The sequence below is a fragment of the Vibrio owensii genome (assembly GCF_002021755.1).
Classification (GTDB): domain Bacteria; phylum Pseudomonadota; class Gammaproteobacteria; order Enterobacterales; family Vibrionaceae; genus Vibrio; species Vibrio owensii.
In genome coordinates this window covers 1,614,803-2,076,175 of record NZ_CP019959.1, presented here as the reverse complement: position 1 = coordinate 2,076,175, position 461,373 = coordinate 1,614,803, and the positions used below count along the sequence as shown (strand labels likewise).

The 461,373-nt window shown below is 46.8% G+C and carries 377 protein-coding genes, 29 tRNA genes, 21 rRNA genes and 2 riboswitches (1 of these 429 running past the window's edge); of the genes, 202 read left to right on the top strand and 225 right to left on the bottom strand.

Annotated elements, in window-relative coordinates; genetic code table 11:
- Window positions 1–297 precede the first annotated feature (297 nt).
- Together groL and A9237_RS09415 are read right to left on the bottom strand one after the other, a co-directional pair.
- Complete coding sequence (gene groL / locus A9237_RS09420) at window positions 298–1,944, bottom strand: chaperonin GroEL (protein ID WP_005440463.1); 1,647 nt, start codon at window positions 1,942–1,944, stop codon at window positions 298–300.
- A 73-nt stretch (window positions 1,945–2,017) separates the two neighbouring features.
- Window positions 2,018–2,308: a co-chaperone GroES gene (locus A9237_RS09415; RefSeq protein ID WP_005440461.1), complete on the bottom strand. Its 291-nt coding sequence runs from the start codon at window positions 2,306–2,308 to the stop codon at window positions 2,018–2,020.
- A gap of 228 nt (window positions 2,309–2,536) precedes the next feature.
- Here A9237_RS09415 and A9237_RS09410 point away from each other — a divergent pair, with 228 nt between their 5' ends.
- Window positions 2,537–3,916, top strand: coding sequence for an MATE family efflux transporter (locus tag A9237_RS09410; protein WP_078608074.1), 1,380 nt, complete (start codon window positions 2,537–2,539; stop codon window positions 3,914–3,916).
- 106 nt (window positions 3,917–4,022) lie between these two features.
- On the opposite strand, the gene pfkA is transcribed toward A9237_RS09410, so the two are convergent.
- The 3 genes from pfkA to A9237_RS09395 form a co-directional block, all read right to left on the bottom strand.
- Window positions 4,023–4,985 carry a 6-phosphofructokinase gene (gene pfkA, locus A9237_RS09405; RefSeq protein WP_005440457.1) on the bottom strand — a complete coding sequence of 321 codons (963 nt, stop codon included), beginning with the start codon at window positions 4,983–4,985 and terminating at the stop codon, window positions 4,023–4,025.
- Between the two features lie 285 nt (window positions 4,986–5,270).
- Window positions 5,271–6,179, bottom strand: a complete 909-nt coding sequence (fieF, locus tag A9237_RS09400) for a CDF family cation-efflux transporter FieF (RefSeq protein ID WP_041060881.1) — start codon at window positions 6,177–6,179, stop codon at window positions 5,271–5,273.
- Window positions 6,180–6,302: 123 nt separating this feature from the next.
- On the bottom strand, window positions 6,303–6,812 hold the full coding sequence (locus A9237_RS09395; RefSeq protein ID WP_005440450.1) for a CpxP family protein: 510 nt from the start codon (window positions 6,810–6,812) through the stop codon (window positions 6,303–6,305).
- Window positions 6,813–7,002: 190 nt separating this feature from the next.
- Between A9237_RS09395 and A9237_RS09390 the strand changes: the two genes are divergently transcribed.
- The 4 genes from A9237_RS09390 (at window position 7,003) to trmL (ending at window position 10,386) form a co-directional block, all read left to right on the top strand.
- A complete protein-coding gene (locus A9237_RS09390) occupies window positions 7,003–7,692 on the top strand; it encodes a response regulator (protein WP_078608073.1) in 690 nt (229 codons plus the stop codon).
- Window positions 7,692–9,095: an envelope stress sensor histidine kinase CpxA gene (gene cpxA / locus A9237_RS09385; RefSeq protein WP_078608072.1), complete on the top strand. Its 1,404-nt coding sequence runs from the start codon at window positions 7,692–7,694 to the stop codon at window positions 9,093–9,095. The genes A9237_RS09390 and cpxA overlap by 1 nt, the downstream gene beginning before the upstream one ends.
- A gap of 72 nt (window positions 9,096–9,167) precedes the next feature.
- Entirely contained in the window at window positions 9,168–9,776 is a 609-nt protein-coding gene (locus A9237_RS09380; protein WP_078608071.1) for a superoxide dismutase, read from the top strand.
- A gap of 130 nt (window positions 9,777–9,906) precedes the next feature.
- Window positions 9,907–10,386 carry a tRNA (uridine(34)/cytosine(34)/5-carboxymethylaminomethyluridine(34)-2'-O)-methyltransferase TrmL gene (trmL, locus tag A9237_RS09375; protein ID WP_005440442.1) on the top strand — a complete coding sequence of 160 codons (480 nt, stop codon included), beginning with the start codon at window positions 9,907–9,909 and terminating at the stop codon, window positions 10,384–10,386.
- Window positions 10,387–10,456: 70 nt separating this feature from the next.
- Here the strand turns inward: trmL and A9237_RS09370 are convergent, their stop codons facing one another.
- Complete coding sequence (locus A9237_RS09370; protein ID WP_005448278.1) at window positions 10,457–10,975, bottom strand: FxsA family protein; 519 nt, start codon at window positions 10,973–10,975, stop codon at window positions 10,457–10,459.
- Window positions 10,976–11,399: 424 nt separating this feature from the next.
- Here A9237_RS09370 and aspA point away from each other — a divergent pair, with 424 nt between their 5' ends.
- The 10 genes from aspA (at window position 11,400) to A9237_RS09320 (ending at window position 22,697) form a co-directional block, all read left to right on the top strand.
- Entirely contained in the window at window positions 11,400–12,851 is a 1,452-nt protein-coding gene (aspA, locus tag A9237_RS09365) for an aspartate ammonia-lyase (protein WP_009707864.1), read from the top strand.
- 176 nt (window positions 12,852–13,027) lie between these two features.
- The gene (locus tag A9237_RS09360; RefSeq protein ID WP_005440434.1) at window positions 13,028–14,335 is read left to right on the top strand and encodes an anaerobic C4-dicarboxylate transporter; all 1,308 of its coding nucleotides are present in this window, start codon (window positions 13,028–13,030) and stop codon (window positions 14,333–14,335) included.
- 161 nt (window positions 14,336–14,496) lie between these two features.
- Window positions 14,497–16,329 (top strand): protein-disulfide reductase DsbD, encoded by a 1,833-nt coding sequence (locus tag A9237_RS09355; protein WP_078608070.1) that lies wholly within the window; start codon window positions 14,497–14,499, stop codon window positions 16,327–16,329.
- A gap of 195 nt (window positions 16,330–16,524) precedes the next feature.
- Window positions 16,525–17,160: a response regulator gene (locus A9237_RS09350; RefSeq protein ID WP_054824558.1), complete on the top strand. Its 636-nt coding sequence runs from the start codon at window positions 16,525–16,527 to the stop codon at window positions 17,158–17,160.
- 128 nt (window positions 17,161–17,288) lie between these two features.
- Window positions 17,289–17,915 (top strand): MarC family protein, encoded by a 627-nt coding sequence (locus A9237_RS09345; RefSeq protein ID WP_005448274.1) that lies wholly within the window; start codon window positions 17,289–17,291, stop codon window positions 17,913–17,915.
- A gap of 200 nt (window positions 17,916–18,115) precedes the next feature.
- The gene (locus A9237_RS09340) at window positions 18,116–18,379 is read left to right on the top strand and encodes a DUF4212 domain-containing protein (protein WP_005448273.1); all 264 of its coding nucleotides are present in this window, start codon (window positions 18,116–18,118) and stop codon (window positions 18,377–18,379) included.
- Between the two features lie 12 nt (window positions 18,380–18,391).
- Window positions 18,392–20,119 (top strand): sodium:solute symporter family protein, encoded by a 1,728-nt coding sequence (locus A9237_RS09335; RefSeq protein ID WP_005440419.1) that lies wholly within the window; start codon window positions 18,392–18,394, stop codon window positions 20,117–20,119.
- 94 nt (window positions 20,120–20,213) lie between these two features.
- The gene (locus A9237_RS09330; protein WP_038896825.1) at window positions 20,214–20,699 is read left to right on the top strand and encodes a hypothetical protein; all 486 of its coding nucleotides are present in this window, start codon (window positions 20,214–20,216) and stop codon (window positions 20,697–20,699) included.
- Between the two features lie 215 nt (window positions 20,700–20,914).
- A complete protein-coding gene (locus A9237_RS09325) occupies window positions 20,915–21,295 on the top strand; it encodes a hypothetical protein (RefSeq protein WP_005440416.1) in 381 nt (126 codons plus the stop codon).
- 16 nt (window positions 21,296–21,311) lie between these two features.
- Window positions 21,312–22,697 carry a class II fumarate hydratase gene (locus tag A9237_RS09320; protein WP_078608069.1) on the top strand — a complete coding sequence of 462 codons (1,386 nt, stop codon included), beginning with the start codon at window positions 21,312–21,314 and terminating at the stop codon, window positions 22,695–22,697.
- Window positions 22,698–22,753: 56 nt separating this feature from the next.
- Here A9237_RS09320 and A9237_RS09315 read toward each other — a convergent pair whose 3' ends face one another.
- Entirely contained in the window at window positions 22,754–26,185 is a 3,432-nt protein-coding gene (locus A9237_RS09315) for a hybrid sensor histidine kinase/response regulator (RefSeq protein ID WP_078608068.1), read from the bottom strand.
- A 152-nt stretch (window positions 26,186–26,337) separates the two neighbouring features.
- Window positions 26,338–27,528 (bottom strand): 3-phenylpropionate MFS transporter, encoded by a 1,191-nt coding sequence (locus tag A9237_RS09310; protein ID WP_050937508.1) that lies wholly within the window; start codon window positions 27,526–27,528, stop codon window positions 26,338–26,340.
- Window positions 27,529–27,769: 241 nt separating this feature from the next.
- On the opposite strand from A9237_RS09310, the gene A9237_RS09305 reads away from it, so the two are divergent.
- The 10 genes from A9237_RS09305 (at window position 27,770) to A9237_RS09260 (ending at window position 38,738) form a co-directional block, all read left to right on the top strand.
- Window positions 27,770–29,596: a DUF294 nucleotidyltransferase-like domain-containing protein gene (locus A9237_RS09305; protein WP_045417478.1), complete on the top strand. Its 1,827-nt coding sequence runs from the start codon at window positions 27,770–27,772 to the stop codon at window positions 29,594–29,596.
- A gap of 35 nt (window positions 29,597–29,631) precedes the next feature.
- Complete coding sequence (locus tag A9237_RS09300) at window positions 29,632–30,264, top strand: 3'-5' exonuclease (RefSeq protein ID WP_005440406.1); 633 nt, start codon at window positions 29,632–29,634, stop codon at window positions 30,262–30,264.
- Window positions 30,265–30,482: 218 nt separating this feature from the next.
- Window positions 30,483–32,435 carry an acetate--CoA ligase gene (acs, locus tag A9237_RS09295; RefSeq protein ID WP_078608067.1) on the top strand — a complete coding sequence of 651 codons (1,953 nt, stop codon included), beginning with the start codon at window positions 30,483–30,485 and terminating at the stop codon, window positions 32,433–32,435.
- Window positions 32,436–32,742: 307 nt separating this feature from the next.
- Window positions 32,743–33,192, top strand: coding sequence for a type II 3-dehydroquinate dehydratase (gene aroQ, locus A9237_RS09290; protein WP_005428757.1), 450 nt, complete (start codon window positions 32,743–32,745; stop codon window positions 33,190–33,192).
- A gap of 60 nt (window positions 33,193–33,252) precedes the next feature.
- Window positions 33,253–33,720, top strand: coding sequence for an acetyl-CoA carboxylase biotin carboxyl carrier protein (gene accB / locus A9237_RS09285; protein WP_009707873.1), 468 nt, complete (start codon window positions 33,253–33,255; stop codon window positions 33,718–33,720).
- A 14-nt stretch (window positions 33,721–33,734) separates the two neighbouring features.
- A complete protein-coding gene (accC, locus tag A9237_RS09280; protein WP_005440401.1) occupies window positions 33,735–35,078 on the top strand; it encodes an acetyl-CoA carboxylase biotin carboxylase subunit in 1,344 nt (447 codons plus the stop codon).
- Between the two features lie 130 nt (window positions 35,079–35,208).
- Window positions 35,209–36,096, top strand: a complete 888-nt coding sequence (gene prmA, locus A9237_RS09275) for a 50S ribosomal protein L11 methyltransferase (protein ID WP_005440399.1) — start codon at window positions 35,209–35,211, stop codon at window positions 36,094–36,096.
- A 139-nt stretch (window positions 36,097–36,235) separates the two neighbouring features.
- On the top strand, window positions 36,236–37,204 hold the full coding sequence (dusB, locus tag A9237_RS09270) for a tRNA dihydrouridine synthase DusB (RefSeq protein ID WP_032803127.1): 969 nt from the start codon (window positions 36,236–36,238) through the stop codon (window positions 37,202–37,204).
- Window positions 37,205–37,227: 23 nt separating this feature from the next.
- Window positions 37,228–37,524, top strand: a complete 297-nt coding sequence (gene fis, locus A9237_RS09265) for a DNA-binding transcriptional regulator Fis (protein ID WP_000462885.1) — start codon at window positions 37,228–37,230, stop codon at window positions 37,522–37,524.
- Window positions 37,525–37,748: 224 nt separating this feature from the next.
- Window positions 37,749–38,738 carry a sensor domain-containing diguanylate cyclase gene (locus tag A9237_RS09260; RefSeq protein WP_078608066.1) on the top strand — a complete coding sequence of 330 codons (990 nt, stop codon included), beginning with the start codon at window positions 37,749–37,751 and terminating at the stop codon, window positions 38,736–38,738.
- 331 nt (window positions 38,739–39,069) lie between these two features.
- Here A9237_RS09260 and rrf (A9237_RS09255) read toward each other — a convergent pair.
- The 13 genes from rrf (A9237_RS09255) to zntR form a co-directional block, all read right to left on the bottom strand.
- A 5S ribosomal RNA gene (gene rrf / locus A9237_RS09255) occupies window positions 39,070–39,186 on the bottom strand.
- Window positions 39,187–39,278: 92 nt separating this feature from the next.
- A 23S ribosomal RNA gene (locus tag A9237_RS09250) occupies window positions 39,279–42,169 on the bottom strand.
- 287 nt (window positions 42,170–42,456) lie between these two features.
- Window positions 42,457–42,532, bottom strand: a tRNA-Ala gene (locus A9237_RS09245).
- A gap of 39 nt (window positions 42,533–42,571) precedes the next feature.
- Window positions 42,572–42,648, bottom strand: a tRNA-Ile gene (locus A9237_RS09240).
- Between the two features lie 67 nt (window positions 42,649–42,715).
- Window positions 42,716–44,265: ribosomal RNA gene (locus A9237_RS09235) — 16S ribosomal RNA — on the bottom strand.
- A gap of 313 nt (window positions 44,266–44,578) precedes the next feature.
- Window positions 44,579–44,695 (bottom strand): 5S ribosomal RNA (gene rrf / locus A9237_RS09230).
- A gap of 127 nt (window positions 44,696–44,822) precedes the next feature.
- A 23S ribosomal RNA gene (locus tag A9237_RS09225) occupies window positions 44,823–47,710 on the bottom strand.
- 307 nt (window positions 47,711–48,017) lie between these two features.
- Window positions 48,018–49,568: ribosomal RNA gene (locus A9237_RS09220) — 16S ribosomal RNA — on the bottom strand.
- A gap of 822 nt (window positions 49,569–50,390) precedes the next feature.
- Window positions 50,391–52,526: a lysine decarboxylase CadA gene (locus A9237_RS09215; RefSeq protein ID WP_005451159.1), complete on the bottom strand. Its 2,136-nt coding sequence runs from the start codon at window positions 52,524–52,526 to the stop codon at window positions 50,391–50,393.
- 117 nt (window positions 52,527–52,643) lie between these two features.
- A complete protein-coding gene (gene cadB, locus A9237_RS09210; protein ID WP_005434864.1) occupies window positions 52,644–53,987 on the bottom strand; it encodes a cadaverine/lysine antiporter in 1,344 nt (447 codons plus the stop codon).
- A 951-nt stretch (window positions 53,988–54,938) separates the two neighbouring features.
- On the bottom strand, window positions 54,939–55,952 hold the full coding sequence (locus A9237_RS09200) for an IS110 family RNA-guided transposase (RefSeq protein ID WP_078607610.1): 1,014 nt from the start codon (window positions 55,950–55,952) through the stop codon (window positions 54,939–54,941).
- A gap of 127 nt (window positions 55,953–56,079) precedes the next feature.
- A complete protein-coding gene (cadC, locus tag A9237_RS09195; protein ID WP_078608065.1) occupies window positions 56,080–57,651 on the bottom strand; it encodes a lysine decarboxylation/transport transcriptional activator CadC in 1,572 nt (523 codons plus the stop codon).
- 165 nt (window positions 57,652–57,816) lie between these two features.
- Complete coding sequence (zntR, locus tag A9237_RS09190; RefSeq protein ID WP_005434867.1) at window positions 57,817–58,215, bottom strand: Zn(2+)-responsive transcriptional regulator; 399 nt, start codon at window positions 58,213–58,215, stop codon at window positions 57,817–57,819.
- A 266-nt stretch (window positions 58,216–58,481) separates the two neighbouring features.
- Here zntR and purH point away from each other — a divergent pair, with 266 nt between their 5' ends.
- Together purH and purD are read left to right on the top strand one after the other, a co-directional pair.
- Complete coding sequence (gene purH, locus A9237_RS09180; protein ID WP_078608064.1) at window positions 58,482–60,074, top strand: bifunctional phosphoribosylaminoimidazolecarboxamide formyltransferase/IMP cyclohydrolase; 1,593 nt, start codon at window positions 58,482–58,484, stop codon at window positions 60,072–60,074.
- Window positions 60,075–60,207: 133 nt separating this feature from the next.
- Window positions 60,208–61,497 carry a phosphoribosylamine--glycine ligase gene (gene purD, locus A9237_RS09175; protein WP_041061452.1) on the top strand — a complete coding sequence of 430 codons (1,290 nt, stop codon included), beginning with the start codon at window positions 60,208–60,210 and terminating at the stop codon, window positions 61,495–61,497.
- Between the two features lie 91 nt (window positions 61,498–61,588).
- Here purD and A9237_RS09170 read toward each other — a convergent pair whose 3' ends face one another.
- Window positions 61,589–62,287, bottom strand: a complete 699-nt coding sequence (locus A9237_RS09170; protein WP_020198120.1) for a DUF1481 domain-containing protein — start codon at window positions 62,285–62,287, stop codon at window positions 61,589–61,591.
- A 39-nt stretch (window positions 62,288–62,326) separates the two neighbouring features.
- The gene (gene hupA / locus A9237_RS09165; protein ID WP_005433627.1) at window positions 62,327–62,599 is read right to left on the bottom strand and encodes a nucleoid-associated protein HU-alpha; all 273 of its coding nucleotides are present in this window, start codon (window positions 62,597–62,599) and stop codon (window positions 62,327–62,329) included.
- A gap of 253 nt (window positions 62,600–62,852) precedes the next feature.
- On the opposite strand from hupA, the gene A9237_RS09160 reads away from it, so the two are divergent.
- Window positions 62,853–63,986 carry a CNNM domain-containing protein gene (locus tag A9237_RS09160; protein ID WP_078608063.1) on the top strand — a complete coding sequence of 378 codons (1,134 nt, stop codon included), beginning with the start codon at window positions 62,853–62,855 and terminating at the stop codon, window positions 63,984–63,986.
- Window positions 63,987–64,066: 80 nt separating this feature from the next.
- Here the strand turns inward: A9237_RS09160 and A9237_RS09155 are convergent, their stop codons facing one another.
- Window positions 64,067–64,654, bottom strand: coding sequence for a YjaG family protein (locus A9237_RS09155; protein ID WP_005434878.1), 588 nt, complete (start codon window positions 64,652–64,654; stop codon window positions 64,067–64,069).
- 66 nt (window positions 64,655–64,720) lie between these two features.
- Here A9237_RS09155 and A9237_RS09150 point away from each other — a divergent pair, with 66 nt between their 5' ends.
- Window positions 64,721–65,644 carry a D-2-hydroxyacid dehydrogenase gene (locus A9237_RS09150; protein WP_078608062.1) on the top strand — a complete coding sequence of 308 codons (924 nt, stop codon included), beginning with the start codon at window positions 64,721–64,723 and terminating at the stop codon, window positions 65,642–65,644.
- Between the two features lie 7 nt (window positions 65,645–65,651).
- Window positions 65,652–66,224, top strand: a complete 573-nt coding sequence (locus A9237_RS09145; protein WP_078608061.1) for a uracil-DNA glycosylase family protein — start codon at window positions 65,652–65,654, stop codon at window positions 66,222–66,224.
- A gap of 220 nt (window positions 66,225–66,444) precedes the next feature.
- On the opposite strand, the gene hemE is transcribed toward A9237_RS09145, so the two are convergent.
- Both hemE and nudC read right to left on the bottom strand, forming a co-directional pair.
- Window positions 66,445–67,512: a uroporphyrinogen decarboxylase gene (hemE, locus tag A9237_RS09140; protein ID WP_005433634.1), complete on the bottom strand. Its 1,068-nt coding sequence runs from the start codon at window positions 67,510–67,512 to the stop codon at window positions 66,445–66,447.
- Between the two features lie 262 nt (window positions 67,513–67,774).
- On the bottom strand, window positions 67,775–68,557 hold the full coding sequence (gene nudC / locus A9237_RS09135) for an NAD(+) diphosphatase (protein ID WP_078608060.1): 783 nt from the start codon (window positions 68,555–68,557) through the stop codon (window positions 67,775–67,777).
- A 178-nt stretch (window positions 68,558–68,735) separates the two neighbouring features.
- Between nudC and A9237_RS09130 the strand changes: the two genes are divergently transcribed.
- Complete coding sequence (locus A9237_RS09130; RefSeq protein WP_005434886.1) at window positions 68,736–69,227, top strand: Rsd/AlgQ family anti-sigma factor; 492 nt, start codon at window positions 68,736–68,738, stop codon at window positions 69,225–69,227.
- A 379-nt stretch (window positions 69,228–69,606) separates the two neighbouring features.
- On the opposite strand, the gene rpoC is transcribed toward A9237_RS09130, so the two are convergent.
- From rpoC to A9237_RS09065, 13 genes are all read right to left on the bottom strand, one after another.
- The gene (gene rpoC / locus A9237_RS09125; RefSeq protein ID WP_039842890.1) at window positions 69,607–73,809 is read right to left on the bottom strand and encodes a DNA-directed RNA polymerase subunit beta'; all 4,203 of its coding nucleotides are present in this window, start codon (window positions 73,807–73,809) and stop codon (window positions 69,607–69,609) included.
- A gap of 105 nt (window positions 73,810–73,914) precedes the next feature.
- Window positions 73,915–77,943, bottom strand: coding sequence for a DNA-directed RNA polymerase subunit beta (gene rpoB, locus A9237_RS09120; protein WP_009705466.1), 4,029 nt, complete (start codon window positions 77,941–77,943; stop codon window positions 73,915–73,917).
- Between the two features lie 250 nt (window positions 77,944–78,193).
- A complete protein-coding gene (gene rplL / locus A9237_RS09115; RefSeq protein ID WP_009705465.1) occupies window positions 78,194–78,562 on the bottom strand; it encodes a 50S ribosomal protein L7/L12 in 369 nt (122 codons plus the stop codon).
- A 57-nt stretch (window positions 78,563–78,619) separates the two neighbouring features.
- The gene (gene rplJ, locus A9237_RS09110) at window positions 78,620–79,114 is read right to left on the bottom strand and encodes a 50S ribosomal protein L10 (protein WP_009705464.1); all 495 of its coding nucleotides are present in this window, start codon (window positions 79,112–79,114) and stop codon (window positions 78,620–78,622) included.
- Between the two features lie 293 nt (window positions 79,115–79,407).
- Window positions 79,408–80,109, bottom strand: a complete 702-nt coding sequence (rplA, locus tag A9237_RS09105) for a 50S ribosomal protein L1 (protein ID WP_005384683.1) — start codon at window positions 80,107–80,109, stop codon at window positions 79,408–79,410.
- A gap of 4 nt (window positions 80,110–80,113) precedes the next feature.
- Complete coding sequence (gene rplK, locus A9237_RS09100) at window positions 80,114–80,542, bottom strand: 50S ribosomal protein L11 (protein ID WP_005440554.1); 429 nt, start codon at window positions 80,540–80,542, stop codon at window positions 80,114–80,116.
- A 144-nt stretch (window positions 80,543–80,686) separates the two neighbouring features.
- Entirely contained in the window at window positions 80,687–81,235 is a 549-nt protein-coding gene (gene nusG, locus A9237_RS09095) for a transcription termination/antitermination protein NusG (RefSeq protein ID WP_005440551.1), read from the bottom strand.
- Window positions 81,236–81,248: 13 nt separating this feature from the next.
- A complete protein-coding gene (secE, locus tag A9237_RS09090; RefSeq protein WP_005440549.1) occupies window positions 81,249–81,629 on the bottom strand; it encodes a preprotein translocase subunit SecE in 381 nt (126 codons plus the stop codon).
- A 267-nt stretch (window positions 81,630–81,896) separates the two neighbouring features.
- Window positions 81,897–83,081, bottom strand: coding sequence for an elongation factor Tu (tuf, locus tag A9237_RS09085; RefSeq protein ID WP_005438393.1), 1,185 nt, complete (start codon window positions 83,079–83,081; stop codon window positions 81,897–81,899).
- 101 nt (window positions 83,082–83,182) lie between these two features.
- Window positions 83,183–83,258: transfer RNA gene (locus A9237_RS09080), tRNA-Thr, on the bottom strand.
- A gap of 13 nt (window positions 83,259–83,271) precedes the next feature.
- Window positions 83,272–83,346 (bottom strand) — tRNA-Gly (locus A9237_RS09075).
- Between the two features lie 35 nt (window positions 83,347–83,381).
- A tRNA-Tyr gene (locus A9237_RS09070) sits at window positions 83,382–83,466 on the bottom strand.
- 51 nt (window positions 83,467–83,517) lie between these two features.
- Window positions 83,518–83,593 (bottom strand) — tRNA-Thr (locus tag A9237_RS09065).
- A gap of 206 nt (window positions 83,594–83,799) precedes the next feature.
- Here A9237_RS09065 and coaA point away from each other — a divergent pair.
- Complete coding sequence (gene coaA, locus A9237_RS09060; RefSeq protein ID WP_078608059.1) at window positions 83,800–84,723, top strand: type I pantothenate kinase; 924 nt, start codon at window positions 83,800–83,802, stop codon at window positions 84,721–84,723.
- Window positions 84,724–84,743: 20 nt separating this feature from the next.
- On the opposite strand, the gene birA is transcribed toward coaA, so the two are convergent.
- Entirely contained in the window at window positions 84,744–85,709 is a 966-nt protein-coding gene (gene birA, locus A9237_RS09055) for a bifunctional biotin--[acetyl-CoA-carboxylase] ligase/biotin operon repressor BirA (RefSeq protein WP_005442548.1), read from the bottom strand.
- Window positions 85,706–86,749: a UDP-N-acetylmuramate dehydrogenase gene (gene murB, locus A9237_RS09050; protein WP_078608058.1), complete on the bottom strand. Its 1,044-nt coding sequence runs from the start codon at window positions 86,747–86,749 to the stop codon at window positions 85,706–85,708. Before murB ends, birA begins: the two co-directional genes overlap by 4 nt.
- A gap of 101 nt (window positions 86,750–86,850) precedes the next feature.
- Between murB and A9237_RS09045 the strand changes: the two genes are divergently transcribed.
- Together A9237_RS09045 and pssA are read left to right on the top strand one after the other, a co-directional pair.
- Window positions 86,851–87,282: a GNAT family N-acetyltransferase gene (locus A9237_RS09045; RefSeq protein ID WP_045415890.1), complete on the top strand. Its 432-nt coding sequence runs from the start codon at window positions 86,851–86,853 to the stop codon at window positions 87,280–87,282.
- Between the two features lie 71 nt (window positions 87,283–87,353).
- Complete coding sequence (gene pssA, locus A9237_RS09040) at window positions 87,354–88,694, top strand: CDP-diacylglycerol--serine O-phosphatidyltransferase (RefSeq protein WP_038897299.1); 1,341 nt, start codon at window positions 87,354–87,356, stop codon at window positions 88,692–88,694.
- Window positions 88,695–89,242: 548 nt separating this feature from the next.
- On the opposite strand, the gene A9237_RS09035 is transcribed toward pssA, so the two are convergent.
- The 12 genes from A9237_RS09035 to A9237_RS08980 all read right to left on the bottom strand — a co-directional run bounded on the left by A9237_RS09035 (window position 89,243) and on the right by A9237_RS08980 (window position 100,306).
- A tRNA-Trp gene (locus tag A9237_RS09035) sits at window positions 89,243–89,319 on the bottom strand.
- A gap of 68 nt (window positions 89,320–89,387) precedes the next feature.
- Window positions 89,388–89,464, bottom strand: a tRNA-Asp gene (locus A9237_RS09030).
- Between the two features lie 32 nt (window positions 89,465–89,496).
- Window positions 89,497–89,613: ribosomal RNA gene (gene rrf / locus A9237_RS09025) — 5S ribosomal RNA — on the bottom strand.
- A gap of 92 nt (window positions 89,614–89,705) precedes the next feature.
- Window positions 89,706–92,596: ribosomal RNA gene (locus A9237_RS09020) — 23S ribosomal RNA — on the bottom strand.
- A gap of 345 nt (window positions 92,597–92,941) precedes the next feature.
- A tRNA-Val gene (locus A9237_RS09015) sits at window positions 92,942–93,017 on the bottom strand.
- A 30-nt stretch (window positions 93,018–93,047) separates the two neighbouring features.
- Window positions 93,048–93,123 (bottom strand) — tRNA-Lys (locus tag A9237_RS09010).
- 2 nt (window positions 93,124–93,125) lie between these two features.
- Window positions 93,126–93,201: transfer RNA gene (locus A9237_RS09005), tRNA-Glu, on the bottom strand.
- 89 nt (window positions 93,202–93,290) lie between these two features.
- Window positions 93,291–94,843: ribosomal RNA gene (locus A9237_RS09000) — 16S ribosomal RNA — on the bottom strand.
- Window positions 94,844–95,159: 316 nt separating this feature from the next.
- A 5S ribosomal RNA gene (gene rrf / locus A9237_RS08995) occupies window positions 95,160–95,276 on the bottom strand.
- Between the two features lie 127 nt (window positions 95,277–95,403).
- A 23S ribosomal RNA gene (locus A9237_RS08990) occupies window positions 95,404–98,294 on the bottom strand.
- Between the two features lie 294 nt (window positions 98,295–98,588).
- Window positions 98,589–98,664: transfer RNA gene (locus A9237_RS08985), tRNA-Glu, on the bottom strand.
- Between the two features lie 89 nt (window positions 98,665–98,753).
- Window positions 98,754–100,306: ribosomal RNA gene (locus A9237_RS08980) — 16S ribosomal RNA — on the bottom strand.
- A gap of 553 nt (window positions 100,307–100,859) precedes the next feature.
- On the opposite strand from A9237_RS08980, the gene A9237_RS08975 reads away from it, so the two are divergent.
- Window positions 100,860–101,315, top strand: coding sequence for an RNA-binding protein (locus tag A9237_RS08975; RefSeq protein WP_009705144.1), 456 nt, complete (start codon window positions 100,860–100,862; stop codon window positions 101,313–101,315).
- Here A9237_RS08975 and murI read toward each other — a convergent pair.
- The 3 genes from murI to A9237_RS08960 all read right to left on the bottom strand — a co-directional run bounded on the left by murI (window position 101,278) and on the right by A9237_RS08960 (window position 104,744).
- Window positions 101,278–102,084 carry a glutamate racemase gene (gene murI / locus A9237_RS08970; protein ID WP_045417541.1) on the bottom strand — a complete coding sequence of 269 codons (807 nt, stop codon included), beginning with the start codon at window positions 102,082–102,084 and terminating at the stop codon, window positions 101,278–101,280. The two genes, A9237_RS08975 and murI, sit on opposite strands and share 38 nt — an antisense overlap.
- 40 nt (window positions 102,085–102,124) lie before the next feature.
- Complete coding sequence (locus A9237_RS08965) at window positions 102,125–102,808, bottom strand: Dph6-related ATP pyrophosphatase (RefSeq protein ID WP_078608057.1); 684 nt, start codon at window positions 102,806–102,808, stop codon at window positions 102,125–102,127.
- Window positions 102,809–102,890: 82 nt separating this feature from the next.
- Window positions 102,891–104,744 (bottom strand): TonB-dependent receptor domain-containing protein, encoded by a 1,854-nt coding sequence (locus A9237_RS08960; RefSeq protein WP_078608056.1) that lies wholly within the window; start codon window positions 104,742–104,744, stop codon window positions 102,891–102,893.
- Between the two features lie 58 nt (window positions 104,745–104,802).
- Window positions 104,803–105,004: riboswitch (cobalamin riboswitch) on the bottom strand.
- A 184-nt stretch (window positions 105,005–105,188) separates the two neighbouring features.
- Here A9237_RS08960 and trmA point away from each other — a divergent pair.
- Window positions 105,189–106,298, top strand: a complete 1,110-nt coding sequence (trmA, locus tag A9237_RS08955; protein ID WP_005438477.1) for a tRNA (uridine(54)-C5)-methyltransferase TrmA — start codon at window positions 105,189–105,191, stop codon at window positions 106,296–106,298.
- Between the two features lie 64 nt (window positions 106,299–106,362).
- On the opposite strand, the gene A9237_RS08950 is transcribed toward trmA, so the two are convergent.
- Window positions 106,363–106,728, bottom strand: a complete 366-nt coding sequence (locus A9237_RS08950; RefSeq protein ID WP_005430908.1) for a YijD family membrane protein — start codon at window positions 106,726–106,728, stop codon at window positions 106,363–106,365.
- Window positions 106,728–107,369: an HTH-type transcriptional repressor FabR gene (gene fabR, locus A9237_RS08945; protein ID WP_005430912.1), complete on the bottom strand. Its 642-nt coding sequence runs from the start codon at window positions 107,367–107,369 to the stop codon at window positions 106,728–106,730. Before fabR ends, A9237_RS08950 begins: the two co-directional genes overlap by 1 nt.
- 291 nt (window positions 107,370–107,660) lie before the next feature.
- Between fabR and sthA the strand changes: the two genes are divergently transcribed.
- Window positions 107,661–109,061, top strand: coding sequence for a Si-specific NAD(P)(+) transhydrogenase (gene sthA / locus A9237_RS08940; RefSeq protein WP_005451988.1), 1,401 nt, complete (start codon window positions 107,661–107,663; stop codon window positions 109,059–109,061).
- A gap of 68 nt (window positions 109,062–109,129) precedes the next feature.
- Here the strand turns inward: sthA and dinF are convergent, their stop codons facing one another.
- The 3 genes from dinF to lexA form a co-directional block, all read right to left on the bottom strand.
- The gene (gene dinF / locus A9237_RS08935) at window positions 109,130–110,473 is read right to left on the bottom strand and encodes an MATE family efflux transporter DinF (protein WP_078608055.1); all 1,344 of its coding nucleotides are present in this window, start codon (window positions 110,471–110,473) and stop codon (window positions 109,130–109,132) included.
- A 55-nt stretch (window positions 110,474–110,528) separates the two neighbouring features.
- Window positions 110,529–111,323 carry a class I SAM-dependent methyltransferase gene (locus tag A9237_RS08930; protein WP_009705150.1) on the bottom strand — a complete coding sequence of 265 codons (795 nt, stop codon included), beginning with the start codon at window positions 111,321–111,323 and terminating at the stop codon, window positions 110,529–110,531.
- Between the two features lie 230 nt (window positions 111,324–111,553).
- The gene (gene lexA / locus A9237_RS08925) at window positions 111,554–112,174 is read right to left on the bottom strand and encodes a transcriptional repressor LexA (protein ID WP_005438488.1); all 621 of its coding nucleotides are present in this window, start codon (window positions 112,172–112,174) and stop codon (window positions 111,554–111,556) included.
- A gap of 368 nt (window positions 112,175–112,542) precedes the next feature.
- Here lexA and plsB point away from each other — a divergent pair, with 368 nt between their 5' ends.
- Entirely contained in the window at window positions 112,543–114,969 is a 2,427-nt protein-coding gene (gene plsB / locus A9237_RS08915; protein ID WP_009705151.1) for a glycerol-3-phosphate 1-O-acyltransferase PlsB, read from the top strand.
- An 88-nt stretch (window positions 114,970–115,057) separates the two neighbouring features.
- Here plsB and ubiA read toward each other — a convergent pair whose 3' ends face one another.
- Window positions 115,058–115,912, bottom strand: coding sequence for a 4-hydroxybenzoate octaprenyltransferase (gene ubiA / locus A9237_RS08910; RefSeq protein ID WP_005438493.1), 855 nt, complete (start codon window positions 115,910–115,912; stop codon window positions 115,058–115,060).
- Window positions 115,913–116,452 (bottom strand): chorismate lyase, encoded by a 540-nt coding sequence (locus tag A9237_RS08905; RefSeq protein WP_078608054.1) that lies wholly within the window; start codon window positions 116,450–116,452, stop codon window positions 115,913–115,915.
- A 153-nt stretch (window positions 116,453–116,605) separates the two neighbouring features.
- Here A9237_RS08905 and A9237_RS08900 point away from each other — a divergent pair, with 153 nt between their 5' ends.
- On the top strand, window positions 116,606–117,016 hold the full coding sequence (locus A9237_RS08900; protein ID WP_005438495.1) for a flagellar basal body-associated protein FliL: 411 nt from the start codon (window positions 116,606–116,608) through the stop codon (window positions 117,014–117,016).
- Between the two features lie 105 nt (window positions 117,017–117,121).
- Here A9237_RS08900 and glpG read toward each other — a convergent pair whose 3' ends face one another.
- The 6 genes from glpG to ftsY all read right to left on the bottom strand — a co-directional run bounded on the left by glpG (window position 117,122) and on the right by ftsY (window position 122,623).
- Window positions 117,122–117,964 carry a rhomboid family intramembrane serine protease GlpG gene (glpG, locus tag A9237_RS08895; protein ID WP_005438496.1) on the bottom strand — a complete coding sequence of 281 codons (843 nt, stop codon included), beginning with the start codon at window positions 117,962–117,964 and terminating at the stop codon, window positions 117,122–117,124.
- The gene (gene glpE / locus A9237_RS08890; RefSeq protein ID WP_038897143.1) at window positions 117,964–118,284 is read right to left on the bottom strand and encodes a thiosulfate sulfurtransferase GlpE; all 321 of its coding nucleotides are present in this window, start codon (window positions 118,282–118,284) and stop codon (window positions 117,964–117,966) included. The genes glpG and glpE overlap by 1 nt, the downstream gene beginning before the upstream one ends.
- A 412-nt stretch (window positions 118,285–118,696) precedes the next feature.
- Window positions 118,697–119,554 (bottom strand): RNA polymerase sigma factor RpoH, encoded by an 858-nt coding sequence (gene rpoH / locus A9237_RS08885; RefSeq protein ID WP_005438499.1) that lies wholly within the window; start codon window positions 119,552–119,554, stop codon window positions 118,697–118,699.
- A gap of 175 nt (window positions 119,555–119,729) precedes the next feature.
- The gene (gene ftsX / locus A9237_RS08880) at window positions 119,730–120,698 is read right to left on the bottom strand and encodes a permease-like cell division protein FtsX (RefSeq protein WP_009705153.1); all 969 of its coding nucleotides are present in this window, start codon (window positions 120,696–120,698) and stop codon (window positions 119,730–119,732) included.
- Window positions 120,688–121,362 (bottom strand): cell division ATP-binding protein FtsE, encoded by a 675-nt coding sequence (gene ftsE / locus A9237_RS08875; protein WP_005438501.1) that lies wholly within the window; start codon window positions 121,360–121,362, stop codon window positions 120,688–120,690. The genes ftsX and ftsE overlap by 11 nt, the downstream gene beginning before the upstream one ends.
- 22 nt (window positions 121,363–121,384) lie before the next feature.
- Window positions 121,385–122,623: a signal recognition particle-docking protein FtsY gene (gene ftsY / locus A9237_RS08870; protein WP_045482020.1), complete on the bottom strand. Its 1,239-nt coding sequence runs from the start codon at window positions 122,621–122,623 to the stop codon at window positions 121,385–121,387.
- Window positions 122,624–122,846: 223 nt separating this feature from the next.
- Between ftsY and rsmD the strand changes: the two genes are divergently transcribed.
- Window positions 122,847–123,446, top strand: a complete 600-nt coding sequence (gene rsmD / locus A9237_RS08865) for a 16S rRNA (guanine(966)-N(2))-methyltransferase RsmD (RefSeq protein WP_078608053.1) — start codon at window positions 122,847–122,849, stop codon at window positions 123,444–123,446.
- Window positions 123,447–123,471: 25 nt separating this feature from the next.
- On the top strand, window positions 123,472–123,738 hold the full coding sequence (locus A9237_RS08860; RefSeq protein WP_005438504.1) for a DUF1145 domain-containing protein: 267 nt from the start codon (window positions 123,472–123,474) through the stop codon (window positions 123,736–123,738).
- Window positions 123,739–123,795: 57 nt separating this feature from the next.
- Here A9237_RS08860 and A9237_RS08855 read toward each other — a convergent pair whose 3' ends face one another.
- The 4 genes from A9237_RS08855 to A9237_RS08835 all read right to left on the bottom strand — a co-directional run bounded on the left by A9237_RS08855 (window position 123,796) and on the right by A9237_RS08835 (window position 126,790).
- Window positions 123,796–124,380: a YhgN family NAAT transporter gene (locus A9237_RS08855; protein WP_005438505.1), complete on the bottom strand. Its 585-nt coding sequence runs from the start codon at window positions 124,378–124,380 to the stop codon at window positions 123,796–123,798.
- A 112-nt stretch (window positions 124,381–124,492) separates the two neighbouring features.
- On the bottom strand, window positions 124,493–124,714 hold the full coding sequence (locus A9237_RS08850; RefSeq protein WP_078608052.1) for a YecH family metal-binding protein: 222 nt from the start codon (window positions 124,712–124,714) through the stop codon (window positions 124,493–124,495).
- Window positions 124,715–124,783: 69 nt separating this feature from the next.
- On the bottom strand, window positions 124,784–125,404 hold the full coding sequence (locus A9237_RS08845; RefSeq protein ID WP_078608051.1) for a lysoplasmalogenase: 621 nt from the start codon (window positions 125,402–125,404) through the stop codon (window positions 124,784–124,786).
- A gap of 1,020 nt (window positions 125,405–126,424) precedes the next feature.
- Window positions 126,425–126,790 carry a hypothetical protein gene (locus tag A9237_RS08835; protein WP_005430355.1) on the bottom strand — a complete coding sequence of 122 codons (366 nt, stop codon included), beginning with the start codon at window positions 126,788–126,790 and terminating at the stop codon, window positions 126,425–126,427.
- Between the two features lie 240 nt (window positions 126,791–127,030).
- On the opposite strand from A9237_RS08835, the gene A9237_RS08830 reads away from it, so the two are divergent.
- Complete coding sequence (locus A9237_RS08830) at window positions 127,031–127,360, top strand: DUF2500 domain-containing protein (protein WP_005438509.1); 330 nt, start codon at window positions 127,031–127,033, stop codon at window positions 127,358–127,360.
- Between the two features lies 1 nt (window position 127,361).
- On the opposite strand, the gene A9237_RS08825 is transcribed toward A9237_RS08830, so the two are convergent.
- Window positions 127,362–128,375 carry an acyltransferase gene (locus A9237_RS08825; RefSeq protein WP_078608050.1) on the bottom strand — a complete coding sequence of 338 codons (1,014 nt, stop codon included), beginning with the start codon at window positions 128,373–128,375 and terminating at the stop codon, window positions 127,362–127,364.
- A 250-nt stretch (window positions 128,376–128,625) separates the two neighbouring features.
- Here A9237_RS08825 and A9237_RS08820 point away from each other — a divergent pair, with 250 nt between their 5' ends.
- Window positions 128,626–129,006, top strand: coding sequence for a cystatin domain-containing protein (locus A9237_RS08820; RefSeq protein WP_038896757.1), 381 nt, complete (start codon window positions 128,626–128,628; stop codon window positions 129,004–129,006).
- Window positions 129,007–129,095: 89 nt separating this feature from the next.
- Here the strand turns inward: A9237_RS08820 and arsJ are convergent, their stop codons facing one another.
- The 6 genes from arsJ to rhtB form a co-directional block, all read right to left on the bottom strand.
- Window positions 129,096–130,313, bottom strand: coding sequence for an organoarsenical effux MFS transporter ArsJ (gene arsJ, locus A9237_RS08815; RefSeq protein ID WP_020197735.1), 1,218 nt, complete (start codon window positions 130,311–130,313; stop codon window positions 129,096–129,098).
- A 258-nt stretch (window positions 130,314–130,571) separates the two neighbouring features.
- Entirely contained in the window at window positions 130,572–131,066 is a 495-nt protein-coding gene (locus tag A9237_RS08810) for a cyclin-dependent kinase inhibitor 3 family protein (protein ID WP_009695942.1), read from the bottom strand.
- 11 nt (window positions 131,067–131,077) lie between these two features.
- Window positions 131,078–132,079: an ArsJ-associated glyceraldehyde-3-phosphate dehydrogenase gene (locus A9237_RS08805; RefSeq protein ID WP_005430364.1), complete on the bottom strand. Its 1,002-nt coding sequence runs from the start codon at window positions 132,077–132,079 to the stop codon at window positions 131,078–131,080.
- Between the two features lie 27 nt (window positions 132,080–132,106).
- On the bottom strand, window positions 132,107–132,442 hold the full coding sequence (locus tag A9237_RS08800) for a metalloregulator ArsR/SmtB family transcription factor (protein WP_009705162.1): 336 nt from the start codon (window positions 132,440–132,442) through the stop codon (window positions 132,107–132,109).
- A 102-nt stretch (window positions 132,443–132,544) separates the two neighbouring features.
- The gene (locus A9237_RS08795) at window positions 132,545–133,768 is read right to left on the bottom strand and encodes an EAL and HDOD domain-containing protein (RefSeq protein WP_005438532.1); all 1,224 of its coding nucleotides are present in this window, start codon (window positions 133,766–133,768) and stop codon (window positions 132,545–132,547) included.
- A 28-nt stretch (window positions 133,769–133,796) separates the two neighbouring features.
- Window positions 133,797–134,411, bottom strand: a complete 615-nt coding sequence (gene rhtB, locus A9237_RS08790; RefSeq protein ID WP_005430372.1) for a homoserine/homoserine lactone efflux protein — start codon at window positions 134,409–134,411, stop codon at window positions 133,797–133,799.
- 65 nt (window positions 134,412–134,476) lie between these two features.
- Here rhtB and A9237_RS08785 point away from each other — a divergent pair, with 65 nt between their 5' ends.
- Complete coding sequence (locus A9237_RS08785) at window positions 134,477–135,466, top strand: alpha/beta fold hydrolase (RefSeq protein WP_078608049.1); 990 nt, start codon at window positions 134,477–134,479, stop codon at window positions 135,464–135,466.
- Between the two features lie 171 nt (window positions 135,467–135,637).
- On the top strand, window positions 135,638–136,462 hold the full coding sequence (locus tag A9237_RS08780; protein ID WP_005438534.1) for a Cof-type HAD-IIB family hydrolase: 825 nt from the start codon (window positions 135,638–135,640) through the stop codon (window positions 136,460–136,462).
- A 70-nt stretch (window positions 136,463–136,532) separates the two neighbouring features.
- On the opposite strand, the gene A9237_RS08775 is transcribed toward A9237_RS08780, so the two are convergent.
- Window positions 136,533–137,003, bottom strand: coding sequence for an EVE domain-containing protein (locus A9237_RS08775; protein ID WP_005452022.1), 471 nt, complete (start codon window positions 137,001–137,003; stop codon window positions 136,533–136,535).
- A 41-nt stretch (window positions 137,004–137,044) separates the two neighbouring features.
- Here A9237_RS08775 and A9237_RS08770 point away from each other — a divergent pair, with 41 nt between their 5' ends.
- Both A9237_RS08770 and A9237_RS08765 read left to right on the top strand, forming a co-directional pair.
- Window positions 137,045–138,595 carry a COG3650 family protein gene (locus A9237_RS08770; protein WP_078608048.1) on the top strand — a complete coding sequence of 517 codons (1,551 nt, stop codon included), beginning with the start codon at window positions 137,045–137,047 and terminating at the stop codon, window positions 138,593–138,595.
- On the top strand, window positions 138,595–139,191 hold the full coding sequence (locus A9237_RS08765) for a tRNA-uridine aminocarboxypropyltransferase (protein WP_078608047.1): 597 nt from the start codon (window positions 138,595–138,597) through the stop codon (window positions 139,189–139,191). Before A9237_RS08770 ends, A9237_RS08765 begins: the two co-directional genes overlap by 1 nt.
- 109 nt (window positions 139,192–139,300) lie before the next feature.
- Here A9237_RS08765 and A9237_RS08760 read toward each other — a convergent pair whose 3' ends face one another.
- The 7 genes from A9237_RS08760 to lptM form a co-directional block, all read right to left on the bottom strand.
- Window positions 139,301–141,787, bottom strand: a complete 2,487-nt coding sequence (locus A9237_RS08760; RefSeq protein WP_078608046.1) for a bifunctional diguanylate cyclase/phosphodiesterase — start codon at window positions 141,785–141,787, stop codon at window positions 139,301–139,303.
- A gap of 138 nt (window positions 141,788–141,925) precedes the next feature.
- Window positions 141,926–142,642, bottom strand: coding sequence for a 5-amino-6-(5-phospho-D-ribitylamino)uracil phosphatase YigB (yigB, locus tag A9237_RS08755; protein WP_078608045.1), 717 nt, complete (start codon window positions 142,640–142,642; stop codon window positions 141,926–141,928).
- A gap of 12 nt (window positions 142,643–142,654) precedes the next feature.
- Window positions 142,655–143,596 (bottom strand): tyrosine recombinase XerC, encoded by a 942-nt coding sequence (gene xerC / locus A9237_RS08750; protein WP_005430404.1) that lies wholly within the window; start codon window positions 143,594–143,596, stop codon window positions 142,655–142,657.
- A complete protein-coding gene (locus tag A9237_RS08745) occupies window positions 143,562–144,266 on the bottom strand; it encodes a DUF484 family protein (protein ID WP_033005832.1) in 705 nt (234 codons plus the stop codon). The genes xerC and A9237_RS08745 overlap by 35 nt, the downstream gene beginning before the upstream one ends.
- Window positions 144,267–144,286: 20 nt before the next feature.
- Window positions 144,287–145,117, bottom strand: coding sequence for a diaminopimelate epimerase (gene dapF, locus A9237_RS08740; protein ID WP_005438548.1), 831 nt, complete (start codon window positions 145,115–145,117; stop codon window positions 144,287–144,289).
- 10 nt (window positions 145,118–145,127) lie between these two features.
- The gene (lysA, locus tag A9237_RS08735) at window positions 145,128–146,381 is read right to left on the bottom strand and encodes a diaminopimelate decarboxylase (protein ID WP_045416895.1); all 1,254 of its coding nucleotides are present in this window, start codon (window positions 146,379–146,381) and stop codon (window positions 145,128–145,130) included.
- Window positions 146,382–146,441: 60 nt separating this feature from the next.
- Complete coding sequence (lptM, locus tag A9237_RS27655; RefSeq protein ID WP_005533626.1) at window positions 146,442–146,558, bottom strand: LPS translocon maturation chaperone LptM; 117 nt, start codon at window positions 146,556–146,558, stop codon at window positions 146,442–146,444.
- 74 nt (window positions 146,559–146,632) lie between these two features.
- Here lptM and cyaY point away from each other — a divergent pair, with 74 nt between their 5' ends.
- A complete protein-coding gene (gene cyaY, locus A9237_RS08725; RefSeq protein WP_005438551.1) occupies window positions 146,633–146,947 on the top strand; it encodes an iron donor protein CyaY in 315 nt (104 codons plus the stop codon).
- Window positions 146,948–147,022: 75 nt separating this feature from the next.
- Here cyaY and A9237_RS08720 read toward each other — a convergent pair whose 3' ends face one another.
- Entirely contained in the window at window positions 147,023–149,551 is a 2,529-nt protein-coding gene (locus A9237_RS08720; RefSeq protein WP_078608044.1) for a class I adenylate cyclase, read from the bottom strand.
- Window positions 149,552–149,899: 348 nt separating this feature from the next.
- Here A9237_RS08720 and hemC point away from each other — a divergent pair, with 348 nt between their 5' ends.
- The 4 genes from hemC to A9237_RS08700 are packed head-to-tail and all read left to right on the top strand — an operon-like array spanning window position 149,900 to window position 153,979.
- On the top strand, window positions 149,900–150,838 hold the full coding sequence (gene hemC / locus A9237_RS08715) for a hydroxymethylbilane synthase (RefSeq protein WP_005438556.1): 939 nt from the start codon (window positions 149,900–149,902) through the stop codon (window positions 150,836–150,838).
- Between the two features lie 2 nt (window positions 150,839–150,840).
- Window positions 150,841–151,569 (top strand): uroporphyrinogen-III synthase, encoded by a 729-nt coding sequence (locus A9237_RS08710; RefSeq protein ID WP_078608043.1) that lies wholly within the window; start codon window positions 150,841–150,843, stop codon window positions 151,567–151,569.
- A gap of 17 nt (window positions 151,570–151,586) precedes the next feature.
- Window positions 151,587–152,798, top strand: coding sequence for a uroporphyrinogen-III C-methyltransferase (locus A9237_RS08705; protein WP_039842618.1), 1,212 nt, complete (start codon window positions 151,587–151,589; stop codon window positions 152,796–152,798).
- A complete protein-coding gene (locus A9237_RS08700) occupies window positions 152,798–153,979 on the top strand; it encodes a heme biosynthesis protein HemY (protein ID WP_078608042.1) in 1,182 nt (393 codons plus the stop codon). Before A9237_RS08705 ends, A9237_RS08700 begins: the two co-directional genes overlap by 1 nt.
- 856 nt (window positions 153,980–154,835) lie before the next feature.
- Here the strand turns inward: A9237_RS08700 and A9237_RS08695 are convergent.
- The 12 genes from A9237_RS08695 to trxA all read right to left on the bottom strand — a co-directional run bounded on the left by A9237_RS08695 (window position 154,836) and on the right by trxA (window position 166,535).
- Window positions 154,836–154,926, bottom strand: a tRNA-Ser gene (locus A9237_RS08695).
- A 70-nt stretch (window positions 154,927–154,996) separates the two neighbouring features.
- Window positions 154,997–155,113, bottom strand: a 5S ribosomal RNA gene (gene rrf / locus A9237_RS08690).
- 92 nt (window positions 155,114–155,205) lie between these two features.
- A 23S ribosomal RNA gene (locus tag A9237_RS08685) occupies window positions 155,206–158,096 on the bottom strand.
- Window positions 158,097–158,386: 290 nt separating this feature from the next.
- Window positions 158,387–158,462 (bottom strand) — tRNA-Ala (locus A9237_RS08680).
- A 39-nt stretch (window positions 158,463–158,501) separates the two neighbouring features.
- Window positions 158,502–158,578, bottom strand: a tRNA-Ile gene (locus A9237_RS08675).
- Window positions 158,579–158,645: 67 nt separating this feature from the next.
- Window positions 158,646–160,198, bottom strand: a 16S ribosomal RNA gene (locus A9237_RS08670).
- A 471-nt stretch (window positions 160,199–160,669) separates the two neighbouring features.
- Window positions 160,670–161,383, bottom strand: a complete 714-nt coding sequence (gene fre / locus A9237_RS08660; protein ID WP_005451180.1) for an NAD(P)H-flavin reductase — start codon at window positions 161,381–161,383, stop codon at window positions 160,670–160,672.
- Window positions 161,384–161,397: 14 nt separating this feature from the next.
- Complete coding sequence (locus A9237_RS08655; protein WP_009696789.1) at window positions 161,398–161,667, bottom strand: 2Fe-2S iron-sulfur cluster-binding protein; 270 nt, start codon at window positions 161,665–161,667, stop codon at window positions 161,398–161,400.
- Entirely contained in the window at window positions 161,664–163,517 is a 1,854-nt protein-coding gene (gene ubiD / locus A9237_RS08650; RefSeq protein WP_078608041.1) for a 4-hydroxy-3-polyprenylbenzoate decarboxylase, read from the bottom strand. Before ubiD ends, A9237_RS08655 begins: the two co-directional genes overlap by 4 nt.
- 136 nt (window positions 163,518–163,653) lie before the next feature.
- A complete protein-coding gene (locus A9237_RS08645; RefSeq protein ID WP_039843020.1) occupies window positions 163,654–164,646 on the bottom strand; it encodes a hypothetical protein in 993 nt (330 codons plus the stop codon).
- 106 nt (window positions 164,647–164,752) lie between these two features.
- Window positions 164,753–166,012: a transcription termination factor Rho gene (gene rho / locus A9237_RS08640; RefSeq protein ID WP_005440042.1), complete on the bottom strand. Its 1,260-nt coding sequence runs from the start codon at window positions 166,010–166,012 to the stop codon at window positions 164,753–164,755.
- A 196-nt stretch (window positions 166,013–166,208) separates the two neighbouring features.
- Window positions 166,209–166,535, bottom strand: a complete 327-nt coding sequence (gene trxA, locus A9237_RS08635) for a thioredoxin TrxA (RefSeq protein ID WP_004745500.1) — start codon at window positions 166,533–166,535, stop codon at window positions 166,209–166,211.
- A gap of 111 nt (window positions 166,536–166,646) precedes the next feature.
- Between trxA and rhlB the strand changes: the two genes are divergently transcribed.
- The 3 genes from rhlB to A9237_RS08620 all read left to right on the top strand — a co-directional run bounded on the left by rhlB (window position 166,647) and on the right by A9237_RS08620 (window position 171,291).
- On the top strand, window positions 166,647–167,960 hold the full coding sequence (gene rhlB / locus A9237_RS08630; RefSeq protein WP_005440041.1) for an ATP-dependent RNA helicase RhlB: 1,314 nt from the start codon (window positions 166,647–166,649) through the stop codon (window positions 167,958–167,960).
- 19 nt (window positions 167,961–167,979) lie between these two features.
- Complete coding sequence (gene gppA, locus A9237_RS08625) at window positions 167,980–169,473, top strand: guanosine-5'-triphosphate,3'-diphosphate diphosphatase (protein ID WP_078608040.1); 1,494 nt, start codon at window positions 167,980–167,982, stop codon at window positions 169,471–169,473.
- Window positions 169,474–169,647: 174 nt separating this feature from the next.
- Complete coding sequence (locus tag A9237_RS08620; RefSeq protein ID WP_078608039.1) at window positions 169,648–171,291, top strand: sugar nucleotide-binding protein; 1,644 nt, start codon at window positions 169,648–169,650, stop codon at window positions 171,289–171,291.
- 222 nt (window positions 171,292–171,513) lie between these two features.
- Here A9237_RS08620 and A9237_RS08615 read toward each other — a convergent pair whose 3' ends face one another.
- The 3 genes from A9237_RS08615 to recQ form a co-directional block, all read right to left on the bottom strand.
- Window positions 171,514–172,188, bottom strand: a complete 675-nt coding sequence (locus tag A9237_RS08615) for a 7-cyano-7-deazaguanine/7-aminomethyl-7-deazaguanine transporter (RefSeq protein ID WP_005378770.1) — start codon at window positions 172,186–172,188, stop codon at window positions 171,514–171,516.
- Between the two features lie 234 nt (window positions 172,189–172,422).
- Window positions 172,423–172,728, bottom strand: coding sequence for a DUF3630 family protein (locus A9237_RS08610; RefSeq protein WP_078608038.1), 306 nt, complete (start codon window positions 172,726–172,728; stop codon window positions 172,423–172,425).
- 9 nt (window positions 172,729–172,737) lie between these two features.
- A complete protein-coding gene (gene recQ / locus A9237_RS08605; protein WP_009701217.1) occupies window positions 172,738–174,573 on the bottom strand; it encodes an ATP-dependent DNA helicase RecQ in 1,836 nt (611 codons plus the stop codon).
- 176 nt (window positions 174,574–174,749) lie between these two features.
- Between recQ and rarD the strand changes: the two genes are divergently transcribed.
- The 4 genes from rarD (at window position 174,750) to ggt (ending at window position 179,163) form a co-directional block, all read left to right on the top strand.
- On the top strand, window positions 174,750–175,664 hold the full coding sequence (gene rarD / locus A9237_RS08600) for an EamA family transporter RarD (RefSeq protein ID WP_078608037.1): 915 nt from the start codon (window positions 174,750–174,752) through the stop codon (window positions 175,662–175,664).
- Between the two features lie 72 nt (window positions 175,665–175,736).
- Window positions 175,737–176,534, top strand: a complete 798-nt coding sequence (locus A9237_RS08595; RefSeq protein ID WP_005451239.1) for an AraC family transcriptional regulator — start codon at window positions 175,737–175,739, stop codon at window positions 176,532–176,534.
- 91 nt (window positions 176,535–176,625) lie between these two features.
- Entirely contained in the window at window positions 176,626–177,285 is a 660-nt protein-coding gene (locus A9237_RS08590; protein ID WP_005451242.1) for a LysE family translocator, read from the top strand.
- A gap of 111 nt (window positions 177,286–177,396) precedes the next feature.
- Window positions 177,397–179,163, top strand: a complete 1,767-nt coding sequence (gene ggt / locus A9237_RS08585) for a gamma-glutamyltransferase (protein WP_078608036.1) — start codon at window positions 177,397–177,399, stop codon at window positions 179,161–179,163.
- Between the two features lie 819 nt (window positions 179,164–179,982).
- Here ggt and uvrD read toward each other — a convergent pair.
- Window positions 179,983–182,157 carry a DNA helicase II gene (gene uvrD / locus A9237_RS08575; protein ID WP_005440023.1) on the bottom strand — a complete coding sequence of 725 codons (2,175 nt, stop codon included), beginning with the start codon at window positions 182,155–182,157 and terminating at the stop codon, window positions 179,983–179,985.
- A 280-nt stretch (window positions 182,158–182,437) separates the two neighbouring features.
- Here uvrD and A9237_RS08570 point away from each other — a divergent pair, with 280 nt between their 5' ends.
- From A9237_RS08570 to A9237_RS08555, 4 genes are all read left to right on the top strand, one after another.
- A complete protein-coding gene (locus tag A9237_RS08570; protein WP_005451246.1) occupies window positions 182,438–182,698 on the top strand; it encodes a BufA1 family periplasmic bufferin-type metallophore in 261 nt (86 codons plus the stop codon).
- Window positions 182,699–182,784: 86 nt separating this feature from the next.
- The gene (gene bufB, locus A9237_RS08565) at window positions 182,785–183,657 is read left to right on the top strand and encodes an MNIO family bufferin maturase (RefSeq protein WP_078608035.1); all 873 of its coding nucleotides are present in this window, start codon (window positions 182,785–182,787) and stop codon (window positions 183,655–183,657) included.
- Complete coding sequence (locus A9237_RS08560; protein WP_078608034.1) at window positions 183,654–184,412, top strand: HvfC/BufC N-terminal domain-containing protein; 759 nt, start codon at window positions 183,654–183,656, stop codon at window positions 184,410–184,412. Before bufB ends, A9237_RS08560 begins: the two co-directional genes overlap by 4 nt.
- A gap of 10 nt (window positions 184,413–184,422) precedes the next feature.
- Window positions 184,423–184,878: a DoxX family protein gene (locus tag A9237_RS08555; protein WP_078608033.1), complete on the top strand. Its 456-nt coding sequence runs from the start codon at window positions 184,423–184,425 to the stop codon at window positions 184,876–184,878.
- 32 nt (window positions 184,879–184,910) lie between these two features.
- Here A9237_RS08555 and tsrA read toward each other — a convergent pair whose 3' ends face one another.
- Both tsrA and A9237_RS08545 read right to left on the bottom strand, forming a co-directional pair.
- Window positions 184,911–185,192 carry an H-NS-like global regulator TsrA gene (tsrA, locus tag A9237_RS08550; RefSeq protein ID WP_005443411.1) on the bottom strand — a complete coding sequence of 94 codons (282 nt, stop codon included), beginning with the start codon at window positions 185,190–185,192 and terminating at the stop codon, window positions 184,911–184,913.
- A 91-nt stretch (window positions 185,193–185,283) separates the two neighbouring features.
- The gene (locus A9237_RS08545) at window positions 185,284–186,477 is read right to left on the bottom strand and encodes a multidrug effflux MFS transporter (protein WP_217349272.1); all 1,194 of its coding nucleotides are present in this window, start codon (window positions 186,475–186,477) and stop codon (window positions 185,284–185,286) included.
- A gap of 107 nt (window positions 186,478–186,584) precedes the next feature.
- On the opposite strand from A9237_RS08545, the gene A9237_RS08540 reads away from it, so the two are divergent.
- Window positions 186,585–187,526 carry a LysR substrate-binding domain-containing protein gene (locus A9237_RS08540; RefSeq protein ID WP_078608713.1) on the top strand — a complete coding sequence of 314 codons (942 nt, stop codon included), beginning with the start codon at window positions 186,585–186,587 and terminating at the stop codon, window positions 187,524–187,526.
- Between the two features lie 203 nt (window positions 187,527–187,729).
- Window positions 187,730–189,520: an aminopeptidase P family protein gene (locus A9237_RS08535; protein ID WP_078608031.1), complete on the top strand. Its 1,791-nt coding sequence runs from the start codon at window positions 187,730–187,732 to the stop codon at window positions 189,518–189,520.
- A gap of 127 nt (window positions 189,521–189,647) precedes the next feature.
- Here the strand turns inward: A9237_RS08535 and thiH are convergent, their stop codons facing one another.
- The 18 genes from thiH to A9237_RS08445 all read right to left on the bottom strand — a co-directional run bounded on the left by thiH (window position 189,648) and on the right by A9237_RS08445 (window position 207,051).
- Window positions 189,648–190,760, bottom strand: coding sequence for a 2-iminoacetate synthase ThiH (thiH, locus tag A9237_RS08530; protein WP_039988745.1), 1,113 nt, complete (start codon window positions 190,758–190,760; stop codon window positions 189,648–189,650).
- Between the two features lie 34 nt (window positions 190,761–190,794).
- On the bottom strand, window positions 190,795–191,562 hold the full coding sequence (locus A9237_RS08525) for a thiazole synthase (protein ID WP_078608030.1): 768 nt from the start codon (window positions 191,560–191,562) through the stop codon (window positions 190,795–190,797).
- A gap of 5 nt (window positions 191,563–191,567) precedes the next feature.
- Window positions 191,568–191,822: a sulfur carrier protein ThiS gene (gene thiS / locus A9237_RS08520; RefSeq protein ID WP_005378804.1), complete on the bottom strand. Its 255-nt coding sequence runs from the start codon at window positions 191,820–191,822 to the stop codon at window positions 191,568–191,570.
- 38 nt (window positions 191,823–191,860) lie between these two features.
- The gene (thiF, locus tag A9237_RS08515) at window positions 191,861–192,634 is read right to left on the bottom strand and encodes a thiazole biosynthesis adenylyltransferase ThiF (protein ID WP_005443420.1); all 774 of its coding nucleotides are present in this window, start codon (window positions 192,632–192,634) and stop codon (window positions 191,861–191,863) included.
- Window positions 192,621–194,036, bottom strand: coding sequence for a thiamine phosphate synthase (locus A9237_RS08510; protein WP_078608029.1), 1,416 nt, complete (start codon window positions 194,034–194,036; stop codon window positions 192,621–192,623). The genes thiF and A9237_RS08510 overlap by 14 nt, the downstream gene beginning before the upstream one ends.
- Window positions 194,036–195,976, bottom strand: coding sequence for a phosphomethylpyrimidine synthase ThiC (gene thiC / locus A9237_RS08505; RefSeq protein WP_050937765.1), 1,941 nt, complete (start codon window positions 195,974–195,976; stop codon window positions 194,036–194,038). The genes A9237_RS08510 and thiC overlap by 1 nt, the downstream gene beginning before the upstream one ends.
- Before the next feature lie 165 nt (window positions 195,977–196,141).
- A riboswitch (TPP riboswitch) is annotated at window positions 196,142–196,240 on the bottom strand.
- 61 nt (window positions 196,241–196,301) lie between these two features.
- Window positions 196,302–196,685: a fluoride efflux transporter CrcB gene (gene crcB, locus A9237_RS08500; protein ID WP_078608028.1), complete on the bottom strand. Its 384-nt coding sequence runs from the start codon at window positions 196,683–196,685 to the stop codon at window positions 196,302–196,304.
- Window positions 196,686–196,808: 123 nt separating this feature from the next.
- Window positions 196,809–198,191, bottom strand: a complete 1,383-nt coding sequence (locus A9237_RS08495; RefSeq protein ID WP_078608712.1) for a multicopper oxidase family protein — start codon at window positions 198,189–198,191, stop codon at window positions 196,809–196,811.
- Window positions 198,192–198,489: 298 nt separating this feature from the next.
- Window positions 198,490–198,566 (bottom strand) — tRNA-Asp (locus A9237_RS08490).
- Window positions 198,567–198,598: 32 nt separating this feature from the next.
- Window positions 198,599–198,715: ribosomal RNA gene (gene rrf, locus A9237_RS08485) — 5S ribosomal RNA — on the bottom strand.
- 89 nt (window positions 198,716–198,804) lie between these two features.
- Window positions 198,805–201,690, bottom strand: a 23S ribosomal RNA gene (locus tag A9237_RS08480).
- Window positions 201,691–202,035: 345 nt separating this feature from the next.
- Window positions 202,036–202,111 (bottom strand) — tRNA-Val (locus A9237_RS08475).
- A gap of 30 nt (window positions 202,112–202,141) precedes the next feature.
- Window positions 202,142–202,217: transfer RNA gene (locus A9237_RS08470), tRNA-Lys, on the bottom strand.
- Between the two features lie 2 nt (window positions 202,218–202,219).
- A tRNA-Glu gene (locus tag A9237_RS08465) sits at window positions 202,220–202,295 on the bottom strand.
- An 89-nt stretch (window positions 202,296–202,384) separates the two neighbouring features.
- Window positions 202,385–203,936, bottom strand: a 16S ribosomal RNA gene (locus A9237_RS08460).
- Between the two features lie 450 nt (window positions 203,937–204,386).
- A complete protein-coding gene (hemG, locus tag A9237_RS08455; RefSeq protein ID WP_078608027.1) occupies window positions 204,387–204,914 on the bottom strand; it encodes a menaquinone-dependent protoporphyrinogen IX dehydrogenase in 528 nt (175 codons plus the stop codon).
- Window positions 204,915–204,923: 9 nt separating this feature from the next.
- Complete coding sequence (locus A9237_RS08450; protein ID WP_078608026.1) at window positions 204,924–206,381, bottom strand: TrkH family potassium uptake protein; 1,458 nt, start codon at window positions 206,379–206,381, stop codon at window positions 204,924–204,926.
- 46 nt (window positions 206,382–206,427) lie between these two features.
- Window positions 206,428–207,051 carry a YigZ family protein gene (locus A9237_RS08445; protein ID WP_045485313.1) on the bottom strand — a complete coding sequence of 208 codons (624 nt, stop codon included), beginning with the start codon at window positions 207,049–207,051 and terminating at the stop codon, window positions 206,428–206,430.
- 268 nt (window positions 207,052–207,319) lie between these two features.
- Here A9237_RS08445 and fadB point away from each other — a divergent pair, with 268 nt between their 5' ends.
- The 3 genes from fadB (at window position 207,320) to acuI (ending at window position 211,928) form a co-directional block, all read left to right on the top strand.
- Window positions 207,320–209,491, top strand: a complete 2,172-nt coding sequence (gene fadB, locus A9237_RS08440) for a fatty acid oxidation complex subunit alpha FadB (protein WP_050909548.1) — start codon at window positions 207,320–207,322, stop codon at window positions 209,489–209,491.
- 14 nt (window positions 209,492–209,505) lie between these two features.
- Entirely contained in the window at window positions 209,506–210,681 is a 1,176-nt protein-coding gene (fadA, locus tag A9237_RS08435) for an acetyl-CoA C-acyltransferase FadA (RefSeq protein WP_078608025.1), read from the top strand.
- 266 nt (window positions 210,682–210,947) lie between these two features.
- Complete coding sequence (gene acuI, locus A9237_RS08430; protein ID WP_009708064.1) at window positions 210,948–211,928, top strand: acrylyl-CoA reductase (NADPH); 981 nt, start codon at window positions 210,948–210,950, stop codon at window positions 211,926–211,928.
- A gap of 72 nt (window positions 211,929–212,000) precedes the next feature.
- Here the strand turns inward: acuI and A9237_RS08425 are convergent, their stop codons facing one another.
- Entirely contained in the window at window positions 212,001–212,942 is a 942-nt protein-coding gene (locus tag A9237_RS08425; protein ID WP_009708063.1) for a LysR family transcriptional regulator, read from the bottom strand.
- Between the two features lie 167 nt (window positions 212,943–213,109).
- A complete protein-coding gene (locus A9237_RS08420; protein WP_009708062.1) occupies window positions 213,110–213,292 on the bottom strand; it encodes a hypothetical protein in 183 nt (60 codons plus the stop codon).
- 132 nt (window positions 213,293–213,424) lie between these two features.
- Between A9237_RS08420 and tusA the strand changes: the two genes are divergently transcribed.
- A complete protein-coding gene (gene tusA / locus A9237_RS08415; RefSeq protein WP_005426051.1) occupies window positions 213,425–213,673 on the top strand; it encodes a sulfurtransferase TusA in 249 nt (82 codons plus the stop codon).
- 44 nt (window positions 213,674–213,717) lie between these two features.
- Here tusA and A9237_RS08410 read toward each other — a convergent pair whose 3' ends face one another.
- Window positions 213,718–213,978, bottom strand: coding sequence for a hypothetical protein (locus A9237_RS08410; RefSeq protein WP_009708061.1), 261 nt, complete (start codon window positions 213,976–213,978; stop codon window positions 213,718–213,720).
- 160 nt (window positions 213,979–214,138) lie between these two features.
- Window positions 214,139–214,693, bottom strand: a complete 555-nt coding sequence (locus A9237_RS08405) for a TMEM165/GDT1 family protein (protein ID WP_009708060.1) — start codon at window positions 214,691–214,693, stop codon at window positions 214,139–214,141.
- A gap of 485 nt (window positions 214,694–215,178) precedes the next feature.
- On the opposite strand from A9237_RS08405, the gene glyQ reads away from it, so the two are divergent.
- From glyQ to A9237_RS08385, 4 genes are all read left to right on the top strand, one after another.
- Complete coding sequence (gene glyQ / locus A9237_RS08400) at window positions 215,179–216,096, top strand: glycine--tRNA ligase subunit alpha (protein WP_005440855.1); 918 nt, start codon at window positions 215,179–215,181, stop codon at window positions 216,094–216,096.
- 13 nt (window positions 216,097–216,109) lie between these two features.
- Window positions 216,110–218,176 (top strand): glycine--tRNA ligase subunit beta, encoded by a 2,067-nt coding sequence (gene glyS, locus A9237_RS08395; RefSeq protein ID WP_005378875.1) that lies wholly within the window; start codon window positions 216,110–216,112, stop codon window positions 218,174–218,176.
- A gap of 217 nt (window positions 218,177–218,393) precedes the next feature.
- Window positions 218,394–220,478, top strand: coding sequence for an alpha-amylase (locus tag A9237_RS08390; RefSeq protein ID WP_078608024.1), 2,085 nt, complete (start codon window positions 218,394–218,396; stop codon window positions 220,476–220,478).
- A 229-nt stretch (window positions 220,479–220,707) separates the two neighbouring features.
- Window positions 220,708–221,961, top strand: coding sequence for a valine--pyruvate transaminase (locus A9237_RS08385; RefSeq protein WP_009699313.1), 1,254 nt, complete (start codon window positions 220,708–220,710; stop codon window positions 221,959–221,961).
- Window positions 221,962–222,110: 149 nt separating this feature from the next.
- Here A9237_RS08385 and A9237_RS08380 read toward each other — a convergent pair whose 3' ends face one another.
- From A9237_RS08380 to dnaA, 5 genes are all read right to left on the bottom strand, one after another.
- Window positions 222,111–222,548, bottom strand: coding sequence for an Hsp20 family protein (locus A9237_RS08380; RefSeq protein ID WP_005440850.1), 438 nt, complete (start codon window positions 222,546–222,548; stop codon window positions 222,111–222,113).
- A 548-nt stretch (window positions 222,549–223,096) separates the two neighbouring features.
- Entirely contained in the window at window positions 223,097–225,514 is a 2,418-nt protein-coding gene (gene gyrB / locus A9237_RS08375) for a DNA topoisomerase (ATP-hydrolyzing) subunit B (protein WP_017191016.1), read from the bottom strand.
- 13 nt (window positions 225,515–225,527) lie between these two features.
- Window positions 225,528–226,607, bottom strand: a complete 1,080-nt coding sequence (recF, locus tag A9237_RS08370; protein ID WP_078608023.1) for a DNA replication/repair protein RecF — start codon at window positions 226,605–226,607, stop codon at window positions 225,528–225,530.
- Window positions 226,608–226,616: 9 nt separating this feature from the next.
- Window positions 226,617–227,717: a DNA polymerase III subunit beta gene (gene dnaN, locus A9237_RS08365; RefSeq protein ID WP_005440839.1), complete on the bottom strand. Its 1,101-nt coding sequence runs from the start codon at window positions 227,715–227,717 to the stop codon at window positions 226,617–226,619.
- A gap of 63 nt (window positions 227,718–227,780) precedes the next feature.
- Window positions 227,781–229,187, bottom strand: a complete 1,407-nt coding sequence (gene dnaA, locus A9237_RS08360) for a chromosomal replication initiator protein DnaA (RefSeq protein WP_005440837.1) — start codon at window positions 229,185–229,187, stop codon at window positions 227,781–227,783.
- 430 nt (window positions 229,188–229,617) lie between these two features.
- Here dnaA and A9237_RS08355 point away from each other — a divergent pair, with 430 nt between their 5' ends.
- The 23 genes from A9237_RS08355 to glmU all read left to right on the top strand — a co-directional run bounded on the left by A9237_RS08355 (window position 229,618) and on the right by glmU (window position 249,845).
- Complete coding sequence (locus A9237_RS08355; protein ID WP_005440835.1) at window positions 229,618–230,364, top strand: amino acid ABC transporter substrate-binding protein; 747 nt, start codon at window positions 229,618–229,620, stop codon at window positions 230,362–230,364.
- Between the two features lie 105 nt (window positions 230,365–230,469).
- Window positions 230,470–231,141, top strand: coding sequence for an amino acid ABC transporter permease (locus A9237_RS08350; protein WP_078608022.1), 672 nt, complete (start codon window positions 230,470–230,472; stop codon window positions 231,139–231,141).
- Complete coding sequence (locus A9237_RS08345) at window positions 231,138–231,875, top strand: amino acid ABC transporter ATP-binding protein (RefSeq protein WP_005440831.1); 738 nt, start codon at window positions 231,138–231,140, stop codon at window positions 231,873–231,875. Before A9237_RS08350 ends, A9237_RS08345 begins: the two co-directional genes overlap by 4 nt.
- A gap of 242 nt (window positions 231,876–232,117) precedes the next feature.
- A complete protein-coding gene (gene rpmH / locus A9237_RS08340) occupies window positions 232,118–232,252 on the top strand; it encodes a 50S ribosomal protein L34 (RefSeq protein WP_005378825.1) in 135 nt (44 codons plus the stop codon).
- A gap of 46 nt (window positions 232,253–232,298) precedes the next feature.
- A complete protein-coding gene (gene rnpA, locus A9237_RS08335) occupies window positions 232,299–232,622 on the top strand; it encodes a ribonuclease P protein component (RefSeq protein WP_009699098.1) in 324 nt (107 codons plus the stop codon).
- Window positions 232,589–232,846: a membrane protein insertion efficiency factor YidD gene (gene yidD / locus A9237_RS08330; RefSeq protein ID WP_078608021.1), complete on the top strand. Its 258-nt coding sequence runs from the start codon at window positions 232,589–232,591 to the stop codon at window positions 232,844–232,846. The genes rnpA and yidD overlap by 34 nt, the downstream gene beginning before the upstream one ends.
- A gap of 2 nt (window positions 232,847–232,848) precedes the next feature.
- Entirely contained in the window at window positions 232,849–234,471 is a 1,623-nt protein-coding gene (gene yidC, locus A9237_RS08325) for a membrane protein insertase YidC (protein WP_009708036.1), read from the top strand.
- A gap of 133 nt (window positions 234,472–234,604) precedes the next feature.
- On the top strand, window positions 234,605–235,966 hold the full coding sequence (gene mnmE, locus A9237_RS08320; protein WP_005440826.1) for a tRNA uridine-5-carboxymethylaminomethyl(34) synthesis GTPase MnmE: 1,362 nt from the start codon (window positions 234,605–234,607) through the stop codon (window positions 235,964–235,966).
- A 103-nt stretch (window positions 235,967–236,069) separates the two neighbouring features.
- Window positions 236,070–236,510, top strand: a complete 441-nt coding sequence (mioC, locus tag A9237_RS08315; protein WP_005440825.1) for an FMN-binding protein MioC — start codon at window positions 236,070–236,072, stop codon at window positions 236,508–236,510.
- A gap of 469 nt (window positions 236,511–236,979) precedes the next feature.
- A complete protein-coding gene (mnmG, locus tag A9237_RS08310; protein ID WP_078608020.1) occupies window positions 236,980–238,875 on the top strand; it encodes a tRNA uridine-5-carboxymethylaminomethyl(34) synthesis enzyme MnmG in 1,896 nt (631 codons plus the stop codon).
- On the top strand, window positions 238,875–239,510 hold the full coding sequence (gene rsmG / locus A9237_RS08305) for a 16S rRNA (guanine(527)-N(7))-methyltransferase RsmG (protein WP_005440819.1): 636 nt from the start codon (window positions 238,875–238,877) through the stop codon (window positions 239,508–239,510). Before mnmG ends, rsmG begins: the two co-directional genes overlap by 1 nt.
- A 10-nt stretch (window positions 239,511–239,520) precedes the next feature.
- Window positions 239,521–240,294 (top strand): ParA family protein, encoded by a 774-nt coding sequence (locus A9237_RS08300; RefSeq protein WP_005440815.1) that lies wholly within the window; start codon window positions 239,521–239,523, stop codon window positions 240,292–240,294.
- 25 nt (window positions 240,295–240,319) lie between these two features.
- Window positions 240,320–241,201: a ParB/RepB/Spo0J family partition protein gene (locus tag A9237_RS08295; protein ID WP_005440814.1), complete on the top strand. Its 882-nt coding sequence runs from the start codon at window positions 240,320–240,322 to the stop codon at window positions 241,199–241,201.
- A gap of 189 nt (window positions 241,202–241,390) precedes the next feature.
- A complete protein-coding gene (locus A9237_RS08290; protein WP_005440813.1) occupies window positions 241,391–241,780 on the top strand; it encodes a F0F1 ATP synthase subunit I in 390 nt (129 codons plus the stop codon).
- Between the two features lie 8 nt (window positions 241,781–241,788).
- Window positions 241,789–242,601 (top strand): F0F1 ATP synthase subunit A, encoded by an 813-nt coding sequence (gene atpB, locus A9237_RS08285; protein ID WP_009708035.1) that lies wholly within the window; start codon window positions 241,789–241,791, stop codon window positions 242,599–242,601.
- 55 nt (window positions 242,602–242,656) lie between these two features.
- Window positions 242,657–242,914, top strand: a complete 258-nt coding sequence (atpE, locus tag A9237_RS08280; RefSeq protein WP_005372317.1) for a F0F1 ATP synthase subunit C — start codon at window positions 242,657–242,659, stop codon at window positions 242,912–242,914.
- A gap of 56 nt (window positions 242,915–242,970) precedes the next feature.
- A complete protein-coding gene (atpF, locus tag A9237_RS08275) occupies window positions 242,971–243,441 on the top strand; it encodes a F0F1 ATP synthase subunit B (RefSeq protein WP_005451032.1) in 471 nt (156 codons plus the stop codon).
- A gap of 14 nt (window positions 243,442–243,455) precedes the next feature.
- Window positions 243,456–243,989, top strand: coding sequence for a F0F1 ATP synthase subunit delta (gene atpH / locus A9237_RS08270; protein ID WP_005440809.1), 534 nt, complete (start codon window positions 243,456–243,458; stop codon window positions 243,987–243,989).
- A 13-nt stretch (window positions 243,990–244,002) separates the two neighbouring features.
- Window positions 244,003–245,544: a F0F1 ATP synthase subunit alpha gene (gene atpA, locus A9237_RS08265; protein ID WP_009708033.1), complete on the top strand. Its 1,542-nt coding sequence runs from the start codon at window positions 244,003–244,005 to the stop codon at window positions 245,542–245,544.
- 44 nt (window positions 245,545–245,588) lie between these two features.
- A complete protein-coding gene (gene atpG / locus A9237_RS08260) occupies window positions 245,589–246,455 on the top strand; it encodes a F0F1 ATP synthase subunit gamma (RefSeq protein ID WP_005440806.1) in 867 nt (288 codons plus the stop codon).
- 35 nt (window positions 246,456–246,490) lie between these two features.
- The gene (gene atpD, locus A9237_RS08255) at window positions 246,491–247,894 is read left to right on the top strand and encodes a F0F1 ATP synthase subunit beta (protein ID WP_039840091.1); all 1,404 of its coding nucleotides are present in this window, start codon (window positions 246,491–246,493) and stop codon (window positions 247,892–247,894) included.
- Window positions 247,895–247,912: 18 nt separating this feature from the next.
- Window positions 247,913–248,335, top strand: a complete 423-nt coding sequence (locus A9237_RS08250; RefSeq protein WP_005429758.1) for a F0F1 ATP synthase subunit epsilon — start codon at window positions 247,913–247,915, stop codon at window positions 248,333–248,335.
- 148 nt (window positions 248,336–248,483) lie between these two features.
- A complete protein-coding gene (gene glmU / locus A9237_RS08245; protein WP_078608019.1) occupies window positions 248,484–249,845 on the top strand; it encodes a bifunctional UDP-N-acetylglucosamine diphosphorylase/glucosamine-1-phosphate N-acetyltransferase GlmU in 1,362 nt (453 codons plus the stop codon).
- Window positions 249,846–249,931: 86 nt separating this feature from the next.
- Here the strand turns inward: glmU and A9237_RS08240 are convergent, their stop codons facing one another.
- A complete protein-coding gene (locus tag A9237_RS08240; RefSeq protein WP_038896182.1) occupies window positions 249,932–250,672 on the bottom strand; it encodes an amino acid ABC transporter permease in 741 nt (246 codons plus the stop codon).
- Between the two features lie 122 nt (window positions 250,673–250,794).
- Here A9237_RS08240 and A9237_RS08235 point away from each other — a divergent pair, with 122 nt between their 5' ends.
- Entirely contained in the window at window positions 250,795–251,571 is a 777-nt protein-coding gene (locus tag A9237_RS08235) for a transporter substrate-binding domain-containing protein (RefSeq protein ID WP_038896183.1), read from the top strand.
- Between the two features lie 91 nt (window positions 251,572–251,662).
- Here A9237_RS08235 and punC read toward each other — a convergent pair whose 3' ends face one another.
- Window positions 251,663–252,868: a purine nucleoside transporter PunC gene (gene punC, locus A9237_RS08230; protein WP_020195192.1), complete on the bottom strand. Its 1,206-nt coding sequence runs from the start codon at window positions 252,866–252,868 to the stop codon at window positions 251,663–251,665.
- Between the two features lie 153 nt (window positions 252,869–253,021).
- Here punC and punR point away from each other — a divergent pair, with 153 nt between their 5' ends.
- Together punR and A9237_RS08220 are read left to right on the top strand one after the other, a co-directional pair.
- Window positions 253,022–253,927 (top strand): DNA-binding transcriptional activator PunR, encoded by a 906-nt coding sequence (gene punR / locus A9237_RS08225; protein WP_009708028.1) that lies wholly within the window; start codon window positions 253,022–253,024, stop codon window positions 253,925–253,927.
- An 88-nt stretch (window positions 253,928–254,015) separates the two neighbouring features.
- Entirely contained in the window at window positions 254,016–255,695 is a 1,680-nt protein-coding gene (locus A9237_RS08220; RefSeq protein ID WP_061010805.1) for a sensor domain-containing diguanylate cyclase, read from the top strand.
- Between the two features lie 48 nt (window positions 255,696–255,743).
- Here A9237_RS08220 and ilvA read toward each other — a convergent pair whose 3' ends face one another.
- From ilvA to ilvG, 5 genes are read right to left on the bottom strand one after another with little or no spacing between them, the layout of a single operon-like run.
- The gene (ilvA, locus tag A9237_RS08215) at window positions 255,744–257,291 is read right to left on the bottom strand and encodes a threonine ammonia-lyase, biosynthetic (RefSeq protein ID WP_005440790.1); all 1,548 of its coding nucleotides are present in this window, start codon (window positions 257,289–257,291) and stop codon (window positions 255,744–255,746) included.
- Between the two features lie 4 nt (window positions 257,292–257,295).
- Window positions 257,296–259,137: a dihydroxy-acid dehydratase gene (gene ilvD, locus A9237_RS08210; RefSeq protein WP_020195188.1), complete on the bottom strand. Its 1,842-nt coding sequence runs from the start codon at window positions 259,135–259,137 to the stop codon at window positions 257,296–257,298.
- Between the two features lie 13 nt (window positions 259,138–259,150).
- Window positions 259,151–260,089 carry a branched-chain-amino-acid transaminase gene (ilvE, locus tag A9237_RS08205; protein ID WP_009708024.1) on the bottom strand — a complete coding sequence of 313 codons (939 nt, stop codon included), beginning with the start codon at window positions 260,087–260,089 and terminating at the stop codon, window positions 259,151–259,153.
- Between the two features lie 12 nt (window positions 260,090–260,101).
- Window positions 260,102–260,386, bottom strand: coding sequence for an acetolactate synthase 2 small subunit (ilvM, locus tag A9237_RS08200; protein ID WP_005440786.1), 285 nt, complete (start codon window positions 260,384–260,386; stop codon window positions 260,102–260,104).
- Window positions 260,387–260,397: 11 nt separating this feature from the next.
- On the bottom strand, window positions 260,398–262,044 hold the full coding sequence (gene ilvG / locus A9237_RS08195) for an acetolactate synthase 2 catalytic subunit (RefSeq protein WP_078608018.1): 1,647 nt from the start codon (window positions 262,042–262,044) through the stop codon (window positions 260,398–260,400).
- A gap of 462 nt (window positions 262,045–262,506) precedes the next feature.
- Here ilvG and A9237_RS08190 point away from each other — a divergent pair, with 462 nt between their 5' ends.
- Window positions 262,507–264,030 (top strand): YifB family Mg chelatase-like AAA ATPase, encoded by a 1,524-nt coding sequence (locus A9237_RS08190; protein WP_078608017.1) that lies wholly within the window; start codon window positions 262,507–262,509, stop codon window positions 264,028–264,030.
- Between the two features lie 49 nt (window positions 264,031–264,079).
- Here the strand turns inward: A9237_RS08190 and A9237_RS08185 are convergent, their stop codons facing one another.
- Entirely contained in the window at window positions 264,080–265,036 is a 957-nt protein-coding gene (locus A9237_RS08185) for a DUF2860 domain-containing protein (protein WP_078608016.1), read from the bottom strand.
- 164 nt (window positions 265,037–265,200) lie between these two features.
- Between A9237_RS08185 and A9237_RS08180 the strand changes: the two genes are divergently transcribed.
- Window positions 265,201–266,079, top strand: coding sequence for an acyltransferase (locus tag A9237_RS08180; protein WP_078608015.1), 879 nt, complete (start codon window positions 265,201–265,203; stop codon window positions 266,077–266,079).
- A gap of 41 nt (window positions 266,080–266,120) precedes the next feature.
- On the opposite strand, the gene A9237_RS08175 is transcribed toward A9237_RS08180, so the two are convergent.
- The 5 genes from A9237_RS08175 to A9237_RS27045 all read right to left on the bottom strand — a co-directional run bounded on the left by A9237_RS08175 (window position 266,121) and on the right by A9237_RS27045 (window position 270,083).
- A complete protein-coding gene (locus A9237_RS08175) occupies window positions 266,121–266,723 on the bottom strand; it encodes a thiol:disulfide interchange protein DsbA/DsbL (protein ID WP_005440776.1) in 603 nt (200 codons plus the stop codon).
- 34 nt (window positions 266,724–266,757) lie between these two features.
- The gene (locus A9237_RS08170) at window positions 266,758–267,744 is read right to left on the bottom strand and encodes a serine/threonine protein kinase (RefSeq protein ID WP_078608711.1); all 987 of its coding nucleotides are present in this window, start codon (window positions 267,742–267,744) and stop codon (window positions 266,758–266,760) included.
- A 48-nt stretch (window positions 267,745–267,792) separates the two neighbouring features.
- Complete coding sequence (gene ccoG / locus A9237_RS08165) at window positions 267,793–269,214, bottom strand: cytochrome c oxidase accessory protein CcoG (RefSeq protein WP_020196730.1); 1,422 nt, start codon at window positions 269,212–269,214, stop codon at window positions 267,793–267,795.
- Window positions 269,215–269,526: 312 nt separating this feature from the next.
- Window positions 269,527–269,793 (bottom strand): YihD family protein, encoded by a 267-nt coding sequence (locus tag A9237_RS08160; protein ID WP_005429763.1) that lies wholly within the window; start codon window positions 269,791–269,793, stop codon window positions 269,527–269,529.
- Between the two features lie 122 nt (window positions 269,794–269,915).
- Window positions 269,916–270,083: a hypothetical protein gene (locus A9237_RS27045; protein WP_020196731.1), complete on the bottom strand. Its 168-nt coding sequence runs from the start codon at window positions 270,081–270,083 to the stop codon at window positions 269,916–269,918.
- Window positions 270,084–270,379: 296 nt separating this feature from the next.
- On the opposite strand from A9237_RS27045, the gene A9237_RS08155 reads away from it, so the two are divergent.
- Window positions 270,380–271,186: a sporulation protein gene (locus tag A9237_RS08155; RefSeq protein ID WP_020196732.1), complete on the top strand. Its 807-nt coding sequence runs from the start codon at window positions 270,380–270,382 to the stop codon at window positions 271,184–271,186.
- Window positions 271,187–271,258: 72 nt separating this feature from the next.
- The gene (trhA, locus tag A9237_RS08150) at window positions 271,259–271,912 is read left to right on the top strand and encodes a PAQR family membrane homeostasis protein TrhA (protein ID WP_020196733.1); all 654 of its coding nucleotides are present in this window, start codon (window positions 271,259–271,261) and stop codon (window positions 271,910–271,912) included.
- Between the two features lie 38 nt (window positions 271,913–271,950).
- Here trhA and A9237_RS08145 read toward each other — a convergent pair whose 3' ends face one another.
- The 6 genes from A9237_RS08145 to def form a co-directional block, all read right to left on the bottom strand.
- Entirely contained in the window at window positions 271,951–272,589 is a 639-nt protein-coding gene (locus A9237_RS08145; protein ID WP_078608014.1) for a DUF3157 family protein, read from the bottom strand.
- Window positions 272,590–272,614: 25 nt separating this feature from the next.
- The gene (locus tag A9237_RS08140; RefSeq protein WP_038896194.1) at window positions 272,615–274,060 is read right to left on the bottom strand and encodes a TrkH family potassium uptake protein; all 1,446 of its coding nucleotides are present in this window, start codon (window positions 274,058–274,060) and stop codon (window positions 272,615–272,617) included.
- 9 nt (window positions 274,061–274,069) lie between these two features.
- On the bottom strand, window positions 274,070–275,446 hold the full coding sequence (gene trkA / locus A9237_RS08135; RefSeq protein WP_005440765.1) for a Trk system potassium transporter TrkA: 1,377 nt from the start codon (window positions 275,444–275,446) through the stop codon (window positions 274,070–274,072).
- Between the two features lie 64 nt (window positions 275,447–275,510).
- Window positions 275,511–276,794, bottom strand: a complete 1,284-nt coding sequence (gene rsmB, locus A9237_RS08130) for a 16S rRNA (cytosine(967)-C(5))-methyltransferase RsmB (RefSeq protein WP_020196736.1) — start codon at window positions 276,792–276,794, stop codon at window positions 275,511–275,513.
- Window positions 276,795–276,876: 82 nt separating this feature from the next.
- A complete protein-coding gene (gene fmt, locus A9237_RS08125) occupies window positions 276,877–277,824 on the bottom strand; it encodes a methionyl-tRNA formyltransferase (RefSeq protein ID WP_038896195.1) in 948 nt (315 codons plus the stop codon).
- A gap of 33 nt (window positions 277,825–277,857) precedes the next feature.
- The gene (gene def, locus A9237_RS08120; protein ID WP_033006323.1) at window positions 277,858–278,376 is read right to left on the bottom strand and encodes a peptide deformylase; all 519 of its coding nucleotides are present in this window, start codon (window positions 278,374–278,376) and stop codon (window positions 277,858–277,860) included.
- Between the two features lie 138 nt (window positions 278,377–278,514).
- Between def and A9237_RS08115 the strand changes: the two genes are divergently transcribed.
- From A9237_RS08115 to A9237_RS08100, 4 genes are read left to right on the top strand one after another with little or no spacing between them, the layout of a single operon-like run.
- Window positions 278,515–279,609 (top strand): LysM peptidoglycan-binding domain-containing protein, encoded by a 1,095-nt coding sequence (locus A9237_RS08115; protein WP_078608013.1) that lies wholly within the window; start codon window positions 278,515–278,517, stop codon window positions 279,607–279,609.
- The gene (dprA, locus tag A9237_RS08110; protein WP_078608012.1) at window positions 279,593–280,702 is read left to right on the top strand and encodes a DNA-processing protein DprA; all 1,110 of its coding nucleotides are present in this window, start codon (window positions 279,593–279,595) and stop codon (window positions 280,700–280,702) included. Before A9237_RS08115 ends, dprA begins: the two co-directional genes overlap by 17 nt.
- 2 nt (window positions 280,703–280,704) lie before the next feature.
- Window positions 280,705–281,184, top strand: a complete 480-nt coding sequence (locus A9237_RS08105; RefSeq protein ID WP_005429833.1) for a DUF494 family protein — start codon at window positions 280,705–280,707, stop codon at window positions 281,182–281,184.
- A gap of 22 nt (window positions 281,185–281,206) precedes the next feature.
- Entirely contained in the window at window positions 281,207–281,776 is a 570-nt protein-coding gene (locus A9237_RS08100) for a DNA topoisomerase family protein (protein WP_009708006.1), read from the top strand.
- Window positions 281,777–281,840: 64 nt separating this feature from the next.
- Here A9237_RS08100 and A9237_RS08095 read toward each other — a convergent pair whose 3' ends face one another.
- Window positions 281,841–282,974, bottom strand: coding sequence for a 5-(carboxyamino)imidazole ribonucleotide synthase (locus tag A9237_RS08095; RefSeq protein ID WP_078608011.1), 1,134 nt, complete (start codon window positions 282,972–282,974; stop codon window positions 281,841–281,843).
- 4 nt (window positions 282,975–282,978) lie between these two features.
- Window positions 282,979–283,464, bottom strand: coding sequence for a 5-(carboxyamino)imidazole ribonucleotide mutase (gene purE, locus A9237_RS08090; protein WP_005440742.1), 486 nt, complete (start codon window positions 283,462–283,464; stop codon window positions 282,979–282,981).
- Between the two features lie 200 nt (window positions 283,465–283,664).
- Here purE and tsaC point away from each other — a divergent pair, with 200 nt between their 5' ends.
- The 4 genes from tsaC (at window position 283,665) to A9237_RS08070 (ending at window position 286,374) form a co-directional block, all read left to right on the top strand.
- Window positions 283,665–284,222, top strand: a complete 558-nt coding sequence (gene tsaC, locus A9237_RS08085; RefSeq protein WP_045416825.1) for an L-threonylcarbamoyladenylate synthase type 1 TsaC — start codon at window positions 283,665–283,667, stop codon at window positions 284,220–284,222.
- A gap of 34 nt (window positions 284,223–284,256) precedes the next feature.
- On the top strand, window positions 284,257–285,174 hold the full coding sequence (gene hemF / locus A9237_RS08080; protein ID WP_078608010.1) for an oxygen-dependent coproporphyrinogen oxidase: 918 nt from the start codon (window positions 284,257–284,259) through the stop codon (window positions 285,172–285,174).
- A gap of 99 nt (window positions 285,175–285,273) precedes the next feature.
- Complete coding sequence (gene aroE / locus A9237_RS08075) at window positions 285,274–286,107, top strand: shikimate dehydrogenase (RefSeq protein ID WP_078608009.1); 834 nt, start codon at window positions 285,274–285,276, stop codon at window positions 286,105–286,107.
- Window positions 286,108–286,110: 3 nt separating this feature from the next.
- Window positions 286,111–286,374: a DUF1488 family protein gene (locus A9237_RS08070; protein WP_009708001.1), complete on the top strand. Its 264-nt coding sequence runs from the start codon at window positions 286,111–286,113 to the stop codon at window positions 286,372–286,374.
- A 14-nt stretch (window positions 286,375–286,388) separates the two neighbouring features.
- Here the strand turns inward: A9237_RS08070 and A9237_RS08065 are convergent, their stop codons facing one another.
- Window positions 286,389–286,940 (bottom strand): gamma carbonic anhydrase family protein, encoded by a 552-nt coding sequence (locus tag A9237_RS08065; protein WP_078608008.1) that lies wholly within the window; start codon window positions 286,938–286,940, stop codon window positions 286,389–286,391.
- A gap of 505 nt (window positions 286,941–287,445) precedes the next feature.
- Here A9237_RS08065 and A9237_RS08060 point away from each other — a divergent pair.
- The 8 genes from A9237_RS08060 (at window position 287,446) to A9237_RS08025 (ending at window position 292,950) form a co-directional block, all read left to right on the top strand.
- A 16S ribosomal RNA gene (locus A9237_RS08060) occupies window positions 287,446–288,997 on the top strand.
- 89 nt (window positions 288,998–289,086) lie between these two features.
- Window positions 289,087–289,162: transfer RNA gene (locus tag A9237_RS08055), tRNA-Glu, on the top strand.
- Window positions 289,163–289,164: 2 nt separating this feature from the next.
- Window positions 289,165–289,240: transfer RNA gene (locus A9237_RS08050), tRNA-Lys, on the top strand.
- 24 nt (window positions 289,241–289,264) lie between these two features.
- A tRNA-Ala gene (locus A9237_RS08045) sits at window positions 289,265–289,340 on the top strand.
- Between the two features lie 35 nt (window positions 289,341–289,375).
- Window positions 289,376–289,451 (top strand) — tRNA-Val (locus tag A9237_RS08040).
- A 294-nt stretch (window positions 289,452–289,745) separates the two neighbouring features.
- Window positions 289,746–292,632, top strand: a 23S ribosomal RNA gene (locus A9237_RS08035).
- A gap of 92 nt (window positions 292,633–292,724) precedes the next feature.
- A 5S ribosomal RNA gene (rrf, locus tag A9237_RS08030) occupies window positions 292,725–292,841 on the top strand.
- 32 nt (window positions 292,842–292,873) lie between these two features.
- A tRNA-Asp gene (locus A9237_RS08025) sits at window positions 292,874–292,950 on the top strand.
- A 497-nt stretch (window positions 292,951–293,447) separates the two neighbouring features.
- Here the strand turns inward: A9237_RS08025 and ilvY are convergent.
- On the bottom strand, window positions 293,448–294,338 hold the full coding sequence (gene ilvY / locus A9237_RS08020) for an HTH-type transcriptional activator IlvY (RefSeq protein ID WP_078608007.1): 891 nt from the start codon (window positions 294,336–294,338) through the stop codon (window positions 293,448–293,450).
- Between the two features lie 142 nt (window positions 294,339–294,480).
- Here ilvY and ilvC point away from each other — a divergent pair, with 142 nt between their 5' ends.
- On the top strand, window positions 294,481–295,965 hold the full coding sequence (ilvC, locus tag A9237_RS08015) for a ketol-acid reductoisomerase (RefSeq protein ID WP_005434660.1): 1,485 nt from the start codon (window positions 294,481–294,483) through the stop codon (window positions 295,963–295,965).
- A gap of 227 nt (window positions 295,966–296,192) precedes the next feature.
- Window positions 296,193–296,627, top strand: a complete 435-nt coding sequence (tnpA, locus tag A9237_RS08010) for an IS200/IS605 family transposase (RefSeq protein ID WP_078608006.1) — start codon at window positions 296,193–296,195, stop codon at window positions 296,625–296,627.
- A 430-nt stretch (window positions 296,628–297,057) separates the two neighbouring features.
- On the opposite strand, the gene ubiK is transcribed toward tnpA, so the two are convergent.
- From ubiK to A9237_RS07985, 4 genes are all read right to left on the bottom strand, one after another.
- Window positions 297,058–297,309 carry a ubiquinone biosynthesis accessory factor UbiK gene (gene ubiK / locus A9237_RS08000; RefSeq protein ID WP_078608004.1) on the bottom strand — a complete coding sequence of 84 codons (252 nt, stop codon included), beginning with the start codon at window positions 297,307–297,309 and terminating at the stop codon, window positions 297,058–297,060.
- Window positions 297,310–297,440: 131 nt separating this feature from the next.
- Window positions 297,441–300,563 (bottom strand): multidrug efflux RND transporter permease subunit VmeD, encoded by a 3,123-nt coding sequence (gene vmeD / locus A9237_RS07995; protein ID WP_005434659.1) that lies wholly within the window; start codon window positions 300,561–300,563, stop codon window positions 297,441–297,443.
- An 11-nt stretch (window positions 300,564–300,574) separates the two neighbouring features.
- A complete protein-coding gene (vmeC, locus tag A9237_RS07990; protein WP_078608003.1) occupies window positions 300,575–301,681 on the bottom strand; it encodes a multidrug efflux RND transporter periplasmic adaptor subunit VmeC in 1,107 nt (368 codons plus the stop codon).
- A gap of 18 nt (window positions 301,682–301,699) precedes the next feature.
- Window positions 301,700–302,281: a TetR/AcrR family transcriptional regulator gene (locus A9237_RS07985; protein ID WP_009705429.1), complete on the bottom strand. Its 582-nt coding sequence runs from the start codon at window positions 302,279–302,281 to the stop codon at window positions 301,700–301,702.
- 170 nt (window positions 302,282–302,451) lie between these two features.
- Between A9237_RS07985 and rep the strand changes: the two genes are divergently transcribed.
- Window positions 302,452–304,467 carry a DNA helicase Rep gene (gene rep, locus A9237_RS07980; RefSeq protein ID WP_078608002.1) on the top strand — a complete coding sequence of 672 codons (2,016 nt, stop codon included), beginning with the start codon at window positions 302,452–302,454 and terminating at the stop codon, window positions 304,465–304,467.
- Between the two features lie 72 nt (window positions 304,468–304,539).
- Here rep and A9237_RS07975 read toward each other — a convergent pair whose 3' ends face one another.
- Window positions 304,540–304,953, bottom strand: coding sequence for a c-type cytochrome (locus A9237_RS07975; RefSeq protein ID WP_005434644.1), 414 nt, complete (start codon window positions 304,951–304,953; stop codon window positions 304,540–304,542).
- A gap of 361 nt (window positions 304,954–305,314) precedes the next feature.
- Here A9237_RS07975 and A9237_RS07970 point away from each other — a divergent pair.
- The 5 genes from A9237_RS07970 (at window position 305,315) to A9237_RS07950 (ending at window position 305,919) form a co-directional block, all read left to right on the top strand.
- Window positions 305,315–305,391, top strand: a tRNA-Arg gene (locus A9237_RS07970).
- Window positions 305,392–305,425: 34 nt separating this feature from the next.
- A tRNA-His gene (locus A9237_RS07965) sits at window positions 305,426–305,501 on the top strand.
- Between the two features lie 76 nt (window positions 305,502–305,577).
- Window positions 305,578–305,654 (top strand) — tRNA-Pro (locus tag A9237_RS07960).
- 48 nt (window positions 305,655–305,702) lie between these two features.
- Window positions 305,703–305,778, top strand: a tRNA-His gene (locus A9237_RS07955).
- A 64-nt stretch (window positions 305,779–305,842) separates the two neighbouring features.
- Window positions 305,843–305,919 (top strand) — tRNA-Pro (locus A9237_RS07950).
- A 612-nt stretch (window positions 305,920–306,531) separates the two neighbouring features.
- Here A9237_RS07950 and A9237_RS07945 read toward each other — a convergent pair.
- Window positions 306,532–307,257: an HAD family hydrolase gene (locus A9237_RS07945; RefSeq protein WP_061007929.1), complete on the bottom strand. Its 726-nt coding sequence runs from the start codon at window positions 307,255–307,257 to the stop codon at window positions 306,532–306,534.
- Between the two features lie 686 nt (window positions 307,258–307,943).
- On the opposite strand from A9237_RS07945, the gene A9237_RS07935 reads away from it, so the two are divergent.
- The 5 genes from A9237_RS07935 (at window position 307,944) to A9237_RS07915 (ending at window position 314,551) form a co-directional block, all read left to right on the top strand.
- Window positions 307,944–309,659: an ABC transporter ATP-binding protein gene (locus A9237_RS07935; RefSeq protein WP_005434636.1), complete on the top strand. Its 1,716-nt coding sequence runs from the start codon at window positions 307,944–307,946 to the stop codon at window positions 309,657–309,659.
- A 105-nt stretch (window positions 309,660–309,764) separates the two neighbouring features.
- Window positions 309,765–311,318, top strand: coding sequence for an ABC transporter substrate-binding protein (locus A9237_RS07930; protein WP_009705433.1), 1,554 nt, complete (start codon window positions 309,765–309,767; stop codon window positions 311,316–311,318).
- A 146-nt stretch (window positions 311,319–311,464) separates the two neighbouring features.
- Complete coding sequence (locus tag A9237_RS07925; RefSeq protein ID WP_020196664.1) at window positions 311,465–312,442, top strand: ABC transporter permease; 978 nt, start codon at window positions 311,465–311,467, stop codon at window positions 312,440–312,442.
- Between the two features lie 2 nt (window positions 312,443–312,444).
- Window positions 312,445–313,401 carry an ABC transporter permease gene (locus tag A9237_RS07920; protein ID WP_005533496.1) on the top strand — a complete coding sequence of 319 codons (957 nt, stop codon included), beginning with the start codon at window positions 312,445–312,447 and terminating at the stop codon, window positions 313,399–313,401.
- Window positions 313,402–313,561: 160 nt separating this feature from the next.
- Entirely contained in the window at window positions 313,562–314,551 is a 990-nt protein-coding gene (locus tag A9237_RS07915) for an SPOR domain-containing protein (RefSeq protein ID WP_078608001.1), read from the top strand.
- A gap of 207 nt (window positions 314,552–314,758) precedes the next feature.
- Here A9237_RS07915 and A9237_RS07910 read toward each other — a convergent pair whose 3' ends face one another.
- The 5 genes from A9237_RS07910 to A9237_RS07890 all read right to left on the bottom strand — a co-directional run bounded on the left by A9237_RS07910 (window position 314,759) and on the right by A9237_RS07890 (window position 322,307).
- On the bottom strand, window positions 314,759–317,077 hold the full coding sequence (locus A9237_RS07910; protein WP_078608000.1) for an acid phosphatase: 2,319 nt from the start codon (window positions 317,075–317,077) through the stop codon (window positions 314,759–314,761).
- 228 nt (window positions 317,078–317,305) lie between these two features.
- Window positions 317,306–318,868 (bottom strand): hypothetical protein, encoded by a 1,563-nt coding sequence (locus A9237_RS07905; RefSeq protein WP_078607999.1) that lies wholly within the window; start codon window positions 318,866–318,868, stop codon window positions 317,306–317,308.
- A gap of 4 nt (window positions 318,869–318,872) precedes the next feature.
- Window positions 318,873–319,445 (bottom strand): sigma-70 family RNA polymerase sigma factor, encoded by a 573-nt coding sequence (locus A9237_RS07900; RefSeq protein WP_005434622.1) that lies wholly within the window; start codon window positions 319,443–319,445, stop codon window positions 318,873–318,875.
- Between the two features lie 2 nt (window positions 319,446–319,447).
- On the bottom strand, window positions 319,448–320,923 hold the full coding sequence (locus tag A9237_RS07895) for a chromosome partitioning protein ParA (protein WP_078607998.1): 1,476 nt from the start codon (window positions 320,921–320,923) through the stop codon (window positions 319,448–319,450).
- 31 nt (window positions 320,924–320,954) lie between these two features.
- A complete protein-coding gene (locus A9237_RS07890) occupies window positions 320,955–322,307 on the bottom strand; it encodes a serine/threonine-protein kinase (protein ID WP_078607997.1) in 1,353 nt (450 codons plus the stop codon).
- A 231-nt stretch (window positions 322,308–322,538) separates the two neighbouring features.
- On the opposite strand from A9237_RS07890, the gene A9237_RS07885 reads away from it, so the two are divergent.
- The 4 genes from A9237_RS07885 to A9237_RS07870 all read left to right on the top strand — a co-directional run bounded on the left by A9237_RS07885 (window position 322,539) and on the right by A9237_RS07870 (window position 325,434).
- Window positions 322,539–323,546 carry a LacI family DNA-binding transcriptional regulator gene (locus A9237_RS07885; RefSeq protein ID WP_078607996.1) on the top strand — a complete coding sequence of 336 codons (1,008 nt, stop codon included), beginning with the start codon at window positions 322,539–322,541 and terminating at the stop codon, window positions 323,544–323,546.
- Between the two features lie 48 nt (window positions 323,547–323,594).
- Complete coding sequence (locus tag A9237_RS07880) at window positions 323,595–324,521, top strand: LysR family transcriptional regulator (RefSeq protein WP_045413954.1); 927 nt, start codon at window positions 323,595–323,597, stop codon at window positions 324,519–324,521.
- Window positions 324,522–324,724: 203 nt separating this feature from the next.
- Window positions 324,725–325,102, top strand: a complete 378-nt coding sequence (locus A9237_RS07875; RefSeq protein ID WP_078607995.1) for an SMR family transporter — start codon at window positions 324,725–324,727, stop codon at window positions 325,100–325,102.
- A gap of 2 nt (window positions 325,103–325,104) precedes the next feature.
- The gene (locus A9237_RS07870) at window positions 325,105–325,434 is read left to right on the top strand and encodes an SMR family transporter (RefSeq protein ID WP_005434604.1); all 330 of its coding nucleotides are present in this window, start codon (window positions 325,105–325,107) and stop codon (window positions 325,432–325,434) included.
- Between the two features lie 78 nt (window positions 325,435–325,512).
- On the opposite strand, the gene edd is transcribed toward A9237_RS07870, so the two are convergent.
- Complete coding sequence (gene edd, locus A9237_RS07865) at window positions 325,513–327,309, bottom strand: phosphogluconate dehydratase (protein WP_078607994.1); 1,797 nt, start codon at window positions 327,307–327,309, stop codon at window positions 325,513–325,515.
- Window positions 327,306–327,827, bottom strand: a complete 522-nt coding sequence (locus A9237_RS07860) for a gluconokinase (RefSeq protein ID WP_005434599.1) — start codon at window positions 327,825–327,827, stop codon at window positions 327,306–327,308. Before A9237_RS07860 ends, edd begins: the two co-directional genes overlap by 4 nt.
- Window positions 327,828–327,979: 152 nt before the next feature.
- On the opposite strand from A9237_RS07860, the gene A9237_RS07855 reads away from it, so the two are divergent.
- A complete protein-coding gene (locus A9237_RS07855) occupies window positions 327,980–329,356 on the top strand; it encodes a GntP family permease (protein ID WP_005434597.1) in 1,377 nt (458 codons plus the stop codon).
- A gap of 9 nt (window positions 329,357–329,365) precedes the next feature.
- Window positions 329,366–329,977, top strand: a complete 612-nt coding sequence (locus tag A9237_RS07850) for a bifunctional 4-hydroxy-2-oxoglutarate aldolase/2-dehydro-3-deoxy-phosphogluconate aldolase (RefSeq protein ID WP_005430025.1) — start codon at window positions 329,366–329,368, stop codon at window positions 329,975–329,977.
- Window positions 329,978–330,098: 121 nt separating this feature from the next.
- Here A9237_RS07850 and gorA read toward each other — a convergent pair whose 3' ends face one another.
- The 3 genes from gorA to A9237_RS07835 form a co-directional block, all read right to left on the bottom strand.
- Window positions 330,099–331,454, bottom strand: a complete 1,356-nt coding sequence (gene gorA / locus A9237_RS07845; RefSeq protein ID WP_005429991.1) for a glutathione-disulfide reductase — start codon at window positions 331,452–331,454, stop codon at window positions 330,099–330,101.
- Window positions 331,455–331,695: 241 nt separating this feature from the next.
- Window positions 331,696–332,400 carry a glutathione S-transferase family protein gene (locus A9237_RS07840; protein WP_174574991.1) on the bottom strand — a complete coding sequence of 235 codons (705 nt, stop codon included), beginning with the start codon at window positions 332,398–332,400 and terminating at the stop codon, window positions 331,696–331,698.
- 147 nt (window positions 332,401–332,547) lie between these two features.
- Entirely contained in the window at window positions 332,548–333,387 is an 840-nt protein-coding gene (locus A9237_RS07835; RefSeq protein ID WP_053050458.1) for a 23S rRNA (adenine(2030)-N(6))-methyltransferase RlmJ, read from the bottom strand.
- A gap of 423 nt (window positions 333,388–333,810) precedes the next feature.
- On the opposite strand from A9237_RS07835, the gene prlC reads away from it, so the two are divergent.
- Window positions 333,811–335,853, top strand: coding sequence for an oligopeptidase A (gene prlC, locus A9237_RS07825; protein WP_038893748.1), 2,043 nt, complete (start codon window positions 333,811–333,813; stop codon window positions 335,851–335,853).
- Window positions 335,854–335,938: 85 nt separating this feature from the next.
- Here the strand turns inward: prlC and asnC are convergent, their stop codons facing one another.
- On the bottom strand, window positions 335,939–336,403 hold the full coding sequence (gene asnC / locus A9237_RS07820; protein ID WP_005430014.1) for a transcriptional regulator AsnC: 465 nt from the start codon (window positions 336,401–336,403) through the stop codon (window positions 335,939–335,941).
- A 115-nt stretch (window positions 336,404–336,518) separates the two neighbouring features.
- On the opposite strand from asnC, the gene A9237_RS07815 reads away from it, so the two are divergent.
- The 3 genes from A9237_RS07815 (at window position 336,519) to A9237_RS07805 (ending at window position 341,334) form a co-directional block, all read left to right on the top strand.
- A complete protein-coding gene (locus A9237_RS07815; protein ID WP_078607993.1) occupies window positions 336,519–339,644 on the top strand; it encodes an EAL domain-containing protein in 3,126 nt (1,041 codons plus the stop codon).
- Between the two features lie 103 nt (window positions 339,645–339,747).
- Window positions 339,748–340,527 (top strand): class I SAM-dependent methyltransferase, encoded by a 780-nt coding sequence (locus A9237_RS07810; protein WP_045414301.1) that lies wholly within the window; start codon window positions 339,748–339,750, stop codon window positions 340,525–340,527.
- A 207-nt stretch (window positions 340,528–340,734) separates the two neighbouring features.
- On the top strand, window positions 340,735–341,334 hold the full coding sequence (locus A9237_RS07805) for a hypothetical protein (protein ID WP_078607992.1): 600 nt from the start codon (window positions 340,735–340,737) through the stop codon (window positions 341,332–341,334).
- 71 nt (window positions 341,335–341,405) lie between these two features.
- On the opposite strand, the gene A9237_RS07800 is transcribed toward A9237_RS07805, so the two are convergent.
- A complete protein-coding gene (locus A9237_RS07800; RefSeq protein ID WP_005434580.1) occupies window positions 341,406–342,284 on the bottom strand; it encodes a carboxylate/amino acid/amine transporter in 879 nt (292 codons plus the stop codon).
- A gap of 70 nt (window positions 342,285–342,354) precedes the next feature.
- Entirely contained in the window at window positions 342,355–342,780 is a 426-nt protein-coding gene (uspA, locus tag A9237_RS07795) for a universal stress protein UspA (RefSeq protein WP_005434578.1), read from the bottom strand.
- A gap of 156 nt (window positions 342,781–342,936) precedes the next feature.
- On the opposite strand from uspA, the gene ftnA reads away from it, so the two are divergent.
- The 3 genes from ftnA to A9237_RS07780 all read left to right on the top strand — a co-directional run bounded on the left by ftnA (window position 342,937) and on the right by A9237_RS07780 (window position 345,226).
- A complete protein-coding gene (ftnA, locus tag A9237_RS07790; RefSeq protein WP_005434576.1) occupies window positions 342,937–343,464 on the top strand; it encodes a non-heme ferritin in 528 nt (175 codons plus the stop codon).
- A gap of 90 nt (window positions 343,465–343,554) precedes the next feature.
- The gene (uspB, locus tag A9237_RS07785; protein WP_005448571.1) at window positions 343,555–343,878 is read left to right on the top strand and encodes a universal stress protein UspB; all 324 of its coding nucleotides are present in this window, start codon (window positions 343,555–343,557) and stop codon (window positions 343,876–343,878) included.
- Window positions 343,879–344,032: 154 nt separating this feature from the next.
- Complete coding sequence (locus A9237_RS07780) at window positions 344,033–345,226, top strand: BaiN/RdsA family NAD(P)/FAD-dependent oxidoreductase (RefSeq protein ID WP_005448562.1); 1,194 nt, start codon at window positions 344,033–344,035, stop codon at window positions 345,224–345,226.
- A 95-nt stretch (window positions 345,227–345,321) separates the two neighbouring features.
- Here A9237_RS07780 and A9237_RS07775 read toward each other — a convergent pair whose 3' ends face one another.
- The 6 genes from A9237_RS07775 to A9237_RS07750 all read right to left on the bottom strand — a co-directional run bounded on the left by A9237_RS07775 (window position 345,322) and on the right by A9237_RS07750 (window position 351,838).
- A complete protein-coding gene (locus A9237_RS07775) occupies window positions 345,322–346,083 on the bottom strand; it encodes a hypothetical protein (RefSeq protein ID WP_078607991.1) in 762 nt (253 codons plus the stop codon).
- Window positions 346,068–346,589 carry an RNA polymerase sigma factor gene (locus A9237_RS07770; protein WP_078607990.1) on the bottom strand — a complete coding sequence of 174 codons (522 nt, stop codon included), beginning with the start codon at window positions 346,587–346,589 and terminating at the stop codon, window positions 346,068–346,070. The genes A9237_RS07775 and A9237_RS07770 overlap by 16 nt, the downstream gene beginning before the upstream one ends.
- A 10-nt stretch (window positions 346,590–346,599) precedes the next feature.
- Window positions 346,600–347,307: a hypothetical protein gene (locus A9237_RS07765; RefSeq protein WP_078608710.1), complete on the bottom strand. Its 708-nt coding sequence runs from the start codon at window positions 347,305–347,307 to the stop codon at window positions 346,600–346,602.
- A 14-nt stretch (window positions 347,308–347,321) separates the two neighbouring features.
- Window positions 347,322–348,119, bottom strand: a complete 798-nt coding sequence (locus A9237_RS07760) for a substrate-binding domain-containing protein (RefSeq protein WP_078607989.1) — start codon at window positions 348,117–348,119, stop codon at window positions 347,322–347,324.
- Window positions 348,120–348,285: 166 nt separating this feature from the next.
- Window positions 348,286–350,733 carry a sensor domain-containing protein gene (locus A9237_RS07755; protein WP_078607988.1) on the bottom strand — a complete coding sequence of 816 codons (2,448 nt, stop codon included), beginning with the start codon at window positions 350,731–350,733 and terminating at the stop codon, window positions 348,286–348,288.
- Between the two features lie 196 nt (window positions 350,734–350,929).
- Entirely contained in the window at window positions 350,930–351,838 is a 909-nt protein-coding gene (locus tag A9237_RS07750; RefSeq protein ID WP_078607987.1) for a DMT family transporter, read from the bottom strand.
- Between the two features lie 169 nt (window positions 351,839–352,007).
- On the opposite strand from A9237_RS07750, the gene rmuC reads away from it, so the two are divergent.
- From rmuC to tatC, 7 genes are all read left to right on the top strand, one after another.
- On the top strand, window positions 352,008–353,540 hold the full coding sequence (rmuC, locus tag A9237_RS07745; protein WP_005434560.1) for a DNA recombination protein RmuC: 1,533 nt from the start codon (window positions 352,008–352,010) through the stop codon (window positions 353,538–353,540).
- A gap of 78 nt (window positions 353,541–353,618) precedes the next feature.
- The gene (ubiE, locus tag A9237_RS07740) at window positions 353,619–354,398 is read left to right on the top strand and encodes a bifunctional demethylmenaquinone methyltransferase/2-methoxy-6-polyprenyl-1,4-benzoquinol methylase UbiE (RefSeq protein ID WP_005434558.1); all 780 of its coding nucleotides are present in this window, start codon (window positions 353,619–353,621) and stop codon (window positions 354,396–354,398) included.
- A gap of 11 nt (window positions 354,399–354,409) precedes the next feature.
- Window positions 354,410–355,045: a ubiquinone biosynthesis accessory factor UbiJ gene (locus tag A9237_RS07735; protein ID WP_005448553.1), complete on the top strand. Its 636-nt coding sequence runs from the start codon at window positions 354,410–354,412 to the stop codon at window positions 355,043–355,045.
- On the top strand, window positions 355,042–356,676 hold the full coding sequence (ubiB, locus tag A9237_RS07730) for a ubiquinone biosynthesis regulatory protein kinase UbiB (protein WP_005434553.1): 1,635 nt from the start codon (window positions 355,042–355,044) through the stop codon (window positions 356,674–356,676). The genes A9237_RS07735 and ubiB overlap by 4 nt, the downstream gene beginning before the upstream one ends.
- Window positions 356,677–356,724: 48 nt before the next feature.
- Complete coding sequence (gene tatA, locus A9237_RS07725; protein ID WP_005429959.1) at window positions 356,725–356,973, top strand: Sec-independent protein translocase subunit TatA; 249 nt, start codon at window positions 356,725–356,727, stop codon at window positions 356,971–356,973.
- Between the two features lie 3 nt (window positions 356,974–356,976).
- Window positions 356,977–357,375, top strand: coding sequence for a Sec-independent protein translocase protein TatB (gene tatB / locus A9237_RS07720; protein WP_005430029.1), 399 nt, complete (start codon window positions 356,977–356,979; stop codon window positions 357,373–357,375).
- Window positions 357,376–357,443: 68 nt separating this feature from the next.
- Window positions 357,444–358,196 carry a twin-arginine translocase subunit TatC gene (gene tatC / locus A9237_RS07715; RefSeq protein WP_005434551.1) on the top strand — a complete coding sequence of 251 codons (753 nt, stop codon included), beginning with the start codon at window positions 357,444–357,446 and terminating at the stop codon, window positions 358,194–358,196.
- Between the two features lie 1,057 nt (window positions 358,197–359,253).
- Here tatC and A9237_RS07710 read toward each other — a convergent pair.
- Entirely contained in the window at window positions 359,254–360,018 is a 765-nt protein-coding gene (locus A9237_RS07710; RefSeq protein WP_078607986.1) for a TatD family hydrolase, read from the bottom strand.
- A 186-nt stretch (window positions 360,019–360,204) separates the two neighbouring features.
- Between A9237_RS07710 and hemB the strand changes: the two genes are divergently transcribed.
- From hemB to spfP, 4 genes are all read left to right on the top strand, one after another.
- The gene (gene hemB, locus A9237_RS07705) at window positions 360,205–361,266 is read left to right on the top strand and encodes a porphobilinogen synthase (RefSeq protein ID WP_078607985.1); all 1,062 of its coding nucleotides are present in this window, start codon (window positions 360,205–360,207) and stop codon (window positions 361,264–361,266) included.
- A 125-nt stretch (window positions 361,267–361,391) separates the two neighbouring features.
- Window positions 361,392–361,826 carry a GNAT family N-acetyltransferase gene (locus A9237_RS07700; RefSeq protein ID WP_078607984.1) on the top strand — a complete coding sequence of 145 codons (435 nt, stop codon included), beginning with the start codon at window positions 361,392–361,394 and terminating at the stop codon, window positions 361,824–361,826.
- Between the two features lie 620 nt (window positions 361,827–362,446).
- The gene (gene polA / locus A9237_RS07690) at window positions 362,447–365,239 is read left to right on the top strand and encodes a DNA polymerase I (RefSeq protein WP_078607983.1); all 2,793 of its coding nucleotides are present in this window, start codon (window positions 362,447–362,449) and stop codon (window positions 365,237–365,239) included.
- A 193-nt stretch (window positions 365,240–365,432) separates the two neighbouring features.
- Complete coding sequence (spfP, locus tag A9237_RS27670) at window positions 365,433–365,480, top strand: small protein SpfP (RefSeq protein ID WP_438356636.1); 48 nt, start codon at window positions 365,433–365,435, stop codon at window positions 365,478–365,480.
- 516 nt (window positions 365,481–365,996) lie between these two features.
- On the opposite strand, the gene yihA is transcribed toward spfP, so the two are convergent.
- The gene (gene yihA / locus A9237_RS07685) at window positions 365,997–366,656 is read right to left on the bottom strand and encodes a ribosome biogenesis GTP-binding protein YihA/YsxC (RefSeq protein ID WP_009707987.1); all 660 of its coding nucleotides are present in this window, start codon (window positions 366,654–366,656) and stop codon (window positions 365,997–365,999) included.
- Window positions 366,657–366,815: 159 nt separating this feature from the next.
- Between yihA and A9237_RS07680 the strand changes: the two genes are divergently transcribed.
- The 5 genes from A9237_RS07680 to hemN all read left to right on the top strand — a co-directional run bounded on the left by A9237_RS07680 (window position 366,816) and on the right by hemN (window position 371,479).
- Window positions 366,816–367,433, top strand: a complete 618-nt coding sequence (locus A9237_RS07680; RefSeq protein WP_005430024.1) for a c-type cytochrome — start codon at window positions 366,816–366,818, stop codon at window positions 367,431–367,433.
- A 792-nt stretch (window positions 367,434–368,225) separates the two neighbouring features.
- Complete coding sequence (locus A9237_RS07670) at window positions 368,226–368,864, top strand: class I SAM-dependent methyltransferase (RefSeq protein WP_038894009.1); 639 nt, start codon at window positions 368,226–368,228, stop codon at window positions 368,862–368,864.
- A complete protein-coding gene (gene yihI, locus A9237_RS07665; protein ID WP_005434538.1) occupies window positions 368,864–369,406 on the top strand; it encodes a Der GTPase-activating protein YihI in 543 nt (180 codons plus the stop codon). Before A9237_RS07670 ends, yihI begins: the two co-directional genes overlap by 1 nt.
- Window positions 369,407–369,413: 7 nt before the next feature.
- Entirely contained in the window at window positions 369,414–369,902 is a 489-nt protein-coding gene (locus tag A9237_RS07660) for a DUF2489 domain-containing protein (RefSeq protein WP_005434536.1), read from the top strand.
- A gap of 185 nt (window positions 369,903–370,087) precedes the next feature.
- Entirely contained in the window at window positions 370,088–371,479 is a 1,392-nt protein-coding gene (hemN, locus tag A9237_RS07655; RefSeq protein WP_078607982.1) for an oxygen-independent coproporphyrinogen III oxidase, read from the top strand.
- Between the two features lie 68 nt (window positions 371,480–371,547).
- On the opposite strand, the gene add is transcribed toward hemN, so the two are convergent.
- The 6 genes from add to glnA form a co-directional block, all read right to left on the bottom strand.
- Window positions 371,548–372,552, bottom strand: coding sequence for an adenosine deaminase (add, locus tag A9237_RS07650; RefSeq protein WP_039841133.1), 1,005 nt, complete (start codon window positions 372,550–372,552; stop codon window positions 371,548–371,550).
- 151 nt (window positions 372,553–372,703) lie between these two features.
- The gene (gene gepA / locus A9237_RS07645; RefSeq protein ID WP_078607981.1) at window positions 372,704–375,250 is read right to left on the bottom strand and encodes a phosphodiesterase GepA; all 2,547 of its coding nucleotides are present in this window, start codon (window positions 375,248–375,250) and stop codon (window positions 372,704–372,706) included.
- Between the two features lie 112 nt (window positions 375,251–375,362).
- Window positions 375,363–376,766 (bottom strand): nitrogen regulation protein NR(I), encoded by a 1,404-nt coding sequence (glnG, locus tag A9237_RS07640; RefSeq protein WP_009707980.1) that lies wholly within the window; start codon window positions 376,764–376,766, stop codon window positions 375,363–375,365.
- 60 nt (window positions 376,767–376,826) lie between these two features.
- Window positions 376,827–377,837 (bottom strand): nitrogen regulation protein NR(II), encoded by a 1,011-nt coding sequence (glnL, locus tag A9237_RS07635; RefSeq protein ID WP_020195449.1) that lies wholly within the window; start codon window positions 377,835–377,837, stop codon window positions 376,827–376,829.
- A gap of 166 nt (window positions 377,838–378,003) precedes the next feature.
- Window positions 378,004–378,585: a DUF4124 domain-containing protein gene (locus tag A9237_RS07630; RefSeq protein WP_078607980.1), complete on the bottom strand. Its 582-nt coding sequence runs from the start codon at window positions 378,583–378,585 to the stop codon at window positions 378,004–378,006.
- Between the two features lie 196 nt (window positions 378,586–378,781).
- On the bottom strand, window positions 378,782–380,191 hold the full coding sequence (gene glnA / locus A9237_RS07625) for a glutamate--ammonia ligase (protein ID WP_005434524.1): 1,410 nt from the start codon (window positions 380,189–380,191) through the stop codon (window positions 378,782–378,784).
- A gap of 529 nt (window positions 380,192–380,720) precedes the next feature.
- On the opposite strand from glnA, the gene typA reads away from it, so the two are divergent.
- Together typA and A9237_RS07610 are read left to right on the top strand one after the other, a co-directional pair.
- Window positions 380,721–382,550, top strand: coding sequence for a translational GTPase TypA (gene typA / locus A9237_RS07615; RefSeq protein ID WP_005434522.1), 1,830 nt, complete (start codon window positions 380,721–380,723; stop codon window positions 382,548–382,550).
- Window positions 382,551–382,624: 74 nt separating this feature from the next.
- Window positions 382,625–383,179 carry an AAA family ATPase gene (locus A9237_RS07610; protein WP_078607979.1) on the top strand — a complete coding sequence of 185 codons (555 nt, stop codon included), beginning with the start codon at window positions 382,625–382,627 and terminating at the stop codon, window positions 383,177–383,179.
- 89 nt (window positions 383,180–383,268) lie between these two features.
- On the opposite strand, the gene A9237_RS07605 is transcribed toward A9237_RS07610, so the two are convergent.
- Window positions 383,269–383,910 (bottom strand): DUF2959 domain-containing protein, encoded by a 642-nt coding sequence (locus tag A9237_RS07605; RefSeq protein WP_078607978.1) that lies wholly within the window; start codon window positions 383,908–383,910, stop codon window positions 383,269–383,271.
- 35 nt (window positions 383,911–383,945) lie between these two features.
- Here A9237_RS07605 and A9237_RS07600 point away from each other — a divergent pair, with 35 nt between their 5' ends.
- From A9237_RS07600 to A9237_RS07590, 3 genes are all read left to right on the top strand, one after another.
- The gene (locus tag A9237_RS07600; RefSeq protein ID WP_005434515.1) at window positions 383,946–384,890 is read left to right on the top strand and encodes a virulence factor BrkB family protein; all 945 of its coding nucleotides are present in this window, start codon (window positions 383,946–383,948) and stop codon (window positions 384,888–384,890) included.
- Complete coding sequence (gene dtd, locus A9237_RS07595) at window positions 384,862–385,296, top strand: D-aminoacyl-tRNA deacylase (protein ID WP_078607977.1); 435 nt, start codon at window positions 384,862–384,864, stop codon at window positions 385,294–385,296. The genes A9237_RS07600 and dtd overlap by 29 nt, the downstream gene beginning before the upstream one ends.
- Before the next feature lie 108 nt (window positions 385,297–385,404).
- Window positions 385,405–386,322 carry a bifunctional GNAT family N-acetyltransferase/hotdog fold thioesterase gene (locus tag A9237_RS07590; protein WP_005448516.1) on the top strand — a complete coding sequence of 306 codons (918 nt, stop codon included), beginning with the start codon at window positions 385,405–385,407 and terminating at the stop codon, window positions 386,320–386,322.
- Here A9237_RS07590 and A9237_RS07585 read toward each other — a convergent pair.
- The 4 genes from A9237_RS07585 to hslR all read right to left on the bottom strand — a co-directional run bounded on the left by A9237_RS07585 (window position 386,308) and on the right by hslR (window position 391,911).
- Window positions 386,308–388,491 carry an AsmA family protein gene (locus tag A9237_RS07585; protein WP_078607976.1) on the bottom strand — a complete coding sequence of 728 codons (2,184 nt, stop codon included), beginning with the start codon at window positions 388,489–388,491 and terminating at the stop codon, window positions 386,308–386,310. The two genes, A9237_RS07590 and A9237_RS07585, sit on opposite strands and share 15 nt — an antisense overlap.
- Before the next feature lie 160 nt (window positions 388,492–388,651).
- Window positions 388,652–390,280 carry a phosphoenolpyruvate carboxykinase (ATP) gene (gene pckA / locus A9237_RS07580; protein WP_005434507.1) on the bottom strand — a complete coding sequence of 543 codons (1,629 nt, stop codon included), beginning with the start codon at window positions 390,278–390,280 and terminating at the stop codon, window positions 388,652–388,654.
- Window positions 390,281–390,617: 337 nt separating this feature from the next.
- On the bottom strand, window positions 390,618–391,493 hold the full coding sequence (gene hslO / locus A9237_RS07575; RefSeq protein WP_078607975.1) for an Hsp33 family molecular chaperone HslO: 876 nt from the start codon (window positions 391,491–391,493) through the stop codon (window positions 390,618–390,620).
- A gap of 31 nt (window positions 391,494–391,524) precedes the next feature.
- Entirely contained in the window at window positions 391,525–391,911 is a 387-nt protein-coding gene (gene hslR / locus A9237_RS07570; protein WP_078607974.1) for a ribosome-associated heat shock protein Hsp15, read from the bottom strand.
- A gap of 256 nt (window positions 391,912–392,167) precedes the next feature.
- Here hslR and gspC point away from each other — a divergent pair, with 256 nt between their 5' ends.
- From gspC to A9237_RS07510, 12 genes are read left to right on the top strand one after another with little or no spacing between them, the layout of a single operon-like run.
- Window positions 392,168–393,091 carry a type II secretion system protein GspC gene (gene gspC / locus A9237_RS07565; RefSeq protein WP_045482813.1) on the top strand — a complete coding sequence of 308 codons (924 nt, stop codon included), beginning with the start codon at window positions 392,168–392,170 and terminating at the stop codon, window positions 393,089–393,091.
- A 36-nt stretch (window positions 393,092–393,127) separates the two neighbouring features.
- Complete coding sequence (gene gspD / locus A9237_RS07560; RefSeq protein WP_041057236.1) at window positions 393,128–395,173, top strand: type II secretion system secretin GspD; 2,046 nt, start codon at window positions 393,128–393,130, stop codon at window positions 395,171–395,173.
- Window positions 395,166–396,668 (top strand): type II secretion system ATPase GspE, encoded by a 1,503-nt coding sequence (gspE, locus tag A9237_RS07555; protein WP_005434497.1) that lies wholly within the window; start codon window positions 395,166–395,168, stop codon window positions 396,666–396,668. Before gspD ends, gspE begins: the two co-directional genes overlap by 8 nt.
- A complete protein-coding gene (gene gspF, locus A9237_RS07550; RefSeq protein WP_005434495.1) occupies window positions 396,668–397,888 on the top strand; it encodes a type II secretion system inner membrane protein GspF in 1,221 nt (406 codons plus the stop codon). The genes gspE and gspF overlap by 1 nt, the downstream gene beginning before the upstream one ends.
- A 60-nt stretch (window positions 397,889–397,948) precedes the next feature.
- A complete protein-coding gene (gene gspG / locus A9237_RS07545; RefSeq protein WP_005434493.1) occupies window positions 397,949–398,392 on the top strand; it encodes a type II secretion system major pseudopilin GspG in 444 nt (147 codons plus the stop codon).
- A gap of 22 nt (window positions 398,393–398,414) precedes the next feature.
- Window positions 398,415–399,029, top strand: a complete 615-nt coding sequence (locus A9237_RS07540; protein ID WP_005434491.1) for a prepilin-type N-terminal cleavage/methylation domain-containing protein — start codon at window positions 398,415–398,417, stop codon at window positions 399,027–399,029.
- On the top strand, window positions 399,010–399,405 hold the full coding sequence (gspI, locus tag A9237_RS07535; RefSeq protein ID WP_020195437.1) for a type II secretion system minor pseudopilin GspI: 396 nt from the start codon (window positions 399,010–399,012) through the stop codon (window positions 399,403–399,405). Before A9237_RS07540 ends, gspI begins: the two co-directional genes overlap by 20 nt.
- Window positions 399,392–400,093 carry a type II secretion system minor pseudopilin GspJ gene (gene gspJ / locus A9237_RS07530; RefSeq protein WP_078607973.1) on the top strand — a complete coding sequence of 234 codons (702 nt, stop codon included), beginning with the start codon at window positions 399,392–399,394 and terminating at the stop codon, window positions 400,091–400,093. Before gspI ends, gspJ begins: the two co-directional genes overlap by 14 nt.
- On the top strand, window positions 400,086–401,096 hold the full coding sequence (gene gspK, locus A9237_RS07525) for a type II secretion system minor pseudopilin GspK (protein ID WP_038894010.1): 1,011 nt from the start codon (window positions 400,086–400,088) through the stop codon (window positions 401,094–401,096). The genes gspJ and gspK overlap by 8 nt, the downstream gene beginning before the upstream one ends.
- The gene (gspL, locus tag A9237_RS07520; protein ID WP_078607972.1) at window positions 401,065–402,267 is read left to right on the top strand and encodes a type II secretion system protein GspL; all 1,203 of its coding nucleotides are present in this window, start codon (window positions 401,065–401,067) and stop codon (window positions 402,265–402,267) included. The genes gspK and gspL overlap by 32 nt, the downstream gene beginning before the upstream one ends.
- A 7-nt stretch (window positions 402,268–402,274) precedes the next feature.
- On the top strand, window positions 402,275–402,766 hold the full coding sequence (locus A9237_RS07515) for a type II secretion system protein M (RefSeq protein WP_009707965.1): 492 nt from the start codon (window positions 402,275–402,277) through the stop codon (window positions 402,764–402,766).
- 1 nt (window position 402,767) lies between these two features.
- Entirely contained in the window at window positions 402,768–403,529 is a 762-nt protein-coding gene (locus tag A9237_RS07510; RefSeq protein ID WP_078607971.1) for a type II secretion system protein N, read from the top strand.
- Window positions 403,530–403,816: 287 nt separating this feature from the next.
- Here A9237_RS07510 and cysQ read toward each other — a convergent pair whose 3' ends face one another.
- From cysQ to A9237_RS07490, 4 genes are all read right to left on the bottom strand, one after another.
- Window positions 403,817–404,644, bottom strand: coding sequence for a 3'(2'),5'-bisphosphate nucleotidase CysQ (gene cysQ / locus A9237_RS07505; protein WP_005434478.1), 828 nt, complete (start codon window positions 404,642–404,644; stop codon window positions 403,817–403,819).
- 44 nt (window positions 404,645–404,688) lie between these two features.
- The gene (gene nudE / locus A9237_RS07500; protein ID WP_005434477.1) at window positions 404,689–405,252 is read right to left on the bottom strand and encodes an ADP compounds hydrolase NudE; all 564 of its coding nucleotides are present in this window, start codon (window positions 405,250–405,252) and stop codon (window positions 404,689–404,691) included.
- 174 nt (window positions 405,253–405,426) lie between these two features.
- A complete protein-coding gene (gene nfuA, locus A9237_RS07495; protein WP_005434470.1) occupies window positions 405,427–406,011 on the bottom strand; it encodes a Fe-S biogenesis protein NfuA in 585 nt (194 codons plus the stop codon).
- Between the two features lie 97 nt (window positions 406,012–406,108).
- Window positions 406,109–406,834 (bottom strand): phosphoribosyltransferase family protein, encoded by a 726-nt coding sequence (locus A9237_RS07490; RefSeq protein ID WP_078607970.1) that lies wholly within the window; start codon window positions 406,832–406,834, stop codon window positions 406,109–406,111.
- 84 nt (window positions 406,835–406,918) lie between these two features.
- Here A9237_RS07490 and bioH point away from each other — a divergent pair, with 84 nt between their 5' ends.
- Window positions 406,919–407,683, top strand: coding sequence for a pimeloyl-ACP methyl ester esterase BioH (bioH, locus tag A9237_RS07485; protein ID WP_078608709.1), 765 nt, complete (start codon window positions 406,919–406,921; stop codon window positions 407,681–407,683).
- A gap of 135 nt (window positions 407,684–407,818) precedes the next feature.
- Window positions 407,819–408,283 carry a hypothetical protein gene (locus A9237_RS07480; protein WP_005430182.1) on the top strand — a complete coding sequence of 155 codons (465 nt, stop codon included), beginning with the start codon at window positions 407,819–407,821 and terminating at the stop codon, window positions 408,281–408,283.
- 124 nt (window positions 408,284–408,407) lie between these two features.
- On the opposite strand, the gene A9237_RS07475 is transcribed toward A9237_RS07480, so the two are convergent.
- Window positions 408,408–410,729, bottom strand: coding sequence for a Tex family protein (locus A9237_RS07475; protein ID WP_078607969.1), 2,322 nt, complete (start codon window positions 410,727–410,729; stop codon window positions 408,408–408,410).
- A 210-nt stretch (window positions 410,730–410,939) separates the two neighbouring features.
- On the opposite strand from A9237_RS07475, the gene A9237_RS07470 reads away from it, so the two are divergent.
- The gene (locus A9237_RS07470) at window positions 410,940–412,823 is read left to right on the top strand and encodes an ATP-dependent zinc protease family protein (protein ID WP_027726633.1); all 1,884 of its coding nucleotides are present in this window, start codon (window positions 410,940–410,942) and stop codon (window positions 412,821–412,823) included.
- Between the two features lie 73 nt (window positions 412,824–412,896).
- On the opposite strand, the gene greB is transcribed toward A9237_RS07470, so the two are convergent.
- The gene (greB, locus tag A9237_RS07465; RefSeq protein ID WP_009707958.1) at window positions 412,897–413,382 is read right to left on the bottom strand and encodes a transcription elongation factor GreB; all 486 of its coding nucleotides are present in this window, start codon (window positions 413,380–413,382) and stop codon (window positions 412,897–412,899) included.
- Window positions 413,383–413,596: 214 nt separating this feature from the next.
- Here greB and ompR point away from each other — a divergent pair, with 214 nt between their 5' ends.
- Entirely contained in the window at window positions 413,597–414,316 is a 720-nt protein-coding gene (ompR, locus tag A9237_RS07460; protein WP_005430151.1) for an osmolarity response regulator transcription factor OmpR, read from the top strand.
- Between the two features lie 125 nt (window positions 414,317–414,441).
- Window positions 414,442–415,734 carry a two-component system sensor histidine kinase EnvZ gene (gene envZ, locus A9237_RS07455; RefSeq protein WP_005430094.1) on the top strand — a complete coding sequence of 431 codons (1,293 nt, stop codon included), beginning with the start codon at window positions 414,442–414,444 and terminating at the stop codon, window positions 415,732–415,734.
- Between the two features lie 78 nt (window positions 415,735–415,812).
- On the opposite strand, the gene A9237_RS07450 is transcribed toward envZ, so the two are convergent.
- From A9237_RS07450 to A9237_RS07385, 14 genes are all read right to left on the bottom strand, one after another.
- Entirely contained in the window at window positions 415,813–417,204 is a 1,392-nt protein-coding gene (locus tag A9237_RS07450; RefSeq protein WP_039985618.1) for a uracil-xanthine permease family protein, read from the bottom strand.
- Between the two features lie 252 nt (window positions 417,205–417,456).
- On the bottom strand, window positions 417,457–419,442 hold the full coding sequence (locus A9237_RS07445; RefSeq protein WP_078607968.1) for a S9 family peptidase: 1,986 nt from the start codon (window positions 419,440–419,442) through the stop codon (window positions 417,457–417,459).
- Between the two features lie 234 nt (window positions 419,443–419,676).
- Window positions 419,677–421,758: an ATP-dependent DNA helicase RecG gene (gene recG, locus A9237_RS07440; protein WP_078607967.1), complete on the bottom strand. Its 2,082-nt coding sequence runs from the start codon at window positions 421,756–421,758 to the stop codon at window positions 419,677–419,679.
- Window positions 421,759–421,970: 212 nt separating this feature from the next.
- Window positions 421,971–422,654: a tRNA (guanosine(18)-2'-O)-methyltransferase TrmH gene (gene trmH / locus A9237_RS07435; RefSeq protein ID WP_078607966.1), complete on the bottom strand. Its 684-nt coding sequence runs from the start codon at window positions 422,652–422,654 to the stop codon at window positions 421,971–421,973.
- A 53-nt stretch (window positions 422,655–422,707) separates the two neighbouring features.
- The gene (gene spoT, locus A9237_RS07430; RefSeq protein ID WP_005434453.1) at window positions 422,708–424,828 is read right to left on the bottom strand and encodes a bifunctional GTP diphosphokinase/guanosine-3',5'-bis pyrophosphate 3'-pyrophosphohydrolase; all 2,121 of its coding nucleotides are present in this window, start codon (window positions 424,826–424,828) and stop codon (window positions 422,708–422,710) included.
- A 39-nt stretch (window positions 424,829–424,867) separates the two neighbouring features.
- Window positions 424,868–425,140 (bottom strand): DNA-directed RNA polymerase subunit omega, encoded by a 273-nt coding sequence (gene rpoZ / locus A9237_RS07425; protein WP_005379346.1) that lies wholly within the window; start codon window positions 425,138–425,140, stop codon window positions 424,868–424,870.
- Window positions 425,141–425,303: 163 nt separating this feature from the next.
- On the bottom strand, window positions 425,304–425,927 hold the full coding sequence (gene gmk / locus A9237_RS07420; protein WP_009707953.1) for a guanylate kinase: 624 nt from the start codon (window positions 425,925–425,927) through the stop codon (window positions 425,304–425,306).
- 354 nt (window positions 425,928–426,281) lie between these two features.
- Complete coding sequence (locus A9237_RS07415) at window positions 426,282–427,496, bottom strand: tetratricopeptide repeat protein (protein WP_005434449.1); 1,215 nt, start codon at window positions 427,494–427,496, stop codon at window positions 426,282–426,284.
- 11 nt (window positions 427,497–427,507) lie between these two features.
- On the bottom strand, window positions 427,508–428,140 hold the full coding sequence (locus tag A9237_RS07410) for an energy transducer TonB (RefSeq protein ID WP_005394943.1): 633 nt from the start codon (window positions 428,138–428,140) through the stop codon (window positions 427,508–427,510).
- Between the two features lie 4 nt (window positions 428,141–428,144).
- Window positions 428,145–428,552, bottom strand: coding sequence for an ExbD/TolR family protein (locus A9237_RS07405; protein WP_005430119.1), 408 nt, complete (start codon window positions 428,550–428,552; stop codon window positions 428,145–428,147).
- A gap of 25 nt (window positions 428,553–428,577) precedes the next feature.
- Window positions 428,578–429,105 (bottom strand): MotA/TolQ/ExbB proton channel family protein, encoded by a 528-nt coding sequence (locus A9237_RS07400; protein ID WP_078607965.1) that lies wholly within the window; start codon window positions 429,103–429,105, stop codon window positions 428,578–428,580.
- A 9-nt stretch (window positions 429,106–429,114) separates the two neighbouring features.
- Window positions 429,115–430,476, bottom strand: coding sequence for a MotA/TolQ/ExbB proton channel family protein (locus tag A9237_RS07395; protein ID WP_038893794.1), 1,362 nt, complete (start codon window positions 430,474–430,476; stop codon window positions 429,115–429,117).
- A gap of 3 nt (window positions 430,477–430,479) precedes the next feature.
- Window positions 430,480–431,244, bottom strand: a complete 765-nt coding sequence (locus tag A9237_RS07390; protein WP_005434436.1) for a DUF3450 domain-containing protein — start codon at window positions 431,242–431,244, stop codon at window positions 430,480–430,482.
- A gap of 73 nt (window positions 431,245–431,317) precedes the next feature.
- Window positions 431,318–433,918, bottom strand: coding sequence for a TonB-dependent receptor plug domain-containing protein (locus A9237_RS07385; protein ID WP_078607964.1), 2,601 nt, complete (start codon window positions 433,916–433,918; stop codon window positions 431,318–431,320).
- An 818-nt stretch (window positions 433,919–434,736) separates the two neighbouring features.
- Here A9237_RS07385 and A9237_RS07380 point away from each other — a divergent pair.
- The 8 genes from A9237_RS07380 (at window position 434,737) to A9237_RS07345 (ending at window position 442,688) form a co-directional block, all read left to right on the top strand.
- On the top strand, window positions 434,737–435,762 hold the full coding sequence (locus A9237_RS07380; RefSeq protein WP_005434432.1) for an ABC transporter permease subunit: 1,026 nt from the start codon (window positions 434,737–434,739) through the stop codon (window positions 435,760–435,762).
- Between the two features lies 1 nt (window position 435,763).
- Complete coding sequence (locus A9237_RS07375) at window positions 435,764–436,807, top strand: ABC transporter permease (RefSeq protein ID WP_005434430.1); 1,044 nt, start codon at window positions 435,764–435,766, stop codon at window positions 436,805–436,807.
- Window positions 436,808–436,845: 38 nt separating this feature from the next.
- The gene (locus tag A9237_RS07370; protein ID WP_078607963.1) at window positions 436,846–438,672 is read left to right on the top strand and encodes an extracellular solute-binding protein; all 1,827 of its coding nucleotides are present in this window, start codon (window positions 436,846–436,848) and stop codon (window positions 438,670–438,672) included.
- Window positions 438,673–438,681: 9 nt separating this feature from the next.
- Complete coding sequence (locus A9237_RS07365) at window positions 438,682–439,539, top strand: ABC transporter ATP-binding protein (RefSeq protein WP_009707949.1); 858 nt, start codon at window positions 438,682–438,684, stop codon at window positions 439,537–439,539.
- Between the two features lie 36 nt (window positions 439,540–439,575).
- Window positions 439,576–440,415 carry an ABC transporter ATP-binding protein gene (locus tag A9237_RS07360; RefSeq protein WP_020195414.1) on the top strand — a complete coding sequence of 280 codons (840 nt, stop codon included), beginning with the start codon at window positions 439,576–439,578 and terminating at the stop codon, window positions 440,413–440,415.
- 150 nt (window positions 440,416–440,565) lie between these two features.
- Window positions 440,566–440,991, top strand: coding sequence for a phosphate-starvation-inducible protein PsiE (locus tag A9237_RS07355; protein WP_010650185.1), 426 nt, complete (start codon window positions 440,566–440,568; stop codon window positions 440,989–440,991).
- Between the two features lie 167 nt (window positions 440,992–441,158).
- Window positions 441,159–441,536: a hypothetical protein gene (locus A9237_RS07350; RefSeq protein WP_078607962.1), complete on the top strand. Its 378-nt coding sequence runs from the start codon at window positions 441,159–441,161 to the stop codon at window positions 441,534–441,536.
- 198 nt (window positions 441,537–441,734) lie between these two features.
- Complete coding sequence (locus tag A9237_RS07345; protein ID WP_078607961.1) at window positions 441,735–442,688, top strand: DMT family transporter; 954 nt, start codon at window positions 441,735–441,737, stop codon at window positions 442,686–442,688.
- Window positions 442,689–442,742: 54 nt separating this feature from the next.
- Here the strand turns inward: A9237_RS07345 and A9237_RS07340 are convergent, their stop codons facing one another.
- The 3 genes from A9237_RS07340 to A9237_RS07330 form a co-directional block, all read right to left on the bottom strand.
- Window positions 442,743–443,219, bottom strand: a complete 477-nt coding sequence (locus A9237_RS07340; RefSeq protein WP_078607960.1) for a hypothetical protein — start codon at window positions 443,217–443,219, stop codon at window positions 442,743–442,745.
- A gap of 186 nt (window positions 443,220–443,405) precedes the next feature.
- Window positions 443,406–444,824: a winged helix-turn-helix domain-containing protein gene (locus tag A9237_RS07335; RefSeq protein WP_078607959.1), complete on the bottom strand. Its 1,419-nt coding sequence runs from the start codon at window positions 444,822–444,824 to the stop codon at window positions 443,406–443,408.
- A 127-nt stretch (window positions 444,825–444,951) separates the two neighbouring features.
- Window positions 444,952–445,818, bottom strand: a complete 867-nt coding sequence (locus tag A9237_RS07330) for a YicC/YloC family endoribonuclease (protein ID WP_078607958.1) — start codon at window positions 445,816–445,818, stop codon at window positions 444,952–444,954.
- A 174-nt stretch (window positions 445,819–445,992) separates the two neighbouring features.
- Between A9237_RS07330 and rph the strand changes: the two genes are divergently transcribed.
- Together rph and pyrE are read left to right on the top strand one after the other, a co-directional pair.
- Window positions 445,993–446,709 (top strand): ribonuclease PH, encoded by a 717-nt coding sequence (gene rph, locus A9237_RS07325; protein WP_005430192.1) that lies wholly within the window; start codon window positions 445,993–445,995, stop codon window positions 446,707–446,709.
- A gap of 241 nt (window positions 446,710–446,950) precedes the next feature.
- The gene (gene pyrE, locus A9237_RS07320; RefSeq protein ID WP_005379384.1) at window positions 446,951–447,592 is read left to right on the top strand and encodes an orotate phosphoribosyltransferase; all 642 of its coding nucleotides are present in this window, start codon (window positions 446,951–446,953) and stop codon (window positions 447,590–447,592) included.
- A 70-nt stretch (window positions 447,593–447,662) separates the two neighbouring features.
- Here the strand turns inward: pyrE and A9237_RS07315 are convergent, their stop codons facing one another.
- From A9237_RS07315 to coaBC, 3 genes are all read right to left on the bottom strand, one after another.
- On the bottom strand, window positions 447,663–448,613 hold the full coding sequence (locus A9237_RS07315; protein ID WP_078607957.1) for a Kdo(2)-lipid IV(A) acyltransferase: 951 nt from the start codon (window positions 448,611–448,613) through the stop codon (window positions 447,663–447,665).
- A gap of 5 nt (window positions 448,614–448,618) precedes the next feature.
- A complete protein-coding gene (gene slmA / locus A9237_RS07310) occupies window positions 448,619–449,209 on the bottom strand; it encodes a nucleoid occlusion factor SlmA (protein WP_005434407.1) in 591 nt (196 codons plus the stop codon).
- Window positions 449,210–449,369: 160 nt separating this feature from the next.
- Window positions 449,370–450,569: a bifunctional phosphopantothenoylcysteine decarboxylase/phosphopantothenate--cysteine ligase CoaBC gene (gene coaBC / locus A9237_RS07305; protein ID WP_009707942.1), complete on the bottom strand. Its 1,200-nt coding sequence runs from the start codon at window positions 450,567–450,569 to the stop codon at window positions 449,370–449,372.
- Between the two features lie 207 nt (window positions 450,570–450,776).
- On the opposite strand from coaBC, the gene A9237_RS07300 reads away from it, so the two are divergent.
- The 6 genes from A9237_RS07300 (at window position 450,777) to mutM (ending at window position 455,560) form a co-directional block, all read left to right on the top strand.
- Window positions 450,777–452,450 carry a methyl-accepting chemotaxis protein gene (locus A9237_RS07300; RefSeq protein WP_005428591.1) on the top strand — a complete coding sequence of 558 codons (1,674 nt, stop codon included), beginning with the start codon at window positions 450,777–450,779 and terminating at the stop codon, window positions 452,448–452,450.
- Between the two features lie 113 nt (window positions 452,451–452,563).
- Entirely contained in the window at window positions 452,564–453,238 is a 675-nt protein-coding gene (radC, locus tag A9237_RS07295) for a RadC family protein (RefSeq protein ID WP_009707940.1), read from the top strand.
- Between the two features lie 303 nt (window positions 453,239–453,541).
- Window positions 453,542–453,778, top strand: a complete 237-nt coding sequence (rpmB, locus tag A9237_RS07290; protein ID WP_005384783.1) for a 50S ribosomal protein L28 — start codon at window positions 453,542–453,544, stop codon at window positions 453,776–453,778.
- 13 nt (window positions 453,779–453,791) lie between these two features.
- The gene (gene rpmG / locus A9237_RS07285) at window positions 453,792–453,962 is read left to right on the top strand and encodes a 50S ribosomal protein L33 (protein ID WP_004410866.1); all 171 of its coding nucleotides are present in this window, start codon (window positions 453,792–453,794) and stop codon (window positions 453,960–453,962) included.
- A 177-nt stretch (window positions 453,963–454,139) separates the two neighbouring features.
- Window positions 454,140–454,616 (top strand): hypothetical protein, encoded by a 477-nt coding sequence (locus tag A9237_RS07280; RefSeq protein WP_039841302.1) that lies wholly within the window; start codon window positions 454,140–454,142, stop codon window positions 454,614–454,616.
- A gap of 134 nt (window positions 454,617–454,750) precedes the next feature.
- Window positions 454,751–455,560: a bifunctional DNA-formamidopyrimidine glycosylase/DNA-(apurinic or apyrimidinic site) lyase gene (gene mutM / locus A9237_RS07275; protein WP_078607956.1), complete on the top strand. Its 810-nt coding sequence runs from the start codon at window positions 454,751–454,753 to the stop codon at window positions 455,558–455,560.
- Between the two features lie 6 nt (window positions 455,561–455,566).
- On the opposite strand, the gene A9237_RS07270 is transcribed toward mutM, so the two are convergent.
- From A9237_RS07270 to coaD, 3 genes are read right to left on the bottom strand one after another with little or no spacing between them, the layout of a single operon-like run.
- On the bottom strand, window positions 455,567–456,331 hold the full coding sequence (locus A9237_RS07270) for a glycosyltransferase family 25 protein (protein ID WP_078607955.1): 765 nt from the start codon (window positions 456,329–456,331) through the stop codon (window positions 455,567–455,569).
- 21 nt (window positions 456,332–456,352) lie between these two features.
- A complete protein-coding gene (locus tag A9237_RS07265) occupies window positions 456,353–457,333 on the bottom strand; it encodes a glycosyltransferase (protein WP_078607954.1) in 981 nt (326 codons plus the stop codon).
- A gap of 27 nt (window positions 457,334–457,360) precedes the next feature.
- The gene (gene coaD, locus A9237_RS07260) at window positions 457,361–457,861 is read right to left on the bottom strand and encodes a pantetheine-phosphate adenylyltransferase (RefSeq protein ID WP_045415483.1); all 501 of its coding nucleotides are present in this window, start codon (window positions 457,859–457,861) and stop codon (window positions 457,361–457,363) included.
- 122 nt (window positions 457,862–457,983) lie between these two features.
- Here coaD and A9237_RS07255 point away from each other — a divergent pair, with 122 nt between their 5' ends.
- Window positions 457,984–458,898 carry a glycosyl transferase family 90 gene (locus A9237_RS07255; protein ID WP_038893820.1) on the top strand — a complete coding sequence of 305 codons (915 nt, stop codon included), beginning with the start codon at window positions 457,984–457,986 and terminating at the stop codon, window positions 458,896–458,898.
- Between the two features lie 28 nt (window positions 458,899–458,926).
- Window positions 458,927–459,973 (top strand): glycosyltransferase family 9 protein, encoded by a 1,047-nt coding sequence (locus tag A9237_RS07250; protein WP_078607953.1) that lies wholly within the window; start codon window positions 458,927–458,929, stop codon window positions 459,971–459,973.
- Between the two features lie 60 nt (window positions 459,974–460,033).
- On the opposite strand, the gene A9237_RS07245 is transcribed toward A9237_RS07250, so the two are convergent.
- Window positions 460,034–461,158 (bottom strand): glycosyltransferase family 4 protein, encoded by a 1,125-nt coding sequence (locus A9237_RS07245; RefSeq protein ID WP_078607952.1) that lies wholly within the window; start codon window positions 461,156–461,158, stop codon window positions 460,034–460,036.
- A gap of 177 nt (window positions 461,159–461,335) precedes the next feature.
- Between A9237_RS07245 and A9237_RS07240 the strand changes: the two genes are divergently transcribed.
- Window positions 461,336–461,373: the beginning of a diacylglycerol kinase gene (locus A9237_RS07240; protein ID WP_061007867.1), read on the top strand. Its footprint extends 358 nt past the window's final position; only the first 38 of its 396 coding nucleotides appear in the window; the start codon lies at window positions 461,336–461,338; its stop codon lies off the right edge, out of view.

The following is a 461,373-nucleotide window of genomic DNA, read 5'->3' as shown; positions in this document are numbered from 1 at the left end:
AATTGCGTATTTTTAAACCAATTAACCTGATAAAAATTAAGCGTAATAATTACTCGCTAACTATCAGATTAAAAAGAAAAAGTAAGAGTAAACCTACAAACTTACACGCAGAAGGCTCAGCCCCAAAGTAACAGACACAAAAAAGCCGAGGCATTCGCCTCGGCTTCCTAGTTTGGTTTGGTCGGTTGTCTTTAAGCTGTAACGTCTTAGAGCAAAGAGAAAGCGCGGAGTTTACACACGTAAATGAGCACTTTCGATGCAGCTATAAGGCATTAGAGCGACAAGACAAGCAGCAAATTACATCATGCCGCCCATACCACCCATACCGCCCATACCACCCATGTCAGGCATACCTGCGCCGTCTTTTTGTGGTAGGTCAGTAACCATCGCTTCAGTTGTGATCATTAGACCTGCTACTGATGCTGCGAATTGTAGTGCGCTACGAGTTACTTTAGTTGGGTCTAGGATACCCATCTCTAGCATGTCGCCGTATTCGCCTGTCGCTGCGTTGTAGCCGTAAGAACCTTCACCCGCTTTCACGTTGTTCGCTACTACTGACTCTTCGTCACCTGCGTTCTTCGTGATTTGACGGATTGGCGCTTCCATTGCACGTAGTGCAACGCGGATACCAACGTTTTGCTCTTCGTTGTCGCCTTCTAGGTCAACAATCTTAGATGCAGCGCGGATTAGTGCAACACCACCACCAGCAACTACGCCTTCTTCAACCGCTGCGCGAGTCGCGTGTAGTGCGTCTTCTACGCGGTCTTTCTTCTCTTTCATTTCAACTTCAGTTGCTGCACCAACTTTGATTACTGCAACACCGCCTGCTAGCTTAGCAACGCGCTCTTGTAGTTTCTCTTTGTCGTAGTCTGAAGTTGCATCTTCGATTTGCTGACGGATTTGAGCAACACGACCTTGGATCATTGCTTCTTCACCCACGCCATCGATGATGGTTGTGTTTTCTTTTGTGATTGCAACGCGCTTCGCTTGACCTAGGTCTTCTAGTGCTACTTTTTCTAGCTCTAGACCTACTTCTTCAGAAATCACGATACCGCCAGTTAGGATAGCGATGTCTTGTAGCATTGCTTTACGACGGTCACCGAAACCAGGCGCTTTCACTGCAGCTACTTTAACGATGCCACGCATGTTGTTCACAACTAGTGTTGCTAGTGCTTCACCTTCTACGTCTTCAGCGATGATCAGTAGTGGGCGAGATGCTTTTGCTACTGCTTCTAGTGCTGGAAGAAGTTCACGGATGTTCGATACTTTCTTATCGATCAGAAGGATGAATGGGTTTTCTAGATCAACGCTGCCTGCTTCTTGGTTGTTGATGAAGTAAGGAGATAGGTAACCACGGTCGAACTGCATACCTTCTACTACGTCTAGCTCATCTTGTAGTGCTTGACCTTCTTCAACTGTGATAACACCGTCGCGGCCAACTTTTTCCATTGCTTCAGCAATGATGTTACCTACGCTTGAGTCAGAGTTCGCAGAGATAGTACCAACCTGTGCGATTGCTTTAGTGTCGTTACACTCAACAGATAGCTCTTTTAGTTGCTCAACCGCTGCGATAACTGCTTTGTCGATACCGCGCTTAAGATCCATTGGGTTCATACCCGCTGCTACTGCTTTTAGACCTTCGTTTACGATTGCTTGCGCTAGTACGGTTGCTGTTGTTGTACCGTCACCCGCTGCGTCGTTTGCTTTAGACGCAACTTCTTTAACCATTTGTGCGCCCATGTTCTGGAATTTGTCTTCCAGCTCAATTTCACGCGCTACTGATACACCATCTTTAGTGATTGTTGGTGCACCAAAAGATTTGTCTAGAACTACGTTACGACCTTTAGGACCCAGTGTTACTTTCACTGCGTCCGCTAGAACGTTTACGCCTTCTAGCATTTTAACTCGTGCGTCATTACCAAATTTAACGTCTTTAGCAGCCATCTTTGATTTCCTTTCTAAATTCTGTTTTTGATTGCGTTTTGAATCAGAGCAAAAAATTACTCAACGATTGCTATTAGTCGACAATAGCCATGATGTCGTTTTCAGACATGATAAGAACTTCTTTGCCGTCGATCTTCTCAGTCTTAGTGCCGTAACCTTCAGCGAAGATAACGGTATCACCAACTTTAACGTCCAGCGGTAGCACTGTGCCGTTCTCTAGGATGCGGCCTTTACCCACAGCTAGAACAACACCGCGAGTCGATTTTTCCGCAGCAGAACCAGTTAAAACGATGCCACCAGCTGACTTAGATTCAACTTCTTTACGTTCAACGATAACTCGGTCATGTAATGGACGAATGTTCATCGGTCGTCTCTCCTGAAAATTTCCATGATTATTTGATAATTGCCCGCTCAGGGGCACGTGATCTGTATATAAGGGCAAAGCTAAGGATCCCAAGGGGTAGACGTGAAATTTTTGTGACTTAGTTAAAATAACCAGCAGCTAAGCAACGGTTTGCGTGCGAAATGCTCGCTCGCCGAGGCAATGGCTTTCTTGTATCCTTGCCCTTCCCTCACCAGATAGACGTCAAAAATGTTGGAAAAGAATAAGCCGGGCAACCAGGCCGAAGACAAACATGGTTTGTTGACCGCCCCCATTCCCGACACCTTACGCAAAATGACCGTACCCATGACCATGGGCATGATCGCGATTTTGATGTTTAACTTGGTCGATACCTTCTTCATCTCGTTATTGGGTACCGAAGCGCTCGCGGCGATCAGTTATACCTTCCCAGTAACCTTTGCGGTGAACTGCATCACCATGGGCATTGGTATGGGATTGTCGACCAATATCGGCCGCCTGCTTGGTCAAGGACATGCTTCTCAAGCAGCTCGCTTTACCAGCCATGGTTTACTGCTCGCTGTTGTTTTAGTCACCATCGCCTCGACACTGGGTTTCTTTACTATTGAGCCGCTGTTCAGCTTACTCGGGGCAAAAGAAGACTCGATTCCACTGATTGAGCAGTACATGCAGGTCTGGTATCTGACCATTCCTCTATTGGTGATCCCAATGGCAGGCAATAGCGCTATTAGGGCGACAGGTGACACCAAAACCCCAGCCAAGATCATGATGCTGGCCGGGCTTATCAACGGCATTCTCGATCCTCTGCTGATCTTTGGTTACGGCCCTTTCCCTGAGCTCGGTATTCAGGGCGCAGCTATCGCCAGTGCATTCAGTTGGTTTGGCGCGCTCTGCGGGTCTTTCTATGTATTGGTGAAACGCGAAAAGCTACTTGCCGCACCGCACTGGTCGCTCATCAAACAAGACTGGCAACAAACCTTAAAAATAGGTACACCGGCAGCACTATCGAACGCCATGAACCCATTATCGGGCGCGATTCTGATGATGATTTTGTCTAGCCACGGCACCGCAGCGGTCGCGGCTTATGGCGCTGCGCAACGTATTGAATCAATCTTGATTTTAGTGCTGATGTCGCTGACCTCTGCACTCACCCCGTTTATGGCGCAAAACTTTGGAGCTAATAACCCTGCTCGTGCATTCTCTGGCTGGTTCCTGAGCATGCGCTTTGCGGTGGTCTTCCAAGGCTTTATCTTTTTGATGATGGTGCCTCTCAGCATTCCTCTTGCTGCGCTTTTCTCTCAAGAAGCAGCGGTAAAAGATCTGTTGTGGCATTACCTCTTAGTCGTGCCATTTAGCTACGGCTTCCAAGGGATTGTGATGATGTTGGTGAGTGGCTATAACGCGATGCACAAACCGCTGCGCGCCTTCCAGTGGAGCTTTATGCGCTTGTTCGTCTTTACGTTGCCAGCGGCATGGATTGGCAGTCAGCTTTATAGCATCGAAGGTTTATTTATTGGTATTGCTCTGGGTAACACATTGGGCGGCTTGTTAGGCTATCTGTTTGCCTTGCGCGAGCGTCGCCTGACGTTAGCAGAGCACGCAAGTTCTTAACTCGGCACAAAGCCTGTCTCAAGCAAACTTCAGCTCGGACAAATTTCAGATAATAAAAAACCGCGGATAACCGCGGTTTTTTTGATTTTGACTTTATCAAGCTGGCTTAGAATAGCTCTTCAGCAACTTGGTATAGGTCGTTGCGTACTGGACGCTTCATGTTCTCAATCGCATCGATGATGTCGTGGTGAACCAGTTGCTCTTTCACGATACCAACACAACGGCCGCCGTGGCCTTCCATTAGTAGGTGAACAGCGTAGTTACCCATGCGAGATGCTAGAACACGGTCGAATGCTGTTGGACGACCACCACGTTGGATGTGACCAAGAACCGTTGCGCGAGTTTCACGACCAGTTGCCGCTTCGATCTCTTTCGCTAGTTCGTTTGCATCCATCATCAGCTCAGTTAGCGCGATGATTGCGTGTTTTTTACCTTTAGAGATGCCATCTTGGATGTTGCTGATTAGCTTCTCTTTATCTAGACCAGTTTCTGGAGTGATGATGTACTCACAGCCACCTGCGATTGCAGACATCAGAGTTAGGTCACCACAGTGACGACCCATGATTTCTACGATAGAAATACGCTGGTGAGAAGAAGACGTGTCACGTAGACGGTCGATTGCATCGATAACTGTGTTTAGTGCAGTTAGGTAACCGATTGTGTAATCAGTACCCGCGATGTCGTTATCGATTGTGCCTGGTAGACCGATACATGGGTAACCCATTTCAGTCAGTTTCTTAGCACCCATGTAAGAACCGTCACCACCGATAACAACTAGTGCATCGATACCGTGCTTTTTAAGGTTCTCAATCGCTTGTTCGCGTACTGCCACTTCCTTGAATTCAGGGAAACGTGCAGAGCCTAGGAATGTACCACCCTTGTTGATCACATCAGAAACGCTAGAACGATCTAGCTTTGCGATGCGGTCTTCGTAAAGACCTAGGTAGCCATCGTAAACACCGTAAACTTCCAATCCCTCAGATAGTGCTGTACGAACTACGCCGCGTACTGCAGCGTTCATACCAGGTGCGTCACCGCCACTTGTTAAAACACCGATCTTCTTAATCATGCTCACCCTCGATCTTTGGCAATCAATTTATTTAATTTTCTTTTAGGCCCCTTGTTACCAAGCAACCTGCATAATCCAGAACTGTGCGTTATGTTACATTTCCTCTACAGGAATACCAATGAAAACACACTTTTTTATGTAACTTTTCTACTTATGTAAGAGTATTACAGTTTCTCTTTGCAACTTCGTTGATTCACATCAGGATCACGATTCTTAGCAAGTAGTGATGGAAAGATAGTCAATAAGCGTCTATTTGTCGTCACGCTTGGTCTGATTTTTCGACCGCTACCAATCTTGTGCTTTTTGCTCTTTCTCTGGTCCAAATATCACCGATAACGGATCTTGGTGGATCAGCACATCCGCTTCTGGGAACAAGGCTAACAAATTCGCTTCCACTTCATCTGCAATATGATGGGCTTCTATTAAAGGTAGATGATCATTCAACTCTAAATGCAATTGAATAAAACGCGTTGGTCCAGACATGCGAGTGCGAAGTTGATGTACACCCAACACACCTTCGACCTTCAAACACTCTTGGCGAATTTGCTCCAGCTCTTCATCAGGCAGCTTTCTATCAAGTAATGTTTGAATCGCTTCGCTGACCATCTTGAACGCGCTGTACAAAATAAAGATACCGATACCGACCGCAAACACCGCATCGGCTTGCGTTACCCCAAAATAGCTCAAACCTAGCGCCACCATAATGGCACCGTTCATATATAGGTCTGTTTGGTAATGCAGAGAATCAGCAGCAATAGCTTGGCTGCCCGTCATGCGCACTACACGCTTTTGGAACATCACAAGTCCAAATGTCATCACCATAGCAAACAGTGAAACGTAAACGCCTAGCTCTGGCGATTGCAGATCTTGTGGACGGAAGAAACGCTCGATACCGTTTAGGATCAAAAACACCGCGGAGCCCGAGATAAACATCGCTTGTGCCAACGCAGCTAAAGACTCGGCTTTGCCATGCCCGAAGGTGTGTTCTTTATCTGCCGGCTGGAGGGAATAGCGCACCACAATAAGGTTCACTACCGATGCGGCAATATCCAACATGGAGTCAATTAAAGAGGCAAGTAAGCTGACAGAGCCCGTCACCCACCACGTGATGACTTTGACAATCAAAAGAAGCGTCGCCACGATGGTTGCCGTCCAAGCTGCCATCGTCACTAAACGTGCGTATTGCTGTTTCATAATCAAATAGTTAACTCAAACCGTGCTTTGAGTATACCTTGAGAATGATTTAATGAGTATGAAATCGCCAAGATCAAAAAGAGGCAGCACTCTGGCTACCTCTCTTACTTTATCTTTCAGCGATTAGCTATTGTGGTGCTTTTCCATGCGTTTTTGCATTTTTTCGCCACACTTCTGTTGACGCTCTTTTTGTAGCTCAACAAATTTTGTTTTTTGCTCAGGAGTCAGAACACTCAACATTTGGTGCTTTTTCTCCATCATCTTAACGCGACGCTCAGTTTGCTTCTCAACCATTTCTTTCGCTAGGTCGTTTGCCGCTGCTTCGTCGAAGTTATCCGCCAATAGTAGTGCTTGTACTTTGTCGTGGTGTGCTTGACGCTCAGCCATGCGAGCTTCGTGACCGTCGGCGAATTTCGCTTTCATTTCTGCTTTGTTCGCTTCACGCATTTCTTTTAGCTGGTCTTTTTGAGCATCAGTTAGGTCTAGTTGACGCATGATGCCGCGGTCCATACCCATACCACACTCACCGCGATGACCTTTGTGGTCTTTACCGCCGAATGCGAATGCACTCGCTGTACCTAGAGTTAGAGGTAGAACAACAGCCGCTAGTACTAATTTCTTTGCAGTTTTCATAATGAGATTCCTTACACAGGTTAGTGATTCTTCTGAGCTGTTCTCACAGCGCTTGAGTGTAGAATACGACCTACTAGGTAAAGCGACGTATAGAGACCGTAAAGAATCGTAAAGAGTGATTTTTACACTCATTCCTCCTCGTCATTACCATGTAATATTAAAGCAACCACGATGATAAATAGGTATTCAAATGGCGAACATTCTTTTGATTGATGACGACACAGAGCTAACCAGCCTACTGAAAGAAGTGCTGAGCTTTGAAGGGTACGAAGTCAGTGAAGCCAATGATGGTGAAGCAGGCTTATTGGCTATTAACAGTGAGATCGATCTTGTATTGCTTGACGTCATGATGCCAAAACTCAATGGAATGGAGACCCTAAAACGCCTGCGCGAAAACTGGGAGACACCAGTATTGATGCTCACCGCTAAAGGTGAAGAGATCGATCGCGTGATTGGCCTAGAGCTTGGCGCGGATGATTACCTACCAAAGCCTTTTAGCGACCGTGAACTGTTAGCGCGTATTCGAGCTATCTTACGCCGCACCATTAGTACCCAAAAGAATACTAAGAACAGCGATTGCATTGAGTATCGAGAAATCAAACTCTACCCAGGCAAACAAGAAGCGTACTGTGAAGAAGCTCTATTGGATTTAACCACGACTGAATTTGCACTGTTAACGCACTTTGTGCAGAACCCAGGCCAAGTGCTGACGAAAGAAACCCTCAGCCTTGATGTGCTTGGTAAACGCCTTGCTGCCTTTGACCGTGCGATCGATATGCACGTCTCCAACCTACGTAAAAAATTGCCAGACCAAAGCAACGGTAAGCCACGCATTAAAACCCTACGAGGGCGCGGCTACATGTTGATTGAGGAGGATTAATGCGAGCACCACGCTTCAAACTGCCGAAGATAAACAGCTTGTATGGACGCATCTTTGCCATCTTTTGGTTCACCATGTTCTTGGTTCTGATGGCAGTGCTGTCATTGCCACACCTTGACCCACGGAAAGCACGCGACATCCCACAAGACCACTATCAGCGTATGATTGACATACGTGACGGCATTGAGAAGAAGTATCGCAAGCAAGATAACCTCGGCAAGATTTTGTTCAGCATCGAAGGTCAGCGACGCAGCAAGCATGATCCGCGTCCACGTATCTTCTTTTCTGATCACGAAGGCAATGTCTTAACCACATCGAGCCACAAAGACTTCAAACTACGTGCGCTGCAAAACTTTGTCACCAGCATTGAAGATCAGTCGCAGCCTAAACAAAAACTCTACGGCCGCTACATGATCGCAGGCCCGGTCCCGATCAAAATCGCTAACTCTGACTTACTGATGTACGTCGGTTTCAAATGGAACGAGCCGCCTCCGATCATGTTGCGCCTGTTCGATCACCCATTGCAATTGCTGCTCGCCGTCATGTTGGTGAGCACACCGCTACTGCTGTGGCTTGCATGGGCATTGAGCCAACCAGCTCGACGACTAGAAACCGCGGCACAGCGCGTTGCCAAAGGTGAGTTTGTCATCGACCCTAATCTGGAAAAAGGCACTACGGAGTTTCGCCAAGCAGGTACCAGCTTTAACCAAATGGTTGAGGCAGTGAATCAAATGATTTCTGGCCAGCAGCGCTTGCTCTCAGATATCTCACACGAACTGCGCTCCCCACTCACTCGCCTGCGTATGGCAAGTGCGTTGGCGACGCGTAAACAAGGTGAAAGCCCAGAGCTGACTCGTATTGATACCGAAGCCCAGCGCTTAGAACAGATGATTGCCGAACTGCTTGAGTTGTCACGCATGCAAGTGAACAGTCACATGACGCGTGAAACCCAGCCGATTGCTAGCTTATGGGAAGAGATCATTAAAGACGCACAGTTCGAAGCCGAACAAATGGGGAAAACGCTTAGCTACTCTGCTGTGCCAGAACGCAGTATCTCAGGTAACCCAAAACTGTTGATGAGTGCGGTTGAGAACATCATCCGCAACGCGATTTACTACGGCAAAGACGAAGTGAAAATCAACATTCAGGATTCATTCGATACGCTACGCATTGTGGTGGATGACAACGGTGAAGGCGTACCAGAAGAAGAATTGGAAGCGATTTTCCGTCCGTTCTATCGTGTATCGACCGCGCGCGACCGCCATTCTGGTGGCACAGGGTTGGGCTTAACCATCACCGACAGTGCGATTCGTCAGCACAGTGGGTCGATTATCGCAAGTCGCAGCCCATTGGGTGGTTTACGCGTCACCATTACCCTGCCGTTGATCAGTGAAACGAAATAACCCCACAAAGATCAAAGTTGATAATGATTTTCATTAACATTAAAGTAAATCCTCCATAAAGGAGGATTTACAATGTCGCACATTTTCCCAGAGCTTCCGTACAGCTACGATGCGTTAGAGCCTTACATCGATGCGAAAACCATGGAAGTTCACTACAGCAAACACCACAAAACCTATTACGATAAATTCATGGCTGCCGCCAAAGGCAGCGCTCTCGAGACCCAAAGCCTCGATGACATCTTCGCTAGCATTTCTCAACACAGCCCAGCTATCCGTAACAATGGCGGCGGTTACTACAATCACATCATTTACTGGAACTGCATGTCACCAGATGGTGGCGGTGAGCCTCAAGGTGCTCTTGCAGAGGCCATCAACGATAAGTTTGGCAGCTTCGAAAAATTCAAAGACGAGTTCGCACAAGCGGCTATAAATACCTTCGGCTCAGGCTTTGCTTGGCTAGTCGTAAAAGATGGTGAGATTCACATTACCTCCACCAGCAACCAAGACAACCCTCTGATGGACGTTGCCGCAGTACAAGGTGAACCCGTTCTGGCATTGGATGTGTGGGAGCACGCTTACTACATCAGCTACCAAAACCGTCGTCCTGAATACATCGACGCATGGTGGAATGTGGTCAACTGGCGCGCAGTGGAAGAGAACTACGCTCGCGCTCTGAGTTAATCTATCTCAATTAGGGCAACACGCTGAAGTGGTTGCCCTCTTCTATTACCCGTCATTGTGTTGAATCTCGCTTCTCATGGTGACTTGGGTATATACTGCTCGCCTGTTTTGACCAATCTAATTCAATACCATGTTTGATATCGCTCTATACGAACCAGAAATCGCGCCGAACACCGGCAACATCATTCGCCTATGTGCTAACTGTGGTGCGAATCTCCACCTGATTGAGCCACTGGGTTTCGATCTAGAAGAGAAGAAAGTCCGCCGTGCAGGTTTGGATTACCACGATTTGGCTCGCGTGACGCGTCATAAAGATTATCAAGCATTCTTGGAATACTTAGAGAAAGAGAAACAAGGCAACTACCGCCTATTTGCATGCACGACAAAAACCACAGGTCATCATGTGGATGCGAAGTACCAAGAAGGTGACGTGCTAATGTTTGGTCCAGAAACACGCGGTCTGCCTGCGGACGTGATTGATAGCCTGCCAATGGAACAACGTATTCGCATTCCGATGATGCCGGATGCGCGCAGCCTAAACCTTTCTAACGCCGTTGCGATTATTGCGTTTGAAGCATGGCGTCAAATGGGCTTTGAGGGCGCGTTGTAAGCACAGCAAATCACAGATACTAAAAAGGGCGCTGAATGCGCCCTTTTGCTTTTCTTACTTACCAATTGAATCAGTTGAGCTTGTTACGATCATTGTCGTCTTTACGCTCGTACTCACCTTCGAAGGTGTTGCCGTTATCCGATTGAGAATCAAATGGGTCACGACGGAATGGGTCTTGCTCAAATGGACCTTGATTTGAGAAGCCACCTTGGAAGCCGCCACCATTCATGGTCTTCACCACCATCTTGCTCATTAGGTATTTGGCAATTGCCGCTCGTGGTGCTGGCAACAACACCAACATACCCAATGCGTCGGTCATGAAACCTGGTGTTAACAGCAATACGCCTGCAACTGCCAGCATCACACCTTCAAAAATCTGTTGAGCCGGAAGCTCACCTTGCTCTAAGCGACCTTGCACTGACATCAATGTCTGGATGCCTTGGCTACGTACCAAAGACGCACCAACAAATGCAGTAATCAATACTAAAGCAATCGTAGGCCAGAGACCTAAGAAGCCTCCCACCTGAATAAATAGGCCGATTTCGATGATCGGGACGAAAATAAACGCCAATAATAAGATAGGAAACACATGCCCTCCTTTGTTGATTTCAGTGTAATGGCAAAAGCCTACTAAGCTCAAACGAATCGTTGTAAAAAAGCGTGTTCATACTAGGGAGAATGCGTTGTGCAAAAAACGCCCTTTGAATAAAGGTGCATATACAAAAATTGGTCGTTGAAAAGTGCTATTTTCGGACTCTTAATATCCATGTTTGTCGAGGAAAATCGCCTACCCATAAAGGGTTATTAATATCCCGTTCATACTTTGCAAAATATTGACGCATCAAAAGCGAAAAAGGTGATCCACTTACTATTTTTATGCGCTAGGTGCAGTATGATGTGCCACATAAGTCAGGACGGTTTTTCCAGCCAAAAACTCTGATGAATGGATTCTAGATTGCAGAAATGGCTAATAAATAACTTAAATATCAGAATTATTATCTAAGGATCCTGTTATGGCTACACTATCTGATGCTCCAAAGACAGCAAACCAAGCCACTCGTATTGAAGAAGATCTATTAGGCCAACGTCATGTCCCTGCCGATGCTTACTACGGCATCCACACACTTCGCGCTATCGAAAACTTCAACATTTCAAGCACTACCATCTCTGACGTACCTGAATTTGTACGTGGCATGGTAATGACTAAGAAAGCCGCTGCACTAGCAAACAAAGAGCTAGGCGCAATTCCAAAAGACGTTGCTAACTACATCCTAGAAGCGTGTGATTTGATCCTTGAAACAGGTAAGTGCATGGATCAGTTCCCTTCAGACGTATTCCAAGGCGGTGCAGGCACGTCAGTGAACATGAACACTAACGAAGTTATCGCGAACGTTGCACTTGAACTGATGGGCAAGGAAAAAGGCCAATATGAGTTCATCAACCCGAACGATCACGTAAACAAGAGCCAATCAACAAACTGTGCGTACCCTACGGGTTTCCGTATCGCGGTTTACAACAGTGTTCATCAGTTGATGGAAGCGATCGAATACCTTAAAGGCGCATTCGAGCTTAAAGCACAAGAATTCAAAGACATCTTGAAGATGGGTCGTACTCAGCTGCAAGATGCAGTTCCTATGACTGTGGGCCAAGAGTTCCACGCATGGGCAGTAACACTAAACGAAGAAATTCGTGCTCTAGATTACACGTCTAAGCTACTACTAGAAATCAACCTAGGTGCAACAGCAATCGGTACTGGTCTAAACGCACCAACAGGTTACCAAGCGCTAGCAGTAAAACATCTAGCAGAAGTAACGGGTCTAGAAGTGGTACCAGCAGAAGACCTGATCGAAGCGACTTCTGACTGTGGTGCTTACGTAATGACGCACGGTGCGCTGAAACGTCTAGCAGTGAAACTATCGAAGATCTGTAACGACCTTCGTCTACTTTCTTCTGGTCCACGCGCAGGTCTTAACGAACTGAACCTACCAGAAATGCAAGCAGGCTCTTCAATCATGCCAGCTAAAGTAAACCCAGTTATCCCAGAAGTAGTAAACCAAGTTTGCTTCAAAGTTCTAGGTAACGACAACACGGTTTCTTTCGCAGCAGAAGGCGGTCAGCTACAGCTAAACGTAATGGAACCAGTTATCGCACAAAGCGTGTTTGAGTCTATCTCTCTACTACACAACGCATGTGTGAACCTACGCGATAAATGTATCGATGGCATCACTGTGAACAAAGAAGTTTGCGAAAACTACGTTTACAACTCTATCGGTATCGTAACTTACCTAAACCCATACATCGGCCACCACGAAGGCGATATCGTTGGTAAGATCTGTGCAGAAACAGGTAAGAGTGTACGTGATGTAGTTCTAGAACGCGGTTTATTAACTGAAGAAGAGCTAGATGACATCTTATCAGTTGAAAACTTCATGCATCCGACTTATAAAGCGAAACGCTACGAGTAATCGCATGTGAAAGGGGTCCCTAACGGGGCCCTTTTTTAGGCTCGAATACGGTTAACCACAATTTTTATGCGCTTTTTATTGCCGTAAGCCGCTCGGGTTCTGATTTTCTGAACACTTACTCCTGTTCCTGAGTGCTCAAAAAATCAGAATCATTAAAAACTAAAAGAGGTATCAATATGGTAATGGTCGAACTCTTCGTGGTTCTGCTCTTCATTTATTTGGGGGCAAGAATCGGTGGTATCGGCATTGGCTTTGCCGGTGGTGCTGGGGTAATTGCATTGTCTTTAATCCTAGGTGTCCCGACAAGCCAGTCTTTCATCCCTGTCGATGTAATCCTGATCATCATGTCTGTAATTACTGCTATCGCTGCAATGCAGGTAGCGGGTGGTTTGGACTGGATGGTTCAGGTTGCGGAAGACTTTTTGCGTAAACATCCCGAACGCATCACCTTTTACGCACCTATCGTGACATTCCTAATGACACTACTTGCGGGTACTGGTCACACGGCATTCTCAACACTTCCTGTTATTGCAGAAGTAGCGAAAGGCCAAGGTGTTCGTCCTTCTCGTCCACTGTCTATCGCGGTAGTAGCATCGCAAATCGCTATCACAGCGTCGCCAATCTCTGCGGCTGTTGTAGCGTTCGCAGCAATGCTTCACCCATTTGGTGTTGATTACCTAACGCTACTAGCAATCTGTATCCCAACAACGTTCATCGCTTGTATGATCGGTGCATTCGTAGCGAACTTCATGGGTAGCGAGCTTAAAGACGATCCTGAATACCAAGACCGTCTAGCAAAAGGCCTGATCAAGCTAAACACAGAATCTAAGCGCGAAATCCTGCCAACAGCGAAGAAAGCAACCTTCATCTTCCTAGGCGCTATCGCATTCGTAGTGTGTTACGCAGCAGCAATCTCTGGCTCTGTTGGCCTTATCGAGAACCCTGCGCTAGGTCGTAACGAAGCAATCATGACGGTAATGCTAGCAGCTGCGGCAGCTATCGTAATGAGCTGTAAAATCGACGCTGGCAAAATCCCAGCAGCAGCAACATTCCGCTCTGGTATGACAGCGTGTGTGTGTGTTCTTGGTGTGGCATGGCTAGGTTCTACGTTCGTTAACGCGCACGTTGACGGCATCAAAGAAGTGGCTGGTGCGCTACTAGCAGACTACCCATGGATGCTAGCACTTGTTCTATTCTTCGCTTCAATGCTGCTTTACTCGCAAGGTGCAACTACCGTTGCGCTTATGCCAGCAGCACTAGCAATCGGTGTGGCACCACTTACCGCAGTTGCGTCTTTCGCAGCAGTAAGTGCGCTATTCGTACTGCCTACTTACCCAACGCTTCTAGCAGCGGTTGAGATGGACGACACGGGTTCAACTCGTATCGGTAAGTACGTATTCAACCACCCATTCTTCGTACCAGGTGTGGCTACCATCGCTTCTGCAGTAGCACTTGGCTTCGCATTCGGTGGTCTACTGATCTAGTAGAAACAGAGTCTTACTCGGGGAGCTTCGGCTCCCTTTTTTATTGTCTGTCGCATTGGATAGCACTTAACAAATCTTCACTTCCATGAAACTTATTGGCTAGCCAGCAGGTCTGATTGAGTTACACTAACGGCAATTATCTAAGATGAATTGAACCTTTTATGCGTGCATTATTTTCCGTCTTACTCTTAGGGCTTATCACCTTTTCTGCGCCTTCTTTTGCGCTGTTTGGCAATGACCAGTTAGGCAATACCCAAAACACCTTTGGCAGCAGCAACGATACCTTTGTGTCTGTCGATCAGGCTTTCCCATTCAACTACTACCAGCAAGACGGCAAACTGATGCTGGACTGGCAAGTACGCGATGGTTATTACCTGTATCAAGAACGCCTATCGGTAGCGGGTGAGAAAGTATCGCTAGGCGAACTGCAAATGGAAGACGGAACGCCGCATAAAGATGAATTCTTTGGTGACGTGCATATCTACACTCAGCCTTTGTTTGTCAACGTACCAATGCATGATTGGCAAGACGGCGCTCGCGTGGTGGTGCAATATCAAGGCTGTGCGAAAGCAGGCTTCTGTTACCCGCCAGAAACTCGCGTGATTCCTATCAGCGCGTTTACTTCGTCGAACTCAGATTCAGCCACGGCGACGACTGCACCAAAAGCAGAGCAAGCACCAATAGTAACGCCACCAGCGGCGCAATCATCTACGTCTGGCGACACATCATCGGCTCCAGTAACACAGCAAGATAGCCTTGCTGCCAACCTAGCTGATAACTGGTGGACGCCACTTCTATTCTTGGCGCTTGGTGTGGGCTTAGCATTTACGCCATGTGTGCTGCCAATGTACCCAATTCTGACCAGCATCGTGCTTGGCAGTGGCAAACTGAGCCAACGCCGCGCGCTAGGCTTGTCGTTTGTCTACGTGCAAGGCATGGCGCTGACTTACACCCTACTCGGCCTTGTGGTGGCGTCTGCTGGCATGCAGTTCCAAGCAGCGATGCAACACCCTTATGTACTGATTGGTTTGAGTGTGCTGTTCGTGACACTCGCACTATCTATGTTTGGCGTTTATAACCTGCAACTGCCAAGTGGCGTGCAAACGTGGTTAAACAACCTCAGCAACAAACAACAAGGCGGCAGCAGCGCAGGCGTATTCGCCATGGGTGCGATTTCAGGTCTGGTGTGCTCACCATGTACCACGGCGCCTCTGTCTGGTGCGCTACTTTACGTTGCACAAAGTGGTGACTTACTGACAGGTGGTATCGCGCTTTACGCACTGGCGATGGGTATGGGTATTCCACTCATTCTTGTTGCAGTATTCGGCAACAAACTTCTGCCAAAAGCAGGAGGTTGGATGGATCGCGTGAAGACCCTATTCGGCTTCATTCTACTGGCTGCACCTATCTTCCTACTTGAGCGCATCATGCCAGAAATGTGGGCGACGGCATTGTGGTCAGCACTGGGCATCGCGGCTTTTGGTTGGCTATACCACATCAAAAACAGCTTAGAGTTTGGCGGTTGGAAGCAAAGTACAGTAGGCATCATTGCTGTGCTTGGTTTGTTTGCTTCTGCTCAACCAGCATTGAACTACTGGTTTGGCGGTAATACCACTACACAAACTCAGCAAGCAACAGTGAGCTTTACCCGTATCGCTAACGTGGCTGAGCTTGAGACTGCACTTGCTCAGGCAAAACAAGCCGGCAAACCAGTAATGCTGGATTTCTACGCCGACTGGTGTGTGGCATGTAAAGAGTTCGAGAAGTACACCTTCCATGACCCAAGCGTCGAAGCCAAACTGCAAGACTTCGTTCTTCTGCAAGCCGATGTGACCAAGAACCAAGTGCAAGACATCGAACTGCTTAAACATATGAATGTACTTGGTTTACCAACGATTGAGTTCTGGGATGTCAATGGCGAACATGTTTCAAACGCTCGTTTGACGGGCTTTATGCAAGCCGAGCCTTTCTTAGAGCACATCAACCGATTCTGATGATGAATCTTTCAAACGCCAGTGATTTTTCACTGGCGTTTTTTGTTGTCTCAATAAAACCAAGAAAGTTGCGTTTATATGCAATTTTTCTAATAAAAGTCGATTTAGTTCAGACTTTTAGCGGATAAATATTGTCCACATTCTTAAAGGTGGACAATAATTCCATTAACGAAATAGTCAAAAGTGTTTAACGTCATGGATTCGACCTACACCATTATCATCGCTGATGATCACCCGCTGTTCCGCAATGCCTTGTTCCAATCGGTACACATGGCTGTGAGTGGTGCCAACCTTCTCGAAGCGGATACGCTGGACGCTCTACTGGCGTTGCTGGAAAAAGAAGAAGAGCCAGATTTGGTGTTGTTAGATCTCAAGATGCCAGGCGCAAATGGCATGTCGGGTTTGATTCACCTTCGTGCTGAATACCCAGATCTTCCTGTGGTGGTGGTATCTGCCAGCGAAGAGCCTAGTGTGGTCACACAAGTGAAGAGTCACGGTGCGTTCGGCTTTATTCCAAAATCGAGCGACATGCGCGAGCTGGTCAATGCCCTTAACCAAGTCCTCAACGGCGACCCATACTTCCCAGAAGGCTTAATCACCAATAACACAGCCTGCAATGACTTGGCAGAGAAAATTGCCGCACTTACCCCTCAGCAATACAAAGTGTTGGGTATGCTTTCCGATGGCTTACTCAACAAGCAAATCGCATACGAGCTCAATGTATCAGAGGCCACTATCAAAGCCCACATGACCGCAATTTTCCGCAAACTGGGCGTGAAGAACCGAACTCAAGCCGTCATCCTACTGCAGCAAATGGAACCCGAGCAGTAATGTGTTAGTAAATATATCTAATTCACATTTATATGACGCAAAAAGAACAACAGACGTTAAAATAAACAGGCTGCACTATGTAGCCTTTTCATCCCTCTGTTAAACCGCTAACTCTGGGAGGTCATACTTTGTTAAGTATTCTCGTCACTCAATTCGTCGTACTCTGGGCCGTTATCGACCCGATTGGTTCAGTACCCGTTTATCTATCACAAACTCAGCACCTTACGGCAAAACAGCGTCGTCTCGTCGCGTTGAAAGCCATTGCTATTTCAATGGGTGTGTTGCTGTTCTTTCTTATTGCCGGTCAGTTGTTGCTGGAAGCAATGCAAATCCCATTACCCGCGTTCCAAGCCGCTGGTGGTTTAGTGCTATTGCTGTTTGCATTGTCGATGATCTTTGGTGAGAGCAAGCCAGAACAAGAGCAAAAACTGGGTGAAGAAGTCAGCCACTCCGATCTCGCTGACTTAGCTGTTTACCCTCTTGCGATTCCTTCGATTGCGTCGCCGGGTGCCATGATGGCCATAGTGATGCTCACCGATAACAACCGCTACTCTTTCGTCGACCAAGCTATGACCGCAGGCGTCATGATTGCGGTACTTCTGGTTACCCTATTCTTGTTACTGGGTGCAAACACGATTCAAAAAGTGATTGGTAACGTAGGCGCAGCCATCATCAGCCGCGTAATGGGGCTTATCCTTGCTGCTGTTGCACTGAATAATTTGCTGCTTGGTATAAAAGATTTCTATGTTAATTGATAAAACTCTTAGACCTTTGGCTAATTTAACATCAAGTTAACATCACATTTTTATTCCCACCTCCTCTCAAACGCCCTAAAAACGGGCGTTTTTGCTTTTTAGCGTCCCGACTAAAGTTGAAAAGAGTTCTTGCCAGTGCCTTGCTAATGTACATGTTGAAACATTTTTTTAACAACAATACCAATCGTAAGGAGACGGCAATGGCATTTGAAAGCGAAGAAAGAGCCAAAGCCTACTGGGACAAGAACGTGAAGCTCATGATTACCCTGATGGTCATCTGGTTCGTAGTGTCTTTCGGCTGCGGCATTTTATTTGTCGACGTACTTAATCAATTTCAATTAGGTGGATACAAACTCGGGTTCTGGTTTGCTCAACAAGGCTCCATCTATGCCTTCCTAGGTATTATTTTCTACTACGCGTGGAAAATGCGCCAAATCGACCGTGAATTCGGCGTAGATGAGTAAGGAGTAACTCAGATGGATTTGAAAACTATTACCTATCTGGTGGTTGGCGCGACGTTCGTCCTCTACATCGGTATTGCGATTTGGGCTCGTGCGGGCTCAACCAAAGAATTCTATGTAGCAGGCGGCGGTGTAAACCCTATCGCTAACGGCATGGCAACCGCAGCAGACTGGATGTCAGCAGCATCGTTCATCTCAATGGCAGGCTTGATTGCCTTCATGGGGTACGGCGGTTCGGTATTCCTGATGGGCTGGACAGGCGGTTACGTACTGCTTGCACTTCTGCTTGCGCCATACCTACGTAAGTTCGGTAAGTTTACTGTGCCAGAATTCGTAGGTGAGCGTTTCTACTCTAACGCAGCACGTATCGTAGCGGTTGTGTGTCTTATCATCGCCTCGGTGACTTACGTTATCGGTCAGATGAAAGGCGTGGGCGTGGCGTTCGGTCGTTTCCTAGAAGTGGATTACTCAACGGGACTACTGATCGGTATGTGTATCGTATTCATGTACGCCGTAATGGGCGGCATGAAAGGCATTACCTACACGCAGATTGCTCAATATTGCGTACTCATTCTTGCTTACACTATTCCTGCAATCTTTATCTCTCTGCAACTAACAGGTAACCCACTACCACAAATCGGCTTAGGTAGTACCATACAAGGCACCGATGTTTATCTACTCGATAGGCTCGACCAAGTGGTCACCGAGCTCGGCTTTAGTGAATACACCACCCAAGTTCGTGGCGACACACTAAACATGTTCGTGTACACCATGTCACTGATGATCGGTACGGCGGGTCTGCCACACGTAATCATCCGTTTCTTTACCGTACCTAAGGTTCGTGATGCACGCACATCAGCAGGTTGGGCGCTAGTTTTCATCGCTATCCTTTACACAACAGCACCTGCAGTATCTGCTATGGCGCGTCTAAACCTAATGGATACCGTTAACCCAGCTCCGGGTCAGCACCTTGCTTATGATGAGCGTCCTGACTGGTTCAAGAACTGGGAGAAAACAGGTCTGCTAGGCTTTGATGATAAGAACGGCGACGGTCTGATTGAGTACACGTCAAACCCAGCAACTAATGAGCTGAAAGTTGACCGTGACATCATGGTACTAGCAAACCCAGAGATTGCTAAGCTACCTAACTGGGTTATCGCACTTGTCGCAGCAGGTGGTCTGGCGGCAGCACTATCGACGGCTGCAGGTCTACTACTGGCGATTTCGTCCGCGATATCCCATGACTTAATCAAAGGTGTGATAAATCCGAACATATCCGAGAAGAAAGAGCTGCTCGCGAGTCGAATCTCCATGGCAGTCGCCATCGCAGTCGCCGGTTACTTAGGCTTGAATCCACCTGGGTTTGCAGCCGGTACGGTAGCGCTCGCCTTCGGTCTGGCGGCATCCTCCATCTTCCCTGCGTTGATGATGGGTATCTTCAGTAAGAGCATCAACAAAGAAGGCGCAATCGCAGGTATGATTGCAGGTATCAGTATCACGCTATTCTACGTATTCCAGCACAAAGGCATCCTATTTGTTGCTGACTGGACTTACCTACAAAGCTGGGGTCAGAACTGGTTCCTAGGCATCGAACCAAACGCATTTGGTGCAATTGGTGCCGTGTTCAACTTCGTCGTGGCATTTGCAGTATCGAAAGTAACAGCAGAAACACCACAAGAAGTAAAAGACCTAGTCGAGCACGTACGTGTACCAGCAGGCGCTGGCGGTGCGGTAGACCACTAAAATATAACGCAAACCACAAAAGCCCCGCTTGGGGCTTTTTTATTCGCTAGATTAGGTTAATTTAACCTTATGAAGTTGTAGCAAGGAAGCCAACATGTTCAAAAACAAGCACTTTATTATCGCTCTGTTGATCGCCCCAATTCTGTCTTTAATCGCTTATTTCGGTACAGACATGGCTCTGAGTGAGAAACCTCATGCCGCTAAAGAAGGGGAAAGCTACAAACTGGCCAGCAAGTCGAATTGCCGTTACACCAGTGGCTTGTGTGATATGGAGAATGGCGACTTTAAAGTGAAGTTTCGCTCAGAAAAGCTGACTCAAGATAGCCTAGAGTTGTCTTTACATGCGGCTTATCCACTGGAAGGGGTGAAGCTTTCAGTCGTGGATAGCCAAGAGCAAAACGCACAGCCAATTGACATGACACCAGCGGATCAAGCCGGACAAAACTGGACCATCACTTTGCCTAAGCCTGCATCAGCCGAGAGTTGGTTACGTGTTGCGATTCAATCTGAAGGCACGCTCTATTACGGTGAAACGCAAACGGCGTTTGTGAAATACGAAACCCTGTTTACGGACAAATAACGTACCTGCTCCATAAGGCTTTAAGACGCATTTGAGCCGACCTTATCTCGCGAAAGAATACCGAGCTTAATTGTAGGGATTGAGCTCTCCCACTTCAGCCGATACTGAGTCCGAGTATCGGCTTTTTTTGTTGTGTTATTTCCTCAAAAAAGCTGTGGTTGCTAATCGACAATTAATTGATAATAATTATCATTATCTTAAGTATCGAGGTAACTATGGACAGCAGCCAAGCCATCTACAACGCCTTTTTTAAAGCGCAAGACCGATTCCTTCATGTGTATGCGCCAAGCGGCTTCGAACCCGATGTGATTCATGATTACATCCATTGGGGTATGGTGCTGTCGTCCATCTACGATCACGATGCAGAGCACGAAAACCTGTTGCTGTGCGAGCTGTATTTGCGCCAAGTCTACTTCCATCTTCTCGACGCGATTCAAGACCCTACTCGCAGCCGCATCTTCCGCCGAGTCTGCCTCGATTCCATTCACACTCCGCTACTTTGTCTCAAACGCTACTACTACCAGTTTGAGGATGGCGATGTGAAATTTCTCTCATTACAACAACAATTACGTCTGATACAGACGCCTCTCGATTAAACAAAAGGAACCTACCATGACCACGGAATTCCGTATCGAAGCGGACAGCATGGGCGAAGTCAAAGTCCCAGCCAACGCTTTGTATCAAGCCCAAACTCAACGTGCTGTCGATAACTTCGCTTTCAGCAAACACACAATGCCGACGGGCTTTATCCAAGCACTCGCTCACATCAAACAAACCGCAGCGCTCACCAATGCTCAACTTGGCTTGCTGGAAGGTGATATCGCCAATGCCATCGCTGATGCCGCGCAAGCCATCATTGACGGAAAACACCTCGACCAATTCCCTATCGATGTATTCCAAACCGGCTCGGGCACCAGTTCCAACATGAATGCCAACGAAGTGATTGCAACATTGGCGTCTGAGCACCTAGGCGGAACGGTCAATCCAAATGATCACGTCAACATGGGTCAAAGCAGTAACGACGTAGTGCCTACTGCGATTCAAGTTAGCTCTGCAATTGCGATTGAAAAACAGCTACTGCCTGCACTGTCCCACCTAAGTGAAACACTAGAGGCCAAGCAGCAAGCTCTGAAAGATGTGGTGAAAACAGGTCGTACGCACCTCATGGATGCGATGCCAATTACCTTCGCCCAAGAGCTTGGTGGCTGGCAGTTCCAAATCGAGCACGCCAAACAAGCCATCGAACAAACACTGCCAGCAGTGAAAGCGTTAGCCCAAGGCGGAACAGCGGTAGGAACAGGGATCAACGCCGATCCACGCTTCGCCGATCTTTTTGCCGATAACCTAACGCAATCAACGCGCATCGAGTTTGCTTCAAGCAAAAATTTCTTCTTCAATCTCAGCAGTCAGGATGCGATCGTCGCCCTATCGGGACAGCTCAAAACAGCAGCAGTTGCGATCATTAAGATCGCAAACGATCTTCGCTGGATGAACTCAGGCCCACTAGCCGGCTTAGGTGAAATCGAACTGCAAGGCTTACAACCGGGCTCTTCTATCATGCCGGGCAAAGTGAACCCTGTGATTCCAGAAGCAGCGGCTATGGCGTCGGCACAAGTGATTGGTAACGACGCAACCATTACCGTTGCCGGTCAATCGGGTAACTTCCAACTTAACGTGATGCTGCCTGTGATTGCTCATAATGTACTAGAAAGCATTGAACTGCTATCGAACAGCGCCGTTGCTTTGGCAGACAAAGCCATCGCGACGTTTGAAGTGCGCCAAGACAATCTTGATGTTGCACTGGCGAAGAACCCGATTCTGGTCACCGCACTTAACCCTGTGATTGGCTACCTAAAAGCAGCCGAAGTAGCGAAGAAAGCCTACAAACAAGGTCGCGCTATCATTGATGTCGCGGAAGAAGAAACGGACTTGGATCGCGCAACATTAGAAAGATTGCTCGATCCAGCCAAACTGACTCAAGGCGGGGTGGCAGAATAAGCCACCGACCGATCACCCCCTTAAAGCAAAAGACCTCCAATCGGAGGTCTTTTTTTCTAGGCGACTCGATTGAGTACTGAACGCAGCTTCAAAGGTTTCACTGGTTTGGCGATAAAACTGAACCCATTGGCTTTAATGCCTTCCATCATGTCATCGGTTCGGTCGGCACTGATGATCACCCCTTCAAAGCGATTACCCAGACGCAAGCGGCATTGCTGCAACACTTCTAATCCTGTTCGACCATTGTCTAAACGATAATCGGAGAAAATCACATCCGGCAGCCAATCGTCTTCGATCGCTTTCAAGCTCTCAACAATGTCGGTCGCAATGCGAATATCACAGCCCCAACGCGAGAGTAGATTTTCCATTCCGACCAGAATATCCGGCTCATTATCGACACACAGCACACGAATATGGCTCAAGTCAGATTGTGCACTCTTCACTGCTTTGACTGCCGGAATGTGCACCTTCTCTGCCTTATCTAAGGTAATCGAGAACACGCTGCCTTGACCAAACCAAGAACGCATCGAGATTTCATGCCCTAGCACTTGGGCAATCCCTTTCGAAATAGCCAAACCTAACCCTAAACCTTGGTCAGAACGAACTTGAGTACCGCGATTAAACTCTTCGAAGATCTCTTGTTGCTTCTCTTCTTCGATGCCCATGCCGTTGTCCCATACATCAATACGCACTCGCCCTTGTACGCGACGCACACCGAGCGCCACTTTGCCATTCGGGCTATATCGGAACGCATTGGTAAGGAAGTTCTGTACCACGCGGCGTAGCAATTTCGGATCAGATTTCACCATCAAAGACGATGGGGTCATGGTGAACTCAATGCCTTGTTGTTTCGCCAATGCGCTGAATTCCGCATTCAAGTTTGCCAACACATCATTGACCGCAAAACCATGCACATTAACGTCCAACTTGCCTGACTCCAAACGCGAAATATCCAGCAAATCACCAATCAAATCTTCTGCTGCGCCTAATGCACTCTCAATGTGGGTCGACAGCTTTTGGGTTTCACTGTCTTTGGCGACTTCCGACAAGGAAGAAGCAAACAGACGAGCGGCATTCAGCGGCTGCATCAAGTCATGGCTTACCGCGGCTAAGAAGCGCGACTTGGATTGTGACTCATGCTCAGAACGTTGGGTCGCTGCCACCAGCTGTTTGTTCAGTTGTTCCAACTCACGAGTACGAGCACGAACGCGTTCCTCTAGTGTCTCATTGGCATCTTTCAGAGCTTGCTCTGCATCGCGGAACACGGTGATATCGGTAAAGCTCATCACGAAACCACCACCGGGCATTGGGTTACCTTGGACTTCAATTACGCGACCATCTGGACGCACACGGGAAGAAGTATGTCGCGTGCCTTGTTCAAGGTGATAAACACGGCGACGAACGTGATCTTCAGGGTCACCCGGACCACACAAACCTTGCTCAGCATTATGACGAATCACATCCGCAATCGGACGCCCGACTTGAATCAATCCCGGCGGGAAGACAAACAACTCCAGATAACGTTGGTTCCACGCCACCAACCTTAGTTGCTTGTCGACCACTGCGATGCCTTGTCCAATATGTTCAATCGCACCTTGCAATAAGCCACGGCTGAAATCGTACAGCTCTGAGGCTTCATCAACGATGGTCGCTACTTCCTCAAGCTGCATGTTTCTGCCTTGCAAAGCAGAAGTAAGTACTAACTTAGCTGAAGAGGCACCAAACACACCGGCAAGGACGCGCTCGGTATGTCGAATCAAGGTAGAGGGAGCTTGTTGATTGGGAAGCAGCTCTTCGCGTTGCTGACTCCAATAGGTTTGGAAGGCGGATTTCACTCGTGTTCGTCCGACAAATCGTGACGCTAACATCTCCAGTTCACTGACCGTCACACGGCTCTGATACAAGCTGATATTTTCACTTTCAGGCAACGGCGTACCAACGAATGACGCCGATTGTAAGCGTTCACTTATGCTTGGGCGCGTAGCTAGTGATACCGCGACAAAACACGCGGTATTCGCCACTACGCTGAGGATCATACCCCAGTCAGAAACAGCAATACCAAAGCCTGCCAATAAATCAGGCGGAGTGATCAACCAAATCAGCAAGTTGTTACTTGCATCGCCTGCCAGCATGTCGGTTTGGCTCATCAAAGTAATCAACCAAATGGTGAAACCCACCAGCAAACCAACATACACGCCTTTCTTGTTGCCCTGACGCCAGTACATCCCACCAAGCAGAGACGGAGCGAACTGGGTAATCGCTGCAAATGAGAGAAAACCTATCGCAGAAAGTGAGTGGATACTATCTAAAGCCTGATAAAAGCCCCATGCACCAATCAAAAGAAGCAGAATAAGCCCGCGACGTATACGTAATAACAGCGTAGAGAAATGGTGATGATTACGTTTTGATAACTTCATCCGGCGCAAAATCAGCGGCATCACCAAATCGTTAGATACCATGATCGCTAAGGCAATGGTCGAGACGATGACCATGCCGCTTGCCGCTGAGGTACCACCTAAAAATGCCAGCAAGGCGATGTCATTCGCGCCCACCGCCATCGGCACACTGATCACGTACGTATCGGCAGGGCTGCCACTCAACAGGCTTTGCCCTACCCATGCGATTGGCAGAACGAAAATGCCCATCAGAATCAGATACAACGGGAACAACCAACGCGCGACGTGTAAGTCTTGCGCGCGTTCATTCTCGACTACCATGGTGTGGAACTGACGTGGCAAACAGACAATCGCCAGCATGGTCAGAATGGTATGAATCAGCAAGGTCGGAATGTTAGGTGACTCATAGGTTTCAGCGGCGATATCAGCAAGGTGGAAGCTCTCGGTATCCATCGCGAGCCAAACAATAAACACACCCACCACTAAAAACGCCACCAACTTGAGCACTGATTCAAACGCAATCGCCATCATCATGCCGCGGTGATGTTCGGTGTTATCGATATGACGCGTACCAAACAGCATGGTGAAGATTGCCATCGCCCCGACCACAAACCAAGATACGCTGTAGTTTTGATAACTGAGATCAGATGCCAAGTCCGGCGCGATGATCTCCAACCCCATGGTGATGCCGCGCAGTTGTAAAGCGATATATGGAAGGATGCCTGCCACCGCGATTAAGGTGACAACCACCGCCAAGCCTTGTGATTTGCCATAGCGGGCGGCAATGAAATCGGCAATGGAGGTGATGTGCTCGCGCTTGGCAATCAAGATAAGCCGAGCGAGAACGCGCCAGCCGATGGTAAACACGATGATCGGCGCGATATAGATGGGTAGGAAGGACCAAGGGTTGTTGCTCGCCTGTCCGACCGTGCCATAGAAGGTCCACGACGTACAGTACACCGCAATCGACAAACTGTAGATCCATGGTCGCCAACGCGCTAACCATCTCTTTTGTTTGTCACCGTACCAAGCGATTAAAAACAGGATTCCCAAATACGCCAAAGAAACGGGAATCACTAGCCATCCTTGCATCCGATATCCTTTCTTACTTTTCTTGCCTTTCTTGCCTTTCTTGCTGTTTTTAAAGCAAGGAATAAAAAAACCTCTCCATAAGGGAGAGGTTTCATTTAACACTGCTTTCACAACAGAGACAAAGGTTAGTTTTTAATCTCTGTCACAGAAGCTTAATTCTGTGCTTCAGGCGCATTGGCTGAGAGATCAACCACATGACTTTCATCATTTTGAGGCTCAACTTTGATAAACAGTGCAATGAAGCCCATCGCCGCCATCAACCAGAAGATATTCGCACCCCAGTGCTCGTAGCCCCAACCACTGATCACCGTCATCAACGCGATAAACGCACCCAGTGGGATTGCGTTATATAGTGCCTGCAATGCCACCATCTTGTTCTCGGCTGAGTTCTGGATGTATTGAATCGCAGCAATGTGCGCCATGGCAAACGTCACACCGTGAAGCATTTGCACTACCACCAACGCCAAAATAGAGGTCGTAGACGCCGTCATGCCCCAACGTAGCATCACACCACCAGCCGCAACCACAAACAGAGTACGCAAAGACCAGCCAGCGAATAGACGCTTACTCAGAGCAAACACAGCAACTTCAGCGGCCACGCCCAAGCTCCACAAGTAACCAATCACATCTTCTGAGTGACCAGCCGCTTTCCAGTGAATCGCGCTAAAACCGTAGTACGCCGCATGGCTGCCTTGGATTAACGCCATTAACACAAGGAACTTCACGACTGGTTTATCCGTCAGCAACGCTGAGAGTTTTGGACGCTCAGAATGTTGACCTTCGCGTGTCACTGGCATTGGGTTGGTGTTACGCATTGCAAATAAGAGCGAGATAAACACACCGACCATCGCCGTGTACAAAATCATGTCAGAGCCAAACTCTGCCACCAAGTAACCCACCACAGTCGAGCCTGCAATAAAGGCAACCGAGCCCCACAAACGGGTACGACCGTAATCAAGCATTTTCAAACGAGCGTAGTAGTTCGCCATCGCATCAGACAGAGGCACGACAGGACCACAACACAAGTTGAACAAGACGGTGGCAAGCGCCATTAACCAGAAGTTGCCGCCAGTGAAAAAGTGGAAACCAACAAATATAAGGGCAGCAAAACTCAACCAGCGCAATGCAGGCATAAGGTGTTCGACTTTATGCAAACGTGGGGTAAGTACCATGTTCGCCACACAGCGCGTCGCTAAACCTAGACCCACTAACAGACCAATATCTGTTGGAGAAACGCCCTGCTCTTTAAACCACAACGACCAAAATGGCAGATACACGCCATACGCAAAAAAGAATCCGAGAAAGTACTGGGAAATCCAGCCATACGGAGAGGGTTTCAACATCACTGACATCCTAAAAAACGACAAAAACTAACGACTTCCGCCACGTAAACGTTTGGGACGCGGAATTATGGATCGCAATGCGTAATAGAAAAAGGGAAGAATCGGCAACTTACCGTTTCCTCAATGGCACAGGGTCTCGAAATGCAAAATTAGATTGTGACGATTTAGACCAAAGTCGTCTGGCTTCGGCAGGGAAATTTGTCAGACTTAGAATGTGTTCCCACCAAATTTAGGTGCTCTCATGCCTGACAAATTTAATATGCAATCTCCACCGTTCGACCGCCTGACTGACGCACAGCAAAATCGACTGCGCTCGTCTCTTGATGTGGCGTACTACCGAACGCGAGATGTCATTTTAGCTTGTGGGCAAGACAACCCTCACCTGCACGTGCTGATTAAAGGCGCTGTAGAAGAGCGCTCAAAAGATCAAGACGAAGTGTTTGCTCACTACGCCAACGACGACATGTTTGATGTGCGCTCTTTGTTTGAAGAAAGCGTGCGCCATCAATATGTGGCACTGGAAGATACCCTCTCGTATTTGCTACCGAAAGAAGTGTTTCTTGAGCTGTATAACGAGAACGGACAGTTCGCTGCCTACTTCGATAACAACTTATCCAAACGCCAAGCCCTCATTGAAGCGGCTCAACAGCAGCAAAACCTCGCCGAATTCATTCTGACTAAAGTCGATAGCAGCATCTATCATCCACCGATGCTATTAGCACCTGATATGCCAATTAATCAGGTCACTAAAACACTTAAAGACAATGGCCTTGATGCCGCTTTGGTTCAGCTAAACCAAGATGACCCACGCCTAAAGCAATATCCATCGGCGCATCCCTACGCGATAGTGACTCGAACCAATATGCTCCACGCCGTGATGCTTGACGACCATCCACTCGATACACCAGTGAGTAAGATTGCGACCTTCCCTGTTTATCACGTCGATGATGGTGACTTCTTGTTTAACGCCATGATCACCATGACGCGTAATCGCATGAAACGTCTAATGGTGTGCGAAGGCAATCAAGCGGTCGGCATGTTGGATATGACACAAATCCTCAGTGCCTTTTCCACTCACTCACACGTACTGACACTCAGCATAGCGAGAGCCAGCAGCGTGGAAGAGTTAGCCCTAGCTTCCAATCGACAGCGTCAGTTGGTGGATAGCTTGCTGACCAACGGCATCCGCACTCGCTTCATCATGGAGCTGATATCCGCCGTAAACGAACAAATCATCGAAAAAGCATTTGAGCTTGTGGTGCCACCAGCACTGCACGATCACTGTTGTCTGATTGTGCTTGGCTCGGAAGGTCGCGGAGAACAAATCCTCAAAACCGATCAAGACAACGCACTGATCATCCAAGATGGGCTGGAATGGGAACATTGCGCCGAAGTGATGCAAACCCTCACTCACACCTTGCAGCAACTGGGCTATCCACTCTGCCCTGGCAAAGTCATGGTTAACAATCCGAAGTGGGTCCGAACGCAGCAAGAATGGATTAAAACGCTCGATGGTTGGATTGCTAAAGCGCAGCCAGAACAAATCATGGATTTAGCCATCTTCAGCGACGCTCATGCGGTCGCAGGTAATCGAGAGTTGCTCACGCCTATCGCCGAGCACCTCAGAGATAGCATGAAAGATCGTATGTTGATTCTGTCCGATTTCACTCGACCTGCGCTGCAGTTTTCCGTGCCTCTTACTCTGTTTGGCAACGTAAAAAGTGCTAAAGACGGGCTGAATATTAAGCGTGGTGGCATTTTCCCAATCGTGCATGGTATTCGCACCTTGGCATTGGAATACGCGATTGAAGAGAAGAACACCTTCGAACGTATCGAAGCATTGAGAAACAAGCGCATCTTAGAACCAGAAACCGCAGATAACCTCAATGAGGCACTGAAGCTGTTCTTCAAGATCCGTTTGAACCAGCAATTGAGTAAGCAAGAAGCACTGAACAACATCGACATCAAACAGTTAGACAGGACAGAACGAGACCTGTTGCGCCACAGCTTACACGTGGTGAAGAAGTTTAAGCAGTTCTTAGGCTTCCATTATCAAATCCGTGATTAGAGTCTTTTAGGCAAATAAGACGAGAGGTAACAGGGATGAATTGGCTACAAAGGAAATACTGGCATTACAAGCTGAAGGGCTCACCTTATCAGCCACTGTTTTGTTCGCCGCAAAAAGGCGAGTTTGTCTCTCTCGATTGCGAAACCACCAGCTTGGACCCAAATCGAGCCGAGCTGGTCACCATCGCTGCGACCAAAATCATCGACAATCGCATCATCACCAGTAAGCCATTCGAAGTTCGACTGCGCGCTCCGCAATCACTCGATTCAGGCTCAGTAAAAATTCACCATATCCGCCACCAAGATTTGGTGGATGGCATCAGCGAAAAAGAAGCGCTCATCAAGCTGCTCGATTTTATCGGCAACCGTCCTTTAGTCGGCTACCACATTCGCTATGACAAAAAGATCCTCGACCTCGCTTGTCTGAGGCATTTAGGCTTTCCACTGCCCAACCCGCTCATCGAAGTGAGCCAGATTTATCACGACAAGCTCGAACGTCATTTGCCTAACGCCTACTTCGACTTAAGTCTTGATGCGATTTGTAAGCACCTTGAACTGCCGATTCAAGACAAACACGACGCCCTACAAGACGCAAAATCCGCTGCTTTGGTGTATGTGCGCCTAACCAAAGGCGATTTACCAAACCTGAGTGTGCCTTATACCCAATAGGCTTAAGACTCAGCTTTCGATCCACGTCCCACATTCGCTTTAAATTCAGCAATATCGCGGCGCATTCCTCACTCTCATCCTAAAGTCTAATTGTGGAAATACGCGCTGTGACTGACAGTTATATGCACAGCAACGTTCTTGATGAATCACAGACTAAAGAACGGAAACAGCCCTACAAAAGACGAAGGTCGAGAATTAAAGGCACAAGGAGAGAAGCCATGAGCGAAGCCCACGTTTATCCGGTAAAAGAAAATATTAAAAACCATACGCATGCGGATAATGACACTTACCTAGCCATGTATCAGCAGTCGGTAAGCGACCCTGAAGGCTTCTGGAGCGAACACGGTAAAGTTGTCGATTGGATTAAGCCATTCACTCAAGTTAAAAACACCTCTTTCGATACTGGTCACGTCGACATTCGCTGGTTCGAAGACGGCACGCTGAACGTATCTTCAAACTGTATTGACCGTCACCTTGCCGAGCGTGGCGATGAAGTCGCGATCATCTGGGAAGGCGATGATCCTGCTGACGACAAAACCCTCACATTCAATGAACTGCACAAAGAAGTGTGTAAGTTCTCTAACGCACTAAAAGAGCAAGGCGTGCACAAAGGCGACGTGGTTTGTCTTTACATGCCAATGGTGCCAGAAGCGGCTATTGCAATGCTGGCATGTACCCGTATTGGTGCGGTTCATACCGTGGTATTTGGTGGTTTCTCGCCAGAAGCCCTGTCCGGTCGTATCATCGACTCAGATGCGAAAATCGTTATCACCGCTGACGAAGGCGTTCGTGGTGGCCGCGCAGTACCACTGAAGAAAAACGTTGATGAAGCACTGACAAACCCAGAAGTGAAGACCATCGACAAAGTTGTCGTTCTAAAACGCACGGGCGGCGACATTGATTGGCACGAGCACCGTGACGTTTGGTGGCACGAAGCAACGGCTGTCGTTTCTGATGTGTGCCCACCAGAAGAGATGAAAGCGGAAGACCCTCTATTCATTCTTTACACTTCAGGCTCAACAGGTAAGCCAAAAGGCGTGCTGCACACTACAGGCGGTTACCTAGTGTACGCGACCATGACCTTCAAGTACGTGTTCGATTACCAAGAAGGCGAAACGTTCTGGTGTACGGCGGATGTGGGTTGGATTACAGGTCACACTTACTTAATTTACGGCCCACTGGCGAACGGTGCGAAAACCATTCTGTTCGAAGGTGTACCAAACTACCCAAGCACGGCTCGCATGAGTGAAGTGGTTGATAAGCATCAAGTAAACATTCTCTACACTGCACCAACAGCGATTCGAGCACTAATGGCAAAAGGTAACGAAGCGGTAGCCGGAACATCTCGTTCAAGCTTGCGTGTAATGGGCTCAGTAGGTGAACCTATCAACCCTGAAGCATGGGAGTGGTACTACAAGACTATCGGTAATGAAAACTCACCTATCGTTGATACTTGGTGGCAAACAGAGACAGGCGGTATCTTGATTGCGCCACTACCAGGTGCAACAGACCTGAAACCAGGCTCAGCAACTCGCCCATTCTTCGGCGTACAACCTGCGCTAGTGGACAACATGGGTAACATCATTGAAGAGACCGCAGCAGAAGGTAACTTAGTGATCCTTGATTCATGGCCAGGTCAGATGCGTACTGTTTACGGTGACCACGAGCGCTTTGAGCAAACCTACTTTTCTACCTTCAAAGGCATGTACTTCACCAGTGATGGTGCTCGTCGTGACGAAGACGGCTATTACTGGATCACAGGTCGTGTAGATGACGTGTTGAACGTCTCAGGTCACCGTATGGGTACCGCAGAAATTGAATCAGCACTGGTTGCACACGACAAGATTGCGGAAGCAGCGATTGTCGGTATTCCTCATGACATCAAAGGTCAGGCAATTTACGCATACGTCACACTTAATGATGGTGAATTCCCATCAGCCGAGCTGCACAAAGAGGTGAAAGATTGGGTACGTAAAGAGATTGGTCCAATCGCGACACCAGACGTGCTGCACTGGACAGACTCTCTACCGAAAACTCGCTCTGGTAAGATCATGCGCCGCATCCTACGTAAGATTGCAACGGGTGATACCAGCAACCTAGGTGATACTTCAACACTGGCCGATCCAAGTGTTGTAGACAAGCTAATTGCAGAGAAAGCAGAACTGGCATAACACCCAGCCCCTGTTTTAAACGCTAGCCTTAAAAGCCACCATTGCATATGGTGGCTTTTTTGTGCGTGGACGCAAAATAAACCACAGAAAGCACGTGGCAATTATGTTGTTTTTGTTAACTTGGTTACAGAAACGGCGGGGGCTATTGGGAGATTAGACCAGTAAATTGCTGCTAATTGCTGTGAATTAGCTATAATCTTGGTCGATTTTTTAAAATTTGCTCGGTTTTAACAAAAAAATCGTGCTGAATTATCGTATATTTGGGAATATAAACGTTCCACTCACGATAAAGGAAGATAGCAACATAATGTCTGCAAAGTCACGGATTCTAGTTCTAAACGGACCAAATCTTAACCTATTAGGTCTGCGTGAACCGACACATTACGGTAACAACACCCTAGCACAGATTGTTGATGCATTGACTGAACAAGCTCACAACTCTGGGGTGGAACTTGAGCACCTGCAATCGAATCGTGAGTACGAACTGATTGAAGCTATCCACGCTGCGTACGGCAAAGTGGACTTCATCATCATCAACCCAGCAGCTTTCACTCATACCAGTGTTGCGCTGCGTGATGCATTACTTGGCGTAGCCATCCCATTTATCGAAGTGCACCTATCGAACGTTCACGCACGTGAGCCGTTCCGTCATCATTCTTATCTGTCTGATAAAGCAGAAGGTGTGATTTGTGGCTTGGGCGCACAAGGTTATGAATTCGCTCTGTCTGCAGCAATCGCGAAATTGCAGGCAAAGTAAACCAAACACTCTGCAGCCCTTTGGGGTTGTCTTAATCACAAGATAAAAGAGAAAGAAAAGATGGATATTCGTAAAATCAAGAAGCTAATCGAGTTAGTTGAAGAATCTGGCATTGCTGAGCTAGAAATCTCTGAAGGTGAAGAGTCAGTACGCATCAGCCGTAATGGCCCTGCATCTGCTCCAGCACCAGTTCATTACGCAGCAGCTCCAGTAGCAGCACCTGCGCCAGTGGCAGCAGCTCCAGTAGCAGACGCACCAGCAATGGCAGCAGAAGCACCAGCAGCAGTTCCTGCAGGTCACCAAGTTCTTTCTCCAATGGTTGGTACTTTCTACCGTTCTCCAAGTCCAGACGCGAAATCATTCGTTGAAGTTGGTCAGAGCGTAAATGCTGGCGACACTCTATGTATCGTTGAAGCAATGAAAATGATGAACCAAATCGAAGCGGACAAATCAGGTGTTGTAACTGCAATCCTAGTTGAAGACGGCCAGCCAGTTGAATTCGACCAACCACTAGTTGTAATCGAATAAGCGGGGCTTGCCTTATGCTAGATAAAGTAGTCATCGCGAACCGAGGTGAAATTGCACTTCGTATCCTTCGCGCTTGTAAAGAATTAGGCATTAAGACTGTGGCAGTGCACTCAACAGCTGACCGCGATCTTAAGCACGTACTACTTGCAGACGAAACAGTATGTATCGGTCCTGCTCGTGGTATCGACAGCTACCTAAACATCCCTCGTATCATTTCTGCAGCAGAAGTGACGGGTGCAATTGCGATTCACCCGGGGTACGGCTTCCTATCTGAGAACGCAGACTTTGCTGAACAAGTAGAGCGCAGCGGTTTCATCTTCGTTGGCCCTAAAGCAGACACCATCCGCATGATGGGTGACAAAGTGTCAGCAATCAACGCAATGAAAAAAGCAGGTGTTCCTTGTGTACCAGGCTCTGACGGTCCACTAGATAACGACGAAGACAAAAACAAAGCTCACGCTAAGCGTATCGGCTACCCTGTAATCATCAAAGCCTCTGGTGGCGGCGGTGGTCGTGGTATGCGTGTTGTACGTTCTGAAGCGGAACTTGTTCAAGCTATCGCTATGACGCGTGCAGAAGCAAAAGCGGCATTCAACAACGACATGGTTTACATGGAGAAATTCCTAGAAAACCCTCGTCACGTTGAAGTTCAGGTAATTGCTGATGGCCAAGGCGGCGCTATCCACCTAGGTGAACGTGACTGTTCTATGCAGCGTCGTCACCAGAAGGTTGTTGAAGAAGCTCCAGCACCAGGTATCACAGAAGAAATGCGTAAGTACATCGGTGAACGTTGTACACGCGCATGTCTAGAAATCGGTTACCGCGGCGCAGGTACGTTCGAATTCCTATACGAGAACGGTGAGTTCTACTTCATCGAAATGAACACTCGTATTCAGGTTGAGCACCCAGTAACAGAAATGGTTACTGGTGTTGACCTAATTAAAGAACAGCTACGCGTAGCAGCAGGTCAGCCATTGTCATTCACTCAGGATGACATCAAGATCCGCGGCCATGCGATTGAGTGTCGTATCAACGCAGAAGACCCAGAGCGCTTCCTACCTTCACCAGGTAAGATTGAACGCTTCCACGCGCCAGGCGGCATGGGTGTTCGTTGGGAATCTCACATTTACACAGGCTACACAGTACCACCTCATTACGATTCAATGATTGGTAAACTGATCACTTACGGTGAGAACCGTGATGTAGCGATTGCACGTATGAAGAACGCACTAGGCGAGATGATCATTGAAGGCATCAAGACTAACGTTACTCTACAAGAGTCAATCATGAATGATGAGAACTTCCAACACGGTGGTGCGAACATTCACTACCTAGAGAAGAAGCTAGGCCTACAATAAGCCTTTGCTAACCTCATAATAAATGCCCACATCTGTGGGCATTTTTGTTTTGTATAAAGTCTATACTCAAACAAATCGTAGAGTTCTGGTAAACTCTGCGCCACTTCATTCACTTTAAGAGCAAAAACAAATGCCTTGGATTCAAATCAAACTCAACGCGACCAATGAAAACGCTGAGCAAATCGGCGACATGCTAATGGAAGAGACTGGTGCGCTGTCTGTAACATTCCTAGACGCGCAGGATACGCCCGTATTCGAACCTCTACCTGGCGAGACTCGCTTATGGGGCGATACTGACATTCTGGCACTGTACGATGCAGAAGCAGATACAAACTTCATCATCACTCAAATCAAAGCAAGCGGCATGCTAGCAGACGATTTTGCTTACAAAGTAGAACAGCTAGAAGACAAAGACTGGGAACGCGAATGGATGGAAAACTTCCACCCAATGAAGTTCGGCGAACGTCTATGGATTTGTCCAAGTTGGCGTGATGTTCCTGAACCAGACGCAGTTAACGTTATGCTTGATCCTGGTCTGGCTTTCGGTACGGGCACCCACCCTACGACAGCACTCTGCCTTGAATGGCTAGAGAGTTTAGATCTATCTGGTAAAACGGTTATCGACTTTGGTTGTGGCTCAGGCATCCTTGCGATCGCAGCGATCAAACTTGGCGCAGGCAAAGTTATCGGGATCGATATTGATCCTCAAGCTCTTCAAGCTTCTCGCGATAACGCAGAGCGCAATGGTGTTGCTGACCAATTAGAAGTGTACCTTCCTCAAAACCAACCTGAAGGCCTGATCGCCGATGTGGTTGTAGCTAACATTCTTGCTGGTCCATTACGTGAACTTGCACCTATCATCAAAGGCTTGGTTAAACCAAATGGTGACCTCGCGATGTCTGGTGTTTTAGACACTCAAGCAGAAGACGTAGCGAACTATTACCGTGATGAGCTTCACATTGATCCAATCGCAGAGCAAAGCGAATGGTGTCGTATCTCCGGTCGTAAGCAAGGCTAGACAAGGTTTTCAGGGCTAATTGTTTGAATTTCATACAAATTACAAAAACAATTTGTAAATGCTCAAATATTAGTCTTTTCACGCAGTAAAAAAATGCGTAAAATGCGCGCCCTTGCTGGTACAGAACTGTGATGACGTTTTGAAAATCGGAAACTATCAACTTAAGAACAATCTAATCGTAGCCCCTATGGCTGGTGTAACGGATAGACCGTTTCGCGAGTTGTGTCTTCGCTATGGTGCGGGAATGGCCGTCAGTGAAATGATGTCTGCTAACCCGAAACTATGGGGAACGTCAAAGTCGAAACAGCGCATGGTACATGAGGGCGAATCGGGCATTCGCTCTGTACAGATTGCCGGTTCCGATCCACAGCTTATGGCCGATGCGGCTCAATTCAGTGTTGAAAACGGTGCGCAAATCATCGACATCAACATGGGCTGCCCAGCAAAGAAAGTGAATAAGAAGCTGGCGGGTTCTGCCCTGCTTCAGTACCCAGACATCATCAAAGAGATTTTGACTGCGGTAGTGGACGCGGTAGACGTTCCTGTAACGTTAAAAACCCGTACTGGCTGGAACACAGAAAATAAAAACTGTGTTCACATCGCTAAATTAGCCGAAGACTGCGGCATACAGGCTCTTGCACTGCATGGCAGAACAAAAGCGTGTATGTACAAAGGTGAGGCCGAATACGACAGCATTAAAGCGGTTAAACACGCTATATCCATTCCGGTTATCGCAAACGGTGATATCGATAGCCCGGAGAAAGCGAAGTTTGTACTGGAGTACACCGGTGCAGACGCTTTAATGATTGGACGCCCTGCCCAAGGTCGTCCTTGGATTTTCCAGGAAATCCATCACTATTTGGAAAACGGCACCACAATGGATGAGCTTCCAAGTGAGGAAGTGAAAACCATTATGCTTGGTCATGTGAACGCTCTGCATGATTTCTATGGGGAGTTCTTAGGTCCACGTATCGCGCGTAAGCACGTTGGTTGGTACTTAAAAGAGCATGAACAAGCGAGTGAGTTTCGCCGTACCTTCAATGCTATCGATGCAGCTGAGCTGCAGCTTGAGGCATTAGAGGGTTATTTTGATAACGTTGCATCATAATTAAGAGAAGAGCTAGACCGAATATGTTCGAACAAAATCTGACTTCAGAAGCATTAACAGTAACTACAGTAACGTCACAAGACCAGATTACTCAGAAGCCTTTACGTGACTCTGTTAAAGCGTCTCTTAAAAACTACCTAGCTCAACTAAACGGCCAGGAAGTAACTGAACTATACGAATTAGTTCTAGCTGAAGTTGAACAGCCACTATTAGATACCATCATGCAGTACACTCGCGGTAACCAAACTCGCGCAGCAACTATGATGGGCATCAACCGCGGTACTCTTCGCAAAAAACTTAAAAAGTACGGCATGAACTAATATCAGTTCATACAGTAATTTTGTAAAAAAGGCTTAGTCAGCAATGGCTAAGCCTTTTTTATTAGCTTCAAGCTACTGACACTTCAACTCTTCCAAACGCTTCTCCTTCACCTTTGTACAAACATTAGTCAAGTCTGATACTTTGAACTGTGATCAGTATTGATTGTGAACTCAATACAAACAGATATAATCAACGACTTACATTGGATAAAGGAACTAACCTCATGATTTACAAAGAAAGGGACGATTGGCTTCATGCCATTTTGAATACCCTCCCTGATCATGTCTTTATCCTCAACGAACAAGGCCGCTATATCGAAAGTTTCGGTGGCACTTACCATTCAAAACACTTCAATGCACAAAGCTATACCAACCTCACGTTAAACGATGTTTTATCACCGAGTAAAGCCGCTGAGTTGATCGGTTATATTAACGATGTGCTTCGCTCTAACGAGCCTAAGGTCGTCAAATACAGTATCGCCCTACAAGACCACCTTTTAATGCCAATAGAAGAACTAGAAGCATTAGAGAACCCAGAAGAAACGTGGTTTGAAGCGATCATTAAGCCCGTAGAAAGCATTCAAGGTGATGAAAACTTGGTGATTTGGTCCGTGCGTGATGTCACCAAAACGCATCTGCTAGAAAGGCGCCTCAAAGAGCTCTCAGAGACAGATGAATTAACAGGTGTCATGAATCGCCGAGCATTCCTAACAAGCCTAGATAGGTCTCTGAGCTCGCATTCGCACCCATCTCAACCCCTAACTTGCGTCATGATTGATATTGATCACTTCAAAGAGATCAACGACCAGGTTGGACACTTCTCCGGCGATCAAGTGATCAATCATGTGGCCAAGATTTGCCAACGTGCAATCCGTGGAACTGACTTTATTGGTCGCTTAGGAGGGGAAGAATTTGCCGTGATCCTAGCCAATACCAGCGCAATACAAGCCTACGAGGTAGCAGAAAGGATCAGACAAGCGATCCAAAACGCATCATGTCAAGTTGATGATATCGAAATCAGTACAACGGTTAGCATTGGTGTCGCGGAATATGACGGGCAGGTATTGAGCGCAAAAGAGTTAATGGTTAACGCAGATAAAGCCATGTATTACTCAAAACACTCCGGACGTAATCAAGTAACTCTGTATCATGGCAATATTCCTGACGTCAAACTGCAGCACTCTACCAACTTAAGAATCCAAAAAGTTTCTTAACCCCTCAGCTTTATCATCCATACTACCCACGTCCCACCTCTCCCTTAAAACGCTCACACTCAGCTCTTATGCCTAAATCTAGTATGAGGCTAGGCATGCCCAATATGTTTTAACAACGAGCTTAAGGCTGTTCTAGAGGCGTGAGAGGTGGTGACATTTCGAGAAACTAGGTAGTGCGTTAGCACTATCTCATGATCAATTTAGTAAACAGGAAAGATATACAGGCTTTAGAAAATGCTGTGTCTTTATAGGAGAGTTCTTGGTAATCAAATTTACTTTGCTCCAAATGCAAAAAAGCCCACTCTTTCGAGTGGGCTTCTTCAAGTTTAAAGCCTGGCGATGTTCTACTCTCACATGGGGAAGCCCCACACTACCATCGACGCTAATTCGTTTCACTTCTGAGTTCGGAATGGAAGTCAGGTGGGTCCAAATCGCTATGGTCGCCAAGCAAATTCTTTAATCTGGAAAACTGATGTTAAGTTCTATTTATACACATTCAATGTTCTTACATCGAGTCCATCAAAACCCCTTGGGTGTTGTATGGTTAAGCCTCACGGGCAATTAGTACAGGTTAGCTCAACGCCTCACAACGCTTACACACCCTGCCTATCAACGTTCTAGTCTCGAACAACCCTTTAGGATACTTAAAGTATCAGGGAAGACTCATCTCAGGGCTCGCTTCCCGCTTAGATGCTTTCAGCGGTTATCGATTCCGAACTTAGCTACCGGGCAATGCGTCTGGCGACACAACCCGAACACCAGAGGTTCGTCCACTCCGGTCCTCTCGTACTAGGAGCAGCCCCCTTCAATCTTCCAACGCCCACGGCAGATAGGGACCGAACTGTCTCACGACGTTCTAAACCCAGCTCGCGTACCACTTTAAATGGCGAACAGCCATACCCTTGGGACCGACTTCAGCCCCAGGATGTGATGAGCCGACATCGAGGTGCCAAACACCGCCGTCGATATGAACTCTTGGGCGGTATCAGCCTGTTATCCCCGGAGTACCTTTTATCCGTTGAGCGATGGCCCTTCCATTCAGAACCACCGGATCACTATGACCTGCTTTCGCACCTGCTCGAATTGTCATTCTCGCAGTCAAGCGGGCTTATGCCATTGCACTAACCTCACGATGTCCAACCGTGATTAGCCCACCTTCGTGCTCCTCCGTTACTCTTTGGGAGGAGACCGCCCCAGTCAAACTACCCACCAGGCACTGTCCGCAACCCCGATTAGGGGTCGACGTTAGAACATCAACACTACAAGGGTGGTATTTCAAGGACGGCTCCACAAATACTGGCGTACTTGCTTCAAAGCCTCCCACCTATCCTACACATGTAGGGTCAATGTTCAGTGCCAAGCTGTAGTAAAGGTTCACGGGGTCTTTCCGTCTAGCCGCGGGTACACTGCATCTTCACAGCGATTTCAATTTCACTGAGTCTCGGGTGGAGACAGCGTGGCCATCATTACGCCATTCGTGCAGGTCGGAACTTACCCGACAAGGAATTTCGCTACCTTAGGACCGTTATAGTTACGGCCGCCGTTTACCGGGGCTTCGATCAAGAGCTTCGACCGAAGTCTAACCCCATCAATTAACCTTCCGGCACCGGGCAGGCGTCACACCGTATACGTCATCTTACGATTTTGCACAGTGCTGTGTTTTTAATAAACAGTTGCAGCCACCTGGTATCTGCGACTCTCGTCAGCTCCATCCGCAAGGGACTTCACCATCAAGAGCGTACCTTCTCCCGAAGTTACGGTACCATTTTGCCTAGTTCCTTCACCCGAGTTCTCTCAAGCGCCTTGGTATTCTCTACCCGACCACCTGTGTCGGTTTGGGGTACGATTCCTTACAATCTGAAGCTTAGAGGCTTTTCCTGGAAGCATGGCATCAATGACTTCACTACCGTAGTAGCTCGACGTCGTGTCTCAGCCTTAAGAGAAACCGGATTTACCTAATCTCTCAGCCTACGCACTTGAACCTGGACAACCGTCGCCAGGCCCACCTAGCCTTCTCCGTCCCCCCATCGCAATTGTAAGAAGTACGGGAATATTAACCCGTTTCCCATCGACTACGCCTTTCGGCCTCGCCTTAGGGGTCGACTTACCCTGCCCCGATTAACGTTGGACAGGAACCCTTGGTCTTCCGGCGAGGAGGTTTTTCACCCCCTTTATCGTTACTCATGTCAGCATTCGCACTTCTGATACGTCCAGCATGCGTTACCACACACCTTCAACCGCTTACAGAACGCTCCCCTACCCAATGCACTAAAGTGCATTGCCGCAGCTTCGGTTTACTACTTAGCCCCGTTACATCTTCCGCGCAGGCCGACTCGACCAGTGAGCTATTACGCTTTCTTTAAATGATGGCTGCTTCTAAGCCAACATCCTGGCTGTCTGAGCCTTCCCACATCGTTTCCCACTTAGTAGTAATTTGGGACCTTAGCTGGCGGTCTGGGTTGTTTCCCTCTCCACGACGGACGTTAGCACCCGCCGTGTGTCTCCCGGATAGTACTTACTGGTATTCGGAGTTTGCAAAGGGTTGGTAAGTCGGGATGACCCCCTAGCCTTAACAGTGCTCTACCCCCAGTAGTATTCGTCCGAGGCGCTACCTAAATAGCTTTCGGGGAGAACCAGCTATCTCCAGGTTTGATTGGCCTTTCACCCCTAGCCACAAGTCATCCGCTAATTTTTCAACATTAGTCGGTTCGGTCCTCCAATTGATGTTACTCAATCTTCAACCTGCCCATGGCTAGATCACCTGGTTTCGGGTCTATATCCAGCGACTGAGTCGCGCAGTTAACACTCGCTTTCGCTACGGCTCCCCTAGATGGTTAACCTTGCCACTGAATATAAGTCGCTGACCCATTATACAAAAGGTACGCAGTCACACCACGAAGGTGCTCCTACTGCTTGTACGTACACGGTTTCAGGTTCTATTTCACTCCCCTCACAGGGGTTCTTTTCGCCTTTCCCTCACGGTACTGGTTCACTATCGGTCAGTCAGTAGTATTTAGCCTTGGAGGATGGTCCCCCCATATTCAGACAGGATATCACGTGTCCCGCCCTACTCGATTTCACTTTAAATGCGTTGCCGGTTACGGGGCTATCACCCTGTATCGCACAACTTTCCAGAAGTTTCACCTGACGCATAAAAAGCTTAAGGGCTAGTCCAATTTCGCTCGCCGCTACTTTCGGAATCTCGGTTGATTTCTTTTCCTCGGGGTACTTAGATGTTTCAGTTCCCCCGGTTCGCCTCGCTGCGCTATGTATTCACGCAGCGATACTTACTTATGTAAGTGGGTTTCCCCATTCGGAAATCCCAGACTCAAATGGTTTTTACTACCTAATCTGGGCTTATCGCAAGTTAATACGTCCTTCATCGCCTCTGACTGCCAAGGCATCCACCGTGTACGCTTAGTCACTTAACCATACAACCCGAAGGAGTTTCGAGTTGATAATCAAATCACCAAAGTTGTCTCTCATTATTTGAATGAGCGAGAGACATATCGATTTTGCCGGACTCAATTTCGAATAATCACTTAAAAGTGATATTCCCAAGAACACTTGAATGTGTTTTTTGGTGTTTGTCTTAAAGACAAACATTGAGAACTTTACAAACAAACTTAAAGATTGTTTTGTCAGCTTTCCAAATTGTTAAAGAGCTAGATTTCTTAATGAAACCATTTTTAAACACACTCGTAAGAATGCTTAAAGATGGTGGAGCTATGCGGGATCGAACCGCAGACCTCCTGCGTGCAAGGCAGGCGCTCTCCCAGCTGAGCTATAGCCCCATCAAGGTGTCGATACTGCATACCAATTTCAAAAGAAATTGGTGGGTCTGAGTGGACTCGAACCACCGACCTCTCGCTTATCAGGCGAACGCTCTAACCACCTGAGCTACAGACCCAGTATCGTCTCTTTTACTTATAAACCGTATCAATCTGTGTGGACACTCATCGTGAGTAATCATCGTTTAAGGAGGTGATCCAGCGCCAGGTTCCCCTAGCGCTACCTTGTTACGACTTCACCCCAGTCATGAACCACAAAGTGGTAAGCGTCCTCCCGAAGGTTAAACTACCTACTTCTTTTGCAGCCCACTCCCATGGTGTGACGGGCGGTGTGTACAAGGCCCGGGAACGTATTCACCGTGGCATTCTGATCCACGATTACTAGCGATTCCGACTTCATGGAGTCGAGTTGCAGACTCCAATCCGGACTACGACGCACTTTTTGGGATTCGCTCACTATCGCTAGCTTGCTGCCCTCTGTATGCGCCATTGTAGCACGTGTGTAGCCCTACTCGTAAGGGCCATGATGACTTGACGTCGTCCCCACCTTCCTCCGGTTTATCACCGGCAGTCTCCCTGGAGTTCCCGACATTACTCGCTGGCAAACAAGGATAAGGGTTGCGCTCGTTGCGGGACTTAACCCAACATTTCACAACACGAGCTGACGACAGCCATGCAGCACCTGTCTCAGAGTTCCCGAAGGCACCAATCCATCTCTGGAAAGTTCTCTGGATGTCAAGAGTAGGTAAGGTTCTTCGCGTTGCATCGAATTAAACCACATGCTCCACCGCTTGTGCGGGCCCCCGTCAATTCATTTGAGTTTTAATCTTGCGACCGTACTCCCCAGGCGGTCTACTTAACGCGTTAGCTCCGAAAGCCACGGCTCAAGGCCACAACCTCCAAGTAGACATCGTTTACGGCGTGGACTACCAGGGTATCTAATCCTGTTTGCTCCCCACGCTTTCGCATCTGAGTGTCAGTATCTGTCCAGGGGCCGCCTTCGCCACCGGTATTCCTTCAGATCTCTACGCATTTCACCGCTACACCTGAAATTCTACCCCCCTCTACAGTACTCTAGTCTGCCAGTTTCAAATGCTATTCCGAGGTTGAGCCCCGGGCTTTCACATCTGACTTAACAAACCACCTGCATGCGCTTTACGCCCAGTAATTCCGATTAACGCTCGCACCCTCCGTATTACCGCGGCTGCTGGCACGGAGTTAGCCGGTGCTTCTTCTGTCGCTAACGTCAATAATGCAGCTATTAACTACACCACCTTCCTCACGACTGAAAGTGCTTTACAACCCGAAGGCCTTCTTCACACACGCGGCATGGCTGCATCAGGCTTGCGCCCATTGTGCAATATTCCCCACTGCTGCCTCCCGTAGGAGTCTGGACCGTGTCTCAGTTCCAGTGTGGCTGATCATCCTCTCAGACCAGCTAGGGATCGTCGCCTTGGTGAGCCATTACCTCACCAACTAGCTAATCCCACCTAGGCATATCCTGACGCGAGAGGCCCGAAGGTCCCCTCTTTGGCCCGTAGGCATTATGCGGTATTAGCCATCGTTTCCAATGGTTATCCCCCACATCAGGGCAATTTCCTAGGCATTACTCACCCGTCCGCCGCTCGACGCCGTTATCGTTCCCCGAAGGTTCAGATAACTCGTTTCCGCTCGACTTGCATGTGTTAGGCCTGCCGCCAGCGTTCAATCTGAGCCATGATCAAACTCTTCAATTTAAGATTTTGTTCGGCTCAATGAATACTGAACATTACATAAGTAATGTTTGAATTGACTGTGCTGAGTCTTTCGACTCAATGGTCACTTCGTTTCATTGAAACCTAATTTGATACCGAAGTTTCTAATTGGATTATCATCAACGAGTGCCCACACAGATTGATAGGTCTATATTGTTAAAGAGCTTGGCTTTCAGTGCCTTAGCACTTAAGCGAGGTGCGTATAATACGCTTTCCACTTTGAAAGTCAACATAAAACTCTAAAATAATTTAGAACTTTATGGTGACTTGCTTAAATAAGCAAGTGCGAAATAAAGCCTGGCGATGTCCTACTCTCACATGGGGAAGCCCCACACTACCATCGGCGCTAATTCGTTTCACTTCTGAGTTCGGAATGGAAGTCAGGTGGGTCCAAATCGCTATGGTCGCCAAGCAAATTCTTGCTTTTACTTTCAGCTTTTTCTAAAAACTGAAGGCAAAAAACTTGGAAAACTGTTTTAAGTTCTATTTACACATTCAATGTTCTTACATTGAGTCCATCAAAACCCCTTGGGTGTTGTATGGTTAAGCCTCACGGGCAATTAGTACAGGTTAGCTCAACGCCTCACAACGCTTACACACCCTGCCTATCAACGTTCTAGTCTCGAACAACCCTTTAGGATACTTAAAGTATCAGGGAAGACTCATCTCAGGGCTCGCTTCCCGCTTAGATGCTTTCAGCGGTTATCGATTCCGAACTTAGCTACCGGGCAATGCGTCTGGCGACACAACCCGAACACCAGAGGTTCGTCCACTCCGGTCCTCTCGTACTAGGAGCAGCCCCCTTCAATCTTCCAACGCCCACGGCAGATAGGGACCGAACTGTCTCACGACGTTCTAAACCCAGCTCGCGTACCACTTTAAATGGCGAACAGCCATACCCTTGGGACCGACTTCAGCCCCAGGATGTGATGAGCCGACATCGAGGTGCCAAACACCGCCGTCGATATGAACTCTTGGGCGGTATCAGCCTGTTATCCCCGGAGTACCTTTTATCCGTTGAGCGATGGCCCTTCCATTCAGAACCACCGGATCACTATGACCTGCTTTCGCACCTGCTCGAATTGTCATTCTCGCAGTCAAGCGGGCTTATGCCATTGCACTAACCTCACGATGTCCAACCGTGATTAGCCCACCTTCGTGCTCCTCCGTTACTCTTTGGGAGGAGACCGCCCCAGTCAAACTACCCACCAGGCACTGTCCGCAACCCCGATCAGGGGTCGACGTTAGAACATCAACACTACAAGGGTGGTATTTCAAGGACGGCTCCACAAATACTGGCGTACTTGCTTCAAAGCCTCCCACCTATCCTACACATGTAGGGTCAATGTTCAGTGCCAAGCTGTAGTAAAGGTTCACGGGGTCTTTCCGTCTAGCCGCGGGTACACTGCATCTTCACAGCGATTTCAATTTCACTGAGTCTCGGGTGGAGACAGCGTGGCCATCATTACGCCATTCGTGCAGGTCGGAACTTACCCGACAAGGAATTTCGCTACCTTAGGACCGTTATAGTTACGGCCGCCGTTTACCGGGGCTTCGATCAAGAGCTTCGACCGAAGTCTAACCCCATCAATTAACCTTCCGGCACCGGGCAGGCGTCACACCGTATACGTCATCTTACGATTTTGCACAGTGCTGTGTTTTTAATAAACAGTTGCAGCCACCTGGTATCTGCGACTCTCGTCAGCTCCATCCGCAAGGGACTTCACCATCAAGAGCGTACCTTCTCCCGAAGTTACGGTACCATTTTGCCTAGTTCCTTCACCCGAGTTCTCTCAAGCGCCTTGGTATTCTCTACCCGACCACCTGTGTCGGTTTGGGGTACGATTCCTTACAATCTGAAGCTTAGAGGCTTTTCCTGGAAGCATGGCATCAATGACTTCACTACCGTAGTAGCTCGACGTCGTGTCTCAGCCTTAAGAAGAGCCGGATTTACCTAACTCTCAGCCTACGCACTTGAACCTGGACAACCGTCGCCAGGCCCACCTAGCCTTCTCCGTCCCCCCATCGCAATTGTAAGAAGTACGGGAATATTAACCCGTTTCCCATCGACTACGCCTTTCGGCCTCGCCTTAGGGGTCGACTTACCCTGCCCCGATTAACGTTGGACAGGAACCCTTGGTCTTCCGGCGAGGAGGTTTTTCACCCCCTTTATCGTTACTCATGTCAGCATTCGCACTTCTGATACGTCCAGCATGCGTTACCACACACCTTCAACCGCTTACAGAACGCTCCCCTACCCAATGCACAAAGTGCATTGCCGCAGCTTCGGTTTACTACTTAGCCCCGTTACATCTTCCGCGCAGGCCGACTCGACCAGTGAGCTATTACGCTTTCTTTAAATGATGGCTGCTTCTAAGCCAACATCCTGGCTGTCTGAGCCTTCCCACATCGTTTCCCACTTAGTAGTAATTTGGGACCTTAGCTGGCGGTCTGGGTTGTTTCCCTCTCCACGACGGACGTTAGCACCCGCCGTGTGTCTCCCGGATAGTACTTACTGGTATTCGGAGTTTGCAAAGGGTTGGTAAGTCGGGATGACCCCCTAGCCTTAACAGTGCTCTACCCCCAGTAGTATTCGTCCGAGGCGCTACCTAAATAGCTTTCGGGGAGAACCAGCTATCTCCAGGTTTGATTGGCCTTTCACCCCTAGCCACAAGTCATCCGCTAATTTTTCAACATTAGTCGGTTCGGTCCTCCAATTGATGTTACTCAATCTTCAACCTGCCCATGGCTAGATCACCTGGTTTCGGGTCTATATCCAGCGACTGAGTCGCGCAGTTAACACTCGCTTTCGCTACGGCTCCCCTAGATGGTTAACCTTGCCACTGAATATAAGTCGCTGACCCATTATACAAAAGGTACGCAGTCACACCACGAAGGTGCTCCTACTGCTTGTACGTACACGGTTTCAGGTTCTATTTCACTCCCCTCACAGGGGTTCTTTTCGCCTTTCCCTCACGGTACTGGTTCACTATCGGTCAGTCAGTAGTATTTAGCCTTGGAGGATGGTCCCCCATATTCAGACAGGATATCACGTGTCCCGCCCTACTCGATTTCACTTTAAATGCGTTGCCGGTTACGGGGCTATCACCCTGTATCGCACAACTTTCCAGAAGTTTCACCTGACGCATAAAAAGCTTAAGGGCTAGTCCAATTTCGCTCGCCGCTACTTTCGGAATCTCGGTTGATTTCTTTTCCTCGGGGTACTTAGATGTTTCAGTTCCCCCGGTTCGCCTCGCTGCGCTATGTATTCACGCAGCGATACTTACTTATGTAAGTGGGTTTCCCCATTCGGAAATCCCAGACTCAAATGGTTTTTACTACCTAATCTGGGCTTATCGCAAGTTAATACGTCCTTCATCGCCTCTGACTGCCAAGGCATCCACCGTGTACGCTTAGTCACTTAACCATACAACCCGAAGGAGTTTCGAGTTGATAATCAAATCACCAAAGTTGTCTCTCATTATTTGAATGAGCGAGAGACATTTCGATTTTGCCGGACTCAATTTCGAATAATCACTGTAAAAGTGATATTCCCAAGAACACTTGAATGTGTTTTTTGGTGTTTGTCATAAAGACAAACATTGAGAACTTTACAATCAACAATAAATTGTTGATTTGTCAGCTTTCCAAATTGTTAAAGAGCTATGTTAGCTACAAGCTTTCGCTTGTAAACTATCAATCTGTGTGGACACTCATCGTGAGTAATCATCGTTTAAGGAGGTGATCCAGCGCCAGGTTCCCCTAGCGCTACCTTGTTACGACTTCACCCCAGTCATGAACCACAAAGTGGTAAGCGTCCTCCCGAAGGTTAAACTACCTACTTCTTTTGCAGCCCACTCCCATGGTGTGACGGGCGGTGTGTACAAGGCCCGGGAACGTATTCACCGTGGCATTCTGATCCACGATTACTAGCGATTCCGACTTCATGGAGTCGAGTTGCAGACTCCAATCCGGACTACGACGCACTTTTTGGGATTCGCTCACTATCGCTAGCTTGCTGCCCTCTGTATGCGCCATTGTAGCACGTGTGTAGCCCTACTCGTAAGGGCCATGATGACTTGACGTCGTCCCCACCTTCCTCCGGTTTATCACCGGCAGTCTCCCTGGAGTTCCCGACATTACTCGCTGGCAAACAAGGATAAGGGTTGCGCTCGTTGCGGGACTTAACCCAACATTTCACAACACGAGCTGACGACAGCCATGCAGCACCTGTCTCAGAGTTCCCGAAGGCACCAATCCATCTCTGGAAAGTTCTCTGGATGTCAAGAGTAGGTAAGGTTCTTCGCGTTGCATCGAATTAAACCACATGCTCCACCGCTTGTGCGGGCCCCCGTCAATTCATTTGAGTTTTAATCTTGCGACCGTACTCCCCAGGCGGTCTACTTAACGCGTTAGCTCCGAAAGCCACGGCTCAAGGCCACAACCTCCAAGTAGACATCGTTTACGGCGTGGACTACCAGGGTATCTAATCCTGTTTGCTCCCCACGCTTTCGCATCTGAGTGTCAGTATCTGCCCAGGGGGCCGCCTTCGCCACCGGTATTCCTTCAGATCTCTACGCATTTCACCGCTACACCTGAAATTCTACCCCCTCTACAGTACTCTAGTCTGCCAGTTTCAAATGCTATTCCGAGGTTGAGCCCCGGGCTTTCACATCTGACTTAACAAACCACCTGCATGCGCTTTACGCCCAGTAATTCCGATTAACGCTCGCACCCTCCGTATTACCGCGGCTGCTGGCACGGAGTTAGCCGGTGCTTCTTCTGTCGCTAACGTCAAATGATAGTGCTATTAACACTACCACCTTCCTCACGACTGAAAGTGCTTTACAACCCGAAGGCCTTCTTCACACACGCGGCATGGCTGCATCAGGCTTGCGCCCATTGTGCAATATTCCCCACTGCTGCCTCCCGTAGGAGTCTGGACCGTGTCTCAGTTCCAGTGTGGCTGATCATCCTCTCAGACCAGCTAGGGATCGTCGCCTTGGTGAGCCATTACCTCACCAACTAGCTAATCCCACCTAGGCATATCCTGACGCGAGAGGCCCGAAGGTCCCCCTCTTTGGCCCGTAGGCATTATGCGGTATTAGCCATCGTTTCCAATGGTTATCCCCCACATCAGGGCAATTTCCTAGGCATTACTCACCCGTCCGCCGCTCGACGCCGTTATCGTCCCCGAAGGTTCAGATAACTCGTTTCCGCTCGACTTGCATGTGTTAGGCCTGCCGCCAGCGTTCAATCTGAGCCATGATCAAACTCTTCAATTTAAGATTTTGTTCGGCTCAATGAATACTGAACATTACATAAGTAATGTTTGAATTGACTGTGCTGAGTCTTTCGACTCAATGGTCACTTCGTTTCATTGAAACCTAATTTGATACCGAAGTATCTAATTGGATTATCATCAACGAGTGCCCACACAGATTGATAGGTTCTTATTTTTAAAGAGCTTTTCTAACATTTTCAGCAACTTAGTTGCTCGTCGTTAGGGGTGCGTATCTTACTTCACACCGTGAGAGAGTCAAGCATTTTTTTCAAATTCTTTTTTCTCTCTTCCCGACTCGCTGTGTGACTTTCGTCTCACTCCGTGTCGGTGGATGCGCAGTATAGGGGGTTGAGAAATTAGCACAAGCGTTTTTTGCAAAAAAACTTTCAACCGAACAAATAACAAGCATTCTGCATAGATACTCAACGATCTTGTCTAATGTTTCGTGTTGCAGAGGAGCTTTTCATGAAGAATTACCTGACTTCCGCATTAAAAGATCGCCTATTTCTTTGTGATTTCGGTTGCTGATCTTATCTCTCTTGGTTCTTTTTTCTCTTTCTATCGATATAAAGATGAAAAAAAAAGAGCAGAACGATGACGAACTGCTCTTTTGGTCTTTGCTTTTTATTTGGGGTACTTCAGGTGAAGTCTTGGAAAAGTGTTTCTTCTATATATAGAAGAAAAGATCAGAGCATCCTTGCCCTTCTCTTTACGACAGATTAGTTTAGGGGTATATCTAAATGTCGTTATTGTTCGATGACGCATTGAGCTCGTAAGAGTGGAGCATGCTTGCATTCCCAATGGCGTCATCTTCGAGAGGAACTTAGTTCTTCAATACTTTTACGGTGTAGCTACCATCTTTTTGTTGGTATAGACCGTGGATGTCGGTTTCGAAACCTGGGTAATGCGCACCGATCTCACAAAGCATCTCTAGGAAGTCCAGCACAGGGCGAGACTCTTGAGTCACCATTTCACCAGGAAGTACTAGTGGCACACCTGGAGGGTAAGGAAGGATCATGTTCGCACTTACGCGTCCAACCATTTCTTCCAGTTTGATTTCTTCTACGTTACCGCGAAGCTCTTCTTGCCATGCTGCGTGTGGTGTTACTTTCATTTCTGGAAGAACATCGAACGCTTTGTACATTAGCTCTGGTAGGTTGTATTTCTTAGTTAGATCATGAATTGCTTGTGCTAGTTCTTGAACGCGCATGCCTTCATAAAAGCTTGGATCTTCGTTGTATAGCGAAGGTAGGAAGCTCTTGATGGTTAGGTTCAAGTCGTAGCCACGTTTAAATTCAGTTAGACCGCGTAGCAATTGCATTGCTTTTGATTTGTCGATACCGATTGAGAATAGGAACAACAAGTTGTATGGACCTGTTTTCTCTACCACGATGCCGCGCTCGTCTAGGAATTTAGCCACCAGCGAAGCAGGAATACCTGATTCTTCTAGTTCGCCTTCTTTATTCATCCCTGGAGTCAGTAGCGTTACTTTGATTGGGTCAAGATACATGTGGTTGTCATCCATGTTCTTGAAGCCGTGCCATGTGTCGCTAGGGTCTAGTTTCCAACATTCTGTGGTATCGATGTTTTCTGGTTGCCATACATCGAAGAACCAGCTGTCGCTTTCTGCTTCTAGACGTTTGATCTCTTTACGGAAGCGGATTGCGCGATCGATAGAGTCTTGCATCAACTTCTTACCAGTGTTGCCGCGCATCATTGCCGCTGCAGTTTCAGTAGAAGCAACAATGCCGTACTGAGGTGAAGTTGAAGTGTGCATCATGAATGCTTCGTTGAAAGATTCTTTATCAAAGTCGCCTTTCACGTGAATCATTGAAGCTTGTGAGAACGCTGCCAACAGTTTGTGTGTTGATTGTGTTTCGTAGAACACTTTGCCTGGCATCGCTTCACCACTCATACCACATTTACCTTCGTAAATTGGGTTGAAGTTAGTGTAAGGCACCCAAGCACTGTCGAAGTGGATGTGTTTACAATCTAGCGACTCTTTGATGAATTGCGTGTTGTACAACAGACCATCGTAAGTTGAGTTAGTCACTACTGCGTAAGTTGGTGCTGTTGCACCTGGTGTTTTCGCCACTTTCTCTGCGATTACATCGCGGCTGAATTCACTTTGTGGAATACCACCAAGGATACCGTATGCGTTACGAGTTGGGCGGAAGTAGATTGGTGTCACGTCGCTCATCATCATTAGGTGAGTCAGAGATTTGTGACAGTTACGGTCAATCAGTACTGTGCTGCCCGCAGGTGCTGAGTACATACCAACGATTTTGTTCGATGTAGACGTACCGTTAGTTACGATGTACGAGCTGTCTGCATTGAATGTGCGTGCGATGTATTCTTCTGCATCTTTATGTGGACCTGAGTGGTCTAGTAGAGAACCTAGCTCAGGCATTGAGATTGATACGTCCGCTTTGAATGTGTTTGGACCGTAAAAATCGTAGAAGATGCTACCAGCAGGGCTTTTCTGGAATGCAGTACCGCCCATGTGACCTGGAGTACAGAAGGTGTATTTACCTTCTTCTACGTATTTGAATAGCGCTTTAGTGAATGGAGGCATGATGGCATCTTTGTATGCCTCAGTCGCTTGGTTGATTTTGATAGCGATGTCGTCAGCCATACCTAAAGCGTACTCGAAGAAGCTCACGTTTAGACGTAGGTCTGTTAGTGAAATGTCTAGAGTAGACTGTTCGTTAGCAAATGCGTGAACAGGCAGTTTTTCGTTGATTTGGCTGATACGTTCACATAGCTCTAGTGAGTATTTATCCCAGTCGAACAGCACACCGCAAATGCGAGGGTTCATCTCAATCATTTTGATCAAGTCTTTATCATCTACTGGGTAAACCACTTCGTAGCCCGCTTTCTCAAGAGCAGCGTGAAGTTGACGAACTGGCTCTTCTTTAAAGAACACACCCATGTGGTTCAAGATAGCGAATATATTCATTTGGACATCTCCAAGGCGAATGAGGGCGCTCTTTGCCATTTACAGGCAATGAGTAAGGTGAGCGCCGCGTGAATTTGGGTTTTATGGGCTGGCACCTTAGTGCCAGCGTTTTGGGGATTAGTTGCTTGCTTGGGCAGGCATGTCGTCAGCGTGCATTTTCACGTACTGAGCAAGACCTGCTTTTTTGCTGTAGAACATCAAGATAACTAGAGACACGATGAAGGTTGCTGTTAGCGTACCGCCCTCTGCACCAGCTAGTGCGATGAAGCAGAACAGACAAGCCACACCAGAGAACAGCATTACGAAGCCGTTGCGTGTTGTCATACCTTCGAAGCGAATCAAGTTAATGCTTGAGTAGAAGTAAGGCAGCATAGTTAGTAGAACTGCGTCAGTCGTTAGTTGGTTGAACAGATCTGATGCGTGTGCTGTTTTAGAGCTGAAGAACATCAGTACAACCATCAGTGCAGTCATCTTGATTGACGCAAGGATTAGACCTTTCTTAGGCACACCGTTTTTGTCAGTTTCGCCGTAGATTTTAGGGAAGTTGCCGTCGTTTGCTGCGCGTTTACCTGCTTCACCTACAAGCATCATCCAAGAACCTAGCGAAGTGAAACATGCTAACGCTGTGAATGCTGATACGAATGGTGCTGTCCAGCTACCGAATAGCTCAGTGGTTGCTAGTGCAAATGGCGCACCTGATGCCGCAACTTCTGACGCTGGGAACATACCGCTGATCATTTGAGTTGATAGGATGTAAATCACACCTGCGATACCAGTACCCAACATAGTTGCTAGTGGTACAGTACGTTTAGGGTTTTCTACCATACCAGTCGATACCGCTGCTGATTCCACACCGACGAATGACCATAGACAGATAAGAACCGCTGTTACTACCGCGTGGCTGTCAGTGCCTGCTGATACGTTCCAGTTTTGGCTGTAAAGCGCAGTATCAAAGTGCGTCCAACCAAATGCAGCTGTACCAACAACTGGGATAAGGATAAGAACTAGACCAAGCGTACATAGACGGCTTACCCAGCTACCACCAAGTAGGTTGACGAAAGTGAAGATCCATACCGATGCAATCGTCGCAATACCTGCTGGGATTGGGTTATTAAGCACAGGGAAGAATACAGAAAGGTAAGAAACACCTGTAATGGCAATAGCCAGGTTACCAATCCAGTTCGCGTGGTAATAAAGAACGCCCGTTTGGAAACCAAATACCGGAGACACTTCGCCAGCATAAGCGATAGGACCACCTTCTTGTGGGTTTTTGGTTGCCAGACGAGCGTAAACGAACGCCAGACTCAGTGCACCGACCAAACAGATCAGCCAACTGAAGATTGAAACAGAGCCTACAGAGGCAAGACTAGAAGGTAATAGTGCGATACCACTACCCATCATGTTACCGGCTACGACACCCGTACAGGCAATAAGGCCGATTTTTTTCGCATTCGATGACATAACATCTCCAAATCTATTCTACTCGAGTCAACATGACTCAAACTGAATGGTTATTAGCGAGATGCTATGAGGAAGAACCTGCTCGACCTCGCTAAATTTCGAAGTGAAGACTACGCCCAAAAACTGGGAAAAAAATAAACTTGGGGTTATCAATAAAACAATTAGCCCATCGGTATAAAGTTGAGATAAACCTGATAAACTAAAAAACATAAAGTCAGCATATACAGCAACTTAAGACAAAAAACTAAAGCACTCATGTCGAAAAGCTAAAAACATCAACCTCAACAAATTTTCCATCAACCTTATCAACCGCTATCAACATCAAGCTAACCCTATCCTGATTACCCAAACTGTTGATGCAGACTTTTCCTACCCTTATTGACCAATTGACTTACATCAAACTTCCCCTCCTCTTTTACTCAGCGATGCATAAGTACAAGCGTTATTACACATAAACAACTGCATGTTTGTGATCGGTTTTAAATACGCAAGGCTAAGGCCGAAACCCAAACGTTCGATATGAAGCGGCACTAAGACAGGAAGTAAGAAGTAAGAAGTAAGAAGTAAGAAGCAGAATGCCAAGGTGGTGAGAATAGAGAATAGAGAATAGAGAATAGAGAATAGAGAATAGAGAATGAAAAGCCCCCTCCCTTCTATAGCAAGCATTATTAGTAGCAATAGAGGTAAGAAGCACACACAAAAGGCAGATACAAAAATGTATGGTCCGCCCCGTTATTGCAACTACAATTAAGTCATAACGGAGTTGGTTTGCGCTAATGTATTCGGAGTCCTTGTTGGGAGCACTAGCTTCCCAGCTCCACGATGATATCTGCGCCAGATTATCCTTAAAAAGCCAAAAGCATTTAACGCTATTTTTTGTGTCAGGTTCTTAATCTGGTCGATTGACCGTTTTTGTCATCATTTTCATTGGCGTTGCAAACTTGGTTATAGCTATACAACCTTAAAAGCTTGGCGGTGGTACAACACCGCCCAAGCTATTCTTGCTAGCTTGTTGGCAAGTGCTACGACCACAACATTAAATGGCTTCGTCGCCCGAAGTTTGATGAGCCACTCACCAAACACTTTCCCTGTCGTTTCTAGCCTTGAGAGAACGGCTCTTGCTCCATGGATAAACAGAGTTCTGAGATGTTTATTGCCTCGTTTACTTATGCCAAGTAGCTTGGTCTTTCCTCCCGTAGAGAATTGTCTCGGTACAAGCCCTAACCAAGCTGCCATTTCCCGACCATTGGTGAAATTGTTTGGGGAGCTTACGTCAGCAACGCACAACGTTGAGGTAAGGTCTCCAACTCCAGGGATAGTTTTCAGCAATTGTGCACTTTCATTATTATTAACAATAACTTGAAGCTTACTGTCTTGAGCTTTGACCTTTTCATTAAGGTATTTGTAGTGTTCGTGGATAGACACTAATTCACACAGCAAGCTCTCCGGCAGTGCCATTTTTTGTGCTGCTAACCATTGGAAGAGAGACTTCATCTTTGCATGCCCCTTTGGAAAACTCAGGCCGAACTCAAGCAAGATAGCCCCAATTCGAGACATAGCCGCGGTTCTCTCCTTGATATAGCCATCTCTGACACGATGAATCGCTGCAATGACTTGGGCTTCTTCACTTTTTACCGCGACAAACCTCATTGTTGGTCGACCAGCCGCTTCTGCAATTGCTGATGCATCTATGAAATCATTTTTGTTGCCTTTGACATAAGGCTTAACGTACTGGGGAGGAATGAGTCGAACTTGATGGCCGTATTCACCACACTTACGAGCGAGCCAATGAGCACCGCCACAAGCTTCGAAAGCAATGGTTGTTGGTTCGATTTTACAAAGAAAATGTTGGAGTTGGTTTCGATTAAACTTACGACGCAATACTTCCGCACCAGAACGGTTATGAGCGATAGCGTGGAAACAGTGCTTGCCTAGGTCGATACCTAAAATGTGAATAGAAGACATATGGTTCACCTCATTCTGAGAGCCTACTCTAAGCTTAAGGGCTTGGAGAGTGGGGCGGACCATATAATTAAGCCCCTCACCGAAATGAAGGGCCTAAAGATATCTTTACTTGTTAGATAGTGGCCGCTTACAACATACGAACCACGGAAGGATGCACTGCGCGATACATGGCGTAATCAATCGCCTTCATGTTACTTGGAAAAACCAAGTTCTCGCACAATAAGTAAGTTTCTACGGATGTATCAATATAGAAGGCTTCGCTGTAGGACTCACTTGCCCAATCCAAATCACCATCCAGCTCAGCGTGCTTACCTCGAATCACGTAAGACAATACCGAATCACGAACGTCTAATGCTTGATTCAAATGTCGCTTAGCTAAATCAATGTCACCAGTGATGGTCTCATGCAGAGCTAACGCTTCATAAATACGTGGCTGAATAGGCCCAACCATCATCTTAGCGTTGGCTTCCAGCTTATCACTTAACTGCTGAACCCTGCTCTTTCTTAGTTCCAATGCAGGATCGAGTGCTTTTTGCACATGGTAAGCAATGAGCAGCTCCGATTGAACATAAGCATTATCTGGTTCAATCTCGAGGATTTTCTCCATCAAGTCGATACCATGCTGGAATTGATTCGCATCCGATACGTTCAAGTAGTGGTTTGCTTCAACAAACAACTCCAATGCGTCTGGGTTCATTGGCATACCCGCCACCAGCACTTTGGACTTCAGTTTTGCATCTGGTACTTTCAATACTCGCATCAAATCCAAAGACGCTTGTTGCATCACGGACTTTAAGTGGCTGTTAGTTAATGCGTACTGACGGCTAAACAGCACTTTCTCTGAAGAGTTGTTGCGGTATTCCACTTCAAGGAAGCTGCCACCATCATTTTCTTTGACGCGCACGACCACAGATTTCCCCGGAACGATGCCCGTGGTAAAGGAAGCTTTCTTGAGCATGACACGATAGTCACTCACTTGAGCCACATCAGCCATCAACTTCTGCGCGAAGCCATCTGCTAAGTCATAACTTCGACCTTCTTTGCTGAAGTTATCTTGAAACTTGAACTCAATAAGGTGGGTATCAATGGCTTGCGTGATGCGCACTTCTGACTGCTTATAAGTAAACACCCCCATCACCACGACCAAAATACTGATCCAGATGAAGTTCATGAAACCCAATCGCCACGGGCTGATTTTGTTCGGTTTACGCGGCGCTTTTTTCTCTTTCGACATCTCGCAAACGGCGCGAGTTAAAGGCCCAGCTGGGAATGCGATAGTTGGCGCTGGCGTTTCTGGCAGTTCTTCTTCTGTTTCTTCAACAACAGGAGGAAGGATTTCGGCATCGCAATGACGACTTGCAAGGAATTCCTCGTGTGTCATTGGGGTCACATTCGCCACCAGCTTGTAACCACGCTTAGGCACAGTGATCACGTAGCTGATGTTTTCTTCTCGACCATCTCGCAGAAGTTTACGCAGTTCGAAGATCGACTGTGTTACGACTTGATCCGTCACAATCGCACCAGCCCAAACGTATTGGATCAGCTCTTCGCGATTGAACACTTCACTGGCGTGCTCAGCAAGAAAATGCAGTAGGTTTATTAAGCGTGGCTCAACGGTAACTTCCCTGTCTTGTCGATACAGCTTATTTTCATCAACGCTCAAAACCCAGTCATTGATTTGAAAATAGACTCCAACCATGTATGAAAACTCTCGTATCTGATAGACAGCGTCGCTTTAGGAATAGAGGGGACTACACATTCTTACAGTCGACTAAAGCCGAGATTATAGGTGGGAAAACGGCTTGAACCTAGAAAAGCAAGCCGCCAAAAATGCAAACTTAAATTAAATGACGCAAAAATGAGACTATTCAAGGGCTGCTAGGATAGAACAATGACTGGCATCGTCGTTGTTATGCCCACAACATGCGTCGTTTATCTTCTTTAAAGCAGTACGGATTTTGCTCAGTTCAGCAATCTTCTCATCAATTAAAGTTAACTTTGCAGAAGTGATGGCTTTTACCTCTGCACAACTGTGTTCTGTCGCCTCTAATTTGATCCCTAGCAGCTCTTTTATTTCCTCTAGACTTAAGCCAAGCTCTTTCGCTTTTAGAATAAAGCGCACCTGCTTCTGGTTCTCTTCGTTATATAGGCGATAGCCCGATTCACTTCGCCCTGCGGGTGTTATTAACGCATTTTTCTCATAGAAACGAAGTGTATCGGCGGTCACACCACAACGTTTTGCCAGTTCACCAATCTGAAACATAACTTTCCTTATTAACTATCTCGTTACCTTTAAAGCTAAAAATCGAGTTTTTTGCAATTATTTTTGAGATGCCAAACGATTGCGCGAGCTTTTTTGTAATAAATTGGTTAGAATACGCGCCATCAAATAGTGGAGACTGTTTTCTAAGCATGAAAACGCCCGCAAAGGTCTTTACCAAAACTGGCCAATATTTTACCCCAAGAGGTGAAAACAAGTTCATTTTTGGCAAACATCTTTAACTCCGTGAATTTGAGGAAAATGGAAGCATGAATAACGCTCGTCCTATTCGCCGTGCGCTTATCAGCGTATCAGACAAAACAGGTATTGTTGAGTTTGCACAAGCTCTTGTTGAGCGCGGTGTCGATATCCTATCTACTGGTGGTACTGCTCGTCTACTTGCAGAGCAAGGCATCGCAGTAACTGAAGTCTCTGACTACACTGGTTTCCCAGAAATGATGGATGGTCGCGTTAAAACGCTTCACCCAAAAGTTCACGGTGGTGTGCTGGGTCGTCGTGGCCAAGACGATGACGTGATGGAAAAGCACGGCATCAACCCTATCGATATGGTTGTCGTTAACCTATACCCATTCGCAGAAACCGTTGCTAAAGAAGGCTGTACCCTTGCTGATGCGGTTGAGAACATCGACATCGGTGGTCCAACAATGGTTCGCTCTGCAGCGAAAAACCACAAAGACGTGACTATCGTTGTGAACGCTCACGACTACAACCGCGTTATCGCTGAAATGGACGCGAACGAGAAATCTCTAACACTAGAAACTCGTTTCGACCTTGCTATCGCAGCATTCGAACACACGGCTTCTTACGACGGCATGATCGCAAACTACTTCGGCACTATGGTTCCATCTTACGGTGAGAACAAAGAAGGTGATGAAGAGTCTAAATTCCCACGTACGTTCAACCAGCAATTCGAGAAGAAGCAAGACATGCGCTACGGTGAGAACAGCCACCAAGCAGCCGCATTCTACGTTGAAGCAAACCCACAAGAAGCATCTGTTTCTACTGCTCGCCAAATCCAAGGTAAAGCCCTTTCTTACAACAACATCGCAGACACTGACGCTGCGCTTGAATGTGTGAAAGAGTTCAACGAGCCAGCATGTGTGATCGTAAAACACGCAAACCCATGTGGTGTGGCTTTAGGTAAAGACATCCTAGAAGCATACAACCGCGCTTACCAAACTGACCCAACATCTGCATTCGGCGGCATCATTGCATTCAACCAAGAGCTAGATGCTGAAACAGCAACCGCTATTGTTGAGCGTCAATTCGTTGAAGTGATCATCGCACCTTCTGTTTCTGCTGAAGCGATTGAAGTGGTTGCAGCGAAGAAGAACGTGCGTCTACTTGAGTGTGGCGAATGGACAACTAAGACAACTGGCTTTGACGTGAAACGCGTGAATGGCGGTTTACTGGTTCAAGACCGTGACCAAGGCATGGTAAGCCTAGACGACCTAAAAGTGGTTTCTAAGCGCCAGCCAACAGAAGAAGAGCTGAAAGATGCACTGTTCTGCTGGAAAGTAGCGAAATACGTGAAATCTAACGCGATCGTTTACTCGAAAGGCGACATGACTATCGGTGTAGGCGCAGGCCAAATGAGCCGCGTTTACTCTGCGAAAATCGCAGGCATCAAAGCTGCAGACGAAGGTCTACAGGTTGAAGGTTGTGTAATGGCATCAGATGCATTCTTCCCATTCCGTGACGGTATCGACGCAGCTGCAGAAGCAGGCATCAAGTGTGTTATCCAACCAGGCGGTTCTATGCGTGATGACGAAGTTATCGCAGCAGCAGACGAACACGGCATGGCGATGATCTTCACAGGTATGCGTCACTTCCGCCACTAGAAAGAAAAGATACGAGAGCGCTTCGCTACTGGATACGGGAACGCTGCGCTCCGAGATGAGCAACACTCTCCTTTCGTGTTGCTCAGACATTTTCTAGTTCGACTACTATCAATTTTGATTGAAGGTTTAAAACATGAATGTACTTATCATTGGTTCAGGCGGTCGTGAACACGCACTAGGTTGGAAAGCGGCACAAAACCCAAATGTTGAGACTATCTTCGTGGCTCCAGGTAACGCAGGTACAGCACTAGAGCCTAAACTAAAGAACGTAAACATCGCAGTAGAAGACATCGCAGGTCTGGTTGCTTTTGCAAAAGAGAAAGCTATCGAGCTAACTATTGTTGGCCCTGAAGCTCCACTGGTTATCGGTGTGGTTGATGCTTTCCGCGAAGCAGGTTTGCCAATCTTCGGTCCGACGCAAGCGGCAGCGCAGCTTGAGGGCTCTAAAGCGTTTACCAAAGACTTCCTTGCTCGTCACCAAATCCCAACGGGTGCCTACGCGAACTTCACTGAAATCGAGCCAGCTCTTGCTTACGTACGTGAACAAGGTGCGCCGATTGTCGTAAAAGCTGACGGCCTTGCTGCTGGTAAAGGCGTTATCGTAGCGATGACACTAGAAGAAGCTGAAGACGCAATCAAAGACATGCTAGCAGGCAACGCATTTGGTGATGCTGGTAGTCGTGTCGTTATCGAAGAGTTCCTAGATGGTGAAGAAGCAAGCTTCATCGTGATGGTGGATGGTGAGAACGTTCTACCAATGGCCACCAGCCAAGACCACAAACGCGTAGGCGACAAAGATACTGGTCCTAACACCGGTGGCATGGGTGCATACTCTCCAGCTCCCGTGGTAACACAGGAAATCCATAACCGCATTATGGAAGAAGTGATTTACCCAACGGTTCGTGGCATGGCCGCTGAAGGTAACCCTTACACTGGTTTCCTATACGCGGGTCTTATGATCGACAAAGACGGCACTCCGAAAGTAATCGAGTACAACTGCCGCTTCGGTGATCCTGAGACACAACCTATCATGATGCGCATGGAATCGGATCTTGTTGATCTGTGCCTAGCAGCAATCGACGAGAAACTGGATCAAGCGGAATCGAAGTGGGATCCACGAGCATCGATTGGTATCGTGCTAGCAGCCGGTGGTTACCCAGCGGCGTACAACAAAGGCGACGTAATTTCGGGTCTGCCACAAGTTGAAATTGAAGGCGAAAAAGTCTTCCATGCTGGTACAGATAACAAAGACGGCGACATCGTGACAAACGGTGGTCGCGTTCTTTGTGCAACGGCACTTGGCAACAGCGTATCAGAAGCGCAGCAGCGTGCTTACGAGCTTGCAAAACAGATCAGTTGGGATGGCATGTTCCATCGCAACGATATCGGCTACCGTGCAATTGCACGTGAGCAAGAAAAATAAAAACAACTTCAGTTGGCTAAAACGACAAAAGGCGCATTCAGCGCCTTTTTTATTGTTCTTGTTCGAGAATTGAGACAGCTCGAAGCCATGTTTATTCAGAGATCAACTTCGGTCGCGGTACACAATCAAAGTCATCATCATTAAGCATCAGCAATTCATCCACCGTAGCGGTATTACGTGACTCTTTACCGATAAACGCTATGTAGCTGTCCACCGACGCCAATCTATCAATCACAAACTTAGGCAGGGTCTGGTTAAACTCCAGCGTAGCAAACTCACGACCTTTGCAGGTTTCGAAGGTTTCACCATCCCAATACCCTTGGATTAGGCTCTGGCCATCACGAGATTGTTTCTTGATAGACGTAACGACATCGTTCGCCTCTTGCTTGTAACGCTCTAATTGGTCACGTTGTAAAGGCAACACTTTTCCATTCACACGGTACTGCTGATAAATCGCGTCGCCATCTTTATTAAATCGAATGTGGATTTGAAAAGGCACCAATCCTTGTTTGGCATCGAGTTGCTCACCTTTTCGAATCAACTCTCTGAGCTCACCGTCATCCCAACGATAATCACTCTGATATGAACCGTAATCGCCCATCGTGACATAGTCTGCTGCCGTACTAACACGTGTTAGACGTTCAGTCATCCAATATAAACTGGTGGCATCACCCATGATTTTCCCGCCAGAGAAATGGGTAAATTGGTCTAGGTTTGGGGTTTCTACAGAAGAACAGCCAACAAGAGCAAGGCTTGATAGTAGGAGTGAAGTGAGTAGATGTTTTTTCATGAAATTGCACCGAGGCAGGATACCTCGGTGCATTTTAACTTAGTTTACTGATTCTTTCAGCGCTTTACCTGCTACGAATGCAGGTACGTTAGCTGCTGCGATTTGAATCTCGTCACCAGTCTTAGGGTTACGACCAGTACGTGCAGCGCGGTGGTTTACTTTGAATGTACCAAAACCAATTAGTTGAACTTGGTCACCCTCTTTAAGAGCGCCAGTAACACCCTCAAGAGTTGCTTCAAGAGCAGCTTTAGCTTGTGCTTTAGATAGGTCTGCTTTCTCTGCAATAAAGTCGATTAATTGGGTCTTGTTCATTAGGTTTCCCTTCTCATATGTTATCGAATTCATCTCACTCTAAAACATAAATGCCCCATCTGGCAAAGGTTTGTAAGCGATCTTTCGATTTTCTGACGCAGTTTTAGCCATAATATGAGTAATAACTCACAATTTGTTACTACTTGCACGAGGAAAGCTCTTGCTTTCTAATGCAATAAGACCGATTTATAAGGCACTTTTGCGGTTATAATCGCTTAAAATCCCGACTATCACATTACATTCAAGGGCAACTATGCTGCTGTTATCCATTTATATCTCTATTGCTATCGGCATTTCGTTTATCTGTTCGGTACTGGAGGCGGTACTTCTAAGTATCAGTCCGAGCTTCATTGCGCAGCTCAAACAACAGGGGCACCCGGCTTCTGCTCAGCTAGAAAAGCTAAAAGCAGACATCGACCGACCACTTGCTTCTATCTTGACGCTAAACACCATTGCTCACACCATCGGTGCGGCGACGGCTGGTGCGCAAGCGGCAGTGGTATTTGGTAGCGAAGCGCTTGGTATCTTCTCTGCAGTACTGACACTAGCGATTCTTGTTCTATCCGAAATCGTACCTAAGACAATTGGTGCGACATACTGGCGCCAACTTGCACCAGCTGCAGCGGTTTCACTTCGCTGGATGGTGTGGGCACTAACACCATTCGTATGGTTCTCAGAGCAAATCACAAAACGTCTTGCTCGTAACCACGAAGCACCAAAAATGCGTGATGAGTTGTCAGCAATGGCTATTCTGGCGAAAGAAAGCGGCGAGTTCGCAGAGGGTGAATCAAAAATCCTGAGTAACCTGCTAGGCATTCAAGACGTACCAGTAACGCAAGTCATGACACCGCGTCCGGTCGTATTCCGTGTAGACGCGACGATGACCATTAATGACTTCCTAGAGAAGCACAAGGAGACGCCTTTCTCTCGCCCACTGGTTTACAGCGAGCAGAAAGACAACATCATTGGTTTTGTGCACCGTCTAGAGCTGTTCAAGCTGCAACAATCAGGCAGCGGCCAAAAACAACTTGGTTCGGTCATGCGCCCTATCCAAGTGGTACTGAACAACACCGCTCTACCTAAAGTGTTCGACCAAATGATGACTCACCGCCTACAACTGGCGCTTGTGGTTGACGAATACGGCACGGTACAAGGCCTTGTGACGCTAGAAGACATCTTTGAGCACCTACTAGGTGAAGAGATCATCGATGAAGCGGATAAGAGCACAGACATGCAAGAACTGGCTTACCAACGTTGGGAAAGCTGGAAAGAAAAGCACGGCGTAATTGAAAGCCGCGATGACGATGAAGAAGATGAACAGCTGGAGAAACAGGACAAAGAGCCAGAAGCTCAAGAGCCAACCAAACCAGACTCTAAAGAATCGTAATCAGCCTCGGGCGTAACAGCTCAAACGCATAAATGAAAAAGGCATCCACCATGGATGCCTTTGTTTTATCTATTCAACAATTAAAGTGCAATGCCGATGTTGCTCACGGCTTCTTCGCGTAGCTCTTCACGCAAATCTTTAATCAGGCTGATGTCTCGCTCTACCGCTTCACGCAGTGGACGGAAGATAGCCCACTGAACATCCCACTCTTCACACACGGCTTCATTTTCTTTTTGATTGTCGTTTGTGATTGGCTCTGCGCCTTGTGCTTGTTCTAGGTCAGCAACGGTTTGTACCGACTGTTGGCTCACTTTAAGCATTGAATCGAAAAGGTAGTCGCGATCCAACAGACCATGCAGCAGTGTCGACAAGCTCTGACAAGCATCCATCGCTGGATAAACACCGTAAAAATCGAACTCATCTGCACTTGGGAACAACTCTTCTAACTTCTCTAATTGACGTTCGAAGTTAATTTTCGCGTTCTTAACCGTCAGAATTTCCCATACACTATCAAGAATCGCTCGGTAAGCACGTGGCTCAGCAAATTCTGTATTCTCACAAAACATCGCATAGTTTGGATACATGCGTTCACACAGGCACGCCATGAAGGTAATTTGTTGCCAAGGTTCTAGTTTTTCCAAACGAACCTGAAGAGGATTCTTAAGCATAGTCACTCAATCATTGAAGAAAAAATCAGCGAAAGTGTACTTGATTCATCACAGGGAAAAAAGTTAATGCAGCATCCAAATCAGATTTTCCTGCTCTCAGAGCATCGCGACACCTACGAAACGTTACTGGCGGAGAAAAATCTGCCCGATCTGGCCATCACAAACAAACCTCAAGATGCTCAGATCATACTGGCGGATCCACCATTACTATCACAAAGGTTAGACGAGTTTTCACAGCTTGAGTGGGTGCAATCGACATTTGCAGGGGTGAATGCTCTGATGGTGCCGAATCTGCGCCGGGATTATACCCTGACTAATGTTCGCGGTATTTTTGGCCCATTGATTGCCGAGTACGTGATTGGCTACAGCATTGCTCACTTCCGTCACTTCATGCAATACCACCAGCAACAACAGAGCAAGCAATGGCAGCCGCATCTGTATACCTCACTACAAAGCAAAACCATGGTGATTCTCGGCACAGGCAGCATCGGCAGTCATTTGGGTAAAACGGCACAATTGATGGGCATAAAAGCCATAGGAATCAATCGTACTGGTATCCCCACTTCTGGCGGTGAATTCAATCAAACTTTTCATATCAATGAACTCGCCAGCGCCTTTCACCAAGCGGATATCGTGGTAAATACGCTGCCGAGCACGCCAGAGACGCAACGTTTACTCAATAGTGAAGTGTTAAGCCATCTTAATCAGGCATTGCTATTTAATGTTGGAAGAGGCGATGTGATTGATGATGCGGGTCTGTTGCTCGCACTAAAAAATCGTTGGGTGGAACATGCTTTTCTCGATGTGTTTGAACAAGAGCCACTTTCACCGCAACATCCGTTTTGGAAACTTCCGCAAGTAACCATCACTCCTCACATCGCGGCGTTAAGTTTTCCTGAGCAAGTGGTCAACATTTTTGCAGACAACTACTTGAGTTGGAGGGACGGTTTCTCTCTAAACAACCAAGTCGATTTCGATAAAGGGTATTAACCGTTTTATGTCTCTAGAAACATTACTAAAGCAAGTGCGAGCCTGCCAGATCTGCGCAGACGATTTGCCTTTGGGCGCGAACCCTGTCGTGCAAGCCGCAAAAGACGCACGCATACTAATCATCGGACAAGCGCCGGGGACACGTGTGCACAAAACCTCGATACCTTGGAACGATCCAAGCGGCGATCGGTTACGCCAATGGCTCGATATCGACAAAGACACTTTCTACGACCCAAACAAAATAGCCATTGTCCCGATGGGTTTCTGCTATCCAGGTAAGGGGAACTCAGGCGATTTACCTCCTCGCAAAGAGTGTGCGCCCGCTTGGCATAAAAAGATTCTTGAGCAGTTGCCCAATATAGAGCTGACACTGCTGATTGGTCAGTACTCACAGCAGTACTACCTCACAAGCAAACCAAAGACACTCACGCAAACCGTTCAGCAATGGCAGGATTGGGAACCGGAATTTATCCCGCTTCCTCACTCCTCTCCACGCAACACATTATGGCTAAAGAAGAATCCTTGGTTTGAGTCTGACGTCGTGCCATACCTTAAAAAACGCGTTCATTCGATGCTTTAGGTTACCCATGATCTAATTGCTTGTTTATCTGTACAAGAAAATTAGCGCACAAGAACCATGAAAGTAACCCGTTGTTTATAATGAACTTTAATGCCTAATGTACAGTTCAAATAGTAATTAGATCATGGTAGACCAAATACTACCAAAGCTGTACAACCTTGATTTTCAGATAAAAAAATACCGGCACTGATTGCCGGTATTTGATTTCAAAAAGTCGAAGTTACTTGTGGTACGGCTTAGATAGCTCGTGTACCGCTTCCACAAATACACCCGCGTTTTCTGGCGGCACATCCAAATGGATACCGTGACCTAGGTTGAACACGTGACCAGTACCTGCATCACCAAAGCCTTCTAGAATACCCGCGACTTCTTCACGGATACGCTCTGGTGAAGCGTAAAGCATTGATGGGTCCATATTACCTTGTAGAGCCACTTTATCGCCGATACGCGCTTTTGCGTCTGCGATGTTGATAGTCCAGTCTAGGCCTACCGCATCACAGCCCGTTGCTGCGATTTGCTCAAGCCACATGCCACCGTTCTTAGTGAACAGCGTTACTGGTACGCGACGACCGTCGTTTTCACGAATCAGGCCATCTACAATCTTGTGCATGTATTGCAGTGAGAACAGGTTGTAGTCACGAGGAGTCAGTACACCGCCCCATGTATCAAATACCATCACCGACTGTGCACCCGCTTTAATTTGCGCGTTTAAGTACTCGATAACGCTGTCTGCTAGCTTATCTAGAAGTAAGTGCAGAGTTTGCGGTTCTGCGTACATCATCTTCTTGATCTTAGTGAACGCTTTCGAGCTGCCGCCTTCAACCATGTAAGTCGCCAGTGTCCATGGGCTACCAGAGAAGCCAATCAGTGGAACGTCACCGTTCAAGTCTTTACGGATTTGACGCACTGCGTTCATTACGTATTGCAGCTCGCCTTCTGGATCTGGCAGGCCGATCTTTTCTACGTCAGCTTTGCAAGTGATAGGCTTATCGAAAACCGGACCTTCACCCGCAGCAAAGCGAAGTTCTAAGCCCATTGCATCTGGGATAGTTAGGATGTCAGAGAACAAGATCGCTGCATCAAGAGGAAAACGGCGTAGTGGTTGAAGCGTTACTTCTGACGCCAACTCCGCGTTTTTACACAAAGACATGAAATCGCCCGCTTGCGCACGAGTTGCTTTGTATTCTGGTAGGTAACGACCTGCCTGACGCATCATCCATACTGGCGTGTAATCTACTGGCTCTTTTAGAAGGGCACGCAGATAACGATCATTTTTTAATTCAGTCATTCCGTAATTCCAATTGTTAGGCTTTCTTTGAAAGGGGGTATTCTATCACTGATTTAAGGCTAATAGCTGTGTGCTTTGCAACCTGGATCAAGTTATTAACTTTTAAATCAGTGCTTAATTTGCACCCAGTCGGTATCAGTGTTAAAAATTTGTTCGCTAGCGAAAACTACAATTATAAACTGAGTACCCGGTACTCAGCATCTCATAACGACATCTTACTTACCCCCTCCCTCTCGGAGGGTTTTTTTTATCTATTTTTCAGCTAATTAGACTCGATATCTTGTCGCGTTTGCTCGATAAGAGCTCGAGCAATTGTCCCTTCTGGTGCAACCGGCGGCATCTCGTCAATGCCAAACCATTGTGCATCGGACAGCTCGGTGTAATCAGGATTCAATTCACCAGACTCGTAATCAGCAAGAAATGCCATCATCATGCTGGATGGAAAGGCCCATGGTTGGCTGCCAAAATAGCGAATATTTTTAACGTGTACGCCGGTTTCTTCGTGTACTTCACGAGCGACACAGTCTTCTAGGGTTTCTCCCACTTCTAAAAAGCCCGCAATGACGGTGTACATGCCATTTCGATGACGAGGGTGCTGTGCCAACAAAATCTGGTTATCTTTGCGTACAGCGACAATGATGCACGGGAAAATACGCGGATAGTGCAAAGTACGGCACTCACCACACTGCATCGCTAGCTGGTTGTTATTGAGAAAGTTTCGACCACCACACTGAGGGCAAAAACGAAGGCTTTGTGTCATGTGCCCATATTGAATCGCTTTGCTGATCAGCAAGAAGAGTGCCTCTGGGAAATGCAGACAATCACGCAGAGACACCAGTTCTAAATCGTGGTCTAAATCCGACAGATTTACCCACATCACTGGGGCATTTTGGTATTCACCTATCTGCCTTGCACTCGCTTCTGGCAGTGAGAACTGCTCTGCATTGCCAAATGGTATAGCACCATCCACCAGCCAAACATCGCTTCCTGAGACAACACACCAATAGGCGTTTTTCGTACGGTTAACTTCACCTTTTCTTAACATTACAGCGTCCCTTTGCTTGAAGTTCATTCATTTTACTGGCAATCTAATTTCATACCAGAGTTTGTCGTTCGCCAAATTTGCAACTATAAATTCTAGTAAGGACAAGAGTTTGTAATCACTTTACTAACTTTGCTTTGCAAAGGATACGTTCGCCAATGGGCGATCAGATCATGAGGGCATGGTCATGCTAAAAAAATTCAAACAAACACAAGACCAATGGGGCGGTTCCAGTGACGTTATTGACCATTGGCTGGAAACGAGACAATCTCTGATTGTCGAATATTGTAAGCTTGCAGCACTGCAACCTTGTTCGAAATCCAATGTCATTGAACTCCCTTCCCCTGACGAACTTCAGCACTTCTGCCAACACCTTGTTGATTATATCTCCGAAGGTCACTTTAAAATCTACGATATGGTGATGGATAAGTGGAAAGCCACGGGCTTTGTCGCGACAGATGAAATAAACCAGACTTACGCGAAGATCGTCCTCACTACTGAGCCGTTGTTGAACTTTACCGACAAATACTCTGATGTTTCAGCCGAAGATGAACTGGCTGATTTTGATGAAGATATGTCTTTGATTGGGGAAATCATTGAGACACGCTTCGCGGTAGAAGACCACTTGATTCAGTTGATTGCTGACAGTTTAGCGATGCCGCCTGGCGCATAGCGAGAAGCGAGAAGCGAGAAGCGAGAAGCGAGAAGCGAGAAGCGAGAAGCGAGAAGCGAGAAGCGAGAAGCGAGAAGCGAGAAGCGAGAAGCGAGAAGCGAGAAGCGAGAAGCGAGAAGCGAGAAGCGAGAAAATTCTTAAGGGTTGGCGTATGCACGTCAACCCTTTTTGTTTTTTGAGATTCGGGATTCATTTTGTCTTTTTAAGAACAAGTCCTGTCAACGTCCTCTTAGTCAAAATAATTTTCACGACTCACCCAGGCACAACTCTAGATTCCGTAAGCGAGGCATCCTCGCCTCTCGAAGCGCAGCGTTCTAAGCTCTACTTCCAAAAACAAAAAAGGCACCCGAGGGTGCCTTTTCTTTTAAGCTTTTAACGATTACTCGTCAGAAGAGAAGCCTGCGTTTAGAAGTGCAGCTAGGTTATCTGTTGCTTGTTCAGCAGATGGACCTTCTTGCGCTTCAGCACGTTTAGCTTGACGATCTTGGTGGTATGCGAAACCAGTACCAGCTGGGATCAGACGACCAACAATTACGTTCTCTTTCAGACCACGTAGGTCATCACGCTTACCAGAAACCGCAGCTTCTGTTAGTACGCGAGTTGTCTCCTGGAACGATGCCGCAGAGATGAACGACTCAGTCGCTAGAGATGCCTTAGTAATACCTAGTAGCTCACGCTCGAAACGTGCAGGCTCTTTGCCTTCAGCTTCTAGGTTACGGTTAGCAATCTTAACTTGTGAGTATTCAACTTGCTCACCAGGTAGGAACTCAGAGTCACCAGCGTGAGTAATTGTACACTTACGTAGCATTTGACGAACGATAGTCTCGATGTGCTTATCGTTAATCTTAACGCCTTGTAGACGGTAAACTTCTTGTACTTCGTTAGCGATGTACTGAGTTACAGCGTGTACGCCACGTAGACGTAGGATGTCATGTGGAGACTCTGGACCATCTGCGATCACGTCACCACGTTCAACACGCTCACCTTCAAATACGTTCAACTGACGATGCTTAGGAATCATCTCTTCGTAAGTATCACCGCTGTCGCGAGTGATAACTAGACGACGCTTACCTTTCGTTTCTTTACCAAAGCTCACAGTACCTGTGTGCTCAGCAAGGATCGCAGGCTCTTTAGGCTTACGAGCTTCGAATAGGTCAGCTACGCGTGGTAGACCACCGGTGATATCTTTGTTACCGCCAGATTTCTGAGGGATACGAGATAGTGTGTCACCAATGCCAACTTCAGCGCCATCTTCGATGTTTACAATCGCTTTACCAGGTAGGAAGTAGTGAGCTGGCATTTCTGTACCAGGGATCATTACATCGTTACCTTGCTCATCAACAAGTTTGATAGCTGGACGCATATCTTTACCTGCTGCTGGGCGAGCTGCTGGATCAGTTACTTCGCTTGAAGATAGACCTGTTAGGTCATCTGTTTGACGAGAAACTGTAACACCGTCGATCATGTCTACGAACTGGATGCGACCTGCCACTTCAGTGATGATTGGCATGGTGTGCGCTTCCCAGTTAGCAACAACTTCACCAGCTGTTACTGCGTCGTTGTCGCCTTTGCTTAGCATCGAACCGTAAGGAAGTTTGTGCTTCTCTTTAGTACGACCGAATTCATCAATGATAGTTAGCTCAGATGCACGAGACGTGATTACTAGCTTCTTATCTTTGTTGATTACGAACTTAGCGTTGTGCAGTTTAACTGTACCAGTTGTCTTCGCTTGGATGCTGTTCTCTGCTGCTGCAGTAGATGCTGCACCACCGATGTGGAACGTACGCATCGTAAGCTGTGTACCCGGTTCACCGATAGACTGAGCAGCGATAACACCTACTGCTTCACCTTGGTTCACTAGGTGACCACGTGCTAGGTCACGACCGTAACACTGTGCACAACAACCGAAGTCAGAATCACAAGTAACTACAGAGCGCACTTTCATGCTGTCTACTGAGTTCTCTTCCATGATCTGACACCACTTCTCATCAATTAGAGTGTTACGTGGGATCAGAACATCTTCTGTACCTGGCTTAAGAACGTCTTCAGCTACTACACGACCTAGCGCTAGCTCAGTTAGTGCAACTTTAACATCACCACCCTCGATGTGAGGCATCATGTCAACACCCTCATGAGTGCCACAGTCATGTTCAGTTACAACAACGTCTTGAGCAACGTCTACTAGACGACGAGTTAGGTAACCCGAGTTCGCTGTTTTCAGTGCCGTATCCGCAAGACCCTTACGAGCACCGTGCGTTGAGATAAAGTACTGAAGTACGTTTAGACCTTCTTTAAAGTTCGCTGTGATCGGCGTTTCGATGATTGAACCATCTGGACGCGCCATCAGACCACGCATACCCGCTAGCTGACGAATCTGAGCTGCAGAACCACGAGCACCCGAGTCAGCCATCATGTAGATGCTGTTAAACGATTCTTGTTGCTCTTCTTCACCGTCACGGTTAACTACCGTTTCAGATGAAAGGTTTGCCATCATCGCTTTCGCTACGCGATCGTTGGTAGATGCCCAGATATCGATAACTTTGTTGTATCGTTCGCCCGCAGTAACAAGACCAGATTGGTATTGCTCCTGGATTTCACGTACTTCTTCTTCCGCTTCTGCGATTTCAGTGTACTTAGCTGGCGGTACAACCATATCGTCGATACCAACAGATACACCAGATAGTGCCGCGTATGCGAAACCTGTGTACATGATTTGGTCAGCGAAGATTACAGTGTCTTTCAGACCTAGCTTACGGTACGCCTCGTTTAGTAGGTTAGAGATTTGCTTCTTACCTAGCTTTTGGTTAACGATGCTGTACGGTAGACCAGCTGGCACGATTTGCCATAGCATTGCACGACCGATAGTTGTATCAACCATCTTAGTCTCTGTTGTGCTGTTGCCGTCTTCGTCTACAACTGTTTCTGTAATACGTACTTTAACGCGTGCGTGTAGTTCAGCGGTCTTAGTGCGGTATGCTTTCTCAGCCTCTGCTGGGCCAGAAAGGTACATGCCTTCACCTTTCACGTTGATCTTGTCACGAGTCATGTAGTACAGACCCAATACAACGTCCTGAGAAGGTACGATGATCGGATCACCTGACGCTGGCGACAGAATGTTGTTTGTCGACATCATCAGAGTACGAGCTTCAAGCTGTGCCTCTAGAGTTAGAGGTACGTGAACCGCCATTTGGTCACCATCGAAGTCCGCGTTGTACGCCGCACACACTAGTGGGTGTAGCTGGATCGCTTTACCTTCGATTAGTACTGGTTCGAACGCCTGGATACCTAGACGGTGAAGTGTAGGTGCACGGTTCAATAGTACTGGGTGTTCGCGGATTACTTCGTCTAGGATATCCCAAACTACCGCTTCTTCACGCTCTACCATCTTCTTAGCAGCTTTGATTGTAGTCGCAAGACCACGAGTCTCTAGCTTGCTGTAGATGAATGGTTTGAATAGCTCAAGTGCCATCTTCTTAGGAAGACCACACTGGTGTAGACGAAGGTATGGACCTACTGTGATTACAGAACGGCCAGAGTAGTCTACACGTTTACCTAGAAGGTTCTGACGGAAACGACCTTGTTTACCCTTGATCATATCAGCAAGAGATTTCAGAGGACGTTTGTTAGAACCTGTGATCGCACGACCACGACGACCGTTATCTAGTAGCGCATCAACAGACTCTTGCAGCATACGTTTTTCGTTACGTACGATGATGTCCGGAGCCGCTAGCTCTAGAAGACGCTTCAAACGGTTGTTACGGTTGATCACACGACGGTATAGGTCGTTCAGATCTGAAGTCGCAAAACGACCGCCATCTAGTGGTACTAGAGGACGTAGATCTGGCGGAAGAACTGGAAGTACAGTCAGGATCATCCACTCTGGGTTGTTACCAGATTGAATAAACGCTTCTACCAGTTTCAGGCGCTTAGTGACTTTCTTACGCTTAGTTTCAGAGTTAGTTGTTTCTAGCTCTTCGCGCATTTGTTCAGCTTCAGCGTGCATATCCATAGAACCTAGTAGGTCCTTGATAGCTTCTGCACCCATCTTAGCAGTGAACTCGTCGCCCCACTCTTCTAGACGATCCAGATACTCTTCTTCAGTAAGCATCTGAGATTTTTCTAGATCAGTCATACCTGGTTCAGTTACTACGTACATTTCGAAGTAAAGAACACGCTCGATATCACGTAGTGGGATATCCATTAGTAGACCGATACGAGACGGTAGCGATTTTAGGAACCAGATGTGAGCTACTGGTGATGCTAGCTCGATGTGGCCCATACGGTCACGACGAACTTTAGTTTGTGTAACTTCTACACCACACTTCTCACAGATAACACCACGGTGCTTCAGGCGCTTGTATTTACCACAAAGACATTCGTAGTCTTTAACTGGACCAAAGATACGCGCACAGAAAAGACCATCGCGCTCAGGTTTGAACGTACGATAGTTGATCGTTTCAGGTTTTTTAACTTCACCGAAAGACCATGAACGGATCATGTCCGGAGAAGATAGACCGATTTTGATAGCATCAAATTCTTCGGTCTTATGCTGTGCTTTTAGAAAGTTTAATAAGTCTTTCACAATCAGCTCCTGTAAGGAGTTAAAAGGAGCTCACTCGCTAAAGTGAGCACCTTCTACCAAATAATCGCTTTTTGATTCTCTCAACCTTGGTCAAGAGAAAAGAGATTACTCTTCGTCTTCTAGCTCGATGTTGATACCTAGCGAGCGAATCTCTTTCAACAGTACGTTGAACGATTCTGGCATACCAGGTTCCATGCTGTGGTTACCGTCTACGATGTTTTTGTACATCTTAGTACGGCCGTTAACGTCATCCGACTTAACCGTTAGCATTTCTTGTAGAGTGTAAGCAGCACCGTATGCTTCTAGTGCCCATACTTCCATCTCACCGAAACGCTGACCACCGAACTGAGCTTTACCACCAAGTGGTTGCTGAGTTACTAGGCTGTACGAACCAGTTGAACGAGCGTGCATCTTGTCATCAACAAGGTGGTTCAGTTTCAGCATGTACATGTAACCTACAGTTACAGGACGCTCAAACTGGTCACCCGTGCGACCATCAAACAGTTTTAGCTGACCAGATTCTGGTAGGTCTGCTAGTTTCAGTAGCGCTTTAATAGACGCTTCTGGTGCACCGTCAAATACTGGAGTCGCGATTGGTAGACCGCCACGTAGGTTCTTGATCAGAGTACGAACTTCGTCATCAGATAGAGAAGCAATGTCTACTTTCTGGCGAGTTTCGCCTAGGTCGTAAACTTTTTGTAGGAACTCGCGGAATTTCGCTAGTTCTTGCTGCTCTTTAACCATCTGGTTGATCTTGTCACCGATACCTTTCGCTGCCAGACCTAAGTGTACTTCTAGGATCTGACCGATGTTCATACGCGAAGGTACACCCAGTGGGTTAAGTACGATGTCTACAGGCTGACCTTTCTCATCGTATGGCATGTCTTCAACAGGGTTGATCTTAGAGATTACACCCTTGTTACCGTGACGACCCGCCATCTTATCACCAGGCTGGATGCGACGTTTAACCGCTAGGTAAACCTTAACGATCTTCAGTACGCCAGGTGCTAGATCATCACCTTGAGTGATCTTGCGACGCTTAGTTTCGAATTTCTTATCGAAGTCAGCTTTTAGCTCGTCCCACTGCTCAGCAAGTTGCTCAAGCTGTGATTGTAGTGCATCGTCTTCTAGCGTTAGTTCTAGCCACTTCTTACGATCAGTCGTGTCTAGTTTCGCTTCAGAGTAACCACCATCGATCAGTACAGCTTTAACGCGGTTTAGAAGGCCACCCTCAAGAATCTGGAATTCTTCAGTTAGGTCTTTCTTCGCTTCTTTAAGCTGCATTTGTTCGATTTCAAGCGCACGCTTGTCTTTCTCTACGCCATCGCGAGTGAAGACTTGAACGTCGATAATCGTACCTGATACAGAGTTAGGTACACGTAGTGAAGTATCTTTAACGTCAGATGCTTTTTCACCGAAGATTGCACGTAGTAGCTTCTCTTCAGGCGTTAGCTGAGTTTCACCTTTAGGGGTTACTTTACCAACTAGGATGTCGCCACCCTTAACTTCAGCACCGATGTAAACGATACCTGACTCGTCTAGTTTAGACAGAGCAGATTCACCTACGTTTGGAATATCAGCAGTGATCTCTTCAGAACCAAGCTTAGTATCACGCGCCACACAAGTAAGTTCTTGGATGTGGATAGTCGTGAAACGGTCTTCTTGAACTACGCGCTCAGATACTAAGATCGAGTCTTCGAAGTTGTAACCGTTCCAAGGCATGAACGCGATACGCATGTTTTGACCAAGCGCTAGTTCACCAAGGTCTGTTGAAGGACCATCAGCAAGAACGTCACCGCGTGATACAGGTTCACCTGGCATCACACATGGGCGCTGGTTAATACATGTGTTCTGGTTAGAACGTGTGTATTTAGTCAGGTTGTAGATGTCGATACCAGCTTCGCCTGGTACTAGCTCTTCTTCGTTCACTTTAACAACGATACGAGAAGCATCTACTGACTGGATTACACCACCACGTTTAGCAACTGCAGTTACACCTGAGTCAACTGCTACGTTACGTTCAATACCAGTACCAACAAGCGGTTTGTCAGCTTTCAGTGTTGGAACTGCCTGACGTTGCATGTTCGCACCCATCAATGCACGGTTCGCATCATCGTGTTCTAGGAACGGGATAAGCGATGCAGCGATAGATACAACCTGGTTTGTCGCAACGTCCATGTACTGAGCGTGCTCACGAGGGTGTAGACCAGATTCACCTTTTTGACGAGCTGTGATCAGCTCATCTGCAAAACCGCCTTCTTCAGTTAGCGCAGCGTTAGCCTGTGCGATAACGAATTGGCCTTCTTCGATTGCAGATAGGTAATCTACTTCGTCTGTAACAACGCCATCTACAACGCGACGGTATGGTGTCTCTAGGAAACCGTACTCGTTACAACGCGCAAACGCAGATAGAGAGTTGATCAGACCGATGTTTGGACCTTCCGGCGTTTCGATAGGACATAGACGACCGTAGTGCGTTACGTGTACGTCACGTACTTCGAAGCCAGCACGTTCACGAGTTAGACCGCCAGGACCCAATGCAGAAATACGACGCTTGTGCGTTACTTCTGATAGCGGGTTGTTTTGGTCCATGAACTGTGAAAGCTGTGAAGAGCCAAAGAATTCTTTAACAGCTGCAGAGATTGGTTTCGCGTTGATCAGGTCTTGAGGCATGATTGCGTCAAGATCGCCTAGGCTTAGACGCTCTTTAACTGCGCGCTCAACACGTACTAGACCTACACGGAACTGGTTCTCAGCCATTTCGCCTACAGAACGGATACGACGGTTGCCAAGGTGGTCGATATCGTCCACTTCGCCTTTACCGTTACGGATCGCGATAAGCTTCTTCATCACTTCAACGATATCTAGCTCGTCAAGTGTGCCTTGCTCTTGAGCATCTTCACGGCCGATAGAGCTGTTGAACTTCATACGACCAACAGTCGATAGATCGTAACGCTCTTCAGAGAAGAATAGGCTTTCGAATAGTGCTTCTGCAGCTTCTTTTGTTGGTGGCTCGCCAGGGCGCATCATGCGGTAGATTTCTACCAATGCAGAAATACGATCAACAGTGCTGTCGATACGTAGTGTTTCTGACATGAATGGACCGTGGTCTAGATCGTTGGTGAACAACGTTTCTAGTGATTTGTGGCCAGCCTGAGATAGGTTCGCTAGTGCTTCCAGGCTAATTTCCTGGTTAGCGTTAACAATGATCTCGCCTGTTGCTTCGTTGATGTAATCTTTCGATGCAACTTTACCAACGATGTACTCAACTGGTACTTCGATGTGATCAACGCCATCTTTTTCTAGTTGGCGGATATGACGAGCTGTTACGCGACGACCTTGCTCAACGTAAGTTTTACCGTTCGCTTCGATGTCGAATGACGCAGTTTCACCACGTAGACGATCAGGAACCAACTCCATTAGTAGAGTTTGGTCTTTCACTTCGAAGTTCACTTTCTCGAAGAAGATATCTAGGATTTCTTCTGACGTTTTACCAAGTGCACGAAGGATGATCGAAGCTGGTAGCTTACGACGACGGTCAATACGTACGTATAAGTTATCCTTAGGATCGAACTCAAAGTCTAACCATGAGCCACGGTAAGGAATTACACGTGCGTTGTATAGAACTTTACCTGAAGAGTGGGTCTTACCCTTATCGCTGTCGAAGAACACGCCTGGGCTTCGGTGCAGCTGGGATACGATAACCCTCTCGGTACCGTTAATTACGAAGGTACCATTGTCTGTCATAAGCGGAATTTCGCCCATGTAGACTTCTTGTTCTTTAATGTCTTTTACAGTACCTGCTGGCGCGTCTTTATCAAAGATAACTAGGCGTAGTTTTACACGTAGTGGCTTTGAGTAAGTTACACCGCGGATTTGACATTCTTTAACGTCAAAAACTGGCTCACCAAGACGGTAGCTAACGTATTGCAGCTCAGAATTGCCGTTGTAGCTCTGAATTGGAAATACAGAACGGAAAGCAGCTTCAAGACCGTATTGACCTTCAGGATCCTGTTCGATGAATTTGTCGAACGAATCGAGCTGGATCGATAGCAGGTATGGAATGTCCAAAACTTGTGGACGAGTACCAAAGTCCTTACGGATGCGCTTTTTCTCGGTATAAGAGTAAACCATGGGGTTCCTCAGCTCGCTGATAAGTGACCCAAACCGTCCGCCCGCACCTAGTTACTTAAGGGGGGGAAGGGACAGTGACTAAATAGCTGTTTACTGTAGTGACATCTCATTGCGTAGGAATGAAATGTTTTTTGCATGGACATGAGACGCTTAAACAGCGGGAAAATTCGCTCATGCCCTACAGCGCAAAAAGGCCGGTGGTTAAAAAACCACCAGCCATTAGCCGTTAGGCTATGAAATTAAGTAATAATTACTTAACTTCAACAGAAGCGCCTGCTTCTTCTAGCTGAGCTTTAAGAGCTTCAGCTTCAGCTTTCTCAACGCCTTCTTTTAGAGGTGCTGGAGCGCCGTCTACAAGAGCTTTAGCTTCTTTAAGACCTAGGCCAGTTGCGCCACGTACTGCTTTGATAACAGCAACTTTGTTGCCGCCAGCTGCAGTTAGGATTACGTCAAATTCAGTTTGCTCAGCTGCAGCTTCGCCGCCTGCTGCGCCACCTGCAACTACTGCAGCAGCAGCAGATACACCGAATTTCTCTTCCATAGCTTCGATTAGTTCAACAACTTGCATTACAGACATTTCTGCAACTGCGTCTAGGATTTGCTCGTTAGTAATAGACATAACAATTCTCTTTTAAGTCAACAATAAGTTTATTTTGCAACCAGTAAAAAGCAAGGCTTAAGCCGCTGCTTCTTCTTTTTGATCGCGGATAGCAGCGATAGTACGTACCAGCTTGCCAGCAGAAGCTTCTTTCATGCACATCATTAGGCGTGCGATTGCTTCGTCGTAAGTTGGTAGTGTTGCTAGTACTTCAGCGTCAGTTAAAGCGCCTTCAAATGCAGCAGCTTTGATCTCGAAGTCTTTGTTCTCTTTAGCGAAGTCTTTGAAAAGACGCGCTGCAGCACCTGGGTGCTCGTTAGAGAACGCGATTAGAGTAGGACCAGTGAAAGTGTCAGTTAGACACTCGTAGTCTGTACCCTGAACCGCACGACGTGCTAGAGTGTTACGCACGACTTTCATGTAAACACCCGCTTCGCGAGCTTGTTTACGTAGAGAAGTCATCGCGCCAACTTCAACGCCACGAGAATCAGCTACAACTGCAGAAAGTGCACCACTGGCAGCTTCGTTGACTTCAGCAACAATTGCTTTTTTGTCTTGAAGGTTTAAAGCCATCTTGGATTTACTCCTGGTTGTCGTTACACCACTCACTATCATCACGACAGTGAGAGCTATTGAGGTGCATTCCCAGAAGAAAGTTAACTATTTACATAGAGCTTTCTGTCAGTTCGGGCACCATCTACGTAGGATGATTAAGTTTGTTTTGAGAACAAACACCTACGGTCTTGGACGGAGACTGGGTCTTAATTCATTTCGAACTAGGAGACAGTTCAAAGAACCAATGTTCAGCCCCAACCACAAATATTAGGCGCAAAATTATACACAAATTTTGCGCCTAAGCAAATAAATTATGCTTGAGTGTTCAGGCTAGCCTGATCAACAGCAACACCAGCACCCATAGTAGTAGAGATGCTTACTTTCTTCAGGAAAGTACCTTTCGCTGAAGATGGCTTAGCTTTCTTCAGAGCAACTAGAAGAGCTTCTAGGTTTTCTTTGATCTGCTCAGCAGAGAAGTTTGCTTTACCGATAGTAGTGTGGATGATGCCGTTTTTGTCGTTACGGTAACGAACCTGACCAGCTTTAGCGTTCTTAACCGCTTCAGCAACGTTAGGAGTTACAGTACCAACTTTAGGGTTTGGCATTAGACCGCGAGGACCTAGGATAGTACCTAGTTGACCTACAACGCGCATTGCATCTGGAGAAGCAACAACAACGTCGAAGTTCATTTCGCCTTTCTTAACTTGCTCAGCAAGATCTTCCATACCAACGATGTCTGCGCCAGCTTCTTTAGCTGCTTCAGCGTTTGCACCTTGAGTGAACACTGCAACGCGGATTTCGCGACCAGTACCGTGAGGTAGTACAGTTGCACCACGTACGTTCTGGTCAGATTTACGAGCATCGATGCCTAGGTTAACAGCAACGTCTACAGACTCAACGAATTTAGCAGTAGCTAGTTCTTGAAGAAGAGCAACAGCTTCGTTGATTTCGTATTCTTTAGTTACGTCAACTTTTTCGCGGATTACGCGCATGCGCTTAGTTAGTTTTGCCATCTTATTAACCCTCTACCACTAGGCCCATTGAACGAGCAGTACCAGCGATAGAACGCTTCATCGCTTCGATGTCAGCACCAGTCATATCAGCAGCTTTAGTTTCTGCGATTTCTTGGATTTGAGCGTCAGTTACAGTGCCCACTTTTTCAGTGTTTGGACGACCAGAACCAGACTTAACGCCAGCAGCTTTCTTAAGAAGAACAGCAGCAGGTGGAGTCTTAGTTACGAACGTGAAAGAACGGTCGCTGTATACTGTAATAACTACTGGAGTTGGTAGACCTTTCTCAATAGATTCTGTTTTTGCGTTGAACGCTTTACAGAATTCCATGATGTTCACACCGTGTTGACCTAGAGCAGGACCAACTGGTGGACTTGGGTTCGCAGCGCCAGCAGCAACTTGTAGCTTGATGTAAGCTTCAACTTTCTTAGCCATGATATTTCCTAAAGTTTGGGTTCAAACGCTAGTCTGCTGACCAGCTCCCCGTTTACGTAAAATCTCTTTACTTCATGAGAAGTAAAAAGGCGCGAAATTATAGTCATAATTCGCGCCTTAGACAACCCTTAAAAAGGTGTTTTTTTAATCAAGTTTTTCAACTTGACCAAATTCAAGCTCAACTGGTGTTGCACGACCAAAGATCGATACAGACACTTTCAGGCGGCTCTTCTCGTAATCCACTTCTTCAACAGTACCATTGAAGTCAGCAAATGGACCTTCGTTAACACGTACCACTTCACCCGCTTCGTACATTGTACGAGGACGAGGAGACTCACTCGCTTTCTCGAGACGGTTAAGAATCGCGTCAGCTTCTTTATCTGTGATAGGTGCTGGACGGTCTGAGGTACCACCAATGAAGCCCATGACACGCGGCACACTGCGTACTAGGTGCCATGATTCATCGTTCATAATCATCTGAACAAGGACGTAGCCTGGGAAAAACTTACGTTCAGATTTACGACGCTGACCCGCGCGCATTTCCACTACTTCTTCAGTAGGAACTAGTACTTCACCGAATAGCTCTTCCATAGCGTGCATTTTGATATGCTCACGTAGAGACTGAGCTACACGACCTTCAAATCCAGAGAAGGCTTGAACTACATACCAGCGTTTTTTTGGAGCTTCACTCATGAATCACTACCCTCTATACCCCAGTTGCTAGAGCAACTAAACGAACCATGATGCCGTCAATTCCCCATAGCACTAGAGCCATTACAATACTTACAGCTAAAACAATCAGTGTCGTTTGCATGGTTTCTTGGCGTGTAGGCCAAACAACCTTACGAACTTCCATACGAGATTCTTTTGCAAAACTGATCGCTGCTTTACCTTTAGTCGTTGTCGCAGCAACGCCTAGGGCAGCTGCAATAAGAACAACAACGCCTGCAGCACGAACAACTACAGACATTTCACCATACAGGTAATTACCCACAACAGCGGCCGCTGCCAATACGAAAGCGGCAATCCACTTAAACGTATCTGCTGCGTTTGAGCTATCAGGAGTTTCAGCATTATTTGCTTTCATAAACCAACCTGTCACAAGTCTTAATATAGACGACAATAACCCCGCTGTTGCAGGGCAAACTCCATATCGCTGATAAAATCAGCGTTACTCTCTTAAGATTAAGCCTCTCCGCTTAATCTTGCTCTACTCTCAACCAAATTTTGAACAAGAAAACAGCTAAAATAATATTGAGTGCAGAAAAAGGGCATCAAATGATGCCCTTTTTGATACTGGTTCGTCAAATCTAATTCAAGATTTTCCGAAGACATTCGTTTAATTCGTTAAGAATTAGTCGAAGATCTTAGCAACAACACCAGCACCTACAGTACGGCCACCTTCACGGATAGCGAAACGTAGGCCTTCATCCATAGCGATAGGAGCGATTAGCTCAACTTGCATTTGGATGTTGTCGCCTGGCATTACCATTTCTACGCCTTCTGGTAGAGAGATGTCACCAGTTACGTCAGTTGTACGGAAGTAGAACTGTGGACGGTAGCCTTTGAAGAATGGAGTGTGACGACCACCTTCATCTTTAGAAAGTACGTATACTTCTGACTCGAACTTAGTGTGTGGAGTGATTGAACCAGGCTTAGCTAGTACTTGACCACGTTCAACTTCATCACGCTTAGTACCACGTAGAAGTGCACCAACGTTCTCACCAGCGCGACCTTCGTCAAGAAGCTTGCGGAACATTTCAACACCAGTACATGTAGTAGTAGTAGTGTCTTTGATACCTACGATAGCAACTTCGTCACCTACGTTTAGGATACCACGTTCGATACGGCCAGTTACTACTGTACCACGACCTTGGATTGAGAATACGTCTTCGATAGGCATTAGGAATGGCATATCTACTGCACGCTCTGGCTCAGGGATGTATGAATCTAGCGCTTCTGCTAGTTCAACAATCTTAGCTTCCCATTGCTCTTCGCCGTTTAGTGCGCCTAGAGCTGAACCTTGGATAACTGGTAGGTCATCACCTGGGAAATCGTACTCAGATAGAAGTTCACGAACTTCCATTTCTACTAGTTCTAGTAGCTCTTCATCATCAACCATGTCACATTTGTTCATGAATACGATGATGTATGGGATACCAACCTGACGGCCTAGTAGGATGTGCTCACGAGTTTGTGGCATTGGACCATCTGTAGCAGCAACTACAAGGATACCGCCGTCCATCTGTGCAGCACCAGTGATCATGTTTTTAACATAATCCGCGTGTCCTGGACAGTCAACGTGCGCGTAGTGGCGAGTTGGAGTGTCGTACTCTACGTGAGAAGTAGCGATTGTGATACCGCGCTCACGCTCTTCTGGAGCGTTATCGATAGATGCGAAGTCACGAGCAGCACCGCCGTACACTTTAGCAAGTGTTGTACAGATAGCAGCTGTTAGAGTAGTTTTACCGTGGTCAACGTGGCCGATAGTACCAACGTTTACGTGCGGTTTTACACGTTCAAATTTTTCTTTAGACATGAGTAGTCCCTCTAGGTACGGATTTAGGTGGCCCGAATTGACCACGCAACCAAAAAAGATAATTGGTAAATCTTATATCAAAAGGAAATAACTTTAAGAGCTGGTGCTGATAGGCAGACTCGAACTGCCGACCTCATCCTTACCAAGGATGCGCTCTACCACCTGAGCTATATCAGCACTCAAATTAGAGTGGAGCGGGCAGCGGGAATCGAACCCGCATCATCAGCTTGGAAGGCTGAGGTAATAGCCATTATACGATGCCCGCAACACGTAACTCTGAGAGCTATTTCCTAAAGAATATGGTGGAGGGGGACGGATTCGAACCATCGAAGGCAGTGCCGGCAGATTTACAGTCTGCTCCCTTTGGCCACTCGGGAACCCCTCCAAAATTTCATGCCATTCTTACTACAATTGCTTCTAATGAAACAGGAAAGAATGGTGCCGACTACCGGAATCGAACTGGTGACCTACTGATTACAAGTCAGTTGCTCTACCTACTGAGCTAAGTCGGCATAAGTGGTGCGCATTCTATTGAATGATTTTCTAGGTTGCAATAGCTATTTTAAAAAAAATCGTAAAATTCGACTTTTTAGAATCGATTGCTGCAAAATCATACAAACCTCGCTTTTTAAAGCAAACTTTCGAGCTTTGTCGTTTGCTTTGCTCGGAGCTTGTTGTATGTTCTTGCTCTCTATGAAACCAAGGATAAAAGAGATCCATGAGTCCATTTTTGTCATTTGACCGTGCTGAATGGGCAGAGTTACGTAATTCTGTTCCTATGACACTCTCTGAAGACGACTTAAAAGCGCTTCAAGGCATTAATGAAAACCTCACTATGGAGGAAGCGGTAGAGATCTACCTTCCTTTGTCTCGTCTATTGAATTTATACGTTCAAGCCCGTCAAAGTCGAAACTCCGTCCTACAGGAATTCCTGAATACGGAAGAGCACGCTCCACCATTCGTGATTGGTATTGCGGGAAGTGTTGCTGTAGGAAAAAGCACGACAGCGAGACTTCTTAAAGCCCTGCTTTCTCGCTGGGAGAACCACCCTAAAGTCGCCTTAGTGACAACAGACGGTTTCTTATATCCAAAGAAAGTATTAGAAGATAAAGGCATCATGCATCGTAAAGGCTTTCCCGAGTCTTACGATATCAAACGCTTGGTAGAATTCGTTTCTGATGTAAAAGCTGGCCAGCCTAACTTAGAAGTGCCTGTCTATTCGCATATCACTTACGACATTACAGACGAAAAGAAAAAGGTGGATCGTCCTGATGTGTTAATCATTGAAGGGTTAAACGTTTTACAGAGCGGTATGGATTACCCTCACGATCCGCATCGCGTATTTGTTTCTGACTTCTTAGATTTTTCTATCTATGTGGATGCAGAAACAGACACCATTGAGCAATGGTATATAGAAAGATTCTTGAAGTTTCGTAGAGGTGCCTTTACTAAGCCAGGCTCTTACTTTAGCCACTATACCCAGCTATCTGTAGAAGAGGCGAAAAATAAAGCTAAAGACATATGGTATTCAATCAACGGGCTGAACTTAGAACACAATATCCTTCCAACTCGTGAAAGGGCTCATCTGATTCTGCATAAAGGCCCAAGCCATTTGGTGGATAAGGTTTCTTTGAGAAAGTAACCTTATCCTTAATGACGGGGCTAGTCATTTTTTCTTAAGGAGATCTCTCCGCCAACATAGGTCTCCAATCCATTTTCAGTTTCAAGCACTACCCCACCTTGCTGGTCGATGCCTTTCACTACTCCATGAATCTCTCTTGGCCCCATCAGCAGCTTAACTGAGCGTCCAATAAAATTATCTAAACGATTCCAGCGGTCAACAAAACCTGCCAGTCCTGCCATTTCATATTCTTCTAGCGCGTTCTTCCAATGCTCGATTAGCTTTATCGCTAGCTGAGTGCGGTCAATCAAAACACCATCACTCACTTGGTTCAGAGTCGTCCAAGGTTGATCAATTTCTGGCTGCATATCTGGCATTCCGATATTTAACCCCATGCCGATCACCAAATGCGCTGCTCCACCGGCCTGACCCGACATTTCCACCAAAATGCCCGCCAATTTCTTATCTTGGTAATAGATGTCATTCGGCCACTTCAATTTGACGCCATCGATACCAAGGCTTTCTATTGCCTCTACAGCAGCGATACCAACAACCAAGCTCAAGCCCATCGCTGCAGCCATACCAGCATCCAATCGCCAGTACATCGATAAGTAAAGGTTTGTTCCAAAGGGAGATATCCACTGGCGTCCACGCCTTCCTCGCCCTTTTGCCTGATACTCTGCAAGACAAACTCGCCCTTTGTCTGACTCATTCACTTTATCAAGCAAGTATTGGTTAGTAGAGTCAATAACCGAGATCAACTCTATTGGCGTCTCTACTTTGGCTTGCAATTGAGTCTCATCGAGCAACTGCAAAGGCTGGGCTAGCTGATAGCCTCGCCCTTGGATACGGTAGATATCCACCCCCCAGTCATTAAGCCCTTTGATATGCTTAGCAATGGCAGCTCGAGAGATACCTAACTCCTGCCCTAGCGCTTCTCCTGAATGGAAATCTCCGTCACTGAGCGCCTTGAGAATATGCAATTTTACTGAGTGTTCTTTTCTCATTGCATTGCCTCAATTTCAGCCAGATTGGTCTCGCCCTTGTTATTCATAAAGCGGACTTCATGTTCAAGTTCAATTTGGTATTTATCCCAAACAGTCTTCTTCACTAAAGAAGCCAACTCGACCACATCGCTAGCACTGCAATTATCTACATTGGTTAATACTAAAGCTTGCAATGGGTTCACCTGAGCCCCATTGACTGACAAGCCTTTGAGTCCACATTGGTCAATCAACCAACCAGCCGCAACCTTCATCCCCTCTTTTGCTGGATAAGCCACCATGTTGCTATGTTTCTGAATGAGTTGATCATAATGATCTTGGCTGATCACGGGATTTTTGAAGAAGCTTCCCGCATTGCCCACTTTTGCAGGATCCGGTAATTTTTCCATGCGCACTTGGCAAACACGTTCAAAAATAGCGAGTGGGGTGAGCTCTTCTTCTGGAATACTTTGTAGAGGGCCATATTGATTAATAGCTTGCCATTGCTTAGGCAACTTGAGACCAACCGCAGTAATAAAACACTTCTCATATAGTTCATGCTTGAAGATAGAGTCGCGATAACCAAACAAGCACTCTTCGGCACTCATTCGTTTAGTATCAAAACTAGTCAAATCAAGAATGTCGACATATTCACAAATATCTTGTAGCTCTAAACCATAAGCACCGATATTTTGAATTGGCGCCGAACCCGCACACCCTGGGATAAGCGCAAGGTTTTCCATGCCGCCCATCTCTTGCTTAACACTCCATTCGACCAAATCAGGCCAATCTTCTCCCCCCTCAATATGCAGTAAGTAATGCTCATCCGTTTCAGTCACGGTTTTACCCATTAAACGGTTGATTATCACCATGCCTTCATAGTGCTGAGTGAACAGCATATTACTGCCTTTACCTAAGAAGAGCTTAGGTATGTCCTGATAAGCTTTGTCTTGGAAGAGTTGTATCACGTCGTCAACAGATTCAACGATCGCTAAATACGCACAAGTTTGTTCTATACCAAATGTGTGAAAAGCCTTAAGGCTCGCGTGTTTCTTAATTTCCATAGTGGATTTGCAACGCCAGATGAGATTCTCTTAAACTATGAACATTCTACATTAGTTATCTTTTAGCCGCAGTGACAATACCTAGCTCATTAATCATAGAAGTGTTAAATCCGATCAAACTACCTCTCATCAAGAGGCTGTACAAAGCTCATTATCCCGCAGGGAGAGCAAAGCGAGACGAATTGATCGTAACCGCCACCTTAGAGGGGAGTATCATTGCTTTACTAAGATTGAAGACCATTGAGCAATCACGCTTATTGACAGGTATGCTCGTGATCCCGGAATACAGAGGGACAGGCGTAGGGAATGCCTTGCTTACTCATTGTGAAAACACAGTTTTCAACGATGGCGATTATTGCTTTGCTTTTAACCATTTAGAACACTATTACGCTCAACATGGATTCAAAACCATTGATAGCTCTGCACTCCCCAACTCTCTAAAAATGGCGTATCTGCGCTATGTAGACAGTGGTAAAGATCTCATTCCAATGCAATTCATTACTTCTGACACTCCAAACAGCGTGGTTTTGTAGCCATAGAATTCATATCTTTGGTAAAATATCAGGTTCGCAATATTGCACTTAATTAAGGTACTCACACCGGTATGATAGTAAGTAGGAACCCATTCGAACAGTTGCCAAGTCTCGCTGTTAAGCCTGAAGACTTCGAAGTTCTGCATGCTGCAGAGACTTTCAGAACTCGTCTTCTTGATGCGATCAGCAAAGCAACGTCGCGAATTTACCTAGTCGCTCTATATCTGGAAGATGATGAAGCTGGCCGTGAAATCTTCACAGCGCTCTATGAAGCGAAACAGCGCAATCCTGGGTTGGACATCAATATCTGTGTAGATTGGCACCGAGCGCAACGAGGTCTTATTGGTGCAGAGTCATCAGAAGGCAACGCAGCACTTTACAAAGCGTTCGCAAAGAAATACCAACACTCAATTCCCGTCTACGGAATTCCAGTGCGTGGAAGGGAAGTCTTTGGAGTACTTCACCTTAAAGGATTTATCGTTGATGACACCGTGATTTACAGCGGCGCTAGCCTCAATAACGTGTATTTACACTACAATGATCGTTACCGCTTCGACCGCTACCATGTCATTCAGCACAAAACATTAGCTGACTCTATGGTGAGATTCATCCAAGATGAAATGATCGCTCACCCTGCAGTCAACGACCTAGCAGGCAAAGATAAGCCTGAAACAAAAGAAATCAAAGCAGACATCCGCCAACTTCGTTCTTCATTAGCACGTGCTAACTATGAGTTCGAAACTGAGCTAGCTAGCGAAGAAGATGTAAAAGTCACACCGCTTGTTGGCCTAGGCAAACGTCGTAATTTACTCAATCAAAAAATCGTTAAGCTGCTTGCTGCCGCTCAGAACGAAATTTTCATCTGCACCCCTTACTTTAACTTCCCTAAAGCCATTAATCGCGAAGTGAAACGCGCAATGAAGCGTGGTGTAAAAGTCACTATCGTAGTGGGTGATAAAACGGCAAACGACTTCTACATCTCTCCGGAAGAAGAGTTCAAGACCATAGGTGGCCTACCATACCTATACGAACTCAATTTACGCCGATTTGCGAAAGCCAACGAGGCGAGCATTGCTGCACGCAAACTGTCTATCCACCTTTGGAAGCATGACAATAATAGCTTCCACCTAAAAGGTATCTGGGTTGATAAGCGCTACATGCTGATGACTGGTAATAACTTGAATCCTCGTGCATGGTCTCTAGACCTAGAAAATGGTCTATTAGTGCAAGATAACTACGCGAAGATGACTGACAAGTTTGAGCAAGAAGTAGCAAACATTCTTGAACATACTCAGCTTATCTGTACATATAGACAATTAGAAAAAGTTGAAGACTATCCAGTAAGCGTTCAGAAGCTGGTTCGCAAGATCACACGAATTAAAGCAGATGGCGTGCTTAAACGTATTCTTTAAGACGCTTACTTAAGTGATAAGGAAGCCCAGTATGAAAATACTGGGCTTTTTTTGTTACTTAATCAGGGATTAGTAAACCACCACAGAGAACAGACAGTAAGCACCCTACTCTATCTCGGCAACACCAAAAAACGTAGCTGTCCACGTTCCCCTAACCCTTTCTAAAGGATCATTAATCTATGGGCTTAAATTGTTTTTAGAAAGGAATAGTTAGAGGAGCCAACAAGTAAGAAGACGTTTAGTATTTCCTAGCTTCGACGTTTCTATCGGGAGACTTGAGTACTTTAAGCGGGAGGGTAAGTGATAACGCCAAGGATTCGATTCATTTTGCAGCTTCAGGGAAAGAGAAAGAAGCGAAATGGCTCCTGAATTTCTGCTAGAGCCATAAATATTTCAGGGGTTGGATTCAGAGATTAGGGCGGGCTGGCGATTTAATTCCCAACACGCGCTATTTTGATATTAGAGGAATCCGTTGCTCTTCCAATAGGCTGGAATTCTTTTCTCCAGATACGAAAAAGGCTATAGTCTTTCGACTAGAGCCTTAAATATGGCAGGGGTGGAGAGATTCGAACTCCCAACACGCGGATTTGGAATCCGCTGCTCTGCCAATTGGAGCTACACCCCTGTAGAAACTACAGTTTATCACATTGTAGATTCAAAAAAACCTCGCAAAAGCGAGGTCTTCGAAATAAGTGGCGGAGCGGACGGGACTCGAACCCGCGACCCCCGGCGTGACAGGCCGGTATTCTAACCAACTGAACTACCGCTCCGCACTGGTTAGACATTTAAGTCTAAATTTAAAGCCTGGCGATGTCCTACTCTCACATGGGGAAGCCCCACACTACCATCGGCGCTAATTCGTTTCACTTCTGAGTTCGGAATGGAAGTCAGGTGGGTCCAAATCGCTATGGTCGCCAAGCAAATTCTTTAATTCGGAAAACTGATGTTAAGTTCTATTTATACACATTCAATGTTCTTACATCGAGTCCATCAAAACCCCTTGGGTGTTGTATGGTTAAGCCTCACGGGCAATTAGTACAGGTTAGCTCAACGCCTCACAACGCTTACACACCCTGCCTATCAACGTTCTAGTCTCGAACAACCCTTTAGGATACTTAAAGTATCAGGGAAGACTCATCTCAGGGCTCGCTTCCCGCTTAGATGCTTTCAGCGGTTATCGATTCCGAACTTAGCTACCGGGCAATGCGTCTGGCGACACAACCCGAACACCAGAGGTTCGTCCACTCCGGTCCTCTCGTACTAGGAGCAGCCCCCTTCAATCTTCCAACGCCCACGGCAGATAGGGACCGAACTGTCTCACGACGTTCTAAACCCAGCTCGCGTACCACTTTAAATGGCGAACAGCCATACCCTTGGGACCGACTTCAGCCCCAGGATGTGATGAGCCGACATCGAGGTGCCAAACACCGCCGTCGATATGAACTCTTGGGCGGTATCAGCCTGTTATCCCCGGAGTACCTTTTATCCGTTGAGCGATGGCCCTTCCATTCAGAACCACCGGATCACTATGACCTGCTTTCGCACCTGCTCGAATTGTCATTCTCGCAGTCAAGCGGGCTTATGCCATTGCACTAACCTCACGATGTCCAACCGTGATTAGCCCACCTTCGTGCTCCTCCGTTACTCTTTGGGAGGAGACCGCCCCAGTCAAACTACCCACCAGGCACTGTCCGCAACCCCGATTAGGGGTCAACGTTAGAACATCAACACTACAAGGGTGGTATTTCAAGGACGGCTCCACAAATACTGGCGTACTTGCTTCAAAGCCTCCCACCTATCCTACACATGTAGGGTCAATGTTCAGTGCCAAGCTGTAGTAAAGGTTCACGGGGTCTTTCCGTCTAGCCGCGGGTACACTGCATCTTCACAGCGATTTCAATTTCACTGAGTCTCGGGTGGAGACAGCGTGGCCATCATTACGCCATTCGTGCAGGTCGGAACTTACCCGACAAGGAATTTCGCTACCTTAGGACCGTTATAGTTACGGCCGCCGTTTACCGGGGCTTCGATCAAGAGCTTCGACCGAAGTCTAACCCCATCAATTAACCTTCCGGCACCGGGCAGGCGTCACACCGTATACGTCATCTTACGATTTTGCACAGTGCTGTGTTTTTAATAAACAGTTGCAGCCACCTGGTATCTGCGACTCTCGTCAGCTCCATCCGCAAGGGACTTCACCATCAAGAGCGTACCTTCTCCCGAAGTTACGGTACCATTTTGCCTAGTTCCTTCACCCGAGTTCTCTCAAGCGCCTTGGTATTCTCTACCCGACCACCTGTGTCGGTTTGGGGTACGATTCCTTACAATCTGAAGCTTAGAGGCTTTTCCTGGAAGCATGGCATCAATGACTTCACTACCGTAGTAGCTCGACGTCGTGTCTCAGCCTTAAGAGAAACCGGATTTACCTAATTTCTCAGCCTACGCACTTGAACCTGGACAACCGTCGCCAGGCCCACCTAGCCTTCTCCGTCCCCCCATCGCAATTGTAAGAAGTACGGGAATATTAACCCGTTTCCCATCGACTACGCCTTTCGGCCTCGCCTTAGGGGTCGACTTACCCTGCCCCGATTAACGTTGGACAGGAACCCTTGGTCTTCCGGCGAGGAGGTTTTTCACCCCCTTTATCGTTACTCATGTCAGCATTCGCACTTCTGATACGTCCAGCATGCGTTACCACACACCTTCAACCGCTTACAGAACGCTCCCCTACCCAATGCACTAAAGTGCATTGCCGCAGCTTCGGTTTACTACTTAGCCCCGTTACATCTTCCGCGCAGGCCGACTCGACCAGTGAGCTATTACGCTTTCTTTAAATGATGGCTGCTTCTAAGCCAACATCCTGGCTGTCTGAGCCTTCCCACATCGTTTCCCACTTAGTAGTAATTTGGGACCTTAGCTGGCGGTCTGGGTTGTTTCCCTCTCCACGACGGACGTTAGCACCCGCCGTGTGTCTCCCGGATAGTACTTACTGGTATTCGGAGTTTGCAAAGGGTTGGTAAGTCGGGATGACCCCCTAGCCTTAACAGTGCTCTACCCCCAGTAGTATTCGTCCGAGGCGCTACCTAAATAGCTTTCGGGGAGAACCAGCTATCTCCAGGTTTGATTGGCCTTTCACCCCTAGCCACAAGTCATCCGCTAATTTTTCAACATTAGTCGGTTCGGTCCTCCAATTGATGTTACTCAATCTTCAACCTGCCCATGGCTAGATCACCTGGTTTCGGGTCTATATCCAGCGACTGAGTCGCGCAGTTAACACTCGCTTTCGCTACGGCTCCCCTAGATGGTTAACCTTGCCACTGAATATAAGTCGCTGACCCATTATACAAAAGGTACGCAGTCACACCACGAAGGTGCTCCTACTGCTTGTACGTACACGGTTTCAGGTTCTATTTCACTCCCCTCACAGGGGTTCTTTTCGCCTTTCCCTCACGGTACTGGTTCACTATCGGTCAGTCAGTAGTATTTAGCCTTGGAGGATGGTCCCCCCATATTCAGACAGGATATCACGTGTCCCGCCCTACTCGATTTCACTTTAAATGCGTTGCCGGTTACGGGGCTATCACCCTGTATCGCACAACTTTCCAGAAGTTTCACCTGACGCATAAAAAGCTTAAGGGCTAGTCCAATTTCGCTCGCCGCTACTTTCGGAATCTCGGTTGATTTCTTTTCCTCGGGGTACTTAGATGTTTCAGTTCCCCCGGTTCGCCTCGCTGCGCTATGTATTCACGCAGCGATACTTACTTATGTAAGTGGGTTTCCCCATTCGGAAATCCCAGACTCAAATGGTTTTTACTACCTAATCTGGGCTTATCGCAAGTTAATACGTCCTTCATCGCCTCTGACTGCCAAGGCATCCACCGTGTACGCTTAGTCACTTAACCATACAACCCGAAGGAGTTTCGAGTTGATAATCAAATCACCAAAGTTGTCTCTCATTATTTGAATGAGCGAGAGACATTTCGATTTTGCCGGACTCAATTTCGAATAATCACTTAAAAGTGATATTCCCAAGAACACTTGAATGTGTTTTTTGGTGTTTGTCATAAAGACAAACATTGAGAACTTTACAAACAAACTTAAAAGTTTGTTTTGTCAGCTTTCCAAATTGTTAAAGAGCTAATCACTTCCTAAGAAGTCATTTTCTAAAGACTTTCAGAGTCGAAGATTCTAACCACGTACGTTTTACTGAAGTGGTTTGGAATTCCTATCCAAAAATACTTAGAGAATGGTGGGCGATACCGGGCTCGAACCAGTGACCCCCTGCTTGTAAGGCAGGTGCTCTCCCAACTGAGCTAATCGCCCACATAAGTTTTGATTCTTCGTGGAGAAGAATGGTGGGTCGTGCAGGATTCGAACCTGCGACCAATTGATTAAAAGTCAACTGCTCTACCAACTGAGCTAACGACCCAATGGTATCCCGTAGGGGAGTCGAACCCCTGTTACCGCCGTGAAAGGGCGGTGTCCTAGGCCTCTAGACGAACGGGACACTGGATTGAAGATATTGGGATATCTTCGTCTCTTTTACTTATAAACCGTATCAATCTGTGTGGACACTCATCGTGTATAATCATCGTTTAAGGAGGTGATCCAGCGCCAGGTTCCCCTAGCGCTACCTTGTTACGACTTCACCCCAGTCATGAACCACAAAGTGGTAAGCGTCCTCCCGAAGGTTAAACTACCTACTTCTTTTGCAGCCCACTCCCATGGTGTGACGGGCGGTGTGTACAAGGCCCGGGAACGTATTCACCGTGGCATTCTGATCCACGATTACTAGCGATTCCGACTTCATGGAGTCGAGTTGCAGACTCCAATCCGGACTACGACGCACTTTTTGGGATTCGCTCACTATCGCTAGCTTGCTGCCCTCTGTATGCGCCATTGTAGCACGTGTGTAGCCCTACTCGTAAGGGCCATGATGACTTGACGTCGTCCCCACCTTCCTCCGGTTTATCACCGGCAGTCTCCCTGGAGTTCCCGACATTACTCGCTGGCAAACAAGGATAAGGGTTGCGCTCGTTGCGGGACTTAACCCAACATTTCACAACACGAGCTGACGACAGCCATGCAGCACCTGTCTCAGAGTTCCCGAAGGCACCAATCCATCTCTGGAAAGTTCTCTGGATGTCAAGAGTAGGTAAGGTTCTTCGCGTTGCATCGAATTAAACCACATGCTCCACCGCTTGTGCGGGCCCCCGTCAATTCATTTGAGTTTTAATCTTGCGACCGTACTCCCCAGGCGGTCTACTTAACGCGTTAGCTCCGAAAGCCACGGCTCAAGGCCACAACCTCCAAGTAGACATCGTTTACGGCGTGGACTACCAGGGTATCTAATCCTGTTTGCTCCCCACGCTTTCGCATCTGAGTGTCAGTATCTGTCCAGGGGGCCGCCTTCGCCACCGGTATTCCTTCAGATCTCTACGCATTTCACCGCTACACCTGAAATTCTACCCCCCTCTACAGTACTCTAGTCTGCCAGTTTCAAATGCTATTCCGAGGTTGAGCCCCGGGCTTTCACATCTGACTTAACAAACCACCTGCATGCGCTTTACGCCCAGTAATTCCGATTAACGCTCGCACCCTCCGTATTACCGCGGCTGCTGGCACGGAGTTAGCCGGTGCTTCTTCTGTCGCTAACGTCAAATAATGCAGCTATTAACTACACTACCTTCCTCACGACTGAAAGTGCTTTACAACCCGAAGGCCTTCTTCACACACGCGGCATGGCTGCATCAGGCTTGCGCCCATTGTGCAATATTCCCCACTGCTGCCTCCCGTAGGAGTCTGGACCGTGTCTCAGTTCCAGTGTGGCTGATCATCCTCTCAGACCAGCTAGGGATCGTCGCCTTGGTGAGCCATTACCTCACCAACTAGCTAATCCCACCTAGGCATATCCTGACGCGAGAGGCCCGAAGGTCCCCCTCTTTGGCCCGTAGGCATTATGCGGTATTAGCCATCGTTTCCAATGGTTATCCCCCACATCAGGGCAATTTCCTAGGCATTACTCACCCGTCCGCCGCTCGACGCCGTTATCATCCCCCGAAGGTTCAGATAACTCGTTTCCGCTCGACTTGCATGTGTTAGGCCTGCCGCCAGCGTTCAATCTGAGCCATGATCAAACTCTTCAATTTAAGATTTTGTTCGGCTCAATGAATACTGAACATTACATAAGTAATGTTTGAATTGACTGTGCTGAGTCTTTCGACTCAATGGTCACTTCGTTTCATTGAAACCTAATTTGATACCGAAGTATCTAATTGGATTATCATCAACGAGTGCCCACACAGATTGATAGGTCTATATTGTTAAAGAGCTTGGCTTTCAGTGCCTTAGCACTTAAGCGAGGTGCGTATAATACGCTTTCCACTTTGAAAGTCAACATAAAACTCTAAAATAATTTAGAACTTTATGGTGACTTGCTTATTAAATAAGCAAGTGCGAAATAAAGCCTGGCGATGTCCTACTCTCACATGGGGAAGCCCCACACTACCATCGGCGCTAATTCGTTTCACTTCTGAGTTCGGAATGGAAGTCAGGTGGGTCCAAATCGCTATGGTCGCCAAGCAAATTCTTGCTTTTACTTTCAGCTTTTTCTAAAAACTGAAGGCAAAAAACTTGGAAAACTGTTTTAAGTTCTATTTACACATTCAATGTTCTTACATTGAGTCCATCAAAACCCCTTGGGTGTTGTATGGTTAAGCCTCACGGGCAATTAGTACAGGTTAGCTCAACGCCTCACAACGCTTACACACCCTGCCTATCAACGTTCTAGTCTCGAACAACCCTTTAGGATACTTAAAGTATCAGGGAAGACTCATCTCAGGGCTCGCTTCCCGCTTAGATGCTTTCAGCGGTTATCGATTCCGAACTTAGCTACCGGGCAATGCGTCTGGCGACACAACCCGAACACCAGAGGTTCGTCCACTCCGGTCCTCTCGTACTAGGAGCAGCCCCCTTCAATCTTCCAACGCCCACGGCAGATAGGGACCGAACTGTCTCACGACGTTCTAAACCCAGCTCGCGTACCACTTTAAATGGCGAACAGCCATACCCTTGGGACCGACTTCAGCCCCAGGATGTGATGAGCCGACATCGAGGTGCCAAACACCGCCGTCGATATGAACTCTTGGGCGGTATCAGCCTGTTATCCCCGGAGTACCTTTTATCCGTTGAGCGATGGCCCTTCCATTCAGAACCACCGGATCACTATGACCTGCTTTCGCACCTGCTCGAATTGTCATTCTCGCAGTCAAGCGGGCTTATGCCATTGCACTAACCTCACGATGTCCAACCGTGATTAGCCCACCTTCGTGCTCCTCCGTTACTCTTTGGGAGGAGACCGCCCCAGTCAAACTACCCACCAGGCACTGTCCGCAACCCCGATCAGGGGTCAACGTTAGAACATCAACACTACAAGGGTGGTATTTCAAGGACGGCTCCACAAATACTGGCGTACTTGCTTCAAAGCCTCCCACCTATCCTACACATGTAGGGTCAATGTTCAGTGCCAAGCTGTAGTAAAGGTTCACGGGGTCTTTCCGTCTAGCCGCGGGTACACTGCATCTTCACAGCGATTTCAATTTCACTGAGTCTCGGGTGGAGACAGCGTGGCCATCATTACGCCATTCGTGCAGGTCGGAACTTACCCGACAAGGAATTTCGCTACCTTAGGACCGTTATAGTTACGGCCGCCGTTTACCGGGGCTTCGATCAAGAGCTTCGACCGAAGTCTAACCCCATCAATTAACCTTCCGGCACCGGGCAGGCGTCACACCGTATACGTCATCTTACGATTTTGCACAGTGCTGTGTTTTTAATAAACAGTTGCAGCCACCTGGTATCTGCGACTCTCGTCAGCTCCATCCGCAAGGGACTTCACCATCAAGAGCGTACCTTCTCCCGAAGTTACGGTACCATTTTGCCTAGTTCCTTCACCCGAGTTCTCTCAAGCGCCTTGGTATTCTCTACCCGACCACCTGTGTCGGTTTGGGGTACGATTCCTTACAATCTGAAGCTTAGAGGCTTTTCCTGGAAGCATGGCATCAATGACTTCACTACCGTAGTAGCTCGACGTCGTGTCTCAGCCTTAAGAGAAACCGGATTTACCTAATTTCTCAGCCTACGCACTTGAACCTGGACAACCGTCGCCAGGCCCACCTAGCCTTCTCCGTCCCCCCATCGCAATTGTAAGAAGTACGGGAATATTAACCCGTTTCCCATCGACTACGCCTTTCGGCCTCGCCTTAGGGGTCGACTTACCCTGCCCCGATTAACGTTGGACAGGAACCCTTGGTCTTCCGGCGAGGAGGTTTTTCACCCCCTTTATCGTTACTCATGTCAGCATTCGCACTTCTGATACGTCCAGCATGCGTTACCACACACCTTCAACCGCTTACAGAACGCTCCCCTACCCAATGCACTAAAGTGCATTGCCGCAGCTTCGGTTTACTACTTAGCCCCGTTACATCTTCCGCGCAGGCCGACTCGACCAGTGAGCTATTACGCTTTCTTTAAATGATGGCTGCTTCTAAGCCAACATCCTGGCTGTCTGAGCCTTCCCACATCGTTTCCCACTTAGTAGTAATTTGGGACCTTAGCTGGCGGTCTGGGTTGTTTCCCTCTCCACGACGGACGTTAGCACCCGCCGTGTGTCTCCCGGATAGTACTTACTGGTATTCGGAGTTTGCAAAGGGTTGGTAAGTCGGGATGACCCCCTAGCCTTAACAGTGCTCTACCCCCAGTAGTATTCGTCCGAGGCGCTACCTAAATAGCTTTCGGGGAGAACCAGCTATCTCCAGGTTTGATTGGCCTTTCACCCCTAGCCACAAGTCATCCGCTAATTTTTCAACATTAGTCGGTTCGGTCCTCCAATTGATGTTACTCAATCTTCAACCTGCCCATGGCTAGATCACCTGGTTTCGGGTCTATATCCAGCGACTGAGTCGCGCAGTTAACACTCGCTTTCGCTACGGCTCCCCTAGATGGTTAACCTTGCCACTGAATATAAGTCGCTGACCCATTATACAAAAGGTACGCAGTCACACCACGAAGGTGCTCCTACTGCTTGTACGTACACGGTTTCAGGTTCTATTTCACTCCCCTCACAGGGGTTCTTTTCGCCTTTCCCTCACGGTACTGGTTCACTATCGGTCAGTCAGTAGTATTTAGCCTTGGAGGATGGTCCCCCCATATTCAGACAGGATATCACGTGTCCCGCCCTACTCGATTTCACTTTAAATGCGTTGCCGGTTACGGGGCTATCACCCTGTATCGCACAACTTTCCAGAAGTTTCACCTGACGCATAAAAAGCTTAAGGGCTAGTCCAATTTCGCTCGCCGCTACTTTCGGAATCTCGGTTGATTTCTTTTCCTCGGGGTACTTAGATGTTTCAGTTCCCCCGGTTCGCCTCGCTGCGCTATGTATTCACGCAGCGATACTTACTTATGTAAGTGGGTTTCCCCATTCGGAAATCCCAGACTCAAATGGTTTTTACTACCTAATCTGGGCTTATCGCAAGTTAATACGTCCTTCATCGCCTCTGACTGCCAAGGCATCCACCGTGTACGCTTAGTCACTTAACCATACAACCCGAAGGAGTTTCGAGTTGATAATCAAATCACCAAAGTTGTCTCTCATTATTTGAATGAGCGAGAGACATTTCGATTTTGCCGGACTCAATTTCGAATAATCACTTAAAAGTGATATTCCCAAGAACACTTGAATGTGTTTTTTGGTGTTTGTCTTAAAGACAAACATTGAGAACTTTACAATCAACAATAACTTGTTGATTTGTCAGCTTTCCAAATTGTTAAAGAGCTAATCACTTCTTATGAAGTAACCATTTTTAAAAACTCTCAAGAGAGAATGTTTAAAGATGGTATCCCGTAGGGGAGTCGAACCCCTGTTACCGCCGTGAAAGGGCGGTGTCCTAGGCCTCTAGACGAACGGGACACTGGATTGAAGATATTGGGATATCTTCGTCTCTTTTACTTATAAACCGTATCAATCTGTGTGGACACTCATCGTGTATAATCATCGTTTAAGGAGGTGATCCAGCGCCAGGTTCCCCTAGCGCTACCTTGTTACGACTTCACCCCAGTCATGAACCACAAAGTGGTAAGCGTCCTCCCGAAGGTTAAACTACCTACTTCTTTTGCAGCCCACTCCCATGGTGTGACGGGCGGTGTGTACAAGGCCCGGGAACGTATTCACCGTGGCATTCTGATCCACGATTACTAGCGATTCCGACTTCATGGAGTCGAGTTGCAGACTCCAATCCGGACTACGACGCACTTTTTGGGATTCGCTCACTATCGCTAGCTTGCTGCCCTCTGTATGCGCCATTGTAGCACGTGTGTAGCCCTACTCGTAAGGGCCATGATGACTTGACGTCGTCCCCACCTTCCTCCGGTTTATCACCGGCAGTCTCCCTGGAGTTCCCGACATTACTCGCTGGCAAACAAGGATAAGGGTTGCGCTCGTTGCGGGACTTAACCCAACATTTCACAACACGAGCTGACGACAGCCATGCAGCACCTGTCTCAGAGTTCCCGAAGGCACCAATCCATCTCTGGAAAGTTCTCTGGATGTCAAGAGTAGGTAAGGTTCTTCGCGTTGCATCGAATTAAACCACATGCTCCACCGCTTGTGCGGGCCCCCGTCAATTCATTTGAGTTTTAATCTTGCGACCGTACTCCCCAGGCGGTCTACTTAACGCGTTAGCTCCGAAAGCCACGGCTCAAGGCCACAACCTCCAAGTAGACATCGTTTACGGCGTGGACTACCAGGGTATCTAATCCTGTTTGCTCCCCACGCTTTCGCATCTGAGTGTCAGTATCTGTCCAGGGGGCCGCCTTCGCCACCGGTATTCCTTCAGATCTCTACGCATTTCACCGCTACACCTGAAATTCTACCCCCCTCTACAGTACTCTAGTCTGCCAGTTTCAAATGCTATTCCGAGGTTGAGCCCCGGGCTTTCACATCTGACTTAACAAACCACCTGCATGCGCTTTACGCCCAGTAATTCCGATTAACGCTCGCACCCTCCGTATTACCGCGGCTGCTGGCACGGAGTTAGCCGGTGCTTCTTCTGTCGCTAACGTCAAATAATGCAGCTATTAACTACACTACCTTCCTCACGACTGAAAGTGCTTTACAACCCGAAGGCCTTCTTCACACACGCGGCATGGCTGCATCAGGCTTGCGCCCATTGTGCAATATTCCCCACTGCTGCCTCCCGTAGGAGTCTGGACCGTGTCTCAGTTCCAGTGTGGCTGATCATCCTCTCAGACCAGCTAGGGATCGTCGCCTTGGTGAGCCATTACCTCACCAACTAGCTAATCCCACCTAGGCATATCCTGACGCGAGAGGCCCGAAGGTCCCCCTCTTTGGCCCGTAGGCATTATGCGGTATTAGCCATCGTTTCCAATGGTTATCCCCCACATCAGGGCAATTTCCTAGGCATTACTCACCCGTCCGCCGCTCGACGCCGTTATCATCCCCCGAAGGTTCAGATAACTCGTTTCCGCTCGACTTGCATGTGTTAGGCCTGCCGCCAGCGTTCAATCTGAGCCATGATCAAACTCTTCAATTTAAGATTTTGTTCGGCTCAATGAATACTGAACATTACATAAGTAATGTTTGAATTGACTGTGCTGAGTCTTTCGACTCAATGGTCACTTCGTTTCATTGAAACCTAATTTGATACCGAAGTATCTAATTGGATTATCATCAACGAGTGCCCACACAGATTGATAGGTCTATATTTTTAAAGAACTTTTCTAACTAACTCACCGCCTCAGCGCCTCGTCGTTAGGGGTGCGTATCTTACGCTTCCCAATTTGAGAGTCAAGCATTTTTTCAAATTCTTTTTCTCTCTTCCCGACTCGCTGTGTGACTTTCGTCTCACTCCGTGTCGGTGGATGCGCAGTATAGGGAATCCAGAAATGAGCGCAACCCTTTTTTTGAAAAAAACATTCCAAGCGGTTACTTATCCATCAAATGCGTAATATCTGCATATTTCTTCGTCACATTTGAGACATATCACAGCAATTGGTTGGAAAAACACCAACCATATACGTAAGATTCATGTGTCTATTTTGTTAATAGGCAGCCAATCTCTTTATCATCTATATGTAGTAATCAAAATGACGTCTAAAAAAAATCTGATCTTGTGTGCTGGGTTGGCGGTCATTGGGGGAATCATCTTCTCTCAGTTACCTGTGCCACCTGCCTTGAGCTTTGTTATCGGTGTTGTCGCTACTGCTTTTCTTTTTTCACTTTCTAGCAAAACACCTGTTCTTCAATCTTCGGATTCCGATCCTTCAACTAAAACGCTGTATGTCGGCAACCTTCCTTATAAGGCAAATGAGAGTCACGTTCGTGATTTGTTTGCTGAGTATGGTCAGGTTTATGCAGTACGCTTAATGAAAGATAAGCGCACTGGTAAAAGAAGAGGGTTCGGTTTTGTAGTGATGGCTGCGGCAGATGCAAAACCTGCTATCGCTAAACTCAATGAGAAGGAATATATGGATCGTACGCTTAAAGTACGTATCGCTAACGACCCTAAACACCCGGATGGCGGTAAACCTGAACAGGATTAAATCCTAAATTCGCCAAACAGGTATTCAGTGCATCTTCTTGCCAAGGAGGTGCACTGGCATAAATCTTCTTGCTCCCCTCCTCTTTACTTTCTTCCTTCATATCACTTATTAGTAATGCCTTTACTCGACGAGCAATGGCCTCACCAGAATCAACTAACGTAACCTCTCCACCTAACGCTTGATGGATTTCGTCTTTTATTAGAGGAAAGTGAGTACAACCTAGCACTGCAACGTCCACTTTATTACGCAGTGGGAGAAGAATGCTTTCCAACTCTGGAAGAGAGATGCTTTCACCACGTAGCTTTTCTTCTGCCATATCCACTAATCGAGTAGAGCCTAATAACTCGACTGGTTTACCTTGGGCAAAGTCGCGGATAAGTTCATGGGTATATTGACGAGTTACGGTCGCAGGCGTAGCAATGAGTCCTACACCTTGAGAAGCGAGTAACGAGGCAGGCTTAATCGCAGGCACCACACCGACAACTGGAATAGATAGATTCGCACGCAGTGATGGCAGCACTATGGTACTTGCTGTATTGCAGGCGATGACGACAATGTCAGCTTGATGCTCTTCGACCAATGCTGCCACCAGCTTATTAACGCGAGTAATCAGCACATCTTGGTCGAGTTCGCCATACGGATAGGCTTCGTTATCGAACAGATACAAGTAATCCATGTGTGGTAGAAGTCGGTGGATTTCTTGGAAGACCGATAGCCCTCCGACACCGGAATCAAACACTAGGACTTTTTTCTTACTTGATGTTCGCACGAGTCTTACCTGCAAATTAGAGACTCGGCGATCATACTGGTTAGATTTGTTTTGGCAATGCTTTGGCTTGGTATCTTTGATGGCTGAATCGCTCCCCTATTTCCACTTCAAGCTTAGTCAATTCTATATGTCCTTGAAATGATGGGGTTGATGTCACCAATGTATGGAATTCACCATCTTCTCCGCAGGGATCAATATGACCGGGCAATGACTCAATCAGCGCTTTGTCATACCAACGTCCACACCACTCGGGCGGCAACACCTCTCCATCGGTGGTAATTAACATGGTTTGAATACCACGCTCGACAATTTCAAATGCCAATGCCTTGCTCTCTTCCCCCAGTAATGGGAATACGCACTCCCAACCGGCAGGTTCAATATAGCTGCGACGATAGTCTGCAATGCCATTACAGAACATATCGCCAAACGCGACCGCTTCTACATTCAGTCCGCTGCTTTGTAATGCATTAACAATAGTTGATTGATAAATGTCGTTACTCGGAAACACTTCAGGCAGTTCGATAGTTATGAGCGGAAGGCCAAGTAAATCAGCCTGCATTTGCACGACCTCAAGCGGGGTTGCTTGGAAAGGCACTTCTTCATCTACATAGGTGGTGTACAAACCTACGACCTGATAGTGCGGATTTTCGTTTAGTCGCTCTAACGCTAACGTGGAGTCTTTTCCACTCGACCAACTGATCACGACACGTTTCGGTTCTGTCATCTTTTTTCCTTGTTACCTATTTCCACTCGGACCCGACTCACAATAAGAAAGACCGCCGATGTGGCGGTCTTGTTGGAATCAATTAGAAGCGGTAATCCGCAGAGACAAAGTACTGACGTCCTGGTGTGGCGTAACCAGTGTACATCTCGTAATCTTTATCAAAGGCGTTACTTAGTTTCGCATTCACATCCCAGTTTTGGTTCACCGCATAAGACGCAGTGAAGTTCCATAGGCTGTAATTCGGCAGTCTTGTGTTGCCATTAAAGCGTTCACCTTGGTAAAGGTACTGCGAGCCCAACGTCCATTGGTCAAACGTCGCGTAAGCGTTCCACTTAGCACCACGCTTAGAGCGGTATGCTAGCTGGGTATCTTCTGCACCAGATTTATCGACAGGGTCTTTATAATCTAGGTAGAACTCATGAGATACGATATCTGTATCGAGCTTCACTTCTAGTTCGACGCCTTTGATCTCGGCTTCACCGACGTTTTGCATGCCGGAGCCTTCCCAAATCAACATGTTTTCAATTTGGTTGTAGTAACCCGTCACCGTCCAATCAACAATTGATACGCCTCCAGAGACAGAGATCTCCGTGTTTTCTGACTCTTCCGGTTTTAGGTTTGGCATTTCGTAACCCGGATAGTACAAGTCAACAAAGCTCGGCGCACGGAAAGCAGTACCGTGGCTCAGGGTTAACTCATAACCTTCGTAAAAACTCCAACCCGCAGCGGTTTGCCATGTGGTGTTGTTACCAAATTGATTGTTGTCGTCATTACGTACGCTTGCTTCTAACGTCCATACGTCATAAACATATTGAGCAATGGCACTAACACCAAAGTTAGTTCTTGGGTTCTTCTCTGGATCATAGTCTTTAGCTGGTCCCCAACTGTTCGCCGCAATGTAGCCTTTTGCTAGCTTCTCAGTACGGTAATCCAAACCGCCACCAATACTCAGTTCTTCGTTAACGCTGTACGAGTTCAACCAAATCGCGTTGAACTGCTCAATAGCAACATGATCGCCAGTAGATTTGTTTTGACCTGATTTATGGTCGTAGTTGTCTTGTTGACCATAAGCCAATTTTAATTCAGATGAGTAAACGTCTTTGTTGTATTCCAGCGATAAGTCGGTACCTACATACTCTACTTCACCAGTTTTTTTCTCATGACCACTCCAAATACTACTGTTGTCGTAATCGTATTCATTGTTGTAAGCACTCACCCCAACGTAACCAGACAAGTTGTCAGAAAAGTTTTGTTGGTAACCCAACTTCAGGTTTAGCGTTTCGAAGCCATGCTCATCGCCATCATTCAACCCTGGCTGAGGCTTAACATTAAAACCATCGGTTTTCTCGTATCCTAAGACACCCTTAAAGTGTTTACCTTCACCCACAGGTTTAGAGACCACAAACGTGCCTTTTTTATGGTTATTTGAGCCATAACCTGCAGACACTCGACCTGAATCGTCATTAATAGGCGCACGAGTAATAATGTTGATTACGCCAGAGATCGCTTCTGAACCATAGATAGAGGCTCGTGCACCACGAATGTAATCGATACGTTCGACAGAGTTGATTGGAAATTGGTTAAAGTCGATACCACCCATGATTGCACGAGGCATACGCACCCCATCAACTAGAACGAGTACTTGAGACGAGCTACCACCTCGAACGTAGATAGATGCGGATTGACCACGCCCACCGTACTGAGCAACTTCAACACTCGGCAGTGTACGGAACACATCAAACAGACTATTTGCTTGCAGGCGTTTAATGTCTTCTTTGGTTACCGTAACGGTTTGTGCAAGAACAGCACCATCAATTTGCTTGAAGCGGTTTGCCGTAACCACAACCGTTTCGTCTGCGGAGGCTTCTTGAGCCTGTAAATAAAAGGTAGGTGAAAGCAGCGATGCACACGTGATCGCAAGAAATGTTTTTCTCATTGTATTGTCCTAAGTCGCGTAATTCCTACTGAGCCCTACTCGTATTGAGCAGTCCAGTGCTGTGGCTCAGTTGCTGGCAGGTATTCGGACTTAAGAGCGAGGTTACACCATCCTACTTGCTCGACTTCCCACATAAACTAATGCAGTGTCTTGATGAGCGTTCGTTCTCTTTTACCGCTGCGCGTCAGTTCTGGATTTCCACCAGATTCCCATTTCAGCCATCTAGATTGCTAGATAGCACCAGCTTGGGGCAAATACTATTAAGCTATTGATTATTTGTCCAGCCAATATTAGCCCTCACAATTGTAACGTTTTGGTTCATTTCGTCCTCAACTGACACAGAACACACTATCTTTAAATCAATTGGGGCACAAAACTGGACATCCTATTGAGATTGAATAAAATCTGCGCTCTTAAATTGAATGCACCATAAAAGGTAAGATCATGGCTACTCTTGATGTAAATCCACAACGCTACCAAGAACAACTGGCTGAAAAAGTCGAACGTCTCACTGATATGTTCGCGCCATACAACGTGCCAGAACTGGAAGTGTTTGAATCACCAGAGCAGCACTACCGTATGCGTGCTGAGTTCCGTGTTTGGCATGAGGGTGAAGACCTTTACTACATCATGTTCAACCAAGAAACTCGTGAGAAATACCGCGTTGACCAATTCCCAGCAGCAAGCCGTCTGATCAACGACCTGATGCCACTATTGGTTGAAGCGATGAAAGACAACGAATCGCTACGTCGCAAACTGTTCCAAGTCGATTTTCTATCGACGCTAAGCGGTGAGATTCTGGTTTCACTGCTTTACCATCGCCAGCTTGATGAAGAGTGGATTGAAAACGCGAAAGCCCTTAAGCAGCGTTTGAATGATGAAGGCTTCAACCTAAACATCATTGGTCGTGCTCGTAAGATGAAGATTGTCTTAGACCGTGACTACGTGATCGAGAAGCTAGACGTGAATGGCCAAAGCTACATCTACCAACAAGTTGAAAACAGCTTCACTCAACCGAACGGTAAAGTGGCAGAGAAGATGTTGGAATGGGCAGTCGACTGCACTCAAGAAAGCACTGGCGACCTACTAGAACTTTACTGTGGTAACGGTAACTTCTCTCTGGCGTTGGCACAAAACTTCGACCGCGTTCTCGCAACTGAATTGGCGAAGCCATCTGTGGTTTCTGCGCAATACAACATCGCAGCAAACGAGATTGATAACGTGCAAATCCTACGTCTATCAGCAGAAGAGTTTACTCAAGCAATCGAAGGTAAGCGTGAATTCCGCCGCCTACAAGATGCAGGTGTGGATCTGAAGAGCTACAACTGCAACACGATTTTTGTCGATCCACCACGCTCAGGTATGGATGTCGACACTTGTAAGATGGTGCAAGGTTACGAGCGCATCATGTACATCTCTTGTAACCCAGAGACACTAAAAGAGAACTTGGACATTCTATGCGAAACTCACAACGTGACGCGTTTTGCTCTGTTTGACCAATTCCCTTACACACACCACATGGAAGCAGGTGTACTGTTGGAACGTAAAGCGTAATCCACCAGCACCAGACATAAAAAAGCGAGCTCAATGGCTCGCTTTTTTATTGGATTCGTTTTGCTTATTCAGCGGTGGTCTTCTTTTCCATGAAACCCAGCTTCTTACCGATCCACGCTAGGAGAATCATTGAAACCAGAATTGCGAAGAAGTTAGAGCCTGCTTCTGGGTATTGCGCTTTGATAAACGCAGAGTGACCAAATGCACCTACGAAGAAACACGCCAGACCAACAAGTGGGATATCTTCTGATACTGGGTTGTTAAGGTATTCTTGGTACAGCGCCTGTACAGCTAGCACGAGTGCAATCAGAGGGAAGATTGAAAAAGACACTTCGCTCATGGTCAACCATGACAACAAAGCATCACCACACATACCTGCAACCAGTGCCAAAATCAGCGTTTTCTTTTCAGATTTATTTCCATTCGACATTATTCTATCCCGCCTTTTAATCGGTTACGTTCACGTTCTTTGCGATACCAATAGGCCCCTTTGGCTATCATTCGCAATTGCATGATCAATCGCTCGGCGAGTTCATCGCGCTCGCGTCGATCTAAATCTAAAGCTTCCGCACCAGAGCTAAACACCAAAGTAACCGACGCCTCTGCTTGAGTGAACGCCTCTTCTTTGGTCATACCGGTGCTCATTAAGTACTCAGTTAATTCTGCCGCAAAATGCTGAATTTCTCGAGCGACGGCAGTACGAAATTCAGAGGAAGTGCCGGAGCGCTCACGCAACAATAAGCGGAAAACGTTAGGACTACTTTCAATGAATTCCATGAAGGTTTCAACTGAAGTTCGAATCACACTGCCTTCTTTGACAATACGCTGACGCGCCTGACGCATCAGTTGGCGCAACAACAAACCACCTTCATCAACCATGGTTAAGCCCAGCTCATCCATGTCTTTGAAGTGACGGTAAAAAGAAGTCGGTGCAATTCCTGCCTCTCGGGCAACCTCACGCAAGCTGAGATTGGAAAAGCTGCGATCCGCACTGAGTTGATTAAATGCCGCATCGATCAACGATCGACGTGTTTTTTCTTTTTGCTGCGCGCGGATTCCCATCGATTTCATTCTTTAACTTGCTCTTTTTCTATTGGGTACGAGAGCTTCAATATAACGCATATCGCACCCACGTATAAAGCGACGTTATCTGCCGATAAGCGGCGAGCACGTTACTATTGCCATGCACCCAATTGCAATTGTCTCGCTTCAAATAGTAGACATACAGCATACCAATTAGTTCTTTTGGGCGATTCTGCGTGATCACTTCCACTCTCTAGCAGGCATTACGTGTTCCCAATAGAGTAAATGAGTTAAAATCCCGCTACAGCAATGTTAAGCAAATATAACAAGGAAGACATCATGGCGCATGCTAATCACTATGACGTGATCGTAATTGGTAGTGGCCCGGGCGGTGAAGGGGCGGCAATGGGATTGACCAAAGCCGGACTGAATGTTGCCATCGTAGAAAAGGAAAGCAGTGTTGGTGGCGGTTGTACGCACTGGGGAACCATACCATCCAAGGCATTGCGTCATGCGGTTAGCCGTATCATCGAATTCAATAGCAACCCATTATTCTGCCGTAATAACACCAGCCTTCATGCAACATTTTCTGACATTTTAGGTCATGCGAAATCGGTCATTGATAAGCAAACTCGACTTCGTCAGGGCTTTTATGACCGCAATTCATGCACACTGTTGTTTGGTACTGCGCGCTTTATCGATAACTACTCCATCGCCGTCATGCAAAGTGACGGTACGGAAGAAGTGTACTCAGCGGATAAATTTGTTATCGCGACAGGATCTCGTCCATACCAACCAAATGACGTCGACTTTTTGCATGAACGCATCTACGACAGCGACTCTATCCTGAGCCTGAAACACGACCCTCGCCACATCATCATTTACGGTGCGGGCGTGATTGGTTGTGAATACGCATCTATTTTCCGCGGTTTAGGCGTGAAGACCGATTTGATTAACACTCGCGACCGTCTGCTCTCTTTCCTAGATAACGAAGTCTCAGATGCTCTGTCTTACCACTTCTGGAACAGTGGCGTGGTGATTCGTAACGATGAAACATTCGAGAAAATCGAAGGCACTGAAGATGGTGTTATCGTGCATCTTCAATCTGGCAAGAAGATGAAAGCCGATTGCCTACTGTATGCTAACGGTCGAACGGGTAACACAGACAAACTCAACTTACCTGCGGTTGGACTTGAAGGTGATTCTCGCGGACAACTCAAAGTAGATGGTAACTACCGTACAGAAGTGGAACACATCTACGCCGTCGGTGATGTGATTGGCTACCCTAGCCTAGCAAGTGCAGCATATGACCAAGGTCGTTTCGTGGCACAAGCCATCACCAAGGGACAAGCTGACGGCAATCTGATTGATGATATCCCAACGGGTATCTACACCATTCCAGAAATCAGCTCAGTGGGTAAAACCGAGCAAGAACTGACTGCGGCGAAAGTGCCTTACGAGGTAGGACGCTCTTCGTTCAAGCATCTAGCTCGAGCACAGATTGCAGGTAAAGACATCGGCAGCTTGAAAATCCTCTTCCATCGCGAAACCAAAGAGATTCTTGGTATTCACTGCTTTGGTGAGCGCGCTGCAGAAATCATCCACATCGGTCAAGCCATCATGGAACAAAAAGGTGAAGCCAATACGATTGAATACTTCGTCAATACTACCTTCAACTACCCAACGATGGCAGAAGCGTATCGCGTAGCAGCACTGAACGGTTTGAACCGATTATTCTAATTCAATTGGGTTGCCATGATCCAAAAGCAAAAACAGCAGGTTTCGACCTGCTGTTTTTTTATGTGTAACTAGGCAAGAAAGCTTCCCTTGCGCCATTGATAGAAAAAGATAGCGCCGAGTCCAATCCCTCGCATTGCCATGAAACTAGTCATCGCAAACCACAGCGCATGGTTTTGCCAGCCTGAGAACAAAAAGAAAATCGCAAAGAAACAACAAGTCGCTACGAACATACTGTTTCGCATGTCTTTACCTTTAGTGGCACCAACAAATATGCCATCAAACAGGAAACACCACATCGATGCTAATGGCATGACCACCAACCAAGGCAGATACACTGAAGCTTGCTGCTGCACCGCTTCAATCGAAGTGATCATGGCGATCAAGTGCGATCCCGCCAAACCAAATACCGCAGTCAAACCTAAGCAGATGATCAGACTCCAGAAGAAAGTACCAATCAATGATGCACTGAGTTGCGCTCGGTCTTTGGCACCAATCGCTTTGCCAACCATGGCCTCCATGGCATAGGCAAATCCGTCCATGCCATAGGAAATCATCATCAAGAAACTCATCAATACCGCATTAGCCGCAACCACATCATCACCAAAGCTCGCACCTTGGAAAGTCATAAAGCTAAACGTAGCTTGTAAACAGAGCGAGCGTAAGAAGATATCGCGATTGAGTTTTACGAACCGCCCTAGCCCATGTTGAGTATCGGTTAGCAGGCTCTTAGGAGATGGTAATTGACGGGCACGCCATGTTTTCCATACACACATCAAGCCAAACGCCATGCCTGAGTAATCAGCTATTACCGATGCCAGCGCTGCGCCTTCTACCTTCCAGCCTAAGCCAATCACAAACAGTAAATCGAGCGCAATATTGGTCACGTTGGTGATGATCACCATCCACATTGGGGCTTTGGAGTTTTGCGTGCCGAGCAGCCAGCCCAACAACACAAAATTCATCAGCGCAGCGGGGGCGCTCCATACACGGATAGCAAAATACTGCATACCATAGTGCTTCACTTCCGCACTGGCATCACTCCAACCAAAGATCAGATCCGCGATCGGGTTATGGGCAATAAGGAAGACTAACGCAAACAGCAGTGCCATGAGCGAGCCTTGCATAAACACCAACGCGAGTTGTTTTCGGTCTTCACTACCGTAGGACTGCGCCGCTAGTCCAGTAGTCGACATACGTAAGAAGCCAAGCAACCAAAACGTCACACTGATCATGGTGCTGCCCAACGCGACACCACCCAGATACCAAGCGTGTTCAAGGTGACCGATCACCGCAGCGTCAACCAAGCCCAAGAGTGGAACAGTAATATTCGACAGCACCATAGGGATAGCGAGCGCTAACACTTGGCGATGCACTTGAGGATTCGATAAAGGAGAGAAGATAGAGTTTGTCACAGGCACCTCGTTGTTTAGATCAGCGAGTGTACCTGAGTGTTCAATGCCTAGCCAATTACCACTTGATGTGAACGAGGACTGGCGTGAGGCGATGCTTCAACATTGGGATCTTATTCAGCCAGCGCTGCCATGCTTTCCAGCGTGAGCAAAATCGGTCGAATGGCGAGAAGGCTTTGACCCATTGCGCCCATGGCAGCCAATGCAGTACTTGTTGTGCTGGTGCTTCAAAACCATGTGCATAAGTATCTGAACCGAGCTTCTGACCCCATTTGCTTTCGGTTAAGTCACCTGCTAGTACCATACACACTTCTGCTGAAACAAAATGACGGCCCAGTGTTTGGATGAAAGTCGCAACGCGCGATTCATCGCAATCAAGTAAAGCCATCTCACATAGAATCAATACTGGTGCTTTTTCAGGGATACGCAGTTCATCTAACCAACTCATGTCTTCTACGCTACCGCAACGATGCTCGTAACGTTCGTTTTTATGGAACAATCGCTGACGCCAAACCAGATTCTCGGTGACATCCAGTTCAATCCAGTGACAACGACCATTGTCCAAACGGTAGAAGCGCGTATCTAAGCCCGCACCAACGTTAATGATCCAAGCGTCTGAGTGTTGTTGAAGAAAGTGACTAACCTGCTGATCGCACAGCTGAGTTAAGGTCACGTGCAGCAGCTGCTTCTGATCGACGTCACCACTGATGCAATCTGGTGCCATCTTGCAGCTCAAGCACGCTTTTGCAGCGATCGGATCGTACACCAAGCCGTTATCGACCAAGCTTTCACGGCTGCGCAAAAACAACGGTTTCAACAGATGATTAGGTACGTGATGTTGAGGCTTGGACATGGGCATTTCCTTGCGCCGAAAAGAAAATGGTTAAATGGAACTAGATGATAATAAATCTCAATATCACTTGCAAGTTTTAACGTAACAGCCAAACGCTCTGAATCAGGCCGAGCGTAACTATGCTTTGAAGAAAAGAAATATGCTTTGAAGACAAAAAATGGAATAGCAAGTGCAGAAAACACAAAGCCCAGCAGAACGCTGGGCTTTATTAGAATGCTTGAGGTAAAAACCTACATCCAGTCGGTGTTACGGATGATGCCAACCGCCAGACCTTCAATCGTCAGATGTTGCGATGTTAGGTCAACTTGGATTGGTGAAAACTCTTCGTTCTCTGCATGCAGCAGAACCGTAGAACCTTTGCGCTCTAGACGCTTCACCGTCACATCATCATCAACACGTGCAACTACAACTTGACCGTCGCGCACATCTTGGGTTTTGTGCACAGCTAGCAAGTCGCCGTCCATAATACCGATGTCTTTCATACTTTCGCCGTTTACGCGAAGTAAGAAGTCTGCTTTTGGTTTGAACATAGCAGGATCCACTTGGTAGTGAGATTCCACATGCTCTTGAGCCAGAATAGGCTCACCAGCAGCAACTTGACCAATCAAAGGCAGACCTTGATCGTCGTTTGCCGCATCTTCAAGTAGGATTCGGATCCCGCGAGATGCGCCTGGAATAATTTCAATAGCTTGTTTACGAGCAAGCGCTTTTAGGTGTTCTTCTGCGGCATTCGCAGAGCGGAAGCCAAGCTCACGCGCAATCTCTGCACGAGTTGGTGGCATTCCGGTGTCTTCGATTTTGCTTTTAATCAAATCGAAGACTTGTTGTTGGCGTGGCGTTAACGGCTTCATATGTCACCTGTCTTTTTATACAGTTAACTGTGAGTATATCCAGTAAATGGACAAATGAAAACCCAATTGGTTGTTTTTTAATTTATTTACGCCAGTTTCAGATCCCATCCACAAACCTCAAGTGAGCATGCGTTTTAAACACGCACTAAGCAATTCGTCTAATGAAAGCAACAACCTAGGGGTTCGACTAATTTCCGCTCAATAAAATTAAAAGGTTTGACCAGTTTCTGGTATCCTTGCTGCGCTTAAATTTTATCGCCTAGGCTTATTTCTATAGCCGTATCTATTACCTTCTCTTTAGAAGAAGGCAAAGCGGACACTGAAATAAGGTTAGGCTTGTTTGAATACCTATTGAGGCTGTGAACTTTATGTCTTCTGGACAATCATTTTCACGTTCATTACTAAAACTACCTTTATCGGTAATGGTAAAGGGCACCACAATCCCATCGAATCCGATTGATGATCTCAACATCGACCTCACTAAACCGATTGTGTATGCCTTGCCGTTCCGTTCGAACGTGGATTTGCTGACACTGCAAAAACAAGCTTTGAGTCTTGGTCTGCCTGACCCGCTCAGTCCATTGGAAATCAATGGAAAGACATTAACTCGTTACGTGTTTATCGCGTCTCGTCCAACCGTGATGAGCAACGATAACGATGTACCGAGCGAGTCTGTTTCTCTATTTACAGAGTTACTAGAACTGCACAAACTCGACAGCGAGTTAGACGTGCAAATGATCCCTGCAACTGTGCTTTGGGGTCGTAAACCAGGTAAAGAAGAAAACCATAAGCCGTACCTGCAACCAATGAATGGTCCGCAAAAAGCAAAAGCGGTAATGGCAGCAGGTCGCGACTGTTTGGTGCGCTTTAGCCCAGTGGTTTCACTGCGTTACATGGCAGACTCTCACGGTACAGACAGTGCGATTGCGCACAAGCTTGCTCGTGTTGCACGTATCCACTTCTCTCGCCAGAAGCTTGCGGCATCCGGTCCAAACCTGCCTCAACGCCAAGTGCTGTTTGCACGCTTAATGAAATCGCCAGCGATTGAAAAAGCAATTGAAGACGAAGCGCAAAGTAAAAACATTTCTATCGAGAAAGCACGCAAAGAAGCCCATGACATCATGGACGAGATTGCAGCGGACTTCTCTTATGGTTTAGTGAAAAACGGCGATCGTATTCTTGGCTGGCTGTGGACCAAGCTGTACCAAGGTCTGCACATCAACAACGCTTCGACCGTTCGTCGCTTAGCGCAAGATGGTCATGAGATCGTGTATGTGCCATGTCACCGCAGTCACATGGACTACCTACTGCTTTCTTACGTTCTATACCATGAAGGTATGGTGCCACCGCACATTGCTGCGGGTATTAACCTGAACTTCTTCCCAGCGGGTCCAATCTTCCGTCGTGGTGGTGCGTTCTTTATTCGCCGTAGCTTTAAAGGCAACAAGCTGTACTCCACGATTTTCCGTGAATACCTATCAGAGCTGTTTGCTAAAGGTTACTCAGTTGAGTACTTCAGTGAAGGTGGTCGTTCACGTACTGGTCGTCTGCTGCAAGCAAAAACCGGTATGTTGGCAATGACGATTCAAGCCATGCTACGCGGTCTAAACCGTCCAGTAACGTTAGTGCCTGTGTACATCGGTTACGAACACGTAATGGAAGTGGGCACTTACGCCAAAGAGCTTCGCGGTTCACGCAAAGAGAAAGAGAATGCGGGTCTTGTACTGCGTACTCTGCGTAAGCTGCGCAATTTTGGTCTTGGTTACGTGAACTTCGGTGAGCCAATTCAGCTAAACCAATACCTGAACGAACATGCGCCAGAATGGACGAAAGACATCGATCGCATGGGCGGCAGCAAACCGCAATGGATGAACCCTGTGGTGAACGGTCTGGCAAACAAGATGATGACGCACATTAACGACGCGGCAGCGACTAACGCGCTAACTCTATGTGCAACCGCGCTATTGGCGTCTCGTCAGCGTGCATTATCTCGTGACTCTTTGATCAACCAGATTGAGTGCTACCTGAAGCTACTTAAGAACAACCCATACTCAAACACTTCAACGGTTCCAACAGAAACGGCTGAAGAGTTGGTAGATCACGCTATCTCACTTGATAAGTTTGTGATTGAAACCGACACCATGGGTGACATCATTTCGCTGGATCGTAGCCAGTCGATTCTGATGACTTACTACCGCAACAACATCATTCACCTGTTCGCCCTACCTTCATTGATTGCTCAGATGATTATTCGTCAGCGCAACGTGACCGTAGAGAAAATTCAAGAAAACGTCGCTCAAATCTATCCATTCCTTAAAAAAGAGCTGTTCCTAAGCTACAAGGAAGAAGAGTTGAACGAGCTAGTCGTGAAGATTTTGAACGAGTTCATTGAACAGAAGATGGTTTGCCAAGATGGTGACAAACTGGAAATTAACCAGTCAAACAACCAATCATTGGTTCTGTTGGGTCGTACTATCACAGAAACACTACAACGTTACTCTATCGCAATGAACCTACTGGTAGCAGACCAAGAGCTGGGTAAATCTGACCTTGAGCAGAAGAGCCAAGACATTGCACAGCGTTTGGGGCGTCTGCACGGTATTAACGCGCCAGAGTTCTTCGATAAAGGTGTATTTACTGCAATGTTCAATACGCTGAAAGAGCAGCAATACCTAGATAGCGACGGTAACTGTGACCTTGAGAAGACACAGCAATTTGCCAAACTGTTGTTTGCTCTGCTTTACCCAGAAGTGAAGTTGACCATCGAAGAGAGTATCCACCAGTTGCAAGCATAGTTCGCTTAAGCTCGATACTCACTCGACAAAAACACAAAAGGCATCCAATCGGATGCCTTTTTTCTATCTGAATGTCTGTACTATGCCGTTACCAGAAAGCGATGACCAGGCCGACTGCAATCACCATTCCCACATAGTTATTGTTAAGGAAGGCTCTGAAACACAAGTCGCGATCTCGATGGCGAATCAAATGTTGTTGGTACACAAACAATGAAGCAGCCACCAGAATCGTCCAGTAGTAGCTTTGGCCAAGTTCATAGTGCTGACCAAGCAACACCAACATCGCCAAGGTAATCAACTGTAGAACGCCAATCACCAGTTTATCGTGGCGACCAAATAAGATAGCCGTTGATTTGATGCCAATCTTTAAATCATCATCGCGGTCGACCATCGCGTATTGAGTGTCGTAGGCAATAGTCCACAAAGCATTAATCGCAAACACAAACCACACAATCAAAGGCAATTCGCCTGTTTGTGCTGCCCACGCCATCGGAATCGCCCAACTAAAAGCCAAACCTAAAAACAGCTGCGGCAAATGGGTGTAACGCTTCATAAATGGATAAATGAAAGCCAAAAAGATGCCCGCAAAGGAAAGCTTGATCGTCAGTGGGTTCATGGTCAGCACTAATAAGAAAGAACTGATACCCAAAACCAAAAACAGACCAATCGCTTCTTTCGAGGTCACTTTACCCGATGGTAAAGGGCGCTGTTTGGTGCGTTTCACATGCCCATCAACTTTACGGTCGGCAAAGTCGTTAATCACACAACCGGCGCTACGCATTAGGAACACGCCTAACACAAACACGATGAGTACATTCCAACTTGGTATGCCTTGGGCGGCAATCACAAGTGCCCAAACCGTCGGCCACAATAACAAGAGTGAGCCAATTGGGCGGTCCATTCGCATCAGCTGCCAATATGCTTTGGCTTTGTCTGCGGACATTTACACCTTCTCCTTAGCGTAAACTGGTGAATTTGGTAAGAATAACTCAGCAACCAGCATGGGTTTGTGATTCATCCACAGTCTTGAGCGTCGCGCTAAAAAGCGCCCCTGTGGCAAACTAACCCATCCCATTTGCAGAGCATCGCGTTCAACGTTATCGGCGCTGAACACAGTTAAACCCAGCGGGATATCTCCTTGCTGAGCTAAGTCATATTGTTGATCGACCAAGGTTGAACGAGGAATGAGCGTGCGGCCAATGACCCAATCCGTATTGTCGCCACATAAAATCACCTCTCTCAATAGGCAATCTTGCTCAGACAATAGCTGGCTCTCATCCTGTTTTAACGTCTTGGCTGTGACGATCTGATTGTGCAGCAATTCCACTGTTAAGCGTTGGCAATGCTGACCTAAACGACGTGACAAAGAGCCCTGTTCTTCAAGCCAATGCTTGGCGAATTCGCTAGGGAATTCAAAATCTTCGGGGTTTTGCCACTCTACTTCCAATAAAGAAGTAAGATAGAGTGATGTCGGCTGATTCATACTAGTATTCAATTGGAGGCTTTATGCGTACAATAAAGCAACAACTTACCGTCTTATTGAAACCGTAAGTTCCGTTATTTGTTTTAGACGGTCTATTGTATCAAGACTGAAGCGATTCGAATATCGCGATCCAGAGAAAGAAAAGTTAGAAATATGTACAAACGTTATGTAGCCCAAATTATTTTCGCGCTAAGTCTGCTTATTTCAGCACCAAGTTGGGCTGAATCAGAAGAAGCTGCACCTAAGTTAGCCTACTTCACGCTAGAACCCGATTTGACCACAAACTTCTACACCAAAGGCAACAAACTGGGTTATGTGCAAGTACGTATCGACATCATGGTCATGAGCCAACAAGACCTTGCGGTTGTAGAACATCATCAACCCCTGATCCGCGATGCGGTGATTGAGCTTCTAGGCAAGCAAACAGAAGATACGATTAAGTCTTTGTCTGGCCGTGAAGATCTGCGCAAAACTCTGGTGAAAGAGCTTAACGAGACCTTGCTGCCAGAGACTGGCAAAACCATCATTGCTGATTTGCTGTTTACTAAATACCTTTATCAATAGTGTGAACAGCTAAAGCTGATGAACTCATATCGATAAATGAAAGACAGATAAACAAAAGACCGCCAATTGGCGGTCTTTTTTTGTTGGTATCTATAAATCATTAACTCAGGAGGCTTGTTGATATTTCTGCTTGCCGGAATCAAACAGCGCAATCGCCATACCTGAAAGCAAACCCACCAAGTGTGCCGTATTGGCAATCGCCATAAATGGCTGAACAAAACCAAGAACCAACCACACCAACATAAAGCCAATAATAGGTTTAGGCAGTGTTAAACCGAGATGTGGGCAGCGGTAACCAAGGATCCACAAGTAACCAAGCAGCGCATAAACCACACCAGATAAACCACCGAAGTTCGCCCCTTCCACATAAAACTGCCCAGCACCAGATAGTGCCGCAGAAATAAAGAAGATTTGCAGTAACTTACCAGAACTCAAACGGCGCTCGATATCCCCGCCCAATTGCCACCACCACAAGAGGTTGAACACAATATGGGTAACAGAGAAGTGCAGCAGTGCATGACTAACCCAACGCCAGAGCTGCCACTGTTGTCCTTCGAAAGCTGGGAAATGGAGCAGAGCAAACACGCCATCACCAAAACCGAACATCTGCAAAAAGTAGATAACCGTACAAACAGCCATGATCAATAAGGTCACGGGGCCCGCTTTGGCTTTCACCATGCCCATGATGCTTGGGCTGGAATAATGGAATTTACTCTTACGAGTATCGGCAACGTCCCACGAGGCGGCGCTGTATTTCGAAGCAGAGGGGTTCGCTAAAAACTGCTTTAGTTCTGCTTCGACTTCAATTTCATGCTGTGCATCCGCCAGCCAAAGTGCAAACTGCCCTTCACCTTCTGGCATCATTTGGATATCTATCTTGCGCGATGCCATGTAATCAATGAAGGCTTGCGCCATACGTGGATTATTTAACGTTACCAATCTCTTCATTAACTTCTCACTATCGGTAGTTCTGCTCGTTGCCAGGCTTCAAAGCCACCATCCACACTGTACACCTGTTCGAAGCCTTGGTTAACCAAATATTGCGCCGCACCTTGGCTACTGATGCCGTGGTAGCACATCACTAGGATTGGTTGTTCGAATTCCACATCGTTCATGAAAGGAACGATCGAATCATTAGTCAGATGAAAAGCGGACTCGGCATGCGCCACAGCAAAAGATTGTGGGTCACGAATATCAACAAGCCTTGCCTCTCCTTCTTCGAGCAATGCTTGAGCGCCTTGTACATCGATATGTTGAAACTGGTCCATTTACTTTCTCTATGTCGTTTTCGTTATTGACGCCATTGTAACCTATCCAAAGCCAAACTTAGACACAGAGATAGTCAGGGCATTAAACGCTGTACATATTCGCACCGTTTGTGGATAAATCTGTGAATTGCGTTGATAAAGTGTATTTGGATCATTTGATCCACAATATGTAGTAATGATCTTGATCTAACTGTGTGTATATTCACAACTATCCCCAAACCAAAAACCGCTTCAAAGCCTTATTTTGTCCGGCTTTCGAACAGTTGATGAATAATTACTTCACAGAGTTATACACAGGTAGCACAGATAAATTAGATCGCAAACGCTGTCTATTTTCGATCGAAAATAAAAAAGCCGAGATCACATGATCTCGGCTTTCTATGAAAATCTTACTTGAGATTAGAAGCGAAAGTTAGAACTCACCAACAGCAAGTTTCAATTTCTTCATCGCGTTCTTTTCTAGCTGACGAATACGTTCAGCAGAAACACCAAACTCATCGGCAAGGTCTTGCAAGGTTGCTTTCTCGTCATCTAACCAACGAGAACGAACAATGCGCTGGCTGCGCTCATCTAGACTTGCAAGCGCATGACCTAGACGGTTATTGGTGTGTGTTTCCCAGTTTGCAGCTTCAATGTTATCGGCAACATCAGAAGACTTATCTTCTAGGTATACCATTGGCGCTGTGTACGAGTTTGCGCTGTCGTCATCGTCCATTGGCATATCAAACGTAGAGTCTACAGCCGCTAGACGAGATTCCATTTCGCGAACTTCAGAAGGCTCGACACCTAGCTCACGTGCAACCGTTTCAACTTCACCGTTGTTGAACCAACCTAGACGCTTTTTCGACTTACGTAGATTGAAGAACAACTTACGCTGTGCCTTGGTTGTCGCGATCTTAACGATACGCCAGTTACGCAGTACGTATTCATGGATCTCAGCTTTGATCCAGTGAACAGCGAAAGACACCAAACGCACACCCACTTCTGGGTTGAAGCGCTTAACAGCCTTCATAAGGCCGATGTTGCCCTCTTGCACTAGGTCTGCCATTGGCAAGCCGTAGCCTGAGTAGCCACGAGCAACGTGAACAACGAATCGTAGGTGTGACAAGATCAGGCCTTTCGCCGCATCTATCTCACCGTTGTAGTGTAATCTTTCTGCCAGCCCACGCTCTTCTTCTGGTGTCAGCATTGGGTAGCTGTTTACAGAACGGATATAGCTATCAAGGCTATCTTGCGTGACTAGAGCCATCGGATACGCTTCTTTTGTCATTCAATTCCTCATCAATCTCTGATCTGGAGCATTACATTGCAATTTAGCTTGGCCATCTTGAACTCAAAATGAACAAGTTTCAAGAAGGGCGAGTAATTATCCATAAACAAATAGTCTATACAAGGGGTAAAAATTAGCTTGTGCTAATAAATTCCAAGTATAAGACCTTTATCACCTAAACTGGTTCAATTTCTTTCAGGTGACGCTGCGCAGATACTCGAGCGGCGATACAACCTAATAGACTACCAGTCATGATTAGTAGCAGAGATTCATCCCAACTCAAGCCAATCAAGCGGAATTGACTGTCGTAAAGCGAGGCTAATTGCTCAACTGCATTGTTCATAACAACCGTAATCAATGCCGTCACTAGCCACGCAATGCTTGCCCCAAGCACACCGAACCACATGCCAGTGTATAAGTAAGGGCGCAGAATGAAACTGTCGGTTGCACCAATCAGCTTCATGGTTTGAATCTCTTCTTTGTTCGCCAGCACATTAAAGCGCAATGTATTGCCGACGATTAAAAATACAGCACCCAACATCAGCACTGTCAGGGTGATGACAATAATGCTAGCAAGGGTTTTTATTGCATCAAGGCGCGCTAGCCAGTCTTCATCGAGCCTAACGTCGGTAACGTCTTGTTGCTCACGAACTTCTTTAGCAAGCGACTGAATATCACTTTTTTGTTCTGAATCTGGCGTAATCACCAACACACCAGGGAGCGCATAACCACTCAATAAGCTCAGCGCTTGGTCAAAGCCAGCATATTGGCTTAAATCAGATAGACCTTGTTGCGGCGAAATATATTCCACCTCTTTTACCAAAGGCCAAGTTTCAATCTGATCTTTTAGCACCATCACTCGCGCATCAGGCATGCCTTCGACTAAGTAAGCACTGACTTGGGATGGTGACGCGACGTCTTGCGCAGCACTCGCCACGTTTTTACCCAGCAAATACAAACAAGCCGGCATCGCTAACGCTACCGAGATGACGGCTAAGGTAAGAATGTTACCTAATGGACGACGCCATAATGCGCCAAAAGAAGATTTTGCTTGTTTTACATGGACAGAGAAAAAACCATCGGTATTTGCACGCTTGGCACTGCGACCTTTCCCTTTTTTCTGGGTGCGCTTGTTACCTACCATAGTCTTCTACCTCACTTAGGAAGCCTTGGTTCAATTCAAAATGGCGATATTGTGGGCGAGTGTTTACTAACCCGATATCGTGCGTCGCAAGAAGGATCGTTACGCCTGCACGGTTAAATTCTTCGAATAGTCGTAACACACGGTTAGACAATTCTGGATCGAGGTTACCAGTTGGCTCATCCGCCACCAGTAAGGTTGGTCGATTCACGACAGCGCGTGCGATACCAACACGTTGTTGTTCACCACCCGAGAGCTGGCTTGGCAAACAACGGGCTTTATCAAGCAAGCCCGTTTTATCCAACGCCGCAGAAACACGGCGTTTGATTTCGTTTTCAGAAATCGACTCGATGCGCATTGGTAGCGCGACATTGTCGAAGACGCTGCGATCCATCAATAAACGGTGATCTTGGAAAACAATCCCGATGTTGCGACGCAAGAAAGGAATGTCTTTGTTTGGGATACGCGTGATGTCGTGGCCATTAAAATGGACTTTGCCATCGGTTGGACGCTCTATCGCACATATCAGTTTCAACAAGGTACTTTTACCTGCTCCGGAATGTCCGCCTAAAAACGCCATTTCTCCGCGTCGAAGGTGAAAGTCGACTTTCTGCAAGGCTTGTCGACCACCTCGGTAAGCTTTGCTCACTTGCTGAAATTTGATCACCGTTGATTTCCTCTAACTCTTGTTATTCTTCGCGACTAAACAGAGCGTCAATGAACTCTTGAGTTTCAAATGGACGCAAGTCTTCAATGCCTTCGCCTACACCAATATAGCGAATTGGGATTTCGAACTGATCAGCAATAGCAAAGATAACGCCACCTTTCGCCGTACCATCCAGCTTAGTCAATGTAATCCCGGTTAGAGGGGCAACATCACTGAAAAGTTTCGCTTGGCTAATCGCATTTTGACCTGTACCTGCGTCTAGCGTCAGCATGATCTCGTGTGGTGCCGAGTCATCAATCTTCTTCATCACACGTACGATCTTACGCAGCTCTTCCATTAGGTTGGCTTTGTTTTGTAGACGACCAGCGGTATCGGCAATAACGACATCCACACCGCGTGCTTTTGCCGCTTCAATTGCATCGTAGATAACGGAAGCACTGTCAGCACCTGTATGCTGAGCAATCACAGGAACGTTATTACGCTCACCCCAAACTTGTAGTTGCTCTACGGCTGCAGCGCGGAAAGTATCGCCCGCTGCAAGCATGACTTTTTTACCTTGGCTTTGGAATTGCTTCGCTAGCTTACCGATTGTCGTTGTCTTACCAACACCATTCACACCGACCATTAAGATAACGTAAGGCGTTTTGTTGGTATCGATCTCAAGCGGTTGCTCTACTTTAGATAGGATTTCGGCCATCTCTTCTTTTAGCAAGCCGTAAAGCGCTTCGCCATCTTTCAAATCACCGCGAGAGGCTTTCTCTGTCAGGTTATTGATGATTTTCGTGGTGGTATTCATACCCACGTCGGCGATAAGCAACTGTTCTTCTAATTCTTCGAAAAGGTCTTCATCGATTTTTTTACCGCTGAACAAGCCGAAGAAACCCGCACCAATGTTTGCCTTAGTGCGACTTAGGCTGCGCTTAAGGCGAGCAAAGAAGCTTTCGGTTGGCTTTTCTTGTTCTTGGACACGAGGCGCAACCGGCACTTGTGGCTCTTCTGCTTCTGCTTCTGCTTCTGCTTCTGCTTCTGCTTCTGCTTCTGCTTCTGCTTCTGCTAGGACAGCCTCAACATTCTCTGGTTCTTGTTCAACCGTTGTTTTTTCTTCTGCTTGCTCGGCAACGTCTTCTGTTGGTTGTTGCTCGGCGGCAGGTGCTTCCACAGCTTCTTCTTTTACTGATTCTTCAGTTGTCGGTTTTTGGCTTTGCTCTTCATCACCAAAACCTAGCCACGAAAGTAATCCGCGCTTCTTTTTTTCCGTCATCTGGGGCTATCCTAGATTGTCTTCTTATCTATTAATGACTCTTTTCTGACAAGATTATTATCTTTACTGAAAAGGCGAATGACAAAGTTATGAAAACTTTCCAATTAGGTGAATCTAATCTTATTAGTGTTACACTCTGTCATCTTGAATATTCTGGGCTGTATCCAAGCTCAAAGCTTGGGCGATTGGATATAGTATCACTTTATTAGCGGTCAAAAAATCTATGGTAAGACGTCGCCAGCAAAACTCATCACAAAAAAAGCCAACAACAGGCTTTGTGCGCATTATTAGTGGCTTATGGAGAGGCAGAAAGCTCCCTGTTCATGATGCAGAAGGCTTACGCCCAACCACGGATCGCGTAAAAGAAACCCTGTTTAACTGGTTGGCTCAAGATGTCCCACAAGCGAAGTGTCTTGATTTGTTCGCTGGCTCTGGTGGCCTTGGCTTCGAATCCGCTTCTCGCCAAGCCGAACTTGTGACTATGATTGAGCTAAACCCACAAGCATTTCAGCAACTGCAAAAAAATGTGTCCTCTTTGAATGCCAATAACATTCACGTTGTGAACACCGACGCTCTCAGCTTTTTGAAGCAACCGGGGACACCGCACCACGTAGTATTCATCGATCCGCCGTTCCGCAAAGGATTATTGGATGAAACCGTGACCTTGCTGGAGCAAAACGGCTGGCTTGCTGAAGATGCGATGATTTATATTGAAACGGAAAAAGAGCTAAGCATTGCTGGGCTGCCAGAAAGCTGGCGCTTGCACCGTGAAAAAACGGCAGGCCAAGTGAGTTATCGTTTATACGAACGCTCACCAGCTTAAAGCCTCGATTTAAAAGGATAGTTAAATGAAAGCACTATTGATACTGGCTAAAGCGGCCATCGCCTTCGTATGGTTCGTGTTAATCCTCAACTTCTTTATGCCATTCCCTGGTAAAGCGGCGATTGCGTTGTACATCATGACCGCTTTCTTGTTCATCATGCACGGTCTGCAAATGGCCATCTTTATTGGTGCATTTGGTGACAAGATTAAGATGAGCGCATGGGAAAAGTATTCGATTTTGATTTTTGGCATCTTTGCTCTGCTCGACATTCGCCGCAAGCATATGATGTAAAAGCCTCAGATAAACAAAAGCCGCTCACAAGAGCGGCTTTTTTGTATTTGTTTGGCGCTAGCCTAGGTAGCTTTTCACACCATCAAGGAACATTTGGGTAGAAATCATGACCAACAGCAAACCCATCAAACGCTCGACGGCTTTTAAGCCACGCTCACCCAAAATACGGTGGAAGAAACTGTAGAACATCAAGATAAAGAACGTCGCTCCCCACGCAATCAAGACCGCAGCGGAAAGCTCCATAATTTTGTCTGGGTGTTGAGAGGAGAGCAAAAGCAACGCTGCAATCACAGATGGCCCCGCAATCATCGGAATCGCCATCGGCACAATAAACGGCTCTTCACCTGCTGCAAGCCCGGTAATGCTGCCTGCGCTTGGGAAAATCATCTTAATCGCAATGATAAACAGGATGATACCGCCAGAAATACTCAAGGTTTCAGGCTGAACGTGAAGGAAGCTCATGATGCTCTGTCCTGCGAACAAGAACAGCATCAAAATCATCAAGGCGAACAGCAACTCTCTGATCAATACTTTGCGGCGACGCTTCGCATCAAGGTGTTTAAGAATGGAGAGCACAATCGGCAAGTTACCGAGCGGATCCATAATAAGAAACAGCATGGTCGCTGCAGAAAGAATGTCCATGTTCTGACCTCGACGGAAAAATTGGCGGCCAGTATAACAAAGTGATTGAGTGAATATATGGTTGAAGGCGAAATGAATGTATCGCCTTCATTGATGATGGGTTAGCCGCCGCTTAGTGATTACAAACGCGCGCCATATTGACGATAAACTTACCTTCCAGTTCGCGTACTTTTTCACGCTTTAGTAAAAACTCTAGCAATGCATCTAAGTCTAGATCATTCAGCTTGCAGGTATGAAAACGCACTTCACTACCGAAGTGAGCCGCCAGCTCATCACGATTCATTGGGGTTTCACGAAGTAGGTTCAGTAAGTTGTGAGCATGAATTTCAGTCATTATCGACTCCAGTCATTAAATGGAATCCACCCAGTTTACTCAAAACGGAGCCGCTGACTTTGACCTAAGTTAGTAAATGATAGAGGCAACAATAAGTGCATGAGCCAAGAAGTAACTGCCACTTACCCAAACATACGCTCGCTTCATCGGTTTACGATATCCATGTATCGCGTAGGCTAAGGCGGAATATATCATGACTAGAGTGCCACTAAAGCCGAGAGCATTGGCAAAGCTCGGCACTTGTAACCACACCTCTCCTGCTGCCCAAGCTAGCTGAACCAACATGATACCCATGATAACGACAGGAAAGACCATGGAATCCAGTTGAGGGAGCAACAAGAAGAAGGCCACGATACTCGCTGCAAGAAGCAAAGCTAACAGCCACCAAACGATGTCACCATTGAGCTGAACCCAGAACGATTTGCTGTAACAGATTTGTGCCAATAGATAACCGGCAAAATAGAGAGGCTTTCGAGATTTAAACGAATGGAGGGTATCGGCGAACATTGAAACCAATAAGCCACCAGCAATCCAATAGGTGTGAGGTGCCGAAGCCCCCTCCGTGAGTGCCAGAATCAGAAGCAATAGCAGAGTAAAAATTTTAAATGCCAGAGACTGTGTCGGATTGGCCTGTTTCGCCCCCAACACGGAATATACTCCTGATAGCCCTATCGCTAACCAACTCCACATGCCGATACACCTTTCACGTAATCTCGCCGCTAGTCTAGGTAGACCAATCTTGATGTAAAGACACAATCAGTGAAAGTTGGATCTCGATAGCGAATCACGACATTTTGTAAACGGAACTTACTCAATTAGTGATTATCGTTTTTCTCACAATTATTGAGCCCAACTATCTGACTTTGAATGTTATGGATAATTTCATCAAAAGACCTAACCTTCAGAAATTGAAAAACAAACCGCCAATCTGTTCGCCATACAACCGTTATGAGCAAATAACCGACACAAAAGCTAGATCCACCACCTCTGACCACTCAGAAAGGTAAAAACACCGTCCCATAACAAGATAAACAACTATTGGCTCAACAATTGTGTAGAGTAAAAATTCAAATGATCACACTTAACTAACTGATATAACAAAGCATAATCCAGAAAAACAATAAAAACCTCAACTTAGCTATTGTGGATTAAAGCTAAACCCTTTTGGTGCTGAGATTTTCTCATTGAATAGGAAAAAGCGAACAAGATGGACGTCCACAAATGTGAACCTCATTAGCATAAAAGCCAATTTTCTCAACTTTTGAGAAATTCAGTAAAAATAGTCAACCAACCTCCCCACTGACACAAGAAACACTATTTCATCATAAGATTACTCATATTTAACAAATAAAAATCATACACTTAAAACAGAAAAGAAGATAAAAACAACAAGTCGAACACTTAAAGAACAGCACAAAAAACACAGTTTTATTAGTCAATTCAGGGTAAAAACACTTAAGTTAAGTGCGAGTTTTGAAAACTTTTCCGCTTTGAAGTTGATCAAAGCTCAAAAACAGTGCTATATTATTTACATCGAGTTCATCAATGATTTTAGGGGTAGTGTTATGATTTCTTCTTCTCAAAAACAAGGGCTGGTAATGATTGCAGTGGTTGTTGGTTTAATGACACTGCCAATGATGTACTAAGTTACTGTTTCCAATAAAAAAGGGACGCTTTCGCGTCCCTTTTTTATTATTCAAATTTTACTGTCTACAAATGCTTAACTAGAATGTCCCAATGCATGTAGTAAAAGCCGAGCGCAGCAAGCGTTATCAAGGCCATTAACAAAATCGCCGCTCGCCAAATAAAGCGTGAACTTCTCGGTGTCAGCTCTTTTTCGCATGCATCACATGCCGCTAAAAAGCCTTTTCGATCGTCCAGTTTATAATCCTCTTCGTGAACAACCTTATTCCGCACTGTTGCGATAAAACGCAGCTTTGCTACCACATCATGTGGTAAGCGCTCCTCGCAGCTAGTGATCAATTGATGTAGCCCTTTCCCTTCTGCATGGTATTGCGTGCGCAGAAGTTTTTCGATCGTTCGGGTACGCATGACTACTTTCTCAATATCTGACATCGTAACCCTCCTTACTGACCTTTCCTTTGTCCGTCATTTCATTCTTCTATAAATTTAGAGCTTTTTCGAGCGGTTAGGTGCAAATTTCCTTTTAAATTGTGCTCTTGCACGCATATAAAATGTGAAGTGCGCCGAATAAAATCTACGACACTTTTACTAGATCACGAATAATTTATCTCAACTCATAGTTTAATCAGGGAGTTCTGTAAAATAGGCACCAATGAAACATTGGAGGTTATCATGCCAATCTCACTTATTTTGGCTCTGTTCGCCCTGATCGCACTCGGTGCATGGGCATTTTTCCGCTTCTATAGCAAACATTACTTTGGTGAAGATGCGCCAGAACAAAGCGCACAAGTGACCATCTTAGACAAGCAAGCCATAGAAGTTCCGGATGCCGAGTTAGGTCAAGACGACCAAGAATATTGGATCTACGTTCAACGTGGCGCTATTGGCCCTAAGCGCGAATTCCAAATCGGTGTGCACTATTACCACGCGCTGAATCCTGGTGATAAAGGCACACTGACCTACCGTGGCGACAAGTTTTTACACTTCGCCCTAAAACGCTAACCTACGGCAACAGCCAACGAGTCTTGGCGGATTTCGAGAATAGATAACTCATCCCCAAGGCTCCTGCACCACTCAAAACAATCCACACCGGAATCACCCATGCAGGGTGACCTTCATACCAACCAAACGCTTTCATCGGCCACAAGAAGATTGGGTGTAACAAATAAATCCCTAAGCTGTGCTGGCTAATAAAACTCACTACTTTTTGTTTCTTCGGAGCCAAACCTTCCCCGAAGTAGCGACATAACATAAAGATCATTGATGCCGCTAAAATCACATTCAATGTTTTGTAAGAGAACCAGCGCCCTACGGTGTACTTATCCAATTCCAAACTGTTGGTCACCACCATGGTGAAAGTCACGGCCAAAGCGACTAACCCTAAGCCAGTAAAGATCGAAACGGTAGAGCGACTGAGAGGCATCTTTTTAAAAAGCACATAGCCGAGCGGCAAATACCCCATGTAAAGCCAGTATTGATTGCTCCATGGACCATCAATCTTAAATAGGAACAAAGTGCTGGTCAGTAGCCAAACAGCAAGATACGCATAGAGGACGTTATCATCGCAATTGCGGACCACCCATTGGAATAACGGAATAACAAAATAGAGCGGGATAAAGTAGTAGAAGAATCCAAGGTGGTAGTAAGTCGCATGATGTGGGCTATTACCAACGACTTCTTTGACGGTCTCGAAATCAAAACCTTGCGCTGTCCAACCGGATAGATAGGCGTAGAACATCGACCAAACTAAGAAAGGCACTAACACTTTACCTAAACGCCGTTTAACGTAGTACTTGGCATCAAAAGGACGAGTATCACTGAGCATCAGCGCACCAGTGATCAAAATGAATACGGGCACCGCCCAGCGAGTCACACTGTTTACGCCTACCGCTGTCAACCATTGGTCAAATGGAATCACTCCCAACTCATTACGATATGGCGCTAACACATGAATGGCAATCACCGCGACCGCAGCGACACAACGTAATAAGTCGAAAAACAGAACCCTTTCTCTCATACCCTTACCTACTTTGATTGGCTTTACGTCTATAGCATAGGGTAATTTTCATCCAGTGAAATAGTTAACAATCTGTTTTTGCTTATTTTTAACTCAGCGATGACGCACCAATATCATTGATTTGCACAATGGTTAGCGATAAATCCTATTGTACAAATAGGATCAGCACCCCTAAGCTTTCTCGGATATGAAACAGATTTAACCGTTTTATTCCATTAGGATGCTGGACAGATTATTAAGAGAGGTCTTTATGAAGAAAACATTATTAGCGTCACTGGTTTGTGTAGTGGCTTTAGCTGGATGTAATCAAAAGGAAGAGACCGTGGCACCAACACAATCGCAACCGGAAGCGAACCCTATCTGCAGCGCTGAAAACCTTGCTGGCGGCTGGTCACAAGGTGAAGTAACCCCAGAAGCTCAGCAAGCACTCGACTTTGTACTTGGTCAGATGAATACCGCGGCTAAGCTAAAAGAGATCTTAAGCGTACGAACTCAAGTGGTGAATGGTCTTAACTACGCCATTGAATTCGAAATGGACAATGGTGAAGTATGGAACACCATCGTTTACCGCTCACTGAAAGGTGATATGGAAATGACGCAACCTGCACAACAAGGTCGTCTTTGCCCATAAGCAAGACTTGCTGATTTGCGATACTGAATCGTAAAAACAAAATGGCTCCCAATATGGAGCCATTTTTTATTTCTAAGTCGTAAGCCGATTTAAGCCGTAGCCACTTTGGCCTTTGGTAGCTTGATAGAAATTAGCGTTGTTAGTGCTAAGAAAGCAAATGACACCCACAGACATGCCGCTAGACCCGCTTCTTGGTAAATCCAACCAGACAGAACCGTACCGATCAAACGTCCCATCGCATTCGCCATATAGTAGAAGCCAACATCCAGTGATACTCCATCGCCTTTCGCATAACTAACGATCAGGTAAGAGTGCAGAGATGAGTTCACCGCGAATACAGCGCCGAAAATCATCAAGCCCACCACAATAACAAGCTCTGGTTGCCAACCGATTTGCACGCCATAAGCAATCGCACCAGTGATGACGGCAAGAATACCTGCCCAAATTAATGCCGCGCTGCCATCTGGCACTCGACCTTGCGCTTTGCCGGTAATACGAGGCGCAAAGCCTTGAACGAATCCGTAAGCAATCACCCAAGCCGCAAGGAAACCACCCACCATCAAGTGATCCCAACCAAACACGCTGCCAAGATAAATCGGGAGTGCAACAACAAACCACACATCACGAGCGCCAAATAGGAACATACGTGCAGCGGAAAGAATGTTCACCGATTCTGACTTAGAGAAAATCTGACGGAACTTAGGTTTGCTCTTCGCCTTACCCATATCCGCTTCTAGCCAGATCAAGCTGCATACAAACACAACAGCCAGCACACTGGCCATGATGACCATCGAAGTTTGGAAACCAAACGCCGACAACAGCAAACCACCAACAAAGAAACCCGCACCTTTCAGCGCATTCTTCGAGCCCGTTAAGATCGCAACCCACTTATAAAGTGCACCTTGCTGCTCGTCTGGCACCAAAGTTTTGATCGCGCTCTTGGCACTCATCTTATTTAAGTCTTTGGCAATACCTGAAATTGCCTGCGCCGCCATTACCCAAGGAATGGTCAACCAAGCATTGGGCACTGCCAACATCAGCAAGGCAAAAATCTGCATCCCTAAGCCGACGTTCATGGTTTTGTTCAAACCAAGTCGAGCACCTAGCCAGCCACCAACCAAGTTGGTCACTACGCCAAAAAATTCATAGAAAAGGAACAGCGAAGCAATGGCTAAGCTTGAGTAGCCTAAGTCATGGAAGTAAAGCACCACCAGCATACGGAGTGCACCATCCGTCACAGTGAAGTTCCAGTAGTTGAACGTCACCAGCATATACTGACGGATACTTTTGCTTAGTTTTGAAATCATAACGACCTCAGATGTACAGCGTTTAGAGTATTTAGATCATGATGTTCCAAATGCTCTATGACCTGAACACCAGCATTGAGTAATCTCAATACTGGCGCTAAATTGTGAAACAAGAACTGATAAGAAATATAAACATTATTTATTAATAAACAATGAGTTAAACATATAATCAGTAAGCAAGAATCACATAAATTGGTAAGCCATTACGGCATAAAGAGAGCTTTTAGATCATGATGTTCCAAAAGCTCTATGAGCTGATCAAGCGTTTTGAGCTACACGCTCGATGTACTCAACTTGTACTGGTTTAGTAAAAGCACCAGGACGCAGCGCTTGCACTTCACGTACGATGTCTTCTAGCGCCCAATCTTTCTCTAGCAGTAGGTGCGCAGCGAACAAACCTGTGCGACCAGAGCCACCCATGCAGTGCATTGCAACCTTGCCACCTTGAGCAAGAATCGCGTGCAGTTCAGGACTCGCTTGTGACCATTTTTCAGCGAACTCTTCGCCCGGAGCACAGTCATCTTCAATCTCAATTTGGAACCATTTCATGCCCAATTGTTGAGTCAATTCACCCAACGCAGACACGTCTTTTGCTGCTAGTTCAGCATTATCCAGAGCAGTAACAATCGCTTCTACGCCTTGCGCTTTTAGCTGCTCTAACGAAGCTTGCAGTTCAACACCTTTGGTACCAGGACATGGAGTCAGTACTAAAGCGCCCGTTTCTAAATCTAATTGCCATGTAGGATGAGACATCTTAAAACTCCTTATGCCATACCAACGTTACGAACCAATTCTGCAGTACGCGTCGCGTAACCCATTTCGTTATCGTACCAAGCGTAAATCTTCACCATACGAGAGCCCACAACCATGGTTGATTGCGCATCAACGATCGTTGAACGTTGGTCGCCTTTGTAATCGATAGAAACCAATGGACGCTCTTCAAAGCCAAGGATGCCTTTTAGCTCGCCTTCAGAAGCTTCTTTCAGCAGTGCGTTAACCTCTTCAGCCGTGGTATCACGTTTCACATCAAAAATGATGTCAGTGAGTGAGGCGTTTGCCAGAGGAACACGAACCGCGTGACCGTTAATCTTGTCTTTCAATTCAGGGAAGATTTCAACAATCGCTTTTGCACTGCCCGTTGTGGTCGGGATTAGGCTCATGCCACATGCACGTGCACGACGTAGGTCTTTGTGCGGCGCATCCAGAATCGTTTGTGTGTTAGTTAAATCGTGAATCGTTGTGAATGACGATTGTTCAATGCCCAGTTTCTCGTGAATCACTTTCACGACAGGTGCAATACAGTTCGTTGTACAAGACGCTGCGGTTACGATGCGGTGCTGCGCTGGGTCGAAGATGTGGTCGTTCACACCCACTACGATGTTAGCTACGCCGTCTTCTTTTACTGGTGCGCTAACAACAACACGTTTTACGCCTTGTTCTAGGTATTTGTTTAGGAATGAGGTTTTGCGATGAACGCCCGTTGCTTCAATCACAACATCACATTGACCCCAGTTCACAGCATCGATATCACGCTCTTGTGAAGTCGTGATGCGCTTACCATTGATCACCATGTCTGTGCCTTCAACTTGCACTGCATGGTTCCAACGACCTTGGACTGAATCGAACTCAAGTAAGTGGCCAAGCGTCGCTGCATCACCCGCTACATCGTTGATGTGTACGAACTCTAGCTCTGGCCAATCAAACGCTGCGCGTAATGCCAAACGACCAATTCGACCGAAACCGTTAATACCTACTTTAATCGTCATAATCTTCTACCTTTAAGCTTTCGCTGGTTAACAGCACGCTGCACGAGCTTTGTCTTGCAAACGTGAAATATCGTCTTGGTACTCTTGCTTCAAGCAGTTCGAGGCCACCAAGTCATCAATCAATTTTTGCATCCATCCCGGTAATTGATCTGACAGCTCGTAGTACACCCATTGCCCCTGGCGTTTATCAACTAAAATACCATTTGATCTTAGCTGAGCCAGATGGCGAGAAATCTTTGGTTGGCTTTCTTGTAGCGCATGGGCTAAATCACCAACACAGGTTTCCCCTTCACGAACCACCAGCATTAAGCAACGCACACGAGTCTCGTCGGAAAGAAGTTTGAAGAACTGATGTGGAAGCATACTTACATACCTATATATGGATATGCGTATATAGTTATTTAAAAATGGGATGCCGTCAAGCGATCGTGCTCGACTGTAATAAAAGTTTAATATTTGATCAGATTAGGCGCCAGAAAAGGTCTGACTCCAGCGAACGGCTTCGCCAAGTTCAGACTTCACGTCATCGACAGAAAGACCGAGTTGCTGGGAGAATTGCTCCACGCCAGCCCAGTCTGCACGCTCGTAGCACTCTTCAATGGCCAGTAACGCACCGTATTCACCTTGGCGATGCAACAAAGCTTGCTGCACGGAAGGACTTAACGGCAACTGCCCAACTAAAGATTCGACAGACAAATCGAGCATGGCATCGAGAATCGATAACAAGCCAACCATAAACCCCTGCTCGTTGAGATGCGAAAGAGGTTGATAGCGCGACATGGCTTCGCAGAATTGAGCGCGTTGCAAAGATAAGTTGTACAACTCACGCGGCTTCTTACTGGAGATATAAGACGCCACCACCAGCGAGACAAACATTTTGAGCTTCTCTTGCCCAAGGTAAATCAAAGCTTGGCGGAATGAAGTAATGGTCACTTCTAATGTGGTCGATTGTGTGTTCACAAAACGCAGTAACTTGTACGACAGCGTGACATCTTGAGTAATGATGTTTTCAATCCGGTCGAAGTCAGGATCGGGAACACACACTTCTCTAAATAACTTAAGCGCCAGTACTTGCTCGGGGCTGACGTATTTAGTCTGCATCACTTCCGGCTTACTGAAGAAATAGCCTTGGAAGAATTTAAAGCCCGCCTCTTTAGTCGCTTCAAACTCGGCTTCGGTTTCGACCCGCTCAGCCAAGAAGTGGTATTTGGTGCGCTTTTTGGTGTGCTTCTTAACTAAATCGCACGCATTTTTCAGCCCCATCGCCATGATGTCGAGTTTCACGATATGAACATAAGGCAGAAAACGACGCCATTCGTCAGTCAAAGTGAAATCATCGAGCGCGATCAAGTAGCCTTCACGGTACAGTTCGCGAATGGCTTCAAGCAGTTCATCGGTTGGTTGGCAGGTTTCGAGTACCTCAACCACGATTTTGTTTTTCGGCAAACTTCTTGGCAGCCGACGCAGCAAACTTTGATGAGGAAAATTGATGAAGCATCGCGAAGATGCAATCAGAGGATTGGTTCCGACAGAGAGAAAGTTCTCTACTATCAATCGGTATGTCGCCCTGTTTGAATCGATGTGTGCAGGATAGGCATTACTTTCACCATCACGGAACAACAACTCATATCCCAGCGTCTGTCTTTTTCGATTAAAGATAGGCTGGCGGGCGACATACGCATTTTTCATTCGAAATTATTGTGCTTTTTATAATTTGTTACTTAGCTGCCGCTAATAATGCACCACATCCCATGAACATTGAACCGAATACTTTATTAATTTTGCCCATGATCTTATCTGAGCGAATAAAGCGCCCCATTTGTGCAGCCAAACTGGTGTAACCCAGCATCACAAACGCATCAATGGTTACTGTGGTCACACCCAATACCAATAGCTGCGTCAATTGGTCTTTCGCTGGGTCGATAAACTGTGGAAACAGTGCCACCAAGAAGACGATCGATTTTGGGTTTGTCAGGTTAATAAGAATGGCTTTGTACAACAGAGAAGTGCCTGACATGGCTTTGTGGCTTTCGGTTGCAACCAAGCCGGACGTATCACGCCACTTTTGAATGCCAAGCCACACAAGGTAAGCCGCACCCACCCACTTGATCACGGTAAATGCCGTTGCCGATTGTGCGACCAACGCACCGATACCAGCACCAACCAGAGCAATATGAATCGCCAAACCGATTTGTAAACCAACGATAGCACCCAATGACTTGCGCGTGCCGTAACTCAAACCATTGCTGATTGAGTTGACGGTACCAGATCCCGGAGCCAGACTAAAAACGATTGCTGTTACCACATAGGCTAACCAAACGTGGGTATCCATTGCATTTCCTCAATAATTCTTCGATGATACATCGCGTAAACAACGTATCTTCAGGTAATCGACTAATGGCTATTAACCATTCACCTTTGACTTATACTCAAGAGACTTTATTTGAGCAAGCAATAGGTGGTCCGATCGCAGCACTTTGGCAAGAACGCCAAGAAGGCTTTGTAAAAGGGACAGAGAAAAAGAAAATCTACTGGTGCAAACTCACCAATCCTGAGCACACAAAAGCCGTGCTGATCGTCAACGGTCGCATTGAAGCTTCCTGGAAATACCAAGAACTGTTCTACGACCTGTACCGACAGGGTTATGACGTTTATTCGTTTGACCACCGAGGACAAGGTTTATCAGATCGCCTAATTCCAGACTCAGACATGGGTCACGTCTATGACTTTAATGATTACATTGAAGATATGGAATTGGTGCTGCAGCAGCTTGATTTAAGCGGATATCGGCAACGCTTTATCATTGCTCACTCAATGGGCGGTGCAATTGCCACACGCTACCTGCAAACACATCCAGAACACAACTTTGATGGTTTGATTCTGAGTTCCCCAATGTTTGGTATCAACCTACCTTGGTATCTCAGCCCTATCGCGATTCCGGTCAGCCAAATCTTAGCGGCAGTTTCGACAAAGCCTAGCTATGCTCCGGGACATAAAGCGTATTACACAAAACCGTTTGAAGATAACCCTCTTAGCCAAAGCTACGATCGTTATCATTGGTTCCGTGGTTTATACAACGACAAACCCGAGCTGCAAGTCGGTGGGCCAAGCACCCGCTGGGTTTGGCAAGGTTTAATGGCTGCTAAGCAATGTATTTTGCTGACACGCCAAATTAAAGTTCCGGTTTTATTGGTTCAGTCAGGCAATGATCGCATCGTGAGTAACGCCGCGCAGCAACGCTTTATCGATAAGCTAAGTAAGACCAACCCCAATGCCAGCCTAGTTTCGATTGCTGGTGCAGAGCACGAAATTTTGTTCGAAAAAGACCAATACCGTAACCAAGCTCTGGACGCTGTCTTTTCCTTTATGCGTGCTCAAAGCGCATAAAAAGAATTAAAGAGGAAATACGAGGTCTGCGATTTACCCTCTTTTTCCTCCTTATTTTGGCGTAAACTTCATCATGTTCCCCGCACTCGGAGCAGTACGACCTAGTCAATCTACTGCGCTCCGTGTGCAATCAACCTGTTCTACTCTATCCGAACCGTTTACGAGGGCTTCATGAGCACATCGCTACCTTGCAAAGAGATCACTAAAATCGTTGCCTCAGATCTGGATGGCACTTTACTCGCACCAAACCACCAGCTAAGCGCTTACTCGAAAGAGACGCTCAAAGCGCTGCATGAACAAGGCTACACATTTGTCTTTGCAACGGGTCGCCACCACGTAGACGTCGCAAGCATTCGTCGCACGGTAGGTATTCCGGCTTATATGATCACTTCAAACGGCGCTCGTGTGCACGACCAAAATGATCAAGAGATGTACAGCCAGAACGTACCGGAAGATTTGGTTCAGCCAGTGATCGACACGATCAAAACGGATCCTGAAATACTTATCCACATGTATCAAAACGACGACTGGTTGCTGAACAAAGACGACGAACAACTGCGTGATTTCCACGAAGAGTTCACTTACAAATTGTACGACCAAGACAATGCGCCAACTGACGGCATTGCAAAAGTGTTCTTCACCCACCCAGCGCAAGACCATGAACATCTTGTTACCTTCGAAACGAAGCTGCGTGAACAATTTGGCGACCGACTAAATATCGCATTCTCAACACCTTGGTGTCTGGAAGTAATGAGTGCGGGTGTTTCTAAAGGTGACGCTCTAAAAGCAGTGGCAGAATCAATTGGTTTGACACTAGAAAACACCATCGCGTTTGGTGACGGCATGAACGACGTAGAAATGCTATCCATGGCGGGTAAAGGTTTGGTGATGGGCACTTCTCACGAGAAAGTGATGAAAGCACTACCAAACAATGAAGTGATCGGCAGCAACGCCGACGATGCGGTTGCACACTACCTGCAAGATCATCTGCTATAACCTGTATTAGATATCAACAGTAGGTTATTAGCAAAATCACAAAGGGCTGCACTATGCAGCCCTTTTTCTTTTATCGCTGACTCGGCAACTTCTCTTTACCGAGGATTGCTTGCCACTCTTCTTCGCTCACCGGCATGATCGATAAGCGATTGCCGCGTTTCACTAATGGCATGTTTTCTAGCTCTGGCATCGCCTTCATAACCGATAACGGGATCAAGCGTTCAGTCTTACGCACAAACTCAATATCCACCATTATCCAACGCGGATTTTCTGGGTCGGATTTCGGGTCGTAATAATCGCTCTCTAGGTCAAACTGGAAATGATCGGGATAGGCTTCACGGGTCACTTTGGCAATACCAGCCACACCCACGTTCTTACAAGAGGAATGGTAAATCAGCACCAAGTCGCCCAATTTGACTTGGTCACGCATCATATTACGCGCCTGATAATTACGAACTCCCTCCCAACATGAAACCTTTTGGGTTCGAAGCGTGTCAATAGAAAAGGTATCTGGTTCTGTTTTAAATAACCAATATGCCATAATGCCATCCGATGCAGATTGAGTAATGAGGAAGATATAACATGAAGGCTTTGAAAAACCCAGTGGCATTAGCCACACTGCTGGTGCTGCAAGCATGTAGCATGCAACCACAGCAGTCCGATGCAGACACACCAACAACTCCGCCTGCATCCTTAGATAAGCCAGAAACCATCTTACCTCAAACCTTTATGCTGCGTGGTGAAGTCGTGATTGGGCATGAAAGCCAGTACATCACACCTTGTGGTAGCGACAAACAATACTGGCTGCAACTGTCACCACAACAGGTGCAACGAGCCATCGCATTAACCAATGAACCTTATCAAACCATGTATGGAGAAGTGATTGGTCATCTCAATCCTCCTGGTGTTGATGGTTTCTCTGCAGACTTCGACGCGAACTTCGTAGTAGAGCAAGTAAACTTCCTCACCACAGAAAACCCACAACGCTGCAAACAAACCAGTAAACCAACACGAGTCTTTGGTAACGAGCCATCGTGGTCAGCCAGCTTTGAAGGCAACACACTCAAGTTCCAGCAAATGGGCAAGTCGACACAAACGCTCGAAATCGACAGCAGCAAACTGCAGCCTCGCCAACGCACCTATCAACTTAACGATGGTGAGCTACGCATGACCGAGAACTTGTGTTCAGACACCATGAGCAACTCTCTCTACGGCTGGAAAGCGACGCTAGAGCATGACGATAAAACCTACCAAGGCTGCGGTATGGCGGCCAACGTAGACTCAACACTCGAGTGGGTGAACACTTACGTGGCAACATCAACCCAGTCGCAAGGGTTCGAAGTGCAAATGACACTCAACAGCGACCACAGTGCCATCACCAAATACAGCTATTCAGACGGGCAACCGCCATTGATTGAACGCGGCTACTGGCAACAACTGAGCCCATCGCAAGTACAAGTATTGATGACTCACCACCAGCAACAACGCTTAATGACCGAGCGCCTATTTACTCGCGAAGGCAACCAGCTGAAAGCAGTCAAAGAGAAAGTGGGCAATTTGGTTTATCCCATTGCCGATGGCGGTTTAGTGCTATACCCAGCAGCAGTGCGTAACTCAGGTATTGAACAAGCGGCTCCTGAACGCGGTAGTGCGCCAATTGCAGCTGCGGACATTCCATCCAGTGCCGAATTTAATTCAAAAGTGGATGCGGCGGTACGTAACTACTTTTTCATTAATCAAACCAACCCAAGCAATAACCAATACCGTTGGCTGACCTACGATCTGAATGGCGATGGTGATGAAGAATTACTGGTGCAACTTGATTGGTGTGGCTCTGGCGGTTGTACTCTACTCGTCTTCGAAAACTACGAAAAAGAGTGGCGCTTCAACAGCCGTATGACGTTAGTACAAAGCCCAATTATGCTTGGTCAACAAACCTCGCACGGCTGGCGTGATCTCATTTTCAATGTCAGCGGTGGCGGCGCAACGCCTGGGCAACACGTGATGCAATACACAGGCGTGAGCTACCCAATCAACCCAAGCTTGGCGCCAAAAGCGAACAAAGAGCAAGTCAGCGGCGTACGTCTGTTCTCAGACGGCATCAGCCCTGTTCGCGATGGAGTGCGCTTGTAATGGTGCAGCCTTGTCCACATTGTGGCTTCCAGTTCAACTGCATCTGTTCACTGCTGCCTAAGTTAAGCAGTGAACAATCGCTGATGCTGTTAATGCACCCTAATGAACTGACGCGCGATACCAACACTGGCAAACTGCTCGCCCAGTGCCAACTGAATGTCACTCAAGTCGTTTGGGACCGAAAAACGCCACCAGCAGAGTTGTTAGAAACGCTAGCGAATCCAAGCCTGCTGCCAGTACTGCTATTCCCAAGTGAAGAGAGCCTAACGCTTGAACAAGTACAGCAACAAAGTACCGAGCAAGACAGACAACCGTTGTACATCATTCTTGATGCAACTTGGCAAGAGGCGCGCAAGATGATCAACAAAAGCCGATGGCTAGAAGGTATCGCGATGATGGGCTTAACCACTCAAGTCGATTCCCAGTATCAACTGCGTCGCAACCAACAAGAAGGTAACCTATGTACCTTTGAAGTAGCTGCGCAATTGCTCGGACAACTTGCTGAAGAGCAAAACCAGCAACAGATGCTGGACTTCTTCGAGCAATACCTTCCTCGTTTCCAAGCCGAGAAAAGTGGTCACGAGCTCAAAGTCTAACGCCCTTAAGAATCAAAAAAACGCAGCTTTAACGCTGCGTTTTTTATTGGATGCTGTTTCACGTGAAACAAAACGTTAGAGCTCTTAAGCTCAATTAGAGCAAAGCACATTAAAACAAACGTGTCGGTTCACCTAAGTAATAACCTTGCAGATAGTCCACACCCATGTCCTGAGCAATGTCACACACCTCTTTGTTGTGCACGAACTCAGCGACGGTCTTGGCGTTAAACACCTGACACAAACGCACCAACTGCGAAGCAATCTTGCGCTGCTTTTGGTCTTTGTCGATGTAGCGAATCAAACTGCCATCAAGCTTAATGACTTCCGGCTCTAACTTGAGGATCTCATCAATATTGGAGTAACCCGAACCAAAATCATCCACAATGATGCGTGCACCTAGGCTTCTAAAGTGACTGCACACCTCAATCATTCGTCCGTAATCTTTGATTTGCTCTGACTCCAACACTTCCAAACCAATCCGTCTTGGGTCGTTAAGTTTGGTAATGGCATGTTCAAGCAACATCAAGGTTTTATCACTGAGTAAATCCTGAGGTGACAAGTTAATTGAGAAGTCACCATGCTGGTCTTTCATGTAGTTGAGTGTTGAGCGAATCATGTGACGACTCAAGCGCGTGTACAAATGCGTATCAGAAATGATGGGGAAGAAACGCCCCGGCGCAATGATGCTGCCATCCTCTTCCATGATGCGCACCAAACACTCTTGGCTCGCGGGACGATGGTTGTAAGCGTGCACAATTGGCTGACTGTAGGTAATGATGTTCTGCTTGAGAATGGCGCGGCTCACACAACTCAACCAACCCAACTGCTCTTTCCGCACATCTTCATTAACCTCAATGTCTTTGGCATTACAGATGTGAGTATTACTTCGCACCCCAGCTCTTCGCGCTTCAATGCCTTTGAGGAGCAATTCATCCGGCGATGCAGTTGGAAAATCACGACGGCTGACTAAACCACCACACAGCGAAATCGAAAGGTAATCAATGTCTCGTAAGCCACTTGGCTCAAAGTTGGTTTGCTCGACCGCGTCAGCAAAGCGAGTAAAGTGTTGCTTGATCGCTTCGCTACTGGTGTCAGCTTTGAATAAGAACGCCCACTCACCAACACCAATGCTATAAAGCTGTAGCGCAGCCGGTTTACCAAGGCGTTTACGCAGGCGATTGCTAAAGTGCATCGACAAGTCTTTCAACAGTTGGTCGCCAACGCGATAGCCGTACTTTTCGTTGATATGGCTAAAGTTAAGCAGTTTAAGTGTCAGTAAATGCTCATCGGTATCAATGCTGATCAAACGCTCTTGCAACGCAACGCGATTTTGTAATCCTGTGCGGCTATCTCGGCGGAAGCTCTGTTCTAGCTTTTTCGCTTGGCGATCGAGTTGATAGCCCATATGAGCATTCATGTTGTTGAGATCGCCAATCGCATTGCGGATCAGGCTAAACAAGGGAGAGATAGAAGTGCTCACTTCTTGCTGTGGCATGTTAAGCGCAGCAACTTCATCCCCTTCACGCATCGCCAAATAAGTCAGGCTATGGTGCAGAATTTCTTGTTGGTGATTCTCGCCGTACAACTCGCCCATGCAGTAACTGCCCGACGTGTGAGAAATGTCCGTGAAGGCACGAACTTCATCGCTGCTATCAATAAAATCAAGTCGCGATGCGCAGTTATAAATCATCACGGCTTCAGGTTGATGCATGGAAAGCTCCACCACCCCATGGCGAACTTGCTCAAGCGTTAACGAAGGATGGTTGTAACAGAACTGCACTTCATCACCCAAGCACCAAGGGCGATCGAAGCTCATGCTGCCGTCGGGATGGATTTCCGTCACGGCACACACCTCTTTGCGCCCAATAGATTCGCGATAAAGTGGAAAATTCAGCAGTTGATTAAGCGTCAGGTCGTGCCCATCAGCAAGGTAATGTTTGTACACATCCAGCGCTTTACGCTCTCCTAAGCGATACAAGCGCGTCCCTTTGGCGTGAGTAACCTTGTGCGGCATACCGATTGGGTTCCACTCAGAATACGCACTCGTCCATGTTTTCAAAGTATTGCTGTGCAAGGCAACCGCGACAACCGCTTCGTCATAAACTTGGTCTTGATGCAAAACCCAACAACCGTCATCGATGGTTTGAGCCAAGCCGCCAGAAACCTTCGGACCGTCGGCATCAAATACGCGATACACCGGATAGTCACGGCGTTCGATTTGGACAGAAAAGCTAATAATGGCTTTGGAGTTATCTTGCAGCTGTAAAGCTTGCTTGAGATCGTAGCCGTCGATATCTGGCGAGAAGGAATAATGCTGAACCGCAGACGTGAGCGTGGTTTGTTCAAACTCCATCACACACACTAAGCAGCCATGGTTGATGATTTCACCTTCCAAGATAACGTGACGGGTGCTGTGACCGATGATGTGCGTGTTGGGTAATCTTTCGAGTATTGCCCGAGCGAGCGAGACGGCGGAGTCGCGTGATTGGGTGGATAAGAGTTGCACCAGATAACGTTTATCTGCACAACACTGAGAAGTGACTAAAAAGTCATTAAGCTGATCCACATTTTGAACCAGTTGAGAGAATGCTCGCATTTACCCTACCACTGCCGTCATCAAGCCACACCACATGAAAGTGGTTTTATTATTTTACTTTGATGAGAGTAATTTACGTGGCTTTAGGCGGCTTTTCTAGGGTCAGAATTAAGATTGCATGGATTAATGCGAAAGCGATTACAAAAGCGCGAGTAACGACTGCAAGTTATTGATTTCAATGTCAGGTAACGTTCGCGTTTTTGCCTGAGTAATGACATTTTTATTCATATCATTGAACCAGCATGCGGCAAAACCCGCGAGTTTCGCGCCTTGAACGTCTGTTACTAAGTGGTCACCGACATGAAGAATGTGCTCACTAGGCAAATCCAGAAACTGCTGCGCTTTGGTGAACATGTCCGGCGCAGGTTTCGCGCTGCCATCTGGCCCTGCTTTCAGCACTTGCTGGAAATAAGGCGTAAGACCAATTCTATCTAAATCGACATTACCGTTGGTGATCGCTACCAGCGGGATTTCTTGCTCGAGTTCAGCAAGTACATCGAGGCTTTGCTGTGGTACTTCAAAACGGTTACGCCAATCTAAAGCGACCTCGACTGCGGCTTGCGCAGCGGTATGCGCCGCTTCGTTATCGTACCCAACTTGAGAGAAAGCTTGCTTGAGCTGCACTAAACGCCACAAAGTGACATCACTCTTCAGCTCAGGTTGTTGCTGCACGACACGCTGCTTGAGTGCAAACCAATCGGTTTTATCCATGTGAGCGACCGCCGGATGATGGTGTTTAAGCCAAGATAACAACTCACGCTCCATACGAACTATCACTGGGTAGTTGTCATAGAGGGTGTCATCAAGGTCAAACGTCATCGCCTTTACAGGCGCAATACGGCGGTAGAATTTCATGGGATTCCTTGGTTAATCCGACTTGTCGTCGTTTCTCTTACGCGCTCTTGGATGCGCCTGATCATAAGCTTGCGCTAAATGTTGGAAATCCAAGTGGGTATAGATTTGGGTGGTGGAGATGTTTTCATGCCCCAATAACTCTTGCACCGCACGTAAGTTATTGCTCGATTCCAGCATGTGCGTTGCAAACGAGTGTCGCAGTTTGTGCGGGCTAATGTGACTCGCGACGGACTGTTTCTGCCCCCACTCCGCCATGCGCTTTTGCACACTGCGATGTGAGATTCGTGTACCCAGCTTAGATACAAACAAGGCAGGTTCACCCGGCGCAGCTAAATCACCACGTACACGCAACCACTTGCCAACCCATTCGGTTGCCATACCAGAGAATGGCACTTTACGCTCTTTGTCACCTTTACCAATCACTCGTAATTCGCCACTACGTAACTGAACATCACGCACATCGACGCTAACCAGTTCTGCCAAACGCAGACCAGCGCCGTACATTAGCTCCATCATGGCACGATCGCGCACCGCTAACGGGTCGTCCTCGTTTACTTCGAGCAATTGGTTTACTTCATCCACATCAAGGTTCTTTGGTAGTGGACGTTTCTTACGTGGCGCCGAAACCCCTTTGGCTGGGTTCGCTGACATTTCTCCACGTAGGATCAGGAAATCGAAAAAGCTGCGTAGAGAAGATAAGCGTGTCGCTAAGCTGCTGGCTTTCATGCCTTCACGCATGCCTTTACCTGCCAGTTGACGCACCCAACCCGCATCAACTTGCGACCAATCTTTCAACCCCATCTCAGCCAAGTGGTGAGCCATGGTTTCCAATTGTTGTTTGTAGTTGCGTTGGGTGTGCAGGCTAAGCCCCTTTTCGCTTCGCAGGAATTCGTAGAAGCGTTCAAGAGGCTTTTGAAGACTATTTGGCAGAGGAGTGTTGGGAGTTGTCGTCATCGTGACTTTGCCATACCAATGTTTGAGCGAGATGTGCCACTACTAAGGATAGGTGACGCAAAAACAAGGTATCCATATCTGGTTGGAAATGACCGCCATCCTCGCTAGAAAATGCCAGTACGCCAAGCGTCTGTTTTTTCACAAGCGGTAACACCACATAGGAACCCATTTCTGGAACGTCCATATCCCCAAACAACGCTTCACGATCCACTTTACGCAGACGACCTAAGTACGCCTCTTTGCCGTTTAAGTGGTTGGTAGCAAAACGTTGGTAGCTTTCCTTACTCAATTGAGTCGCAGCATCACACTGGCTCAATAGACGCACATAAGCCTTCAAACCAAGGTCTTTGGCTTTGAGTTCAATGGCGTTGATGACTTGCTTGAAGTCACCACACTTAAGGATTTGCCCTTGCAGATCCATGAACTCGTAGAAGGTGCGATCGTTGTTCGCCGCCAAAGACATCAGAGTAGTGATTTCTTCTTCTAGCTCTTCTATACGCTGGCGCTGGCGGTTCATTTGAATGTGAACCAAAGAAACCGTACCTAAATCTGTATGTGGCAAAGATAGGCGATCGACCAATTCAGGGCGCTGAACAAAGAAGTCTGGGTGGTCTTTTAAATACTGCGCCACCACTTCTGCAGTCAGCGCATCCGCTTCAACTTCTGAGATCTGGTTTTCTTGCTCTTCAACTAGCACGACAATTGACCATCAAATACGTGAGTTGCAGGACCAGTCATAAACAGCGGTTTGCCTGGACCTTGCCAAGAGATGCGTAGGTCACCACCAGGAAGTGAAACTTTCACGTTTTCATCCAGTAGACCTTGCAGGATGCCCACCGCAACTGCGCCACAGGCACCGCTGCCGCAAGCTTGCGTTTCACCCGCGCCACGCTCATACACGCGCAGACGAATGTGATTGCGATTCACAACTTGCATAAAGCCCGCGTTCACACGCTCAGGGAAGCGCTCATGTGATTCTAGTAGCGGGCCAAGTGTTTCCACTTCAGCCGTATCCACATCGTCAACCACGGTCACCACATGCGGGTTACCCATGCTCACTGCGCCACAGAACAGGGTCTTATCGCCTGCACGCATGATGTAGGTTTTCTCTTTCTGCTTCGCTTTGAAAGGGATCTTGTTCGGCTCGAACTCAGGTACGCCCATGTTCACCGTAACTTCACCATCGTCTTCAACATCAAGAATCATCTTACCTTTCTTGGTGCTCACGCTGATGCTGTACTTGTTGGTCAAGCCTTTCAAACGGACGAAACGTGCGAAACAGCGAGCGCCATTACCACACTGCTCAACTTCACTGCCATCGGCATTAAAAATGCGATAATGGAAGTCGCTTTCAGGATCATAAGGCGCTTCAACCACGAGCAATTGGTCAAAACCAACGCCCGTGTGACGATCCGCCAAACGACGGATCAAATCTTGCGAGAAAAACACGTTCTGGGTAATGCAGTCGACGACCATAAAGTCGTTGCCCAAACCGTGCATTTTGGAAAAGTGGAAATGCATTTGTTGTGTGTTACTCCGGTAGAATCTGTTCCAGCTGCCACAAACTGGTCAGCTCCTCACGCTGGCGAACAAGGTGGCTTTGATTGCCATCCACCATCACTTCCGCCGCTCGGGTACGAGTATTGTAGTTCGAAGACATCACAAAACCATAGGCGCCAGCAGAGCGAACCGCGAGTAGATCACCTTCTTGCAGCACTAGTGCTCGATCTTTGCCCAAGAAATCGCCCGTTTCACAGATAGGACCGACCAAATCGTAAGTCTGTGCTTCACCTTCACGTGGTACTACAGGAACAATATCTTGCCATGCTTGGTACAGCGCAGGACGCATTAAATCGTTCATTGCCGCATCGATAATCGCAAAGTTCTTGTGCTCTGTGTGCTTAAGGAATTCCACACGCGTTAGCAAGATACCGGCGTTAGCTGCAATCGCACGGCCTGGTTCGAAAATCAGTTCAAGATCTTGATGGTTCTCAAGACGACCTAACAGTGCTTTCGCGTAATCAGAAGGCTGTGGTGGCAATTCATCACGATATACCACGCCTAGACCACCACCAACGTCCAAGTGACGGATGTTGATGCCTTGTGCTTTCAAGTCATCAATCAACGCTAGTAGACGATCTGTTGCGTCGATGAAAGGTTCAATCTCAGTCAGCTGAGAACCGATGTGGCAGTCGATACCTTGAACGTTTAGGTTTGGTAGGCTCTGAGCAAATTTATATACCGCAGGCGCACGGTCAAACGCGATACCAAATTTATTGTCACGTAGACCAGTCGAAATGTAAGGGTGAGTCTTAGCGTCTACGTCAGGGTTAATTCGTAGAGAAATCGGTGCAACCACGCCTAGCTCGCCCGCGACTTTGTTCAAGCGCTCAAGCTCAGGCTCTGATTCCACGTTGAAGCATTTAATGCCCAGTTCCAGTGCGCGTTTCATCTCTGCAGGCGTTTTACCAACACCCGAGAACACCACCTTCTTCGCATCACCGCCAGCCGCGATAACACGCTCAAGCTCACCACCAGATACGATATCAAAGCCTGAGCCCAAACGAGCCAGTGCGTTCAATACGCCAAGGTTTGAGTTTGCTTTTACTGCGTAACAAACAAGATGAGGATGCTGACCCACAGCGCTATCGAACGCATTCCAATGACGCTCTAACGTCGCGCGTGAGTAAACATAAAGAGGAGTGCCATGCTGCTCGGCAAGAGCTTGAAGTGAGACGTCTTCGGCCCAAAGCTGGCCATCATCCTGATAGTTGAAGTAATCCAAAATTTGCTTCCCTTAATTAATTCGACTGCTAAACCCTGATTTCACCCTAAGGGTGGCTAATTATTGTGACTGCTCGTTCTGCTGAGCGTCATCTGGGATGTAAAGTGAACCTGATTGACCGCAACCAGCAAGTGTCGCTGCAACCATCACAAACAACACAGTAAGTAATTTTTTCATTTTGCATATCGTGATTATTAAACCAATGCCCCCTATAATCGCACCACACTCAGGAAAAGCAATAGGATAGACGGATGAACGATACTGAATTTCATCAACTCGTGGATGCGCAGATGCAACTCATCGAAGAATCCATCGATGATTCAGGTGCAGACATTGATTACGAAGTCACTGGCAACGTAATGACATTAGAGTTTGAAGACCGCAGCCAAATCATCATTAACCGCCAAGAGCCAATGCATGAGATCTGGTTGGCATCGAAGTCTGGTGGCTTCCACTTCAAGCTAGTCGACAACAAATGGACTTGCTCTAAAACGGGCATGGAACTGTTTGAAATGGTGAAAGAAGAGTGTGAAAAACACGCTGGTGAAACGATCGATTGGGCATAAGCCAAATGGGTCTTCTTGACGACCAGTCACCTAAACGAAAAAAGAGCACCGAGGTGCTCTTTTTTGTTGTTCGGTTTACGCGTTCACCGCTTTGGTTGGGCGAGTCGGCGTACAGCCATCATTACGGTAAGGGATAATGTAGGTGTTCCCTTCTTCTGGATGAATAATTTGGTAGTACTGCGGCAAGTTAAAGTTAATAAACTTGGACGATACACGATTATCATCTTTCACCGAGGTGTAAAAGCTGTTCACAGACGCAATCATTTCATCTTTCGAACCACTGAATTGATGATAAACCTCAACTTGGTTTGACTCATCCAGTACGTAGATATTGAAACCATCGTCAGTGTCTTCAAAGAAGAACTGCACCAAACCTTCACTGGCAAAGCCATCCACTACTTCTGGTAGTTGATACTCTTGCTCACGATCCAGCATCAACAGCGGTGAACCTTTCAGCTTGTTGGTTGAAATGCTGCGGTAGAAATCGACCGAGTTTTCCAGTTTCTGAACCGATACGCCACGACGTTCAAAGAACAAACCGTAAGTTTGGTTAGCAAGGCGCATGGCTTTAAAGCGACGGCGTTTCTCTTGTTCAACTGGCTTCAAACGTAAGTCGATACACTCTGCCAATAGCTGATACACCATATTGCGCATCACACCACGCATGTTCTTCGCGTAGCAGAATACATCCACCGACTCTGGCGGAATCGCATCTTGGTGCATTTTACCAAGGATGGTCTTCAACGCATCTAGCATCGCAGTTTCGCCTTTGAAGTGCAGGGTACGCACTTCGTGCCATGAGTTGCGATAAACCAAATCGACACTGCCGACCAAGTTAATTTGCTCAGGACCAAAGCTGAAGATATCAGTGTTCTTCACATCCACTTTGAGTGAGCGGCCAGACAGCTCTGCCGTAGGATCATTTTCAAAGTTGATGAACATCGCCATCTGACTAATTTCGCACGGGCTACCGAGCGCTTGCATGGTTGGGCGACGCTTGCGTAACGAGAAGGTGTTACGTAGGTCACTCACCATTTGGTAGAACTTATCGATGTCTAACTGCGCCTCACGAACAACGGCATGCAGGCGAGTAGATTCCGTAATCAAACCATTGAAGAACGCCCAAGAAACCAACTTACTCAAGTACTCATGGTGCTCAAGACAAGGTTGCCCAAGAATGCGGTGCGCAATCAGTGGTTGCTTGTACAAGTACCAACCTGATTTGTTCACCCCACCCTCTTTTACTTCAATGAAGCTTAAGTCGGGTTCGTGCAAATCTGGCGAGATCTGAGGGTTAAGCAAGGTAACTTTACCCGGCAGCACTTCGAATGCCGCGTACAGCTTACGGGCAAGAATGCTAATATCTTGCGGGCTGATCGCCGAAGTAATGTCGTTGCGACGCGCAAACTGAATCAAGTTACGGTAGCTTTGCATCAAAGCATCCAACAATGCATGGTGCACCACTTTCACTTGTTCTACTTTCCAGTTACGGCGATCGTCGAGCTCTGCCAATACCGCTTCATCCCAATCCCATTTCGCAATCATGTCGCTCAAGGCTTCACGACGCCAAGCTACAGAACCTACATCAGGTTCGCGAGACAGTTTTTCATGGGTTTTAAGGTAGAAACAGCGGCGAACTAAATCCAAACGTGTGTCGTCTTGGATTCGCTCTAGGTAACGCGTTACTTTCTCTAGCATCAAGTAGTACGCATCCATGCCGTACAAGTCAGGCTCGTGGGCAAAGAAGCGACGTTTGGTGTCGATACTGAGAAGTTGTGTGTGCGGGTATTCCCACGAGTAAGCTTCAAGCAGGATCGCTTTCAACACGGACTTGTAAGGGGAATCGATACTCTTGTACAGCTGCCACAAGTTCGAACCGAAGTATTCTTCAGCAGGAATGCGGTTAAGCTGACCAAAGTTGATCCACTCATCACAGTTGATGTAGCCATCTTTACAAAGCAGTGCAACGTACTCGTCGTAACACTCTTCCATTTCTGGTGGCACGATTTGCCACAACAAGCGCTGTCCTGCCAGACGAACCGCAGAACGGTAGAATTCATCCAGCAGTAATAGATGCTGAGAAGAACCACAGTTATCGCCGGTCATCTCTTCAGAACGGTTACTACGAAAACGCTCTTCATCCATTAAGAAGAAGTTCGCTTCTACACCTTGGCTTTGTGCCCAATCGGTGATCAGCAAGCATTTGTTGGTCAGCAGTTCACGTTGGTCGTTATCCATCTCCGGTGAGATACACACCCAAATATCCAAATCACTTGAAGTACTTTGACCAATAGAAGACGTACTGCCCATGGTGTACAAACCTAAGATCGCAGGTTGCTCTGCCGTCTTAAGCGGTTGACCGATTGTCAGTTGGGTATCATCAAGGAATTGCTGTTGGAGCTCGTTCAGCTCTAGACCAAACACACCATAAGGGACGTCTGCATCGTAGTAGCCGGGAATAACAGGGTGGTTGTAGTTCAACAAGGCTGGAATCAAGTGGAAGACTTGCTGGCTTTGCGAATCCATAAGCGCCAGCGCACGGTCGATCCGTTGCTGGTTCAGGTTATCTAATCGCTGAATAAGTTTTTGGGTGTAAGCCTGCAAGGGAAGTTCCTTGGTTGAACAATCACGAAAATCTGCTGATGTTTTAAACCAAAATGGTGTAAAAACGTGATCAATTTAACACTTTCATCAGGGTTGGTAAAGATTTCCACCCGCAAATAGTTGTGGTCTGAAAACCCCACACTAGTCGCAAAAATCGATAGCGCAGTAGTGTCGCTTGTATTCACCTATAACTAATAATAGTCCTTAGCCTAAATGAGAATCCAGTCACACTATTTTCATAACGTCATGTAATTCGATTCATGACACCAAGAGAAGCCTAACTAACATTAAGACTTTCACGCGTTGAGTGGTAGGATTAGGCAAAACTAAAACAGCATTGAGAAGACCATGACACAATCTACGCCAATTCGCATTGCAACTCGAAAAAGCCCTCTTGCCCTATGGCAAGCTCACTATGTAAAAGACGCACTTCAAGCCGCTCATCCAGGTCTGGAAGTTGAGCTGGTTACTATGGTGACCAAAGGCGACATCATTTTGGATACACCGCTAGCCAAAGTCGGTGGTAAAGGCTTGTTTGTGAAAGAGCTAGAAGTGGCAATGCTTGAAGGTCGCGCAGACCTTGCGGTGCACTCAATGAAAGATGTACCAGTAGACTTCCCTGAAGGTCTTGGCTTGGTGACGATTTGTGAGCGTGAAGACCCACGTGATGCATTCGTTTCTAACACTTACAACAACATTGATGAGCTGCCACAAGGTGCAGTTGTAGGTACTTGTAGCCTGCGTCGTCAGTGTCAGTTAAAAGAATACCGCCCAGACCTAGTTATCAAAGAGCTGCGTGGTAACGTAGGTACTCGTCTAGGTAAGCTAGATGCAGGTGAATACGATGCAATCATTCTTGCTGCTGCAGGTCTGAAACGCCTTGAGCTAGAAGAGCGCATCCGTAGCTTTATCGAGCCAGAGCAATCGCTACCAGCAGTAGGCCAAGGTGCAGTAGGTATTGAGTGCCGTGTGGATGACGAACGTCTACTTAAACTGCTTGAGCCACTAAACCACCAAGATACGGCAGACCGCGTAAGATGTGAGCGCGCGATGAACCTCACGCTTGAAGGCGGCTGTCAGGTGCCTATCGGCAGTTACTCACTGCTTGATGGTGACAACATTTGGCTACGCGCATTGGTTGGCGAACCAGACGGCAGCCTAATTGTGCGTGGTGAAATTCGCGGTCACCGTAACGATGCCGAAGCACTCGGTGTTCAACTGGCTAACGAGCTACTTGAAAACGGTGCGCGCGACATCCTAACCAAACTGTACGCAGACCACGAATAATCATGGCAGTGTTGGTCACTCGTCCGGGAGAGCAAGGCATGGCGCTTTGCTCTCTGCTCGAAAGGCACGGCAAAACTGCAATTCATCATCCTCTGATCGACATCGTCGCCGATCTCAGCGACACACAACTCTCCAAATACATTGAAACCGCTCAAATCATCATTGCTGTTAGCCAACATGCGGTGCAATGCGCAGAGCAAATCTTGCAGAACCACGCTAAATCATGGTCTAAGCAGGCTATATACCTTGCCGTTGGTCAAAAAACAGCACACTATTTGAGCAAATGTACCCAACAGAAAGTACACTATCCACAAGTCAGTGATAGTGAGCACTTGTTGCAGCTTCCCGAGCTAAACAATGTAGAAAAACAAACAGTTCTGATCCTCCGTGGCAACGGTGGTCGAGAGCTGATAAAAGATGCATTGGTGAGACGTGGAGCAAAAGTTCACTATAGTGAGACTTATAAGAGAGAATTTATCCCATTCGATCCAGTAAGCTGTGTCTCACTATGGAAAACCCAACAAATCGACCAGGTTATCGTCACCAGTGGTGAACAACTGGATTATTTGTGCAGCCAATTGACGTCAGAGCAATTGACTTGGCTTAATCAACAAGAGTTGTATATCCCCAGTCAGCGAATCGCTGACATCGCAATTCAACGGGGCTTCACTCAGGTCAGGTGCACAGGAAGCGCATCCAACCAAGAATTACTGGCTGCTCTCCAGCCCTAGCTACACAGGATATAGGCATGACAAGTAAAAATAACGACCAAAAGAATAACGATAAAAACCTTTCCGAAGAAACCACATCGGCACCGCTAGCTGAAAAAGACACGCCTAAGAAGGAATCTGAACCAAGCAAGGCAGAATCAAAGCCTGCTGAGCCAACCAAACCAGAACAACCAAACAAAGTTGAATTTGAAGAGAAGCAAGGCAAACGCGGCGTCAAGCTAGGTACTGTTGCTATCGTCTTATCACTGATTTTTGGTGGCGGTCTCACTTACAAAATGCTTGAGCAGCAATCTGAATACCAAACTCAGATCGCTCAACTGCAAAGCCAACTGGAACAAGCTCAATCAGCAATGAAGCAAGAGCTTAGCCAAGTAAAAGAAGAAACCATTGAAAAAGCGACCACTGTCACTCACAAAGCAGAAGTGGTACTGGGTCAGCAACAAAAGAGCATCGAAAGCCTACAACTGGCTGTCGCTGATGTGAAAGGTCGTCGTCCAAACGACTGGCTACTAGCAGAAGCTGACTACCTAGTAAAACTGGCAGGTCGTAAATTGTTCTTAGAGCACGATGTAGAAAGCGCGACTCAATTGATGGAAAGCGCGGATCAACGTATCGCCGCGCTGAACGATCCAAGCTTGGTCGGTCTGCGTAAAGCCATGGCAAACGACATTACTAAGCTGCGTGTTGTTCCTTTAGTAGACCGTGATGGCTTGGTATTGCGCCTCACTGCGCTACAACAGCAAGTAGACAAGCTGCCACTTGCGAATGCTTTGCTACCAGAAGCGGCTGCGGTAGAGAAACAACAAGTGTCTGAAGACATTGCAAACTGGCAAGATAACTTGATGACGTCATTAAAAGACTTCTCAGAAAACTTCATTACCTTCCGCACTCGTGACGGCAACGTAATCCCTCTATTGTCACCACAACAACACTTCTACTTGAAAGAAAACATCAAAGCGAAGTTAGAGACGGCAATCAAAGCGGTTTACCAAGAGCAAGGTGAAATCTACACCACCTCTTTAGAAACAGCAGACAAATGGGCAATGGCATTCTTCAACCAAGACGACAACTCGGTGAAAGAATTCAACAAGACACTGAGCCAACTGAGTAAGCAAGACATTCAAGTTGAATACCCTGCGAAGCTAGAAAGCCAAAACCAACTCTCTGACGTGATTCGTGAACGCCTACGTCGTGAAGTGACCACTATGACAGGTACGGAGGATAAGTAATGGTTCGTCTTATTTTCCTATTTGTTGTTCTTGGTGCTGGTCTGTTCGTTGGCACTCAGTTCTCAGGTCAGCAAGGTTATGTCCTGATCTCAATCGCGAATACAACGATAGAGATGAGTGTCACTACTCTGGTGATCTTTGTGATTGCCGCATTGGCAGCGTTGTTCTTCTTAGAGTACCTAGTCAAGAAGTTGGTGTACGCAAGCTCAAGCACTTGGAACTATTTCAGTGTGCGCAAAATGCGTCGCTCTCGTCGTTACACCAACGAAGGCATCATCAAGCTACTTGAAGGTGACTGGAAAGGTGCAGAGAAGAAAGTGACACGTTGGGCAAACCACCACGACATGCCTCTCCTGTGTTACCTAGTGGCTTCAGAAGCAGCACAAGGTCAAGGTGACAAAGCGAAGCGTGACCAGTACCTAGAGCTAGCAAGCCAGCAAGAAAATGCGCACCTAGCAGTAGAACTGACTCGTGCAAAACAGTTTATTCGTGATAACGAATTCGAATCTGCATTCGACACACTGCAAACACTGAAAGGTCAGTACGCGAATAACTCGATTGTTCTTAACCTGCTTAAAACCACTTACATGCAACTTAAGCTATGGCAACCGCTGATAGACCTGATGCCTCAGCTAAGCAAAGCCAAACTGGTTACGGAAGAAGAGCAAGCGGAGCTGGTTCAGAAAGCACAATGCGGCTTGCTACACGAAGTGGCTCAGCAGCAAGGCAGCGAAGGTCTTATCTCACACTGGAATGGTTTGCCACGTAAGGTAAAACAAGACGCTCATTTGATCGGTTGTTTTGCTCACGAGCTCATCTCACGTAAAGCAGATAACGAAGCATTCACAGTAATCAAAGAAGCACTGAAGAAAAGCCCAACACCAGAGCTCTACCAATTACTGCCAGAGCTAAACCTACCGGATAGTCACCCAGTCATCGTATTCTTGGAAGGTGTCTTGAAGCGTGAACCAGAAAACGCAGCGGCACAAAGTGCATTAGCGCACTTCTTCTTCCGCCAAGAAAAATGGCAAGAAGCGCAAGAGCACTTTGAGGTTGCGCTAAAACTTCGCTCAGACGTTTCTGACTATGCTTACCTAGCAGACACACTAGAGAAGCAAAACCTGACAAAAGCGGCTCACGAGGTCTCTCGTAAAGCGCTAACGCTAGTTCAAAACAACTAAGCGATTCAGAAAGTAAAAAGCCGACAGTTTACTGTCGGCTTTTTTATTGCCTGCAATTTCTCACACCCTATCATCGTAACGACTGACTCCCCTAAGAGCAGAGAACCCTCTACTGCCTACACCTGATTAGAAATAATCATCAAAGCTTCTGTCGTTCATTCCAAGCTGCTCTTCTTCGTGTCATTAAGAACCACGTGAAACAGCCGCGAGCACTTCCTACAAGATAGAGAGATTGGTTCTAAATGGTTAGGAGGGAAAACCTCCTTCAGAGCACAGTAAAGCGTAGTAATGGCAAAAGAAATAATTAGAGTAATGTTATGTACTCATTTCAATGAGAAAGGCCCCATACAGCGCTTGGGTAGCGTTTGTTATAAAAGCTAAAGCAAAGAGTCATGTTCATCGGTAATAAGTATTAAAAGGTGCTCAGACGCTCTAATACATATTGAATACTACAGCGAGTAGAAACTCTCTTTTGTTGAGAAGATAGGGATAGGAATGGCGAGGAGAAAGCTCAATCACTTTCGCTAGACGGCGGCTTCTATAATCCTTCAGACAGAGAAAATAGAAGGCCTCAAAGTACGACTTAACACTGGGCTGCTTATTGAGTGGAGAGCAGAAGCGCTAGTTTGGAGCTGTACTCGGTTAGGAGGTTGATTCAGATGCCTTGAACTACCTCCCAAGTACCAGAAACGACAAAAGCCCGTTGGTTTCTCAACAGGCTTTCTATGTAGTGTCTGAGTTCAGGGGCAACTAATCCGGGGTCGCGACTGACTTAGGACTTGATGCAAATCCCGTCTAATTCACAAACGCCAGAAATGAAAAAAGCCTCGCTATTTCTAGCGAGGCTTCTTAATAGTGGCGGAGAGATAGGGATTTGAACCCTAGATACGCTATTAACGTATGCCGGTTTTCAAGACCGGTGCTTTCAACCACTCAGCCATCTCTCCACAAATTGTCATCGTCAGATTAGTACACTGATGATGTTATTACTCGTCTAAGACCAGTAATGATGTTAAAGCCTGGCGATGTCCTACTCTCACATGGGGAAGCCCCACACTACCATCGGCGCTAATTCGTTTCACTTCTGAGTTCGGAATGGAAGTCAGGTGGGTCCAAATCGCTATGGTCGCCAAGCAAATTCTTTAATCTGGAAAACTGATGTTAAGTTCTATTTATACACATTCAATGTTCTTACATCGAGTCCATCAAAACCCCTTGGGTGTTGTATGGTTAAGCCTCACGGGCAATTAGTACAGGTTAGCTCAACGCCTCACAACGCTTACACACCCTGCCTATCAACGTTCTAGTCTCGAACAACCCTTTAGGATACTTAAAGTATCAGGGAAGACTCATCTCAGGGCTCGCTTCCCGCTTAGATGCTTTCAGCGGTTATCGATTCCGAACTTAGCTACCGGGCAATGCGTCTGGCGACACAACCCGAACACCAGAGGTTCGTCCACTCCGGTCCTCTCGTACTAGGAGCAGCCCCCTTCAATCTTCCAACGCCCACGGCAGATAGGGACCGAACTGTCTCACGACGTTCTAAACCCAGCTCGCGTACCACTTTAAATGGCGAACAGCCATACCCTTGGGACCGACTTCAGCCCCAGGATGTGATGAGCCGACATCGAGGTGCCAAACACCGCCGTCGATATGAACTCTTGGGCGGTATCAGCCTGTTATCCCCGGAGTACCTTTTATCCGTTGAGCGATGGCCCTTCCATTCAGAACCACCGGATCACTATGACCTGCTTTCGCACCTGCTCGAATTGTCATTCTCGCAGTCAAGCGGGCTTATGCCATTGCACTAACCTCACGATGTCCAACCGTGATTAGCCCACCTTCGTGCTCCTCCGTTACTCTTTGGGAGGAGACCGCCCCAGTCAAACTACCCACCAGGCACTGTCCGCAACCCCGATTAGGGGTCGACGTTAGAACATCAACACTACAAGGGTGGTATTTCAAGGACGGCTCCACAAATACTGGCGTACTTGCTTCAAAGCCTCCCACCTATCCTACACATGTAGGGTCAATGTTCAGTGCCAAGCTGTAGTAAAGGTTCACGGGGTCTTTCCGTCTAGCCGCGGGTACACTGCATCTTCACAGCGATTTCAATTTCACTGAGTCTCGGGTGGAGACAGCGTGGCCATCATTACGCCATTCGTGCAGGTCGGAACTTACCCGACAAGGAATTTCGCTACCTTAGGACCGTTATAGTTACGGCCGCCGTTTACCGGGGCTTCGATCAAGAGCTTCGACCGAAGTCTAACCCCATCAATTAACCTTCCGGCACCGGGCAGGCGTCACACCGTATACGTCATCTTACGATTTTGCACAGTGCTGTGTTTTTAATAAACAGTTGCAGCCACCTGGTATCTGCGACTCTCGTCAGCTCCATCCGCAAGGGACTTCACCATCAAGAGCGTACCTTCTCCCGAAGTTACGGTACCATTTTGCCTAGTTCCTTCACCCGAGTTCTCTCAAGCGCCTTGGTATTCTCTACCCGACCACCTGTGTCGGTTTGGGGTACGATTCCTTACAATCTGAAGCTTAGAGGCTTTTCCTGGAAGCATGGCATCAATGACTTCACTACCGTAGTAGCTCGACGTCGTGTCTCAGCCTTAAGAGAAACCGGATTTACCTAATTTCTCAGCCTACGCACTTGAACCTGGACAACCGTCGCCAGGCCCACCTAGCCTTCTCCGTCCCCCCATCGCAATTGTAAGAAGTACGGGAATATTAACCCGTTTCCCATCGACTACGCCTTTCGGCCTCGCCTTAGGGGTCGACTTACCCTGCCCCGATTAACGTTGGACAGGAACCCTTGGTCTTCCGGCGAGGAGGTTTTTCACCCCCTTTATCGTTACTCATGTCAGCATTCGCACTTCTGATACGTCCAGCATGCGTTACCACACACCTTCAACCGCTTACAGAACGCTCCCCTACCCAATGCACTAAAGTGCATTGCCGCAGCTTCGGTTTACTACTTAGCCCCGTTACATCTTCCGCGCAGGCCGACTCGACCAGTGAGCTATTACGCTTTCTTTAAATGATGGCTGCTTCTAAGCCAACATCCTGGCTGTCTGAGCCTTCCCACATCGTTTCCCACTTAGTAGTAATTTGGGACCTTAGCTGGCGGTCTGGGTTGTTTCCCTCTCCACGACGGACGTTAGCACCCGCCGTGTGTCTCCCGGATAGTACTTACTGGTATTCGGAGTTTGCAAAGGGTTGGTAAGTCGGGATGACCCCCTAGCCTTAACAGTGCTCTACCCCCAGTAGTATTCGTCCGAGGCGCTACCTAAATAGCTTTCGGGGAGAACCAGCTATCTCCAGGTTTGATTGGCCTTTCACCCCTAGCCACAAGTCATCCGCTAATTTTTCAACATTAGTCGGTTCGGTCCTCCAATTGATGTTACTCAATCTTCAACCTGCCCATGGCTAGATCACCTGGTTTCGGGTCTATATCCAGCGACTGAGTCGCGCAGTTAACACTCGCTTTCGCTACGGCTCCCCTAGATGGTTAACCTTGCCACTGAATATAAGTCGCTGACCCATTATACAAAAGGTACGCAGTCACACCACGAAGGTGCTCCTACTGCTTGTACGTACACGGTTTCAGGTTCTATTTCACTCCCCTCACAGGGGTTCTTTTCGCCTTTCCCTCACGGTACTGGTTCACTATCGGTCAGTCAGTAGTATTTAGCCTTGGAGGATGGTCCCCCCATATTCAGACAGGATATCACGTGTCCCGCCCTACTCGATTTCACTTTATATGCGTTGCCGGTTACGGGGCTATCACCCTGTATCGCACAACTTTCCAGAAGTTTCACCTGACGCATAAAAAGCTTAAGGGCTAGTCCAATTTCGCTCGCCGCTACTTTCGGAATCTCGGTTGATTTCTTTTCCTCGGGGTACTTAGATGTTTCAGTTCCCCCGGTTCGCCTCGCTGCGCTATGTATTCACGCAGCGATACTTACTTATGTAAGTGGGTTTCCCCATTCGGAAATCCCAGACTCAAATGGTTTTTACTACCTAATCTGGGCTTATCGCAAGTTAATACGTCCTTCATCGCCTCTGACTGCCAAGGCATCCACCGTGTACGCTTAGTCACTTAACCATACAACCCGAAGGAGTTTCGAGTTGATGTTCAAATCACCAAAGTTGTCTCTCATTATTTGAATGAGCGAGAGACATTTCGATTTTGCCGGACTCAATTTCGAATAATCACTGTAAAAGTGATATTCCCAAGAACACTTGAATGTGTTTTTTGGTGTTTGTCATAAAGACAAACATTGAGAACTTTACAAACAATCTTAAAGATTGTTTTGTCAGCTTTCCAAATTGTTAAAGAGCTAGATTTCTTAATGAAACCATTTTTAAAGATTCTTTTTCAAGAACACTTAAAGATGGTGGAGCTATGCGGGATCGAACCGCAGACCTCCTGCGTGCAAGGCAGGCGCTCTCCCAGCTGAGCTATAGCCCCATCAAGGTGTCGATACTGCATGCCAATTTCAAAAGAAATTGGTGGGTCTGAGTGGACTCGAACCACCGACCTCTCGCTTATCAGGCGAACGCTCTAACCACCTGAGCTACAGACCCAGTATCGTCTCTTTTACTTATAAACCGTATCAATCTGTGTGGACACTCATCGTGTATAATCATCGTTTAAGGAGGTGATCCAGCGCCAGGTTCCCCTAGCGCTACCTTGTTACGACTTCACCCCAGTCATGAACCACAAAGTGGTAAGCGTCCTCCCGAAGGTTAAACTACCTACTTCTTTTGCAGCCCACTCCCATGGTGTGACGGGCGGTGTGTACAAGGCCCGGGAACGTATTCACCGTGGCATTCTGATCCACGATTACTAGCGATTCCGACTTCATGGAGTCGAGTTGCAGACTCCAATCCGGACTACGACGCACTTTTTGGGATTCGCTCACTATCGCTAGCTTGCTGCCCTCTGTATGCGCCATTGTAGCACGTGTGTAGCCCTACTCGTAAGGGCCATGATGACTTGACGTCGTCCCCACCTTCCTCCGGTTTATCACCGGCAGTCTCCCTGGAGTTCCCGACATTACTCGCTGGCAAACAAGGATAAGGGTTGCGCTCGTTGCGGGACTTAACCCAACATTTCACAACACGAGCTGACGACAGCCATGCAGCACCTGTCTCAGAGTTCCCGAAGGCACCAATCCATCTCTGGAAAGTTCTCTGGATGTCAAGAGTAGGTAAGGTTCTTCGCGTTGCATCGAATTAAACCACATGCTCCACCGCTTGTGCGGGCCCCCGTCAATTCATTTGAGTTTTAATCTTGCGACCGTACTCCCCAGGCGGTCTACTTAACGCGTTAGCTCCGAAAGCCACGGCTCAAGGCCACAACCTCCAAGTAGACATCGTTTACGGCGTGGACTACCAGGGTATCTAATCCTGTTTGCTCCCCACGCTTTCGCATCTGAGTGTCAGTATCTGTCCAGGGGGTCGCCTTCGCCACCGGTATTCCTTCAGATCTCTACGCATTTCACCGCTACACCTGAAATTCTACCCCCCTCTACAGTACTCTAGTCTGCCAGTTTCAAATGCTATTCCGAGGTTGAGCCCCGGGCTTTCACATCTGACTTAACAAACCACCTGCATGCGCTTTACGCCCAGTAATTCCGATTAACGCTCGCACCCTCCGTATTACCGCGGCTGCTGGCACGGAGTTAGCCGGTGCTTCTTCTGTCGCTAACGTCAAATAATGCAGCTATTAACTACACTACCTTCCTCACGACTGAAAGTGCTTTACAACCCGAAGGCCTTCTTCACACACGCGGCATGGCTGCATCAGGCTTGCGCCCATTGTGCAATATTCCCCACTGCTGCCTCCCGTAGGAGTCTGGACCGTGTCTCAGTTCCAGTGTGGCTGATCATCCTCTCAGACCAGCTAGGGATCGTCGCCTTGGTGAGCCATTACCTCACCAACTAGCTAATCCCACCTAGGCATATCCTGACGCGAGAGGCCCGAAGGTCCCCCTCTTTGGCCCGTAGACATTATGCGGTATTAGCCATCGTTTCCAATGGTTATCCCCCACATCAGGGCAATTTCCTAGGCATTACTCACCCGTCCGCCGCTCGACGCCGTTATCGTTCCCCGAAGGTTCAGATAACTCGTTTCCGCTCGACTTGCATGTGTTAGGCCTGCCGCCAGCGTTCAATCTGAGCCATGATCAAACTCTTCAATTTAAGATTTTGTTCGGCTCAATGAATACTGAACATTACATAAGTAATGTTTGAATTGACTGTGCTGAATCTTTCGATTCAATGGTCACTTCGTTTCATTGAAACCTAATTTGATACCGAAATATCTAATTGGATTATCATCAACGAGTGCCCACACAGATTGATAGGTCTATATTGTTAAAGAGCTTGCTTATCGAGAAGTTTTTCTCTCAAAGCGGAGGTGCATTCTAACGAGATAATTGAGAGTGTCAAACACTTTTTTCAATTTATTTTCTCAGAAGCTTTTCACCTCTCCGACCCTGCTGAAGCCTTATCGCGTCTGCCGTGTCGGTGGATGCGCATTATAGGGAACTCAGATCCGTTCGCAACCCTTTTTTGAAAAAAAATGGAAAAAACTGACTGTTCGATGACTATTTCATCAAAAAAGCAAAAAAGAGGGTAAAAAACCCTCTTTTTCTGCCTTAAAAGCCGTATTTAAATGAAAGCGTACGCGTCTGCGAACATACGTTCGCTCTTCGCTTTCTTGTTCTGAGTGAACTGTTCACGTGCTGCACCAGCCATTTCAAAGCGGCCTGCAATATAAATATCGTAGTTTTCTAAGCTTTCGAAATCTTCGGCTACTGCTTGTAGCACGTTACCAACTTTACCTTGCCAGTCTGCAGGTGCCTCTTCTACTACTGGAACAAAGTGAACGTTAGCAAACTTATCGGCAATCTCGACCAGTTCTTCTTTAGCATAAAGCTGGCAGTTGTCTCGTGCACCCCAGTATAAATAGATAGGGTTGGTTTTGTTCTGTGCAACACAGTGATCCAGAATCGAACGCACGTAACTAAAGCCAGTACCACCAGCAATCAATAATAGCGGGCGTTCGCTTTCTTCTTGAACCCAAGCATCACCATGTGGTGCATCAATCTCGATATGACCATCTGTTTCTAGGGCGGCTTGCATTGCTTCAACGACTTCTAGTGCATAAGCATTGTGTTCTGCCGCGCCGATGTGCAGTTCAAGCTCACCTTCATGACGACAAGGACTGCTCGCAATAGAGAAAGGACGTTTGTCTTTTTCACCCATCACGACCATTAGGTACTGACCGGCTTTAAAAGGCACTGGTGATTCTGGGTGAAGAAGGATTTGGTAAGTATTACAAGCTAACGGCTGAATAGACTTTACTTTACATTGGATGGTCATGGTGTTCCTCTCGCTTACTCGTCAAAAGTAAGCACTAAATTACTTTCTGTATAGGCTTGGCAAGGGAATATCCAACCTTGCTGTTGCTCTTTTTCGGTTAGCATAGGTTCGAGGTGATAGCTCACCTCGCCCGTTAGCTTTTTACACATGCACATGGCGCAAGCGCCAACTTGGCAACGGTGCGGGAAGCGAATATTGTTGTTGAGCGCAGCTTCCAACACCGTCTCCCCTTCTTTTACTTGGAACGTAACGTCCATTGGTAGAAGGTGGACTTGATGACTCATAGAATACCTAACTGGTCCCAAATCTCATCGACTTTAGCCACAAGTTTAGGATCTTTTTTGATAGGCGTGCCCCACTCGCGCGTGGCTTCAGATTCAAACTTATTGGTCGCATCGAGCCCAAGTTTAGATGAACTATCCGCCTTACCACGAACTTGAGTGGTATCTCTGTCTGGATCCATTCGAGTTGTCACTGCCCAAATGATGTCATTCCAATCTTGTGCATTGACGTCATCGTCGCACAAAATAATGAATTTGTTATCCGTGTACTGAGCGAAGAAGTCCCACAAGTATTCCATCAATGCTTGAGATTGACCGGCTTGGTCTTTCTTCATTGTCACGACAACAAATTGGTTGTTTGCTGTGGCCGGTAGATAAACATCGACAATTTCAGGACGCTGCTGTTTCAACGCATCCAAATCAGATTGGGTAATCGCTTTATTATCTCGCTCGGTAACTTTAGTTCGTGTCGCCAGTTCAGCATCCCATTTAATGGTTGCATCTAAACCCATCTTGGAGCCAAGCCCAACCACAGGTGAAGCAAAGTCGAGCGAGTCGATTGGCGTGTTATCTATCATCAAGGTATCACGCACAGGATCCATATGCTCTGACATGGCTTTCACGACATCATTCCAATCTCGTGCGTTTACCGATTCATCGCACACAATAACAAACTTGGTATACATGAATTGACGTAAGAAAGACCACACGCCCATCATTACTCGCTTGGCATGCCCCGGATACTGCTTCTTCATGGTGACGACTGCCATTCGGTACGAACAACCTTCTGGCGGTAGATAGAAGTCTTCAATCTCTGGGAATTGCTTTTGCAAAATCGGCACAAACACTTCGTTTAATGCCACACCCAATACAGCTGGTTCATCAGGCGGACGACCTGTGTAGGTGCTGTGATAAATAGGGTCTTTACGCATAGTAATGTGCGTAATGGTAAATACGTGGTGCTTTTCTTTTTCGTTATAGTAGCCAGTGTGGTCGCCGTAAGGACCTTCATCAGCAAACTCGTTCGGGTCGATATAGCCTTCCATCACGATTTCCGCGCTCGCTGGCACTTCCAAATCATTACTGACTGACTTCACGACTTCCGTTTTGCTTCCACGCAACAAACCTGCAAATGCATATTCCGATAGCGTATCTGGCACTGGTGTTACTGCGCCAAGAATGGTTGCAGGGTCTGCACCAAACGCAACCGAAACTGGGAAAGGTTTACCTGGATTGTTTTCCATCCAATCGCGCAGATCAAGCGCACCACCACGATGGGCTAACCAACGCATGATGATTTTGTTCTTAGCAATTTTCTGCTGACGGTAAATACCTAGGTTCTGGCGTTTCTTGTTTGGACCTTTGGTTACGGTTAAGCCCCAAGTAAGCAGTGGCGCAACATCTTCTGCCCAGCAGCTCATTACCGGAATCTTATCCAAATCGACTTCATCACCTTGCCAAACAATGTCTTGGCATGGTGCTTTACGTAAACGCTTAGCCGGCATGTTCAATACTTGCTTGAACACAGGCAGCTTTTCTAAAGCGTCTTTGAAGCCTTTTGGTGGCTCAGGTTCTTTTAAATAAGCCAGCAGCTTACCGACTTCTCTTAATTCTTTAACGTCTTCGCGTCCCATGCCGATTGCGACACGCTCTGGCGTACCAAATAGGTTCGTCAAAACAGGTACGTCGTAGCCGATTGGGTTCTCAAACAACAATGCAGGACCACCAGCACGCAAGGTGCGGTCACTGATCTCTGTCATTTCGTAAGCGGGATCGACGGGGTGAGTGATGCGTTTAAGTCGACCTTTCTGTTCTAGGTGGTCGATAAATTCGCGTAAATCCTTAAAACTCATAGGCCTTCATGCTGGCTGATTAAACTGTCTGCAGTATAACAAATAGGAGGACGCTAAGATCCTCCTATTTTGTGTGGGTATGTGAGCTAGATTGCTTCAATAGAAACAAGACGAAGAGAGGCCTTTTGAAGTGCTATCACTTCAGGAATTCCTGAATTTGCCGCGCCTTCACTTGGCGATTGCTTGAAACAAGCTCTTCCAACCAAGATTGATGCCCCTGCTTCGCTAACTCTCTTGCAACCAAAGTGGCTTCTTCTGAAAGCGCCATCTTGGCTACTAGGAATTGTTTTACGTTCGGAGTAAGTGGATTGGATCTCGTGAGCAACTCAATCGCGTAAGGTTTTAAGGTTGGATTGACGGTGGCATTCATCAATTGTTGTAGTGAGAATTCATCGCTCACCTCAGCCAATCTTTCAAGCTCTGTCTGGCTATTGTAATCTGCGCGCATTCGCCATAGCAGATCATACATGGCCTCATCTTGGCTGACTTGCGCCAAACGCACCACAACGGCTGTTGAAGGCAACCAGCTCGTTACGTTTGCATGAGTTAACTGCTTGGTGAGCGCTTCAAGTGCGTTGGGAGACAAACTGTCTAGCTCGCGAATAAGCAGCGCCTCTCTGGTTTGTACTTGCTGTGAAGTGCCAGTAAGCCAATCTTTCAAATCAAGCTCTTGTCGCTCTGCCGCTAAAACAAACTCCAACGTACTTTGGTCTTGCTTCCAGCGCTTAATCAGACGACTGGCGATCGCAGGGAAATTAAACGCAGGCACACTAAATTCGTAACCATCACCACGTTCAAGTACTTGGTAAGTCGGCGTAATACTGATCTGAGATTCGACAAAAATAGCCATTCTCGGCGTGAGGATGATTTCTTGCTGCTCTAGTTTTTCGAGCAATAGGAAGCGTACGACTTCTTGTTGAGGAAAAGCCAATCGGTCGAGGGCGAATTTGAGAGAGTCGACTTCGTCTCTGACTGCATAATCGAGCAATTCAGATACTTTGGTCTGTATATGGGTATCCTGAAGCCACTGTTCTACTACGGTTTCCTGCATTTCCTTGGCAGATAACGTCGCGGGTAATGTGATAAGTGACAAGCTCAGGAGTAATGACGACAACATTCCTTGTTGCATGTTAACCTCCCGATAACATTTCCTTCATTCTGATACTTCTATCGGGAGAAAGCAATAAAAAAGCCACCGATATACGGTGGCCCTTCGCAGAATTACTTATCTGAGACTACTGACGACGCATTGCATCAAAGAATTCGTCGTTGGTCTTCGTCATCGCTAGCTTGTCGATTAGGAATTCCATTGCATCGATTTCGCCCATTGGGTGAACAATCTTACGTAGAATCCACATCTTCTGAAGCTCTTCGTTCTTAGTTAGAAGCTCTTCACGACGTGTGCCACTGCGGTTGAAGTCAATCGCTGGGAATACACGCTTCTCTGCGATCTTACGGTTCAAGTGGATTTCCATGTTACCTGTACCCTTGAACTCTTCGTAGATAACTTCGTCCATCTTAGAACCAGTATCAACTAGAGCAGTAGCAAGGATAGTTAGGCTGCCACCTTCTTCTACGTTACGTGCTGCACCGAAGAAACGCTTAGGACGGTGTAGTGCGTTTGCATCCACACCACCAGTTAACACTTTACCTGATGAAGGTACTACGGTGTTGTATGCACGAGCTAGACGAGTGATAGAGTCAAGCAGGATAACCACGTCTTTCTTGTGTTCAACAAGACGTTTTGCTTTCTCGATTACCATTTCCGCTACTTGTACGTGGCGAGAAGCTGGCTCATCGAATGTTGACGCCACTACTTCACCTTTAACTAGACGCTGCATCTCTGTTACTTCTTCTGGACGTTCGTCGATAAGAAGTACCATCAACTCACACTCTGGGTGGTTGTATGCGATGCTTTGAGCGATGTTTTGCAGAAGCATTGTCTTACCCGCTTTAGGCGGAGCAACAATCAGACCACGTTGACCTTTACCAATTGGCGATGCCAAGTCTAAAACACGTGCTGTGATGTCTTCTGTAGAACCGTTACCGCGCTCCATTACCATACGCTCGTTAGCGTGCAGAGGCGTTAAGTTCTCGAATAGGATCTTGTTACGAGCGTTGTCTGGTTTGTCGTCGTTAACTGTGTTGACTTTTAGCAGGGCAAAGTAGCGCTCACCGTCTTTTGGTGGGCGAATCTTACCAGCAATTGAGTCACCAGTACGTAGGTTGAAGCGACGAATCTGACTTGGCGAAACGTAGATATCGTCTGGACCAGCAAGGTATGAGCTGTCCGCGCTACGTAGGAAACCAAAGCCGTCTTGCAGAATCTCCAGAACCCCATCGCCAAAGATGTCTTCGCCGCCTTTTGCGTGCGCTTTAAGAATTGCGAAGATGATGTCTTGTTTTCTTAGACGAGCTAGGTTCTCAAGACCCAGGCTTTCGCCAAGCTTTACAAGGTCAGACACAGGTCTGTTCTTCAGTTCAGTAAGATTCATGGTGGTGGATGCTTGTTTAGTCAAAATAAGATCTGTTTTCTAGTTAAGATGGATTTGGTCTCAGGATCGACCAAGAAGAGAAATTTGTTCAATTAACGCGCGATAAGTTAGCACTAATTAATATTCTAGTCCAGAGTTAGAAAAACAAAACCGCGCATTGTCATATTGCACGGTTTTGTTTGTAATCACTTGGTGATTATAGGTTTGCGTCTAGGAACTCTTTTAGTTGAGTCTTAGACAAAGCACCAACTTTCGTTGCCGCTACGTTACCGTCTTTGAATAACAGTAGCGTTGGAATACCGCGAATGCCAAACTTAGGTGGTGTACCTGCGTTATGGTCAATGTTTAGTTTACCGATAGTGAGTTTGCCTTCGTACTCGTCAGCGATTTCGTCCAGGATAGGAGCGATCATTTTACAAGGACCACACCATTCTGCCCAAAAATCAACTAGAACCGGGCCTGCAGCGTTGATTACATCGTTTTCAAAACCGTCATCAGTAAGCTGCAAAATCTTATCACTCATCTTCCACTCCAATGTGTTTTTCGAAACTGGTTGGATGATAACCAGTAAATAGATGCCCTATTGGAATGTATTTACTTTCTTATTGCAAGCTTTAGCTGATATTCTATCGCTATGAAAAAGACGCATATCACAGAGCAAAAGTTCGCCGATTTGGATTTAAAGCCCCAAGTTATTGAAGGATTGGAAAAAAAAGGGTTCGAATATTGTACCCCTATCCAAGCCTTGGCGTTGCCGGTACTGCTCACCGGCCAAGACATTGCAGGCCAGGCCCAAACGGGTACTGGTAAAACCCTCGCGTTTCTTACTGCTACCTTCAACCACCTTCTAACGACACCAGAGCACGAAGGTCGCAAGCCAACTCAACCGCGCGCAATCATTATGGCGCCAACGCGTGAGCTAGCGATTCAGATCTTTAACGATGCTGAACCTTTGATTGCGAGCACTGGTCTTAAAGCAGCATTAGCTTACGGTGGCGAAAGCTACGACAAGCAACTTGCTAAACTGCAAGACGGTGTAGACATTCTTATCGGCACCACAGGCCGTATCATCGATTTCTACAAGCAACGCGTATTCAACCTAAACAACATTCAAGCAGTTGTTCTGGATGAAGCAGACCGCATGTTCGATCTTGGCTTTATTAAAGACATTCGCTTCTTGTTCCGTCGTATGCCTGAGCCAAAAGAGCGTTTGAACATGCTGTTCTCAGCAACGCTGTCTTACCGCGTACAAGAATTGGCATTCGAACACATGCACAACCCTGAGCATGTTGTGGTTGAGCCAGAGCAAAAAACGGGTCACCGCATCCAAGAAGAGCTTTTCTACCCTTCTAATGAAGACAAGATGGCACTGCTTCAAACGCTAATTGAAGAAGAATGGCCAGACCGCGCGATCGTTTTTGCTAACACTAAGCACAAGTGTGAATCAATTTGGGGTCACCTAGCAGCAGATGGTCACCGTGTTGGTCTACTGACTGGTGATGTACCACAGAAGAAGCGTGAAAAGATTCTTGAGCAATTCACTCGTGGTGAAGTTGACCTACTAGTCGCAACCGACGTTGCAGCACGTGGTCTTCATATTCCTCAAGTAACACACGTATTCAACTTCGACCTACCAGATGATTGTGAAGATTACGTTCACCGTATCGGTCGTACAGGCCGTGCTGGCGCAAGCGGTCACTCTATTAGCTTTGCTTGTGAAGACTACGCAATCAACCTGCCACCAATCGAAGAATACATTGAGCACGCAATTCCAGTTTCTGATTACGATGCTTCAGCTCTAATCCAAGACTTGCCTGCACCACTTCGTATGCGCGCACCTCGTACTCAGCAACGTCGCACCAATACAGGTGGCACTCGCTCTGGTAACCGTAAGCCGCAAGGACGTCGTCCTCGTCAGCCGCGTCAATCAGCGCCAAAACAATCATAAAAGGAAACTGAAGTCGTTTATGAGTCAAGCAGGATCATCACCGCTATACGCCGCCATCGACCTCGGGTCGAACAGTTTTCACATGCTCGTTGTGCGTCACATCGATGGCAGCGTTCAAACTATGGCTAAAATTAAGCGCAAAGTTCGTCTAGCCGCGGGCTTAGATGAACATAACTCTCTTAGTATGGAAGCTATGCAGCGAGGATGGGACTGCTTAAGTCTATTTGCAGAACGCTTGCAGGATATTCCTAAACAGAACATCCGCATTGTGGGTACCGCGACATTGCGTACCGCGACCAATGTGGATGTTTTTCTAGAGAAGGCGAACCAAATCTTAGGTCAGCCTATCGAAGTGATTACCGGCGAAGAAGAAGCCGCCACTATATATAAAGGTGTTGCTCACACCTCCGGTGGCAGCGGTCGTCGCCTTGTGGTCGATATCGGCGGTGCGAGTACCGAACTGATTATCGGTGAAGGTTTCGAAGCCAAAGCACTGACCAGTCTAAAAATGGGCTGTGTCACTTGGTTAGAGAACTTCTTCAAAGACCGCCAATTAAATGCACGTAACTTCGAAGCCGCAATTGAAGGTGCGAAGCAAACTCTGATGCCAATCTTAGAACAGTACACCGACCTAGGTTGGGATGTGTGTGTTGGCGCATCGGGTACCGTTCAAGCACTACAAGAGATAATGCTAGCGCAAGGTATGGACGAAGTGATTACTCACTCCAAACTTAAGCGTCTGCAAAAGCAGGCGATGCTTGCTGATCACTTGGAAGAGCTCGATATTGAAGGCCTTACCCTAGAACGTGCTTTGGTATTCCCAAGTGGCTTATCCATTTTAATTGCGATCTTTGAGCTACTAGAAATCGATGCTATGACACTGGCTGGCGGCGCACTACGTGAAGGCTTGGTGTACGAGATGGTTGACGAGCTTCGTCAAAACGACATCCGTGCACGCACTATTCGTAGCGTACAAAGCCGTTACCAACTTGATTGCCATTACGGTGAACAAGTCGCAAAACTTGCGGGCAAACTGCTTGAGCAAGTTGGCGGTGAAGCGTGGGTTACTGAACCTCAAGGTAAAGTGCTGCTAGAAACAACAGCGAAGCTGCATGAAATCGGTCTGACTATCGATTTCAAAAAAGGTGGTGCACACAGCGCTTATCTGCTTCAGCACTTGGATTTGCCTGGTTACACACGCGCGCAGAAGTTCTTTATCGGTGAAATTGCTCGCCGTTACCGTGAACAGCTGACCTCACTGCCGGAGCAACATGCTCTGTCAGGCACCAGTGGTAAACGCGTACTGCGTCTATTGCGCCTTGCGGTTCTACTCAGCCATCGTCGCAACCCTGATCTGGAGCCAAATGTGACTCTAACAGCAGAAGGCGACAAACTGACGCTCAACATTGATGCGCAGTGGCTAGAGGCAAACCCACTGACAGCCGCTGAGTTGGAAATTGAATCCAACCGTCAGACAGACATCGGCTGGCCGTTAAGCGTCGTAGCAATATAATCGACCACTTCTGTCATAACGTATTAAGCCCAAGCACTCGCTTGGGCTTTTTGTATCGAACTTTTACCCCAACAAAACGTGCTGCTCAGCAAAAATCTCAGCTTCTCCGCTCTACATCGAAAAACAGCCATGCTTTATTGATAAACACGATTTAGCCAACCAAGATGTACCATCATGAAAACCGTTTTAATGACTGGCTTAACTGGCACCCTCGCCCCTAAAGTTGCTCATCAGTTCCACCTCCGCGGGTGGAATGTATTGGAATGGAATCACCATCAAATCCCGCCGGATGATCTACAGCAAAGTGAGCAATTTTGGCAACAGCACCATATTGATGCGGTGTGCCATATGGCGATGGGGAGTGAAGCGTGGGCAGCGTGGCTTGGTGAGCACTGCAAACAGCGCAACATTCCTTACCTTTTTGTCAGCACAGCAATGGTATTTGATGCCACAAAAAATGGGCCTTATGGCATCTTTGAAGAAAGAAACACCCAAGATGAATACGGCAAATACAAAGTTCGTTGTGAAGATGCAATCTGGCAAGCAAACCCGGATGCGATGATTGCTCGAATCGGTTGGCAACTCCATCATCAAGCAGAAGGCAATAACATGTTGGCGCATCTCGACCGCCAACATGAAGAGAAAGGCGTTATTACCGCTAGCACGGCTTGGTATCCCGCGACTTCTCATATGGACGATACTGCACTCGCCTTTTTGCAGCTTATTGAGCGGAACGAAGCCGGCTTATATCACCTTGATAGCAACTTAAAGGATAAGTGGAATTTCTACGAACTCGTTTGTGCACTCAAGCAGCATTACAACAAGCCATGGCAAGTGCTGCCAAGCAATGACTATCACCATGACCAACGTTTAACAGATGAACGAATTGCCTTGCCGCCATTGAGTGAACGTTTCAACAAGCCAGAGCAAATCCAACAAGCTGGCATCATAGGAATCAACTGGGGACGGACACACATTCCCCACTATCGAAACAATGGTGTATCGGTCACGACGTTATGCGCCAACCAAATAGAACCTCTTCAACAAGCGTGCAGTGAAGAAGCAATCCCAAAGGCAGAAACAAGCATCAGCGCACTCAAGCAACTTGATGTCGTGACCATCGCGACACCTGCGCATACTCATGCAGAGATCATAAAGACGTTAGATTCAACCAAGCTGATTTGTGAAAAGCCATTGCTAGGATTGAATTCCGACATCACTAACTGGCAGCAACACAACTCCAACCTATTGGTTAATTACGCCTTTGCTCAGCTAGAGACCGCCAAGACGATAGAGAAATGGCTCACCTCGCAAACCCAACCTTGTGTGGTCAATCTAATCATCCAAGTTAACCTACCGGGCACCTTCACACTTAAAGAGTGGTTTCTTGAAACAGCCAGTCACCCTATTTCTTGGTTGCTGCACTGCTTCGGAGACTATTCTCAGTCAACACTGATTGAGGAAAACGGCCAACTGATCGTTGAGCTGCAATGTGGCGACCACCAGCTAAGATTTGTATTTGAATTAACAGGTGAGCCGGGCATCGAGCACATTTTAACGATTCAATCCAACCAGACCTTAACCAGTAAAGGCTACTACCGTGTCGGCGAAAAGTGGCGTTTCGAGCCCATTCTCGTTAATGGCAACGCGATAAATGATGGAGAGTACAGCGAGTCTGATTGCTGGCAGGACGCCAATCAACGCAGTGTCGGTTTGATGCTGGCGATGTTCAATCAAAGCATCAGTTGGGAGAACGGCCTGCAACTTGGCGCCTTCGATGCGCAAAAAGCCATTTTGATTGAGAAGATGCTCCGTTAGCCATTTCACCAACGAGCTTCCTCTACGTTCCGTAACTTCGATAAAAAGGTCTCACTCGGGACCTTTTTTATTGCTCATTTTTACCTTCGTACAGCTTAGGGAGCTTTTGGACACCCATGATCTAATTGCTCCCCACGCTGTACAAAACCCTCTAAATCCCAGTAAGCAGGTACAAAAAAGCCGCTTGATTTAAGCAAGCGGCTTTCGGGGTTCCCACTGATATTAAGACTGAACGCTTGTCGTCACCTTAAAGTCAGGGTTCACCGCAGTCAGCTTCTTAATTAGGTAATTCAGTAATACGCCGTACATAGGAACGAACAAACCAAGACTGATAATCAGTTTGAAGCCGTAATCCACCAGCGCGATTTCCGTCCAATGCTCCGCCATGAATGGATCTGGACTTTGGTAGAACGCAATGGCGAAGAAAGCGATGGTATCAAGTGCATTACCGAAAAGCGTTGAACACGTTGGTGCCACCCACCATTGCTTCATTTGACGTAAGCGGTTGAACACGTGCACATCCATGATCTGACCAAGTAGGTACGCCATGAAGCTAGCAATCGCGATACGAGCAACGAATAAGTTAAATTCCCCTAGGTGACCAAAACCTTGGAATTGACCTTCGAAGAACACCACCGATAAGAAGTAAGACACTGCCAAAGCAGGCAACATCACTAAGAAGATAATCTTACGCGCCAACTGAGCGCCGAAAATACGCACGGTTAAGTCAGTCGCTAAGAAGATAAATGGGAAAGTGAATGCACCCCAAGTGGTATGGAAACCGAAAATAGTAAACGGTAGCTGAACTAGGTAATTGCTAGATGCAATAATGACTAGGTGGAATAGAACCAGATAGATAAGGGCGTTGCGCTGCTGCGCAGGGGTAAAGTTACTCATGCGATACCTTTTTAGTTTGGTTTGGGGGTGAGGGAACCCAAATCGAGTCACTGAATAAAGTGGCTCTTACCAATAATGTAAAATGAAAAATAAACTGGCTTGGCTCATTCTGAGCGAAGCGGTGGGCGATTATACATTAACCACTTTTTGCCGCAAGTCGTCTGTTTTACGCAAACGTTTGAGCATAAAAAAGGGTGTTTCATGTGAAACACCCTTTCAAGAAAAATTCAATTTTTAGAAACCGCGCAGGAACAATCCTGCGAGATAATCCAGCTCTTCCCTGCTCTCTTCAATCGCTAAAGCTTCAAACCAAATCGCTTCGCTGTAATGCTCTGCTTTCATAAACAGTCGGCAACCTTCAAAGTCAATCAACCAAGAGTGAATGTCCGCATCCCACTGTTTTTCCACCACAGTAGCAGAAAGCAGCCCTATTAAACGCTCACCTAAAGCAGGAAAACTATCAAGGTCAAAGCTCGGCGCGGTAATGATTAAGCGCCCTTCTTGTGCCATGTAATCCGCTAAGCCAAATTCCTTTTGCATCTTGGTTCCTTATCCGTGGTGAGTAATGTGTTCTTGAATCAAATCGAGGAATGGGTCGGCGTACTTCTCTAGTTTGCGCTGACCAACGCCGCTAACTGCCAGCATTTCGCCGTAAGACGTTGGCAGAATTTCCGCCATATCAATCAGAGTCGCGTCACTGAAGACCACGTATGGTGGCAAACCATCTTCATCAGCAATCGACTTACGCAGCTTACGTAACTTAGCAAACAGTTTTTTGTCGTAGTTCTTGCTAGTCAGTTTGTCCGACTTCGCCGCACGTGCTGCAGTGTCTAAACGCGGAACCGCTAACTCCAGAGTCACATCGCCACGTAGCAGCGGACGCGCTTCTTCGGTAAGTTGCAGCGTTGAGTTACGCGTGATGTTTTGGAACAGCAGCCCTTTGTGGATTAACTGACGGAAGATACTCACCCAATAGTCGTGACTGTGGTCGCGACCTATCGCGTAGGTAGAAATCTTATCGTGCCCGTTCTCACGTACACGAATATTTTGCATGCCACGTAGTACTTCCACTACGTAGCCCATACCAAAGCTCTGATTAACACGATACACACAAGACAATGCCTTACGCGCTTCTTCCGTGGCATCAAAGTGTTTCGGTGGATCTAAGCAAATATCGCAGTTGCCACATGGCTTCTCACGATACTCACCAAAGTAATTCAATAGCACCTGACGGCGACAAGTCTGCGCCTCAGCAAAGGCACTCATCGCATTCAGTTTGTGGGTTTCCACCTGCTTCTGTGGACCATCGTCTTTCTCATCCAACATACGGCGCAGCCAACTGATGTCCGCTGGGTCATACAACATCATGGCTTCCGCAGGTAAACCATCACGCCCTGCACGACCCGTTTCCTGATAGTAGGACTCGATATTGCGCGGGATATCAAAGTGGACCACAAAGCGCACGTTTGGTTTGTTGATGCCCATACCGAATGCCACGGTCGCCACTACGATTTGGATGTCATCACGTTGGAAAGCTTCTTGAACGTAAGCGCGCTCATCAGCATCCATACCTGCGTGATAACCAGCAGCACGAATGTGGTTGTTACACAGCTTCTCGGTCACCATCTCAACTTTCTTACGGCTACCACAATAGATGATGCCGCAATTCCCTTTTTGGGTTTCAAGATAACGAACGATTTGCGAAACCGGCTTGTGCTTCTCAACTAAGTTATAGCGAATGTTGGGACGGTCGAAGCTGCCTAAGTAAACCTCTGGATTATTCAGTTGCAGACGCTCAAGAATATCTCGGCGCGTTGCATCATCCGCCGTTGCCGTCAGCGCCATAAATGGCACATGGGAAAACTGCTGCTTGAGTTGACCAAGCGCGGCGTATTCTGGACGGAAGTCGTGTCCCCACTGGGAAATGCAGTGCGCTTCATCGACGGCAATCATCGATAGCGGCAAGTTTTCCAAACGCTCAATGAAGTCACGCATCAATACGCGTTCTGGCGAGACGTACACCAACTTAAGATTCCCAGTGTGCATGCGGTTATACACGCTGAGTAGCTCTTCACGAGGCATGGTCGAGTTGATGCACTCAGCCGCTACACCGTTGGCTTTAAGCTGGTCCACTTGGTCCTTCATCAGCGAGATAAGCGGAGAAATGACCAAAGTAATGCCAGAGCGAACCAAAGCAGGAATTTGATAGCACAGCGACTTACCGCCACCAGTAGGCAGGATAACTAAGCTGTCGCGACCTTCTACTGCAGCGTCAATCACCAACTGCTGACCATCACGGAACTCTTGGTAACCAAACACATCCTCCAACACACGTTGAGGCGTTACAGGCGAGTCTGATTGTTCGGCTAACAAGGTAGAGGTCATGAAAAATCTCAGATTGGGTCTTAAAAAGAGGTGCTTATGCATGCTACTAGCACGCAAAGTGAGGGCACATTGTAATGGGGTTTCATGGTGAATAAAACCGCAAATTGTTAGGTGATTCAGCTCACGACTCGTATACTGATTTTCTGCTCTATAAAAACTCAATTAGGTGACATCCCATGACACCAGAAGAACAACAACGCTCACGGCAAGGCGTCTTGCTTGCTATTGGCGCGTACACCATGTGGGGCATCGCACCCATTTACTTCAAATCGATTGCTGAAGTCTCGCCACTAGAGATCTTAAGCCACCGAGTGATTTGGTCTTTCTTTTTGCTAGCCGCACTCCTCCATTTTGGTCGCCATTGGCGCTCGGTTCGCGACATCATTAAAAACAAAACCAAGATGATGTTTCTGGTTTCTACTGCCATTTTGGTGGGTGCAAACTGGTTGATCTTCATTTGGGCGGTGAACTCGAATCACATGCTCGATGCCAGCTTAGGTTATTACATTAACCCACTGATCAACGTCTTACTCGGGATGGTCTTCCTTGGTGAGCGTCTACGTAAGCTTCAGTGGTTCGCGGTTGTCCTTGCTGCTTGTGGCGTATTAGTTCAGCTGATCGTCTTTGGCTCGGTGCCTGTGGTCGCGATAGCGCTGGCAATGAGCTTCGGCTTTTATGGTTTGCTGCGTAAGAAAGTCAGTGTGGAAGCACAAACCGGACTATTCATTGAAACCTTGGTGATGTTACCTGCCACAGCAATTTACTTGCTGTTTATTGCGAGTTCACCGACGTCCAACATGCTAGATAACCCAATGAAGCTGAATACCTTGTTGATTGCTGCAGGCGTGATCACTACCCTACCGCTATTGTGTTTTACTGGCGCTGCAACCCGTCTAAAGCTATCAACGTTGGGCTTCTTCCAATACATTGGTCCAAGTCTGATGTTCTTGCTTGCAGTGCTGATCTACGGCGAACCGTTCACTAGCGATAAAGCCATCACCTTCGCCTTTATTTGGGGTGCCTTGTTGGTATTTAGCTTTGATGGTCTGCGTAATAACCGCAAGTCACGCAAAGCGGCTCGTGCTGCCTGATCGTTTTTTACAAGACATTTAAGAAATTGATGGATAAGCTTGGTCATAATGTGACCAAGCTTTTTTTATTTAATGGAACATATTCAGTACTACGCAACCGACCATGACAACTTGAGTCTGATAGAGGCGAAATACCAGAAATTTGCTTTTCAAAGGCATTACCACCTGGATTTTCATCTCGGTCTGATCACGCATGGTGCGCAGAAGTTCCAATACCAAGGTAACAGCCACCAAGTTGGTCACGGGCAAATTGTGATAATGCCGCCAGATGAGCTGCACGACGGGCAATCTAAGCTCGAAAGTGGCTATGAAGTGAATGTATTTGCGATCGAACCTCACCTATTGAGCGATCTGGCTGATCTTAAGCAAAACGGTCAAATAATACACTTCAACGAGCTGATCATCTCGGATCCACAGATATTTTCACAACTTAGTAACTTACATGGGCTACTTCGTCGTGAAAACCTCAGCCAACTCACCAAAGATTGCCTTCCTTTTGAAGGATTTAACCAGCTTTTTGATCGCTACGGATCGCTTGAGCGACAAAAAGTAGTACCACTTGGGAATCAATCGCTTGGGACGTTAAAAGATTATCTAATGGCAAACCTCGACCAAGCGGTGCGTTTGGATTCACTTTCAGAGCTGTGCCAACTGAGCCCCACTCAGTTCCAGCGCCACTTTAAAGCGCAAACTGGCATGACGCCTTACGCATGGTTCGCACGCCTACGACTCGAACAAGGCATGAAGTTACTGCAAGCTGGTCAATGTGGTACCGACGTCGCCCATCAAATCGGTTTCTACGATCAAGCGCATTTCAGCAAAGCGTTTAAGCAAACCTACGGCGTTTCCCCTTCTCAAGTGACTCGTTAATTTCATTTACCGAGAAAGCTGTCAGTTTTTTACAAGCGCCACAGGTGACTTGCCACGACAATAGCCGTATTGGTTATATTTGAGATGTGTTATGAATGAATCCACCATATTGCTGACGCTCGCCAGCATTCACTTTATTGCCCTAATGAGTCCCGGTCCCGACTTTGCGCTGGTTGTACAAAACGCGACGCGTCATGGTCGTCAAACTGGCTTGTACATTGCGTTGGGATTGTCTGTCGGTATTTTGCTGCACTCTTTGTTCAGCCTGACAGGCGTAAGTTATATCGTCCACCAGCACCCAGTGTTGTATTCGGTGGTGCAACTGCTCGGTGGTAGTTACCTGCTCTATTTAGGTATTGGCGCATTACGTGCCGTGATCTCGATGATCAAAAACCCACAGGCGGATCAACCTAAGAAGCAAAACAACCTAGTGATCAGCAATAAGCGTCAGGCATTTGCGAAAGGATTTGCGACCAACATTCTTAACCCAAAAGCCTTGGTGTTCTTTATCAGTTTGATGTCGAGCTTAGTCCCTGCAGGTATGTCGATCACTGGCAAAGGTATTGCTTTGATCATCTTGTTTGGCTTGTCGCTATTCTGGTTCTCTAGCCTTGCATGGATGCTGTCGACACAGCGCTTACAACGTAAATTGCAACAAGCAGGCATCTACATCGACGGTCTGTGTGGGGTGGTCTTTACTCTCGTGGGCGGCAGTATTTTGTACCAAACCATCAGCACTTTTATCGGATAAAGTACTGATTTAAAAGCGTAGCACAATCGACATTTCTAAGATTGCTGACTCGACGTGACTCTTCATGACTGCCAAGCTGAAAGCACAAAACTGGCAACATGGAGAGTCATCATGCATTGGACGTTCAACCGACTCGTGACCACGGGTCTTTTTCTTACTTCCCCACTCGTCTTATCTACCTCAGCCTTTGCTAACCAAGCAGCAGATGCGGTTGCACCGGAGCACAGTACTGGCTTCGAGCAAAAGCAATTGGTCAAAGCCAAAGATTATATGGTCACAGCAGCCAACCCACTTGCCACCCAAGCTGGGGCGGATGTTCTTGCACAAGGGGGCAATGCTATTGATGCCATGGTTGCCGTACAGCTGATGCTAGGCTTGGTAGAGCCGCAATCATCAGGTATTGGTGGCGGTGCCTTCTTAGTGTATTGGGACAGTGAGAAACAAAAACTGACCACGTATGATGGACGCGAAACCGCACCGCTCGCCGCGACGCCGAAACTCTTCCTAGATGACAAAGGACAACCACTGCAGTTTTACGATGCGGTTGTCGGTGGGCTTTCCGTTGCCACTCCCGGCACAGTGAAACTACTGTGGGACACGCACCAGAAATACGGCAAGTTGGAATGGAAGAAGATCATCCAACCTGTGATTACCTTGGCTGAGCAAGGTTTCGAGGTCAGTCCTCGTCTCGCGAGCCTGATTGAGAAAGATGCCAAGCGCCTATCACGCTTCCCTGCGACTAAGGCTTACTTCTTTAATCCAGACGGCTCACCAAAAGCCGAAGGCACGTTGTTGAAGAACCCTGAATACGCGCAAACTCTGACGGCAATTGCAGAGCAAGGGGCAAAAGCTTTCTATCAAGGCGATATCGCCACAGACATTATCAAGACCGTACAAAATGCACCGGGCAATCCTGGCGTATTGGCACAACCTGACTTTGATGCGTTCCAAATCAAGCAACGTGAACCGGTTTGTGCGGCTTACCAAAGCTATGACATCTGCGGTATGGGACCACCAAGCTCTGGCGCATTGACGGTTGGACAGATTCTCGCGATCACCGAGCAATACGATCTTAAAGGTTGGGGAGCCGAAAGCGCGAAATCATGGCAAGTGATCGCTGATGCATCGCGCCTTGCGTTCGCGGATCGCGGTAAATACATGGCTGACCAAGATTATGTGCCAATGCCAACCGAAGGCTTGCTTGATAAAGATTATCTCAAACAACGTGCTGAGCTCATTCAAGTCGGTAAAGCCTTGAGTAAGGTTGAAGCCGGCAACCCTCCTTGGTGGCACGCGATGAACTTAAGCATGGATCAATCGATCGAGCTGCCTTCCACCAGCCATTTCAATATCGTCGATAAGCAAGGCAATGTGGTTTCAATGACAACGACCATTGAGAACGCCTTTGGCTCACGCTTGATGGTGCGTGGCTTCTTGCTCAATAACGAACTGACTGATTTCTCTTTCCGCACTCATCAAGATGGAGTGCCAATCGCGAACCGCTTAGAACCGGGTAAACGCCCACGCTCATCCATGGCACCAACCATTATGATGAAGGATGACAAACCTTACATGGCAATTGGCTCACCGGGTGGCAGCCGCATCATTGGTTACGTCGCACAAGCCATTATCGCCCACACGCAATGGGATATGGACATCCAAAGCGCGATTAATCAGCCACGATTACTGAACCGTTTTGGTACCTTAGATATTGAGCAAGGTACCGCTGCAGAAGGCTTACAGCCTGAGTTGGAAAAGATGGGTTTTAAAACTGATGTTCGTGATTTGAACTCTGGACTGCATGCGATACGTATAACAAAAGACGGTCTTGAGGGCGCAGCCGATCCAAGGCGTGAAGGTGCCGCTATCGGGCAGTAAGAGTCTTTCGCTCGACCCCTTGTGCGAGATCTCTCACAAAGGGTTGAGCAAACCTCTCTTTTTTAATGGTAAAACCGTACAACAAAGAGCATAAGTCATTGAATTTAATATTTATGTGTCTTTTTTGAACGCTAAGAGAGTGAAAAAATGTGAGATTAGCCCGTTGTTGGAAATCGTTAAACACGTAATATTAAACCTGTCGGAAGGATGCTGACACGGAACAGGAAACACCACGGACTTGGTGAACTTCAGGAAGAAGAAACGGTTATTCAGGATGAATAGTCGGGCATGGATTGCAAAATTGGACATTGAACGGAATCAATAGTGACTAGGATGGTTGCTACTAAGGACGGGAAATGGACACCTCTGGACGAGGCAAGGATTTGAACATCAGGATGATGTCAGGGACACCGCTCAGGGAACAAGTGATGAGAGCTAACGAGGATGGTTAGCAGACCAGGATAAGGTCATTAAGGACACCGCTAGGAAGGCGACGTAAGGATTAAGCTGACGGATTCAGCACACTATCATGGATTAGATGCATGGAGCACTCTTAGTAGCCGGATTGCTGCGAGTAAGACTATAACCCCGATGGGCGCAAGCCCTCGGGGTTTTTCTTTGCCTAAAATTTTTCTCAGCAGCTCTACTGAAAACAGACATTCACCAACAACACCAGACTTTCCCTTCAAACAGCATCGTTAAATCGCGCTCTCGCATTCCATTTATCATTCCATTTTTTACTGCATTAGCGACACAAAAACAGCACAAACAAAAAGAGCCGCCGAAGCAGATCTTAAGTTGATTAGTTTTGGTGAAGCCTTACAGTTTCTCTAGTCGAGCGTAAGCAGTCACCAACCATTTGATGCCCTCACCATTAAAGGCAATCTGTACGCGGCTCTGTGGACCACTGCCTTCGAAGTTGATGATGGTGCCTTCACCAAACTTAGGATGCATCACACGAGAACCTAGCGTAAAGCCAGTTTCATTGAAGCTCTCTTTCACTGCCGTTTGGCTAAATCGACCGCTGCTTGCAGGACGGCTAACTTGCGCCTTCATGCGTACTTCATCTAGACAAGTTTCTGGCAGTTCACGGATAAAGCGAGACGGTTTATGGTACTTATCCTGACCGTACAAACGGCGCATTTCAGCATAAGTGATGTACAGTTTCTGCATCGCACGGGTCATGCCTACGTAACACAGACGACGTTCTTCTTCTAAACGCCCTGCTTCTTCTGCCGACATTTGGCTTGGGAACATGCCTTCTTCCACACCAACCATAAACACCAACGGGAACTCTAGACCTTTCGCACTGTGCAATGTCATGAGCTGAACCGCATCTTCAAACTCGTCCGCTTGTCCTTCGCCCGCTTCTAGTGCCGCGTGGGTTAGGAATGCCGTCAGCAGTGACATGTCTTCAGCTTCTTCTGGTTTCTCGAATTGGCGAGTTGCAGTCACCAATTCCTCCAAGTTCTCAATACGTGCCTTAGACTTTTCGCCCTTCTCTTGCTCGTACATCGCGAACAAGCCAGAGTATTTGATGACATGGTCAGTTTGGTGATGCAGCGGCATCTCGATGGTGTCGTCTTCTAGTGCCGTAACAAGCTCGATAAAACGGCTCAGAGCACCAGCAGCACGACCTGCAAGCACCTTCTCATCCAACATAGCCACACTCGCTTCCCACATGGTGCAACCACGGTCACGAGCCGCAAAACGGATGGTTTCAAGCGTCTTATCACCCAAACCACGCGTTGGCGTATTCACTACACGTTCAAATGCCGCATCATCATTACGGTTTGCAATCAGACGCATGTAGCTCAAGGCATCTTTGATTTCCTGACGTTCGAAGAATCGCATGCCGCCGTAGATACGGTAAGGCAGACCTGCTTGGATTAGTGCTTCTTCAAGAACACGCGACTGGGCGTTATTTCGGTAAAGCATTGCAGCGTCATTCAGAGCACCGCCCTTGTCTTGCCACTCTTTGATTTTGTTTACCGCAAAACGGGCTTCGTCTAGTTCGTTGTAAGCGCTATAAATCGAGATAGGCTCACCGACAACGCCATCAGTCCAAAGCTCTTTACCCATACGCTCGGTGTTATTCGCGATCAGAGCGTTGGACGCTTCCAGAATGGTCTTGGTTGAACGGTAGTTTTGTTCAAGACGAATGGTATTCACGCTTGGGAATTCCAGCGTAAATTTCTCAATGTTTTCGACTTTTGCACCACGCCAGCCGTAAATCGACTGATCGTCATCACCTACGATCATCACGTGACACTCAGGACCCGCCATCATACGTAGCCAAGCATATTGAATGTTGTTGGTATCTTGGAATTCGTCCACCAAGATATGCTTAAAGCGTGCTTGGTAGTGTTCACGGACGAACTTGTTATCACGCAGTAGCTCATGTGCGCGCAGCAAGATTTCCGCAAAATCGACTAAACCAGCACGATCACACGCCTCTTGATAAGCGGTGTAAAGCTGCAGATATGTCTTGGTCACTGGATCGTGGTACGCATCAATGTGCGACGGACGCAGACCTTCGTCTTTCTTGCCGTTAATCCACCATGCCACTTGGCGTGCTGGCCACTGCTTCTCATCGAGGTTTTGCGCTTTGATCAAACGCTTTAGTAGACGCTGTTGGTCGTCACTATCGATGATTTGGAAATCTTCCGGTAGCTTGGCATCAAGATAGTGCGCACGCAGAATACGGTGACAAATGCCGTGGAAAGTACCATTCCACATACCGCCTGCACTGCCCATCATTAGCTCTTCGATACGTCCACGCATCTCTGCCGCCGCCTTATTGGTAAAGGTTACCGACATGATTGAGAACGGAGATGATTGCTCGACCGACATCAACCAAGCGATACGGTGAACAAGAACGCGTGTCTTACCACTCCCTGCACCAGCAAGGACGAGCAAGTTTTCTAGAGGTGCTGCAACGGCTTCACGTTGTTTGTCGTTCAAACCGTCGAGTAATAGAGATGGATCCATCATGATGAGAGCTACTGGTTATTTATACATAAAAATAGATTATAACCTAAACAACCTCTTCAGATTAGACAAAAATTCATAAAAAATTCGTCGTTTTTTTACTCTACACATCAATAAGTTATATAAATTCCATTCTTTAAAACCATTTGTTTCGAAAATTTTTCTGAAAGTTTTTTAGCCAGTTTCCTATCTTTTAAGTTAAGCAAGTTGATAACAAAAACGCCAAAACAGGCGATTCATCTTGCCAACTTAAAGTAAAGGAAATCATTCAGAGGAATTTATTATGAAAAAGTCGAATCTAGCTGTTACTGCTGCTGTTACTGGTCTTCTAGCTCTTGGTGGCACAATGCTAACTGCAGCTCCAGCTGTCGCTGCTGATAAAGAGAAGTGCTACGGCGTTTCTAAAGCAGGTAAAAACGACTGTGCAACGAAAAGCAGCTCATGTGCTGGTACTTCTAAAGAAGATAACCAAAAAGACGCATTCGTAGTCGTACCAAAAGGTCTATGTGACAAACTCGTTGGCGGTAGCACTTCTTCTTCATAATTTTTTATCGCTAGCTACTGCAAGGATGCGTTGACGCTCAACCAGCGCATCCTTCTCTTCCCGCCCGCTTTGAAAAGGAGTTTCACGTGAAACACCACACCTTCCACGACCTTGTTGGAGTTGGATTAAGAACCCCTCACCTCGATTACTTTAGCCAAAATAAACCCAAGTTATCTTGGTTAGAAATCCACAGTGAAAACTATTTTCAACCCAACGCTGCAGAGCGCAATCAATTACAGGCATTACGCGAGCAGTATCAAATTAGCTGTCACGGCATTGGTCTGTCATTAGGTTCGGTGGAACGTGTGAATCAAAAGCACCTTGCTCAACTTAAAGCGCTGATTGACTCAATCGACCCGATTCTTGTTTCTGACCATTTGAGTTGGAGTGAAAACGGCGGTCACTACTTTAATGACCTGCTTCCACTTCCGTATACGGAAGAAGCGCTCAAAGTGTTCACTCGTAACGTGAATGAAGTGCAGGATTATTTGCAACGCGAGATCTTGATAGAGAACCCATCTAGTTATGTGAAGTTTCAACATTCGACCATCAGCGAATGGGAGTTCCTTACCGAAGTGCAAAAGCGCACTGACTGTCGTTTATTGCTCGATTTAAACAATGTTTATGTTTCGGCATTCAACCACGGTTTTGATTGCGACACATACCTAGATGCAATTCCAGCCGACAAAGTGGATGAGGTTCACTTGGCAGGTTTTACCATCAAACAACTCGACAAAGGTGAGATATGGATTGATACCCATAGCCGCCCAGTTAGTGACGAAGTTTGGCAACTGTTCGCGCAGTGGACCAAAAAACACGGTCCGCGCCATGCGCTGATTGAATGGGACTTGGATATCCCTGCGCCAGAAGTCTTGCTCGGAGAAGCGCAGAAAGCATCGCAACTGCTATTGCAAGGCACACTCCCAAGTGAACAAAGCGAACCAAGGAAGGCATCATGAATCTAGCCACCTTACAAAACCAGTTTGCTAAAGCCCTACACTATCAAGCACTCGGTGAAGATTGCGATATTGCCAGTGATGAGTTTACCGCTGATGAACGCATGCAGATTTACCGCAATAACTTTATCGTTAGCTTGAGCGAGGTGTTATCCGCGACCTATCCGATGGTTGAAGCGCTGCTTGGTGAAGAGTGCTTTGAACAGATGGCTCGCCAGCATGTTCTCACTTATCCATTAGAAGAAGGAAATGTGGTGCATTATGGCGACGGCTTTCAAGACACCATCATGCAGTTTAGTCAGGTGATCGCACAAGCACCTTACAGCCCTGAAGTCGCGCGCTTCGAGTGGCATATCGACCTCGCTCGTCAAGCACAGTATGAACAACCCAATGCGGCAGAATTAAAACCGCTTGCGTTACTTGGCGAAGTGAGTGAGGAGGAGCAACCCGCTTTGGTTTTGCACCTTAAACAAGGCTGCCGAAGCTTTGACTCCAGCTACGCAGTATTTGATTTGTTCAGCGCGATTCAAACTGGCCAATTCGAACAACTTAATATCAACCAATTACAGCAAGGTGTCATCTCGATTCAAGCCAATGGAGAAGCCTTGTGTCACGCACTCGATGCCGATGTGTTCCAACTGCTGCAATGTTTAGAGCAGAAACAGAGTTTGAGCGAAATACCTGAAGTTTTACTCGCTCATCTCAATAGCATCATGGCACTCGATCTCGTTGACGGCTTTACATTGAAATCAATCTAAGGAGCACTCTATGACGGATACGGTTAAAAACTTAGTGAATCGGTACGACGATTTAATCAGTACCCTACAAGCTGGCTTTGTCCCTTTACTACTTCTCTTTTGTCGCTTGTGGGTTGCATGGGTGTTCTTCAATTCAGGGCTAATCAAACTCTCGTCTTGGGATAGCACACTGTATTTATTTGAGCTGGAATACCAAGTGCCAATACTGCCATGGGAATTGGCGGCTTACTTAGGTACGGCTGCAGAATTGGTTCTACCGGTGTTCTTAGCACTAGGATTAATTACCCGTCCGATGGCTGCGATTCTGTTTGTGTTCAACATCATCGCTGTAGTTTCTTACCCGCTGCTGTGGGAGAAAGGTTTCTATGATCACCAACTCTGGGGATTGATGATTCTTGTAGTGATTGTGTGGGGACCGGGACCATTGTCCCTCGACCACATACTGAAGAAGAAACTCACTCACTAAAAAAATCCCCGCATGATGCGGGGATTTTTTTATTATTTGTTCAAGTAAGCCAGTAGCTCTTCAGCTGAGATACCTTGCTTCGCGAGGTCTTTTGCCATCTGCTCTACTTGCTCGCCTTTACGCGATTCGATCACTTGCTGAAATTGATACACAAGATCACGTAATACTGGCACTGGAACTTGTTTTGCCGCGCTACGAATGCGCTCAGAGCTTTGGTTACCTAATTCGTTAAGCAACTTACCAAACATCACCTTTTCTGGTGACTCTTCCATTTGCTCTAGGATACGAGCCATTTCATACGTGGTTAACGACATTACTTTATGAGTTCCGTTATGGTGTCGAGAAAAGTTTGAACGACAAATATACACGCGTTAGGTACATTGGAAAATACTAAATTACCGAGTTTTACGCATTCGCCAATTTCGCATGCCAGTTCTTACCTGCTTTGCTAAACAGAATCACCAAAGCTGGAAGCAATACCCACATATGAATCGCAATCAGGGTTTGTGGATCCAGTGATAAACGCTGTAGCGTACCAACCAACAAGCCAGAGCCGCTCATTTGGAACAAACCAAGTAGTGCAGCCGCAGTACCCGCTTTATCACCAAACGGTTCTAACGCTTTACCAGCTGCTGCGCCAAGAATCCAAGCGAAGCCAACCGATGAGATAAAGATTGGCAACATGAAAGACAGTGCTGTGTTGTGCTCTTTCATCACCATCATGATCACACCAGAAATCGCCAGTAAGCTGATACCAACAACCAGTGAATTGTGTGTGCCCCAACGATCCATGAACTTAGGCGCAAGCATACAAGCTGCAATGTTGAACGCTGCATTCAGACCAAACCAGAAGGTGAATTCATTCATCGACAAGCCCATGCCTGTCATTAGAACGCCAGGAGCTGAAGTCACGTAAGCAAGAATGACGGCCATCGCCATCAAACACAGTGAAGCGTGGAAGATGAATGATGGAGTGCTCAAGACTGCCCAGTAACGGCTCAGCTTAAATACCGCCTGCTTTTCTGTTGTAGGGTTGGTTTCCTTCATTCCAAGGAACATCATCGCACCTGCAATCACAGCGAAACCGGCCATAAAGCTGAAGTTTGCACGCCAATCAAATTGTTGGGTTAGCCAGCTCCCAAGAATCGGTGCCAATGCCGGGATAAAGCAGATCGCACCGTTAAGGTAGCTGATCATTTTGCCGCTTTTTTCCGGACCAAAGATATCGCGAACTGTTGCAAAGGCTGCTACAGATGTTGCACATGCACCTAAGCCTTGTAGCAAGCGAGCCGCCAACATCCACTCAATATTTTGAGCACTCCACGCCAATAAAGCGCTCAATGCGTAGATGGTGATGCCTCCCAATGCAACAGTTCGACGTCCGAGTTTATCTGCCAAGGGACCAGCGAATAGCTGACCAACACCCATAGCAAATAGGAACCAAGTGATGGTGTCTTGTGCCAATGCATTTTCTACCTGAAAAGTGGACGCGATAAGAGGCAAAGCAGGTAGATAGATATCAATCGCAAGCGGACTGAACAGAACTAACATGGTCAACAGCGCCATCTGTTTTTTGCTATTTGTAATATGGCTAGACACAAAACACTCCAAATTGAACAAGAACTTTTGAGCAAAGCTTAATCATCTGATGATATGAATGGAAATGATGTATACTCATGACCATTATTCCAATGGGGAAAATCACTGTGAACGTAGAGAAACTGGCACGCATCGACCTCAATTTGCTGGTCTGTTTTAAAGTGCTGATTGAAGAGTTGAATGTCACCCGAGCCGCCCACCGACTGTGCTTGAGTCAGTCTGCAGTGAGCAAATCCTTAGCGAAATTACGTACCCAGTTTGAGGATCCCCTATTCACTCGAAACTCACACGGATTAACGCCAACACCGCGCGCATTGTTCCTTAAACCGAAACTGGATCTGTTGATAAACCAACTTGAGGTACTGACTCAACCCGAAGAGTTCTCGCCACAGAGCAGTGAGTACCGTTTTCAAATTGCAGCGGTAGAGAGTGTCTACCCGCTCATTCTGCCCCACTTCTTGCCAGCAATATTCCAACAAGCACCAGGCGTGACCATCAGCACCCACTCTTGGTCGGAACAAACGTTCAAGATGATTCAGCGCGGTGAAATCGATTTAGGCATGACAGGTCGAGATATCGACATCAACGACGCCAAGCTGACTATGCTGCCGCCAGATGACATTTGTGAGCAGGAAATCTATCGTGACCACCAAATGTGTATCGTACGTAAAGACCATCCTGCTTTGCGAGGTAATTGGAACTTAGAAGCTTATCTAGCCCTTCGCCATGTTCAGGTACGTTGTGATGGCAACGACCGTTGGTTGCTCGACTATCGTTTAGCCGACATTGGTCGAGAACGTGATATCGCAGTCACCGTACCGGACTTTAACAGCGCCGCCAGTTTGTGTTCTTACACTGATTTTGTGTTTACCGCGCCAAGCCACTTTGTGAAGCTGGCAGCCAAGCAACACGACATGGCATTGCTGCCGCTGCCACTCGAATTCCCGCCAATGGCTTACACTTTGTTCTGGCACCGAGACAGAGAAAATGACCCAGCTTTAACTTGGCTACGTACCATGATCACGCAAAAAACCGATCATCTTAGATAAAAATCCCGGACGCGATTTGCGCTCTTACGGTAAAATGAGTAGCTTAACAGTCGATAGTCCTTTTTGGCTCATCTATGGCCTGTTGTACTCCGACTCTATTGAAGTGATTGCGAACCTCAATGGAATCGTAAACTGCATGAAGCAGATGGAAACAGCTCCCACACCTGAGCATGAAGGAGCGGTAATTTGAAGGAATAACACAGATGCACAACGATACCCAAAGCCGCGTGAATGCAATTCGCGAATGGCTAGCACAACATAATATTGATGCCCTACTTGTCCCTCATGAAGACGAGTACTTGGGCGAATACGTACCAGCGCACAACGAGCGTTTACATTGGCTAACTGGTTTTACCGGTTCTGCTGGTGCTGCGGTAATCACCAAAGACAAAGCCGCTATCTTTGTTGATGGTCGCTATACGGTACAAGTAACTAAGCAGGTTCCTGCTGATCTATTCGAATACCGTCACCTAATTGAAGAGCCTGCACTAGATTGGATTAAAGACCATCTTGCAAATGGCGCGTCTGTGGCAATCGACCCTCGCATGCATAACTCTGCTTGGTTAGACATGGCACAAGCAAAACTTGCAGGTGCACTTGAGCTTAAGATTCTCGACAGCAACCCAATTGATGAGCTGTGGCACGACCGCCCTGCACCTGTGGTTTCTGATGTTCGCCTAATGGCAACAGAAGCAGTAGGACAATCAAGTAAAAGCAAACGCCAAGAAATCGCAGAGCTCGTGAAAAAAGCCGGCGCAGACAGCGCAGTGATCACAGCACTTGACTCTATCTGTTGGTTGCTCAACGTTCGTGGTCTTGATGTATCACGCCTACCAGTTCTGCTTTCTCACGCGATTCTGCATTCAGACTCAAGCGTGGAATACTTCCTAGATCCAGCGCGCCTACCTGCTGAGTTTGACGTTCACGTTGGTTCTGGCGTAACAGTTCATCACCCAGAAGCATTACAAGCACGACTAGAAACTCTAACTGGCAAGAATGTACTGGTTGATCCTGCGACAAGTAACGCGTGGTTTAAGCTGGTTCTACAAAATGCTGGTGCATCAGTGGTAAGTAAAGCTGACCCATGCCTAATGCCAAAAGCAGCGAAGAATGCAGTTGAAATCGCAGGCATGAAAGCATGCCATATCCGTGATGGCGTGGCGATGAGTAAGTTCCTATCTTGGTTAGATGCAGAAGTCGTTGCAGGTAATCTGCATGATGAAGCAACGCTGGCAGACAAACTGGAAGCGTTCCGTAGCGAAGACCCAACGCTTATGGACCTTAGCTTCGATACTATTTCAGCTGCGGGCGGAAACGCAGCAATGTGTCACTACAACCACGAGAACCAACCTGAACCTGGCAAGCTAGAACTGAACACGCTTTACCTAGTGGATTCAGGCGGTCAGTACCTAGATGGCACGACAGACATCACGCGTACAATTGCGATTGGTCAGCCTTCACAAGAGATGATTAAACAATTCACTCTCGCGCTAAAAGGTCACATCGGTGTTGCACGTGCACGTTTCCCGAAAGGCACACGTGGTTACCAAATCGATACGCTAGCTCGTCAGCACCTATGGGCGGAAGGCTACGATTACGATCATGGTACTGGTCACGGTGTTGGTCACTTCCTAAGTGTTCATGAAGGTCCGGCGAGCATTTCTAAGAAGCAAATCGATGTGCCTCTAACAGAAGGTATGGTGCTATCCAACGAGCCAGGCTACTACCGTGCAGATGCATTTGGTATCCGTATTGAAAACCTAGAGCTTGTTGTTGAAACACCAACTAACGGTGACTTCCCTGTTCTGTCATTTGAGTCGCTAACACGCTGCCCAATCGACAAGCGCAACATCAACGTTGATATGCTAACTCGTCCAGAACTTGCTTGGCTGAATAATTACCATCAGAAAGTATGGGATGAGATCAGCCCGCTGGTTGAAGGTGATGTGAAAGAGTGGCTTCGTCAAGCAACGCTACCAGTAGCACACAGCTAGAAGCTAGAAGCTAGAAGCTAGAAGCTAGAAGCTAGAAAAAGTAGAGGGTTGATGTTTTACATCAACCCTCTTTTTTTGCTTATGTTTCACGTGAAACATAACGATGACCAGTGGCTTTCTTTGCTACTTAACCAGAATACGCCGAGTGCCAATCTCGCCATACTGGGTCAAATCCTTTCGCTCGAATCATATCTTCCACAGAACCCGCGCTTCGCTCATCGCTGATCTCAAACTGCTCGAGTTCAACATCATCCATCGCATAACCACCCGGCTGAGTTTTCGATGCCGCAGACATACTGGTAATACCTAACGGCAATGCATTGTCTCTGAACTTCGGTGATTCACGAGTCGATAATGACAACTCCACTTCTGGATTCAACAAACGATAAGCGCAAATCAGCTGAACAAGTTGCTTATCCGTCATGACTGATTTGGGTTGGAGCGCACCCTCACAAGGACGCAAACGCGGGAAAGAAATCGAGTAACGAGTCTGCCAATACGTGCGCTCAAGATAGTCCAAGTGCGCTGCCACATAAAAACAGTCGGTACGCCACTCTTCCAACCCTATCAATGCGCCAATACCAATCTTATCGATGCCCGCTTTTGCAAGACGATCGGGTGTATCCAATCGGTATTCGAAATCCATCTTATTACCACGCAAATGGTGCTCGGCGTAAGTCGAAGGATGATACGTTTCTTGATAGACCATCACCGCATCCAAACCCAATGTCTTGAGCTCAGCGTATTCGTCTTGATCAAGTGGCTGTACTTCCATCGCCAAATAGTTAAAGCGCTTCTTAATCATAGGCACCATTTCGCGGAAGTATTTCATACCCACTTTAGTTTCGTGCTCGCCAGTCACCAGCAATACGCTATCAAACTTCATGCGCTTGATGGCTTCGACTTCTGCTGCCACTTCGTCCCGATTCAAGGTACGACGCTTGATTCTATTCTCCATTGAGAAGCCACAATAAGTACAAGCATTGGCGCACAAGTTAGAAAGGTACAATGGAATATAAAGCGACATGGTATTACCAAAACGCTTGCGAGTGGCCGAGTATGACAGTTGTGCCATCTGCTCTAAGTACGCTTCAGCAGCTGGTGAAATTAGCGCTTTAAAGTCTTCCAAATCACGCTTGGGTTTATTCAATGCTCGCTCAACATCTTGTGCCGTTTTCGCGTAGATCGACATCGAAATGTCATCCCAATTAAGCTGCTTAAATTGTTCAACGAAGCTCATGTTTTCCTCGCTTAATAGCTAAACCAATCTAGTACTAAAGCTCATCTAGGAATGACGTCAGTGGACTCGACGCAACCGCATGAGAAACCTTACCGGCAAGTCCAGCTTCATAAGCCATACGCCCGGACTCTACCGCCAACTTAAATGCCTTCGCCATCGCAACGGGATCGCTCGAAGCTGCAATCGCTGTATTGACGAGCACGGCATCCGCGCCCATTTCCATCGCACGCGCGGCATGTGAAGGAGCACCAATACCCGCATCAACAACGACAGGAACATTAGCTTGGTCGATGATAATCTCTAGGAAATCGTGAGAAACTATCCCTTTGTTAGAACCGATCGGCGCACCTAATGGCATGACTGCAGCACAGCCTACTTCTTCCAATCGTTTACACAGAACCGGGTCAGCATGACAATAAGGAAGGACAATGAAACCCTCACGAACCAGTTGCTCAGCGGCTGCTAGTGTCTCAATTGGATCGGGCATCAAGTACTTCGGGTCTGGATGAATTTCTAGTTTTAACCAGTTAGTACCCAACGCTTCTCTCGCCAATTGTGCTGCAAACACAGCATCTTTAGCATTCTTTGCACCTGAGGTGTTCGGCAATAAGTTCACACCCGCTTCTACTAACGGCAGCAAAATATCGTCTTGTTGGTCGTTCACATCCACACGCTTCAACGCCATGGTCGCAAGTTGAGAACCCGATACTTGAATCGCTTCTGCCATTAATCGGCTGTTGGCAAACTTCCCTGTTCCCGTGAACAGTCTTGATTCGAATTGTTTATCACCAATTTTAAGCATCGACTTTAACCCCCTGCGATCGCTTGAAACAAAGAGATGCTATCTCCCTGTGAAAGAACTGTGCTAGCCCACTCACTGCGCGGCACAACATTGTTATTAATTGCAAAAACACAGCCCATTTCAGGCAGCGCAAATTGACTAATGATTTGCTGTAGATTTGACTCACTGGCAACTTGATGTGACTGGTCATTGATGACAATAGTGATCACATCTAAGTCAGCAGCGGTCATTTGTGTTGTTTGTTGTTCTGATAACGTCATTGCTTCCAACTCTCTTAATTCTGCCCATTACTCGTAAGCTAAATCTGAGTACACACTTGGCACTGTTTATCTTTACTTATCGCCATGGTTTGCCATTGCAGCTTCAATCCATCGAACAGGTGTAACTTGGCAGTCTCGACATGAAACTTTCCCGTCGCCAGTTTTTGAATTGCCGCTATCGCTTGGTAGTTGCCTAGTGTGCCCACCACCGGGCCGACGACACCGCTCTCACTGCACTTTTGCGTTTGCGGTAATTCGTCAAACGGATATAAACAGCGGTAACAGGCTTTACTCTGTACTTCTTGTTCACTTGATGTTTGGTAATCAAAAACAGCGAATTGCCCTTGCCAACCAATTGCCGCCGCCGAGATAAGTGGCGTATTTTGCTCGAAACAAACTTGGTTAATGAGCTGGCGCGTTGGCATGTTATCGGTGCAGTCGAGCACCACATCCGCTAGCATCACCTCAAGCTGCAGCTGTGCTTTGTCTAATCGCCTATTGAGAGCACGAACTTGGACCATAGAATTAAGTTCAGTGAGTTGCTTTACAGTCGCTTTTGTTTTCGCAACTTGGAGGTCTTGTTCACGATAAATGATCTGGCGTTGCAGGTTACTGCTATCAACTTCATCGTCATCGACCACAACCAATTTACCAACACCCGCTGATGCCAAGTACAAACTCGCTGCGCTCCCTAACCCACCACAACCGATGATCAGCACATGCGATTTGCTCAAGCGCTCTTGCCCACTTTCAGCAATTTCAGGCAGAGCGACTTGGCGTTGATAGCGAAGGAACTGCTTATCCGTGAGCATGCTCGCCTCTCTTGTTATGCGCTAATTCACTATTCTGCTCAGTAAACGTTAGTTGTCTTTCTTTCATCAGTTGTGTAAAGAACTCGATGACGGACTGAGGTGATTCTGCCAACGTAATAGCTCGCACAACTGCCAAACTAGAAACACCTGTTTGCCAAACTTGGGCTGCATTAGATTGGTCAATACCACCAATCGCAACCGTCGGAAAGCCAAGCACATAGTCACTACCTACTTTGTCTTTTGAAGGACGGAAAGCAGCCTCTGTATTTGTATAAGGAATGCTATCAATCAACTTTTGATACAAAGCTAAGCGCACCAAACCTTGTGGTTTCGATGGCATCTGTTTAGTGGTGGTTGGGAAAATATGCCCTAGCGCGATGTAACTAGGATGAATTTGTACGATGCGCAGTAGTTCGTAATAACCATGCGTAGAAAGACCAAGACGAATGCCGGCTTTGGTTAGCTGAGCCAAGTTCGATTCTTCTATGTCTTCTTGTCCTAGGTGAACGCCATAAGCGCCATGCTTGATTGCCAACTGCCAATAGTCATTGATGAACACTTGTGCTTGATACTGACGGCCTAGCTCAATTGCTCGAATGATCTGTTGTTCTAAATCGGCTTGTTGTGGGTTCTTGATTCGCAGTTGAATAGTGTTGATGCCTAGTGGCAGTAGACGCTCAATCCAAGCAACATCATCAACGACTGGATAGAGCCCTAGACTTTGCTTGGTTAGAGTTGGAAAGCTAACGCTTTCGCCTTGTGCAGACCAACCAACTTGAATACCTAGTCGGTTATCCTCCAGTACAGGTGTGGGGAAATCATCAAATTGGTCAGCCCACTGAGTAGATCTTTCCTCGTTAAGGTTGTCATTCAACAGTGTTTCACGTGAAACATTCGCTTGTTGAGTTAGCATTCCTCGAGCAAGTGTTAACGCATCTTCGATAGGAAAATCGAGTACTGTCAGCGTTACTATCCAAGCAAGGTGATGTTCAGGATCGAACATTGCGTTGAATTTGGACTTAACGGAAAGCGCTCTCACTTCGTTGTTAATTGGGTGACGCCAGATATCAAGCTGAAGCACTTTCTCCTTTTCATCGGATACCTGCGTATCAGCAATGCCAATATAAATCGCTTTCGACGGTTGCTTAGCACACGCTTCTACCGATAACGCAGAGCGGTAATAGAGCACAAATGAAGTCTCATGCTCAGAGTCATAACCATCAGTAAGATCTGTCGTTATGCGTGTGGTCTGTTGGTCGCGAACAAGCTGAATAGATTGAGTTGGGCTCACACCCAACTCAATGTCTTCGATGCTAAAACCCTGTTCTTTCGCCAACAACAAACATTGCTGAACTAAACCAGTCAGTTCAATCAATGATGACGGAATAAGGATTTTGCTCATTAGTCACTTACCTCGGCATGTGCTGCTGGGTGGTATAGTTCAGAACCTGTATCTCTAAATTCTTGCGATTTCTGACGCATCCCCTCAAGAGGATCATCCAGCATTTTGATCGATATAGCTTGGTCCGCAGCAACTTGCTCAGTGTCTTTCGCATACTCTCGTACCTCTTGCGAGATCTTCATCGAGCAGAACTTTGGTCCACACATCGAACAGAAGTGAGCAACTTTGCCGGACTCTTGAGGCAAGGTTTCATCATGGAAAGCACGAGCAGTATCTGGGTCGAGCGACAAGTTAAATTGATCTTCCCAACGGAACTCGAAGCGAGCTTTAGAAAGCGCATTATCACGAACTTGAGCGCCAGGGTGCCCTTTCGCTAAATCAGCGGCGTGCGCAGCAAGCTTGTAAGTGATCATGCCTACTTTCACGTCTTCTTTGTTTGGTAAGCCAAGATGCTCTTTAGGAGTTACGTAGCAAAGCATTGCACAGCCATACCAACCAATCATGGCAGCGCCGATGCCTGAAGTAATATGGTCGTAACCAGGAGCGACGTCTGTCGTCAGCGGACCAAGGGTATAGAAAGGAGCCTCATGACAGTGCTCTAACTGCTCTTCCATGTTCTCTTTGATCATATGCATTGGAACATGACCAGGGCCTTCAATAATCACCTGTACGTCGTATTCCCAAGCAACCTTGGTCAATTCGCCAAGAGTACGAAGCTCTGCAAATTGCGCTTCATCGTTAGCATCAGCAACCGAGCCAGGACGCAGACCATCACCAAGAGATAGTGCGACATCGTACTTAGCACAGATTTCACAGATCTCTCGGAAATGGGTGTATAAGAAGCTTTCTTGGTGGTGTGCTAAACACCATTTCGCGATGATAGAACCACCACGAGAGACGATACCAGTCACACGTTTTGCAGTCATTGGAACATAACGAAGTAGTAAACCGGCATGGATAGTGAAGTAGTCAACACCCTGCTCTGCTTGCTCGATCAAAGTATCGCGCATCACTTCCCAGTTAAGGTTTTCAGCAACACCATTCACTTTCTCAAGCGCTTGGTACATTGGTACGGTACCGATCGGAACCGGGCTGTTACGTAGAATCCACTCGCGAGTTTCGTGAATATTACGTCCAGTAGATAGATCCATAACGGTATCGCCACCCCAGCGCGTTGCCCATACTAACTTCTCTACTTCTTCTTCAATCGAAGAAGTGACCGATGAGTTACCGATGTTGGCGTTCACTTTGACCAAAAAGTTACGCCCAATGATCATTGGTTCAGATTCTGGGTGGTTGATATTAGAAGGGATAATTGCGCGACCTTCGGCGACTTCTTTACGCACAAACTCGGCAGTAATGTCTTTTGGAAGATTTGCTCCGAAGCTTTGACCCGGATGCTGTTGATTTAACACTTCATCGCGGTATTGAGCACGCCCCATATTTTCACGTAGAGCGATATATTCCATTTCCGGGGTGATTATACCCTTGCGAGCATAGTGCAATTGAGTCACGCACTGCCCATTTTTGGCACGTCGAATACGTGGCAGATTTCCGTAACGAAGCTCGTCTAGCGTTTCGTCTTCTAAGCGCTCTTTGGTGTACACCGAGCTTACTTCATCAAGTAGCTCAGTATCAGAGCGCTCTTCAATCCACTCTTCTCTCAGCTTAGGTAAACCGTTGTAGAGGTCTATGGTGTGATTTGGGTCTGTGTATACACCCGAGGTATCGTAAACGCGTACTGGCTCATTAGGCTCGAAAATAGGCGCTTCTTTTGTACCTCCAATAAGGCTATCAGCGAGTGATATTTCACGCATTGGCACACGAATATCGGGACGTGAACCCTCTACGTAGACTTTGCTTGAATTTGGGTACGGTTGTACCGAGAGTGTATCAATGAACTGTTTTGCTTCCAGTCTCGCTTGCTTGCGACTCGACATAGCATTTTTCCTTGCTTTGTTATGCTTAGATAAAAAGTATTGGGATAAAAATGCTTGGCGGATAGATGCGACAAGAGGAATCGAATTAAGGACAAGTTGAGCGGATGCTCTTCGTCTATAACAACATTCGACTATTTGATAGATCGACCAGATAGAACTCTGGTGTAGATATCTTCTCTTGTTCCCTTCGCAGATTCTAATCTGATCAGGTTCAACGGATCCCGAATTAACGGTCTCAGCCTTATGGCACTCCGACAAGTGAAATCAGTATATAAAAACGGCTTGGTTAAACCAAGCCGACCTGATGAAGATTTGAGTGTTTTTGCTAGCTACGCATCAATAATTGGAAACCAATCCACGCAGCTGAAATGCTTAACACGACATTCAGCAATACGTTCAATCCCATCTTAAAGAAAGCTCCCTGCTGCATAAGCAACACGTTATCCATTGAGAAAGTCGAGAACGTAGTTAATGCGCCCAAAAAGCCAAGCCCGATAATTTGACGCCATGGGTCAGAGACCATTAACTCAGTTTCAAACGCAGCAATTAGTAGACCCATAATAAATGAGCCAACAACGTTAACCGTTAATGTACCGTATGGAAAACCACGACCAAGTAGCATCACACAAAGTTCAGAAATTAAGTAACGAGAACATGCACCAAATGCCCCACCCAATGCAATAAAACCCAAAACGGATAGTTGCCCCATAATTCCCCCAGAAAAGTTAATGGCGACATTGTAATCAAATTTACGGCAATAGTGATTATACAATCTTAGAATTCAGCAAAGTATAGCGCTTAAAACTTATCAAGATTTAAAAAGTTACAGGAGTCACTTTACTTCAATATAACCCATCAACCCCGTCTTCATGTGTTCGATCACATGACAATGGTACATCCAACGCCCTAGGTTATCTGCAACAAATGCCGCTTTCGCACTGCCATTTTTTCCAAGTAAGACCGTATCGGTATGAAACGGCTCATCGAGTTTTTTGCCATCTAATTCAAGAACGGTAAATGTATGTCCATGAAGATGAATAGGATGATGATATTGGGTGACGTTCTTAAGGTTGAAGATATAGGTTTTTCCCACCTCCAATGTTGAAAGCGGCGCTGGAATATTATCTTTACTCATCCCCTCCCAAGCTCGTTTATTCATTAGCCAAAACTTAGGTATCGCTTTGCCCGATTTATCGGCAGGAGTGACTGCCCCCTCCCATTCAAACACATAATCAATTTGCTCAGCATTTTCCAAATCAAGATCAGGCACAGGGTTAAGAGGCAATAAAGGCAGTTTCTGATTGGTCGGCAGGTCAGACTCAACAACTTCGAACTCACACAAAGGGAATGGGAAGCGCCCTTTCATTTGACGCACATAAACACGTTCTCCTGCCCTTGGAGCAATCAATCCGACATCTAACCTCATTCCCGGACCAATTTTGTGTTGAGTGAGCTTATAAGGCGTTTTAACAGGATTCCCATCAATAGCAATAACCCAAGCCTCTGCTCCTTCTATAGCGATCGGGTAAGTAATGGTGTTATCGACATTAGCAATTCTTAATCGTGTGGTAGCATTCTGCTTCAACGCATAAACAGGTTCATGAACACCATTAACACTACTCCACTCTCCTGGCGTTCCCATGCGTGCACTCAAGCGCGGCACCATTAGATTCTTCCACTGACCTTGTTTGTCTAAATGCCAATGCTTGAGAACGACTTCATGCTCTTCATTAAACTGAACAGGCTCAGCCTCTTCAACGATAATTAGACCAACTAACCCCATACCAAGCTGCTTAACGCTATTCATATGTGGGTGATACCAAAACGTACCCGCATCTGGCGGTGTAAATTCATAAACGAATGTTTCACCCGGCATGATAGGCGGCTGGCTCAAGAAAGGGACACCATCCATTTCAATAGGGATTCGCAAGCCATGCCAGTGGATTGTAGTTGGCTCTGAAAGCTTGTTGGTAAATCGGATAATAACTTTCTCGCCTTGGCGACAACGAATCGTAGGAGCTGGAATCGATCCATTAAACGCGAGTACATCCGTATTAAATCCTGGTACTAATTCAGCAATAGAAGGCTCTGCAGTGATGTCGTATATATGCTGACCTTGTTTGTTAGTGCCCCTAGATAGAGAACATGCAGGCAGAACGGTAAGCGCAGAGATCGCTAAGGAAGATTGAAGAAAGCGTCGACGAGATATATCCATGTATTTAGTCACCCATTATTCCAATTGATGTGAGTGTAACTAAATATTAATAATGATTCTCAGTTATCTTTTAAAGATGTGCAGTCATAATGCTTAGATTCAAAGATTATAAATGAAGATCTATATTTAATGGTCACTAAAAAGATAGTAAGCACCTACACACATATAACAAGCAAGTAAAAGAGATCGGTTTAAGAAGGAGGGAGCTTAATGGTAAATAAGGCTAAAGCAAGTAGGAAATTGAAGGCTCTAGAAACGACGAAAGCCTTGCTATTTCTAGCAAGGCTTTCTAAATAAGTGGCGGAGCGGACGGGACTCGAACCCGCGACCCCCGGCGTGACAGGCCGGTATTCTAACCAACTGAACTACCGCTCCGCACTGGTTAGACATTTAAGTCTAAATTTAAAGCCTGGCGATGTCCTACTCTCACATGGGGAAACCCCACACTACCATCGGCGCTAATTCGTTTCACTTCTGAGTTCGGAATGGAAGTCAGGTGGGTCCAAATCGCTATGGTCGCCAAGCAAATTCTTTAATTCGGAAAGCTGTTTTAAGTTCTATTTACACATTCAATGTTCTTGCATTGAGTCCATCAAAACCCCTTGGGTGTTGTATGGTTAAGCCTCACGGGCAATTAGTACAGGTTAGCTCAACGCCTCACAACGCTTACACACCCTGCCTATCAACGTTCTAGTCTCGAACAACCCTTTAGGATACTTAAAGTATCAGGGAAGACTCATCTCAGGGCTCGCTTCCCGCTTAGATGCTTTCAGCGGTTATCGATTCCGAACTTAGCTACCGGGCAATGCGTCTGGCGACACAACCCGAACACCAGAGGTTCGTCCACTCCGGTCCTCTCGTACTAGGAGCAGCCCCCTTCAATCTTCCAACGCCCACGGCAGATAGGGACCGAACTGTCTCACGACGTTCTAAACCCAGCTCGCGTACCACTTTAAATGGCGAACAGCCATACCCTTGGGACCGACTTCAGCCCCAGGATGTGATGAGCCGACATCGAGGTGCCAAACACCGCCGTCGATATGAACTCTTGGGCGGTATCAGCCTGTTATCCCGGAGTACCTTTTATCCGTTGAGCGATGGCCCTTCCATTCAGAACCACCGGATCACTATGACCTGCTTTCGCACCTGCTCGAATTGTCATTCTCGCAGTCAAGCGGGCTTATGCCATTGCACTAACCTCACGATGTCCAACCGTGATTAGCCCACCTTCGTGCTCCTCCGTTACTCTTTGGGAGGAGACCGCCCCAGTCAAACTACCCACCAGGCACTGTCCGCAACCCCGATCAGGGGTCAACGTTAGAACATCAACACTACAAGGGTGGTATTTCAAGGACGGCTCCACAAATACTGGCGTACTTGCTTCAAAGCCTCCCACCTATCCTACACATGTAGGGTCAATGTTCAGTGCCAAGCTGTAGTAAAGGTTCACGGGGTCTTTCCGTCTAGCCGCGGGTACACTGCATCTTCACAGCGATTTCAATTTCACTGAGTCTCGGGTGGAGACAGCGTGGCCATCATTACGCCATTCGTGCAGGTCGGAACTTACCCGACAAGGAATTTCGCTACCTTAGGACCGTTATAGTTACGGCCGCCGTTTACCGGGGCTTCGATCAAGAGCTTCGACCGAAGTCTAACCCCATCAATTAACCTTCCGGCACCGGGCAGGCGTCACACCGTATACGTCATCTTACGATTTTGCACAGTGCTGTGTTTTTAATAAACAGTTGCAGCCACCTGGTATCTGCGACTCTCGTCAGCTCCATCCGCGAGGGACTTCACCATCAAGAGCGTACCTTCTCCCGAAGTTACGGTACCATTTTGCCTAGTTCCTTCACCCGAGTTCTCTCAAGCGCCTTGGTATTCTCTACCCGACCACCTGTGTCGGTTTGGGGTACGATTCCTTACAATCTGAAGCTTAGAGGCTTTTCCTGGAAGCATGGCATCAATGACTTCACTACCGTAGTAGCTCGACGTCGTGTCTCAGCCTTAAGAAGAGCCGGATTTACCTAACTCTTCAGCCTACGCACTTGAACCTGGACAACCGTCGCCAGGCCCACCTAGCCTTCTCCGTCCCCCATCGCAATTGTAAGAAGTACGGGAATATTAACCCGTTTCCCATCGACTACGCCTTTCGGCCTCGCCTTAGGGGTCGACTTACCCTGCCCCGATTAACGTTGGACAGGAACCCTTGGTCTTCCGGCGAGGAGGTTTTTCACCCCCTTTATCGTTACTCATGTCAGCATTCGCACTTCTGATACGTCCAGCATGCGTTACCACACACCTTCAACCGCTTACAGAACGCTCCCCTACCCAATGCACAAAGTGCATTGCCGCAGCTTCGGTTTACTACTTAGCCCCGTTACATCTTCCGCGCAGGCCGACTCGACCAGTGAGCTATTACGCTTTCTTTAAATGATGGCTGCTTCTAAGCCAACATCCTGGCTGTCTGAGCCTTCCCACATCGTTTCCCACTTAGTAGTAATTTGGGACCTTAGCTGGCGGTCTGGGTTGTTTCCCTCTCCACGACGGACGTTAGCACCCGCCGTGTGTCTCCCGGATAGTACTTACTGGTATTCGGAGTTTGCAAAGGGTTGGTAAGTCGGGATGACCCCCTAGCCTTAACAGTGCTCTACCCCAGTAGTATTCGTCCGAGGCGCTACCTAAATAGCTTTCGGGGAGAACCAGCTATCTCCAGGTTTGATTGGCCTTTCACCCCTAGCCACAAGTCATCCGCTAATTTTTCAACATTAGTCGGTTCGGTCCTCCAATTGATGTTACTCAATCTTCAACCTGCCCATGGCTAGATCACCTGGTTTCGGGTCTATATCCAGCGACTGAGTCGCGCAGTTAACACTCGCTTTCGCTACGGCTCCCCTAGATGGTTAACCTTGCCACTGAATATAAGTCGCTGACCCATTATACAAAAGGTACGCAGTCACACCACGAAGGTGCTCCTACTGCTTGTACGTACACGGTTTCAGGTTCTATTTCACTCCCCTCACAGGGGTTCTTTTCGCCTTTCCCTCACGGTACTGGTTCACTATCGGTCAGTCAGTAGTATTTAGCCTTGGAGGATGGTCCCCCCATATTCAGACAGGATATCACGTGTCCCGCCCTACTCGATTTCACTTTATATGCGTTGCCGGTTACGGGGCTATCACCCTGTATCGCACAACTTTCCAGAAGTTTCACCTGACGCATAAAAAGCTTAAGGGCTAGTCCAATTTCGCTCGCCGCTACTTTCGGAATCTCGGTTGATTTCTTTTCCTCGGGGTACTTAGATGTTTCAGTTCCCCGGTTCGCCTCGCTGCGCTATGTATTCACGCAGCGATACTTACTTATGTAAGTGGGTTTCCCCATTCGGAAATCCCAGACTCAAATGGTTTTTACTACCTAATCTGGGCTTATCGCAAGTTAATACGTCCTTCATCGCCTCTGACTGCCAAGGCATCCACCGTGTACGCTTAGTCACTTAACCATACAACCCGAAGGAGTTTCGAGTTGATGTTCAAATCACCAAAGTTGTCTCTCATTATTTGAATGAGCGAGAGACATTTCGATTTTGCCGGACTCAATTTCGAATAATCACTGTAAAAGTGATATTCCCAAGAACACTTGAATGTGTTTTTTGGTGTTTGTCATAAAGACAAACATTGAGAACTTTACAAACAATCTTAAAGATTGTTTTGTCAGCTTTCCAAATTGTTAAAGAGCTAATCACTTCCTAAGAAGTCATTTTCTAAAGACTTTCAGAGTCGAAGATTCTAACCACGTACGTTTTACTGAAGTGGTTTGGAATTCCTATCCAAAAATACTTAGAGAATGGTGGGCGATACCGGGCTCGAACCAGTGACCCCCTGCTTGTAAGGCAGGTGCTCTCCCAACTGAGCTAATCGCCCACATAAGTTTTAATTCTTCGTGGAGAAGAATGGTGGGTCGTGCAGGATTCGAACCTGCGACCAATTGATTAAAAGTCAACTGCTCTACCAACTGAGCTAACGACCCAATGGTATCCCGTAGGGGAGTCGAACCCCTGTTACCGCCGTGAAAGGGCGGTGTCCTAGGCCTCTAGACGAACGGGACACTGGATTGAAGATATTGGGATATCTTCGTCTCTTTTACTTATAAACCGTATCAATCTGTGTGGACACTCATCGTGTATAATCATCGTTTAAGGAGGTGATCCAGCGCCAGGTTCCCCTAGCGCTACCTTGTTACGACTTCACCCCAGTCATGAACCACAAAGTGGTAAGCGTCCTCCCGAAGGTTAAACTACCTACTTCTTTTGCAGCCCACTCCCATGGTGTGACGGGCGGTGTGTACAAGGCCCGGGAACGTATTCACCGTGGCATTCTGATCCACGATTACTAGCGATTCCGACTTCATGGAGTCGAGTTGCAGACTCCAATCCGGACTACGACGCACTTTTTGGGATTCGCTCACTATCGCTAGCTTGCTGCCCTCTGTATGCGCCATTGTAGCACGTGTGTAGCCCTACTCGTAAGGGCCATGATGACTTGACGTCGTCCCCACCTTCCTCCGGTTTATCACCGGCAGTCTCCCTGGAGTTCCCGACATTACTCGCTGGCAAACAAGGATAAGGGTTGCGCTCGTTGCGGGACTTAACCCAACATTTCACAACACGAGCTGACGACAGCCATGCAGCACCTGTCTCAGAGTTCCCGAAGGCACCAATCCATCTCTGGAAAGTTCTCTGGATGTCAAGAGTAGGTAAGGTTCTTCGCGTTGCATCGAATTAAACCACATGCTCCACCGCTTGTGCGGGCCCCCGTCAATTCATTTGAGTTTTAATCTTGCGACCGTACTCCCCAGGCGGTCTACTTAACGCGTTAGCTCCGAAAGCCACAGCTCAAGGCCACAACCTCCAAGTAGACATCGTTTACGGCGTGGACTACCAGGGTATCTAATCCTGTTTGCTCCCCACGCTTTCGCATCTGAGTGTCAGTATCTGTCCAGGGGGCCGCCTTCGCCACCGGTATTCCTTCAGATCTCTACGCATTTCACCGCTACACCTGAAATTCTACCCCCCTCTACAGTACTCTAGTCTGCCAGTTTCAAATGCTATTCCGAGGTTGAGCCCCGGGCTTTCACATCTGACTTAACAAACCACCTGCATGCGCTTTACGCCCAGTAATTCCGATTAACGCTCGCACCCTCCGTATTACCGCGGCTGCTGGCACGGAGTTAGCCGGTGCTTCTTCTGTCGCTAACGTCAAATAATGCAGCTATTAACTACACCACCTTCCTCACGACTGAAAGTGCTTTACAACCCGAAGGCCTTCTTCACACACGCGGCATGGCTGCATCAGGCTTGCGCCCATTGTGCAATATTCCCCACTGCTGCCTCCGTAGGAGTCTGGACCGTGTCTCAGTTCCAGTGTGGCTGATCATCCTCTCAGACCAGCTAGGGATCGTCGCCTTGGTGAGCCATTACCTCACCAACTAGCTAATCCCACCTAGGCATATCCTGACGCGAGAGGCCCGAAGGTCCCCCTCTTTGGCCCGTAGGCATTATGCGGTATTAGCCATCGTTTCCAATGGTTATCCCCCACATCAGGGCAATTTCCTAGGCATTACTCACCCGTCCGCCGCTCGACGCCGTTATCGTCCCCCGAAGGTTCAGATAACTCGTTTCCGCTCGACTTGCATGTGTTAGGCCTGCCGCCAGCGTTCAATCTGAGCCATGATCAAACTCTTCAATTTAAGTTTTTGTCGGCTCAATGAATACTGAACATTACATAAGTAATGTTTGAATTGACTGTGCTGAACCTTTCGATTCAATGGTCACTTCGTATCATTGAAACCTAATTTGATACCGAAGTATCTAATTGGATTATCATCAACGAGTGCCCACACAGATTGATAGGTCTATATTGTTAAAGAGCTTTCCTATTGAGCTTTGCTCAAATCGGACGGCCATTTTAGCGAGTTAAAGTTTAGTGTCAATCACTTTTTTCAAACTTTTTTCAAGCGTTTCCGCTTGGCTAATTGGCTTGCTAACTTGGCTTTCGTTTCTTTCGAAGCGTTGCCGTGTCAGCGAGGTGGCATTATAGAGATTGCGATCACATTGGCAAGCCCTTTTTCTCGTTTTTTTTGATTTTTTTATCGTTCGGATAAATTTGCGTCAAAAGCGGTCAAAAGAGCACGTTATTTCTACAGTTCTTTGAATTTATCTGCGAAAAGAGCCACTTTTTCCCAATTGGTGTATTCCACTTCTTTGGTCGTATCGGTTTCACCACCTGTCATCGACATAATGAACTTAATCATAGTTTTGTCGAACCAACCATAACGAGGATAATAAAGAGCACCAGCAAAAACACCGATTAAGCTTGGTTTCCAGGGTGACTTCATTAGGAACTTGCGAATGTAAGCGCTTCCTTCTGGCGTATCCTTTCCTTGGTCTTCTTTACGAGCGGTTAGGTTTACGCAGAAAAACGCCACTTTACTTTGTTCAAGTTGATTGAGGTTTCGCTCAATAAACTGGTACAGCTTCTTATTAAGATGACCATAACGAATAGACGCTCCAATCAATACCCTGTCGTATTGGCTAAAATCAATCGTCTCAACATTATGTAAATCCACCAGCTCGCATTCGAAGTCTGTTAGCTTCTCATCTATATAGTGGAGAATTTTTTTAGTCTGCCCTTCACGGGAGGAATATAGAAATAATGCTTTTGCCACGATTTCCCCTTAGCTACGCCAAAACGTCGGCGTAAGTAGAATAAGTAAGGTAAAGATTTCCAAACGTCCAAACAGCATAGAAATAATCAATACCCATTTTGCTTTGTCGTTCACATCGCCAAAGTGAAGCGCAACTTCACCCAAGCCTGGACCTAAGTTGTTGAGCGTTGCTGCAACCGCAGAAAACGCGCTTAGCTCATCCATCCCTGTAGCAATCAAGCCCAACATACAAACCACGAACACCAAAGCGTAAGCAGAGAAGAATCCCCAAACCGCATCAACGACTCTTTGCGGTAGCGCACTACCACCCACTTTGATGGTGTACACCGCTCGAGGGTGCACCAAACGCTTCAGCTCACGCGCACCTTGTAAGGTCAGTAGCAGAATACGGATCACTTTCATGCCGCCGCCAGTCGAACCAGCACAACCACCTATAAAAGAAGAGAACAACAACAGCACTGGTAAGAATAATGGCCAATCAGCAAAGCCGGTTGTGGTAAAGCCAGCCGTAGTTGAGATGGACACGGTCTGAAAAAGCGCTTGATCGAATGCATCATAGGTAGAGTCGTAAGAATGGTGATTCAACAATAATAAGAAGCACACCAAGAACAAAACAACTTGTATAAAGATGAACGCGCGGAACTCTGGATCTTTCCAATAGTATTTAGGATGCACGCCGCCAGATGCAAACGCGGCGAAGTGCAAAGAATAGTTACATGCTGAGATTAACAAGAAGACAACGGTAATCATGTTGATGGCATAGCTATCGAAATAGCCCATGCTGGCATCGTGCGTAGAGAAGCCACCGATAGCAATGGTGGAGAAGCTATGGCTAATGGCATCAAATGGCGTCATACCAGCCAACCAAAATGCCACGGCACATGCGATAGTCAAACTCAAATAGATGTACCACAGTGCTTTTGCTGTCTCAGCAATACGTGGGGTCATCTTAGTGTCTTTTACTGGTCCTGGTATTTCGGCTCGATACAACTGCATACCACCGATACCAAGAACAGGAAGAATGGCAACCGCCAACACGATGATACCCATACCACCAAACCATTGCAGGAGCTGGCGATAAAAGAGAATCGCTTTTGGCAACTCGTCGAGCCCGACGATCACCGTCGCACCCGTTGTCGTTAAAGCAGAGAAGGACTCAAAAAAGGCGTCAGTCACAGATACATTGGGGTTATCTGAGATCAGAAAAGGAATAGAGCCAGCACTGCCAAGTACAGTCCAGAAAAGAACAACGATAAGGAAGCCATCACGCGCTTTAAGCTCGTGTTTGTGCCTGCGGTTTGGGAACCAACAGATCCCACCGCATACAAGAAGTACGAAGAAAGTCGTGACAAAAGGTACACCCGCACCATCTCGATAGATAAGCGCAACCAGCGCAGGCGCGAGCATTGTGACACTAAAAAGTGCGAGCAATAGCCCGACGATTCGAATAATTGAACGAAATTGCATGGATTGATTGACTAGCGAAGCTGTCCCTGTGGCTTCCTATTTTTCATTATTGTCCGTCTAGTGGGGTGACAACTGCCTTTGCACCACTTTTGTTGATGATAGCTTGGGTAAACGCGCTCACTTCACGTAGCTCAATTTCCACCACTAATACCACCTGATCGCTGTATTCAGCATCCACTTCAACCGCACCAAATTGGGGCATAAGCGACTGTGCGATAGGCATAAACCCATAGTCTAACTCTAGTCGGAGTTTTGTGGTTATTTTTTTCTCAATTGTTTGAAGCAGCTTGAGCGCTTGTTGCACGCCGCCACCATAAGCTTTGACCAAACCACCTGTACCAAGCTTAATGCCGCCAGAATATCGAGTCACTACAGCTGTAATCTCTCCAACTCCGGAGCCAGACAGCTGAGCAAGGATCGGTTTACCTGCCGTCCCTGAAGGTTCCCCATCATCACTAAAGCCCCACTTCATCGAATCTTCTGGTCGACCAGCAACAAATCCCCAGCAGTTGTGTCTTGCATCAGCATGCTTGGTTTTGATCTGCTCAACGAATGCTTTCGCCGCTTCCACACTTGGCGTGTGTGCTAAGTAAGTAATAAAGACACTCTTTTTGATCTCTTCTTCAAATTGAGCAGGCTGAGCAGGAATCAGATAAGGCAGGTCATTCATAGGATTAAGTCACTTTTCTCTTTGTTCAGAGTCTATCACGAGAGGTAATTGTGAGTCGCATAAGATCTGCCTTAGCGCACAATGTTAAACACTTGTTTAAAAAATGTATTGAAATTAACCAATCCGAAGTCCAAACTAACTTCACTGGTCTAACCAGAACAATAAATAAAACGACTTTCCTCTATATCGATTTGCTGCCCTACAGGCGCTCAGCCCGCATCAAATTGGTATACAGACAATCCAAGATTGTATGTCATGGAGATAGACAATGATTTACCAAGCCGAAACCCTACAGGTAAAGGAAGTACAAGATGGTATTGCAGAGCTAAGCTTCTGCTCTCCAAAATCCGTTAACAAGCTCGACCTAGCGACACTAGAGTCACTCGACAAAGCCCTTGATGCACTAAAAGCGCACCAAGGACTGAAGGGCTTGATGCTCACCTCAGATAAAGACGCGTTCATTGTTGGCGCTGATATCACCGAATTCTTAGGTCTTTTTGCCAAGACAGACGCTGAGCTCGATCAGTGGCTGCAATTTGCTAACAGCATCTTCAACAAGCTGGAAGACTTACCCGTCCCGACGATTTCGGTACTTAAAGGTCACACGTTAGGTGGCGGTTGTGAGTGTGTGCTTGCAACTGACATGAGAATTGGTGACAAGACCACCAGCATCGGTCTACCAGAAACGAAATTAGGCATCATGCCGGGCTTTGGTGGTTGTGTGCGTCTGCCACGTGTTATCGGTGCCGACAGTGCGATGGAAGTGATCACACAAGGTAAAGCGTGTCGTGCGGATGAGGCATTAAAGATTGGTCTTCTGGATGCGGTTGTCGATAGCGACGCACTTTACGAGTCAGCACTCAAGACACTGACCTCGGCAATCAACGAGAAGCTGGACTGGCAAGCTCGTCGCAAGCAAAAAACATCGCCTCTAACGTTAAGTAAGCTTGAATCAATGATGAGCTTTACCATGGCGAAGGGTCTAGTGGCTCAGAAAGCGGGTCCTCATTACCCAGCTCCAATGACAGCCGTTATTACCATTGAAGAAGGCGCTCGCTTTGCTCGTAACGAAGCACTCGACATTGAACGTAAGCACTTTGTAAAACTGGCTAAGTCTGAAGAAGCAAAATCACTGGTTGGTTTGTTCCTTAACGACCAATACATTAAAGGGCTTGCGAAAAAATCAGCGAAGTCAGCAAGTAAAGACACGCAACGTGCAGCTGTGCTTGGTGCGGGTATCATGGGCGGCGGCATTGCTTACCAATCTGCACTCAAAGGCGTACCGGTGTTAATGAAAGACATCGCGCAACCTTCACTCGATTTAGGCATGACTGAAGCATCTAAGCTGCTAAATAAACGCTTATCTCGTGGTCGCATTGATGGCTTTAAGATGGCTGGTATTTTAGCGTCTATCACACCGAGCCTTCATTACGCAGGCATCGAAGAATCAGACGTGATTGTTGAAGCCGTAGTAGAAAACCCGAAAGTAAAAGCAGCAGTGCTGAGTGAAGTCGAATCGCATGTCGGTGAAGACACGGTTATCACCTCAAACACCTCGACAATTCCTATCAACCTGTTGGCAAAATCGCTGAAACGCCCAGAAAATTTCTGTGGCATGCACTTCTTCAACCCAGTGCACCGTATGCCTCTTGTTGAGATCATCCGTGGTGAACACACCTCTGATGAAACCATCAATCGTGTTGTTGCCTACGCAGCGAAAATGGGCAAATCACCAATTGTCGTTAATGACTGCCCTGGGTTCTTTGTAAACCGCGTATTGTTCCCATACTTTGGCGGCTTCAGCATGCTACTTCGTGATGGTGCGGACTTTACGAAAATCGACAAAATCATGGAACGTAAGTTTGGCTGGCCGATGGGACCTGCATACTTGCTCGATGTCGTTGGTATTGATACCGCTCACCACGCACAGGCCGTTATGGCACAAGGTTTCCCAGAGCGTATGGGTAAACAAGGCCGTGACGCGATCGATGCACTATTCGAAGCAAGCAAATACGGTCAGAAGAATGGCAGTGGCTTCTACAGCTACACCATTGATAGAAAAGGTAAGCCGAAGAAAACCTTCTCTGAAGAAATCTTGCCGGTACTCGCTGACGTTTGTGCCGATAAACAGGACTTTGACGAACAAACCATCATTCAACGTATGATGATTCCAATGATCAACGAAGTGGTACTGTGTCTACAAGAAGGCATCATTGCCACTCCACAAGAAGCGGACATGGCACTGGTTTACGGTCTTGGTTTCCCTCCATTCCGCGGCGGCGTATTCCGCTACCTAGATAGCGTAGGTATTGCTGAGTTTGTTGCAATGGCAAAACAATACTCAGAGCTTGGTGCGATGTACCAAGTACCACAGATGCTGATTGATATGGCGGCGAAAGGTGAAAGCTTTTACGGTGCACAACAGCAAGGTTCTATCTAAGGAGGGATTCTAAAATGACTAATCAAACAAGAAATGTTGTCGTAGTCGATTGTCTACGTACTCCAATGGGTCGCTCTAAAGGTGGTGCTTTCCGTCATACACGAGCAGAAGATCTGTCTGCGCGCCTAATGAAAGGTATTCTTGCGCGTAACCCACAGGTAAACCCAAGCGAGATTGAAGATATCTACTGGGGCTGTGTACAACAAACACTAGAACAAGGCTTTAACGTTGCTCGTAATGCGGCGCTGCTTGCTGGCCTACCAATTGAGATTGGCGCCGTGACGGTTAACCGCTTGTGTGGTTCATCAATGCAAGCGCTTCACGACGGTACACGTGCCATCATGACGGGTGATGCTGAAATCTGCCTAATTGGTGGCGTTGAGCACATGGGACACGTACCAATGAACCACGGCGTGGACTTCCACCCTGGCATGTCAAAGACGGTTGCAAAAGCAGCAGGCATGATGGGCTTAACGGCTGAAATGCTTGGTAAGCTGCATGGCATTAGCCGTGAACAACAAGACGAGTTTGCTGCGCGTTCTCATGCTCGTGCACATGCTGCAACCGTAGAGGGTCGTTTTAAAAACGAAATCCTACCAATTGAAGGTCATGCGGCTGACGGCACGCTGTTCACTCTGGATTACGATGAAGTGATTCGCCCTGAAACATCTGTTGAAGGTCTGTCCCAACTTCGTCCTGTTTTCGACCCAACAAACGGCACAGTAACAGCCGGTACATCATCGGCGCTGTCTGATGGTGCATCAGCGATGTTGATCATGAGCGAAGAAAAAGCCAATGAACTTGGTTTGAAGATTCGTGCACGCATTAAAGGTATGGCCATTGCGGGTTGTGATCCTTCCATTATGGGTTACGGTCCTGTACCTGCGACGCAAAAAGCGCTCAAGCGTGCTGGTCTTTCAATTGAAGACATGGATGTGGTTGAGCTAAACGAAGCATTTGCTGCGCAGTCTCTACCATGTGCTAAAGACTTGGGTCTGCTTGATGTTATGGATGAGAAGGTCAACCTTAACGGTGGTGCGATTGCATTGGGTCACCCACTTGGTTGTTCTGGCTCACGTATCTCAACGACATTAATCAACCTAATGGAAGCCAAAGACGCGAAATACGGTCTGGCAACCATGTGTATCGGTTTAGGTCAGGGTATTGCGACGGTATTTGAACGACCATAGTTTGCTTGAGAAACGCTAGGTTGTAGTGACCAATCCAACAATCACGAGCAAATGAACCAATACTGAAAATTTTTAGTATTACACTTAAGGGCGGCATCTGATGTCGCCCTTTGTTTTACACCAAACATTGCTTACATGCACAAAAAGCATACATTAAATGCTCAAGTTTCATTTTATTCATAGACAAAGAAGACATACACTTAGCAACAGTTGATATCTTGCTGCATGTGACCCAGAGTCACGCTACCGCACAATCGGAGAACCTTATGTTTAATGCTCTAGTTCTAAATCAAGAAGACAAACGTACTATCGCTAGCATCGAGCAAATCGATGAAACACAACTGCCTGAAGGCGACGTTCTGATTGACGTTGATTACTCATCGTTGAACTACAAAGACGGTCTTGCAATTACAGGTAAAGGTAAAATCATCCGTAACTTCCCGATGGTGCCGGGTATTGACCTAGCAGGTACGGTAGTAAGCTCAGAAGACGACCGCTACCAAGCAGGCGACAAAGTTGTTCTTACTGGTTGGGGCGTAGGTGAAAACCATTGGGGCGGTATGTCTCAACGTGCTCGTCTAAAAGCGGATTGGCTAGTACCACTACCAAAAGGTCTAGACAGCAAGAAAGCAATGATGGTGGGTACAGCGGGCTTCACTGGCATGCTATGTGTTCAAGCACTGCTTGATGCAGGCATCAAACCTGAAAACGGCGAAATCCTAGTAACTGGCGCAAGTGGCGGTGTAGGCTCAGTAGCAGTAACGCTTCTAGCACAACTTGGCTACAAAGTTGCTGCAGTGACAGGTCGCGTAGAGAAAAACGGTCCACTACTAGAAAAACTTGGTGCTAGCCGCATCATCGACCGCGTTGAATTTGAAGAGCCAGCACGTCCGCTTGAAAAGCAAGTATGGGCAGGTGCGGTTGATACTGTGGGCAGCAAAGTGCTAGCAAAAGTATTGGCGCAAATGGATTACAACAGTGCAGTTGCAGCTTGTGGTCTTGCAGGTGGCTTCGATCTACCAACCACAGTGATGCCGTTCATCCTACGTAACGTTCGTCTACAAGGTGTGGATTCTGTTTCATGCCCATTTGAAAAACGTACTGCAGCATGGGAAAAATTGGTTGAGCTACTACCAGACAGCTACTTCGAACAAGCTTGTACTGAAGTTGAACTAGCGGAAGCACCAAAATACGCTGAAGACATCACAAACGGCCAAGTAACTGGTCGCGTGGTTATCAAGCTATAAGCGTTAACCCTTCGATAGAATAAACAAAGCCGGGTCATGCCCGGCTTTTTGCTTTTTCGATCATCGGAAAAATTAGTCCAATCCCATATCTTCAATTCGCTTAGCAATCAGACGACTACATTCTTCACGAACCACGGCACGCAACCATTCTTGAGCGGGAGAGTGCTCGCAACGCGCATGCCAAATCATCGAATATTCAAACGGCGTGAATTGGAATGGTAATGGCTTCACCACTAAGTCATAGCGATCAGCAACCAAGTACGCTAAATCGGCCGGTACGGTAATGATAATGGGCAAAGTATCGACAATCGCCAGCGCCGCTTCCAAGTGATAAGCGCGTAATACCATCTGGCGTTGCGGCTTCTCCACCAGCGCTTGCTCAATCAGCGCCTTAACCCCATCACTGATGGCAATCATGGCATGCGGGTGACTGAGATAATCATCCAGACTCATCTCTTTATCGGCTAATGGATGTTGCTTGGAGAGCATACATAGCACACCGACTCGTCCTAACACTTCACTGCGTAGTGGCTCCACAGGACCTGTAGGACGACAAATCGCTAAGTCCGCGCCTTCATATGTTAATTGATCAGATAAACGGTCATGTTGCAACGGCAAGAAGTTAAACGACACGTTAGGCGCTTCCTGATAGATACGTGGCAATGCAAAAGGCAGAATGGTTTGCATCGCGTAGTCAGTCGTGGCGATATTAAACGTCTGATCGCAACTGCGTGGATCAAACTCACGTGGAGAAAGTAATTGGCGTAGTGACTCCAAAGGCTCACCCAAAGAGCGATCAATTTCCAACGCTTTTTGAGTTGGGATCAAATGCTGACCTTGACGCGTAAACAGCGGATCACCAAGCAGGTCGCGTAAACGCCCTAGCACACGACTCATTGCAGATTGGCTTAAATTGAGACGAGTTGCTGCTTTACTGACACTGCTCTCTTCGATCAACACACGTAATGCGACCAATAAGTTCAGATCTCGACGATAGATGTCTTCTAATTCCACGATTTGCCACTTACCATGTAGGGGATTTAGGTAAATTGTACTCTTCAGGCAAAAAAAATCCCGCCTTTCAGCGGGGAAGCCCAAGAAAAATGGGGATAGTGTCGGAATGAAGTGTCGTTAAACTTGGTGAGCGGTGTATCAATAGGTTCCGATTACAGCAAGAAGCGCTAATTTTCTTGCTCAGATGCACCTGACCATTTGTGCATCTCAATCCAAATCCCAATAATCGTTGCACTCATGCCTACAAGAGGCAGCAATGAGGTTTCAGCTGGTGTTCTGAGTACTAATGCGCAGAACGAGATGAAACACAAAACCGAATAGATGGTTAGTCTGTCTAACGCTGTTAACATCGTGTCTCCTTACCAGTTGTTACCAAATTGTTAATTTAAGGTAAATCAAAAAATTCGGTTTGCCAAGTGGTTATTGAATATTTTTTCAACGAAAGTAAAATTCACCGCTCAGTTAGTTACGAGAATCACATTATGAGTTTTAATCCTGAACTGGCGACCAAGACATTAGAGGCGGAAGGATTACGCTGCCCAGAGCCAGTGATGATGGTCAGGAAGACAATTCGAAACATGCAAGATGGTGAGGTGTTGCTGGTTAAAGCGGACGACCCATCCACAACTCGAGATATCCCGAGCTTCTGCCGATTTATGGATCACCAGTTGATTGCGGCACAAACGGAGCAGCTTCCATACCAGTACCTAATTAAGAAAGGTTTGGAATAATCTCAGCAAGATCAAAAACGGCAGCCCAAAAGGCTGCCGTTTGTTTATTCATCGTATTCTAGTGTGCGAACTTCAGATTGTAGCTTGTTTAATTGTTTCCGCATTGCACGCATTTCCTCATGCATCGGAATGATATGAGCCACTCGAATCCACGCTTCTACCGTTAAACCGGTAAGAATGAAGGACCCTGCCACAATCGGCAGCCACATATCAGTCAGCACCATTGCTAGTAAGCAAAGTGCCAAACCAAAGGTGAATAAATAACTCTGACTCTTTGGGGTCATCCCCATGTAACGTGTAAGCATACCTTTGCCCTCTCGCTATCATTCACACCATTAAATTACCATGACAAGTATGACACTAATATGTCATCCGTCACGGTCTTGAACGATTTTGAGTCAGAGTTTGACGCTGTGTATCACTTCTCTAGTTATTGATAATTCACACCATTTTACGTGCAACAAATCAGAACATTGCCGCTCCGATAGCTAGCGCGATAAACAGGAATGCGGTCACCTTACGAATCAGCCCTAAAGGCATCTTATCAGCCGACAACTTACCAATCAGGACAACAGGTACATTCGCCAGCAGCATACCGATCGTGGTGCCAAGAATCACCCAACTCAATGCATCTGCGTATTGCGCACCCAAGATAGAAGTCGCAATCTGAGTCTTGTCGCCAATCTCCGCAACGAAGAAAGCAATAAAGCTGGCAATAAATGGGCCACGGTTGGAGATCTGCTCATCGTCATCCAGTTTATCTGGGATCAACACCCAAGCCGCCATGGCGACAAAACTGACCACCAGCACCCATTTGAGAACTTCAGGCGAAAGATAATCGGCCACCACCACACCTAACCATGCAGCCAAAGCGTGGTTGGCAATGGTTGCCAAAAAGATTGCTGCAATAATAGGGATTGGCTTGCGGTAACGACTGGCAAGTAATAGAGATAGCAATTGGGTCTTATCGCCAATTTCTGCTAACGCTACAGTAGTAATTGAAATAGCTAAAACGCTCACGACATGCTCATTGGGGCGGGATAATTATTTTTAACCTAAGACAAATCTCACGCCCCACCCCGGTTCATGATGATTTGTCTAAGGTCTTGCTAAACTCATCGGGCTGATGAGTCTCGAACGCCATGGTGATTTTGCACCAATTATGTTGACGAACGAACCAGATGAAATAGACATTTCATCGAGTAAGCTACTCCCCAAAGACAGGCGCAATTCTAGCCATGTTTCCTCATCACCTCAAGAGTGAAAGCCAGTGAAAACTCCCTTTTAGGAAAAATTCAGCAGATAAAGCGGTAAAAATCCATTAAAGGAGAAAATTGCCCACGAATTAATCAAGATTAGCTCTACTCCCATGCTCAATATCTGGGTATACTTGATTGTTAATTTATTCAACCGTAATTACTTTGAATCGCCATTGTTGAGGCAAGAAAACCCAACAAAAAAGAGACGAATTCACGAGTAATAAGAGAATCGCGCGAACCTGACTTATGCAAAAATACGATATCAAAACCTTCCAGGGAATGATCCTCGCGCTGCAGGATTATTGGGCTCAAAATGGTTGTACCATTGTTCAACCACTAGATATGGAAGTTGGTGCGGGTACCTCTCACCCAATGACCTGTCTACGAGCACTTGGCCCAGAGCCAATGTCTACAGCTTACGTACAACCTTCACGTCGTCCTACTGATGGCCGTTACGGTGAAAACCCTAACCGTCTTCAGCACTACTACCAATTCCAAGTAGCGCTAAAACCATCGCCAGACAATATCCAAGAGTTGTACCTAGGTTCTCTAGAGGTTCTTGGTGTCGACCCACTTGTTCACGACATCCGTTTCGTAGAAGACAACTGGGAAAACCCAACACTAGGCGCATGGGGTCTAGGCTGGGAAGTTTGGCTAAACGGCATGGAAGTGACTCAGTTTACTTACTTCCAGCAAGTTGGTGGTCTTGAGTGTAAGCCAGTAACTGGTGAGATCACTTACGGTATCGAACGTCTAGCAATGTACATCCAAGAGGTAGACTCTGTTTACGACCTAGTTTGGAACATCGCACCAGACGGCAGCAAAGTGACTTACGGTGACATCTTCCACCAAAACGAAGTAGAGCAATCAACTTACAACTTCGAGCACGCAGACGTTGAATTCCTATTTGGTTTCTTCGAACAGTGTGAGAAAGAGTGTAAAGAGCTGCTTGAGCTTGAAAAGCCACTGCCACTGCCTGCTTACGAGCGCATTCTAAAAGCGGGTCACGCATTCAACCTACTAGACGCGCGTAAAGCGATCTCAGTAACTGAACGCCAACGTTACATCCTACGCATCCGCAACCTGACGAAAGCAGTTGCAGAAGCATACTACGCATCGCGTGAAGCTCTTGGCTTCCCAATGTGTAAGAAAGAACAAGCGTAAGGGGTAGAGTAACATGGCAAAAGAATTTCTAATCGAGCTAGGTACAGAAGAGCTACCACCAACGCAACTTCGCACTCTAGCTGAAGCATTCGCAGCAAACTTCGAAGCAGAACTGAAAGGCGCTGAGCTTGCTCACGAAGGCGTTAAATGGTTCGCAGCGCCTCGTCGTCTTGCACTTAAAGTAGCAGCACTGGCAGACAGCCAGTCTGACAAAGTTGTTGAAAAACGTGGCCCTGCGGTTTCTGCAGCGTTTGACGCGGAAGGCAACCCAACAAAAGCGGCTCAAGGCTGGGCTCGCGGTTGTGGCATCACAGTTGACCAAGCAGAGCGCATGGTTACAGACAAAGGTGAATGGCTACTGTTCAAACAAGAAGTGAAAGGTCAGCCAACGTCTGAGATCGTAGTTGAACTTGCAGCGAAAGCACTAGCAAACCTACCTATCGCAAAACCAATGCGCTGGGGTAACAAAACGACTCAATTTATCCGTCCAGTTAAGACGCTAACCATGCTAATGGGCAGCGACCTAATCGAAGGCGAGATCCTTGGTGTCGCTTCTGACCGCACTATCCGTGGTCACCGCTTCATGGGTGAGCAAGAGTTCACTATCGATTCTGCTGAACAATACCCTGCGATCTTAGAAGAGCGCGGTAAAGTAATGGCAGATTACGAAGCGCGTAAAGCAATCATCCTAGCTGACGCACAAAAAGCAGCAGCAGCGGTTGGCGGTATCGCTGACCTAGAAGATGACCTAGTAGAAGAAGTAACGTCTCTGGTTGAATGGCCAGTAGTACTAACAGCGAAGTTCGAAGAAGAGTTCCTAAAAGTGCCTTCTGAAGCGTTGGTTTACACCATGAAAGGTGACCAGAAGTACTTCCCTGTTTATGACGAAAACAAGAAGCTACTACCTAACTTCATCTTCGTATCGAACATCGAATCAAAAGAGCCTCGTTACGTAATCGAAGGTAACGAGAAAGTAGTTCGCCCTCGCCTTGCTGACGCAGAGTTCTTCTTCAATACAGACCGTAAGCGTCCGCTTATCGACCGTCTGCCAGAACTAGAACAAGCGATCTTCCAAAAGCAACTGGGTACGATCAAAGACAAAACAGACCGCATCACAGAACTTGCTGGCTACATTGCTGAACAAATCGGTGCTGACGTTGAGAAATCAAAGCGTGCTGGTCTACTAGCAAAATGTGACCTAATGACCTCAATGGTATTCGAATTCACGGATACTCAAGGTGTTATGGGTATGCACTACGCTCGCCACGACGGTGAAGCAGAAGAAGTTGCAGTAGCACTGAACGAGCAATACATGCCTCGTTTCGCAGGTGATGAACTGCCATCTAACGGCGTTTCAACTGCAGTTGCAATGGCAGACAAGCTAGACACTATCGTAGGTATCTTCGGTATTGGTCAAGCACCTAAAGGCAGCGACCCATTCGCACTACGCCGCGCATCTCTAGGTGTACTACGTATCATCGTTGAATACGGCTACAACCTAGATCTTGTTGACCTAGTAGCGAAAGCGAAGTCACTGTTTGGCGACCGCCTAACCAACGACAACGTTGAACAAGACGTTATCGAGTTCATGCTTGGTCGTTTCCGTGCTTGGTACCAAGACGAAGGCTTCAGCGTAGACATCATTCAAGCGGTTCTAGCGCGTCGTCCTACAAAACCAGCAGACTTTGACCAACGAGTTAAAGCGGTTTCTCACTTCCGTGAGCTAGAAGCGGCAGAGTCTCTAGCAGCAGCGAACAAACGTGTAGGTAACATCCTAGCGAAATTCGACGGCGAACTAGCAGCAGACATCGACCTAGCACTTCTACAAGAAGACGCAGAGAAAGCACTAGCAGAAAGCGTTGAAGTAATGACAGAAGCGCTAGAGCCAGCATTTGCTACAGGTAACTACCAAGAAGCCCTAAGCAAGCTAGCTGACCTACGTGAACCAGTTGATGCGTTCTTTGATAACGTAATGGTAATGGCAGACGACGAAGCACTTAAGAAGAACCGTCTGACACTACTGAACAACCTGCGTAACCTGTTCCTACAGATCGCAGACATTTCTTTGCTTCAAAAGTAATTCATTACTCTTAGAAGTGATTAAGAAATAAGTAAAAGGGAAGCAGATGCTTCCCTTTTTTGTTGCCTTCAAACCGATGACAGTGACGCTTATTATTCATTTTGTGAACAAGACTAAAATTTGTAGGGTGAGACGCGTTTAACTTGTTGGTTTAGAGCTCGGATTGTAGAGGCACAGTTTTGCTATAACTGGACTGTTTATTCGGGGGAAGGACACAATGAAAAAAACAATTCTCGCACTCTCTATCGGTCTACTGAGCGCCTGCAGCCAGATTCCAGAAAATGCCATCGTATTAAGCGTTGGTGATGACACCTCTGTTTTTGAAGAAAACTCACAAGGCTTACTTATCGCCGAGCAAAAACTCGAAAAAGGCAGTTATACCTTTACCATTGCTGACAGCAAGCAAAGCTGCGGCAGTAGCTTTGCCCTAGCAGAAGAAGATCGCATCAAGTTCAATCGTCCATTAAAAATGGATAACTGCGCCACTGATGCACAAATGCCGCTGCGCATTTTCAAAGCCAATACCTATCAATTTACGCTCAACCCAACCACCAATGAGCTGACGGTCAAAATCAAACCAAAACAGACTCAGGACATCACCTACTCTTGCCCTGTCGCAACTGACACGCCAAAAACCATCAATGTTGCTCAAACCTTTAATGATGGCACTGTCGTTCGCGATGCCTTAACCGGACAAGAAGCCACAGTCGCCAATGGCAGCGTCACCATGCAGCCAGGTCCTATGAGCCAAGGTCTATTGCTGCTAGAAGAAGTTGAACAGCAAGCCGATAAACCGTTCAGCTGGGATAACGCGACGGTGTACTTCGTCATGACTGACCGCTTCTACAATGGCAACCCAGACAACGACAACAGCTACGGTCGCAGCAAAGATGGAAAATACGAGATTGGCACCTTCCACGGTGGTGACTTAGCGGGTCTGACGAAAAAACTCGATTACATCGAATCACTTGGTGTGAATGCTATCTGGATAACTTCACCACTGGAACAAATCCACGGCTGGGTTGGCGGCGGCGATAAAGGCGACTTTAAGCACTATGGCTACCACGGCTACTATCACCAAGATTGGACCAAGCTTGATGCCAACATGGGTACCGAAGATGAACTCAGAACCTTCGTCGATACTGCCCACAAGAAAGGCATTCGCGTGATTTGGGATGTAGTCATGAACCACACAGGCTACGCAACATTAGCAGACATGCAGGAATTCGGCTTTGGTCAGCTTTACCTGGATGAGCAAGAAGCCAAAGAAGTCCTCGGTGAAAAATGGACCGACTGGCAGCCAAAATCAGGACAAAGCTGGCACAGCTTCAACGATTACATCAAATACGGTGATAGCGAAGCGTGGGATAAATGGTGGGGCAAAGATTGGATCCGCACCGACATTGGTGACTACGATGCTCCGGGCTACAACGACATCACCATGTCTTTGAACTACCTACCGGATCTCAAAACCGAATCAACTCAAAAAACCGGACTACCAAACTTCTTCCGCAATAAAGACACCAATGCGCAAGATGAGCTGCAAACCCCACGTGAGCATCTAATTACGTGGTTATCCGATTGGGTGCGCGACTATGGCATTGATGGCTTCCGTGTCGACACTGCCAAACACGTAGAAATGGAAGCGTGGGCAGAGTTGAAAGCCAGCACCACTCAGGCGCTTGCTCAGTGGAAGCAAAACAACCCGGACAAAGCCTTGGATGACCTACCTTTCTGGATGACAGGTGAAGTGTGGGCACACAGCGTAGTGAAGAGCCCGTATTTCGATAACGGCTTCGATTCCATCATCAACTTCGAGTTCCAATCTGATGTAGCACCAAAAGCGCTGAAGTGTTTCGCTCAACTTGATAATGATTACCGCCGCTATGCAGAGCGCATCAATAACGATCCTGAGTTCAACGTGTTGAGCTACTTGTCTTCACACGATACACAGCTGTTTTGGTCAGCGCGCAGCCGCAGCTTTGATGACCAAGCACGTGCCGCGAATGCACTGATGTTGGCTCCGGGTGCAGTACAGATCTATTACGGTGATGAGATAGCTCGTGATTTTGGCATTACTGGTTCAGATGCTCACCAAGGCACACGCTCAGATATGCCATGGGATAAGATTCATGGCGAACGTGAAGATCTACTGCAACATTGGCAAAAGTTGGGGGAATTCCGTAAACGCCACCCAGCGGTTGCTCAAGGTAAGCACATCACTCGCAACCAAGAAGGTTACTACGCATTCGAACGCCAATACCAAGACGATAAGGTGCTGATTGTTTACACCGGTGAGTAAATCACACTCTCTCCACCAGCAAGGGAAGCATAAGCTTCCCTTTTTTATTGCTCTTTTTGCCTTTTTATCTCGTACCTCTGGTCTGATGACACACTTTTTTCTTTTTCGGCTTAATTCACACTTTGCGTTAATTACGCATTGAGGTAAGGTCAAGGATTACTCGATAAGCCGATAAAACATCGGCACAAACATACACAAAGCAATCACAATGAATTAGGTATAACGACAAATGCAGTTCTCTAAGTTTGGTGAAAAATTTAATCAGTATTCAGGTATCACGCAGTTAATGGACGATTTGAATGATGGTCTGCGCACACCAGGTGCCATCATGCTCGGTGGAGGTAACCCAGCCGCCATTCCTGCCATGCTCGATTACTTTCGCCAAGCCAGTGAGGAAATGCTCGCCAGCGGAGAGCTCGTCGCCGCCCTTGCCAACTACGATGGCCCGCAGGGTAAAGACGCGTTCGTTAAAGCGCTGGCTCAGTTATTCCGTGAAACTTACGGCTGGGATATTTCCGAGAAGAACATCAGCCTAACTAACGGCAGCCAAAGTGGCTTTTTCTACTTGTTCAACTTGTTGGCAGGTAAACAGCCAGACGGTTCGCACAAGAAAGTGCTACTGCCTATCGCGCCTGAGTACATCGGCTATGGTGATGCAGGCATTGATGAAGATATCTTTGTCTCTTACCACCCAGAAATCGAGCTGCTAGATAACGGTCTGTTTAAATACCACGTCGATTTTGAGCAGCTCACCGTCGATGACTCTGTTGCGGCAATCTGCGCCTCTCGCCCAACCAACCCAACGGGTAACGTACTGACAGATGAAGAAGTACGTAAGCTGGACAAGCTAGCACGTGAGAACAACATTCCGCTGATCATTGATAACGCCTACGGTCTGCCGTTCCCGAATATCATTTTTGAAGATGTCGAACCGTTCTGGAATGAAAACACCATCCTGTGCATGAGCTTATCTAAACTTGGCTTGCCGGGCGTGCGTTGTGGCATTGTGATTGCGAGTGAAGAAATCACGCAAGCGTTGACCAATATGAACGGCATCATCAGCCTAGCACCGGGCAGTGTTGGTCCAGCGCTAGCAAACCACATCATTGGTAAAGGCGATCTGCTTAAACTGAGCTCAGAGGTAATTAAGCCGTTCTACAAGCAGAAGTCGCAACGTGCAGTTGAACTACTCCAAGAAGCGATTACCGATGAGCGCTTCCGTATTCACAAACCAGAAGGCGCTATCTTCTTATGGCTATGGTTTGATGAACTGCCAATTACGACAATGGAACTGTACCAACGCTTGAAAGCGCGTGGGGTCTTGATTGTTCCGGGTGAATACTTCTTTATTGGTCAGAAAGACGAGTGGGATCATGCACACCAATGCTTGCGTATGAACTACGTTCAAGACGATGAGATGATGCAAAAAGGCATTGCGATTATCGCAGAAGAAGTGGAAAAGGCTTACCGCGAAGGCAAATAGACCGATAAAACTCAGCCGCTTCTCTTTGAAATTACGGCCTTGCAATAGTGGCTTTGAAAGCCCCAAACTAAAAAGAGCGCCCTTTTCCATATGGAAGGCGCTCTTTCTCATTCTATAACCGTGTGGTTAACTGAAATGTCTTTAGCTGATTAGCTGTTTTCAATCAGGTTGTTGCCACCGATAGCAATCTTACGCGGTTGCATCGCTTCTGGAATTTCACGAACTAAATCAACATGAAGTAGACCATTTTCCATTGATGCGCCAACGACTTTTACGTAATCCGCAAGTTGGAATTTACGTTCAAAATCGCGTTCTGCAATGCCTTGGTAAACGTAGTTTTTACCTTCTTCAGCTTTACGCTCACCCTTCACGATCAACATGTTTTCGTTTTGAGTCAAATCGAGCTGATCTTCAGCAAAGCCAGCGACTGCCATAGTAATACGGTAGTTGTGCTCGTCTTTTTGCTCGATGTTGTATGGAGGGTAACCGCCAGAAGTGTTCTTCGCAGAGCTTGCTTCCATCAGGTTAAACAGACGGTCGAAGCCAATTGCATTACGGTATAGTGGTGAGAAATCTACATTACGCATAATCTATCCTCTTTTAAGCAATAGTCTTAGCCCAGATGAAGGTCATCCACGTGGCGCATTTATGCAAGAAAACGCCGAGCTAAGGGATCCGATGATTCATTCCTCTGACCTACTCTTTAGGTGCGGGGACATGATGTCGAATCTAGGGTCAAGTTGTGTGCTAAAACAGAGTATCCTCTCCTGAGCGATCTCGTTTAGCGATTCCAGAGGCGCTGTTCTTCTCTTGTTGAGCAAGTTAGCCATCCCTCTTCATAACTAGATATAAGGTCGAAAAATGGGCTTTCAAGGGCTCCGGTGAAAATATTTTTAGATCCCCGACTCGGTCGTTTCTCCCTCTCGAGGATGACGCCCTAATATATTGATAATGAAAGACACTACTTACCACCAGCTCTTTAGTAGGTGTAACCCTCTTGAAGCCGAGCATTCTTGCCTCCACAGAGCGCAGCCGTTCTCGTATCTCACCTCTTTTATCTTGTTTCTATCCCCATAAAAAAACGCCACCTCTTGCGAGATGGCGTTTTCAGTATGATTTGACTGAGTCTGTCCGACTACACGTCTAGGTTTGCTACTTTCAGTGCGTTCTCTTCGATGAAGTTACGACGCGGCTCAACTTGGTCACCCATTAGCGTTGTGAACAATTGGTCTGCGCCTACCGCATCTTCAATGGTTACTTGCATCATGCGACGTGTCTCTGGGTCCATTGTGGTTTCCCAAAGCTGATCTGGGTTCATCTCACCTAGACCTTTGTAGCGCTGTAGGCTTAGACCACGACGCGACTCTTTGATTAGCCACTCAAGTGCCGATGCAAAGCTTGATACTGGCTGAGTACGCTCACCACGTTTGATGTAAGCGCCTTCTTCTAGCAGGCCGTCTAGTGCTTCAGATAGATCCGCTAGCTTGCCGTACTCTTTCGAGTTCAGTAGGTCGATGCTTAGTGCGTAGTCATGAGTCACACCGTGAGTACGTACGATGATCTTAGGTAGGTTTAGACCTAGCTCTTCGTGTTGCTCAACTTCGAAGCTGTATTGGCTTGCGCCCACTTCTTTCGCGTTTAGCTGTTCAACTAGCTGTTTTGTCCACGCTTCTACTGCTGCAGCATCGTGACATTGCTCTGCCGTTAGACGCGGCGTGTAGATTAGCTCATGAACTAGCGCGCTTGGGTAACGGCGGCTCATGCGATCCGCTAGCTTGATACCAGCATTGTATTGCTGAACTAGCTTCTCTAGCGCTTCGCCTGCCAATGCTGGTGCTTCTGCGTTTACGTGTAGCGATGCGTTATCAAGTGCCAAAGCAACTTGGTATTGGTTCATCGCATCTTCGTCTTTGATGTACTGCTCTTGTTTGCCTTTCTTCACTTTGTAAAGCGGTGGCTGAGCAATGTACACATAGCCACGCTCGATAAGCTCTGGCATTTGACGGTAGAAGAAGGTCAACAGTAGCGTACGGATGTGCGAACCATCGACGTCGGCATCGGTCATGATGATGATGTTGTGGTAACGCAGTTTATCCGGGTTGTACTCGTCACGACCGATACCACAGCCTAGTGCCGTGATCAGCGTTGCTACTTCTTGAGAAGAAAGCATCTTGTCGAAACGCGCTTTTTCTACGTTAAGAATCTTACCTTTTAACGGTAGGATTGCTTGGTTCTTACGGTTACGGCCTTGTTTTGCGGAGCCGCCTGCCGAATCACCCTCCACTATGTATAGTTCAGAGAGTGCTGGATCTTTTTCCTGACAGTCTGCAAGTTTGCCTGGCAGACCTGCTAGGTCTAGTGCGCCTTTACGGCGAGTCATTTCACGAGCTTTACGCGCTGCTTCACGAGCACGAGCTGCATCGATGATTTTCGAACAAACCATCTTCGCTTCTGCCGGGTTCTCAATTAGGAACTCAGACAGTTTCTCACCCATTGCTGATTCAACCGCTGACTTCACTTCAGAAGAAACCAGTTTGTCTTTAGTTTGGCTTGAGAACTTAGGATCAGGCACTTTAACCGAAACAACCGCAGTTAGACCTTCACGCGCGTCATCACCAGAAGTTGCTGTTTTCGCTTTCTTAGAGAAGCCTTCTTTGTCCATGAAAGAGTTCAGTGTACGCGTTAGCGCTGCACGGAAACCGGCAAGGTGAGTACCACCGTCGCGTTGTGGGATGTTGTTAGTGAAACAGTAGATGTTCTCTTGGAAACCGTCATTCCACTGCATCGCCACTTCTACCGAGATACCATCTTCGCGCTCAAAGTCGAAGTGGAAGATTTTCTCGATAATTGGTGTTTTATTGGTGTTTAGGTGCTCAACGAACGCTTGGATACCACCTTCAAACATGAAGTGGTCGCTCTTGTCTGCTTCGCGCTCATCAACCAGTTTGATTGAAACACCAGAGTTCAGGAAAGAAAGTTCACGTAAACGCTTCGCTAGGATGTCGTAGTGAAATTCTGTGTTCGAGAATGTTTCTGCACTTGGCCAGAAACGGATTTGTGTACCAGTTTGGTCAGTATCACCAATTACTGCTAGTGGCGCTTGAGGCTCACCATGATGGTAAGTTTGCGTATGGATATGACCGCCGCGGTGGATAGTCAGAACCACTTTCTCAGACAGTGCGTTTACTACTGAAACACCTACGCCGTGTAGACCGCCTGATACTTTGTATGAGTTATCATCGAACTTACCACCAGCGTGAAGTACCGTCATGATAACTTCTGCAGCAGATACTTTTTCTTCTGGGTGCATTTCTGTTGGAATGCCACGACCATCATCCGTAACTGAAACCGAGTTGTCCTCATGAATTGTCACAACGATGTCTTTACAGTGACCTGCCAACGCTTCATCAATTGAGTTATCCACCACCTCGAAGACCATGTGGTGAAGACCAGTGCCGTCGTCCGTGTCGCCGATGTACATACCTGGACGCTTACGTACCGCATCCAGACCCTTCAGTACCTTAATACTCGATGAATCGTAATTTTCAGACATGAGTTTCTCTCTTCTAGTTTGACTCTATCCTGCCATGTTCCACATGAAACAATTTGCCCGTACCGTCCAACATATCGGCGATTTGGCTTTCAGTGATAGAGCTTACAAATACTTGTGCGCCCGTCTCTTTCAAGCAGTCAGCAAGACGCTTGCGACGTTGGCTGTCTAATTCCGACGCAAAGTCGTCAATTAGGTAAATACATTGTTTTCCGGTCATTTCGGTAAGGTGTTGTCCCTGCGCGACACGCAATGCACACACCATGAGTTTTAATTGACCGCGTGACAAAACATCCTCAACGGGCGTTCCGTTCACTTTAATGCGCAGATCAGCCTTATTCGGACCGCTAAAGGTGTAGCCCAACGACTGATCACGCTCGAAATTCTTTTCTAGTATCTCATGATAAGGGGTGTCTTTGTCCCAACCACGATAATACTTTAATTGGATCTCAAATTCTGGCAAAAACGTCTGACAGATAGTTTCCGCTACGGTTTTCATCTGTTCGATGTATAGCGCTCGCCATTGACTGATGTTTTCAGCCAAATGTGCCATTTCTTGATCCCAATAACTGAGTTCACGATAACTTCTGGCCGTTTTAAGCAGAGCATTGCGTTGCTTGTTAAGACGCTTGAAACGCCCCCATGCATCATAAAAAGCAGGCTCGGTGTGAAACACACCCCAGTCGATGAATGCACGACGATGTTTTGGACCATCCGTTAGTAGATCAAATCCTTCTGGATGTATCAACTGTAAAGGCAAAACTTGTGCAAGTTGCGCCAGTTTTTGTCCAGATTGACCGCCTATTTTAACCTCTGTTGAGCCATCACGCTGCTTATTAATGCCGATAGGTAGCTCAAATTGATCCGAGTTCAAAAAACGACCATGAACAAACAGTTCGTCACACTCATTTTGGATAACTCGACCCGTCAGCGAACTCTTGAAAGAGCGTCCGTGTCCGAGCAAGTAAATCGCTTCTAGAACACTGGTTTTACCGCTGCCGTTCGGCCCAATAAGAAAGTTAAAGCCTGCTGATAGGTCAATATCACAGGCTTTAATGTTTCGAAACTGCTGAATGATGAGGCGAGAAAGTGGCATTCAGATGGCTTATAGACGAATTGGCATCACCACGTACATGGCACTGTCGTCGTCTGCGTTTTCAATCAACGCACTTGCGTTCGCATCTGACATCGACACACGTACGTTATCGCAACGCAGTGTATTAAGCACATCAAGCACGTAGCTAACGTTGAAGCCGATCTCGATAGCGTCACCTTCAAAGGTCACGTCGAGCATTTCTTCTGCTTCTTCTTGCTCTGGGTTATTAGCAGTAATGCGCATTTCACTACCCGCAAGATTCACACGAACACCACGGAATTTTTCATTAGAAAGAATCGCTGCACGAGAAAACGCTTGGCGTAATTCATCACAGCTTGCTTCTAGTGTTTTGGTCGTACTTTGTGGCATTACGCGGCGATAGTCAGGGAAACGACCATCAACAAGCTTAGAAGTGAAGATAAAGTTATTCACTTCTGCACGCACATTTGAGCTACCAATTTGTAGCACTACAGGTTGCTCTGGTGCGTCCATTAGCTTCACAAGTTCTTGTACACCCTTACGCGGCACGATGATTTGCTTCTGTGCGAAATCTGCACCAAGTTGTGTTTGAGATACCGCCATACGGTGACCGTCAGTTGCCACGCTACGTAGCGTCGTACCGTCGATTTCAAACAACATACCGTTGAGGTAGTAACGAACGTCTTGGTTCGCCATTGAGAATTGTGTTTTCTCGATCAGTGTACGCAGATCAGACTGAGTCAGTGATACTTCCACTTCACTCTGCCAATCTTCAATGTTAGGAAAATCGTTCGCTGGGAGTGTTGCCAATGAGAAACGGCTACGGCCAGAACGAACTTGTACGCGATCGCCTTCTAGTACGAAGGTGATAATAGAGTCATCTGGTAGACCACGGCAGATATCAAGAAATTTACGAGAAGGAACGGTAATGCTGCCCGCTTCAAAATCCCCTTCTAGAGCCACTTTGCTCACCAATTCCACTTCCAAATCGGTTGCGGTCATGGATAACACGTTCTCTTCTACTTTAATCAGTAGGTTACCAAGAATTGGTAGGGTTGGTCGGCCACCTAGTGCACCCGAAACCTGTTGTAGCGGTTTGATTAAATGACTACGTTCAATGGTAAATTTCATGCTTGGCTCTTTACGCTGTCAGCTCAATTAATGATTTGCTTAGAATACTGTCATTCTAACCGATTACGAAGACAGGGTGCGAATCAAGTTAGAGTAATCTTCTTTAATATCGTGGCTCTCTTCACGCAGCTGCTCAATCTTGCGACATGCATGCAGTACCGTGGTGTGGTCACGACCACCAAACGCATCACCAATTTCTGGCAAGCTGTGATTGGTCAGCTCTTTTGCCAACGCCATCGCCAACTGACGAGGACGAGCAACCGAGCGAGAGCGACGTTTAGATAGTAGGTCAGCAACCTTAATCTTGTAATATTCAGCGACCGTCTTTTGAATGTTGTCGATCGTTACAAGCTTCTCTTGTAGAGCAAGCAGATCGCGCAGCGCTTCACGAACAAAATCAATCGTAATTGGGCGACCTGTGAAGTTGGCGTTTGCAATAACGCGGTTCAGCGCACCTTCCAGTTCACGAACGTTAGAACGTAGACGCTTGGCAATAAAGAACGCCACTTCATCCGCTAGGTGGATTTGGTGGTCTTCGGCTTTCTTCATCAAGATCGCTACGCGGGTTTCTAATTCAGGCGGCTCGATCGCAACCGTTAGACCCCAACCAAAACGTGATTTTAGACGATCTTCCACACCGCTGATCTCTTTTGGATAACGGTCTGAAGTAAGAATGATCTGTTGGTTACCTTCCAATAACGCGTTGAAGGTATGGAAGAATTCTTCCTGTGAACGCTCTTTATTAGCAAAAAACTGAATGTCATCGATAAGAAGCGCATCAACACTGCGGTAGTAACGTTTGAATTCTTCAATCGCATTGTTTTGCAGTGCTTTTACCATGTCTTGAACAAAACGCTCAGAGTGCATGTACACCACTTTCGCGTTTGGCTTGTTATCCACAATCGCGTTGCCCACAGCATGCAACAAGTGCGTTTTACCTAAACCCGTGCCACCGTATAGGAACAACGGGTTGTAAGCTGCGCCCGGATTATCTGAAACCTGACGTGCTGCAGCCAAACCGAGTTGGTTCGACTTACCTTCCACGAAGTTGTTGAACTTGTGCTTTGGGTTCACGTTTGAGCGGTGGTTGATGTTCGCGATCGCTTGAGCGTCGTCATCCCACGTTTTATGTACAGGCTTACGAGCTTGCAATTGCGCTGGTGCTGAAGATTCAGCGGCCACATCAGCTGGCGTGCGTGTCGGTGCCGGCTTAGGAGCTGCAACTGGGCGACTGCCCACTTCAAAGCGCAAGCTAGGGACGTCGTTACCGCAGTATTCCTGCAGTAGACGGTTGATGCTGTTCAGGTACTTGTCGCGAACCCAATCCAAAACAAAGCGGTTTGGAGCGAACAGAGTGAGAGTATTGTCATTGAGCTCCGCTTGTAACGGACGAACCCACATGCTGAATTCTGTAGCTGGTAGCTCTTCTTGAAGCTGCTGCAAACATTGCAACCAAAGCGAAGATGACACGGTGCCCCCACTGAGTATTTGAATTATCGGAAAAGACTGGCAATTTTACCTGTTGATAACCAAGATCGCCAGCAATTGATCGATGATCCAGTGAATAAGATCTAAGTTATTCACAATTATTTCGCCCAACTAAGCGAGATCAACACATCTTGCCCCAAATTTGCCCACACATTGATCCACATTTGGGCAAAATCAGCCAGATCGAGCAATTGGTGATAACTCTGTGAATGAATTTCGGTTCATCGATTTTTTTCGATCGTTATTTCTGCTCTTTCCGATCGTTTTTTCATCATTTATCCCTATATCTTGGCTACTATCTATACCAAATAAGATCTTATTACTCTGAGGTCTAGGTTATTGCACTTGGTTATTTCTTTAATTGAGCTAACTGACAGTAGTATTTCCAACCATAAAAGTATGGAGATGTATTATGAAAAACTGGATTAAGGTTGCCGTTGCAGCCATTGCTTTGTCTGCCGCGACCGTTCAAGCTGCTACTGAAGTAAAAGTAGGCATGTCTGGCCGTTACTTCCCATTCACCTTTGTGAAGCAAGATAAGCTACAAGGTTTTGAAGTGGATATGTGGGATGAGATCGGTAAACGTAACGATTACAAGATCGAATACGTAACAGCGAACTTTTCTGGTTTGTTTGGCCTTCTAGAAACGGGCCGTATTGATACCATCTCAAACCAGATCACCATGACAGACGCACGTAAAGCGAAATACCTGTTTGCAGACCCATACGTGGTAGATGGTGCGCAAATTACCGTACGTAAAGGCAACGACAGCATCCAAGGTGTAGAAGATCTAGCAGGCAAAACCGTTGCGGTTAACCTAGGCTCTAACTTTGAGCAGTTGCTTCGCAGCTACGACAAAGACGGCAAGATCAACATCAAGACTTACGATACTGGTATTGAGCACGATGTAGCGCTAGGCCGTGCTGATGCGTTCGTTATGGACCGTCTGTCTGCATTAGAACTGATTAAGAAAACTGGTTTACCACTACAACTCGCGGGTGAACCATTTGAAACGATTCAAAACGCTTGGCCATTCGTTGATAACGAAAAAGGTCGTAAGCTACAGGCAGAAGTGAATAAAGCGCTTGAAGAGATGCGTGCCGACGGAACAGTAGAGAAGATTTCTGTGAAATGGTTTGGTGCCGACATCACTAAGTAAAACTTCTCTTCTTTTAGGACGCAGAGCTTTATCTCGCGTCCTTTTTTAACTCAATGACAAGGTGGAACTTCGTATTCCACCTTTTCTTTTCTCAAGGTAAGTCGTATGGGATTTGATTTTAATTACATGTTGGAACTGCTGCCAATACTGCTCAAGTATCTTGGCACAACCATGGAAATGGCCACATGGGGATTGGTCTTTTCACTGATTCTAGCCGTTATTTTAGCGAACATTCGCGTATTTAAGCTGCCAGTTTTCGACCAATTGAGTCAACTTTACATCAGCTTCTTCCGTGGTACTCCGCTTTTGGTACAACTGTTTTTGCTCTACTACGGCTTACCGCAAATCTTCCCATTCATGGTGGGCATTGATGCCTTTTCTGCAGCAGTGATTGGCTTAACGCTCCACTTTGCTGCTTATATGGCAGAGAGTATTCGTGCCGCCATTATTGGTATCGATCGCAGTCAGATGGAAGCGAGCTTGTCAGTGGGGATGACAACACCTCAAGCGATGCGTCGGGTGATTTTGCCACAAGCAACGCGCGTCGCACTGCCTTCTTTAATGAACTATTTCATCGATATGATTAAGTCCACTTCCCTCGCCTTCACGCTGGGTGTGGCTGAAATCATGGCTAAAGCGCAGATGGAGGCCTCTTCTAGCTTCCGCTTCTTCGAAGCTTTCCTTGCCGTCGCTCTTATCTACTGGGGTGTGGTGGTGATTCTGACTCGAGTACAAATTTGGGCAGAAGCGAAATTGAATAAGGCGTACGTACGATGATCAAATTAGAAAATATCCACAAACGCTTTGGCGAAACAGAAGTCCTCAAAGGTATTGATCTCGATATCAAGCAAGGTGAGATCATCGTTATTATTGGCTCAAGTGGTACGGGTAAATCGACACTTCTACGTACTGTTAACTTCTTAGAGCAAGCAGACGAAGGTCGCATTACCATCGATGACATCTCCGTCGACACACAAAAGCATACCAAAGCCGAAGTATTGGCTCTGCGCCGCCGAACTGGGTTCGTTTTCCAAAACTATGCCCTATTTGCTCATATGAACGCGCGTCAGAACATCGCAGAAGGCTTGATCACGGTACGCGGTTGGAAAAAAGAAGACGCTCTCAAGCGTGCTCAAGAAATTCTGGATGACATCGGCCTTGGCGATAAAGGAGAAAGTTATCCAGCGGCTCTGTCTGGTGGCCAACAACAACGTGTGGGTATCGGCCGAGCGATGGCGCTGCAACCAGAACTGCTGCTTTTTGATGAGCCAACTTCTGCATTGGATCCGGAATGGGTTGGAGAAGTTCTCTCATTAATGAAGAAGTTAGCCAATCAGCATCAAACCATGTTAGTGGTCACGCACGAGATGCAATTTGCCAAAGAAGTGGCGGATAGAGTGATCTTTATGGCTGAAGGCAACATCGTTGAACAAGGTTCTCCACAAGATATCTTCGATAATCCACAAGATCCTCGTTTGAAAAAATTCCTTAACCAAGTTGGAATAGAGTAAAGATCAAGCATCAAGATCAATCGATCCTTGAGATTTTACTCACACTACGTATAATCGCCCGGCCGGAATTTCGTACTCATGAGTCATTGACACATTATGTGAGTGTGATTACAATTCCGCCTCTTTGTTGAGAGGCGTCGGTTGTTCTTCTTTAATAAAGAGCTTCTTTATATAAAGAAAGCAAAATGCCCACGCCGGGTTTAACAAGAACCTAAAACTACTGATCAGTAAAGGTAATTATCATGAAACGCACTTTTCAACCTACAGTTCTAAAGCGCAAGCGTACTCACGGCTTCCGTGCTCGCATGGCAACTAAGAACGGTCGTAAAGTTATCAACGCACGTCGTGCAAAAGGCCGTGCGCGCCTATCAAAATAATCGCTAGTTTATTTTGAACACGTACGCGTTTAATCGGGAGTTACGCTTGTTAACTCCCGAGCATTATCAAAACGTCTTCCAGCAAGCTCATCGAGCTGGCTCGCCTCATTTCACCATCATTGCACGCAATAACAAACTTTCTCATCCTCGATTAGGTTTAGCTGTTCCGAAAAAGCAAATCAAAACTGCTGTTGGTCGTAACCGCTTTAAGCGTTTGGCTCGTGAAAGCTTTCGTAACAATCAACATCAACTTCCAAATAAAGATTTTGTTGTGATTGCGAAGAAAAGCGCGCAAGATTTAAGCAATGAGGAATTATTTAAGTTGTTTGATAAGCTATGGCATCGCCTGTCTCGCCCTTCACGTGGATAGCCATTGGGCTCATTAATCTATATCGCTGGTTTATCAGCCCTCTGATTGGTCCTCGTTGCCGGTTCACTCCAACTTGTTCCACTTACGCGCTAGAAGCTTTGAGAGCTCACGGTTTTGTAAAAGGATGTTGGTTATCAGGCAAACGTCTATTAAAATGCCACCCTTTGAATGAAGGGGGGTATGACCCCGTTCCACCAGTCCAAAAACAAGACAGAGATAACTAACGATGGATTCTCAACGTAATATCCTGCTTATCGCTCTGGCACTGGTTTCTTTCTTGCTGTTTCAACAATGGCAAGTAGCAAAGAATCCAGCACCTCAAGCGGTTGAACAGGCTCAATCAAGCAGTACTCTACCTGCACCATCTTTTGCTGATGACTTGGATCCAGTTCCTGGCCAACAGCAAGCTTCTGCAAAAACTATCACAGTAACGACTGATGTTTTAACTCTGTCGATCGACACCGTTGGTGGCGATGTGGTACATGCCGACCTGAACAAATACGCTGCTGAACTTGATTCATCAGACCCATTCGTTCTGCTAAAAGACACTAAAGGCCACCAGTTCATCGCGCAAAGCGGTCTAGTGGGTCCTCAAGGTATCGACCTTAGCAGCACTAACCGTCCTCACTACAACGTGAGCGCAGACAGCTTTACTCTAGCTGACGGTCAAGACGAACTACGCGTTCCAATGACATTCACTGCAAACGGTATCGAATACATCAAGACTTACGTATTCAAACGTGGCAGTTACGCGCTGAACGTAGAATACGATGTTGTGAACAACTCTGGTAACAACGCAACATTTGGTATGTACGCTCACTTGCGTCAAAACCTAATGGACGCTGGTGGTAGCATCACAATGCCGACTTACCGTGGTGGTGCTTACTCAACAGAAGACGTTCGTTACAAGAAATACAGCTTTGAAGATATGCAGGATCGTAACCTGTCTATCAACCTAGCAGATGGCCAAGGTTGGGCAGCAATGATCCAACACTACTTCGCTGCAGCTTGGATCCCACGCAACGAACCAGGTACTAACCTGTACACTCGCGTGATTGGTAACCTAGGTGACATCGGCGTACGTATGCCAAACAAAACTATCGCAACGGGTGACCAAGCGAAGTTTGAAGCAACACTATGGGTTGGTCCTAAGCTACAAAAAGAAATGGCTGCAGTAGCACCAAACCTAGACCTGGTAGTGGACTACGGCTGGCTATGGTTCATCGCTAAACCACTTCACTCATTGCTTGCTTTCATCCAAAGCTTCGTGGGTAACTGGGGTGTGGCAATCATCTGTTTGACCTTCATCGTTCGTGGTGCAATGTACCCACTAACGAAAGCGCAATACACGTCTATGGCGAAAATGCGTATGCTACAGCCTAAGCTGCAAGCTATGCGTGAGCGCATCGGTGATGACCGTCAGCGCATGAGCCAAGAGATGATGGAACTGTATAAGAAAGAGAAAGTGAACCCTCTGGGCGGCTGTCTACCTCTTATCCTACAGATGCCTATCTTCATCGCTCTATACTGGGCACTAATGGAATCGGTTGAGCTACGTCACTCTCCATTCTTCGGTTGGATTCATGACCTTTCAGCGCAGGACCCTTACTACATCCTGCCTCTACTGATGGGTGCGTCAATGTTCCTAATCCAGAAGATGAGCCCAACAACAGTAACGGATCCAATGCAGCAGAAGATCATGACCTTTATGCCGGTTATGTTTACCTTCTTCTTCTTGTTCTTCCCATCAGGCCTAGTTCTATACTGGTTGGTGTCGAACATCGTTACGCTTATCCAGCAAACTTTGATTTACAAAGCGCTGGAGAAAAAAGGCTTACACACTAAGTAACCTTGATAGAAAAGCATAAGAAAGGCGGCCAAAAGGTCGCCTTTTTGTTTTTGGCTGATTACAATTCAGCTAATTAATTGGTTCTGGCTCCCTAGGGGTGTAAACCCTATAGCCCAGCTCAAAAGGCAAGATTATGACTACAGATACGATTGTCGCTCAGGCTACCGCACCCGGTCGTGGTGGTGTCGGCATTATTCGTGTTTCTGGCCCTAAGGCCAATCAAGTGGCGCTAGAAGTCACAGGTAAGACGCTAAAGCCTCGCTACGCAGAGTATCTGCCATTTCAAGCGGAAGATGGCACCGTGCTAGACCAAGGCATTGCCCTGTACTTCCCTAACCCTCATTCGTTTACAGGCGAAGACGTACTTGAACTGCAAGGCCACGGTGGCCCTGTGGTAATGGATATGCTGATTAAGCGTATCTTAGGTATCGACGGCGTACGTGCCGCTCGACCTGGTGAGTTCTCAGAGCGCGCCTTCTTAAACGACAAGATGGACCTAACTCAAGCAGAAGCGATTGCCGACCTGATTGATGCCAGCTCAGAAGAAGCAGCAAAATCAGCACTGCAATCATTGCAAGGCCAGTTCTCACAACGTATCCAAACGCTGGTGGAATCTCTGATCCACTTACGTATCTACGTGGAAGCGGCCATTGACTTCCCAGAAGAAGAAATCGACTTTTTGGCCGATGGTAAAGTGTCTGGTGACCTACAAACGATCATCGATAACCTAGATGCGGTACGTAAAGAAGCCAACCAAGGCGCGATCATGCGTGAAGGCATGAAAGTCGTAATTGCAGGCCGTCCTAATGCTGGTAAATCAAGCCTACTGAACGCTCTATCTGGCAAAGAATCCGCTATCGTTACGGATATCGCCGGTACTACGCGTGACGTATTGCGTGAACACATCCATATCGATGGCATGCCTTTACACATCATCGATACCGCTGGTCTGCGTGATGCTTCTGATGAAGTAGAGAAAATCGGTATCGAGCGTGCATGGGATGAAATCGCCCAAGCAGACCGTGTTCTGTTTATGGTTGATGGCACCACAACTGACGCAACTGATCCAAAAGACATTTGGCCAGACTTCGTTGATCGCTTGCCAAACAGTATTGGCATGACGGTGATCCGCAACAAAGCGGATCAAACGGGCGAAGATATGGGGATCTGCCATGTAAATGATCCGACACTGATTCGCCTCTCAGCAAAAACAGGCGCAGGTGTGGATGCTTTGCGTACTCACTTAAAAGAATGCATGGGCTTCTCAGGCAATACCGAAGGCGGCTTTATGGCTCGTCGTCGTCACCTAGATGCGCTAGAACGTGCTGCTCAGCATCTTCAAATCGGCCAAGAACAGCTTGAAGGCTATATGGCAGGGGAAATCTTGGCAGAAGAGCTGCGTATTACTCAGCAGCACTTGAATGAGATTACTGGCGAGTTCAGCTCTGATGACCTCCTCGGCAGAATCTTCTCCTCATTCTGTATCGGTAAATAATCAAAACGCGCGGTGTTAAGCATAAGTTTAACGCCGCGTTTCTTTTTGTACTGACGCACTGTGGTTACCCAAGGCGTGAGTATGGCTCAATAAAGGAAGACACATGATCCACATTATTACAGGCAGTACGCTAGGTGGCGCAGAATACGTAGGTGATCACCTGAGTGATCTGCTCAATGAAAACGGTTTAGAAACGACGATCCACAACCAACCAGAGTTGTCATCGATCGAGAACCAAGGCACTTGGCTAGTGATCACTTCAACTCACGGCGCAGGTGAATACCCAGATAATATCCAACCTTTTATTGCTGCATTACAAAACACACCGCCTAAGATGGCCGATGTGAAGTTCGCGGTGATTGCGATTGGAGATTCAAGCTACGATACATTCTGCGCAGCAGGTCAGCATGCTTATGACCTGTTAGAAGACATTGGTGCAACGCCAATCACTGACTGCTTGAAGATTGATGTACTCAGCCATGATGTACCTGAAGACGCTGCAGAGGTGTGGTTGAAGGAGAATCTGGCACGCTTTACCGCTTAATACCTCTCTTACAGAGTCGCATCGCGGCTCTGTTTCTCCTCTTTGTGAATAACTTCCTACAAAACTTTTTGTTCAACCGCTCAAAAAACACCCAAACCATCTGTGGATAAGTAAGGTAAGATCCGGTGACTTTCCTTTAGTTATCCCAAGAACAACTTTGATATATTTACCCCCCTGTGTATAACCCCGCATTTTGATCTCAGGAAATCCTCGAACTGATCAAGTCATGATCACAAGATATGATCCAAAGAAGATCCATGATCTTGTTGATCATTTTCTAGTTATCCACAGAAACGGTCGATCCTAATAATAGATCCAATAAAAGATCATATATATAGATCTTATATATATAGTCTTAGGGACTAAAATTTGTAAAGCGAGAAAACGATTCTCTCTCACAGAGAAAAAAGGTAAAATACCGCTCTTTTTTATCTGTCCATTAAATCCTTTGAATACCTGAGGTCAGTTCATGCTTTATCACGAAAACTTTGACGTCATTGTTGTCGGTGGCGGACACGCAGGAACGGAAGCCGCGCTCGCATCTGCACGCACAGGACAAAAAACACTCCTTCTTACCCATAACATCGATACATTAGGCCAGATGTCATGTAATCCGGCGATTGGTGGTATCGGTAAAGGTCACTTAGTAAAAGAAGTGGATGCTATGGGCGGTCTGATGGCAGAAGCCATTGACCATGCGGGTATTCAATTCCGAACGCTAAATGCCTCTAAAGGTCCAGCTGTTCGTGCAACTCGCGCGCAGGCTGACCGTGCATTGTACAAGGCGTACGTACGCAACGCGCTAGAAAACGCATCAAACCTAACTCTGTTCCAACAATCGGTTGATGATCTGATTGTGGACCAAGATCGTGTGGTTGGCGTTGTGACTCAAATGGGTCTGAAATTCCACGCAAAAGCTGTGGTTTTAACCGTAGGTACTTTCCTTGGCGGTAAGATCCATATTGGTATGGAAAGCTCTTCAGGCGGTCGCGCTGGGGATCCACCATCGATCGCATTAGCGGATCGATTACGTGAACTCCCATTCCGTGTGGATCGTCTGAAAACGGGTACACCACCACGTATCGATGCGCGCAGTGTCGATTTCTCTGTGTTAGAAGCACAGCACGGTGACAACCCAACACCAGTATTCTCATTCATGGGTAAACGTGAGCATCAACCGCGCCAAATCCCATGTTTTATTACTCACACCAATGAGCAAACTCATGATGTGATCCGCAATAACCTTGATCGCAGCCCAATGTACGCAGGCGTGATCGAAGGTATTGGTCCGCGCTACTGCCCGTCTATCGAAGACAAAGTGATGCGTTTTGCGGATAAAAACAGTCACCAAATCTTCATTGAGCCAGAAGGCCTAACCACGCACGAGTTATACCCGAATGGTATTTCCACCAGCTTGCCGTTTGACGTGCAAGTACAAATCGTTCGTTCAATGAAAGGTTTTGAAAACGCACACATCGTTCGCCCAGGTTACGCGATTGAGTACGATTTCTTCGACCCACGAGATTTGAAGCAAACTTACGAGACTAAATTCATCAGCGGTCTGTTCTTTGCGGGTCAAATCAACGGTACAACTGGCTACGAAGAAGCGGCAGCACAAGGTTTGATGGCAGGCTTGAACGCAAGTTTGCACAGTCAAGGCAAAGAAGGCTGGAGCCCACGCCGTGACCAAGCTTACATGGGTGTATTGATTGACGACTTGTCGACCATGGGTACCAAAGAACCGTACCGCATGTTCACATCTCGTGCGGAATACCGTCTGTTGCTTCGTGAAGACAATGCAGATCTACGTTTGACGGAAAAAGCGCGTGAACTTGGTTTGATTGATGATGTGCGTTGGGCACGCTTCAATGAAAAAATCGAGAACATGGAAACCGAGCGTCAACGTCTGAAATCGACGTGGATGAACCCAAATTCTGCAGGTATCGATGAGCTGAACAAGCTATTGAAAACACCAATGGCACGTGAAGCAAGCGGTGAAGATCTTCTTCGTCGTCCAGAGATCTCATACTCACAATTGACGCAACTGGATGCTTTTGCTCCTGCTCTAGAAGATCAACAAGCGTCAGAGCAAGTTGAAATTCAAGTCAAGTACGATGGTTACATCAAGCGTCAGCAAGAAGAGATCGAAAAATCACTGCGCCATGAGCACACTAAGCTGCCAGCGGACTTGGATTACAAAGACGTGAAAGGTCTGTCCAACGAAGTAGTCGCTAAGCTGACAGAAGCGAAACCAGAAAGCATCGGGATAGCATCACGTATTTCTGGTATTACGCCGGCTGCGATTTCGATTCTGCTTGTTCACCTGAAGAAGCACGGCTTGCTGAAAAAAGGTGAGGAAGAGTAATGAGCGCTTTACGCACAAGATTGGATGCTCTGATCGCCCAAACTGATTTGGAAGTGTCTGAAAAACAACGCGAGCAGTTAGTCGGTTACGTCGAACTGCTCGACAAGTGGAACAAAGCATACAACCTAACGTCGGTTCGTGACCCACTTGAGATGCTAGTGAAACATATCCTTGATAGCATCGTCGTTAGCACTCACTTACCAGGTGAGCGTTTTATCGATGTTGGCACAGGACCAGGTTTGCCAGGAATTCCATTGGCAATCATGAATCCAGAGAAGACCTTCTTCTTGCTCGATAGCCTTGGCAAACGCATCCGCTTTATCAAGCAAGTTGTGCACACGCTAGGGCTGAAAAATGTGACGGCAATTCAAAGTCGCGTCGAAGAATTCCAGCCAGAAGAAAAATTTGATGGCGTTTTGAGTCGAGCTTTTGCTTCAATGACGGACATGGTGGAATGGTGTCATCATCTGCCTAAACAAGATTCTGGGGTGTTCTTGGCTTTGAAAGGTCTTCACCCTAAAGATGAAATAGATCTGCTTCCTGAATGGTGTAGTGTGACGGAGATCATATCTTTAGCTGTTCCTGAGTTGGAAGGTGATCGTCATCTAGTAATCTTATCGCGCAAGGAAAATTAGCGAGGTAATCGTGGGTAAAATTGTAGCAATCGCCAACCAGAAAGGTGGGGTCGGCAAAACAACAACGTGCATTAACTTAGCAGCTTCGATGGCGGCAACAAAGCGCAAGGTTTTGGTGATCGATCTCGACCCTCAAGGCAATGCTACGATGGCCAGTGGCGTCGACAAGTACATGGTTGACGCGACGGCGTATGATCTTCTGGTTGAAGATACCCCGTTTGATCAAGTGGTTTGTACTGAAACCACAGGGAAATACGATCTGATTGCAGCGAACGGCGACGTCACTGCTGCAGAAATCAAACTGATGGAAGTATTCGCGCGCGAGGTGCGTCTGAAAAACGCCCTTGCGTCAGTTCGCGATAACTATGATTTCATCTTTATTGATTGTCCTCCTTCTCTAAACCTTCTTACAATCAATGCTATGGCCGCAGCCGACTCTGTGCTGGTGCCGATGCAATGTGAATACTTTGCGTTAGAAGGTTTAACTGCTCTTATGGATACAATCAGCAAGTTAGCGGCCGTGGTCAATGAAAACCTCAAAATCGAAGGTTTACTGCGTACCATGTACGATCCACGTAACCGCCTGTCTAATGAAGTATCCGATCAACTTAAAAAACACTTTGGTAGTAAAGTTTACCGTACTGTGATCCCACGTAATGTGCGTTTGGCCGAAGCGCCGAGCCATGGTAAACCTGCAATGTACTATGACAAGTACTCTGCGGGCGCCAAAGCGTATCTTGCTCTAGCGGGCGAAATGCTCCGCCGCGAAGAAATCCCAGTTTAACTCTCTAACCTAAGGAATTCCTCCTATGTCTAAGCGTGGTCTAGGAAAAGGACTGGATGCGTTGTTGTCGACCAGTTCGTTGGCTCGTGAAAAACAGCACATTGCATCGCACAGCCAAGCATTGTCGGCAGACGGTGAACTGACTGATTTGGCGATTGGTCAATTGCAGCCTGGTGTTTACCAACCGCGCAAAGATATGGCGCCAGAAGCGCTAGAAGAACTCGCAGCTTCAATTCAATCGCAAGGCATCATTCAGCCAATCGTGGTTCGCCAAGTGGCGAGTGGTCAGTTTGAAATTATCGCTGGTGAACGCCGTTGGCGCGCAGCAAAGCAAGCCGGTCTAAAACGAGTACCTTGTTTGGTGAAAAAGGTCGAAGACCGCGCTGCAATTGCGATGGCGCTTATCGAGAACATTCAACGTGAAGATTTGAATGTGATTGAAGAAGCTCAAGCGCTTGAGCGTCTACAGGATGAATTCACGCTAACGCATCAGCAAGTGGCCGATGTGATTGGCAAATCAAGAACCACAGTAAGTAACCTATTACGTCTAAATCAGTTAGAAATTGATGTAAAAGGTCTGGTTGCAGACAAAAAATTAGAAATGGGTCATGCTCGAGCTCTGTTAGCCTTGGAAGGCGAGCAGCAGGTTGAAGTGGCTCAACAAGTGGCTAAGAAGCAAATGACCGTTCGCCAAACCGAACAGTTAGTAAAAAAGTGCTTAGCCCCACAAAATGAGCAAAAAGCTCAACAAGAAGATACCGAAGCGGAGCAAATGTCGCATAAATTGAGTCAACTGCTTGATGCTAAGGTTTCTTTGGTCCGTTCTGCAAACGGCAAAGCGAAAGTGACGATAAGTCTTGATGAGCCTCACAAATTGGATCAACTGATTGCCAAGCTAGAGGCCTAAATGAGATAATTGATTTAGGTCAATTAATTAAAATAATCGAATTTTGTGTGAAAGTTGTCGGATTGTAAACAAAACTGTAAGTTTTTGATGCAATATAATTGCATTCAATTGTTCGCACCGTATAATTTTCGCCAATTTCCCTGCACAGAGAGTTTAGTGCAAAGTGGATATTACTAGAGGTACGAATACATGGTAGCTGCGTTAGCTAGACCAGGACGAGAGCTCGCAAAGCAATTGTTAATGATCCAGTCTGGCGCGGTTATTTTTGTGGCTGCAGGAATGGCGATAGCCGTGAATCCTGAATGGGGAATTTCAGCGCTGGTAGGTGGAGGCATCTTTGTTGTTGCCAATGCTGTCTTTGCGCTATGTGCTTTTATGTTTAGTGGGGCTCGTGCTGCCAAACGCATCGCGGCGTCTTTCTATACAGGCGAAGTTCTGAAAATCCTCATCACGGTTGTGTTGTTCTACGTAGCCTACATGTATATGCAGGTGGAACTTGTTCCCCTCAAACTAACCTATTTGCTGGTACTAGGTATTAATATCTGTGCACCAGTGCTATTCATTAACAACAAAAAATAGGATGAGTTATGGCTGCGCCAGGTGAAGCGCTAACATCGTCCGGTTACATTGCCCACCACTTATCAAACCTTTCTTTAGCTAAGTTAGGCTTGGTAGCGGATGAAGCAAGTTTCTGGAACGTACATATCGATAGCCTGTTTTTTTCTTGGTTTACTGGTTTAATCTTCCTCGGAATTTTTTACAAAGTAGCGAAGAGAACAACAGCGGGTGTACCGGGTAAGCTTCAGTGTGCTGTAGAAATGATCGTTGAATTTGTCGCGGAAAACGTCAAAGACACGTTCCATGGACGCAACCCACTGATCGCGCCTTTAGCACTGACTATCTTTTGTTGGGTATTTTTGATGAACGTGATGGACTTAGTCCCGATCGACTTCTTACCTTACCCAGCAGAGCATTGGCTAGGTATCCCTTATCTTAAGGTTGTACCGTCTGCTGATGTGAATATCACCATGGCTATGGCTCTAGGCGTTTTCGCATTGATGATTTACTACAGCATCAAAGTGAAAGGTCTAGGTGGATTCGCAAAAGAACTTGCACTACATCCATTCAATCACCCACTAATGATTCCGTTTAACCTACTGATCGAAGTGGTATCGCTACTAGCGAAGCCTCTTTCTCTTGGTATGCGTCTATTCGGTAACATGTTCGCGGGTGAGGTTGTATTCATTCTTTGTGCGGCAATGCTACCATGGTACTTACAATGGATGGGTTCACTACCGTGGGCAATCTTCCATATCTTGGTTATTACGATTCAAGCCTTCGTATTCATGATGTTGACAATTGTTTACCTGTCAATGGCACACGAAGACGCTGATCATTAATTTTTTAAGCTTTTTATTTGGGCACTAAGCCAACAACTATAAATTGGAGATAGTAATGGAAACTTTACTGAGCTTTTCTGCAATCGCCGTAGGTATTATCGTCGGTCTTGCTTCTCTTGGTACAGCGATTGGTTTCGCACTACTAGGTGGTAAATTCCTAGAAGGTGCAGCACGTCAACCAGAAATGGCTCCTATGCTACAAGTTAAGATGTTCATCATCGCAGGTCTACTTGATGCGGTTCCAATGATCGGTATCGTAATCGCGCTACTATTCACTTTCGCAAACCCATTTGTGGGTCAACTAGCAGGCTAATTAACAACTCTGTTAATTGTATTTTTGTAGTTGATTCTTAAAAGGGAGTAGCTGTTGTGAATATAAACGCAACTCTGCTAGGTCAAGCAATCTCGTTCGCACTATTTGTGTGGTTCTGCATGAAGTATGTATGGCCACCGTTGATGCAAGCGATCGAAGAACGTCAGAAGAAAATTGCTGACGGTCTTCAAGCAGCAGAACGTGCTGCAAAAGACTTGGATCTAGCACAAGCCAACGCTTCTGATCAGATGAAAGAAGCGAAGCGCACAGCAACTGAGATCATCGACCAAGCGAACAAGCGTAAGTCTCAAATTATTGATGAAGCTCGCGAGGAAGCTCAGGCAGAACGCCAGAAAATCCTAGCGCAAGCGGAAGCAGAACTTGAAGCTGAACGTAATCGTGCCCGCGATGAGCTGCGCAAACAAGTTGCTACTCTGGCTGTAGCTGGTGCCGAGAAAATCCTTGAGCGTACTATCGATAAAGACGCTCAGAAAGATATTCTCGACAACATTACTGCAAAACTTTAAGTCTGGGGGCGCATATGTCTGATATGACTACAATCGCACGCCCCTATGCTAAAGCAGCTTTTGACTTTGCTGTAGACAAAGACCAATTGGACCAATGGGGCCAAATGTTGTCTTTCGCTACTGAAGTTGCCAAAAACGAACAAATGAATGAACTTCTAACGGGTTCTGTTTCTGCTGACAAATTGGCGGAGATTTTTGTTGCAGTTTGCGGTGAACAAGTTGATGCACACGGTCAAAACCTGATTAAGGTTATGGCTGAGAATGGTCGTCTAACGGCCCTTCCAGATGTTTGTGAGCAATTCTTCTTATTGAAGAAAGAGCATGAGAAAGAAATCGATGTTGAAGTGATTTCAGCAAGCGAACTTTCTGATGAACAGCTAGCAAACATTGGCAGCAAACTTGAAGTGCGTCTTGAACGTAAAGTGAAGCTGAATTGCAGCGTAGATGAGACCCTACTTGGTGGGGTTATTATTCGAGCCGGAGACCTAGTCATCGATGACTCAGCGCGAGGTCGTTTGAACCGCCTGAGCGATGCATTGCAGTCTTAATGGGGATTGGAGCATGCAACTTAATTCCACGGAAATTAGCGATCTAATCAAACAACGTATCGAATCTTTCGACGTTGTTAGTGAAGCTCGCAACGAGGGTACTATCGTATCGGTAAGCGATGGTATCATCCGCATCCACGGCCTAGCGGACGTGATGCAAGGTGAAATGATTGAATTACCGGGTGGCCGTTATGCACTAGCACTTAACCTTGAGCGTGACTCGGTTGGTGCGGTAGTAATGGGCCCATATGCTGACCTTAAGGAAGGCATGAAAGTTACAGGTACTGGCCGCATTCTTGAAGTGCCAGTTGGCCCAGAACTTCTAGGTCGCGTAGTGAACACACTAGGTGAGCCTATCGATGGTAAAGGTCCAATCGAAGCTAAATTGACTTCGCCTGTAGAAGTAATCGCACCAGGTGTAATCGACCGTAAATCGGTAGACCAACCTGTACAAACTGGCTACAAATCAGTTGACTCAATGATCCCAATCGGTCGTGGTCAGCGTGAGCTTGTAATCGGTGACCGTCAGACTGGTAAAACAGCAATGGCGATCGATGCGATTATCAACCAGAAAGACTCTGGTATTTTCTCAATCTACGTAGCAATCGGTCAGAAAGCATCGACTATCGCTAACGTAGTTCGCAAACTAGAAGAGCACGGCGCGCTAGCTAACACTATCGTTGTTGTTGCATCTGCTTCTGAATCTGCAGCGCTACAATACCTAGCGCCATACGCAGGTTGTGCGATGGGTGAATACTTCCGCGATCGCGGTGAAGACGCACTGATTGTTTACGATGATCTATCTAAGCAAGCGGTAGCTTACCGTCAGATCTCTCTACTACTAAAACGTCCACCAGGCCGTGAGGCATTCCCAGGTGACGTATTCTACCTACACTCGCGTCTACTAGAGCGTGCAGCTCGTGTAAACGAAGAGTACGTAGAGCGTTTCACTAACGGTGAAGTGAAAGGTAAGACTGGTTCTCTAACTGCTCTTCCTATCATCGAAACTCAAGCAGGTGACGTTTCAGCATTCGTACCGACTAACGTAATCTCGATTACCGATGGTCAGATCTTCCTACAAACTGAGCTATTCAACGCGGGCGTACGTCCAGCGGTTGACCCAGGTATCTCAGTATCTCGTGTAGGTGGTTCAGCTCAGACGAAAATCATCAAGAAGCTATCTGGCGGTATCCGTACTGCACTAGCTCAGTACCGTGAACTAGCGGCATTCGCACAGTTCTCGTCTGACCTTGATGAAGCGACGAAGAAACAGCTAGACCATGGTCAAAAAGTTACAGAACTAATGAAGCAGAAGCAGTACGCTCCAATGTCTGTATTTGACCAAGCACTAGTAATCTTCGCGGCAGAGCGCGGCTATTTAGCAGATGTTGAACTAAGCAAACTGCTAGATTTCGAAGCGTCTCTACTATCGTACGCTCGCGGTCAATACGCTGAATTCGCAGCTGAGATCGACAAGACGGGTGCATACAACGATGAAGTTGAAGCTCAGTTGAAGAAACTGACTGACGACTTCGTAGCAACCCAAACTTGGTAATTAGGTCGGTGGCAGTTTCTGCCACCAACTAACGGAGAGTAACGATGGCCGGCGCAAAAGAGATACGTAATAAAATCGGTAGTGTTAAAAGCACTCAGAAAATTACGAAAGCGATGGAAATGGTAGCAGCTTCAAAAATGCGTCGTTCTCAAGACGCAATGGAAGCTTCTCGTCCATACGCTGAAACAATGCGTAAAGTGATCGGTCATGTGGCTAATGCAAATCTAGAGTACCGTCATCCGTACCTAGAAGAGCGTGAAGCTAAACGTGTTGGTTACATCATCGTTTCGACAGACCGTGGTCTGTGTGGTGGTTTGAACATTAACGTGTTCAAAAAAGCCGTTACAGACATGCAATCATGGAAAGAGAAAGGTGCTGAAGTTGAACTGGCTGTAATTGGTTCAAAAGCAACAGCTTTCTTCAAACATGGTGGCGCAAAAGTTGCGGCACAGGTTTCTGGTCTGGGTGATAGCCCAAGCCTAGAAGACCTAATCGGTTCTGTTGGCGTAATGCTTAAGAAATACGATGAAGGTGAACTGGATCGTCTATATGTGGTGTTCAACAAGTTTGTGAACACTATGATTCAGCAACCAACGATCGATCAATTGCTACCTTTGCCTAAATCGGACAGCGAAGAGATGCAGCGTGAGCACTCATGGGACTACATCTATGAGCCTGAGCCAAAACCTCTATTAGACACACTTCTAGTGCGTTACGTAGAGTCTCAGGTATACCAAGGTGTGGTTGAGAACCTTGCTTGTGAGCAAGCGGCTCGAATGATTGCGATGAAGGCTGCAACGGATAACGCAACCAACTTGATTGAAGATTTAGAACTTGTGTACAACAAAGCCCGTCAGGCTGCGATCACACAAGAACTATCGGAAATCGTTGGTGGTGCATCTGCGGTTTAAGCTTAGGTAAAACGAAATAGTTTAGAGGATTAACGATGGCTACAGGTAAGATCGTACAGATCATCGGTGCGGTAGTCGACGTAGAGTTCCCACAGAGCGAAGTACCAAGTGTATATGACGCTCTAAACGTTACAGAATCTAAAGAGCGTCTAGTTCTTGAGGTTCAACAACAGCTAGGCGGTGGCGTAGTTCGTTGTATCGTAATGGGTAGCTCTGATGGTTTACGTCGTGGCGTTGAAGTGGTTAACACTGGCGCTCCAATTTCAGTACCAGTAGGTACTAAAACTCTAGGTCGTATCATGAACGTCCTAGGTGACGCGATTGATGAGCGTGGTGAGATCGGTGCAGAAGAGGTTTACTCTATTCACCGTGAAGCACCAAGCTACGAAGAGCAATCAAACGAAACAGCACTTCTAGAAACTGGTGTTAAAGTAATCGACTTGGTTTGTCCATTCGCTAAGGGGGGTAAAATCGGTCTATTCGGTGGTGCAGGTGTAGGTAAGACCGTTAACATGATGGAGCTTATCAACAACATCGCACTTCAACACTCAGGTCTATCAGTATTTGCTGGTGTTGGTGAACGTACTCGTGAAGGTAACGATTTCTACTTCGAGATGCAGGAAGCGGGCGTTGTAAACGTTGAGAAGCCTGAAGAATCTAAAGTAGCGATGGTTTACGGTCAGATGAACGAGCCACCAGGTAACCGTCTACGTGTTGCACTGACTGGCCTAACAATGGCAGAACGTTTCCGTGACGAAGGTCGTGACGTACTTCTGTTCGTTGATAACATCTACCGTTACACGCTTGCAGGTACTGAGGTATCAGCACTTCTAGGTCGTATGCCTTCTGCGGTAGGTTACCAGCCAACTCTTGCAGAAGAGATGGGTGTACTACAGGAGCGTATCACGTCAACTAAGCAAGGTTCTATCACGTCTGTACAGGCGGTATACGTACCTGCGGATGACTTGACTGACCCGTCTCCAGCAACAACGTTCGCGCACTTGGATGCAACGGTTGTACTTAACCGTAACATCGCAGCTATGGGTCTATACCCAGCGATCGACCCACTAGATTCGACTTCTCGTCAGCTAGACCCACTAGTAGTTGGTCAAGAGCACTACGACACAGCTCGTGGCGTTCAGCAGACACTTCAGCGCTACAAAGAGCTGAAAGATATCATCGCGATTCTAGGTATGGACGAGCTATCTGAAGAAGATAAGCAAGTTGTATCTCGTGCACGTAAGATTGAGCGTTTCCTAACTCAGCCTTACCACGTAGCGGAAGTATTTACAGGTGACCCAGGCGTTTACGTACCTCTTAAAGAGACACTACGTGGCTTCAAAGGTCTACTAGCTGGTGAATACGATGACATTCCAGAGCAAGCGTTCATGTACTGCGGTACGATTGACGATGCTATCGAGAATGCGAAGAAGCTATAAGGCTAACTAGGAGGCGATATGGCACCAATAACCTTTCACCTAGACGTAGTAAGCGCTGAGAAACGTATTTTCTCCGGTCGTGTAGAAACGTTTCAGGTGACCGGTAGCGAAGGTGAGCTGGGTATTTTCCACGGCCACACACCGCTGCTGTCCGCTATTAAGCCTGGTATGGTGCGTATTGTGAAACAGCACGGCCACGAAGAGTTCATTTATGTCTCTGGTGGTATGGTCGAAGTTCAGCCTGGTACTGCTACAGTACTGGCTGATACTGCGATTCGTGGTGAAGATCTAGACGCAGCGAAGGCAGAAGAAGCCAAGCGTCGCGCTGAGGAGCAAATCCAGAATCAGCACGGTGATATGGACTTCGCACAAGCGGCCAGTGAACTGGCTAAAGCCATTGCTCAGCTACGAGTTATCGAGCTGACCAAAAAGCGTCGCTAAGCTCAATTAGCAACGTTGCATGAAAAAGGCGGCCATTTGGTCGCCTTTTTGATTAATTTTAGTTGGAAATTTACATCCCACCATTAACTATTCCTTTCAAGCTGTTTAAAATAACGGCCATTTAATATAAAACGTCAATAGGTTATCAATGAAATTCAGTGCTGTGATTCTTGCTGCGGGTAAAGGTACCCGTATGTATTCGAACATGCCTAAAGTGCTACACACTTTGGCAGGGAAGCCAATGGCAAAACATGTTATCGATACATGTACAGGTCTTGGCGCACAAAACATCCACCTAGTATATGGTCACGGTGGTGATCAAATGCAGCAAACGCTAGCTGCAGAGCCAGTTAACTGGGTTCTGCAAGCGGAGCAACTAGGTACAGGTCATGCGGTTGATCAAGCGTCTCCAAAGTTTGAAGACGATGAAAAAGTACTGGTGCTTTACGGTGATGTTCCACTGATTTCAGCTGAAACGATTGAAAATCTATTAGATGCACAGCCAACGGGCGGCATTGCACTATTAACGGTGATGCTAGATAACCCAATGGGCTACGGTCGTATCATTCGTAAAAACGGTCCAGTAGTGGCGATCGTTGAGCAAAAAGATGCGACAGAAGAGCAGAAGCTCATCAAAGAATGTAATACTGGTGTGCTGGTGGCGACAGGTGGTGACCTGAAACGCTGGCTTGCTGGTCTAAATAATGAAAACGCACAAGGCGAATACTACTTAACAGACGTTATCGCAGCAGCGCACGATGAAGGTCGCGCTGTTGAGGCGGTACACCCAGTAAACGCGATTGAAGTGGAAGGCGTTAACGACCGTGCACAATTGGCTCGTCTTGAGCGTGCATTCCAATCAATGCAAGCACAAAAATTACTAGAGCAAGGCGTGATGCTGCGAGACCCAGCACGTTTCGACCTACGTGGTGAACTGCAATGTGGTATGGATTGTGAAATTGATGCGAACGTAATCATCGAAGGTAAAGTATCACTGGGTGATAACGTTGTAATCGGCGCTGGTTGTGTACTGAAAGACTGTGAAATCGACGATAACACCATCGTTCGCCCATACAGCGTAATTGAAGGCGCAACAGTTGGTGAAGAATGTACAGTTGGTCCATTCACACGCCTACGCCCAGGCGCAGAGATGCGTAACGACTCTCACGTGGGTAACTTCGTTGAAGTGAAAAACGCGCGTATCGGTGAAGGTTCTAAAGCGAACCACCTAACTTACCTAGGTGATGCAGAAATCGGTCAACGTACTAACATCGGTGCTGGTACCATCACTTGTAACTACGACGGTGCGAACAAGTTTAAGACCATCATTGGTAACGACGTCTTCGTTGGTTCTGACAGCCAACTTATCGCGCCAGTGACAGTTGCGGATGGTGCGACCATCGGTGCTGGTACTACGTTAACCAAAGATGTCGCTGAAGGTGAGCTTGTGATCTCTCGTGCGAAAGAGCGCAAAATTACCGGCTGGCAGCGTCCAGTTAAGAAAAAGTAAGCTTAATTCGCTTATTTAAAAGAATAAAAACCAAAGCCGCTCTTGATGAGCGGCTTTGTTGTATCTGGTGTTGTGAAAGATAGGGTTTAGTGACTTGGGATAGCTATACGCTTCTCTAACCAGCGCACCGCTTGAGAGACCAAAAGAATCAGCACCAAATACTCTAAGACGAGAAATGTATAGATCTCTAATGGTAAGTACTCATTCACGACCAATTCATTAGCACGCCTTGTTAAGTCGCTTAGACCGATTACGCTGACTAACGAACTCATCTTAAGGATATAAACGAATTGATTCCCCAGCGGCGGTAAGATTTGGCGAAATGCTTGGGGAAGGATCACTAAGCGCATTTTTTGCCAGTAGTTTAGCCCAAGCGACTCTGCTGCTTCATGTTGTCCGCGACTGATGGCTTGGATTCCTCCTCTAAACACTTCCGCCATGAAGGCACTCTCTGCAATGGTTAACGCAATGACACCTGCCCAAAAGTGGTTTAGGGATACATCGAGTAGTGTTGGCATTCCGTAATACACCCATAGCAACAATACCAAAACTGGAATAGAGCGGATCACTTCCACGTAAACACGGTTGATCCACTTGAGCACTGGAGAGTCAGAAAGAGCGGGAAGAGCAATGATCAAACCAATCGTCATCGCAAACAGCATACTGAGCAGTGACACTTGGATCGTGTCATTAAAGCCAGCGATCAGAAACTTGATGTTTGTCAGCCCTTGCTCAGTCGATGGATCAAGAACATACCAGCCCCATTGGTAGTCGGAGCAACCGGTGAGAAAAAGCAATGAAACGAGGCATAGATGTCGATAGTTCACATTTACTCCCTGAACTGACTAAAAAACTTCCTTTGTTGCTGCTATGTTATCAATGAAGCCGTACTAATGGTTAATAATTAAAGGGAATATCTCCTACCGTCATTCTTTTAAGGGAATAGAAAATGAAAAAAACGTTGCTTGCGTTGGGAATGTGTCTGCTCGCGATGGCTCAAGTCGCTCATGCAGAAAGCCGTCTACAAGAGATCTTGGACAAAGGTGTGTTGCGTGTCGGGACAACAGGGGATTGGAACCCGATGACGATGAAAGATCCTGCGACCAATAGCTATCGTGGTTTTGATATTGATGTCACCACTGAGCTTGCTAAAGATCTGGGCGTTAAGGTGGAATACGTTGCGACCGACTGGAAAACACTGGTTAACGGTATCACGGCCAACAAGTACGATATTACTGGTAGCGCATCATTGAACATGTCACGTGCAAAAGTCGCAGGTTATAGCCAACCGTATTTCTATCTTGCGTTTGTACCTGTAGTGCAAAAGAAAGACCTAGCAAAATTCTCTGATTGGGCTGATTTCGATAAGCCAGATGTGAAAGTAGCGGCAACGCTGGGAACGGTTCAAGAGAAGTTGGTCAAAGACTTTTTTCCATCAGCGCAGCATATTGTGATTGAAGCGCCAGCGCGCGACTTCCAAGAATTGCTAGCTCGCCGTGCCGACGTATCGGTAACATCAAACGTAGAAGCGGCCACGCTGGTGGAGAAGTTTAAACAGTTGGCGATTGTTCCAGTTAAAGAGCCGCGTAAACCAACTCCAATTGCGATGCTCTTGCCGCAAGATGACCAAGTATGGATTAACTACATCAACCACTGGGTTGAGCTTAAGAAGACTCAAGGTTTCTTTAAGCAAACGGCTGAAAAATGGGGCTTGAAGAGTATGTAAGGTTTTGCCTTATTCTTTCGCCGATAAAAGACAAAGAGCCGCATTAAGCGGCTCTTCTTTATTATGTAGTGGGGTTGAGTTTGACGAAAAATTAGAGCTCGTCTTCACTCACCACACGAGCGTTGTCAGGTGTCGTGAAGTGCTGAGACAATTCACGGTTAGACAGAATGTAACCCATCCACAGACCACCCATACAAATCACAATAGCAACACCTGTCACCATTTGTGCTTGGCTCGCCATTGCTGCAACCAGTGCGCTTGATAGGCTGCTCACGGTAATTTGCAGGCTGTTTTGTAGGCCTGCCGCCGTCGCTGGACTTTGCTGAGCACTTGCTAAGGCGCGGTTTACTACGATTGGGTAAAGCGCACCGTTAGCCACCGCAATCAAACAGAATGGCGCTAGGATTGGCCAGATAGAGGTCAGTTGCCATTGTGACGCAGCGAAGATAAGCAGTGCTGCAACACTAAACAGGCCAATCAACTGACGCAGAATCTTTTCATCACCATATTTACGAACGCCGACCTTACCTAAGTAACCACCAACCATGAAAGCAATAGTCTGTGGGATAAAGCTCAAGCCGATGTCTTTTGCTTCATAGCCAAGTTGAGACATGATCTCTGGCATACCAGTTAGGTAAGCAAAGAAAGCCGCAGACGCAGTAGCAAACATAAACACGTTACCTAGGTAAGTTTTAGAACCTAGTAATGATTTGATGTCTGAAGACATGCTGGTTTGTTTTACTTCTACTTTTTCATCTTTTTGCGCCATTGTCGCAACGACAAGCAGTACACCCATCAGTGTCAATGCAACAAAAATGCTGTGCCAACCGAAGTTGTTTGCCAGCAATACACCTAGCTGAGGAGCAAGTGCTGGAGAAAGTGCTACAAGCGGCATGATAGTGGCAAAGATTTGTTGGCTTTGGCTAGAGTGGCGTTTGATTACCATCGCTTGCCAAATAACGGCTGGAGCACATACACCGATAGCCTGTACAAAGCGCAGTGCTAATAATTGCCATACTTGCTCACTGAATGCGAGACCGAATGAAGCAACAGTAAACAGCGCTAAACCTGCGGCTAGCGTATTACGATGACCAAATTTGTCTGAAGCCAGACCCCACATCAACTGACCAAAAGCCATACCAACAAGAAAGACGGTCAGAGAAAGTGCGATTTGTTCTGGACCTGTAGCAAAGTCGATTTCCATCGCTTTGAAGGCAGGTAAGTACATATCTGTGGCGATAAAGCCGAGCATAGATAGGGCTGCTAGATAAACAAGCTGTAGTTTTGATATTTTCATGATTCAACCAATCAAATTATTTAATCATTTTTTGTTCAGTATCAGTTGGCGCCAACCCTGATTTATTTACCTCGCCATTCTATTTTTCGATTTTGAGAAAATAAAACGCTAAAATTGTTGGTTATCAATCAAATTTTTTGAAAGGTAGAAATCGTGTTCTCCAAGTCTTCACTGGAAATGCTCGATACCGTTGCTCGTTTGGGTAGTTTTACTGCGGCAGCAGAGGTGCTGCATAAAGTGCCTTCTGCAATTAGCTATGGCGTGCGCCAAGTTGAGCAAGAGTTAGATGTGGTTTTGTTTCGTCGATTACCGAGAAAGGTTGAATTGACGCCTGCTGGTGAGTTGTTTATCGAAGAGGCGCGCTTACTGCTCAGGCAAATGGCAGAAGTGAAAGCGCAAACTCGCCGTGCGGCACATGGTTGGCAATCAACACTTAAGCTCACACTGGATAACGTAGTTAAGCTCGATAAGCTCAAGCCTCTGGTTGAGGATTTCTACCGAGAATTTGAATTTGCAGAGCTGCAAATCAACATGGAAGTGTTTAACGGCTCTTGGGAAGCCATTGCTCAAGGGCGTGCTGATATTGTTGTTGGAGCCACGTCTGCTATCCCGGTAGGTGGTGACTTTGAAGTCAAAGACATGGGGATGTTGGACTGGGCATTTGTAATGTCTCCTGCACATCCTTGTGTTCGCCAACAAACCCTAACTGAAGAGTTTGTCAGTCAATTTCCGGCGATCTGTCTTGATGATACTTCTAACGTGTTGCCAAAACGCCACACAGGGCACTACCCCAAACAGCGACGCTTATTACTGCCTAACTGGTACAGCGCAATTGAATGTCTGAAAAACGGGGTCGGAGTGGGTTACATGCCACGCCATATTGCGATGCCTCTTATCCATGAAGGCGTGCTGGTGGAAAAAGTTCTGCAGGATGATAAGCCATTGAGCCAATGCTGCTTGGTATGGCGTAAAGACGATAATCACAAGTTGATCCAATGGATGGTGGATTATCTTGGTTCGTCAAGTCAACTACATCGAGATTGGCTACAACATTCATAAAAATGGAAATTGCTTTAAACACCTGTTGACAACATGGTCAATTTATTAACAATCAAAACAAAGTTCGGTAAATTTAGGATGAAGGATTATGTCAAAGCTAGTGGATCGAAAATGGCAAATCTTACCGATCATTGCATTGTCTGTGTTTATGTTGGTGGGGCTTTACGGTTTTTATATGACGCTTGAGCGTTCTGTGCATGATTCAGTTCAACGCACTACCGAGTCATTGCTCACTGACGTTATTTATGAAATTAAGGAAGACAACCCTCACTTTGCTAGTGAGTCAGATATCGACGACTACATTGGCGATCTCACGCAAGCGGATGCGGACGCTCGTATTCAAGTGATAGATCAGCAAGGGACGGTGGTAGGCGATACCGCACTTTCTGATCGTGCTCTGATTGGCTTGGAGAGTCACGGCGATCGTCCGGAGTTTATTCAGGCTTGGGAAAACGGATCTGGCTACGATGTGCGTTTTAGTGAAGTGCTGTCGGTCGACCTATTTTACGTTTCACGCAAGATTGAATTTGATGCTCAGGAATTTGTGGTCGTGTTATCCGTCCCTATGCATCACCTTAAAACCATGACTTCGGAGTTAATGGCAATCTTAGGTGTGATGGTTGTGTTGAGTATTGGTTTTCTTATCGCGACCTCGATCTTCAGTCATCGCCAAATTATCCATAAAGTCTCTGAAGAGCAGAAAAAGCAGGACGAGCGCATTCGTCAACGTACTCTAGAAATCGAGCTAATGCATCGCCTAGCGAATATGCTGGCAGCTTGTAACAACCTAGTAGAAGCGCAAATGGTGGTGGAAGACATCGTGCCGCGTATCCTTGGCAAGGTGAATGGCAGTATTTCCCTGATGCGTTCTTCGCGCAACCAGTTGGTTACTCAACTTGATTGGGGAGAGAGTTGGCCGGGCAGCCGTTCTTTCGCTCCGGATGAATGCTGGTCATTGCGCAAAGGTCGCAGTCACTTGTCGATTGAATCTTTCCATAACCTGACGTGTGAGCACATGGCATCGGTTGAGAATAACCAAACGTTGTGCATTCCTCTGACAGCGCATGGGAACACCATTGGCATTATGCATTTGTACTTTGGCCAAGGTGATATCAAGGTTGACGAGATGACCATGCAGCTTGCTTACAGTGTGGCGGAGCACCTTGGTTTGGCATTGGCTAACCTGAGTCTGCAAGAAAAACTGCGCTCGCAAGCACTGAGCGACCCATTGACGGGGTTGTACAATCGCCGCTTCTTCGAGCAGAAGCTGACTGAACACGTGAACAACTCGGCAACCAGTACAGAAGACATGTCTCTATTGATGCTCGATCTCGACCACTTCAAGCGATTTAACGACAACTTCGGCCATGATGCCGGTGATTACGTGCTGAAAGAGATCAGTGCATTGCTGAAGCGTACTGTGTCAGAAGATGAAACGGCGTGTCGTCTCGGTGGGGAAGAGCTAGCCGTGATTCTACCTCATTGCGATATGGCGTCTGCGACCGATTACGCGCAAAACATTGTTGACCAGATTAGAGCATTGCATCTTGAGCACAAAGGTTTGTCGTTAGGGCAGTTAAGTGTGTCGATTGGTGTTGCAACGTATCCAGAACCGGCTTCGGATATTGAGGGACTGGTGAAGATGGCGGATAAGGCGCTGTACCTTGCGAAAGACCAAGGCCGAGATCGTGTCGTCAACTATCAGCAATACAGCGAGTTCAAAGCACCAGAGCCGGAAACAGCAGAGATTGCGTTGATTCAAAGTTGATAAAAAAATCCCTCGTCAAACGAGGGATTTTTTATTGCGTGATACTGGTTACGACAAGAAGAACTTGTAAGACGGGTTGTCTGTTTCGTCTTTGCATTGATAGCCAAGTTCGCGCAAATGTGCAGAAAATTGAGCTAAGTCGCTTTCATCTAACTCGAAACCACATAAAACGCGCCCGTAGTCAGCGCCGTGGTTACGGTAGTTGAACAAGCTGATATTCCAATGAGTACCGAGTGTACTTAAGAACTTAAGTAGCGCTCCCGGATATTCTGGGAATTCAAAGCTGTAGAGGCGCTCTTTAAGCGGCTTAGACGGCTTACCACCAATCATGTAGCGCACGTGCAGTTTTGCCATTTCGTCATCAGACAGGTCAACCACAGGGTAGCCACCATCACGTAAATCATGAATGATGTTTTCTAGCTCTTCCTGACCGCCTTGCAAACGAACACCGACAAAGATATTTGCCAATGCGTCATCGTTGTAGCGGTAGTTAAACTCCGTTACGGCGCGGCCGCCAATGAGGTTACAGAACTCAAAGAAGGCACCTTGACGCTCAGGAATGGTGACGGCAAGCAAACCTTCACGTTTCTCACCAAGCTCGCAACGCTCAGAAACATAACGTAAGCCATGGAAGTTCGTGTTTGCACCAGACAGTACAGTACCTAGATTCTTACCTTGCAGTTTGTTTTGCTCAGCAAATTTCTTCAAACCCGCCAGAGCAAGCGCGCCAGAAGGCTCAGCAATGGCGCGAGTGTCTTCAAAGATGTCTTTCACGGCTGCGCAGATTTCATCGCTAGAGACCGCAATATGGCCATCAATGTACTTTTGGCACAGACGGAAAGTCTCTTCGCCAATGCGTTTTACAGCGACACCATCGGCAAACATGCTGACTTGGTCTAGTACCACTGGCTCACCAGCATCCAATGCTGCTTTGAGGCATGACGAATCTTCTGGCTCAACCGCAATCACTTTGATTTCTGGCATGAGCTGTTTCACAAGTACCGCAACACCTGCAGCCAAACCGCCACCACCGACAGGGACGAAGATGTAATCAAGGTGACCATTTTGCTGCAGCATTTCCATGCCGATGGTGCCTTGACCTGCAATCACCAGTGGATGATCGAAGGGAGGAACAAAGGTGTACCCGTTTAACTCGGATAGACGCTCTGCCTCGGCTTTTGCCTCATCAAAGTTACTGCCGTGCAACACCACATTGCCACCAAAGCCACGTACCGCATCAACTTTGATGTCAGGTGTGGTTTTTGGCATCACGATAGTGGTCTTGATGCCTAGCTTAGTACCAGAAAGCGCCATGCCTTGAGCGTGGTTACCTGCAGATGCTGCGATGACACCTGCAGCTTTTTGCTCTTCAGACAGGCTTGCCACCATGTTGTATGCACCGCGCAATTTGAACGAGTGCACGGGTTGGCGATCTTCGCGCTTGATTTGCACATTGTTGCCAATACGAGCAGCAAGGCGAGGCATCTCTTGCAAAGGTGTGACAGTTGCGACTTCATACACAGGAGCACGCAAGATCTGGCGCAGATAATCTGCACCAGATTGGTTTTCCTGTTTTAAGGGAAAGGGTTGACTCATAAAGCTAGCCCTCGAGCTTAGATTTGTCTCGTACTGCACCTTTGTCAGCACTGGTCGCCATACTTGCGTAAGCTTTGAGTGCAAATGAAACTTCACGTTGGCGGTCTACCGGTTTCCAGCCTAACTCGTCTTGTTTCGCACGGCGCTCAGCAAGTTCTTGTTCAGACACTTGGAGTGAAATTGAACGGTTTGGAATATCAATCGCAATAATGTCGCCTTGCTTCACCAAACCAATTGCACCGCCGTTTGCTGCTTCAGGAGAGGCGTGGCCGATAGACAGACCTGATGTACCGCCAGAGAAACGGCCGTCAGTCAGAAGCGCACACTCTTTACCAAGACCCATCGATTTTAGGTAAGTGGTTGGGTACAGCATTTCTTGCATGCCCGGGCCACCTTTAGGACCTTCGTAGCGGATAATTACCACGTCGCCAGCTTTTACTTTGCCGCCCAAGATACCTTCTACGGCGTCTTCTTGGCTTTCAAATACTACGGCTGGGCCAGTGAACTTATGAATGCTCTCATCAACACCAGCTGTCTTAACGATACAACCATCCAGTGCGATGTTGCCTGATAGAACGGCGAGGCCACCTTCTTGGCTAAAGGCATTTTCTTTGGTGCGAATACAACCTTCTGCACGGTCGTCATCAAGGCGATCCCAGCGGCAATCTTGTGAGAACGCTTGAGTGGTACGAATACCCGCAGGACCTGCGCGGTAGAACTTAAGTACGTCTTCGTCTTCAGTTTGGATGATGTCGTATTTTGCCAGTTGCTCTTTCATCGAAAGGCCAAGCACGGTGCGAGCATCGTTGTGCAGTAGACCTGCACGGTCAAGCTCACCAAGAATCGCCATTACGCCACCAGCGCGGTGTACGTCTTCCATGTGATATTTTTGGGTAGATGGTGCCACTTTACACAAGTGTGGTACTTGGCGAGACAGGCGATCGATATCTTCCATATCGAAATCCACTTCGCCTTCTTGCGCTGCAGCCAATAGGTGCAAAATAGTGTTGGTCGAGCCACCCATTGCAATATCCAGCGCCATCGCATTTTCGAACGCATCAAACGTAGCGATGTTGCGAGGTAGTGCTGATTCGTCATCTTGCTCGTAGTAACGACGAGTTAGTTCAACGATACGACGACCTGCATTGAGGAACAGTTGTTCACGGTCAGCGTGTGTTGCCAGCATAGAACCGTTGCCCGGTTGAGAAAGACCCAGTGCTTCCGTTAGACAGTTCATTGAGTTTGCAGTGAACATGCCTGAACACGATCCACACGTTGGACATGCACTACGTTCGATCTGCTCACTTTGCTCGTCAGACACTTTTGGATCCGCACCTTGGATCATTGCATCAACAAGGTCTAGCTTGATGATCTGATCAGAAAGCTTGGTTTTACCCGCTTCCATTGGACCACCAGAAACAAAGATAACAGGGATGTTAAGACGCATAGATGCCATCAACATTCCCGGAGTGATTTTGTCACAGTTAGAGATACATACCATGGCATCGGCACAGTGCGCGTTGACCATGTATTCTACTGAGTCTGCGATCAGTTCGCGTGAAGGCAGTGAGTACAGCATGCCGCCGTGACCCATTGCGATACCATCATCAACCGCGATGGTGTTGAATTCTTTTGCGATGCCGCCGGCTTTTTCGATTTCACGTGCTACAAGCTGACCCATGTCTTTTAGGTGTACGTGACCCGGAACAAATTGAGTAAACGAGTTTACGACGGCGATGATTGGTTTACCGAAGTCTTCTTCTTTCACACCCGTTGCACGCCATAGTGCTCGTGCACCCGCCATGTTACGACCATGTGTTGTGGTTGCTGATCTATATTTTGGCATTTCCTAATCCTTCTTACTTCTGTTCTGGGTACACATAGTCTAACCAGCCCCACTTATCTTCCGTGGTGCCGTTAAATAGGCCAAAGTAGGCCGCTTGTAGTTCTTTAGTGATTGGGCCGCGTTTACCGGTGCCCACTTCAATTTTGTCGATAGTTGCGACTGGCACAACTTCAGCTGCGGTACCTGTCATAAAGACTTCATCGGCAAGGTAAAGCGCTTCACGTGCAATATTGGCTTCACGCACTTCATAACCTTTATCGCGTGCAATAGTCATGATCGAATCACGAGTAATACCCGGTAGAATCGCGCTCGTTGCTGGCGGTGTCGTGATCACGCCGTCTTTGATAACAAAGATGTTTTCACCGGCGCCTTCCGATAAGTAGCCATCTACGCTCAGTGCGATACCTTCGTCATAGCCGTGACGACGAGCTTCACCGCCAACGAGCAGTGAAGATAGGTAGTTACCGCCAGCTTTAGCTGCCGTTGGGATGGTGTTTGGTGCTGCGCGATTCCAACTCGAGATCATGGCATCAACGCCAGCTTCTAGCGCTTCTTCACCTAGGTAAGAGCCCCAAGGGAATGCAGCAATGATCAGGTCCATCTCAGTACCAACAGGTGGGCACACGCCCAAGCCAACATTACCAACAAAACCTAATGGACGAATGTAAGCGCTGTCGAGTTTGTTCTGGCGCAGTGTTTCGCGTGTTGCTTCCATGATTTCTTCCACTGTGTATGGAATCGGGAAGCGGTAAATCTTGGCAGAGTCTTTTAAACGTTGTGCATGCTCACGGTGACGGAAGACAATTGGTCCTTTTGGCGTGTTGTAGCAGCGTACGCCTTCAAATACAGAGGTGCCGTAGTGCATTGCGTGAGTTAGAACGTGAACGTTCGCCTCTGCCCACGGAACCATCTCGCCATTAAACCAAATGAAATCTGCAGTTTTCGTTGCCATTTATTGCCTTCCTTATGCACTCACGTGTTGTTGTAAGTTGTGATTTGGGAGTTCATCGTTGCGAATCTTAAGTACCTCAACGGTGCGAATGTCCCACAACTTCTCAATTTGATTGACCAAAAACGAGATAGGTCGATCGCTGTCGACGATGATCTCTACGCTGGCTACTTTGCTTTCGTGGTTTTGGGTAGCCGCGACTTGTTTGATCACAAAGCCTCGGTGACGAATCACACGAAGAACGCGCTCCAACAATACCGGTTTATCGTCGGCTTTGATGTCGAGTAAATATCTGTCCATGCGATTGTCTCCTAAGTGTTTTCCAACATATCACTGTTTGATGCACCAGGTGGTACAAGTGGCCACACGTTCTCTTCTTCGTCGATTAAAACGTGAAGCATGTAAGAAGTCTTACTTTCTAGCATCTCTTTGAGAGCCGGTTCGACTTCTTCTTTCTTGGTGATGGTTTTGCCCGGGATATCGAACGCTTTGGCAAGCATTACGAAGTCTGGGTTGTCATCAAGAATGGTTTCGCTGTGGCGGCCGTCAAAGAACAATGACTGCCATTGGCGAACCATGCCAAGACGTTGGTTATTAAGAAGGACAATCTTCACTGGAATCTGACGACGCTTTAGCGTGCCCAATTCCTGCACGTTCATCATAAATGAACCGTCACCTGTAATAAGGATAGACTGATCATCAGGACGTGCGACTGCAGCGCCCATCGCCGCTGGTAGGCCAAAGCCCATAGTGCCAAGGCCAGCAGAAGTGATGAAGTTTTGTGGATCGCGTGGTTGGATATGTTGTGCTGCCCACATCTGATGCTGACCTACGTCGGTCGAGACAATTGAGCTATCCGGCATCATGTCTGACAACTGTTTAAGTAGCAGCGGAGCGTAGATCAACTCGCCCGGATGGTCGTAACGCCATTTGAATCCGCTACGCAGGCTTTCACTGTGATGTACCCAAGGAGTGATATCTTGAGTTAGTTCTAATTGAGGAAGAATCTTGCTGATCTCACCACGAAGAGGTGCATTGGCGTGGCGAAGCTTATGGATTTCAGCCGCATCGATGTCGATATGAATGACTTTCGCGTTTGGCGCAAACGTGTCGAGCTTACCGGTCACGCGGTCATCAAAACGTGCCCCAACTACAATCAAAAGGTCACATTCTTGAACCACAAGGTTTGCGGCTTTGGTGCCATGCATGCCCAGCATACCTAGGTAGTGTGGGTCGTGACGTTCAATGGTGCCCAAACCTTTTAGCGTGCTTACCGCTGGCATTGGGTTTAAACGTAGGAACTCGCGTACTGAGTCTGTCGCTTTGGCAATCTGTACGCCACCACCGACGTATAGAACTGGTCGAGTTGAAGCGGCAAGCACTTCTTGAGCGTGCTGGATATCAGCATCAGTAACTAAAGGTGCAGCTGGTGGAACAAAAGGAGGCAGTAATTCGGTTGGTGCTTGAGCAAGCTGAACGTCTTTGGCGATATCAACAATCACTGGGCCAGGACGACCAGTTTTTGCTACTTCGAACGCTTCGGCTAGCGTTGGGGCAAGGTCTTCAATCTCAGTCACTAGATAACTGTGTTTGGTACAGGCTAGAGACATTCCGATCACGTCCATTTCTTGGAACGCATCAGTACCGATATGAGAGCTAGCAACCTGACCTGTGATGGCTACTAGAGGAACGGAATCGAGGAAGGCGTCGGCAAGGCCAGTAACGAGGTTGGTGGCGCCTGGGCCGGAAGTGGCCATACAAACGGCAACGTCTTGCGTCGCTCGAGCCATCCCGATGGCGGCCATTGCAGCCCCTTGTTCATGACGGCATAAGATGTGTTCTACACCTCCGTCATACAACGCATCGTAGATTGGCATGATGGCTCCACCAGGATACCCAAACACCGTCTCGATGCCTTGCTGTCTTAAAGCGGCTACGACTAGTTCTGCACCGGTCATCGTAAACCTCCTTTGCTACGTTGTGGCTCGTAGCTATCGCCATGTGTTTTGCACTTCATGTGCACTCCCATTCTTCCCGTTAAGCTGTCTAAGGGTTAGACAGATGACAACTTGTAGTTGTAAAAAAACCCCCGGACTTCTCAGTGCGGGGGTTTTTTGTAATTTGTGGTTATCTTTCGCCCACAATCCCCCGCGCGGTGCCAATAATGACCACGATAATCAGGGCTAGCAGTGAGTTGATGTGAGCGAATAAGTTCATCTGTCTGTCGTTCTGTTTTCGTTAATAAGTATTGTGTAATGTTCTACGAAAATGTTTGCGTCACTAGTGGTAACACACAAATCTGCTGCATGACAAGCAAAAAGTCATTCTTTTTTCACATTAAGTACCAATCTGGACAGGCTATATAACATATCCATATAGAAAACATCTGGTTATATAACGTACAAAAATTTGAGGAAATTATGGGGCTGGCAATCATTCATAGTCGAGCAAGTGTGGGTGTGCAAGCGCCGTCGGTAAGCGTGGAAGTCCACATCAGTAATGGGATGCCGGGCTTTACGCTAGTGGGTCTACCGGAAACCACAGTAAAAGAATCGAAAGATCGCGTCCGCAGTGCGATCGTTAATTCCAACTTTCAATTCCCTGCCAAGCGAATTACGGTAAATTTGGCACCTGCGGATCTGCCCAAAGAAGGTGGACGCTTCGATCTGCCGATTGCATTAGGGATTTTGGCAGCTTCAGAACAAATCGCGACAGATAAGCTCAAAAACTACGAATTTGTTGGTGAATTAGCCCTTTCTGGTGGATTAAGAGCTGTAAAAGGCGTGCTGCCCGCTGCGTTGGCTGCGAACAAAAAACAGCGCCGTTTAGTAGTGCCTCATGCCAATGGTGATCAAGCGGCATTAGTGGGTAAAGATCAGCACAAATCTGCTCAATCGCTATTGGAAGTTTGTGCTGAGTTGTGTGGTCAGCATCAATTGAATTTGTATCAAACCCCGAAGAAAAAAGAGATCAAAAAACACAGCCGAGATTTGCAAGACATCATCGGTCAACAGCAAGGTAAACGCGCTTTAGAGATCGCTGCAGCAGGCAATCACAATCTATTGTTTCTTGGCCCGCCTGGTACGGGAAAAACCATGCTGGCATCACGCCTGTGTGACTTGTTACCTGAGATGAATGTTGAAGAGGCAATGGAAACCGCTTCTGTGGCATCACTGACCCAAAGTGAAATCAACGAGCACAACTGGAAGACGCGACCGTTTCGCGCGCCGCACCATTCTAGCTCAATGGCAGCGCTCGTGGGGGGCGGTTCTGTGCCTAGGCCGGGTGAGATTTCATTAGCGCACAATGGGTTACTGTTCCTAGATGAGATGCCTGAGTTTGACCGTAAGGTGCTCGACTCTTTACGTGAGCCATTGGAGTCTGGTGAAATCATTATCTCTCGCGCGCAGGGTAAAACCCGCTTTCCAGCTCGATTCCAATTGGTTGGCGCATTAAATCCAAGCCCGACAGGGTATTACGAGGGCAATCAAGTTCGGACAAACCCGCAAGCCATCCTGCGTTACCTTGGTCGGTTATCAGGCCCGCTTCTTGACCGCTTTGATATGTCGTTAGAGATTCCCGCATTGCCAAAAGGCACACTTGCTGAAGGGGGCGATCGAGGAGAGCCTACCGCTGTGGTTAAGCAAAGAGTCAATCAGGCCAGAGAAAGCATGGTGAAACGCAGTGGGAAAGTGAACGCATTATTGGGTAGTCGAGAGATTGAAGCCTTTTGCCCGCTGCAAAAAAGCGACGCTGAGTTTTTAGAAAATGCGCTGCATCGACTTGGATTATCGATTCGAGCTTACCATCGCATCATCAAAGTCGCGCGTACTATTGCTGATCTCGAAGGCTCACCGCAAATTGAGCGAACTCATCTGGCAGAAGCTTTGGGTTATCGAGCAATGGATAGGCTTCTCAAGCAGTTGACGGCTCAAGCGGTATAAGGAATACAGAAATCGCAGTGAGCGGTTTTGCTCACTGCGATTTACGTGTCTAGAAGTCGTAGTTCAAACCGACAGACAGCAGGTATTCTTTCTCATCGTAGAAGGTGATGTTGGAATCGTTGTTCCCGTAACCTGCCAGAGAGATGAGTGACCAGTTTTGCCAATCGAATACATTCTTGTACTCGTAGGCCGCAAACAAGCTGAGCTTACCGTCATCACGTGTCTTATCGAATGTGTCACTGGCTGCTTCGTAGTTTTTCAGCGTGTAACCTGCCGTAACTGCAAAACGATGGCGATTGACGAACTGGAACCAACTTAATTCGAATCGGTAAGAGTCGAAGGATTCCGCTTCGCCATCTGCATCTTGATAGACATAAGTAAATGCAGGTTGCAGCATCGACGTGCGGCTAAGCGGTATACGGTAGTCGCCTTTGATGTGGTAGATCTTTGCATCACGTAGCAAAGATGAATCGGTCACGGTGTCTTTTTCTACGTCTTTATCTGCGTACGCCAAATCAAGATTAAAGTTGTCGTCTAAGAAGCGATTGATTTGGAGACGAAACGCATTGCCGCCCTCATCGGTGGTGTTTCTCGTCTGCCCCATTAAGTACGGATCTTGCCAAGTTTCTCCCTCCAAGATGGTTGGTAAGTAGGAAAAATCGAGCACAGTGCCTGAAGCCAGTTGGTATTTGTAACCAAGTTGGAAGGCGAGAGTACCGATCGCAATATCGGAACGAGTGGTACCGGCATACACTTGGTGATTGAGTTTGTTACCAAAGGTATACGCTGCGCTGCCTAGCGGTGCAACGATAAAAGATTCATCACTTTCGGCACGCTGATTCAATGACGTGATAGTGCTGTTGCTGTCTGTATTGAAGTTGGATTCTGATGAGACGAAGCCTGCGTTCAACGAAATCTCACCGCTAAAACCTGCTGTTTCTGCAAGTTGAGCTTGTGCTGAACTGACGATAAAGGCCAAAGGCAGTAAGGTTAGCCTTGGATTCATTCGCTTTCTCCTTGTTTGTCGAATGAAAGATGTTATTTGAGCGTTGGTCCAGTTTTACAGTGAAACAAATCTGACCATTCTTACAAATGTTTCAATGTGGCAACGGATTCGTATAATTACACGCTGTTTTATTACTCACGCGCTATAGTTACTGATTGGTTACCATGTTGGCATATTTGTTACTCATTTTTAACGCTTCTTTTGTGATTATAAATTCTGCGGTTTGTTCCATCGCAATTTGTATCATCGCAATTTTTAAGCTGTTGCTTCCAACTGCGAAGCTCAAAGCCAAAGGCACCGAGGCTGCCAACAAAATGATGTGGGTGTGGGCAACGGTCAACGCCGGTATTCTTGCGCTCTCTAATCGCGTCGAATGGGATGTTCAAGGCGGTGAAAACCTAAAGAAAGATGGCTGGTACTTACTGATCAGTAATCATCTTAGTTGGACTGACATTGTTGTACTGTGTTGCGTGTTTAAAGATCGCATTCCGATGCCAAAATTTTTCCTTAAGCAGCAGCTATTATATGTGCCTTTTATCGGAATGGCATGCTGGGCGTTAGATATGCCGTTCATGCGTCGCTATTCGCGAGAGTATTTGCTTCGTAATCCAGACAAACGTGGGCAAGATCTGCAAACCACGCGCCGTTCGTGCGCCAAGTTTAAACATACGCCCACCACGGTGGTGAACTATGTAGAGGGCACACGCTTTACTCAAGATAAGCAGCGTAAGAGCCGAGCGGGTTATCAACATTTGTTGCAACCTAAATCTGGTGGCATTGCTTATACGTTAGCGGCCATGGGGGAGCAGTTTGAGAACATCATCGATGTGACCTTAGCGTATCCAGAAAACACCCATAAACCCTTTAAAGATATGCTGATGGGGCGTATGACCAAAATTGTAGTGCGAGTGAAGGTTCTGCCAGTAGATGAGCGAGTGTTAGGTGATTACTTCAATGACAAGCCGTACAAACGTCAGTTCCAACAATGGTTAGGCGATGTTTGGCAAGAGAAAGACCAAGTGCTGCAAGAGATTCATAAATAGAAAGGGGAGCAATGTGCTCCCCTTTTTAATGATGGTCTGAATTACTTCAGCGTCAGCAAGTAGTTCACTAGCGCAAAGTACTCGTCAGTAGACTTAATGCCCTGTGCTTGAACTAGGTATTTGTTGTTAACGATAACCGCTGGAACACCAGTTAGACCGCTGTTTTCAAATTGCTTGTCCATACGGCGAACCATTGAATCAACTGCGAAGCCTTTGAATGCAGCATCGAATTTCTTCGCATCTACGCCTTCATCTAGGAAGATTTGACGAAGTTCTGCATCGTCACGTGGTGCTTTACGCATGTTGTGAATGCGGTTAAACATCACTGGTACCATCTTGTCTTCAATTTTAAGCGCAACCATGGTCGCGTAAGCTTTGCTCATTGAAGGACCCATATTGCCACCCATGAATGACACGTGGTTCTTTTGCAGTTTCACACCTTCAGGTAGCTGCTTCTTCAGTTGCTGAATGATCGGCTCGAAAGAATGACAGTGTGGGCAGTAGAAAGAGAAGAACTCAGTCACTACAGGCTTTTTCGATGCCTCTAGATCCAATACTTTGTAATGTTCACCTTCTTTGAATTGCGCTGCATGTGCCGACAGGCTTAGCATCAGCATAGAAAACAGTGCGAACAGCTTTTTCATTTAATTATCTCCATTTTGAATTGTTCGGCCTGACTTACCATTGAGGCATTAAAGATAGCGGTGCTTCTTCTAAGTTGGCAATCTGCTCTTTAAATGCAAGGACCTGACCTTCCCAGTATTTTGGCTCATTAAACCATGGAAAAGCGAGCGGAAATGCCGGGTCGTGCCAACGTTTTGCTAGCCATGCCATATAGTGCACCATTCGTAGACCGCGAAGTGGTTCGATTAGTTTCAATTCTGCCGAGTTAAAATCGCAAAACTCTTGGTAACCTTCTAAAACAATATCTAATTGCATTAGCTTGTCTTGGCGTTCGCCATTGAGCAGCATCCATAAGTCTTGTACTGCTGGGCCATTACGTGAGTCATCCAAATCGACAAACATTGGGCCATCGCGCCATAAGATGTTCCCCGGATGGCAATCGCCATGCAGACGAATCGTGTTGAAGCCTTCTTGCCAGTGGCTTTCAATCGACTTGATCAGCATATCCAAATCATTGAAGAAGCTGTTCTCCAAATGCATCGGAATCATGTTGGCGTTTTGCAGAATATCTCTTGGTTGATAGAGATATTCTTGCAAGCCTATGGTTGGTCGGTGTTGGAAGGCTTGGCGGCTACCGACTTTGTGGATGCGGCCAAGGAAACGACCTACGCCTTCGAGCTGATCTAAGTTGTCGACTTCATACTGACGGCCACCCACGCTCTCAAACAAAGCAAAGCCGTAGCCTTGGTAATGATGCAGAGTATGACCATTAATGCGAACGGGTGGAGCGACCGGTATTTCGTTGTCGATCAATTCAAGCGTGAAATCATGCTCTTCTTGAATTTGCTCGTTGCTCCAACGTTCAGGGCGGTAGAACTTCACCACGTAGCGCTGACGCTCTTCGTCTGTGAATTGGTAAACGCGGTTTTCGTAGCTGTTGAGTGCTAGAAAGCCCGATTCTGCTCGAATGCCGATGCTCTCTAGCGCGTACCACATAAAGTCAGGCGTGAGGGCATCAAAGTTGAAAGTACCTTGGGACATATAAATAAAAAGGCTCATTACTGAGCCTTTTTCCATTGGTCATTGAAGTTATAGCTTCTTAATAAATCGGCTTTCCACTTCAATGGTGAATTCGTTGCTCTTATCGGTGAGTATAAACTGAATTGTCGTGATCGCAGAGTCTAGCTTGTCAGGATCTGCGCCAAGGCTCATCGGTAAGTTCAATACTTCTCCTGGTTCAACTTGAATGGTTTGTTTGCCATACCAACTGACATCACTCAAACCTTCGACGTTCAAGTCGTACTCTTGAACTTGTTGAGTTTTGTTGATCACTTTCAAGGTATAGGTGTTTTCTACTTCGCCAGAGCTGTTCACTCGGAACAATTGGTTACGGTCACGTAGAACACTCATGCCTGCTGGATCAACCGATGCGATTTGTAGGAAGAACAGACCAATCATGACTAACAGTACAGCGCCATAGCCAAGCAGTTTTGGACGCATGACTTTGGTGCTCTTACCTGAGAGGCGATGCTCTGTGGTGTAGTTGATCAGACCTTTCTCGTAACCCATGCGCTCCATAGTGTTGTCACACGCATCAATACATGCACCACAGTTGATACACTCATACTGCAAGCCATCGCGGATATCGATGCCGGTCGGACATACCTGAACACACAAGTCACAATCGATACAGTCACCTAAACCAAGCTGCTTTGGATCAGCTTTACGTGAACGAGGGCCACGCTTTTCACCACGCTTGGTGTCGTAGCCCACGATGAAGGTGTCTTTGTCGAACATTGCGGATTGGAAACGCGCGTAAGGACACATGTGAATACACATGATAGAGCGCATCCAGCCTGCATTGCCGTAGGTACAAATGGCAAAGAACATCACCCAGAAGACTGGCCAGAAGTTGGCATTAAAGGTGAAAAAGTCGATAACCAGCTGCTTCATCGGCACGAAATAACCGACAAAGGTGAAGCCAGTGGCGAGGGCTATCGCAAACCATGCTATATGCTTGAGGGTTTTGCGCATCGCTAAATTGGCCGTCAGTTTATTGGAGTCCTGCTTACGGCGCTTATTAGCACTGCCTTCGAGCTTTTCCTCAAACCAAATATAAATGAAGGTCCACACGGTTTGCGGGCATAAGTAGCCACACCAAACCCGCCCCAAGAAGGTGGTGATAAAGAACAATCCAAACGCGGCGATTACAAACAGCAGTGCGAGTAGGGTAAGGTCTTGTGGATACAGCGTTGTGCCGAAAAAGTTGAACTGCTGGTTACCGATGTCCAGCAAAATGGCTTGGCGCTCGCCGTAAGGAATCCATGGAACCAATGCAAACAACAGCAACAAAAACCAACCGCCATAACGACGTAGCTTTTGAAACGTGCCTTTACTCTCACGTACATAGATTCGATTACTTGGGTTGAAACGATCCCCGTTCCCTTTGTGGGTTTTCGGGTTAAAGGTTTTTGGAGTCACATCTTTGATATCAATCTTATCCTGACTCATGCACTCATCCTTCTTTAGGCTTTCTTATAATGTACGGCGACATTTCTAATGATGTCACTCGATGACATTGCTGCTTCGCCCATATCATTATTCATGACTGGACATAATTATTTTAGTAAATACTGATGAACGGCGATTATACAATCAATAACAATTCCGTTTCTTTAACGCAGTCAACGTTTAACAACAAAAGTCAGTACAGTTAACCTGATAAATGACTGAACAGTTATAAATACCTTTTTGAACTGTTTGATTTAGTTATAAAAAAAGCGACTCAAATGAGTCGCTTATCAATGCTGGGTGTTGGGCGGTTTACTTGATGATACCGCGTGCGCGTAGGATCGCTGTTTTGAAATCATCTTCTTGGTCTTTCTTAAGACCTGGAATCATTTCATCTTTGCCGCTGTTGCGCATTTTTAGGTGATAGATCAACACGTCATCGGTGAGATCTTCCAGTTTACCTTCGTAACCCGCTTCGTTTGCCAGTTTCATGATGAACTGTAGCAGGTTCATTTCTTGGTCTTTATGCCACTCAGGCTCTAGTAGCTCAAGCAGCTCTTCAATACGATGACACTTCATTTCTTTCTCCACAGAATTTATAGGTGTTATTTGCTACTAAAGGTATCAAATTGCTTGGCGAACACCAAATAGGAAAGGGCGGAGAGAAAAGAAAAAAGCGCGGTGATTGCCGCGCTTTTTAATTAAGCTGCTTTGATAACTTTGTTTGGAACACTTGGCACAATCGCTGTCTTCTCAACCAGAGTCATTGCTGGCGCAACTAGTTTTGCCTTTGGCGCAGTAGTAAAACCACTGCGACGGCGCATTGCACTACGATTTGTATGTGCGAACCTGACTGTTGTTGGGCGCATTTAGATACCTAACTGCCAGGCATATCCATTGCCGATGTAATGGCCTAACTCACTATGAGTTGAGCTTCAACTGCTTGAAGGGTGGCTCTTCTGGCTCTCGCCAATCCAAATAATGAATCAGGAATAACGATATGCATGCATATCATGTATAGGTTAGCACTCCTGTCATAATTGGTCGATAGTTGAGCAGTTGAATTGTATGGAATTTATGGTTTTCTGTGCGAATTCGAGACGAAAATTTGTTTTGATCCCATGATCAGCAGTAGTAGTATGAGATCTCTACCAAGGAGGTGCATATGTCATTTTTGAAGAAGACACTTGCGAGTTTTGGGATCGGCAGTGCTAAGGTCGATTCGATCCTAAACCAAGACGTGCTGTTTCCCGGTCAGAGTGTGGATGTTTCTATCCACGTTTATGGCGGAGCGACCGAACAAGCGATCGATAACATCGATCTCAAGCTGTGTTGCCGTTATATCGCGGAAGCGCCAGACGATCGCGGAGCAAGAGAAGGGCACAGCATGCGACGCGTACCCCAAACGCATGTTCTGGCAAAGTGGAACCTCCCATACGCATTTACTATCCATCCCGGCGAAGATCGAACCTTCGAAGTTAAACTTGATGTGCCGTGGAATACCCCTGTCACCATCGGTGATGCCAAAGTCTGGTTAGAAACGGGTTTGGACGTTGCGATGGCTCTCGATCCTACCGACAAAGACATTCTCACCGTTAGACCTGACCCACTTATGGATGCCGTTTTGTCTGCTTTTGAATCGCAAGGTTTGCGCATTCGCCAAGTAGAGTGCGAAGAAGTCAAAGGCTTTGACCTGCCATTTGTACAAGAGTTTGAAATGGTGCCAACCGATGGCCCGTATCATGGCGTATGGCGAGAGTTGGAATTTGTTGCTCACCGCGACGAGCAGAACCTCAAACTGTGGTTTGAAGTGGACCGCACCCGCAGCGGAGCAAGTGGCATGCTGGCAAGCTTACTCGGGAGTGGCAAACTAAAACGCGAACTGAGCATCCCGGTGAACACTAAACTGGATGACGTTGGCCCATTAATCCTGAATTACCTCGAACAAACCACGGCTGCACACGAGTCTTAATTTAAGCTTACACGTGTACGCTTAATGTGCCATACTAGAGTGAATATTCAAAACTCTAGTATAGGCACGTTCATGTCCTCACCTCAGAAAGCACAATACAGTCAGGGCGAAGAACTGGCCAACTCCATTACCCATGGTATCGGAATGATTTTCGGTATTGTTGGCTTGGTACTACTATTGATTAAAGCTGTCGACCACCAAGCCGACGCGTTAACCATTACCAGTATGGCGATCTATGGTTCTAGCATGATAGTCCTGTTTCTGGCCTCTACGCTCTACCATGCGATCCCATATCCAAAAGCTAAGCGTTGGCTGAAAACCTTCGACCACTGCGCCATCTATCTTTTGATTGCCGGTAGCTACACACCGTTTCTATTGGTGAGCCTGCGGACCCCATTGGCGATTGGATTGATGATTGTGATTTGGACCATCGCGCTGATCGGCATCATCATGAAAGTCGCGTTTGTCTACCGATTCAAAAAATTGTCTTTGATGACGTATTTGGTGATGGGCTGGTTATCGTTGATCGTGATTTACCAACTGGCGATAAATCTGGATATTGGTGGTTTGACGCTTTTAGCCGCGGGTGGATTGGTGTATTCGATCGGGGTGATTTTCTACGTTGCCAAGCGAATCCCATTTAATCACGCAATTTGGCACGGCTTTGTGTTGGCGGGTTGTGTGTGTCACTTCTTCGCGATTTATTACTTTGTCGAGCCTATCTAACTGATAGAGATAAACCCGACAAAGCATGTCTTATCGTATTAGCGAGTTTTCACTTCTAATACTTCTGCTGAGAACTGGTATTGCTGCGACTGTGGCACTGCCAGTTTAACCGCTTTACCTTGCTCGGCCTGTTGTGGGCGAAGGTAGGTATCTGCCATGCGTTTGATAGATTGCCAAACCGTGATGTTTTCTTTCGCCAATTGTTTGCCAGTCATATCGAATACCTGCACTTCCACTTCTACCTGAATCACTGATTGTGAGCTTTGGTTCGTGATAGAAGTAGGGAAGATCAGTTCACCATCCTCGTAGCTTGCCGAGCCAATCAATACATCCACACCTGAATCAGACAGCTGCATGGTTGGCTTCTTCGCGTTTACAACAACGGTGGTACCGACTTTCTTGGTCACAACTGGAATTGTCGCCATCTTCGTTGTTGCAGGAGCTGATGTTGCCACGGCTTCAACGGCGGTGGTTGAGGCTACGACAGCCGCAGCTTCTACTGCTTCAACTTTCTCTAGTGTGGTATCTGCGGCTTTTGGTGTGGCCTTTTTCACGACATATTCCCACGTGAAGTCGTCGTTCAGTTTTACTTCGCGTCCATCCGCCAGTTTCACAACTTCGGCTGCGTAAACCGATGAAGAGGCGAGTAGGGTCGCCAGAGTGATCCATGTTTTCATTGTTATACCTTTTATTTGAGTCTGTTTAACGGCGCCAAAACGCAGGGAAGAACAGTACAAGAATAGTCAGAATTTCCAAACGGCCCATCAACATACCAAAGCTTAGTAGCCACTTAGCTGCGTCTGGTAAAGGTGCAAAGTTACCAGTTGGGCCAATCACGCTGCCCATACCCGGACCCACGTTCGCTACTGCGGTAATGGAACCAGAAATACTGGTCACAGGGTCTAGGCCAAGTGCACTTAAGCAGCCTGCGATAAAGATGATGGTGATAAAGAACATCAAACCAAATGCCACCACTGAACGAACAATATCGTCATTCACTGGGCGTTGGTTGTAGCGCTGAACGAACACGCCAGATGGATGAATCAGCTTCATGATTTGCTTGTTAAGCAGCGTCATCGCGATCTGGAAGCGGAAGATTTTAATCCCGCCGGAGGTCGAGCCCGAACACGCGCCCGCCATCATTAAGAAAGCAAACAGCGTGGTAGGTAGAGCGCCCCATGCGGTGAAGTCTTCTAGACCAAACCCAGTTGTCGTCACCACCGATACGATGTTGAACATTGAAACGCGCAGTGCATCCAAAATGGTGTAACCATCGCGAATCACCAACCAAGCAGAAATCACTAAGCTAGAGAATAAGAACAAGTAGGCAAAACCGCGTACCTGAGCATCTCTAATTAATACTTCGACACTGCGCTTGCGTAGCGCGGCAACAAACAACAGGAATGGCAGGCCACCAAGGAACATAAAGGTGGTCGCGACCCAGTGCGCACCATTAGAGAAGTGGTTCATCGAACCGTCTGATGTTGAGTATCCACCCGTAGATAGGGTTGTAAACGCGTGGTTGATTGCTTCAAACAGGTTCATGCCAGTCAGCAAATAACCCACAATACACAAGCCTGTCAGCATCAGGTACACCAATACGATGTTCTTCGCGACGGTCTTGGCTCTCGGGCTGCTCTTATCAGACCAATCAGACGATTCGGTTTGGAATAGCTTCATACCACCAACGTTAAGCATTGGTAGAATAGCTACCGCCATTACGATAAAGCCAATACCACCCAACCATTGCAAGATGGAACGCCACAACAAGATACTCGGTGCCATGTTGTCTAAACCACTGAGTACAGTAGAGCCTGTGGTGGTGATGCCAGACATGGTTTCGAAGTAGGCGTCGGTAAAGCTAATGTGGTTGATAAACACAAACGGCAATGCAGCAAACGCACTGGCGATGGTCCATACCAAACTGGTGATAAGGAACATATCACGCACACTGAGTTTGAACTTGGCGGTTCGACCAATCGTCAAACAGATGAATGCGGCTAGGTGGGTGATCACAACGGCTTGGGCGAAATCGAGGAATCCGCCCGTACCAGTGAAAAACGCGACCAAAGTCGGCACGTACATAAAAAGGGCCAGTTTGGATAAAACCAGCCCGATAACAAACAGTACGGGACGTAAGTTGACCATAGGAAAATCCTAGAGGAAGAATGGACTCGGCTGGAACAGCGCTTCGACGTCTGGTACGTACTTTTTGTCGACCAGGAACATCACGACGTGGTCATCTTGTTCGATGACGGTACGATCGTGTGCGATAAGGACTTCTTCGCCACGAACGATAGCACCAATGGTGGTTCCTGGTGGGAGTTTGATATCACCAATCGCGCGACCGACCACTTTTGATGTGGTTTCGTCACCGTGCGCAACGGCTTCGATGGCTTCTGCCGCGCCACGACGCAGAGAAGATACGTTAACGATGTCAGCACGACGAACGTGCGTGAGTAGAGCAGAAATCGTCGCTTGCTGTGGTGAGATCGCCACATCAATCACGCCGCCTTGTACTAGGTCGACATAAGCGCCGCGCTGGATCAGCACCATCACTTTCTTCGCGCCCATGCGTTTTGCCAACATCGCTGACATGATGTTGGTTTCATCCTCGTTGGTTAACGCGATGAACACATCTACTTGGTCGATGTTTTCTTCGGTCAGCAGTTCTTGATCCGCAGCATCACCACAAAAGACGATGGTGTTTTCTAGCTGCTCAGACAGTTTTTCTGCACGCTGATAGTTACGCTCAATCAACTTCACACTGTAAGCTTGCTCTAGGCGTTTTGCTAAGCTGGCACCGATGTTACCACCACCGACAATCATGATGCGGCGGTAAGGTTTCTCAAGGCGCTGAAGTTCACTCATTACCGAGCGAATGTGGTTACTTGCTGCAACAAAGAAGACTTCATCATCGGCTTCTATGATGGTGGTGCCTTGTGGGCGAATAGGGCGACCTTGACGGAAAATTGCAGCAACACGAGTATCGATGTGTGGCATGTGTTCACGCAGAGCAGATAGAGCGTTACCAACCAGCGGGCCACCATAGTAGGCTTTTACTGCGACTAGGCTGACTTTTTGCTCGGCAAAGCTGACGACTTGCAATGCGCCAGGATATTGGATGAGGCGTTCGATGTAACTGGTTACCAGCTCTTCAGGTGCGATAAGGTGATCGACAGGGATTGCACCAGATTTGAATAGCGCTTCTTTTTCTGCCAGATACTCTGGAGAACGAATACGTGCAACACGGTTTGGGGTATTGTACAGAGTGAAGGCAACCTGACACGCCGCCATATTGGTCTCATCGGTGTTGGTCACCGCAACTAGCATGTCGGCGTCTTGCGCACCGGCTTCACGCAACACATCTGGGTGACTCGCGTGACCATTAACAACACGAAGATCGTACTTGTCTTGCAACTCTCGCAGTCGGTCGCCATTTTTGTCGACGATGGTGATGTCGTTATTCTCACCAACGAGGTTTTCTGCCAATGTGCCGCCAACCTGACCAGCACCAAGAATAATGATTTTCATACTCTTTACTCGTTATCTGAAAAAGGCGATTGAATTTGCTTCAATCGCCCTATTTAGCATGCTGTTACGCGTGTTTTTTCGTTAGCACTGCGTAGTAGAAACCATCCATATCTTCTTCACCTGGTAGAATTTGACGACCAGGTTGTTCGGGATCAGAGTCCACTAGTTGCGCATCCGCAGTACGTGCTAAGAACGCTTTTACTTGCTCTACGTTTTCTTGTGGTGTGATTGAGCAAGTCGCGTAAACCATGGTGCCGCCCGGTTTCAGTTGCGTCCACATTGCATCAAAAATTTCGCTCTGTAGTTCCGCAAGTGCGGCAATATCATCAGCACGACGTAGCCATTTGATGTCTGGGTGACGACGAATTACGCCCGTTGCAGAACATGGAGCGTCCAGCAAAATGCGATCAAATTGTTCACCTTGCCACCATTCTTGAGGATTACGCGCATCGCCGCAAACCACTTTTGCCTGAAGGTTGAGACGCTTCAGGTTTTCGTGCACACGCTTAAGACGTGTGTCGTCGCAGTCAATCGCTACCACTTCGCTGCCAGACGTACGCTCAAGAATATGTGCTGTCTTACCGCCCGGTGCTGCACAGCAGTCTAGGATCAGTTCGCCATCTTTTGGTTCAAGATAGTTAATCGACAGCTGTGCTGCCGCATCTTGCACCGATACCCAACCTTTTTCAAAGCCTGGTAGTTTCATCACATCGCATGGCGCGGCCAATTTTAGGGCGTCCATTGCTTGTGTGTGTGGCGTGCTATCAATGTTTTCATTTTTGAGTAGCGTTAGGTATTCATCACGAGTGTGGTGCTGGTGGTTTACACGCAGCCACATTGGCGCTTTTTGGTTGTTGGCTTCAACAATGCTTTCCCACTGTTCTGGGTAAGCTTCTTGCAGCAGTTTAAGTAACCAGCTTGGGTGGCCGTACTTGCCCGCATTGTTGCTGACCGCCATTTGGTCTAGTTCTTCTTGGTTGCGCTGGTAGTTACGCAATACCGCGTTGATAAGACCGCGCAGACGAGGACCTTTCAGCTCTTTAGTACCTTCAACCGTTTCACCGACTGCAGCGTGCGCAGGAATACGCATGAAGCTTAGTTGATAAATGCCAACCAAAATAAGGTGATGGAAAACGCGTTGTTTGCCTTTTAACGGCTTATCCATCAATTGGTTTGCAATCATTTCTAGGCGAGGGAGGTAACGTAGAGCGCCGTAACAGATCTCTTGTAGAAGAGCGTGGTCACGTGGTCGTACGTTTTGTTGAGCCGCTGGAAGAGCGCTTGAAAGTGAGTGGCCCTTGTCGACGACAAGATACAAGACGTTGGCAGCCGCAGCGCGAACATTCATGATGAGTACCTTAAAGTAAAGGAGGGCATCTCTGCCCTCTAAAAGTTCGTATTATTGGTCTTTGACACTATTGTCTGGCTTTTTAAACCAGTTGGGTGCCAACTTCAAACCAAGATGCACGTGAGTTCAAAATATCTTGAACTGACATGGCTTTTTTACCCGGAACTTGCAGTTGTTCCAGTACCAGTGTGCCATTGCCTGTCGCAACATAAATGCCGGTTTTATCTGCTTGCACAATAGTACCCGCTGGCTTGTCACTGGTTTGTTCCGCCACACGGCTTTGCCATACTTTGATGCTGTTTTCAGCCGCTTCAAAGTGGCTCATTGGCCATGGGTTGAATGCGCGAACGCAACGCTCGATGTGTGCCGCGTCGTCATTCCAATTAATGCGTGCTTCTTCTTTGCTTAGCTTCTTCGCGTAGTTTGCAAGCTCGTCATCTTGCTTCACTGGCTCAGCTTTACCTGTTGCGATGTCTGCTAGGCAGTCAATCAGAGCATCAGGGCCTAAGCCTGCAAGTTTTTCGTACATAGATGCGCTGGTGTCACTTGCTTCAATCGGCAATGTTGCGATTTTCAGCATGTCACCTGTATCCAAGCCAATGTCCATCTGCATGATGGTTACACCTGTTTCTGCATCACCAGCCCAAATTGAGCGTTGGATAGGAGCTGCACCACGCCAGCGAGGAAGAATCGAACCGTGCACGTTAATACAGCCCAGTTTAGGCGTATCTAGCACGACTTGTGGAAGCAATAGACCGTAAGCCACAACCACCATGATGTCGGCGTTCAGATCAGCAAGCTCTTGCTTGGCTTCATCTGATTTGAAGTTTTCTGGCTGGTATACCGGAATATCGTGCTCAAGCGCGATGGTTTTCACTGGGCTGGCAGTAAGCTTCTTACCACGACCTGCTGGGCGGTCTGGTTGAGTGTATACCGCAATTACTTCGTGCTCCGAAGACAACAACGCCGCCAAGTGACGGGCGGCGAAATCCGGAGTACCTGCAAAGACAATACGTAAAGACTGACTCAAGGTAGGCTTCCTTCTAATTAAATTGTATCGAGATTAAGCGTTTTGCTGTTTCTCGTTAAAGCGTTTGATTTTCGCTAGCTTGTCTTGAATACGCTTACGCTTAAGTGGCGATAGGTAATCAACGAACAGTTTACCCATTAGGTGGTCTAGTTCGTGTTGAACGCAGATTGCTAGCAGATCGTCAGCGTCAAATGTGTATTCTTTGCCGTCGCGATCTAGGGCTTTAACCGTAACTTCAGCAGCGCGAGGCACAAGTGCGCGAGCACCTGGTACCGATAGACAGCCTTCTTCGATGCCGTCTTCGCCACGCTTTTCCAGAATCTCTGGGTTGATAAGCACCATCGGCTCATCGCGAGTCTCTGAAATATCGATAACTACGATCCGTTTGTGGACATCAACCTGCGTTGCCGCAAGGCCAATACCTTCTTCGTCGTACATGGTTTCAATCATGTCATCGACGATTTTTTGAATCTCAGGTGTCACCTCTTCTACAGGTTTTGCAACGGTACGCAGGCGATCATCTGGGAATGTTAATACTTGTAATACAGACATATTCACTCGAAATATTGAACTGTGCCGTAACAGCACAAACCTTGTTGGCTCAATTCTAGACATTTTATGACCTAAATGACAGCATCCTGATACCAATTTCCATTCTGGTAACTGCCTAATAGACCAAGGACGAGGGTCATGAATCGAATTTTCCGCAACGTTTCTCGTATTACGTTGCCGTTACTTTTCTCTTTCAATGTTGTAGCAAATACGGACTCCCAACCACTTACCGTTAAAGATGATGCACCCAAAACTTACGTTGTGGTGAAAGGTGATACGCTTTGGGATATTTCAGCGATGTACCTTGATAGCCCTTGGTTGTGGCCTCGTTTGTGGCAAGTGAACCCAGAAATCGATAACCCGCACCTGATTTATCCGGGAGACAAGTTATCGCTGGTGTGGATTAACGGTCAGCCAGTCTTGAGCTTAAAACCCGTCAAAAAACTCAGCCCTAAAGCTCGCATCACTGAAAAGAAAGCGGTACCTACCGTAGCCGAAGGTTTGGTAATGCCGTACTTAAAATCCGATCGCTTAGTGGATGATGAGACATTAGAAAACGCGGCGAAGGTGATGGGCAGCAGTAAAGGCAGTAAATACCTGACTGCAGAAGACACGCTGTATATCAGTGGCAAGCAAGCATGGACAGATTGGGCAATCTATCGACCTGTGGAAACTTTCTCTCGAGATGATGTATCACAACAAATCACGGCATTACGTTTGATTGCCAAAGGTGAGTTGATCGAGGCGTCGGATGAATTTTCAGGACTGAAAATCACCACTCAACTGCAAGAGATTATCCGTAATGATATTGCTTTGCCGGTTCAAGCATTAGAAAACGGGGATTTCACGGCCACCTTCTATCCATTACCTTCTCCGCAAGGCAGTTCTGCTAAGTTATTGGGGAATATTGAAGGCATTCGCTTTAGCTCGACCAACCAAGTGGTGGTGATCGATAAAGGCACATCGGACGAACTTCGCCAAGGCAGTGTGTTCGATCTTAAAGAAGATGCGCATCCTGTTTATAAAGATGGTGATGACTTTGCCAAGGACAACGGTTTTCTCGACTCTAAGATCACTTTGCCACAGAGTAAAGTTGGTGAATTACTCGTGATTCGCCCTTATGAATATTTCAGCCTTGCTCTGATCACCAATAGCACCAAACCAATCAATAAAGAGGTATCTGTGGTTTCTCCTCTGGTAGAGGAATCAACCACCAATGAAACCACGCAATGATACGGATCTCGCTGCCTGGCTAAAGCTGAGTTGTTTGCCAGGCATTGGCGGGGTCAAGCTGAGTAAGCTACTGAGCAAAGACACGCCGAGTAATATTGTCCAATATTCCACGGAGCAGCTTCAGCTTTTGGGCTTAACGGCAAAACAACTGCAAGCGTGGTCACAGGTCGATAAAGAAGTCGATGCTTGTCTGACTTGGGCTGCAGCATCTTCTCATCATCATATTCTTACTTTGGCGGATGCTTTGTACCCGCCACTTCTCAAACAAACCGTCGCACCGCCTCCTTTATTATTCGTAAAGGGAGACGCGAGCTGCTTGTCTCAGCCACAAATAGCCATGGTTGGCAGTCGTAATGCCAGCGTGGATGGACTACAACATGCAAGAAGCTTTGCATCAGACTTGGTACAACACGATCTGATCGTCACCAGTGGTTTAGCATTAGGTATTGATGGTCATGCTCATGATGGCGCGCTTTTAGCTGGCGGTAAAACCATCGCAGTGCTTGGTTCTGGGTTGGAACAAGTGTACCCAGCAAGACACCGAGGTTTAGCGCAGCGAGTGATGGAAAATGGTGCGCTTGTCTCTGAGTTTCGTCCTGATGCTAAACCTCGCGCAGAAAACTTCCCACGTCGTAATCGAATTATCAGTGGTTTGTCGCTGGGTGTTTTGGTGGTGGAAGCGGCTGAAAAAAGTGGTTCCTTAATCACTGCTCGCTATGCCCTTGAGCAAGGTCGAGAAGTTTTCGCTCTGCCAGCTTCGATTAATGCTCCTAACGCCAGTGGTGGTAATCAATTGATTCGTAACGGGGCTTGCCTCGTACAAAATACTCAAGAGGTGCTGAATGAAATACAGTCTTTACTCGACTGGTCTATTAATCAGAGCTTAGATTTATTTTCTGCGCCAATTGATGAAGAAGAATTGCCATTTCCTCAGCTGTTAGCTAACGTAGGAAATGAGGCTACACCAGTTGATATTCTTGCAAGCAGGACCAATATACCTGTCCAAGAAGTCATGATGCAGCTCTTAGAGCTTGAGCTTTCAGGGCATGTTGTTGCAGTATCCGGTGGCTATATTCGAAAGGGGAGGGGCTAGCTATGATGATGGATATACTTATGTATCTATTCGAAACCTACATCCATAGCGATGCAGAGTTACAAGTCGAACAAGACGAATTGGAAGATGAATTGCTTCGTGCAGGCTTCCAGCAAAAAGACATCTACAAAGCCCTTGTCTGGTTAGAAGAGCTGGCGGCATTGCAACAAAGCGATGAACATTCAGCCATTTCAACCTGCATTGCATCGGCATCGACACGTATCTATACCGCTTCAGAAATGCAGCGACTGGACCTCGAATGTCGTGGGTTCTTGTTGTTCCTAGAGCAAATCAATGTTCTGACCACCGAAACGCGTGAGATGGTTATCGACCGTGTAATGGGGCTTGAAACCAATGAGTTTGAGCTTGAGGACCTCAAATGGATCATTCTTATGGTGCTGTTTAATGTTCCAGGCAACGAAAACGCCTACACGCTGATGGAAGAGCTGCTGTACACCAAGGAACAAGGTATTCTTCATTAATATCTTCGCTTGAGCGGTGAGTATGAGTAGTAAAATCGATCACAACCTTTTCTCGGCACACGAGCATGCGCTTGAGCGCGAACCTTGCCCTAAATGCGGTGGGGAAGTGTCGCTTAAGCACGGTAAACACGGTCCTTTTTTAGGTTGTAGCCAATACCCAAGTTGCGATTACATTAAGCCGCTACACAGCAATGACGGTCACATCGTGAAAGAGTTGGGTGTGCCTTGCCCTGAGTGTGGCAATGAATTGGTACTTCGCCAAGGGCGCTACGGTATGTTCGTTGGTTGTAGCCATTACCCAGCATGCCATCATATTGAGTCGATTAACCAACCTGAGCCAGAGCAGCAAGCGAAAGAGCAACACGCTTGCCCTGAATGTGGCAAAGGACATTTGGTTGAGCGTAAAACCCGATTTGGGAAAACATTCTACGCGTGTGATAACTATCCGAAGTGCAAGTTTGCGGTGAACTTGCCACCTGTTAGAGGCCGCTGCGAGGAATGTGGATTTACCTTGTTGGTAGAAAAGAAACTGGCCAGCGGGGTTAAACTGCAATGCGCGAGCCGGAAGTGCCAGCATACTCAATCACAATAACCTTCAGTACGAATTAAAAAGGGTCGCATCATGCGACCCTTTTGCTATTTATTCCGCTGCTTTTCTATGCTTGCCACTGCTTGGCAAATTCATGCACAGCAGGGAAAGCCTGTTCATCCAAAACATCTGCTAATGCACAAAGTTTGCGATTAAGTTCGCCAGTGTAGTCACCACATACGTTGATGTGGCCCATCTTGCGACCCGCACGTTTTTCTTTGCCATACCAATGAATGTGACAACCATCCATCGCTAGCAATGCTTCTGGCAGTGTGTCTTCACCAAGAATATTAATCATCGAGGTTTCACGAACCAGCTTAGTGCTACCCAAAGGCATGCCACACACGGCGCGTAGGTGGTTCTCAAACTGACAGGTTTCTGCACCTTGTTGAGTCCAGTGACCAGAGTTGTGTACGCGTGGTGCGATTTCATTAACTAGCAAAGTACCGTCAACATCGAAGAACTCCAGCGCTAGCACACCAACGTAATTCAAGCTGTTGGCAACGGCCGTGAACATCTGTTTTGCTTGCTCTTGCAACTCTGGTGCATCAATCGCGGTAGAAAGGCTCAATACACCATTGGTGTGGACGTTCTCTGCCAGAGGGTATACTTCAACGCTGCCATCTTTACCACGGGCACCAACCAGTGAAACTTCGCGATTAAAAGGGACAAATTCCTCAGCAACAATCGCTTGAGTTGGTGTTGCCGCGATGCACTCTGCCATCTCTGTCCAAATATCTTCGACTTGAGAAGTCTCTTTTAAGCGCCACTGGCCTTTACCATCGTAACCACCCAATGCACTTTTCAGAACCATTGGCATACCAACGTGTTCAATTGCGCGATCAAAGTCTTCACGAGTTTCGATTACGTAGTATTTCGCGTTACGCACGCCAGCATCATCAAGTAATGCCTTTTCAATGCGGCGATCACCACCTGCTTTGATGGCTTGCGTACTTGGTAAGAACTTACCGCTCGCTTCGCAAACATCGAGCACATCATGTGGGATATGCTCGAACTCAGCAGTAATGACGTCTACTTGTTCAATTGCATTCTCTAAGCCGTTGCCTAGTACGTGCTGAGTCAGTGGATGAACGATGTTACCGCTGCCCACATCGTAAGCTGATATTTGAATATTCAGTGGCGCACCAGCCAGAGACATCATACGAGCTAGTTGACCCGCACCAAGAACCAGTACATGCATCTGATTAATCCTCAGCAGGGTTTGGGTTCGCCAATACGGTTTCCGTTTGTTCGTTACGGAACGCTTCGACTTTTGCCATGATCGCTTCATCATGTGTACCAAGGATTTGAGCTGCTAGGATGCCAGCGTTTGCTGCGCCTGCTTCGCCAATCGCCAATGTACCAACCGCAATACCCTTTGGCATTTGTACGATAGAAAGCAGTGAATCCATGCCTTTCAGTGCACGAGACTGAACTGGAACGCCAAGCACAGGTACGCTGGTAAACGCTGCTGCCATACCTGGTAGGTGGGCGGCTCCGCCTGCACCCGCGATGATGACTTTAATACCGCGTTCTTTGGCACTGCTTGCGTAATCAGCCAATAATTGAGGAGTACGGTGAGCTGACACCACCTTTGTTTCGTAAGACACGCCAAATTGATCCAGCATGTCTGCTGCTAGTTTCATGGTTGGCCAATCTGATTTAGAACCCATGATGATACCGACTTTCATCTCAAACTCCTTCAAGCTGCAAAATTAGGTGAGCTGATAAATTTGTGCGCATTATACGGGGATTTTTACCTCAAGCAAACGTTTGCGTGTGTTTGTAAATGGTATTGATACATTTTATAAACAAATTGATTTAGTCTCTGAGAATGAATATTTGTACACTTAGTGCAAACACAACAGATAAGACTATCAGGAAGTAATTGGTGGATAACTTTGAACAGGTGCTTGAAGCACTACAAAAAGGCGAAGTGATTGCCTATCCAACAGAAGGCGTATTTGGTGTCGGCTGTGATCCAGATAACCCAGAAGCGATTCAAAAGTTGCTAGAGCTAAAGCAGCGCCCAGTAGAGAAGGGGCTCATTCTTATTGCTGCGAGCTATGAGCAGCTTTTGCCTTATGTTGATGAATCTCAGTTGACTCAAGATCAGTTAGATAAAGTCCACGCAACTTGGCCAGGGCCATACACTTGGATCATGCCTGCGAGTGACAAAGTCTCTCACTGGGTATCGGGTCAATTTGATTCGATTGCAGTACGTGTGACTGATCATCCTTTAGTACAAAAGATGTGTAATGCATTCGGAAAGCCGCTAACCTCTACTAGCGCGAATCTTACAGGTCTGCCTCCTTGTATGACGACGGAAGAAGTTGAAGAACAGTTAGGTGACCGACTTGTGGCGATCTTACGTGGTGAAACCAGCGGTCGTGACAAGCCTAGTGAAATCCGTGATGCTAAAACCTCGCAAATATTAAGACAGGGCTAACCCTGCTAGTCAGCAATCAATAGGTACTACACGTATGTCAGCAATCGATAAGCACGCCGTAAAGCAGTTCTTGATGTCACTTCAGGATTCCATTTGTCAGCAACTAGAACAAGAAGATGGAAAGGCCGTCTTTGTCGAAGATGCTTGGCAACGTGAAAAAGGAGAGCGTCTTGGTGGCGGTGGCCGCACTCGCGTATTGCGTGATGGTCTTATCTTCGAGCAAGGAGGAGTGAACTTCTCTCATGTAGAAGGTAATGAAATGCCAGCATCAGCGACAGCACATCGTCCAGAGTTAGCGGGTCGTCGTTTTGAAGCGATGGGTGTTTCTTTGGTTATTCACCCTAAAAACCCTTATGTACCGACTTCGCACGCTAATGTCCGCTTCTTTATTGCAGAGAAAGACGGTGAAGACCCAATTTGGTGGTTTGGTGGTGGTTTTGACCTCACGCCTTTCTACCCATTTGAAGAAGATTGCCAATCATGGCACGACACAGCAAAACAGCTTTGTGCACCATTTGGTGAAGACGTTTACGCAGAGCACAAAGCATGGTGTGATAAATACTTCTTCCTACCACATCGAAATGAAACTCGCGGTGTCGGCGGTCTGTTCTTTGATGACCTAAACCAGTGGGAATTTGATAAGTGCTTTGACTACATCAAAGCGGTTGGTGAGGGATACTGTCAAGCTTACCTACCGATCGTTTCTCGTCGTAAAGACATTGAATTTGGTGAACGTGAGCGCGAGTTCCAACTGTACCGACGTGGTCGTTACGTAGAGTTCAACCTAGTGTATGACCGTGGCACTCTGTTTGGTTTGCAAAGTGGTGGTCGTACCGAGTCGATTCTTATGTCAATGCCACCACTTGCGCGTTGGGAATACAGCTATGTGCCGCAAGCAGGTTCTCCAGAGGCCGAGCTTTACGAGCGATACCTAACGCCCCGAGAGTGGTAGGCGCTGAATCTCCTTTTCTATATAGATAGATAGTGATAGGGTCATCTGTAATCAGGTGGCCCTGTTTTTTCTATATAAGTAAGGAATAAAGGTAAGGAAATGACTCAGCAAATTGATCGCTATGCCGTGTTTGGTAACCCTATCGGACACAGTAAGTCGCCATTCATTCACACCTTGTTTGCCCGTCAAACCAATCAGTCTTTGGTGTACACCGCAGAAAGTGCACCTGTTGATGGCTTTATTGATGCAGCTAAGGTGTTTTTTGCTGAAGGTGGCAAGGGGTGCAACATTACCATGCCATTTAAAGAAGACGCTTATCAATTTGCTAACCGTCTGACTGAGCGTGCTCAGTTGGCGGGCGCAGTGAACACTCTCAAGAAGTTAGATGATGGTGAAATCATTGGTGACAACACCGATGGGGCAGGTCTAGTGCAAGATTTGCTTCAGCACCAAGTTGTATTGGAAGGTGCTCGAATCCTAATTATTGGTGCTGGTGGTGCCGCTCGTGGTGTTATTAAGCCACTGCTTGATCAAAAGTCGGCTTCTTTAACCATTACCAACCGTACCTTTAGTAAAGCACAGGAGCTTGCAGAGTTGTTTGTCTCTCATGGCCCTATAGTAGCCAAAGAGATGGAAAGTATTGATGAAAAGTATGATGTCATCATTAATTCCACTTCCGCTTCTCTTAGTGGTGAACTGCCTGCTATCTCTTCCTCTATCTTTGCCGCTAACAGTACAAGCTATGACATGATTTATGGCAAAGGGGTGACGAGCTTTAACTTATGGGCAAGAGAAAATGGTGCCGCTCATGCGTATGACGGTCTTGGAATGCTAGTTGGGCAGGCTGCAGAAAGCTTCATGCTCTGGCGCGGCTTACGTCCCGGTGCTAAACAAATTCTCAGAGAACTAAGAAAGAACCTTGAAGGTCAATAATCAATGAATCAATCTATCCTATTCCCTGACATGCAGTCTTGGGATGAAGCATCACAATCGGTAAATTTTGCTGCGCAGCAATCTGGTGCGTTGATTGAGTGCTATGTAACAAAACAAAAGTTAGAAAAGCTCAGTGGTTCACTGATTGAAACTGAGCAAGCGGCAATTAAAGTGTTTACTGATTACCGATTCGACCTAGAAGAAATCGCTGAAGAGCTAATAGAAGATGAAGCCTTCGATGAAGAAGGCCATATCATTATCGATTAGCCGACTATACCTGACTACTCATTGATGTCTTCTACTTCGTTAATGTAGTCGTCTTTGTTCTGCACATAGTTGTTGGCAGACTTTTGCAAGAAAGCTCGTTCTTTATCTGATAGAGGGCGAGCTTGCTTAACAGGGCTTCCAACATATAAGTAGCCACTTTCTAATATCTTCCCTGGTGGCACCAAACTTCCTGCCCCAATCATCACATCTGATTCCACTACCACGTTGTCTAAGATAATAGCGCCCATACCGACTAGGACGCGATCGTGGATCTCGCAGCCATGCAACATCACTTTGTGACCTATGGTGACATCATTACCAATGGTGAGTGGGTAGCCTTTGGGGTTTTCTGCGTTTTTATGAGTTACATGAAGTACGCTGCCATCTTGAATGTTGGTTCGCTCTCCAATATGGATATGGTTTACATCACCCCGAGCTGCAACCAATGGCCAGATACTAGAATCATCGCCAATTCGGATATCACCGACTAAAACAGAGGTTGAGTCGACGTATACACGTTCGCCCAACTGAGGACGTATACCTTTATAACTTCTCATTGAACTCATCTTTACTCCTTATAAAGCGTTAATAACGGTGATATCTGGTGAGAAGAGTAGCAAAAACTCGCCTTTTAGAATAAAAAACATTCAAACGATAAAAAAATCAAAAAAAACGAGAAAAAGGGCTTGCCAATGTGATCGCAATCTCTATAATGCCACCTCGCTGACACGGCAACGCTTCGAAGCTTAGGTTTCGAAAGTAAGAAGCCAAGTTAGCAAGCCAATTAGCTAGGCGGAAACGCTTGAAAAAAGTTTGAAAAAAGTGATTGACACTAAACTTTAACTCGCTAAAATGGCCGTCCGATTTGAGCAAAGCTCAATCGGAAAGCTCTTTAACAATATAGACCTATCAATCTGTGTGGGCACTCGTTGATGATAATCCAATTAGAAGCTTCGGCTTCAAATTAGGTTTCAATGATACGAAGTGACCATTGAATCGAAAGATTCAGCACAGTCAATTCAAACATTACATTATGTAATGTTCAGTATTCATTGAGCCGAACAAAATCTTAAATTGAAGAGTTTGATCATGGCTCAGATTGAACGCTGGCGGCAGGCCTAACACATGCAAGTCGAGCGGAAACGAGTTATCTGAACCTTCGGGGAACGATAACGGCGTCGAGCGGCGGACGGGTGAGTAATGCCTAGGAAATTGCCCTGATGTGGGGGATAACCATTGGAAACGATGGCTAATACCGCATAATGTCTACGGGCCAAAGAGGGGGACCTTCGGGCCTCTCGCGTCAGGATATGCCTAGGTGGGATTAGCTAGTTGGTGAGGTAATGGCTCACCAAGGCGACGATCCCTAGCTGGTCTGAGAGGATGATCAGCCACACTGGAACTGAGACACGGTCCAGACTCCTACGGGAGGCAGCAGTGGGGAATATTGCACAATGGGCGCAAGCCTGATGCAGCCATGCCGCGTGTGTGAAGAAGGCCTTCGGGTTGTAAAGCACTTTCAGTCGTGAGGAAGGTAGTGTAGTTAATAGCTGCATTATTTGACGTTAGCGACAGAAGAAGCACCGGCTAACTCCGTGCCAGCAGCCGCGGTAATACGGAGGGTGCGAGCGTTAATCGGAATTACTGGGCGTAAAGCGCATGCAGGTGGTTTGTTAAGTCAGATGTGAAAGCCCGGGGCTCAACCTCGGAATAGCATTTGAAACTGGCAGACTAGAGTACTGTAGAGGGGGTAGAATTTCAGGTGTAGCGGTGAAATGCGTAGAGATCTGAAGGAATACCGGTGGCGAAGGCGGCCCCCTGGACAGATACTGACACTCAGATGCGAAAGCGTGGGGAGCAAACAGGATTAGATACCCTGGTAGTCCACGCCGTAAACGATGTCTACTTGGAGGTTGTGGCCTTGAGCCGTGGCTTTCGGAGCTAACGCGTTAAGTAGACCGCCTGGGGAGTACGGTCGCAAGATTAAAACTCAAATGAATTGACGGGGGCCCGCACAAGCGGTGGAGCATGTGGTTTAATTCGATGCAACGCGAAGAACCTTACCTACTCTTGACATCCAGAGAACTTTTCAGAGATGAATTGGTGCCTTCGGGAACTCTGAGACAGGTGCTGCATGGCTGTCGTCAGCTCGTGTTGTGAAATGTTGGGTTAAGTCCCGCAACGAGCGCAACCCTTATCCTTGTTTGCCAGCGAGTAATGTCGGGAACTCCAGGGAGACTGCCGGTGATAAACCGGAGGAAGGTGGGGACGACGTCAAGTCATCATGGCCCTTACGAGTAGGGCTACACACGTGCTACAATGGCGCATACAGAGGGCAGCAAGCTAGCGATAGTGAGCGAATCCCAAAAAGTGCGTCGTAGTCCGGATTGGAGTCTGCAACTCGACTCCATGAAGTCGGAATCGCTAGTAATCGTGGATCAGAATGCCACGGTGAATACGTTCCCGGGCCTTGTACACACCGCCCGTCACACCATGGGAGTGGGCTGCAAAAGAAGTAGGTAGTTTAACCTTCGGGAGGACGCTTACCACTTTGTGGTTCATGACTGGGGTGAAGTCGTAACAAGGTAGCGCTAGGGGAACCTGGCGCTGGATCACCTCCTTAAACGATGATTACTCACGATGAGTGTCCACACAGATTGATACGGTTTATAAGTAAAAGAGACGAAGATATCCCAATATCTTCAATCCAGTGTCCCGTTCGTCTAGAGGCCTAGGACACCGCCCTTTCACGGCGGTAACAGGGGTTCGACTCCCCTACGGGATACCATTGGGTCGTTAGCTCAGTTGGTAGAGCAGTTGACTTTTAATCAATTGGTCGCAGGTTCGAATCCTGCACGACCCACCATTCTTTAAGAATGACTCTCAAGATGGGGCTATAGCTCAGCTGGGAGAGCGCCTGCCTTGCACGCAGGAGGTCTGCGGTTCGATCCCGCATAGCTCCACCATTCTTGACGTCTACCACAAGACGAAAAACTTATGTGGGCGATTAGCTCAGTTGGGAGAGCACCTGCCTTACAAGCAGGGGGTCACTGGTTCGAGCCCGGTATCGCCCACCATCTTTAAACATTCTCTCTTGAGAGTTTTTAAAAATGGTTACTTCATAAGAAGTGATTAGCTCTTTAACAATTTGGAAAGCTGACAAATCAACAATTTATTGTTGATTGTAAAGTTCTCAATGTTTGTCTTTAAGACAAACACCAACAAACACATTCAAGTGTTCTTGGGAATATCACTTTTAAGTGATTATTCGAAATTGAGTCCGGCAAAATCGAAATGTCTCTCGCTCATTCAAATAATGAGAGACAACTTTGGTGATTTGATTATCAACTCGAAACTCCTTCGGGTTGTATGGTTAAGTGACTAAGCGTACACGGTGGATGCCTTGGCAGTCAGAGGCGATGAAGGACGTATTAACTTGCGATAAGCCCAGATTAGGTAGTAAAAACCATTTGAGTCTGGGATTTCCGAATGGGGAAACCCACTTACATAAGTAAGTATCGCTGCGTGAATACATAGCGCAGCGAGGCGAACCGGGGGAACTGAAACATCTAAGTACCCCGAGGAAAAGAAATCAACCGAGATTCCGAAAGTAGCGGCGAGCGAAATTGGACTAGCCCTTAAGCTTTTTATGCGTCAGGTGAAACTTCTGGAAAGTTGTGCGATACAGGGTGATAGCCCCGTAACTGGCAACGCATATAAAGTGAAATCGAGTAGGGCGGGACACGTGATATCCTGTCTGAATATGGGGGACCATCCTCCAAGGCTAAATACTACTGACTGACCGATAGTGAACCAGTACCGTGAGGGAAAGGCGAAAAGAACCCCTGTGAGGGGAGTGAAATAGAACCTGAAACCGTGTACGTACAAGCAGTAGGAGCACCTTCGTGGTGTGACTGCGTACCTTTTGTATAATGGGTCAGCGACTTATATTCAGTGGCAAGGTTAACCATCTAGGGGAGCCGTAGCGAAAGCGAGTGTTAACTGCGCGACTCAGTCGCTGGATATAGACCCGAAACCAGGTGATCTAGCCATGGGCAGGTTGAAGATTGAGTAACATCAATTGGAGGACCGAACCGACTAATGTTGAAAAATTAGCGGATGACTTGTGGCTAGGGGTGAAAGGCCAATCAAACCTGGAGATAGCTGGTTCTCCCCGAAAGCTATTTAGGTAGCGCCTCGGACGAATACTACTGGGGGTAGAGCACTGTTAAGGCTAGGGGGTCATCCCGACTTACCAACCCTTTGCAAACTCCGAATACCAGTAAGTACTATCCGGGAGACACACGGCGGGTGCTAACGTCCGTCGTGGAGAGGGAAACAACCCAGACCGCCAGCTAAGGTCCCAAATTACTACTAAGTGGGAAACGATGTGGGAAGGCTCAGACAGCCAGGATGTTGGCTTAGAAGCAGCCATCATTTAAAGAAAGCGTAATAGCTCACTGGTCGAGTCGGCCTGCGCGGAAGATGTAACGGGGCTAAGTAGTAAACCGAAGCTGCGGCAATGCACTTTAGTGCATTGGGTAGGGGAGCGTTCTGTAAGCGGTTGAAGGTGTGTGGTAACGCATGCTGGACGTATCAGAAGTGCGAATGCTGACATGAGTAACGATAAAGGGGGTGAAAAACCTCCTCGCCGGAAGACCAAGGGTTCCTGTCCAACGTTAATCGGGCAGGGTAAGTCGACCCCTAAGGCGAGGCCGAAAGGCGTAGTCGATGGGAAACGGGTTAATATTCCCGTACTTCTTACAATTGCGATGGGGGACGGAGAAGGCTAGGTGGGCCTGGCGACGGTTGTCCAGGTTCAAGTGCGTAGGCTGAGAAATTAGGTAAATCCGGTTTCTCTTAAGGCTGAGACACGACGTCGAGCTACTACGGTAGTGAAGTCATTGATGCCATGCTTCCAGGAAAAGCCTCTAAGCTTCAGATTGTAAGGAATCGTACCCCAAACCGACACAGGTGGTCGGGTAGAGAATACCAAGGCGCTTGAGAGAACTCGGGTGAAGGAACTAGGCAAAATGGTACCGTAACTTCGGGAGAAGGTACGCTCTTGATGGTGAAGTCCCTTGCGGATGGAGCTGACGAGAGTCGCAGATACCAGGTGGCTGCAACTGTTTATTAAAAACACAGCACTGTGCAAAATCGTAAGATGACGTATACGGTGTGACGCCTGCCCGGTGCCGGAAGGTTAATTGATGGGGTTAGACTTCGGTCGAAGCTCTTGATCGAAGCCCCGGTAAACGGCGGCCGTAACTATAACGGTCCTAAGGTAGCGAAATTCCTTGTCGGGTAAGTTCCGACCTGCACGAATGGCGTAATGATGGCCACGCTGTCTCCACCCGAGACTCAGTGAAATTGAAATCGCTGTGAAGATGCAGTGTACCCGCGGCTAGACGGAAAGACCCCGTGAACCTTTACTACAGCTTGGCACTGAACATTGACCCTACATGTGTAGGATAGGTGGAGGCTTTGAAGCAAGTACGCCAGTATTTGTGGAGCCGTCCTTGAAATACCACCCTTGTAGTGTTGATGTTCTAACGTTGACCCCTGATCGGGGTTGCGGACAGTGCCTGGTGGGTAGTTTGACTGGGGCGGTCTCCTCCCAAAGAGTAACGGAGGAGCACGAAGGTGGGCTAATCACGGTTGGACATCGTGAGGTTAGTGCAATGGCATAAGCCCGCTTGACTGCGAGAATGACAATTCGAGCAGGTGCGAAAGCAGGTCATAGTGATCCGGTGGTTCTGAATGGAAGGGCCATCGCTCAACGGATAAAAGGTACTCCGGGGATAACAGGCTGATACCGCCCAAGAGTTCATATCGACGGCGGTGTTTGGCACCTCGATGTCGGCTCATCACATCCTGGGGCTGAAGTCGGTCCCAAGGGTATGGCTGTTCGCCATTTAAAGTGGTACGCGAGCTGGGTTTAGAACGTCGTGAGACAGTTCGGTCCCTATCTGCCGTGGGCGTTGGAAGATTGAAGGGGGCTGCTCCTAGTACGAGAGGACCGGAGTGGACGAACCTCTGGTGTTCGGGTTGTGTCGCCAGACGCATTGCCCGGTAGCTAAGTTCGGAATCGATAACCGCTGAAAGCATCTAAGCGGGAAGCGAGCCCTGAGATGAGTCTTCCCTGATACTTTAAGTATCCTAAAGGGTTGTTCGAGACTAGAACGTTGATAGGCAGGGTGTGTAAGCGTTGTGAGGCGTTGAGCTAACCTGTACTAATTGCCCGTGAGGCTTAACCATACAACACCCAAGGGGTTTTGATGGACTCGATGTAAGAACATTGAATGTGTATAAATAGAACTTAACATCAGTTTTCCGAATTAAAGAATTTGCTTGGCGACCATAGCGATTTGGACCCACCTGACTTCCATTCCGAACTCAGAAGTGAAACGAATTAGCGCCGATGGTAGTGTGGGGCTTCCCCATGTGAGAGTAGGACATCGCCAGGCTTTAAATTTAGACTTAAATGTCTAACCAGTGCGGAGCGGTAGTTCAGTTGGTTAGAATACCGGCCTGTCACGCCGGGGGTCGCGGGTTCGAGTCCCGTCCGCTCCGCCACTTATTCAGACAAAGCCCTAGCAGAAATGCTAGGGCTTTTTCGTTTGCGCTATTATTTGGTCTACGACCAACGAGTTCCGCTCGTGTGCAAGCCCAGCCACTCTATTATTTATTTAGAAACCCAGTCTTCTGACTGGACTTTGTCGTTTAAAAGCAAAGAGATTTTTCCTTTTCAGAGAGTGAGAGCTAGTTGTCCGCAAGCCCGGACGACTAGGCATCCTCACCATTCTGCTACTTATATAGAAACCCAGTCTTTGGACTAGACTTTGTCGTTTCTGATATCCTCAGCTCCCTGTGTCTGTTGCGGAGTTTGATCTGTCAGATAAAGATCTTATTTCTCTTTTGTCAGCGTCCATTTTCTAAATCTAAAAAGCATTTAAAGGTAAGTACTTACTTAATCTGCTCGCTTTGCTAATAATGTCTTTGTTATGTGAGTAGTGACGCTAGTTTCTCTCAAGCGTAGTTCTATATTTTTATTTCATTTGAATGAGGCATGTCTACAGGGAGATATACTTACTTTCTGCGACTTCCCATAGGGCTTTCACTAATGGATTTTCTAGTTGGCTCTTGATGCAACAGACCCCGAGCTCAAATGGTTTTATAGGTAGAACCTTGAGTCGATTTATCTTCTCTCTAACAGGACTGTTGTTGATTACCACATCCGGTGCGATACCGACGCCACAACCTAAAGCCACCATACTGACAATGGCTTCGTGCCCTGCCACTTGTGCATAGATGTTTGGTTTGATCTTCATTTGCTTAAACCAAACATTCGCTCTTTCTCTTGCTGTGCCTGCTTCTGGGAGAATAAAAGGGATCGTTGACCAATCTGGGGTTTCTTTCTGTAGCTCTTCAGCAAAACTGCTGACTCCAACTGGGGCAATAACCGATAGAGGTATCTCGCTGATTGGTTCAAAAGCAACTTTAGCGGGTAGTTGGTCTGGCTTTGCAGAGATCGCGATATCTGCTTCATCCACCAAAATCTTATCGATGGCTTGGGCTGGATCCCCGGTAGAGAGCTTAAACTCAATAAATGGGTGTTGTATGCGGAATTCGGAAATAAGTTCTGGGAGGTGGCTGTAACTTGCCGTTACCGAGCAAAATAAACGTATCTCCCCTTTTAACTCGTCTTCTGTTCCTTTGACGTAGCTTTGGTATTGCTGCCATTCCCCCAAGATCTTTAGTGCAACAGGCAACAGCTTCTTTCCTTGAACCGTTAATTCGACACTTCGGTTATCACGCAAGAACAGCTGTTGGTGTGTTTCTTCTTCCAATTTCTGGATCTGCCGACTCAGCGCGGAAGGGCTGATATGCATTGCTGCCGCTGTCTTAGCGAAGCTTTTACTATCACATAGGTGAATGAATAGTTGCAGGCTTTTGATGTTCATTAAATCTTCACTTCCATGTTGCATTAATTGCAATAAGTAATTGTGAATATATCACTTTCAGCAACAGAATGTCTGTTTTAGTATGAACTCATTCGGTAACACAAATACCGACCTCTATGGAAGAATGTTAAGGAGCACCCAGATGGCTAACTATTTCAATACCCTAAACTTGCGTGAGCAATTGGACCAACTTGGTCGTTGTCGCTTTATGGACCGCGAAGAATTCGCATCAGAAGCAGATTACCTAAAAGGTAAGAAAGTGGTCATCGTAGGTTGTGGTGCTCAAGGCCTTAACCAAGGTCTGAACATGCGTGACTCTGGCCTAGACGTTGCTTACGCTCTACGCCAAGCTGCGATCGACGAGCAACGTCAATCGTTCAAAAACGCAAAAGATAATGGCTTTGAAGTAGGCAGCTACGAAACGCTAATCCCAGAAGCTGACCTAGTAATCAACCTAACCCCAGACAAGCAACACACGAACGTTGTTGAAACGGTAATGCCGTTAATGAAAGAAGGCGCAGCACTGGGCTACTCACACGGTTTCAACGTTGTTGAAGAAGGCATGCAAATCCGTAAAGACCTAACAGTTGTTATGGTTGCGCCTAAGTGTCCGGGTACAGAAGTGCGTGAAGAGTACAAGCGTGGTTTCGGTGTACCAACACTAATCGCGGTTCACCCAGAGAATGATCCAAAAGGTGAAGGTTGGGATATCGCGAAAGCTTGGGCTGCAGGTACAGGTGGTCACCGCGCAGGTTGTCTAGAGTCTTCATTCGTAGCAGAAGTTAAATCTGACCTAATGGGTGAGCAAACTATCCTATGTGGCATGCTACAAGCTGGTTCTATCGTTTCTTACGAGAAGATGGTTGCTGACGGCATCGACCCAAGCTATGCAGGTAAGCTTCTTCAATACGGTTGGGAAACCATCACTGAAGCACTGAAGTTTGGTGGTATCACTCACATGATGGATCGTCTATCAAACCCAGCAAAAGTAAAAGCATTTGAGCTTTCTGAAGAGCTAAAAGAGCTGATGCGTCCGCTATACAACAAGCACATGGATGACATCATCACAGGTGAATTCTCAAGCACTATGATGGCTGACTGGGCAAACGACGATGCAAACCTACTAGGCTGGCGTGAAGAAACGGGCGAAACTGCTTTCGAAAACTACCCAGCAGGCGATATCGAAATCTCTGAGCAAGAGTACTTCGACAACGGCATTCTATTGGTAGCTATGGTTCGTGCCGGTGTTGAGCTAGCGTTCGAAGCAATGACAGCATCAGGCATCATCGATGAATCTGCATACTACGAGTCACTACACGAGCTACCGCTAATCGCAAACACAGTTGCCCGTAAGCGCCTGTACGAAATGAACGTGGTAATTTCAGATACAGCGGAGTACGGTAACTACCTATTCGCTAACGTAGCAACACCGCTACTACGTGAGAAGTTCATGCCATCAGTAAGCACCGACGTAATCGGTAAAGGCCTAGGCGAGTCGTCTAACCAAGTAGATAACGCTACGCTAATCGCAGTAAACGAAGCGATTCGTAACCACCCAGTAGAGTACATCGGTGAAGAGCTACGTGGTTACATGACTGATATGAAGAACATCGCAGTAGGCGGCTAATTTCTATATAAATTAGTAAAGAACTCCAGATAGACTGGGGTCAATAAATACAACATACAACACAACATCTAATTAAAAGGCTTGGTCGCCGTTGACCAAGCCTTTTTATTTTCAGCCCTAAACCACCTACTTCAGTAGGTGGTTATCATCCGTTTCGGCTTTGCCTGTAAAACTACTCATGCTAAATGCGTCTTTGATTTTTCCAGAAGTCAAAGAGGACAAATAACATGAGTAGATTCAATCAAGCTTCCCACGTATTTTGGCGATGTCAATACCATATAGTGTGGACTCCAAAGTATCGATTTAGGATCTTGAAGAACAATATAGGTAAAGAAGTTTATCGATGTATTTATGTTTACTGTAATCAACTTGGATTTGAAGTAGTAGAGTTAAACATACAAGTTGACCACGTGCATTTAGTAGTAAAGATTCCACCAAAGCTATCGATATCCAAGTTGATGGGGGTATTGAAAGGCAAAATAGCCTTAAAGCTATTTAGTAAGTTTCCTCATCTTAGGAAGAACAGGCTTTGGGGTAATCACTTTTGGCAAAGAGGCTATTTTGTCGATAGTGTTGGAATCAATGAAGAAATCATACGCCGATATGTAAGACATCAAGAGAAGCAAGAGCGAGTAGAGCAGCACCAGTTGGCGTTGGATTAAACAAAGGCCCCCTTTTAGGGGGCTCACACAAAGCCACCTTCTTTAGAAGGTGGTAATTTACTTTTATGAAGATGGGCTTTTTCCTTTGAACCGTGGGAGTGCTTCGCTGTTAAAATCGGAAGTGTTCGTTGGGATAGAATTGAAAGAAGTTGAGGTGCAGTAAGTGTTGACCGAATTTGTCCTTAAGAAGACAAAATTGAAGTGAATCCTGAATCCTGAATCCTGAATCCTGAATCCTGAATCCTGAATCCTGAATCCTGAATCCTGAATCCTGAATCCTGAATCCTGAATCCTGAATCCTGAATCCTGAATCCTGAATCCTGAATCCCAAAAAACAAAAAGGGTTGACGTGCACACGCCAACCCTTAAGAATTTTCTCGCTTCTCGCTTCTCGCTTCTCGCTTCTCGCTTCTCGCTTCTCGCTTCTCGCTTATTTATCAGCTAGCTTTTCTTCAAGCTCAGCCAATTTCCTTTCCATCTCTGTCAGCTTTTGACGTGTACGCAGCAGAACTTGAGTTTGTACGTCGAATTCTTCACGGCTAACAACGTCTAGCTTGTTTAGCTGACCTTGGATTACTTGGCGAACTTTTTGATCAACATCCGCACCTAGCTCTTTTACTGGCTGTGGCATTGATTCGTGAATTTGTTTAGCGATTTGCTCTAATTTCTTTGGGTCAAACATAGTGGCTAAAACTCCTTTTGATTTGCCCACATTCTATGTAAATGATACGGGAAAGTCGCCATTTAGATGGCAAAAAAGAGAGCAGCAATAAAAAAGGTCACCGGAGTGACCTTTTTCTTAGTGCTTTATGCTTACTTGTTATCTGCTAATTCGCGGTGAGCGGCTTTCGCTTCATCCACTCGAGCTAGCTTTTCCAAGTCTTTGTCTTCAACAAACACTGGCAGTGGCTTGTGTTTCTCAGCTAGGTAGCTGTAAATCACAGGCAGTACGAATAGCGTAAACAGCGTACCGATCGCCAGGCCAGCAACGATTACGATACCGATACTAAAGCGCTGTTCAGCACCTGCGCCTGTTGCGTACATCAGTGGGATAAGACCTGCAATCATCGCTGCCGTCGTCATCAGGATTGGACGAAGACGAACTTTCGCCGCTTCCATTACCGCATCGATACGAGACAGTTTGTTATGTAACTGCTCTTCTTTCGCCACCTCACAGATCAAGATACCGTGTTTGGTAATCAGACCAACCAGGGTAATCAAACCAACCTGCGAGTAGATGTTCATCGATGCCGTACCCCACGCCAGAGCAATCAATGCACCACATACCGCTAGCGGTACCGATACCATGATTACAATTGGATCGCGGATAGATTCAAACTGAATCGCCAGTACTAGGAAGATGATCGCCAGTGCCAAACCAAATGTTGCGTATAGTGCGCTACCTTCCGTTACAAACTGACGCGCTTCACCCATGTAGTCATGGTTGTAGCCTGATGGCAGTTTGTTTTGTGCCACGTCTTCGAACCAGTTGATTGCATCACCCATTGCTACACCAGGTGCTGGTACTGCACCAACCGTTGCTGAGTTTAGCTGGTTGAAGTGAGGCAGTGAGCGAGGCTCTGCGACAACATCAATCGTGATCAAGCTGCCAAGTGGCACTGCTTTACCGTCAACTGAGCGTACGTAGTAGTTCTTCATCGACTCTGGGTTTAGACGCCACTTACGTTCTACTTGAGGGATAACCTCATATGAACGTCCATTTAGGTCGATACGGTTTACGTAACCATCCGCCATCATGGTACTTAGCGTCACACCAATGTCTTGCATGGTCACGCCGTATGCACCAGCTTTGTCTTTGTCGATGCTGATCTTCATCGTTGCTGAATCGTAGTTCAGATCCAGATCCGAGTAGACGAACATTGGACTCTTCGATACGTCAGTCAAGATATCACTAGCGATAGTAAACAGGCTTTCGAAGCTGTTTGGTGTAGTGATAACGAACTGAATCGGCAGACCTGAACCTGCACCAGGAAGTTCTGGCATTTGGAAGGCAGTTACTGACATACCTGGTACATGAGAAACAAGGTCACCTACACGTTTAGTGATGTCTGCTTGGCTTGCTTCACGCTCACTCCAAGGTTTCAGAGTTGCTAGGCCGAATGCTTGGTTCGAGTTTGGTACACCGTTAAACACCTGAGCGTATTCTACTTCTGGTTGGTCAGATAGAATCTTGTTTACGTCGTTCATGGTGTTTTGGATGTAGTCCAAGTTCGCGTTTGATGGCGCAGTACCCATTAGTACAACTACACCTTTATCTTCCGAAGGTGCCAGTTCACTTGGAATGAACTTGAACAGAATCGGCAAACTTGCAAATACAATGATCGCAAACGCGATGATCACAGGACGGTGTGCCATCACTGATGTCAGCATTTTCTCGTAACGGTTGGTCATGCCATCCAATACGTGATGTACTTTCTGCTCAAATTTGCTTGGCTCTTCATTTGCCTTAAGCATCTTTGAACACATCATCGGTGATAGAGTTAATGCGATAATACCGGATACAAATACCGCACCCGCTAGGGTTAACGCGAACTCTTTAAATAGCGAACCTGTAATACCACCCATCAACGCGATTGGCGCATATACCGCACCCAGCGTTAGGGTCATTGCAATTACTGGTACCGCAATTTCACGTGTACCGATAATGGCTGCACGGAACGGGGATTCGCCTTCTTTAATGTGACGGTCGACGTTTTCAAGAACAACGATCGCGTCATCCACCACCAGACCGATGGCGAGTACCATTGCCAGAAGTGTCATCAAGTTCCACGAGAAACCCATTGCCTGCATCACCATAGCTACGCCAATCAGTGATAGCGGGATGGTAACGATAGGAATCACAACCGCACGGAATGAACCTAGGAATAGGGTGATAACCACAAGTACGATCACCGCTGCTTCAAGAATGGTTTTCACAACTTCGTGAATTGATTCGTTGATTGCGATGGTTGAGTCATACATCACGTTCATTTTGATATTACTTGGCAAGTTACGCTCTAATTGAGGCAATAGCGCAAGAACATCAGCTGCGATGTTAATCGGGTTAGCACTCGGTGCCGCGTTAATTGCTGCAACTACTGCTTCCTGACCGTTCGCACTTGCACGGTAGATATCGTGGCTCTTTTCTAGCGTTACTTTCGCAATATCGCCAAGACGAATCACATCACCGTCGCCAGTTTTAACAACCAGAGCTTCGAGCTCAGCAACGTTGGATACCTGAGTATCTGCGCTACCGTTGTAAAGAACGAACTCACCTGTTGCCTGACCAGTTGCAGATTGGTAGTTGTTGGCATTCAACACGCCCATCACATCTGTCGCAGTCAGCTTAAGTGCACCCATTTTCGCTGGATCTAGCCATACGCGCAGTGCGTATTTCATACCACCGTATAGGTCAACTTTCGATACACCGTTTACCGTAAATAGCTGCGGGTTGATTACACGCTCAAGGTAGTCGGTGATCTGGCTCGAAGACAGTTCATCACTGGTGAAACCAATGTACAGTACCGCGGTAGTCGAACCTGTCGACATGGTTACTGTCGGGTCTTCTGCTTCTTTTGGAAGCTGTGAACGAACCGAGTTGGTTTTCGCCAGAATGTCAGACAGCGCCGCATTCGGGTCGGTGTTCAACTTCATGTTTACGGTAATGGTAGACGTACCTAGAACCGAGGATGAAGTCATATAGTCAATATTATCGGCCTGCGCGACGGCTTGCTCCAAAGGCTGAGTAATAAAGCCTTGGATCAAGTCAGCACTTGCACCGTAATAACTGGTGGTTACGGTAACCACCGTGTTTGTCATTTCAGGGTATTCTCGAACCTGCATCTTGAATACGGCTTGTAAACCAAGCAACGCAATCAAAAAGCTGATCGATACCGCTAAAACTGGACGTTTAATAAAAACATCAGTAAAGCGCATGATGCCTCCAATTAAAGCATTGGTGTTTCAGCAGGTGGTGTCAGTGCCGAATCTTCAACGATGGTCACTTTCGAGTGGTTACTTAGACGGATTTGACCCGACGTTACCACTACATCACCTGGTTTCACGCCTTCTAGAATATGCGCGATGTCTTTAGTACGTTCGCCCACTTTTACCACGTGTTGCTTAACGCGTTTTTCACCGTCTTCTTCAGTTACGATGTACACGTTGTCGCCATATAGGGTAAAGGTGATAGCTGTTTGTGGCAGTGTTACTTGGTTCTCTAACTTCGGTAGAATGATGTTTGCACGAGCGAACATACCGCTACGAAGTTTGCCATCGCTGTTTGGAATGTCAGCTTGAACTTGGATCAGACCACTTTGAACGTTAACCGCAGGCTCGATAGCAGAGATAGAACCTTTGAATGGCTTATCAGGGTAAGCATCAACAAAGATGTCTACTTCTTGGTCTAGCTTGATGCGAGAGATGTCTGTTTGAGGCACGGTGAAACGCAGGCGCATTACCGTTGTGTCTTCAAGACGCACGATGTCAGTACCAGCTTGTAGGTATTGACCAAGATAAACGTTACGAATACCAACTACACCAGCGAAAGGCGCTTTGATTTCACGGCGGTCGATGGTCGCTTTAAGACTTTCGATATCCGCTTTCAGTGAGAAGTAGTTTGCTTCTGCTTCGTCATACGCTTCTTTAGAGATAGAACCTTTTTTGAAAAGGCCTTGGTAGCGTTTGTACTTAGCTTGAGCCGCTGGCAGTTTAGCTTGAGAACTCTTAAGGTTTGCGATTTCTACTTCAGAGTCTAGAAGAACCAAAGGTTGGCCCTCTTCAACTTGAGTACCAGAGTCGAAAGAAATCTTATCGATCACACCGCTGGTTTCGTTCGCAACAGTGACACCTTGGTTAGGTTCAATGAAGCCGATCGCCTCGATAACAGGAACCCAATCAACCGCTTGTACTTCTGTTACGGTTACTGGGAATTCTGGTTCCGGACGATTCGCCATGTATTCAGCAATTTTCTGTTGCTTGAATAAGTTGAAACCTATCACGCTTCCGAACAGAAGAATCGCGATAAGTAACATAAAGAAAGTCCACTTTTTCATTCTATTAAGAACTCCAAGTTAGTGTTTAATAATTGCATCCCAGCTGGCTTCAACGGCTGCTTCCAACGCGTCTTCATCCAACTGATAAAATCCCAAAGCATGTTTTCTAGCAAGCGCAACACTAGCTTCGAAACTTAACCCTGAAAGAATTTCGTTATCGAGAGGTTTAAATACCCCTTCCACTTTGCCTTGATTAAAAAGACGATCTACTTGGGCAAACATTTGCCTTTCAAGTTCCCGAGTACTTTTACGATTTCCACAAGGCAGTGATTCATATTGGACACGATTACTTAAGGTGTCTAAATTTGATCCAGCAAGGTGCCAAATATTGAGCCACATAGTGCGGTAACGCTCTTTCAGGGGCATATCGTCATGAACATCCGCTTGAACGGCCTCCGCGATACGTTTAGTAACGGTAAGGCGGACTTCTTCTAAAAGATGTTCTTTATCTGAGAAATATCGATAAATCGTGCCTGCTGCGACACCTGCTTCAGTTGCGAGCTTTTGCATGGATAGACCATGAAAACCCGATTCAGCAATTAAGCGTTCGGCAGCTGCGATGATTTGCTCGTATTTATCTCCAGTAGTGTTATAGGTCATAACCACACCACCCAATGAATGAACGTTCATTCATTATAGCGCAAAGACTGGTCAGTTATGCAACAAAATGTTGCAACTCTCTGTGTAAAAATTACGTGAAAATGACCGTAGCTTTCACACACTCACCCCTTTATCATAGGCGCCACTATTTCCACCCGCAGAGAATTTTTATGAAGCTGAACCCCAGACAAGATGAAGCCGTTAAGTACGTATCAGGCCCATGCTTGGTGCTAGCGGGCGCTGGTTCGGGTAAAACTCGTGTTATTACCAATAAAATCGCTTATTTGGTTCAGCAGTGTGGCTACAAGGCACGCAATATTGCTGCGGTAACCTTTACCAACAAGGCGGCACGCGAGATGAAAGAGCGTGTTGGCCAAACGTTAGGTAAATCTGAATCGAAAGGTCTGATGGTCTCGACGTTTCACACGTTAGGGCTGAACATCATCAAGCGAGAGTACAAGCACCTTGGCTTGAAAGCGGGCTTCTCATTGTTTGATGATCAAGACCAGCTTGCGCTACTCAAAGAGTTAACAGAGAAGCAGCTTGATGGTGACAAAGACTTGTTGCGCCAACTTTTGAGTTCAATCTCGAACTGGAAGAACGACATGCTGACACCGGAGCAAGCCAAAGCGCTGGCTCAAGGTGAGCAACAACAACTATTTGCGTTCTGCTTTGAGATGTACCAAAAGCAGATGAAGGCGTATAACGCGCTTGATTTTGACGACTTGATTTCCCTACCCGTGCAACTGCTGCGTAATAACGAAGAAGTGCGTCAACGCTGGCAAAATCGCATTCGCTACTTATTGGTGGATGAATATCAAGATACCAACACTAGCCAATACGATTTGGTGAAGCTCATCGTTGGCGAGTGCGGTCGTTTAACTGTTGTAGGCGACGATGACCAATCCATCTATTCATGGCGTGGCGCTAAGCCGCAAAACTTGGTGTTGCTTGGTGAAGACTATCCAAATTTGCGCTTGATTAAGTTGGAGCAGAATTACCGTTCGACTAGCCGTATTCTCCGTGCAGCTAACATCTTGATTGCGAATAACCCACACGTGTATGAGAAATCGCTGTTCTCGGAAATTCCTGACGGCGAAAAGCTCAAAGTGTTGCTGGCTAAAAATGAAGAGCACGAAGCAGAGCGCGTAACGGGTGAATTGATTGCGCACAAGTTCCTAAACCGCACCGAATATAAAGACTACGCGATTTTGTATCGTGGTAACCACCAATCACGTTTGATTGAAAAGTCTCTGATGCAAAACCGTGTGCCATACAAACTGTCTGGCGGCACGTCTTTCTTCGCTCGAGCAGAGATCAAAGACATCATGGCTTACCTACGTGTATTGGTGAACCCAGATGATGACAACGCGTTCCTACGTATTGTGAATACGCCGCGTCGTGAAATTGGTCCCGTGACTCTAGAGAAGCTGGGTAGCTACGCCAACATGCGTGGTAAGAGCTTGTTTGAAGTCAGCTTTGAAATGGGATTGGAACAGCACCTAACCGGCCGTGGCCTAGAGAACCTACGCCGTTTCACGCAATGGTTGGTAGCTATTGCTGATCAAGCTGAGCGAGGTGATACGGTTGAAGCGGTGCGTTCACTTGTACGTGATATTCATTACGAAGATTGGCTATACGAAACGTCAGCAAGCCCGAAAGCGGCTGAAATGCGCATGAAGAACGTTTCTGACCTTTATTCTTGGATTGTGGCCGATCTAGAAGGCGACAACTACGACCAAGAAGAGAAGACGCTAAAAGAGGTGGTTCAACGTCTTACCCTACGCGATATGATGGAGCGTGGTGAAGAAGATGAAGATAGTGATGCGGTTCAATTAATGACACTGCACGCTTCGAAAGGCCTTGAGTTCCCGTTCGTGTACTTGATTGGTTCGGAAGAGGGCATCCTGCCGCACCAAACCAGTATTGATGAGGACAACGTTGAAGAAGAACGCCGCCTAATGTACGTGGGTATTACCCGTGCGCAGCGCGAGCTGACTTTTACCATGTGTAAGGAACGTCGACAGTTTGGTGAATTGATCAAGCCGACGCAAAGTCGCTTCTTAGATGAGCTGCCATTTGATGATGTTGAATGGGAAGTAAACAAAAAGCCAGTATCGGCAGAAGAGCGTATGGCAAAAGGCCAAGCACACATCGCCAATATTCGAGCAATGTTTAAGAAGTAGTGCAGCGTTGTGACGACTGACTAAAAACAAAAAGGCTTGCCATGTGGCAAGCCTTTTTCGTTGATGTCTTTATTATAGACCTTCAATCATGTGGTCGATGGCTGCGATGATTTCGTCATCAGAACAGTCCATACACGTACCTTTAGCTGGCATCGCGTTGAAGCCTTGGATTGCATGGTTGGTCAGCACGTCTTTGCCTTGTGCAATACGTGGTGCCCAATCTGCAGCATCACCAGTTTTCGGCGCGCCGTTCACGCCAGATGCGTGACAAGCAATACAGAAAGTACCGTAAACTGACGCACCATCACGTGGACCAGTTGGCTCTGCTTTTACTGGTTCTGCTCCTGCAAGATAAACATCACCGACAGGTTTGATGCGTTCTGCGATCGCATCGTATTCAGTTTGGCTGATGTCAGAAGCTAAAGCTGCCGTAGAGAAAGTTAAGGCAGCGAACAAAACGCTAATCATTCGTCGAGACATATCCATTAAACCCACTTCACATTCCCGAGGTAAGTGACTTACCTATTTATATAGTTAGAGTATTTAGAGCCGTTGGAGAAAGTTTTACGCGATTGCTTCTATAGTGAGCAGAAAACCTTATCTAACGGTCTAGAGTGATTAAACAACCAAGTTGCAGCTGTTAAATCAATGTAAATAATGGGTGATTATATCCCGATAACTTGTTGCAATAAACAACAAGTTATCCATGACAGGGCGTGAATCACATCAAAAATTCTCTTTAAAGGCAGATAACTGTCGAAAAAGAGACCAAACGAGAAAAAAAGTAAAAAAAGTACTAGACGGCATAGTGTGATATCCGTATTATTCCTCTCCGCCGATGGGGCATGCGCCCGTAGCTCAGTTGGATAGAGCGTTGGCCTCCGGAGCCAAAGGTCGAAGGTTCGAATCCTTTCGGGCGTGCCATTCCGGAATACAAATCAAAGGCACGAACATAGTGGTGGCTATAGCTCAGTTGGTAGAGCCCTGGATTGTGATTCCGGTGGTCGCGAGTTCGAATCTCGTTAGCCACCCCATTATTTCGGTAACTCATTAAGTTAATGAAGTTTCCAGTTTTGATTCAGATATCCCAAGAGTCGAAACAAAATTTGTCGGTGAATAGCGCAGCTTGGTAGCGCATCTGGTTTGGGACCAGAGGGTCGGGGGTTCGAATCCCTCTTCACCGACCACTATTTAGTTTATGGCTATAATAGAGCGGTAAACAGCAAAAATTGATGGTGGCTATAGCTCAGTTGGTAGAGCCCTGGATTGTGATTCCGGTGGTCGCGAGTTCGAATCTCGTTAGCCACCCCATTAATTAAGGTGACTTCTTAGTTGAAGTATCCTGTCTGATTTGAGAGAATCAGCAAATACAGTTCGGTGAATAGCGCAGCTTGGTAGCGCATCTGGTTTGGGACCAGAGGGTCGGGGGTTCGAATCCCTCTTCACCGACCACTATTAGAAAGCCTGCTTTTTAGCAGGCTTTCGTCGTTTTAGAGCTTATGATCTTGCTTGGACTAGATGAGTCGGCAGTATTTCAATGGGTTTGAACCCAAGTGGGGTTCGCCTGAAGTTAGAATATGGCTCTTCATCGACCACTATTTAAAGCCTCAGTCGAAAGACTGGGGCTTTTTTACGTTTGAAATTTAGAATGTTGGGACCAGAGGGTTGTGGGCTGGAGCGCCAGTCCGCAGGGAGCCCTGCCGCGTCGAATCCTCTTTACCGACCACCATTAGAAAGCCTACTTTTTAGCAGGCTTTCGTCGTTTTAGAGCTTATGATCTTACTTGGACTAGATGAGTCGGCGATATTTCAATGGATTTGAACCCAAGTGGGGTTCGCCTGAAGCTAGAATATGGCTCTCCATCGACCGCTATTTAAAGCCCCAGTTGAAAGACAGGGGCTTTTTTACGTTTCTCATCCTCAAAAACTCTCACACCACTTTCAATTCTGCCAAAAATGTACAGCTCTGGGAGCTTTTGACCATCCATGATCCAAATGCTTTTCGAGCTGATAAAAGAAACCCCAGCACGATAGCTAGGGCTTTGTGTTTCTTGAGTTAAGCGTTTTATTGAGCGAGCGTTTTTAGAATTTCTTTGAGCTCAACCGTCTCTTTCACTTCGTAGTTTGGCTTGATATCGGTTGGATTTGCTGTGCCTGCCTCGTTAACCCACACACTCAGAATACCCATGTTGTTGGCACCCGCAATATCGGCTGGTAGAGAATCACCAATATGAATCGCTTCTTCTGGTTTTGCGTCAACAAGGTTGAGTGCTTTATGGAAGATACTTGCAGCAGGCTTCTCTTCGGGCTCTTCGCCACCAACGATAATGTGATCAACCCATTCGCTCATTTGTGTTGCTTTGAGTTTTGGATGTTGGGAGAAGATAGGACCGTTAGTGATTACCACCAATTTGTAGTGTTGGCGTAGCTCAGTCAGCATTTCCTTCACGCCTGGGAAGAAGGTAAAAGCACCCATTCGAGCTGAATCGAAGAAGCTTTGTGCCTGCTGCGCTTGTTCTGCATCGATCTCGATACCTTGTTCTGCCAAGATGGTTTGGATTAAACCGCAGCGGAATGCATTTTCATCTGGCAGTAGAGCAATAAGCTGAGGGAATTCGTCGTTTAGCTTCTTATACACACCTTGTAAGTAGCGTTGCACGAAGGCTGTGGAGTCAGCGACCTGAGGGTAAGTTTGAGCAATCCAATCGGCAAACTCTTGTCCTGCTACTTTATCGGCTTGAGATGTGCCACATAAAGTCTCGTCCATATCAAAAAATATCGCTTTAAGCACAGGGGCTCCTTCATTCACTACTCGACGTTAGAGTTTGATTATCTCTTATCTCACTCAAAATGACAGTGGAAAGCGCAAAACTGGTGGCTGATCTTCTCTTTTCCCCTACCAAAGCCCCCAGTTCAGAGAGCGTTTTCAATCGATAGAAAATTAGCTTAATCACAAAATCGCATAACTGACGCATAACCTAGGTTAGGTGACAGATTTCATTTGTTTTGCAGATCTGCTCACGTTTTCACCTCTATGTGTGTAGGGGAATTTTGGCTTTTTATGTATGCAGACTATTTTGTTAGTAACATTTTATGTCGAAAAATCCCAATAAGAACGGAATATTGTTTGGTAAATGTTAATAATGGCGTGTGAATAATAGGGATACTATCAATAGTGATTTTATGCGTAAATTTAGAGCATTTTTCTGTTTTTATTGGTGCGTAACGCACAAAAATGGTGTGCTATGAAAATGGTTAAATACTTGTTAATGCATTTTTATTCGCTCATTGTGCGTGTAAATAATGTTTTTTAGGCGGAATATACTTTAATTGTTGCTTTTTTGTGTAATTTTTGCCAAATTGTCTCCGCATTAAGATTTCAGAGTATTATTCTGAATTTGAACGGATTCATTCAGGTGATGAATGGCGCTTTCATTGCGCGATTCGATACCACAGACAAGGCAGTAGAGGTCTGAAATGTCACTATTAGAGGTGAAAAACCTTCGTATTGAATATCCATCCCGTCACGGTGTCCATGCGGCCGTGAAATCGCTTTCTTTTCATATCGATCGTGGCGAAATTGTGGGTGTTGTTGGCGAATCAGGTGCGGGTAAATCCACCGTTGGTAACGCCGTTATTGATTTGCTTAGTCCTCCGGGTCGTGTTGCCAGCGGCGATGTGTACCTTGATGGGGAGAAAATTTCTGGTTTGACGCCAGAAGCGATGCGTAAGGTTCGCGGCTCTAAGATTGGCTTTATCTTTCAAGACCCAATGACCTCGCTTAACCCTCTATTTACGGTTGAGCAGCAACTAAAAGAGACCATCCACGCCAATATGAAGGTATCGGATGAAGAGGCGTATCAACGCGCGCTTTCTCTTATGCAGCAGGTTGGTATCCCGCAACCTGAAAACCGTCTTAAACAGTACCCACACCAATTCTCTGGCGGTATGCGTCAGCGTGTGGTTATTGCTATCGCACTGGCTGGTGAGCCAGATCTGATCATTGCCGATGAGCCAACTACGGCACTCGACGTATCAATCCAAGACCAAATCCTAAACCTAATCCGTGAACTGTGTATCAAGAACAACGTAGGTTGTATGTTGGTGACACACGACATGGGCGTGGTTTCAAACGTGACTGACCGTGTGGCAGTTATGTACCGTGGTGATTTGGTTGAATTTGGCCCAACCGCTAAGGTATTGGGCGATCCTGATCACCCATACACACGCAGCTTGATTTCCGCGGTTCCTCGTTCTGACATTAAACTCGATCGCTTCCCGCTAGTGAGCTACATCGAAGAAGCAACAGAGCTACAAGAACTGGACATCAAGAACCATTGGCTAGGTCAAAGCCAAGACCAACGCGAGTACACCGGCCCTCTATTGGATGTGAAGAACGTAAACCTACGCTTTGTGACCAAAGATTCGTTGTTTGAAAGCCGCCGCGAATACGTGCAGGCCTCAAACAATGTCAGTTTTGAAGTGCACGAAGGCGAGACGTTTGGCTTGGTAGGTGAATCTGGCTCAGGTAAATCGACCATCGCACGTGTAATTGCAGGTTTGTATGAACCAAACTCAGGCCAAGTAAGTTTTGAAGGCATTGACTTAACGGCGCTGAAATCAGAAAAAGCGCGTCGTCCACTGCGTCGTCAAATGCAAATGGTCTTCCAAAACCCATACACTTCAATGAATCCGCGTATGAAGATTTTCGACATCATCGCGGAGCCAATTCGTTTCCATAAGCTCACTAAGAATGAAGCGGAAACGCGTCAGATTGTGAATGACCTGCTTGATCACGTAGGTTTGGGCAAAATGGCGGGTGTGAAATACCCTCATGAATTCTCCGGTGGTCAGCGTCAGCGTATTTCTATTGCGCGTGCACTGGCGACCCGTCCTCGACTACTGATTTGTGACGAACCGACATCTGCGTTGGATGTATCGGTACAGGCACAAATTCTGAACTTGCTAAAAGATCTGCAAAGTGAGCTCAACCTCACCATGTTGTTTATCAGCCACGACTTACCGGTTATTCGCCAAATGTGTGACCGAGTGGGTGTGATGCAGATGGGTACGCTACTGGAAGTGGCGCCAACTGAGCAGCTATTTACCGCTCCTCAGCATGAATACAGCAAGAAACTGATTTCTCTGATGCCTGAATTCACAGGTTTGAGAGAAGAAATCAAAACGGCATAAACCAAGTTTTTCGCTTGGCTGACCATCAAGGTCAACAAACCTTAGTCATAACAAAGACGCAAACACAACAAGGGATTCGAATTCCCGCATGAAGGAGTTATGCAAATGAAAACCATGAAAAGCAAATTAGCAGTGGCGCTAATGGCAGCGGGCCTAAGCTTTAACGCAATGGCAGCAGATATCAAAGTTGGCTACGCAGCTGACCCAGTATCGCTAGACCCGCATGAGCAGCTATCAGGCGGTACGCTGCAAATGTCACACATGGTATTTGACCCACTAGTTCGTTTCACACAAGACATGGACTTTGAACCTCGTCTAGCAGAAAGCTGGGAACGTGTGAACGATACAACGGTACGTTTCAAGCTACGCCAAGGTGTTAAGTTCCACTCTGGTAACGACATGACGGCGGACGACGTAGTATGGACTTTCGAACGTCTACAAAGCTCTCCAGATTTCAAAGCTATCTTCGACCCGTACGAAAAAATCGTGAAGGTTGACGACTACACAGTGGATCTGGTGACTAAAGGTCCTTACCCACTTGTGCTGCAAACGGCGACTTACATCTTCCCAATGGACAGCAAGTTCTACTCTGGTAAGACAGAAGATGGTAAAGACAAGTCTGAGCTAGTGAAGCACGGTAACTCATTTGCATCGACTAACGTATCTGGCACGGGTCCATTCATTGTGACTTCTCGTGAGCAGGGCGTAAAAGTGGAATTCGAACGCTTTAAAGATTACTGGGACAAAGAGTCGAAAGGTAACGTTGATAAGCTAACGCTTGTACCAATCAAAGAAGACGCAACTCGTGTAGCTGCGCTACTTTCTGGCGGCGTTGACATGATTCACCCTGTTGCGCCAAACGATCACAAACGTGTGAAAGATGCGGACGGCATCGATCTAGTAACGCTACCTGGTACTCGTATCATCACGTTCCAACTAAACCAAAACAGCAACGAAGCACTGAAAGACGTTCGCGTTCGCCAAGCGATTGTTCACGCAATCAATAACGAAGGCATCGTGAAGAAAATCATGAAAGGCTTCGCAACGGCAGCTGGTCAGCAAAGCCCGGCAGGTTATGTAGGTCACGATGACAAACTGGTTCCTCGCTACGATCTGAAGAAAGCGAAAGAACTGATGAAAGAAGCGGGCTACGAAGATGGCCTAACGCTAACGATGATCGCACCGAACAACCGTTACGTGAACGATGCGAAAGTAGCGCAAGCGGCGGCGGCAATGCTGTCTAAGATCGGCATCAAGGTTGATCTGAAGACCATGCCAAAAGCGCAATACTGGCCAGAGTTCGACAAGTGTGCGGCAGACATGCTGATGATCGGTTGGCACTCAGATACGGAAGATTCGGCGAACTTCAACGAGTTCCTAACCATGACTCGTAACGAAGAAACGGGCCGTGGTCAGTACAACTGTGGTTACTACTCAAACCCAGAAATGGACAAAGTGGTTGAAGCTGCGAACGTAGAAACGGATCCTGCGAAACGTGCAGAAATGCTGAAAGGTGTAGAAGCTACACTATACAACGACGCAGCATTCGTACCGCTACACTGGCAAAGTGAAGCGTGGGGTGCGAAGTCTAACGTGAAAGCGGCAGACATCGTTAACCCAATGGTAATGCCTTACTTCGGTGACCTAGTGGTTGAATAATCACGGTTAGTCGATTTTGAGGAGGGATGGATGTCCCTCCTCAACTTAAAGCACTCGACTCAGTTTTGTTTCAGTCGGACTGAGTTGGTTTTACAGACTGAATTTTCTCTCTGAATAGAGATCTATGGATAGTTAAGGGGCAAGGAATGTTTTCGTTTCTGGTCAAGCGCCTGTTTCAGGCACTGATAGTGATGTTTGTGATCAGTTTGGTGGCGTTTGCCATTCAGGATAACCTGGGTGACCCGCTGCGTGAGCTTGTAGGTCAGTCGGTTTCAGAAGCGGAGCGTCAAGCGCTACGTGACGAACTGGGCCTGAACGATCCCTTTATCACAAAGTACACTCGCTTTGTGGGCAATGCGCTACAAGGTGATTTAGGTACATCTTACTTCTTCAAGCGACCTGCGGTTGAGGTGATTCTCGATAAGCTGGTGGCAACGCTAGAGCTCGTGTTTGGTGCGACGCTCATCATTATTGTTTTCTCTATACCACTTGGGGTGTATTCCGCGATCCACCCGAAGAGCATCTTTACTAAATTCGTTATGGCGATGAGTAGTGTTGGTATCTCGATTCCGGTGTTCTTAACCGCAATCATGCTGATGTACGTCTTCTCCATAGAACTCGGTTGGCTCCCTTCCTACGGACGGGGCGAGACCGCTAATGTGCTCGGTTGGGAATCTGGCTTCTTTACCATTGATGGTATCAAGCACCTTATCCTGCCGTGTATTGCGCTAGCGTCTATCATGCTGCCGTTGTTCATCCGTCTGGTACGTTCAGAAATGCTGGAAGTACTGAGCTCGGAATACATTAAGTTCGCCAAAGCAAAAGGCCTGAACTTACAAAAGATTTATTACCAACATGCACTTAAGAACACCATGCTACCTGTATTGACGGTCGGTGGTGTGCAGATTGGTACTATGGTGGCTTACACCATTCTTACTGAAACCGTGTTCCAATGGCCGGGCACTGGCTTCCTTTTCCTAGAGGCAATCAACCGTGTAGATACACCGCTGATCACTGCCTACGTTATCTTTGTTGGTCTGATCTTCGTGGTAACCAATACCATCGTTGACTTGCTGTACGGCATCATCAACCCAACTGTGAACTTAACCGGAAAAGGAGCTTAATCATGAGCCAATCAAATGTAACACCAGCTCCTGCAGCCGCACCGTCAGCGTGGCAGCGTTTCAAAGAGTCGGATTTCTTGTATTACTTCAAGCGCGACAAAGTTGCGATGGCAAGTTTTACCGTCTTTATGATGTTCTTAGTGTTGGCGTTGGCTGCGCCAATTCTGGCACCGACAGATCCGTACGATCTGACGTCCATCGACATTATGGATTCTGAGTTGCCACCGTCTTGGATGGAAGATGGCGATGAGCGCTTTGTGTTAGGTACTGATGAGCAAGGCCGCGATATTTTATCGACCATTCTTTACGGCTCTCGCTTGTCTTTGACTATCGGCTTTCTTGCGGTTGGTCTTCAGTTGGTGCTGGGCATCATCATTGGCTTGTCTGCGGGTTACTTCGGCGGCCGTATTGATAGCTTCTTGATGCGCTTTGCAGACGTACAGTTGTCGTTCTCGACTATGATGGTGGCGATCATCGTGTCAGCTATCTTCAAAGCCAGCTTTGGCAGTGATTTTTACAGTCAATATGCAGTAGTCATGCTGGTGGTGATCATCGGCGTGGCAGAATGGCCGCAATACGCACGTACTATTCGCGCCTCGGTATTGGCTGAGAAGAAGAAAGAATACGTCGAAGCGGCGCGTGTGATGGGCTTTAAAGCGCCTCGCATCATGTTCCGTCATATTCTGCCGAACTGTCTATCACCAATCCTGGTTATCTCGACAGTACAGGTAGCGAACGCAATTATGTCGGAAGCGGCACTGTCATTCCTAGGCTTAGGTCTTCCGGTAGACCAACCATCTCTAGGCGCGCTAATCAGCATCGGCTTTAACTACATCTTCTCTGGAGCGTGGTGGATTACGGCCTTCCCAGGTATCGTGCTAGTAACGCTGGTACTGGTTATCAACCTATTAGGTGACTGGTTACGTGACGTGTTCAACCCGAAAATCTACAAGGGTTAATCACGAAAATACGCACCTATACGTTGCCTATTTCATAAAATTCTTTCTAAACTGAGAGCCGGATGCAATTCCGGCTCTTTTTTTGCTTATCACTTTTTATTCATGTTTTATTGACGCTTTGTCGCGATAATTTCATCACCTACTGTTCAGAGTGAAGCGTATGGAAATGAAGAAGGCACAACACTCCTCTCGTATCGTCCAATCCGGCTTGAGCCTTGGATTGCTGTTGGCGTGCGCCCAATTTTCGACACCGGTATTCGCGGAGGGTTTTCTTTGCCAAGCCTCTCAAGCGAGTAATAAAGAACTGCCAGTACTTGAGCAATCTTGTCCGATCGGGAAAGGGGTATGGGGAAAGAAAGTGCCGCAGGGAGGCAATGATTTCTTCTGGATTCAATGTGGTTTGTTGCCAAAACCGATGTCTTTAGCCAAAGCCAAACCGATCTACGGCAAAATCACCACCGATGTTTGGATGAAGCCAGAGCAAAAAGGCTACCGATGTCTTATTGGTCCTTATACTGAATTTGCCAAAGCCTCGCAGGATTTACAGCGAGTCAAAACCTTGTCGACCTATAAAGAAGCCTTTATTCGTGTGGTAGGCAAAGGTACGTCAGAGCCAGTGAAGCAAACTAAGCCGATGCCGAAGCCTGCTGCGAAGGCAAAGCCTGTGACACCCGTTGCTCCAGTAGCCGCGACTCGCCCGAATACGGACGCTTTCAAAGCTAAAGAGGCGCCTGCTAAGGCAGTACCGAAGCAAGCTTCTCAACCAACGGCGAAACCTACCCAAGCGCCTAAACCTGCTCAGCCTATTATCAGTAACGATACAGTGCAGGTACGATTGAAGACGATTCTGCAAGGTAAAACGTTTGTGGTGCCTTACTTGGTCGAGAACAACAACCAGTTCTACATGGAACATGGAAAACCTTGGAATCGCCTAAATTATGCGAGTTCGAAAAAGGTCTGTCAGCAACTAAGTATGGACTTGGCGAGTGTCTCGGAATTCAAAACGCTGCGTGCGTCTGGAGTGATGGAGAAAAACAACTGGCCGCTGCAGTTGCCTTATTGGGGTAAAGATAAAAAGGGCTTGTTTGCCGACCGAGAACCGAATCAGCTTACCGGTACATCCTTACTCAATGTGATTTGTGTGAAGTAATTAAACAGATACAAAAGAGCCCCGCTTGAGCGGGGCTTTTTTGCGGCCTCAAATAGAGGAGCTATTTGAGTTGGGTTTCCTTGTGGCAGTTAGCGCAACAGTATACTTCTTTGATGCCTTTGCACTTTTCCCAGAAGGTTCTGCGTCGGCGATGCAGATGAATCTGGCTACAACAAGGTTTCGATAGTATTTGTTTGTCTTTACTCATTAGTCTTCAATTAAAGGTAGTGATTCCATCACTTTTTCCATTGCTTCTTGAGAGTGTGAGTACAGACCGAACTCTGGGGCTGATACCCAACCGTTTTGTTCAACGCTTGAGTTGATGCCGATGTAGAAGTTACCAAACTCACGGTTCACGTTACGGTGGCGGGTCTTGTAATCAGAATCTGCCCCCGTTTCTTCTAGAATCAGAGTTTCACGATTTGTTTCGCTATCTAGAGAGATAGTCCAGTTACCTGGAGTGTAGAATCCTTCTGGTTTGATAGACTCGTACTCGTAAGCACCGTTTGCGTACTCAAACTTACCTGCTGCATAAAATAGCTCAGTCTCGTCTTGAGCAACGGTCTCGCTTTCTACCGTCATATCAAATTCAACCTTACCGTTCGCAACCTTTTCGCTCACTGGTAGTGCTTGTGCGAAAGGTGTATCGGTTGAATCAAACCAGAACAACTCATCACCATCGATTTTCACAAGGATTTGGTAGTCGCCTTGTGTGGTTTTGTTTTGGTATAGCATTTCATACTCAGAACCTTCATCGTCGTACAATTTGCCGTCTTTGATCTCTACGTCCCAACAATCTTTGTTTTGGTAAGCCGCGTAGTTTGGTAGCTTGTCCAGTTTTGCCAAAATCGCGTATGGGTCGTACTCTGATTCCCAAGAGTTGCTTAGGTTATCACTGATGTTTGCCGAGTATTCTTCGCCTTGCTCATCATCGTTTGAGCCCCAACACCATAGTAGGCCTTCGGCATCTTTCATAAGAATCGCATGGCCGATTTCGCCATCGTTGCGCGCGAAGCTGCCCATTTTTGCCGCTTTGCCGTTAAAGTGGTCGATAGTGAAGCCTAGCGTTGGTACGACTGGCGGTGGCGTAGCGCCTTCTTTCACTTCTGGCAGCTTAAAGGTTACGCGAGTTTTGCCATCTTCGTTGTCTTCTACGCTAACGGTAAAAGTTTGGCCTGCAGCGTAAGCTTTTTCTGGTGTGCCTTCGATAGTGATGATTGCGTTGTCGTCTTCATCGATAGACAATCCAGCGATAGAGATCGATTCAGCAGAATATTCTTCTAGTTGGCCATCTTCGTCTTTGAAAAGACCTGAAATGTCTAGAGTTTGCTCAAAAGCTTCACCTTGCTGTAGTTGCCAGTCGTCAATGATGCTTTGCAGACGTTTTTGTTCTGCTTCAATGATGGTTGGCGCTTGGTTCGCGGTTTCGATATCCAACTCGAATACTGTGCTTACAGTAGCAAGTGTTTTGCCTGAAGAGTCTTTATCTTCAGCCGTTAGGATGATTTCAAACTCACCGGCTTTGGTGACTTCAGCCGCTGGTGAAAGAACCAATTGGTTGCCTTCGATGCGAGCTTCGATACCTGTACCAGCAAGGTTATGAGTCAATTTAGGTGTGACAAGGTTTTGGTCTTTGTCTTTGAATAGACCTTCAATGTTGAGGTCTACACCATCGAAACCTGCGCCTTTAACGAGCTCAGGTAGGTTCTCTAGCTTATCTTCTGCTGCTTCTTCAACGTCTTCGTTAACCACAAGCTTGTTGTTGTATACCGGAACCGGAGACAGCTCGTTGCTGTTTGGCGTTGAGTCTTCAATCACTGGTTTGTTGTTCACATCCGTGATTTGCTCTTGCGTCATTTCGCCTACGATAGCATCCGCTTCTTTAGCGAATTCAGTTGCTTTCTTCTCGTAGTTTGCTGGGTTTTGCGCTTTTGACTCAGTCAGAATCTGAGCGGTTTTATGTAGCTCGGCGCTTTTATCTACACCCGAAACGAAGTCACTGTACAGATCGATAGGAGCTTCTTCTGTACCACCAAGTGCTTGGTTTACTTTTGCTGCCGCTTCTTCTTCTGTTAGCGAGCTGTTGTTTGCCATCTCAATCGCCACAAGGTCTGTGATTGGTGAGATAACGTTAGACGAGTTTGGTGCGCGGAAAACCAGTTCGTGAGCCATCGCTTGGCTTGGGTGATCCATATCTACAGTGTAAGTACCTGCGTAAGTCGGATCTAAAGCGATTAGCTGTTTCTGTTTCGCACCGTTCGGTGTGATGGTTTGTAGAGCCAGAGTTGTCTCTGGTTTTGCTTTGATTTTAAGCTGACCTTTCTCATCGGTTAGACCAAGGAATGTATCATTGGTGTCCCATTGGCCATTGTTGTTCAGATCTTCAAACACAACTGCATTTTTGAAGTAGCCATCAAAGCCTGTGATCACTACGCCAGCATTACCGCCGTTTGAGCCACCATCTGAACCACCACAACCTGTTAGCGCGATAGCCACTGACGCTGCTAGTAAACTCACCTTATTCATTGTTTTAATCCTTGTTTCGTTTCCGAATGAGAAAGTCGCTTTTTATTGTTTTATCTTCCAATCTCACTAGTGAGATTGGAAAAGCAGCGCATTTTGGATCGTTTTTGGAAGCAGCTTCAAGATACGAAAAACCGAAAAAAAACCGTAAAAAAACTTTGAATATTTTTTTGTTGGTTAGATTAATTGTTTGAATTGTCAATAAGGGTGCTGGTTATGGAATACAAAGACTTATTTTGAGTTTTTAGTTAATTTCTGAGTGGTTTTTGTCCCAATCGGATCGTGATAAATCATATTGATTTTAAACTCTTCAACTTCACTGGCGTATTGAGGGAGCGGGCGCAAAATGTAGCTGTACGTTTCGCCGTGGAGAAATACATCATTGGGATGATACTCATTATTAAATATGACGAATGCGTACGTAGACAGTTTGGGAGCCGTCTGACAATCGGCCTTATCGGAGTAGGAGATGATATCACTGAACATACCTTCTCCTGCGATGATAGAGACATCCCAAAATGGGCACATCTCATGACCAAATAGGTCGCTGTATGACGTCACTACGTTGAGATCCGAGTCAAAGCTGTCATACCACTCACTATCTTGAGCGAAGTTTCGGTCAAAAATGTAGTTGCTAGCGGTAGCAAGACGGTAACCTCCCGCAGTAGGGATAAGCAAATCAAATAGTGTGGTTTGATATAGCTTCTCCCCTGTATTGACGTTCAAACGTTCTTCCATTGAGCGTTTGTTTTTTTGCATGGTGTAGCTTTCGAAACGATTATCATCGAAGACGGTAATGAAATAGTTTTCGGTCTCTTTGTGCACGCGTGAGGTATAGACCTTTTTCGTGGTCCAAATTTGTTGTGAGCCGTTTGCTTGCACGATTAATGATTCATCGCTGATCTGATACTGGCCGACCTTCTTTAGTTCATGCTCTTCAGGACAACGAGTTTTGTTGTTGGCAGCCGCATAAAAGACCTCTTCTTCGACAAATTTAAATGCCTCGCAGTACACCACTTCATAGGCGTACTTTTTCCCACCAAGCAATGTTGTGGATTCAAGGCGATACACAATGCCATCGATCAGAGGGTGTTCAGTATCATTTTGTTCTTCGGTTACTGCTGGCAGTTCAAAGCGCGTGGTAACCCAAGCATGGTCTTCTGTACCATGATGGTCATCGCGCGCAGATACCGCTAAGTAAGTGGTTTGGTCGAACGCTTTTGGTGCACCTTGCAACATGATCTGTCCTTGGTTGAGAACACTCAGTCCATTGGCGTTTTCCAACCAGATTCGGGTCGTGAGAAGGTCCCCCTCGGGGTCTTCAAACAATTGTTCCAATCCCAATGAGTAGTTGATAGGGTTGTTTTGCGTCAACTCCCAACCAAAGATGATGGTTTGTAATTGCTGTTCCACCGCGAGGTTAATGATTGGTTTGCCATTGTTAGTCGCATCATTGTTTGCGTTGCTACTCACGTAGGTTTGAGTCAGGTCTCCGGAGTAATTGACCACCGATGATCCAAAAGCATCTTGAACCTGTTCAGGCTGATCTGACAAGGTCGATTCGAGTGCTTTTTCAAAGGCGAGATCGTTGTTTCTCTCTAGTGCTGAGGAGGTTAAGGCTTGCTTCACTTCAATCAACGAAGTGCGCTCACCTTGGGACGTTTTTCTCTTATCTAGGCCATTTTGTGCTGGTTCTATATTGGCAGCCGCAGCGGCTGTTTGTTCATCTGAAAGCCAGTAGCTTGCCATCAAGCAGACACCCAGTGCGCCTGCAATCCAGTATTTTTTCGTCATGATATTACGCGTGCGCCATTCTTGATTGCAGCCAACTGCGCGAGAACTTAAGGTCTTTTTCAATCAAACTGGCGCTGCATTCGAGCAGTTCACAGATCTCTTGGTTTTTCATGCCCATCAGGTACTTGAGCTTTAGCGCGTTAGATTGGCGTGGATAGCGCACACTAAAGTTGTCGAGCGCTTTGTCCATGATGATGAGTTGCTCGAAGCGATCTTCTTCCTCCTTCATCAAGGTGATGTGTTGGCGCTTCTGCGCTTGATGGGCGCGTGCATTGTCGATCAGGATCTGGCGCATCACTTTGGCTGCCATTAAGAAGAAATCACGCTTGGTTTCAATCTCACTCATGTCGCAGCTAGACATTTTTAAATACGCGTCATGGATCAGAGCGGTGGTGCTGTTTACGCTATCGGCCAGTACCTTGTTGTCGGTGCCGTATTTCTCTGCGTTGCGCTCACGTTCTTGCTGAGCAATCTTACGCAGTTGTAGGTAAGCGAATTGGTACAACTCACTTTCCGCTTTTTTATCGCCGGCTTGCCACTGCTGGATAATTTGCGTCAGGGTAGATTTAGAAGCCATGGCTATACGTCCTCACTTACTTTTACAAACTCAGAGATAGAATGGGTTTCAATGCGGTCAGACCCATCACGATTACGACTGATGTCTTGCTGGTAGCGATACAAAATACCTTGCTCCCAGCTCTTGCCAGCAGGCAGGTATTCCCACGTGGTGTAGTTGATCTCAGAAGGTTTTGACGACCAGCGCACCATCACGTTCATCTGTGCCAACTCGGCGCTCGCCTGATCATTGTTGATCCACCACATATCCAAATACTCGTTGGTGACATCTTGGGTATATAGACTGGTATCTGTCGGGCAGGTAACGGCATCAACAGGTAGACGCAATACTTGGTTATGACGCATCAGTAGACACGATTGCTTCATCGAGTCCTGCAGGTATTGAGTTTGTTGCCACACGCCTTGGTAGACAATCTGGCTATCGATGGAGTCAGGGTAAGTGAACCACAACATTTCAGTGCGGTTGTGGTGCTTAACGTGCTCGTTTTGCCCTAAACCTTGCACTTTTTCCATCAAAAGCTGGGTACTAGGGTCGAAGTTGAGCGCGACAGAGCGATATTTCCAGTCGCCATCATCGTTGTAATCTTCTAATGAGAAGCCATTGAGATCATTACGAGTACAGCCCTTATCCGCGCAACCAACCAAGCTTTCCCACTCTGAAAATTTTTCAATCGGTTCGATAATGTCTTCAGTCACACTGTGATTGAGTGCTAAGAAGCAGCCTTGGAAGTAGTCGCCAATGCTTGGGTGCTGAATTAGGTTTTCTTCAGTAATGGTGAAATTGACCTCACCAATCGGTGGGCGGTAACGCGGGTGGTGTTGGTAGCGAATATCGAATGCGCAGGCACGACCTTGCCAGTCTTTTTTCTTGATGATGATGTTCTTAAAGCGCACATCACGAGGCTCGAAAATGATTTCATCTGAGGCGAAGTTTTTTTCGATGTAGCGTTGGCTTTCATTTAGGTGTTCAACCGCTTCTTGTACCGAAACCCAATCCAAATTGAATTGGTGTTTAGCGTCATCTAAGAAGTTGAGGTCAAGACGCTTGAGCTGCGCTTGGAAGGCAGGGTCGGATAACACCTTGTTAGCTAGCACGATTTCTTGGCGGTTTTCTGGTGTGCTGTCGAGAGAGAGCAACAAGCGGGTCATGTTGATGCTGCGACTTGGCTTGGTGGTCGCCATCGTCGGAGTAAGCACTTCCTGGCTCGACATCGTCGTGAGCAAGTAGCCGTTATCGTCATTGCCTAGGAAGAAGCTGATGACATCACCAGGGCGATATTGAAATGCGCCTTTATCGGTGTGGCCAGATAGGTTGGAACTGGTTTTATAATACAGACCAGTCACCGGTGAATCGATGAAGAAACCTTGCTTTATGGTAGGCGCTGTCGCTTCTGCCGACGGAGTCGTAGAAGTGGAGTTCGCCCATGCTGGTGCTATCGCTAAAGCCGATAGCCAGATCGCAACGGAACGTGTGTACATCTTAAATTTTAAGCCTTTTTCGTGTTTAGCCTTACTGTTGAGTGCGGTCCTTTGGTGCACAATTTGGCTGACAACTTATTGATTTTGTAAGGTGCTTCTCTGGCACCGGCGTCATCATCGCCAACAACATTTTCTGTTTTATGTGTTTGGGGATATCTGGGTTAGACAGAATCCGCCTGCGTGTCAGTTCCATCATGGCACTGACGGACATATGCTCGACGTTTTGTCCCTTGGCGTGAAAGACAAGGCGCGTCACTTCGTACATGATGTCTTCTGCAATCTTCTTCTCTTGTTGCAGTTGTATGTTCTTTTGAATCAGAGTGTTACCAAACAGCAAGCCAGATAACACTAAGATTGCGGACAACACCGATGGCAGCGGTCGGCGTTGTACCAAACGAAGCGTACTGTACAGCGGCCAGTGCTTCTTTTGCTCTATCGGACGTCGTTCCAAAATACATTCAATATCTTGGCATAGTGTTCGAACATTGAGGTAGCGATGCTTTGCTTTCGCTCGTGTCGCGCGTCTCACCACCCAATAAATGTCTGACCACATCGGCTGATCAGGAAACATCAGAGCCAGAATCTTACCCAGTGAATACACATCACTTTGCTCGGTTAAAAACTGCCCGGCTTGTTGCTCTGGACTGGCGTATTTTTCACTGAAGGCAATCAATGCGGGAGACGAATCATTACTGTTGGATTGCACCTTTTGCGTCAGGTTGAAATCGAGCAGCTTTGGCCGTTTATTGCGATCAATGAGGATGTTTTCTGGTTTGAGATCCGCATGTAGGACTTGATGCTGGTGGGCGTGTTCCATTGCCTGACAAATCTGCTTGAACAGCAATAACTTGTCATCGTCTTCCATTGGCGTGAGCAACAAATACGTGTCTAAGGTTTGGCCAAAAACGCGTTCCATTACGATGTAAACCAAATCACCGTGCAAGCCGCCATCAAACACTTTGGCAATATAAGGGTGGTTCAAACGAGCCAGAAGCTGAGCTTCATCAAACAGGGCGCGTTTACCTAATACATTACTGAGATTGGTTTGAATGAACTTGATCGCAAGGTCTTGCTCGAACGTCTCGTCAGCGCGCAGTGCCGCATACACCACCCCCATACCTCCACGCCCTAACTCATGGGTAAGGCGGTACTTGTTGACCTCTTCGCCTGTTAGGTCGACCTCTTGTGTGGTGGCCAAACTAGCGCCGAAGCCGAGCAACTCTGTGAGGTGTTCTTCTTCGTTTTCACTGGCTAAAAGAGGGGCGACTTGGAGGTAAAGCTCAGGCTGACTCTGCTGCAATTCTTTGAGGTATTGCTGCTTTTGAGAGTCGTCCAGATCAAGCAGGTGATAGTAAATCTGGGTTTCGCTGGAGCCTAACTGCACGGTGCTTTATATCTTATTGTTTTAGGTACGCTATCTTATAAGAAACTCAATATTAATGTCATTTATTTATTCGGCTTTGAGTCACAATGTTAAGTTTGCATCTTGATGGTTATTTAAGCACTAAGGTTATGATTTTATTAATGATGTAGTGGATGGTTTTTACTAAGCTTGTCGGCGAGGAGTCTATTCGTCATAATGTTACTAGTAACATTACTGATAAATTAGATATTTATGGCTCAGCAGAATAAGAAAGCACGAACGACATTACAGGATGTCGCAGACAAAGTTGGCGTAACAAAGATGACCGTCTCGCGTTACATGCGCAATCCAGACTCAGTGGCAGAAAAAACACGAGTGAAAATTGCCGCTGTAATTGAAGAGATGGGCTACATCGAAAACCGTGCTCCGGCGATGTTGTCGAAGTCTTCCAGTAAAGCAATTGGTATTTTGTTGCCTTCACTGTCCAACCAAATTTTTGCGTCTTTTGTTCAGGGCATTGAAACGGTCACTAAAGCCAATGGCTACGAAACGCTACTTGGGCACTTTAGTTATGACGAGCTGGAAGAAGAACGAAAAATCGCGTCACTGCTTTCCTATCAAGTTGACGGCTTAATCCTAACCGAAAGCCACCACACTCAACGCACTTTGCAGATGATCAAAAACGCAGGTATTCCTGTGGTAGAGACCATGGAACTGCCAGAGCAGCCGATTGATATGGCGGTTGGTATGGACCACGAAGACGCTTCTTACAGCGTCGTAAAGCACATGTTGGAGTCGGGTAAACGTACGATTGTTTACTTCGGTGCTCGCTTGGATACGCGTACTAAATTGCGTATGCAAGGCTACGATCGCGCGATGACAGAAGCAGGATTGGAGCCAAAGCACGTGCTAACGGGCGATCACTCAAGCTTCTCGCTAGCGCATGATTTATTGGAGCGCGCACTGGCAACGTACCCAGAACTTGATGGCGTATTTTGTACCAACGATGACATCGCGATTGGTACCTTATTAAGTGCTCAGCAACGCGGCATCAAAGTGCCAGAGCAACTTGCGGTGGTGGGCTACAACGCATTAGACATCGGGCAAACTATTAGCCCGAAACTGACCAGTGTGGATACACCGCGTTTCGAGATTGGTGAGAAAAGTGCCGAGTTACTGATTGCACGCCTAAAGGGTGAAGAGCAAACAGAGACCAAAGTCGACATGGGCTACCAAATTACTGCGGGCGAAAGCGTCTAACTCACTCACGTTTATCTTTCATCATTCGTTTCTGATAAGGACACGGGCATGCCACATCAACTTGATGCGTTAGATCTGAATTTAATGCGCTTACTTAAAGCCGTGGTGGATAACCGCAGTATCAAGTTGGCGGCGATGCAGCTTGGCATTTCGCAACCCAGCGCCAGTCGCGGGGTGATGAAACTCAAAGACGTGTTTGATGATCCGCTATTTGTGCGTAAAGCGCATGGGGTAGAGCCATCCCCAATGGCGATTCGCTTAGCGGCGGAGTTCGATAACATGCTGTCGCCGCTAGAAAAAGTAGTGCAGGAGTTTTCGGACTTTGACCCACTCGAATACCAAGGTCAGATTGCGATTGTGACTGACCCTTATTTGATGGACGAGCAAGGTCAGCGTTTATTGCGCGGTTGCCATCAAGCCTTCCCTCAAGCCTCGTTCGCTTTCTCAAGTTGGAACATTTATTCCCAAGACGAGATGCTAGAGGGCGAACACGATTACTGCATTCTCGACCAAGAAACCGAGTTGTCGAAAGACATCTATATGCGCCCATTGTTTGTTGAAAAGCGCGTGATTTTGGCGCGTAAAGACCACCCGACGTTGTCGCAAATCAGCAATGATTGGGACACGGTGTCGGAATTGCCACTGGTCTCTTTGCCTGCACCAGCATCCTACAATCCGCTGTGTACGGTGGAGTCAGAATATCGCCGCATGGGTTACGAACCCGTTGTATTGCTCAAGTCCTACAACTTGCGTGTCGCTTGCCAAATGTTGCTTGAGACCGATGCCATCATGTATGCCAGCCAAAGTACTGCACATTTGATGCACGAGCTTGCCTCTTATCCAATGCCGATGGTCAACCGAGAGTTCAGCCAATTTGTTGTTTCTGGTGGTTATTTACAGACCTACCGTAACCACCCATTGCACCGCCATTTGCACCAAGTGGTGCAGCAAACCCTCAATACGCCATTAACGTGATCGGATAAACAAACTGTCCTTTAAGATATTCAAAAATGAATATCTCAATTACCTATCTGTTTTACTGAAGAAGGGCTAATCTGACTACAAATAGTCAGGAGAAGCGGCTCTTTTTATCTTATCAATTCTTTGAATGTCTGATTCTTAAAGGACATTCACCATTCTCCGTTATGCAGTTTTTTAATTTCTGGGGAGGATGAATCATGCTCATTGCACGTCTATTTTTATTGCTCGCCATCGTTGCCGAAGTGGCCGGTACCAGTACGATGTCGTTTATTGGTGAAAGTAATGCGTGGGAAGGCTATCTGGTGATGTACGTTCTGATCGCCATTTCCTATTACTTCTTGTCGAAAGCGGCAAAGAAAATCTCTATCGGTGTCGCGTACGCAACATGGGAAGGTTTGGGTATCGCCTTGATTACCTTGGTTTCTATCGTCTTATTTGATGCCAACTTAAGTAAGCAGCAGTTGCTTGGTTTGGCGCTGGCAGTTGTCGGTATCGTGTGTGTGACGCTAGGCGAATCACACGGTCAGCCTCAACAAAAAGATGAGTTGCTAAGCTCATCGAATGCGAGGTGTTAATCATGAGCCAATTTTTTACTGTTTCATTTGGGTTTGTTGTCATGGCGGCGTTGGTCGACATCATGGCGAATATGGCGCTGACTCGCTCTAAAGGCTTTAAGCACAGAGGGTGGGGCATCACTGCGATTGTGTTGGTGATGGCGGCGTTTACTTTGCTTGCTCAAGCAGTAAAAGAAATCGACCTTGCGATCGCATACGCCTCTTGGGGTGCGATTGGTATCTTAGGTACCGCGATTGGTGGTGCTTTGCTGTTCAAACAAAAGCTTAAGCCGATTGGCTGGTTTGGTATCTTCGTGGTGATTGCAGCGGTTGTGGTGATGAAGACAGCTTGATGATTGAAAGTAATCAACGAAACAAAAAAGCGGAGTGCAAAACACTCCGCTTTTTCTGTTTTTGAGGGGCTTCCCTACCTACACAATAAAGCTTGCGCCTTCTTCTGCGCTCGAAACGCTTTGACGAATCACGCTAAAGAAACCACGACCCCAAGTCTGTTGTTTCGCTTCAGTATCCATCTCTAACAATTCACGGTCAGTAACATCGCTTAGGTTGTTCAGCTCGCCAGTTTGGCAGTCAACGCGGATGATGTCGCCATTGCGGACTAAGCCAATCGTGCCGCCACGAATTGCTTCTGGAGAAACGTGGATTGCTGATGGAATCTTACCGGATGCACCCGATAGTCGACCGTCCGTCACTAGCGCGACTTTAAAGCCCGCTTTCTGCACGTTGCCGAGGATTGGCATCAGTTTATGTAGCTCTGGCATGCCGTTCGCTGCAGGACCGTTGTGCGTCACGACTACGATGCAATCTTGGTTTAGCTCACCACGTTTGTACGCAGCTTCCACTTCGTGTTGGCATTGGAATACGATCGCAGGGGCTTCGATGATGCGCTGATCTTCTTTCACCGCAGAGACTTTCACCACTGCCTTACCCAAGTTACCGTTAAGTACGCGAGTACCACCAGTGTTTTGGAAAGCTTGCGTTGGCGCAGCAATCACTTCGCTGTCTTGGCTGCCACCACATGGTGTCCAAGTCAGTTTGCCGTCGACTAGTGTAGGTAGCGTCATTTGGTCTTCGAATTCGCCGAATACCGGTTTCACGTCACGATGAAGCAAGCCTGACTCGTCTAAACGATGCAATAGCGCAGGTACGCCACCCGCTTCTTGGAACGCGTTCATGTCTGCTGGACCGTTCGGGTAAACGCGCGCTAATAGTGGCACTACTTCAGATAGGTCACTGATGTCTTGCCATGTCAGAATCAAACCCGCTGCACGCGCCACCGCCAACATGTGGATGGTGTGGTTGGTGCTGCCGCCCGATGCCAACAGCGCAATAATACCGTTGATCAGGCTCTTTTCTGTGACGACTTCAGACAATGGACGGAAGTTTGCTGAGCCTGCATTCATAGCCGCAATTTTCAGAGCTGCATGATCGGTCAGCGCCTTACGTAGTTCAGTATGTGGATGGATGAATGCCGAGCCTGGCAGCATCAAACCCATAGCTTCAAATACAAGCTGGTTGGTGTTTGCCGTGCCGTAGAAGGTACACGTGCCTGCCGAGTGGTAAGCACGACACTCCATGTCAAGCAGTGCGTCTTTACCTACTTCACCCGCCGCGTATTTTTGGCGAACGTCGACTTTCTCTTCATTGCTGATGCCCGTTGCCATCAAACCTGCTGGCACAAACGCCGTTGGTAGGTGTGCGTAAGACAGCGCGCCCATTAATTGTCCCGGTGCGATTTTGTCGCAGATACCCAGAAGCAAGGTCGCATCGAATACGTTGTGGCTCAGTGAAAGCGCTGTTGATTGAGCAATTAAGTCACGAGAAAACAGTGACATGTCCATGCCCGCTTGACCTTGAGTCACGCCATCACACATTGCCGGAACACAACCAGCGACTTGCGCAGTGTGACCGTAACCAGACAGCACTTGTTTGATTTGATCAGGGTAGTGTTGGTAAGGCTGGTGGGCACTCAGCATATCGTTGTAAGCACTGATCAGCGCTACATTCGAATGCGTGAAATCCAGAATGCTTTTCTTTTCTGAAGAACAAGATGCCGCAACAGCGTGAGCCAAGTTACCGCAAGACAGACCGACACGACCTTTACCTGCTTCTGCTTGGACTTCAGTGCGAGCAAGAAACGCCGCACGCGCTTCTTTGCTGCGCTCAACTAAGCGTTGAGTAACGTCTAAAATTACTTGATGAGTCATGCCATTGCCTCGTCTTGCACTAGGATTAACTCAGCGGCATTCGACACAACGTCTTCGATGGTTGCATCAATGCTGACGAAAATGGTGCGAGGCTCATTTTCTGGGCGCTCTAGGGCTTCGAACTGGCTGTTGACCATGTTCTCTTTCATGAAGTGACCTTGGCGAGCACGCATACGCTCAAGGATCAGTTCTTTGCTGCCGTCTAGGAAAAGGAAGGTCACGTTCTCGTTGCCTTCGCGGATTTGGTCACGATAAATCTTTTTTAGTGCCGAGCAGACAATAATGCCGTGCTCGTTTTTGCTTTCTAAGCTATAAGCAGCGTCGCGGATACGTTCTAGCCAAGGTTTGCGGTCGTCGTCGTTCAGAGGTTGGCCCGACGCCATCTTCTGAATGTTTGCTCGTGGGTGAAGATCATCACCATCAATGAATTTACGTCCCAGCTTTTTCGCCAAGTGCTCACCAATTGTGGTTTTGCCACTCGCACAAACGCCCATAACGACGACACTACTACCAGCCATAACTTATCCTCATAACAAATTTGCGCGTGATCTCAATTTTTGAATTCACTTTAAAATATGGGTTTATCTTATTCATGTTATCGGTAACATGTTACCGGTAACTCAAATAAATGTGAACCACAACACAAACAATAATTTTTAAAGGTGAACCCATGGAACAGCTAACCCAAGCTCCAGACCCTACGTTCCTATTAACGATTGCAGTCCTCGCGATTGCGGCGTTACTTGTATTGATTATTAAGCTAAAAGTGCACGCTTTTGCTTCCCTAACTATGGTGAGTTTAGGTACTGCGATTGCGACTGGCGTTTCTTCTGACCAAGTTGTCCCAACCATGATGAGTGGTTTTGGTGGCACGCTGGCTTCAGTAGCATTGTTGGTTGGTCTTGGCGCAATGATCGGTAAGATTTTGGAAGTAACTGGCGGTGCGCAAGTGCTGGCAGATACTTTGATTGGACGCTTCGGTAAAGAGCGCGCACCATTTGCATTGGGTGTGGCTTCACTACTGTTCGGTTTCCCAATCTTCTTTGATGCTGGTCTAGTGGTAATGATGCCAATCATCCTAAGTGTGGCAGCACGCTTTGGTGGTTCGCCAATCAAATACGCACTACCAGCAGCGGGTGCATTTGCCGTAATGCACGGCTTTGTTCCTCCGCACCCAGGTCCTGTTGCAGCAGCAGAATTCCTAGGCGCAAACATTGGTCTACTGCTTGTTGTTGGTATCCTAGTGGCTATCCCAACTTGGTACCTAGGCGCTTACCTATTTGGTCTGTACGCGGGCAAGAAATTCGATATCCCACTATCAAAAGCGTTCTTCAACGGTGAAACACAAGTTGATGAATCTAAGCTGCCAAAATTTGGCACAGTAATGACCATCCTAGTGCTGCCTGTACTGCTAATCTGTTTAGACACAGTACTGAACACACTAGCGGTTGCGGGTGTGATTGATGGCAAAACAGCACTGGTTGAGTTCCTACGTATGCTAGGTAAAACACCGGTAGCCCTTCTGATTACTCTGCTTGTGTCTCTTGCGGTATTCGCGAAAGACTACGGCATGGCAAAACTTGAGAAGCTGTGTGGTGACTCATTGGCTCCGATCTGTGGCGTTATCCTAGTAACAGGTGCGGGCGGCATGTTTGGTGGCGTACTGCGTGCAAGTGGTATCGGTGATGCACTAGCAGACGTTCTGACTGACACAGGCATGCCAGTGATCGTAGCAGCGTTTGTTATCTCTACCTGCCTGCGTGTTGCTCAAGGCTCAGCAACCGTAGCACTAACGACAACAGCAGCACTTATCGCACCAGTAGTGGCAGCATCAACTGGTTTGAGCGAGCTAGACCTATGCTTTATCGTTATCGCGATTGCAGGTGGTGCAACAGTGCTTTCTCACTTCAACGACTCTGGTTTCTGGCTAGTATCTCGTCTACTAGAGATGGATGAGAAAACAACGCTAAAAACTTGGACGGTAATGGAAACTTTACTTGGTGGTATCGCATTTATTATCGTAGCAACATTAAGCTTTATTCTTTAGAGGTTACCCATGACAACACTTGAACAACGATTAAGAGAAATCAAAATCGTCCCAGTTATCGCAATCAACGATGTAGCACACGCTCTGCCACTGGCAAAAGTGTTGGTAGAAAACGGTTTACCATGTGCGGAAGTAACATTCCGCACTGAAGCGGCGGCTGAGTCGATCCGTATCATGCGTGAAGCGTACCCAGAACTGCTGATCGGTGCTGGTACAGTGCTGACAACAGAGCAAGTGGACATCGCGATTGAAGCGGGCGTGGACTTTATCGTGAGCCCAGGTTTCAACCCAACGACAGTGAAATACTGTCAGCAACGCAACGTGACAATCGTACCGGGTGTGAACAACCCAAGCTTGGTTGAGCAAGCGATGGAAATGGGTCTACGTACCCTGAAGTTCTTCCCTGCTGAGCCATCAGGCGGCGTAAACATGCTTAAAGCACTAACGGCGGTTTACCCTGTGGAATTCATGCCAACTGGTGGTGTAAGCCCATCTAACGTGGAAGATTACCTAGCGCTGAAATCGGTTGTAGCGTGTGGCGGTACTTGGATGGTGCCAACCGCTATGATGGACAACGGCGATTGGGAAGGTATTGCTGAATTGGTTCGTGCAGTTAAGTAAAACGCGCAAACGGCTCCGAAATACCCCCGAACGTTTTAAAACGTGAATAGAAAAAGGGTCATCAAGTAATTGATGACCCTTTTTGTTTATCTGCTTAAATCGCAAAGTGATTCACGCGTGATTAACGCATCGTCACGAACTCTTCAGAGCCTGTTGGGTGGATAGCCACAACAGAGTCGAAGTCTGCTTTGGTTGCGCCCATCTTCATTGCTACGCCAAAGCCTTGAATCATTTCATCAACGGTAAAGCCGATGCCGTGTAGACCAACAACCGTTTCTTCTTCGCCAGCACATACTAGCTTCATCTTACATGGTTGACGGTGCTTAGTAACCGCTGTGTACATCGCAGTAAAGCCAGACGTGTAGACTTTGATGTTGTCTTTGCCGTACTTCTCTTCTGCTTCTTGAGTCGTTAGACCGATAGTGCCGATTGGTGGGTGGCTGAATACAACAGTAGGAACAAGATCGTAGTCCATCTTCGCGTTTGGTTTGTTGTTGAACAGACGCTCAGAAAGTTGACGACCCGCTTTCACCGCCACTGGTGTTAGCTCGATACCACCTTCCATGATGTCACCTACACAGTAGATGCCTTTCACGTTCGTTTCTTGGTATTCGTCTACCTTGATGTAGCCACGATCGTTCGTTGCAACGCCAGTTGATGCTAGGTTGATAGCGTCAGTTGCTGGATGACGACCGATTGCCCAGATTAGGGTATCAACGTTTTGGCTCTCACCGTTTTCTAGGTGCAGAGTTAGACTGCCGTCTGCTTCTTTTACTACTTCTTTTGGCACAGAGTGGGTGTGCAGAGTCGGACCTTCTGCGTCCATCACTTCTACCAGCGTTTCGATGATCATTGGATCGAAGCTACGTAGCGGTGATTCTTTACGAACGAATAGGTGCGTTTCTGTGCCAAGTGCATGCAGTACGCCGGCGATTTCTACCGCGATGTAACCTGCACCGATCACTGCAACGCGTTTTGGTTGCTCAGCAAGTTCGAAGAAGCCGTTTGAATCGATGCCGTATTCTGCGCCAGGGATGTTTGGAATCGTTGGACGACCACCCACTGCGATCAGGATGTGATCCGCTGTGTAGTGTTCACCGTTTACTTCAACTGTTTTCTCGTCAACAAACTTAGCAAAGCCTTTGATAACGTTTACTTTGTTGTTGCCAAGAACGCGGTCGTAAGATTGGTGGATACGACCAATGTAAGCCTGACGACTCTCAACCAGTTTGCTCCAGTCGAAACCTTTTACATCTACATCGAAGCCGTAGTCTTCTGCGTACAGGTTCATTGCTTCTGCAACTTGCGCGCCGTGCCACATCACTTTCTTAGGCACACAACCAACGTTTACACAGGTACCGCCAAGGTCTTGAGCTTCGATAAGCGCTACTTTAGCACCGTACATTGCCGCACGGTTTGCTGATGCGATACCGCCGCTGCCGCCGCCGATACAGATATAATCAAAATGAGTCGCCATTACTTTCTCCAAGAGCTTATTAATTTTGTCTGACAATAATTACATTGGGGTGGTGGGTGATGAACTCAACAGCCCAACGGAATTGTTGTTAATTCCATGTCCCTATCATAAATCGAGTCTAGCAATTTACTAAATGGGAAAAAGTGACATTGCTTATGACAAATAGCGATGAAAGGATAGCAAAGCGGAATAAGGCGCTATTCCGCTTAGTGTTTTTCATACTCAGGGGAGGGGAAAACCATTAACCGCAGCAGCTTGATGTGCCACAGCCTGACTGGGCTTGCACGTCCTTACCATCTGCTAGATAAGTGTTGGTGAGGTAGAAGTCGCTAAATAGCTGCACGAAATCTTCCGACACAGTCTTCTCTACCAATCCTGATTCTAGGATGTGCTTTTGCCATGCCTGCATTTTTGGCAGACCACAGAAGAAGTCGTAACCAGAATGCGCTTTGACGATGGCAGCGCGGTGCAGAAGCGGCAACCACGCCATGTCTACATTGCTTAGTTCATCGGATTTAAAGAACTTGGTTTCACCTGACAGTTGGTTTTCTGCTTTTTGGAACGCTTTGATCAGCTTCTCTGCTCGTTCTTCAAAGGTTGCTTGGTCCTTGCTGCTCATCGTGCCGCATTGTGCCAAGTAGTGTTTAGAACCTAGGTAGCTCCAAGCTCGGTCTAGTGCGCGTTGTTCGTTTGTCACGCCTTGCTCTAACGGACCGTATTCGTCTTCGATGTATTCGATGATTGCATCCGACTCAAACAGTGCGGTGCCAGACTCTGTCACCATCACGGGTACTTGACCGTTTGGTGAGATGTCTAGGAACCATTGTGGCTTGTCTTTTAGGTTGATGTATTCAATCTCGTAAGGGATCTGTTTTGCTTCTAGTGCCGCAGTTACGCGTTGAACAAATGGGCAAATTTTAAAACTGATAACTTTAAGCATGGTCATTTCTCTCTATGTTTTAGCTTGTTTACATCCCTAAGACGCAGGCAAAAAAGAAAAGACGAAGCGCAGGCGAAAATTTTTTAGAAAATAAATAAAAAAAAGCGCAACGAGGTCATCGTTGCGCTTTAAGTTTCTGAAATTCAGTATTTTTTATTCTGGAACGATCCAGTCAACTTTCCAGTGCCCCGTTGCTGGCGCGATCGCTTCTTGTAGGAATGGCAGAATTTCTTTCATCTGGCTTTCCAGTTTCCACGGTGGGTTAATCACGATCATGCCCGATGCCGTCATGCCGCGCTCGTTGGTGTCTGGAGATACGCCCAATTCGATTTGCAGAATTTTGCGAATGCCAAGCCCTTCCAAACCTTCAATCATGTCTTCGATGTCATGGCGGTTTACTACTGGGTACCAAATCGCATAGATACCCGTTGCCCAACGTTTATGGCTTTGGTAAATCGCTTGCACGACGTCGCGGTACTCTTTTGCTAGCTCGTATGGTGGGTCAATCAGCACCAAACCACGACGCTCTTGCGGTGGCAGACTGCCTTTTAGACGCTTAAAGCCATCTTCTTTGTAGATGTTCACTTGACGATCGCGGTGGAACTCTTGTTCTAGTAGCGGGTGATCGGCTGGGTGCAGCTCAGTCAGAACCATGCGGTCTTGTGGGCGGATTTGCGCACGTGCAACACGCGGTGAGCCTGGGTAGTAACGCAGATTCTCACCGTTGTTCAATGTTTTGATTGAATCGATGTAGCTTGCGATCTCTTCAGGGATGTTTGAGTTATCCCAAATGCGTGCGATGCCTTGTTTGTATTCGCCCGTTTTCTCAGACCATTCGTGAGTCAGATCGTAACGTCCCACACCCGAGTGGGTATCGTGATAAACAAACGGCTTATCTTTCTGCTTTAGTGCATCAAGAATGAGGCTTTGAACGATGTGTTTTACCACGTCAGCATGGTTGCCAGCGTGGAAGCTGTGGCGGTAACTTAACAAATTAAACTCTCGAAACACTCTTTGACTGAGTGTGGTCTGTGATTTTCGCGATATGGCGGTATTATACTCAAGTAACTTAAAGAAGTAGAACTTCGATTCAAATCAGTATCACTGATGGGGATTCGCTATTGAAATTTCTTTAAGTCACCCATACTTAGTATGAGTAAACAAATTGAACCTAAGTGGGATTGTGCCGCTCCAATAGAGTGCCAAACCAAACTTAGGCATAACAAGACTCAAGGACAGAGTAAGCGCTCTTTGACCCATTCGGTCATTGCTGCATCGAGAAAGGGAACGGAAATCCCCCATCCATGTTGTCGGCTTGCCTGTGCATTGAGTTCGCCTACTGTTTTGCAAATACCAATAGGTTCTTTGCAAATACGAATAGGCAAATACAGAGCCAAAACACAAAAGGAATTATTCATGTCTAATCCACTTCTTACGTTTACGGATCTTCCTCCGTTTTCGCAAATCAAACCAGAACACATTAAACCTGCAGTGGAGCAGGCGATTGCGGATTGTCGTGCCAAGATTGACGAGGTACTTAAAGACAACGCAAACCCAAGCTGGACCAGTGTGATCGCGCCAATTGAAGAAGCGGATGACCGCTTGAGCCGCATTTGGTCACCAGTGGGTCACATGAACTCAGTAGTGAACAGCGAAGCGCTACGTGAAGCTTACGAAAGCTGTCTACCAATCCTGTCTGAGTACGGTACTTGGGTTGGTCAGCACAAAGGTCTTTACGAAGCGTACAAAGCGATCAAAGCAAGCGAAGAGTACGCGACGCTAACGCGTGCACAGCAAAAGACCATTTCGGATTCACTACGCGACTTCGAGCTTTCGGGCATCGGTCTACCATCAGACGAGCAACATCGCTACGGCGAAATCAGCAAGCGCATGTCAGAGCTGAGCTCGAAATTCTCTAACAATGTGCTGGATGCAACCATGGGTTGGACTAAGCACGTTGCCGACGAAAAAGACCTAGCGGGTATGCCAGAATCTGCACTTGCAGCAGCAAAAGCGGCAGCAGAAGCAAAAGAGCTCGATGGCTACCTAATCACGCTAGATATCCCATCTTACCTGCCAGTTATGACGTACTGTGATAACCAAGACCTACGTAAAGAAGTGTACGAAGCGTACGTAACGCGCGCTTCTGACCGTGGTCCAAACGCAGGTAAGTGGGACAACACAGAAATCATCACTGAGCAGCTAAAACTGCGTCATGAAATCTCTCGTATGTTGGGTTTCAACACTTACAGCGAGAAATCTCTGGCAACCAAAATGGCAGAGAACCCAGCGCAAGTTCTTGGTTTCTTGAACGATTTGGCAACCAAAGCGAAGCCACAAGGTGAGCGCGAAATTGAAGAGCTACGCCAGTTTGCTAACGCAGAATTTGGTGTTAGCGAGCTAAACGTGTGGGACATTGCGTACTACAGCGAGAAGCAAAAGCAGCACTTGTTCCAAATCTCGGATGAAGAACTGCGTCCTTACTTCCCTGAATCAAAAGCAGTAAGTGGTCTGTTTGAAGTACTAAACCGCGTGTTTGGTATGACTGTGACAGAGCGTGAAGGCGTGGATACTTGGCACGAATCCGTGCGTTTCTTCGATATCTTCGATGGCGAAGGCACACTGCGCGGCAGCTTCTACCTAGATCTATACGCACGCGAACACAAACGTGGCGGTGCGTGGATGGACGATTGCCGTGGTCGTCGTGTAACGCTATCAGGCGAGCTACAAACACCAGTTGCTTACCTAACGTGTAACTTCAACCGTCCTGTGGGCGATAAGCCTGCACTGTTTACGCACGATGAAGTGGTGACACTATTCCACGAGTTTGGTCACGGTATCCACCACATGCTGACGCAAGTAGAAACAGGCGCGGTATCGGGCATCAACGGTGTACCTTGGGATGCGGTTGAGCTACCAAGTCAGTTCCTAGAAAACTGGTGTTGGGAAGAAGACGCGCTGGCGTTTATTTCTGGTCACTACGAGACTGGCGAGCCGCTACCAAAAGCGATGCTAGATAAAATGCTAGCAGCGAAGAACTTCCAGTCGGCGATGGGCATCCTACGTCAGCTAGAGTTCGGCTTGTTCGACTTCACTCTGCACACAGAATACGACCCAGAAGTGGGTGCTCGTGTGCTTGAAACCTTGGCTGAAGTGAAAGAGAAAGTGGCAGTTGTACCAGCGGTAGAGTGGGCGCGTTTCTCACACAGCTTTGGTCACATCTTCGCTGGTGGTTACAGCGCAGGTTACTACAGCTACCTATGGGCAGAAGTGCTGTCTTCAGACGCGTTCTCTCGCTTTGAAGAAGAAGGCATCTTCAACAAAGAAACCGGTCTGAGTTTCTTGAACAACATCCTAGAAATGGGTGGCAGTGAAGAACCAATGGAGCTATTTAAGCGCTTCCGTGGTCGTGAGCCAGAAATCGATGCGCTACTGCGCCATTCTGGTATCGCAGCGTAATCTCGATTGAGAATGAAAATGGGCAGCCAAGTGGCTGCCCATTTTTTTGTTCTTAGATTCAGCTTTTAGCATCTGATTCAGGGCGTTATGGATTTACGCTGCGATTGATCGGGTTTTGCAGCGAAATCAGCGTCTCGGTGGATTGCACTTCGTCGATCGCTTGAAGCTTATCAATCAATACAAATTGCAGCTCTTCAATCGACTTGCACATCAATTTGACGAATATGTTATACGCGCCCGTGGTGTAGTAAGCTTCTACCACTTCATCGAGGGCATTGAGCTTTTCTAGCGCTGAATGATAGTCGCGCGCGGCATTCAAGTTGATGCCGATAAAGCAACATACGTCATATCCTAGCTTTTTGGTATTGACGATTACCTCAGTACCTTCGATGATGTCCGCCGCTTTCATTTTCTCGATACGAACGTGGATGGTCGCTGGACTGACATTAAACTGTTTTGCCATTTCCGCGTAAGGCTTACGCGCATCTGCCATCAGAGTTTTGAGAATAGCGCGATCAAGATCGTCGAGTTTAGGCAAGCTCGCATTCATACAATTATTTCCGTTGGGTATGAGGTTTAAAGTTCATTTTATACTCACAGCGGACAGGATTCACAAGGTTTACGCAGGGATAACCGCGAGGTAGCTCTGAAGTCATGGAGTTGATGTGCCATTTTTTCTGTTTTGCATAGCGATCATGTTCAGTGCTGTCGCTGCGGCGCAAGAACAAAAAGTCCTCGTTGTTCACTCTTACCACCAAGGTTTCTTCTGGACTGACTCTATCCAGCGTGGTTTCACCCAGCAGCTTGAAGGGCATCAGCTCGATACGCGCGTCTTGTATCTCGATTCCAAGCGTAGCCAAAGCCAGCACTTCTTCAGTCAGCTGGAGTCCCTTTACCGTACCAAACTGAGCGAAGAGCATTTCGACGCGATCGTGGTCAGCGATAACAATGCACTTGCTTTGATGCAGCGTTTGTCTTCGGTTATCAAAGATACACCAGTGATTTTCAGCGGCATCAACAACTATCATCCTGCACTGCATCAGGGGTTGAAGGCGACAGGTGTGATTGAGGATGTCGATCTGTCCGCCAACCTCGCCTTAATTGAGCGTTTGCATCCGACCCACAAACAAATCCTTATTGTTAGTGACCATTCTGTTACTGGGGCGGCACTTCGTGCTCAGATCGAAGACTTTCTTGATGATAATCCAGCATATCGCGACAAAATCCGTCATTTAGTGCCGGAAACAGTAGACGACTTAAAACAACAAGTGTCGCAAATGAACATCGATAACGTAGTGCTGTTTTGGACTTACTACCGCGATATTCACGGTAACGTTGCGACCGATAAAGACTGGCGTGACATCAACCAAGCCTCTAACGCACCGCTGTTTATGGTGCACGATATTGGACTTGGGCATGGTGCAGTCGGCGGTGTGATTCAAACCGGTTATCGCCAAGGTTTTGAAGCTGCGAAGTTATTGGCGCAAGTGCTGGATAACCCACAGCAACCTTTACCTGCAATTGTGCGTGCAGAATCGGACATTAAACTCGACTATCAATCGGTTGTGCGTTGGGGTTTAGGCGCAGAACAAGAAGCCTCGTCGGTGTTCTTCAATAAGCCGGTGGAATTTACTGAGCGTTACGCCCGAGAAATCAAGCTGTTTGGCAGTGTGTTGGTGGCGATGACCATCGTGATTATGCTGCTTAGTTACTACTTACATCGCATTCGTCGCAGCGAAAGTATTGCTCGCGAGAGCCAGACGATTTTAGAGTCGGTGTTTGACCAAAGCATGCAGTACATGGGCATTCTCGACCAACATGGTTTGCTTAAATCTGGTAACGATCGTCTGCAATCGTTACTCAATCATCAGGATATGCGTCTCGATCGTCCGCTTTGGCATCATAAAAACTGGAGCGAAGACGCACGCCAGTTACTTGCCAATTACTTCCAATCCAGCCATCGCCAAGTCTCCACTTTTGAAACGGAGATCTGGAGTAAAGAACATGGCGCTATGGTGCTGGAAGTGTCGCTCAAACCGTTTTCTCAGCAAGTGGCAAACCAAGAGCAATACTTGTTTGAAGCGCGTGATATCACCAGCCGTAAAGCGATGGAAGACAAGCTCTACCAACGTGAATCGAGTTTGCGTAACTACTACGAGCAGCAACCGGTAATGATGGTGACGTTAGATAACAATAACCGCATTCAGGAAGTGAACCGCTTTGCTCAGCAGCTTTTGGGTTATCAACCGTTGGATATGTTGGGGCATCGCCTACGTGAGTTCTATTCGGATGAAAAAGCGCTGATCCCACGCCAAGTGCTATTACAACCGCAGCAAGTGATGCACGGCGTTTGGCGTCGCGAAATCGAATATCGTCATGCGGATGGTCACCGCGTTTGGGTGCGTGAAAACATTCGCCCATTAAGAGATTCCGACCAACTGCTGATCGTAGGTGAAGACATCACTGAGACTAAGAAGCTCGCCAAACAGCTAGAGTATCAAGCACGTTACGATTTGCTCACTGACACCTACAACCGCAACTATTTCGAGTTAGAGCTGCAAACTGCACTGCGAGAAGTAGAAAGCCACCGTCGTGTGCATGCAATGTTGTACCTCGATCTCGACCAGCTCAAAGTGCTTAACGATACCGTGGGTCACGATGCCGGTGATGCGGCTATTCAGTTCTGTGCCAGCATGTTGGAAGAGGTACTGCCATACAATGCAGTCTTGGCGCGCATGGGCGGTGATGAATTTGCTGTGTTGTTGAAAGATTGCGATGAGCACGGTGCGATTAATGTGGCGAAGCAGATTATCACGACCTTGAGCGAACAGCTTTTCCGTTGGGAAGACACGCAACTATTTATGAGTTGCTCAGTGGGCATTCGTATTATCGACCACACCGCCGAAACGCCACAAATGGTCCACGCTCAAGCAGATTCAGCGTGTCATGTTGCCAAAGAGCAGGGACGGAATCGTTACAACCTATTCAGCTTAGATAACGAAGAGCTGCAGCGTCGCCAGTTAGAAATGCAGAGCGTTAATCTAGTGCACGAAGCGCTGTCGAGTAAGCGTCTTGAACTGTTTGCTCAGCGCATTGTTAACTTAAGCGGTGAAGGTTCACCATTGTGCTTTGAGATTCTGGTACGTATTCGTGATGCACAGGGCAATTACTTGTCTCCTGGTGTTTTTATCCCAGCTTCTGAGCGCTACAACATCGCGCACTGGATTGATAAACAAGTAATCACCCAAACCCTAGAATGGTTTGAAGCTCGCCCAGAGATAGTAGAAAAACTCGGACGCTGCGCGATCAACTTGTCCGGTCAGTCGATGGGGAATCAAGAGTTTATTGACTTCCTGCTGGAGCGTTTGCAGTCGTCCTCGATTCCTTGTGAGAAGATCTGTTTAGAAATTACCGAAACTGCAGCGATGAGCAATATCGACCAAGCGCTTGGCTTCTTCACTCGCGTACGCACGCTGGGCTGTTTGATTGCGTTGGACGATTTTGGTTCTGGCTTGTCTTCTTTTGGCTACTTAAAGCAACTTCCTGTCGATATCGTGAAAATTGATGGTCTTTTCGTGCGAGATATCAACGTAAACGAGATGGATCGTGTGATGGTGCGTTCAATCAACGACTTAGCCAAGCAGATGGGCAAAGTCACGGTGGCGGAATTTGTTGAGAATGACCAAGTCAGAGAGCTGCTGATCGAGCTTGGTGTCGACTATGGGCAAGGTTATGGCATTGGGCATCCTAAACCTCTGGCTGAACTGGTCGACGAACTCCAACAGCTTTAGCTATCCAGACGAACGCCATCTAACTTCTCCCCAACCTAGCAATTAGAGGTGGGTTGGGTATACACTCAGCGCCAGTTAAACCGATTTTTACTGGAGCCTCCTTTTGCAACTGCAATTGATTTGTGAAGACCCATCTCAACAGTCTCACCTTGATGAACTCGCTGCGCGTTGGCAGCTTTCTCACACTGATGACAGTGACTTTGCCTTAGTCCTAACGACAGAGCGTTTAGAGCTGCGTAAAGTGGATGAGCCAAAGCTGGGTGCAATCTTTGTGGATTTGATTGGTGGTGCAGTAGGTCATCGTCGCAAATTCGGTGGCGGTAAAGGTCAGGCTATCGCGAAAGCCGCAGGTTTGAACAAAGGCGCAACCCCAACCGTGCTTGATGGCACAGCGGGCTTAGGGCGTGATGCGTTCGTATTGGCGTCGCTAGGCTGTAAAGTCCAGATGGTTGAGCGTCACCCAGTGGTCGCTGCATTGTTGGATGACGGTTTGGCTCGTGCGAAACACGATCCAGAGATCGGTACTTGGGTATCAGAGCGCATGTCTTTGATTCACGCTTCTAGCCATGATGCGTTAGAACAATTGGCGCAAGATAAAGACTTTATCCAGCCAGATGTGGTTTATCTCGACCCAATGTACCCGCACCCTGAAAACAAAAAGAAATCGGCATTAGTGAAAAAAGAGATGCGCGTCTTCCAATCTCTGGTTGGTGCAGATCTTGATGCGGATGGCTTGCTGGCGCCTGCAATGGCATTGGCGAGTAAGCGTGTGGTGGTCAAACGCCCTGATTACGCCAACTGGCTTGATGAGCAAAAGCCGAGCATGGCAATCGAAACCAAAAAGAACCGTTTCGATGTGTATGTGAAGGCATCAATGGCGTAATTCGACTAAACGTCTGACGACAAAAAACTTCTTCTCACAGTGCCTAATTTGGCGCTGTGTTTGTATCTGGTGTTTGCTCTGCTTATTGATACTTTTCTCTTGCTAATTCGGCATACTAACTGTATATCTAACTAAGAATTATTATTATTTCACTTGTGTGATGCTGTAGAGTAAAACAGTCGAGAATTGGGAAGCTGGAGTAGAAGCATGGCGAAACGTTTATGTAAGATGAGCCGCAAACAGATTGCTGAGAGTTTGGGTGATATTCACCGCTTGGTGGTAGCACCTAAGTTTGTCTGCCGCTCTTGTGCTCGTTCTTCTGCCTCTAAAAACACCTTGTGTAAGCCTGCCGCGATTCCACCTCAAAAGTGCCAAGACAAACCGCTGTCCGAGCAACAGGCTTGTGGTCTATTGGCGGAAGCACTGCCAACCCCATCTCTAACTCAAGATACCCCAATCATCATGACGCCAGAGCAAAGCGCTGAGAAAGCCGCGATCGTTAAACGTGTTGTGGAACGAGTGAAAGAGAAAAAACTGGCAGCAAAAGTCGCAGCCGTAACCTCAACCACTAAGCTAGAGGCGCCAGATATGTTTGATTTATCAGATAAGAAAGCGCTGAAAAAGGCGAAGAAAGCGGTTAAGAAACATTACAAGCAGCAGAAAAAGTTGCTTAAGTTAGCCAAAAAGCAGCAAAAATTGCTCAAACGCCAGCGTAAGCTTGAAGCGCGAAATGCCAAACTAGAGGTGTTGCTGCCAACGCCACCAAACACGTTGTTGAGCACAAGCTCGCAAGCCAAAGTGCATTAATCGAATCAAAAAAAACGCTCTCCAGTTGGAGAGCGTTTTTTATTGTCGAAATGTTTTTAGGGTTAGCTGTGTTACTTGTTGGCGTAACTCATCTCTACGCGTTTTTTCACCCAAGTTTCGTTAATCCACAGTGATAGCATGATGATCGCACCACCAATGGCAAGTCGCGTCACATCAACATCGCGGTTCCAAATTACGATATTCACAATCAAACCAGCAGGGACGAGCGCATTGTTCATTACTGCAAGTGCACCCGCGTTGACCATGGTTGCGCCTTTGTTCCACGCAAAGTAACCAAAGCCTGATGCAATCAAACCAAGGTAAGTCAGAATGCCCCATTGCGTAGCTGTGGTTGGCATCTTGTCTAAGTTACCCATCAAAGCAAAAGCGACGGTCGCTACGCATAATGCGCCTAAGTAGAAGTAGCCAAATACCGTGTGCTGCGGCAGTTCAACCGACTCGGTTTCCATAATGTATTTATAGCCGACCTGACCGATGGCAAAACACAGGTTCGCCCCTTGTACGACCAAAAAGCCCATCAAGAAGTTTTCATTGATGCCTGCAAACTTAATCCACGCCGCGCCCAGCACTGCAATCGCCGCCGTGACCAAATACCAAGGCGAGAATCGACCTTTCAAGAAGTCATAAATCAAGGTGACGTAAATAGGGGTAAATACGGTGAACAGCAGTACTTCTGGTACAGAAAGGAGTAGGAAAGACTGGTAGTAGAAGCAATACATTAAGCCGAGTTGGAAGCCGCCCACGATCATCAATTTCGCGATCAGAGATTTGCTTACGCCACGGAATTTTAAGAAAGGAATGAAGACTAGGCTCGCCAGCGCAACGCGCATAAAAACAGAGAACCAAGAGTCAACCTGACCGGCAAGGTAAACGCCGATCAGGCTAAATGAGAATGCCCAAAGTAGGGTAACTGCGGATAGATAAGCCATGGATGAGAATCTTTATCAACAACAAATGTGCCCGCAGTCTAACCAAGTTTTAAGGTCACGCCAACGCAAATCAGTCTTTTAGCGGTACGACCAGCATATCGACAGGTGAGCAGTTAATAAGCTGACGCGTCGACGAAAGAATCTTGCTCCAGAAATCTTGGTGATGACCACAAACCACCAAATCAATATTGTAGTCCTGAATGGTATCGCACAGCTCGTTACTCAAATCACCGCTACCGACTAACGTATGCGTGATTGGGTACTCTGCGTATTCTTCAAAATTCGCTAACTGTGTACGAGACGCTTCCATCGCTTGGTGTTGCGCCTCCGCCATGTTGATGTCGATAAGCCCGGTGTAAAGCTCGGCGTAATTCACATCGATATGAATGAAAGAGACTTTCGCATCCAGAGGTTTAGCCAGTGACACGGCTTTCTTAATCAACACTTTACTGTCGTCTGAGAGGTCGACTGCCACAAGTACGTGTTTGTAACTCATATTGCTATCTCCTTGATAAGGTCATAGTGTCAGATTAGCACTAAGTCTCAGATAATTTTGCTGAAGTGATCTCATATCAATATCGTAGGTACAAAGTGTTGCCACAGTAATCATGTTATAGTGGCGCAAAACGCATGCACATAAATAGGAGTTAACATGCTGTCTCAAACTATGGTTGAACAATTGAATGAGCAAATTAACCTAGAATTTTTCTCATCCAATCTATACTTACAAATGAGTGCTTGGTGTGAAGACAAAGGTTTTGAAGGTGCGGCTGAATTTTTACGCGCTCACGCCGTAGAAGAAATGGAGCACATGCAACGTCTTTTCACTTATGTAAGTGAAACTGGCTCAATGCCAATCCTAGGTGCGATTGAAGCACCTAAGCATGACTTTGCTAGCCTTGGCGATGTTTTCCGTGAAACCTACGAACATGAGCAAATGATCACGGAAAAGATCAACAAATTGGCGCATGTTGCATTTACAAGCCAAGACTACTCAACGTTTAACTTCCTACAGTGGTACGTGGCTGAACAGCACGAAGAAGAGAAGTTGTTTAAAGGGATTTTAGATAAGATCGAACTAGTTGGTGAAGACGGTAAAGCATTGTTCTTCATCGATAAAGATCTAGCACAAATGGCAAAAGAAGGTTCATCTTCAATTATGGGTGCTCCAGCTGCATAACGTGTTCCCGACGCGGTAAGCAGCGGGTTAAGGACGAAGCATTGGTCGTCTTTATCTCTTGAGCATCGTTGAAGATGTAGGGAGGAAAAGATGATCAGTGGAGACACAATCTTATTTGCGCTAATGGTAGTAACGGGAGTAAACATGGTCCGTTATCTCACCGCTCTTCGTTCTTTAATTTACATCATGCGTGAAGCGCATCCTTTGCTTTATCAGCAAGTGGATGGCAATGGATTTTTCACCACCCATGGTAACGTCACCAAACAGGTGCGGCTGTACCATTACATTAAGAGTAAAGAGTATCACCATCATCATGATGAGATCTTTACTGGCAAATGCGAAAGGGTGCGCGGGTTATTCATTTTATCGACCGCTTTACTTGGTGTGACCCTACTGGCTGCCTTCATTCTTTAAGCCAGCAAGCTGTGCTTGGAATTTAAGCGCTTTTCCCGCTCGACTTTTGTCGTTAGAATAGCGCCCGCAGAAAGCAAGGATGTGCATTACGCACATCCTTTTTTATTTTTGGATTTTGGACAAACCAATCTAAATAAGTAATTGAGCGTTACCCATGAGTAAGAAATTTGATGTTGTTGTAATCGGCGCAGGTGCGGCGGGTTTGATGTGTGCAGCAGAAGCAGGCAAACGCGGACGCAGTGTGCTCGTGCTGGATCATGCGAAAAAGCCAGGACGTAAAATCCTTATCTCAGGTGGTGGTCGTTGTAACTTCACTAACTACGACGTCTCAGCGAGCAACTACTTATGCCAAAACCCACACTTCGTGAAATCGGCGTTGTCTCAGTATACCAACTGGGACTTTATCTCAATGGTCAGCAAGCATGGCATCGAGTTTGAAGAGCGCGATCACGGACAGTTGTTCTGTGTTGATGCGTTTACTGCAAAAGACATCGTTAAGATGCTACTAGCAGAATGCGATATGCCAAACATCCAACAACGCTACCAATGTGATGTACATTCGATCGAGAAAACCGATGCGGGCTTCCGTCTGCATGCTGGTACTGAAAATATCGAATGTGAATCTTTGGTGGTAGCAACGGGTGGTCTGTCGATGCCTAAACTGGGCGCGACGCCATTCGGCTACAAGATTGCTGAACAGTTCGAGATCCCGGTAATTACCACTACAGCAGGTCTGGTGCCGTTTACGCTGCACAAAGAAGACAAAGAAGATTTCGCTGAACTATCGGGCATCGCAATCCCGGCAGAAATCACCGCGCAAGACGGCACCATGTTCAAAGAAGCGTTGCTGTTTACTCACCGCGGCTTGTCTGGCCCATCGGTACTGCAAATCTCGTCATTCTGGAAAGCGGGTCAGAAGGTGACGATTAACCTCGTACCAAACGACGACATCGCTGAACTACTGGAACGCAGCCGTGAGAAGCATCCAAACCAATCGTTGAAGAACACGCTAGCAAAAGTGCTACCAAAGCGTTTGGTTGAAGTGCTGATTGAACGTAAAGAATTAGCAGACAAACCTCTTAAGCAGTTCAACCAGAAAGAGATGGCAACCATCGTTGAGCGTCTAGAAAACTGGGCAGTAGCACCGAACGGCACAGAAGGTTACCGCACTGCAGAAGTGACTCTAGGCGGCGTAGATACTGATCACCTGTCTTCAAAAACCATGGAATGTAAGAACATCAAAGGCTTGTACTTCATTGGCGAAGTGATGGACGTAACCGGATGGTTAGGTGGCTATAACTTCCAATGGTGCTGGTCGAGCGGCTTTGTTGCTGGTCAGTGGGTGTAATACTCAAATCATGATGCGCTGTAGCGATGGAGTCATATGGAAGTCCATCGCTAGTCGCGGATGATCATCTTAGGCTGTGCCTGAAGCCAGAGGTATTATGACTCTTGGCTTAATGACGGGTTGCTTAGCTCTACACAACGTCCTCGATATAAGACCTCGCTATTTGGATCACGATTTGCGGTCACTAACAACTCAGAACTGTTTTTAAGTATTTTCCACTCGCTTGGCGACATATAGCGAACGTTATTTACATTTTTCAGGCTATCAATCAGTTTGAGTTCACCAGTCTCGCCGTCTCTCATCCATACCATTGCTCTGTCCATTGAGATTTTCGTCATCGCTAGGTTGCGCTGCATCCGAATGCTCGATTGACCAGGCTGATCGCCTTGATAGGCAACTAATGCAAAATGGTTTTTCTGGGTTTCAGAAGACATCATGGCTAAATAACTAATAGGGCGTACCTGTGCTACCTCTATGGGTTGCGAGGTTGGCGATACAAGAGGTTGCAGCCACACACCAAGTAGTAGAGAAAAAGCCATGCTAATAGGTATCCACCACCAACGCATATACTTAGTTGGTTTTTGCTTGTTGGTGGTTTTGGATTCTATTTTGGTCCAAGTTTGAATTGGTGGTGGTATTAAATCATCTGTAGGCGTTTCAAAATTGATGGCTGGGCTTAGCCCTGATAGGTGCTGTTGCCATTGTTCGATGTGCTCCCACCATGTTGGGTCTGAGCGCATTAATGCTTCCAATCTTTGGCGGACTCTTGGAGTAAGAGTGCCAAGCACGTATTCGCCAGCCAGTTTGTCTCTCAGATCAGAGCTTTGATAACGCGCGCTTTTTAATGGGTCAGACATCGTTTTAACTCCTGTAAACCTCGGCGAATCCACGACTTCACTGTGCCGAGTGGGGTGCTCACATGGTGGACGATTTCTTGGTGACTCATGCCATGTTGGTAAGCCAAGACAATCGCATTTCTTTTATCTTCAGCAAGTGCCTGTAAGCAGTACTCTAAGCTTTTATCTGCGGTTGAGGTTATTTCTAGGTCAACCTCTTCTGGTGGCTTTACCAGAGGCTCCTCTCTTCGCGAATTCCGCTGCCTTAACTCATCGATGGCGAGATTCCTCATGCTTTGGCATAACCAAGCCCAAGGGTGATTTACTGGGTATTGTTGGTTGCTGTGCCAGAGTTTTACGAACCCCTCCTGAAGTAGATCCGCTGCAAGGTGTTCGTCTTTGACAACACCAAGAATTACGTTGAAAAGCCGGGTACTGGTCAACTGGTAGAGCGCTTCGAAAGCCATTTGGTCTCGAAGCGCTACTTTGGAAAGCAGTAAACCGATCTGATGCTTATTGGTGTTCACGCTTTCCTCATTATTGAACCACGATGTGCCAGAGTTGTTTTATACCATTGCCACCGGTGTCTCCGGGCTTTTGGTCGTTTACCCAACGATAAAGTGGTTTGTTGTTATATGTCCATTGATACGAGTTGTCGTTGCGTTGGATAACACCAAATCCTCCCGTCAACTTGAGATCCTCTGTTCCGTTTTGAATTATTCCTTTGTCCACATAAGCTGGGGGCCACTTGGAGGCGCAATCGTTATAGCAAACGGATTGATTTGGTTTGTCTTTATCAAAGGTATAAAGGGTTTGGTTTTGACTGTCGACCAGATAACGTTGCTTGCCATCGTTAAACAGTTTGATGGTGACATCATCTGTTCTGGCTAGAGGCCAAACGCCTTTTATTCCTGCACCTTTGATCTCCCCCGCCTGAGAGTCTTTAAGCCAACGGTAAAGTGGTTTCCCGTTCAAAGCCCATTGTTTGTCACCGTCTTCTCTCATTATTTGGCTGAAACCAGTCTGTTTTGCGAAGCGTTTGCTGGATTGTTCTGTCACAAGAAGAGGGGGCCATAACTTTTCGCACTTTCCAATACACACAGATTTACCCACGGGGTCTTTGTGGAAGGTATAAAGCGATTTGCCTGAAGCATCTGCATAGACTTCTCCAACGGATGTATTTACTGTCGGTGCTGCAAAGCTAGTAGAAGCAAACAGTAAGGTTGAAAATAATATTGTTTTCACAGTCATTTTCCTCATCAACGAGTCCAGCCTTCACGAGTGAAAAAAGGTTCTCCTTCAATGCTGTTAACGAAATCAATGAAAGCTTGAGTTTGTGGATCTGCGCCTTTTGCTTTTGCTAGCGTGAGATCTCGGTAGATTCGTCTTTCTGGTTCTATTTCTACATAGTCGACTTTATCGGCATGATTGAGTGGCCAGTGAATCCAAGTAATCCACGCATCAGCCTTCTGTTGCTGAAAGGCTTTGAAACTTGCTCCGCTACCTTTCGCGTAAGCAATGATTTTTTTGCGAAAGTTCTGTACGTCAGCAAGTGAACCAGTGCGTCCAACCACGTCTTCCCAAACGCCCGTTCCGGAAGTGTTGTAAACCCCCAAACCTTCAGTAACGACGATTCGTGCTGGTTTCTCGATTAGGTCTTTAATCCCGGTGATATTTTTTGGGTTACCTTTTGGAACCGCAATCACCGCACGGCGTAAGTAAACTGGTTCTACGTTTTGATCCGAAATAAAGGGGTAGGTTTCAACAAAAGCGCTCATGGATTGTTCTGCGGATCCGAAAATAAGGTCTGCATTTCTCTGTGCATCTTTTGTCCACTTTGATTCAGGGCCTGCTATAACGTTCACCGCTATCCCGTTTTTTTTACTAAAAGCTTCAGCGGCATGGCGCAGAGCAGTGTCTGGGCCTCCTGGGCCATAAACATTGATTTCCTCATCTTTTGGCTGATGAGTGATGTTGGGGTCGAGCTCTGGTGATGCCAATGTTGAAGCGCTTGTGACCAGTACGGCCAACCCTGCGGCGAGCATGTGACGTTTCATGTGTTCTCCTAATCATTAAATGAAAGATGCGCGTAGGAGACGAAAGAAATGATCGATTGGATGCAGGTAAGCAAAAATTTTTTGTATTTCGCTAAAAATAATCTCACTGTACAGTGAGGAAAGCTTTTCTGAAGAAAGGAAAAACCGAGCCAGTGATCGGTCTTTTTTATTTAAACAACTTCTCGGCGCGAACAGGGGCGCTAAAGCGGAAGCCTTGTCCGTAGATGCAGCCGCGCTCGAATAGGTATTGAGCTTGCTCGTCGGTTTCGATGCCTTCGGCGACCACTTTCAATGACAGGGTTTGTCCCATCGCGATGATGGCATTCACGATCGCATTGCTGTCGGTATTGCTTGGAACGTCGCTTACGAAAGAGCGGTCAATCTTCAATTTGTTAATTGGCAAACCTTTGAGGTAAGACAGTGACGAGTAACCGGTACCAAAGTCATCAAGAGAGATCTCAATGCCAAGCTCGCGCAGCAAGTTGAGTGATGCGATGGCTTGTTGTGGATCGATCAGTAGGAAGCTTTCGGTGATTTCCAGCTCTAGACGGTGCGCCGGGAATTCGGTCTCTTTGAGAATCACCCCAAGTTTGCTGATGAAGTCTGATTGTTGTAGCTGAAGAGCCGATACGTTTACCGCGAGCTTGCCAAATTCAATGCCGTTATCCAGCCATGCGCGACCTTGCAAGCAAGCTTGCTCTAAGACCCATTTACCAATGCTTTGAATCAAGCCAGTTTTCTCTGCAATCGGGATAAAATCTGCCGGAGAAATCATTCCAAGATCAGGATGTTGCCAGCGTAGCAGGGCTTCTACGCCAACCAGTTCGTTTGCACTTAAGTTGTATTGCGGTTGGTACGCTAAATGAAGTTGGTTTTTCTCAATCGCTTCATGCAAAGCGGACTGCATACGCACGTGAGACACGGATTTATCGGTTAAATCCGGTGAGTAGAACGCGTAGCCGTTACGACCGTTTTTCTTCGCCAAGTACATGGCAGTATCGGCATTCTTGAGCAAGGTTTCGCTGTCTTGTCCGTCTTGAGGATAACGAGCCACGCCCACGCTGGTGGAGATGCGCAGAGACTCGTTCTTACTGACTTCAAAAGGACGGTTGAACAGGCAGAGTATGTCCTCAATAGTGTCGATAAGCTGCGAATCCGACTCGATATTCGGCAATATGATGACAAACTCATCGCCACCAATACGTGCCACATGGGCGCGTAAATGTAACACATCTTGCAGACGTTCAGCGAGTTTAGTCAGCAGCTGGTCACCACAGAAGTGTCCCATGCTGTCGTTGATGTGCTTGAAGTGGTCGATATCGAGGAATAGAGTCGCAAACGCGTGTTGATGCTTCTGACCGTTCTCAATGTGCTGTTCTAGCAAGCTGATCAAATGAGTACGGTTAGGAAGGTTGGTCAATGGATCGTAAAACGCCATGCGTTGTAGCTTTTCTTCGTGCGCTTTTCGTACCGAGATGTCTTCGAATACACAGATGTAGTTGATCAGATGGTTCTTATCGTCCATCACCGCGCTGATGGTGGCGAGTTGTGGGTAAATACTGCCATCTTTTTTGCGGTTGATGAACTCGCCTTTCCATTGCCCTTTGCTTTCCAACTGACGCCACAATTGTTGATAAAACTCGCGGTCGTGATGTCCAGAACGCAAGATATTTGGGTTCTTACCTATCACTTCTTCTGCTGCGTAACCAGTGATGTGAGTGAAGGCGCTGTTTACATCAAGAATGTTGGCTTTGCGGTCGGTGATTACCATCCCTTCGTGGGAGTTATCGAAGATTTTCGACGCCAATGACAACTGAGTTTCTACCATTTTTCGACGAGTGACGTTGCGTGTCATACCCAAAATACCAATTAGCTCTCCGGTTTGATTGCGGATTGGCGATTTGATGGTTTCCAGCCAAGTCGGATTGTTGTTGTCATCAATGAGAGTGCACTCTTCCACCGTGTTTTGGCTGCCCGTAGCGATCACTAACTGGTCGGTATCAATGAACTTCTTCGCTCGACGACTGCTGAATAACTCGAAGTCATTCTTGCCGACGATTTCACTGCCGGTCATTTGCCAAGAGTCTTCAACGCTGCGGTTGGTCATCGCGTAGCGACCATCGGTGCTTTTTATCCACGTGTGGTCTTCTAAGCAATCAATGAATTCTTGTAGGGATGGCAGTAAGTCGGGCAATTGAACATCGTGACGCTGCTGCTCTTTATGGTAAGTCTGAGCAACATCAAAGCCGACGCGTCCTGCCAATGCGCTTAACCATCCAGACATGACAATACCTTGCTCGGTTGGATGAACCAATGCGAAGGCAGCAAACAGCTCACCACTCGGCAACCATATCGGGCAGTAACTCAAGGTTTGGTTTTGAAAGGGCGTTTGTTCAACAACAAGCTGAGGATAGATAAAGTGCTCAGTGGCGGGTTCGAGAATCGCGACGATTTCACGATGATGTTGCGGCGACGTCGCTACTTCACTCAAGCGCCATTGGCGAGTGTAGCTGAAAGTATAAAGCTGACCGTGCGCCTGTGTGGCATCACAGCATTGTTGCAGAGCCTGTTTCCAGTCTGTCATCAATGCAGGGGAGATAGCGAAGCGAAACATAATTAATAAAGCATCCTGAAACGCCCTTGGAATAGTATGGTGAACATCTGACTCAGCGTTCATATCGGGCTTTGGCTATATCGTATCCAAAGCCCGAACAAATCCAAGCAAGGAACACTTCATTAATCGAGTAAACTGTTAGCTAGCTCTCTTTTTTATAAATCGTGTCTCATTTTTGCAATAGTTTCGGACGTCATCATTGAGCGGTATTCGCCTGTTTTTGCTTTTTGCCAAACTTGACTTGTTGAATCACCAAGCCGCTGATGATCAGCACTAAGCCAATCAAAGTGGATGGGTGAATCTCTTCACCAATGATGGTGGCAAGCAGCATGAGCGAGATGAATGGTGAAGCGAAAATAAGGTTGCTGATGCGTGCGGTGTTCTCGGTGAGTTTGAGTGCCGTTAGCCACAACACGAAGGTTACGCCCATTTCAAACAGACCAACATAAGTCACTGCAGCCCAACCTTTCGCGGTGATTTGGCTCCAGTCCGCGCCTTCATAAATGCTTAAACCAATCGCAAACGGAATCGCAACCAGAAAGCCCAATAGCACGCCCACCACTGGATCGGCTTTGTTTTTGGTGTTGAGAATCCAGTAACTTGCCCAAAGCAATGTTGAAAGGAGCGCTAATCCCACACCAAGCGGGCTTTCGAATTCCAGTCCGAGCACGTTGCCTTTGGTGGCAATCACGATGACGCCCAAATAACTAAAACCACAAGCGATCCAGTCTTTATTGCGGATCTTCTGACCCAAGAAAACCGCCGCCATCAAGGTGAGTGTGATCGCCCAACTGTAGTTGATCGCCTGCGCTTGGGAGGCTGGCAATAAGTCGTATGCTTTAAACAAGATGAGGTAGTACGCCAGTGGGTTAATCAATCCGAGCAGTAAGTAGTACCAAGGATTGGCAAGAAACGTTGAACTGAGCTGATTCAGCTTGCCCTGCACGCCACATACCACGATGAGCGCGATGGCTGAGACAATACTCGCCATGGTCAGCATCTGAATCGGTGAGAATTCCGCCAAAGTCAATTTAAATGCGGTCGCTACTGTTGACCAAAGTAATACCGCTGATAGCCCAAATCCTAGGGCGCGACGCTCGTTCATGATGCCTCTGTGTGATGATGTACCGCTCATCGCTGTTGGTTTGAGCAGGTGTGAGTATGTTGTACGGAGCGCCTAGTGTATGCGAGGATTTTTCATCCAACAAACTGGACATTTATCCAGTATGCAAATACCATTATTAAAGATAAAAAACACAGGCTAACTCGCTATTATGCAATGGATTCTTGAGCATCAATCTCTCATTCTGTCTTCTCTTTTTACCGCGACCATCAGCGGTGTTGCAGTGGGTTGGTGGGTTAAACAACGCTTTGCCACGCAAACTCAATTGCTCGAACAACAGCTCTCCTCTGAAAAACAGCTTCATCAACAACAACTTGAACAGGTGAAGCAAAGCCTCGCCGAAGCACAGCAAGAATTGGATGAGCTTGATGACGAGCGCGATAAAGCGGCTTTCGAGGTGCGCCAAACTCACGGTAAATTGATGGCGGCGATGGAAAAACTGCGCTATTTCGAAGCAGTGAAGCAAGAGCGTCAGCAGTATTTTGATGAGCTAGGGCAGATGCGAGAGCACAAATCACGCCTTGAAACCCAACTTGGTGAGCAGCAAGCGCGTCACGAACAAATCAACCAAGCTAATGCAGAAAAGCTGCAAATTCTTGAGCAAGCAGAAGTGCGTTTGAAGCAGCAGTTTGAACACTTAGCGAATCAGTTGTTTGAAGAGAAAACCGCCAAAGTCGACATGCAAAACCGTCAGAGCTTGGAAGGTTTGCTGTCTCCACTCAAAGAGCAGCTGGAAGGGTTCAAAAAACAAGTTAACGACAGTTTTAGCCAAGAAGCCAAAGAGCGTCACACCTTGGTGCATGAGTTGAAGAACCTGCAACGCTTGAACGAGCACATGACCCGAGAAGCAGTCAATCTGACTCAAGCTCTGAAAGGTGACAACAAGCAGCAGGGCAACTGGGGTGAAGTGGTTCTGGCTCGCGTATTAGCAGAGTCTGGTTTGCGTGAAGGGCACGAGTACCAAACTCAAGTGAGCTTGCAAAACGAGGCGGGCAAACGCTATCAGCCGGATGTGATAGTTCACTTGCCGCAAAACAAACAAGTAGTGGTTGATTCGAAAATGGCGCTGGTGGCGTACGAACGTTACTTCAACGCAGAGAACGACATTCAACGTGAACAGGCGCTGAGCGATCACCTAGCCGCGCTGCGCGCGCACATCAAAGGTTTGAGCCTTAAGGATTACCACCAGTTAAAAGGCATCCAAAGCTTAGATTATGTGTTGATGTTTATTCCGGTGGAGCCTGCATTCCAAGTTGCGATTCAAGCCGACCCAAGCTTGGTTAAAGACGCAATGGAACAAAACATTATTTTGGTCAGCCCTACCACTTTGCTGGTGGCGCTACGTACGATAGATAACTTGTGGCGTAACGAACGCCAAAACGAAAACGCCCAATTGATCGCGGAACGAGCGGCGAAGTTGTACGACAAACTACGTTTGTTCATTGATGACATGGAAGGGCTGGGCGGCGCATTAGACAAAGCCAACCAAACGTACCAAGGGGCAATGAATAAACTAGCGACAGGGCGTGGCAACGTGATTCGTCAGGCTGAAAGCTTTAAGCAACTAGGAGTGGAAGTAAAACGTCCAATCTCGCCAGATCTTGCTCAGTTGGCGCAGACAGAGTCATTTTCGGAAAATGCTTCTTTAGTAGAAAGACATCCGGCTGAGGATAAAGTAAACTAATCGCCCGCAGTACAGTGGGCGACCCTATTTGTTATCAACCGCCCCGTAGTGAGAAAGTGCTGCCCAAGAGGAATCAGAATGACGGACACAAGTGTGCAATCAAATACAGCGTTAGATAACGACACTACCCACTTTGGTTTTACCACAGTGGCAAAAGACGAAAAAGTGACCAAAGTTGCCGAAGTTTTCCACTCAGTGGCAGCAAAATACGACATCATGAATGACTTGATGTCAGGTGGCGTTCATCGCCTTTGGAAGCGTTTTACTATTGATTGCAGTGGCGCTCGTCCGGGACAACGCGTTCTCGACCTAGGTGGTGGTACTGGTGACCTGACGGCGAAATTCTCGCGCATTGTTGGCGACCAAGGTCACGTGATCCTAGCGGACATCAACAACTCAATGCTGAATGTGGGTCGTGACAAACTACGCGACAACGGCATTGTGGGTAACGTGCATTACGTTCAAGCGAACGCAGAAGAACTGCCGTTCCCAGATGATTACTTTGACGTGATCACGATTAGCTTCTGTCTACGTAACGTAACCGATAAAGACAAAGCACTGCGCTCTATGTTCCGCGTGTTGAAGCCTGGTGGTCGTTTGTTGGTACTTGAGTTCTCAAAACCAATCCTAGACCCGCTATCAAAAGTGTACGACGCGTACTCATTCCACCTATTGCCAAAAATGGGTGAGCTAGTAGCGAACGACGCAGACAGCTACCGTTACCTAGCTGAATCTATCCGCATGCACCCAGACCAAGATACGTTGGAAGGCATGATGAAAGAAGCGGGCTTCGAAAACACCAAATACTACAACCTAACGGGTGGTATTGTGGCGCTGCACCGCGGCTACAAATTCTAAGGATAAGCGGTATGCCATTTGAACCACTTATCACTGCCGTTATTGAAACGACGCTAAATACTCTGATTAAAGACGATCCTGAATTGGGTCGTCGTTTGTCACGTCTTAAAGGTCAGGTGATTCAAATTCACCTGAAAGAAATCAATAAGACGCTGACGTTCATCTTTAGCCAGCAAATCGATGTTTTGGGTAACTACGAAGGTCAGCCAGATTGTTATCTGTCGCTGAATCTAAGCGTCCTGCCTGAGTTGCGCGATCAAGCCAACATCACTCGCCTTATCAAGCAAGACAAACTTGAGCTTGAAGGTGACATTCAATTGGCACAGAAATTCTCTCAATTGATGGTGGATTGCAAACCTGATATCGAAGAGTGGCTGTCTCGCGTGACGGGTGATGTCGTGGCACATACTTTTGTGCAAGGCACCAAAAACGTCGGCGGTTTCTTTGCTTCTCAAGCAGAAAAACACCAGCGCCATCTTGCTCAAGTGGTAACAGAAGAGTGGAAACTGGCGCCAGCACCGCTAGAAATTGCCCACTTCTGTGACCAAGTGGATGACGTTCGTAGCCAAGCTTCTCGCGTTGAAGCGCGTCTAAACGCACTACTAAACAAGTTCGATTCGGATAAGCCTGCGCTGGAGAACTCATGACGCCAGCAGAAATAAAGCGCTTATACCACATCATTAAAGTTCAGCTGGAATACGGCTTGGATGAGTTGTTGCCTGATCATCAACTGACCAAAGCGCCGCTTTTGATGCGCAAAAGCCTATTCTGGATGAAGAACAAGCACCCAGAAAAACCGCTGGGTGAACGCCTTCGTCTCGCTCTACAAGAACTTGGTCCAGTTTGGATTAAGTTCGGTCAGATGATGTCGACTCGCCGCGACCTTTTCCCTCCGCATATCGCTGATCCTCTTGCGCTTTTGCAAGACCAAGTTGCGCCATTTGATGGGCAGTTAGCGAAAGAACAAATGGAACTCGCTCTGGGCGGTCCATTAGAAAACTGGTTTACTGAATTTGATATCAAACCGTTAGCGTCTGCGTCGATTGCTCAGGTGCATACAGCGCGATTAAAAGACACTAACCAAGAAGTGGTATTAAAGGTCATCCGTCCAGATATTCGTCCGGTCATTGATTCAGATCTAAAACTGATGCACCGAATGGCGCGTATAGTCGCCGGAGCGATGCCTGAAGCACGTCGTTTAAAACCAGTTGAAGTGGTTCGCGAGTACGAAAAAACCTTACTTGATGAACTCGATTTGCGTCGTGAAGCGGCGAACGCGATTCAACTGCGTCGTAACTTCGAAGGCAGTGAAGAGCTTTACGTACCAGAAGTTTTTCCTGACTTTAGTAATGAAACTGTCATGGTTTCTGAGCGAATATATGGCATCCAAGTCTCTGATATTGAAGGCTTGGAAGCGAATGGCACCAATATGAAATTGCTCGCGGAACGCGGTGTGAGTGTGTTTTTCACTCAGGTGTTCCGAGACAGCTTTTTCCATGCCGACATGCACCCGGGCAACGTGTTCGTTAAACCGGAGCATCCAGAGAATCCGATGTGGATTGGGCTGGATTGCGGGATCGTTGGTACACTTAATAGTGAAGACAAACGCTATCTGGCGGAAAACTTCCTCGCTTTCTTCAATCGTGACTACCGCCGCGTAGCGGAATTGCACGTTGATTCGGGGTGGGTACCTGCCGATACCAATGTCGATGAATTTGAATTTGCGATTCGCATTGTGTGTGAGCCAATTTTTGCTAAACCACTGTGTGAAATCTCTTTCGGTCACGTACTGTTGAACCTGTTCAACACTGCGCGTCGATTCAATATGGAAGTGCAGCCGCAGCTTGTATTGCTACAAAAAACGCTGTTGTACGTCGAAGGACTGGGTCGCCAGTTGTACCCGCAACTAGATTTGTGGGAGACCGCGAAACCTTTCCTTGAAGAATGGATGATGAACCAAGTCGGTCCGCAAGCTTTAGTGAATGCCATTAAAGACCGTGCACCGTTTTGGGCAGAGAAGTTACCGGAACTGCCGGAGCTGCTTTACGATAGCCTTAAACAAGGTAAAGCCATGAATCAACGCATGGATCAGCTTTATCAAGGTTACCGTCACAGCAAGCGTCAGCAGGCGACAGGAAAGTTTTTATTTGGCGTTGGAGCCACTTTAGTCGTATGCTCGGCAATATTGGTGGATAACGCTTATGAGCAGCTATCGATCGCTAGCGGTATCGCAGGGGTCACATTTTGGTTGCTTAGTTGGCGAGCTTATCGTCGATAGACGTTAAACTCTTGAAATAATTTTGTTTAAAGACCCGAGGTAAAAAGAATGGGTGGTATCAGTGTTTGGCAACTTCTAATCATTGCTGTAATTGTTGTATTGCTATTCGGAACTAAGAAACTACGCGGTATCGGTGGCGATCTGGGTGGTGCCGTTAAGGGCTTCAAAAAAGCAATGAGCGAAGATGAGCCTGCGAAGAAAGACGACAAAGACGCAGACTTCGAGCCAAAAAGTCTAGAAGAGCAGCAAAAGAAAGAAGCAGCTCCTGAATCGAAAAAAGACAAAGAGCAGGCGTAAAACGTGTTTGATATCGGTTTTTGGGAACTGGTATTAATATCTGTTGTTGGTCTGGTTGTTCTTGGTCCAGAGCGTTTGCCACATGCCATCCGCAGTGTCTCTCGTTTTGTCGGAGCAGCGAAGAGTATGGCAAATAGCGTCAAAGACGAGTTGTCACACGAGCTGAAAGTTCAAGAACTGCAAGAAAACTTGCGCAAAGCTGAGCAAATGGGGATGGATGATCTATCTCCTGAGTTGAAATCTTCGGTCGAAGAATTGAAGAAAGCGGCGCAATCTGTAAACCGCCCTTACGCGGAACCAACCAAATCAGAAGCGGAGCCTAAACAAGAGGCACCTGCGACTGAAACCGTTGAGAAAGCGGAAGAGATTAAGGTTACAGCGGCAGATAAGAAAGCCGAATAGTCTCATTAGGAGGAGCTACTAGTGATTGGTAGCTCCTTTTTGATCAGGTTTTAAAAAAGAGGTTTGCCATGTCTACCGTCGAGCAGACACAACCTTTAATTAGTCATTTATTAGAACTTCGCAACCGACTGCTCAAAGCCATTGCTGCAGTACTGGTGGTGTTTGTTGGACTAATTTACTTCTCTAACCACATCTACGAGTTTGTTTCAGCGCCTTTGGTAGAACGCCTACCTGAAGGTGCAACGATGATCGCAACTGATGTGGCTTCACCGTTTTTCACACCTTTGAAGCTAACCTTGATTGCTTCGGTGTTTATTGCGGTGCCGTTTATCTTGTACCAAGTATGGGCCTTTGTAGCGCCAGGTTTGTACAAGCATGAACGTCGATTGATCATGCCATTGCTGTTCTCTAGCTCATTGTTGTTCTACTGCGGTGTGGCGTTTGCTTACTTCGTGGTATTCCCACTGGTGTTTGGCTTCTTTACCGCTATCTCCCTTGGTGGGGTGGAGTTCGCAACCGATATCTCGAGTTACCTCGACTTTGTACTGGCGCTGTTTATGGCGTTTGGTATCGCGTTTGAAGTACCTGTGGCGATCATCTTGCTATGTTGGACTGGCGCGACCACACCACAAGATCTGAAAGAGAAACGTCCATACATTATCGTGTGTGCGTTTATTGTCGGTATGTTACTGACACCACCAGACATGATCTCTCAGACCCTACTGGCAATCCCTATGTGTTTGCTGTTTGAGGTGGGTTTGTTCTTCGCTCGTTTCTACACCCGTAAAGATGAAGCAGAAGAGACGGAAGCTGAAGAGTAACCTTTGCTTCGTACTATAGAAAAGCGGCTTTGTTATAGCCGCTTTTTTTGTATTTTCAAAACCTAGCCAAGTTATCTCACGCGCTTTATGTATCCGCATCGTGAGCAAACATACACCTCTTTAATCCCCACTAATTTCTCCCAAAGCCTGCGCTGACGACGTTGTAAGTAACCTCCATGTTTGCACATACATATCCCTACTTTTATTGTTGTTTATTTGGAAGACTTTATGTGACGTTAGTTCCAATGTTAAATGGGGCTTCTATATGCGATTCAGTAGGTTATCTACCAAATCAATACGGTCACATTTAACAGAATAAAGTTCTAATTAGTTGGGGTGGAAGTGTGGTGCACGTTTTAAACGAGTTTAAAGGTTGTTAGGTGGAGTGAGTTTGACTGTGTAACGACTTGTAATTATTGAAGGTGTGAGATAGCGGGAAAGGCGACCCATGAAGAGCCGCCTTATTGCGGTTGGATTGGACTGAGCCAATCATCTCAGCTTAAGGACATGCCCACATTTAGAGCAGACATATACTTCCTTAATGCCTAAGATTTTTTCTAGAAAAGTTCGTTGCCGACGTTTTAGGTAGATTCCATGTTCACACATTATATGACTTCCATATTCATTTTTATGAGTATGCGTGAGCAAGTATAGGTAAAGATTTTGTCTTGTTTACGAGACTGAGGAATTTGTTAAGACTCTCTCTTAACGTATGCGATGTTCATTATGTTTTTGTGTAAGTGTCTTGTTTGTCACTAACTTACATAACAATTCTGAACCATTGTCTCGTTGTTACTTCACTTTAATGATATATCCGCATTTAGTGCACACGTAGAGCTCTTTGATGCCCATAAGCTTTTGCAGTAGGGTGCGTTTTTGACGTTTTAAGTAAATACCATGTTGGCAAGTATTCATCGATTGCCCACCTTGTCGAATGTGTGGGCAATATTTTAAGAAGGGCAGGAGTTACATCTCAATAGCACGTTATTTATACTTTCAAATATAATGCTATGAAATATAAGAGAATGTTTGATTGTAACTTATATAAGTGCAGATCTTAGCTTAAGTTAAACAGCGCTTCTGCGTTTTTGGTCGTCAGAGCATCAATCGCTTCAAGGCTTTCCCCACGCAATTCAGCCACGCGCGCCGCCACTAGAGAAGTGTAAGCTGGCTCGTTGCGTTTACCACGATGTGGTACCGGTGCAAGGTAAGGACAGTCTGTCTCTAGAATCACCCAACTCATGTCCAGATGTGGGATAACCTTATCCATACCACCATTTTTAAATGTTGATACGCCGCCTAGGCCTAAGTGGAAGCCTAGCTCATTGATTGCTTGTGCTTCTTCTACGCTGCCACCAAAACAGTGGAATACACCACGCAAGCTGCCGTCTTGTTCTTGACGAAGTAAAGTCAGCGTTTCTTCAATTGAGTCACGTGTGTGGATAACGACAGGTAAATTCATCTCTTTCGCCCAGTTTAACTGAGTCACAAACGCCATCTCTTGTTCTGCGCGGAAAGTTTTATCCCAGTACAGATCGATCCCGATTTCACCCACTGCAATGAAGTTATGCTTTTCAAACCAGCCGCGGATGATTTCCAGTGTTTGCTCAACATTGCTATCGACGTAACATGGATGCAGACCCATCATTGAACGACAAATCTCAGGATAAGCCGCTTCGGCTTTTAGCATCGGCTCAATAGACTCAAGATCGATGTTCGGCAGCAGAATTTTATCAATGCCTTGTTCTAAAGCGCGCTTCACCACCTCGTCGCGGTCGTTATCAAATTCGCTAGCGTAAATATGAGCGTGAGTATCGATCATGGTTGGTCTCTATGGTTTATCGGTGTATGGAATTAGTGAGAAGTATACTTGAGTGTGAGTGCGGGGTCATTTTCGGTTTTTTTCATGCCGTTTTTCCATATTGCTGCTCGCAAGGTGCATCAAGAGTGATATGATTTTGCCACCAGATGATTTGATCATCGTAACCTTCCAGACAAGGAGAAAGTGGTGTCTGTATCAATTCAAGGTCCATTCCCTGCGCGCCGTATGCGTCGTATGCGTAAGCACGATTTTAGTCGTCGTCTGATGGCTGAAAACCAAGTTTCAGTAAACGATTTAATTTACCCAATGTTCATTCTGATGGGTAAAGATCGTCGTGAAAGTGTTGAATCGATGCCGGGTGTAGAACGTTTGTCGATTGATTTAATGCTAGAAGAAGCACAATACCTAGCAAACCTAGGCGTACCAGCAATCGCGCTTTTCCCTGTCGTAAACCAAGACGCTAAAAGCTTATGTGCTGCTGAAGCTTACAACCCAGAAGGTTTGGTTCAGCGCGCAGTGCGTGCATTAAAAGAGCATGTGCCTCAAATCGGTGTGATCACAGATGTGGCACTCGACCCGTTCACTACTCACGGCCAAGATGGCATCATCGATGAAGATGGCTACGTGATGAATGATGAGACAACCGAAGTTCTCGTAAAACAAGCGCTGTCTCACGCAGAAGCGGGTGCAGACGTGGTTGCACCATCAGACATGATGGATGGCCGTATCGGTAAAATCCGTGAAGCCCTAGAAGAAGCGGGTCACATCCATACTCAAATCATGGCTTACTCTGCGAAGTACGCATCAAACTACTACGGTCCATTCCGTGATGCAGTTGGTTCATCAGCGAACCTAAAAGGTGGCAACAAGAAAAACTACCAAATGGACCCTGCGAATACGGATGAAGCGCTACATGAAGTGGCTCTTGATATCAATGAAGGCGCGGACATGGTGATGGTTAAACCAGGCATGCCTTACCTTGATGTGGTTCGCCGAGTTAAGACTGAACTTCAAGTTCCAACATTCGCTTACCAAGTTTCTGGTGAGTACGCGATGCATAAAGCAGCCATCATGAATGGTTGGCTAAAAGAGCGCGAGACCGTAATGGAATCTCTGCTTTGCTTCAAACGCGCAGGCGCGGATGGCATCCTGACTTACTTTGCGAAAGATGTAGCAGAGTGGCTAGCGGAAGAACACGCACAAGCTGCAGAGCACCTAGTAAAGGCTCAAGAAGCGACAGACGAGTAATTATCGCTCAATGAGAAAAACCAGACCGACAATTGTTGTCGGTCTGAATATACCCAAGTACCCTCAAGACGGAATACACACGGCTTGAAGTTACTTGGGTATATTTATTTCTGGAGAGTAAGACAATGACAATGCTGATTCGTGAAGGCACGCTGGAAGAAGCGATCCAAGTGGTGGCTCGTGTTACTGAGTTTGCACGTGGTGAGACGGTTGAATCCATGGCGGAGCGCCTAGGAGAGAAAAAGAGCTTAATCTTAGTGGCTGAGAAAGCTGGGGCGATCCTTGGTTTTAAAATTGGCTACGAATTAGATGATTACACCTTCTACAGCTGGTTTGGTGGCGTGACCCCAGAAGCGCGTAATGAAGGTGTGGCACAGATGCTGTTGGAAGCACAAGAAGATTGGGTCGCTGAGCAGGGCTACAAAACCTTAAAAGTGAAATCTCGTAATCAATTTCCAGCCATGCTTCGCTTGTTGCTAAGAAATGAATACATCATTGAAAAGTTTGAAGAAAAGCCGAACCTACGTGAGTCTCGAGTCCACTTTATTAAGGCACTATAAAAAATAAATGAGATTTTTTCTCATTTAGGTGTTGACTGTTAAATGAGAATCATTATTATTAAACCTGTCTTAGGGAATGAGGAAAGTTCACAAGGACGTTGAATTGCTAATTAACTGCGGTTTATTAACTGAGTGTTGAGAAGGTAATGAAACATTTTCCCCAGAACTTGCACGAATTCTTTTTGACACGACATTGCTCACATTGCTTCCAGTGTAATTTATAGCTTCTTGGTTAAGCTGCCATACAAATGGAAATAGCTTCACCACTTCTGCTAGGCGACCCAATTGGGTCGCTTTTTTCTTTTCTGAGATTTCTAATTGACGCCTCTCTTGGCAACTTTTCCACATGTCATGATCATTTTAGGATCGTTGATCTTCTCACCTGTTGGTATTTATTTTCTTTAATAACAGTGTCTTATGTTTGTTGTTTGAAGGTTTTATTTCCGTTGGATAACCAGTGGATAATTTCTATAAACAGAGTTATCCACAAGAAGGTGCAAATTTCGTGAATAACATCGGAAAATTTCCGCGACCTCGATCGAGCGAACAAGATAGATTCGGATCAGCAGTCATGGCATTCTAAGCAGATCTATTAAGTACTGATTTGGATACAGACAATTATGGCAAGTATTCCTGAAAATCCGTTGATTCTGATCGACGGCTCTTCTTACCTATATCGCGCTTTTCACGCTTACCCAGGCACGATGAGTAACGGTGAAATTCCAACTAACGCAGTTTACGGTGTAGTGAACATGTTACGCAGCATGATGCGTCAGTTTGCTTCTGATCGTATCGCAGTGGTTTTCGATGCGAAGGGTAAAACCTTCCGTGACGATATGTACCCGGAATACAAAGCGAATCGTCCACCAATGCCGGATGATCTTCGTTGCCAGATTGAACCTCTGCATAACGTTATTCGTGCGATGGGTCTGCCATTGATCTGTATTCCAGGCGTAGAAGCCGATGACGTGATTGGCACTCTGGCTTATCAAGCATCCCAACAAGGCATGCCTGTTTTGATCAGTACTGGCGATAAAGATATGGCGCAATTGGTGGATGATAACGTTACGTTGATCAACACCATGACCAACGTTGTGATGGATCGCGAAGGCGTGGTTGAGAAGTTTGGTATCCCACCAGAATTGATTATCGACTACCTAGCGTTGATGGGCGATAAAGTCGATAACATTCCTGGCGTTCCGGGTGTGGGTGATAAAACGGCAACGGCTTTGCTGCAAGGCATTGGCGGCCTGACAAAGCTGTATGAAAATCTCGACGATATCGCTGCGCTTGGCTTCCGTGGTTCAAAAACCATGGCTAAGAAGCTAGTCGACAACAAAGACAACGCGATGCTGTCTTACGAACTAGCGACCATCAAGCTGGATGTGGAGCTGGAAGAGACGCCAGAATCATTGCTAAAAGCAGAACCAAGCACAGATGAGCTGATCAAACTGTATGGTCAGTTGACGTTTAAGTCTTGGTTGAACGAGCTATTAGAAGGTGGCACTGGTGTAGTAGAAGCGGATGAATCAACCGGCGCTGCGCGTGGTGGTTCTGCTTCATCTAAAGCAGATATGGACATTTCAGCAGTAAAAATCGATCGTAGCCAGTACGAAACCATCCTAGATGAAGCTTCATTTAATGCTTGGTTAGACAAGCTAAAAGCGTCTGAATTATTTGCGTTTGATACCGAAACCGACAGCCTAGATTACATGGTGGCAAACTTGGTTGGTTTGTCATTTGCAACAGATGAAGGCATTGCTGCTTATGTACCAGTGGCTCACGACTACCTAGATGCGCCGCAGCAACTAGATCGTGATTGGGTATTGGCACAGCTAAAGCCGATTCTTGAAGATGAGGCTCAAGCCAAAGTCGGTCAGAACCTAAAATACGATGCGTCGGTGCTGGCTCGATACGGCATTGAGATGAAAGGCATCAAGCACGACACCATGTTGGCGTCTTACGTGTACAACAGTGTAGGCGGCAAGCACGATATGGACAGCTTGGCACTGCGCTTCCTACAGCACAGCTGCATTTCATTCGAGCAAATCGCAGGTAAAGGTAAGAACCAATTGACCTTCAACCAAATCGAACTGGATGAAGCTTCACCATATGCTGCAGAAGATGCGGACGTGACACTTCGCCTACATAACCGTTTGTTTGCCAACATCGAACAAGATGAAAAGCTAAAAACGGTATACGAAGAAATCGAAATGCCACTTGTACCAGTGCTGTCTCGCATAGAGCGTACAGGTGTGTTGATTGATGACATGAAGCTTAGCGCACAATCGGTAGAGATTGCCGCACGTCTGGATGAGCTTGAGCAAAAGGCGTACGAGATTGCAGAACAAGAGTTCAACATGAACTCACCGAAGCAACTGCAAGCGCTTCTGTTTGAAAAAATGGGTCTACCAGTTATCAAGAAGACGCCATCAGGCACACCTTCTACTAATGAAGAAGTGCTGCAAGAGCTGGCTCTGGATTACCCACTACCAAAACTGATTTTGGAATACCGTGGCCTGGCGAAGCTAAAATCAACGTACACCGACAAACTACCGAAGATGATCAACCCATCAACGGGTCGTGTGCATACTTCTTACCACCAAGCGGTGACTGCAACGGGGCGTCTATCTTCAACCGATCCTAACTTGCAGAACATCCCAATTCGTAATGAAGAAGGTCGTCGTATTCGTCAGGCATTCGTTGCCCCTACGGGTTATAAGATTCTGGCAGTCGACTACTCTCAGATTGAATTGCGTATTATGGCGCACCTATCTGGTGACCAAGCGCTGCTTGATGCGTTCCGTGACGGCAAAGATATCCACGCGGCAACCGCAGCAGAAATCATGGGCGTTTCTATTGAAGACGTTTCAAGTGAGCAACGTCGCCGTGCGAAAGCGGTTAACTTCGGTCTAATCTACGGCATGAGTGCGTTTGGTTTGGCGAAGCAACTGGGTATTCCTCGTGGTGAAGCACAAGCCTACATGGACAAGTACTTCGAGCGCTACCCTGGCGTGATGCAGTACATGGAAGACACGCGCAGTGCGGCTTCAGAGCAAGGCTTCGTCGAGACTATCTTTGGTCGTCGTCTACATCTTCCTGAAATTCAATCTCGTAACGGCATGCGTCGTAAAGCGGCAGAGCGTGCAGCGATCAACGCACCGATGCAAGGCACCGCTGCGGACATCATCAAGAAAGCGATGTTGTTAGTTGATCAGTGGATTCAAGAAGAAGGCAACGGTCGAGTGAAACTTCTGATGCAAGTACACGATGAACTGGTATTTGAAGTTGAAGAGTCGTCTTTGTCCGAAATTGAAAGTAAAGTACAGAATTTGATGGAATCTGCAGCAGAACTGAAAGTGCCTCTAGTGGCGGAAGCGGGTCACGGTGACAACTGGGATCAAGCACACTAGTCATTTTTAAGCCAATTTAGCCTATTTAGTATGAGCCAGCGCACAAACGCTGGCTTTTTTGTGTCATTAAAAAAGCAAATCACATCTGAGATTTAATGTTGCTTAATAAAACTTTCATGAAAAAAAACTACAAAAGTTCTTTGCAAATCTGACCAATTGTTGTACATTATCTCTCGTAGGGTACAGAGGTAAGATGTTCTATCTTTCAGACCTTTTGTTTCACGTTATTGGATTAGGCTGATTCAGCCGCCCCAGTCAGTTTTTGACTGGGGCGTTTTTTATTGGGCGAAAGAAAATTTTTCTTTTGGATCAGTAAGTTAAAATAAGCCCTCAAAAATCTTCTCTTTTGACCTCTCTAAGTCACTGCAAAATCTCGATTTTTCCTTCAAATTTATTGCGTTATTCATCCTGTAAATTTACGCCAGTCACACTATTATTTTTTCTTGAAAGAAACTAAGTTACGTCTTTTTGATGCTTTATTTAACTTAACTATCTGAATATTAAAGCTATTGAGATGTGTGAGAGGAACTATTTGTCGGTGGGCAGGAAATAAGATTGCTTTTTAACCTATTGAAATCGAATCTCAGTTCAGTAATGCTTCGCCACATAACAATAATTACCAATTTTTCTCTCCCGTTATCCCTGCCAGGAAGGTGGGGATTTTTATTGCCTGAAATTCACGGTTTTGGATGACGAATAAACAAAAGCCCCACCAAAAGGCAGGGCTGTATCGAAAAAATTTAACAAATTTTGTTAATTATTCTTCGCCGCTCTCGTGAGCGTCTTGCTCGTCTTCTTCAAGCAAGTGCGCAAATGCTGGTGCAAACCATGTGTCGAGTTTGGCACGTAGCTGATCTACGCCTAGGCCTTTTAGTGAAGAGAACACATCAACCGATACGTCACCACCAAAAGTTTCTACTTGTTTGCGGATTTTCAGTAGCGTTTGTTTGCGAGCACCGCTTTTCAGTTTGTCTGCTTTAGTCAGAAGAACTTGAACAGGGATGCGGCTGTCGATCGCCCAGAAAATCATTTGTTGGTCGAGATCTTTCATTGGGTGACGGATATCCATCAGAACCACCAAGCCTTTTAGGCACTCGCGTTTCTGCAGGTATTCACCCAATGATTTTTGCCATTTGTTCTTCATCTCAATCGGTACTTGAGCGAAGCCATATCCTGGCAAATCGACAATGTGACAACCTTCTTCCACTTTGAAAAGGTTGATCAATTGAGTGCGACCTGGGGTCTTTGATGTCTTCGCTAAGCTTTTTTGGTTAGTAAGACGGTTAAGTGCACTCGATTTACCAGCGTTTGAGCGTCCTGCAAACGCAATTTCGACACCTTCGTCCTCAGGTAAGTGACGAATATCGGGTGCGCTGGTGATGAAATGCGTGTTTTGGTAATGAATTTTTACGCTCACTGTTAACTCCATCTCGACTTTGTGTAGTCGATTGATTACTTTTTTGTGAAATTGTGTAAAATAACCGTGCTCGGCATAAGGTCGCCTATTGTACCATGAGTGTACGCGGTATGTTCACATTCCGTGGTACTGGAAGCTTGATAATTATAATGGAATGTCATGAAGAAATTAGCGCTAATTTTGAGTCTTTTAGCCAGTTGCTCAGTATGGGCCCAAGGTAATATTGAAGCTGGTAAAGCAAAATCACAAACTTGTGTCGCCTGTCACGGAGCGGACGGTAACAGTGCAATCGCAATGTACCCGAAACTTGCAGGCCAACACGCTAAGTATCTTGAGAAGCAGTTAAAAGATCTAAAACTAGGTATGACTAGTGGTGGTAAACAAGGTCGTTACGACCCTGTAATGAGTGGTATGGCAATGCCACTGAGCGATGAAGATATCGCTGATCTGTCTGCATACTACGCCTCTCTACCAATCTCAGAGAGCTCAACACCAGAAGACGTTGTTGAGAAAGGTAAAGTACTGTACACCGCTGGTGATGCAGAGCGCGGTCTAACCGCATGTATCGCATGTCACGGTCCTCGTGGTAACGGCACTGAGCTTTCAGGTTTCCCTAAAATTTCTGGTCAGCACTCTGACTACATCAAAGCTCAGCTAGAGAAGTTCCGTGATGGTAACCGTGGTAACGACATGAATGCCATGATGCGTGACATCGCGAAGAAAATGACAGACGAAGACATCGAAGTTCTGTCGAAATACGTTGGCGGTCTGCACTAAACCCCTACAAAGTTCGAGCACAGTTACACAAAAATGCCCTAGCGCTTTCGCTGGGGCATTTTTGTTAGTGACCTTACTTAATCACGGTCTTATTTTCTTAATACCTATTTATTAGTGATATCAATCACACATGGTTTTTGGGGATGAAGAGATAGTTAGCTCGGTGCTTTGTGAGACATTTGCCATACTTGGTCGATACTATTTCTCTCTTTTGTTTTTAAGTTATTGATAAAAATAGTTAATTATTTTTGACGAAAAAATCCTATCAATAATTTCTTTCAATGACTTGTTGGTTTTTATCCAATCCGTAAAGTAGAAGCTGTTCACAAGGAGTGAATCTCAGGAATTTAGACCATGGATATAAGGTCTCCAAGGACGCAAACGAAGGACGTTTGGTAGTCGGAAAAGGGACTTAGATAGGCAAGGAGCCTATCAGATATGGATGGTCATCTAGTCTAACGGTTAAGACAGCGAAACGGATCAGGCTTCAGGAAGTAGCTCAGTAAACAGGAAGTGAAAGGATAGCCAAAACTCATCAGGACGATGAAGAACAACACTTTTTGGCAGGGAAAGCTCGAAAAACAAAAGGATTCTTGGTGCACCCGATGTGTGCAACACAGTTTCGCCACTTATTGGTGGCATTCAGAAAGCGACAGTCTCACTGTCGCTTTTTTTATATTCATTTTTGCCAATCAAAGTTTTTTAACAAAAACTGCTGAAAAAGTATCCAACAACACTCCAATCTGTGTCCACTTTCTGGTATGTTTCGCATCCCTGTTTGAGGAAGTCAGCATGCACACCTGTCCTTTATGCCAGAATCAGCGCACTCACCACTTTTTTGAAGACAAGCGACGCGAGTATCTTCAGTGTGAGCAGTGCAGTTTGGTATTCGTCAATCCAGACCAACGTTTGGATGCGGAAACTGAAAAAGCTCACTATGATCTGCATGAGAACAATCCCGAAGATATGGGATATCGACATTTTTTGTCGCGAATTGCTGACCCAATCGCAGAGCGAATTTCACCACAATCGAACGGAATCGACTTTGGTTGTGGTCCAGGCCCAACGCTTTCATTAATGTTAGAAGAGGCGGGGCACAACATGGCGTTGTATGATCTTTACTATCACCCTGATACATCGGTGCTAGAAAGACAGTATGACTTCATGACAGCAACAGAGGTGATCGAACACCTCTACCACCCTGATATGGTGTGGAAGCAATGGTTGAATTTAGTTAAGCCAGGTGGCTGGATAGGCCTGATGACGAAAATGGTCATCGATGTTGAAGCCTTTCAATCATGGCACTACAAGAACGATCCAACTCATGTGGTGTTCTTTAGCCGTGAAACGTTCCAGTTCCTAGCTGAGCGGGATAAGCTCGAACTCGAATTTATTGGTAATGATGTAATTTTACTGAGGAAAGCCCAGTAATGAGCCGTAGTAAAAAATCTAGAAAGCCAGGTGCCGCTGGCGCACCTGAGTTTGTTGTAACTCGTAACCGTACAGAATCTGACGTTCAAGGCCGTCTGCGCAAGCGCGCTAAAAAGCGTAAAGGCTTGAAGACCGGTAACCGTAACTCAGAAGTAAACGAACAGAAGAAGCAATCTGCTGCACAAAATCGCGATCCGCGTTTAGGTAGCAAGAAGAAGATTCCTCTGATCGTTGAGCCTGTGAAGAAGCAAACGAAGCAAGAGCGTCGTTTATCAGCTGCACAAGAGCTAGAGATGCTAGAAAACGATGCGCAATTGAACGTATTGTTGGATCGTATTGAAGCGGGTGAGAACCTAGGCACAGGTCTACAGAAATACGTAGATGAGAAGCTAGATCGCATCGAAAAACTGATGGACCAACTGGGTCTGCTTGAGCCGGAAGAAGAGGAAGACTTTACCGCTCCTGCTGCTAAAGGTACTCGTAACGACGATGACCTACTGGCAGACTTCGATGACATCAACTTCGACGACTACAAAGGATAAGTAACTCATGAACGTAACCTTATTAGCGATTGCAGGTGCAGTGATCATTATCGCGCTGGCTTCTTATGCAGGTTACCTTCTGCTTCAATTGAAAAAGCAAAAGGAATTGCAACTGAAGCACAAAAAATTGGCGATCGATAAACGTAACGCCAACATTTTTGAGAACGTGCATACCTTATGTCAGGCAGGCATCCAAGGTCAGTGTGATTTGTCTGAAATCAGCATCCGTGTTTACAACATCATGGACTATGTTCAGGGTGAAGACCGAGTTGATTTTGATAAAACATACCCTGCGATTTCTGAGCTGTATCATGTTGTGAAAGATATGGCGCGCGGTGAAGACCGTCAGAACCTTGCTAAGAAAGAGCGTATGCAACAAAACTTAGATCGCCATAAAGCGGAGCAGCGCTTAACGGATGCGATCATAGAAGAACTCAAAGTGTTGCAAAAAAACGTCCAGCCACTGAATAACCAAATCAATATTCAGATGATCTAATTCGTACCCCTGATGGTTTCCCTATCACCATTGGGGGTATCGTGATCACGCTAGCACTTCTTTGGTTTTATACTTAAAAAGCCGCCAACGGCTACCGTAGTTGCCATCGTCGTATGGCAAAATAGCGGTTTCTGAATATCGGGTGGCGATATACGTCTCCCTAGCATTTAACGGAAAGTACCACCATGTCGAATCAACATACTGAATCGAAACAGCAAATCGTCTGGGATCAAGCGGTGTTGGATAAGTACAACTACTCTGGTCCGCGCTACACGTCGTACCCGACTGCGCTGGAATTTCATGAAGCGTTTACCATCTCGGACTACGATATGGCATGCACTCAGTACCCAGAACGCCCGCTATCTCTGTACGTTCACATTCCGTTCTGTCATAAGCTTTGCTACTACTGTGGCTGTAATAAAGTCATTACTCGCCATTCGCACAAAGCAGACGAATACCTAGATGTGCTTGAGCACGAGATTCGCCAACGCGCTTCGTTATTGGGTGAGCGCACTGTGACTCAATTGCATTTTGGTGGTGGTACACCAACTTTCCTATCTGAAAAACAAATCACACGTGTGATGGACTTGCTACGCCAAGAGTTCACCTTTAGTGCGGATGCGGAAATCAGTATTGAAGTTGACCCTCGTGAAATTGAGCTAACTATGCTGGATCACCTTCGTGGTGAAGGCTTCAACCGTCTGAGCATTGGTGTGCAGGACTTCAACAAAGAAGTTCAGCAGCTTGTGAACCGTGAGCAAGATGAAGAATTTATCTTTGCCATGGTCGCACGTGCGAAAGAGCTTGGCTTCCGCTCGACTAACCTTGATTTGATTTACGGCTTACCGAAACAAACTAAGGCGTCTTTTGCGAAAACATTAGAGCAAGTGCTAGAAATGCAACCGGGTCGTTTGTCTGTGTTTAACTACGCACACATGCCGCAATTGTTCGCTGCGCAGCGTAAGATTAAAGACGACGATTTGCCAAAAGCGGAAGAGAAGATGGCTATTCTGCAAGACACCATCGCAACGCTAACAGGCGCTGGTTACCAGTTCATCGGCATGGACCACTTTGCAATGCCGGATGATGAGCTTGCTGTGGCTCAGCGTGAAGGTATTTTGCATCGCAATTTCCAAGGCTACACGACGCAAGGTGAATGTGACTTGGTCGGCTTTGGTGTTTCTGCAATTTCAATGATTGGTGATGCGTACGCGCAAAACCAAAAAGAGTTGAAGAAATACTACGCACAAGTGAATGAATCTCGCCATGCATTGTGGAAAGGCGTATCACTGGATGCGGATGACCTATTGCGCCGTGAAGTGATCAAACAGCTTATCTGTAACTTTAAGTTGGACAAGAAGGCCATTGAGTCTGAGTTCGGCGTGAAGTTCGATCAATACTTCAAAGAAGATTTAGGTCTACTGCAAACCTTTATCAATGATCAATTGGTAGAAGTGGATGACAGCGAAATTCGCGTTACCCTGCGTGGCCGCCTTCTGATTCGCAACATCTGCATGTGCTTCGATAAGTACCTACGAGCGAAAGCGCGTCAGCAGCAGTTTTCTCGCGTTATCTAACCTCTAAGCAGATTTCGAATACAAAAAATGCCAGCAGATGCTGGCATTTTTTATGTCTTTCGCGGCAATTAAACGCGATCTTTCACTTTTTCTTTCAGCTCAGTTTTCTCTGCGTCTGATAGGAAAGCGATATCTAGGCCGTTGATTTGCGCTTGGCGAATCTGTTCTTGAGTTAGACCTGCTGCTGGAGCCGCCACTTCGTATTCGTAAGGCAGTTCAATACCTTCCACAGCTGGATCGTCTGTGTTCAGACACGCAAGTACACCGTGATCTAGGAACTGTTTCAGTGGGTGGTTTGCTAATGACTCAACCGTGCTGGTTTGGAAGTTAGACGTCAGGCACGATTCAATACCAATGCGATTTTCTGCAAGGTAATCCATCAGTTTAGGGTCGTGAATTGCTTTCACGCCGTGACCGATACGCGTAGCACCAAGTTCTTGGATTGCTTGCCACATGCTTTCTGCACCCGCCGCTTCACCAGCGTGGACAGTCACATTCAGACCTGCGTCGCGCACTTGCTTGAAGTGAGAAACAAAACGATCACCCGGTTGGCCAAGCTCATCACCAGCTAGGTCAACAGCGACCATGTGGTCTTTTTGGCTAAGGATTGCATCCAGCTCTTGCTGACAAGCATCAGTACCGAAAGTACGGCTCATGATACCGATTAGGTTTGCCTTGATGCCAAAATCGCGCATACCCGCTTGCACGCCATCAACCACGGCTTCCACAACGCCTGCCACTGGCAGTTTATGTTTCATTGCCATGTAGTAAGGAGAGAAGCGAAGTTCGGCGTAGTCGATTTGCGCGTTCAGTGCGTCTTCTACGTTTTCGTAAGCAACGCGGCGACATGCGTCTAGATCGCCCAGTACCGCCACACCCCAATCAAGCTTAGAAAGGAAGGCTACAAGAGATGGCTCAGCTTCAACAATTTGAACGTGTGGTGTTAGCGATTCGATATCGTAAGCAGGCAGAGCAATACCAAATTGCTGACCAAGCTCAAGAATAGTCTTAGTACGAATGTTACCGTCAAGGTGACGGTGCAAATCAGTTAGGGGAAGATTCTTAGTTATCATTATGTCGATCCGGGTTGTTTGTTGTGAACAGGAACTCAGCCCAAACATTATCAATGACAATACATGGGGAAGATTTGCAGTTAAGTATAAATAACAGTTAGGTAGATTGTCAGTAGAGGATGACTAGGAATTCAACGATTTCCGTTGTTTTCTACTTCATGTTAACCAAATGTGTTGGCCATTCTTCCATCGGCATAGGGCGGCTGTAATAGAAGCCTTGCACTTGATTACATCCAAGCGAGCTGAGCAATTGTGCTTGCGCAGCGGTTTCTACCCCTTCTGCCACAACATTGGTTTTCATGCCCTTGGTGATGTTGATGATCGCCGCAACCACAGAGCTGTCGAGGTTCTCTTTGGTAAGGCGATTAATGAAGGTGCGATCTATTTTCAAGCAGGTAAACGGCAACGCATGTAAGTAAGCTAATGACGAGTAACCTGTACCGAAGTCATCAATCGCAATACCCAGTCCCATCTCTCTCAGCTTGAGTAAGTTATCCAATGTCGTTGGTGCGCTGTCAATAATACGCGACTCGGTGATCTCTAACGTCACGTTATTTGCTGCAAGGCCAGTTGTGTGCAGAACTTTCGCAACGGACTCAACGAAGTTAGGGCTCGACAACTGATGAACCGACACATTGACGTGCAGTTGGAAGTCATGCGGCCATTGTTTGTTGTCGATGGCTTTTCGAGTGTCACTACAAGCTTGGAAAAGGATTTGCTGACCAATGGTTTTGATCATGCCGCTTTCTTCTGCGATAGGGATGAAGTCGAGTGGTGAAATCATGCCAGATTCACTGTGCCAGCGAGCCAATGCCTCCGCACCACAAATGTTGCCCGTTGCGAGGTCAATGATCGGCTGATAAAAAGGTACAAACTCTCGGTTATCAATACCCGTCTGGATCTTTGCCAACATCTGAGTTCTGAACTTAGAAGCACTCGCCATCTCTGGGCTGTAATGGCAAACGCTGGTGCGGGAATCTTGTTTGGCATAGCTGAGCGCAATACTGGCGTTACGCAGCCATAGCGACATGGTTTGCTCTGGTTGTGTGCGAACGACACCAACAGAAATCTTGATGACCACAGTTTCACCATCAAGCATGAATGGCGCTGCCAGCAGCTGTTGTAGGCGTCGCTCGGTCAAGCGGATGTCTTCATCTGAGTGTGTCGTTGGCATGAATACCGCAAATTCATCACCACCAATTCGAGCGAGTGTCGCTTCGTCATGAAGTTGCTGTTTGAGTCTCTCTGCAATATGAATCAGCAGCTGATCGCCATTGTGATGGCCGATACTGTCGTTGATATCCCTAAATTTGTTGATCCCAATAAGATACAAGCTACCTTGGCCCGAATGAGTCAACGTTTCGCTCACTTCTATCAAACCTTGGCGACTGTATAAGCGGGTAAGAGAATCAAATTCAAGCTGTTCACGTAGTGCTTTAAATGAGGCTTTTAGATTTCCCTTCATTTCATTAAAGGCTTGTACCAGAACGGTGGTTTCGTACACGTAGCCCGGCTTAGGCATGGTGCTATCCCAATCCCCTTTGGCTAAATGCTGTGCGGCCGTTGCGGTGGCATTGATAGGGCGAGTAACCCGATTGAATATCAGCATGCTAATAACGATGCCAAATAAACTGACTAAAAAGCCGACTATCCAACTCTTTTGTTGGCTTTTCGGAAGCGTACCGAGTAGCTCTGTTTCTGAGATTGAAGTGCCAATAAACCAAGTTAAGCCATTGGCATCGTAGTACGGTGTGATACGGCTAAAGGTACGTTGGCCATTAAAATCGAATTCGAATGTGTAGGGTTGGTCGCTGTAAGTGAGTGATTGTCCACTTACACGTGCAGCGCTCATTTGAATAATTGGGTCGATGCTTTCTTCTGCTAGCAGGCGCTGCCCTTTGTCTGAAAACTTTGTTCCCCATGAAATCACGCTGCCTTGCCCCGAATGAGCGACTAAGCGATGTGCTTGGTCCATGATATAAACAGAGGCGTTGGTCTCTTGTTTGAGCTCTTGTAGGAACTGATTGAAGGTATTAATGCGCACATCGGTTACTAACACACCAGCAAATTTACCCTGCTCAAATACCGGAGTCATGGCAGATAGCGTAATGTCTTGGCGCTCGTCTGCATTGGCGTAAATCGGTGACCAATGTGGCTTTTTATCTTGCGCGACAGGCTGATACCAAGGGCGAGTGCGAGGGTCATACGACGCAATAACCGTGCGAATATCGTCACTGATTTCTTCACTGCCGTAAATCACTAAGTTGCCATCGGTTCGGTGGTCTTGCACCATGAGGGTATAGGCGTCAGCTGACTCACGTCGAAAGCCGGTAAAGTCACCCGTTTCTGAGCCAAAGGCAATCACATCCAGTTGTGGCATCGAGTGGTACAAGTCTTTGAAGGCACTAAGCAGATAAGCTTGAACGTCTTTGGTGTCGTTTGGGTGGTAAAGGTTGTGATAACTGACGTTGTGCCCTAGAGCGTTAACGGCAGTGAAAGGCTTGCGCAGGTAGTCATTGAGGTGGTCGTGAACACTCTCCGTGAGGACAGAAAGCTGTTTGTCACTGATGTCGGTGACGACTTCTTCGTAGCTCTGTTTTTGGACGTAGACAATCACACCGATAGCCAGCAAAAAAATCATCACAAATGGGATGAGAACAGCAGTGCGTAGTGTAATTTGAGTCGTCGCGTTTGACATTGCCTAGTCACATAAGGGGTGTCGTACCATAATTGTACTGACACTTAGGTTATCAAGCGAGCGAAAAAGTGTGCGCTTGATAACCATTTGTCAAACTCGTAACCGTTCGAGATCAGTACAATTCTTTTAATTTCCGAGTTAGGGTATTGCGTCCCCATCCAAGTACTTTAGCGGCATCTTGCTTGTGACCTTTAGTGTGTTCTAACGCCGCTTCCAATAAAATGCGTTCAAATTCTGGCAAAGCGTAGGAGAGCAGTTCTTTATCCCCAGCTTCTAGCGCATGGCGTGCCCAATCCGCTAATTGTTCTTGCCAACTGCCGCTGGTGGCTTCGGTGACGATTTTCTTCTCTTCCAGCAGCTCTGCAGGCAAGTCACTTGGCAAGACTTCGCTACCGCTTGCCATCACAGTCAGCCAACGACAGATGTTTTCTAACTGACGTACGTTACCCGGCCAATCGAGACGGTTAAGAATTTCGACCGAAGAAGGGTGCAGTGTTTTGGTTTCGACACCGAGCTCATCAGCTGCACGAACCAAGAAGTGCTGTGTCAGCTTTTCGATGTCTTGCTTACGTTCTCTCAGTGCTGGGATCTGTACACGAATGACGTTTAAACGGTGGAATAAATCCTCACGGAAATCGCCTTCGTGAACCAGCTTTTCTAGGTTTTGGTGGGTTGCCGCCACGATGCGAACATCCACGCGAATTGGAGAGTGGCCACCGACTCGATAGAACTGACCGTCCGCCAAAACACGCAATAAACGCGTTTGGATATCCAGCGGCATGTCACCGATTTCATCCAAAAACAGGGTACCGCCATTAGCTTGCTCAAAACGACCTTGGCGAACGCTATTTGCACCAGTAAATGCGCCTTTCTCGTGACCAAACAACTCCGATTCAATTAAGTCTTTTGGGATCGCGGCCATATTGAGGGCAATAAAAGGTTTGTTGGCGCGCGGGCTGTGGCGGTGTAGGGCGTGAGCAACCAGTTCTTTACCAGTACCGGATTCACCATTGATCAGAACGGAAATCGAAGAACGCGATAAACGACCGATGGCACGAAACACTTCCTGCATCGCAGGAGCTTCACCAATAATTTCAGGCGTGTCGGTTGGGATATCATCAGGCAGAAGTTGCTCGCGTTTGTTCTCTTGGCTATGGGCTATCGCACGTTCTACTAGCGTTAGAGTTTCATCAATATCAAATGGCTTTGGTAGGTATTCGAAAGCGCCTTTTTGATAAGCGTTCACCGCCGCATCCAAATCGGAGTGCGCCGTCATGATGATTACGGGCAGGTCGGGGTAATCACGCTGAACCTGCTTTAGTAGCTCCAAGCCATCGATACCCGGCATGCGAATGTCTGAGACCAAAACGTCTGGTACTTCACGCTCTAGCGCCATTAACACGCTTTCTCCGTCCGCATAGGTTTCGCATTTTATGTTGGCAGAGGAGAGGGTTTTCTCCATTACCCAACGAATCGAACTGTCGTCATCGACGACCCAAACATATCCTTTACTCATGTAATAAATCCTTGCAGCAAAAGCCTAAAAACTGACGAATCGAAAAGCCATTTAATCAAGTCAGATTGGCAAATAAATTGTAAAAGTGGTGTGACCTGGCCAACTCTCGACATCAATCTTGCCGTTGTGCTGGTCGATCAAATTTTGTGAAATAGACAAGCCAAGTCCTGTTCCGCCCTCACGGCCACTGACCATCGGGTAGAAAAGCGTGTCTTGTAGTTCTGGCGGGATACCCGGACCGTTGTCGGTGATCTCTACACGCGCCGCGAGTTTGCAACGCTGACCATGAATATTGGCTTGATGCACCGTTCTGGTGCGTATGGTTATTTTGCCATGCTCTTGGTGAGAGAGGATTTGCGCCGCATTGCTTACAATGTTGAGCATCGCCTGTTCGATTTGGTCAGCGTCCATTAAAATCTCTGGCAAGCTCGGATCGTAATCACGCTCAATCACAACCGAATGCTGAGATTCTAACTCAACCAATTGACGCACTTTTTCAAGCACTTGGTGTAGGTTCTCTTGGGTCTTTTTGCCCGGTTTTTGAGGCCCTAGCAAGCGATCGACTAATGCTCTCAAGCGGTCGGCTTGTTCAATAATGATGTGGGTGTATTCCGTCAAAGAAGGATCGGGCAGCATTTTCTCCAGTAACTGTGCTGCGCCGCGTAAACCGCCAAGTGGGTTTTTGATTTCATGCGCTAAACCACGCACCAAAAGCTTCGCCGCCTGCTGTTGGGCATGTTGGTTAAGCTCTTGAGTGAGTCGGCGTTGTTGGTCAATCTTACGCATCTCAACCAACAGCATTAACTGCTTCTGCCATGTGATCGGACTGACAGTCACTTCTAGCATCAAAGGGCGGCCATCAACCACAAAAGTCACGTCACTGTCCGTGATGCTTTGTCCGCTCTGCAATGGCTGAGTGAGGAGCGCAAGATCTAATGATGCATGCTGAATCAGCTGAGACAACGACTGCTCGACAATGCGCTTAGCACTTTGCGAGAACAAGAGTTCAGCCGCTGGGTTGGCGTAGCGGACGGCTAATCCATCATCGAGAATCAGCGTCGCTGTCACCATGTTATTGAGAATGGCACTGGAGAGACTAGTATCCACATTACGTCCTTGTTTGCGTTGTATTTGTGCGCTGCACTATATTGGTGCAATAGAACGTAAGTATGGCGAATAAACCTCAGAAGAAAAAGTGAAAAGCGCCATCAGAGTGCGGTTTTTTTCACTTAATATTCTACTTTGCCCCTTTAATGGTCGGCTTGATACTCGCTCTATGTAAATGCACCGTTATAGGGCTAGTAGATGCAATAAGCTTGCCGCTTCTTTTGGCTTGTACCGCAAGGGTGTGAGTTCCACGGTCGATGTTATTCAATTGCCATGTTAATCGGCTTTGTGGCGCACCGTATGGCTTGCCATCAAGGAAGAGTTGCAGTTGTTCACCAATGCCTAGCTTGCGGTTGGCTTCGAGTTGGATATTGATGGAGCCAGGGTTGCTACGAATGGTTTCATCGTGCTTTGGTGTCAGCATGGATAAGGAGAGCGGAAGAGGCTTGTCTGCTTTTGGTTTCTCATCGGTTTGAGGTTCTGATGTGTTTTTAGCTTGAGGAGCGAGAGACTCGGTACTCTCCACTCTTGGCGCTGGGGCACTGGATTCAAGGTTAGGTAGAGAGATGGCTTTCGCACCTTGACTTGGGGTGTCGCTAAAGTGCACCACGCCGTCTTTATCCACCCAAGTATAGGCAACTTGTGATGAGACAGTGGACGCCATTAAAAGGCCACTTAAGGCGCATAGCGATGGTAAAAGCTGAACTTTCATTGCTCACCTTCTTTTGATAGATGATTTCACGTTTGAGTGCTTAGCTCCTTGACCAATAAGGAAAAAGAGTTTGAGCGTATTTTAATTATCCCTCCATGTTAAACGCCCATATAGGGCGAGCGAATACAAAAAAGGCCCGCCTGCGAGGCGAGCCTAATATTTTGTTTCTGTGTTTACATTTTACACAGTTGAGACCTTATACAGAGTAGTAAAGTTCGAACTCTAGTGGGTGAGTTGTCATGTTTACTTTCTCTACGTCTTGAGCTTTAAGACCGATGTAAGAATCGATGAAGTCGTCAGAGAATACGCCGCCTGCTGTTAGGAACTCACGGTCAGCATCTAGTTCATCTAGTGCGTCTTTCAGTGAGTATGCAACTGTTGGGATTTCTGCTGCTTCTTCAGCTGGTAGGTCGTAAAGGTCTTTATCCATCGCTTCGCCTGGGTGGATCTTGTTCTTAATACCGTCAAGACCAGCCATTAGCATTGCTGCGAAACATAGGTATGGGTTAGCCGCTGGGTCACCGAAACGAACTTCGATACGACGCGCTTTAGGGCTTGGTACCACTGGAATACGGATAGAAGCAGAACGGTTACGAGCGGAGTAAGCTAGCATTACTGGTGCTTCGAAGCCTGGTACAAGACGCTTGTACGAGTTAGTTGCTGGGTTAGCAAATGCGTTGATTGCGCGAGCGTGCTTGATGATACCGCCGATGTAGTAAAGTGCAGTTTCAGATAGGCCGCCGTACTTGTCACCAGCAAATAGGTTTACACCGTCTTTTGCTAGAGATTGGTGAACGTGCATACCGCTACCGTTGTCACCAACTAGTGGCTTAGGCATGAATGTCGCAGTCTTACCAAACGCGTGAGCAACGTTGTGTACAACGTACTTGTAGATTTGGATTTCGTCAGCTTTCGTTGTTAGCGTGTTGAAGCGAGTTGCGATTTCGTTTTGACCCGCAGTTGCTACTTCGTGGTGGTGCGCTTCAACAACTAGGCCCATCTCTTCCATTACTAGACACATAGCAGAACGGATGTCTTGAGATGAATCTACAGGAGCTACTGGGAAGTAACCACCTTTAACGCCTGGACGGTGACCTTTGTTACCTTCTTCGTAATCAGAACCTGTGTTCCACGCTGCTTCTACGTCGTCAATCTTAAAGAAAGAACCAGACATGTCAGTCGCGAACTTAACGTCGTCAAATAGGAAGAACTCTGGCTCAGGACCGATAAGTACAGTGTCTGCAATGCCAGTAGAACGCATGAAGTCTTCAGCGCGTTTAGCGATAGAGCGAGGGTCACGGTCGTAGCCTTGCATTGTTGCAGGCTCAAGGATGTCACAACGGATGTTTAGCGTTGCATCTTCAGTGAATGGGTCAAGCACTGCAGAAGATGCGTCTGGCATCATAACCATGTCTGATTCGTTAATGCCTTTCCAGCCAGCAACTGATGAACCATCGAACATTTTACCTTCTTCGAAGAAGTCTGCGTCGATTTGGTGAGCAGGGATAGAGATGTGCTGCTCTTTACCTTTTGTATCAGTGAAGCGTAGGTCAACAAACTTAACTTCGTTTTCTTGGATCAGTGATAAAACGTTTTCTACTGACATCTTGGATAACCTCCAGTGTTAATAAAGCGGTAAGCTCGATTTATGAAAATTTGATTAAATCCAGCATTGATTAATCTGTTTGACATTTTATTAATCGATGCTGGTTTCTCTAAAGCCAAAACCGTGCCAAAAAAATTATTCCATTAATTTCAAGGAATTAAGTTTTTAGATGCTAGTTTGGTGCAAACGTTTGCACCAAAATGATCTCTGAATGCACCATATTGGTGCTAATTTAAATTATTGCACCACAATGTGACAATCACGTTGCTTATCTAGCCCAGATTTTGAGCAAGAGTCAATTTGTAATAAGCAACGATTGGAATAAAATTGCGTTGAATCAATTCGAGTAACGGAAGAAAGTGGGCGCTAAGCGTAAAATTGATAGAAAAGCTAAGGAGTAGATCACATATTTCTAGGCTTTTTGCTAAAATCTGGTACATTATGGCCGTTTTTTTAATCAGCAAATGTCGCCAGAGAGCACCCGTTCTCGGCATGGGGGCATTTCATCTATCTAAGTGAATCAATATCCATGGCTACTCCACAGATTGATAAATTAAGAAATATCGCGATTATCGCGCACGTTGACCACGGTAAAACAACGTTGGTTGACAAGCTGCTACAACAATCAGGCACGCTAGAGTCTCGCGGTGAAGCTGAAGAGCGAGTCATGGACTCGAACGACATTGAGAAAGAGCGTGGCATTACCATTCTTGCTAAAAACACAGCAATTAACTGGAATGACTACCGCATCAACATCGTAGATACTCCGGGACACGCGGACTTCGGTGGTGAAGTAGAACGTATCATGTCGATGGTAGATTCAGTACTACTTATCGTTGACGCAGTTGACGGCCCAATGCCGCAAACGCGTTTCGTAACTCAAAAAGCATTCGCTCACGGTCTTAAGCCAATCGTTGTAATCAACAAGATTGACCGTCCTGGTGCTCGTCCTGATTGGGTTATGGACCAAGTATTCGACCTATTCGACAACCTAGGTGCAACTGACGAACAGCTAGACTTTAAAGTAGTTTACGCTTCAGCACTTAACGGTTGGGCTGCGCTAGAAGAAGGCGAAACTGGCGAGAACATGGAACCACTGTTCCAAACTATCGTTGAAGAAGTGACTGCACCTCAAGTTGACCTAGATGGTCCTCTACAGATGCAAGTTTCTCAGCTAGATTACAGCTCTTACGTTGGTGTTATCGGTGTTGCTCGTGTAACTCGTGGTAGCGTTAAGCCAAACCAACAAGTAACAGTTATCGGTGCTGACGGTAAAACTCGCAACGGTAAAGTGGGCACAGTAATGGGCTACCTAGGCCTAGATCGTCACGAAGTTGAGCAAGCGAACGCGGGTGATATTGTTGCAATCACTGGCCTTGGTGAGCTAAAAATCTCTGACACTATCTGTGCACAAAACGCAGTAGAAGCACTACCTGCGCTTTCTGTTGATGAACCAACAGTAACGATGACGTTCCAAGTAAACACGTCTCCATTCGCTGGTAAAGAAGGTAAGTTCGTGACTTCACGTAACATCCTTGAGCGTCTAGAGAAAGAATTGGTACACAACGTTGCACTACGTGTTGAGCAAACAGACGATCCAGACAAATTCCGCGTATCAGGTCGTGGTGAACTTCACCTTTCTATCCTGATCGAAAACATGCGTCGTGAAGGCTTCGAGCTTGCTGTATCTCGTCCAGAAGTAATCATCAAAGAAGAAGATGGTCAGCTAATGGAACCGTTCGAGACTGTAACGATCGACGTTATGGAAGAGCACCAAGGCGGCATCATGGAGAACATCGGCCTACGTAAAGGTGAGCTGAAAGACATGTCTCCAGATGGTAAAGGCCGTGTACGTATGGACTTCGAAATGCCATCACGTGGTCTTATCGGTTTCCAAACTGAGTTCATGACACTGACTTCAGGTTCTGGTCTTCTATACCATACATTTGACCACTACGGCCCACACAAAGGCGGTAACATCGGTCAACGTGTTAACGGTGTACTAATCGCGAACGCGATGGGTAAAGCGCTAACAAACGCACTGTTTAACCTACAAGAACGTGGTCGTCTATTCATCGGTCACGGTGTTGAAGTTTACGAAGGCATGGTTATCGGTATTCACAGCCGCGACAACGACCTAACAGTAAACGCACTGAAAGGTAAGCAGCTAACTAACGTTCGTGCATCTGGTACAGATGACGCACAGGTTCTTACTCCGCCAATCAAGATGACTCTTGAGCAAGCACTAGAGTTCATCGATGATGACGAACTAGTAGAAGTAACACCTGAAAGCATCCGTATCCGTAAGAAATTCCTAACGGAAAGCGATCGTAAGCGTGCTTCACGTTCAGCAAAATAATCTGCTGTAACGGATTCTATTAAGAAAAAACCCGAGTTTCGCTCGGGTTTTTTTGTATCTAAAGGAATGAGGTTATGAAGCCAATTGTGATTACGGGTGGTCCTGGAGCGGGCAAAACCACTTTATTGAATGCGTTGGGAGAGTTGGGTTACGCCATCTTTGCTGAGGGCTCTCGCACCTTAATTGAGCAGCAAAGCCAGTTGGACAACGGTGTCTTGCCTTGGACCAACCTACCTGAGTTTGCCAACTTGTGCCTTGAGTTAATGGGGAAGCAGAAGCAAGAAGCACTGAGTCATGAGGTTGCCTTCGTTGACCGTGCTATCCCAGACATCGTGGCATACCTACAAGTTGGAGGTTGTCCTGTTGAGCAAGCCTTCTTGACTGAGAGTGCTGGGTACCAGAGTAAGGTGCTTACTTGTCGACCTGAGGCCTCTATCTATGTTCAAGACGATGTGCGTCCACATAGCTTTGAAGAAGCGCTACAAATCCATCAAACCCTAGTCGATACCTATGCGGAACTGGGCTATGAAGTCGTCGAAGTACCATGGGGAAGTGTGGAAGAACGAGTGGCGTTTGTTCGACAAGTAATGGGCTTAGTGGTCGAGGTAGAAGGTGAGGAAGGTGATTAGAGCTCGGTAGGTATTCAGCTCACCTAGCGAAGAACTGAGTTTGGTCACTAGATAGCAAAACCTCCTCACGAGGAGGAGGCTTTATCGAATTACTTTTGACTCAGCTGTTGCAAGAACTTATCTGACTCAGCAATCGCAGCATTCATCTGCTTAATCGCGTATTGAATGTCTTTCTCTAGGCTAGAAAATTCGCCTTTCAATGAACCAATCGCGCTTGCGTTCAAGTTATGCTTCAGATAAAGCGTGTTGTCACGCAGCGTGTTCAATACTGGCGTCATCTTGTCTTCTGCACGCTTCATCGCGCTAAGCATGGTTTTGTAAGATGCTTTCGTCTCACGCAGTTTTTGTTCGCTAGAGCGACGTAGTTTCGCACTGGTGTACAGGTCTAATTCGCCTTGCCATTCCTCAAACAGAGCATCCGATACATCTTCAATTGCAGCAATGCGGTCGCGCACATCTTGCGCCGCTTTTTCGCTGTCTTCGTATTTATCGTTAATGTTGTTGTAGACGCTTTCTAGTTCACCGCCGTCAAAGTTGGTTAGAGCAGAAAGGGCTTCTAGCGCGCTGGTGAACTCTTCTTGTGCGTCTTGTTGCGATTCTTTGGCGTCTTCTACGCGATCAACCATAATGTCACGTTTGTGGTAACCCACTTGTTCCATTGCTGAATAATATGCGGACTGACATCCTGTCAAAGTGAAAATTGATAGTACAATTGCTAATAAATAAGGCATTCTTATGTCCTCGACGCTAATTTATGGGATGAACTATGAACCAGTTATCAGAGAGTTACAAGGTGAGATTGAGCAAGCTCGTGCCGGGGAGCGTCGCGTTTTTCAAATATTTGCTCAAGCGTATGACGCACGATCGCGTTAACGTTAATGCAGGCTATCTAGCTTACATCACTTTGTTGTCTATTGTGCCAATGTTGACGGTACTTTTATCGATATTGTCGAAGTTTCCGGTGTTTGAGAATGTGGGTGAAACCTTGCAAGGTTACATCATTGATAACTTTGTCCCAGCTTCTGGAGATGCAGTAAGAACTGCGCTACAAGAGTTCGTCTCAAACACAGGCAAAATGACCGCCGTGGGTGGTGCTTTCTTGTTTGTCGCGGCTTTGATGCTGATTTCTAATATCGACAAAAACTTAAACTACATTTGGCGAGTGAAAGACAAACGTCGTCCTGTGTTCTCTTTCTCTATGTATTGGATGGTGTTGACGCTTGGCCCTATCTTAGTGGGTGCGAGTATTGCTGCAACATCCTATGTGACATCGCTAAAGCTGATTGAAAACGAAACCTTATCGGGCGCATATAACCTGTTTTTACGTTGGTTACCTTTACTGCTGTCCTTCTTTGCTTTCATGGGCCTGTACTTCTTAGTACCAAATAAAAAGGTTTATCTATCCCATGGCGCGGTTGGTGCTGCTATTGCTGCCGTGCTGTTTGAACTGAGTAAGAAAGGTTTTGCCTTCTACATTACTCAATTCCCGTCATATCAGCTGATTTACGGTGCGCTCGCTGCGATTCCGATCCTGTTTGTGTGGGTGTATTTGTGTTGGCTGATCGTATTGATTGGCGCGGAAGTCACTGCTGCTCTAGGCGAAAGAGAGCACTGGAGTGACGACCTAGAAATGATACACTCGACCGCTGAATTGCAATTAACAGATGAAGGAAGCGAGAGTCGTGATAGCGCTAATTCAACGAGTCAGTGAAGCCGCCGTCCGTGTAGACGGTGAAGTTGTCGGTGAAATCGACCAAGGTCTACTTGTCCTACTTGGCGTAGAGAAGGACGATGATGAAGCAAAAGCAAAACGTTTGATGGAGCGCGTAACCACTTATCGTGTGTTTGAAGACGATGAAGGCAAAATGAACCTTAACGTTAAACAAGTGAACGGTAAGGTTTTGGTGGTGTCTCAATTTACGTTACCAGCGGATACCAAAAAAGGCACTCGCGCAGGCTTTTCTCGTGGCGCGCCCCCTGCGGATGCAGAACGTCTGTATGACTACTTTTCTGACTTGTGTGAGCAAGAACTGCCAACACAACGCGGCCGCTTCGCAGCGGATATGAAAGTGTCATTAATTAATGACGGTCCAGTGACTTTTTGGCTACAGGTCTAATCTGGCAACCACAACATCATGGTCTAAGCTTTAAGCCCAAGTAAATTGAATTTGCTTGGGTATTTTCCTCTAAGGCTTTCATTTGATTTGTACTTTCAAAGGATTGATATGTTCAAACTCATAACTCCAAAAACAGAAAATCAGCTCAACAAGTACTATCAATTTCGTTGGCAGTTGCTGCGCGAACCTTGGCGTATGCCAGTAGGCTCCGAGCGTGATGAGTACGATGGCATGAGCCATCACCGCATGATTACCGACAGTCGTGGTCGTCCGATGGCGATTGGTCGTTTATACATCACTCCTGATAATGATGGTCAGATCCGCTACATGGCGGTGAAGAACAATCGTCGTAGCAAAGGTATGGGCTCATTAGTGCTGGTGGCGCTTGAGTCGTTAGCTCGTCAGGAAGGGGCGAAGCGTCTGGTATGTAATGCCCGTGAAGACGCGATTGCTTTCTATGAAAAGAATGGCTTTGAGCGTCGCGGCGAACTGACCGACGAGCGTGGCCCGGTGCGTCACCAACAAATGGTCAAACAGCTTGATCCAATGGCCGATGTATTGCGTCGCCCAGATTGGTGTACCGAGCTGCAACAGCGTTGGGAGGCACAGATCCCGATTGCAGACAAAATGGGCATCAAAATCAACCAGTACACTGGTTATCAGTTTGAATGCAGCGCGCAGCTCAACCCAAACCTGAACCCGCATAACACCATGTTTGCAGGTTCTGCGTTTACCTTAGCAACGCTAACTGGTTGGGGCATGACGTGGTTGCTGATGAAAGAACGCGGTTTGCACGGTGATATTGTGTTGGCGGATAGCTCGATTCGTTATCGCCATCCTGTTGAAGAGAACCCAGTCGCGAGCACGTCATTAGATGGCATTAGTGGTGACTTGGATAGGCTCGCTTCAGGGCGTAAAGCGCGTATCGTTATCCACGTAGTGATTTACAGTGGAGATGTGCCAGCGGTGGATTTTGTCGGTACGTACATGCTACTACCGAATTACTCTAAGTTACTCAGCTGTTAGATTCTCAGACTTTGGTATTTCTTGTGGCGCATCTTGGTTTTCAGATGCGCTTTGTTCTGCCTTGGTTTCATCGATAGCTGAGTTCTCGCTTTCTTTCGATGATTTTTCTACAAGGTCTGAGTCTTTTTGTTCTGTGATAAGTTGCTCTTCAGAGTGCGCAGCTGTGGTCGACTCTTTTTCTTCTGCCACTTCCTCACTTAACTCTTCTTCAGGTTGTTCGATGTTGATTGCGTCGATGTTTGTCACGCCGGTCGCTTCGGGAGCGCTCTGTTCTGGCTCCACCGGCTCTGTCTGCTTTGGCTTATTTAGGCACTCATTTGTTTCCACTTCGCCACTCAGTACATCACCTTTGATCATTCCACACGATTCTTTAAGTTGATAGTTCACACCGCTCAGTGGGTTGTTCGCCATATCAAACTCTCCAGATAGCTTACCTGAGATAGCTTTGCCGGAAATGGTCACGGGTTCTAGCTTCACTTCGCCGCGCTGAGCCTCTAAGCGCAATGGGCTGAAGGTGATTACCTTGAGCGAATCATCTGCTTGTGACTTCAAGGTGGTATCGCGCAGGTTAGCTTCCACTTCTCCCGACAAGCTGTAAGCAAGCATGTTTTGATCGCCTGCTAAGCCTTTTAAATCAAGACTTAAGTCTGAGAAGCCATTGACCGCAAGTGCCATTGGTAAGTATGGATGAAGTAATTGCAGTGGAATACCATCCGCATTGAGGTTAAGCGCCCAAGGTTGGCTGGTGGTGCTGAGATCGATTTGACCCAAGCCTTCGATATAGCCTTGCTCTAACGGGGCAAATAAGCGTGTCAGTTGCCAGAAGCCGTTTTCACTCTGTGTTGTAATTGCTGCGTGTGAGGTGATGACTTGGTCGTAACTCGCGTTGACGACGCTGGCATCAAGCTTGCCGCTCCAAATGCCCCACTGACCATTGCTGTGTTTTACTTCGAGCTGGTCACCTTCCAAATTCAAGCCAGAAAGCTGCCAGTAAGGTTGTTTGGATAACTGGATTACTTGGCTGCGTTCTATCTCTAACTGCTTCACATCGACTTGCTGGAGCTTCTCTGTGGCTTTTTGCCACCAGTCAGTCTTGTCATCTGGTTGGATAGCCCATTTTAAGCCGCTGATGGTCGCATTGTTGATTTTCCAATGGTCAGGTTCGAAGTCGCCAGATACCTGAACGCTACCTTGCTGCCAATCCAAGCTCAGTTCTTTCAATTTGACAGCCCCTGGCTTGAGTTGGGCGTTTAAACGAGGCTCAACCGCGGTTTGGTCTTGGAAACTGACACTGTCAGCTTGCAGAGAAATCTGCGCCGTTGTGCTCCATAATGACAGCGGGAGCGAAGCGTTTTCTACCGATAACTCAAGGTTTTGCCAATGCCAGTCTCCGTATTCGATATCCGCATTGAGCAAATCGAGGCTGTTGAGATGGTTGATATTAACGGGCAACGCTTGCCATGGTTTGGCGAGTAAGGATTGCAGTTGTAGATTGTCGATTTTCAGCTTATCAACGGTCACGTTAATCAACGACCAACCTTGTGGGTATTGTTCACCCTGACCAGAGACTTCACTGCCACGCCATTTAAACGATGCGCCATAAAGTGTGCTGTCTTGCGCTTTGTAGTCCACATCGACAAGCAGTTTATTGAAAGCTTCACCATTCCAATACAATTGTTCGGCAGAGAGCTGAACCTCACCATAAGGCATTTGCTGCGTGTCACTCGACCAAGTAGGGTCTTGGATTTGGACGTTCAAACCATTAATGCTGAATGCATCATCGGCGTAATCGATGTTCTTCAAGGCGATTTGATGGAAATAAACATTGTTGAGCTCTGGCATTGTTGGCATACCTTGCTGCAGGCTCAGTCCATCAATCAACAGGCTATCGACAATCCATATTCCATCGCGGCGAACATCAGGGTTTAGCCATAGATCGACTTGCTCGATGAAGGGTAATTGGTCTTGTTTGGTCGCTATCCCACTCAGGGTTAGGTGGTAGGGAAACTCGTATTGAACGTTTTCTGCTTGCAATGGCAAGTCGACTAGATCAGAAAACAGGTTCCATGTTTGACGAGAATAAGAGGTGGTCAGCATGCCCACAAAGACGGCTGGAATCGCGATCGCCAGTATGACGATAAGAAGTAGAATTCGACCTGCTGTTTTCATCCCTGCCAAAACCTGTCTGTAAATTGGGGTAAGTGAGTATCGACTTACTTAGATAGGCTTAAGCTTGTATCAATCTCTGGTTGGATTCAATAAAAAGCCCCTCAAAAGAGGGGCTTGAAGATTATTTTTGTAGCTAAGTCACGAAGGCTTAACGAGTGGCTTAGTCTAGCTGAGGGCCAGCTGCCACTAGTGATTTGCCTTCTGCGTTGTCAGTGTACTTATCAAAGTTGTTGATGAAGCGCTCTGCCAAGTCTTTTGCTTTGCTTTCCCATTGTAGTGGGTCAACATAGGTATCACGTGGGTCAAGGATGCTTGGATCCACACCTGGTAGTGAAGTTGGCACTTCTAGGTTGAAGATTGGAATGTGCTTAGTTTTCGCTTCTTCAATCGAACCATCAAGGATCGCATCAATGATGCCGCGTGTATCTTGGATAGAGATACGTTTGCCGCTGCCGTTCCAGCCGGTGTTGACTAGGTAAGCTTCTGCACCGGCTGCTTCCATGCGTTTCACTAGTACTTCTGCGTACTTAGTTGGGTGTAGAGTTAGGAACGCTGCACCAAAACACGCTGAGAACGTTGGCGTTGGTTCAGTGATGCCACGCTCAGTACCTGCTAGCTTAGCGGTAAAGCCAGACAAGAAGTGGTATTTAGTTTGCTCAGGAGTCAGTTTAGAAACCGGAGGAAGTACGCCGAACGCATCAGCCGATAGGAAAATCACTTTGTTTGCGTGACCACCTTTCGATACTGGCTTAACGATGTTGTCGATGTGATGCAGTGGGTAAGACACACGAGTGTTCTCAGTCTTAGAACCGTCATCAAAGTCGATAGAACCATCGCTACGAACCGTTACGTTCTCTAACAGCGCATCACGGCGGATAGCGTTGTAGATATCAGGCTCAGCTTCTTTCGATAGCTTGATGGTTTTCGCGTAACAGCCGCCTTCGAAGTTGAACACGCCGTCGTCATCCCAACCGTGCTCGTCATCACCAATCAGTGCACGTTTAGGATCAGTTGATAGGGTCGTTTTACCTGTGCCAGATAGACCGAAGAAGATCGCAACATCGCCTTCTTCACCCATGTTTGCACTACAGTGCATTGATGCGATGTCTTTTAGCGGAAGGAAGTAGTTCATCATTGCGAACATGCCTTTCTTCATTTCGCCGCCGTACCAAGTACCACCGATCAACTGAGTGCGCTCTGTTAGGTTGAACACAGTGAAGTTTTCAGAGTTCAGACCATGCTCTTCCCACTTCTCGTTGGTGCACTTCGCACCGTTCATTACCACAAAATCAGGTTCAAACGTTGCCAACTCTTCTTCTGTTGGACGGATGAACATGTTTTTCACGAAGTGCGCTTGCCACGCTACTTCAGTGATCACTCGAATGCTCAAACGAGTGTCTGGGTTTGCACCACAATAACCGTCAATCACAAATAGACGCTTGCCTGAAAGCTGGTTGGTCACTAGCTCTTTTAGGTCGTCCCATACTTCTTTGTTGATTGGTTTGTTGTCGTTTTTCACCGCGTCAGAAGTCCACCACATGTGCTCTTCTGTCGTTGCATCTTTAACAATGTACTTATCTTTTGGTGAGCGACCAGTAAAGATACCAGTGTCTACGGCAACCGCGCCGAGTTCTGTAACCACACCACGTTCATAACCTGTTAGGTCAGCACGGGTCTCTTCCTCAAACAGCATTTCGTAGCTTGGGTTGCGAACAACCTCTTTAACGTTGTGCAGTCCGTGTTTGGTTAGATCAAGTGTTGCAGCCTTTGTATGTTCCATAACGGTCATAGGTGCTCCTTATAAGGATTTTTGTAGGGATTTTGTAAGAATGTTTTAATTTTTATCTGCTCACCATGCTAGCAACGGGGCGGGGAGAAAACAGGGATATAGTTCAAAAATTATCCATGATTTCAGTGTGGTTTTAGGTAACCCGTCACATATTGGTGCGAATAGTTTATCGTGGCCGCAAACCTTTGCGCTAGGGCAAAAGAATTATTAATTATTTAAAATTAAGCGGTTGCTTTATTACGTTGGAGGCTAAGGTATACGAGGGGTTGATCACAAAAAGGCCAGCGTGATGCTGGCCTTTTGATAGGAAAATTACATGCTTGTTAAGCTATGAAAATTAATGCACGGTTTTATTGCCGGAAGTTGCTTGCGTATACAGTTCGGTAATTTCAGGTTCGTCGAACGTGTATGACGTGCCGCAGTAATCACAATGTAAAGAAATTGTACCTTCTTCCGCCAAAATGTCATAAATTTCAGATTTATCAACTGTGATGATCGCCGCGCCACTGCGCTCGCGAGAACAACCACAGTGGAACTCCACAGGTTGTGGCTCGTATAGGCGAACAGAGTCTTGGTTGTATAGACGGTAAAGCAGTTCGTTTGCTGGTAGCGTGAACAGCTCTTCGTTCTTAACCGTTGCTGTTAGTTGCTCTAGGTGTTCAAAGTCTTCAGGAGTACCTGTACCGTCTGGCATTACCTGAATCATCATACCTGCCGCATGCTTTTTGCCTTCGTGCTCGCCAGTGCGGATCCACAAACGCGTTTTTAGCTGCTCTGAGTTTGCGAAGTAGCCTTCGATAACGTCAGCCAGTGTTTCACCTTCTAGGCCAACCACGCCTTGGTAGCGTTCGCCTTTTTTCGGCTCGATGGTGATCACTAGGTAACCTTTGCCCATCATTTCGTGCAGCGTTGCGTCATCAGCAATGTCGCCTTCCCAACGAGCTACGCCACGGATCTTCTGATCGTGGTCGCCATTGATGACTGCCAAAGATACAGGGCCATCACCTTGTAGTTGGATAGTGATTGAGCCTTCGAACTTCAAAGTTGCAGTTAAAAGTGTGGTTGAAACGAGTAGCTCACCCAACAGTTTTTGCAGTGCTGCCGGATATTCCTTGCTGGAGATAATACGTTGGTATGCTTCATCCAATTGAACCAACTCGCCACGTACAGAAAGATCTTCAAATAGGTAGCGGTTTAAAACATTATTTGCCATGGAGTGCTTTCCTCGTCGGTAATTCCGGCTTTTATTGGTGTTTGAACTTAATGATGTCGCGGCGCTGCTTTTTGTCTGGGCGGCGTTCCGGACTAGGGTTGTGGGCGTTGAGTTTACGCTGTTTCGCGAACTCTTCGCGTTGGCTGACGCTTTCGTCAGTTTCGCGATAGAGCGTTTGAGCGATTGGTGCGCCCATTCGACGATCAGAGATTTTCTCGATGATCACCGTCTTCTCTTCATTACCTTGACGAAGACGAATCTCAGCGCCCAACTCAACGGTTTTGCTTGGTTTGCTTCGTTGCCCATTATAGTGGACTTTACCGCCATCGACCATATTGCGTGCGATGGAACGGGTTTTATAAAATCTGGCAGCCCATAGCCATTTATCTAGCCTTACGGCTTCATTTGTGGAACTCATACGACTCTACACTATCTAATCACTGCAAGAATGATGCAGTGACTGGTGGATTATTCACCTACAGATGGAGCCAAGGCTGTTTTTTTTCAAGGGAGTTGGCAAAAACTGCATAAGAAAAAGGTATGAAAAGGAACTTGTGATATAGTTCACTGCTCTTTGTTGAGTAGTAATTTTATTGCAATTTTAGCAAGATAGAGTCGACACGCTTTCATTCATAGTGAAAGTCGACGGACGTAAGAATAAAGGAATCAATTCAGTGAAGCGTTTAGAGCTAAGTGCAGGATTATCAAGCAGCCCGCTACTGGCTCAGATTAAGTCCAACAATCACGTCATTCAAGCGAAACTAAGTTTGCTCTTAACTTGTCTATTTATAGCAATGACAGGTTGGATACTTGGTAAAGTGGTGTGGTTAGCAATGCCTCAAACCTCTGGTGTGACTCAATGGAAGCCATCAGCAAACGCTGTTGCGTCAACTAATAAAAAAGACGCGATTGATTTCAATGCCCTCCAAAATGCCAACTTGTTCGGAAAGTACACCGAGCAAAAGCCGGTCGTAGTAGAACAACCTGTCGTGCAAGATGCGCCTAAAACCCGCCTAAACCTAACACTTGTTGGTGCTGTTGCGAGCAGCAACGCAAAAACGAGCTTAGCGGTGATTGCAAACCGAGGTAAGCAGGCAACTTACGGCATCGGTGAAGAAATTGACGGCACGCGTGCAGAATTAAAAGCGGTTTTGGTTGATCGAGTGATCATTGATAACCAAGGTCGTGATGAAACCCTTATGTTGGAAGGCATCGAGTACAGCAAGTTGTCTGAGAGTCGTCCGGCAACTCGACCAAAAGCAGCGAAAGCGGATAACTCATCCGCAGTGAGTGAAAAGGTCGACCAAATTCGTGCGGAAATTGCTAAAGATCCGCAAAGCGTATTCAAGTACATCAACATTTCTCCGGTTAAGAAAGACGGAGGAATCATCGGCTATCGCGTCTCACCAGGTCGTGATGCGGCGTTGTTTAATGATGTCGGTCTAAAACCTGGTGATATTGCGGTGCAATTAAACGGGATCGATTTAAGTGATCCTTCATCTTCAGTAGAACTGATGCAAGTGATGAACGATCCGCAAGAACTGAATTTGACTGTTGAGCGCGATGGCCAGCAGTACGACATCTATATCCAATTGTAATACTTAGGCAAGCTGCGTAAGTTCAGGGAGACATACGTGAAACATTGGTTTAGCAAAAGTGCTTGGTTACTTGCAGGGACACTACTCTGCGCTCCGGGTGCGATGGCGAACGAGTTTAGTGCAAGTTTCAAAGGCACTGACATTCAAGAATTCATCAACATTGTAGGTCGTAACTTAGAGAAGACCATCATTGTTGACCCGTCTGTACGCGGCAAGATCGACGTGCGCAGCTATGACGTTTTAAACGAAGAGCAATACTACAGCTTCTTTTTAAACGTACTAGAGGTTTACGGTTACGCTGTTGTTGAAATGGATAACGGTGTACTAAAAGTCATCAAATCGAAAGATTCAAAAACTTCTGCAATTCCTGTTTTGGGTGATGACAGTGCAAAAGGCGACAGCGTGATTACACGTGTAGTTGCGGTGCGTAACGTATCGGTTCGTGAACTTTCTCCACTACTGCGCCAACTGATTGATAACGCAGGTGCGGGTAACGTGGTGCACTACGATCCAGCCAACATCATCTTGATCACCGGCCGTGCTGCGGTCGTAAATCGTTTGGCTGAAATCATCAAACGTGTTGACCAAGCGGGTGATAAAGAAATTGAAGTCGTAGAGCTGAGAAATGCTTCTGCGTCTGAAATGGTGCGTATTGTTGACGCTCTGAACAAAACGACCAATCAAAAGAGCACGCCTGAATTCCTTGAGCCAAAAATCGTTGCGGATGAGCGTACCAACTCAATCCTGATTTCTGGCGACCCTAAAGTTCGCGCGCGCTTGAAACGTTTGATTCGCCAACTTGACGTAGAAATGGCAACCAAAGGTAATAACCGCGTGGTTTACCTGAAGTATGCGAAAGCAGAAGACCTAGTTGATGTACTAAAAGGTGTATCTGACAACCTACAAGCGGAAAAGCAAGCGGGTCAAAAAGGCGCATCAAATGCGCAACGTGGAGAAGTGGTGATCGCAGCTCACGAAGCGACTAACTCGCTAGTTTTGACTGCTCCGCCAGATATCATGATGGCGCTGCAAGATGTGATTTCTCAACTGGATATCCGTCGTGCACAGGTTCTGATTGAAGCACTTATCGTTGAAATGTCAGAAGGTGACGGCATCAACCTTGGTGTTCAATGGGGTAACCTAGAAACAGGTGCGGTAATCCAATACGGCAACACTGGTGCGCAAATTGGTAACGTAATGGTTGGTCTTGAAGAAGCAAAAGATACAACTAAAGAAGAGAGTTACTGGAATGCAAACGGCGGTGAGGATGGAACTGGTGGTTTCGAAACTCGTCGCTATACCGAGGAAGGTGACTATTCGACTCTAGCGGCAGCACTTGGTGGTGTTAACGGCGCAGCAATGAGCATCATGATGGGTGACTGGACAGCATTGATTACTGCTGTATCATCGGATTCAAATTCAAACATTCTGTCTTCTCCAAGCATTACAGTGATGGATAACGGTGAAGCGTCGTTCATCGTTGGTGAAGAAGTACCGGTAATTACAGGCTCGACTGCAGGCTCGAACAATGACAACCCATTCCAAACGGTTGACCGTAAAGAAGTCGGTATCAAACTGAAAGTCGTGCCTCAAATCAACGAAGGCGACTCAGTTCAGCTGAATATCGAACAAGAAGTGTCTAACGTTCTAGGTGCAAATGGTGCGGTTGACGTACGTTTTGCTAAGCGTCAGCTAAACACCTCTGTGATGATCCAAGATGGTCAAATGCTGGTTCTTGGTGGCTTGGTTGATGAGCGTGCACTAGAAAGTGAATCAAAAGTGCCACTATTGGGTGATATCCCTGTGATTGGTCAATTGTTCAAGTCAACCAGCACGCAAACTGAGAAGCGTAACCTGATGGTATTCATCAAGCCAACCATCATCCGCGATGGTATGACGGCAGATGGTATTACTCAGCGTAAATACAACTTCATTCGTGCGGAGCAGCTTTACAAAGCACAAGAAGGCTTGAAGTTGATGGATGACTCAAATATCCCAGTGATTCCTGAGTTTGGCCAAGATCGTAAGCATCCTGCTGAAATCCAAGCGTTCATTGATCAGATGGTAAAGAATAATGGTTGATATGTTAGACACAGCGCCAAGTATGCGCCGTCTGCCATTCAGTTTTGCCAATCGCTTTAAACTGGTTTTGGAGACGGAGCACCCTGAGCGCCCTCCAATTCTGTATTACGTAGAGCCGCTTAACCCTGCGGCTCTGGTTGAAGTACGCCGAGTACTGAAACAAAACTTTATTCCTCAAGTGATGGACAAAGAAGCATTCGATAAAAAGCTCACGGAAGCGTATCAACGTGACTCTTCTGAAGCTCGTCAGTTGATGGAAGACATTGGCGCAGACAGCGATGACTTCTTCTCCTTAGCAGAAGAGCTACCTCATGATGAGGACTTGCTGGAATCTGAAGATGATGCGCCAATCATCAAATTGATCAACGCCATGTTGGGTGAAGCGATCAAAGAAGGGGCGTCGGATATCCATATCGAGACGTTCGAGAAAACCCTTTCGATTCGTTTCCGTGTTGATGGTGTATTGCGTGAAGTTCTAACCCCAAGCCGCAAACTAGCGCCTTTGCTGGTTTCTCGTGTGAAGGTTATGGCGAAACTCGACATTGCTGAAAAACGCGTACCTCAAGATGGTCGTATTTCTCTGCGTATCGGTGGTCGTGCGGTAGACGTTCGTGTATCTACCATGCCTTCGTCGCATGGTGAGCGCGTGGTAATGCGTCTATTGGATAAGAACGCCACTCGTCTTGATTTGCATAGTTTGGGTATGACGCCTTCAGTGCATGACAACTTCCGTCACCTGATTGGTCGTCCTCACGGCATCATTTTGGTGACCGGTCCGACAGGTTCGGGTAAGTCGACGACCTTGTACGCGGGCTTGCAGGAGATCAACAGCAACGAACGCAACATTCTAACGGTTGAAGACCCTATCGAATTCGATATTGATGGCATCGGCCAAACGCAGGTAAACCCGAAAGTTGATATGACTTTTGCGCGTGGTCTGCGTGCGATTCTTCGTCAAGACCCGGATGTAGTTATGGTCGGTGAGATCCGTGACTTAGAGACAGCACAGATTGCGGTGCAAGCCTCTTTGACTGGTCACTTGGTTATGTCGACACTGCACACCAACACGGCTGTGGGTGCGATTACTCGTCTGCGCGACATGGGTATTGAGCCATTCCTGATTTCTTCTTCATTACTGGGCGTGCTTGCACAGCGTCTTGTTCGTACACTTTGTTCTGACTGTAAAGAACCATACGAAGCGGACAAAGAGCAGAAGAAACTGTTTGGTTTGGAAGAGCATGAATCGCTCATTTTGCATCGAGCGAAAGGCTGTGAAGTATGTAACCACAAAGGGTACCGTGGCCGTACTGGTATTCACGAACTCTTGATGGTGGATGAAAAAGTCCAAGAGCTGATCCACAGCGAAGCGGGTGAGCAAGAGATTGAGAAAACAGTTCGTCAGCATACGCCAAGTATTCGTAGCGACGGCCTGAGTAAAGTCAGTCGTGGTATCACTTCTCTTGAAGAAGTCATGCGAGTGACCAAGGAAGCGTAATGGCAGCATTTGAATACAAAGCGCTGGACGCGAAAGGCAAACAGAAGAAAGGCACCATCGAGGGGGATAACGCTCGTCAGGTGCGCCAACGCCTAAAAGAGCAGGGTATGATTCCTGTCGAGGTGATGGAAGCCAAAGCGAAAGCCGCTAAGTCTTCAGGCGGGTCAGTTGGGTTCAAACGAGGCATCAAAACCGCAGAACTGGCGTTGATTACGCGTCAGCTTTCGACCTTGGTTCAATCGGGGATGCCACTGGAAGAATGTTTGAAGGCCGTTTCAGAGCAAGCTGAAAAGCCACGTATTCGTTCGATGATTGCCGCGGTGCGCTCAAAAGTCACCGAGGGTTACCCTCTGGCCGACAGTTTGGGTGACTACCCACATGTTTTCGATGAGCTTTACCTTTCGATGGTGGCAGCGGGTGAAAAATCGGGTCACTTGGATACAGTGCTAGAACGCTTGGCTGATTATGTAGAAAACCGCCAAAAGATGCGTTCTAAGTTGCTGCAAGCCATGATTTACCCTGTGGTATTGGTGGTGTTTGCCGTTGGTATCGTTTCTCTGTTGCTGTCTTCTGTCGTACCTAAAATCATTGAACCGATTATTCAAATGGGACAAGAGTTGCCTCAATCGACGCAATTCTTGTTGTCTGCCAGTGAGTTTGTCCAAGAATGGGGGCTTATCATCTTTGTCGTGGTGGTGGTGCTCTTCTATGGCCTTAAACTCGCATTACAGAAACCAAATTTTCGCTTGGCTTGGGACCAAAAAATTCTCAGCCTGCCGTTGATTGGTAAGATTTCTCGCGGTCTGAATACCTCACGATTTGCTCGCACCTTGTCGATTTGTACCTCAAGTGCAATTCCTATTCTTGAAGGGATGCGAGTCGCGGTCGACGTTATGTCGAACCGTTATGTAAAACAACAGGTCTTAGTTGCGGCAGACAACGTACGAGAAGGTGCAAGTCTGCGCAAAGCCCTTGATCAAACTCGCTTGTTCCCACCAATGATGCTGCACATGATTTCCAGTGGTGAGCAAAGTGGTGAGCTTGAAAGCATGTTGACGCGAGCGGCGGACAACCAAGACCAAAACTTTGAATCGACGGTCAACATTGCACTTGGCATTTTTACTCCAGTATTGATTGCCCTGATGGCGGGCTTGGTACTTTTCATCGTAATGGCGACATTGATGCCAATGTTGGAAATGAATAACTTAATGAGCGGATAGAATTCGAGTTAAGACGTGTCTATTGAAGGCATGGCTTGAATCTAACTTTCGGAGAAAATAATGAAATTTAAACGCAGTAAGCAACAAGGCTTTACACTTCTAGAAGTGATGGTTGTTGTGGTTATCCTAGGTATTTTGGCGAGTGTTGTTGTTCCTAACTTGCTAGGCAACAAAGAAAAAGCAGACCAACAGAAAGCGATCACAGACATCGTGGCATTGGAAAACGCGTTGGACATGTACAAGTTGGATAACAGCGTTTACCCAACGACTGACCAAGGTCTAGACGCATTGGTGAACAAACCTTCTAACCCAGAGCCGCGCAACTACCGTGACGGTGGTTACATCAAGCGTCTTCCATCTGATCCATGGGGCAACGAGTACCAATATCTGAGCCCTGGCGATAATGGCACGATTGATATCTTTACTCTGGGCGCTGATGGCCAAGAGGGCGGTGAAGGTCCAGCTGCAGATATCGGCAACTGGAACATGCAAGATTTCCAATAAGCGCTAGCTGAAACCAGCACTAATGAAGCAAATGCAAAAACATCTCGGTTTTACATTGATAGAAATTCTATTGGTGCTGGTTTTGTTATCTCTTACCGCCGTGGCGGTGATCGCTACCTTGCCTACTAGTCAGAAAGACCTTTCTAAACAATATGCGCACAGTTTTTTTCAACGCTTACAACTGCTTAATGAAGAAGCCGTGTTAAGTGGCAAAGACTTTGGTCTGCGCGTTGATGATGTTAAATCCACCTACACCTTGTTGAGCTTGACCCAAGATGGTTGGCAGCCACTTGAGTTAAAGCAAATCCCAAGTGAGACAAAACTCGAAGGGGATATTTCATTGCAATTGGATTTAGGCGGTGGTGCTTGGGATAAAGACGATCGATTGTTCGAGCCTGGCTCTCTGTTTGATGAAGACATGTTTGCTGAGGAAGAGGACAAAGAGAAGAAGAAAGTGAAACCACCTCAAGTGTTCATTTTCTCAAGTGCTGAGATTACACCATTCTCTCTATCTTTCTTTCCTGAAGAAGGAGATGCATTCAACGATGGTTGGCGAATCATTGGTAAAGAAACAGGCGAAATCAAATTGTTAGCGCCTGGGGAAGAAGCGGAAGACGATGACAATTCGATATTCTAAGCCAAGCCGTATTGGCTCGTCGCACCGCAACACACGAGGTATGACATTACTTGAAGTGCTGGTCGCCCTAGCGATCTTCGCAACGGCAGCGATCAGTGTGATTCGCTCAGTGAGTCAGCACATCAATACTGTCAGTTATTTAGAAGAAAAAATGTTTGCAGCCATGGTTGTGGATAACCAAATGGCCAATGTGATGCTCTCGACCGAAAAGCTTAAAGCGAAAAACGGTACAGAAGAATTAGCAGGGCGCACTTGGTATTGGAAAGTCACACCGGTAGCCACTGCGCAGCCATTGCTGAAAGCATTTGATGTCAGTGTCGCGACAGATAAAAAAGCGAGCCCAGTTGTCACGGTGAGAAGTTATGTTGCTGAATAACAAGCGATATAAAGCTCGCAACTCAAAGTCCAATCGAGGTTTTACGTTGATTGAAGTGCTGGTATCGATTGCGATTTTTGCCAGCATGAGTGTCGCCGCTTACCAAGTGGTATCGCAAGTGCAGCGCAGTAATGTGTTGTCTCAAGAGCGAACTCAACGTCTCAATGAGCTACAGCGCGCGATGGTCATGATGGATAACGATTTCCGTCAAATGGCAATGCGTCAAATGCGTACTAACGGTGAAGAGCCTTCAAGCCAATTACTGTTTTGGTCAGATTACTTGCTCGATTCTGATGCGAAAGGCGTGATGTTTGCGCGTTTGGGTTGGCATAACCCACAGCAGCAATTTCCACGCGGTGAAGTGACTAAGGTTGGCTATCGCATCAAAGATGAAGTCTTACAGCGTGTATGGTGGCGATACCCTGACACTCCAACAGGGCAAGAAGGTGTGATTACACCGCTGCTAACACAGGTCGAAGAGTTTGATATGCGCTTTTACGATGGAAAATCGTGGAAGAAAACGTGGGAAAACGGCCGTGAACTGCCAAAAGCCGTTTCAGTGATATTGAAGCTGAAAGATTATGGTGAGATTACTCGCACTTACCTGACGCCGGATGGCAAGCTCAATCCGGGTGGAGAAGATGATTCTTCGGGCAATGACTCATCAGGGGGCAACAATGATGGCTAATCGTCAGCGCGGTGTTGCGCTCCTAATTGTCCTGATGCTGCTTGCGATTATGACAACAGTAGCCGCGAGTATGTCAGAGCGGTTGTTTTTGCAGTTCCAGCGCGGTTCGAACCAGATTAACTACCAACAAGCTTATTGGTATAGCTTGGGAGTGGAAGCGTTGGCTGAGATTGGTATCGAACAGAGCTATGAAGACGACGATACCATCAACTTAAGCCAGCCTTGGGCAATTAAAGAACAAGTTTATCCGCTTGATTACGGGCAGGCTTTAGGTCGCATTGTTGATAAGCAAGCCTGCTTCAATATGAACGTCCTAGCGAGCGTACAGCCAACGGGTGAACAAACGACGCGTCCATACTTAGTGCAAGTTTTCCAACGTTTGATGGAAGAAATGGACGTGGAACCTTACCAAGCTGAAGTGATCGCCGATTCGACGTGGGAATACGTTGATAGTGACAGTACCGTGCGTTCAACCGCGGGTGTGGAAGATAGTACTTACGAAGCGATGAAGCCGCAGTATTTGCCACCCAACGGTTGGATGGCGGATGCCAGTGAACTGCGCGCGGTGTACCAAGTTAGTGGGGACATCTACCAAAAAATTGCTCCGATGATTTGTGCGCTTCCGAGCGACGATTGGCGCTTAAACGTCAACACCATAGAAGTCGAGCAAGCGCCTATTTTGGTTGCCATGTTTACCCCAGGGTTGAGCAGTAGCGATGCTGTTCAGCTGATAGAAAAGCGTCCTTTCGATGGCTGGGAAAGCGTCGATGAATTTTTGTCAGAGTCAGAATTAGCTGGCCTGAGCGATGATGTAAAGAAAAATGCCCGAGGCTACTTAGGAGTCGATAGCTCCTTTTTTGAATTGGATGCACAAGTGCTGGTGGATGAATCCCGTGTACGTATCCGAAGCCTTTTGCAAAGTACAGATAGAGAAACGGTGACTGTCGTTCGCCGTCGTTTTGGAGGAATCAGTGAGCGAGTTTCTGACCGTTCGGCTGAGTAGCGAACAACAAAGTACCATTCCATGGTTGGTGTGGTCGACACAACAGCAAGAAGTGATTGCCAGTGGTGAGATTGCCGGGTGGGAACATCTGGATGAACTGGTCGCGTATGCCGATCAGCGACAAATTATCGCGCTATTAGCAAGCCATGATGTTGTGTTAACAGAAGTGGATATCCCACCGGGTGCTGCACGTCAGTTTGACAGTATGCTGCCTTACTTGGTGGAAGATGAAGTCGCGCAAGACGTGGACAACCTGCATTTCACCGTTTTAGATAAGCAAGCAGAAAGCGCACAAGTGTGTGCCGTGGAGCGAGCTTGGATTCAAACCATTTTGCAGCGTTTTGCCAGCCAAGGTCTTGTAATAAAGCGCATGCTACCTGACGTATTAGCTATGCCTGTGGACGCAGAAGCGAGCTCTGCAGCACTGTTGGGTGAGCAATGGTTGATTCGCCACTCTCAAACTCAAGGTGCAGCGGTTGATGCTTCATGGCTAGACCTTTACTTATCTGCCTACTTACAAAGCCACGAAGGTTGGAAGCTGGACTGTTACAGTTCGCTGCCTGAATCAAGCGTGCCAGACATTTGGGTATCAAAGCCTGAAGAAATGACCATGGCGTTGTTGGCAAAGGGCACAACAGAAAGCAAGGTTAACCTACTTTCTGGCGCGTTTAAGCCGAAATCGTCTTGGGGCAAGTACGTTAAGGTTTGGCAGAAAGCCGCAATAGCCGCTGGTGTGTTGCTGGTTGTTTTGGTTGGTCAGCAGCTGTTAATGGTGCATAAATACGAAGCGCAAGCTCAAGCTTATCGTGAAGAGAGTGAGCGTATCTTCCGTCAAATCTTCCCAGACAAACGACGCATCCCAACAGTTAGTTACTTGAAGCGCCAAATGACAGACGAAGAACGTCGTCTGTCTGGTGGATCAAGTGATGTGGCGATGTTGTCTTGGATCGCGGCTTTGCCAGCAACATTGGGACAGGTTAATGACCTACAAATCACCAGTTTCAAATACGACGGTCAACGTGGTGAGGTTCGCATTCAAGCGAGCAGTTCTGACTTCCAGCCATTCGAGCAAGCTCGAGTCAAATTGGCGGAGAAGTTTAACGTTGAACAAGGCCAACTGAACCGCAACGGCAATGTTGTGATGGGCAGTTTTGTGTTGAAGCGTCAGTGAGGTGATGATGAAGAATTTAATCGCACAAGCTCAGACTTGGTGGAGCAGCATCTCACAACGTGAGCAGCGTTTGGTGATGGGTGGTGGCATTATTGCCATTATCGGGATGATCTATTGGGGAGTATTACAACCAATGAATCAACGTGCTGAGCTAGCTCAATCCCGAATCCAAAGTGAAAAACAACTGCTGACGTGGGTACAAGATAAAGCCGATGATATCAGCGCATTGCGTAAAAGTGGTGGTGTAAGCTTTTCTAATCAGCCATTGAACCAAGTGGTGTCTTCATCCGCTCGTCGTTACAAGGTGGAGTTGATCCGTGTACAACCACGTAATGACAGTGTTCAAGTATGGATTAAACCTTTGGCATTTAACCAAATGGTCGATTGGCTGCGTTATCTAAAAGAACAACAAGGGATTGAGGTGGAATTCCTAGACATCGATCGTACCGACCAAGCGGGTATGATTGACGTAAACCGCCTGCAATTTAAGCGAGGTTAAGGTGAAGAAAGCCGTTCTTTATGTGGTGATTTTTATTGCCTTTTTCTCAACCAGTTTGATTGCTGGTTTGCCAATTTCTTGGGTGCTACAACAAGTGCCAAGCGTGAGAGGTCTCGACATTCAAGGTGCGCAAGGCACAGTTTGGCAAGGTCGTGCATCAAGCGTACGTTGGCAGCGTCAGAACTTCGGTGAAGTGAACTGGGATTTCCAACTTTCCAGTCTGTTTACCGGTAAAGCGGAATTCGCCGTCCGTTTCGGTCGCGGGAGCGATATGGACGTACGTGGTCGTGGCTTGGTTGGCTACAGCTTAACTGGCGGCCCATACGCGGAAAACTTAGTCGCGTCGATTCCTGCGGCAAAAGTGGTGGAGCAAGCACGTCTTCCTGTACCGGTTGGTGTTGAAGGTCAACTTGAGTTGAACATCCGTCATGCGACTTACGCAGCGCCTTGGTGTAAGACAGCAGAAGGTACGTTAGTTTGGAGTGCGAGTGGCATTCAAAGCCCACTTGGTAGTCTTGAACTTGGTCCTGTCATTGCTGATTTAAACTGTAAAGACAGCGTGCTATCGGCATCGGGTGAGCAAAAGAGCAAGCAAGTCTCAGCGGCGTTTTCTGCTGAGCTAATGCCAAATCAACGTTACTCCACCAAAGCGTGGTTTAAGCCGGGGGCAGAGTTCCCATCAGGCATGAGCGATCAACTTAAATGGCTGGGCAATCCAAACGCTCAAGGTCAATACGAGTTTGATTACAAAGGGCGTTTTTAGCCACACTCAGAAACCATAACATCTTTAAAGAGCTGCCAATGTGCAGCTCTTTTTGTTTTTGGATCATAGTAGGCCAAACCCTCCATTTGCTGTACAAGAAATCCAAGGATTATTTTCTTTAAGCTTAAGTGTTTGATTTTTATTTAATAATGTAAATTCGTACAGCTATGGGAGTATTTAGATTATGGTAGGCCAAATACTCCTAACGCTGTACAAGAAGAAAAAAGAAAGGCCACGAAGTCGATTCGTGGCCTCTTTAAAATCTAGCTATGCAGATTGGATTAGGGTCAGTCTTTGCGCTGTAGAATCTCATCCCAAGGCAAATCCGCATCGCCCAGTACGATGAAGTTTGGATTCTCCAACGTCTCGCGCTCATTGTAAGAAAGCGGCTCAAGTTGCGTGCTGAGAATGCGTCCGCCCGCTTCTTCAACAATGCATTGTGTAGCCGCGGTATCCCACTCGCCAGTTGGACCTAGACGTAAGTAACAGTCCACAGCACCTTCAGCGACAAGACAGGCTTTGAGTGCGGCAGAACCAAGAGGAATCAAGTCATAGTTCCAAGCGCTACTCATGCGGCTCGTGATGCGGTTGATGTCTTGGCGACGGCTGATTGCGATAGCGATGTTTTGTCCAGGCTGCTCATGTTTGTGAGTGTGGATTTTCACGCTCTCTGACATGTCTGGAATCTTCCAAGCGCCTTTGCCGCTGTATGCGTAGTAAGTCACGCCAGAAACCGGGCCATAAACTACACCCATAGTTGGTTTGTTGTTGTCGATTAGCGCAATAATAGTCGCGAAGTCACCACTGCGTGCGATGAATTCTTGGGTGCCATCTAGCGGGTCGACAAGCCAGTAACGCTCCCATTGCCCACGCTGCTCTAAGCTGATATCCGCCGCTTCTTCAGAGAGGACAGGGATATCTGGGGTGAGTTCGCTCAAGCGTTCAGTAATCAGTTTATGCGCCGCGATATCAGCGCTGGTGACTGGGGTCTCGTCACTTTTGGTGTAGGCTTCGTACTGCTTTTTCTCGTAGATATCGAGAATCAATTGACCTGCACTGCGCGCAATTTCGATGACTTGCGGGAGCAGGTGAGATAAATCTTTTGTCATTGGCATAGGTAATGGTCCTTCCTCACTATTATGAATCAGCTCTTCGGCTGTTATTGGTTGTGAGTGGTGTTTTGTAAGTGTCTTAGTGCCAACATCAACGCTGTGATGCTTCTTGCTTCACAAAAATCTAAGTGTGTTAAAAGCTCTTCTGCTTGAGCGAGTGGCCAACGAACAATGTCTAGTGGCTCAGGCTCATCGCCTTCTTGTTTTTCTGGATAAAGGTTCTGCCCCAAAAACAGTGTCATTTTGCTCGAGAAATAAGAAGGAGCAAGAATCACTTGTTTGAGTGGTGTCAGGTCATTAGAACCAAAACCGATCTCTTCTTTTAACTCTCGGTCAGCCGCTTGTTGTGGTGTTTCACCTGGGTCGATCAAGCCTTTTGGAAAGCCGAGTTCGTAGCGTTCTGTACCTGCAGCGTATTCACGAACCAAGAGTAAGTCGCCTTGTTCAGTCACAGGAACAACCATCACGGCATCACGCCCACTCGGTTTCATGCGTTCATAAGTACGTAGTTCGCCATTAGAGAAGCGAAGGTCGAGGGCTTCCACAGTAAACAGTTTAGATTGTGCGACCGTCTGACAAGAGAGGATCTCTGGTGGGGTCCTTTTCGACATAACGCTGGCTCCTTAGTATCGTTAACTCATCGAAGAAATGAGATTTCTTAATATATGAGAAGAAAGCTCGAGTTTCTAGCGTGATGATTCAGCATAACGCAATTGAAAACAAAAATGGGAGGCAAGTGCCTCCCATTTCTCGTCGATATGCATTGCTAGTAAGTCATCAGCGACTTAGTAGTAAGAGTGATCGCCACGGTCGTGCTCGGTAGCATCACGAACAGCTGTTAGCTCACCAACGAATTGGTTCAAAAGCTCTTTCTCGATGCCTTCTTTTAGAGTCACATCAACCATTGAACAACCGTTACAACCACCACCGAATGCAACGATAGCGATGCCGTCGTCTGTGATTTCAACTAGGTTTACGTGGCCACCGTGACCTGCAAGTTGTGGGTTCACTTGAGTTTGGATTACGTACTCAACACGTTCTACAAGTGGAGCGTCATCCGCGACTTTACGCATTTTTGCGTTTGGCGCTTTTAGCGTTAGTTGAGAACCCATTTTGTCAGTAACAAAATCGATTTCAGCGTCTTCAAGGAAAGGAAGGCTTAGCTCATCAATGAATGCAGAGAAACCGCTGTAAGGGATTTCAGTGTCAGTGCCTTCAACCGCTTCTGGTGGGCAGTAAGACACGCCACACTCTGCGTTTTGTGTTCCTGGGTTAACAACGAAAACTCGAATGTTAGTGCCTTCAGGCTGTTGGCCTAAAAGGTTGGCGAAATGCGTTTGCGCAGTTTCTGTAATAGTAATATTTGACACGACGAATACCTGAGTAAATTTGTAGGCTATTGCTGCTATTCTACTCCTGTTGACGGCTCGGTCTAGTCTTTTTGATGCTAAGACATGGCGAAGCGATCTAGAGTGAGCCTGGGGCAGGAGTTCTGCAGATGCAGTAAATATCGATGCTTTCTACGCCAACTTCAAGTAGTAAATGACATAATTGTCGGACCGTACTACCTGTTGTAACCACATCATCCACAATCGCTACGTGGGAAAAGTTCACCTCACCTTGTAGGGTAAATGCCCCTTTTAAATTCTGTTCACGACTGGCTTTTTTATTTCCTCGTTGCGATTCGACGCTTTTTGCGCGTTTAAATACCTTATCTTCATATCGCACATTTAAATGGTGGGCGAGATGTTTGGCTAGGAAATGGCTTTGGTTAAATCCTCGTTTTAAATAGCGTTGCCAATGTATTGGTACACAAGTAATCACTGGAGCTGGGTGTTCAATTCGTTCGGCCAGTAATTGAGTGAGTGCGCCGACATGCCATGCCTCACCATGATCTTTAAAGCGTTGCACTTGGTTAGACAGAGGGAAGTCATAATCTCCCAACGTATACAAACGTTGCCAAGGTGGTGGCTCTTTCAGGCACTCACCGCACTCTGTTGAGGTATGTGATTCCTCTTCTGTCATTTTTAAACCACAACGAGTGCAGCGTTTGATGGGCGTGAGGTGTTCAAAACAACGGTCGCACCACCGCATTGGGTTTGGTTTCTGTTCAACGGAGATCGGAAATCGGCATAAACCACATTGGCTGCCAAGTACGCGGTGCATGATGTTTTGCCATTGATGAGATAACATACAATCCATCCAAGGTGAGCGAGTCATCAGAGTAAAGCTTGGATTGCGTGGTAAGGAATAAGATAAGTGGGAGAGAACGAGAGCATGAGCACGAATTTACACTGGCAGTCATTTGGTCAAGGACCAGATTTGGTGTTGCTTCATGGATGGGGCATGAATGGTGCGGTATGGCAGCAGACGGTCGAGTCTCTTCAACCTTATTTCCGAGTTCATGTGGTCGACCTTCCGGGGTACGGGCATAGCGCGGAATCTCACGCCGAAGACTTAGCCAAAATTGCTGAGCTTGTTCTGCAAGACGCGCCAGAGAAAGCAGTTTGGCTTGGCTGGTCATTAGGTGGCTTGGTGGCAACCCACATTGCACTTAACGCTCCGCAGCGTGTGAGCAAGTTAATCACGGTAGCCAGTTCACCAAAATTTGCTGCTGAACGTCCTTGGCGTGGCATTCAACCTAACGTGTTAACCGCATTCACCGATCAATTGCTGGAAGACTTCTCTGTCACTATTGAGCGTTTTATGGCGCTGCAAGCGATGGGCAGTCCGTCTGCACGCAAAGACGTTAAACAACTCAAACAAGCGGTACTATCACGTCCGCAGCCGAATCCTGCTTCATTGTTGGTTGGTTTGAATATTCTTGCTGATGTGGATCTGCGCGATGCTTTGGCCTCTCTTTCGATGCCGATGCTGCGCCTTTATGGTCGACTTGATGGTTTAGTGCCAATCAAAGTGGCAAGTGACTTGAGTGAGCAGTTGCCAACTACTCAGCAGTTTGTTTTCAACCAATCTTCTCATGCGCCGTTCATGACCGAACATGAAGCGTTTTGTCTCCAAGTGCGAGAATTTGCTGCTTAATTAGCGAGCCTACAAATCTAAGCGAATAAAACCCTAAAGCTGCTTAAAAATTGGTCGATATAAGTTTTAGCGAACTCTTCTTGTGGGAGGAGTTTGCTGTATTGACGAGTTGGGCGACTCTGAGGAGGGTTCGCAATGATTGTGTCACCGGCTAACGTAAGCGTGCCACTGATCGCCCCATCCGTTAATGTGCAGACGGAACAAGCTGCTCGTGACAATAAAGTCCGAGAACCTGTGACGCCAACAGTCGCACTGGCGAAAACCAATGCGGAGCGCAAAGTAAAAAGTGATGAGAAGCGGCGACGCCAATCCTCGTGGGATCCATCGGAGCATCCAGACTACGAAGTGGAACCCGAGGTGGATACCCGTTATCACGAAGAACCGGAAGACACGCTAGAACGTCTTTTCGGTTTGCTTGCGCTCAAGAGTTACAGCGAAGATCAGGGTAAGGGCTACGCGATACGCTTTCGATTACCTAAGCGCATTTTGGATGCTGCGGTCAAAGAGGGATTGATGGAAAAGCGCAGGAAGGTGATTAAGTTTCATTATGGTCACTCGGTCGCGCCCCATACACCGTCAGAAGTGATAGCAGTATTATGACGACTCAATATCCTACTCAAATAAAAACGCTCCTAGCAGATTGACTGATTGGAGCGTTTTCTTTTTAGCTATGAAAGCTCGTTAGCGGTGAAGCCTCGTTGTTAGTGGTGAAGCCTAGGCGAGATTACTTTTTCGCTTTAGCAAACGCTGCTGCAAAAGCACCGCCCATTGCGCTGTTAGATGACGAGTCATCACGGCGAGGCTGACGACGTTGCGGTTGGTCATTACGACGCGGCGCTGCTGATGAGCGTTGGCTACGGTTGTCTTGACCCGGTTCGTCGTTCATACGCATCGATAGGCCAATACGCTTACGCTGCACGTCCACTTCCATCACTTTCACTTTAACGATGTCGCCCGCTTTCACCACTTCACGTGGATCCGACACAAAGCGGTCTGTCAGTGCAGAGATATGTACGAGACCGTCTTGGTGAACGCCGATATCAACGAAGGCACCGAAGTTGGCTACGTTAGACACCACGCCTTCTAGAATCATGCCTGGTTCCAAATCAGATACCGAGTTTACGCCTTCTGCAAACGTCGCCGTTTTGAATTCTGGACGCGGGTCACGACCCGGCTTATCTAGCTCTTTGATGATGTCTGTAATGGTTGGCACACCGAAGTTATCGTCGGTGTAATCGACCGCATGCAGACCTTTTAGGAAGCTTGAATCACCAATCAGTGCTTTGATGTCTTTGTTGTTCTTCTCAGAAATCGCTTTTACCACTGGGTACGCTTCTGGGTGAACGGCAGACGCATCAAGTGGGTTCTTACCATCCATAATACGTAGGAAGCCTGCACACTGCTCGAACGCCTTAGGACCTAAACGAGGTACTTTCTTCAAGGTTGTACGTGCTTCGAAACGACCGTTTTCATCACGGAAGTCGACAATGTTCTGCGCGATGGTGCTCGACAAGCCCGCTACGCGCGTCAGTAGTGCTGCAGAGGCGGTGTTTACATCAACACCGACCGCGTTTACACAGTCTTCCACAATCGCATCTAGGCGTTTTGCTAGCATTGATTGGCTAACATCGTGCTGGTACTGACCCACACCAATCGATTTAGGATCGATTTTCACTAGCTCAGCCAGTGGGTCTTGTAGACGACGAGCAATCGACACCGCACCACGCAGAGACACATCCATATTCGGGAATTCTTTCGCTGCAAGCTCGGATGCTGAGTAAACCGATGCACCCGCTTCACTCACGATGATTTTCTGAACTTTCAGGTTGCCACGTTTGATGACGTCTGCGACAAAGCTGTCGGTTTCACGTGAAGCCGTGCCGTTACCGATAGCAATCAAATCGACGTTGTACTTGCGCACTAACTGATCAACGATTTGTGCTGATTTGTCGTATTGCTTTTGTGGTGGGTGAGGGTAGATGGTTTCGGTTGCAAGCACTTTACCAGTCGGATCGACAATGGCGATCTTCGAGCCTGTGCGCAGACCCGGATCGAGACCAAGTGTTGCACGAGGACCAGCCGGTGCTGCCATCAACAAGTCTTTTAAGTTGGTGGCAAATACTTCAATCGCTTCGATCTCTGCGCGCTCTTTCATTGCGCTCATTAGCTCGGTTTCCATGTGCATCGATACTTTGATGCGCCATGCCCAGCTGATCACTTGCTTACGCCATGTATCCGCAGGTGCGCTGCTGAGAGTCACGCCATAGTGGTCAGCAATGATGGTTTCGCAGTAAGACTGACGAGCGCTTTCTTCCTGTTCTGGATCGGCATTCATTGCCAATGTCAGGAAGCCTTCGTTACGACCACGTAGCATCGCAAGTGCGCGGTGCGATGGTACTTTGCTTAATGGCTCGTTGTGGTTGAAGTAATCTTTAAACTTCTCACCTTCTTGCTCTTTGCCTTCAACGACGCGAGCACCCATTTCCGCATTACGGTTTAGGTGACCACGGATTTTCTCTAGCAGGTTTGCGTCTTCCGCAATGCGTTCCATGATGATCGCGCGAGCGCCATCCAGTGCGGCTTTGGTGTCTGCCACGCCTTTGTCTGCATCAAGGTATTTACTTGCTTCGCTTTCTGGCTCAGTTTGCGGATGATTCCAAAGCTGGTCTGCGAGCGGCTCAAGACCGGCTTCAATCGCGATCTGACCTTTGGTGCGACGCTTTGGTTTGTAAGGTAGGTACAAGTCTTCAAGACGAGTCTTGCTGTCTGCCTGAGTGATCTCTTGTTCTAGCTCTGGCGTAAGTTTGCCTTGCTCTTGGATCGATTTCAGGATGGTTTGACGGCGATCGTCCAGTTCACGAAGGTAAGACAGACGGCTGTCTAGAGTACGCAGTTGGGTATCATCAAGGCCGCCCGTCACCTCTTTACGGTAACGTGCAATAAATGGGACCGTGTTACCGTCATCAATAAGGGTTACAGCAGCGTTGACTTGCTCAGGGCGAACATTCAGCTCTTGAGCAATCATGCGACAGATAGCTTGGCTCATCCGTGTATTCTCTTTAATTCTGTTTGGGTATTGGTTGTGTATAGAACATTGGGGTCATTCATGGAATTTGCAATGTTTTAAACTAGTAACTCAAAAATTTACCGAGCGCTGGTGGACATCAGTCAGATTTGTGTCAAAACTGTAATTAAATTGAGAACTTATACATTTGGTTATCGACTAACCCCTGTACCTTAGCTCATACGGAAAACAATGATGAAGAAAATGTCTTTGGCTTTGGCGCTCTCTAGTGCCTTATTAGCGACGCCGTTCGCTTGGTCGCAACCCCTTTCTGCGACCACTCAAGATCCTATCTATCAACTTGATGACAAACTGGTTTTAGGTCGTGTAGAAAGTGTTTACTACAGCGACATTCCTGAGCTAAGCGATGTGCCATTTATCGGTAAGATTGATACTGGCGCCGATACCACGTCAATGCACGCTGAAAACATCCACGTCAGCAGTAGCAACCCTGAATACAAAAGTCTGAAAGACGATAAATTGATGTGGGCGATCATCGATGACCTTGGGGGGACGAAAGCCAAGTGGGATTCAGACAGCTTCAAACCCTACCAAGTGACTGTGAGCTTTACGATTCATCATCCGTACACGGGCAAAGAAATTAAGATCACCGATGATCTTGAACGCATCAGTGCGATCCGTAGCCGTACCAGTGAAAAACCAATTTTGCGCCCGACGGTAAAAATGCCGATGACCATTGCAGGACACACCGTCGATACGGTAGTGAACCTAACCAAGCGTACTCAATTCTCAGCGCCGATTTTGATTGGTAAAACTTACCTCGATAACAATGCATGGGTGTTTGCTGGTTACGACTACCTGCAAGAGCAGCCAAATGCACAAATGATCGGTAAGAAAGAAACGGTGAATGTTGAAGGCGTGCCATATCGCATCAGTATTTCTACTACCAGTCGCTACACCAACGTCCATGCGCTGAACATCAAGGTCGATAAGAAGAAAAAACAAGTCTCTTTCACCCTTGAAGGCGAAAACGGTAAGCGTCACCCAATGACACTGCCTCTTGTCCGTATGCTGAAAACCAGTAAGAGTGAGCGTCCTTTGGTGTATCTACCAGTGCAAGTGAGTGAAACCGAGACGCAACAATGGCTGGTCTATCTGCGTGATCGCAGCGGCTTTAGTTCGCAAATCCGTTTGGGCAAAGACGTGGCAAGCCAGCACTTCGTGATTGATACCGACAAAGAGAACTTGCTAGGCGGGGTCGAGAAATCATTCAAGAGCGCGCTTAAATCAAAACCATTGGTTATCTCTCCTGAAGAGACAGTGAATATCGATGGTCACGTGCTATCTGCTTATCCCACTTTTGCGGTTAAAACGCCGTTATTGCGCGTGGATGGTTTTGAACTGACCGAGAAAGACAAAAAAGAAGTCGTGACCTTCTACCTGCCAAGCTCGAAAGGCAAGGAAGAGAAAATCACTAAACGCGTACTGAAGAAGCTCAAAGTAGGAGATTCGGTTCGCCCAGTTGTTGAGGGGGAATTCCTGTTTGGTGATGAAGAGAAGACCATCGACTTCGCGATTGATGTTTTAGAGAAAGACGACCAAGAGCAGCCGTTCTTTGTCTTCGGCCACAACATGGCGAAAGGTGGTGTACTGCTGAATACACGCGCAGACCACTTACTCGATGCGCGTCCACTGTTTAAAGCTGGTCACATTGAAGTGGCAGAAGTGGAAGGCATGTCTTTCCCTGTGAAATTGGATACGGGCGCGGATGTGAGCTCAATTAATGCCAAGAACATCAAACAGTTCAAGAAAGATGGCAAAGACATGGTGAGCTTCACTTACGAGAACGACAGCGGTATGAAGAAAGAGTTTACCAAGCCCGTTGTCGACGTGATGCGCATTAAAGCCAAGAAAGGTGAGAAAGCCAACGTACGCCCTGTAGTGGAGATGCACGTTAAGCTTGGCGAATTAGAGAAGAAGATTCGCGTTAACTTGCAAGACCGTAGCCGCTTCCATTACAGCATGATTCTGGGTAAGAACTTCTTGAAGCACGGTGCGATCGTTGCCAGCGATACCAACTACATTGTGACCGAGAAGCCTGACTACGAAGAGTAACCTTCAAGGTTGATATTCCAAAACGTAAAAGCCGCACTAAAGAGTGCGGCTTTCTTTTTATCGGGTCATTCAATCAGTTTTCTTCGGCTTGGTAGCGAATACTATTGATAAACCATTCTTTGTAGCCTTCCGGCGTTCTTACTGCGAACTCGTCATCTACTTCTTTTTTTAGTAGCGCGCGAGCCATTGGGGAATCAATCGAGATATAGCCTTTTGCATCACCATAGATTTCATCGGGACCAACGATACGGAAATTCTTCACATCGCCCGCTTCATTCTCAATTTCCACCCAAGCACCAAAGAACACTTTGCCTTCTTGCTGAGGTGAGTAATCCACCACTTTGACTTGCTCTAGGCGCTTACGTAAGTATCTGACACGGCGGTCAATTTCACGTAGGCGTTTTTTGTTGTACTGATAATCTGCGTTTTCGCTTCGGTCGCCCAAACTTGCTGCCCAAGTAACTTTTTTGGTGACTTCTGGGCGTTCTTCTCGCCATAAAAAATCGAGTTCTGTTTTTAGGCGATTGTAGCCTTCACGGGTAATTAAATTGGTTTTCATTAGAAGTAAATCAGCCGTTATTGGATTCTGTTGATCATATTAGCCTTGATTTTGTCTGACTGTAAATTGTTGTGATGAGGAGAAAAATAATGCGAAACATCGAAATAATTCATCAAAACCGTGGCTAAGATAAAAAGAGTAACAATTTGAACAAGCACGTTTGAAAAAACAGTGATACATTTTTGACTATAGATGCCTCTGAAAGGATGTTTCAATGCAGGAAAATCATAAAATATTAGTGGTTGATGACGATGCTCGTTTGCGTGCTCTGTTGGAGCGTTACCTTTCTGAGCAAGGTTTTCAAGTGAGAAGTGTCGCTAACGGCGAGCAGATGGACCGTCTTCTGACCCGTGAAAACTTCCACCTTATGGTGTTGGATTTAATGTTGCCGGGCGAAGATGGCTTATCGATTTGTCGTCGTCTACGTCATGCTAACAACATGTTACCTATTCTGATGCTGACAGCGAAAGGCGATGAAGTCGATCGTATTGTTGGCCTTGAAGTGGGTGCAGACGATTACCTACCAAAACCGTTTAACCCGCGTGAACTGCTGGCTCGTATTAAAGCAGTACTTCGCCGCCAAACGGTTGAACTGCCAGGTGCACCAAGCACGGAAGAGAAAGTGGTTGAGTTCGGTGACTTCCGTCTGAACCTAGGTACGCGTGAAATGTTCCGTGGTGACGAAGCGATGCCACTGACGTCGGGTGAATTCGCAGTGCTGAAAGCGCTAGTGACCAACGCTCGTGAGCCGATGTCGCGTGATAAGCTGATGAACATGGCTCGTGGTCGTGAATACTCAGCGATGGAGCGTTCTATCGACGTTCAAATCTCACGTCTACGCCGCATGCTAGAAGACGATCCAAGCAAGCCACGCTACATCCAAACGGTATGGGGCTTGGGTTACGTGTTCGTCCCAGACGGCAAAGAAGCGTAATACCTTCTAAGGCCTGCCGATAATACTCGGCTGCTCATATTCCACCCTCAAGCCTCCTTCCTGTTTGAGGGCTGGAAACTCGCAATTAATGTTGTTCACTAGGAACAGTCCATTAGGGATCCTCCATGCGAATCCGAAGTTCATTTACACAATCCATTCTGCTGTTCATCTCTTTGCTTCTCGCTAGCCAAGTCTTTTCTTACTACGCCGTTTTTAACTACGCGTTGATGCCAAGTTTGCAGCAGTTCAACAAAATTCTCGCCCATGAATTGAATCTGGTACTCGATGAAGATGGTCTACTCAAGGCTGACGCGCCGCTGCGCCATCAACTGCTAGAAAACTTGGGTGTGACGGTACACAGCGTTGATAGCGAGATGATGAATGAGTTCAATCATGCGATGTCGATTGATTTGATGTCGGAAGAGATGACTCAAGAGCTCGGCTCACCAACAGAAGTACGTTTGCTGCTTGGCAGTGAAAGCTACATTTTGTGGATGCGTATCGATCAGTTGCCGAACTCCATCATCCGTATTCCGCTCTCTGAACTGCAAGAAGAAGATTTTGCTCCGCTGTTCCGTAACAGCTTGATCATGGCGCTTCTTATTATTGCTGGTGGCTGGTTGTTTATCCGTTTGCAAAACAGACCTTTGATTGCGCTAGAAAAAGCCGCGAAAGGAGTAGGTCGAGGTGAAATTCCACCGCCATTGCCAGAGAAAGGTGCTTCAGAAATCCGCTCAGTAACTCGTGCCTTCAACCAGATGTCGAAAGGCATTCAAGAACTTGAAGAAGACCGTGCGCTACTGATGGCAGGCATTAGCCACGACTTACGCACGCCACTGACGCGTATTCGCCTCGCGACAGAAATGATGTCACCTGAAGACAGTTACCTAGCCGAAGGCATCATCAGTGATACCGAAGAATGTAACGAGATCATCAGCCAGTTCATGGACTACCTCAAGCCAGTAAATAAAGAGTCGTTTGAGCAGGTGGACATCAATACTATCACCAGCGATGTAGCAACGTCGGAAGGGGGTTATGAAGTCGAAATTGAAACGGACCTCAACCCAACGATGCCAACCGCAAAAGGCAGCCCAATCGCAATCAAACGTGCGGTGAGTAACCTTGTGGTCAATGCTCTGCGTTATGGTAATGGCTGGGTGAAAATCAGTACGGGCGTCACTGCCGACAAACAGTTGGTGTGGGTGTGCGTTGAAGACAACGGCCCGGGCATCGAGCAGTCGCAAATCGCCAAGCTGTTTGAACCTTTTACTCGTGGTGACACGGCGCGAGGCAGTGAAGGGACCGGATTGGGTTTAGCCATTGTGAAGCGTATCGTTAGCCAACATTCTGGTTCGGTTGTGGTACGTAACCGCAGTGAAGGCGGGTTAAGCGCACAAATCAGTTTCCCAACCAAGTAAGCGTTCTTCGCTCAATCGATTCCAATAAAAAAGCCCAACCAAAGTGTGGTTGGGCTTTCCGATCATCCTAGTGCAAGGTTAGGATTCTTTTACCTCTTGAGCAACCAGCTCATCTTCCTCTTCCAATTTCTCTGGAAGCAATAGGTTCAATACGATAGCGGTGATGCCGCCTGCCGCCACGCCTGTTGAGAAAATACTCTTAATGAACTCAGGCATAAATTGCAGAATTTCAGGTTTTTGTGCAATGCCCAAACCCATTGAGAACGACAGCGCCATAATTAGGATTGCGCGGCGATCGAGGTCGACACGAGAGATGATGCGTACGCCCGCTGCGGCAATGGTACCGAACATCACGATAGTCGCGCCGCCCAGAACTGGCTCAGGAATCAGCTGAACAAAGCTTGCCACACCTGGGAAAAGACCCAGAATCACCAACATGCCTGAAATGAAGTAACCCACGTAACGGCTTGCTACACCAGTGAGCATGATGATGCCGTTGTTTTGGCTAAAGGTAGAGTTCGGGAAGCTGTTGAATACTGCTGCAATCGCTGAGTTCAGACCGTCAGCTAATACGCCGCCTTTGATGCGCTTCATGTAAACCGGACCTTTCACTGGCTCACCGGAAACCTCAGACGTTGCGGTGATGTCACCAATTGCTTCTAGTGCCGTAATGAAGAAAATCAGAACCAGTGGAATAAACAGCGACCAGTCGAAGCTTAAGCCGTATTGCATTGGGATCGGCAGTGCGATGAGGTCAGTTTCGCCCAGTGTTGAGGTATCGACCATGCCCATGAAGTACGCCATGACATAGCCAACTAGCATTGCAATCACGATAGAAGCTACGCGTAGGTAAGGGTTCTTTGAACGGTTAAGAATTACGATCAAGCCAAGTACTGTGCCAGCTAGAGCTAACTTGTCTAGGCTACCGAAAGAGCCATCGCTCATTGCCGCGTAGCCACCGCCCATTGACACCAAACCTACTTGGATAAGTGTCAGACCGATAAGCGTCACGACAATGCCAGATACTAATGGCGTGATGATGCGGCGTGCGTGTTCTAGGACGCGAGATAGCAGGATTTCAGCAAAAGACGCCACCAAGATAGTACCGAAAATCGCTGCCATCATGGTGCTAAGATCAGCGCCGCCTGCCTTAAGAGAAAGACCCGCACCAATGATTGGACCTAAGAAGTTAAAGCTGGTGCCTTGCACTGAAAGCAAACCAGAGCCGATAGGGCCAAAGGTACGAATTTGAATAAAGGAAGACACGCCAGATGCAAACAGTGACATGCTGATGATGGTGTTGGTTTGGTCAGCAGGCACACCCAAAGACTGACAAATGATCAGAGAAGGGGTAATAACGGCTACGAACATCGCCAATAAGTGCTGAAGTGCAGCAAAAATGGTCTGAGGTAGTGGTGGACGATCGTTTAACTGATAGACCAGTTCCGAAGTTCGGTTTGAAGTTGTCATGTTTGTCTCGCTAGTCGCAATAATTCTTGCCCCATAGCTCGCTGAATGGGAGTGCTGGGTGGAGTTGACGTTATGACCTGTGATTGCTGTTAATCAGTGTCAACTCAGGTTGGTTTGATGTGACAAGGTGCACACCATAAATTTTGAGCGCGATTATAGAGGGATTTATTCAAAAAGCAAACGTTTGCTTTGGGCTGGAAAGAAAAGGCGATAACGGAATGGTTATCGCCTTTGAGGTTTTACTTTGGGAGGTTAGTTTTTTAAGTGCTTATCGAAGAAGCCCAACACATGAGCGTAATATTTAGCTCGGTGTTCATCTTTGTAAAAGCCATGTCCTTCATCGTCTAACACAAAAGATTCGTATGGATAGTTGAGCTTGTCGAGTGCTTTAGCCATTGCCTCATAATGTTCAATCGGCGCACGTTGATCTTTTCCCCCATGTACGAGAAGAATAGAAGCTTTTAACTTGTCTGCATTATGAGTTGGAGACATGGCTTTCCAGACTTTAGGGTCGGTTCCCAGTACTTCTTTCAAAAAGCTTAATCCCATGCGGCTATCGGGCACATCACCTTCGGTGAACATCAACTCAAGGTCATAAACACCGGCACTGCCCACGGCGCACTGAAACAACTCAGGTGCAAGGGTGGCTGATTGCAATGCACTGTATCCACCAAAGCTTCCGCCAGAAATACAGATGCGTTCTTTATCTGCGATGCCTTCTGCGACAATGTGTTTGGTGGCGTCGATGATGTCATATTGAATGTTCGTTCCCCATTTACGATAGCCAGCCTCTTCAAACTGCTTACCGAAACCACCACTGCCACGGAAGTTTACTTGCATAACAGCATAACCATTGTTCGCGAGAAACTGATTCTCCTCGGTAAAACGCCACCAATCTCGTGGACCATGAGGACCGCCATGCGGATTGACGATCAGAGGGAGGTTTTTTGCTTCAGTATTTGGTGGCAATGTCAGATAACCTGAGATGGTTTTCCCGTCTCGACTGGTGAACTCAAAAGGCTTCACTTCAGCCATTTTCTCTGGGTCTAACCACTCTCGTGCCGAGAACAGATAACGAATTTCTTTTGGCTCGGTGGTAAATAAGTAGTAATCCCCAGGGTTTCTATCGTTAAAGGCCATAATGACGTAAGCATCACCAGCTTCAGTTTCACTGACTAGGCGAACTTGATGACCAGGTAGAGAAGTGAGGATTTGCTTTAGGTATTCGCTTCGTTTGTTTTTTGGATCAACAAAGGCATAAGTAGGGTAATCACTTTCAAACTCGACGGCGTAAAGCTGTTTTGAGTCTGGATCTAACCAATATTCCTTCGGATCGACGGTATCATCCGAAGCAACTTTTGTACTTTTACCGGTTTTTAAGTTGAGGTGATGGATTGCTCTTGGCTCACCTGACTGACTTATCGCGGCATAAACGGAATCTTGATTCTCTGCAAAGGAGATAGGATAGAACTCTTCGAAGTTTTTTAAAGCCGCCAATTTATCGGAGCTTTTCCATTGATCGTTGACGCGATAATAAAGCTCGACTTTGTTATTGCTATTCAAGCCTGAAACAAAGCGAACTTCACCATCATGGTCGGTGAGAAACCGACTAAACGGGATGGGTGCTGTCGTTATCTTTGAGCGTCTACCGGTGTATACGTTAACGCGGTACACCTCTCTTGGCGCTTCCAAGTTGAAACTGTATTCACCGAAAGGAAGAGCAGAAACTAAGATATGGCGGTCGTCTTCAGGCAGAATATCTAAGACATCACCGTAAGCTCTCACGATAGAAGATGCTCGTACTAGGCGGCTAGTTTGAGGAGGGTTATAACCAAAAATATAAGCGTATTTGTTTCCATCCACATTAGCCGAGACGAGTTCGCCATAGTAGCGAGGAGCGGTAGACCAACTCTTTAAATATTCTTTGGATGCGACAACACGTTCATTATTGACCCAATAATAATCACCCACTTGCTCGTTACCTGAGAAGCGCAGCACACTGCTCGGCTGCATGGTTTTACTGTCGAGTATAACCAAAGCATCTTTACCATCGATACTGGATTCAAAGGCTAAGTGCTTGCCGTCAGGTGATATTTTTGGATTAAAGTAAGCCGAACTTTTGGCAAAAAGCTCAGCCGACGGAAGAATCGCGCTCTGTTTATCTTGCGCTGCTATGGGGGCGGAGTTTACAGAGCCAACTAATGCTGCTGTTACCGCAAGCAAGGTACGTTTTTTCATGCATCTATCCTTGATGACATTGTGTATTTATGACGTTTTTTATATCCGCTTGGAGTATTAACTTTATGTCGAGTTTACTTGCTCTAACTTGTCGTAATTATTGAATAAAGTCGAGTTGGCTTTTATTAAATGAGATATTCATTGGTGCAATGAATGTATGCGAAACCAACCTTACAGAACAGTGTCTGTAAGGAGGTTTATTGATGGAGCGAGGGTAGGTGAGAAAAGAAGAGCTTACGCCTTGGAGTAAATGTCACGCTCACCTAACCAACGGTCAATAATTGCTGTCGCATTCGTTGGGTAGTTGTCATGAATGTAACGCGCGATGCGTTGAACTTCCGGAATTAAGCGCTGATCTCGCACTAAGTCGGCAATTTTAAAATCTGCCAAGCCAGTTTGTTTGGTACCAAGAAGCTCACCCGGTCCACGAATCTCTAAGTCTTTCTGTGCAATCACGAAGCCGTCGTTGCTTTCACGTAATACGCCTAAACGTTTTTGGGCGGTTTTTGATAGTGGTGAGTGATACAGCAACACACAATGGCTCGCCACTGAACCTCGACCAACACGACCTCTCAACTGGTGCAACTGCGCTAAACCTAAGCGCTCTGGGTTCTCGATGATCATCAAACTGGAATTGGGCACGTCCACGCCCACTTCAATCACCGTAGTTGCGACCAGCAAATGCAGCTTGTTGTCTTTGAAATCCTGCATCACCGCTTGTTTCTCTGCGGGCTTCATTCGTCCGTGCACTAGACCAATTTTTACGTCAGGCAGTTTACGTTGCAGCTCTTCTGCGGTATCAGCGGCAGCTTGAGCCTCCAAGACTTCGGACTCATCAATCAAGGTACATACCCAATACGCTTGTTTGCCTTCGTTTAAGCAGGCATTGCGCACTCGTTCGACGATATCATCGCGTTTGGTGTCTGGAATTGCGACCGTCTGGATTGGTGTTCGACCTGGCGGTAATTCATCAATCACTGACGTTTCTAAGTCAGCATAAGCTGTCATGGCTAATGTTCGCGGAATTGGCGTTGCTGTCATGATGAGCTGATGTGGATAAGCGCCTTGTTTCGCGCCTTTCTCGCGCAGCTCTAAGCGCTGGTGGACACCAAAGCGGTGCTGTTCATCAATAATGACCAAAGCAAGATGATGAAACTCAACATGCTCTTGGAAAAGAGCGTGAGTGCCCACGACCATTTGCGCTTCACCACTGGCAATTCGGGCTAGTTCGGCTTCTTTGGCTTTACCTTTCAATTTACCCGCAAGCCAACCGACCTGAATGCCCATTTTCTCGAACCAATTAGCGAAGTTAATCGCGTGCTGTTCGGCGAGCAGCTCGGTCGGTGCCATTAAAGCGACTTGATAGCCGTGTTCAATGGCTCTGACGGCAGCAAGCGCGGCAACTAAAGTTTTCCCCGAGCCTACGTCACCTTGAACAAGGCGCATCATAGGGTGGTTTTTTTCCAAATCGGCTTCAATTTCTTTAACGACTCGTGCCTGAGCATTAGTCGGCGAGAAAGGTAATTGAGCCAGTAACTGCTTTTTCAGCGAATCACACGACGCCAAAGGTAATGCAACGTCTTGTTGCCCTTTGCTGCGCACTGCCAACATAGAGAGGTTCTGCGCCAGTAACTCTTCCATGATCAAACGAATTTGAGCTGGGTGTTTACCTTCATCAAATTCATCCAAATTAATGGTTGGAGGCGGTCGATGAATCGTATGCAGCGCTTGCGACATAGTGATCTGGTGATTGTACAAACCAGAAGGCAGCAACTCTTGTACAGCAGCTTTATCGAGGAGTGTTAAGGCTTGTTCCGTCAGGTTACGCAAAGTGATTTGGCGTAACCCATCGGTGGTTGGATAAACGGGGGTTAAGCTCTGTTCCACATCCGGCTTTTGCTCACTTACATAAAACTTGTAGTCAGGGTGCACAATCTCTAAGCCCATACCGCCACGCTTAATTTCGCCGTAAGCGTGTACTAACTTACCATTCGAGAAATTGTTCTTCATCGCGGCAGTAAAGTTAAAAAAACGTAGGGTAATGGTGCCATTGCCGTCGCTGATTTTTACCGTCAGCATTTTGCGTTTGCCGAAAGTAGTATCGACAGCCATGACTTTGCCCTGTACTGCCGCCCAAAGTCCGGCATGCAGTTTGGCGATTGGGTAAATGCGAGTGCGATCTTCGTAACGAAGAGGAAGATGAAACAGTAGATCTTGAACGCTATGTAAGCCAACTTTGGCGAGTTTTTCTGCGACTTTGGCGCCAACTCCAGACAGAGAGGTTAAAGGAACAGCAGATAACATTTGGGCAGACATAGTGGGCTCAAGAAAATAGTTAACATAGCAGTATGTTAACCACTAAGCTGTGTTTTTGTACAGGATTAAGTTAGAGAAAGGGATATGGGAACGCTTACGCTCTGAGATTCGAGAACGCGGAAACAAACTTAACCAGTGAGGCGAGAAAGAGCCATATCGATTGACGATATGATGTTATCTTGAAGCAAAGCGTTCTCGCCTCTCGAGTCTATTTATTTCTTCTGCATCTCTTTCCACCATGATTCGTCAGCCACAATTTGGCCTTCGTCATCAAGTTGTGGATATTCTAGCCCTTTGCGTTTCGCTACCTTTGCTAAGACTGGATGACCACGCTCAAACAGAATGCGGTTGATGGTCTCTTTTGGCAGTGCACTCTCTTCACGTTCGTACATGCCAACGGCTTCACGCTGACGCTGCGCTTCATAAAGAATTACGGCACTGGCGACTGAGACATTCAAAGACTGCACCATACCGATCATTGGAATAATGATGTCTTGGTCTGCGAGTTTCTTCGCTTGCTCTGAAGCGCCAATTTTTTCGCTACCAAGAATGATCGCCGTTGGCTTGGTGTAGTCGATTTCACGAAAATCGACCGCGGTGTCCGAAAGGTTAGTGACCAGAACTTGCATGCCTTGCGCTTTGAGCTCGGTAATCGCAGTTTCAATCGAATCGTGAGTATCCACTTCAACCCAGTTACGAGCACCTGCTGAGGTGTGAGTCAGTGTGCGCATTTTGTCGGGCCAAATCGCATGAACTTTGTGTAAGCCTGTTGCGTCTGCAGTGCGGATCACTGCAGAAACGTTGTTCGGCTTATGGACTTCTTCAAGGCACAGAGTGAGGTCGGTTTGGCGTGCTTTTAGCACCTGATGGATGCGGTTGTAACGTTCTAAATTCATAATAAATAGGGATATAAAAAAATCGCCACCCAGAGTGTGGGTGGCGATAGAGTTTAGTTCTTTCTTCGTCTGACTCGAGTCGCCTGTGGCATGGTCTTAATCTTACGCATGATGCCAGCAAGGTGAACACGATCTTTGGTGGTTAGCAGAACGGTAACGGTGTATAAGCGACCGTCGCGTTCTTCGGTTGAAAGACCGTGAATGTTCGAACCGGTTTTCGAAATCACATTGGTCAATTCCGCTAGCGCACCTTGGTTGTTGAGCATATCGACTTTCAGTTCAGCAATGAACTCTTTGTCGTACTCTTCAGACCAAGCGACAGCCATGTATTTGTCTGGTTCTTTCTGGTATCCGCGAACGTTTGGACACGTTTCACGGTGAACCACAAGACCACGACCTGGCGATACGTGAGCAATAATGTGGTCATCCGGGATAGGGTGACAACAATTTGCGAAAGTCAGTAGCAGACCTTCTGCACCACGGATTGGCAGTTTCTTGTTAGACTCGTTTGGAATTGAGCTTGTGGTGGTTAATTCATCAGTGTCACCCAATAAGCGACGTGCGATGACGATACTCATCAATTCACCCAAACCAATGGCTGCTAACAGATCATCGACGCTTTCTAGGCGCAGATCAGTCAGCACTTCTTGGATGTTTTCAGGGTAGATTGAATCAATCGAATGACGACCCAAAGCGTGATTCAGTAGACGACGACCTAAGGTAATCGACTCTTCACGACGCATGGTCTTCAATACTTGACGAATCTTAGTGCGAGCGCGAGAAGTCACGACATAGTTTAACCAAGCCGCGTTTGGACGAGCGCCAGGTGCACTGATGATTTCTACTGTTTGACCGTTCTTCAGTGCCTTACTTAGTGGGTAAGGGTTGCGGTCAACACGAGCACCAACACAAGAGTTACCGACATCAGTATGTACGGCATAGGCAAAGTCGACAGCCGTTGCGCCTAATGGCAATTCAACGATACGACCTTTTGGTGTGAAGACGTAAATCTCATCTGGGAAAAGATCCGATTTTACGTTTTCGATGAATTCGAATGAGTTACCAGCGCTTTGTTGTAGCTCAAGCAGGCTTTGCATCCAACGCTGAGCTTTCACTTGCGCTGTTGTGCCAGACTTATCGCCCTTGTCTTTGTATGACCAGTGCGCAGCGACACCTTTGTCCGCCATTTGATCCATATCTTCGGTACGGATCTGAACTTCAACTGGCACGCCATGTGGGCCAACCATAGAAGTATGTAGCGATTGGTAGCCGTTCGCTTTTGGTACCGCAATGTAATCTTTCATACGACCAGGACGCGGCTTATACAAGCTGTGTACTTGGCCTAGAACGCGATAACAAGTATCGGCAGTATCAACAACCACTCGGAAAGCGTAGATATCCATGATGGTGTGGAAACGCTGTTCTTTGGTTTTCATCTTGTTATAGATGGAGAACAGGTTCTTTTCACGACCTAACACGCGCGCATTCAAGCCAACATCTTCGAGTCGACCTTCAATTTCGCTGTGAATACGTTGGATCATCTCTTTACGATTACCACGTGCCGCTCTTACCACTTCTTTTAGAACGCGGTAGCGGTTCGGGTAAAGCGCTTCGAAGCCAAGCTCCTCAAGTTCCGTTTTGATATTGTGAATACCAAGACGGTGAGCCAGTGGCGCGTAGATTTCCAGTGTTTCGCGAGCAATACGGCGTTTTTTGTCGGGGCGCAGAGCACCTAACGTGCGCATGTTGTGCGTACGGTCAGCCAGTTTGATCAGGATAACGCGGATGTCTTGCACCATCGCCAGAACCATCTTACGGAAGTTCTCGGCTTGAGCCTCTTTCCTATCGCGGAATTTGAGTTTGTCCAGTTTAGATACACCATCAACCAGCTCAGCGACGGTATTGCCGAATTTCTCTTCGAGATCTTCTTTTGTAACGTCACAGTCTTCGATGACGTCATGCAGCAAAGCAGCTTGGAGGGTTTCGATATCGAGGCGCATTTCGGCCAAGATTCGAGCCACAGCGACTGGGTGGATGATGTATGGTTCACCGCTTGAGCGGGTTTGCCCTTCATGGGCATCTCTTGCTACCACATAAGATTGACGCAGAGCCTCAATTTGAGGCTCTGTTAGGTATTCTTGGGCAACGTCTTTGAGGCTATCGAATAGATACAAATTATAGGCCCGGGAGGTTGTTGAATTCTAAAGTCAGAATTAACGGTTGTGAGCGATGCTGCTTACTGCCGCTAGCTCTGCCGCTTCTTGCTCTTGCTGTTCTTGACGTTCACGGGCGTCTAGAACTTCTTTAGTAATTAAACCTTCTTCGATTTCGCGTAGAGCGATAACCGTTGGCTTATCGTTCTCTTCTGGCACTAGTGCATCTTTACCGCCAGTTTGCATTTGACGAGCGCGGCGAGCCGCAATCAGTACTAGGTCGAAACGGTTGCCAACTTTTTCAACAGCGTCTTGAACAGTTACGCGTGCCATGAGGACTCCAAATAGTTAACTAAATTTTGAATGACGAGAAAGTATACAGTCTCAGCGTAATATTTACTAGCGATAAGACGTGCAACAACAATGACTTTCTATATAAGCAATATAAGCTTCCTTACCGTAATAAAGAAGCGAAAATTTGTATTTCTGCGCAGAATTACTCTGCTAGAAGTGCGTCAAGCATACCTTTATATTTAGCAGCTTGCTTTTCTTCCTTCAATCTTTCCGCACGTAGGATGGCTTTAAAGTCCATCAATGCAGTATCGAAATCGTCGTTTACGATCACATAATCGTACTCGTTGTAGTGCGAGATTTCTGACTTTGCTTCTGCCATGCGTTTTGCGATAACGTCATCGCTGTCTTGACCACGAGTGGTTAGGCGGCGCTCAAGTTCGCCATTTGATGGCGGCAAGATAAAGATGCTTTTCGCTTCTGACATTTGTTCGCGGATTTGACGCGCGCCTTGCCAGTCGATGTCTAGGAAAACGTCGATGCCTTTGTTTAGCGTTTCTTCAATCCATACGCGTGATGTGCCGTAGTAGTTACCAAACACTTCTGCGTATTCTAGGAAGTCGCCTTGTGCAATCAGAGCTTCAAACTCTTCTTTTGCGACGAAATGGTAGTGGATACCGTTTTCTTCGCCAGGGCGCATGCCACGAGTAGTATGAGACACAGACACTTTCATTGCGTATGTTGGGTTACGTTCCAACATTGCTGAGATCAAGCTAGATTTACCTGCGCCGCTAGGTGCAGATACGATATAGAGAGTACCTTTGCCCATTGTACTGTTCCACTTTTGGTTGGATTGAGTGAATGCCGAAAAGAAGTCTCGACCTTGTAGTTATGCCAATGATGCTTATCAGCGAGATTGATATAACGATAGCACTGACGTTGATGATTTCTCCACCAAACCACTCAGGATTGGTGATAAACCCGCCAGAAAAATGGAGGCGAAGAGTATCATGAACTCCCTGTGGTTGCTAGCCGATCTTTTTGATCTTTGACGTGTGGGATGACTTCTCCCTCTATATATAGAGGCGAAAAAAGGGGAAGCTTTCACTTCCCCAGGCGTGCGACTGACTCACACTTAATCTTCGGAGCAACTTTAGCGTTGCACGTTACTGCTTTTCAGGGACTAGCCTTGTGACTCTAAGAAGTTTATCCAAGGGCTAGCTACCGCTTTCATATCAGGAGATTGCGCTGCACTCTTCATTGCTTTGAGGGCATTACTTGGCTGGTTGAGCTCAAAATAAGCCATGCCTCGAATGTAGTTCAGTTCACCTTTATCATCGCGTTTGGCGTCTGGAGCTGCATTCTTTGCAAACTTGGTTGCTGCAGAGTACTGCTTATCCAAGATCATCAAACGAGCAATCTTGATCTGCGTTTTGGCTTTTGGTGCTAATTGGTAAGCCGCTACATAGGTTTCAATCGACTTATCCAGTTCCTGAGCTTGTTGCCAGAAAGACGCTAGTTTCTCTAAGTTTTCAGCATTACGTGCAACATGACCTTCTTCCATCGACGTTTGCATTGTTTTAGCCGCACGGAAAGGTACTCCTTGATAAGCTTGGAAGTTCACTAAACGTAGATACTCTTTCTCTCCCTCTAAAAGACCCATTTTATGAGCCATTTCTAAAGTCGAAAGGGCATTACGCTCTTGCTTGAGCTCCATGTAAATACCAGACAATTGAGTCCAGTAACGCTTATTTTGCGGGTACTTCGTAGTCAAGATTTTTAGCACGCCAGCAACACTTTTGAATTGCTTTAATTCATAGTGAGCAGACATCAACAGTTGATACCAAGATTCACTAGGATTCTTCGTCATTGCAATTGCCTTTTTGGTTGGTGGAATTGCGTTGCGGTAATCTTCTAGTTGAATGTAAGCACTTGCCAATGTGATGTAAGCATGTGCTTGAGGTTTTTCCTCTGTTGTTTCAGCAATCTTGAACCACTCGTTCATTGTATTAACGGATTGCTTAAATTTGCCTTCTGCTAGATAAAGCTGTGCAAGGCTATAACGAACCTGTTGAGCTACGGGTACTGGTAAAGCATCTAACTTGAGTGCTTCAGCAAAGTATTTCGCTGCTTTTGGGTAATCGTCCTTTAAAGAATACAGAAAGCCCATCTGTTGCAGTAACACGGCGCGGTCGTATTTCTTTTTCTTGGTACTTCCCAAGGCAGAGTTCAGTTTAGAGATTGCATCCGAGTATTTTTCAGTTGCAATCAGTTCCTGAACTTTGTTCACGGTTCGGAATGTTCTGTCAGACAACTCAGGAGTATTGGCAAAAGCAGGCGCGCCATACGCGCCTGAGATAAACACCAGAGAAGCCAACAACTTAGTATATGCTTTCATATTGCGACTCCTTAGTTCGTAGAGAACTCGATTTCCTGAGAAAGACGAGAGCTAACCGCTTGGCCATCAACCATTTTTGGTTTGAATGTCCACTTTGATACAGTTTTCTTCGCCGCTTTACCCAAGCCCAACTTACGTGGAGATTCTTTTAAGACTTTGACGTCTTGTACGCCACCACGCTCGTTAACCGTAAACTCTACGAGTACGATACCTTTTTCTAATCCCGATCTCGCTGCTTTACGAGGCATTTGAGGCTGGAAAGTCGCAAGAGGAACTGGGCCTCCGCTACCTGCCAACTTAGCACCACCACCTTGGGTGTAGTGTCCAAGTACTGAACCGCCGGTTACGTTAACTGGAAGATCAAGTTTTGGCATGTCCATTGGGATTTGATCCATCACCGGTTTTACCGTTGCCGTTACCTTCATTTCTGGAGGTGGTGGCGGACGCTTCGGTGGTGGCGGTTTCGGAAGTTCGCGTTTTTTCTCCTGTATTTTTTCGTCCGGTTTAATGCGAATGAATTCAACCATACGTAGGTCATCATTCGACACTAGCTCGTGGCGCTCTTTGTTTACTAGCTTGTCCATCCCCCAGAACAATCCGAGGGAGACAATGAGCGCCAGTGCAATTGAGGCCAGATACCGCATAGGCTTAATCCTTATTGGTTGCGGCAATGGAGATGCTTTCTACACCTGCCATCTTAATCTGGTCCATAACCTTCACGACTACGCCAGCGTTAGCTTCTGTATCCGCTTGGATAACAACCGCGCCATCTGGGCTTTCTGCACGTAGACGTTCGATGTTGGCACGTACGGCGTCAACTTCAATACGACGTTTATCAACCCAAACATCACCCGCAGCACCGATGGCAACCATGATGTTACCTTTCTTAACGGTTTGCGCTGAGCTCGCCGTCGGACGATTTACTTCAAGACCTGCTTCTTTAACAAACGATGTTGTTACGATAAAGAAGATCAACATGATGAACACGATGTCTAGCATCGGGGTCATATCGATAGCAGCTTCGTCGCTGCTGTCATTGCTATAGCGTCTCTTCATGACCTATACCTCTAATTCCGTTTACTCAGGCAATGTGCTTTAGCTTGTCTTCAAGCTTCTGCGTGGTGACTTTGGCTAAATGATCAAGACGTGTACTAAAGAAAAGTCCTGATAGTGAAGCCACCATTCCCGCTAGTGTTGGGATTGTTGCCTTTGAGATCCCCGAGGCCATTGCTCGAGGGCTTCCTGTTCCTGTTACCGCTAAGATGTCGAATACTTGAATCATGCCGACAACGGTGCCAAGCAAGCCAAGTAGGGGACAAAGTGCAATCAATACTTTGACGATTGGCAGTCCCTTTTTATTCTCAATATCCTGACGAGAAACCATTTCTTGTCGGATCATCTTTGCGTTCCAGCTTTTATGTTCTGAACGCTCTTCCCATAAGCTAACGGCTTTTTTCATTGCTTTGGGAGCGACGGCAGCGAAGTAAAACCAACGTTCTAGTAAGACTGCCCATAACATGAAGCTGAGGATAAAGATGGCGACAAGTACATCACCACCCATTCCCAAGAAGCGCCTAATTGATTCAAGTTCTCCAACTAACCACCACATAACGCCTCCTTAGCTTTCGGCTTTATGCAGTTTTTCCTGATAGCGAGCGATGAAGCCTGCACTCTGTTCTTCAAGAGTTTGAACCAAACGACGACCTTTACTGTGTACGATTGTGTACAGGAACAGCAGAGGAATTGCGACAACCAGACCAAGCATGGTAGTAACAAGTGCTTCTGAGATACCGCCAGCCATTAGCTTCGGATCACCTGTACCAAATAGTGTGATTGCTTGGAACGTACCGATCATACCCATAACCGTACCTAGTAGACCTAGAAGAGGTGCTACAGAAGCGAATAGTTTGATTGAGCTGATAAAGCGTTCAATGCTCGGTGCGTTACGTAGGATGATTTCGTCCAGCTTCGCTTCAAGATCTTCAAGGTTGTCACCTTTATGTTCTTGGTAAGCTTGGATAACTTCACCCAATGGGTTGCCAGGGATAACAGTGTCAGATTTCGCTTGTTTGCGCATTTTGCCACCGATAACCAATAGGCGTAGGTAACAAACGAGAGCGATAAGTGCACCAATTGCACCCATACCTAGGATGACGTAACCAACGATACCACCTTGGTCAATACGTTCCTGAACAGTAGGGCTTTGTACTAATAGAGACAGAATCACACCACGAGATGGGTCGATAAACAGTGGTTCGTATGTGCCGTCCGCTGATTCAAAACCACCCACTAGACGAGTGATGTTTTTGCTTGGTTGACGTGATAGCTCTTCGAACTTACCTGTTTGAGGTACGTAAGTTACGTATTTGCCATCTGCGATTGCGTTAAACTCACCCACTAAGGTTACGTCACGGACCGCTTCTTTACCTTCACCGTATACAACGGTTGCTGGTGCTGTTGTTGTATCGCCTGAAGCTACGACTTGTTGTAGGATCGTGTGCCAAAATGCTTCAAGTTCTTGCGTTGATGGCAGTTCTTTACTTTCTGCTAGTTTAGAAAGCAGCGCGTCACGCTCAGGGAAAAGAACGGCATTTTGCGAAGCCGCAAATAGACCTTTAAATTCACCCGCATACTGACGAACCACACCAAACATCTCACCTAGCGTACCTGAGCGAACGCGAAGTGTTTCTGTCAGTTCGGTTAGCTGTTTGTCGTTTTCGTCAAACGTGGCTTTCAGCTCATCACCAAGTGCTTGTTGCGCTGCAAGTTCTGCACGAGCTTTTTCAAGAAGTGCAGCTTGTTGATCGCGGTTGTTTTTGAACTCAGCTTCACGAGCTTTGTTCTCTTTTGATTCAACGATACTTTCTGATTTTACGTTTTTCAGTAGTTCAGATAGGTTCTTAGGTGCTTCAGCTTGTGCACCAGAAATCATGAATAAGCTCGCTAGCAAACCAGCGGCTAGAGTTTTGAATCCTTTCATTTCTTATTCCTCCCCAGCAAATACAGGCAGTTTGATCAGCGCTGGTGGCGCTTGTTTCTTAGCGATACGAAGGCCTTGCTGTACAGCGATACGGTAGTTCTCAGGTAGTGATTCCCATTGACGAGTTTGTTGGTTCCACATGCCTGTTTCACCGCCATCCGGAGATTGGAATAGAAGCGCAGTACGACCAATACGTAGGAAGTCGTAAGTCACGGTTTCACCGTTGCGCTCTAGGCTAGCTTTGTAAGATTCAATTGAGCGAGAGAAGCCTTCTTCGATTTGGTAGGCTTCCATCACTTTACGGAATTTCTCTGAAGTTGTTACGTCTGCACGATCCATTAGGTCACGTAACTCAACAACACGTTTAGTACGCTCTTCTTTTTGGAATGGTAGATCCAGAGTAACGAATTCATCTAGGGCATCGATCATTTTTAGCGTAAGAGGCACAACCTCTGTTGCTGTTTGGTCGATTTGAGCAATCTGGCTGTTCAATGAATCCAGCTCTCCCTGCTGAGATTGAACCATGCGGTTGATTTGCTCATTGTAGACTTTCATGCTGTCGATCTGACGCAGTAGGCCTTTGTATTCAGCCAACATGCCTTCAGTGCTTTCAGCATAGGTGTCGATTTTTTGTTGTGAAGCCTGAGAAGACTTCGTTGTCTTTGCTTGGTTAGCGACAACGGTACCAGAGTCCGCAGCAACAGCTGCTCCACTTACCGTTAGTATCGCGGCAGTAACTGCACTTACGCCAAATTCCTTTAACGTCATAGTTGCATCCTTGTCAGTGTATAAAAGTCAGTCGAGAGGGGCGCAGGAAAAGCTCCTGCGCCAAAGGTTTTAATTAAAAGTTTTGAGAGTATTTCACGAAGTAAACGCGGCCTTGAATGCTGTATAGGTCAGCATCGTAAGTCACACCATCAGACTCAAACGCTGGGTCTTCATCGGTAAGGTTACGTACACCTGCAGTGAACTTCGCATCCCATGGAGCTAGGTAGTTGTATGCTACGTTCCAGATTGTTTGCGATGGGATGTTACCTGTCTTGTTGTAGTTCTCATCAACGTCTTGTGCTTGTGACGCGATGTAGTCTGCTGATAGGTAAACATCGTGCTCTTCTAGGAAGTTAAGACCAACACCTGTGTTGAAACGGTACTCAGGTAGACCATTACGGCCAACTTGGTTGTTCACTGGACCATTCACGTATTCAGGTGCGCTGTAGTCAAGAACATAGCTACCCATGAAGTCGTAACGTAGAACGGCTGAGTCGAAGTCGTAACGGTAGCCAACTTTCAGGTCAAGACCAGAAGTATCTAGAGTACCTAAGTTTTCTAGGCCTGCTGTTGCGTGCGTAATACGGCCTGTTGCATCACGGTCGATGTTCGGGTTCGCAACCCCACTGCTACGCTCTTGGTCGATCATGCTTTGTAGAGAGTTAAGCGTGATTACATCATCGATACTGATGTTGTAGTAATCAAGTGTCAGATCTAGATCTTCGATTGGTGAGTAACTTACACCGAAGTTAAATGACACAGATGTTTCAGCATCTAGATCTTCGTTTGATGTACGAGTTACGTCGTACTGAGTTTCTGGACAGTCTGCGTCAGAGATGCCGTTTGCTTGACAGTAAACGTAATCTTTTGCGCTATCTGCAGAGAAGCTATCCGCACCGTAAAGGTTTGCTAATGTTGGCGCACGGAAGCCCATACCCGCACCTGTACGGAACATTAGGTTATCAAGAGGTTGGTAACGGAATGATGCTTTTGGTGAAATCTCACTACCAAAGTCACTGTAGTGGTCGTAACGTGCCGCAATGTTCATCTCTAGCTCATCGGTAAACGCGATCAGAGACTCTGCGTAAAGCGCGTAAGTTTCACGGTCACCACCTGCTGAGTTACCAGAACTACCGATGATGTTACCTGCTTCACTTTGTGGATCGTATTTGTCAAAGTAGTCGTAAGTTGTGAACTCTGCACCAATATACACAGGAATAGTAACGTCACCGATTTCTGCTAGGTCAAACTGAAGACCACCGTAGAAGTTGTGCATTTCCATTTGTGTTTCGCGGCTTGTTCCGGCTGCTAGGTCACTCGTTGCATCAGCGCTGAACTCGCCATCAACAAACTCGCCTGAGTTCGCTAGCTGCTCAGCCGGTGAGCGGAACACGTAACCTGTACCAATTTCGTTACTGTTCGAGAAGTTAAGCTGGTAACCCGTTTCCCAAACCACATCACCGAAGCTATCTGTGTAAAGTGTGCCGTCTAGGCCTGCTTTCAAATCAGCTTGGAAGTCAGTTACATTGTTGTCACGTGTACCTACGTTGTTGAAACGGTAGTAAACACGAGCTGGACCTGCTGCTGGATCTAGACCATTCTCTGTGAAGAAATCAGAACCACCAGACGTTGTTGGGTCAACTTCAAACCAACCTGCTGCAGGAGCGTAACGACCGAAGCTTTCGTTGCGGTTCAAAAGCACTTGTGCATTGAACGTTGTGTCGTCATTCAGGAAAATATTACCGTTAACAAAAACAGTATTACGCTCTAGAGAAGCAGTCTGCGCAGCATCAGCCGTGTAGTCGTAACCACAGATATCACCCAGACCTGGGTAGTTGGTTAAACCAACAAAGCCTTTTGATGAATCACAAGTTGCGTCTGTATCGTAACCTTTCAGCGCTTTCAGCTCACCGTTATGGTAAACGTTTCGGCCGTAGATACTTACACCAGACATATCAAAGTAGTTGTCTGCACCAGTATTGGTTGAGCTTAGGTAGTCACGATCGCGTTGGTAGATTTCGTCTTTACTATCATGCTCAAACGAGAACATGATGTTGCCTTTCTCACCACTTGTACCCATCACGAAAGCAACATTCTGCTCATCGCCGCCTTCTTGGCTAGGGATACCTGAACCAACCGTGACGTTGATGCCATCGAACTCATCTTTCAAGATGATGTTAACTACACCTGCAACAGCATCTGAACCGTATACAGCAGAACCACCGTCGGCCATTACTTCAACACGTTCTACGATTGCAGAAGGGATTACGTTGATGTTGGCAGCACCGCCACCCATAGCTGCTGAGCCAGGAAGACGTTTGCCGTTAATTAGAACTAGAGTACGTTCAGAACCTAGACCTCGTAGAGAGATGGTTGCTTGGCTTTGTGCCGAGCTGCCTGAACGTTCGCTGTGTGAACCAAAAGAGTTAAATGAAGATTTACGTAGTACATCAGCGATAGATACGTCACCAGCTCGTTCAATTTCTGCACGGCCGATAACAGCTACTGGGGTGCTTCCTTCCATAGACGCTCGCGTTAGACGCGAACCAGTAACTTTCATTTTTTGTAGTTTTTCAACTTGCTGCTCTTCTGCCTGCGCTGCTAGAGGGGCCACTGCTGCCGTCCCCAGTGCAAGGCTGATCGCAACAGATAAAGCGGTTGTGTTTTTATACATCCTTGTTGCTCCGATTATTATTATTCCTATGTCTGGCCATAACGGCCAATTATGACGTTAATATTTCGTTAACGTTCCGGACATGTATACCTGAGATGAAAAAAGGAAGTCAAACCAGTGGTAAACAGAGATAAAGAAATGTAAAAAAGATGTAAAAAACCAAAAGTGACATAAATCACAGAATAATTTACTGCATGATGTTTATAAATTGAGATTAAATTTTAATAAAACACCGTATTTTGTGTTTCTTGTAAAGTCTAATGACTTATATCGCCTATGCTTTTTAAGTGGGCGATTGGCACTGAATTTAAACGTTAATCTAGATGATTGTTCTGCTTGAGGGTTTTTATGGAATGCTGGGCATGTTAACTCGATCGCACAAGGTGGTATCAGAATATGATACCCACCGTTATAAAAGGGCTCACTAGTATTTTGAGGTCAAATGGTAGTGGGGGTCTTTTGTCTAATTATTCTGCATATATGCATGTTTATATGGGGTTTTGGCTCTAAAGTGCCTAGATTGATATTCTGTATGAATTGGTTTTGTGGTTTTTTATAATTATTTACAAAAACATTTCTGTTTTTGGACATCGGAGGAAGTTTGTCATGTTTTGGATTCAAACACTTGAAGCTTACTTGGATTCAAGATAAATATGACGCTGAAATTATTGCAGTAGTGGAAAAAACTAGCTTTTGAAACTCAGGGAGTGTGTTTCAACAGCTTTAGTTACTACGGGATAGAGATGCACCATTTTGGGCCGGAATTCTCCTCTCCAAACCCGCCTAATAATGGACAGTAGACAAGGAGCAAGTTGTATATGCTGTCGTACTTTTTACGCCGTTTAGCGTTGGTTATTCCAACGTTTCTCGGGATTACCATTCTTATCTTTGCTATCACTCGATTCGTGCCTGGTGGCCCGGTAGAGCGCATGCTTTCACAAATGCAGGCGCAAGGTGATGGTGCCGCATCTATGACATCAGCTGGTGGTAACACTGCCTTATCTGATGACCAAATTGCAGAGCTAAACGCTTTTTACGGACTGGATAAACCCGTAATGGAAGCCTACGTAGAATGGTTAAGCCGTTTGGTGACGTTAGATTTAGGTGAATCGACTCGATACTACGAACCTGTATCTGACATGATCGCAGAGCGCTTACCGGTGTCTTTGTTTTATGGCGGAATGACCTTCTTTATCAGTTACTTTATTTCGATTCCGCTCGGCTACTATAAAGCGCTCAAACACGGCTCCGTATTTGACTCCGCTTCTTCTATTCTCATCTTTGTCGGGTATGCACTCCCCGGATACGTCGTTGGTGTCCTACTGATTACCTTGTTCAGTTATCACCTAGAATGGTTCCCGATGGGGGGCTTTGTCGGAGACGACTTTGATGACTATGAAACCTTCTTTGAGCGCGCAAAAGACATCATGTGGCACGCAGTATTGCCTTTGATCTGTTACCTCATTGGTGACTTCGCAACGCTAACGATGACAATGAAAAATAACCTAATGGAAAACCTGTCATCCGATTACATCCGTACCGCGATTGCTAAAGGTCTGCCATTTAAGAAAGCAGTGCGTAAACATGCTCTGCGTAACAGCTTGATTCCGATTGCCTCCCACTTTGGTAACTCGCTGCTGTTCTTCATGACGGGCGCTTTCCTTATCGAAGTAATCTTTAATATTGATGGTATCGGTCTGCTTGGTTATGAATCCATCATGGAGCGCGATTACCCAGTGGTTATGGGCATTGTAGCTATCAACGCGGTATTGCTACTAATCGGCAATATCATTTCAGATATCTGTGTTGCTTTAGTCGACCCACGTGTGAAGTTTGGAGCGTAATATGATTAAAGTGAGCCCGTTAACTCAAAAGAAAATCCGTCATTTTAAAGAAATCAAACGTGGTTACTGGTCGTTTTTGATCTTATCAACCATGTTGATCTTGTCTCTCTTTGCTGAACTGTTGATCAACAGTAAAGCTTTGGTCGTTAAATACGATGGCAGTTATTACTTCCCGGTCGTAAGCGATGTGCGTTTGGGTAGCGAGTTTGGCCAAGCGTCCTCGAGTGAGGCCGATTACCGAGAGCTGCAGAAAGTATTTGAAGCGGAAGGCGGCGATAACTTCGTTATTCTACCGATTGTTCCTTGGAACCCATATGAGCAAGACTTTAGTGGTGATTTCCCTCCGACAGCACCAAGCGCTGAAGATAAGCACTACCTAGGCACTGATGTGATTGGTCGAGACATCTTAGCTCGACTGGTTTACGGCTTCCGTACTGCGATGGGATTTGCGCTACTTACCATGGCGATCTCGTACGCGATTGGCACTGCTGTTGGTTGTGCGATGGGGTTCTGGGGTGGCAAGTTTGACTTATTTGTTCAGCGCTTGATCGAGGTCTGGTCAATGGTGCCTTTTTTATACGTCATCATGATCCTCGTCTCGATAGTGCAACCAACCTTTACTCTGTTCGTCGGTATTAACGTACTCTTTGGGTGGATGGGGATGACCTGGTACATGCGAACCATGACCTACAAGGAGTCAGCGCGTGAATACGTAATGGCGGCCCGTGCATTAGGTGCATCGACTGGGCGTATCTTGTTTAACCACATTCTGCCAAACACCATGGTAATGATCGTGACACTCGCACCGTTTACCATTGCAGCCAACATCACCGCTCTGACCGCTCTTGATTATCTCGGTCTTGGTTTGATGCCTCCAACGCCAAGTTGGGGTGAGTTGCTACAACAAGGTAAGTCAAACTTAGACTCGCCATGGATTGTTTCTTCAGTAGTAAGCTCTATCGTACTGGTATTGGTGATGGTGACCTTCATTGGTGAAGCGATCCGAGCGGCATTCGACCCGAAAAAATTCACACGCTATGTTTAAGCAAGCATTGTGAGCAAAACATAAAAAAGGGAAGTTTTATGAAAAAATTATTACTAGCGTCAACGCTGAGCGCCCTGAGTTTTGGTGCGATGTCAGCAACGCTTCCGACTGACTTAAACTGGCAAACAAACTGGGATGAGCCACAATACGGCTCTCCTGAAGCAAAACGTGGTGGTACTTTCCGAGCGTATATGTCGAGCTTTCCGCAGACTTTGCGCAGCGTTGGCCCTGATGCGAACTCAGGTTTGCGTTCTTATATACTGGATGAAACACCGGGTTTGGTGGTACGTCACCCAGATACTCTGGAATTCATCCCTGAGCTAGCGAATGAGTGGGCACTTGCAGGTGATAACAAAACCGTTTATTTCAAACTGAATCCAGAAGCAAAATGGTCGGATGGTAAACCCGTTACTGCCGACGACTTTGTCTTTATGTTGAAGTTCTACCGCTCCAAAGACATTCTCGAGCCTTGGTACAACGATTACTACAACAAGACTGTTGAAGATGTGATTAAGTTCGACGACCTAACGTTTGCGGTGAAAGCAGCGAAAGAACTTAACCCTGAAGAGCTGTTGTTAAGAATGGGGGCACTGCGTCCTCGTCCTGCTCACTTCTATGCCAACCCTAAGAAAGATGAAAACGGCGATGGCATTCATGATGACTTCGTTCGTTACTACAACTTCAAAAGTGAACCAACCACTAGCGCTTACTATCTAGCTGATATCAAAAAAGGTAAGAGTGTTACCTTTAAGCACGTTGGCGAAGATTGGTGGGGATACACCAATAAGTATTATGAAAACCGTTATAACGTCGACAAGATTCGTATCACGGTTATTCGTGATAACGACATTGCTAAGAAGCACTTTGAAAAAGGCAGCCTAGATTCATTTGGCTTGGTTTTACCTAACCTTTGGCACGATAAGTCTGATACTGCGCCTTATAAAAAGGGCTATATTCAGAAGTTTTGGGGCTACAACCAATACCCTGTAGGTGCTGGCGGCGTTTGGATGAATACCGCAATGCCATTATTGGATGACTTAAACATTCGTAAAGGCATCACTTACGCGATCGACTTCGATGGCATGATCGAAAACATCATGCGTGGTGACTACAGCCGTAAACCTAACCCAACAGGCTACGGGCATGGTAAATACACCCTGCCAGACGCGAAAGCACCAAAGTTTGATCCAGAAAAAGCGGCTGAAGCATTTGCAGCAGCTGGTTTTGATAAGATTGGTTCCGACGGTATCCGTGTTAACGACAAAGGTCAGCGTTTGAGTTTCGAGTTGACCTACGCAACGCCAGTGCACACGCCTCGTATCGCATTTGTGCGTGAACAAGCTAAGTTGGCCGGTTTAGACATCGAACTTAAACTGATCGATGGCTCATCAATGTTCAAATACGTACGTGAGAAAAAGCACGATTTAGCGTTCCTAGATATGGGCACTTCTGAGATCCCAACGTATTGGGAATACTTCCACTCAGTGAATGCCAATAAGCCACAAACTAACTCTTTCACGAACTACAGCACGCCAGAGCTTGATGAGAAAATCATTGAGTACCGTTTCAACATGGACATGGATAAGAAGATCCAACTGGGTCATGAAATCCAACGTGACATCATTGATGCACATGTGATTGTTCCGGGTTACATGGTGCCTTACGTTCGTTACGGCCATTGGCGTTGGTTGAAATTGCCAGAGAAACCAATGAACCGTATGACCGAAGCACTATTTAGCGGCGGCATTATTGGTGATGGAACGTACTGGATTGATAAAGACATCAAGAAAGAAACCCAGAAGGCAATGAAGTCGGGTAAGACTTTTGAACCGGTTGTTGTCGTTGATGACACGTACAAGTTGTAAGGATGTGTTATGGAAAACGATGTAATCCTGAGTGTTAAAGATCTAGAAGTTGAGTTCACCACGGACGATGGTCCGGTAAAAGTGCTGCATGGCGTGAACTTTGATGTTCGCGCTGGGCGTACCCTTGGTCTTGTAGGCGAATCCGGCAGTGGTAAGAGTGTTACTTCCATGTCCATCATGGGTTTGTTGCCGAAACCTTACGGTAATATCGTCAATGGCGAGATTGATTACCGCGGTACGAACTTGGTCACGCTACCAGCAGAAGAAATGTACGCAATGCGCGGTGACCGCATTTCTATTATCTTCCAAGACCCAATGACCGCGCTGAACCCAGTGCATTCTATTGGTCGTCAGCTTTGCGAAGTGCTTGAGCTGCACCGTCCAGAGTTGGATAAAAAAGCGCGCGAATCTTACGCTGTTGAAATGCTGGCGAAAGTAAAAATTCCGATGCCGGAGAAACGCTTGAACGAGTACCCGCATAATCTATCCGGCGGCATGCGTCAGCGTGTGATGATTGCGATGGCATTGGCGTGTAAACCTGACATTTTGATTTGTGATGAGCCAACCACTGCACTGGATGTAACGGTTCAGGCGTCTATTCTTGAATTAATGAACGAGCTTCAAGAAGAAACAGGCATGGCGATGATCTTCATCACTCACGATCTTGGTGTGGTTGCAGAAGTGTGTGATGACGTAGCCGTGATGTACGGTGGTCGTATTGTTGAAAAGGCCGAGATTTTCGAGCTATTCGATAACCCACAGCACCCATATACAGAGCGTTTGATGGGCTTGATGCCAAGTTTAGATAATGAGCCTAAGCAGATGATCGACATTAAACCGATCGATGCCAGTATGTTTGCTAGCTAACTGGTGCAAAGTGAACAAGTCATAAAAGAGGATGTTATGGCAAAAGAAGTATTAAGAATTGAAGATCTTAAGCAGCACTTTGTATCTGGTAAGGGACTGTTTAAGAAAGGCTACACCATTAAAGCCGTTGATGGTGTGTCGCTATCAGTAGGTGAAGGGGAAACTCTTGGCCTAGTAGGTGAATCAGGCTGTGGTAAAAGTACCCTAGGTCGTACTATTTTGAAATTGTACGAGCCAACTGAAGGTAAAATTTTCTTTGAAGGCAAAGACATCACCAAATTGTCTGTGAAGCAAATGCGCTCATTGCGTAAGGACATGCAGATTGTCTTCCAAGACCCAATGGAATCGCTAAACCAACGCCATACGATTGGCATGATTCTCGAAGAGCCGTATGTGATTCACAACATCGGTACGTCTTCAGAGCGCAAGCAGTGGGTGAAAGAGCTACTTGTTAAAGTTGGCTTGCCAGAAACCGCGGTAAACCGCTATCCGCATGAGTTCTCCGGTGGTCAGCGCCAACGTATTGGTATTGCTCGTGCGATTGCCCTTAAGCCTAAATTGCTGATTTGTGATGAGTCGGTATCCGCGTTGGACGTATCGGTTCAAGCGCAAATCCTAAACCTGCTGTTGCAACTGCAACAAGAGATGAACCTTGCGATTATCTTTATCTCGCATGACTTGTCTGTCGTGAAGCATGTGTCTGATAAGGTTGCGGTGATGTACTTTGGTAAAGTCGTGGAAGCGGGTAACGCGAAAGAAATTTACGCGAATCCTCAGAACGATTACACCAAGAAGCTGTTGTCGGCGATCCCAATCACGCATCCTAAGTATCGTAAGAAAAAGCGCTTGGCAGAAAAAAAGCAGCAAGTGGCGTAACGCCACCATCCAAATAAAACCAACTTAAAAGATAAAAGTGCTCCACTGGGTTGGAGCGTTTTTATTTCCGATAATTTTCTGTCTTCAGCTTCTTTAAAATAGCGTGCTACACTGCAAACTTATTCCTTTGATTTGTTTGGATAGTTGGCCATGCCGTCGCATTTACCTAAATCATTCAGTCGTCCCTTTCTGAAAGTCTTTCATCTGCTCGAAGCTGTGCTTTTAGTCGCCATTACTCTGGCAACTGTGTGGGCGATGGTGGAAGAGTTTGTCCACATTTACGTCCAGAAGCGTGTTGCACTCGATGACATCTTATTAATGTTCATCTATCTGGAAGTGCTCGCTATGGTTGGGCAGTTCGTGATGAACGGTAAGATACCGGTTCGATACCCGATCTACATTGCCATGATGGCGATTGCTCGCTACATCACACTTGGTATGAAAGAGCTCGATTCGGTGATGATTGTATGGCTCTCGTTAGCCGCGTTTATCTTGGCGGCGGCAACCTTGGTTATTCGAGTAGGCCATCATTATTGGCCGTATATAGATAATCAAACCGCTGAAAAAGACGAATAACGTGAAGCCTCGCCTAATGCGAGGCTTTGTTTTTGTGTGAAGGGAAATCACACCTTGATGGCGTGGGGGTAAAAAAGTGTAAAGTCATCTCAAGCCATCTTGTTTCTTGTCTTGTTGATGAGTATCTTCACGCTAACCCTTTATAACTGCTTTGATGAGAGATTGTGATGCTAGCGAAATGCACATCGACAATGTATTTTCTGCTGAGTGTCTTGATTGCATTTGCGCTTTCAAGCGGTATTGCTCGTGCAGAAACGCCATCAAGCGCAGCAAATCACATTGCATCAGCAACAGAGTCTTTGCATATCAGTTTTTGTGATTTGACCTTTAGCTCGGCAGAAAAGAGTGAGCCGGGGTGTTGCGAGCCGGGCGGAACATGCTTTGAGAAGCAGTGTTGTTCCCATGGTCACGCATCGGGTACGGCTGTTGTCGAAACTCAGCCAAGATCTTATGAAGCTCCATTCCGAGATGAGTTGGCGGTAAGCAAAGCCACGCTCTACACCAGTGCTGACATGCACTCTCACTATCGCCCTCCGATAGCTTAATTCCTATCTCGCAGCGTTTCGCTGCCAACAATGTTACTGCACGAATTGTCGTGTGAATTTGTTATGCGTGTAAATAGCTCTCTATTTGCACCATCCTGTGATGGGAATGAAAAATGAAAACCAATCTAATTGCTCGTACCGAGCATCTTGCTGCGTGCCTACCAAACCTTGTTATCAACCGACAAGCGGGAGGTCGCCATGACGTATAAGCATCTACCAATTGTCTTGTTTGTGTCTGTGTGCTTGATTTGGGGCACCACGTGGTTTGCGATGGAAGTGGCAGTGCAAACTATTCCGCCTATCTTTGCGACCGGACTGCGATTTCTGATTGCCGCGCCGTTATTAATCATGTTGGCGAAACACCTTAAACAACCTCTGTTCTTCCCGAAAGGCAAAGTGTTCTGGATGTTCGTCGTTGCGATTTTCTATTTCGCGATTCCATTTACCTTAATGATTTTTGGTGAACAATACATTTCATCGGGTCTTGCTTCGATCATCTTCGCCAACATGCCGATTGCGGTGATGGTGACATCGAGCCTGTTCCTTGGACTTAGGTTACGTAAATCTCAGATTGCTGGTCTTTTAGTCGCGGTGTTGAGCTTAGTTTTGATTTTAGCGAAAGAGATGAGTTTGGGTGGAGAGGATTACCTGCTGGGTTTTCTCGCTTTAGGTGGGGCGGTCGCGATTCATTCGGTGATGTACGTGTTTGTTGAAAAGTTCTGTAAAGGCATTCCAGTGCTGACTTACAACGCCTTTCCAAGCTTTGTTGCCTCTGCGTTGCTCTTTATCACTTCACTGATCGTCGAACAGCCGGATCTTTCTCAGTTCTCGATGGATTCGATTGCCGCTGTGATTTATCTCGGTATGTTTGCTAGCGTCGGTGGCATCGTGGCGTACTTTAAGCTTGGACAAGTGTCGACGCCGTTTACCGCCTCGATCTGCTTTCTGTTTTTCCCTTTGATTGCGCTGAGCCTTTCAACATGGATTGCGGGTAACAGTTTGTCGTTGGTTTCTGTCGCTCTGCTGCTGCCATTACTGGGCGGTATTTTTGTGACTAAAGCTGAGCCTGCTTTCTGGCAGCGTTTTCGCCTGAAGTCTGCAGAGCAAAAGCCTGTGCTATGTGAACATTGTATGAAGAACACCAATGCTTAACACCGACTAAACACCATGAAAAAGCCCCATTCGATAGGGGCTTTTGACGTAATGCTATTTACCTTGCTCGTTACGCAGATACATGATGGCAACCATGTTAAAGCCAATAAATTGCCAGAGATATTGTCCATCACTTGCACCTGTAATGGTTTGGGTGAAAGCCATACAACCCGTTACGAACAGAGATGCAAAAGCCGCATAGAGTAGCCACGGACGTTCTTTACCAGCCATAAACTCACCTGTCAGCACCGAGCGAATTACCAATAAAAACGGTAAGCACTGCAAAGCAATGAGAATCGGGAACATAAAGTCAAACGTTGGGCTCAGCAGTGCATGACCGACTTGGCTCTTATCCCAAGTTCCAACGATATAACCTTTCCAGCCAGCCCAAGTATCACCTGCATAGGCGGTATCAGGCGTTATGATGCCAAGTAGCACGCCCATCACTTTATCGATAAAGCCATTTTTGAACCAAAAGACGAACAGAAAGATCTGGATTGGAATGATCTGAAAGGCAAACTTCTTCAACATGTGTGTATCCCAAGAAATGAATGATTTGGTTTACAAGTATGTGGAAGGCACGTTTTTTACGCTTGATGCAAGGCAAGCGAGTTGAACTCCAAACAAAAATCAAACATCCAGAATACCCATCAACATTGGGGAGGATGACTGAACAATAGGCGAGAGCAGCGATTTTTCACTCCGCTTTATTTGAGGCTACTTTGCTGTTTGGAATAGGTTTGCTTTTTGTGAAGATTCAATAAGATCAAATAGTTGCCCATTATGTTCTTTTTTCATCTCAGTATAGCGTTGGTAATTGTATTGCGAGCCTTTCGGGTTATCTGCGAGTTTATCAGCCATGCTGAGTAAGTAAAAACTGATTGGACTTGGCGTGCTTTCTGCTGCATAAAACAAGTACGGGAAAGCTTGATTAGGGTGCTGGTTGATAAGCAAAGCAAGCCCCAGAGTGAGGTTGGCAATATCACAACGTGGGTTCAGTTCGAACGCCTGCTTAGCCGAGTGAAGTGCTTGTTCTCGGTCTTCTTGTTTGTGCTCGCGTAAGTAAGCTAAAGATTCAGAGTAGGACAATAAAGCACTAACCAAATAGCTGTCTCGCCCTTGCTGTTGAATCGCATTAAGCTGCTGAGCAATATCCGAAAAAGCGGGACCACCTTTACCTTGATAGAAAAGAGAAATCCCTTTAGAGATCACTTTCCAATCGTCATAGTTACTGATGGACGTCACGCGGTGGCTAGCCACTTCGTAATCGGAACTCATTGGTGCAATGATGGCTTTGATTTCTAAAATCACATCGCCTATAGCATCGAAGAAATTATCTTGGTTAAAGGTCTTTTCAACCTTTTGGCTCTGGTTGGGTTGATGGTTGTTTTGCACCAAGACGCTAAGCACATAATTGCCTTCTACTTTCTTAATCCAACTTTTGAGCTCAACACCGTGATTGGCAAGAGACTGCTTACTTTGTTGGGATAACTGAGAATAGTGATAACCGGATAGGTTTTTGGCTGAATTTAGCCCATAGAAGAGATAGTTATATACGCTTTCTGCCATTTCAAAGTCGCTGGTGGAATCAAGCGTAATATCATGAATATAAACGGGCACTACGTCACTTTGTTGTGCTGTTATCACCGTTGTGTCATCAGTGGTGTCACCATTTTGCACTGCCCAAGCCGCAATAATTCCAACAGTCAGGATTGCCGTTACAGCTAAAACTAAGCGCTTGTTTTTAGGCTTAGAGGTGCGAGTAAATACAACGGCTTCTTCAGTGATTGGAGTGGGCGTTATGCTTGGCTCAGTCACTTCGATATCAAATAAGTAACCTTGCTTAGGTATGGTCTGAATGATGCGATACGGACGCGTTTTGTCATGAAGCTGACTGCGCAGTAGACTAATGACTTGTCTCACCAAGTTGTCGGAAACTTGCGTCCTTTGCCAGACATCATCGGCGATTTTCTGGGTACTCAGTACTTTCCCACGGTTCTCAATAAAGTAGCTCAGCAGTCTTGCTTGCAACGGCTCTAAATGAATCTCCTCACCATCAATCATCAACTGATTTTTATCAGGATAGAAAGAAATAGGGGAGTCATGTTGCAGGACGAAGCAATGCGGACGAGTCATAGCGATTCAATGGTTTAGAAGTAACCACACAAGACTATTGGTTTTATATATAGGAAGCAAGTGAAGCATTAGCAAATAAAAAGCCCCGCAGTGCGAGGCTCTTTAGATATCTCATCGAGGTCTTTTATTATTCGATGTTCTGGATCTGTTCACGCATTTGCTCAATCAGAACTTTCAGTTCAACACCTGACGCAGTGATGTCTGTGCTGATAGATTTTGACGCTAGCGTGTTCGATTCACGGTTGAACTCTTGCATCATGAAATCTAGACGACGACCGACTGCGCCACCTTTCTTCAGGATGTTTGTGGTCTCTTTCACGTGAGAATCAAGACGATCTAGCTCTTCTGCTACGTCTGATTTCTGTGCCAGAAGGATAAGCTCTTGCTCAACGCGAGATGGGTCTAGCTCTACTTTCGCATCTCCAAATTTCGAGAACAGACGCTCACGTTGCCACTCTAGGATTTCTGGCATGCGTGCGCGCACTTTCACAACTTCTGATGTGATCGCTTCTAGGCGTTGCTCGATAAGTGCTTTCATGTTGTCGCCTTCACGACCACGCGCTTCGATGAACTCGCTGATTGCTTCGTCAAAAGCAGCAAGCAGTTCTTTGTTAACTTCATCCATGTTTTGCTCTGGCGTTTCCATCACACCAGGCCATTGCATTACTTGGAATGGGTTGATGCGGCTTAGCTCGCCAGTCATGTGCATCACTTGCTCAGCGGCTTTGATCACTTGGTTTGCCAGTGTTTCATTGATGCTTAGTTCAGCTTTTGCTGCTGGGTTCGCTTCAAAACGCAGGCTACATTCTACTTTGCCGCGTGCTAGGCGCTTACGAAAACGCTCACGCAGTACTGGTTCAAGAGCACGGAATTGCTCAGGCATACGGAAGTAAGTTTCTAGGTAGCGTTGGTTTACACTGCGGATTTCCCACACTGCGCTGCCCCAATCGCCTTTCACTTCTTTACGCGCGTACGCTGTCATACTGTAAATCATTGAATTTTCCTGTCTTCTAATTTGCTGAAAATTACCCCGCAATAGTAGCACAGCAAGATGGCAGTGGCTTTGCTATTCTGAGTCGAGATTGTCCAGATAGCTTTATTTAATCGATTCCGTTATAATCTGCGCCCAACCAAATCGTCTTCTCCTCATTACTTAAGGTAGATGCCCATGCGTCCAAACGATCGCAAGGCGGATCAAGTTCGCCCAATCAAAATTACTCGTAACTACACAGCTTACGCTGAAGGCTCAGTGTTAGTTGAATTTGGTAACACCAAAGTGTTGTGTAATGCGACCGTTGAAGAATCTGTGCCTCGTTGGCTAAAAGGTCAAGGTAAAGGCTGGGTAACGGCTGAATACGGCATGCTACCTCGTGCGACTCACTCTCGTACGCGTCGTGAAGCAGCGAACGGTAAGCAAGGTGGTCGTACAATGGAAATCCAACGCTTGATCGCACGCAGCCTACGCGCTGTGGTTGATCTGCAAGCGATGGGTGAGTTTATGATCACAGTTGACTGTGATGTTATCCAAGCAGACGGCGGCACTCGCACTGCATCTATCAGCGGCGCAAGCGTTGCAATGGCAGATGCGTTCCAACACCTAGTCGATAGCGGCAAGCTAAAAGCAAACCCAATGAAAGGCCACGTAGCGGCAGTTTCAGTTGGTTTGCTAGGTGATGATGTTCTGTGTGACCTTGAGTACGTTGAAGATTCAGCGGCAGACACAGACATGAACGTCGTAATGACGGAAGAAGGCAAGATGATTGAAATTCAGGGCACCGCAGAAGGTGAACCGTTCAGTCATGAGCAGCTGATGGCACTGTTAGAGTCGGCGAAAGTCGGCATTACAGAAATTGTCGCAGCGCAGAAGGCGGCGTTAGCCAATTGATTTAGATAGCTCCCATTATGGGGGCTATTTTTTTATCTCCGTCGTATATGAATCTACAGCGTTGTTCGCTGCGCTTTTCTACTGGAGCGCCAGTCCGACCTATTTACATAGGAAGACTATGCTCATAGGGATAGAAAAACTTGCTGCCTAGCTGTAAATCCATCTACTTAGGAGATAACGCATTAGTGTTTATTAACTGCTTGGGAATATGGATACCAAGCCTGTATTTAGAGAGAAAATAATGAAAGCATACCAGCGTGAATTTATTGAGTTTGCACTTGAGAAAGAAGTTCTTAAGTTTGGTGAGTTTACTTTGAAATCTGGCCGTAAAAGCCCGTACTTCTTTAACGCTGGTCTTTTCAATACTGGTCGTGACCTAGCGCGTCTTGGTCGTTTTTACGCAGCAGCGCTTGCAGATTCAGGCATTGAGTTTGATGTACTGTTTGGCCCTGCGTACAAAGGCATCCCAATCGCGACGACAACTGCAGTAGCGCTAGCGGATCACCATGACATCGACACGCCTTACTGCTTCAACCGTAAAGAAGCAAAAGACCACGGCGAAGGCGGTAACCTTGTAGGCTCGGCGCTTGAAGGTCGTATCATGCTAGTAGATGACGTAATCACAGCAGGTACCGCGATTCGTGAATCAATGGAAATCATCCAAGCAAATGGTGCGGACCTAGCAGGTGTGTTAGTTGCGATTGACCGCCAAGAAAAAGGCAAAGGTGAGCTGTCTGCGATTCAAGAAGTAGAGCGTGACTTTGGTTGTGCAATCATCTCAATCGTAAGCCTGACTGACCTTGTGACTTTCCTTGAAGAGAAAGGTACAGACAAAGAGCACCTAGAAGCAGTAAAAGCGTACCGCGCAGAATACGGCATTTAATTGTTGTTTCATCATTAAAGAAAAAGGGGCTGGTGGATATCCATCAGCCCCTTTCTTTTGTCTTTATCACTTACTTATAGCGAATGCCTTTTGGCGCATTTTCATCAGCCATGGTCTTGTAGCGTTTGTGCAGCCACATCCACTGCTCTGGTGCGCGCAGAATCACTTCTTCCACAAAAGTGTTCATGTAAGCCGCTGCCGCAACTTCGTCTTTTTGCGGGTAGTCGTCCTCAATGCACTTATCAGCGATGATTTCATACTTGCCATCTTCATTACGGAAGCCTGAGCCCGGAATAATCGAGCACTTAGACGTGTAAGCCAGAATGCTGGTGCCAGTTGTAGTACAAGCGTCTTCAACTGCGAAGAAAGGCACGAATACCGACTTGTTACGACCGTAATCGTGGTCCGGTAAGTAGAACAAACGCTCACCGCTACGTAGAACACGAATCATCTGTTTAACGTCTTTACGATCAATCAGCTTGTTGCCGTTGTGCGTGCGACCCCAGTACTGAATGAAGTTGTATGCAGGGTTGTTGTGCGGACGAAATGCGCCGTAACCCGCCACACCAAGTACTGCAAAGGCACGCGCCGTGATTTCAAGATTGAGTGCGTGCACGCAGCACAGCAATACGCCTTTGCCTTCTGCATTTTTCTCATGCAGCGCACCCAGATCTTTCTCGATAATCAGAGTTTTGAAGCGCCACGTTGGCCAGAACCAAGTGATGCCGGTTTCGATCAGCGCCATACCGGTGTTTTTGAAGTTCTCTTCAACGATATGTTGGATCTCTTCAGGCGTTTTATCTGGGAAAGCTAACTCAAGGTTACGTGTCGCAACATGGACACGACCTTTGCCGTAACGCATACCAAGGTGACCAAGTGTGCGACCTAACGATAGCAGCATGCGGTATGGAAGGATATTGACCACGATAGCCAAAAAGCCAAAGCCGAGCCAAACGCCCCAGTTACGAGGATGGAGAAGGGAAAGAGAAAACTCCGGCTTAGTGAATTTGTCTTTACTCATAATCTCTACTTAATTTGTGCGCTAAGAAGTGCCCAATACTCGTCAAAGTTCGCAGTTGGTTGGTATTTGAAATCACTACGAACAAAGCGGTTCAAGCTGCCTTCAACTTGTCCTAGGATTTGAGCCGCCAAAATGCGCTCTTCCACTGGGAACGATTTGCCTTCACGGATCTTACGTTCACGCAGGATCTGACGAAGCTGTGTTTCAATGCGTTCAAACAGTTGGTTGATGCGATCGCGTAGGCGCTCATTTTCAAACATTAGAGCATGGCCAGAAAGAATGCGTGTCAAACCTGGGTTACGTTCTGAGAATGCCAGAATAAGGTGCATTACCATACGAATGCGCTCTAGCGTGTCTTTCTCATCATCCAAAATGCGGTTGATGCGAGTCATGAGTGCTTCTTCAATGAACTCAATCAAGCCTTCAAACATGCGAGCTTTACTTGGGAAGTGGCGGTAAAGTGCCGCTTCTGAAACACCGACTTGTTTCGCCAATTTTGCCGTAGTAATGCGTGAAGCGCCTTCTGTAGATTCAAGCATCTGCGCGAGAGCTTGCAAGATTTCTTCACGACGATTGGATTTTTTACTGCCGGCCATTTAGTTACTTCCTTTCAAAATACAAAGTTGAGCGGAGGGGATTATAAGACGCTCTTTGGCATCAAACTAGACCAGTGAGGAGGTAATGGGAGCTTTAACACCCTCACTTGTCATGTTTGTACCAAATTTGTGCCAGTTTTCTATGAAAAGCGAATGGCAATTACATCAATTCGTGCATTTTTTCCAAAATTCTGAAACTTAGCGCTTCTTTGGATTCTAGTGCCAACGCCTGCTCGCCTTCTGGCCAGAATAAAGTGATGGCGTTGTCGTTACTGTTAAAACCTTGGCCTTCAACAGAAACATCGTTCGCACAAATCATATCGAGGTTTTTCTTTACCAGTTTACCGCGAGCGTAGGTTTCTACGTCGTTGGTCTCTGCTGCAAAACCAACTGTGAATGGACGTTGCTCAGTCATATTGGCGACGGTCGCTACGATATCAGGATTCTTGACCATGTTGATGGTCATCTGATCGTTGTTTTCGGTCTTTTTCAACTTTTGAGACGCCACGTTTTCTGGACGGTAATCGGCTACGGCGGCGCAGCTAATGAAAGCATCGTGGCTAGGCGCGTGAGCCATTACTGCATCATGCATCTCTTGTGCACTCGCAACATTGATACGCTCAACACCTGCTGGCGTATTCAAGCTGACAGGCCCACTGACTAGTGTGACTTTCGCACCTAGTTGTGCTGCTGCATTTGCTAGTGCAAAGCCCATCTTTCCTGAGCTGTGGTTAGAAATGTAACGCACTGGGTCAATCGCTTCACGAGTTGGACCTGCGGTGATCAATACTGATTTTCCTGCCAATAGTTTCGGTTGGAAGAACTGCTCACACAGATGCACTAACTGCATTGGCTCTAGCATTCGACCAGGGCCAACATCGCCACATGCTTGCTCACCGGCCGCAGGGCCCCAGATGTGCATACCACGGCGTGCCAGTGTCGCGATGTTTTCTTGAGTTGCGACATTGCGGTACATCTGTTGATTCATCGCCGGAGATACCGCTACTGGTGAATCTGTCGCAAGTACTAACGTGGTGAGCAAATCATTACCCATGCCTGCCGACATACGTGCAATCAAATCTGCGGTTGCAGGTGCAAGAAGAACCAAATCTGCCCATTTTGCCAGTTCAATGTGACCCATCGACGCTTCTGCTGCTGGGTCTAACAAGCTGTCCGACACCGGACGCCCAGAGACTGCCTGCATGGTTAAGGGAGTAATGAACTCCTTCGCTGCTTTGGTCATCACTACTTGAACTTGCGCGCCTCTTTCTATTAGGCGACGGGTTAGCTCCGCACATTTATACGCGGCAATACCGCCACTGATGCCGAGTAGAATTTTCTTTCCTGCTAGTGTTTGCATGTGAGATCTCCAATTTTTCTGGCGACGAGTTTAGCACAACTGAATCTCTCATCGCCCAAGCAAATCTGATGAGAAGCTAATCCATATCAAACTACAGAATATTAATTGCTGAGCCTTATATAAAACTTTTGCTTACTTCACAGACAATCTTTGCCCGCTCTGCAAGATAGAAGGGGAAAAATAACAATAATGAGGTAGTGGAATAAGATGGTGCTGAAAAGTCGAAGTAAATTGCTGCTGGTGACTCTGATCCCTTTGTTGTTGATCACCACATTGATCTCGGTGGTCTATTACATCAACGGCAGTAATAGCTTAGAAGCAGAGTTAGCTCGAGATAGACAAGAGTTAATTGATACACGCAAGAAAGAGCTGCAAGCCTACATGATGATGGGGGTTACAGCGATAAAGCCGCTTTACGATACGGACGTAAACGGCAATAACAAACAAGCAGCAAAAGAAATTCTCAAAGCGATGCGTTTTGAAAGTGACGGTTATTTCTTCGCTTATGATTCGAAAGGTGTCAACACGCTGCACGCGATTAAGCCGTCTCTAGAAGGTAAAAACCTTATCGGTTTGAAAGATGAAAATGGCGTAGCAGTGATTGGTGGGTTGATTGATGCATCTAAGAACGGCGATGGCTTCCTTTATTTCTCTTGGCATAAACCAACCATCGATGCGCAAGCTCCAAAATTAGGTTATGCCGAGTACTTGTCTAAGTGGGACTGGGTGCTGGGTACGGGCATCTATATTGATGATATTGATCAGCAAGTGGCGATGCAGCGTGAACTGCGCACACAAGAGTTGAATGAACATACGCTCTCTGCGGTAACCATCTCGGTCATTGGTCTTATTATCACTAGCGTGCTTACCAGTATTATCGTGTCGAAAGGCATTCAACCATTGCAACACATTGCGGCCTCATTACAAGATGTGGCTGCGGGTGGCGGTGATCTGACGGCTCGTCTGAAAATTGAGAGTAAAGATGAAGTCGGTGAGGTGGCCTCGGCATTTAATGAGTTTATGGATAAGTTGCATCCGCTTATGCAGGACATTCAGCGCTCTGCCGATACAGTCCAAAGCGTCTCTGGACAATTGGATCAGCAAACCTCTCAAGCCAGTGCTCAAATGCAAAACCATTGTCTGGAAACCGATAAGGTGGTGACGGCCGTAACGCAAATGAGCATGACAGCTAAAGAAGTCGCTAGTAATACCAATGCTACGGCGCAGGCGATTGATGATGCGAATGGACAAGTTACTGAAGCGCAGCGCGAAGTCGATCAAGCGATTGATGGCATTAGCAAGTTAGTCGATGAAGTGAACAGCACCTCTGAGGCGATTGCAGAACTGAGTCAACAAACCGAGCAAATTACCAAGGTGCTCGATGTAATTGGAGAAATTGCCGAGCAGACCAACTTACTCGCATTGAATGCAGCGATAGAAGCTGCGCGTGCCGGTGAACAAGGTCGTGGTTTTGCCGTGGTGGCTGATGAGGTTCGCTCGCTAGCAAGTCGAACTCAGAACAGTACTCATGAGATTGGCGATATGCTCAAGCAGTTACAAACGGGTGTATCAAGAGCAGTGACTACCATGGCGGCGAGCCAAGAGCGTGGAGCGAAGACGGTTGAAGAGTCCTCTATGATTCAGCAATCGCTGTCTGGCGTGCACCATTCTATTGGTACAATTCGAGATATGGGTATCCAAACCGCTTCTGCAGCAGAAGAGCAAAGTGCGGTTGCTGAGGACATCAACCAGAATCTAGTGGCGATTCAGCAAATCGTGAATCGTATTAATGACACGCTTCAGCATGCGGAAGGCATCAGTACTCAGTTGTCGCAGTCAGGATCTGAAATTCACGATCTGGTTGGAAACTTCAAGCTTTGATGGATCGCTCGATTACATAGAAAAGCAGTGGTTAACGAAAAAAGCGAAAGTCAGGTTCGACTTTCGCTTTTTATTTTGTGCAATAGGCGCTCACATATAGAGAGAACCGCCTAATGACACTGAAAACCTTGCCCAACGAGTCCATGCCCAGAGAGAAATTACTTAAACGCGGACCTCAAGCGTTGTCGGATGCCGAATTACTGGCTATTTTCCTGCGCACCGGTACACAAGGTATGAACGTCATCGAATTAGCGGACTTTCTGATCCAAGACTTTGGATCGCTTCGCCAGTTGTTTTCTGCCTCAGAGAAAGAGTTTTGCCAACATAAAGGGCTAGGGCAAGCGAAATACGTGCAGTTACAAGCCGTTTTGGAAATGACGCAACGTTATTTAGCCGAGACATTAAAGCGTGGTGATGCGTTAACCAGCCCAGAACAAACCAAACTTTATCTTTCTTCTATATTAAGAGACCGACAAAGAGAGGCTTTTTACATTCTTTTCTTAGATAACCAACATCGGGTAATAAAAGATGAGATTTTATTCGAAGGAACACTCGATGCCGCATCGGTTTATCCGAGAGAAGTCGTCAAACGCGCCTTACACCACAACGCTGCTGCATTGATTCTGGCCCACAACCACCCATCAGGTGTGGCGGAACCTAGCCAAGCAGATAGAAGGATTACCCGGCGTTTAATCGACGCTTTAGCGCTGGTGGATATTCGAATTTTGGACCATTTCGTTATCGGAGATGGGGAAAGCGTCTCTTTTGCCGAAAGAGGTTGGATATAACTGTGCGTTTTTTAGGTTGTTAGTTGCTAAAAATCTGCTATCATCCTCGCCACTAAATTTTTAACTGAATTCAGCTTGGACTGCTAGAAAAAACCTGCTGTCTAAAAAAAGATCACGAAAACCTGTAAAAAGGATCTGTTCGGGTCTTGAGCAATGCATATCAAGTTAGTATAATGCGCGACCTTTGATAGCCTTGTATGGATTTTCCATAGCGGTTCTTAACCTCTAACTTCTTTCCAAGAAATAGAGAGGTTCGGCCACCAAGGTTGATATCGAGCTGAAACGATTTTGGAGAAGACATTCATGTCACGAGTATGCCAAGTAACTGGTAAGCGTCCAGTAACGGGTAACAACCGTTCACACGCACGAAATGCTACTAAGCGTCGTTTTCTGCCGAACCTACAAACTCATCGTTTCTGGGTAGAGAGCGAAAAACGTTTTGTTAAACTACGCCTATCTGCAAAAGGTATGCGTATCATCGACAAGAAGGGTATTGATACTGTTCTTGCTGATATGCGTGCACGTGGCGAAAACGTTTAAGAGGAAATAGGCAATGGCAAAGAAAGGCGTTCGTGAGAAAATCCGTCTAGTATCTTCAGCAGGTACAGGCCACTTCTACACAACTGATAAGAACAAGCGTAACATGCCAGGCAAATTTGAGATCAAGAAATTTGATCCAGTTGTACGCCAGCACGTTATGTACAAAGAAGCTAAAATCAAATAATTGGTTTTATCTCTTTGATGATTTGAAAAACCCAGCTTTCGAGTTGGGTTTTTTATTACCTCAAATTCCTCCATCTCCCCTTCATTTCCATCCTCACCACGTTTGCATACAGATGTTCTAGTCAAGATTGATGAGCTTTGATAGTTTGTCTCTAACTACTTGAGATTAGGAACCACTATGCGTGTAAGTCCGGCTCGCCGCCGCCGTTGGAACAACATTCTTATCCTAGGCATCATCGTATTTATGCTGATCCTCAATGCACCAACATGGATCAAATCTTACCTTATTGAAGAACCAGCGGATCCTTACCCAAACTTGCTGCGCTCCGATCATGACGTCAGTGCTATCTACTATGCCGGTTGGGAATTAGATAAGCAGAATGGCCAATGGCAATCGAACATTAAAGCCAATATTCCCGTACAAGAGCTTGTGACTCGCTGGCAGTCATTGGAAGGTACTGAGCTGACATCAGAGCAATACGAGCAGTTAAAGCCGCGTTTATCATCACCGGAAAGCATCGAAATTTGGTATCAAGGGCTCGAGGAGCCACAGCGAGTGACGTTCTATCGTCTTGATGATTTTTGGTTGTTTAAAAACTGGCAAGGGAAATGGATTGCGATTTCTGTCGATGGCAATTACATCATGCCCAAGTAACTTAATAGCTAACTAGCTTGATACCAAGTAACGTTATTGCCAATAACCCTTTGCATAACCTGTATTTGTCTTAACTTTTTTCGATTATGCTAGCCACCCAGTATCAAAGTTCTTAGCGTTGTAAGGAGAATCAAATGCCTGAATTACCTGAAGTTGAAGTAAGCCGAATGGGCATCAGCCCACATATGATTGGCCAAACGATCAAAGCATTTGTATTCAGAACTCCGAAGCTGCGTTGGGATATCCCGCAAGAACTTAAAAAGCTAGAAGGGCAGGTGATTCGTAATATCAGTCGCCGCGCTAAGTATCTGTTGATAGAAACAGACGAAGGAACTGCGATTGTTCACTTAGGTATGTCGGGCTCATTGCGTGTGTTAGATGCTGATTTTCCTCCAGCAAAGCACGATCATGTGGATCTCAAACTAAGCAATGGCAAAGTGCTGCGCTACAACGATCCACGTCGTTTTGGCGCATGGCTGTGGAGCGCGCCCAATGAGCCACATGCAGTTTTAGGTCATATGGGACCAGAGCCTTTAACCGAAGAGTTCAACGCGGACTACGTAGCAGAGAAAGCCAAAGGTAAGCGTGTTGCGGTTAAGCAGTTCATCATGGACAACAAAATCGTCGTCGGAGTCGGAAACATCTACGCCAACGAATCTTTGTTTAAATCACGCATCCATCCCACTCGCCCCGCAGGTAAGCTAGCCAAGAAGGAGTGGCGATTGCTGGTGGAGAACATCAAAGCCACGCTAGAGATCGCCATCCAACAAGGCGGAACCACACTGAAAGACTTTGCCCAAGCAGATGGCAAACCAGGTTACTTCGCACAAGAGTTATTAGTTTACGGAAAAGCCGGAGAGCCATGCCCAGAATGCGGCGAAGCTCTCCAAGAACAAAAGATAGGCCAACGTAATACCTTCTTTTGTGGGGAATGTCAGAAGTAGAATGTGTTAGCTATTAAACTTCTTTGGGCCGTACTCTCGGCCCATTTTGATGAGGTGGTAACCATTCATCACTAGATTTAGAGTCATACTTTTCGCTTTATTAAGCAGCTTCATTGTAGCAACGAGGTAGTCTTTATCGCCTTGGCGTTTTCTATTACCAATGACAGATGGTTTATTGCCGCCACGTAAGCCTGCTTGTCTTACTCCAAACATGGCTTGTTTATGTAGCCAAGTATTACGTAAAAATACGTCAACAGGGAATTGGAACGACTTACTTGCTTCGATAAACGCTTGGGCCGCCTCGGGGCTTATGGCGTAAGAGGTTGTACATTGTGGTACTTTTAAGTACTTAACCAAGCGTTGGGAGCCATATTGTTTTGTATCGTAGAACATGCCGCGACTACTGGTGTTTTCGGTACGAATATAACCACAATTTTCTATATTCTCTTTAACGATCTTTAATGTGTTTAGGAATAACTCGTCTTCAATGCTGAGATCATCTTCAAAAATGATAATAGGTTCGTTTAATTCAACGCATTTTTGCCATAGTAGATAATGGCTCGCATAACAACCCGCCTCACCGATGATACATGGGCGTCCCATGTTGAATTCAAATTGACGTCGATCTAAGTGATCCAACAATGGATGAGTGTCTTTGCGTGCATCGACACCATAGAAAACTTCACAGTCTAAACCGATTCTCTTTAGGGTGTTTAATGTTGTTTCTTGCCTGTCTTCACAGCCTTTTAAAGTGATACAAAATGCTTTCATGTTGACTCAAAAATTGGTGTGCTATCTAAAGTACGGTAACTTTTTAACTTGTTTTGCTGGCTTAGAAAGAAACTTATTTAGAGCCTCTCCATTGAGTACTTTTTCGTACTTCTCTATGTAAGCCTTGGCCATAGAAATATGATCAAAAGTATCTCGAGCATATTCGTGACACAATGTTGGATTGTAATCACCATGTTGGATAGCGTCTGCAAGTTCATCTTCAATATTTGATAGCGAGCCAAAATCAGGTGTACTAATTAACTCAGATAGTGAACCATACGGTGTAGCAAAAACGGGTGTCCCCATAAACAGACTTTCAGTAACGGCTAGCCCAAATGGCTCCTCCCAAGTGACAGGGAACACAAGCCCTTTAGACTTTTCTAATACGTCACATTTATCTTCGTTATTTACCATGCCGTGAAATTTAACATGGCGATCTAATGTGAGACGAAAGCCCATTTTGAAATTCAAGCGATGTCCGCCTAGCACATCTAAAGCGACATTGGCTTTTCTCGTAATGTCTATCGCTCCCTGAACGTTTTTTAAGCGCCACGCTGCTTTACCTAAAAAATGATAACGGTTGATTCGCTTGTTAGGATCTAGGCTTGGCTGGCGATAATCACTCCAATCTAAGCCGTTATATACAAAAGCCTCACAACCATGGTTTAGGGCATGTTTTTGAGAAACGAAAATTGAGTTGGGATCGTTTTTCTTGGTAACAGTGTTATTACCATGACGGGTAATAACATAAGGCTTTTTAGTGCAGCTACCACCAACATGGAAGTGAACGATATCCACTTCATCAGGAATTTGTTCATCAATAGACAGGCTTGGCTGTTGAGTAATGCATGTTGCCCACGGGCATTCAACAGGTTCAGGGTTAAGAATAAAAACTCCATGTCCTTGTTGGTGAAGCGCTTTGATAAGGCTCCAAACAACACGCTCTGTGCCGCCATATGTCACTGGTGGTAGCGTGCCTTTGCACACAATTAAGACGTTCATAACAATTCTTTTCTCTTATTCGAGTAATTATTTCTTTGTTTTTTGAGCAAGTGCGAGTTCAACAGGAGCTGGAACAAATCGGCTAATCTCACCACCATGTAAAGCAACTTCTCTCACGATAGTTGAGGATAAGAATGCGTATTCGTCATCCGGAGTGAGAAAGACACTTTCTAGGCCAGGTAGCAGTTTTCTATACATACTGGTTAAGCCAAACTCATATTCGAAGTCAACAGTAGTTCTCAGGCCTCGAATTAAAATGTTCGCGTTTTGCACTTTTGCAAAATCGACGAGTAGGCCAGTAAAGCCCTCTACATTGACATTTGAAAGGTGGCTAATAGAGCACTCTACCAGCTGTACTCGTTCTTCCAGTGTGAACATCGTCTTCTTTGAAGGGCTAGCGGCAACACCAATAGTGATAGAGTCGAACATTTGGGCTGCTCGCTCTATGAGGTTAAGGTGGCCGTTTGTGATAGGGTCGAAGGTTCCCGGATAAATGACGTGTGTGGCACTATGACCTTGTTGTTTCATATGCAGCTCGTTGTGTTTGTCAAAAGTGTCAAAAAACGCTTAAAAGTAGTAATATGATACATCATCGAATCGAGAATAGATAACACCTACAAACATAGGTTTGATAAGGGCATAACGTTTTAATGAAACTTTTTTACTATATAAAAAACCTGCTGTTGACCATTGCTCCACGAGCGTATTTTGCTTACAACAAAAACAAACTAGAAAAGAAGTTTCAAGGTCAAACGGAGTTGGTTCAAGAACGAGTGGATTACTATTGTAAGGTAAATACTCCGAGCGAGCTGGATTCCAGTAAATCGACCAGTTTGAGTCGTTTCTCACACAAAGGGCAAAGTGCATATACGTATGATCTTAAAGAGTTCCTCCGTTACTTCCCTGATACTAATCCGTTTTGTTATTACTTTGGGGATGAAGTCGCCGTAGAAGATTGCCCAACGCTTTATAAGGCTAGGCCGATTGAGGGTAACAACGACAATTCGGTTCTGTTCAAACTCAATAAGCGTAGACACTTCCAGTTTGTAAACGACGCATTAGACTTTCACGATAAGAAAGATATGGCGGTTTTCCGTGGTTTTGTGAAACGGGTTCATCGTATTCGATTTATGGAAGCAATGTTTGAAAATCCTATGATGGATGCTGGTCAATCCAACCCTTCTCAAGAGCACCCAGAATGGCAAAAAGACTTTATGTCCATTCAAGAGCAATTGAAGTACAAGTTTATCATTTGCCTTGAAGGCAACGATGTTGCAACCAATTTAAAGTGGGCAATGTCTTCGAACTCTGTCGTAGTGACGCCTAAGATGCGTTTTGAAACGTGGTTTATGGAAGGTACATTACAACCAGGTGTTCATTATGTTGAAGTGAAAGATGATTGGTCTGACTTTGATGAGAAAATTAATTATTACCTTGAAAACCCTGATAAAGCTGAAGCTATGATTGAAAATGCGCATCGACATGTGGCCCAATTTCAGGATGAACAATTGGAAAGCTTAATTTGTATCAAGACGCTCGATAAATACTTCAAGCTATGTCAGTAATGCTCTTAAACCAAAAGCCTAAATTATCATGAGTTTATTCACTTCACCTCCGTCTCATTTGTGTGTATTGCGTTTGTCGGCTATTGGCGATGTTTGCCATGCGATCTCAGTGGTTCAGGCGATTCAAAAGCATTGGCCGCAAACCAAGATAACCTGGATTACCGGTAAAATAGAGGCGCAACTGATTGGCGATTTGCCCAACATTAACGTGATTGTTTTTGATAAGTCACAAGGTCTTAAAGGAATGAAGGCCGTGTGGAAGCAACTAAAAGGCACTAAGTTTGATGTTTTGCTGCACATGCAGGCAGCCTTGAGGTCGAGTGTTTTGTCTTTAGGGATCAAAGCAAAATACAAAGTGGGTTTTAGCAAGAATAGGACGAGAGAAGGGCAGTGGTGGTTCACTAATCGTCACTTACCCAACACAACGGCAATGCACGTGTTAGATAACATGGCTGAATTTGCTAAGTACATTGGTGTTCCATTCAGCCATCCAACGTGGAATATCCCATTACCCAGTGAATCAGTCGATTACGCGAAAGGCATTACCCAAGGTAGAAAGTGTGTTGTGATTTCTGCTGCAGCAAGCAAGGATTCTCGTAACTGGTTAGTGGAGCGATATGCAGCCATCGCCGATTACGCATCGTCTTTGGGACTTCATGTGATCCTATGTGGCTCACCTGCGGAAAGAGAAAAGCAATTAGCACATAAGATTGAATCACTATGTGAGCAACCGGTCACTAATATTGTCGGAGACACAAGCTTAAAGCAACTGACAGCTGTATTGCGTGAAGCCACGGTTGTCATTAGCCCTGATTCTGGTCCTGCTCACTTGGCAACGACTCAAATGACACCTGTGATTGGTTTATATGCGCATAGTGATCCGAGACGCACTGGGCCTTATAACGATTTAGAGAACGTCGTAAGTGTTTACCAACAACACGTTGAAGAACAAAAAGGCCAGTCCGTAGACTCACTCACGTGGGGCACGCGTGCGAAAGGGGATAACTTAATGGCTGCAATTACCGTTGAGCAGGTGCAAGAAAAGCTCGATAAGATGTTAGAGAATCTCTCTTAGCCAACAATAATAGGCTAAGAGAGTAATACGATTTTACAGGTGCATCAGCTAAACCCTAAATTAGGTGTTCGCTGACTGCTGCTTCATTTTGTATACCGCCAACAGCTGTTGGTAGTTTTTCTCCAATACAGTGTCGACATCCATTGTTAAGGCCAATGCTCTGCATTGTTCACTAACATTGGTCGTACGTTTTTTATCAGCCCAGAACGCCATAGCTTTTGCTAGTTCATCTGGGTTCACGTCGGCTCCAATGACGCTCGACACTTCTGGATTGAGGACCTCCTTCGCACCACAGTTTTCAGTGGTAATAGACGGTGTGCCACATGCGAGAGATTCGATCACCGTAAAGCCAAAAGGTTCATAGAGAGTTGGTAGCACGTAGCAATCAGCTAGCGTAAAGTAGAGCTCTGGTCGTTTGTCTTCTCCCATAAACTTACATTTGTCTTGTATCCCAAGGTTTTCCGCAAATTTAATGTACTCGCCCTCGTGAGTCTCTCGACCAACAATCACCAATTGAGCATCAATGTTCAGTTTGGAAAATGCAGTGAGGGTTTGCTTTAGCCCTTTCCTCTCGTAGCCAGTACCTAAAAATAAGAAAATTGGTTTGTTAGGATCAAGCTCCATTTGTTGCTTAAGCTCTAACGCCCCTTTTTCGATTCGTTGTGCATCAAAGCGGTTCGTATCGACAAAGTTGTGGATTACCGTGATTTTTTCTTTAGGCACGTGATGCGCTTCTTGGATTTCTTGAGCACTCTTATGTGAATTACTAATGACATGGTAGTAGGCTCCGGGGGCCATTGCTTTTTGCTCAATCAGATGTGTCACTCTATCTTTAATACGCATTGGCTTATTTAAGGAGCGTGCCATATGAAGGCTTGTACCTGCTCCAATTCTTAAGACATCGTGTGTCCACGCGTGAGCTAAGCCGTACACCAGATCATAGTCAGATTCATTGACGTGCTTTTCTACTGCTTTCGCAAATTTCCAAAGGCGATGGCTTTTACCGATACTAAAGCCGCGCAGCTTCACAAACTTAACGTCAGGGTGAGGAGGTGTATCGGCATGAGAGCGGCAGATAATGGTGACTTCTTCCCCTTTCTCTGCCATGTATCTCGCCATTTGATTGAGGTACAGCTCAACTCCGCCAGAGTATGCGTGTCTTAAATGGACCAATGCAATCTTCATAAGTAATCCAGTAATTCGTTTGGTATTGGTTGTTATGTTACTTGAAGCCTTCATTTTCTGAAAGAAGTCAGTTGACGAGGTCTTGCACCGACGAAGAGCAGCAAAAGCTCCTTACTGGATTGTTCCCCCAATAGAACAATGTAAAATGGCGCTATGATGTAAGCACGAGAAATTCAAGTGAATAAGGACAAGAAGAAAACAGAAACCGTTTCAGG

Excerpts from the sequence above, each read along its gene's own strand:
- groL (WP_005440463.1), bottom strand. The coding sequence starts at position 1,944 with ATGGCTGCTAAAGACGTTAAATTTGGTAATGACGCACGAGTTAAAATG.
- A9237_RS09415 (WP_005440461.1), bottom strand. The coding sequence starts at position 2,308 with ATGAACATTCGTCCATTACATGACCGAGTTATCGTTGAACGTAAAGAA.
- A9237_RS09410 (WP_078608074.1), top strand. The coding sequence starts at position 2,537 with ATGTTGGAAAAGAATAAGCCGGGCAACCAGGCCGAAGACAAACATGGT.
- pfkA (WP_005440457.1), bottom strand. The coding sequence starts at position 4,985 with ATGATTAAGAAGATCGGTGTTTTAACAAGTGGCGGTGACGCACCTGGT.
- fieF (WP_041060881.1), bottom strand. The coding sequence starts at position 6,179 with ATGAAACAGCAATACGCACGTTTAGTGACGATGGCAGCTTGGACGGCA.
- A9237_RS09395 (WP_005440450.1), bottom strand. The coding sequence starts at position 6,812 with ATGAAAACTGCAAAGAAATTAGTACTAGCGGCTGTTGTTCTACCTCTA.
- A9237_RS09390 (WP_078608073.1), top strand. The coding sequence starts at position 7,003 with ATGGCGAACATTCTTTTGATTGATGACGACACAGAGCTAACCAGCCTA.
- cpxA (WP_078608072.1), top strand. The coding sequence starts at position 7,692 with ATGCGAGCACCACGCTTCAAACTGCCGAAGATAAACAGCTTGTATGGA.
- A9237_RS09380 (WP_078608071.1), top strand. The coding sequence starts at position 9,168 with ATGTCGCACATTTTCCCAGAGCTTCCGTACAGCTACGATGCGTTAGAG.
- trmL (WP_005440442.1), top strand. The coding sequence starts at position 9,907 with ATGTTTGATATCGCTCTATACGAACCAGAAATCGCGCCGAACACCGGC.
- aspA (WP_009707864.1), top strand. The coding sequence starts at position 11,400 with ATGGCTACACTATCTGATGCTCCAAAGACAGCAAACCAAGCCACTCGT.
- A9237_RS09360 (WP_005440434.1), top strand. The coding sequence starts at position 13,028 with ATGGTAATGGTCGAACTCTTCGTGGTTCTGCTCTTCATTTATTTGGGG.
- A9237_RS09355 (WP_078608070.1), top strand. The coding sequence starts at position 14,497 with ATGCGTGCATTATTTTCCGTCTTACTCTTAGGGCTTATCACCTTTTCT.
- A9237_RS09350 (WP_054824558.1), top strand. The coding sequence starts at position 16,525 with ATGGATTCGACCTACACCATTATCATCGCTGATGATCACCCGCTGTTC.
- A9237_RS09340 (WP_005448273.1), top strand. The coding sequence starts at position 18,116 with ATGGCATTTGAAAGCGAAGAAAGAGCCAAAGCCTACTGGGACAAGAAC.
- A9237_RS09335 (WP_005440419.1), top strand. The coding sequence starts at position 18,392 with ATGGATTTGAAAACTATTACCTATCTGGTGGTTGGCGCGACGTTCGTC.
- A9237_RS09330 (WP_038896825.1), top strand. The coding sequence starts at position 20,214 with ATGTTCAAAAACAAGCACTTTATTATCGCTCTGTTGATCGCCCCAATT.
- A9237_RS09325 (WP_005440416.1), top strand. The coding sequence starts at position 20,915 with ATGGACAGCAGCCAAGCCATCTACAACGCCTTTTTTAAAGCGCAAGAC.
- A9237_RS09320 (WP_078608069.1), top strand. The coding sequence starts at position 21,312 with ATGACCACGGAATTCCGTATCGAAGCGGACAGCATGGGCGAAGTCAAA.
- A9237_RS09315 (WP_078608068.1), bottom strand. The coding sequence starts at position 26,185 with ATGCAAGGATGGCTAGTGATTCCCGTTTCTTTGGCGTATTTGGGAATC.
- A9237_RS09310 (WP_050937508.1), bottom strand. The coding sequence starts at position 27,528 with ATGTTGAAACCCTCTCCGTATGGCTGGATTTCCCAGTACTTTCTCGGA.
- A9237_RS09305 (WP_045417478.1), top strand. The coding sequence starts at position 27,770 with ATGCCTGACAAATTTAATATGCAATCTCCACCGTTCGACCGCCTGACT.
- A9237_RS09300 (WP_005440406.1), top strand. The coding sequence starts at position 29,632 with ATGAATTGGCTACAAAGGAAATACTGGCATTACAAGCTGAAGGGCTCA.
- acs (WP_078608067.1), top strand. The coding sequence starts at position 30,483 with ATGAGCGAAGCCCACGTTTATCCGGTAAAAGAAAATATTAAAAACCAT.
- aroQ (WP_005428757.1), top strand. The coding sequence starts at position 32,743 with ATGTCTGCAAAGTCACGGATTCTAGTTCTAAACGGACCAAATCTTAAC.
- accB (WP_009707873.1), top strand. The coding sequence starts at position 33,253 with ATGGATATTCGTAAAATCAAGAAGCTAATCGAGTTAGTTGAAGAATCT.
- accC (WP_005440401.1), top strand. The coding sequence starts at position 33,735 with ATGCTAGATAAAGTAGTCATCGCGAACCGAGGTGAAATTGCACTTCGT.
- prmA (WP_005440399.1), top strand. The coding sequence starts at position 35,209 with ATGCCTTGGATTCAAATCAAACTCAACGCGACCAATGAAAACGCTGAG.
- fis (WP_000462885.1), top strand. The coding sequence starts at position 37,228 with ATGTTCGAACAAAATCTGACTTCAGAAGCATTAACAGTAACTACAGTA.
- A9237_RS09260 (WP_078608066.1), top strand. The coding sequence starts at position 37,749 with ATGATTTACAAAGAAAGGGACGATTGGCTTCATGCCATTTTGAATACC.
- A9237_RS09215 (WP_005451159.1), bottom strand. The coding sequence starts at position 52,526 with ATGAATATATTCGCTATCTTGAACCACATGGGTGTGTTCTTTAAAGAA.
- cadB (WP_005434864.1), bottom strand. The coding sequence starts at position 53,987 with ATGTCATCGAATGCGAAAAAAATCGGCCTTATTGCCTGTACGGGTGTC.
- A9237_RS09200 (WP_078607610.1), bottom strand. The coding sequence starts at position 55,952 with ATGTCTTCTATTCACATTTTAGGTATCGACCTAGGCAAGCACTGTTTC.
- cadC (WP_078608065.1), bottom strand. The coding sequence starts at position 57,651 with ATGGTTGGAGTCTATTTTCAAATCAATGACTGGGTTTTGAGCGTTGAT.
- zntR (WP_005434867.1), bottom strand. The coding sequence starts at position 58,215 with ATGTTTCAGATTGGTGAACTGGCAAAACGTTGTGGTGTGACCGCCGAT.
- purH (WP_078608064.1), top strand. The coding sequence starts at position 58,482 with ATGAATAACGCTCGTCCTATTCGCCGTGCGCTTATCAGCGTATCAGAC.
- purD (WP_041061452.1), top strand. The coding sequence starts at position 60,208 with ATGAATGTACTTATCATTGGTTCAGGCGGTCGTGAACACGCACTAGGT.
- A9237_RS09170 (WP_020198120.1), bottom strand. The coding sequence starts at position 62,287 with ATGAAAAAACATCTACTCACTTCACTCCTACTATCAAGCCTTGCTCTT.
- hupA (WP_005433627.1), bottom strand. The coding sequence starts at position 62,599 with ATGAACAAGACCCAATTAATCGACTTTATTGCAGAGAAAGCAGACCTA.
- A9237_RS09160 (WP_078608063.1), top strand. The coding sequence starts at position 62,853 with ATGCTGCTGTTATCCATTTATATCTCTATTGCTATCGGCATTTCGTTT.
- A9237_RS09155 (WP_005434878.1), bottom strand. The coding sequence starts at position 64,654 with ATGCTTAAGAATCCTCTTCAGGTTCGTTTGGAAAAACTAGAACCTTGG.
- A9237_RS09150 (WP_078608062.1), top strand. The coding sequence starts at position 64,721 with ATGCAGCATCCAAATCAGATTTTCCTGCTCTCAGAGCATCGCGACACC.
- A9237_RS09145 (WP_078608061.1), top strand. The coding sequence starts at position 65,652 with ATGTCTCTAGAAACATTACTAAAGCAAGTGCGAGCCTGCCAGATCTGC.
- hemE (WP_005433634.1), bottom strand. The coding sequence starts at position 67,512 with ATGACTGAATTAAAAAATGATCGTTATCTGCGTGCCCTTCTAAAAGAG.
- nudC (WP_078608060.1), bottom strand. The coding sequence starts at position 68,557 with ATGTTAAGAAAAGGTGAAGTTAACCGTACGAAAAACGCCTATTGGTGT.
- A9237_RS09130 (WP_005434886.1), top strand. The coding sequence starts at position 68,736 with ATGGTCATGCTAAAAAAATTCAAACAAACACAAGACCAATGGGGCGGT.
- rpoB (WP_009705466.1), bottom strand. The coding sequence starts at position 77,943 with ATGGTTTACTCTTATACCGAGAAAAAGCGCATCCGTAAGGACTTTGGT.
- rplL (WP_009705465.1), bottom strand. The coding sequence starts at position 78,562 with ATGTCTATTACTAACGAGCAAATCCTAGACGCAGTTGCAGAAATGTCT.
- rplJ (WP_009705464.1), bottom strand. The coding sequence starts at position 79,114 with ATGGCTTTAAACCTTCAAGACAAAAAAGCAATTGTTGCTGAAGTCAAC.
- rplA (WP_005384683.1), bottom strand. The coding sequence starts at position 80,109 with ATGGCAAAACTAACTAAGCGCATGCGCGTAATCCGCGAAAAAGTTGAC.
- rplK (WP_005440554.1), bottom strand. The coding sequence starts at position 80,542 with ATGGCTAAGAAAGTTGAAGCTTACATCAAGCTACAAGTTGCTGCTGGC.
- nusG (WP_005440551.1), bottom strand. The coding sequence starts at position 81,235 with ATGAGTGAAGCTCCAAAAAAACGCTGGTATGTAGTTCAAGCCTTCTCT.
- secE (WP_005440549.1), bottom strand. The coding sequence starts at position 81,629 with ATGAAAGCAAATAATGCTGAAACTCCTGATAGCTCAAACGCAGCAGAT.
- tuf (WP_005438393.1), bottom strand. The coding sequence starts at position 83,081 with ATGTCTAAAGAAAAATTTGAACGTGTAAAACCGCACGTAAACGTTGGT.
- coaA (WP_078608059.1), top strand. The coding sequence starts at position 83,800 with ATGAGTCCATTTTTGTCATTTGACCGTGCTGAATGGGCAGAGTTACGT.
- birA (WP_005442548.1), bottom strand. The coding sequence starts at position 85,709 with ATGAGAAAAGAACACTCAGTAAAATTGCATATTCTCAAGGCGCTCAGT.
- murB (WP_078608058.1), bottom strand. The coding sequence starts at position 86,749 with ATGGAAATTAAGAAACACGCGAGCCTTAAGGCTTTTCACACATTTGGT.
- pssA (WP_038897299.1), top strand. The coding sequence starts at position 87,354 with ATGATAGTAAGTAGGAACCCATTCGAACAGTTGCCAAGTCTCGCTGTT.
- A9237_RS08975 (WP_009705144.1), top strand. The coding sequence starts at position 100,860 with ATGACGTCTAAAAAAAATCTGATCTTGTGTGCTGGGTTGGCGGTCATT.
- A9237_RS08965 (WP_078608057.1), bottom strand. The coding sequence starts at position 102,808 with ATGACAGAACCGAAACGTGTCGTGATCAGTTGGTCGAGTGGAAAAGAC.
- A9237_RS08960 (WP_078608056.1), bottom strand. The coding sequence starts at position 104,744 with ATGAGAAAAACATTTCTTGCGATCACGTGTGCATCGCTGCTTTCACCT.
- trmA (WP_005438477.1), top strand. The coding sequence starts at position 105,189 with ATGGCTACTCTTGATGTAAATCCACAACGCTACCAAGAACAACTGGCT.
- A9237_RS08950 (WP_005430908.1), bottom strand. The coding sequence starts at position 106,728 with ATGTCGAATGGAAATAAATCTGAAAAGAAAACGCTGATTTTGGCACTG.
- fabR (WP_005430912.1), bottom strand. The coding sequence starts at position 107,369 with ATGAAATCGATGGGAATCCGCGCGCAGCAAAAAGAAAAAACACGTCGA.
- sthA (WP_005451988.1), top strand. The coding sequence starts at position 107,661 with ATGGCGCATGCTAATCACTATGACGTGATCGTAATTGGTAGTGGCCCG.
- A9237_RS08930 (WP_009705150.1), bottom strand. The coding sequence starts at position 111,323 with ATGTCCAAGCCTCAACATCACGTACCTAATCATCTGTTGAAACCGTTG.
- lexA (WP_005438488.1), bottom strand. The coding sequence starts at position 112,174 with ATGAAGCCGTTAACGCCACGCCAACAACAAGTCTTCGATTTGATTAAA.
- plsB (WP_009705151.1), top strand. The coding sequence starts at position 112,543 with ATGTCTTCTGGACAATCATTTTCACGTTCATTACTAAAACTACCTTTA.
- ubiA (WP_005438493.1), bottom strand. The coding sequence starts at position 115,912 with ATGTCCGCAGACAAAGCCAAAGCATATTGGCAGCTGATGCGAATGGAC.
- A9237_RS08905 (WP_078608054.1), bottom strand. The coding sequence starts at position 116,452 with ATGAATCAGCCGACATCACTCTATCTTACTTCTTTATTGGAAGTAGAG.
- A9237_RS08900 (WP_005438495.1), top strand. The coding sequence starts at position 116,606 with ATGTACAAACGTTATGTAGCCCAAATTATTTTCGCGCTAAGTCTGCTT.
- glpG (WP_005438496.1), bottom strand. The coding sequence starts at position 117,964 with ATGAAGAGATTGGTAACGTTAAATAATCCACGTATGGCGCAAGCCTTC.
- glpE (WP_038897143.1), bottom strand. The coding sequence starts at position 118,284 with ATGGACCAGTTTCAACATATCGATGTACAAGGCGCTCAAGCATTGCTC.
- rpoH (WP_005438499.1), bottom strand. The coding sequence starts at position 119,554 with ATGACAAAAGAAGCGTATCCGATGGCTCTAGTCACGCAAGATAGCCTT.
- ftsX (WP_009705153.1), bottom strand. The coding sequence starts at position 120,698 with ATGGTAGGTAACAAGCGCACCCAGAAAAAAGGGAAAGGTCGCAGTGCC.
- ftsY (WP_045482020.1), bottom strand. The coding sequence starts at position 122,623 with ATGACGGAAAAAAAGAAGCGCGGATTACTTTCGTGGCTAGGTTTTGGT.
- rsmD (WP_078608053.1), top strand. The coding sequence starts at position 122,847 with ATGGTAAGACGTCGCCAGCAAAACTCATCACAAAAAAAGCCAACAACA.
- A9237_RS08860 (WP_005438504.1), top strand. The coding sequence starts at position 123,472 with ATGAAAGCACTATTGATACTGGCTAAAGCGGCCATCGCCTTCGTATGG.
- A9237_RS08855 (WP_005438505.1), bottom strand. The coding sequence starts at position 124,380 with ATGGACATTCTTTCTGCAGCGACCATGCTGTTTCTTATTATGGATCCG.
- A9237_RS08850 (WP_078608052.1), bottom strand. The coding sequence starts at position 124,714 with ATGACTGAAATTCATGCTCACAACTTACTGAACCTACTTCGTGAAACC.
- A9237_RS08845 (WP_078608051.1), bottom strand. The coding sequence starts at position 125,404 with ATGTGGAGTTGGTTAGCGATAGGGCTATCAGGAGTATATTCCGTGTTG.
- A9237_RS08835 (WP_005430355.1), bottom strand. The coding sequence starts at position 126,790 with ATGTCAGATATTGAGAAAGTAGTCATGCGTACCCGAACGATCGAAAAA.
- A9237_RS08830 (WP_005438509.1), top strand. The coding sequence starts at position 127,031 with ATGCCAATCTCACTTATTTTGGCTCTGTTCGCCCTGATCGCACTCGGT.
- A9237_RS08825 (WP_078608050.1), bottom strand. The coding sequence starts at position 128,375 with ATGAGAGAAAGGGTTCTGTTTTTCGACTTATTACGTTGTGTCGCTGCG.
- A9237_RS08820 (WP_038896757.1), top strand. The coding sequence starts at position 128,626 with ATGAAGAAAACATTATTAGCGTCACTGGTTTGTGTAGTGGCTTTAGCT.
- arsJ (WP_020197735.1), bottom strand. The coding sequence starts at position 130,313 with ATGATTTCAAAACTAAGCAAAAGTATCCGTCAGTATATGCTGGTGACG.
- A9237_RS08810 (WP_009695942.1), bottom strand. The coding sequence starts at position 131,066 with ATGTCTCATCCTACATGGCAATTAGATTTAGAAACGGGCGCTTTAGTA.
- A9237_RS08805 (WP_005430364.1), bottom strand. The coding sequence starts at position 132,079 with ATGACGATTAAAGTAGGTATTAACGGTTTCGGTCGAATTGGTCGTTTG.
- A9237_RS08800 (WP_009705162.1), bottom strand. The coding sequence starts at position 132,442 with ATGCTTCCACATCAGTTCTTCAAACTTCTTTCCGACGAGACTCGTGTG.
- A9237_RS08795 (WP_005438532.1), bottom strand. The coding sequence starts at position 133,768 with ATGAAAAATGCGTATGTCGCCCGCCAGCCTATCTTTAATCGAAAAAGA.
- rhtB (WP_005430372.1), bottom strand. The coding sequence starts at position 134,411 with ATGGATACCCACGTTTGGTTAGCCTATGTGGTAACAGCAATCGTTTTT.
- A9237_RS08785 (WP_078608049.1), top strand. The coding sequence starts at position 134,477 with ATGGCTATTAACCATTCACCTTTGACTTATACTCAAGAGACTTTATTT.
- A9237_RS08780 (WP_005438534.1), top strand. The coding sequence starts at position 135,638 with ATGAGCACATCGCTACCTTGCAAAGAGATCACTAAAATCGTTGCCTCA.
- A9237_RS08775 (WP_005452022.1), bottom strand. The coding sequence starts at position 137,003 with ATGGCATATTGGTTATTTAAAACAGAACCAGATACCTTTTCTATTGAC.
- A9237_RS08770 (WP_078608048.1), top strand. The coding sequence starts at position 137,045 with ATGAAGGCTTTGAAAAACCCAGTGGCATTAGCCACACTGCTGGTGCTG.
- A9237_RS08765 (WP_078608047.1), top strand. The coding sequence starts at position 138,595 with ATGGTGCAGCCTTGTCCACATTGTGGCTTCCAGTTCAACTGCATCTGT.
- A9237_RS08760 (WP_078608046.1), bottom strand. The coding sequence starts at position 141,787 with ATGCGAGCATTCTCTCAACTGGTTCAAAATGTGGATCAGCTTAATGAC.
- yigB (WP_078608045.1), bottom strand. The coding sequence starts at position 142,642 with ATGAAATTCTACCGCCGTATTGCGCCTGTAAAGGCGATGACGTTTGAC.
- xerC (WP_005430404.1), bottom strand. The coding sequence starts at position 143,596 with ATGACGACAACTCCCAACACTCCTCTGCCAAATAGTCTTCAAAAGCCT.
- dapF (WP_005438548.1), bottom strand. The coding sequence starts at position 145,117 with ATGCATTTCCACTTTTCCAAAATGCACGGTTTGGGCAACGACTTTATG.
- lptM (WP_005533626.1), bottom strand. The coding sequence starts at position 146,558 with ATGAAAAAATTACTTACTGTGTTGTTTGTGATGGTTGCAGCGACACTT.
- cyaY (WP_005438551.1), top strand. The coding sequence starts at position 146,633 with ATGAACGATACTGAATTTCATCAACTCGTGGATGCGCAGATGCAACTC.
- hemC (WP_005438556.1), top strand. The coding sequence starts at position 149,900 with ATGACACAATCTACGCCAATTCGCATTGCAACTCGAAAAAGCCCTCTT.
- A9237_RS08710 (WP_078608043.1), top strand. The coding sequence starts at position 150,841 with ATGGCAGTGTTGGTCACTCGTCCGGGAGAGCAAGGCATGGCGCTTTGC.
- A9237_RS08705 (WP_039842618.1), top strand. The coding sequence starts at position 151,587 with ATGACAAGTAAAAATAACGACCAAAAGAATAACGATAAAAACCTTTCC.
- A9237_RS08700 (WP_078608042.1), top strand. The coding sequence starts at position 152,798 with ATGGTTCGTCTTATTTTCCTATTTGTTGTTCTTGGTGCTGGTCTGTTC.
- fre (WP_005451180.1), bottom strand. The coding sequence starts at position 161,383 with ATGACCATCCAATGTAAAGTAAAGTCTATTCAGCCGTTAGCTTGTAAT.
- A9237_RS08655 (WP_009696789.1), bottom strand. The coding sequence starts at position 161,667 with ATGAGTCATCAAGTCCACCTTCTACCAATGGACGTTACGTTCCAAGTA.
- ubiD (WP_078608041.1), bottom strand. The coding sequence starts at position 163,517 with ATGAGTTTTAAGGATTTACGCGAATTTATCGACCACCTAGAACAGAAA.
- A9237_RS08645 (WP_039843020.1), bottom strand. The coding sequence starts at position 164,646 with ATGCAACAAGGAATGTTGTCGTCATTACTCCTGAGCTTGTCACTTATC.
- rho (WP_005440042.1), bottom strand. The coding sequence starts at position 166,012 with ATGAATCTTACTGAACTGAAGAACAGACCTGTGTCTGACCTTGTAAAG.
- trxA (WP_004745500.1), bottom strand. The coding sequence starts at position 166,535 with ATGAGTGATAAGATTTTGCAGCTTACTGATGACGGTTTTGAAAACGAT.
- rhlB (WP_005440041.1), top strand. The coding sequence starts at position 166,647 with ATGAAAAAGACGCATATCACAGAGCAAAAGTTCGCCGATTTGGATTTA.
- gppA (WP_078608040.1), top strand. The coding sequence starts at position 167,980 with ATGAGTCAAGCAGGATCATCACCGCTATACGCCGCCATCGACCTCGGG.
- A9237_RS08620 (WP_078608039.1), top strand. The coding sequence starts at position 169,648 with ATGAAAACCGTTTTAATGACTGGCTTAACTGGCACCCTCGCCCCTAAA.
- A9237_RS08615 (WP_005378770.1), bottom strand. The coding sequence starts at position 172,188 with ATGAGTAACTTTACCCCTGCGCAGCAGCGCAACGCCCTTATCTATCTG.
- A9237_RS08610 (WP_078608038.1), bottom strand. The coding sequence starts at position 172,728 with ATGCAAAAGGAATTTGGCTTAGCGGATTACATGGCACAAGAAGGGCGC.
- recQ (WP_009701217.1), bottom strand. The coding sequence starts at position 174,573 with ATGACCTCTACCTTGTTAGCCGAACAATCAGACTCGCCTGTAACGCCT.
- rarD (WP_078608037.1), top strand. The coding sequence starts at position 174,750 with ATGACACCAGAAGAACAACAACGCTCACGGCAAGGCGTCTTGCTTGCT.
- A9237_RS08595 (WP_005451239.1), top strand. The coding sequence starts at position 175,737 with ATGGAACATATTCAGTACTACGCAACCGACCATGACAACTTGAGTCTG.
- A9237_RS08590 (WP_005451242.1), top strand. The coding sequence starts at position 176,626 with ATGAATGAATCCACCATATTGCTGACGCTCGCCAGCATTCACTTTATT.
- ggt (WP_078608036.1), top strand. The coding sequence starts at position 177,397 with ATGCATTGGACGTTCAACCGACTCGTGACCACGGGTCTTTTTCTTACT.
- uvrD (WP_005440023.1), bottom strand. The coding sequence starts at position 182,157 with ATGATGGATCCATCTCTATTACTCGACGGTTTGAACGACAAACAACGT.
- A9237_RS08570 (WP_005451246.1), top strand. The coding sequence starts at position 182,438 with ATGAAAAAGTCGAATCTAGCTGTTACTGCTGCTGTTACTGGTCTTCTA.
- A9237_RS08560 (WP_078608034.1), top strand. The coding sequence starts at position 183,654 with ATGAATCTAGCCACCTTACAAAACCAGTTTGCTAAAGCCCTACACTAT.
- A9237_RS08555 (WP_078608033.1), top strand. The coding sequence starts at position 184,423 with ATGACGGATACGGTTAAAAACTTAGTGAATCGGTACGACGATTTAATC.
- tsrA (WP_005443411.1), bottom strand. The coding sequence starts at position 185,192 with ATGTCGTTAACCACGTATGAAATGGCTCGTATCCTAGAGCAAATGGAA.
- A9237_RS08535 (WP_078608031.1), top strand. The coding sequence starts at position 187,730 with ATGCACAACGATACCCAAAGCCGCGTGAATGCAATTCGCGAATGGCTA.
- thiH (WP_039988745.1), bottom strand. The coding sequence starts at position 190,760 with ATGAGCTTCGTTGAACAATTTAAGCAGCTTAATTGGGATGACATTTCG.
- A9237_RS08525 (WP_078608030.1), bottom strand. The coding sequence starts at position 191,562 with ATGCTTAAAATTGGTGATAAACAATTCGAATCAAGACTGTTCACGGGA.
- thiS (WP_005378804.1), bottom strand. The coding sequence starts at position 191,822 with ATGACGTTATCAGAACAACAAACAACACAAATGACCGCTGCTGACTTA.
- thiF (WP_005443420.1), bottom strand. The coding sequence starts at position 192,634 with ATGCTCACGGATAAGCAGTTCCTTCGCTATCAACGCCAAGTCGCTCTG.
- A9237_RS08510 (WP_078608029.1), bottom strand. The coding sequence starts at position 194,036 with ATGAGCAAAATCCTTATTCCGTCATCATTGATTGAACTGACTGGTTTA.
- thiC (WP_050937765.1), bottom strand. The coding sequence starts at position 195,976 with ATGTCGAGTCGCAAGCAAGCGAGACTGGAAGCAAAACAGTTCATTGAT.
- crcB (WP_078608028.1), bottom strand. The coding sequence starts at position 196,685 with ATGGGGCAACTATCCGTTTTGGGTTTTATTGCATTGGGTGGGGCATTT.
- A9237_RS08495 (WP_078608712.1), bottom strand. The coding sequence starts at position 198,191 with ATGGATATATCTCGTCGACGCTTTCTTCAATCTTCCTTAGCGATCTCT.
- A9237_RS08450 (WP_078608026.1), bottom strand. The coding sequence starts at position 206,381 with ATGCAATTTCGTTCAATTATTCGAATCGTCGGGCTATTGCTCGCACTT.
- A9237_RS08445 (WP_045485313.1), bottom strand. The coding sequence starts at position 207,051 with ATGAATGACCTGCCTTATCTGATTCCTGCTCAGCCTGCTCAATTTGAA.
- fadB (WP_050909548.1), top strand. The coding sequence starts at position 207,320 with ATGATTTACCAAGCCGAAACCCTACAGGTAAAGGAAGTACAAGATGGT.
- fadA (WP_078608025.1), top strand. The coding sequence starts at position 209,506 with ATGACTAATCAAACAAGAAATGTTGTCGTAGTCGATTGTCTACGTACT.
- acuI (WP_009708064.1), top strand. The coding sequence starts at position 210,948 with ATGTTTAATGCTCTAGTTCTAAATCAAGAAGACAAACGTACTATCGCT.
- A9237_RS08420 (WP_009708062.1), bottom strand. The coding sequence starts at position 213,292 with ATGTTAACAGCGTTAGACAGACTAACCATCTATTCGGTTTTGTGTTTC.
- tusA (WP_005426051.1), top strand. The coding sequence starts at position 213,425 with ATGAGTTTTAATCCTGAACTGGCGACCAAGACATTAGAGGCGGAAGGA.
- A9237_RS08410 (WP_009708061.1), bottom strand. The coding sequence starts at position 213,978 with ATGCTTACACGTTACATGGGGATGACCCCAAAGAGTCAGAGTTATTTA.
- glyQ (WP_005440855.1), top strand. The coding sequence starts at position 215,179 with ATGCAAAAATACGATATCAAAACCTTCCAGGGAATGATCCTCGCGCTG.
- glyS (WP_005378875.1), top strand. The coding sequence starts at position 216,110 with ATGGCAAAAGAATTTCTAATCGAGCTAGGTACAGAAGAGCTACCACCA.
- A9237_RS08390 (WP_078608024.1), top strand. The coding sequence starts at position 218,394 with ATGAAAAAAACAATTCTCGCACTCTCTATCGGTCTACTGAGCGCCTGC.
- A9237_RS08385 (WP_009699313.1), top strand. The coding sequence starts at position 220,708 with ATGCAGTTCTCTAAGTTTGGTGAAAAATTTAATCAGTATTCAGGTATC.
- A9237_RS08380 (WP_005440850.1), bottom strand. The coding sequence starts at position 222,548 with ATGCGTAATGTAGATTTCTCACCACTATACCGTAATGCAATTGGCTTC.
- gyrB (WP_017191016.1), bottom strand. The coding sequence starts at position 225,514 with ATGTCTGAAAATTACGATTCATCGAGTATTAAGGTACTGAAGGGTCTG.
- recF (WP_078608023.1), bottom strand. The coding sequence starts at position 226,607 with ATGCCACTTTCTCGCCTCATCATTCAGCAGTTTCGAAACATTAAAGCC.
- dnaN (WP_005440839.1), bottom strand. The coding sequence starts at position 227,717 with ATGAAATTTACCATTGAACGTAGTCATTTAATCAAACCGCTACAACAG.
- A9237_RS08355 (WP_005440835.1), top strand. The coding sequence starts at position 229,618 with ATGAAAAACTGGATTAAGGTTGCCGTTGCAGCCATTGCTTTGTCTGCC.
- A9237_RS08350 (WP_078608022.1), top strand. The coding sequence starts at position 230,470 with ATGGGATTTGATTTTAATTACATGTTGGAACTGCTGCCAATACTGCTC.
- A9237_RS08345 (WP_005440831.1), top strand. The coding sequence starts at position 231,138 with ATGATCAAATTAGAAAATATCCACAAACGCTTTGGCGAAACAGAAGTC.
- rpmH (WP_005378825.1), top strand. The coding sequence starts at position 232,118 with ATGAAACGCACTTTTCAACCTACAGTTCTAAAGCGCAAGCGTACTCAC.
- yidD (WP_078608021.1), top strand. The coding sequence starts at position 232,589 with ATGGCATCGCCTGTCTCGCCCTTCACGTGGATAGCCATTGGGCTCATT.
- yidC (WP_009708036.1), top strand. The coding sequence starts at position 232,849 with ATGGATTCTCAACGTAATATCCTGCTTATCGCTCTGGCACTGGTTTCT.
- mnmE (WP_005440826.1), top strand. The coding sequence starts at position 234,605 with ATGACTACAGATACGATTGTCGCTCAGGCTACCGCACCCGGTCGTGGT.
- mioC (WP_005440825.1), top strand. The coding sequence starts at position 236,070 with ATGATCCACATTATTACAGGCAGTACGCTAGGTGGCGCAGAATACGTA.
- mnmG (WP_078608020.1), top strand. The coding sequence starts at position 236,980 with ATGCTTTATCACGAAAACTTTGACGTCATTGTTGTCGGTGGCGGACAC.
- rsmG (WP_005440819.1), top strand. The coding sequence starts at position 238,875 with ATGAGCGCTTTACGCACAAGATTGGATGCTCTGATCGCCCAAACTGAT.
- A9237_RS08295 (WP_005440814.1), top strand. The coding sequence starts at position 240,320 with ATGTCTAAGCGTGGTCTAGGAAAAGGACTGGATGCGTTGTTGTCGACC.
- A9237_RS08290 (WP_005440813.1), top strand. The coding sequence starts at position 241,391 with ATGGTAGCTGCGTTAGCTAGACCAGGACGAGAGCTCGCAAAGCAATTG.
- atpB (WP_009708035.1), top strand. The coding sequence starts at position 241,789 with ATGGCTGCGCCAGGTGAAGCGCTAACATCGTCCGGTTACATTGCCCAC.
- atpE (WP_005372317.1), top strand. The coding sequence starts at position 242,657 with ATGGAAACTTTACTGAGCTTTTCTGCAATCGCCGTAGGTATTATCGTC.
- atpH (WP_005440809.1), top strand. The coding sequence starts at position 243,456 with ATGTCTGATATGACTACAATCGCACGCCCCTATGCTAAAGCAGCTTTT.
- atpA (WP_009708033.1), top strand. The coding sequence starts at position 244,003 with ATGCAACTTAATTCCACGGAAATTAGCGATCTAATCAAACAACGTATC.
- atpG (WP_005440806.1), top strand. The coding sequence starts at position 245,589 with ATGGCCGGCGCAAAAGAGATACGTAATAAAATCGGTAGTGTTAAAAGC.
- atpD (WP_039840091.1), top strand. The coding sequence starts at position 246,491 with ATGGCTACAGGTAAGATCGTACAGATCATCGGTGCGGTAGTCGACGTA.
- A9237_RS08250 (WP_005429758.1), top strand. The coding sequence starts at position 247,913 with ATGGCACCAATAACCTTTCACCTAGACGTAGTAAGCGCTGAGAAACGT.
- glmU (WP_078608019.1), top strand. The coding sequence starts at position 248,484 with ATGAAATTCAGTGCTGTGATTCTTGCTGCGGGTAAAGGTACCCGTATG.
- A9237_RS08235 (WP_038896183.1), top strand. The coding sequence starts at position 250,795 with ATGAAAAAAACGTTGCTTGCGTTGGGAATGTGTCTGCTCGCGATGGCT.
- punC (WP_020195192.1), bottom strand. The coding sequence starts at position 252,868 with ATGAAAATATCAAAACTACAGCTTGTTTATCTAGCAGCCCTATCTATG.
- A9237_RS08220 (WP_061010805.1), top strand. The coding sequence starts at position 254,016 with ATGTCAAAGCTAGTGGATCGAAAATGGCAAATCTTACCGATCATTGCA.
- ilvA (WP_005440790.1), bottom strand. The coding sequence starts at position 257,291 with ATGAGTCAACCCTTTCCCTTAAAACAGGAAAACCAATCTGGTGCAGAT.
- ilvD (WP_020195188.1), bottom strand. The coding sequence starts at position 259,137 with ATGCCAAAATATAGATCAGCAACCACAACACATGGTCGTAACATGGCG.
- ilvE (WP_009708024.1), bottom strand. The coding sequence starts at position 260,089 with ATGGCAACGAAAACTGCAGATTTCATTTGGTTTAATGGCGAGATGGTT.
- ilvM (WP_005440786.1), bottom strand. The coding sequence starts at position 260,386 with ATGGACAGATATTTACTCGACATCAAAGCCGACGATAAACCGGTATTG.
- ilvG (WP_078608018.1), bottom strand. The coding sequence starts at position 262,044 with ATGACCGGTGCAGAACTAGTCGTAGCCGCTTTAAGACAGCAAGGCATC.
- A9237_RS08190 (WP_078608017.1), top strand. The coding sequence starts at position 262,507 with ATGGGGCTGGCAATCATTCATAGTCGAGCAAGTGTGGGTGTGCAAGCG.
- A9237_RS08185 (WP_078608016.1), bottom strand. The coding sequence starts at position 265,036 with ATGAATCCAAGGCTAACCTTACTGCCTTTGGCCTTTATCGTCAGTTCA.
- A9237_RS08180 (WP_078608015.1), top strand. The coding sequence starts at position 265,201 with ATGTTGGCATATTTGTTACTCATTTTTAACGCTTCTTTTGTGATTATA.
- A9237_RS08175 (WP_005440776.1), bottom strand. The coding sequence starts at position 266,723 with ATGAAAAAGCTGTTCGCACTGTTTTCTATGCTGATGCTAAGCCTGTCG.
- A9237_RS08170 (WP_078608711.1), bottom strand. The coding sequence starts at position 267,744 with ATGTCCCAAGGTACTTTCAACTTTGATGCCCTCACGCCTGACTTTATG.
- ccoG (WP_020196730.1), bottom strand. The coding sequence starts at position 269,214 with ATGAGTCAGGATAAGATTGATATCAAAGATGTGACTCCAAAAACCTTT.
- A9237_RS08160 (WP_005429763.1), bottom strand. The coding sequence starts at position 269,793 with ATGAAGTGTCATCGTATTGAAGAGCTGCTTGAGCTACTAGAGCCTGAG.
- A9237_RS27045 (WP_020196731.1), bottom strand. The coding sequence starts at position 270,083 with ATGCGCCCAACAACAGTCAGGTTCGCACATACAAATCGTAGTGCAATG.
- A9237_RS08155 (WP_020196732.1), top strand. The coding sequence starts at position 270,380 with ATGTCATTTTTGAAGAAGACACTTGCGAGTTTTGGGATCGGCAGTGCT.
- trhA (WP_020196733.1), top strand. The coding sequence starts at position 271,259 with ATGTCCTCACCTCAGAAAGCACAATACAGTCAGGGCGAAGAACTGGCC.
- A9237_RS08145 (WP_078608014.1), bottom strand. The coding sequence starts at position 272,589 with ATGAAAACATGGATCACTCTGGCGACCCTACTCGCCTCTTCATCGGTT.
- A9237_RS08140 (WP_038896194.1), bottom strand. The coding sequence starts at position 274,060 with ATGGTCAACTTACGTCCCGTACTGTTTGTTATCGGGCTGGTTTTATCC.
- trkA (WP_005440765.1), bottom strand. The coding sequence starts at position 275,446 with ATGAAAATCATTATTCTTGGTGCTGGTCAGGTTGGCGGCACATTGGCA.
- rsmB (WP_020196736.1), bottom strand. The coding sequence starts at position 276,794 with ATGAATGTTCGCGCTGCGGCTGCCAACGTCTTGTATCTTGTCGTCGAC.
- def (WP_033006323.1), bottom strand. The coding sequence starts at position 278,376 with ATGTCTGTATTACAAGTATTAACATTCCCAGATGATCGCCTGCGTACC.
- A9237_RS08115 (WP_078608013.1), top strand. The coding sequence starts at position 278,515 with ATGAATCGAATTTTCCGCAACGTTTCTCGTATTACGTTGCCGTTACTT.
- dprA (WP_078608012.1), top strand. The coding sequence starts at position 279,593 with ATGAAACCACGCAATGATACGGATCTCGCTGCCTGGCTAAAGCTGAGT.
- A9237_RS08105 (WP_005429833.1), top strand. The coding sequence starts at position 280,705 with ATGATGATGGATATACTTATGTATCTATTCGAAACCTACATCCATAGC.
- A9237_RS08100 (WP_009708006.1), top strand. The coding sequence starts at position 281,207 with ATGAGTAGTAAAATCGATCACAACCTTTTCTCGGCACACGAGCATGCG.
- A9237_RS08095 (WP_078608011.1), bottom strand. The coding sequence starts at position 282,974 with ATGCATGTACTGGTTCTTGGTGCGGGTCAACTAGCTCGTATGATGTCT.
- purE (WP_005440742.1), bottom strand. The coding sequence starts at position 283,464 with ATGAAAGTCGGTATCATCATGGGTTCTAAATCAGATTGGCCAACCATG.
- hemF (WP_078608010.1), top strand. The coding sequence starts at position 284,257 with ATGTCAGCAATCGATAAGCACGCCGTAAAGCAGTTCTTGATGTCACTT.
- aroE (WP_078608009.1), top strand. The coding sequence starts at position 285,274 with ATGACTCAGCAAATTGATCGCTATGCCGTGTTTGGTAACCCTATCGGA.
- A9237_RS08070 (WP_009708001.1), top strand. The coding sequence starts at position 286,111 with ATGAATCAATCTATCCTATTCCCTGACATGCAGTCTTGGGATGAAGCA.
- A9237_RS08065 (WP_078608008.1), bottom strand. The coding sequence starts at position 286,940 with ATGAGTTCAATGAGAAGTTATAAAGGTATACGTCCTCAGTTGGGCGAA.
- ilvY (WP_078608007.1), bottom strand. The coding sequence starts at position 294,338 with ATGAACATCAAAAGCCTGCAACTATTCATTCACCTATGTGATAGTAAA.
- ilvC (WP_005434660.1), top strand. The coding sequence starts at position 294,481 with ATGGCTAACTATTTCAATACCCTAAACTTGCGTGAGCAATTGGACCAA.
- tnpA (WP_078608006.1), top strand. The coding sequence starts at position 296,193 with ATGAGTAGATTCAATCAAGCTTCCCACGTATTTTGGCGATGTCAATAC.
- ubiK (WP_078608004.1), bottom strand. The coding sequence starts at position 297,309 with ATGTTTGACCCAAAGAAATTAGAGCAAATCGCTAAACAAATTCACGAA.
- vmeD (WP_005434659.1), bottom strand. The coding sequence starts at position 300,563 with ATGCGCTTTACTGATGTTTTTATTAAACGTCCAGTTTTAGCGGTATCG.
- vmeC (WP_078608003.1), bottom strand. The coding sequence starts at position 301,681 with ATGAAAAAGTGGACTTTCTTTATGTTACTTATCGCGATTCTTCTGTTC.
- A9237_RS07985 (WP_009705429.1), bottom strand. The coding sequence starts at position 302,281 with ATGACCTATAACACTACTGGAGATAAATACGAGCAAATCATCGCAGCT.
- rep (WP_078608002.1), top strand. The coding sequence starts at position 302,452 with ATGAAGCTGAACCCCAGACAAGATGAAGCCGTTAAGTACGTATCAGGC.
- A9237_RS07975 (WP_005434644.1), bottom strand. The coding sequence starts at position 304,953 with ATGGATATGTCTCGACGAATGATTAGCGTTTTGTTCGCTGCCTTAACT.
- A9237_RS07935 (WP_005434636.1), top strand. The coding sequence starts at position 307,944 with ATGTCACTATTAGAGGTGAAAAACCTTCGTATTGAATATCCATCCCGT.
- A9237_RS07930 (WP_009705433.1), top strand. The coding sequence starts at position 309,765 with ATGAAAACCATGAAAAGCAAATTAGCAGTGGCGCTAATGGCAGCGGGC.
- A9237_RS07925 (WP_020196664.1), top strand. The coding sequence starts at position 311,465 with ATGTTTTCGTTTCTGGTCAAGCGCCTGTTTCAGGCACTGATAGTGATG.
- A9237_RS07920 (WP_005533496.1), top strand. The coding sequence starts at position 312,445 with ATGAGCCAATCAAATGTAACACCAGCTCCTGCAGCCGCACCGTCAGCG.
- A9237_RS07915 (WP_078608001.1), top strand. The coding sequence starts at position 313,562 with ATGGAAATGAAGAAGGCACAACACTCCTCTCGTATCGTCCAATCCGGC.
- A9237_RS07910 (WP_078608000.1), bottom strand. The coding sequence starts at position 317,077 with ATGAATAAGGTGAGTTTACTAGCAGCGTCAGTGGCTATCGCGCTAACA.
- A9237_RS07905 (WP_078607999.1), bottom strand. The coding sequence starts at position 318,868 with ATGACGAAAAAATACTGGATTGCAGGCGCACTGGGTGTCTGCTTGATG.
- A9237_RS07900 (WP_005434622.1), bottom strand. The coding sequence starts at position 319,445 with ATGGCTTCTAAATCTACCCTGACGCAAATTATCCAGCAGTGGCAAGCC.
- A9237_RS07895 (WP_078607998.1), bottom strand. The coding sequence starts at position 320,923 with ATGTACACACGTTCCGTTGCGATCTGGCTATCGGCTTTAGCGATAGCA.
- A9237_RS07885 (WP_078607996.1), top strand. The coding sequence starts at position 322,539 with ATGGCTCAGCAGAATAAGAAAGCACGAACGACATTACAGGATGTCGCA.
- A9237_RS07880 (WP_045413954.1), top strand. The coding sequence starts at position 323,595 with ATGCCACATCAACTTGATGCGTTAGATCTGAATTTAATGCGCTTACTT.
- A9237_RS07875 (WP_078607995.1), top strand. The coding sequence starts at position 324,725 with ATGCTCATTGCACGTCTATTTTTATTGCTCGCCATCGTTGCCGAAGTG.
- A9237_RS07870 (WP_005434604.1), top strand. The coding sequence starts at position 325,105 with ATGAGCCAATTTTTTACTGTTTCATTTGGGTTTGTTGTCATGGCGGCG.
- edd (WP_078607994.1), bottom strand. The coding sequence starts at position 327,309 with ATGACTCATCAAGTAATTTTAGACGTTACTCAACGCTTAGTTGAGCGC.
- A9237_RS07860 (WP_005434599.1), bottom strand. The coding sequence starts at position 327,827 with ATGGCTGGTAGTAGTGTCGTCGTTATGGGCGTTTGTGCGAGTGGCAAA.
- A9237_RS07855 (WP_005434597.1), top strand. The coding sequence starts at position 327,980 with ATGGAACAGCTAACCCAAGCTCCAGACCCTACGTTCCTATTAACGATT.
- A9237_RS07850 (WP_005430025.1), top strand. The coding sequence starts at position 329,366 with ATGACAACACTTGAACAACGATTAAGAGAAATCAAAATCGTCCCAGTT.
- gorA (WP_005429991.1), bottom strand. The coding sequence starts at position 331,454 with ATGGCGACTCATTTTGATTATATCTGTATCGGCGGCGGCAGCGGCGGT.
- A9237_RS07840 (WP_174574991.1), bottom strand. The coding sequence starts at position 332,400 with ATGACCATGCTTAAAGTTATCAGTTTTAAAATTTGCCCATTTGTTCAA.
- prlC (WP_038893748.1), top strand. The coding sequence starts at position 333,811 with ATGTCTAATCCACTTCTTACGTTTACGGATCTTCCTCCGTTTTCGCAA.
- asnC (WP_005430014.1), bottom strand. The coding sequence starts at position 336,403 with ATGAATGCGAGCTTGCCTAAACTCGACGATCTTGATCGCGCTATTCTC.
- A9237_RS07805 (WP_078607992.1), top strand. The coding sequence starts at position 340,735 with ATGGCGAAACGTTTATGTAAGATGAGCCGCAAACAGATTGCTGAGAGT.
- A9237_RS07800 (WP_005434580.1), bottom strand. The coding sequence starts at position 342,284 with ATGGCTTATCTATCCGCAGTTACCCTACTTTGGGCATTCTCATTTAGC.
- uspA (WP_005434578.1), bottom strand. The coding sequence starts at position 342,780 with ATGAGTTACAAACACGTACTTGTGGCAGTCGACCTCTCAGACGACAGT.
- ftnA (WP_005434576.1), top strand. The coding sequence starts at position 342,937 with ATGCTGTCTCAAACTATGGTTGAACAATTGAATGAGCAAATTAACCTA.
- uspB (WP_005448571.1), top strand. The coding sequence starts at position 343,555 with ATGATCAGTGGAGACACAATCTTATTTGCGCTAATGGTAGTAACGGGA.
- A9237_RS07780 (WP_005448562.1), top strand. The coding sequence starts at position 344,033 with ATGAGTAAGAAATTTGATGTTGTTGTAATCGGCGCAGGTGCGGCGGGT.
- A9237_RS07775 (WP_078607991.1), bottom strand. The coding sequence starts at position 346,083 with ATGTCTGACCCATTAAAAAGCGCGCGTTATCAAAGCTCTGATCTGAGA.
- A9237_RS07760 (WP_078607989.1), bottom strand. The coding sequence starts at position 348,119 with ATGAAACGTCACATGCTCGCCGCAGGGTTGGCCGTACTGGTCACAAGC.
- A9237_RS07755 (WP_078607988.1), bottom strand. The coding sequence starts at position 350,733 with ATGTTTCGCTTCGCTATCTCCCCTGCATTGATGACAGACTGGAAACAG.
- A9237_RS07750 (WP_078607987.1), bottom strand. The coding sequence starts at position 351,838 with ATGAACGAGCGTCGCGCCCTAGGATTTGGGCTATCAGCGGTATTACTT.
- rmuC (WP_005434560.1), top strand. The coding sequence starts at position 352,008 with ATGCAATGGATTCTTGAGCATCAATCTCTCATTCTGTCTTCTCTTTTT.
- ubiE (WP_005434558.1), top strand. The coding sequence starts at position 353,619 with ATGACGGACACAAGTGTGCAATCAAATACAGCGTTAGATAACGACACT.
- A9237_RS07735 (WP_005448553.1), top strand. The coding sequence starts at position 354,410 with ATGCCATTTGAACCACTTATCACTGCCGTTATTGAAACGACGCTAAAT.
- ubiB (WP_005434553.1), top strand. The coding sequence starts at position 355,042 with ATGACGCCAGCAGAAATAAAGCGCTTATACCACATCATTAAAGTTCAG.
- tatA (WP_005429959.1), top strand. The coding sequence starts at position 356,725 with ATGGGTGGTATCAGTGTTTGGCAACTTCTAATCATTGCTGTAATTGTT.
- tatC (WP_005434551.1), top strand. The coding sequence starts at position 357,444 with ATGTCTACCGTCGAGCAGACACAACCTTTAATTAGTCATTTATTAGAA.
- A9237_RS07710 (WP_078607986.1), bottom strand. The coding sequence starts at position 360,018 with ATGATCGATACTCACGCTCATATTTACGCTAGCGAATTTGATAACGAC.
- A9237_RS07700 (WP_078607984.1), top strand. The coding sequence starts at position 361,392 with ATGACAATGCTGATTCGTGAAGGCACGCTGGAAGAAGCGATCCAAGTG.
- polA (WP_078607983.1), top strand. The coding sequence starts at position 362,447 with ATGGCAAGTATTCCTGAAAATCCGTTGATTCTGATCGACGGCTCTTCT.
- A9237_RS07680 (WP_005430024.1), top strand. The coding sequence starts at position 366,816 with ATGAAGAAATTAGCGCTAATTTTGAGTCTTTTAGCCAGTTGCTCAGTA.
- A9237_RS07670 (WP_038894009.1), top strand. The coding sequence starts at position 368,226 with ATGCACACCTGTCCTTTATGCCAGAATCAGCGCACTCACCACTTTTTT.
- yihI (WP_005434538.1), top strand. The coding sequence starts at position 368,864 with ATGAGCCGTAGTAAAAAATCTAGAAAGCCAGGTGCCGCTGGCGCACCT.
- A9237_RS07660 (WP_005434536.1), top strand. The coding sequence starts at position 369,414 with ATGAACGTAACCTTATTAGCGATTGCAGGTGCAGTGATCATTATCGCG.
- hemN (WP_078607982.1), top strand. The coding sequence starts at position 370,088 with ATGTCGAATCAACATACTGAATCGAAACAGCAAATCGTCTGGGATCAA.
- add (WP_039841133.1), bottom strand. The coding sequence starts at position 372,552 with ATGATAACTAAGAATCTTCCCCTAACTGATTTGCACCGTCACCTTGAC.
- gepA (WP_078607981.1), bottom strand. The coding sequence starts at position 375,250 with ATGTCAAACGCGACGACTCAAATTACACTACGCACTGCTGTTCTCATC.
- glnG (WP_009707980.1), bottom strand. The coding sequence starts at position 376,766 with ATGAGTAAAGGATATGTTTGGGTCGTCGATGACGACAGTTCGATTCGT.
- glnL (WP_020195449.1), bottom strand. The coding sequence starts at position 377,837 with ATGGTGACAGCGACGCTGATTCTCGATGATGGATTAGCCGTCCGCTAC.
- A9237_RS07630 (WP_078607980.1), bottom strand. The coding sequence starts at position 378,585 with ATGAAAGTTCAGCTTTTACCATCGCTATGCGCCTTAAGTGGCCTTTTA.
- glnA (WP_005434524.1), bottom strand. The coding sequence starts at position 380,191 with ATGTCAGTAGAAAACGTTTTATCACTGATCCAAGAAAACGAAGTTAAG.
- typA (WP_005434522.1), top strand. The coding sequence starts at position 380,721 with ATGGCTACTCCACAGATTGATAAATTAAGAAATATCGCGATTATCGCG.
- A9237_RS07610 (WP_078607979.1), top strand. The coding sequence starts at position 382,625 with ATGAAGCCAATTGTGATTACGGGTGGTCCTGGAGCGGGCAAAACCACT.
- A9237_RS07605 (WP_078607978.1), bottom strand. The coding sequence starts at position 383,910 with ATGCCTTATTTATTAGCAATTGTACTATCAATTTTCACTTTGACAGGA.
- A9237_RS07600 (WP_005434515.1), top strand. The coding sequence starts at position 383,946 with ATGAACCAGTTATCAGAGAGTTACAAGGTGAGATTGAGCAAGCTCGTG.
- A9237_RS07590 (WP_005448516.1), top strand. The coding sequence starts at position 385,405 with ATGTTCAAACTCATAACTCCAAAAACAGAAAATCAGCTCAACAAGTAC.
- A9237_RS07585 (WP_078607976.1), bottom strand. The coding sequence starts at position 388,491 with ATGAAAACAGCAGGTCGAATTCTACTTCTTATCGTCATACTGGCGATC.
- pckA (WP_005434507.1), bottom strand. The coding sequence starts at position 390,280 with ATGACCGTTATGGAACATACAAAGGCTGCAACACTTGATCTAACCAAA.
- hslO (WP_078607975.1), bottom strand. The coding sequence starts at position 391,493 with ATGGCAAATAATGTTTTAAACCGCTACCTATTTGAAGATCTTTCTGTA.
- hslR (WP_078607974.1), bottom strand. The coding sequence starts at position 391,911 with ATGAGTTCCACAAATGAAGCCGTAAGGCTAGATAAATGGCTATGGGCT.
- gspE (WP_005434497.1), top strand. The coding sequence starts at position 395,166 with ATGGTTGATATGTTAGACACAGCGCCAAGTATGCGCCGTCTGCCATTC.
- gspF (WP_005434495.1), top strand. The coding sequence starts at position 396,668 with ATGGCAGCATTTGAATACAAAGCGCTGGACGCGAAAGGCAAACAGAAG.
- gspG (WP_005434493.1), top strand. The coding sequence starts at position 397,949 with ATGAAATTTAAACGCAGTAAGCAACAAGGCTTTACACTTCTAGAAGTG.
- A9237_RS07540 (WP_005434491.1), top strand. The coding sequence starts at position 398,415 with ATGAAGCAAATGCAAAAACATCTCGGTTTTACATTGATAGAAATTCTA.
- gspI (WP_020195437.1), top strand. The coding sequence starts at position 399,010 with ATGACAATTCGATATTCTAAGCCAAGCCGTATTGGCTCGTCGCACCGC.
- gspJ (WP_078607973.1), top strand. The coding sequence starts at position 399,392 with ATGTTGCTGAATAACAAGCGATATAAAGCTCGCAACTCAAAGTCCAAT.
- gspK (WP_038894010.1), top strand. The coding sequence starts at position 400,086 with ATGGCTAATCGTCAGCGCGGTGTTGCGCTCCTAATTGTCCTGATGCTG.
- A9237_RS07515 (WP_009707965.1), top strand. The coding sequence starts at position 402,275 with ATGAAGAATTTAATCGCACAAGCTCAGACTTGGTGGAGCAGCATCTCA.
- cysQ (WP_005434478.1), bottom strand. The coding sequence starts at position 404,644 with ATGCCAATGACAAAAGATTTATCTCACCTGCTCCCGCAAGTCATCGAA.
- nudE (WP_005434477.1), bottom strand. The coding sequence starts at position 405,252 with ATGTCGAAAAGGACCCCACCAGAGATCCTCTCTTGTCAGACGGTCGCA.
- A9237_RS07490 (WP_078607970.1), bottom strand. The coding sequence starts at position 406,834 with ATGTTATCTCATCAATGGCAAAACATCATGCACCGCGTACTTGGCAGC.
- bioH (WP_078608709.1), top strand. The coding sequence starts at position 406,919 with ATGAGCACGAATTTACACTGGCAGTCATTTGGTCAAGGACCAGATTTG.
- A9237_RS07480 (WP_005430182.1), top strand. The coding sequence starts at position 407,819 with ATGATTGTGTCACCGGCTAACGTAAGCGTGCCACTGATCGCCCCATCC.
- A9237_RS07475 (WP_078607969.1), bottom strand. The coding sequence starts at position 410,729 with ATGAGCCAAGCTATCTGTCGCATGATTGCTCAAGAGCTGAATGTTCGC.
- A9237_RS07470 (WP_027726633.1), top strand. The coding sequence starts at position 410,940 with ATGATGAAGAAAATGTCTTTGGCTTTGGCGCTCTCTAGTGCCTTATTA.
- greB (WP_009707958.1), bottom strand. The coding sequence starts at position 413,382 with ATGAAAACCAATTTAATTACCCGTGAAGGCTACAATCGCCTAAAAACA.
- ompR (WP_005430151.1), top strand. The coding sequence starts at position 413,597 with ATGCAGGAAAATCATAAAATATTAGTGGTTGATGACGATGCTCGTTTG.
- envZ (WP_005430094.1), top strand. The coding sequence starts at position 414,442 with ATGCGAATCCGAAGTTCATTTACACAATCCATTCTGCTGTTCATCTCT.
- A9237_RS07450 (WP_039985618.1), bottom strand. The coding sequence starts at position 417,204 with ATGACAACTTCAAACCGAACTTCGGAACTGGTCTATCAGTTAAACGAT.
- A9237_RS07445 (WP_078607968.1), bottom strand. The coding sequence starts at position 419,442 with ATGAAAAAACGTACCTTGCTTGCGGTAACAGCAGCATTAGTTGGCTCT.
- recG (WP_078607967.1), bottom strand. The coding sequence starts at position 421,758 with ATGTCTGCCCAAATGTTATCTGCTGTTCCTTTAACCTCTCTGTCTGGA.
- trmH (WP_078607966.1), bottom strand. The coding sequence starts at position 422,654 with ATGAATTTAGAACGTTACAACCGCATCCATCAGGTGCTAAAAGCACGC.
- rpoZ (WP_005379346.1), bottom strand. The coding sequence starts at position 425,140 with ATGGCACGCGTAACTGTTCAAGACGCTGTTGAAAAAGTTGGCAACCGT.
- gmk (WP_009707953.1), bottom strand. The coding sequence starts at position 425,927 with ATGGGCAAAGGTACTCTCTATATCGTATCTGCACCTAGCGGCGCAGGT.
- A9237_RS07415 (WP_005434449.1), bottom strand. The coding sequence starts at position 427,496 with ATGAAAGCATATACTAAGTTGTTGGCTTCTCTGGTGTTTATCTCAGGC.
- A9237_RS07410 (WP_005394943.1), bottom strand. The coding sequence starts at position 428,140 with ATGCGGTATCTGGCCTCAATTGCACTGGCGCTCATTGTCTCCCTCGGA.
- A9237_RS07405 (WP_005430119.1), bottom strand. The coding sequence starts at position 428,552 with ATGAAGAGACGCTATAGCAATGACAGCAGCGACGAAGCTGCTATCGAT.
- A9237_RS07400 (WP_078607965.1), bottom strand. The coding sequence starts at position 429,105 with ATGTGGTGGTTAGTTGGAGAACTTGAATCAATTAGGCGCTTCTTGGGA.
- A9237_RS07395 (WP_038893794.1), bottom strand. The coding sequence starts at position 430,476 with ATGAAAGGATTCAAAACTCTAGCCGCTGGTTTGCTAGCGAGCTTATTC.
- A9237_RS07390 (WP_005434436.1), bottom strand. The coding sequence starts at position 431,244 with ATGACGTTAAAGGAATTTGGCGTAAGTGCAGTTACTGCCGCGATACTA.
- A9237_RS07385 (WP_078607964.1), bottom strand. The coding sequence starts at position 433,918 with ATGTATAAAAACACAACCGCTTTATCTGTTGCGATCAGCCTTGCACTG.
- A9237_RS07380 (WP_005434432.1), top strand. The coding sequence starts at position 434,737 with ATGCTGTCGTACTTTTTACGCCGTTTAGCGTTGGTTATTCCAACGTTT.
- A9237_RS07375 (WP_005434430.1), top strand. The coding sequence starts at position 435,764 with ATGATTAAAGTGAGCCCGTTAACTCAAAAGAAAATCCGTCATTTTAAA.
- A9237_RS07370 (WP_078607963.1), top strand. The coding sequence starts at position 436,846 with ATGAAAAAATTATTACTAGCGTCAACGCTGAGCGCCCTGAGTTTTGGT.
- A9237_RS07365 (WP_009707949.1), top strand. The coding sequence starts at position 438,682 with ATGGAAAACGATGTAATCCTGAGTGTTAAAGATCTAGAAGTTGAGTTC.
- A9237_RS07360 (WP_020195414.1), top strand. The coding sequence starts at position 439,576 with ATGGCAAAAGAAGTATTAAGAATTGAAGATCTTAAGCAGCACTTTGTA.
- A9237_RS07355 (WP_010650185.1), top strand. The coding sequence starts at position 440,566 with ATGCCGTCGCATTTACCTAAATCATTCAGTCGTCCCTTTCTGAAAGTC.
- A9237_RS07350 (WP_078607962.1), top strand. The coding sequence starts at position 441,159 with ATGCTAGCGAAATGCACATCGACAATGTATTTTCTGCTGAGTGTCTTG.
- A9237_RS07345 (WP_078607961.1), top strand. The coding sequence starts at position 441,735 with ATGACGTATAAGCATCTACCAATTGTCTTGTTTGTGTCTGTGTGCTTG.
- A9237_RS07340 (WP_078607960.1), bottom strand. The coding sequence starts at position 443,219 with ATGTTGAAGAAGTTTGCCTTTCAGATCATTCCAATCCAGATCTTTCTG.
- A9237_RS07335 (WP_078607959.1), bottom strand. The coding sequence starts at position 444,824 with ATGACTCGTCCGCATTGCTTCGTCCTGCAACATGACTCCCCTATTTCT.
- A9237_RS07330 (WP_078607958.1), bottom strand. The coding sequence starts at position 445,818 with ATGATTTACAGTATGACAGCGTACGCGCGTAAAGAAGTGAAAGGCGAT.
- rph (WP_005430192.1), top strand. The coding sequence starts at position 445,993 with ATGCGTCCAAACGATCGCAAGGCGGATCAAGTTCGCCCAATCAAAATT.
- pyrE (WP_005379384.1), top strand. The coding sequence starts at position 446,951 with ATGAAAGCATACCAGCGTGAATTTATTGAGTTTGCACTTGAGAAAGAA.
- A9237_RS07315 (WP_078607957.1), bottom strand. The coding sequence starts at position 448,613 with ATGAGTAAAGACAAATTCACTAAGCCGGAGTTTTCTCTTTCCCTTCTC.
- slmA (WP_005434407.1), bottom strand. The coding sequence starts at position 449,209 with ATGGCCGGCAGTAAAAAATCCAATCGTCGTGAAGAAATCTTGCAAGCT.
- coaBC (WP_009707942.1), bottom strand. The coding sequence starts at position 450,569 with ATGCAAACACTAGCAGGAAAGAAAATTCTACTCGGCATCAGTGGCGGT.
- A9237_RS07300 (WP_005428591.1), top strand. The coding sequence starts at position 450,777 with ATGGTGCTGAAAAGTCGAAGTAAATTGCTGCTGGTGACTCTGATCCCT.
- radC (WP_009707940.1), top strand. The coding sequence starts at position 452,564 with ATGACACTGAAAACCTTGCCCAACGAGTCCATGCCCAGAGAGAAATTA.
- rpmB (WP_005384783.1), top strand. The coding sequence starts at position 453,542 with ATGTCACGAGTATGCCAAGTAACTGGTAAGCGTCCAGTAACGGGTAAC.
- rpmG (WP_004410866.1), top strand. The coding sequence starts at position 453,792 with ATGGCAAAGAAAGGCGTTCGTGAGAAAATCCGTCTAGTATCTTCAGCA.
- A9237_RS07280 (WP_039841302.1), top strand. The coding sequence starts at position 454,140 with ATGCGTGTAAGTCCGGCTCGCCGCCGCCGTTGGAACAACATTCTTATC.
- mutM (WP_078607956.1), top strand. The coding sequence starts at position 454,751 with ATGCCTGAATTACCTGAAGTTGAAGTAAGCCGAATGGGCATCAGCCCA.
- A9237_RS07270 (WP_078607955.1), bottom strand. The coding sequence starts at position 456,331 with ATGAAAGCATTTTGTATCACTTTAAAAGGCTGTGAAGACAGGCAAGAA.
- A9237_RS07265 (WP_078607954.1), bottom strand. The coding sequence starts at position 457,333 with ATGAACGTCTTAATTGTGTGCAAAGGCACGCTACCACCAGTGACATAT.
- coaD (WP_045415483.1), bottom strand. The coding sequence starts at position 457,861 with ATGAAACAACAAGGTCATAGTGCCACACACGTCATTTATCCGGGAACC.
- A9237_RS07255 (WP_038893820.1), top strand. The coding sequence starts at position 457,984 with ATGAAACTTTTTTACTATATAAAAAACCTGCTGTTGACCATTGCTCCA.
- A9237_RS07250 (WP_078607953.1), top strand. The coding sequence starts at position 458,927 with ATGAGTTTATTCACTTCACCTCCGTCTCATTTGTGTGTATTGCGTTTG.
- A9237_RS07245 (WP_078607952.1), bottom strand. The coding sequence starts at position 461,158 with ATGAAGATTGCATTGGTCCATTTAAGACACGCATACTCTGGCGGAGTT.